Source organism: Shewanella oneidensis MR-1 (assembly GCF_000146165.2).
GTDB classification, from domain to species: Bacteria; Pseudomonadota; Gammaproteobacteria; order Enterobacterales; family Shewanellaceae; genus Shewanella; species Shewanella oneidensis.
In genome coordinates this window covers 634,386-1,095,758 of record NC_004347.2, presented here as the reverse complement: position 1 = coordinate 1,095,758, position 461,373 = coordinate 634,386, and the positions used below count along the sequence as shown (strand labels likewise).

Below are 461,373 nucleotides of genomic sequence, written 5' to 3'. Positions count from 1 at the left end.
AACTTGAATATCAAGCCAAGGGCAGCAGTGCTTCTGCAGCAGATAATAGTCAACGCATTGAGGTTCAACAGGATGAAGTGACCATGGTTGCAACCGCCGTTACCGAAATGGCCAGCGCCACCGAAGAGATTGCCAGCAATGCTGAGCATACCGCACAAACAGCGCAAAATGCCGTAAGCCTTTCAAATCATGGCCAAAAACAAGTGATGCAAAGTCAGCAATCTATTCGTAACTTAGCGAATGAGGTCGATACCGCAGGGCGTATTATCAGTGAGCTGAATGAACACTCACAAAAAATTAATAGCATTCTATTAACGATCAGTGGGATTGCAGAGCAAACTAACTTACTGGCGTTAAACGCTGCCATTGAAGCCGCACGTGCGGGTGAACAAGGTCGCGGTTTCGCTGTCGTTGCCGATGAAGTTCGCGTATTATCACAACGAACCCATTCTTCAACCCAAGAAATTCAAGCCATGATTGAAACCTTGCAACAAACGGCAGGCAAGGCGGTAAAATCCATGACCCAAAGTCATGATATGGCAGAAACCAGTGTGGCCGATGCTAACTCAGCCAGCGAAAGCCTGCTGCAGATCAGTAAAGCCATTAATGAAATTTCGGATATGGCAAGCCAAATCGCTACGGCCGCAGAGGAGCAAACCTCTGTCACCAGCGAAATTAACCGTAATACCGAGTCAATTCGTGAAGTTTCTGAAAATCTCTCTATTGAGGCCCAAAGCGCGATGGTGCAGTCACAGGAGCTTGCTCACTTAGCCGCCTCGCTTCAACAGGAAGTCTCACGTTTTAAACTATAAGAAGTTCATTGCCATTGATACCTCCCCCAATAGCGACTCATTATTGGGGGATTTTATCGAATCACCGGTTAGGATGTGAACACCTCTACGTGCTTCCCCCTCAACCCGTGATATCCCAACTCAATACGATTACCACCATTCTTTTTTGCCTTATACATCGCAGCATCAGCACAGGATAAGAGTTGTTGTTCATCTTTGCCATGCTCAGGATACAGAGCTACGCCAATACTAGGAAAAACATAAAGTTGTTGCTCTGTAAGCTCAAAAGGCTGGTTTAATGCTTCCAGTACTTTATGGGCGACGAGCAAAGTGTTGTGTGCAGAGTCAACTCGCTCAAGCAAAATCACAAACTCATCACCACCAAAACGTGCGACCGTATCTGACGCTCTCACACAACCAAGAAGCCTTTGTGCGGTAATCTGTAACAACAAATCCCCCACGCCATGTCCGTAAGTGTCGTTAACCCATTTAAACTTATCTAAGTCTAAATACAATAAGGAGAAATAACTCGACTCTCGATGCGAACGAGATAAAGCCTTTTGAAATCTATCGTAAAATAACTCTCTATTGGGCAAATGAGTCAATTGGTCGTAGAGCGCGATTTGCTCTAAGCGCGCCAACATTTGACGACGTTCAATGGCAAAAGCGATTTGAGATGAAACAAACTCAACCAGCTCGCAATCCTGTGAGGTATAGGTCCTCGAACCTGGCGTGCTAAGCATAATCAAGGCGCCAATGACACCCTTATGCAATTTCAGAGGTACACCGAGCCAACTGATATGGGAATCTTTAACGGTTGAATTTAATGGCGAAGAAAGCGTGTTTGACATCGGGCAAAAGAGTAAGGATTCACCCGTTTGAATAATCTGCTCAGCAAAATAATTAATATTGCCAATGTGAGCGCTAGTTTTGTCGGTCACCGACACACTATAGGGAAAATCTAATTGATTTACATCTTGGTCATAGAGCGCGATGGAAAAATTTTCCGCAGGTAACAGCTTTGCAATTATCTGATGAATATGGCTGTAAAGTGATAGCAAATCCTCGGCTACATGAACCGCTTCGGATATCTCATATAAGGCCGCTTGTCGACGCTCAGCAAGTTTATGCTTAGTGATGTCGCGAGCCACAGCAACGCGCTGCTGATACTCCTCAGACCAACGGGCAGACCAGAGAATATCCACAATGCTACCATCTTTGCGAACATAACGATTTTCAAAATCGAGTTGGTATCGGCCCGCCATAATTTCTTCGGCAGCTGCAAGGGTGCGTTCACGATCTTCTGGCAGAACTAAATCCAACACCTGCATCCCAATCATTTCATCGGATGTGTAACCAAAAATACGTTCAGCACCAGCACTCACAAATTCAAATCGCCCTGATTTATCCACCACACAGATGGCATCTAATAACAAATCAATAAAGCGACCAAGTGAAGTATATCCATCGTTTTGCACACTGCTCTCCCACCACACCCTAAAATAAAACGAGAATAGTTAACACTCCGCAGCTAACCTCTCCATCCCTGTATAAAAACCAACGCGCGAACACTTGATCATTAACGCTAAGCGCAGAGAATATCATACTATTAAAGTCGGTTAATTACCGTGACAGTCTCAAGAGCACAAAAATCTCTTTGATACGGATAAATGAAGGCCAAGTTGAAGTCAATCACTCAGGGGATCTCAAATGTTCTGCCTATTTGACTCAAATAAAACCATTTGAGCACAATAGCGATGCAGAATGTCTCCAAAGGCAGAGAAAGCCACTATAACGAATTAAATGGATTCATATTTCTTAGGAGTCAGTTTGGAGTCACTTAAGTCACTGCCGCGCCAAACCAATCATTTGCGTCTTGGGCTTGCCATGTGGTCACATTACCATTGGCAAGATAGTGTTTATGGTTCAACAACCAAACAAGCCGAGCGCCTTGCCCGTTATGCAACCATTTTTAACACGGTAGAAGGGAATACCAGTTTTTACGCTACGCCAAATGCACAAACTATGATGAACTGGCTCAGAGCTACCCCAGATGACTTTCGCTTTACCTTTAAGCTACCGCAGACGATCACCCATCAAAAGCAACTACAGCATTGTCAGCAGGAGCTTCTGCAATTCTTTCAAGTCATGTCGCCCTTGGCAGAAAAAACCGGGCTATGGAAGATCCAACTTCCCGCCCATTTCGGCCCAGAAAACTTGCCTGCGTTAGCGCAATTTCTCAATCAAGTCCCCCAAGGGTTAACCTATGGCGTCGAAGTCAGGCATGCTGCGTTTTTTGCCAAGGGAGAGGCTGAGCGAGCGCTAAACCGCTTGCTGATGGATAAACAGGTGAACCGCATCATTATGGACAGTCGGCCACTGTTTGCTCTGCCACCCGCTAACGAGGCGATTATCGATACCCATAAGAAAAAACCGCGGGTGCCAGTGCATGCAATCGCGACTGCCAATACGCCTGTGGTTCGCTTTATCGGGCAACCTGACGATGCATGCAGTTGCACAACTCGCGCAGCAAGGCGTTAGCGCTTTACCTAAGGATAACGATGCCTTTTTTGAGAATTGGCTCGCCCAACTCCCGCTATGGATCGCAGAAGGTCGAGAGCCCTATCTGTTTATTCATACTCCCGGCAATGAAGCCGCGCCTGAACTAGCCATCCGTCTCTATCAAAAATTGCGCAGCCAAATTGCAGCGCACATTCAACTCGCCGAGCTACGCCTGCTCGATAAGAAACCTGAGGAGACAAGCACGCAGATGGGACTTTCTTGGTAAAACGGGCGCTAAGTAAAACGGACATAAGAAGAAACCCACGGCAAACTCGCCGTGGGTATAGATGGAAAACAGCTTTAACTCGGGATAAATAAGTTATTTACTTGCTCAAAACCAAGGGAAATGGCTTTAGGAATTGAATCCTTATCAGCGGCAATAACCGCATCATTTGACTCTCGCTGAAACGGCTTTGCCTTAATTGAATTTAACAAAATTGGATTAAGCAAAGTGCTATAGGCTTGTAAAAATGAAGCTGGGCCAGTGGAAAAACGCTGCACACCTGCGGCAAATAACTCGCCGATATCCATCTGCTCATTCAATAGCATAAAATTCAGTGGCATATCCACAGCGGCAGACAAGCGCTTAGCGGTCTCGACCTCGGTCGCGCCAGGGATAAAGCCACCATCAGCACCCGCAGCCTGATATTGAGTTAACCTATCAATAGTCATAACGACTGCGGCCTCACCACTGGCTAAACCCAGTAAATACACATCAGCTCGCGCATTAATAAATAATCCTTGGCAACGAGGATGGGCGCGAATAGCTTTAATTTTTGCCACCATCTCAGCAACACCTGCACTGCCATCCTCAATATTAATTCCTGCTACGCCAAGCTCAGCAAGCTGCGCAACAAAAGCAGCAACCCCATCGGGATCTTGGCTATAACCAGATTCAATATCTATCGTCACGGGCACTCGGCTCAGCCGTAGGATATTGTTCACTACGTCCAATAAAGCCACTTTAGGTAGCGCTTGACCATCGGGATAACCGAGCGACCAAGCCAATGCCGCGCTACTGGTCGCAATCGCACGGGCGCCCGATGCTTGAATGATGGCCGCACTGGCGGCATCCCAAGCGTTAGTTAATATCAACGGCTCTGATTGTTGATGTAGTGCTTTAAAAAGTATTCTAGATTGCTCAGCCATCTTATGTCCTTGTTGGTGTTGAAGGCTCAACTCTAACAAGATGGCTTAGGTAATTATCGCGGGAAACGGCACTGAACCGAAAAACCAAGCCCTCAAAACTTGGCTATGTGAGCATTCAACTTGAGTAGTCTTGGCTAACCCCAAAGTGTATTGGCAAGGATAAACACACACGCGGAGAGCAACATAGTAATAGGGAGTGTTAGCACCCAAGCCAGTAGAATTTGCTTAATGGTTTGACTTTGTAGCCCAGAGCGATTGGCTACCATAGTCCCCGCCACCGCCGATGACAAAATATGCGTAGTCGATACCGGCATCCCAGTGACGCTCGCGATGCCAATCGACACAGCAGCAGTCACCTGCGCGGCAATACCTTGGCTATAGGTCATTCCCGAGGAGCCAATTTTTTCTCCTACGGTATACACAATTCGCCGCCACCCCACGAGCGTGCCACAACCTAACGCGGTCGCAATCGCCACAATCACCCAAAGGGGCGCGTATTCTGTCGGTTTAGTCAGGTCTTTACGCCACTTAGCGAGAGAACTTAATTCCTTAGCGGGTAACTCTAATTTAGCCACCTTGCGCGCAGTGTCATCAATACACAGTAACAAACGTCGCACTTCACGGCGCTCTTCTATAGTCATATCCTGAAAACTATTGACCTGTTCCAAACGACGATCAAGTGACGACATTGCAGGCAATACGGTTTGTGCCGAGCAATGACTTAGCAGTGTATCACTAGCATCAACCTTTGCTTTTACATCCACTAAATCGCTAATCACCGCTTGATTACGGCTGTAGATAGCCATGATACGACGGTTTGCATCCTGTGTTCGTGCTAAATCATAGGATTGAGTGCTCATATCGAGGGCAAAATACGCAGGGGCCATACAAATAAGCACGAGCATCACTAAGCCAATGCCTTTCTGTCCATCGTTAGAACCATGGGCAAAACTAACCCCCATGGCAGAAGCAATCAAACTCACTCGCGCCCAGAAAGGCGGATGCCTTTTACCATTAATCTGAAACTGCTCATCAGGGGTGCGATGGATCTTATGCTTTGCCCAAATAAACTTCATCAGCAATAAAAATATCCCCGCCAACACAAAACCAAGCGTGGGCGAAATAATCAGGGATAACATAATCTGCGTGGCTTTGGTGAGGTTAATACCATGCAAAATGGGCTGATTATGTATCCAAGCGAATGCACCGCCAACGCCCATAATTGAGCCAATTAAGGTATGGGAGCTAGAGGCTGGAATGCCAAAGTACCAAGTGCCTAAATTCCAAATAATCGCGGAAAATAATAGCGAAAAGACCATCAACAGCCCTTGGGTAGAGTCCATCCCCAACAAGGAGTCAACGGGAAGTAGATGCACTATGGCATAAGCGACACCAAGCCCACCGAGTAGCACGCCAGCAAAGTTAAAAAGTGCTGAAGAAACCACCGCTAAATTCGCTGGCATCGCCTTGGTGTAGATGACTGTTGCGACCGCGTTGGCGGTATCGTGGAAGCCATTGATAAACTCGTAGGCCAGCACAAATAACACGGCAAGCACTAAAGCTACCGACCAACCAAGACCGATAGAAGTAAATATCTCAAACATAAATCGCAAACCTATGACGAGGACGCAACAGATTACGCCCAAGACAGGGGTATTTGACAGTGAAAAATTATTTAGATTTTCAAAAAGTGAATCAGCCCTCAATAACTCTGAATGCGACTTGCAATTAACAAATGGCTTGATGCAAAAACGCCAGCACTAAGGCTGGCGTTTTAATTTATCAGTATCGCTTACTGAAGATGACCGGCGTTGTGCAGCTCACGCTCGTTCATTGGCGGTGGTGTCCACTGGTACATCCACGTCTCAGTTAACGGCTGGCCGTCCACTTCTAAGTAAACTCTTAGGTTAATCGGCTCTACACTATCCTCTGGTGGCACAATGTCGAACATAGCGCGGTAACCATTGATCGCATGCTGTGGACGAGCAGATTCGATTTCTACGCGACCTTGAGATGTTGAAATCACCGCTTTCACTTGGGCATCTTTACCCAGCATAGGTAAAGAACCACCAGCAAAATCAATTACAAAGCGCTTGCTATAGTACTTACGCTTTTGACCTACCACGCCACCAATACCGGTAAAAGTATCCACTACGCGAGCGCGTGGAGACTGTTCAGGTGGAATGCCACCCCAGTACATGTTGTAGCTGTACAGTAGCTCTTGGCCAGGTTGAATAGGCTCAGCAGGATTCCAGAAAGCCACGATATTGTCGAAGGTTTCGTCCAGCGTTGGAATTTCAACTAACTGAACTGAGCCTTTACCCCAATTGCCCGTTGGCTCAATCCACAGACTTGGACGCTTCTCGTAAAACACACCATCATCTTGATAATGGTCGAAATTACGATCGCGCTGCAATAAACCAAATCCCTTAGGATTCTCATCGCTATAGGCGTTGAATCGCAGATTACTTGGGTTGCCTAGCGGGCGCCAAATCCATTCACCGTTACCAGTGTGCATGGCTAGACCGTCTGAATCGTGGATCTCTTGACGCCAGTCGTAACCAGTGCGGCGATCGTTCTCACCCACCATAAACATACTGGTCAGCGGCGCAACACCCAAACGTTCGATGGCTTTACGCGGATATATGGCTGCATCGACCTTCATTTTCAAACGCTCACCCGGCTCGATATCGAAACGATAAGCACCAGTGACGCTTGGCGAGTCTAGCAGTGCATAGACGGTCGCAATATTTGAGCCCGGCTGTGGTTTCTCTAACCAAAAACGGGTGAACATGGGGAATTCTTCAGGCTTAGGCAGCGCAGTGTCCACCGCTAGACCACGGGCAGAAAGACCATACTGCATTTCCTGACCTACGGCGCGAAAATAGCTAGCCCCTAAGAAGGCGACCACATCACGTTGCCAATCGGTGTTGAACTGCATTCTAAAGCCAGCAAAACCTAAATCTTTAGGTAATTGGCTGCCCTTCACCTTCGACTTACCGTAATCGAACATAGAAGGAGAATATTCAATCCGCTTAGCCTTGCCGTTTTCCAATTGATAAATATGGACAGGAGTATCGAAATAGAGACCTAAGTGAAACAACTCGGCGCGAAACTCTGAATCGTCTTCACGCCACAGTGCGGCTTTTTTCTTGAAATGGAATTGCTGGTAATCATCCCAGCTCATGCCCTGTAAGCTTTTTGGCAACTCACCCTTATGACTTACATAGGACTCAGTCGCCAGCGTATGAGCATAGCCTTTCAACCAAGCGTAGCTAAACTCTTCTTCCTGCGGTGCACTCGCTTTACCCGCTGCACAAGCAGATAAGCTTAACAACACACTGCAGGTCAGTAATACGCTGCCCACCATGCGTTGTAAACGGCTTCGGGTAGAAGGAGCTTCTAACGATGGCATCACCATCGGCTCACGATTTAAATGTCTTTGTTCGGGAAATAAATTGGGTTGCATAAGCAGACTCTGAATTGGTGTAACTTCCTGACATTTCTCTGCAAAAGTAAGCATTATTGCAGTGACTGCCCTGTGGAGAACTGTTGATGACAGTGATAAACATACCTCTATCTTCATCAGTTCGCCAGAATCTAACATAATTTCGACGCAATGGAATACGTCACAGTGACAATATTCAATACTGACGCCAGTTTATGAAAATAGTATTAAAAAGGGCTGCAAAATTCAGCCCCTAATTGTCACAAGCTCAATCTGGTTATGAATTTGTACCCATTGCTGTTTTTAGTTTGTTACAAGCAAAGTTAAAGCAACTAAACACACTCCCCTACGACGATACCTACAGATTAGCGATGGCTTGAGCTCATCTTAAATCAATCCTAAACGTGGCAATATAAGATACCGTGACACAGGTATTGGCAATCGCGCTAGACTCCCTATCCGATAGAGGCTGTCACTATCAAACAGATACTGAGTCACGAACCAGAGCAAGCTTGTCGATAACAGTATGTTTGAGAAGATATATAACCCGCACTCCCCATTTATATTACAAACCACCCTTTTAGGCATTAGCGCAGCACCAGCTCAATCAAAGACGCCGTATCAGCCTCTTCTTGAATGACATTACCTGTTTTTACAAACCCATGGCGCAGCAACACTCGTTGAGATGCAACATTATGCTGAGCTACATGGGCAAAGAGCGGTCTTGACCTGACTAAGGGTAAAAATACACTCAAAGTCAGCGTGGCAATGCCGCGCCCCCAATGGGCGCGATCAATCCAATAACCAATCAACGCCTGCCCATCTGCATGCCAATGACAGATATTGCCCACAAGCTGGCCTTCGACTTCAATTCCCAGTGCAAGTACAGCCTCCTGACCGAGGATATTCTGCTGCCAATGTCGGTAAAAAGCCTCTCGATCCCGCGGTGGAAATTGCGCTAATTGGCAAGCTACTGGATCAAGTTGATGAGCAAAAATCAGCTCGAGATCGCTTTGGGTAATCGGCCGTAAACTCACATTCAACACGCTTTCCTGCTTGTCCATCATTGGTCCCTACTCGATTCAGTTGCGTCATCAATAAGAAGTCAGCGTTATGTACCAGCTAAAAAAAATGGGCGCATAACCCAAGCAGAGGTTAGCGCCCTAAGAGGCAAAACAAAATCATTTCAAGGTAACAAAGTCATACTCACGTAAAGATGCTTAACTCAAACTAACTAACCTGAGCTCGAAGCAGAGCCGCTGAATAGGCATCTTTTCGGGCTTCTCTGCGTTGATCTGTCTAACCATAGCTCGCTATGGCGTACGATAGAGCGCCTTGATATACGCAAAAATCTGCGCATTCAGCCAGAAAATAGATTTTTCTTTTCAAAAGAATCACTTATAACATTGATTTAGTTTGTTAAATTGAGATTTTTTCGACACTCGTTACCCCGAGTTCAGGTTAACTAAAAATCAGCGCAAAAAACGGGGCTCCCAACACCATCGCAATACCGATAAAAATCATGGTTAAACTTGCAATTACGCCCTCTTGCTGGCCTAACTCACTGGCTTTTGCTGCGCCCGCACCATGGGCTGAAGCGCCCAAGGCCACCCCCTTGCCTAACGATGTACGAATATGCATCAGCTTAAAGAGTGGCTCGCACACTAACATGCCGATAATGCCAGTGATGAGTACCATCATGGCGGTAAGTTCTGGCACACCACCAAAGGCACCGGTAGCCTCCATCGCAAAGGGCGTCGAGACGGAGCGAACTAACAAACTCTTAGAAAGCTCTACTGGCAAAGGCACAAACTTGACTAATAGCCAGCTCGAGACCATGCCCAATAACAACCCTGCAATCACGCCAAAGGCAATGGTCAGCGGATATTGGCGAATGAGTTTACGCTCCCGATAAATAGGCAAAGCAAATGCAATCGTTGCAGGAGCCAACATGGCCATTAACCAATGGGTGTATTCAAAATAAGTCGGCAATGGAATATCGAGATTAAACACCAAGAGCGTGATCACCACGGGCGCGAGTACAATCGGCGCTAACCACCATACTCGGTGGCGTTGATACAATATCTTGGCCGCAAAATAACAAAATAACGTGAGTAACAAGCTGATGAGCGCCAATCCCGTCTGAGAAAACACTAACTCAGATACTGCCGCTGGGCTTAAGTTAAGGCTCGACATTACGCAGCCTTAGCATGACGACGAGCATGCTTTTTGATATTGAGTTGACGCTCGAAGCGAAACACTCTGTCAACCACAAACCCCGTGCCCACCATCACGCACACACTGCCCATGACTAAGGTAAAGAGGATATTCACCCCATACTGCTCAAATAGGCCTTCATACTTGATTACTGAGATCACAGGCGGAATAAAAAACAGCAGTAACTCACCAATAAGCCAAGCAGCGCCGAGCTGCACGGCATTTTCAGGGATCAACTTAGTTGCAAGTAAAATCAGTAAGATACCTAACCCCAACACACTGCCAGGCACAGGCGAGTGCGCCCATGTCGCAAACCAATGGCAGGCAAAAGACAATAAACAAAAGAGAGCAATTTGGGTTAACAATAAAGCCCCGTAACGGCATCGACGTATTGCGGCTTGTAGGTAAGACATGTGGTTTCTCGATTTACACTCAAAGTTGCGATGTCAGTATTTTAGGCTTGCCTATTTTATAAAAAAAATGAATATTAAGAATGTAATCCATGAATTTTAAGAATGCATTATCGAGGCAAAAATGGATCTTAAAGTGCTGCGCTATTTTATCGAGATTATCGATGCCGGTGGTTTTGGTAAGGCCAGCGAAAAGGTTCATCTCACCCAACCTGCACTCTCTAAGGCGGTACGTCAACTTGAAGAAGAGCTCGATTTAGTGCTGCTTGAGCGGGGCAAACGTGGCACTCAGGTCAAACTCACCCAAGCAGGCGAAGTGGTTTATCGCCATGGCAAAGAGTTATTGGCTGGCCGCCAACGCATGTTAGCCGAACTCAGTGCCCAGCGCAGTTTAACTGCGGGCGAATTAAGGCTTGGCCTTGCACCGCTAGGCAGTGCTGAAATTTTTGCGCCTGTCATTGCCAAGTATCGCCAGCAGTATCCACAAATCGAGATGCACTTATTAGTCCGCGGTGGGGTTGAGCAAACGCTAGCGATTCAGAAGGGCGAAATTGAACTGGCTACTGGCATCATCAACTTTGACGATGGTTATGACGGCATTCGAGTGTTTAACGATCCTATGGTGGTGGTTCTACCCAAGGAAAATCCCCTCACCGCAAGGGAAATGCTCTCAATCCATGACTTAATCGATGAGCCACAAGTCATGTTCGAGACTGAATACACCTTGCATCAATTGGTGCTAAATGCCTGTCAGCATGCGGGATTCTCCCCCCAAAATATCACCCGAGTCAGCCAAGCTGACTTCGGAATCGCACTGGTGGCAGCGGGAACAGGTGTGATGATACTGCCGCGCTCAATTGCGCGGCGTTATAGCGTATCAGGGGTAGTTAATATTCCCTTAGCGAGTGATGAACTGCGCTGGGAGTTATCCCTCTTTTGGCGCAAAGAACAGGTATTGTCCTTTGCGGCGCAAGCGATGATTGCGTTAGTAAAAAAGCACTTAACCCAAAAATAGCGTCTACCAAGGCACGACTAAGCTAAATCGCACTAAGGTATCATTATCCCAAGGTAGGATAGGTAAGTAATTGGGCGAATTTAGGTTCACCTTGGCAAAGGGGTCCAAGTTATATTCAGTATGTTCGACATACAGCAACCACTGGCTGCCCTTTTCCCAGTAATCGGTATCATAACTCATGGTCAAACGATACTGATTTTCAAGCCATTGGTCGCCATCGTTCCAAGTTTGAGCAGCTAAGTTCAGGTTTAATTTTGGCGTCAAATCAAAACCAAAACTCCCCATAACTGTGTAGGCAAACTCGCTATTGCCAAAATCGCCTCTATCGTAACCTCGGGTGCGGGGCACATCATCGTCGATCTCTAAAAAGTAATAGCCCGCGCCAGCTTTAAGCTGTGCTTGAGTTTGCTGGCCGTGATAATTGGCTGTTAGCCCAGGAAAAAGCTTCGCCTGCTTCTCCACTGAACTCACTGTATTACGCTTGCCCTGTAAATCCACTTGCCACCCAAGGGATAACTCGGGGGAAAAACGATAAAGCTCCCCAAGAGCAGCATATTCCGATTTGAACCACATCGGAATATGGTCAGGATCCAACTTATCCCTATCAATATCGATAAACATATCCAGCACTGCAGACAGATAAATATCCGATGCCGTAGTATGTTCAATAATGATGTTACCGTTGGCCCCAAAGGTATGTGAATTCTCTTGCTCCACAATAAAATCATGAATGCCCATGGTGTAATGCCATTGGGTTGATTCTTCTGCACAAACTGACGTTGCTAGGCCTAAAAGCAGCGCCGTAGGTGCCAAAATTAGGTATCTCACATTGAGCTCCATAAAAGGTTTTTTATACTAAATTAAGATTAGACAATTTAAGCATAATTTAATGAAATTTTTACCATTTGTATCTGAGATAGTTCATAAAAATCCATCCCTTTCGCTGAAGTGAATAAAAATTTGCATATCTCATCGTTTAAAACCATAGAATTGCTATTCACGGTCACCCTAAACAATTTAGCAACCTTTTTAAAAAACTATTGATATCAAACACCATAATCATATTAAACATGATGTCCATTATTTAAACTGCCATATTGAAAATGAATTTTTAGTCACAAATAAAGCATAATTATTGACACAAGAACGCTATCCTCCTATAGTCGCCACATTGCAAGTTATCCAAAAGAGAGTGTTAAATGAAAAAATCCATGTTATTAGGCGGCCTAACCCTCACTGCCACCTTGTTGTTAGCTGGATGTGGGAAAAGCGAAGATGTTTTAGTCGTAGGAACCAATGCCGCATTCCCGCCCTTTGAATATGTAGGCGGACAAAGTGGCGACGAAATCAAAGGTTTCGACATTGAGCTTGCCAAGCAAATAGCTAAAGATGCGGGCAAGACCCTAAAAGTCGAAAACATGAAATTCGACTCGCTGATCGTGGCCCTAAACTCAGGCAAGATTGATTTTATCGCCTCGGGTATGACTATCACCCCCGAGCGGCAGGCAAGTGTTAACTTCTCTGAGCCCTATTACGAAGCCACTCAAGTGCTACTCGTCAATAAAGATAACGAGAGTATTCATACGCTTGATGACATTAAAGATAAACATTTTGCGGTACAGCTCGGCTCAACCGCCGATATGATGTCTAAAAAATATACCCAAAAGGTCACCGCCTTCAATACCGGATTCGAAGCCATTATGGAGCTTAAAAATGGCAAAGTAGATCTTGTGTTGTTTGACAGCGAACCTGCTGCTAACTATCTGGCGAAAAACCCCGATCTCAAACTGATTAAGCTGGATTTTCCTCCCGAGTTTTATGGTTTTGCCGTCTCAAAACAGCAACCTGAACTCCTCAATAGCATTAATCATACGCTGAAAAACCTGAAAGAAAACGGCCAGTATCAGGCACTTGTTTCAGCCCATATCAAGTGATCCCTATGTTAGAAGCAATCAATACTTCGCTGTTTAGCCCCATTGGCGACGACGGCATGATAGGCATACTGCTCATTTTAAATGGCTTGAAAGTCACTTTGATTGTGACCTTCTTCGCCATGTTACTAGGCGCAGTATTAGGCGTGGGCACCACACTGATGAAGATGTCATCTAAGTGGTATATCCGCTTCCCCGCCGAACTCTATGTGGGCGTGATCCGCGGCACGCCTGTGGTGGTGCAGTTAGTGATCCTTTACTTCATCGTGCTGGCAGCATTGGATGTCGATAAAATCACCGCTGCCATTATCGCCTTTGGCTTAAACAGTGGCGCTTATATCTCTGAGATTATTCGTGCTGGCATTCAAGCCGTCGATAAAGGCCAAACCGAAGCCGCGCGCTCGCTTGGTCTGTCACAAGCGATGACAATGAAGCTGATTATTCTGCCGCAGGCGATTAAGAATATTCTGCCCGCATTAGGCAATGAGTTTATTGTGCTACTCAAGGAAACCGCAGTGATTGGCTTTATTGGCGGTGTGGACTTGATGCGGGCGGGAGAAATTATTCGCAGCCGCACCTTTGAAGACAGTGTTCCACTCTTTACCTGCGCGCTGATTTATCTGTTCCTAACCTACAGCTTCACATTTATGCTGTCGAAATTCGAAAAGAGGTTGAAGCAAAGTGATTAACATAACCAACCTACACAAAAGTTACGGCGATAATGCGGTCCTTAAAGGAATCAACGAACATATTCGCCAAGGTGAAGTGGTGAGTGTTATCGGCCCCAGCGGGAGCGGTAAAAGCACCTTTTTACGCTGCATCAACCTGTTAGAAAACCCAACCCAAGGGGATATTGAAATCGAAGGGCAATCCATTACCGCCAAGGATGCCTGTGTCGATAAATTACGGCAAAAAGTGGGCATGGTGTTTCAAAACTTTAACCTATTCCCCCATAAAACCGTATTGCAAAACATTACCTTAGCGCCAGTGAGCCTAAAGTTAATGACCCAAGCCGAAGCCGATAACAAGGCGCTGGCACTGCTCACTCAAGTGGGATTACAGGATAAAGCCAATGCCTATCCTTCAAGCCTGTCAGGTGGACAAAAACAAAGGGTAGCTATTGCCCGCGCACTGGCGATGGAGCCGGATCTGATGCTATTTGATGAGCCCACCTCGGCACTCGATCCTGAAATGGTCGGCGATGTACTGGATGTGATGAAGGACTTAGCGCAAAAAGGTATGACCATGGTGATTGTGACCCACGAAATGGGCTTTGCGCGCGATGTTTCCGACAGAGTCATCTTTATGGATGGCGGCTATGTGGTGGAATCCAATATCCCCGAGGAGTTATTCACCCGCCCCAAAGAAGCCAGAACCCAAAGCTTTTTAAGCAAAGTACTGAGGTAATAGAGATTTATACAACATTGAAAGGTGAACAATGGTATTTGCGCGATGACACATGCCCCGTCTATGGGGCAGACGGTCGTCTCGCTAATCACCATGGCTCACCTGTTTAGCATCGGCGTAGCCTGTTTGTTTTAAAAGAAGATTTGTAACTCGTTTGTGGACTGAACCTTGTTAGATTTTTTACTCTTATTCATTGGTTTCGGATTAATATTTCTATGGAGTAACGTCAAAGATCAACGGCTGGGAGGTTGTGTCCAACAAGCACGAACGACATGAATCCGGCTCCGGTGCATCATCTTGTTGGGCTGATTCAATATTGATATAAATTATTTCAATTTAGATTATTTTTGGTATTGCAGTAATTACATTTCCAAACTCATCATCCTTATAAATCAGACTTAAAGCGCCCTTATGAAAATGAAATTCCAACCCCATATATTTTATTATTGCAGGATTACTGCCATCGCGTTGCACTGATTCATCTTCTGGCCGGCCAAACATTGCAATTATTTGATCATAAGTACAGTTAAGATTTATATCAAATTCCCTATCGCCAATTTTAATTATTACCGTTTGAATTGACATTTTAATTGTTGATATATTCTCCATATTTTCAGCCTTGCCTTTACTTGTTGTGTTTTTGAATAATGCACAAACATACAAAAATATATTCACCTGTATAAAACTACTTATAATTTGTATTGGAATATATAAATAATCGAACCAACTTGGTAGATCCTGCATGGTGAGCCACCATGTAGGAAAAGATAAAATCCACGTTCCCCAGCTAGCGCATAAGCATGGTCGAACATGCTCCAATTATCCTTAAACCCCAAACCGATGGCACCAGCCAGCGATATCCAAAAAACAATAACAAGGATTAAATGGATTAAGGTGTAGGAGATTATTCGTTTAAATTGCACTACTTTCCCCTAAACATAACATCTTAGTATTTATGCGCTGCGCTGTTTGCAGGGCATAAATCGCTTGTTGGACTTAGCCGCTGCCACATCCATGTCAATTGGTACAAATGATGCTATAGGAATTTGCTTTTTTGCGGTAGCGGTTTTTTTACATTTTGGTAGGTAATCATTTGATATCGTTTTAGCTTCTCATTCTTTTACACTCACGTCTGACTTATTATTGAACTTGATTGACAGCATTTTTAGCCTCGCATTCAGGCTGATACTCGTACCACATTTTCTCATTGGCTAATGTAATTGCGGTTGGATAACACTGATAAGGCCAGAGCTCTGTAGCATTACTCAAATTGGGTCAACATATTGATGTTGACGTTAGCTAGATACCAGTTTGCTAACGAGGAAAGGGGCAAAAGCTTTTAGCAAAATGAACAGTTCAATGGTCGATAAGATTGGCATTGTTGCAACTGTGACCGTTGGCGGCATGGCCGCCATTTTATCTCAGTCCAATATTGGTATAAGAAATATCGCTTTATGGCTATAGCGATACTCGCTCAGTTTAATAATCAAACCCCAGCTGTGCTTTTATTCCGGCCTCAAAGGCATGTTTTATCGGTTGAACCTCGCTCACCGTATCGGCCAGCTCAATAATCGCTCGATGGCAAGCGCGGCCAGTGATAATCACATGTTGCATCGGCGGGCGGTTTTTAAGTGCAGTCAAAATCCGCTCGACATCAAGATAGTGATAACTCACCATATAGGTCAGCTCATCGAGCATCACGCAATCAATGCTCTCGTCTTGCAGTAATGCTTCGGCAGCTTCCCAAGCGACAAGAGCGGCTGCGGTATCCTTTTCTTTATCTTGGGTTTCCCAAGTAAAACCGGTGCCCATAACATGAAAACTAACGCCAGCACCTTCAAGTAGATTACGCTCACCGCATTCCCAAGTGCCCTTGATAAATTGCACTACGGCGGCTTTTTTGCCATGGCCAACGGCGCGGGCAACGGTGCCAAAAGCTGAGGTCGACTTCCCTTTGCCATTGCCCGTTAGGACTAACAAAATGCCCTTTTCATCCTGAGCAGCGGCAATTTTTGCATCAACTCCCGCTTTGAGTTTTTGTTGGCGCACCTTGTGGCGTTCAGCCTTTAATTGTTCTTGGTTATTATCGTTTGCTGTTGTCATGGTTTGATGTTCATCCTACGGCTTAACTGATGCGGTTAAGATTGCCTGTAATTGTGGTAAGTCTAGATGTTCGGCCAATACATCGGCCAACCTATCCAGTTGTTGTTCTCGAATAGCATTAATATCAATTGCTTGTGCATCTTCTAATCCCGCCCAACGCAGAATTAACTGGCACGCATCAGGGCTGTCGAATAGCCCGTGTAAATAAGTGCCTAGCACTTGCCCGTCCTCACTTAAACAGCCGTCGGCAAAAGACTTTTCCGCCTGTTCATCGCAAGTTAACTCATTTATCAAGCGTAATGGCGCGCCCTTGGCGGCATCACTGGACGTGAGATATTGGGACTCACCGCAGTGGATCTCATAACCTTTGACTGCCACAGTCTGCCCTATCAATGTCAACTCGCCTGCGACGCAACGTAACTGCTTTTCGGCTTTAAATTCGGTGCTGATGGGTAAATAACCTAGCCCTTGGCTAGTACCGAACACATCTTCAATCGCTAACGGATCGGCAATGCGCTCACCCAGCATTTGATAACCACCACAAATTCCCAGCACTTTACCGCCGTAGCGCAAATGCTTAGCAATTTGCTTATCCCAGCCCTGCTCACGTAAAAAAGCCAGATCGGCTCGGACATTCTTACTACCAGGCAAAATCAGCAAATCGGCGGCGATCTCCGGCGTCTGAGCTAAGGCTTGCGTCTGGAGTGACACATAATCAAAATCGATATCGGGATGCAGCCTCAGCGGATCAACATCCGTGTGATTACTGGTGCGCGGATAAACCAGCACTCGCACCTTAAAACAACTCTTGGCCTGCTTAGTTGGCGAGTCAGTGAGCGCATCCTCGGCGTCTAAGTGTAAATCATGCAAATAGGGCAGCACGCCCAATACTGGCTTTTGCGTATACGCCTCAAGCCAATCAATACCAGACTGCAACAGGCTGATATCGCCGCGAAAGCGATTGATCACAAAACCCTTTACCCGCGCCTGTTCTGACTCGGATAACAGCGCCAAGGTCCCGACCAAATGGGCAAACACGCCGCCTTTGTCGATATCGGCAATAATAATCACGGGGCAATCAACCGCTTCGGCAAAGCCCATATTGGCAATATCCCCAGCACGCAGGTTGATTTCAGCTGGGCTCCCCGCCCCTTCAACCACTATGGTGTGATATTGCTGACCTAGGCGTTCAAAGGAGTCCAACACGGCATTAAGGGCCATGGCTTTATAATCTTTCGATTTTTCTCCAAAAAAAGCCGAGGCTTCGAGTGTCGTTAACGCTTTACCCTGCACAATAATTTGGGCGCCCGTATCTGAACTGGGTTTGAGTAAAATCGGGTTGAAATCAGTATGAGGCACTAAATAACAGGCCGCGGCTTGCAGCGCCTGTGCGCGGCCAATCTCGCCGCCATCAACAGTCACGGCACTATTGAGCGCCATATTCTGCGGTTTAAAAGGCGCGACGTTGACGCCCTGACGGGCCAGTAATCGACATATTCCCGCCACCAACGTGCTTTTGCCTGCATCAGAGGTGGTGCCCTGCACCATTAATACTTTGGCGCCTTGGGGCAGTGTTTGAGACAAGCAAGAGGTTGCCGCTATATCGGTTACCGTGGATGCGGGCGCTTTATTTACATGCATGGGTAGGAATATGACTCAATAGAGGAATTAGATAAAAGGCGCATCTTTTAATACGAACGAAACGCGAAAGCAGCTCAGAATAACATTCACTCGATCAAACATTAGCTTAATCTAAGCATTAGCTCGATTTCAGCACCAGCGGTAAACCTGCCACCACTAAGGTCACATTGTCCGCAACCGCCGCAACAGCTTGATTTAACCAGCCCGCCTCATCGACAAATTGGCGACTTAGTTCCCCCATGGGCACAATGCCAGAGCCTACTTCATTACTGATTAAAATCACCGCACCTTCAAGCGCGTTTAACGCCCCCACAAATTCCGCTTTTGCCTGTCGCCACTGGGCTAACGCATCATGTTTAGAGGATGTAGCAACCGTTATGGCAAAATCGGAATCGGTCGAGGCGGGTTCATCCGCAGGGTTTCCTGCAAGTAATTGATTGCTTAACCAAAGTGTTAAGCAATCCACCAAAATCACCCTACCAGGTTTGGCTAAACGCTTAAGCCTGGCGGTTAATGCCAAAGGTTCTTCGACTAGCTGCCAGTCGATATCATCCATGGCACGACCGTCCTGATGTAAACGGATCCGACTGGCCATTTCAGCATCGAGTGCCTGCGCTGTCGCTACATAACAGGCATCGAATCCTAAAGCCGTATACTGGCGTACTAAGGTTTCGCCGTAACGACTCTTGCCGCTACGTGCGCCGCCTAGTACTAAATGGATCACAATATGCCACCCACAACCAGCAGTACAAAATAACACACGATTTCACAAATTTGCTGCGCAGCGCCTAAGGTATCGCCTGTGTAACCACCAATTTGACGTCTAAAAATCACCACAATCAAACGGCGCAACCCTATCATCACTAACAGCAACGACAGGGCAGCAATTCCCTTAAGCACCAGCAGCACTAACACACCGCTGGCGATCAAAATAAATAGATCATTAATGCCTTGATGCTGGGCTAATGGCTTGGACTTGCTGGTCTCATCATCACGCACGTATGTCTCGGTAAAGATAAGACTCGCGGCCACCACACGGCTCACAGTGTGGGCGACAATCATTGCCGAACCGGCAACCACGGGGTCATAAAGTGCTAATTCTACTAATAATTGCCATTTAAGCAGCAGCACCATAATCAAGGCTAAAGCGCCGTAACTGCCAAGGCGAGAATCCTTCATAATTCGCAGCTTGTCTTCGGCCGTCCAACCGCCACCGAAGCCATCGAAGGTATCGGCTAACCCATCTTCGTGGAATCCACCGGTCAACAGGATACCCGTTAACATCGACAGCAATACCGACACCCCAGCAGGCAACCAGTTTTGGGTGAGCCAAAAGATAATGGCGCTTAACAGTCCCACCAACAGACCCACTAGGCCAAAGTAACGACTGGCTTTATTGAGTTTATCGGCATCGACTTCGACCCATTTGGGCATAGGAATGCGGGTAAAATAGCCCATGGCCACAAAAAACAAATCTATCTCTTTGTGCCAGCTTTCGCGTTCTGACATAAAGCATCCTTAGTGAATACACACTTGCAGCAAGGTTTAAAGTTAAAACGGTTAGCTAAAAGTTATTATTTTAAATAAGTTAAATAAATAACTTAGCAGAGCTACATCATACAACAGCCTCAATCCCAGCATCACTAAAACTCGCCATTTGATTGTAAAAATTTGCTGCAGCTTGAATTAACGGCAATGCTAGGGCGGCGCCTGTGCCTTCACCTAATCTCAGGCCCAAAGATAACAAGGGTTTAGCCTGTAAATGTTCCAGCATGCGTTGATGACCTTGCTCCTCGGAGCGATGGGCAAAAATCAGATAATCCCGCACATTAGCATTGATAGTCACTGCCACTAACGCGGCGGCAGTCGCGATAAAACCATCCACAACCACCAACATTTTCCGCTCGGCTGCAGCCAGCATTGCGCCAGTCATTTGCACAATTTCAAATCCACCAAGACACGCCAGCACTTGTTTTGGCCCCGTCATGGCACTTTGATGCGACAGCAGCGCCAGTTCAACCAGCGTTAACTTACGCGCTAAGGTCTCACTATTGATCCCCGTGCCACGACCCACACAATCGGCCACTTCTAACTGCATAATCGCCGCCATAATCGCCGCCGCAGAGGAAGTGTTGCCAATACCCATTTCACCAAACGCGACCAGATTACAGCCCGCTTGATGGTGACGCTCAATTAACTCCCGCGCCATGGCAAAACCTTTATCTACGCAATCCAAAGACATAGCGGGTTCTAAGTGAATAGCGCCAGTACCCGCACCAAGGCGTTGATCGATAATCCCTTCAACACCCTCAACAGGGGTGAGAATACCGCAATCAATCACTTCAAGCGTTAAGCCTAATTGCCGACAAAACACATTGATGGCCGCGCCGCCTTCAGCAAAGTTTTGTACCATTTGGTGGGTCACTTCACTTGGGGCAATTGAAACCCCTTCGGCTGCAATGCCATGATCCCCCGCAAATACCAACATGGTGGGTTTGACGATCTGCAATTGCTGCGGCCCTTGGATGCGAGCGATTTGCAGAGCTAAGGATTCTAGCATCCCTAAGGCACCGGGCGGCTTAGTCTTAAGATCGATTTTCTGTTGAATAACCTGATCCTGCGCTTTACTCACAGGCTCGATTTGAAATGACAGGCTTGATTGAGACATTCACACTCCACTCGCTAATCCAAATTGAATAACTACGGCGCATCCCACGCCTATTTTCCATACATCTTAAGCATTAAATTAACCTGAGCCCGGGATAAGTAGAGCCGCTGAATAGGCATCTTTTCGGGCCACTCTGCGTTGCTCTGTCTAACCATAGCTCGCTATGGCGTACGACAGAGCGCCTTCATATGCGCAAAAATCTGCGCATTCAGTAAAAAATATTTATCCATTTAAAAACAATTATTTATATCATTAATTTAGTTTGTTAAATTTAGGTTTTTTCGACACTCGTTACCCCGAGTTCAGGTTAAATTAACTGGCCACCTTTCGCCGACGCAGAATAAGCAAAAAGAAAAAACTGCCTATCGAGGCGGTAATAATCCCCACGGGCAGCTCTTGATTGCCCAGCAAACATCTCGCAAGCACATCAATCCACACCATAAACAGGCCACCCACCAATGCAGTGAGCAGGATTGGCTGACGACCAGGAAATAACAAGCGCACCGTATGGGGGATCATTAATCCAACAAAGCCAATACCGCCGCAGGTCGCCACTAAAATGGCGGTAATTAACGAGCACAGCAGCAACATATTGAGGCGTAATTTGGGCACATTCACCCCTAAGGTATGGGCCGTTTCATCCCCCGCTTGCAAAGCCATAATCTGCCGCTTCCAACCGAGGATGATAAAAAAACTCACCAGCACAACGATGGTCGGCAAAATTAATAGCGACCAACTGGCCTTAGCAAAACTGCCCAAACTCCAAAAAAGCACGGATGCCGTGGCCTGCGGGCTGGCAAAATACAGCAGCAAACTGGTTAACGCGCCAAACATAAACGATGTTGCCACCCCTGAGAGCAGCATGCGTTCAACTTGGCTGTTGAGCCCTAACCCCGATAAAGCCAAAACAATAAGTACGGATAAACTGGCACCAATAAAAGCGCCAAAGGGCAAACTAAACCACTGGAGCCCAGCCAATATTTCCGCACCACTAAATATTCCCGAGTTGGCAATCACACCCGCATTCGCAAAAAAACCTGAACCGGAAAACAACGTCAGCATCACCACAGCGCCAAAGGAGGCTCCTGAGCTAATCCCAAACAAATAAGGGTCGGCAAGGGGATTGCGAGTCACGGTTTGCAACACACTGCCCGCCAAAGACAGCCCCGCCCCCGCCACAAAGGCGAGCAATATTCGTGGTAGCCTTAATTCCATCACAATCCGATCCGTCATCGCGGCAGTGCTTGGCGCATTCTCACCCATAAATAACTGACTGAATTTATCTATAAAAACATTAAAAACATCTAAAAAGCTGATATTCGCCGCGCCAAAACTGGCGGCCGCAATCGGCGTCAGCAGAGTAAAACCCACCAAGGCTAACATCAGCCATTGCTGGCGAGTTAATGGCGTAAAAATAGGGGTTAACAGGGTAATCAGCTTAAGTCTGCTTATCATGATGGGGTTTTCACCCCATTAATGATATGGGGAGGATGGATTGCGCCCTCTTCATCTGTCTTTGATTTTTGATAGCCATATGATTTTTGATAGCCATAGAAGTAATTAATCAACGGGTTAGCATGTTGTGGATGGGGCATCACTTGGGCGCAAACCCCAAAAACTTGGGCAATGCGCTCCTCAGTCAACACCTCAGTTGGCGTGCCCATGGCGCTCACTTGCCCATTATCGAGTAGCAGCAAACTATCACACAGGGCGCTTGCCAGATTCAGATCATGAATCGAGGCAATCACACTAATGCCAAGGCTTCGAACCAGCTCCAAAATTTGTATTTGGTAGCGCACATCGAGGTGATTTGTGGGTTCATCTAAAATCAGTAGCAGTGGTTGTTGCACGATAGCGCGGGCAATCAGCGCCCGTTGTTTCTCGCCGCCCGAAAGCCGCTCATATTGCTGATGCAACTTATGACTAAGGCCAACCTTCTCAAGCGCTTTAATAATTTTGTCGCTATCACCGCTGGAATGGCTATCAAACATTCCTTTATGGGGCGTGAGTCCCATGGCAACCAGTTGCTCTGTGGTCATATCAAAATAGTGCGGCGTATCCTGCTGCACTACGGCCACTTTACAGGCAAATGCCTTGGGCGAAAGCTGACTAATATCCTGCGAAAACAAGCTGATCTGCCCCTGAGTCGGGCGAATAAAACGATATAGACAACGCAGTAAACTGGATTTACCCGCCCCGTTAGGGCCGATTAATCCCAGCATTTCACCGCGCTGCAGGGCAAAGTTAACCCCAGAGAGAATGGTTTTGCCTTCGATGGTCCAACTCAATTGGCTGACATTGAGTGCCACATCTTGGCTGACATTGAGTCCCACATGAGTTCGCGCCGCCGAAGGTTGCGCAACTGTTGATGTAACTGTTGATGTGGAAGGCTGCATTAAAAGCCACTCCCACAGGCATATTTTGTGTTGCCAAAACCCTGCTGCGCCATGGGCCACAGGGCGAGACGTATCAATATCATCTTCTGCTCCCTCGAGTCACCCGCTCGAGAACTAAGGCTGCACGCAGCGAAAACAGCAATAGGCAGGTCTCCTGACTTGTAGAAAAGAAGGTGCTAGGCTTTAGAATCTAGAATCTAGAATCTAGAATCTAGAATCTAGAATCTAGGCGCTTCTTTTAACTACTCACAGTTGCGGGTACAGTTCGGGCTGGCTGACGGGCAGCGCCCCGATTCCCTATTATATTTGGGTTGATCCGGCGTTTATGACCTTAATGCAATAGCATAGGTTAGCGCGAAATTCCCAACACCTATTTCTGCGACATTTAAGCTTAGCGAACAAAATGCGCTATCTCACTCAAACATCAAGGAAAAGCATTATCCTATATCTGGCTCATTAGGCAATGCCGTTTAAATCAGAAAATGTTCAACATCGCATTTGATGCTGATGCAAACCTCACTCACCATGGCCCGATGGCCAGTCTAAGCGCCAGTATCGAGTCCCTTGGTTATCTTCAAGTACATTGATAGTCACCAGCGCCGCCACGGGCAGGGTGAGCTGACTATAAAAACCCACGGCTTTCACCGCCCCCAACGCCCTCGCCATTAAATGACGGATCACCCCACCGTGGGTCACCACCCAAATATTGGCCGCAGTATCAGCTGCAGCATCGGCGGGTTTATCACCAAGGGGAAGGCACGCAAATGCTTGCTCGAGAATGGCCGCAATTGCGCGATCAACTCGGGCCTCAAAATCGGCCATCGTTTCACCCTTGGGCGGCGCTACAGCCCAAGGATCTTGCCAATAGGCCGCCATGCGCTCGCCATCCTGTTGATATAACTCATCGAGCAAGCGACCATCCCAATCGCCAAAATCCATTTCTTGTAGATCCTCCAGCAGGCTGACCTCAAGCGGCGAAGATGTTGGCGCAGCAAAGTTGTTTGAACTGATGCAGTTTGAACTGGCACTGGCGAAGCTTGAACTGACGGACGCGCTAGCATGCTTAGTCGCCAACACCTTGGCAAATTCAGCACAGCGCCTCGAGGTGGAGCTATAAATACCGTGGCACTCACAGACCTGCAAAGCGACTGCCGCCGACATCTGCCGCCAGCCCTTGGCACTTAAAGGCACATCAACGCGGCCACGTAAAATCGCCCCGCCCTCGCATTCCCCATGGCGCAACAGTAATAAGCGAACTTGTTTCATATATGCCTTTTAAAAATCTTAGGACCTAGACTCTAGATTCTAGATTCTCGCTCCTAATGACTTTCACCTTGCCCTGACAATCCGATGTCGCGTATTATGGACGTCTATACGTATAAATGTCCAAAACAAAACGAACGACATTCAATAATAAAATGCAATTTGCCGCAAAATTGCATACTTTTGGACTCAACTTAGCTGTAGTAAAGGTAATCATTTTATGGCGATATCACCCAATCGAGCGAGCCACACACTGGCAGACATTCGTAACCAGCTGTCGACGCGCATTCTGATCTTAGACGGTGCCATGGGCACGATGATCCAAGGCTACAAGCTGGAAGAAGCCGATTATCGCGGCGAGCGTTTCAAGGATTGGCATACCGATGTAAAGGGTAATAACGACCTGTTAGTCCTGACTCAGCCACATATTATCAAACAAATTCACACCGACTACTTATTAGCCGGTGCCGATATTATTGAAACCAATACCTTTAACGCCACCACTATCGCCATGGCCGATTATGACATGCAGTCATTGTCCGCCGAAATTAACCGCGAAGGCGCGCGCCTTGCGCGTGAGGCCTGTGATGCAATCGAACAGGCCACAGGCAAGCCACGTTACGTCGCTGGTGTGTTAGGGCCCACTAACCGTACCTGCTCTATCAGCCCCGATGTGAACGACCCTGGCTTTCGTAATATCCACTTCGATGAGTTAGTGACCGCTTACTGCGAATCGACCCGCGCGCTGATTGAGGGCGGTGCCGATATCATTATGGTCGAGACCATTTTCGATACCTTAAACGCCAAGGCAGCGCTATTTGCCATCGAAACCGTATTCGATGAACTGTTTGGCGCTAACTCGCCTGCGCGTTTGCCAGTGATGATCTCCGGCACCATTACCGATGCCTCGGGCCGTACCCTGACCGGACAAACCACCGAAGCCTTTTATAACTCCCTTCGCCATATCAAGCCGTTATCTATCGGCCTTAACTGCGCCCTTGGGCCAAAAGAGCTGCGTCCCTACGTTGAAGAACTGTCACGCATCGCCGAATGTTATGTGTCGGCGCACCCTAACGCAGGTTTACCAAACGAGTTTGGCGGTTACGATGAAACCCCAGAGGACATGGCCAAGGTTATCCAAGAATGGGCCCGTGAAGGCATGCTCAACATTATCGGCGGCTGCTGTGGTAGCACGCCCGAGCATATTAAGGTCATTCGTGAAGCCGTGGAGCAGTTTGCACCGCGCGTATTACCCGAGATCCCTGTCGCCTGTCGCCTCGCGGGTTTGGAACCGCTCACTATCGACGCCCAAACCCTGTTTGTGAACGTGGGCGAGCGCACTAACGTTACTGGCTCGGCCAAATTTTTAAAGCTGATTAAAGAAGGCAAGTTCGAGCAAGCGCTCGACGTCGCCCGTGAACAGGTAGAAAGCGGCGCGCAGATCATCGACATCAACATGGACGAAGGCATGCTTGATGGCGTGGAGATCATGCACAAGTTTTTAAACTTGATCGCCTCTGAGCCAGATATCAGCCGCGTGCCGATTATGATCGACTCCTCGAAGTGGGAAGTGATTGAAGCGGGCCTCAAATGTATTCAAGGCAAAGGCATTGTTAACTCAATCTCCTTGAAGGAAGGCGAAGAGAAGTTTATCGAGCAAGCGACCCTCGTTAAACGCTATGGCGCAGCAGCCATTATTATGGCGTTCGACGAGCAAGGCCAAGCCGACACTAAAGCACGCAAAGTCGAGATCTGTACCCGCGCCTACCGCGTGCTGGTCGATAAGGTGGGTTTCCCGCCCGAAGACATTATCTTCGACCCGAATATCTTCGCGATTGCCACAGGTATCGATGAGCACGATAACTATGCTGTCGATTTTATTGATGCCATTAAAGAGATTAAAGCCACCCTGCCCCATGCAATGATTTCCGGCGGGGTGTCGAACGTGTCGTTCTCCTTCCGCGGTAACAACCCAGTGCGTGAGGCGATTCACGCGGTATTTTTGTACCACGCCATTAAAGTCGGCATGGATATGGGGATTGTCAACGCGGGCCAATTAGCGATTTTTGACGATATCGACCCCGAGCTTAAAGTGCGGGTCGAAAACGTGGTGCTCAACCTACCTTGCCCGGTTGAAGGCTCGAACAATACCGAGCAATTGCTTGAGATTGCTGAAAAATTCCGTGGCGATGGTTCAAGTAGCGCCAAAAAAGAAGATTTAGAATGGCGCTCATGGCCTGTTAATCAGCGTTTAGCCCATGCGCTGGTCAAAGGCATCACCGAGTTTATTGATGAAGATACCGAAGCCGCTCGCCAAGCCGCCTCACGTCCGCTGGATGTGATTGAAGGCCCGCTGATGGACGGCATGAATATCGTCGGCGACCTGTTTGGCTCGGGCAAAATGTTCCTGCCACAGGTGGTCAAATCCGCGCGGGTGATGAAAAAGGCCGTGGCCTACCTCAATCCCTTTATTGAAAAGGAAAAAGTCGCAGGTCAGTCGAACGGTAAGATTTTGATGGTGACCGTAAAAAGCGATGTGCACGATATCGGCAAAAATATTGTTGGCGTGGTACTCGCCTGTAATGGCTTTGAAGTGTTCGATTTAGGCGTGATGGTGTCGGTAGAGCGCATTCTTGAGGCGGTGAAAGAACACAATATCGATATTATCGGCATGTCTGGGCTGATTACCCCAAGCCTTGATGAGATGGTGCATAACGTCAAAACCTTCCACCGTGAAGGCCTCACCATTCCGGCGATTATCGGCGGCGCAACCTGCTCGAAAATCCATACGGCGGTGAAGATTGCGCCCCATTATCCCCATGGCGCGATTTACATTGCCGACGCCTCCCGCGCCGTGCCCATGGTCAGCAAACTGGTCAATAACGAAACCCGCCAAGCAACCATTGATGAAACCTATGCCGAGTACGACGATATGCGCACCAAGCGTTTATCCCAAGCTAAGCGTAAGGAAATCGTCTCGCTAGAGGCCGCCCGCGAAAACCGCTGCCAGCACGACTGGGCCAATTACAGCCCATTTAAGCCAAACGTACTCGGTCGCCAAGTGTTTGATGATTATCCATTAACCGATTTAGTCGACCGTATAGACTGGACGCCGTTCTTCCGCGCGTGGGAGCTGCACGGCCATTACCCTGAAATCTTAAGCGATAAAGTGGTGGGCGTTGAGGCGCAAAAACTGTTTAGCGACGGCAAGGCGATGCTTAAAAAAATCATCGAAGAAAAGTGGCTCACCGCCAAGGGCGTGATTGGGCTGTTTCCCGCTAACACAGTTGGCTTTGATGATATCGAGCTTTATACCGACGAGACTCGCACAGAGGTTGAGCTGACCACTCATCACCTGCGGATGCAGCTTGAGCGGGTGGGTAACGATAACTTCTGTCTGGCCGATTTTGTCGCGCCCAAAGACAGCGGCGTTGCCGACTATATGGGCGGCTTTGCGGTCACCGCAGGTCATGGGATTGATGAGCATGTCGCCCGCTTTGAGGCAAATCATGATGACTACAACGCCATTATGCTCAAATGCTTAGCCGACCGTTTAGCCGAAGCCTTTGCCGAGCGGATGCACGAGCGCGTACGTAAAGAGTTTTGGGGGTATGCCGCCGATGAGCAGCTCGATAACGAGGCGTTAATTCGCGAAAAATACAAGGGCATTCGCCCCGCACCGGGTTACCCCGCTTGCCCGGATCACACCGAAAAAGGCCTGCTGTGGGAACTGTTAAAGCCGAATGAAACCATCGACTTAAACATTACCGAAAGCTACGCCATGTTCCCCACCGCCGCAGTATCTGGCTGGTATTTCGCCCACCCGAAATCCCGCTACTTTGGCGTGAGCAATATTGGTCGCGATCAGGTGGAGGATTACGCTAAGCGCAAGGGGATGACTGTTGCCGAGACGGAGAAGTGGCTGGCGCCAGTGTTGGATTATGACCCTGAATAGGGAGTGATCCTGACTGATTTTTAAAATTAGTCGGGATCGTTATTACGCTAACGCGGTTTGAGATCTAAGATCGGTCTTGCGACCGAAAAGGTCGTGGGGCTTCACCCCACACCCGATGTTGCTGGTTCGTTTTGCATTGCGAACTAGCAACAATATCGCTGTAAAGTAATGATGCAACTCATTGCCTGCCGCAGGCTTTCGCACTGTTACCCCAGTGACACGCCGTAAATACATCCTTGTAGGCTCTACTAAAACATCCATGTTTTAGAAGGTCACTGGTGCAACAGTGCCCTATCAGGTGTACCCATTAGCTACAGCATGTATTTTTTATGGGCTAATTAAAAAATTAAGCACATAAAAGACTAGCTTCATGCTAATCAGCAACTTCGCAGGGGATAGGTGAACTTCTGTAAGAGTAAAGTTAACGTTTCACATTTAAAAAGCTATGCATCTCCTATCTCTTGCAAAATTAGATTTCTAACTTAGCTAACTGGCTATTAGCAATACTTTGGCTTAAATCTTTAGATTCATTTTGATAGATAGCAATAAAATATTGAATAGACAAATCAGATTTAATATCCCCTTTTGCAGTCCAATTTACTTTAGCCTTTCCGCTAAATGTATCAATAGAACAAGCTGAAGACTCGCCCTCTGCAGGCGACATAATAGTTTTCCCACCAATAGCAAGCACATGCACGGAACAAAAATAGATATTTTTATAATTTACAAAATTATCAATAACGTAATCGAATGAGAACTCAAAAATGCCATCAGAACTTTTTATGTAACTTACTTTATGAATAGTAGCAGAGCTTAATTTCACACTTGTTTTATCTACACTGGCACAGCTAGACAAAAGCAGCATTGAAACCAACAATAAATAGCGAAACATATTACTCACCCTTAAAATCCAACAGATTACACTCTTTAAATTTCTTCAGTCACATCCAACTTTGTAATACCAACATAGTAGGCAAGTGCAAAGTAATTTAATATTGGAACAAGGCCTGTAACAACGGCAATAACTGTATTTCGCCTTTTATCTTTAGCTAATAAAAAACAGACAATCGAAATACCGATACTGATGATAGCGTAAAAGAACACTGCAGGATGGACTGAACCATCTCGTAAAAAATCCATATATTACTGTTCCTTGTTTTACTTGTGACTATTGAGTAACTTAATTAGACATCGACAACAATAAAAATAGCATAATCTTGCAAGATTTTTATTACTGAAATTAACCGCCATATCAAGCGCACATACCGCAGAAGATAGTATCACTCGTAAAACGAGAAAGGAATTAAACTTAATGTGGAGTAATAAAATGTGACTGAAGTTGCTTGATTCGCTCTGGGATCAAATCCATTTTATTGTCGGTGTTTAAGTCATCACAGTTTTCAGCGACAACCCGTTCTACGCCAGTTTTATCAGTAAAATAGAGTTTTTCGCAGTCGCATCTCAGTTTGGCGATAAGCGGTATTTCCGCTTTAGCTTGGCGAACCTCGGCAACCCAACAGGAATCAGCACAACCGCAGGAATGATAAATCAGCTCCTCGCCTGAGACATGCCAATCCAGCTGATATTCGCCAGCCAGCGCATTACCCACACATGTCACAAGAGCAAAGAATAGGAATAATAGATATCGAATCATTTTTAATCATCCAAAGCTTATCTGAATTCCGTAAGGACTAAGCATTAAACCACCTTATTTAATGCTTAACCCAAGAAGAATCATAATTTTACGACCGCGCCGAGGGCGTTCAAAATTCTGTGTCAGGCTAATTTTTAAATTTCTAGCACGCTATCTAAACGTCCTTCAAAATAAATCGCTAACTGAGATAAACAAAGGCTCCAATTGTGGATTGGCATAGTCCATTTATCTGAGGCGTTTAATATGCCTGCGTAAAGTAGCTTCAACAAGCTATTTTCATTAGGAAATGCACCTTTGGTTTTGGTGAGCTTTCTAAATTGGCGATGCACAGCCTCAACCGCATTGGTCGTGTAAATCACTTTCCTGATATGTTCTGGGTACTTAAAATAATGGGACAAATTATGCCATTTGCGACGCCAAGAGTTGATTACCAACGGATAAGCATCACCCCATTTGGCCTCCAGTTCGTCCAAGGCCATCTCTGCGGCTTCTTTACTCACGGCTCGATACACAGGCTTTAAATCAGCCATAAACGCTTTCTGATTTTTTGAGGCGACATACTTCATTGAGTTGCGGATCTGGTGGATAACGCATAGCTGTGTTTCCGTATGAGGGAAGATACTGGCTATGGCCTCAGGGAAACCGGTCAAGCCGTCAACACAGGCGATAAGAATATCTTTTACACCACGATTATTAAGATCGGCCAGTACGGATAGCCAGTAATTAGCGCCTTCATTTTCGGATAAGTGAAGCCCTAAAATTTCCTTTTTTCCTTTCATATTAAGCGCTAACAATGTGTAAACGGCTTTACTGACGTAACGCCCATCCTCTTTGACTTTATAATGTATCGCATCAAGCCAAACGATAGGATAATGGCTATCTAATGGGCGCTGTTGCCACGCTTTAAGTTCGGGGATGAGTTTGTCGGTGATGGCGCTTACTGTTGCGTTAGACACATTGAGCCCATACATATCTTCAACATGTTGATTAATATCGCGATAGCTCATACCTATACTGAACATCGACAACACTTTACGTTCGATTTCATCGGTTAGTGTAGTTTGATTTTTCTTAATCAACTGAGGCTCAAAGGTGCCATTGCGGTCTCTAGGCGCGTCTAACTCAAAGTTACCGGACGGATGCTTAATGGTCTTAGGGGTTTTGCCATTTTTACGATTAGGCTGAGGATCATGCGCTAAATGCTGCTCAAGCTCAGCCTGGAGAGCCGCTTCAGTGAGTTGCTTGATCAGTGGGCCAAGAATGCTGTCTTTACCTGTGAGGCTTTTACCTGACTGCAGATCTTTAAGGGCTTGTTCGAAGTTAAAAGGTTGGGTCATGTGTCATTCCTGTTTTTGAATATTTTACTGAAATGACACAGAATTATGAACACTACCACCGCGCCATTAACAGTGGATGTCCATTTTATTCCATCAGGATCGGACTTACGCTAACGCGGTTTGAAAAGCTGATTCAAACTTCGTTTGAATTTTTAAATCAAAATCAAAGTCGTGGAATTCCATTCCACACCAGGGCAAGAAGGGGATCAACAGCAATCCCCCTCTTGCATCTCCCCTTGCCGCCCCTAGCGAAGTTACATGCATTAGTTACTGGCCTTGGTCTTATGGAAAAATTGCTATCGCTTCCGAAGGCAACGTCCCTGTACCTACGGAAGCTAGCCGGTCATCCATGACCGGACTCACGCAATTTATTCCAACGCCCCGCGGCAACTTCGCAGGGGATAGGTAAACTTCTGTAAGAGTAGAGTTAACTTTTCGCATTTAAAAAGCTATGCATGTCCGCCTTTTAATTTTTCCGGAACATCCGTTATTAACAATGGGTGTCCCATTAAATCATTCATTGTTCTGGTCTAATCCCATCGGACACTTAATTTTGAGACAGTATGGTCAATAAATTAAGAGGTCTATATGAGTCTGAAAAAATCACATAAGAGTTATCCGCAGGCATTTAAAGATGAAGCCGTCTTGATGGTGCTGGAGCAAGGTTATAGCGTTGCCGATGCGGCAAAGTCTCTTGGAGTTAGCACGAGCCTGCTTTACAACTGGAAGGAAAAACACGAAGCCCTGCAACAAGGCATCACCTTAGAAGAGTCTGAGCGTGATGAGTTGAAGCGATTGCGTAGAGAAAACAAAGAATTACGCATGGAAAAAGAAATTCTAAAAAAGGCAAGCGCCTTCTTTGCGAGAGAAATGAAGTAAGATTTCGTTTCATCAAACTGCAATCTCACCTGTTTCCCATAACACTGTTATGTCGAGTAATGAGTGTCAGTAAGTCAGGCTATTACGATTGGCATAAACGCCCTGCAAACGTGATAAGCGTTGAAACACTGAAGCTTTATCGCCTTGTTCGACAGCTATTTAAGCAAAGTCGAGGCAGCTTAGGGAATCGTGAAATGGTGAAGAAATTGCGCAAGGAAGGCTACCAGGTTGGTCGCTATCTCGTTCGTAAAATTATGCACCGCCTTCGACTCAAAGCAACCCAGCGATGTGCTTACAAGGTGACGACACAGCGAAAACACTCAGATGCAGTGGCTGATAACCTGTTAAACATGAACTTTAATCCAGTATCGGCTAATCAGGTCTGGGCGGGTGACGTGACCTATTTAAAGACGGGTGAAGGCTGGATGTACTTAGCTGTGGTGATGGATTTATATTCACGCCGGATTGTGGGATGGCGCATAGACAAACGCATGACCACAGATTTGATATCCAAGGCATTAATAAAAGCCTACAACCTGCGACAACCAGCGCGAGGGCTGGTATTTCACAGTGACCGAGGCTCGCAATATACCAGTAAACAATTCGGTAGGCTGCTATCGAGCTATGGTATCCGAGCCAGCATGGGTGATGTGGGTGCGTGTTGGGATAATGCCGTTGTTGAGCGATTCTTTGGTAGCTTGAAACACGATTGGATTTTTAAAGTTGCTCAACCAACAAGGGAGTTTATGAAGCAAGATGTGACGGCTTACATCAAATATTACAACTTGGAGCGACTTCATTCTGCTAATAACGATCTGTCACCTGTAGAGTTTGAGAATTCTCAAGTAAAAGTGTCCAGTTTGGGTTGACCAGTACAATCAAATGCAACTTTTGATTGTTTAACTTATACAGTTGTTCGCCTTTTGAATGCTCTAACGAAGTTGACGTAACTCTTTTTAGCAACCTGTAGTGTTGGACGTACTTTATTCGTAATAGTTTTAGTATACGTTCAGATAAAAATTTATTTATCATTGTAGACGGGATGAAATCTATTAAGGGTCTTTTCCACCCATTCGAGTCACTACCAAAAATAATCTCTTCGGACTCATAATTATATGATGATGTGTGAGCTAACATTTCTAAAAGTTGCTCGCCTAAATAAATTTCAATTAAAAGAAGCTTAAGCCATGTACAAAAACTAATTGCCTTTCTCTTTCCAAGAAATACTACTTTAAAGACACTATCCCTCAACCTAGACTCCTTGATGCATAACAGTGCATTACCCGGACTTCTAACGAAATTCAGGCCTTAAATGGCTTAACCTTCGAGCGATCATAATAAATAATCGTTATATTACAGTAGCTTATAATATTATATGATGAGTTTTCAACATTTTTTCATGCAGAAAAATCGAGACCTTACATACCGAGAAGCGTTTTAGAAAAGAGCCGACAAACACATTTTGATGCCTTAACAATCGTCCAACAACTACGGAGCCTAAAGAGTACACCATCCCCTCGGAGTTGCCGCAGGGCGAATAGGCAAATTGCGTGAGTCTCGCCATGGATGGCGAGCTAGCTTTCGCAGGTGCAGGGACGCATCCTTCGGAAGCGATAGCAAATTTGCCAATGAGCACAAGGGGCTTTCAACTCCGTTAGGGGCGTCTTGGAGCATCCAAGGAGGATAGGACGAGCAGTCCTCCTTGGTCGGGTGTGGGGTGAAACCCCACGACCTTAAACGTTTCTCGGCCGTTAGGCCGCCATAAACAGATAACCGAGATAACATTGCCAATTCGCAGCGCCAAGCAAAGCAGCACCATCGAAACGTTTCAACTTTGTCGTTCGACAAAAAGCCCCGCCATGGCTACCGCACTTGGCCAACACTCGTTAGTCAAGGGATTGCACTGCTGTAATGCTTTTATAGATTCTAGATTCTAGATTCTAGATTCTAGATTCTAGGCTCTAGCGCCTTGCGCCAAGAGACTTATCGCATATTGTTCAGGAAGTGTTTCTTGCGAAATAAAGACACATCTTCCTGATGCAAGTGAACTTAGCCGTGGTCACGATTAAGTTTCATCCTTGTTAAAAACCTAAGATAACGTGCGGATTAATCTCTGTCTACCACTTTAACATTACAAATTAGATAGTTAAGTGATGACTAACATAAATTAACTTAGATGGGTGTGGGCTTACTCAAGCCCTAAAAAATCAAGGAGCCCGTGGGGTAATGGCGAACAGTTAAGACAGATCGCTTGGCGATCTCGCTGAAAAGTCTCATTTCCACTGATGGCACCACGCTTATCGAGGCGGCTGCGTATCCCTGCCTGATGTTGACGATAAGCAACCATCGGCCCATCCCTGTATCACAAATAACAAAAAAATGCGAACTTAATCACGTGTCACCTATGAACAATTAGCACCTATAAATGACTTGTAAATCAGTGCAAAAATGTAATAATCGCCAAGATTATTGTTAATCCACTTAGTCTGTTTTGTTGTAGATTACTTCTCATTACATCAATGTGGTTGAAAATCGCACAAACGATTTAGCATTAGTGATTATGTGGTTGCCAATGTATTGCTTAACAAAAAATTTTCAAAGAGCAACCGCTTCTAGGAAAAACCATCATGTTTGCTGATATTTCTGCTCAACATTGGGCTTTCGCTATTTATGTCATCGGTGCCATCGCTATCTGTTTGACCATGATAGGGCTCGCAGCCCTCCTCGGGGGACGCGCCCAAGGTCGTACCAAGAACAAGCCGTTTGAATCTGGTGTCGACTCGGTTGGCACTGCCCGTCTGCGTTTTTCCGCCAAGTTCTATCTGGTTGCCATGTTCTTCGTCATATTCGACGTCGAAGCTCTCTATCTCTTTGCTTGGTCGGTTTCCGTGCGCGAAAGCGGCTGGGTCGGCTTTATTGAAGCCACCATTTTCATTGGACTGCTGCTTATTGGCCTTGTCTATCTCTGGCGCATCGGCGCATTGGAGTGGTCACCGCGTAAACCGCAGCTAAATAACAAAAACACTGATTGACCCACAGACCATTTCCTTAAGGTTGCACCATGAAGTACACCCTGACCCGGATTGACCCGGATGCGCCCGTTGAGCGCTACCCCCAGGAGCAGCGCCAAACCGTCGATGATCCGCTAGCACAAGAAGCAACACGCGGCATCATGATGGGCCGCCTTGAAGAGGTGCTGAAAGACACCGTCAACTGGGGCCGCAAGAACTCCCTCTGGCCTTACAACTTCGGTATCTCCTGCTGTTATGTGGAGATGTGTACCGCCTTCACCTCTCCCCACGATGTGGCCCGCTTCGGCGCCGAAGTGATCCGCGCTTCGCCCCGGCAGGCCGATTTTATGGTGATTGCCGGGACGCCCTTTATCAAGATGGCGCCGGTCATCCAACGTTTATACGAGCAACTACTCGAGCCTAAGTGGGTGATCTCCATGGGGGCCTGTGCCAACTCGGGCGGCATGTATGACATCTACTCGGTGGTGCAGGGGGTGGACAAGTTTCTGCCGGTCGACGTTTACATTCCAGGCTGCCCACCCCGTCCCGAAGCCTTTTTGCAAGCCCTGATGCTGCTGCAGGACTCCATCGGCAAGGAGCGCCGCCCGCTCTCTTGGGTGGTGGGCGATCAAGGGATTTACCGTCCCCAAATGCCAGCCGAAAAAGAGCGCAAGCGCGGCGAACGGATCAACGTGACCAACCTGCGCACGCCGGATGAGATTTAACCGATGAAACTGACTCGTGATTTTCCACACAATGACACTATGGCCCAGTGGCAACCCAGTGACCACAAGGATGCCAAGGTCGTTGGCGAACTGTTTGCCCACTTCGGGGCCGAGCACTTCACCGTGCAGACCACCCGCACCGGCGTGCCGGTGGTCTGGCTCCCCCGCGAGCTGCTGCAAGATGTAGTGGGCTTCCTGCGCAAGCTGCCCGCCCCGTTCGTGATGCTCTATGACTTAAGCGCCACCGACGAGCGGCTGCGCAGCCATCGCGACGGCCTGCCGCAAAGCGACTTCACCGTCTTCTATCACCTCATCTCCATCGACCGTAACGCCGATGTGATGTTGAAAGTAGCACTAGCTGAGAGTGACCTGCATCTGCCCACCATCACCAACCACTTCCCCAATGCCAACTGGTATGAACGGGAAGTGTGGGATCTGATGGGCATCACCTTCGATGGCCATCCCCATCTGACCCGCATCATGATGCCCAAGAGCTGGCAGGGTCACCCGCTGCGCAAGGATTACCCGGCGCGCGCCACCGAATTTGACCCTTTCATGCTCGATGCCGCCAAGCAGGACATGGAGCAGGAGAACCTGCTGTTCAAACCCGAAGAGTGGGGGCTTGCCCGCGGTAACGAGAATGAGGACTACATGTTCTTAAACCTCGGCCCCAACCACCCCTCTGCCCACGGTGCCTTCCGGCTGGTGCTGCAACTCGATGGCGAAGAGGTCCGCAACTGTGTGCCCGACATCGGCTACCACCACCGCGGCGCCGAGAAGATGGGCGAGCGCCAGTCCTGGCACAGCTACATCCCCTATACCGACCGGGTCGAGTATCTGGGCGGAGTGATGAACAACCTGCCCTACGTGCTCGCGGTCGAGAAACTCGCCGGCATTAAGGTGCCGCAGCGGGTCGACATGATCCGGGTGATGATGGCCGAGCTGTTTCGCATCCAAAGCCACCTCTTGTTCCTCGGTACCTATATTCAGGACGTGGGGGCCATGACCCCGGTGTTCTTCACCTTTACCGACCGCCAGCACATCTACACCATCATCGAGGCGATCACCGGCGCGCGTATGCACCCGGCATGGTTCCGCATCGGCGGTGTGGCCCACGACTTGCCGAAGGGATGGCAGCGACTGGTGCAGGATAACCTGCTGAGCTGGCTGCCAAAACGCTTGATGGATTATGAAAAGGCCGCGATGCGCAACAGCATCCTTCGCGGGCGCACCATCGGCGTTGCCGCCTACACCACCGAGCAAGCGCTCGCTTGGGGCACCACGGGGGCCGGATTGCGCGCCACCGGCCTTAACTTCGACGTGCGTAAATGGCGCCCCTATTCGGGCTATGAGCAGTTTGACTTTGAAGTGCCGGTCGGCAGCAATGGCGATGCCTACGACAGAGCCACAGTGCGCATCGAAGAAATTCGCCAAAGCATGCGCATCATCGAGCAGTGTATGAACAACATGCCGGAGGGACCGTTCAAGGCGGATCATCCGCTCACCACCCCGCCGCCCAAAGAGCGCACGTTGCAGCACATCGAGACCCTGATCAACCACTTCCTGCAAGTGTCATGGGGCCCGGTGATGCCTGCGGCTGAGTCGTTTCAAATGATCGAAGCGACCAAGGGGATCAACAGTTACTACCTGACCAGCGATGGCTCCACCATGAGCTACCGGACCCGGATCCGCACCCCGAGCTTTGCTCACCTGCAACAGATCCCCTCGGTGATCAAGGGCAGCATGGTGTCGGACCTCATTGTCTATCTGGGCAGTATCGATTTCGTTATGTCGGATGTGGACCGTTAAGTGATCCGCCCCCGGCAAGGGTCGGGGGCATGGATTATAAGACGTGTAGTAGTAAAAAGATAAGCCACCAAAGGTCAAGTCATGAGCCAGCAATGTCAGTGTCAAAATAAGCAGACCCCACAGGGGCAAGGGGCATGCAGCAGCAACCAGAGCGATTTTGTTCTGAGTCAAGCTGAACGCGATGCCATCGAACACGAGAAACATCACTACGAAGATCCCCGCGCCGCCAGTATTGAAGCGCTCAAAATTGTGCAGCAGGCCCGAGGCTGGGTGCCTGACGGCGCGATTTACGCCATCGCGGCTGAGCTTGGCATTCCCGCCAGCGATGTCGAAGGTGTCGCCACCTTCTATAGCCAGATTTTCCGCCAGCCGGTGGGGCGCCACATTATTCGCGTCTGCGACAGCATGGTGTGCTACATCAATGGCCACGAACAGTTGATGGCCGGTCTCAAAGAGGTGATGAACCTCGCACCTGGCCAAACCACGCCTGATGGCCGCTTTACCCTGCTACCGGTCTGCTGCCTTGGCAACTGCGACAAGGGGCCAGCCATCATGATCGATGATGACACCTATGGCGGCCTTGACCCTATCACCCTGCTAAAAACCCTGGAGGCTTACCCATGAGCCTACCACAGAGCAAAGTTCTCACCTCCTTTGGCACCGCCAACCGTACGCCACGCGCGGCCGAAACCCATCCGCTCACTTGGCGGCTACGGGACGACGGCCAGCCAGTGTGGCTAGAGGAATATCAAACCAAGCAAGGCTATGACGCCGTGCGCAAGGCGCTGGGCCAGATGAGTCCGGACGAGATTGTCAGCACAGTCAAAGATGCCGGGCTTAAGGGCCGCGGCGGCGCGGGCTTCCCCACTGGTGTTAAGTGGGGACTGATGCCCAAAGATGAGAGCATGAACATCCGTTACCTGCTCTGCAACGCCGATGAGATGGAGCCTAACACCTGGAAAGACAGGCTACTGATGGAGCAGCTACCCCATCTGTTGATCGAGGGGATGATCATCTCCGCCAAGGCTCTCAAGGCCTATCGCGGCTACATCTTCCTGCGTGGCGAGTACGTGGATGCCGCCATCAACCTGCGCCGGGCCGTAGAAGAGGCCAAGGCCGCGGGCCTGCTCGGTAAGAACATTCTCGGCTCGGGTTTTGACTTCGAGTTGTTCGTCCATACCGGCGCTGGCCGCTACATCTGCGGAGAAGAGACGGCGCTGATTAACTCCCTAGAAGGGCGCCGCGCCAACCCGCGCGCCAAGCCCCCCTTCCCCGCCGTTTCCGGCGTTTGGGGCAAACCCACCTGCGTTAACAACGTCGAGACCCTGTGCAACGTACCCGCCATTATCGGCAATGGTGTGGCTTGGTATCACACCCTGGCGCTACCGGGCTCAGAAGATCACGGCACTAAGCTGATGGGGTTTTCCGGCAAGGTCAACAACCCTGGCGTGTGGGAGCTGCCCTTTGGCATCACCGCCCGTGAGCTATTTGAAGGCTATGCCGGCGGCATGAGAAGCGGTTATCGCCTGAAAGCCTGGCAACCGGGCGGCGCAGGTACCGGCTTTTTGCTGCCCGAGCACCTCGATGCCCAGATGTACACAGCAGGCATAGGTAAGGTCGGCACCCGCATGGGCACGGGCCTTGCGATGGCGGTGGATGATTCCATCAGCATGGTGAGTTTGCTGCGCAATATGGAAGAATTTTTTGCCCGCGAATCCTGCGGCTGGTGTACGCCTTGCCGTGACGGTCTGCCTTGGAGCGTCAAGCTGCTGCGATCCCTTGAGCGCGGTGAAGGGCAAGAGGGCGATTTAGCAACGCTCGAGCAGCTTTGCAATTTCCTCGGCCCCGGCAAGACCTTCTGCGCCCACGCCCCGGGCGCCGTTGAGCCGCTTGCCAGCGCCATTAAATATTTCCGCTCCGAGTTTGAGGCCGGGATCAAGGGCAGCGGTGATAACCGCAAGTCCATTAAAGGGATCCAGCCCAATCTGCTGGGCGAGCGCTGGTAACCACAGCACCTATTTCACAACACAGGTTTCAGGGAAGTTGTATGGCAACCATTTATGTAGACGGTAAAGAGTACGAGGTAGACGGGGCGGATAACCTGCTGCAAGCCTGTCTGTCCCTTGGTCTGGACGTCCCCTATTTTTGCTGGCATCCGGCGCTCGGTAGCGTCGGCGCCTGCCGCCAATGTGCGGTTAAACAGTATCAAAATGCCGATGACAAACGCGGCCGGCTGGTCATGTCTTGCATGACCCCCTCTACCGATGGCACTTATATCTCCATCGAAGATGAAGAGGCCAAAGAGTTTCGCAAGTGCGTGGTAGAGTGGCAGATGACCAATCACCCCCACGACTGCCCAGTGTGTGAAGAAGGCGGCGCCTGCCACCTGCAGGACATGACGGTAATGACCGGCCACAACAGCCGTCGCTACCGCTTTACTAAGCGCACCCACCAAAATCAGGATCTCGGCCCCTTCATCAATCACGAGATGAACCGCTGTATCGCTTGCTATCGCTGCGTCCGTTACTACAAGGATTACGCTGGCGGCGAGGATCTCGGGGTTTACGGTGCCCACGACAACGTCTATTTTGGCCGAGTTGAGGATGGCACGCTCGAGAGCGAGTTTTCTGGCAACCTAGTGGAAGTCTGCCCCACAGGGGTTTTCACCGACAAGACCCACTCCGAGCGCTATAACCGCAAGTGGGACATGCAGTTTGCCCCCAGCATCTGCCAGCAATGCTCCGTGGGCTGTAACATCAGCCCGGGCGAGCGTTATGGCGAGCTGCGCCGCATCGAAAACCGTTTCCACGGCAGCGTCAACCACTACTTCCTCTGTGACCGCGGCCGCTTTGGTTATGGCTATGTCAATCTCCCTGACCGTCCGCGCCAGCCGCAGCTTAAAAATGGCAACGAGCAACTGGCGATCACGGTCGATGGCGCCCTTAACCGCGCAGCAGATGCCCTGCGTAATGCCAAGGGCGTGATAGGTATCGGCTCGCCGCGCGCCTCGCTGGAGAGTAACTTTGCCCTGCGCGAGCTGGTGGGCGCGAACAACTTTTATGTTGGCGTTGAGCAGGCCGAATGGCAATGCCAGCAGCAGATGCTGCACATTTTACAGCATGGCGGCGTGCCAACCCCGAGCCTGCGCGACATGGAAGAGGCCGATGCCATTTTAGTGCTCGGTGAAGATGTCACCATGAGCGCCGCCCGTATTGCCCTGTCCCTGCGCCAAGCCGTTAAGGGTAAGGCGCGCGAGCTGGCCCGTAAGATGAAGGTGGATCTGTGGCAAGTGGCCGCAGTGCAAACCTTAGGGCAAAACCAGCGCTACCCGCTGCTCATCACCAGTCTCGACACCACCCGTCTTGACGATGTGGTAGAAGACAAGCTGCACGCGCCCTATGCTGATCAGGCGCGCCTTGGCTTTGCCATCGCCAACCTGCTCGACCCGGCCGCACCGGCCGTGACCGATCTCGGCGCCGAGCAGCAAGCACAAGCGGCTCGCTGGGCCGAGCTGCTGGGCAACGCCAAAAAGCCGCTCATCATTGCAGGTTCTAGTGCCCGCAGCATGGCCTTGATTGAAGCTGCCAGCAACATTGCCCGCGCCCTAAAAGGCCGAGGCTTAGAGGCAAGCATCGCGCTGGTAGGCCAGGAGGCCAACTCCCTAGGACTTGCGATGCTCGCAAGCACCAGCCAACCCTTGGAAGCTGCCCTTGAGCGTATCGAAGCCGAAGAGGGGCTGGCGCTGGTGACGGTCGAGAACGATCTCTACCGCCGCGCCGCGCGCAACCGCGTGGATGCTGCGCTGGCACGGCTGCAGCACCTGCTGGTCATCGACCATCAGGCGACATCAACCGCGCAAAAAGCCGATTTAGTGCTGCCTGCCGCCAGCTTTGCCGAAACCGATGGCACGCTAGTCAATATGGAAGGGCGCGCCCAGCGCTTCTTCCAGGTTTATGCGCCCGCCTTCTACAACGCCGACATTCAGGTGCGTGAAGGCTGGCGCTGGCTGGCGGCGCTACAAGGCACCCTTGAGCACAAGCCGCTGCGCTGGCAAACCTTTGATGAAATAAGCCATGCGTGCGCGGCAAGCGTCCCGCTGCTCGCCACTATGCTAGAAGCCGCTCCCAACGCCGGCCTGCGTATTCGCGGCATGCGTCTGGCCCGTGAGCCGCACCGTTACAGCGGTCGCACCTCCATGCTCGCCAACCAGAACGTCAGCGAGCCACGGGTCGCGCAAGATCCCGACTCGCCCTTTAACTTCTCCATGGAAGGCTACGCTGGATCCCGCCAAGACATGCCGCAGGTGCCCTTTGCCTGGGCGCCGGGCTGGAACTCACCGTCGGCTTGGAACAAGTTCCAGGATGAAGTCGGTGGTCATCTGCGTGCGGGCGATCCCGGCCGCCGTCTGCTGGAAGCCACAGCAGATACCCTCGACTGGTTTAGCGCCATCCCCGCGCCCTTTAAGACAGCCGATGCCCTGCAGGTGGTCAACTATGCCCAGCTGTTTGGCGGCGAGGAGCTCTCGGCCAGAAGCCCGGTGATCCAAGCGCGGATGAGCGAACCTATGCTGGTACTGAACCCACATGATGCCGCGCGCTTTGCGCTGGTCGAGGGCGGCCTTGTCGCCTTCTCGTGGGGTGGCAATCACTGGCGCCTGCCCCTGCGCCTAAGCAAGAAGCTCAGTCAAGGTTTAGTGGGTCTGCCCCTTGGGGTCAGTGGCCTACCAACGGCCCTGCATCAGGCGTATCTTGCTAACCTGCAGGAGGCAATTGCATGAGCGACTCCCTAACTGAACTGTTGCTAGAAATCGGTAAGGCATTGATAGTGCTCGTTGGCATCGTGGGGGCTGGCGCCTTCATGAGCTTCATCGAGCGCCGTTTGCTGGCCCTGTGGCAAGACCGCCACGGCCCCAACCGAGTGGGTCCGTTTGGCCTGTTTCAACTGCTCGCCGATATGATCAAGATGTTCTTTAAAGAGGATTGGATCCCGCCATTTGCCGATCGCCGAATCTTTATCTTGGCCCCTATTATCGCCTTTACCGCCTTTATTCTGGCGTTTGCGGTAGTGCCCATCACCCCCACCTGGGGCGTGGCGGATCTCAACGTGGGGCTGCTGTACATCCTGGCCATCGCGGGGCTCGCGGTCTATGCGGTGCTGTTCGCCGGTTGGTCGAGCAACAACAAATACTCCCTGCTCGGCAGCTTGCGCGCCTCGGCCCAGACCCTCTCCTACGAGGTGTTTCTCGGTCTCTCCTTGATGGGGATCGTGATCCAAACCGGCAGCTTCAACCTGCGGGATATCGTCGAGGCCCAGGCAGGTCTATGGAACGTGGTGCCGCAGTTCTTGGGCTTTATCACCTTCTTGTTTGCCGGCGTTGCCGTCACCCACCGTCACCCGTTTGACCAGCCGGAAGCCGAGCAGGAGCTCGCGGACGGTTATCACATCGAGTACGCGGGCATGAAATGGGGGCTCTTCTTCGTGGGCGAGTACATCGGCATCGTGCTGATCTCTTCTCTCATCGTGACCCTCTTCTTTGGTGGCTGGCATGGCCCCTGGTTGCCGCCCTTCTTCTGGTTTGCCCTGAAGACCGCCTGTTTTATGGTGTTCTTCATTCTGCTGCGGGCATCTCTGCCTCGCCCGCGCTTTGACCAGGTGATGTCCTTTGGCTGGAAAGTCTGCTTGCCGCTGACCCTGATCAATATGTTGATCACCGCGGCGGTGGTGCTGATGAATGTGCAGTGAGACATAAGATGAAAATTTTACGCATTATCCAGGGTGTCGGCACCCAGTTACGCAGCCTGAGCATGGTGTTTTCCCATGCTTGGCACCCGCGCGAAACCCTCAACTATCCAGAAGAGGCGGTTTATGCCGCACCCCGCTACCGCGGGCGCATCGTACTGACCCGCGACCCCGACGGCGACGAGCGCTGCGTGGCCTGTAACCTCTGTGCAGTTGCCTGCCCAGTCGGCTGCATCTCGCTGCAAAAGTCCGAGCGGGACGATGGCCGCTGGTATCCGGAGTTCTTTCGCATCAACTTTTCTCGCTGCATCTTCTGCGGCCTGTGTGAAGAGGCTTGCCCCACCACCGCCATCCAGCTGACGCCGGATTTCGAGATGGGCGAGTATCGCCGCCAGGATCTGGTGTACGAGAAGGAAGATCTGCTGATCAGCGGCCCCGGCAAATACCCGGACTACAACTTCTATCGCATGAGCGGGATGGCCATCGACGGCAAGCCGAAAGGGGATGCCGAGAACGAAGCCAAACCCATCGATGTTAAGAGCCTTTTGCCCTGAGGAGTCAATCATGGAACTGGCATTTTATGCCTCGGCCCTAGTGGCCGTTTACAGCACGCTGCGGGTGATAAGCACCAGCAACCCAATGCATGCGCTGCTCAATCTCATCATCTCCCTCATCGCCGTGGCCATGATCTTTTTCTGCCTGGGCGCCGCCTTTGCGGGCGCCCTGCAGGTGATTGTCTACGCCGGCGCCATCATGGTGCTGTTCGTGTTCGTGGTGATGATGCTCAACTTAGGCTCGGACCAAGCGCAGGAAAAAAACTGGCTGACCCCCATGACTTGGGTGGGCCCTGGGCTACTGTCGCTAACGCTGCTGGGCTTTTTGGCCCACGGCATTTTGGGCGTGACTGGCGGCCAAATAGGGCTCACTGAGGTGAGCGCTAAGCAGGTCGGTATCGAGCTCTTTGGCCCCTATGTGCTGGCGGTAGAGCTTGCCTCCATCCTGCTGCTCGCGGGTATGGTGACCGCCTATCATCTGGGCCGGGAGGACAAGAGTGGTGAAGTGCTCAGCGTCCCGCGCTCAGCATCCCACTCTGGACAGGAAGGAGGTCAGCAATGACAGGGATCCCAATGGAGCACGGCCTACTGCTGGCCGCGGCGCTCTTTTGTATCGGGTTGTGCGGTCTACTGATCCGCCGCAACCTGCTCTACATCCTGATGAGTATCGAGATCATGATGAATGCCTCGGCACTGGCGTTTGTAGTGGCGGGTAGCCGCTGGGCCCAGGCCGATGGCCAGATCATGTACATCTTGGTGATTTCTCTGGCGGCAGCAGAGGCCAGTATCGGCCTCGCCCTGTTACTGCTGCTCTATCGTCGTTACCACACCCTGAACGTGGACACTGTGAGCGAGATGCGCGGATGAGCCTCTTATATCTGACTTTTCTATTTCCGCTGCTGGGATGGCTGGTGCTGGCCTTCTCCCTCGGCCGGTTTGGCGAGCGTACCTCGGCACTGATCGGGGTGGGCTCCATTGGCCTGTCGGCCCTCACCACCCTGTGGGTCGGCATGGACTTTCTGGCCAACCCGCCCGAGGGGGGCGTCTATATCCAGCACCTGTGGCAATGGATGGTGGTGGGCAACTTTACCCCGAGCTTCTCGCTGGCACTGGATGGCCTGTCGCTGACCATGCTGGGGGTAGTGACCGGGGTCGGTTTCTTCATCCACCTGTTTGCCTCCTGGTATATGCGCGGGGAAGAGGGTTACTCCCGCTTCTTCACCTACACCAACCTCTTTATCGCCAGCATGCTGTTTCTGGTGCTGGCCGATGACCTGCTGTTTGTCTACCTCGGCTGGGAAGGGGTGGGACTGTGCAGCTACCTGCTGATCGGCTTCTACTACAAGGATCGCAACAACGGCGCGGCGGCCCTCAAGGCCTTTATCGTGACCCGGGTGGGCGATGTGTTCCTCGCCATCGGCCTGTTTATCCTCTACCAGGAACTGGGCACCCTTAATATCCACGAACTGCTGGTGCGGGCGCCCACCCTGTTTGCCGAGGGCTCCCCTGCCCTGTCGCTGGCCTGCCTGATGCTGCTGGGTGGTGCGGTCGGAAAATCGGCCCAGTTGCCGCTGCAAACCTGGCTGGCGGATGCAATGGCTGGCCCGACCCCGGTCTCTGCACTGATCCACGCCGCCACTATGGTGACCGCCGGTGTCTACCTGATTGCCCGTACCCACGGCCTGTTCCTGCTGGCGCCTGAGGTGCTGCATCTGGTCGGTCTGGTTGGCGCCATCACGCTAGTGCTGGCAGGCTTTGCTGCGCTGGTTCAGACCGATATCAAGCGGATCCTCGCCTACTCCACCATGAGCCAGATTGGCTACATGTTCCTGGCACTGGGTGTCGGCGCATGGGAAGGGGCCATCTTCCACCTGATGACCCACGCCTTCTTCAAGGCGCTGCTGTTCCTCTCCGCCGGTGCCGTCATCGTCGCCTGCCACCACGAGCAGAACATCTTCAAGATGGGTGGCCTGCGCAAGAGCCTGCCGCTGGTCTATGCCTGCTTCCTGGTGGGTGGCTCGGCGCTAGCCGCGCTGCCGCTGGTCACTTCCGGTTTCTACAGTAAGGACGCCATCCTGTGGCAAGTAGAGGCCTCGGGCCAAAGCGCGCTGCTGTGGGCCGGTCTGGCGGGGGCATTCCTCACCTCGCTCTATACCTTCCGGCTGATCTTTATCGCCTTCCATGGCAAAGAGCAGACCAAAGCCCATGCGGGCCACGGTCTGGCTCACCACCTGCCGCTGCTGGTGTTGCTGGTGCTCTCCACCGGCATCGGGGCGCTGATCACCCCGCCACTGGCAGGTGTGCTGCCCGCAGGCCCGGGGGATCATATCGAAGAGGGTCGTCATGCCCTGGAAATCACCTCCGGCATCATCGCCATTGCTGGAATCGCGCTGGCCGCGTTTCTGTTCCTCGGTGAGCGCCGTCTGGCCACCTCCATTGCCAACAGCGCACCGGGCCGTCTGCTCAGCACCCTCTGGTTCAACGCCTGGGGCTTTGACTGGCTCTATGACCAGCTGTGGGTCAAACCCTATCTGCTGGCGACCCGTCTGGTCGGGCAGGATCCGCTGGACTGGATGATGGGCTTGCCCGCCTGGCTTGCCCTGCGTGGCAACCAGCTGCTGGCCTGGACGGTAACCGGCAATCTGCGCTGGTATGCAGCCTCCATTGGGATCGGCGCCGTGCTGGTGCTTGCTCTGTTACTACTGGGATAACACGATGAACCATCGGACCTTCCCAGCGCTAGGCTGTTTGCCCGCCCTGATTGCACAGGGCGAGCAATCTTATATGAACTTGAACGAGAGCTGATACCGTGACCTTACTCTGGATCTTGCTAATTCCTTTTATCGGCGGCTTGCTCTGCTGGCAGATGGAGCGTCTCGGCGGGCAGTTTGTCCGCTGGGTAGCCCTCATCTCCATGAGCGCCAGCCTGCTGCTCTCCTGCGCCATCTGGCTCGGCAGTGACTTCTCGCTTGCCACGACCGGTCTCGACAGCGCTGGCGTCACCGGTGCCGCCTCCGCCTGGGCCGCCGAGTGGCGCCTGCCGTGGATCCCCCGCTTTGGCATCTCTTTGCATCTGGCGGTGGATGGCTTGTCGCTGCTGATGGTGATCCTCACCTGCTTTATCGGGGTGCTGGCCATCCTCTGTTCGTGGAAAGAGATCGTGCAGCGCATCGGCTTCTTCCACCTCAACCTGCTGTGGATCCTGGGCGGGGTGCTCGGCGTCTTCATGGCGCTGGACCTGTTCCTCTTCTTTTTCTTCTGGGAGATGATGCTGGTCCCCATGTACTTCCTGATTGCGCTGTGGGGCCACTCGGTCACTGACGGCAAATCACGGATCAACGCCGCGACCAAGTTCTTTATCTACACCCAGGTGAGTGGCCTGATCATGCTGGTAGCCATCATCGGGCTGGTGCTGACCCACCAGCATGCCACCGGTGTCTACACCTTCAACTATCTGGACCTGCTCAACACCCCGATGAGCAACAGCGTTGAGTGGTTGCTGATGCTGGGCTTCTTCATCGCCTTCGCGGTCAAGATGCCGCTGGTGCCGCTGCACGGCTGGCTGCCGGATGCCCACAGTCAGGCACCGACCGCAGGCTCGGTGGACTTGGCCGGTATTTTGCTGAAAACCGCCGCCTACGGTCTGCTGCGCTTTGCCCTGCCGCTGTTCCCCGAAGCCTCGGCCGAATTTGCCCCCTACGCCATGGTGCTGGGCCTGATCGGTATCATCTATGGCGCCATAGTGGCGTTCGGCCAGACCGACATCAAACGGCTGGTGGCCTATACCAGCATCTCCCACATGGGCTTTGTGATGATCGCCATCTACTCGGGTAGCGAAGTGGCCCTGCAGGGCGCCGTGGTGCAGATGATCGCCCACGGTCTCTCCGCTGCCGGTCTCTTTATCCTGTGTGGTCAGCTCTACGAGCGGCTGCACACCCGCGACTTGCGCCAGATGGGCGGCCTGTGGGGACGCCTGCGCTATCTGCCTGGCGTGATGCTGTTCTTCTCGGTGGCCTCGCTCGGCATGCCGGGCACCGGCAACTTCGTCGGCGAGTTCCTGATCCTGGTCGGCAGCTTCCAGGTGGCCCCGGTTATCACGGCGGTCGCCACCTTCGGTCTGGTACTGGCCTCGGTCTACTCCCTCATCATGTTGCAGCGCGCCTGCTTTGGCCCCGCCAAGGATGATAGTGTGCTCAAGGGACTGGATCGCCGCGAGCTGACCATGATGATGGTGATTGCAGGTCTCTTGGTACTGCTTGGCCTCTATCCCCAACCCGTGATTGATACCGCCAGCAGCAGCCTCATCAACGTGCTGCACTGGTATCTGCTGCCGACTGCTGGAGCCCTGCAATGACTTTCTCCGCTTCCCAACTGCTGGCACTGCTTCCCCTGCTGCTGACCACCGGGGCCATGGCGGCCCTGATGCTGGCCATCGCCTGGCGCCGCTGTGTCACCACCGCCTTTACCGTGACCATTGTTGGCCTCAACATGGCACTGTTCTCGCTGCCCATCGTGATGGCGCAGGGGGATCAGGGGGTCACCCCGCTGCTGCAAGTGGACAGTTACGCCGTCTTCTACATGGGACTGGTTCTGATCGGCGCTCTGGCCACCTGTACCTTCGGTCAGTCCTGGCTGAAAGCCTACCCGGACAACAGGGAGGAGTTCTTCCTGCTGCTGTTGATCGCCACAGCCGGTGGTCTGGTGCTAGCTTGCTCCCGCCACCTCGCCTCCCTGTTTATCGGGATCGAGATGCTGACCCTGCCGATGTTCGGTCTGGTGGGCTACGCCTACCGCGAGCGCCACTCGCTGGAAGCCGCGGTGAAATACATGGTGCTTTCTGCCGCCGCCACCGCCTTCCTGCTGTTTGGCATGGCGCTGCTCTATGCACAGGCAGGCAGCCTGAGCTTTGCCGCCCTGGGGCAGACCCTGGCCGAGAGCCCGGCTCACCACCCACTGCTGATGGGCGGTTTGGGGTTAATGCTGGTCGGCTTTGCCTTTAAATTGTCGCTGGCCCCCTTCCACCTCTGGACCCCGGATGTCTATGAAGGTGCCCCGGCACCGGTCGCCACCTTCCTCGCCACCGTCAGCAAGGTGGCGGTCTTTGCCGTGTTGCTGCGCTTCTATCTGGCGGTCCCGGCGGCGAGCGATCCCATGATCCACTGGCTGCTGGCTGCTATGGCGGTCATCTCCATCCTCGTCGGCAACCTGCTGGCACTGGTGCAGACCAACGTCAAACGGATGCTGGGCTACTCCTCCATCTCCCACTTTGGTTATCTGCTGGCGGTGATCGTGGCGAGCCGCATCGGCCAGATGCCGGTGGAAGCGGCCGGGGTCTATCTGCTGATGTATCTCTTCACCAGTCTGGGTGCCTTTGGCGTGGTGAGCATGATGTCGAGCCCCTATCGCGGCAAGGATGCAGACTCCCTGCACAGCTATCGCGGCCTGTTCTGGAAGCGTCCTTACCTCACCGCCGTGCTGACGGTGATGATGCTCTCTCTGGCCGGTATTCCGATGACGCTCGGCTTTATCGGCAAGTTCTACCTCATCGGCGTCACCGTCGAGGCACAGCTCTGGTGGCTCTCCGGTGCCATCGTGCTCGGCAGCGCCCTGGGTCTCTACTACTACCTCAAGGTGATGGTGACCCTCTATCTGCGCGAACCGGGCATGCAGCAGCGGGATGCCAGCGCCGACTGGGCACTCTCCTCCGGTGGCGTGGTAGTACTGCTCTCTGCCGCGCTGGTGGTGTTGCTGGGACTCTATCCCCAGCCGGTCATCACTCTGGTGCAGGGTTTCCAGCACGTGGTGTTGCAGTAACGCGATGTTACAGTGCCCTTCTGCCCATCATCTTGATGGCCTTGAGGGAGCGGTGGCAATCGATTAGGATAAACTCAGTTTACGTCACCGTTGACGACGGGGTTTATCCTTCTCGATGAGTTCAAAAACTATTTGGTTCAATTCAAAACCAATCTAGTTCAACAAACACTTATCCGGCTCAGTTAAACACTCTTTAGCTGAGCCTAAACTCAAGCCTCTTTTATATAGAGGATGACTTTTCAAAAAATGCCTGTTTAGAAAATCTTATTTATAAATCCCACCTGCAGATAATCATCCATCGGCATATTCGCGCTTGGCTAAATATGGGCAATATATGAGCGACATATATACAACCCTTTGCGATACTCAAAATACACGCAAAACCACACAGACAATTAATTAACCTGAGATCGGTTTAACGAGCCATAACTGCAATAGCATTAAACTCCGCGCTAGTGATGTTCAATTGTGGCTTATTGTCTTTCAATTGATAGGCGATGAGCCCCGCAATCATATTGAGCATAAAACCATGCCCGCTGCGGTGTCTAGAGTGCTCTATTTGAGAGATATTTTTTAACTGGTCGTTGATGGTTTCTATGATGAAACGTCTCGACAACATTGCTCTATCCCATAACGACATTACCTTTTCTTTCATATTCTTACGCACATTTGTTACCAGTGTGACGCCTTTTTCCTGCAATTCACTGGACAGCGCTTTACTGATAAACCCTTTATCTGCATAGAGTTTATCCATATCACTGCGCACCATCTCATTCATCGGTTTTGTGTCATGTACATTCGCTGGGGTCACTTTGGCCGCCACTATTCCGCCTTGATGATTCACAATCAAATGCAGCTTAAAGCCATAGAACCACCCCATGGTGCCTTTACCTCTGCACGCCAGCCCCGCCAAGGTTTTATGGCGATGAATACGTAGGTTATGACACACTTTGATGCGGGTTGAATCAACAAATTCAGTGCCAGTGGGTTCACTTTTGAGACAGGTAAAGTCACTGCAAAGCGGCACTAACGCTGTCGGCATCACCTCAAGAAAGCGGGTATAGCTGAGTAAGTTGGGAAAAGCGGATTTATAGAAATGAGCCAAGTAGCCAATGTAAAAGTTCTTGAAATCACGGTGATGAGACATCTGAAAAAGTATGATGATGGTCATCACTTCGCTCATCGTCATACGGCCAGCACGTTGACGCTTGCGTGTGCCATCGGTTAACAGCGTTTTTTCCCATTCTGGAATAAAAACAGCGCAAAAATCATCGACATCGCAAAACACTTCCACTCATTTATGCAAAAGCCCTCCGGTGTGATGGGGCTTTTCTTGGTCGAAAGATCCGATCACTTGGAGGGCTATTAGTTCAACATTTCTTATCCCTAGTTCAGGTTAAATAAGCCTTGCTAGGCTAATCCTATGGGCTTGTAACAAGAGCCCTTTAAAAGCACAGATAAAAAGACACCTAACAAAAAGCCGAGTGGTTAACCACACGGCTTTTTTAATGAGCGCTATTTAACGGCTTTGTAAGAAACTCACCCGGGCCTTAGGCGCTCGCAAGCGCTTGGCGGGTTTTAGCCTTTTGCAGGTGATAGGCGCTAAACAGGATAAACCACAGGGCGCTAACGCATACACCCGCTAAGGTCGAATGCATAAAGCCCATGGCCAAGTAGCCTAAGGCGGCGCCAAAGGCCATGGCAAGGGCGTAGGGCAGCTGGGTCATCACATGGTCGATATGATGGCAACCTGCGCCGGTTGCCGACAAAATACTAGTGCTCGAAATCGGCGAGCTGTGATCACCAAACACTGAGCCGGCGAGCACTGCGGCAAGCATTGGTAGCATTAAACTGATATCACTTGCGGCGGCCATATCGCCAGCAAGGGGTAGCATAATGCCAAAGGTGCCCCAACTGGTGCCAGTAGCAAATGCCATGGCGCAGGACAACACAAACACCACTGCAGGCAACACTTCAATTGGCAAGTTACCATTGGCAAGGGAGGCTAGGTATTTACCGGTTTCAACATCGCGCACTACGGCGCCAATCGCCCAGGCAAACAGCAGAATATTGATGGCTGGCAGCATCGCCATTACGCCTTGGGGCGCGGCTTTGATCCAGTTTTTTGCGCCAAGTTTTAGGCGCAGCGCCAAGGCAATCGATACCCCTAAGCTGCATAGAGCGCCATACACTAACGATGAGCCTACGTTAGTGTTTTCAAAGGAGCCAAGCACACTAAAGGGCAGCCCTTGCGCGCTAAGCACCGCGGCGCCCGAGTCAATCATAAAGTAAACCGTAGCGGCGGTTAGGGTGAAGATGGGCAGCACCATGTCAATCATGCCGCCGTTGCTATCCTCTGGGCTTTCCATATCTAAGCCAATCGGCCGGCCTTTAGATTCATCCCACAATTTGCCCTGCAAAGCACGCTCTTCATGCCAGCGCATCGAGCCGATATCGAGCTGAAAGGCAATCACCACCAGCACCATCAGCAGGGTAAACACTGCGTAAAGGTTCATCGGGATCATCTCCACAAAGGCGGAGATGGGGCTTTGGTCTGTGATGCCGTGGGCCGCCATAATGCCGCCAACGAGGGCGATAATATAGGCGCCCCAAGAGGAGATAGGCATCAGCACACACACGGGCGCGGCGGTGGAATCTAAAAGATAGGCCAGTTTGGCGCGGGAGATTTGAAAGCGGTCGGTCACCGGGCGGCAAATCGCCCCCACCGATAAGCTGTGGAAAAAATCATCGATAAAAAATGCAAACACCATGATGCCAGTTAAGCCCTTAGCGCCGCGGCGAGTTTTAGCGCGCTTGGCCGCCCATTCGGCAAAGGCGCGGGTGGCGCCAGAGACGCTCATCAAACTAATCAGCCCACCGAGCAGCAACATAAACAGCAACATATTGATATTGTCGCGATTAAGTGCGCCATCGACCCAAAAAATCCTCAGCACGGTATTGAACATATAGTGCAATGAATCAAAGGGAGAAAACTGATTGAGTAACAAACTGCCGGCCACAATCCCTACGCCAAGGGATAACAGTACGCGGCGAGTGATGATCGCCAAGGCGACGGCTAACAAAGGGGGAAGCACTGACCAACCGGAGTCGGCAAAATGACTAATTTCCATGATCTCTTTTCACCTAAAGAAAACGGGTGGAGATCTACCGAGAGGATAAAGAAACAAAACCTATAGGGAGGTAATACTCCTCAGCCCCTTCAGGTAGCGCTCCATAGTGGATGACTATGGCAGTCTTGCACCTATTTGATGCAAAACCAGCAGCTCGGTTTGATGACCTGGCTACTTCGGCGCTGACTCCTTTCCTTGTACATCTGCGGCATCACCCTCCGCACAAGTAGTCATAGGCAGCGCGCCTCTACTTAAAGGTATTCGAGCGGGCATTCTAGCGAGATGGGAACTGATAGCAAGTATTTTGATCCCATTCGCGCATAAAACAACGAATCACCTACAAGTTGGCAACGGAAGAAACATCTGCTTTTCAACCGTCGCAATGGCGCAAAATGGGCTTATACGAGTAAATGTTTGCCAAAGAAATCCAAGGTTCTTGCCCATGCGAGCTCAGCCGTTGGCTCATCATAACGGGCGGTGGAATCATTGTGGAAACCATGATTCACATTCGGGTAAAGATAAGCGGCGTAATCGGCTTTATTGGCCTTTAGCTGGGCTTCATACTCGGCCCATGTATCGTTAATCCGTTGATCTAAAGCGGCAAATTGTAACATTAGCGGGCCTTTAACTCGGCTGCGTAGCTCAGTGACCGCTGGGGTGCCATAAAAAGGCACGCCTGCGGCAAGCTCGTCCGGGATGATGGCGGCGAGCATATTGACGATATAACCACCAAAGCAAAATCCGACGGCACCGAGTTTGCCATTACTCTGCGGGTGCGACTTTAAAAAGCGGGCGGCGGCGATAAAATCCTGCTCGATTTTGGCTCTATCGAGGCTCGCTTGCATGGCGCGGCCCGCATCATCATTACCAGGATATCCACCAAGGCTGTAAAGCGCATCGGGGGCAAAGGCGATATAACCCTTGGCCGCTAAGCGGCGGGCCACATCTTCGATATAAGGATTAAGGCCACGGTTTTCGTGTACCACTAACACCACGGGGGCTTTTTTAGTGGGATCTAAGGTCTTAGGATCGCCAGCCTTTTGGCCAGGGATCAGCAACGCGCTTGGCAAGACTAAATAACCCCGCCCTTCGCCATAGCCTTCGGGGGAAGGAAACTTCACATAACTGGCTTGGATTGTGGGATCGTTAAAGGAGACTTGTTCGGCTAAGGCATAGTTAGGCATCAGTGCGCCTGTGAGTGTGCTGAGGGTAAAACCCAGTGCCACTAAACCTGCGAGGCGCATCATAAACTCACGGCGGTCGATGATCCCGTGGGCATACTCATCATACCAATCAAAGGCTTCCTGCGGGATGGCTTGGGAAGGTGCTGTGGTTAGTTCTGGCTTATCATCTGAGCTCATCGTTTTCTCTCCATTGAACAAGCTAACCACAGGTTTACATAGCTTGTGGGTAATTTATCGGCGTCACTAAGCGTAAAGGATAAGGGCTTATCAGGGCAATCTGCTTGTGTTATCAACCTAATAATTCTCGGCTCTCCTTGCCGCAATCTTTGCTTTATTCTGCCGAGCGCTTTTTATTCCATAGGGGCTTTTTTGTGTATAATGTCGCCAATTTACAAACGAATCAGTTTACATTTCAATAACATAAATTGCCAATGGAGTTCAGATGGCTATAGGGATATGTAGGATAATTTGCATCACTGCTACGCTCACGCTGTTAACCGCTTGCGATAATAGCGTTTCTGCCACCTCGGCTGGCATACCCACTGAGCGTGAGTATCAGATTATTTCCACCTCACACCTTAATGATGGTTTCGAAACCCGCAAAGTGTTGCAGGCACGATTGCTGCTGGATTACCAATTACAGGATGCAGAGAGCAAGGCGGCCAGCTTAACCACGCCATTAACCCATAACGCCCGCTTTTTTATCCAACCTAACCTGCTGCAAATTAGCGATTATGGCATACCCATTCCGGTGAGTAATATCGACCCTAGAGCCAAATCCAATGAAATCGTTCAGTTGGTTAAAGATGGCTTTAAGGTGGAGTTTAACAATGGTGAAGTCCGTCAATTAACCCCCATTGCCAAGATGGATCAAAAAGATCTCAAGGAGTTATTTGAGCGCTGGCATAATCTTAATAACTTGTTTAAACAAGCTCCAACCTTGCCTGTGGCGCTTGAGCCTCGCGTCGGTTATAGCATAAGCGCCCCCATGGATGGGCGCTTAACTTGGACGGTTGAGCAGGTCAGTGAAGATAAGTTGATCGCCGTTTTACAAGGTGAAAAAGGCAAGTATAAGGCCTATGGTAAGTTCGAACTTAACCGCAAAACCGGTTGGTTAGAGAGCATGGTGTTTTTTCAACGGGAAGAACGCCAAGGCAGCACCTTCACCCATCGTATCGTGATGGCGCCTAAAGATAGGCCTTATATCATGGGCATGTTATGGCATGCCGATGATACCTTTGATGCTGAGCGCGATAGGGATGATCAGCAAAAAGAGCTGTACCGCATTAGCGATGTACCGCAGGAATATCGCCCTAATGACGAGGCATTTATTAAATCCTTATTACCTGAGCAGCAAGGTATTTTAGATAATGTTGGCCCTTGGGGCACAGATACCCCCGAAGATCTGCAATTGCGCTTTGTCCACAATATGAGTCCGCAATATGTGGAGGCCGATGTGCGCTATGAAGACTTAAGCGCCTATGATGCAAGCGGTAAACCGATTGACATTCACTTCTGGCAACATGGCAAAGGTTGGGCGAGGAATTACAATCGCACGATTGAGTCTTCAACCGATATTATTGCCACAGGTTGGGATAACACCGCGAATAAACTCAAGCAGATAGACCATATTAATGCCAAGCTAACGCTTATCCCACAGGCGAATAAGATCGTCGAAAAGTCGTGGGATGAACTGGTATCAAAGCCCTACACCTTTGGTGATGCCAGCCTAACAATCCAAGTGCTCGATGCCGAGGCAAAGCTCTTTAAAGTCATATCGAAGCAGAGTGACAATCAGAGTATTAATCTTCCTTTCCAACAGTTTAAAGGCATGATGGCGGAGGCTCGTCGCGAGGGTAATTATCCTACATGGCTTGCGGCGACGGAAAAGGAACTGCTAGAGCAATTAATAGGTGCCGATGAGAGCCATCATCTGACCACTAACGCCCTGCTACTCAAGCTGGATGAAATCCCCAAGACGGTCATCTTGATGGAGCAGCAACCCCAGCCGGAGTTAACCCAAACCAAGACGATCCGCTTTGTACAATTTACCGAATACAACAAAAATCTGGCAAACCCTCCCAGCGAGTTTGGCAGCACTAGCCTAGGTAGCTTCACCAATCCGACGCTAGATACCACTAAAAATGAAGTCAATACGACCCAAGGGATAAAACCTGTGACTGATAATGGTCATAATCTGTATATTCCCATGTCAGCGGCTTTGGCAACTGCCTGTAAACCTGAAATAGAACAAGGTTTTAATGAGGGTAAAAACCCAGTCACTTGGCAGTTTGATCCCAATGGCCTAAACGGCAGTGCCTATATGTTGATGACTCCGGATCATGTGCGGCAGTTTTTCTACGATAAGCAGATCAAGGGTAAGATCCGTTGCCAAGGTGATATCCATTGGCAGCCTTTAGAACTGGCCGCGACAGACCGCCCTTGGTTAATCGATTTACAGTCTTGGCTGACGCAAACCGGATATGGCAATGAGCCGAGCAGCGATCTTAACAATTACTTTAAGGTCGAAGATGCCCAAGGCAATCTGTTAACCATTCGACTCCCCGAAAATACTCAGCAGCGGATTAACGAGGTGCTAATCGATGGCCGCTATTTAAGTGTCACTGGCCCCGCCGCCAAGGTGAGTTATATGACGATAGCCAAAGAAAGCGTCGATATCCCCTATGAATTCACCTTTAAACCTTTGCCTTAAGGAGCGGTTATGCGTCCATTTACTGTAAAACTGCTCCTAGGAGCACTCGTACTTACCAGCACCCATGCCAATGCGCAAAAGGTGTTACTCGATGCCCATTGGAAGGTTGTCAAAGATGAAAAACAGGCTCAGTACTATCTAAAACAATCGACCGAAGTGATCGACGGCCATTATAAGGCTGAGGTTTATTACAAAAACAAAGATATGCTTTTTTGCGCCAGTGCCCTCGCCGATAACAACATAGGTAAAACACTCACCAGCGAACAATTCCGCGATGCTTATCAATGTTATTTTGAGGATGGCAAGCCGTACGAACAAGGCTTTCGTAACGAACAAGGCCAACTTCATGGCTTGCTTAAAAAATACATTGCCACCGGCCAATTATATAGTGAGTCGCACTATGAAAATGGTGTGAAACAAGGCCTCGAAACGGGTTATTGGAATGGTGGCAATATCCGCTATAAAACCACCTTTAAAGATGGCCAAGAAGTCGGCATCAGCGAACATTTTGGCCCAGAAGGTGAAATCACCGCCAAAATCTGTAATGACCCGACCTGTGTGAGCCAATATTTTAATCTTGGCAAACTTAACCGTGAAGAACATCGCGTTGATGGTCTATTGCAAGGTACCGAGACCACTTGGGGCCTAAATGGGCAAGTCATCTCGACCCAAGAGTACGTTAAAGACAAAAGGCACGGTGACTATTTTGCATATTTTGACAATGGCAAAGTCAAACACCATTTCCAATATCAAGCTGATTATAAGGTCGGTGAGCAACTGACTTACTATGAAAATGGCCAAATCCAATTAAAGGAAGTGACTAACGATAAAGGTGATGCGCTCCAAGCCATCGAATACGATGAACAAGGGCAAATTAAAAAAACCACCGACAGCAAATACCAAGGTAATCGCTGGGTTTATCGTAAGCAGCAGCGCTTTAGCAAGGGTCAACTGATTGAGAGCACAGAAAACGACCTACTCAAAAACTGGTCACTTAGCGAAGACTACGAGCAAGGCGAATTAGTGAATCGTCGCGAGGAACTCGATAAAAAATTAACTGGCTTGTATGTGGAATCCGTCAAGAGCCGCAGTGGTACAGACGTTATCACCCGCGAGCATTTTAACGCAGGCAAGCGTGAAGGCGCCTATGAAATGGTGAAATTCGACCATGAAACCGGTAAGCGTTGGGTGGCTGAGCAGGGTCAATATACCAATGACAAGCCCTCGGGCAAATGGAAGAAACAGCAAGAGGATGCCAGCCTCACCTTTAGCTATGATGACAATGGAGAACTCCATGGCGAGTTTCGTAATCAGACAAGTTCAGGGCAACTGCTTGAATTAATAAATTTTAACCATGGCAACCCCGATGGATTAGTGCAACGTTACGCCAACAATGGTCAATTGTATGAAAAAGGCGAATACCGCAATGGCCAACAGGATGGCGATTGGATATTTACCGATGGTGAGTACGGTTTTCGCCCAATACCTAACCCTGAAAGACGTTATTGGTATGGTCGCTTTGATCAAGGTAAACAAGTCGGCCATTGGGAACTGCGCTCATCTGAGGACTATGTGCTCCAAATCGCCAATTATGACGAGCAGGGCAGGCTTCATGGTAAGCAATACGAGTTTGAGGAGCATGGCTGGATAGAGGTGATTAATAGCTACGATCATGGACAGTTTTTAAATCAGGAAACACCGCCGCCAGTGGTGACCAGTGACTCTGATTTCCCGATGTTTTAGCCTAAGCATGTTCGCTTAATCGCTTAACGTAAACCTTGGCGCCGTGCACTGTATCACTGTATATAAGTGCACGGCCCGACAGATAAACTCAACAGCAAAAAAATTAGGACTCTTATATAGGCCGCAAACGGCGCGCCCTTAAGACCCAGAGCAAAGGATCAGCATGAATAATACGCCATTTCGCTTTATCAGCCTCGCGATTGCGGGAGCCAGCTTAACCAGTGTCCATGTACAGGCAGCGCAAAATCTGTCTTCCATGATGGTCGAAATCCGTCAGCAGGATGGCATCCCCAGCTATTACAATCTGGCTACTGGCATGCCGCTAAATGGTGATATTGCCATCGTTCGCGATAACCAAGGCTATACCTTAGGGCAATTTTCTCAGGGAATACCCAATGGGAAATGGCAAGTATTTCATACTAATAACAGCAGAATCGTTGAAGGTAACTACCAACAGGGCTACCAAGATGGCACATGGCGACTGTTCGATTTAGATGGCATGATGACCGAAGAGCAACAATTTGCCAAAGGCGTCCCCGTTGGCGAATGGAAAGAATTTAGCGCCACAGGCCATGTTACCCAAAGCACTGTCTATCAAAATGGTCAAAAATCCCAAGTAAAACGTTTCTTCCCTAGCGGTAAATTGCAGGCGCAAGAAAGTTATCTTGATAACCTGCGCCACGGTAAATGGGAAAGCTTTTATGAAAACAGCACCCTCTCCCAGAGCCAAACCTACGCCAATAACCAACTCACCGGCCCCTATCTTGAACAAAATCCCGCAGGCCAAGTGGTCGTAAGCGGCCGTTTTGATGCCGACGGCCGCCGCCAAGGGTTATGGGAAACCTTTTTCGACGACGGCAAAAAAGCCAGTGCCAGCCAATTTAATCTTGATAAACTCGAGGGTGAAGAACGCACCTTTTACCCTAGTGGTGAACTGGCGAGCCTATGCCAATATCAAGCGGGACAACGCCACGGTAAGTGCCAGCAATTTAATGAACTTGGCAAACTCCAAGTCGAAGAGCTGTACCTCAATGATATGTTAGATGGGCGTCAGCAATACTTTAGCCTTGAAGGCGTTCTGACCAGCGATTTGTACTATAAGCAGGATATGCTCGCGGGTGTGCAAAAGTACTTTCACCCTAATGGCCAACTTAAAGAACTGCGAACCTACCATGATTCCCAACAGGCCGATAACGGCCAGTATCCCCTACATGGTCCCTCAGAACGTTATGACGCTGATGGCAACATCATCGAAAAAAGCAGCTATAACATGGGCTTAAAGGATGGATTATTTGAGCGCTATAACGGTGGCAAATTGCAAACCGCAGAAGTGTGGAAACAAGGCCAACGTGACGGTGAATTTCGTCGCTACCATACCAATGGCCAGTTGCACAGTTTAGATGTCTATGTGAATGGCAAACTGACTGGCCGCTCTGAATCCTTTTACGAAGATGGCTCAGTCAATGAGCGCGGCGAGCGCATCGAAGGTGCTTGGGTCGGCAAATATGAGTCCTTTTATGACAATGGTCAACCCAGAGAACTTGCCCACTACGCCCGCAGCAAGGCGGATAACAGCAGTAGCTATCCCCTCGACGGCCGTGTTAGCCGCTGGTACTACAATGGCGATCTCAATGAAGAAGGCGATTACAAAGAAGGCTTAAAGCAAGGGCTTTGGATCCAATATGCTTCAGGCCTTAAGCAAAAAGAGCAAACCTTTGAACAGGGTAAACTTAATGGCGATTACGTCGAATACTACCAAGGTCGCCGCCGCGTCACGGGCCACTATCAGGATGACCAAAAGACTGGGCTTTGGACCGATTATCGCTACGAAGACAAGGACCCAACCTATGGCGTGATCCCTGAGGGTAATGTTAGCCAAAAAACCTACAGGAAAGATAATAAACGCCACGGCACCCGCGAATACTACAGTTTTAAGCAAGTGGTTTATAGGTTAGAAACCTATGATAATAATGAAAAAACTGGCTCCTATGCCGAATATTATCCCAATAATGGCCAACTTAAACTCAGCGGTACTCTGGATAAGGGACAACAAACCGGATTGTGGGAAAGCTGGTATGAGGACGGTATTTTAGCCAGCAGTAGCGAGTTTTTGGATAATCAACAGCATGGCACTAGTAAAGAGTATTACAGCAATAGCCAGCTAAAACGTGAAGCCCAATACAGCAAAGGGCTGCTTGATGGCGAACTCAAGGAATACCACCAAAATGGTAAACCACAACGTGTTGAAACCTGGCAAAAAGGCCAAAAAGAAGGTGAGGCCAGTTACTACCATGCCAATGGCAAACTCGCCGAGCAAGGCACTTATCTGAAGGATCGCAAGGAAGGTTTATGGCAACAATTTTGGCCTAATGGCGAAAAACGCAGTGAAGGCAGTTATCTTGCCGATCGCCAAGCGGGGGATTGGAACCACTTTGACCAACTCGGCAAGTTAATTAATACCGAGCACCATGGATAAAGCAATTGCGTTAAGCTGAAATTGCTCGTAAAGACCGCGCAATCCAAGGGATTAGCCAGAGAAATGGGTTTTGAATAAAAAGTGATCAAGCTCAAACATTTATTCCCAACCCAAAATCTAAAGGAAAATTCATGCAAAGTGTGTCATAACCAATGTCTATACTAACGGCCTTTTTCCGCTTTGGATCAACTGCCTATGAAGACATTTATCAAAGACGAATTTGCCCTACTACTCGGAATACTCACCTTAGTATTCTTTAAGACGGGCGGTGATAGTTTACTGGCCGATGGCACCGCACTATCAACCTACATTCCCGTCTCTCTCGCCCTCTTAGGCGTAGTGACTTGGGCTATTTTTTCCGTGGTGCGGCACTCTGACGCCCTTGCGATAAAACTGGGTGACCCCTATGGCACCTTAATTTTAACCCTGTCGGTCATTTCACTCGAAGTGGTGATGATTTCCTCGGTAATGTTAACTGGCGAACCCAACCCAGTCATGGCTCGGGATACTATGTTTGCCGTAGTCATGATTATTACCAACGGGTTAGTGGGATTCACCCTACTGCTGGGCGGTTGGCGCTATCATACCCAACACTTCAACTTAGATGGAGTTAAATCCTATTTAGTGGCGATCATTCCCCTTGCCCTACTCTGTTTAGTGTTACCGAATTTTACCGAGGGTGGCACTGTCGGTGGTATGTCAAAGCCAATGTCTTGGATGCTGATCATTATTTCGATTTTGCTCTATGGCATCTTTTTAGTGGTCCAAACCAAGAGCCACAGCCACTTCTTTGTTGATGCCGATAATGAAGATCACGAAGAGCACCACGGCATATTGCGCAGCAATATCTACCATACCTTACTGTTGATTGGTTACTTGTTGGTGGTAATTTTGCTGGCAAAAACCTTAGCCATGCCCATTAATTACAGTGTCGCGTCCCTCGGTGCGCCGCCAGCACTTGGCGGTTTTGTTGTTGCCTGTTTGATCTTATCCCCCGAGGCTGTCGGTGGTTTTAAGGCTGCACTTAACAATCAACTTCAGCGGGCGATGAATCTGTATTTTGGCTCAGTGCTAGCCACGATTGCGCTCACAGTACCTGCCGTGTTGATTGTAGGTAGTGTCATAAATCAAGAGGTGCATTTAGGCTTATCGGCGGCGGATATGGTACTGCTAGCCACCACTTTAATGGTCTGCAAAGTAAGCTTTAGTAGCGGCCGCACTAATGCATTACATGGTGCGACCCATTTAGTACTGTTTATCGTGTATCTATTTTTGATGTTTGAGCATGCATAAACACAATGAGTACACAACTGAGCCGAGGTTTTACCTCGGCTTTTTATTCATTTGATTCAGCGCTATTGGCCGTAAAACGCATCCCAATAACAAACCACTCCCTAAACCACCTAGATGCGCCGCATTATCCACACCGCCCAATAGCCCCATCACTAAGCTTGCGGATACGAACAGTGTGAGATGTAATGCCAGCAGCATATGGGTGGCTAAGGGCAGGGACCCCATCCAAATCCACATGATCAACACGCCAAATAATCCCATAATGGCACCCGAGGCGCCGATGCTAATGGTCGCCTCGTACCAACTAATACTGGCAATGCTCGCTGCTAGACCACTCATCAGATAAACCCCAAGTAAACGCCATTTGCCGAGTAACGGTTCTAAAAAAATGCCCGCAAAAAATAGCCCATAGAGGTTAAAAATCAGATGCATTAAACCGCCATGTAAAAACACATTGCTGATTAAACGCCAGACTTGCTGGTCAAGCACCAGTTGACGCAGGTTAGCTCCCCAGTCGAGTAACACGCTATTAGGTAAGGTAATAAAGTGATGGCTCGCAAACACCATCAACATAAATATCAGGACCTTGCTCAAGAGCAAAATGGGCGTGATCACAAAGCCAACCCTAGGTTTAAATTCAGCTAAAAAAGCATAAAACTCAGCCTTGGGTTCGGCCGTTGTTAACTTCGCAGCGAGGGCTTTTGGTGCTAGTTGAGTGCCATCCAATGTTAACATTAGACTCATCAACAACCAGAGAATAGCGCCAAAGCTTAACCATCCCAGCATCCAAGCCAGTTTATGCCCATTACGTGCTTCAAAAGGCTGATTCACTGGCATTAAGATCGTTTGATAGGCGTCATGGTACACAGTGCTTTTTTGAGCAGCCATTAATAGTTGAGTGTAACGACTAGAAGGGCCTATACGCTCAAAATAGACAAAATCATCGGGATTAAACCCATTAAACTCTTGCTGAATTTGATGAATAAACTCCTGATATAGTGATTCTTTTTCATGTTTTTCGAGTTTATGGCTAATCGTCTGCTGATAGTGCTTACCATACCAAGCTATGCCCTTTGCCCCTTCCCGCCAACTCTCACTGCGACTGGCAAAAATCGGCATGGCAACATACAGACTCATTTGTAGCTCATTATTACCCTTTCCCACTGGCTCAATATTACGCTGTACGCCTATGTACTTTTTATCGATATAAAACTGTTTTAATTGGTAATACTTGGTCTGTGGCTGTAGTGATAACTCGTTGATCGAATCAAGCTGTGTCAACTTACCGGTTGCGCTATTTAGGTACTCCTGCGCCACTATAGTTGGCACCGCCAGTAACAGCGAAGCAATCAATAGATAAATAAAGCGGCTATTACTTTTAGTAAAGTGGCATAACTTAAGCCTTGGTCTTAAATAGAAAAACAACAAGGGCCAAGGCAATAGCATCGGCAGCCAAAAGTTAACAAGGGATTCATCAATACTCACCAGTTGCAGCTTGATCAGCAACAACCAGTGCAGCAAGCTGTAACCTGAGACAAATAACAGACTAAGTAATAGAAAAGGCACATAAATCAGTTGGAGTTTTTTAAATACTAACGCCACACGTATATCATCCATGGGGGAAAAACCTTCCAATGATACGGCCAATCAACTCACAAAGCACCCTTATGTGGGTCAATTGATGGTTGTGTTGAATGTCATTAATCATCCTTTACCAAGTGGATGCCACATGGACTAAAAAAGCCAGAATCGCTTCTGGCCTATTTATTCAATGATTGTCAAAGGAAGTCTTAAATCTTAGGTCTCGCTGACCTTAGCCAATTGCTGCTGACTGCGCTGCTTTTTATATTGCTTAGCATCTGCAGGGATCGGCGTAACTTTACCCGTTTCTAGCCAGTTGCGTAAACGGTTGGCATCGGCCATGTGGGTATATTTGCCCTTGGCATCAAGCACCACAAAAGCCACTTTACGCTTGGCCATTTCAGTACGCATCACAAGACAATGGCCAGCTGCATTGGTAAAGCCAGTTTTGGTGAGGTGAATATCCCAATTATCTTTATAAACCAATCGGTTAGTATTTCTAAAATCGAGGCTGTACTTTGGCTTACCAAAGGTTACGGTTTTCTTTTCGGTAGAGCTTAACTGGCCTAACATGGGATAGCCTTGGCTGGCCTTGAGTAACACCACTAAATCACGCGCACTGGATACGTTTTTCGCCGATAGCCCTGTAGGCTCAACAAAGCGGCTATTTTTCATCCCTAAGGCTTTGGCTTTAGCATTCATCGCCTTAATAAAAGCTTTATGCCCACCGGGATAATGGTGGGCAAGACTTGCGGCTGCACGGTTTTCAGATGACATTAATGTCAGCAATAACATCTCTTTACGGCTAATTTCGCTACCTATGCGCACCCGAGAATATACACCGCGCATTTCCTTAGTATCCTTGATATTGATGGTGAGCTTTTCATCCATCGGCAACTTAGCGTCTAAGGTCACCATGGCTGTCATCAGTTTAGTCACCGAGGCGATGGGCCTCACCGCATCGGGATTACTGGAATAGAGAATTTCATTGGTTTTAAGATCAACCACCAGTGCACTATTGGCCGCAACTTCTTGCTTCGTATGAGCTTTTTTAGGAGTTGTTGCTTTAGTGGCGGTGCTTTTTGTAGTGACAGAGGCCGAATCGGCTGAATGCGCTGTCGCGGCAACAGTTAAACTGCTGCATACCAAAATAAAACTACCAAGCAGATAAGAGATCTTCATGTAGATGTCACTGAGTCGTTAATAAGTCGAATGTGCTACGGCACAGGATTGAGGCTAAGTATAAGAGGTATATGGTGAAAGGAATAGAACAGAACACCACTTTTATCAGCAATATCAGCACTTTTTAAGCAAAATTTATAAGAATATCTTCGTTTTTGGCTCCAAAACACTTGACAGCAAAAGTACCAACAATCAAAAAAACACCAAAGAAACAAACGCATAAACCTAAAATACCGATAAAAATAGAGTAATAAACTAAAAAACCATGATTACTCAAGATTATTGCTTCAGTATTAATTAGCAATCAAGCGAGCCGCCATCTCGATAAAAGCGTCAAAGCGTGATGGCAAAGGTCGAGTGCTTTTGTGCACCAAATATAAAGACTCCTGCACTTTTTGTTCAAGATCAACGGCCCATAGACTCTCCCTTGGCATAAAGGCGTTGACCGTACTTAAGGGAAGTACTGTAAAACCCAGCCCTTTAGCAACGGGCAGCAGAATTTGACTCAGTTGGTTAACATAACCCGTGCGACGGATGTGATGGGTAAAAGCCATGGTATGCGCTTTGACTGGCGATCCAGTGCGGGAATTAACCATTGGCGCTCTCCCACCAAAATTGGCCTGCAATACTTGCTGGAGGTAATAGTCACCATCAGGATGATCGATAAAGCCAATTTGTTCAAGGAGTTCAATGCCAATCTTATCAACCAGATATTGGCTTGGGAGCACCAAAGATAACTCAGCATAACCTAAGGCTTGATATGTGAGATCGGCCTCCTCTCCTCGTTTTGTCACTATGCCCATATCGAGCTGGTTAGTTAAAATGCCAGATACGATTCGCTGATTGGGCGCCGCCTCTATCTTCACGCAAAGCTCAGGATACTGGATTTGGCGCTCAAGAAAATGGGGATAGAGTAAACTCGCAATCGCCCCAGAACAGCCAAAACGACACTCGCCAACATAGGTATTATCCGTTTGCAAGCGCGCTAGCAACTCTGTTTCAGCTAGCTGATATTGTCTAGCATGTTGATAGAGAATGGCTCCCGCCTCCGTTAACTCAAACCGCTTACCTTTTCTAAGCAATAGGTGCACACCAACTTGTTCTTCAAGCTTTTTAATATGTTGGCTAACTCCCGGCTGAGTCATAAACAGCTTATTGGCAGTATGAGTAAAATGTCCTACCTCAACTAAGGTGACGAACGTGGCTAACCATTGTTGATTAAGCATAAGCATTCCCGAATCAAGCACTCATCAAATCATAACTATAAATTATCAAAATAAGAATAAATGATAATTTTTAATATTCAATACAACGCCATAAACTAACCCTATACAAAATGAGGCGGTGATGGTTCAGCTCCATTGGCGCTTATTCCATTTTCAGTAAGGAGTTAATATGAAACCGTATCCACGTACTTTTTCGCATATTGGTATTTCTGTGCCCGACCTCGATGCCGCAGTGAAGTTTTACACTGAGGTACTCGGCTGGTATTTGATTATGCAGCCCACAGAAATCATCGAGGATAATTCGGCGATTGGTGAAATGTGTACCGATGTATTTGGCCCGAATTGGGGATCTTTTAAAATTGCCCATTTATCAACAGGCGACAGAATTGGCGTCGAATTATTCCAATTTGCTAATCAAGTAAACCCAGAGAACAACTTTGAATATTGGAAAACAGGCGTATTCCATTTTTGTGTTCAAGATCCAAACCTTGAAGAGTTAGCTGAAAAAATTGTCGCCGCTGGTGGGAAGAAACGGATGAAGGCACCAAGATATTACTATCCAGGCGAAAAGCCGTACCGCATGATCTATATGGAAGATCCCTTTGGCAACATTCTCGAAATCTATAGCCATAGTTACGAGCTACATTATGCCAGCGGCGCTTATCAATAAGTCATCGCTAAATAAGTTGCTCATATCATTTCGTATCGATTTTATCAATAGCGATATTGATATGGGCAACTCAATCACTGATTTACAAACCTAATCAAGAAGAAGTAAAAGCCACTTTAAAAATCAAAAATGAAACACACAATGAAGCCAATCACAAATATCGATCATACGCGAAACATTTACCTAATTTGAATTACAAATACATAGCCCAAAGATACCATTTAAGTTATATTGCGCCACATCAAGGATAGAACACTTTAGCATGCTGATTAAAAAGCAGTTTTAGACCAAAATTTAGTCAGTTTAATAAGGTGAATGTCAGGATGATATTTTTTATACATCTCCCGCCCCTTCCTTGATAACTGAAATTTGTACAGAGCTTATCGGTCGTTATTTATGCCGAAAGTGGACTTCACTTGCCTTTGATTACTATTAAATTAGGGATTGATGATGTTAAAAAAACTACTTACCCCCATGTTAGCTGTTTGCCTATTTCTTACTGGTTGCGCTTCAGTGCCAATGGCATCGCAAGAAGAAGATGCCAAGTTAAAAACATTCCAAAAACCAGCTGACAATAAAAGCGGTATCTATGTTTACCGTAATAGCTTTGCTGGACAAGCACTAAAGAAAAATATCTACATTAACGGTAATCTAATTGGTGAGTCAGCCAACAAAGTTTACTTCTATAAAGAAGTTGCCCCTGGTGAGCAGAAGTTATCGACCGAATCTGAATTCAGCGAAAATGATTTAACAGTGAAAACCGAAGGGGGGAAAAATTACTTCTTCGAGCAATATATCAAAATGGGCGTTTTTGTTGGTGGTGCAGGACTAAAAGCAGTCTCTGATACCGAAGGCATGAAAAACGTTCAAGAATGTAAACTGGCAAAATAGCTATTGCTCACTTTTGCATTACATCCATAAAAAAACCAGCCAAAAGGCTGGTTTTTTAAATTCATCCAATGCCATTGGGTCGCAGGTTTTATCTGCAACCCGATACAGCAATTAAGCCTGTGGGCGCATCGCTGGGAATAGGATCACATCACGGATAGTGTGAGTGTTAGTGAATAGCATCACTAAACGGTCGATACCGATACCTTGACCTGCTGTTGGTGGTAAACCGTGTTCCAGTGCAGTGATGTAGTCCGCATCGTAGAACATGGCTTCATCGTCACCCGCGTCTTTGGCATCAACCTGCGCTTTAAAGCGGCTGTCTTGATCCTGCGCATCATTTAACTCGCTGAAGCCGTTAGCTACTTCACGGCCACCGATGAAGAATTCAAAACGGTCGGTAATAAAGTGGTTGTCATCGTTACGACGTGCCAGTGGCGAAATGTCCGCTGGGTAGCCAGTGATGAAAGTCGGTTGCATTAACTGCCATTCAGCGGTTTCACCGAAGATTTCTTCTAATAGCTGACCACAGGTCCAGAACTTCTCAATCTTGATGCCAAGGCTGATAGCCAGTTCACGCATAAATTCAAGATCTTTCACTTGCTCGTAGGTCATGGCCTGGATAGTCGCGTTATCAGGATTGTACTTCTGAATCGCTTCTAGCATGCTTAAACGGGCATAAGGACCACCGAAATCAACAGTATGCTCGCCATATGGCATTTGCGCGCTACCTAAGAGTTCGATTGCAATTGAGCTTAACAATTCTTCGGTTAAGTCCATCAGATCTTGGTAGTCAGCATAGGCCATATAGAATTCCATCATAGTGAATTCTGGGTTATGACGTGGTGACAGACCTTCGTTACGGAAGTTACGATTGATTTCGAACACACGCTCAAAACCACCCACCACTAAACGCTTGAGGTATAACTCTGGCGCGATACGCAGGTACATAGGCATGTCCAGCGCATTGTGGTGCGTGATAAATGGACGGGCAGAAGCGCCGCCTGGGATCACGTGCATCATTGGGGTTTCAACTTCCATGAACTCTTTTTTGATCATGAAGTTACGGATAGCTGCAACCACTTTTGAACGCATTACGAAGGCTTGACGAGATTCTTCGTTAACGATTAAGTCAACATAACGTTGGCGGTAACGGGTTTCTTGATCTGTTAAGCCGTGGAATTTTTCTGGCAGAGGACGTAGTGCTTTAGTCAGCAGTTGGTACTCTTCCATGTTGACGTACAGATCGCCTTTACCAGACAAGTGCAACTGACCAGTCACGCCGATGATGTCACCGATATCCAAACCTTGGTAACGATCTTTCAGATCCGCTTGAACGCCCTTTTCAGCGTAAGCTTGGATACGACCAGACACGTCTTGGATCACTAGGAATGGGCCACGTTTTGCCATGATACGGCCAGCGATGCTGGTTCTAAAACCTAAGGCTTCGAGTTCTTCCTTAGTATTTTGACCGTATTTTTCCTGCAACTCTGCCGCTTTATGGGTGCGACGGAACGTATTAGGGTGAGCATTCGCGCTGCAGTTCGGGCGAATGCTGTCTAGCTTGGCACGACGCTCGGCAATCAGTTTGTTTTCATCTTGTACTTGTTCAGTCATGTTATTTCTCGTCTATACCTTTGAATTAATTACAGCCCTGATTTCAAACTGGCTTCGATAAACTTGTCCAGATCGCCATCGAGTACCGCTTGGGTATTGCGCGTCTCCACGCTAGTGCGTAAGTCTTTGATACGGGAATCATCCAATACATAAGAACGAATTTGGCTGCCCCAACCGATGTCAGATTTGGCATCTTCGGCGGCTTGCTTTTCGGCATTTTGCTTATGCATTTCTAATTCGAACAGTTTGGCTTTTAACTGTTTCATCGCCGAATCTTTGTTCTTGTGCTGTGAACGGTCGTTCTGGCACTGCACTACCGTGTTGGTCGGTAAGTGGGTAATACGTACCGCAGATTCGGTTCGGTTAACGTGCTGACCACCGGCACCCGAGGCGCGGTATACGTCGATACGTAAGTCAGCAGGGTTGATATCGATGGTGATATCGTCATCAATCTCAGGGTAAACAAATACCGAGCAGAAAGACGTGTGGCGACGGCCCGATGAGTCAAATGGCGATTTACGCACTAAACGGTGCACGCCAGTTTCGGTACGTAACCAACCAAAGGCATATTCACCGGTAAATTTAATGGTCGCGCCCTTAATACCGGCCACGTCACCGTCGGTCACTTCCATCAGCTCAGGGCTGAATCCGTGGGCTTCCCCCCAACGCAGATACATACGTAGTACCATGTTGGCCCAATCTTGCGCCTCAGTACCACCACTGCCCGACTGAATGTCTAAGTAACAGTTTGAGGCGTCCTGTGGACCAGAGAACATACGGCGGAATTCGAGTTCGGCCAAACGGCTCTCTAAATAATCCAGCTCTTTGGTGGTTTCATTGAAGGTGTCTTCGTCTTCTTCTTCGATGGCAAGCTCAAGTAGACCTTCAACGTCTTCAAGACCCGAGTCCATATCATCGATAGTTTTTACGACGGCTTCGAGGCTGGCGCGCTCTTTACCTAGGGCTTGAGCACGTTCTGGCTCGTTCCACACCTCAGAACTTTCAAGTTCACGGCTGACTTCTTCTAGACGCTCATGCTTAGCATCGTAGTCAAAGATACCCCCTAAGAAGCTGCGTACGCTCGGCAAGCTCCTTAATTTTGAATTTTACTGGATTAACTTCAAACATGGATTTTTAACTTCGCTTTATTGTTGCCGTTTTAATGGGTTTCCCATCAAAGCAGGCGGCGCTTAACGGTAATTGCAACCGCGCATTTTAACCTAACAACGCTGGTAAACCTAGGGCGCAGCGTTTATTAAATGGAATTGGCGAGATAATTTATCTTCAAATTCAACGTTCCTAAACTAAATCACTCAGGTCAATGCATAAAAAACTGTGATGTATCTTATGTATTCAACAAGTTAATGCCACTATTGATTCAGTCATCGAATATGACCGTTCCATTGTGTAGCCTGCACTTAACAATGTTGTTTGCACTAACATATTATTCAAAATCTGCAACACTCAATTGAATCGATAACTAAAATTGAAACCAATGAATTGACTATCTCACTTTTCAGATACTCACTAACTTTCACAGCCAAACCCCTTCCATTTATCCTACAAGTTATAGATCACCACTTTGGACTCTAAGTCAGATGAAAAATAAACAATCAAAATCATTATTAATAAAATCAATGGCATTAACAGGATTATTTACGATTTCAGCCTGTGCAAATGAGGAGCTGGCAGACACTTTACTGACCAATACAAATATTTATGGTCACAACAATGCTACGAGCCTAGCCATCAAGGATGGCAAGATTGTCTACATAGGCGATGAACAAAATGCGATGAACCATGTTAGCAATAAAACTCAGGTCATTGACTTAAAAGGCGGGTATTTACTCCCTGGTTTTGTTGATAACCATAATCACGTCTTTGAGGCCGCCAGTGAAATAGGCAGTGATTGCTTATTGGATGAAGATAAAGATATCAATGGGTATATTCGCTCTTTGCGTGCCTGCAAGGAGGAACTTGAAGAGGGTGAGTGGCTTCTGGGTTATGGGCATGAACTAAGCCAATTAATGCAAGATAACGACACCAGTCCATTAGCAATCCTTGATGAAATATTCCCTAATAACCCCGTAATTATCATGGAGCAAACCTCTCATTCCATGTGGGTCAACTCACTTGCTCTGGCAGAAGCGGGCATAACCATACACTCAAAGGAGCCTCAAGGGGGAAAAATTCTTAAGGATAAAACGACCGGAAAACTTCTCGGAATACTGCTTGATAATGCGGGAGATCTCCTGATGGAACAGGCATGGAAAAACCAACCTAACTTAGCAGAAGCTAACTACCAAGGATTACTTAATGGTTTAGCTCAAGCTAGCAAACATGGCATAACCACAATTGGAGACGGTCGTTTATATTGGAAAAGAGGTTGGTTAGAAACTTGGTTAACCGCAGAAAAAAATCAAGCCTTGACTGCTCGGGTGAGCCTACGTCCTTGGGTATATCCAGCCGATGAGGCAAATGAGCAACTTGCATTCTTCAAAAAAATAAAATCAAATGACAAACAAAGACTTATACAAATAAACCAAGTAAAAATATACAGTGATGGCATCATTATCAATGGTACAGCAAGCACCTTAGATCCTTATGATTGGAGTTATACCCCTCAAATTCCCCATGGTCTTGAGTATATTCCAGCTACAAAAATGGCATGGTGGCTCAGTGAGCTGAACAAGATTGGCTACGGAGCACACATCCATGCCATAGGTGATGCAGGGGTACGCAATACCTTAAATGCGATTGAAACCTTACGAGCTCAAGGTGCTACTACCGCCTACTCAATGACGCATTTAGAAATGGTTTCAGCCCAAGATATTAAACGCTTCGCGCCACTGAGAGTTGATGCAGACTTTCAGTTAGGCAGTGACTATATTGCAGAACAAGATCATGATTGGGCGATACCGTTTATTGGTAAACAACGGGCACACGCACTATTGCCAATTAACGCGATTTTAAATACGGGTGCAAATGTAACATTAAGCAGTGACTGGAATGTTAACGATATCAATCCGTTAGTAGGGATAGCTAACGCAGTCTACTTGAAGAACATGGGGATAGCTGATATTCATCAAGCGATCGCCGCTTATACCATTAATCCCGCACAAGCGTTGGGGTTAGATGATATCACAGGCACTTTAGAGGTTGGCAAATCCGCCGATATCGTCATGTTAGAGCGCGATATCACTCAATCGACACCGAAGCAAATCGCCAACACACGCGTGTTAATGACATGGCTTGAAGGTGAAGTGGTATACGATGAACAAACAGAATGATGGCTCATGTTAACTCACTCAGCTGATTTTTGATTAAATCCAACAAACTCAGCCCTAATGCGCTGGACTCAAATCCAAAGTGCCAGCGCAATTCTAAACCGCGTTCGACATTTTCTCGTTCACAATTGAGTTTAACGACAGTTAACAACCCCTGGTTTATTTCGGTTTGAGCAAGGGACAAAGGTAAAAATGCATAACCACTCCCATCAATAAGCAGTTTTTTTAATAACCCTAAATCAGGGATCACACAATAATGTCCACTAAACCCCACCTCTAAATCCTCACAACATGCTTGGCCACCCGCCCAAACATATTCACGGTAAATCGCCAACTCGCTTGGTGCAACAATGGCTTGTTTACTTAATGGGCTTTGCCGTGAAACTAATAACACTTCTTTATACTTGCCTATCCGGCAATAACCGACTTCCGTTAAGTGCAATTCATCCGACTGATGACGTAATAAAAGATCGATATTGCCTGCATTAAATGCTTCATTTAACACAGTTAACTTATCGACTTGCAGCACGAAATTGACCGCAGGAAACTGCTCAAAAAAAGTGTTAACCACGGTTATCAAACCGTTTAATGGAATATGGCTTTCCACACCGAGACAAATTATCCCCTTTTGATAAGTTGCAAAATGCGCAGCCGAACTGGAAAATTGCTCCCATTGAGATAAGGCTAATATTGCCCTAGGCAATAGATGCTGACCCGCTAAACTCAATTCAACTTGATTAGCCCCACGTTGAAACAACTGAACACCGAGATCAACCTCAAGCTCGGCAATCCACTGACTGACTTGGGGTTGACGTTTACCCAATTGACGGGCCGCAGCCGATACAGACCCCAACTGCGCCGCGATAACAAATGCTTTCACTCTCTGAATATTCATCATTCTCAAATCTTAGTTGTAAGTCCTGATGTCAATAAACGTAAAACCTATACTAATCACAGTCTAAACCCAGTAAAAAACCTCTAGCGCACAGTCTACAACGAGTTTGTGATAAGTGCAGCAATTTAGCATCAAACTTTCCTCCCCCATAAACATCTTCTAAAGCGCTCTAGTTATACTCAAATCCACCTAAGTCTGCCGCTTTACGCTATGCAGCAAGCACCCTATAAATATAAAAGGCCATGGGATGATAGAACTTCGAATCGACAATAAGATAGTCTCGGCCGAACCGAGCGATAACCTATTACACGCAGCCCGTAAGGCGGGTATTGCTATTCCCAGCCTGTGCGATCCCACTGACGCCTCACGGCAATTGGACACGCAAGCCCATGCCGAAAAGCAGGACTGTAACCTCTGTCTGGTGCAAATCGAAAATAGCGATGCCAGCCTACGCTGTGTTAAAGCCTGTGAAACCCCAGCCCAAACAGGCATGAAGGTCATCACCCAATCGGCGTTTTTAACCAAACAACGCCAAGCAGCACTGAACGCTATTTTGAGCGATCACTTTGCCGACTGTGAGGCGCCCTGCCAACAAGCCTGCCCAGCGGGTGTTGATGTGCAGCGTTATCTGTACCACATTGCCCAAGGTGACCACACTCAAGCGGTTAAAGTCATTAAAGAAACATTGCCACTGCCACTGTCGATTGGCCGAGTTTGCCCCGCGTTTTGCGAAACCGAATGCCGCCGCGGCCTCATCGACGACCCGATTGCCATCCGCCAACTTAAGCGCCATGCCGCCGATTTAGATTTAGCCGATGACGAGCACGGCAATAGTTATCAACCGCCACGCCTCGCAGACACTGGCAAGAAAATTGCGATTATTGGCTCTGGCCCAGCGGGCTTAAGCGCGGGTTATTACCTGTCTAACCAAGGGCATAATATTGAGATTTTTGAGGCCATGCCCAAGGCCGGTGGTTGGCTGCGCTACGGTATTCCCGAATACCGTTTACCCAAAGCGATTCTCGATAAAGAAATTGAGTTGCTGTGTCGTAATGGGTTAACCATTCATACCCAAATGCGCCTAGGTCATGAGATCCATTTAAACCAGCTGATCACCGATTTTGATGCAGTGTGCCTTGCCATCGGCGCCCAAAAAGCAGTGCCAATGCACTATAAAGGCTCCGAGCTTGCTGGCTGCTATCTTGGGGTGGATTTTCTTAAGGATCATTGCCTCGATAAGCAATTGAAGCTTGGTAAAAAAGTGGCGGTAATTGGCGGCGGCAACACCGCCATAGATTGTGCTCGCACAGCGGTGCGCGAAGGCTGCGATGTCACCTTAATCTACCGCCGTACCCGCGCCGAAATGCCCGCTGAAGCCTACGAAGTGCACGAGGCCGAAGTTGAAGGGGTTAAGTTTCACTTCTTAACCAATCCACTTGAAAACCATAGTGATGCCGACGGTCGAGTGCAGTCGGTCACCTTTAGCAAAATGACGCTCGGCGAAGCCGATGCCTCGGGCAGACGTGCGCCAGTGGACACGGGGGAAACCTTTACCGAAGCCTTTGATACAGTGATCGCCGCCGTATCTCAAGCGCCAGATCTGAGCTTTATGCAAGATCCTAAAGGACAGCTTAGCCATGGCGAACTGGCGCTGAGCCGTTGGAACACACTAATGGGTTGTGAGCAAACCATGTCATCGGGCGTGGAAAAGCTGTTTGTGATGGGCGATGCCCGCCGCGGCCCAGCCACCGCCGTTGCCGCCATTGGTGATGGCCGAAAGGCAGCAAAAGCCATTGATAAAATGCTTCAAATTGGCCTTAGCTGCGATTTGCATGCCCATGAATTTAACTCGGTAAAAACCATTCCGGGCTCCCTTAAACAGGCTGAGGTCAAATCAGCAGAAGCAAGTTCACCCCTCTACCCCCATACAAAACGTCAGCCCCGCTTAAAAATGCCCGAACTCACGGCGCTGCAACGACTACTCAATTACAGTGAAGTAGAATTGGGCTTTCCCGCAGATGCCGCCATGCAAGAAGCGGCACGTTGCCTTGAGTGTGCTTGCCAAGCCAATACTGACTGTAAACTTAGGGATTACGCCACGGATTACGGTGTTGAGAGCAAAAGCTTAGCCACCGAAAATGCACGGTATTTTAGCGTAGATAAGAGTTCGCCCTTTATTCAATTCGATGCCAACCGTTGTATTAGCTGCGGCAAATGCGTCGATGTGTGTCAGCAGCAGAGTGGTCACTGCGCGATTCAATTCGCGAAAGACTCCTACCAAGTACTGCCGCAGAGCATCAGTCCTGCTGATGAGCGAAGAGCCCCCAGAGTTGGCTTTAGTGCCAGCATGGCCGATAGCCACTGCGTACAATGTGGTAACTGTGTGCAGGTTTGCCCAACGGGCGCGCTGGTCGATGCGCGGGATAAACGCCAAGGCGATTGTACAGAGTTAACAACCGCCTCCACCATTTGTACTTACTGCGGTGTCGGCTGTCGTCTCGATCTTAAAATCGACCCCAGCACCAATCGTATTCGCCATATCGAAGGCAACAAAGACTCGGTCGTTAACCAAGGCATGTTATGTGTTAAAGGGCGTTTTGGCTTCGATTTTATTCACAGCGACAAACGCCTAACCACCCCACTAATACGTAAAAACGGCAAACTGCAACCTTGTAGTTGGCCGGAAGCTATCGACTATGTAGCAAAACGTTTAACCGAGATAAAACAAAAAGATGGCAGCAATGCCTTCGCAAGTCTCGCCTCGGCCAAGGCCACCAATGAAGATAACTTTGTACTGCAAAAGTTTGTCCGTAGCGTCCTTGGCACCAACAACATCGACCATTGCGCCCGCCTGTGTCACTCCTCGACCGTTACGGGCCTGCAGCAGAGCATTGGTAGCGGCGCCATGACCAATGATATTCTGAGTATAAAGGACTCCGACGTCATTTTTATTCTGGGTTCCGATACCACCTGCGCCCATCCGATTATCGCCTCAAAAATCCAGCAGGCAGTCAACCTGTACGGCGCTCGGTTGATCGTGGCCGATCCGAAACGCGTTGGCATAGCAGAAAAGGCCGAACTCTATGTTGCCCACAGACCGGGCACGGATGTGATGCTGCTCAACGCCATTATGGCAGAAATTATTCGCAATAATTGGCAGGATAAAGACTATATTGCCAAGCGGACCGAAGGCATTGAGGCACTGTATGCCGAGCTTGCCAAGGAGGATTACTCCCTTGAAAAAGCGGCACTTATCACAGGTGTTAAAGCTGAGAATATCGCCCGTATTGCGCGTACCATAGGCACGGCGCAAAAAACGGCGGTGTACTACGCCATGGGGATAACCCAACATACCACGGGGCACGATAACGTCACCGCCATATCTAATCTGCAGCTACTTTGCGGCAATATTGGTGTGTCAGGAGCTGGCATCAACCCACTGCGCGGCCAGAGTAATGTGCAGGGCGCCTGCGATATGGGCGCGCTGCCCAACTATTTTACCGGTTACCAAAAGGTCACGGATATTCATGCCAGAATGCGCTTCGAAAGCCATTGGCAAACTCCGTTATCGGGGGAGATTGGCGTCACAGCAACCCATATGATGCATGATATTGCCAAGGGCAAAATCAACGCCTTATATGTGATGGGTGAAAACCCAGTGCTGAGCGATCCTGACCAAGCCCATGTGCTTAACGCCTTAAGCCAGATTGAGTTTTTAGTTGTCCAGGACATCTTTTTAACCGAGACCGCTGAGCTTGCCCATGTGGTGTTGCCCGCCGCCGCTTTTGTGGAAAAACGCGGCCACTTTACCAACACCGAACGACGAGTACAGCGACTTGAGCAAGCGCTTGCCTCACCGGGTGAAGCGCTGCCCGATTGGCAAATCGTACAAGCGATTGCCAATGCTATGGGAGCAAACTGGGATTATAAAGATGAAGCAGCAATTTGGGCTGAAATTAATGCATTAACGCCTCAGTATCGCGGCATTCTTTGGGAGAGATTAACCGCTGGTGAGGATGGTCAAATCCCTCAAGGTATTCAATGGCCTTGTCCGGATGAAAAGCATCCGGGAACACCGATTATGCACCAAGGTCAATTCACCCGCGGTTTAGGTTTATTTACGCCGGTCAGCTATCGCCTTCCCGCTGAAATGCCCTGCAACGAGTATCCACTTACGCTCTCGACAGGTCGTCTATTGGAGCAATTCCATACGGGCACCTTAACGCGCAAAACGCCCGGGCTGGACTTACTTGGTGCACCTAAAGTGATGATTTCTGTCTACGATGCCGAACAACTCGGGATTAATAACGGCGATAAAATTCGCCTAACCACCCGCCGTGGCGAGATTGAAATTGATGCCTTTGTGACAAAACGCGCTCAGGCAGGCGTACTGTTCTTACCCTTCCATTTTGTCGAAGCCGCAGCGAACAAACTCACCATCAATGCATTAGATCCCGTGGCTTATATCCCCGAGTATAAAGTGTGTGCGGTAAGAGTTGAAAAGGTGACAAAGCAGATGTGTGAGCCCACCTAAGCTGACATCTTCTGGGTGAACACCCAATAGACAGATATAAAAAAACGGGAGATGTTATCTCCCGTTTTATTTTCTAACTCAATAATAAATGATGATTAAATCTTAAATTGTCCAACCAAGTTGCCGAGATTCGTCCCTTCCTGCGACACTGTTTGACTCACCCTAGCCGCATGTTCACTGGAATGCAGTAGCTCATTAACGATTTCTTGTATGGCATAAACGTTGCGGTTAATTTCTTCGGTCACAGAGCTTTGCTCAGTCGCCGCTGTGGCAATTTGGGTACTCATATCATTAATCGCCGTTACCGCCGAAGTCACAGAACCTAGACTTTCAGAAATAGCGCGGGAAGATTCAACCGAGCGAACACAACTCTGCTGACTCTCATCCATGGTTTTCACCGCCTGCGATACTAACTTATGCAATGCCGATAGCATCTCGTTGATCTCTAGAGTACTTGCTTGGGTGCGGCTGGCTAAACTGCGAACTTCATCGGCAACCACAGCAAAACCTCGGCCCTGTTCACCGGCACGGGCCGCTTCAATCGCCGCATTTAAGGCTAATAGGTTTGTCTGTTCCGCAATGCCACCTATCACCGAAAGTACACTGTTAATCTTCTGTGATTGCTCGCTTAAGGACTTGATGCTGCCCGCCGCATGGTTGATTTGCTCCATCAAAGCGGCAATTTCTTCCAGTGAAGCATCGACACAGCGCTGGGCATTAGCCACATCGCCTGTCGCCGCTTGAGTCGCTTCGGCTACTTGAGTGGTATTTTGCGCGACTTCACTCGCAGTAGAAGACATCTCTGTAATTGCGGTAACTACTTGATCTGTCTCATTGTTATGGCTGAGCAGTTGGCTTGACATCACCTTGGTTTGATCGTGGATTGCATTAGCGGCTGTTTTTACTTTGGCGGTCGCACTCGCCACATCGCCGATAATGTGTTGTAGCTTATCGACAAATAAGTTAAAAGCTCGACCTAGTTGCGCAATTTCATCCTCGCCTTTAACACTTAAGCGTTTAGTTAAATCCCCTTCACCTTTAGCAATATCGTTAAGATTATCAGCCATATTTTTGATCGGTACGACCATTCGATGAGCGGCAACCATGATGACAAAGGCCGTGGCACCGGTTAAAACCAAGGCAATTAAGAGGATCATTAGAGATTTCTCAGCCATTTGCTCAGTCACGGTTTGACGATAATCCTCCACTACAGCCTCAATATCGTCGATGTAAGCACCAGTACCCAGCATCCAGTCCGTACCGGGGACCATCATCACGAAGCTTATTTTCTCAATTTGCTCGTTAGTATTAGGTTTTTGGTAATAATAAGAAAAATTACCATCGCCCCGTTTTGCCGCATCCAAAAGACCAACAATAATCTTGGTTCCGCGCGGGTCGGTCATATCGATTTTGTTTTGCCCTTCTAAATTAGGCATTAAGGCATGGAAAATATTTTTGCCTTGGGAATCATACATAAAAAAGTAACCCGCACTGCCGAAACGAATATCTCGCAGTGCTTGATTTACATTACCTTTATCCTTTAACGACAGTTGGTAGTTAACAATTCCAGAGGCAATCTCTGTCGCTTCTTTAATTTGTTGTTTACGTTCACCGACTAATTTTGTTCTAAAGGTCACCACTTCTTCTGCAAGGGATTCCTGTTCAACATAGTAGGAGAGAGTAATTAGCACTAATAAAGTAAATATGAGGGGAAACAAAGATAACAGCAGTAATTTATTACGCAGGCTAAGATTCGACATGCTTGCTTACTCCAGAGTGATTTAGCTTATATTTTTTATATGGTTGAAGTATAGCCAAAAAGGTGCGTTAGCTTAACGTGTCAGTTAACAAAATATCCTTTAATTTGTAAAAAATACCCGTAACTAATTTTACGCCATGAATATCAATCCGATACCACATACGCTAAAACCTAAAACCAGTAATAACATCTGTGGTTTAAAAAATTTTAATGCACCAAAACCAATCAATACTATGGCCATATCAACAGCAGATAATACCCCTTGGCTAAATACGGGTTGGTAAAGGGCCGCCGCCAGCAATCCCACCACACAGGCATTTACCCCTGCAAGCATCCCCGCCATCTTGGGTCTTGCTGCAATCGCATGCCAGCTTCTTAACCCCACTAACATCAGCAAGAATCCGGGTAAAAATATCGCTACTGTGGCAATCGCTGCACCGATAAAGGGATTTTCGAGCATCATCTCGGCGCCAAGAAAGGTCGCAAAGGTAAACATGGGGCCAGGCACGGCTTGAGCAAAGGCGTATCCGGTAAGAAATCGATCGCCACTCATGGAATCACCCACAGCGGTTTCAAGGAGAGGCAGCACCACATGACCACCGCCAAAAACGAGGCTCCCAACGCGAAAAAACTCACCGAAGAGTCCCGCTTCAACACCAAAATGTAAGCTGAAAAAGCTCGCCACAAATAAGACCATAAATAACCCTAAGCTTAGGTAATTTAATCTAATCGGTTCAGGTTTATTAGGCTCACTCTCGGTGACACTCAGGAATGATAACCCCAAGATAGCGGCAATGATTAATAGTACTATTTGTGTCCATAAGAAGGGCAAAATGAGTATAGCGGCAGCACTGCCGAGCATCAGTAAACGGCTGGTTTGACGTTGGCAAAACTGCTTAAACATCGCGAGCACAGCGTCCGCCACCACAACCACTGCAAGCAGTTTTAAGCCATGCACTATGCCTTGCATATATTCATTGCCTAACCAAGCGGCAGTCGTCACCGCCAGCAAATACATCAATACAAAGGAAGGTAAAGTGAATCCTGCAAAGGCGGCTATCGCGCCCAAAAGCCCACCACGGTGATAGCCGATGGCAAAACCCACTTGGCTTGAACCCGGCCCCGGCATAAATTGGCTTAAGGCCACTAAGCTGCTATAGCGTTTATCATCGAGCCAGCCGAGTTCATTGACAAAGGTTTGCCGAAAATAACCAATATGCGCCGCTGGTCCGCCAAAGCTCATCAAACCTAGAGTAAAAAAACGTAAGAATATCTGCAGCATAAATTTTGCTCTTCGATGCATAAAGTGCCCAAGATTATGCCACTAAAAAGACAATTTAATGAAAATGAATATGAAGCTTTCTGGAGTGGATGGTGCCACAAACAAAAAAGCCGACAAAATCCTTTGCCGGCTTTTTAACTTCAAGATAAATATCAATTTACTAAGACTTCAACCTCATCAATTATGAGTTTTTCGTCTTCTGATTAATGCTCCAAGTGCCAATAACATAGATAGGCCACCTAATGCACCACCACCATCCTTGGGTTCAGGCTCAGGCGTCACCACGGGAGGTATTGGATCTATCCCATCGGAGTTAACTGTTAGCATAAAGCGAGTGCTCGCAGCATCTGATGGGGTTTCCACATCACTTACGGTGACTGTTACTTCTACCTCACCATGGAAATCTTTCTCAGGTGTGATTGTCACGCTCGATCCTGATGTGTGGCCATTGACAACAGCAGTGATATGTTGGCCACTGACGCTTATCCGGTTAACACTGTTTTGCTCATCGGCATAATAAATACGCAGGTCACTTAAACTGGTGTTTTCCGCAATCGTTTTGTTAGGGATGCTACCTAAGCTAATATTTGAAGGCACTGTAACAGTGTGACTCATATTAACATCAGCCATACCTTCAACGCGGCTTTGAGCTTTAAACTCAAGGGCCTTGCCAGTAGCACTTGCCTCAACTTCTGACCAAGCAGTCACTTCGAATTGTGATGACTCTGGACCAACATAGTCATAACAAATCACAAGACCGTTGCTAAGCTTATCTTTCAAGTCATCAAATGCGTAATTTTTAGATGAGTACAGCCCTAATGGCCCAAATAAATACACTTGACTAGTAACACCTTGAAGACCAATAGAACCACGGCCATCCTCTGAACCAAAATCAATATTGTCGTATGCCATGTACATCTCGTGCTGATTGTCACCAAAACGAGTATTAACGTTGAAAATTAATTCAAAGTCGAAACGGTCATCACGCTCTGTCCATTTATAGACACGTTTATCATCTAGTCCAGCGTAAGAGTATGTCCGAGCATTATCGTACTCGACAATCCCCCATCCACTCGATGTACTCCCTAGAGTGATACCTGATGGATTCGAGGAATTCTTCACCAAAGGCACACTCATAACGTCGCCTTTTTGCGAGCCACGCCACAACTGTACTGGTCAACCCAAACTGGACACTTTTACTTGAGAATTCTCAAACTCTACAGGTGACAGATCGTTATTAGCAGAATGAAGTCGCTCCAAGTTGTAATATTTGATGTAAGCCGTCACATCTTGCTTCATAAACTCCCTTGTTGGTTGAGCAACTTTAAAAATCCAATCGTGTTTCAAGCTACCAAAGAATCGCTCAACAACGGCATTATCCCAACACGCACCCACATCACCCATGCTGGCTCGGATACCATAGCTCGATAGCAGCCTACCGAATTGTTTACTGGTATATTGCGAGCCTCGGTCACTGTGAAATACCAGCCCTCGCGCTGGTTGTCGCAGGTTGTAGGCTTTTATTAATGCCTTGGATATCAAATCTGTGGTCATGCGTTTGTCTATGCGCCATCCCACAATCCGGCGTGAATATAAATCCATCACCACAGCTAAGTACATCCAGCCTTCACCCGTCTTTAAATAGGTCACGTCACCCGCCCAGACCTGATTAGCCGATACTGGATTAAAGTTCATGTTTAACAGGTTATCAGCCACTGCATCTGAGTGTTTTCGCTGTGTCGTCACCTTGTAAGCACATCGCTGGGTTGCTTTGAGTCGAAGGCGGTGCATAATTTTACGAACGAGATAGCGACCAACCTGGTAGCCTTCCTTGCGCAATTTCTTCACCATTTCACGATTCCCTAAGCTGCCTCGACTTTGCTTAAATAGCTGTCGAACAAGGCGATAAAGCTTCAGTGTTTCAACGCTTATCACGTTTGCAGGGCGTTTATGCCAATCGTAATAGCCTGACTTACTGACACTCATTACTCGACATAACAGTGTTATGGGAAACAGGTGAGATTGCAGTTTGATGAAACGAAATCTTACTTCATTTCTCTCGCAAAGAAGGCGCTTGCCTTTTTTAGAATTTCTTTTTCCATGCGTAATTCTTTGTTTTCTCTACGCAATCGCTTCAACTCATCACGCTCAGACTCTTCTAAGGTGATGCCTTGTTGCAGGGCTTCGTGTTTTTCCTTCCAGTTGTAAAGCAGGCTCGTGCTAACTCCAAGAGACTTTGCCGCATCGGCAACGCTATAACCTTGCTCCAGCACCATCAAGACGGCTTCATCTTTAAATGCCTGCGGATAACTCTTATGTGATTTTTTCAGACTCATATAGACCTCTTAATTTATTGACCATACTGTCTCAAAATTAAGTGTCCGATGGGATTAGACCAGAACACCCCCTTGGCTCGTATGCGTTTTACACTCGAACTAATTCGACCACAAATCGATGCCCATTACGCTAAGCGATTAAATGAAGATATTGAAGATATTGAGCAACTTGCGGCAAATTATTTATCCTTTGCTCGCTTAGAACACAAGGAAGAAGCCTTAACTCAAGAGTCACAATCTTTAGCGATATTTATGGATAAATTGGCTCAAAAATATGCAATGTACCGACCTCAACTTGATATTCAGTTTCACCATCAATCGCAGCAGGCTCATTTCGATCCTATAGCGATGACCATTGCAACCCAAAACCTGATCCAAAATGCGATGCGATTCGCACACCATAAAATTCATGTGCACTTCTACCAAGAGGCAGGGATAAATCGGTTCAGTGTCGAAGATGACGGGCCGGGGTTTGAAGGTAAAGGTAAAAAACTCTTTGCCGCCTTTGAACGGGATTCCCAACAGAGCGATACCAGTGGTTATGGTTTAGGGCTATATATAGTTAAAAAAATCGCCACTTGGCATTATGGCCAGCTGGAACTCAGCCGCTCACAAACCTTGGGCGGTGCCGAAATCAGCATTATTTGGGATGATAGGTTATTGCCTAAAGCTGATATAAATTCTGACTAATTGAAGACAGTTATCAGTAACTAACCTTTAGCTAACGCGAATCTTTTACCAACATGGCTAAAACTTCAAAGTGATCCGAGTGGGGAAACAGATCAAACAGTTGCACCCGAGTTAACTGGTAGCCACGAATATGAACTAAATCCTTCGCCAGCGTTTTAGGATTACAACTAGAATACAAAATCGCCCTAGGGGCAAATTCACTTAAAGCATCACATAGGGACTCACCAATCCCGCGGCGCGGCGGATTGACAATAATTAAATCAGGCTTGGTTGCGGCCGCATCACCTTTGGCAAAATCGGTAGAGTCGAGCGCCATAAACTGCACGTTATCGAGCCCCATCATTTGCGCTGACATCTTAGCGCACGCAATCGCTTCAGCCTCGATTTCAATGCCTGTTAGCGGAATATCTTTAGAGGCGCAGTGCAAGCCAAAGCCGCCCACACCACAAAATAAATCCCACAGTGACTTTGGTGCAAATTCGCCAACCCACTCACGGGCGGTTTGATACAGCTTTGCAGCAACGTGTGGATTAGTTTGGAAAAAGCTTTTTGGACGAATAAACAAAGGCACATCGTTAAAGCGCTCTTCGAGACGAGTATTTTCAGTTAAGAAAATTTCCTCATCCCCCTCAAGGATCGCCATATGAATGGGCTGAATATTTACCGACACGACGTTGATTTGTGGATATTCAGCCATCAGCGCGGGTAATTCCCGTTCGATACGAGCGATGGCATCGGGTGATCGCAGCACAAAACGCAGCATATATTCACCACGAACTTGGCTTCGGGTCAGCAGAATATACTTAAGCTCGCCCTTGGCTTTATCAATGCGATAAGGCGGGATACCCGCTTGCTGCACAAAACGCTCTAGGCGATAGAGCAACGCTTGCATATCTGCAGGGTACAGCAAGCAGTCACAGAGACTAACCGCTTCGCCATTTGGACTGACAATCCCCAGCACAGGCGCATGGGCAGCGCCAAGCACCACCATTTTCGCCTTGTTACGAAAGCCGCTGTCCTCACCCACTACGGGTGGCAAAAATTGGGTATTAGTGCTCACAACAAAAGGGGCTAACAATTGTTGCAATTCTTGGGTTTTCGCCGCCAATTGCTGCACCATCGGGAGCTTAATATGGCGACAGGATTGGCATTGGCCTCGTTCAAAATACCCACATTGCACTAATGTACTCACAGCATCGTACCCACAGCAGTTCCCGTCTATCTTATCTATTGAGATGGCGAGTGAAATTGAGATGACAACTGAAGCATAACAAACACAGTCAAGGCCACAGTCAAAAAGCGCCACACTTTAGCGTTTTTATGCCGAAAAATCACCTTGAACCACTGCATTAAGCCAAATGCGAGGCTGTTTTAAGTTAACTTTAGCGTGTCTATATCGGCAATTGGCTGGCGTTTTCCTAATTTTTGTTCAATCCATTCAAGCACTTCAGCAGAAGAACTCCTAAAGGTGGTGAGCTTGCCACCGTATAAACAGAGTAGCCTTGGGTGAGAGATAGAGGTTTGCATCAAGGTGTCCCTAGGCCGCTCAAAGGCAGAACTTGCCTGTTTAGGTAGCACTCGCACGCCGCAATAGGTTTGCACTATTTTAGTTTTAAGCTCCTCAATCGATGGAGACAGTGGAAAGTAATGACAATAAATGCCTAAGAGATATTGAGTTTCAGATTCCGTAACTTGGGGCGGCGTATCAATGGACGTCAGCACAGTTTCAGTGGTGCCGATGAGCATCTGACCATACCAAGGCATCACAAAAATCACCCGCTTATCGAAGCAGGATTCTAAATATAAAATGCCCTCTGGCGCAGGCAAGTCGAGCAGTAAATGCGCCCCTTGTACCCAATCGATCTCAACCCCCGCAAGTGGCGGCTCTACGTGAGCTAATACCTCATTAACCCAAGGGCCTGCGGCATTTATCACTAACTTGGTTTCAATCTGTTGTACTTCACCACGATGACGAAAACTCAGTTCAATTTGCTCTTTTAAATGATTCAGCTGCAAAAACTCAGCCTCTGCATAGATATGGGCGCCGAGCGCTTGAGCGCTACGCGCAACCGCTTGGGTGAGTAATTTATCGTCGGTTTGTGCATCCCAATATTGGAATACCGCCTTTAAACCAGAGAGTTTAAGCCCTTTAAAACGATGCCAATGCACCGCGGGAATAGAGACAAAACGCCCCAGAGGGTCGAATTCACTTAATAGCGCGTATAGACTTAATCCGGCACGAATCGTCAACGGATTGCGCCGGCTGTCCTGATAGACGGGAATATAAAAAGCAACAGGTTTGACTAAGCTGGGCGCCAGATCGAGTAAATTGCGCCGCTCGAGCAATGACTTACGCACGAGATTAATTTGCCCACTTTCGAGATAACGTAAGCCACCGTGGATCAGCTTGCTGGAATTGGCTGAGGTTTGGCCGCCAATCTCGCCCTTTTCGATAAGTAAGGTCGAGTAGCCCGCTGCTGCTGCATATTGGGCAATACCCACACCGCTTATCCCGCCACCGATGATCGCAATATCGTATGAACTCATAGAGATTTTATCCATCCTTGCGTACTTATGGCTAACGTATCCCAATACCTTCTAAGATAGATCCCTAATCTATACTGGCATGCAACTGTGCTAAGGCTTTATCACACATAGCTTTTAGAGCCTTAAGATCATCAAGCTCCGCACCGATTTTACAGCGCATTAAATGCGGGATCTCATTGGCCTCACGCTTTAACGCCTGTCCAGCAGGCGTCAAGCAGAGCACCCTAACTCTTTCATCCTGATCGCTACGACCACGACTTACCAATCCCTTTGACTCTAAACGTTTGAGTAAGGGCGTCAATGTACCCGAATCGAGGAATAATTTATCCCCTAAGGTTTTAACACTAATCCCCTGCTCCTGCCACAACACCAACATCACCAGATATTGGGGATAGGTTAAATCGAGCTTATCTAGCATAGGTCGATAAGCGCGAACCATGGCATTGGCAGCACTGTAAAGCGAAAAGCAAACCTGGTTCTCTAAACATAAGACATTGTCAACAAGGGTATTTTCAGGCTTTTCTAGCGTATTTACCGCTGAAGATAACTCAGTATTTGGCATAGTCGATCCAAAAAACTTAAATATATTGCGCACAATATACTTGCATTCACACTAAAGATCGAATTATAGTTTAACGCAATTAGATTGCACGCAATCTAATTATCTTTTCAAACTCTGAGGATCAAAGCATGAAAACATTATATGAAACGCGAGCAACAGCAAGCGCAGGTCGTCAAGGCCAAGTCAGCACAGATGATGGCTTATTAAATGTGGCACTGGCTTATCCAAAAGCCATGGGCGGAAGTGGGCTTGCGACCAACCCTGAACAACTCTTTGCTGCAGGTTATGCGGCGTGTTTTTCTAATGCCATTTTGCACGTTGCCAAAATCGCTAAAGTCGCCATTACAGAGGCTCCTGTGAGTGCAGTCGTAGGTATAGGTGCGAATGAGACGGGTGGATTTGCGTTAACGGTAGCCTTAGAGGTCAGCCTCGATCTTCCTCAAGCAGATGCGCAAGCCTTAGTGCGTCATGCCCACCAAGTGTGTCCCTATTCCAATGCCACGCGTAATAATATCGATGTAAAACTGAGCGTTAATGGTACAGCGTTAAACTAAGCTACTAAAAATAGACTGAAAAGCACCTTGAGGTGCTTTCAGCTATTCGCTGCTTATTTCCCCTACAGTAAACCTGCCTCACTTCCCAAAAAACAGCTAATCGCGAGTTAACTAACATTTCTTAATGCTTAATTTAATCAAGGGGATTGAATTAAGTACAGTAATAGTCAGAAATCCATTTAAAACACATCTTGTCCACGATTGTGGAGGCTCTATGACTAAATACTTAACAAAATTCGCTCTGCTATGCTCCCTAGCATTAGCAATGCTAAGCACACCGAGTTGGGCCGACACCCCAAATACTTCCGATCAAACTTGGCATTATGTAAACGCCCAAGGTGAGCTTAAGATCAAACTCTACTTTTTTTGGTCTAAAACCTGCCCCCACTGTGCAGAAGCTCACCCCTTTATCGATTCACTGCCACAAAAATATCCATGGATAGAACTCGAATCCCATATGGTTTCTGCGCCGGGTGTGCAGGATATTTGGCAAAATATCGCCGCGAAAACCACGACTGAAGCTCGCTCAGTCCCCTATATGGCGAGCTGTGAAAAAGCCATTGTGGGTTACTCGAGTGAAGCGGTAACCGGAGAGTTTCTCGTAAATCGTTTGAAAAATTGTTACTTATCCTTAGGTGGTCAGCTAAGCGAAGCGGATATGCCGACAAAAGGCACGCCAAGTTCAGCTCCTACCAGTAGCGCGCCATTATTTGGTACTTGTGGTTCTGACTCGGGCGAAGGCACCTGCGATGCATCAAGCCTGGCAAGTACCGACCAAGCCGAAGTGCAACCCGTTGAATTACCACTTGTGGGCGTGGTTACTCCCGAGACAATGTCACTCCCTTTATTGACCTTAGTGTTAGCAGGGGTCGATGCTTTTAATCCTTGTGCCTTCTTCGTGTTGCTGTTTTTACTGTCTATTATGGTTAACGCTAAGAGCCGCAGCCGCATGCTGTTGGTAGGTGGTATCTTCGTATTCTTCTCCGGCTTTATTTACTTCCTGTTTATGACAGCGTGGCTGAATATCTTCAAACTGTTAGGTGCGGGTAGTGATGGCGGAATGATCATCTTAGCCGCTGGGATCTTGGCCTTGATCGCAGGGACGATTAACGTAAAAGACTACTTCTTTACCAAAGGCGAAGTCACCCTCTCAATGTCGGCGGAAAACCGTACCAGCCTTATCAAACGTATGGCTAAACTCTCTAATTCCAGTAGTTTAGGCGCCTTGATTTTGGGTTCAACGGTTCTAGCCATTTTAGCCAATGCCTATGAGTTGCTCTGTACTGCAGGCTTTCCAATGATTTATACCAGTGTACTGTCAATGCATAACTTGCCAGACATTGAACGCTATATGTATTTGGTTTTATACAATATTGTCTATGTAATCCCATTGGCAATTATTGTTATTGTCTTTAGTGCGACCTTAGGTAAACGTAAATTGACCGAAAAAGAAGGACAAGCACTCAAGCTAATGTCCGGCGTGATGATGTTTGGTATGGGTATCGCGCTGGTGATCGATCCAACCGCGCTACAGAATGTTGGGCTGGCACTGGGATTAATTCTGGGGTCATTAGGGTTAACCGCCATCATAGTACTTAGCCGTAAGTTACTCGCGGCAAAAGCCAATAAAACGGCATAAGCAATAGCAGGGGGTTGGATTGGCAAACTTGGGATAAAGGACTAAAGTAAATCCTGAGCTTGCCGATACAAAGACTCAGCTTACAATTGAGGTTAGTTATGTCTATTTCACTGAACACCCAAGCTATCACGCCAAACTTAGAAAACGGTGCCGTTGGCGTAAAAGTGGCCCAGTTAGCCAAGGAGCAGCAAAAGGCAGAAGGTCAAATTGCGGTTGATTTAATTAACGCAGCCACACCTCAGCCAGTGGGAAATTCCGGCCACAATATCAACACCACGGCCTGATCCTGGCTCAAGGTTTTACTAAAAAAACGCCCCGATCTTCGGGGCGTTTTTTATCAAGCCGCTTTTTAAACTATTCACCTTAAGCACCAAGCTAGCTCAATAAAAAGCATTGCCATTGACATGCATAATAGTGAACGTCCACACCACAAAGGCCAGAGGGATATGCACTAAAGCATAAAAACATTGATCGAGCCGGCTCATCCCTTTGGCAAGCCAAATCAAATACAGATGCAAACCAATAACCAAGGGAAACAGGAGAAATAGCGGATACAAGGCAAAAGGACTGGCATCTGCTAACAGGCTATGACTCAACAGTGCCCAGCCAACCATTAAGGCTGTGGTTAAAGGTGGGCTGGCAACACGATACTGCTCTGGATAGGGAAACATCCTAGGCCTCTTACACTTAATGATTAGCAACTTTGTCAATAAAGCCACAATGGGCTCACTGCGATGGTTTTCGCGCGATTAGCTGTGCCTTTAAACTCTGCGCACCAGAAACTGGATCGCTTAACCGCCCTTCAAAGTAATGCAACGACTGCCAGTTAGCAAATACAGATTGAAGTTCATGTTCCATCAGTAAAAAATCGGGATTACGAGGATGGCCAATTTCCGCCTGCTGCCAGGTAAAAGTCTCATAAACAATAAGTCCATTAGGCTTGATGCTAGCCGCAATCTGCGAAAAGAGCGGACGATGTAAGTAATTAAAGACTAATACAATATCAAAGGCTTCGATGGGCAATGGTGGGGCACTGCCGTCTTCTAAATTCCATTGCCACAGCTGTGCTTTATCATGCTTTAGTGATGCCATGGCACTCAAATCTTGGTCGATAAAAGTTACTTCACAACCTTGTGCCAAAAACCAAAAGCCATTTCGCCCGGACCCACAGGCTAAATCTAATACTTTAAGCCCTGCTAACTTCGGCCATGGATATTCGGTGACTAATGCAGCGGTGCTATTAAGGGTTCCGTGTGTCATCCCTTTATCTCTTTCTTAGTATCAATTTGTCTGCGATGCACTATCGAATAATGCCTCAGTCCCGATGGACCATGTGAGACTATTACAGATAAAAATAACACTAAGGTAAACAACTCAGGCTTGTAGTTGGCGAATGGGACAAAAAGGCAAAGCATACCCAATTTCCCCAAGGTTAACAAACCTTTAAGCTGAATGAGCCAACGCCAATCCCTGAGGATTTCCCACATCATTAATATGCTGCCGGTACCCATGGCCAGATACCAATAATTCAGCCAAAGGGATGTTTCGACAGAGAGTAATATCCCTCCGCCCGCGCCCGCAATCCCCAAGATATGCAAAGCCCTTAAGGTTGTTTTACTAAGTCGCTGTACCCAAAAGCGTTTTTCAGAAATCTGCTGCCCAGACATAGACTTAACCCCTCAACACCACATAGGTAACATTTTGGAAAAATATAATTCATTTTTCAAAAAAACACTGGTGACATTTAATTATTTATTGAATACTCACATTATAAGAGTTCGCATATTTAAACCCAAGCATAAACAAATCAACAAACACAAATAAATCAACCAATTAAAAACACCTTTATTGATTTAGCTGATTAAACATCAATTAATAGAATATAATTTAGCCCACCAAAATATGTTAACTCACGCAAGTTTTACCGTATTGCTTAGGTGATTAACTTCAATTTCGTTAATATTTTCAGCCGTATTGCACATTTCAATTATGTAATTCTCAGTGTAACAATCGTTATGTGACCTAGGTACGCATATACCTCTTTAGATAGTGGTAACTTTGTCCATGGAGAATGCTCTAAAAGTGCGTGAGCTACGCAAAATATAAATATCACGCCATAATTAATATCCCTTATTAAGTAGATGAAATGTACGGCGGAGGAACAACTATGTTCACAAGAAAGATTCAAAAAACAGCACTAGCCATGCTGATCTCTGGCGCAATGGCAGGCACAGCCTATGCCGCTCCAGAAGTACTAGCCGATTTTCACGGTGAAATGGGTGGCTGCGATAGCTGCCACGTATCAGACAAAGGTGGCGTGACTAACGACAACCTGACCCATGAGAATGGCCAATGTGTTAGCTGCCACGGTGACTTAAAAGAACTGGCTGCAGCAGCGCCTAAAGATAAAGTTTCTCCGCACAAATCTCACTTAATTGGTGAAATCGCTTGTACGAGCTGCCACAAAGGCCACGAAAAATCAGTAGCTTATTGTGATGCTTGCCATAGCTTCGGCTTCGATATGCCATTTGGTGGCAAGTGGGAACGTAAGTTTGTACCTGTTGATGCAGACAAAGCAGCACAAGATAAAGCCATTGCTGCTGGTGTGAAAGAAACCACAGACGTTGTAATTATCGGCTCTGGTGGTGCTGGTCTTGCCGCTGCCGTATCTGCCCGTGATGCTGGCGCGAAAGTGATTCTGTTAGAAAAAGAACCTATCCCAGGTGGTAACACTAAACTGGCTGCCGGTGGTATGAACGCCGCAGAAACTAAGCCACAGGCTAAGTTAGGTATCGAAGATAAGAAACAAATCATGATCGACGACACTATGAAAGGTGGCCGCAACATCAACGATCCTGAATTAGTTAAAGTACTGGCTAACAACTCTTCAGACTCAATCGATTGGTTAACCTCTATGGGTGCCGACATGACTGACGTGGGTCGTATGGGTGGCGCGAGCGTTAACCGTAGTCACCGTCCAACCGGTGGTGCAGGTGTTGGTGCTCACGTAGCACAAGTGCTGTGGGACAACGCCGTTAAGCGTGGTACTGATATTCGCTTAAACAGCCGCGTTGTGCGCATCCTTGAAGATGCAAGCGGTAAAGTGACCGGCGTTTTAGTGAAAGGTGAATACACAGGTTACTATGTGATCAAAGCCGATGCAGTAGTCATTGCAGCAGGTGGTTTTGCGAAAAACAACGAACGTGTTTCTAAATACGATCCTAAGTTAAAAGGCTTTAAAGCGACCAACCACCCAGGTGCGACGGGTGACGGCTTAGACGTAGCTCTACAAGCGGGCGCAGCAACACGTGACTTAGAATACATCCAAGCTCACCCAACTTACTCTCCAGCGGGTGGCGTGATGATCACCGAGGCAGTACGTGGTAACGGTGCAATCGTGGTGAACCGTGAAGGTAATCGTTTTATGAACGAAATCACCACCCGTGATAAAGCGTCTGCGGCGATTCTGCAACAAAAAGGTGAAAGCGCTTACCTAGTATTCGATGACTCTATCCGTAAGAGCTTGAAGGCCATCGAAGGTTATGTTCACCTGAACATTGTAAAAGAAGGTAAAACCATCGAAGAGTTAGCGAAACAAATCGATGTACCTGCAGCTGAATTGGCAAAAACAGTAACAGCCTACAACGGTTTCGTTAAATCAGGTAAAGATGCTCAATTTGAACGTCCTGATTTACCACGTGAATTAGTGGTAGCTCCTTTCTACGCCTTAGAAATTGCACCAGCGGTTCACCACACTATGGGTGGTCTGGTGATTGATACTAAAGCCGAAGTGAAGAGTGAGAAAACCGGTAAACCTATCACTGGTTTATACGCTGCAGGCGAAGTGACTGGTGGTGTTCACGGTGCTAACCGTTTAGGTGGTAACGCTATCTCTGATATCGTCACCTACGGCCGTATCGCGGGTGCATCTGCCGCTAAATTCGCTAAAGATAATTAATATCAATAGGTTCTAGGTTAATGGACTAACCTTAAGCTCACATAGCACGACCATGAGAGCCAAGCTTGAATACTCAAGCTTATCCATACAAGCGAGCCGTCAGGGGCTCGCTTTTTTTATGGTTTTTGTGCAATAGATGATAAAGCTCACTCTTTTTACGGGGTAAATTCATCACCAGAGGACAAATGTCGTCGAGTCACATACACTCAGTGCCAGTAACAATGTAACCCTGAGGTGATTGGAATGAGAATTGGATTTTTTAGCGCAAAACACTACGACATGCAGCATTTTAACCGTACGAATGCCGCATTTGATGCGCAAATTGAGTATTTCGATTATCGTCTCTGCATGCAAACGGTAAAACTTGCCGAAGGTTTCGAGGTCGTTTGCGCCTTTGTTAACGACTCCCTCTGTGAAGAAGTGCTGGTCGAGCTTGCCAAGGGCGGCACTAAAATCATTGCCATGCGCTGCGCAGGCTTTAACAATGTCGACTTAGTCGCCGCTAAACGTTTAGGCATGCAAGTCGTCAACGTACCCGCTTATTCCCCCGAATCGGTAGCCGAGCATACCGTTGCCTTAATGCTCACGTTGAACCGCAAGATCCATAAAGCCTACCAACGTACCCGTGATGCGAACTTTTCCCTCGAAGGCTTAGTCGGTTTCAATATGTTTGGTAAAACCGTTGGTGTGATAGGCACGGGAAAAATTGGAGTAGCAACCATTAAGGTGCTGCTCGGTTTTGGCTGTAAAGTGATTGCCTTTGACCCCTACCCTAATCCAGCGGTAGAAGCGCTCGATGTGGAATATCAGGATCTGGATACCATTTACGCCACCAGCGACATTATCAGCCTGCATTGCCCGTTAACACCCGATAACCATCATCTGCTTAATAAAGACAGTTTTGCCAAGATGAAACCCGGCGTTATGGTGATCAACACCAGCCGCGGCGGCTTACTCAATGCCTTTGATGCAATGGAAGCCTTAAAACTCGGGCAAATTGGTGCATTAGGGCTAGACGTATATGAAAACGAAAAAGAACTCTTTTTCGAAGACAAATCTAACCAAATCATTCAAGACGATGTTTTCCGTCGCCTATCAGCCTGCCATAACGTGATTTTCACCGGTCACCAAGCCTTCCTCACCGAAGAAGCATTAGGCGCGATTGCCAACACCACCCTAAGTAATGTGCAAGCAGTACTCGCGGGTAAACGTTGTGGTAATGAACTGTTTTAACTGACAGATAAATACCTGACTGCTAAAGTGAGGCTTCAACATTGAAGCCTCACAGAGGAAACTAAATATGTTAGTGACTCAGCAAACTCAGGATATCAACACGCCCTCAGGGCTAATGCGTACTTATCTCTATCGCCCAGATGCCAGTGGGCAATTCCCATGTATCATTTTTTATTCCGAGATATTTCAGCAAACGGCGCCCATTGCCCGTACCGCAACGATACTCGCTGGCCATGGTTTTGTGGTGTTAGTACCAGAGGTGTTTCACGAGCTTAATCCTATCGGCACAGTGCTCGCCTACGATGATGTGGGTAAAGACAAAGGCAATGCTGATAAATTCGCCAAACCCTTAGAGCAGCATGATAGCGACACCCAAGCCCTGATCGATTTTGCCCGTCAGCAAAGCTATTGTACGGGTCACGTTGGCAGCATGGGCGTCTGTATTGGCGGCCATTTAGCCTACCGCGCGGCACTCAATCCCAAGATTTTGGGGGCGTTTTGCCTCTATCCGACCGACATACATTCCAATACCTTACCCTGTACCTATGGTAATGACTCACTCAGTCGCACAGGCGATATTCGGTAATCCCCCCTCAAATTAACTGACGTCAAAAGTAGAATTTTCTCGTAACATAAACGCAGGAGATTCACTATGAAAACATCAAAATTCACCGATAGCCAAATCATGGCAATCCTTAAACAAGCTGAAGCCGGAACTCCAGTCCCAGAATTGTGCCGCGAACATGGCATGAGCTCAGCGACTTTTTACAAATGGCGAGCCAAATTTGGCGGCATGGATGCGTCATTGATGGCTCGTCTAAAAGAGCTTGAAGCTGAAAATGCTCGACTGAAAAAGATGTATGCCGAAGAGCGGCTAAAGGCCGATGTCATTCAGGAAGCCATGGCAAAAAAGTGGTAAAGCTGTCGCAACGTAAAGCGATGGCTCAGCATGCAGTTGCAAATCGAAAAATCAGTATCCGTTTGGCCTGTGCAGCATTTTGTATCAGCGAAACCTGTTATCGCTACCGGCGCGTTAATGATGACGAAAATGCAGAGATTGCAGAATTTCTTGTTGAATTAACTGAAAAAGAATCGGATTGGGGCTTTGGTCAGTGTTTTAATTACTTACGCAACGTAAAAGGCTTTGCTTGGAACCACAAGCGTGTATACCGAATTTACTGCGAATTAGCGTTAAATCTGCGGATAAAACCGCGCAGAAGGTTAAAACGAAATGCACCAGAGCCGCTGAAAGAGCCAACTAAAGCCAATCAGGTTTGGTCGATAGATTTTATGCATGACCAGTTATCAGATGGACGAAGCTATCGACTGTTCAACGTGATTGATGACTTTAAACGTGAAGGGCTCGCGATTGAAGCAGGTTTTTCATTGCCAACAATGCGGGTGATCCGGACCCTAAATCAGCTACTTGAAGGGCGAACAAAACCAATCGCGATCCGTTGTGACAATGGACCTGAATTTATTAGCCACGAATTTACGGAATGGGCGAAAAAGCATGAGATCAGGATTGATTACATTCAACCTGGCAAGCCACAGCAAAATGCGTACATAGAACGACACAATAAGACCATCAGGTACAGCTGGGTAAGCAAACATTTATTTGATACGCTTGAAGAAGTTCAGGACTATGCCACAAAATGGTTATGGTTTTACAATCATGAACGGCCGCACAAAGCCAATGGCGGAAAGCCGCCATTGATGGTTGCATGAACTCTACTTTTAACTTCGGTTAAAAATGGGAGGATTACCATTCAAGGGGAATTAGTATTAGTGTTTGGCAAGCAAGATCCCCATGTATCACCTGAAGGTCGGGTACTGATCCACCAACAACTGATGGCTAAAAACCGCTATTTCAGTTGGCTTGAGGTCAATGCTCAACATGCCTTTATGCGTGATGAAGGCGAGCGTTACGATCCCGCACTGGCACTGCAAATGTATCAGCAAGCCGTCGCATTTTTTAGCAGAGTACTCAGGTAGTTAACATCATCTATACCAAGACCTGTTGAAAACATAAGGTTCTGATCATCGCAACTTTAATCTTCAGCGATAGAAAAAATCTGGCGGCCCTGTCGAAAAGATTAGGCTTCAACTAGGCTTAGTTAGGCATTCTCGCGGTGAGGATGAAGACTAGGGAAGAAAAGATGAACAAAACCATATTACTTCTAGCTTGTTTACTGGGACTCGTCGCTTGCAGCTCACAGTACATTATGAGTACTAAGGATGGCAAAATGATTACCTCCGATAGCAAGCCTAAACTGGATAAAACAACGGGAATGTATCTTTATTATGATGAAGATGGACGAGAAGTGATGATAAAACAAGAAGATGTCACTCAGATTATTGAGCGATAACAACTTAAATATTCTAGCTTATTCCCCTCCTCTAAATGTCATTGTCAATAATATTGTCCCCAAAGATGACATAAGAAATGAAGGTCTAAAATGTTTTAGCCCTTCATTTCTTTCGCGCCAATCTCAATCTTAAGCTTAAGCTTAAGCTGCCATAGCATTATACAGCGGTAATACACACATCATATTCAAGCAACTTAAGCAGTTGATTTAAAACTATCTTAAACGGCTTTGACTATAAGCAATCAGTTCTTGGTTGCTGACACGAGTGATAAAAGCATCATCGAGGAAAAAGTCCACATCATTGCCCACTTTATGGCCCGATAATAACTGAGTGCTGCCATCCTCGTAAGCCAAGGTCATAGTAACCGTTTGTTCATCTGGGTAGGCAATTTGTGCTTGTGTCAGTTTGACTGGGGCAGATTTAAGATCATCACTCACATGGGGATTGATCTTAAAAATGGCCTCTACTGGCATATCAACCACCGCGGGAGCTTTATCGGTAATCGGATTCTTGCCAGTCCAAAACTCAATGGTATTAAAGATGAATAGATCGCCTGTCGCCGCGATGCCATACACTGGGCTTAACAGCATAAACAAGCCTGCACGACCATAACGATTATCCACCGCACTCAAATTTCCCTTAGTCACCAATTGGCTTAAGCCCATTTGTCCCATACAGCCTGTTAGCTGGGTCGCAAGCAGTGTACCAATCGTCACAGCTAAAAGTTTAGACTTCATTAGATTCGATCCATTAGATAAAAACAAAGGCGCGGATTCTACGGATTCGTGAGCACTAAACCGTGCTATTGGGCACAATCTAAGGTAAACAAATGGAGGGAAATGTAATCAACACCACTAATTTTGTTATAAAAGATATGTTAAGCAGCGAAAACTCACGCCAAGATAATAAAACTAAGAGCTTACGAGTGCGCCGACAACAGTTTGCTAATACATGTACAGCTGCGGCGCACGTAGAAAGGGGATTACTCCAGATCAAACTTCTTTTTGCCATCCTGCAGCGCCTGACGCTCGGCTAAAGGCGCCTGATCCGCCAGTTTTAATACCGCCTTTTGCAACATTAGGTTGTTGGGATAGGTAATAGTATCACCATTATCGCGATGGATAAGCACATGAAATAGCGCGATTTCAATGATCACGCCGCAGATATCTTCATCCTTATCCACAACCCGAATGCGCTCACCAATACGGTATGGAAATACAAAAAAGATCAGTACGCCTGCAGTCAAGTTACTCAAGATAGACCACTGGGCAACTAAGGCGACCCCCATCACCGCAAATGCTGAGGAAACAAACAGCGACACATCCTGATAGCCCAATCCAAGGGAAACCGCCATTAGAGACAAGGTGATAAAAAACATCACATAGGAAATAAACCGCGTCACAAGGCTAGTGCGAGCAGCACTGACCTGCTTCATCAATGCGAGTTTTTTCACCCAATGGGTTAAGGCGCGCTGCAAAAAGATAAATACCGCAAGATAAATACAGGCAAGTAGGATTTGATTTGTCATAATAACCACTTAAAAAACGAAACCAGCTGAATTCTATCTTGTTTACACCAGCACGCAAATCAGCTCAACGCAAATAGAGTAATAATGACCATGGCCGACGCAATTTTGTTACACGAAACTCACGATACATTCGGGCCGATCCGCGTGCTCGACTATGGTGATTCGCGCGTGCTCTCCTTCGGTGACAACGATGAACAAAGTAAAATCCTAAAAACAGCTCCCCATATTCCACAGCATACCTATGTACAGGGCATGATGCTCGTCTTGTTATTCTGTAAACCCAAAAGTGCGATAGTGTTGGGTCTGGGTGGCGGTGCGCTTATCCATGTACTGCGCCGATTTGACGCAGCTATCAAGCTGACCGCCGTAGAACTTCGCCCCACAGTTATCGAGCTGGCCAAGCATTACTTCCAACTACCAATAGGTAAAAAACTGAATGTGATCAACGATGATGCACTCGTCTTTATGGCATCGGCCGAGCATAAAAAAGTGGATGTGATTTTTGCTGATATCTACAGCGCCAAGGGCGTTAACACAGGGCAACTCTCTGCCACCTTCCTTGAGCAATGTACTCAACGGATTAAACCCAATGGCTATTTAGTACTCAACTGCTGGAAGGAGCATAGCCAAAATCGTGAGTTACTGGCTGATCTGCAACAGCATTTTGCCCATGTAAACGCTTGCCTAACAAGTGGTGGAAACTGGGTGATTTTTGCCAGCCAAATCCCGCAATCCCTCGGCGCTTCTGCGCTTAAAAACCAAGCCCAAGCCCTATCACAGCAATTGGATTTTTCCCTAGAACGCTCACTAACACGTTTTGGCCCTTGGAATTAAGATTAATCTCAGTCAAATAGCGTAAATTAGTTAACCCTAAGACTCAGCTTTGCTATGCTTCTCACTCTCCACAGATATGAGTTGTCACCATGAAAAATAAGAATAAATTTTTGTTAAGCGTTATGGCTCTGGCGTGCCTTAACTCTCTCAATGCTAACGCCGAAATCTTTAGTTTTGACACTCGTAATTCACTTAATTCCGATACCTTAGTACTGTTCCACAGTGCTGATTCAACAACCTATAGTCTCGATTTTTTGCCCCAGTCGACCCAAGATCAACTCAATCTTGCCGTGGCCGACAATAGTTTTTCGGGTAAACGCGGCGAAGTATTAGAGATTTTAGTACCGAGCGAAATCGATGCCAAGCGTGTGTTACTCGTTGGGATTGGCGATGCCAAAACCTTAACGCCAGGTGAAATCAACGCCTTAGGTGGCAACATTGCCGCCAAACTTGAAACCGTGCCGCAAGCCACGGTACGAGTGCTGACCCAAGGCCTCAATAACGCGCCTCTGTTTGGCTCAGAACTGGCCCACGGCATCGAGCTGCGCAGCTATCGCTACACCCAATTTAAAGCGAGCAATCGCGTTGAAAAAAACTATCAAATCGGCGTTGATGATTTAAGCCTCAACCAAAAACACCATAAGAATCTGCAAGCCGTTGAAGCAGGTGTGTTTTTGGCGCGGGATCTGACCAATGCACCTGCGGGAAACATGTATCCCGAAAGCTTTGCTAATGAGGCTCGTAAGCTCAAATCCTTGGGCGTTAAAGTCACCGTACTGGAAGCGAAAGATATTGAACGCCTAAACCTTGGCGCCTTAGCCGCAGTAGGTAAAGGCAGCGAGCGCCCACCTAAGCTGGTTGTCGCCCACTGGCCCGGCAGTAAAGAGGCGCCAATCGCCCTCGTCGGCAAAGGTATAACCTTCGACTCTGGCGGTTACAACATAAAAGCGACGGGCACCTCCATCGCGCGGATGAAGTCCGATATGGCGGGCGCAGCAACTGTGCTTGGCACCGTAAAAGCCATGGCGATTCAAAAGGCACCAGTAAACCTGGTCGCCATTATGCCTATGGCTGAAAATATGGTGTCGGGCCATGCGATGATCCCTGGCGATGTGATCACCACGGCGCAGGGACTGACTGTTGAAGTACTCAACACCGATGCCGAAGGCCGTTTAGTGTTAGCCGATGGCCTATGGTATGCCCGTGAAAACTACCGGCCATCGGTAATCATCGATGTTGCCACCCTTACAGGCTCAAAAGTCAGTGCGCTAGGCACGGTTTATGCGGGATTATTTACCGATTCAGAGCCGCTAGTGCAGCAGCTCACCTTTGCAGGCCAGCAGGTGGGTGAAAAAGTTTGGCGCTTGCCGTTAGATCAGGCCTACGACGATGAACTCAAATCCACCATCGCTGATTTGAAGAATACCGGTAAGGAAGGCAGCGCGGGAGCATCTGCGGCAGCTATGTTCCTTAAACGCTTTGCGGGCGATCAGCCTTGGGCGCATCTTGATATTGCTGGTCATGCCCTCACCGCAACTGATACCGCAGTAGTCCCAGCAGGTGCAACAGGTTATGGCGTGCGTTTACTTAGCACTTGGCTAACCCAGCCCAAAGCGCAAAACTAGAACCTAGAACCTAGAACCTAGAACCTAGAACCTAGAAGCTCAATAGCTTGTTGTAACCGTTTTTACGTTTGAAGGGATATCATGGATATCCCTTTTTTCTTGCCTTTTATTTATCCGACATCACCTTGATAAATAATCAATTAGCCACTAATTACCCACCTGTGCGAAAAAACCGATTAACCCTCCACTCAAATCAACTTAATTCGACAAAACCGATTAGAACAATAGTTTTTATGCGTTATATTTATCATCGCAAGGTCAGTAATATACTTCTCATCGACGGGGTAACAAGCTAATGCCCGTCACTAAATTCACCATAATCAACTAAATGGAAGCATAAAATGACTCAATCAATTATCAACAGCACAATCAAGCCATTCAAAGCCACCGCTTACCACAATGGTGAGTTCGTTCCTGTAACAGAACAAGATCTGTTAGGTAAATGGTCAGTTGTATTCTTCTATCCAGCAGACTTCACCTTCGTTTGCCCAACTGAATTAGGCGACATGGCGGATCACTACGCCAAACTACAAGGCATGGGTGTTGAAGTTTACTCAGTATCAACTGACACACATTTCACGCACAAAGCATGGCACGATACTTCTGACACCATCAAGAAGATCAACTTCCCAATGCTGGCTGACCCAACAGGCACTATCAGCCGTAACTTCGGTGTGATGATCGAAGAAGAAGGTTTAGCACTGCGTGGTACTTTCGTGATTAACCCAGAAGGTCAAATCAAAGTGGCTGAAATCCATGACCTAGGTATCGGCCGTAGCGCTCAAGAACTGGTTCGTAAGATCCAAGCTGCTCAATACGTTGCGACTCACGATGGTGAAGTTTGCCCTGCTAAATGGCAACCAGGTGATGAAACTTTAGCACCGTCTTTAGACCTTGTTGGCAAAATCTAATCTCGCCTAAAGGTCAACCCCGCCAATCTAGCATCTCAAGCTAGTTGGTACAGCAGTAAGATGGCAATTGCACGAATCCCCATGAGCTTAGTAGCTAAGTGATTGGGGTGAGTAAATGCAGCCAACGCCACTGCGGTGCCAAATAGGAAGAGAGGACCACCCCCTGCAAGGTTCTAGATTGGCACCCTCGCGTTTTTCAATATTTTTCAATTTTTACGCTGATTTGGAGTCATCATGTTAGATGCGAATTTAAAAAATCAACTGCAAACCTATCTGCAAAACCTCAAGAGACCAGTTGAACTTGTCGTGTCAGCAGATGAAAGCAAGAAGTCTCAAGAATTAAAAAGCTTAGTCAATGACATCGTTAGCCTTTCAACGTTCGTGAGCCTGAAAGAAGCTCAAGGCCAACGCACGCCAGCGATGACAGTGGTTAACCCTGCACTCAATACTCAGATTAGCTTTGCTGGTCTGCCTATGGGTCACGAATTTACCTCACTGGTGTTAGCCTTGCTGCACAGCGGTGGACACCCGATCAAACTCAGCGATGACATCATCGAGCAGATCCGTAATCTGCCCGGCAAATATGAGTTTGAAACCTATGTGTCACTCACCTGCCAAAACTGCCCTGATGTAGTTCAAGCACTCAATATGATGGCTGCCATTAATCCGAACATCACCAACGTGATGATCGACGGCGCCCTGTTCCAAGATGAAGTCGCCAGCCGCAACATCATGGCCGTACCTTCTGTGTACTTAAACGGCGAGGTGTTTGCCGCAGGTCGCATCAGCATCGGTGAGATCTTAAATAAACTCGATACTGGCGCTGCCAGCCGTAAAGCCGAAGAGCTTAGCCAAAAAGCCCCATATGAAGTCTTAGTCGTTGGCGGCGGCCCTGCTGGCGCTGCGGCAGCAATTTACGCTGCCCGTAAAGGCCTGCGTACCGGTATTGTTGCCGACAAATTCGGTGGTCAAGTGGCTGAAACCGTTGGTATCGAAAACTTTATTTCGGTAAAAGCGACTGAAGGTCCAAAACTGGTGGCAAACCTTGAAGCCCATGTGCGTGACTATGAAGTCGACATCATGGATAACCAAAAGGCAGTCAAACTGGCGAGCGATGGCTTATTCGAACTCGAATTAGCAAGCGGCGCCAAACTGCGTAGCCGTACTGTATTACTCGCAACCGGTGCTCGCTGGCGCGAAATGAACGTCCCCGGCGAGAAAGAATACCGTGGTAAAGGCGTTGCCTATTGCCCACATTGTGACGGCCCATTATTTAAAGGCAAACGTGTAGCGGTTATCGGTGGCGGTAACTCAGGTATCGAAGCAGCCATCGACTTAGCCAATATCGTTGAGCATGTGACCGTACTCGAGTTTGATAGCAAACTGCGCGCTGACGATGTACTGCAACGTAAAGCGGCCTCTATGGGTAACATCAAAATCATTACCCAAGCGATGACCACTGAAGTGACTGGTGATGGTACCCGTGTTAACGGCCTAAACTACACCGACCGCGCAACAGGTGAAAGTCATCATATCGCGCTGGCAGGGATCTTCGTACAGATCGGTTTAGTGCCCAATGCCGAATGGTTAAAAGGCACAGTGGATTTGACTCCTCGCGGCGAAATCATTGTCGATGAGCGCGGCCAAACCTCAGTACCTGGCGTATTTGCCGCTGGTGACGTGACCAACTCACCTTACAAGCAAATCATCATTGCTATGGGTAGTGGTGCCAATGCCTCACTGGGTGCATTTGATTACTTAATTCGCCATAGCGATGATAGTACCGAAACCAAAACCACAGACACTAAAGCGGCTTAATCGTTAATCATTAACCGCATAAGATAAGAAGCCAGCGCAAGCTGGCTTTTTGTTTTTAATAGCATTTATTTCGAGTCTTTTGATTTTATCGACCGCTTTAAACTATGGTATAAACTGGCAAATACGAAGGTTGAAAACAACAAGATTAAGCAAAGCACTCTCACCCAAGGCACTTGTCCCTCGAGTAACCCATTCAAAAAAGCGGAAGAAACCATAAAACTGGCAAAATAGACATAGTGTAGTTGCGTCATCTGGATTTCCTTATCTTAACCATAACTATTTCAACGAGGATAGCGCCAACAATCCTGTTCTACAGGTAAGCATTCTCAAACCGAATTTGCATTAGGGTTTCTGGTGCATCGACCGCTTTGAAACCAAATTGCGCATAGAGTCCGTGGGCATCGCGGGTGGCGAGCATTATGCGTCTTAATCCTTGCAGATCAGGATGTTCCATAATTGCTGCCATCATCATCTTACTTAAACCTAAGCCGCGGTGAGATTCGAGGACAAATACATCGGCAAGGTAGGCAAAGGTCGCTTTATCGGTGATCAGGCGGGCAAAAGCAATCTGTTGATTATCTTTATCAAACACCCCAAAACATAAACTGTTGCCTAGTGCCTTTTGCAGCAGCACAGCTGGCATGCCCTGCGCCCAATAGCTGTTGGCAATAAAACCATGGATAACATCAAAATCCATTTCCGTTTGTTCACTGCTGATTCGATATTCCATTTGTCGCTCCAATATATCGATAAATGCCACTTAACCTAGGTATGTTTTGCACTGAGAAATATCATCAATGTCATGCCCAGTAACACCACTTTTGCTAATGAATACATGGCTCCAGCAAAGGAGCCGCCACCATGATAACTAAAAGCAAGATGGCGATTGATTTCAAATCGAAAGGTGTTAGCCAAATGGCGATAAGCAAGAAAATAAAATAATGAGGCAGCAGGCCAAATGCCGATAATCAACGTTTGCCCCTGTGCCTTTGTAGTCAACACCGCCGAAATCCAGGGAATACAAAGGCATACCGCATATACCCAAGCAAAACGCTTAAGTAACTGGCGAATCTTTTTGTCTGATCTTGGCTTCAATTTGAATTCCTTTTCACCTTTATTTGCCCGCTATCAGCGCGGATCACATCGGCTCGATTTGCTCGACCATCAACTGCAAGGTGAAATTACCGCGATATTCGTTCACATCCAGCTTATAGACGATGCGCGCATGCTGAATAGTCGCATCGGGCCAAGTGTGTAAAGCCACATTAAAGGCAATCGCATCTAACATCACAGTGCCACATTGGGTTTCAAGCACTAATTTAAGGTGGCGATCCCCCACAATCCGCTGCTGGATGATCTTAAAATAACCATCAAATAACGGCTCTTCGAAGGACTGGCCCCAAGGCCCCGCATTGCGAAGCAACTGGGCAATTTCAAGCGTTAACTCGGTTGGGGTTAACTCGCCATCGGACCATAGTTCCCCCGTAAGCTGCTCAGGCTTTAATTGTTCACGCACCGCATCATCATAGGCTTTGGCAAAGGTTGCAAAGCCACCTGACTTTAAGGTCAAGCCCGCCGCCATTGCGTGACCGCCAAATTTGCTGATAAGCCCAGGATGGCGAGAGTTAACCAACTCAAGCAGATCGCGCATATGCAAGCCTTTGATGGAGCGCGCCGAGCCTTTAATTTCGCCATTACCCGCGTCGGCAAAGGCGATTACAGGTCTGTGATATTTATCTTTAATCCGCGAGGCAAGAATACCAATAACGCCCTGATGCCAATCCTCTTGAAAGAGTGCAATCCCCCAAGGAAGCTGTTCTTCATTAAGCTTTAGATATTCAAGACTTTTAAGTGCCTCTTGCTGCATCCCAACCTCAAGCTCACGTCGCTCTTGGTTGAGGCTATCGAGTTCTGCCGCCATCCGCCTTGCATACATCATGTCTTCGCACAGCAAGGTTTCAACCCCTAGCGCCATTTCATCGAGCCTGCCTGCGGCATTGAGTCTTGGCCCCACGGCAAAACCAAAGTCAGAGGCGACAATCCGAGCTGGATTGCGTTTCGCGACTTCCAGTAAGGCGGTAATGCCCACACGGCAACGACCGCTACGCACCCGCTGTAATCCCGCCTCAACCAAAATGCGATTATTGGTATCAAGCGATACTACGTCGGCCACAGTGCCAAGGGCGACAATATCCAGCAAAGTGCCGAGATTAGGCTCAGCAATGCCACGGGCTTGATACCAGTTACGAGCGCGCAGCTCTGCCCTAAGCGCCGTCATCAGATAAAAAGCCACCCCCACACCAGCGATGGATTTACTGGCAAACTGGCACCCGGGCTGGTTGGGATTCACTATGGCATCGGCCTTGGGTAATTCATGGCCAGGTAAATGATGGTCGGTGATCACCACTTGCATACCAAAGGCTTTAGCAGCAGCAACGCCCTCGATAGAAGAAATGCCATTATCGACGGTGATCAGCAATTGCGCCTGTTTAGATGCTGCCACGGCGACAATTTCAGGGCTTAAACCGTAACCATAGTCAAAACGGTTGGGGATCAGATAATCGACCTTGCTTGCGCCCATCATCCGTAGCGCGAGGATACACACACTGGTCGAAGTGGCGCCATCGGCATCAAAATCTCCCACGATCAGTATCGACTTATCAAGCTGCATCGCATCGGCAATCAGCTTGGCAGCGAGATCCAATCCCTTCATGGTATCGGGCCTTAACAAGCCCTTAAGCACCAGTTCGCACTCACTCGGCAGCACGCCTCGGCGAGCATAGAGCTGTCTTAACAGTGGCGGAAGGTGCGTGGGTAAATGGCTATCATCAACGGTTGGACGACGGATTATCTTATGGATCAAGGGAACAAACTCTTAAACAATCATGGGGCTAAGATAACAAAAAGGTGAGCTTTAGGCTCACCTTTAATGGGATAAATTTACCCGAATTGCGATTATTGGCGCGCTTCTAAGGTACGCAGCAAATCTTCAGGTGGTTGATATCCTGGGATCATATTGCCATCTTCTAGTACTATGGCTGGGGTGCCGTTAACACCAAAGCTATTACCTAATTGATATTGCTCGGCGATTTTAGCATCACAGGAAGCAGCGGAGACTTTTTTACCAGCTTTAGCTTCTGTCATCGCTTTTAATGGATCCTTAGCACACCAAATGGCCTGCATTTCATCGGCATTGGCAGATGGCACCCCAGCACGTGGGAAGGCTAAGTAACGCACGGTAATACCTAACTTGTTGTAGTCGGCCATTTGACTATGTAACTTGCGGCAATATCCACAGCTCACATCGGTAAATACCGTCACAACATGTTTTTCATCCTTGGCTTTATACACCAACATATGATCTTCAAGCGGCTTCATCATCGCCAGACGCGGGCCAGCAAGCGCAGCTTCTGTCAGGTTTTTCATGCCTTTATCTAAATCATATAAATTTCCATGGAACATTTTTGAACCATCACGGCTGATATAGAGCACACCGCGATTAGTCATGGCTTGATATAAACCTTCGATGGGCGAATCCTGCATCGAAATCACTTCAACATCTAACATCTCGCTGAGTTTTTGCTTAATCGCAGCCGTGTCGGGAGTGGTCGCCGTTGCGGCGCTGGCCAGAGGCGCAACAACAAGCGCGAAGACTAAAGATAATGCTCGGGTCAACTTCATGGGACTTCCTATTAAGTAAATCGCTACAGCGAAATATGGGTCAGGTTAATAGACCCTGTATGGGGGCAAAAAGTTACAGACAAGCCAAATAGAATGCAAATTTATACTGTAACTAAATTCAACCATTCACCGTTTTGTGATCCATAAAGTCTATCCCCGTGGATGATGCTGCTGATGTAACTCCTGCAATCTTGCTCTTGCCACATGGGTATAGATTTGAGTTGTCGATAAGTCACTGTGCCCTAACAACAATTGTACCACTCGCAAATCGGCCCCATGGTTAAGTAAATGGGTGGCAAAAGCATGGCGCAGAGTATGGGGCGACAATTCGGTTTCAATCCCAGCTCGACTGGCATAGAGTTTAATGCGATGCCAGAAAGTTTGCCGCGTCATCATTTGCGAGCGCTTCGAGGGAAACACCACATCGGATTGAATATGACCTAAGAGCTCATGCCGCGCGGATGTTAAATAATGTTCCACCTCAGTTATGGCCATCTCCCCCATAGGCACGAGACGTTCTTTACCGCCCTTGCCAATAATCCGCACTAAACCTTGGCGCAGGCTCATCTGCTCCATCGTGAGTCCCACCAGCTCGCTCACCCGCAGTCCAGTGGCATATAACAACTCAAGCATGGCTTTATCACGGCACTCAACAGGGTCGTCTACATTGGGCTCAGCAAGTAGCCTATCGACCTGTGACTCGCTTAAAGAATCAGGTAAATGCCGACTCAGCTTAGGCGATTCAATCTGTGCCATGGGGTCACCCGAAATCTGCTTGGTCTGCAGTAAATAGTTGTAAAAACGCCGCAAACTACTCAGCAAACGGGCGCTACTGGTGCGGGCAAATTGTTGTTCAACTCGATAAGCTAAATAAGCGCGAACGTCAGCTTGACCCACATCACGCAAACGCAATCCTTGGCTTTGCAGATAGCGATCAAAATGACGTAAATCGGTGCGATAGGCACTCAAGGTGTTATCACTTAAGCCTTTACTAGACCAAAGATCATCAAGAAATGCATCAATCAGTGGATCGCACTGGTAGGTTTTAGCCACGAAAACTCCATAAAAAACGGCGTATATTAGATACGCCGTTGATATTAAACTAATTTATCCGCCACTGACAGCGTCTTAGCTTATGCCGCGCTGACCGTTTTTGCACCACTACCACGAATAATTAAACACAGCACAATCACCACTAAGGTTGGCAATAACCACGCCATGCCCTCTTCATACAGAGGTAAAATAGACAAAGTAGGCGACATGCCATTCACAAAATCGATAAAGCTTTGTGCAAATTCGGTTATACCTCTACCGTCTTCTCCCGTAAGGCTTTTGGCTGCGACTTTCATCCCATCAAAAATACCAAACAGCAGCGCAACAGAAAGTGCAGCACGGTGAGCAAATTGCGGGCGAGGGAAATATTCAGTTAAGAAGGTCACCGCCACCAGCGCAATAGCCACAGGATAAACGGCCATTAACACCGGAATACTGATATTAATCAGTTGTGAAAGCCCAACGTTAGCAATCAAGGCACAGATAGCACTTAATGCAACCACTAAAAAACGGTAAGACAGCTTCGGCATTAACTCATTAAAAAACTCAGAACACGCGCTCACTAGCCCCACAGCGGTTGTTAAACAAGCAAGAGTCACCACGGCCGATAACAACACTGTACCTAAACTGCCAAACTCACGGGTCACATAGTTAGTTAAAATCTCACCACCGTTTTTCGCACCAGCGGCAATATCACCCGCCGTAGCACCTAAAAAGAACAATGACACATAAACAAAGGCAAGACCTGCTGCAGCAATAAAGGCGGCGCGAATAAGGTATTTGGTTTGCGCACTTGGTTGTTCGATACCCTTTTTACGCAGCAGATCGATAATCAACATGCCAAACATCAAAGACGCTAGGGTATCCATAGTATTGTAGCCTTCTAAGATACCTTTCGTCAGAGGATGGTTCTTATAGTCACCTACTGCAACACCGACTTCAGAGGCAGGTAAAAACAACACTGATAATGCTAAACCAACTAACAATAACAATAGGATAGGCGTTAATACCTTACCTACACTATCAAGTAATTTGCCAGGAAACAACGCCAGCAGCATAGTCACAATAAAAAAGCCCAAGGTATAAATCAGTTGCGAGAGATTCAGCGATAAACTGCCAAGCATGATGGTGGCCGTCGTGTTATCGATAAAGGGCTTAGCACCGATTTCATAGGCCACTAAGCCTGTACGTGGCGCCGCAAATGCAGGCCCAATAATAATATAAATCGCAATCGCTAATGCCGTTGCCGCAAACACTGGCAACATTGCCATAACCTTACCTTGAGCCTTAGCAACAGCAATGAGCCCAACTAAAGGTAACCCTACGGCAGTAATAAGAAAACCTAACATGGCAAGGAGCATATTCTCCCCAGCCAACATGCCCGCAAAGGGAGGGAAAATTAAGTTGCCCGCTCCTAAAAAAAACGCGAAGGTCATAAAACCTAAGCCTAATGTATCCCCAAAACTCATTTGATTGTCTTGCACGGAAAGCCCCATCTTGTCTTATTGTTTTTAACAAACTTAAGTGATTATGTGTCGATTAGCCATAGCTAAAACAAAGCCCATCCGGAGTGCAAACCTATGTTTACACAATTCCGTGGTAAATATGCGCGATATTTGCTGAGTTTATGAACAAAAATGAACTAAAAATTGGCCTCAATGCCAATTTATTCACCTAAAAACCCGTTTACCTATCCGTTAATCATAAAATCGATTAAAAATGGGGGCGAAACTAATATCAGAATTAAAAAACCAACGCAACTAGCAAAATTGGTTTTATAGAAAAAAGCCTTGCAATGCTAATTAACTGCTAACAATGCGTTACCGAGGTAATAAATTAAACCGTTGATTAAGTGAACTTAGACTCAAAACAGCATAAAAAATACAAAAAATAGATCTAAATGGAAGAATAGACTTTTTACTCTTGTTCATAAAAATCTTAGCTAAAGCACGGTATGCCCTTTAAAATAACGAGAGCTAAAATCGCTCAATACATTAGCCTAATATAATATTCACTTGATAATCTGGTCCCCATGGCATTTACCTTTAAACAATTCCACATCGATGACCTAAACTGCGGCATGCCCGTCAGTACCGACGGCGTGATTTTAGGCGCGTGGTCCCCACTGTCACAGGCTCAGCAAATTTTAGATATTGGCGCAGGAAGTGGGTTATTGAGTTTAATGGCGGCGCAGCGAAGCCTTGGGCGGATCACCGCAGTGGAGCTTGAGGAAAAAGCCGCCGCCGCTTGCCTATACAATATGGTGCAAAGTCCTTGGGCGGACAGGCTGAGTGTTATCCACTGTGATATTCAAGATTTTTGCCAGCAAACTCAGTATCACGGCTTTTTTGACCATATCATCTGTAATCCACCTTACTTCGAGCACGGCCCCCAAGCGAACGACAGTCACAGAGCCATGGCACGTCATACCAACACATTAGGATTTGCGCCATTGCTGGACGCCATAATTCAATGCCTTACGCCTCAAGGCTATGCCAGTCTAATCCTCCCCAGCCAAAGCATGCCGCGCTTTAAGGCCTGCCTAACTTCGTCCAAGCTCCATCTCACAGAAGAAGTTCTGGTTAAAAGCGTGGAGAATAAAGCCGCAAACAGAGTACTACTTCTATTGAGTAAAAATCGACAAAGTGATTATCGACAAAGTGAACTCACCATCCGAGGCATTGATGGGCTTTACACGAAACACATGATTGAGCTTACAAGAGATTTTTACCTTAAATTATAAAAGGCCGCCTTAAACAATCGGTGTTATGACGACCAAATATTGGCAATAAAACCAATTCATTGATATATATAAATTTAATAAAAAATAAATGGTCTCTTTGTTTGCATCACTTAAGATTCAAACCATAAATTCTGCGAATGCTTCCTGTAGTTCACTTCTAAAAACGACATTCTCCCCAAACATGACAGCGGAAAAGGGGATGCTTTGGGATTAAGTTATTTAAGTTAACAGGTATAAGCTTTATAATGCCGGGCTATATATTCGTCGAGACGCTGCGCATGCAATTTGAAGATTTCCAGCTTGACCCTAGCTTATTAGAGTCACTTAAAGCCATGGGGCACCTTTCGCCCACCACAATCCAACAAGAAACGCTGCCTCACGCCTTAGAGCAAAGGGACATTTTAGCGCGCGCCCCGACGGGTACAGGTAAAACCGCCAGTTTCTTATTACCCGCGCTACAACATTTAATCGACTTTCCCCGTCGTTACTCGGGTCAAGCACGCGTGTTAATTCTCACCCCAACCCGTGAGTTGGCGAGCCAAATTCACCGCTATGCCTGCCATTTAGCCACTGACCAAGGGCTGAATATCGCCATTATTACTGGCGGCGTGCCCTATGCACCTCAAGAGGAAGCGCTAAAGGGCAATATCGATATTCTGGTCGCGACACCCGGTCGCCTGATGGAATATTTAGATAAAGGCAAATTCAGTGCTGAATCCGTTGACATTCTGATCATCGACGAAGCTGACCGTATGCTGGATATGGGATTCTCGGCGGTAGTTAAAGCCATTGCGCTCGAAGCCCAAGGCCGCAAGCAGAACATGCTGTTTTCTGCCACCCTTGAAGGCAGTGGTGTTATCCGCTTTGCCCGTGAAGTCCTTAACGATCCGATTGAAATCGACGTTGACGCACCACGCAAAGAGAAGGCAAAGATCCACCAATGGATCCACCTCGCCGATGACAAAGACCATAAGTTTGCGCTGCTGTGCCATCTGTTAAAGCAAGAAGATGTGAAACGCGCCATCGTGTTCGTCAAAACCCGCGATGTAGTCTCTAGCCTCGAAGGCCAGTTACTTCAAGCTGGTATCCCGTGCGCCTTTATGCGCGGGGATATGGAACAGAAGAAACGTTTCCAAGCTCTGAGCCGTTTCACTAAGGGAGAAGTGAATGTACTGTTGGCGACTGATGTTGCAGCCCGTGGTATCGATATCGATGATATCAGCCATGTGATTAACTTCGATATGCCACGTTCTGCCGATACCTATATCCACCGCATTGGTCGTACTGGCCGCGCAGGAGCAAAGGGCACTGCGATTTCACTGGCTGAAGCCCATGATATGCGCATCGTTGGTAAGATTGAGCGCTATATTGAGCAACCGCTTAAGCGCCGCATCATTGAAGAGCTTCGCCCTAAACATAAAGAGGCGCGAGTACCGACGAAGAAAAAGGCGAAAGTAAAGGCCAAAGAAGCGGCGAAAAAAACCAGCAAAAAAGAGGCTGCGAAAAAGGCCAGCAAAATCGCCCGCAAAAAACAGTCATAAGTGTCTAGGGCGTGTTGACGTTTCAGGGTTATTTTTGCAGCAATTTGGCTGGCTTTTATGCAAGGCAAAGTCCGTGCAGTGTAGTTCTTCTACATAAACGGACGATAACGCGGCAGAAAAGCCAGCCAAATGCTGCCCGAAGGGTTCGTCTGGCAAGCCCTTGCTCTTACTTTCTGTCATAAGAGCAGCTCGTCATTTGAGTAGAATAACGATACATCATTCCTCGTTTCGCGAGCACGAACTTGCCAGAACGAACAAAATCTAATCTCGAAACGTCAACACGCCCTAGTCCTGAATAAGTTGACACTTATTTCCTCCTAAAAGCCGCATCAAGCGGCTTTTTTATACCCGTTTGTTCACCGGATGAACCCCTTGGCGCTCTGAAACGCTCTCCCCCATAACAGTGTCACCTGTTGGCTAAAACAATCAATGCCGTTCTGCACAAACTCGCTAGCATTATTTTTTAGATACATTTTATTTACAAAAATAAATTTATTGCGCAACATGACTCTGGTATTTTAGGCGCATTAAGCGATTTAGCACGGATGTAACCATCATATGTTCAAAACCTCACTGAGGAGATTATCTCCTTTTTTTATCTTACTGCTCTTTGTTGTTGGCGCTGGTTTGCTGATGAAAACCAAGGAGACACCGGAGCAGAAACCCGAAGATATGCCGATACCGATTGTGGATATCACATCGGTTGAGCAACAAACAGTATCACTTAACTTACCCTCCTATGGCGTTGTCACCCCGAAATATAAGACGCAATTGGTGACCGAAGTACAAGGACGAATGCTGACGATATCGCCGCAGTTTGTTGCCGGTGGCATAGTGAAGAAAGGCGACCAGCTCGCCCAAATCGAACCATCTGATTACGAAGCCGACTTAATGCAAGCCGAGGCGACCTTGGCTCAGGCCACCGCAGCTCTTAATGAGGAAATCGCCCGTGGCGAAGTCGCCAAAATTGAGTTTAAAGGCTACGACAAAGGGTTACCGCCTGAACTCGGTTTACGTATTCCACAGTTGAAAAAAGAACAAGCCAATGTGAAATATGCGCAGGCGGCCCTAGCACGTGCCCAACGCAATTTAGAACGCACCATTATTCGCGCCCCTTTCGACGGCATTATAAAAGCAAGAAATGTCGATTTAGGTCAATACGTTACCTTAGGTACTAATCTAGGTGAACTGTATGACACCAGTATTGCGGAAATCCGTTTGCCTATATCCAATGATGATTTGGCCTATTTAGAATCGGTCGATAATCCTGACACCCAAGTCACCTTAAGCGCCTCTCTGGCAGGTAAGGAGAATACTTGGATAGGCAATATCATTCGCAGTGAAGGAGTTATTGATGCCGATAACCGCATGGTTTACCTCGTCGCCGAGATTAAAGATCCTTACCTACGTGAGCACAAAACCCAAGGCAGTTTACCCTTAAAATACGGTAGCTTTGTCAATGCGGTGATCAAAGGCCGCACTGTGGATGGTATCGTGAAACTGCCTCGCCATGTGGTGCGTAATGAGCATGTTGCCTTAATTAACGACAATAATATTGTCGAGATGCGCCATGTGAATGTGGTCCGTAGCGACCTTCAAAACGTGTTTATCAAGGACAGCTTAAAAACCGGTGAACGGGTTGCTATTACTCACTTTAATAACATGGCCAATGGCCAATTAGTCAAAGTGATAGGCGAAGAGACAAAACCTGCGCAAACGCCTGCTCCTGAGTCGAGTCTAGCGGCTACTGGAGTGAAATAATGGATACGCAAAAAGGGATCATAGCTTGGTTTGCCCACAATAGCGTAGCGGCCAACTTGTTAATGTGGATAGTGTTAATCGGCGGGCTCTTTAGCGCAGTATTAATTAATAAAGAAGTATATCCACCATTTGAACTCAATCTACTTAATATCTCCGTGGCTTATCCTGGGGCTGCCCCTCAGGAAATCGAAGAAGGCATCAACATCAAGATTGAAGAAGCCATCCAAGATATTAATGGGATTAAAAAAGTGACTTCGGTCGCCCGTGAGGGAATAGGCACAATCAGCATAGAGGTAGAAGATGGTTACGATGTTCAGAACCTGTTAGATGAAGCTAAACTACGCTTAGATGCAATCTCTACCTTCCCTGTAAATATTGAAAAGCCGGAAATTTTTAAGGTTGAGCCCGAAAATTTTGTGCTGTGGGTCTCTATCTACGGTGAAATGTCACTGCACGATATGAAGGAATTGGCTAAATCAGTACGTGATGATTTGACCCAGCTCCCCGCCGTTACCCGTGCGAAAGTCACGGGGGTGCGCGATTATGAAATCGGCATCGAAGTCTCAGAAGATAAACTGCGTGAATACGGCTTAACCTTCTCGCAAGTCGCAACAGCGGTACAAAACTCCTCCATCGATTTACCCGGCGGTTCAATTCGCGCTGAGGATGGTGACATTCTGCTGCGCACTAAAGGTCAAGCCTATACGGGCGATGATTTTGCCAATATCGTCGTCACTACCCGTGCCGACGGTAGCCGCGTGATGTTGCCGCAAGTTGCCACCATTAAGGACGATTTTGAAGAACGCTTAGAGTACACCCGCTTTAATGGAAAACCCGCTGCCATTATTGAAGTCACCAGCGTCAACGATCAAAACGCCTTAGAAATTGCTGCGCAGGTTAAACAATATGTAGAGGATCGCCGCGCGACATTACCAGCCAATGCTAAGCTAGACACTTGGGGGGATATGACTCACTACCTCAAAGATCGCCTCAATATGATGTTATCCAACATGTTTTATGGCGCCCTGCTGGTGTTTATTATCCTCGCCTTATTTCTGGACTTAAGGCTTGCCTTTTGGGTAATGATGGGGATACCCGTGTGCTTCCTTGGCACTATGTTGCTGATGCCTCTCGAACCTTTTTCGATGACCATCAACATGATGACCTTATTTGCGTTTATTCTGGTACTCGGGATTGTGGTCGACGATGCCATAGTGATTGGCGAGAGTGCCTACGATGAAGTTGAGCGTCATGGGCACTCGATTGATAATGTGATCCACGGAGCACAAAAGGTGGCAATGCCAGCGACCTTCGGAGTGTTAACCACTATCGCCGCCTTTATACCTATGTTGTTGGTATCTGGACCTATGGGGGTTATTTGGAAATCCATCGGCATGATTGTCATCTTGTGTCTGGCATTTTCACTGGTGGAATCTAAATTTATCCTACCGGCGCACTTGGCCCATATGAAGTTTAAAAAACCGGGGGAGTCGACCGGTTTCTTTGGACGCTTTAGAGAAAAATTTAACAATCGCGTACAGCACTTTATTCACCACAGTTACCGTAACTTCCTCGAACGCTGTATTCGTCAACGCTATAACGTACTGGCGATTTTTATCGGTGTATTAATCCTCTCTATAGCCTTAGTGCTCAGCGGAAAAGTACGTTGGGTATTCTTTCCCAATCTCGCCTCGGATTTTATCCAAGTACAATTGGAAATGGATGAAGGCAGCTCTGAGCAAAACACTCTCAAGGTGATTCAGGATATTGAAGATGCCTTATATAAAATGAACGCCGATATTGCCCAAAAATATGGCTATGAGGTGGTGAAACATAGTTTTATTAATATGGACTCTCGCACCTCGGCCTTTATTTTTGCAGAGCTTGTCAAAGGTGAAGCGAGGGATATAGATGCCGATACTATTTCTGCAGCTTGGCGCGCGCAACTGCCCGAACTCCTATCGGTAAAAAAACTCGATCTTAACGGTGGTCGAAACATGGGTAGCGGCGGCGATATATCCTTTAGATTATCATCTAACTCGTTGGATGAATTAGCGGCGGCTTCGAAGGAGATCAAACAAAAACTGGCATCCTATGAAGGAATATACGACATTGCCGATAATTATTCATCGGGTAGCAGTGAAATCCGCCTGAAAATTCGCCCCGAAGCCGAAGCGTTAGGGTTAACCCTTTCTGATCTTGCCCGCCAAGTACGTTATGGCTTCTATGGTTATGAAGCTCAACGAATTTTGCGCAGTAAAGAAGAAGTCAAAGTGATGGTGCGTTACCCATTAGAACAACGCCGAACCCTTGGTCACCTTGAAAACATGTTGATCCGCACGCCTCAAGGCACTGCAGTACCCTTCTCTACCGTCGCAGAGATTGAAAAGGGCGAGTCCTTTGCCTCAATCACCCGTGTAGATGGTAAACGGGCAATTAGCATCACTGCTAACGCGAACAAAAATATCGTTGAACCCTCTAAAGTGGTCAATGAAATCCAAGAGACTTACTTACCCCAATTACAAGCCAAGTACCCTAGCATTCAAACAGCCCTCGATGGCGGCAGTTTAGATGAGCAGAATGCCTTGGTTGGGTTAATTCAAGGCTTTTTCTTTGCCCTGTTTACTATTTATGCCTTGATGGCCGTGCCGCTCAAATCCTATAGCCAGCCGTTAATTATTATGTCAGTAATTCCCTTTGGTATTATTGGCGCCATTTTTGGCCACCTAATCCAAGGCCTATCGATTAGCGTGCTTAGCCTTTGTGGGATTGTGGCGCTAGCTGGGGTCGTCGTAAATGACTCCTTGATTTTGGTCGACTTTGTTAACCGAGCGCGGGAGCAAGGCCAATCAATAAGACAAGCAGCGGTAGATTCGGGTTGTTATCGTTTTAGGGCGATTATCTTAACCTCACTCACAACCTTTGTAGGCCTCGCACCGATCATCCTTGAGCGCAGCCTGCAAGCGCAAGTGGTGATCCCCATGGCGACATCGCTTGCCTTCGGTATCCTATTCTCAACAGTCGTCACCTTAATCCTAGTGCCGCTGCTGTATATCATACTCGATGATGCTAAACGCCTTGGTAGCCGCCTCTACCATTGGTGGTGGCGCCCGAAAAACACGCAGGAGATGCCGTTGCATACCAATGAAACTCATAGAGTATCCTTGGATGCCGTAAATGAACCTGACTATAAGCGGGATTAGTGATCACCTGTAATCCATGCTAGCCCCATAAAAAGAGAGCTTAGGCTCTCTTTTGCTTTACTGACAACTCAAACGAAAGCGCGTAGTGCGATCTACGTGGCAGTTATCCCTAGGCGCTTTGGTTACACTCACGGCAAGTTATCGCCAAGACGCCAATAAAGCCGCTCGTATGCCAAACTCACTTACTGCTAAATCAAAATCCGCGCCGCTAATTGCCTGTGAAACCTTAGCCAATGGCAATACCACCGCAGAAGTCTGTACCAATGAGACCTGTGCCACCGAAACCTTGGTCTACGATATTCGTAAGAGCCGTTACCTCAACATCACCGGCCGCTGCACTCTGCGTTGTGTATTCTGCCCGAAACACAATGGCAGCAAGCAAATCCATGAATATCAATTGGCATTGACCCATCAACCCAAACCCGAGGAAATTATTCCACTCTTAGGCAATGTGGAAGACTTCGAGGAATATGTGTTTTGCGGCTATGGCGAGCCGACCATGAACCTTTCGACGCTGCTTGCTGTGGCCAAAGAAATCAAACGTCGCGGCGGTCGAGTTAGGGTCAATACTGATGGATTAGGCAATCTTGTGCATAGACGTAACATTCTGCCCGAACTAGCGGAGTGTGTTGATGGTTTATCTATTTCCCTCAATGCCGATAATGAGGCTGCCTATAATCAGCATTGCCGACCCAAACTTGCAGACTCCTACGCAGCGGTAAATGCCTTTATCGCCCTCGCGCCCCACTATATTGAGCGAGTGCAAGTCTCAGCGATTGAAGGATTAGACGGGGTAGATATCGACCTTTGCCGTGAGCAAGTGCTGGCTGCTGGCTGCGAGTTTAAACACAGAGTATTAGGCACGCTCGGCTAATATCGCCACAAACAATCCCAAAAACCGGATTCACGTTCATAAGCCCCCAAGAATTAACTCACTTGCTCAGTGATAAATTTATCGCTGAGCAACTTGCCGCTGTCGTAACAATTCATTCGTGTTAACATAGCCTAATTAACAGATCACCAACCTCAAATCGGCCCATGCTGAAGAACAATCCAAGCCTACAACCACTCGCATCGCTACTTTCATTAGCTCAAGGACTGCATTGGTCTCACCAACGCATGTTAGCCGTTGCGAGCCAGTTATCGATGTTAGTGATAGGTATGATTATTTTAACCCACTTAATCATAACGTTAGGTGAAAGAAGGTTGCAGGAAGAATGGGCTACACAAAGATATAGCGAATTACAAACCATAGGTACATTGATCACCGATAAGGTCGCTTTTCAGCAGTTTCGCACGCAGTTGTTTGCCAAGGATGAATTACTCAACCAGTATCTTAAAAATCCGACGCCAGCTTCACAGCAAAAATTACAGGAAAGTTGGCAAGAACTCGTTCAGCATATTCCCGAACTGCTTGGAATTGCCCTCTTCGACCCCCAAGGAAATTATAAGTTTGCAACACCAGCCAACTTTAGCCAGGACGCCCTCCCCGCAGCACTGCTAGGCTCGAGCCGTAATTTAGGTGGAAAAGAAGTATTTACCTCGCCCTTAGAGTTTGTGCCCTTAAATGGCATACTCGAACCCTATATGTATCAAATGACTTGGCTGGAAAGACCCGATCAAAGTTCCATGGGCTATCTCATCACTTACAATTCGATGGTACAGATGTTAGAGGCGATAAAACCTGCCTTTTCGAGCAATAAATCGCCCATGTTAGTGCTAGATACTCAGGGATTACTCTATGCTGGTGTGAGCGAGCTGGCGCCGCTACCCCATATTCCCGACACTCTAGGAGCGAGTTTACGCCAGAGTTATCCGGCGCTGTGGCGAGAAATGTCGATGAGCAACTTTGGCCAGTTCCACGGTGAAGACGCAACCTTCGTTTACCTCAAAGTTGAACTCACCAATCAACCTGAGCTACGCCGCGACTATTTTTTACTCTCTTATATTCGTAACGATGATATCGCCTCAAAGTTTTCCCAGTGGCAAAACATCGTCATAGTCGCCTCCTTAATGCTTACCTTTCTGGCTGCTTGGGTGATTCTACTGAGCCATATGTATCGGTTACAGTATCGCTCGCGCCAATACAGTATTGACGTTGCAAATACACTATTTAACAGTGAGGTTGGCTTTATTTTGGCCAATGAGCAGGCGCGAATTATCAGTGCCAACCCCAAAGCAGCCGAGGCGACTCAAGTTCCACAAGACGAACTGACGGACCGAAGTCTACAACGAGCACTGAATATCGATGACCTGACACACACACAAATTGTCGAACAAGTCCATCGATTGGGCGAATGGTCAGGCAACTTATCCCTCGAAAATGACAAGGGCTCAACACTAAAAGTCAATGTGCGACAGGCTCCGAAATTAGGGCGCGGTATGCCTAATATGCTAGTCACACTTGAGGATATCAGTGAGATTATTAGCAGTCAGAATCAAGCATTCTTAAGCGAGCTACTCTGCGATACTACAGTGGCGACAGCACTGACGGATGCCAATGGTAAGTTGATAAAAATCAACCCTGTATTTGATCAGCTCATGCAGCTCAATGGCGATTTGAACCATGATTTAGCGTCATTATTAGCCAATGATTTAGGCAATCAATGGCAGCGGATCACCGCCCAAATCAACATGCAAGGCCAATGGCAAGGGCAGATCCTCAGTTCGCCTAATCTTCGCCATTCCAATTGTTTACAGGCAACACTGAAGGGCCATGTTGCCGCTGACGGCGAAATAGACTACATAATCTGTACTTTAGAACAAGCTAACGACGGCCAACGTGGTGCTGAAGCTCGCAATTTTGTGCCACACCGCAGCACGATTTTGCAACACCTGTCAGATTTAGAACGTTATTTTGCCTCACTGTCCCCCCAAAGCCGCAGCAACTCAAGCCTACTGGTCATGGACATCAATCCTGAAGGATTGCTGAGCCATATGAGCGATATCGATCAACTCGAAAATCGCCAGCAGGAAGTGGAAGTTCAGCTATTACTTGAGATCCCAACCCATTACCAAATACTCCATTGGCAACTGGGTAAACTACTGTTGCTATTGCCAGATACCGATGCTACCGCGGCGCATCACTTTGCTCTCAATACCATCGAAAAACTCAACAGCAACGGCTTAGGTGAAGGGATCAGCATCGGCATCGCCAGCTATCAGGAAGGACAAAGCTTAGAGCAATACCTCAGTAATGCCGAGGTAGCACTCAAACGAGCAAAGCAGAATAACGATCAGAATATTGGTCAGGCATTTACTCGTCATCCATCTTAACAGGCGGATTAAAAGATTCGGGCAACTGGCTTTGGGTGATCTCGATAATCGCAGAGCGGTTCATGGTGATTTTATAGCGGGCGTATTCTGGCTCTTCACGGCCATCACGCAGCACTAAAATCAGATTGACTTGATAACGGCGCTCGACTGACTCATGGCTAATTTTGCCCTCAAGCTCCTTGTAAATCTTGGCCTTGCCCCGCTCTAAGTAGCGGGCAAACGGCACAAAACTAAAGTTAACTTGCTCTTGAATCGTGGAGTAACCCGCCTGAAACTCCCCTTGATTCACCCGCGTCGCAATCTTGTAATGCAAGATCTCGGCATCGACTTTATTTTGGCTATGCCTATGTTTTAGGATTTCACTCACCTTTTCAGGTAAATCCTGCTGACGCATAAACTCCAACCACACTAATTGTTTAGCAATAACCGCCTGACTGGTAGTATCCCTTAAGATACGGCTCCAACGCGGCCGACCACGCTGAATAAAGCGCCATAGGGCATTACGCACATCATCCTTAAAGATTTCCCTAAATCCGTAAATCACCGCTAAGGTCAACACAAGGGCGATGGTAAAACCACTAAAAACCCCCTGGGCTTCAATAATCAGCGCCGACACCACCAACATGACTAATGCCGTGGCAAGCCCCGTAGTGAACTTTTTGAGGCCAATGCCCAGTGGTTTTAATTCTTCTTTAAGTACAACCCCTTGCTGAATTAAACGTCTTAATAACAGCATCTTATTTGAAATTCGGTTAGGATCTTGCTTAGTCTGAGCCGAGTTATAGTTATTAGCATCGCGATAGGCAGACTCATTGCGACACAGGGTGAGCACTCGCTCCTGAATGTCGGAAAAATCGCTGGTACGGGTGGCATGGGCTAACACTTTTAACAGTTGCTGCTCACAAAACCAAGACAGATAGTTATCAGCATTTTCAAAATAGGATTTCCATTTAGGATCGCCCGGTTCATTACGGCGAAACTTTTTCAGCAGTTGGGTTATCTGCTCACACAGCTCATCGAGTGCGAGATAAAAGTGCTCCACATCGGCAATCCGATTGAGTTCTTTAACATCGTTTTCAACCGCCACCGCAAATTGGTAAGCAAACAAGTTTAAGTACAGCCTAAACTCTTCCACAGTGCGACGATTCATACTGGCGAATCGCCCTTGTACCAGCGGTAAGTGTAGGCCCTCGGAGTAATAAGAGCGGCGGCCAACAATGCCGCTATGGTAGTACTCTTCTTCGTTTAAGGTGTGCGCGCCTATGCCCATTTCTTTAGGCAAAAAGAAATAGAGGTCGAGTTGACGATTATCGCCCTTTTCCATCTGATGGCTGAACTTAATCGACAGAGATTCTTCTTGTTTGACACGTATCTTAAACACAAAAACCTTTATGACTGGAACCAAGGGTCGGCATTAACACCATGGAAAAGATAATCTAAACCGAAAGCGCAGCAAATTCACTGATTAAATTCGGCTATTGACGATTCGGCAGCCACAAACCGTGTTGCTGGGTTGAAACAAGACCACAGCATAGTCTTGGCTAGCATCGCTATCGAGTACTTCAATGCTGAGGTTATGTCTGCCTGACTCACTGAAATGTAAGCTACTGATGTAGGAGAGATACTTCATATGCTCAGGCCAATGTTTTTTATCGACCTCATCTGATTCTGTCTTGGTTTTAACCGACACGTTGTAGGCCATCCGATTAAGCTCCATATTTTGCACTTCGCCCTGCATCAGAATGGTGCCTGCACTGGAACCATCAAGGTTGAAGTAACGGTAATTAATCTGTGCATTACCCGAGGAGATCAACACATCGACCAGTAGATAGTATTTGCCGTCGTCAGCTCGCTGAGCGTGGCGATCAAAAAGTTCAGAGCTGCAATTGAGGATCACCGCCTTATTGGAAACCGATTGCAGATAAATCACCCCACAAGCCACAATTAGCGCCGTGAGAATGGTTAGATTGATGGTCCACTTTAGCCACTTAGCCACAGATCCCAACCTCCTGTAGCCACTGAGTATCAATAAACTCTTTAGGGCGTCTAAAATCGCTAATCTTCAAATTCCGAATAACCGACTGCCCGAGCTTATGACCTCGTAAAGTAATATTAAATACTTGTTTATCATGGGAAAGTGAAGAGTAAACTTCAGACCAATCACTGTGTTCACAGAGGCTCAAGCCCTGCCCTAAGCGGTCTCCTAACTCAAATAACAAGGTATTATTGGTCTTAGAATTGGCATAAAGGTGCAAGCGTATATGCTGCCCTGATGCTAAGGGGAATTCGGTTGATAATAGAGGTTCAGTGGGAACACTGTGGTCAATTCGACTCAGATAAAAACCTGAAATTGCCAACATAAAGCCAAACACGAGCAGCACACTCCACCAGGGTAAAGACTGTAATCTGTGGTAGTGAAAACTTTTTAACCGCTGCCCTTGGGTATTGTGCAGCAAATAACCTTGGCCTTTGACGGTTTCAATCAACCCTTCATATTGCGGCCCCAAAAAAGAGCGGATCATAAATACCGCACGGGCGAGTGAAGTATCCGTTAGCGGTGGGTGCTCGCCATCACCAGTCTTAAGATCATGCTTTGAGACCAGTTTACCTTGATGCTCAACCAGTAAAGTCAGCACCTGTAGCTCAGCACGAGGAAGGTGCCAAGATTCGTTCCGAGCCTGTTCGACAAGCAAGCCACGGTCTTTGTCAAACCAACAGCTCCCCACTTGCATATCGAAAACCCCGAGTCTATAAAATCATGGAATTAAGTCTATGCAATACTGCTAATGATTACTGTGATCCCGTTAACCCAAGGGGGCAAATAATTACATTTCGTGAAATAAGCCCTAGGTTGCAGCGATGCAATGAAAATCTGCTTTAGTTCACAGAGGTAAATGACATTTACAGCATCAGTTTTGGCTAATAAATCCGCCGAAATTCACATAAATGCGACAAATATCGTGCCTTCGCTCACATTACAATCGATCAAAACCAAACAATCTCACTCACTTCACCTTAAAAAACGATTAAAAACACAACGTCGTCCCCCTCAAAAATAAGCCGAATATCCTCTCTCTCAAATCACATTATTTATCTTCTACCTCCTTAAAATTGCTTTCATCAACCAAGTTTTCTGATTGATAAATAAAAGCAATTACTAAAAGAGGATATTCATGATGAGCATTAATCGACGCCAAGCATTAACTCGTATTATCGGCATCAGCACAGCGGCAGCGGGCGCAACATTAATGGGTACGTCAGCATTTGCAGCGACCAATGCCGACGGTCAATATCAATTAGCACTCGGGGAAAAACTCAAATACGTACCGCTTGATCCAATGGCCACTGCTAAACTCGCTTACCAAACAGGTGGCGGCTGTATGCACCAAGTATTTCACTCTGTAGTCACTATGCTAGCGCAATCAAATAGTGCCGATGCAGACAAGTTTAAGAGCATTCCCACCGCGCTAGCGGGTTATGGCTTTGCGGGCGTGACAGGCCAAGGTACGCTTTGTGGCAACCTTAATGCTATTGGTATGTTAGTCAATATCTTAGATGATATTAATGGCCAAAATAACGCCGTGATTGCCAATACTTTCCGCTACTATGAAAACACCACCTTACCCTTAACGTCACCCGAGTTTATCGCTGGTATTGGTTCCACTGCGGAAAAAACCGCCCTTGTTGGCAGCTCATCAAAAGCCATGAGCGTGTTATGCCACTCTTCTATCAGCAACTGGTCTAGAGCCTCAGGACTGCCATTTTCTAAAAAAGCTGAGCGCTGCTACCGCCTATCAGCGTCGATGACTTATCACCTTGTAGAACTGCTTAACCGCGCCTATCAGGGTGAAAATATTGGCGCTTTACCTGGTAGCAAACCCTCCCTTGAAGCACAGGATTGCCAAGTCTGCCATGGCAGCAGTGGCACTTTAGGATCTGCGGCAAGCGTTAAAACCGATATGGAATGCACCACTTGCCACACTGGACATTTCAATTAAGGAGGCAGTGATGAAATACCCATTACTTGCATTAACCCTAGGAACGCTTGCCCTAGTGGGCTGTGGTAGTGACGATAATACATCCGAGGAAAAAACCCCTCCGCCGCCACCACCGCCAGTTGAAAAAACCGTGAGTATTGACGAAGCAGCACAGATTAATCTGGCTGTAGAGCAATTTGATCCCAATACAGGTACCTTGGTATTTTCGCTGACAGATGCTAATCAAGCGGCGATTATCACAGCAAAAAACTACGATATTTATTATTTTGGCTTTACTGACAAAAATAAATCTTCGCCAAATCCCAAAGCATGGAAGCGTTGGCATGTCGTTCAAAACTATCGTTGCCAAAGCAAAGGTGAGTGCAGTGGTAAGTTGACTGAGGTAAAAAATGGTCAATATCAGTTTGAAATAGCAGGACTCGATTGGCAGTCAAAGGATCCGAGTGGCGCAGTGTCCCAAATTAAAGTCGCGATTCAGATCTATGGTACGAAAGCCAATAATGAACTGGCATTAGTCCCTGTCGCTCCGTTGTAATCCCTTTCATCGCATCCCAATAGATAGGCATCCACTTCAAGGAGGAGTTGGATGCCTATATTGTTATTAGCGACTACTGCATGCCCATAAATTATCACTGGGGGTAAATTTAATCAGGGTATAGTCATCGAGACGATTAATATCCACTATTTGCATATTAAGGCTCATTGTCCCCAGCGCTATTAATGCCGCCCTTGAACGTTGAACATCATCTCGCATGGGTTCAGGGAACTCTGTCTGTAGCAAATCCATTTTGACGTTTGCCTGAGCCAAATCAAATTGATAAGTCATTGAGCCAATCTCAAAATTTTTAACTACGCCAGAGTAATTAATGGACGCAAGCTCCTTAGCATTACTGCCGTAACGATAATTTAAATTCACTTTTTTGCCCTGCACTCGAACGGTAAGCGCTAATGAATGATGCAATGAAGACGAGGTGGCATCCAAAAAAGGCGGTTGATACAGCTGAGCCTGGCAGTTTAAGTTCAAACTTTTATGGCTAAAACTCGCGGCATATCCGTAGATCAATATCCCAAGTCCAAGCATCACGACCAACAGGAGTTGCCAAGGCTTAAAGCGGCTAAATGCGAAAATATTGGCTGTCATTTTAGCGACAAATCCCCGTAAGCGTTAGCCAATCTGGCTGCGAGGTATCGAGGATAAAGTTGTCAGACATTAGCTTAACCGTTTGATATTTTAGACCATTATCACGATTACCCCTTAAGATAAAGCTGATAAGCTTGCGATCTGCAGAGACATTCGCCGCAATTGATTGCCAAGGGAAAACAGCACACGCCTCGATTTGTCCCATCATTTGCTTAACGAGGGATTTCATCTCCACGCCATAATTCTGTCCCGTGTAAAACCGAACCTCAGAGGATGAACCATTAGCCATCCGGATCTGCTGACGAAAATTAGGCGCAATCTCTGTGGGGTGAGTGATATGCATGCCAATCCCACAAAGGGTGACTAGGGTGACAAGTATCACGAGCGCAAACTGTATCGGATTGATTTGATATGTTGGGGAGTCGAGCAACTTATGGTGAGTAGAAGGTGATGAAGAATAAAGAATAAATCCCTCGCCTCTCACTGTATCGAGTAGAGAGTATGGTTTTTTCCCTAATATGGTGCGTAAGCGCTTGATAACATCATAGAGAATATCATCACAGCAAGAGGAATCCTTACCATAGGATGACAATAGCTGAATTAATTCAAAGCGGGAAACCACCTTTCCTTGATTCTTAGCCAATACACTCAGCACTTGATACTCGTCGACACTCAGCATCCAACGACAACCAGAGGCATCAACTAACAAATGTTCATGCGCATCAAACCAACAATCACCAATTTGCATCTCGGCTCCTCTCACCATTTTACTTGGAGCCGAGTATACAATTTGAACTTAAACAACGCAGTGATTCGAAAGCACCTATCTTTACCAGATTAATAATCTGTGAATTACATCAATAAAAAATTAAATGCTAAAAAATCATCAAGATACAAGATGTTTCATTTATTTTTAGAACATTGCAGCATTGAGCCACATATGTACTAAAATGCTCGCGACATAACCCAGTGCAATGACAGGTGTCCAACGCAAATGGGCACCAAAGGTGTAAATCCCCCTCGCTTGTCCCATTAACGCAACTCCTGCAGCACTGCCAATTGACAATAAACTGCCCCCTACCCCTGCGGTTAACGTTACCAGTAACCATTGGCCTAGGGCCATCTCTGGGTTCATCGTCAACACAGCAAACATCACCGGGATATTATCAACAACCGAAGACAACAGACCGATAGCCACGTTGGCATAGGTCGCATCCCAGTTGGAATATAGCGCCTCAGACACTAAGCTCAAATACCCCATAAAACCAAGGCCGCCAACACACAAAACCACACCGTAGAAGAACAGCAAGGTATCCCATTCAGCGCGGGAGATCCGGCTAAACACATCGAAGGGCACCACACTACCAAGCTGCAGAAGACGTTGCTCATCCTGACGCAATTCTGCCTTGGCACGTTCACGGGCAACGGAGCGATCAAAGGTCTTACGCAGGTAATAACCAAAGAATTGTAAGAAACCAAGACCTGTCATCATCCCAAGCACGGGCGGCATTCCAAGGAAGGAGTGAGCACACACCGCGGTAGCAATTGTCAACAAGAAGAGTGCGACGATACGTTTAGCTCCAGGTTTAGTGTAAACCTGCTCTTTTTCAGGCTGAGGCACATAGTGCGGAATAAATATACTCATGATCGCGGCAGGTAAGGCAAAATTGACTAGCGCAGGAATAAACAGATAGAAGAAATCTGCAAAATGCACTAACCCCTTTTGCCAAACCATCAAGGTAGTGATATCTCCAAAGGGACTAAATGTACCGCCCGCATTGGCCGCCACCACAATATTAATACAAGCGAGTGTAATGAATTTTCGCTGTCCAGCCCCAACTTTCATCACCACAGCGCACATTAATAACGCCGTTGTTAAGTTATCAGCCACGGGCGAAATGAAGAAAGCCATAAAGCCAGTTAGCCAAAAAACGGTTCGCAAGCTAAAACCACGTCCCACTAACCAGCCGCGGATGGCATCGAATAAATTACGTTCTTCCATGGCATTGATATAGGTCATCGCCACCAATAAGAAGAGTAATAACTCGGCATATTCTAATAAATTGTGCTTAAAGGCCGTCTCAGAAACCTCTGACATACCATTTTGCACATACACAAAACCTATCATGCCCCAAATAATGCCTGCTGCGACCAACACAGGTTTGGATTTACGCAGATGCAGCGTCTCTTCAGCCATCACCAATAAATAGGCGAGAACAAAAACACACACGGCAATATAACCCACTGTTGCAGCGGTTAAATCGAGCCGTTCACCTCCTTCGGTCATCGCCCAAACTGCGGGTGAGAATCCGCTCAATATTGCCACGCAGCATAGGCTTAACAACGCCACGCCACTGTTTCTAAACCACCGCTGTAATTTCATCAAAGTTGATCTCTGCAAGGGAAATTAGTTCGCAAATTACCATAGGTCGTGTTCTGTAAATTTTGACAAAACGCAACTTTCTATGCATTTCCTGATAACGAAAGGCTCTTAAAACATTAATTTTTGTATAACTACAGATAAACCTAATAAAGACTTTACTAACTTTATTTCAAGTTAGTCTAAAAATAGCCAATAAAAAAGCACCTTTCGGTGCTTTTATGTTGATAGCAATCACATTGATTAGAACGAGTAGAGCAAAGTCATATTCGTTTCGGTATCGGTGCTCTTTTTATCGTCCAGTGGCTCACTGTTATAACGTACGATAATGGCAAACTTCATCGCCAAGGCACCAATAATATTGGCTGTGAGTGAAGTTTCCGAGCGCGCGTCTAATTTTTCACCATAGTCGGCCACAAAACGTTGCTGGAATTTCGAGGTTTCAGTAATTTCAGTTTCGAAGTTAATCACGCCGTGGGCAACAACGCTGTCATTGGAATCAGTGCCTTCTAGCAGGGCCTGTTCTGAATCAAGGCGTTGATAGATATAACCGGGACCGATTTCAACATCTAAGAAAGTCTTGCTGGTGTCCAAGAGTCTATGACCATAACCCGTTGCACCCGATAGGGTGTAGTCATAACCGGTAAAGGGATCAACTTCGTAATTAGCATTGGCAAACCAATAACTGCGGTCATTCATCTTATAGTTGCCCTGCGCACCGGCTAAATAACGCTTAGCGGTCACAGCACCCGTATCTTCTTTATATAAACCTTCTAAAAGATATTGGTTTTCCCAGTCACCTAATTCGTGTTTGAAGTTTAAGCGACCTTTGTAAGATGAGGTGTCAGTATTGCCTGTGGTTAAGGTAGCACCTAGCTCGGCTTCGCCTGCAAATGTCTTATCACCTTTAACAAAATCAGCTCCCGCATTCGCCATAAATGGCGCCGTCATCAATAGTGCCGCGGTCAGTACTTTCTTCATGTATATCCGTTCCTGTTCCGTTTAATCCCCTAAAAATCTGCGTAATTCTAACATTTACGATTGAAAAATAAAAATTCATCGATTTTTTTGCATAAAAAAGCCCGCTGATTAGCGGGCTCTGAAAAGTGATTTAAGGCTTACAGATTGATCTTAGGATCTAAGGCACCTGATTGGTAAGCTTTGTACATTGCTTGTAAAGACAAAGGCTTAATCTTAGAAGCCTGACCCGCACAACCGAAGGCTTCGTAACGAACAGTACAGATGTCTGCCATCGCTTCCATAGAGGCTTTCAGGAACTTACGTGGGTCGAACTCGCTTGGGTGTTCTGCCAAGTATTTACGTACCGCGCCGGTAGAGGCTAAACGCAGGTCGGTATCGATGTTCACTTTACGCACGCCGTGTTTGATACCTTCAACGATTTCTTCTAATGGCACGCCGTAAGTTTCAGGAATTTGACCACCGTATTGGTTGATGATCTTAAGCCATTCTTGTGGCACTGAAGATGAACCATGCATCACTAAATGAGTGTTAGGAATGCGGGCATGGATTTCTTTGATACGGTCGATACGCAGTACATCACCCGTCGGTTTACGACTGAACTTGTATGCACCGTGGCTGGTACCAATCGCAATCGCCAGCGCGTCAACATGGGTATCGGCAACAAAGCGGGCGGCTTCTTCTGGGCTGGTCAGCAGTTGGTCGTGGCTTAATACGCCTTCTGCGCCCACACCGTCTTCTTCACCGGCAGTACCGGTTTCTAAGCTACCTAAACAACCGATTTCACCCTCTACAGACACACCACAGGCGTGGGCGAATGCAACGGTTCTACGAGTGACATCAACGTTGTACTCGTAAGACGCAGGGGTTTTACCATCGGCCATTAATGATCCGTCCATCATCACTGAGGACATACCAAGTTGAATTGAACGCTGACAGATATCAGGGTCAGTACCGTGGTCTTGGTGAATACAGACTGGGATATCGGGATACTGCTCAAGCGCTGCGGTCATCAGGTATTTTAAGAACTGAGGACGGGCATATTTACGCGCACCCGCAGAGGCTTGCACGATAACAGGGCTATCAGTGGCTTCTGCGGCCTGCATGATGGCGCGCATTTGCTCAAGGTTATTTACGTTGAACGCTGGCACACCGTATCCATGTTCTGCCGCGTGATCGAGTAGTTGTCGTAGGGAAATTAACGCCATTTTTTAACTCCAATAATAGGGTGAGTTCCGTCACCGAGGTCGCTATCGTTTGGATGGATTTTTATGCTCAATCGCTCTAGTGATGTTTAAATCCCTTTAGAGAATGAGCGGTTTTTTTATAATTTTTTTATCATTTTTTCGTGCCATCGCGGCGCAGTGCCGCGATGGCGCAATACCTAACTAAATGTTAAGCACCACGTTTTTTTAGCATAGCTACAGCAGGTAACTCTTTACCTTCGAGGAACTCGAGGAAAGCGCCACCGCCCGTAGAGATATAAGAAACTTTATCGGCGATACCGTATTTATCGACCGCCGCCAAGGTGTCACCACCGCCAGCGATAGAGAAGGCTTTGGAATCCGCAATCGCGTGAGCGATGCGCTTAGTGCCTTCACCGAATTGGTCAAACTCGAACACACCAACTGGGCCGTTCCATACGATAGTGCCAGCAGACTCAATGATTTTCGCTAACGCTTCGGCACTGTCGGGGCCGATGTCGAAAATCATATCGCTATCGCCAACATCACTCACTGCTTTTAAGGTAGCAGCTGCCGTTGGGCTAAACTCACCCGCCACAACCACATCGGTAGGTACGGGAATATCGCCACCGCGGCTTTGCGCGTTCGCCACTAAGCGCTTAGCTTCATCAATTAAATCCGCTTCGTATAAGGATTTACCCACGTTGTGGCCCGCCGCAGCGATAAAGGTGTTAGCGATACCACCACCAACCACTAATTGATCCACAATGCCTGATAAGCTTTCTAATACGGTGAGCTTAGTCGACACTTTAGAGCCACCAACGATTGCCACTAATGGACGCGCTGGATTATCTAACGCCTTACCTAAAGCATCTAACTCTTGCGCCAGTAATGGACCAGCACAAGCAATTGGCGCGTATAAACCAACGCCATTCGTTGAGGCTTCTGCGCGGTGAGCCGTGCCGAAAGCATCCATCACATACACATCACATAACGCTGCCATCTTCTTAGATAACGCTTCGTCGTTTTTCTTCTCGCCTTTATTGAAGCGAACGTTTTCAAACACCACCACTTCACCTACAGCCACTTCAACGCCGTCTAAGTAGTCGGTCGCTAAGCGCACAGGACAAGACAGGGCTTTGGCCAAGTAATCGACCACAGGTTGCATGGAAAATTCGCTGTTGTACTCACCTTCGGTTGGACGACCCAAGTGAGACATCACCATTACCGCCGCGCCTTTGGCAAGGGCTAACTCGATAGTGGGGAGAGAGGCTCTAAGGCGCGCATCACTGGTGACGACGCCATTGCTGACAGGCACATTGAGATCTTCACGAATAAGCACTCGCTTACCTTGGAGATCTAAATCTGACATATTGATAATTGCCATGGTAACGCTTCCTTTTATAATCAAAAAACAAACTGGTTTTTCATCAATCGGTTAGTGTAGATAGCGATTCGGCACTCGACATCCCGTCGAATTGGCGACCCACAGTTTAACCCATTGGTATCAATTCTTATCTTCAGCTTTGTTTAGCTGCAATCATCGCCAAACTGGTATCTAACATGCGATTGGCAAAGCCCCACTCGTTATCGCACCACAGCAGCAATTTGACTAACTGCCCAGCGCTGACTCGAGTCTGGGTGCCATCGACAATACTGGAGCGCGGATCATGGTTAAAATCACAGGATACCAGCGGCTCGTCAGTATAGCCTAAGATGCCGTTAAATCGTCCATTGGCGGCCAATTCTAACACTTGATTGACGGTCGCAATATCCACTGTTTTATCTAATGTTACCGAAAGATCGATAGCTGTTACGTTGATCGTGGGAACACGCACCGAAATCGCCTCAAATTTGTCCTTCATGTGCGGCAAAATCCGCTCAATACCGCGGGCAAGTTTAGTATCAACGGGAATAATCGACTGCCCAGCCGCTCGGGTGCGGCGTAAGTCATCATGATAGGCATCAATCACTTGCTGATCGTTCATCGCTGAATGGATGGTGGTAATCGCGCCACTTTTCACGCCAAAGTGTTTATCGAGTACATCAATCACAGGCACGATACAGTTGGTGGTACATGAGGCATTAGAGACCACGGTATGCTCGGCGCGCAATAGATCGTGGTTCACACCGTAAACGATAGTGCCGTCGACATCGGCCGATGAAGGATGACTAATTAAGACTTGTTTGGCACCCGCGTGGATATGTGCTTCGCAGCTTTGGCGATCTAAAATGGCGCCAGTGGCTTCATAAACGATATCAATATCCAGCTCACGCCAAGGAAGTTTTGCCGGATCCGGCTCGTGAAAAATCTTGATGGTATCGTCGCCGATCTGCATCTGCCCATCGACTAATTTGACTCTGGGCTGAAACCGCCCGTGGGTAGTATCGTACTGGGTCAGATGAATAATGGCTTCAGGCTTAGCCAACTCATTGATTGCGACAATTTGGATTTGCTGGCGTTTTCCTGACTCATATAAAGCGCGAAGGATTGAGCGGCCAATACGACCATAACCATTGATTGCGACTCGGATCATTGAGGTCTTTATTTCCTCTTAACAATACTGCATATACAAAAACGGCCTGCAAACGATTGCAGGCCGCATTATACAGATTAACCTTTCAAAAGTTTAACCTTTTGTCGGTAATCCCATCACCTAAACAATTAGCCTAGTGATTTTGCAGCGTTCAGCACATTTTCAACGGTGAAACCGAAGTGCTTCAGTAGCACGTTGCCTGGCGCAGACTCACCGAAGGTGGTCATGCCCACAACCGTGCCTTCGAAACCAACATACTTGTACCAGAAGTCAGTATGGGCCGCTTCAATAGCGATACGCTTAGTCACGGCTTTTGGCAGTACAGATTCTTTGTACGCTGCATCTTGCTTATCAAACTCAGTGTTTGATGGCATAGAAACCACACGCACTTGCTTGCCTTGTTCAGTCAGAGTCGCAGCTGCTTCCATCGCTAATTGTACTTCGCTACCGGTAGCGATCAGGATGTACTCAGGCGTAGCTGCACAATCTTGCAGTACGTAAGCGCCTTTTGCCACATTGGCTAATTGCTCAGCAGTACGTGCTTGAGCCTTCAGGTTTTGACGGCTGAAGATCAGTGATGTAGGAGCATGACGACGTTCAATTGCTGCTTTCCACGCAACTGCGGTTTCTGCCGCATCACAGGGGCGCCATACCGCCATGTTTGGCGTCATACGCAAGTTAGCTAATTGCTCAAACGGGTTGGTGAGTTGGCCGTCTTCACCTTGACCGATAGAGTCATGGGTGTAAACGAAGATGTTTTGAATACCCATCAGTGCAGACATACGTACAGCGTTACGTGCGTATTCCATAAACATCATGAAAGTCGCGCCGTAGTTGATGAAACCACCGTGCAGAGACACACCGTTCATGATGCCACTCATACCAAACTCACGCACACCGTAGTACACGTAGTTACCCGCTGGATCATCTTGAATCCCTTTAGAACCTGCCCACAAGGTCAGGTTAGAACCTGCTAAGTCAGCACTGCCGCCTAACAGTTCAGGTAGAATCGCACCGAAAGCTGCAATCGCGTTTTGTGACGCTTTACGGCTCGCAATACCTTCGCCTTTGGCTTGGCATTCTTGGATAAAGGCTTGGGCTTTAGCTTCGAAATCGGCTGGTAATTCACCTTTCAGAACGCGACGCTCGTATTCAGCAGCTAATTCTGGGTAAGCAGCAGCATAAGCGGCAAACTTGTCGTTCCATGCGGCTTCACGGGCAGCTCCCGCGTCTTTGGCATCCCAACCTGCGTATACGTCGGCAGGGATTTCGAATGGCGCATGTGGCCAGCCTAAGAATTCACGGGCAGCGGCGATTTCCGCATCACCTAATGGTGCGCCGTGGCAATCGTGGCTGCCAGATTTGTTTGGCGAACCAAAACCGATAATGGTTTTGCAGCAGATCATGGTTGGTTTGTCGGTCACGGCTTTTGCCGCTTCAATAGCCGCGCGAATCGCATCGCTGTCGTGACCATCGACGTTAGCAATTACGTGCCAGCCATATGATTCGAAACGTTTTGGCGTGTCATCAGTAAACCAGCCTTCAACATGGCCGTCGATAGAGATGCCGTTGTCATCCCAAAATGCGATCAGTTTGCCTAAGCCTAAGGTACCTGCCAGAGAACAAGCTTCGTGGGAAATACCTTCCATCAAGCAACCATCGCCGAGGAAGCAGTAAGTGTAGTGGTCAACAATCTCGTGACCTTCACGGTTAAACTGTGCCGCTAAGGTTTTTTCTGCAATCGCCATACCCACAGCGTTGCTGATCCCCGCACCTAATGGACCCGTTGTGGTTTCAACACCTGGGGTGTAACCATATTCTGGGTGACCTGGGGTTTTAGAATGTAACTGACGGAATTGCTTCAGTTCATCCATTGGCAGATCGTAGCCAGTGAGGTGTAATAAAGAGTAGATCAGCATAGAGCCGTGACCGTTAGAGAGGATAAAGCGATCTCTATCTACCCATTTCGGATTGTTCGGGTTGTGCTTAAGGAAATCATTCCACAGCACTTCAGCAATATCTGCCATGCCCATTGGGGCGCCAGGGTGGCCTGAGTTTGCTTTTTGAACTGCATCCATACTTAACGCACGGATTGCGTTGGCGAGTACTTTACGGGAAGACATGCTCTCTCCTGCTTAATTTGTGGGGGTCTAGCGGGCAATTTGGATGCATATTTTCCCCTACATAGCGAAGCGACGCAAACGAAAATTCATCACAATCTTGCCTGGCCATCCCCAATAGGACTTTTTACGATAAAAAATGGCTTAAGGATGAACTATTCAAGCTAAGGCTTCGTACTTTATGCCGCTATGACAATACTCTGTACGATTTTCCCCAAAGCTCGTCGCGGTGGAAAAGAGGAAATGCCGCCGCGCATTCTCAGCGGAATCAGATGGATTTAAAACACTTTTAATTAATTATTTTCAATCAGTTAAATTAAAAAAATGCTTTTTAGTTCAAATTTTAAAGCTGAGATTTACCTCACTAAGTACAGAAATATTTAGCTTTGGGGGTGTCATGGCGATGAAATTCCACTAAAATAGCCGTCTAGATGTAGATGCTTCTACACGTTTGATTGCTAACAACGAGATTTTCCTACTATGGCAAAGCACTTGTTTACTTCTGAGTCGGTCTCAGAAGGTCATCCCGATAAAATTGCAGATCAGATTTCTGATGCTGTGCTAGACGCGATTCTGGCTCAAGATCCTAAAGCACGCGTTGCGTGCGAAACGTATGTCAAAACTGGCATGGTATTAGTAGGTGGCGAAGTGACCACCTCTGCCTGGGTTGATATTGAAGAGCTGACCCGTAAAACGGTTCGTGAAATTGGTTATATCCATTCAGATATGGGCTTTGATGCCGATTCTTGCGCAGTATTAAACGCTATTGGTAAACAGTCTCCAGACATCAACCAAGGTGTTGACCGCGCCGATCCAAAAGAACAAGGTGCCGGCGACCAAGGTTTAATGTTTGGTTATGCCAGCAACGAAACTGACATTCTGATGCCAGCGCCTATCACTTATGCCCACGCATTAGTGAAGCGCCAATCAGAAGTGCGTAAAAACGGCACCCTACCATGGTTACGCCCAGATGCGAAAAGCCAAGTTACCTTCGCCTACGAAGACAACAAGATTGTTGGTATCGATGCGATCGTATTGTCTACCCAGCACAGCCCTGATATCGCTCAAGCGGATTTGATTGAAGGCGTGATGGAAACCATCATCAAGCCAGTTCTGCCAGCACAATGGCTGAACAAGGATACTAAATACTTCATCAACCCAACTGGCCGTTTCGTTATCGGTGGTCCAATGGGTGACTGTGGTTTAACCGGTCGTAAGATCATCGTAGACACCTACGGTGGTATGGCGCGTCACGGTGGTGGAGCTTTCTCGGGTAAAGACCCATCTAAAGTTGACCGTAGTGCTGCTTACGCTGCGCGTTATGTGGCGAAAAACATCGTTGCTGCTGGCTTAGCTGATCGCTGTGAGATCCAAGTATCTTATGCTATTGGTGTGGCTGAACCGACTTCTATCAGTGTTGAGACTTTCGGTACCGGTAAAGTATCTGAAGAAGTCTTAATCAAGCTAGTACGTCAACACTTCGACCTACGCCCATATGGCCTAACTGAAATGTTGAACTTAGCGCGTCCAATTTACCAAGCGACCGCCGCTTATGGTCACTTTGGCCGTAGTGAATTCCCATGGGAAGCAACCGATAAAGCCGAAGCACTACGCGCTGATGCAGCTCTGTAAACTGCACTAAGCTTGTAAACTTAAGCATAAAAACCGCCGTTAGGCGGTTTTTTTATGCTCTATATTCAATCCACGGCGTCTCGCGTTTCGAACTATGCCGCAACCATCGCACTTTAACCTAATACTCTAGGGCGTGTTGACGTTTCGAGATTAGATTTTGTTCGTTCTGGCAAGTTCGTGCTCGCGAAACGAGGAATGATGTGTAGTTATTCTACTCAAATGACGAGTGACAAAGAGCAAGGGCTTGCCAGACGAACCCTTCGGGCAGCATTTGGCTGGCTTTTCTGCCGCGTTATCGTCCGTTTATGTAGAATAACTACACAGCACGGACTTTGCCTTGCATAAAAGCCAGCCAAATTGCTGCAAAAATAACCCTGAAACGTCAACACGCCCTAGTGAGTGAGCACGCAGTCAGCCCAAATTACTCCGTAAAACTAGGCTCACTATGCACTCCATGGAAACAATTTTTACCCGATCGTTTAGCGACATATAATGCGGCATCAGCGGCAGTAAGCAACTGAGTTTCTGACTCGCCAAGATTGGCATAGAGCGTTGCGACACCAATACTCGCACTCAATCGAATATCATCCTGAATAACAAAATCCAACGTTTTAATCGCCCGACAAATCTCTCCTGCAATATGCTGTGCATTTTCTCTATCAGTATTCCCTAGGATTAACACAAACTCATCTCCTCCAAACCGACAAGGCAAATCTGCAGGACGCTGACAAAAAGACTTCAATATTCGTCCCACCATCTGCAGTGAATCGTCCCCCACCTGATGACCAAGATGATCATTACAGGTTTTGAAGTTATCCAAATCCAGCATGATGAGGGAAAGCGGCGTTTGTTCTCGCTGACTTCGACGCCACTCATTGTGCAAAAAACGGGTAAATAAGCGGCGATTGGCTAATCCAGTTAATGGATCATGCTCCGAAAGATCTGCGATTTCTAACTCTAGCAACTTACGCTCAGTAATATTGACATGGGAAATGGCATAAAACTCAGGCACGAGCCCCTTAACCGCGACAACTCGCATCATAAAATATCGACAGATATCAGGACTGTGGCAGGGATATTCCATATAAAACCGCTCTTGGTCATGTTGAATGACACGACGAATGCCCTCCATTGCCGTCAGGGCAAGCGGCTCATCAGAGCTTGCACAAACATTGATATAATTAGTCCCTATCCAGTTGTGGCCCTTCGGCATGCCATTTTGTTCAGCAAACCGATTCCATGAAAGATTGGTAAATTGAATGACACCATTCCGGTCAATGACTGAAATTTGGTCCTCCAATGAATCTAATAGGGCAGCGAGTAGTTTTGCATGCTCTACAAAGTACGAGCCATCACTCCAATCATCATTTGCCATGGCAGCATCCATCCTGCAGCTAAAGGTAAAATACTCTATCCATAGATAATCGGATTAAGTAAAGCAGCTAACTCCAAGTTAGCCAAGGCCACACATACCTTCAAAGAAGTAAGCAATTACATGCGCAAGATAACCCCATGAAAAGGTCAATTGCCGACGCATAGTTCGAGGAAGGTTTTAATCTTCGAGGTTGAAGAAATGGCCCATCGCTAAATAGGCGTTAAGTTAGCGTGCTATGGCCAATAAGATTTACTCAGAAAAATTGTTTATTATTAATCAATTAGCTAGATGAACAATTCCACGAGCCAAGTAACATGACAGTACACTTAAATGAATTTAGTTACTGCAATGGATATTGGGTAAACACTTACCCCTTAGCAATGATCAAAATGGGCGTTTTGCATACACAGCAGATTTATCTGAGCAGAAGATAACAAGGCACACTCCTGTAAACCGATAATCTTCGCGCGCCGAATGTCATCATCGGCCACGCGAATGATGTCGGCATTGTAGGCATTTGTCCTGCCACAATCGAGCCAACAATCATCGAGTTGAACCCAATAGTGGCTGCGACTATCGCCACAATCGACCTCAAATCCCTTGGCTTGAAATTGTTGCGATGCGCATTCGGATAACAACACTCGCAGATTGTCCCAAGCGGATAAATTAGCCTTGCCATAGGTTATTAGCAGCTTATTGACTAGGGTGTTAATCATTATTTTCCTTTAAATAACATGCTTTACTTGCGGACTAAGCATGGCCTTAGTACAGAACAGCCCCCTTAGACAAGAGTGACTTCACTTACAGCTTCATTTACAAAACTGGGCTTCAATGTTGCTGTAAATACCTTAACCGAGAGGCCAGCAAATTACGTTAGCATCCGTTTATAAAAAGCAAAATCGACTAGGAGCGAATTTCAACACGCAATAGGTAATAATCCCTATCAGAAAAAGTAAAAAAATCTGCAACGTGCATATTAGCTTTGCGGGTATGAGCAGCCAAAGACCGCTCGTTTTCATCGGCGATAAAGGTCACCATATAATCAAAGCTAGGTGCAACTTCTCGATAAATCCCAGCGATAAGTGCCTCAAAAACCCCTTGACCACGGTGAGCGTTATCAATCCAGATTGGACCGTATTGGCAGCTATTTTGTGTTGTCAGTTGAGGGCCATCGCCATTCATTCGATTCAATCGTTGCAACATATTGCGATAAATTGGCCAAGTTTCAAAAAACGACCAACGTCCCGCAATCACGTAACCTATAATGCGCCCGTTAACTTCAGCAACCACAATCCAATGTTTTTCAACTAACTGGGTCAATTCCGTTCGAGTAAATGCCTGCCCCTCTAAATGAAAACCACCAGATATTAACTCGTCATTAAGATGCTGGCGCTCTAACGTGGCCAATGTATCAATATCTTGTTTGGTGGCTAATCGCGTTTGCATAATAGGAATGTCCAAGGTGAGCTTATGGCCAGATTCTAGGCGCGCCAGTATACTTAAATTATCGATAAACACTTTAATTTTTAGGGATAAATTTGCTAATCATGCCATTGTTTCCCAAACTTACTCTATTGTAAGCCATTAACTCGTCATTCTATGCTACCAGATGCTATTAATCCCCAAATGAGTGTGCTGGACAACGATCTGCTTCAGGTCAATTTAGGCCGATGGATGCAACAATGCGAATTAATTAAAAGTTACTACAACGCTAGCCACGTATTTGTATTGCAGATGACTCATTCTGGTTTTGAAGTCATTGTCAGCTCAGTCAGCGAAACGCCTCTTTTTACCTCGGGCACGCTTTTTCAACGTAATTTTCCACTCTTTCAAACATTAGAGAATAGTAACCTCGAAGGAGACTACCTCAATTTAAGCCGTTTTATGCTCGATGAACTGCCTAGGGATTTTGACGGTATTCAATACATTCTTTCCCGCCCTATCGCTTGGCCTGACGGCTGTCAGTTTGGTTCGTTATGTGTATTAAATCCCCATATGGCCGATCCTTTAAGCAACAGCGCCATGCTTGAGCCTTTCCAAATTTTGCTGCAACAGGAATTATCCCTGCTTTGCCAAAATCATCGTATCGAGTCACTATCGATGCGCGATCAAGAGACAGGTATGCTCAACCATTACGGCTTTATGATGATGGCGCCAAGGCAGCTCAATCTGGGGCGACGCTTTGGCGCCCATGCGGGAATTATTTTCTTTAAATTAACCGAATCGACCGAAAACACCTTAGAGGAGAAACACCACAGGCTGCTCGGTAATCTGATCCAAGATACGATTCGTACTGCAGATGTGGCCGCTCACTTGAGTGCGACCCAATTTGTGGTGTTAGCCTTTATCGACGGTGAGCGCGATATATTGCATATTGTAAAGCGAGTAGAAAAACAATTAGAGCAACAAAACCCTCATCTTAAGCTCGACACTGGCTATAGTTTTTTTGCCCCTGAATCGACAGCCAAACTCGCCCCCATGATGGAAGATGCCCGTGGAAAATTAACATCTATGTCGCCAAAAAACACCCAGACCAACGGCAATCAGACGCAAATCATCAATGCAGCGCTTTATGATAATCCCTCAGTTGACTCCGCCGAGCTTTAAGTTACTGAAGCGCCATTAATCCTTTGACAACTCATCCTGACGTTTCGCCCATTGAATAAATAACACCACGGGATACGGTGACATCAACACTAAGCCTAAGCCAATTAGGCTCGCGATCAGCAACATACCACTGATTTCTAGACTCCATTGGGTCAACATATAAAACCCAAGTCCACAAACTAACATTAAAACGCCTAACCAATGTAAAAACTTCAACAAATTCATAGTTCTTTTAATGGCATCTGTCATATAAACCTCTTTTTATCTCTCGCTAAAGTTGTACACTATTGCCATGAATATGGAAGAAGGAACCGAGACAATGTTAAAACAAACATTTCTATTAAGCGCATTACTTTTTGGCTTAAGTGCATGTCAGAGCACAGACGTCGCCAAGCAGGACACAGTCCCATTACAGGGAAGCTGGCATATTGAAGCAGTCCAAGGTCAACCAACTGTGGATTACAGCCCAGCTCAAATCACCTTTGATGCCGAAGGTAAGATTTCAGGCAATAACAGCTGTAATAACTTTTTTGGTCAATACAGCCAGCAAGGGCAGGAGTTAAAAATCATCCCTGGCGGCAGCACCATGAAAGCCTGTGTCGATGCGCTAATGCAGCAAGAACACAAAGTGATGCAAGCCCTACCACTGGTCGCTAAGGCCAAATTAGTAGAAGGCCGCCTGACATTACTCAGCAGCGACGATAAAGCTGTTTTCGTGTTAAGCCAGCTAAAATAAAGCAGTATCGATAATAAAAAACCGCCTACATGGCGGTTTTTTACTAAGATCGAATCCGTTATCTCAAGCGATTAACTCATAGCACTAACGCTGAGTCGCAGCGCTTTCATTTGCGGCATTTTGCTCTGCAATCACAGCACTTTGCACCATATCGGCATTATAGTGCTCAACATCAAGTTCATTTTCCGATTTGGCAATCACGGTCGTCGCGACTAAGTCGCCAGAAACGTTCACTACGGTACGTGCCATATCCAAAATACGGTCAATACCAGCAATCAAGGCCACACCTTCCAAGGGCAAGCCCACAGTCGAGAGTACTAAGGTCAACATGACTAACCCCGCACCTGGTACGCCCGCTGTACCGATTGAAGCTAAGGTTGCCGTTAAAATAATGGTTAAATAATCGACCCAAGTTAAATCGATACCAAAGGCCTGCGCCACAAACAGTGCGGTTACGCCTTGGTATAAGGCGGTGCCATCCATATTGATGGTCGTGCCTAAGGGCAAGACAAAGCTAGAAATCTTCTTGTTCACCCCGAGGTATTCACTCGCACACTTCATACTTGCGGGTAAAGTGCCTGCTGAACTCGAAGTGGTAAACGCCACCGCCATCGCATTGCTGATCCCCTTGAAAAAGTGCAAGGGATTAAGCTTGGCAAACAAGCGCAATACTATGCTGTAGAAACCTAACACATGGATAATACAGCCAATATAAACGGCGATAATGACTTTGATCAGCGGCCACAGCATATCAATACCGTATTCACCCGCCACCCATGCCATCAAGCCAAACACACCATAGGGCGCAAGCTTCATCACCATATCGGTCAGCTTGTACATGGCCTCAGCAAGACTCTCAAATACTTTAATCGCAGGTTTGCCATGGTCGCCAATCAATACCAATGCAATCCCGAGTGCCACAGCAAAGACAATCACTTGCAGGATTTGACCACTGGCCAATGCTGCAACAGGGTTTGTTGGCACTATATCGATCAGCGTTTGCATCACCGAGGGCACTTCTTTGGCGGTATTTACCGCCTCATGCTGTAGTAACGGTACGCCAGCACCTGGCTGAATCACATAGCCCACCACTAAGCCTAGGCTTATCGCAATCGCAGTTGTACAGAGATAAAACGAAAAGGATTTAAAACCAATCCGCCCCATTTTGGCCGTGTCTTCCATAGAGGTGACACCGACAATTAAAGAACAAAATACTAAAGGTACAATCAGCATCTTGATGGTATTCACAAACAGCGTGCCGATAGGTTTTAGGTAAGAAGCCTGCTCGCCTAAAGTGACCCCCACCAGAATCCCAAGCACCATACCAACGAAAATTTGCAGCCACAGGGGCACTGACATCCAGGAAGACCAGATCCGGCCTAAGGCTGATGACCTTTGTTTTGACATGTTTATAACCTTGAATTTGAAATGATGATAGGGCGAAGCCTTATCCTTGGCGGGACTAACCTTCAATTAGCCAGCCGCGGAGTCTAACATAAGGAGCAAAATGCTAAGGATGATCTATGTCACGTTGACATCAACCGCTGCAAAATCCTCCTAAGACTGAGCTTAAGCCTCAAATTGTGCCGAACGGGCGGAGGCGGCAAAACGTTGGCGGTATAAGGATGCGGGCGGCTGCTCACACTCGATAAGATAACTCCAATAATCATCATCAAAACCGCTAAAGAGTGACTGATTATCCCCCTGAGATTTTAGGATCAAATACCACCAAACTAAGCCCCATAACCCAAAGGTAATTAAGGTGAGAATAAAGTGCATCACATGATTAATTTGAAGATCTTTTGGAGCATCATGGGCTTGTAAAAACTTGGGTTTAAAGCGACGTGTTGATTTAACGAATCCCATAATTGCGACACTCTGTACTAGTGAAAACCTTATTCAAGCCTAGCAGACTAGACTTTAGTCGTACAAAATTTAGGTGCAAAAAAATAGGGTTTATTGAGCATAAGCAAACTCGTCCTGATAAACGGTTCTGTGCTACAGTGTGCCGCCTAACTCATCCCGATACATCAGCGTTATCCCTAAACACAAGAGCGGTAAATCCCATTAACCGCCGAGGAATTGTAATATGTTGATCCGTAAAGCCAAAGTGCAAGATCTAAGCGCATTAGTCCAATTTAATCAGGCGATGGCGCAAGAAACCGAAGGTCTTGCTTTAGATGAAACCACCCTTATAAAAGGCGTCAATACCTTACTCAATCATCCGGAAAAAGGCTTTTATCTCGTGGCTGAAATAGAAGGGGAAATTGTCGGTTCGCTGATGGTCACCTTCGAGTGGAGCGACTGGCGAGCCAAAGATTATTACTGGATCCAAAGCGTGTATATTCGCCCGCAAAATCGCCGTCAGGGGATTTATGGCAGACTTTATGCCGAAGTGAAACAACTGGCAGAGGCTAATGGCGGCGCTGCGAGCTTCCGCTTATATGTGGAGCAGGAAAATACTACCGCGCAGCAAACCTATCAGGCCTTAGGGATGAAGCAAAGTTACTATCTGATGTACGAAGAAAAGTAATAAAAAAGGATCGAGCAATGCTCGATCCTTTCATTTAAAACGCTTATGTATCTCAGTCTTAACTGAGTAGACCAAATAGAATCGCCGTCATCGCCAGTAAACCAGCAATCACCACAAACACATTGCTGATACGGTGACGGTATGCTTTAAGTGCCGGTACTTTATACACCGCATACATTGGCATTAAGTACAAAATTGCCGCAATCACCGGGCCGCCCAGCGCCTCAATCATCCCCAGAATGCTTGGGTTTTTAATCGCAACGCCCCAAATCGTGGCAAACATAAACACTAAGATAAACTTGTTCAGCTTATCCTCGCTGACTTGCTTTTTGCTTGAGCGTAATTGCTTAACAATAATGCCCTTCATACCTTCAGTAGCGCCCATATAGTGACCAAAGAAGGAAGACACAATCGCGATAAAGGCAATGAAAGGACCAAAATAGCTGACAAAACCGCTGTCATGCACGTTTGCTAGATAAGACAAAATCGGCAGGTTCTTTGCCTTCGCTTCGGCCAATTGTTCAGGCGACAGCGACAAGACGCAGGAGAACACAAACAGCATCACAAATCCGACTAACATCATCGAAGTATTACGCAGGATCACATCGGCCTTACGTGCGGCATTCGCGCCATGGTCACGTTTTAAGGAAACCGAAAATTGTGAAATCGCCGGAGAATGGTTAAAGGCGAACACCAATACAGGAATGGTTAACCACACAGTCCCTAAAAAAGCACCTGTTTCAGGCACAACCTGCAGTGCATCCATTTTCCATTCAGGAATAAGATACACAGACATAAAGGCCAAAATCCCCACCAGCGGATACACCAGCAGCTGAGTCACCTTCAGCATAAATTGCTCACCCGCCACCATCACGGCCATCATGCCGAAAATCAAGATACCCGAAAGCAGAAAACGCGGTGGTGATGCCATGCCTAATTGATTAACGATAAAGCTATCGACAGTATTGGTGATCCCAACGCCATAGATCAACACGATAGGATAAATCGCTAAGAAATAAAGCAAAGTAATTGCTTTACCTGCGCCAATCCCAAAGTGCTCTTCCACTACTTGGGTAATATCACTGCCGGGAATGCTAGATGAGCATACGAAGCGCGAAAGACCACGGTGAGCCAAATAGGTCATAGGTCCGATGATAATGGCCATCAAGACTAAGGGCCAAAAACCGCCCATGCCCGCATTGATGGGTAGAAATAAGATACCTGCCCCCACAGCGGTACCAAATAAACTTAGCATCCAAGTAGTATCTTGGCGCGTCCAAGGTAAGCGTCTTGTTGTGCTTTCTTGAGTGCTTTGAGGTGTTTCGAGAACACTGATCGCATCTTTTTGCATATTTAAACTACCTTACGGTGAAACCGCATAAAAAATTCGACGTAAGGATAGCGAAAAAGCTTAAGCAAAAGTTGATCTAAAACCATTTTAAGTAAGGGAATTTCAAATAAAGCTGGGATTGGGATCTTGATCGATTATTTTGTGTAATAAGTTTTCAATAGCGCATCAAAATGATCACAATATATCACCAAGAAAGCACAGTAAATTTACCCATAGGCCTAAGTAGCGACATCGTCCTGTCGTCGATAAAAGCCACAAAAACGCACCAACTCACAAAAAAGAGCAAAACAAGACCAAGATCAACCAACCCATATAGAAGCTTGAAGTAGATCACAGGCTGCATTGTTAAATTTTTACATTTTGTAACGGTGACACAGCCCATAAAAAGGCCCACCTAAGTGGGCCAATAAATCACCATTCGACTAGCGCATTATTGAGCTTTTTGCAGCATCAACTCAGTGGTTGAGACTACGGCTGGCGCAATATCGGCCTCCTTAAACAGTAAAGGACGGAAACTCTTACTGCTGGAATACAGATCGCTTTGATCGGTAAAGGAAGGCGAGAGTATATTGCTCGACTGAGAATAAGTGAGTATGCCACGTGCGACCGGTCCTTCATCGGTAAAGCTCACCGCCATCATCCAACTGGAACCGTAACGTATTTGGTAACCCTTGGCCGTCATGCCAGAGCCCATCGCTTTACCTGTAACCACATCCTTGAGTGGCGCATATTTATGTTGTGGAATTAGCGTATCATCACCCGACAAGCTGGTTGAAAACACGTTAAAGCCACCTTCGGCATTATGCGTCCCCGGCCAAGGTAAACGCACACCGCTGGCAGTGCCATCGGGGAGCGATTTCTCAACAAATTGCACCTCACCCAGCGGCGCATCTAATGCAAAACCCGCGGATTCTAAATTCAGCGCCGCTTGGGCAAGCGCCACTAACACGCTGCCGTCGGTAGCCAGTGTATTCGGTGTTGTCGCCGCATTAGCAGGATCAAACCCTTTGGTCAGCATCGTCTTTTGATTAAAGAGATGGGCAAATTCACGCAGTAAGGCGCCGCCTTTACTGTCGTTATCTTGCTTACCATTCCACGCTTTCAAGGCGGCGCAGGCTGAGGTCAGATCTTTCGATAAACTCGCAGACACCACCACAGGCGTACTGCCCTGTGCCTCACATTGGGCAATTAACGCTGGCAAAACCAGTTCAGCCAAATAGCTGCGATTTGATAATACCGCAGCCTCCAACTCTTGCAGGTTGAATTTGCCATCTGTGCCCGCCGCATCCTGCATTAGGGTTAATCCCATACGGGTACGTAGTGATAACTGACCGGCTTCTTGGCCATACATGGGCGAGAAGTAAGTCAATGGTTCATTCAGGTTAGTAGACCAGAAGGAATCATTGGAGTTTTGCACAAAGTCGCTGCGCTCAAGCTTAGGCGCCCGCTCATAGGGGTTTGGGCCACTAAAGCTAAATAAAGAGGTATTACCGGGCAAAATAGTAAAGCCTGCTTTCTGTTTTGCCGCCTTAATATCGGGTGAAGTCTTTAACAGCACAACGGCAGACTCGGACAAACCGGGTACTGTCGAGTCGTCGATATAAAAGGCATTCCCCTCTTTATCGGCATACATAGTGTTGTTGAAAATAACCCCGTCATAGTCTTTAAAGGCTTGTTGGAATTCATCTTTATTGGTCGCTAGGTTCATGGCGAGCCAGTGATCGACAGGATCCATTGTCGCCATATTGGCGTCTTGGAGCATAAAGGCACTGCCATCATCCCAACCAAAAGGCGCTAGCGTAGGTGGCGCTTCGACCATAGGGCCTTTCGCCGTGGTGTAAATATCTTTTTCAGCCACGACCATACCCGCTGGACCGGCGTTCACTATGATAGAAACCGTCTCTTTGTTGATCGGCATGGGCTTACCATCAAACAAATATTGCAATCTGTCACCCGAGACCAGCTCTAAGTTATACATCACAAAATGCTCAGCAGTAGAGAAGGTATGAGTCCAAGCTAAGTCTTTGTTAAAGCCAATATTGATTGGACCAGGCATCCCCACCAGCGAGCCACCCATCATATCTAAATGCCCAGGAATAGTGATATGGGATTGCCAGAAACGCAGGTTACCCGTGTGCGGGAAATGCGGGTTGCCGAGCACCATACCGCGGCCATTTTCGGTCTTGTCTTTACCGAGTCCCCAGCCGTTAGAACCTAAATCCCGTGGATTGGTCTCCGGCGTAGTGATACGTGCAGCGCGGGCAATTAATTTAGACTGCATATCGCTAACAAACGCGGTCTGCTCTTGGCTCGGCGCAGGTCCCACGATACGCGGCATATATTCTTGGCCATCCCCTGGGTTTGCATAGAAAATTAAATCGAGGAAGTTAGCCGCACCGGGTAATAGGGCGATGGAAAACAGATAAGTGACCACATCTTCTGGCACAATGGGCTTCACCCAAGGTTGGCCGCCACAGAAAGGTTCTGCTGTTTGCTTACCCGCTTCCACATCGGCGAGATATTGGTTATAACCCGCGGTAAAACCTTGGATTAATGCGCGGGAACGTTCGCTAAACTGTGGCCATTTGGCTTCGGCTTGCTGACGGATCTTTAAGGCTTTATAGGCAAAGTCCGAGATTAAGTTGCCATTATCCTCTGCTGTGGGTTGGCCCGTGGTGAAATCAATCGACGCATGGGGACCAAAGTACATTGAGCGCTGGGAATTCGCCTTAATAAAGCCATCGGCGAGTACACAGAGATTGTCCTGCGCCTGCGCATAGCCGCTACCAAAACCTAAGCTTTCTAGGTTATCGGCTTGGATATGCGGTACACCGTAGGTAGTTCGTCGGATATTGGCTTTTAGCAACCCATTGGGCGCAAAGGTTTGCAGCTTAGTTTCAGGTTCGGTAGGTGGAGTGCTATCTTCGCTATCGTTACAGCCTGTTAGCATAACGCCGCAGGCCATCCCCATCGCGATCATGAGTTTGTTGAATTTCATTATTATTATCTCTTGGTTTTGGTTCCTTCAATGACATCACTTCACTGCTTGAATCAGCTAACTTACTGAAGGAGCAATAATCGTATGTCGTTTCCTGATGCTCGGCTGTGGCTATTTGCTCCCCATACATTCGCTTTTTACTAAGCTTTTTCACTGAACTCTTTTTACTGAGTCCTAGCAACGAATATGGCAGAATAGAAAACCCATAGACGAGACACCTCAGACCATTTAAGCAATGATTCAAACGAGCGTCTACCTTAAAAAACTAAATAGCCAACTAATATGCAACAAAACATTATCAAGGTAATCGTCGGGTCGAAAAATCCCGTCAAAGTCAATGCGGCTGCAAATGCGATGACGCTGCTTTTTCCGGAATACCAAATCCAAACAATTGGAATGGATGCCCCCTCTGGCGTGCCCGCACAACCCATGACGGATAGCGATACCCGCCAAGGTGCAATCAATCGCGTTAACTATTGCCAACAACATGCTGAAGCTGATTATTATTTTGCGATGGAAGGCGGCGTCGACCATTTCGAGTTTGGTCCAGCAACCTTTGCTTATATTGCGATAGCTCACCAGCAACGCTTAAGCATTGGCCGCGGCGCACTCTTACCTCTGCCGAGGCAGGTTTATCAGGCACTAGAAGCGGGTGAAGAATTAGGCCATGTGATGGATAGACTGTTTAATACGGTCAACATTAAGCAAAAAGGCGGCGCAATTGGCTTACTCACCCATGGCCATGCCACGCGTGAAAGCAATTATACCCAAGCGCTCATCCTCGCCATGGCGCCGTTTTTAAATCCCGAGATTTACCTGTAAATTTGTTAATAAAATATTGCAAAACAATTCAGGGCCCGCTAATTTAGTTGTAACTAGCAACTAAATTCTTTGGTGTGGCTCCTATGCTTATCCATTGGATATCGGTGCTCGCTAGGCTCAACATTGGCGTAACTTAAAGGCATTAAATTCGACTATGGCAAATGATTTAGGCTCTTCTAGCCAACTCAGGCAGCTCTCCCGCTATATGGTGAGACATTTAGGCATGCTTAACGCAGCGGTAGGTGATTTACCCCTCTCCCCCGTGCAGGCCCATGCCTTGCTTGAGATAGGTAATCAACCACAAACCATTAAGGATCTCGCCAACAAACTCAGCATTGATAAATCCAATGCCAGCCGAGCCATCAAACACTTGATCGATAAGCATCTCGCCCAAAGTCAAATGCACCCACGGGATAGTCGTTGCCTTGTCGTGCAACTGACTCCTGCGGGTAAAAAGCTACTCGCAAAACTCGATAACCAACAAAATCAACTATTTAAAGAAATCTTAGCGCAACTCACCCCTGATCAAATTCAACATATTGAGCAGGCGCTGATGCAGTACAACCAAGCAATACATAAAACCAAACAGCAATCGGGTTGTATTATTCGTGTAGCCTCAGCCACCGATGATGCCGCCATAGCCCAAGTTATCCGCGATGTATCTGCCGAATATGGTTTGACCGCAGATAAAGGCTATAGCGTGGCCGATCCCACCTTAGATTGTTTAAGTCAGATTTATTCGCAAGCGGGTGCTCAATATTGGGTTGTTGAATATGAAGGTAAAGTCGTTGGTGGTGCAGGCATTGCCCCACTTGCCAATAATGCAGGCATTTGTGAACTACAAAAAATGTACTTTATGCCCGAAATCCGCGGTAAAGGCTTAGCTAAACGTTTAGCACTACTCGCTCTCGACTTTGCCCGTCAAACGGGTTACCAAAGCTGCTACTTAGAAACGACTGCGATATTAAAAGAAGCACTCAAGCTCTACGAACACTTAGGTTTTTACCCTCTCAGCGCACCACTAGGAAATACCGGCCACGATGCCTGTGAGATCCCGATGTTATTGCCATTACAGCCTGAATAATGCCATTTAGCAGCCTATGGACGGGCTGCCAACCTCGCTAATCTTTGCTATCTTCTTCGCTAAAAATCCGGATTGATAATAATCAATGTCGACCAATCCAATGAACCTTGTGAGTTAACCACTTATTAAACCAAATCAGCCATTAATCCCCCATTATTCGCATAGAGTTTTAGTCGTTAACTATATTAAAATGCGCACCATTCCATCCATTTAAATGATATTTATTTGGAACTAACTTGCTGCATTATTGTTAAGACGCTTAATAGGGAAGCATATGCTAAATTGGATTTTTGGTGATAATAACCTCACTCTGCGGGAAATATGTGTCGATAACGGGCTGTCTACAGCCAAGAAAATTCAAAAAATTAATAAGTACCTCGCTAATGGCGGTGATATTAATTTTATTGACCCAGATATTTCCCCCTGTAATGTGTTAGTCCCCCTCTCCCGCAGCCCAGAGTCCGACCTCGAACTGGTAGATTATTTAATCAACAATGGCGCACAAATTGAATGTAATGGCTTTAGTGCCTTGCACTCGGCAATCGAGTTTAATAACCCTGAGTTGGTAAAGCTCTACCTCAAGGCTGGCGCTAATCTTTACTATCAAAATCAATTTAATAACTGCTGGTTAAACTACTTATTTCACCCTAATCCTCAGTATATCTACCAAGACAGTCAGCGGATTATCATGCTCGATCACTTGCTTGAACTGGGGCTGGATATCAATCATTCCGTGAGTTTTTGGACCAATGGCGAATTAAATCATCCCTTAGAAATTCTTTATGCAGACCGCAGCAAAGAGCTATTCCTACATATTATTAACAAAGACCTTTATTTAGATATTGCTCAATTAAGTCTGATAGAAGAGATTATTTTCTCCAGTGACTTTTGGGGAGTTGAAGCCTTCGCGCCATTAGTAAAACGCTATCCAGAGTTAAAAAAATCCCGTTATATTATGGCCAACGATAGCAGCTTTTGGGATGACGCCAATTTACTCGAACTGTGTGTCTACGCTAAATCACAAGAATACACTGAATATCTGCTGGATCATTATCCGCAGCTCAAGGCCGACTCCCACGCTAAAAGTTTGCTCTATGCGGCATTGACCTCAGAATTTGACCTCAGAATTATCGAAAAATTGATTAAGGCGACCGTCGATATCAATCGCATCTATAGGATGACACCGCCTGACGCCGACCATTCACCCGTGCTCAACCAATTTATTGATAACACCCAATTTACCGATGTGAATAAACGGCATTATATCTATCAAGCCCTTGAGCTGTTGCTCAAATATGGTGCCAATCCAAATGCCGTATTTATGAATGCGGGTAAACCCTACGAAATGTTGGCCTGGTCGAACTTGCGACTATTGGTTTATCCGATGGTCGAAAAGAAAACCTTTCTGCCGGAGTTTCTCGACCTCTTCATAAAATATGGTATGGATATCAATAAAAAATTTGGTGCGGTGGATGAACCAAGCTTGCTGACTATCTGCCAACGTGGTTCGGGTAAAGAAGATCAAGCCACACTTATCCAAGTGATGGAATATCTGCTCACCAAGGGACTCGATTTAAGCCTTACCAATATCTACAACACTAACTATGTGTCCGCTGCGGCCATCGCCTGTCGAACCCAAGTACTTGAATGGCTGATTAACCAAGGCGGGGATATTTTTACCCATTGCGGTCATGATAATTCGCCTATTCTACACAAGGCGATTTCGACCTACTGGTGGGATCAAATCACTGGCCCGATGCGACGTAATACTGTGGAAATATTACTGCGCCACGGTGCCAAAATTGAAGAATTCTCAGTAGATGAGCAGTTTACGCCACTGATGTGCGCCTGTTACTACGGCGCGCAGTCCTGCGTTGAGGTGTTACTCGAACATGGCGCAAACCCCAATGCCATCAATGCCGAAGATACCACCCCAGCCCTTTGCGCCGTGATGGGCGGCAGCTCGAATGAGTTTCCACGCTTTGAGTCAACGGCGGTGCGGATCTTAAGACTGTTGCAGCAATATGGCGCCGACTTAACCGTAACCAATAGTGTAGGTAATAGCCCGCTAAGCGTGACTATGGAGCAGGAATATAAAGAGATTTTCGAAGTACTACTGCAAATCGTCCCCTACAGTGAAACTCAGCTTGAGCAAACACTGAGCAAAGCCTTGCCGCAAAGCTATTTCCAACGTCGGCTATTACAGAAACTAGGGCGTGAAATCCCAGCAGCACCCACAGTTATCGCCCATAACATAGCGAAGCCAGAAGTCGCATCGCTTACTTCTGAATGTGGCACAACCCATGTGGTGGCGCCAAAACCCGCACATACTCATAAAGCTAGATTAGAGGTCAGTGATGCGGCGGTGGATAGAAGCCAAATCCCGACGCTGTTCGATCTCAAAAGCAAAGTGCAGCATTTCTTTAAGCCGATAGCCAGCGATCCAAGCATCACAGCTCAACAGTTAAACTCGGTTAAAGAACAGGTGGAACTATTGATTGAAAAGCTCGACAACTTTAGCTTTTTCCGCAATCAAGCGACAAAGGCCGAATTTGAAGAAGGGGTTCAGGACTATCTCGATGAAATGGTTGATGAAATCAACAAGGTTATCGAGGATGATTACCCCGCGCTTACCGAAGCCTTAGTCGATTCTGTTTGGACAATTTTGCAATACTTTAGGGTTGAGATTGAGATAGAAACCGCGCTAAGAAAACGCTTTTGGTAGCAGTTAGCACCTTAGCAACCAACTAGACCAAGTATAAAGCCCCCCTACTTTGGGGCTTTATGCTTTCGAGGTAAAGCATAACCGCACATCAGCAGACTTAGCAGTCTATTCGCCAACATAATGGCGAAAGCTAAGGTTTAAACATCAGAGGCTTAAACATTAGAAGCTTTAGCAAGCAGCAACTGACTACGGATAATTTGGCGTATCTGATTATGCAGTTCAAATACTCGAGCGCGATCATTAAGATTTAGCGATAGATTTTCCAGCATCACCAAATTCACATTAAATTCGGGATAATGCAATGTCATCGACATATAACCGGTTAAATAGCCCGTATGACTGTATTCGATAAGGCTATCGTCCTTATTGATCCTCACCCCATAGCCATAGTGCATATTCGGCCATAAAAATTGGATCTCGGTATGCGCCGTAGTCATCCATTGATAACTCTCTGCGCTCAGCAACTTGCCAGCATGTAATTGCTGCTGAAAGGCAGCATAAGCTGGCGCTGAGGCAATGAGTCCGCCAGCGGGCAACAAAGCTTCATCAAGCACTAAATCAGAGGGGGCAATCACCTCGCTTTCCTGTAAACCTACAGCGAGTGAAGGCACTTTGGTGTGAATCGCAGCAACACTGCCAAGCTCAGCACTCAGACCATTAAGCTGGTATCGCGTTGCAAACTGCGCCACTTGCTCAGCAAAGGATTGGTGATTAACCTTTTCAAGCACTTGCCCAAGCAAAGAATAACCTAAATTGGAGTATTCAAATTGGCTACCCGGCTCAAATCGATTCGCCTTACCCAGTTTATCGACGCCCGATGTATGCGTCAGCAGTTGATGCAGTGTAATCCGCTCATCATATCGACCGGGATTTAAAGCGTTTGCACTTGAATTTGTGCCCGCCACAACGGCTTTTAGTGCCTTATTATCTCCCTTTGCATCACCAACAAGGTAATGATTAAGCGTTTGAGTTAAATCGAGTTTTCCCGCATCGACCGCCTGCAATATCAAGGTTGCAGTGATTTGCTTAGAGAGCGATGCCATCACAAAGCGCGAATCTTTACTGATGCCTTCGCCCTTTTGCAATTCAAGCAGTGGCTTGCCCCGCTCAAGCAGGATAACACTGCCACTAAATGGTTGCTGCGAATCCATTATCGCGGCTTGGATGCTGGCCTTAATCTCTCCGAGCTTCGATTCTGAGGATGGCAATTGGCTTTCAAGCTTAACTGACTGGCTGCCTTGCACGCTCTGTATATTTTCAGCACCTGTCTCAAGTGACTCGCCAACACTATTGGCACTTGGGAATAATAACAACCCCGTTAACAAAGAGCTGATGACACTCAAACGCATGGGTTATCCTTAACATATGGAGCAAACAAAATGGCTCATCCACAACAAACAAGATACTAAGATTCAATGATGGCGGCATCGAAAATAACTTCTAACTTATGCAGTTGTCCGAAGTATCCATGAATGTTTGCATCGACCCACTCTTCTTTGGTGATTACTGGCCATTCAATTCGATAACCCGCGACATGAAGCAGCTCTTCAAAGAAAAAGCGTGTGGTACGACCGTTACCTTCTCTAAAAGGATGAACGACATTTAGGTCCGAAAAAATATCTGCAACCAAGGCAACTAGTTCATGCTTGTTACGACAGAATCGGATGAGGGGAATACGTGATATGGCTTTATTTAGCTCAGGCTCTACGCGACTACAGGTACAAAATCGAGTATTGGCTTTACTGATATCAACGTCACGAATGGTACCCGCCCATTCATAAATATCTTGAAACAATACCCAGTGTAAATTCAGAAAGTGATTGCTATCGAAATCCTCTAACTCATCTAAATCGCTACAGTATTCTGAATATCGTATTAAGTTAAAATCAGCCTCAGCCTGAGTTAGCTCGTCTGGATCTCGAATATTGAGCAAATTAATCAATACATCAGAACTTTCATAGCAGTAGTGGTCATGATTTACACCATATTTATCTTGCATATTTGAGTTTCAATGACTCTAAAGATACTGCAACACGCTTGTCTCTAGCGGTAATACCTTCATAAGACAGGCTAACTTCAAAGTTCTTTATGTTCGGCACGAAATTGCCTAGGTTTTTACGAGGTTCATTCGTAGTTTTGACTTTTTTCATAGCTAGAACTCTTCTTACTTTTATGTAGCTAGAATAACTCAAAAGCCAGTTATCTTCTACAATCCCAGCAAGAGAAGTCAGTAAACAAGCTGAGAAAAAACTCAGCCTGGGCAGGCAAAAGATAGGACATGCGCAACTCTTTTGTTAAAAGCAAAACCAAAGTCGTGGAGCTCCCCCCCTTGATTTTTAATAAAGAGTCGACCAAGGAGGACTGCTCGTCCTATCCTCCTTGCCTATCGTTTTCACATCAGCCAAGACGCCCCTAACGGAGTTGAAAACCCCTTGGGCATTTAGCGTCCCTTATGTTATCGCATCAGACGCCCCCCCCCTGATTCGACTGCCCTGCGGCAACTCCTAGGGGATAGTGAACTCCAGTAGCTTTAGTGCTGTCTGCTCGTCATGCAAAGCAAACCGAGTAACGCTTACCATAATTTTTAGAAAATTTAACAATGGGTGGCACGTTAAATTCTCGTTAAATTTACTGTCATTTAAATAGCGACACAGGAGCAAAAGCCAAGAGTTATTTGTCCTACTGAAATGACTTTTTTATGTGTCGTTTCTTTGAATTGCGCTGGATCTCAATGCCGCACCTACAGTACCTTCTATTATTTTTTCTCTGAGTTTATCGACCTTATCCTGCTTCATTACAAAAATATCAATATATTTTGCAAACCATTCTAGCTCACTTTTATTTTTAAAGTTAGCCTTTAGAATTTCATAACCTGAATCACGACTATTGCAAACTTTTAATTCATCTAAAACTGAATTAGCTTTTTTCGTATCAAGCTCAGACTTGATTTCTTGTGACTTATTTTTCTTTAAAACTTTTAACTCTAGTGAATATTCCCCACTATTAAGCTTTACAATATCACTTTCAGGAAGTGATTCAAGTTCTTTAATTATTTCAGTAATAAACTTAGATATGATATTTTCATTTTTCATTTTAAACACCTGCAACTAGTTGAAACTCGTCTACAAATGAATTTATCTCTGAAACTACATCCGAGTACGTACCTCCGCGGTATTCATGTAGTGTTACTGGGATACCATCTTGCGGTGCAGATGCAAATATTGATTTGTTTTCTCTAAAATAGGTAGAAAAAGTTGGCATCCCAAGTCGTTGAGTTTGTGTAATAAACTGTTGCTGAGATGCGATTGGTGCTCCTGAGTATATTTGTATCATTGTAAAAACAACGCCTAGCATTCTAGGGCTAGATTGGTTAACAGTTACATCCATAGAGGCAAATTCATTAAACTCCCGAATTAACTGATCTACACTTCTGTGTAAGTAATCAATGCCCAAGGTTGAAAGATAGTCTGGCTTCGCTGGTATCAATATTTGATCAGAAGAAATTAGAGCATTCTTTGTGACAATATTGAAGTTAGGTGGGCAGTCAATCAAGACGACATCATAAAAATTAGTAGAAGCGAATTCAACTATTGAATCTCTTAACTTACCATGAACTTTAATATAATTTAATTTTGCTTGATTCATGTTTGCCCCACCGAGTAGTGTAGCTAATTCTAAATCAACATTAATCAAACCAAGGTGAGAGGGTATCAAGTCAACCACGCCTGTGGCACCCATCTGTTGAATTATGTTATTAACAATTGGCCTAATAACTAAGCTAGATAATGACGGCGGAGTAAAGCCTTGGCTGATTGCATCAAAATAATTTTTTATTGTTCTCGTATTTTTCAGGTTTTGATTCCAGAAATCTGGACTAATAAAAGAAAAAGTTAAGCTTGCCTGAGCCAGGGCGAGCGCATGAGTGTTCAATAATTGACCTTAACAATAAAGGTACACTCAATTGTACTCATCAATGTCTGTTTTCAGCTTAACATTCGTATAGGTTGCGAGTGTTTATTAAACAGTTTTTGAGTAATAAACGTTCATGCGGTAGCCCTGTTGCCTGAGCATCCATATCGAGCAGTAACACTCTTTTATTTCTTCTTGCTAATTCGGCAGCAATATTGGCTGTAACGGTCGTTTTGCCAACACCACCTTTGTAATTTATTACTGATATTATTTTCATCATTACTCCTTTAACTGTACTGAAACTTGATTATATGGCTGAGATATATGACATTTTAGTATTTGTGCGCTGCACTGTTTGCAGGGCATAAATCGCTTGTTGGACTTGGCCGCTATCACATCCATGTCAATTGGTACAAATGATGCTATAGGAATTTGCTTTTTTTCGGTAGCGTTTTTTTATACAATTTGATAGGTAATTACTTGATATCGTTTTAGCTTTCTCATTCTTTAACGCTCAGAATAGCGAGCAGATAGCGAGGACAGCCACATCTTTTTGTGTTTTTCAGCGTCTTCTACTAGGCTTTAAATTATCCTGATTTTGTCTGTGTGGAGTTTGCTATGACTTCGGCCAGAAGACAGTTAATTGATGTCAATGCAACGCCCTTCTATCATGTGATAAATCGCTGTGTCAGAAGGGCTTTTTTGTGCGGTGATGATAAGTTATCTGGGCGTAGTTACGAGCATCGACGTGGCTGGATTGTTGATAAAATCAAAGCCTTGTCCGCGATATTTTGTATCAATATTTGCGCCTACGCGGTGATGAGCAATCATTACCACTTAGTGCTTAAAATAGATGTCGATAAGGCCAAATCCTTAACGCAAAAAGACATTATCAGCCGTTGGTGCCAAATCACTAAAGGCCATGCAATTGCTACTAAGTATATGAATGGTGATGCTTTACTCGAAGGTGAACGCATGTTACTCGATGGCTTAATTACCCAGTGGCATGAGCGATTAAGCAGTATTTCTTGGTTTATGCGCTGTTTAAACGAAGAAATTGCCCGCAAGGCTAATCGTGAAGATGAGTGCAAGGGCGCGTTTTGGGAGGGGCGTTTTAAGTCGCAAGCGCTGCTAGATGAGCAAGCCCTGCTCGCGTGTATGATGTATGTCGATTTAAATCCTATCAGAGCAGGCATTGCCGATTCTTTGCAATCCTCTGATTTTACATCGATTCAGGAGCGAATTGACTCGCTAAATTCACCCAATCGTTTATTAGCCATCTCAACGCCACAAACTGATTCCTCAACCAATCAAGCTCATATTCACCACAAGTCACTCGTCCAATTCGATGGCGCAGCTCACCTGAATGCGCAAGTGGGCATTCCGTTTCATTTTGCCGATTATCTCGAACTGATTGATTGGACAGGCCGCGCCATTCGCTTTGATAAGAAAGGCTATATCGATAATCAGCGACCGAAACTACTCAATGAATTAGGCATTGCGCCCGATGCGTGGCTCACATCAGCCAAAGAGTTTCGTCGTCAATACAGTGGCATAAGTGGTCGATGGGATAGCATGTGCGCCTTTAAAAAACAGCATAACAGCGGCAAATGGTGTAAAGGTAAAGCCTCAAGCCAAGCGTTACATCCTTAAGTTGCTCACGACTCAGCGTTTAGGATTATTTTTGTTTATCCGAAATGGAGATAATTTCGCGCAAAACATAACACGCTTTTGTCCCAAAGCGTGCTTAGTATTTCTTTAAAACTTACAGACTACGCTAATGCTAAACAGGTGAGCCATAGTGATTAGCGAGACGACCGTCCGCCCCATGGACGGGGCGGTCGAGCATCCAAGGACGGACTTGCTGCGTGTCGGTGAGTCAATGCCATGGCGAGCCTATTCACATTGACTAATGTTAACAGCCACTTTTGCCACGTCTTTAAAGCAATCTCAATCACTATTCGCTTGAGGGGAAGCCGAAAGCAGATTATGTTGTTGATTTAAAATGGCAGATAGAATTATTGGTTGCCGTTTTCAATGGCTAAGGCGTGTAGTAACTGAAATGGATAACTTTGACTATAAATTGGGTACGTTAAACGGGATACTCACGGGGCTATCCTATGTAAACAATAAAGCGAATCACGGCTATACGTTTGAAATCATTAAAATTGATGCATCAAAACCATTAGAGATTGCAACGGAAAATTATCTTAAGGGTTTTTATAAGAATGCCACGGTTAGCTTTAGTGAAGTCATAGACTGGCGTAGTGAGATCAATGCGGCACTTCATACTTGGCTTTTTTCCTATCTCCTAACTACAACACAGGGCGGTTGCGGCTCAGCTTTTGCGTCTCTTAAGGATGTCGATAAGGCCTTTTCAATGTCCATAAAAAGCTTTAGAGACGAATTTATCAAACAAATAAGTGATCAACTTGATGCGCTGGTAGAGGTCAAAAGGGTTTTAGCTGTTTCATTGATAACGGATGAATGGTACGAGATGGAATGGGTTGATTTTGCTATCGAGGGCAAGAAAGGAGTTGTATTTATTCACTTGGGCGTTTCTGATTGATCTCCTTTAAATTTGCTTCACAGGAACAGGTTAAATATCCCTATGAGCACTGAACTTATCCATGCAGTTAAAGCCAAGGATACACTTGCGGTTAAGCGCATTATTGCCAATGGCGCTGATCTTGAATGCGTTGACGAGAATGGGATGACGGCACTGTTGCATGCCTGTGAGCTACAGTCTTTTGAAATACTCAAACTACTTGTGGATGCAGGGGCCGATGTGAATCATCCAAATGCGCAGGGGTATCAGCCGCTCGATATTGCTTACTGGCAAGGAGAGTTTCGCATGGGATGCTATACCGCTGAGAGTCAGCGTATGGTGAGCTATTTAAGCCGCCATGGCGGTAAATCCTTTAGCTAGATATCAAAGCCTAAAACTAAAAGCCAGGTAAACAAAAATCGCGTTGGACTCAGCTGTACTAGCTCTGCCTAACGCGATTTTTTATTTCACTTACAACCTAATCACCAAAGTCATCGAGCAGGATATTTTCAGGCTCAACCCCTAGGCTTTCGAGCATCTTAATCACCGAGGAGTTCATGATTGGAGGACCACACATATAGAACTCACAATCCTCGGGTGCCTTATGATTTTTAAGATAATTCTCATACAGCACATTATGGATAAAGCCAGTGTAACCAGTCCAGTTATCCTCAGGTAACGGCTCAGACAGCGCTACATGCCAGACGAAGTTGTCATTCTCAGCGGCTAAGGTATCGAAATCTTGTTGGTAAAACACCTCACGGGTTGAGCGGGCGCCATACCAGAAGCTCATTTTACGCTTGGTTTTCTTGCTCTTTAGCTGATCGAAAATATGCGAGCGCATCGGCGCCATACCCGCACCACCGCCGATAAATACCATTTCTGCATCGGTATCCTTCACAAAGAACTCACCGAATGGGCCAGAAATGGTCACCTTATCCCCTGCCTTCAGGTTAAAGATGTAAGAAGACATCTTACCCGGTGGCACATTGGCTGAAGGTGGCGTCGCAATCCGCACGTTAAGCATAATGCGACCCTTTTCATCGGGATAGTTCGCCATCGAATAGGCGCGCAGCACGTCTTCGTTCACGGTTGAGACCAAGTCGAACAGGCCGTATTTTTCCCAATCGTCGCGGTACTTCGCCGGAATATCAAAGTCAGCGTATTTGACCACATGGGCTGGCGCTTCAATTTGGATATAACCACCCGCCTTGAAATGTACGTCTTCGCCTTCGGGCAGTTTTAATAATAACTCTTTGATAAAGGTGGCTTTGTTATCGTTTGAGATCACCTCACATTGCCACTTCTTCACGCCAAAGATTTCTTCTTCCAGCTCAAGTTCCATATCGGTTTTCACCGCCACTTGGCAGGCAAGACGACAGCCTTCTTTAGCTTCTTTCTTGGTGATATGCCCAAGTTCGGTTGGTAGAATATCACCACCACCCGATTTGACTTTTACGCGGCACTGGCCACAAGTACCACCGCCACCACAGGCCGAAGGAATAAAAATATTCTTGCTCGCTAAAGCGCCGAGCAGTTTGTCGCCCGCTGCAACCTTGATGCTTTTTTCGGCATCGTCGTTAATCCCGATAGTGATCTCACCGGTAGTCACTAATTTCTTTTTGGCGATAAGGATTACTATCACCAGTAGGCACACCACTAAGGTGAACATGCCTATGCCTATTGCCATTTCCATCCGATAACCCTTTTTCTAAACAGAATGCGGTTGCACTTTCTCAAGCACTCGTTACAGCGAGATCCCCGAGAAAGACATAAAGCCTAGCGCCATCAACCCTGTGGTAATAAAGGTGATACCAATCCCCTGTAAGCCTTCGGGAATCGCATGGAACTTCATGCGCTCACGAAGTCCAGCCAGCATCACAATCGCCAACGCCCAACCTGTGCCCGAACCCATGGCAAATACCGCCGATTCGGCAAAGTTGTAATCGCGGTTAGCCATAAAGATCACCCCAGCAAAAATCGCGCAGTTTACGGTGAGCAGTGGCAAGAAGATCCCAAGTGAGTCATACAGGCTTGGAATGTATTTATCTAAAAACATTTCCAAAATTTGCACTAAGGCTGCAATCACACCGATAAAGGTGATCAGTTGCAGATAGCTTAAATCGATGCCAGGCATACCCGCCCAAGCCAGAGCGCCAGGTGCTAACACCTTCGCATAGATCAGTTGGTTTAAGGGCACGGCTAAGGTCATTACCACAATAACTGCAACGCCTAAGCCGAAGGCGGTCGACACCTTTTTAGACACCGCTAAGAAGGTACACATACCGAGGAAGAACGACAGCGCCATGTTGTCTAAGAAAGTGGCCTGTATAAACAGATTAATATAGTGTTCCATATCCGCTCCTTAACCGCGTTTACGCTGGATCACGTTAATGCTCCAGATCAGCAGGCCAATCAGGAAGAAGGCGCTTGGTGGCAACTTAAACATCTCGTTAGGTAAGTACCAGCCGCCGTTTTCAACCGTAGTCAACACACTATGGCCGAACAGATTACCCGTGCCTAACAACTCACGCACAAAGGCCACACTGATCAGCACTAAACCGTAACCCGCTGCGTTACCCACGGCATCGACCACAGCTAAGTGCGGTGGATACTTCATCGCAAAGGCTTCTGCACGGCCCATGATGATACAGTTAGTGATAATTAACCCAACAAATACAGACAGTTGCTTAGATAACTCATAAGCCACATCCTGCAATACCATGTCAACAATAATGACCAAGGAGGCAATTACTGTCATCTGGGCAATAATCCGCACACTATTAGGGATAAAGTTGCGAATAGCAGAGATAATCAGGTTGGAGAACACCAGTACGAAGGTCACCGCGAGTGTCATCACCACCGCGGTCTGCATGGAGTTACTCACCGCCAGCGCCGAGCATACGCCCAGTACTTGCATCGCTACGGGGTTATTAGCAAACACAGGGCCTGCTAGCATGTCCCGCATGGATAAACTGTTGCTCATTTTGCACCTCCCAACTCACCTTGATCAGCCGATGCTTTTAACTGGTTGAAGAAGGTTTGGAAACCCTCGACGCCAAACCAAAATTCCATTGCGCGCTGTACGCCACGGCCAGTCATGGTTGCACCACTGACCGCATCTACACCATGGATATCTCCTTCTTTGACGCCACCTTTAACGAGGCGCATTGCAAACTTGCCTTTATCGTCAAAGAGTTGCTTGCCTTTCCACAGGGATAACCAATGTGGATCAGTCACAAAGTCACCGATACCTGGGGTTTCACCGTGCTCGTAAACCACGACACCTTTGATGGTGTTAAAGTCAGGTTCAACGGCCACGTAACCGTAGATCATCGACCACAGACCTTTGCCGTAGAATGGCACGACTACGCTAGATAATTTGCCGCTATCATCAAACACCTTAAACACACGGGCATCGTTAGCACGGGTTTTAATCTTAGCGATATCCTTTTTAGGGGTGCTGGAGGTTTCTGGGTTAATCGCTGCCATGCGCTCGTCAAAGTCAAGCACATTGGCATCCGAGTCCACTTTACCTGTGTCGAGATTAATCAGTAATGGTTTAACAGATTTAGCAAAAATATCTCTAAACTCATTACCTTGGCCTAAATTGACATCGGCCGCCATCAACACATAACGTTGTAACTCATCGCGTTTTTTCGCAAGTTTGCGTTCTTTTAATACGCCTGCGGTGCCGGTGATCATAAAGGAGCACAAAAGGCAGAGCGTAATGGTGAAGATCATGGTCCCCACCACAGTATCTTTCTTAAATACCATGACGTTTTAATCTCCGTTTGATGTTGGCACGGGCCACCAGATAATCGAACAGCGGTGCCCACAGGTTGGCGAACAGAATCGCTAACATCACGCCTTCAGGCATTTTAGGGTTAGCAACACGGATAAGGACTGTCATAAAACCAATCAACGCGCCGTAGACAAACTTGCCTGGGCGGGTATAAGAGGTGGTCACTGGATCGGTCGCCATAAACATCATCGCGATAGCAAAACCACCGGTGACTAAATGCCATGTCCACGGCATTGACATCATTTGGTTGGTACTTGAGCCAATCAGATTAAACAGGGTAGCGGTGGCAATCATGCCTAACATCACGCCCACGACGATACGCCAATCAGCTAAACGGGTGATCAGCAGTAACAAACCACCGAGCAATACCGCTAGCGTGCTGGTTTCACCAATCGCCCCCACGGTAAAGCCAAAGAAGTTATTCCACCAGTTGGGATCGCTAAAGGCGCTGTACCAAGCGTAATCGGCAAATTGTAATTGTCCGGCTGCGGCTTGCGCTAATGCAGTCGCGCCAGAAAAACCATCTACTGCGACTAACTGCTTAACGGTTGTGACTTCTGACGGATAGGCAAAATAGATAAACGCCAAGCCAGCTAAGGCGGGGTTAAGGAAGTTATATCCCATGCCACCAAACAGCTCTTTGGCAATCACTACCCCAAAGCTAATCCCCATTACTACCAACCAGAGCGGAATCGAAACAGGTAAAATCAGCGTAAATAGCAGGGCGGTAACGAAAAAGCCTTCGTGCAATTCTTGGTGACGAACCTTAGCAAACACCACTTCCCAGAAAAGGCCGGTCAGCAATGCCGTTAAGTAAATCGGCAGATAAAAACTTAAGCCATAGAGGAACAAGCCAATCACACTGGTCTCTGCCGTTAAGCCACCGCTTAAGGCGTTAAACAGCGCAAGCTTCCACGTATCTGGAGTGCTTAAGCCGCTTGCGAGTGCGAGTTGCGCCTGTAAACCCACGTTATATAAGCCAAATAAAATGGCTGGCAATAAACATAGGCCGACTAAGGTCATGGTACGTTTAACATCAATGGCATCACGTACGTGTACTTGTCCCTTCGTGCTACGACCACTTCCGATCACCAATGAGCGCACAAAGCCCTTCATCGATTTGCCTGTGGCGTAATACTCTTCTTGCGAACCAGTAGCGTCCTGTAAATCAGGTTTTTTAGGTTGTGTCGTCATTAACCTTCCCTCTCGATAACATCTAGACAGGCACGTAACTCTTTACCAAAGTCATACTTGCCAGGGCACACAAAGGTACATAGGGCTAAATCTTCTTCATCTAACTCCAATGCGCCTAAGGCCTGTGCCTCATCGGTATCTCGCACCACTAAGTCACGAACGAGCAGCGTGGGTAAAATATCCAGCGGCATTACGCGATCGAGCTGACCAAAGGCCATCATGGCGCGCTGAGAGCCGCCCTGATGCGTGGTAAATTCAAAAGACTTAGTAAGACCAAATAAACGGGAAGTCACTGCACGAGTGATAGAAAACTTATCCGAGCCACCGCGCACCCAAGGCAGCACTTGGTGTTGTGCATCCTCGGCGAGCACTGATATTTGATTATGAAAACGACCTAAAAAGTCATGCACGCCTTGGGCGGTATGGCCCGATAATACCGAGCCTGACACCACGCGGTTATTGCCAGATTTCACTTCATCGGCTACTAAAGCACTGAGCTCTGCACCTAACTGAGTACGCAGTAAACGCGGGTTAAGCACACTTGGACCACCTAAAGCCACCACGCGGTCGGTATAAAGCTCACCAGTTTGGAACAGCTTGCCGTAAGCGATAACGTCTTGATAGCCGATATGCCACACCTGACGCTCGATGCTTACGGGCAAGGTAAAGTGGATATGCGTACCGGCTAAGCCTGCGGGATGTACCCCTGTAAAACGGCGCACTTCAACTTTAGGTAAATCAGCACCGACTAAGGCTTCGCCTTTGTCTTGGCAGAGGTAAACTTTGCCATCAGTTAAATGACTTAGCACCGCTAAACCCGCCTTAAAGGCATCGCTCTGCTCAGCAATAATCAACCGAGGATCGGCGGCTAACGGATTGGTATCCATTGCCGTGACAAAAATACCTGCGGGTTTACTATCTAACGCGGGGACACGGGAGAAAGGACGGGTACGCAGCGCAGTCCACAGGCCACTATTAACTAATTGTGCCTGTACTACTTGTGCAGAAAGTGACTGCAAATCAGCGTGAATATCGAAACGGATCTGCTCATCGGCGTCTAAGCCATTGCAGCGGATCACCACGGATTGTAATACTCGGCGCTCACCACGGTTAATCGCCACAATCTCGCCACTGGCTGGAGCGGTAAAAAATACCCCCTTTGTTTTTTTATCTTCAAACAAAGGTTGGCCTTTTTTGACCTTATCGCCGACTTCGACCAGCATAGTCGGTTTTAAGCCAACATACTCTTCACCCAACAAGGCCACTTGCGATGGCCTATTACCGGGTTCGATGATCTGCCTTGGCTCGCCCGAAATCGGCAAATCGAGGCCTTTTTTGATCGTTATAACTTGGTTTGAAAAATCTGCCATCACAAATATCAACCATGAAAATTTTTAGATAAATTTAGGGTAGATGTTTGTTAACAGATAATCCGATAGTGGCGTCACATTCCGCTGTAATTCCGTAAGTAATATACATAAAAAAGCACTATTTTGTGACACGAATCTACATGAAGTCAGGGCAAGAACTCTAAATGTAGTTTTATAACAAATAACTCATAATTACGTCATAACTGATTTAGAGTTAACTTAACTATATAAAAATAGACAAAAATCCCCCTCTTCGGCCTCGAATCGACGCAAAGGTGTAAAAACCAATGTCTGCGGCGATTCCATGCACAATATGTGGCAATAAACCAAGTAAAACCTATGCAAGGCATTGGTTATTTTTAACCCAGTAACATACTTAGCGCCGCATTAACCTTTGCTTTACAGCAAAAGCTTGATAGCCTCGAACTAAGATAGTTTCCGTAGGAGAAATAGATGGAATACAGACGCATACCGCATTCTAATCTCGAGGTGAGCAAAATCTGTTTAGGGACTATGACTTGGGGCGAACAAAATACCCAAGCCGAAGCCTTTGCACAGCTAGACTATGCCATAGGCAGTGGCATCAACTTTATTGATACTGCGGAAATGTACCCTGTGCCGCCAAAGCCGGAAACCCAAGGCGAAACCGAGCGCATTTTAGGCCAATATATCAAGGCCCGTGGCAACCGTGATGACTTAGTTATCGCCACTAAGATCGCCGCTCCAGGCGGCAAGAGTGATTATATTCGCAAAAACATGGCACTGGACTGGAACAACATTCACCAAGCGGTCGATACCTCGCTCGAGCGCCTGCAAATCGATACTATCGATCTCTATCAAGTGCATTGGCCAGATCGCAATACCAACTTCTTCGGGGAATTATTTTACGACGAGCAAGAGGTTGAGCAGCAAACACCGATCCTTGAAACCCTCGAAGCCCTTGCTGAAGTCATTCGCCAAGGAAAAGTGCGCTATATCGGCGTATCGAACGAAACGCCTTGGGGGCTGATGAAATATCTGCAACTGGCTGAAAAACACGGCTTACCACGCATTGTCACAGTACAAAATCCCTATAACCTGCTCAACCGCAGCTTTGAGGTGGGCATGAGTGAAATCAGTCACCGCGAAGAGTTACCACTGCTGGCCTACTCGCCCTTAGCCTTTGGCGCCCTGAGCGGCAAATATTGCAACAACCAATGGCCTGAAGGCGCGCGCTTAACCCTGTTTAAACGCTTCGCCCGTTATACTGGTTCGCAAATGGCACTCGATGCCACGGCAGCTTATGTAGATTTGGCCCGCGAGTTTAATCTCTCGCCCGCACAAATGGCGCTCGCTTTTGTTAACTCACGTAAATTTGTTGGCTCAAACATTATTGGTGCAACAGATTTATACCAACTGAAAGAAAATATCGACAGCTTAAAGGTCAGCCTCTCCCCCGAGTTACTTAGCCGTCTAAATGCTCTCTCAGATCAATTTAGATTGCCCTGTCCTTAGCTTTTAAAATAAGCATCTTAAGTAAGTGAGTGACTTCAATCCACTCACTTTAGCCATACATTGGTTATGCTATCGCAGCGATACGCTAACCGTTACGATAGCGATTACAATAGCTGTTGTAATCGAGATCAAAACCGAGATACCGAGATGAAACAGACTATTGTCCATATCGCGCTCGTGGTTAGAGACTACGATGAAGCGATTGATTTTTACGTTAATAAGCTCAAATTTGAGTTGATTGAAGACTCCTATCAACCCGAACAAGATAAACGTTGGGTTGTGGTTGCACCGCCTAACTCCCATGGTACGGCCTTACTACTAGCCAAAGCCTCTAAACCTGAGCAGGAATCATTTATCGGCAATCAAGCCGGAGGGCGGGTGTTTTTATTCTTAAATACCGATGATTTTTGGCGCGATTATGAGTATATGCGGTCAATAGACATTCACTTTATTCGCGAGCCACAAGTGCAAGATTACGGCACGGTCGCCGTATTTGAAGATCTCTATGGCAACCGTTGGGATTTATTGCAGCTAAGCCCCAATCACCCCATGGCGAAAAGATGTCTTTAGCTCATACGCCACAGCGATTAAGTCATTAACAACGTTTAAATTTATAACAGGAGTCGATATGGATTTCCCTCTGTTTACCTATCATCCCAACCCGCTCGCGACAGGCGCAGTCGTTGCAAGTGATGCAAGCTGTCAATGCTGCGGTAAAGCCCGAGGATTTATCTGTATAGCTGGGATGTATTGCGTTGAAAATATTGATGCTATCTGCCCATGGTGCGTTGCCGATGGCAGCGCTGCAGATAAATTTAATGGCCATTTTGTCGACGATTATCCCCTGCTTGAAGCCGGGCTTGATATCGCAATTGTTAAAGAAGTAGCCGAAAGAACGCCAGGCTATATCTCATGGCAACAGGAAGTCTGGCAGTCCCATTGTAACGATGCCTGCGAATTTCATGGCGATGCCGAACTTGCTGAATTACAAGCCTTACAAGGGGAATCATTGGAAGAATTTTTATCCGAATACATGCTCGACCGTGACTTCTGGCAAAAAATCTTGAGTGGTTATCAAAAGGGTGGCGATCTAGCCATTTACAAGTTTCAGTGCCGCCACTGCCATAAAGTGATTTTCACTATGGATTGCAATTAATCACAGCCCTTAGGTATGTAACGTCATAAAAAATGCCACTTACGCTAGGTCAGTGGCATTTATCATTCGAGTCAATTCACTCGCAATAAATAGATTATTTCATCAACCATGCGCGGTAAGACTTACCCTTAATGCGGCCGCTGGTGATCTTGCTCAGTGCCTTTTTAGCCACTTTACGGTTTACCGCCACATAAGCGCGATAATCAGTCACAAGAATTTTGCCCACCTGCGTACCTTCAATGCCATTATCACCCGTCAGGGCGCCAAGAATATCGCCAGGGCGAAGTTTCTCTTTTTTACCGCCATCGATTTGCAGAGTGATCATGGTTGGCGCATTGGGCGCACTGCCAAGCAAGCTTAATGATGGCAGTGATTCACTGGTAATTTCTCGATCTAAGTACTCTTCTAGCAAGGCAATCTTGTAACCGTCTTGATCGTTGTAAAAGGTATAAGCAGCGCCTTTACTGCCCGCACGACCTGTACGGCCGATACGGTGAATGTGAACTTCGGTATCGTAGGCCACATGGTAGTTAAATACCGCATCTAGTGCATCGATATCTAAACCACGGGCGGCCACGTCGGTAGCCACTAATACACAGGCACTCTTATTGGCAAATTGCAACAGGGTTTCGTCCCTATCGCGCTGCTCTAAATCGCCGTGCAAGGCTAAAACACTAAAGCCTAAACCCTCAAGTTCGTCGGCCACTTTTTGCGTTTCACGCTTGGTATTACAAAACACCACGGCGCTTTCTGGCTTATGTTCTAACAGTAATAATTGCAGCGCTTGCATGCGCGACTTATCGTCATCTAACTGATAAAAATGCTGTTCGATGGTATTTTTTTCATGGGTAACCGCGGCCTTAACCATCACAGGGTTATACATGATTTGTTTAGCAATCGATTGAATTTGCTCAGGGAATGTCGCACTAAACAGCAGCGTTTGGCGCTCTCGTGGTGACTGTTCAATAATGGCATCGAGCTGAGGTTGGAAGCCCATTTCGAGCATGCGGTCAGCTTCATCAAGCACTAACATATTCAGATTACTTAAATCTAAACGATTGCGGTCTAAGTGATCGACGATCCGCCCTGGGGTTCCCACAATAATATGGGCACCATGCTCCAAAGAGCCAATTTGCGGCCCCATGGGCACACCACCACACAGGGTTAATACTTTCACATTGTGTATACCGCGGGCCAGAGTACGGATCTCCTGCGCCACTTGGTCGGCCAGCTCGCGGGTTGGACACAGTACTAAGGTTTGAATGCGAAAACGCTTAACGTCTAATTTATTTAGTAAACCTAGACCAAAGGCCGCCGTTTTACCTGACCCCGTTTTACCCTGACCTATCACATCCTCGCCCGCTAAAATGGCTGGCAAGCTTTGCGCCTGAATGGGCGTCATCTCGTTGTAGCCCATAGAAGAAAGGTTCTCAAGCAGTTCGGTTTTTAGCTTAAGGGTCGAGAAAGCCATGGAGGGCTTAGAATCTGAATTGCTCAAGGCGAATATCCTGTGGTGGGTAACGAAGCGGCTGCTAGGTTACTAAAATTGCGTTACTTATCGATTAAAAGGGTTTATCAAGATTCGGGGTTACGTAAGGCAAGAATTCAATTCTGCGCTCGCTCAACCCAAAAGTACGGCTATTGTAGCAACAACGGGCAACTTTTACCTCAAGTCCTTAAACTCATGCCCTTAAACAATCGAAATCGCCTGCGTAAACAGCAATAAAAAAGCCCTGCAAGGATACAGGGCTTTGGTTTTGATCAGCACGGCAAACTTAACAGATTAAGCGATTTGGCCAAAACGCCCTTCTTGATAATCGCGAATCGCCTGCTGAATTTCCGCTTGGGTGTTCATCACAAAGGGGCCCATCTGCACAATTTTTTCACGAATCGGTTTACCCACAAACAGTAACATGCCCGCACCGCGATCATCGGCCTTAAGCTGCAATGGCGTTTGGCTATCGAGCACTAAAAACTGGCCTTCATTGAATGACCACTGTGAGCCTTCGCCCTTACTCAAGCCACCTTGGTAAATATAGAGGGCGGCAAACTCATGCTTGGATAAATCGAGCTGCGCTTCACCATTGGCGTTAATCATCAAGTCGGCAATCGCCGCTTCGCCCGCTAATCCTTGGATGGTGGCACTGATCGTACTCTTACCCGCAAAAGCCCAATCCCCCGCCAAGGCTTTAAGGGTTGCGCCTGTGTCGTTCGTGGTTTCAACGCTTGGGATTGAAGCCGTATCCTGATACGTCGCGGGGCGCAGTTTATCTTTCGCGGGCATATTGACCCAAATTTGGAAGCCATGCAGACCATTGAGTGCATCGGCCAGCGGCATTTCAGAATGCACCACGCCGTAACCCGTGCTCATCCACTGCACATCGCCTGTACGAATCGCTTTGACGTTACCCATTTGATCACGATGCTCAAACCCGCCCTTACGGATATAGGTAAAGGTCTCCATCCCACGGTGTGGATGCGGTGGAAAGCCACCAATAACATCCTGTTTATCATCGGATTTGATCTCATCCATCATCAAGAATGGATCAAACTGAGTGCTGATAAAGTCAGCCACGCGGCGAATATTCACCCCATCACCATCCATCGCGGGTTTAGCAGAAAACTGGCCTAAGACTTTCATTTTATGCTCCTAACTCATAAGGCATTAGCCTGTGCACTCGCAATCTCTTGGTTCCCCAAATGACAGCGTGAAACTGTGGCAATGCTGATGGTGGCAGAATAACAAGGAAATTTGCAAAAGAATAACGCGAAATCACGCTTAGATTTTTCGAAAAAGTAGAATGGTTGGTGATTGAGTAAGTGGCATTATGACTTGCTTAAACAATACTTCTCGAAATAAGGCGTTTGTGAAAAAGTGTGTGAACTGTTTATCACTAGGACAAAGGAAATTGCCATTGTCTCCCCAGTGACACGCCATCCCATTCTTTGACAAAAAGCCCAGAGGCTCGACGGCGACATCTGCTGTACAGGACGTACTAATGCAGCGATCACATGGATGTGAATGAGCTGCCATATCGCCAACGGTCACTGGTGCTTCAATGGCAATTCACATCCATACAACCGTTTAGTCATCTAAAGATGGGACAAAAGCGCGTTAGATTTAATGCACTAAAGGTGAGTCATAGCATTATCAAACTTATGGCAACCTGATTAGATTCGTTGGCTGATATCCACTAACGCAGGCTTGCCATGGTGTTCACTCACCGACACGCAGCAAGTCCATCCGTGGATGCTCGACCGCCCCGTCCATGAGGCGGACGGTCGTCTCGCTAATCACCATGGCTAGCCTTTTTAGCATTAGCGTAATCTGTAAGTTTTAAAGAAATACGAAGCACGCTTTGGGACATAAATGAGCCAGAGTCATCATATTCTCATTGATTAAACTTCGTCTAACGCCTGCAATAAGGTGTCCGAGACTGAACCACCCGAGCACATCGAACTTCATACCAAAACCGTCGAGAGTAACGGGTCTACTTGATTGCTTATATGGCAAATTTACACACCAAAAAATACTTTCCGTTCGGAATCATTGTGCAAATCATACTTGGATATGTGATGTATTTTGGGCTCAACCGCCTCGGAAAAAAGCTTGTAAGGTAATTCATCAATGCATATCTGGGCAAACACAGCTGAAATATCTTTCTCATAACAATCGGTAGTGTTCATAATTCTGTGTCATTTCAGTAAAATATTCAAAAACAGGAATGACACATGACCCAACCTTTTAACTTCGAACAAGCCCTTAAAGATCTGCAATCAGGTAAAAGCCTCACAGGTAAAGACAGCATTCTTGGCCCACTGATCAAGCAACTCACTGAAGCGGCTCTCCAGGCTGAGCTTGAGCAGCATTTAGCGCATGATCCTCAGCCTAATCGTAAAAATGGCAAAACCCCTAAGACCATTAAGCATCCGTCCGGTAACTTTGAGTTAGACGCGCCTAGAGACCGCAATGGCACCTTTGAGCCTCAGTTGATTAAGAAAAATCAAACTACACTAACCGATGAAATCGAACGTAAAGTGTTATCGATGTTCAGTATAGGTATGAGCTATCGCGATATTAATCAACATGTTGAAGATATGTATGGGCTCAATGTGTCTAACGCAACAGTAAGCGCCATCACCGACAAACTCATCCCCGAACTTAAAGCGTGGCAACAGCGCCCATTAGATAGCCATTATCCTATCGTTTGGCTTGATGCGATACATTATAAAGTCAAAGAGGATGGGCGTTACGTCAGTAAAGCCGTTTACACATTGTTAGCGCTTAATATGAAAGGAAAAAAGGAAATTTTAGGGCTTCACTTATCCGAAAATGAAGGCGCTAATTACTGGCTATCCGTACTGGCCGATCTTAATAATCGTGGTGTAAAAGATATTCTTATCGCCTGTGTTGACGGCTTGACCGGTTTCCCTGAGGCCATAGCCAGTATCTTCCCTCATACGGAAACACAGCTATGCGTTATCCACCAGATCCGCAACTCAATGAAGTATGTCGCCTCAAAAAATCAGAAAGCGTTTATGGCTGATTTAAAGCCTGTGTATCGAGCCGTGAGTAAAGAAGCCGCAGAGATGGCATTGGACGAACTGGAGGCCAAATGGGGTGATGCTTATCCGTTGGTAATCAACTCTTGGCGTCGCAAATGGCATAATTTGTCCCATTATTTTAAGTACCCAGAACATATCAGGAAAGTGATTTACACGACCAATGCGGTTGAGGCTGTGCATCGCCAATTTAGAAAGCTCACCAAAACCAAAGGTGCATTTCCTAATGAAAATAGCTTGTTGAAGCTACTTTACGCAGGCATATTAAACGCCTCAGATAAATGGACTATGCCAATCCACAATTGGAGCCTTTGTTTATCTGTACTGGTCAACCCAAACTGGACACTTTTACTTGAGAATTCTCAAACTCTACAGGTGACAGATCGTTATTAGCAGAATGAAGTCGCTCCAAGTTGTAATATTTGATGTAAGCCGTCACATCTTGCTTCATAAACTCCCTTGTTGGTTGAGCAACTTTAAAAATCCAATCGTGTTTCAAGCTACCAAAGAATCGCTCAACAACGGCATTATCCCAACACGCACCCACATCACCCATGCTGGCTCGGATACCATAGCTCGATAGCAGCCTACCGAATTGTTTACTGGTATATTGCGAGCCTCGGTCACTGTGAAATACCAGCCCTCGCGCTGGTTGTCGCAGGTTGTAGGCTTTTATTAATGCCTTGGATATCAAATCTGTGGTCATGCGTTTGTCTATGCGCCATCCCACAATCCGGCGTGAATATAAATCCATCACCACAGCTAAGTACATCCAGCCTTCACCCGTCTTTAAATAGGTCACGTCACCCGCCCAGACCTGATTAGCCGATACTGGATTAAAGTTCATGTTTAACAGGTTATCAGCCACTGCATCTGAGTGTTTTCGCTGTGTCGTCACCTTGTAAGCACATCGCTGGGTTGCTTTGAGTCGAAGGCGGTGCATAATTTTACGAACGAGATAGCGACCAACCTGGTAGCCTTCCTTGCGCAATTTCTTCACCATTTCACGATTCCCTAAGCTGCCTCGACTTTGCTTAAATAGCTGTCGAACAAGGCGATAAAGCTTCAGTGTTTCAACGCTTATCACGTTTGCAGGGCGTTTATGCCAATCGTAATAGCCTGACTTACTGACACTCATTACTCGACATAACAGTGTTATGGGAAACAGGTGAGATTGCAGTTTGATGAAACGAAATCTTACTTCATTTCTCTCGCAAAGAAGGCGCTTGCCTTTTTTAGAATTTCTTTTTCCATGCGTAATTCTTTGTTTTCTCTACGCAATCGCTTCAACTCATCACGCTCAGACTCTTCTAAGGTGATGCCTTGTTGCAGGGCTTCGTGTTTTTCCTTCCAGTTGTAAAGCAGGCTCGTGCTAACTCCAAGAGACTTTGCCGCATCGGCAACGCTATAACCTTGCTCCAGCACCATCAAGACGGCTTCATCTTTAAATGCCTGCGGATAACTCTTATGTGATTTTTTCAGACTCATATAGACCTCTTAATTTATTGACCATACTGTCTCAAAATTAAGTGTCCGATGGGATTAGACCAGAACAATCTCAGTTAGCGATTTATTTTGAAGGACGTTTAGATAGCGTGCTAGAAATTTAAAAATTAGCCTGACACAGAATTTTGAATGCCCTCTAACAATCTTGAAGGATTTTTAGGTTTGTTGAAGGAAAGCTATCCTTGAACTCCTTATTGTACTCAGGTAAGAAATACTTGATCATTGCAGCCTCAAATAGAGACACTTGCTCTGCCTCTGTCGTCCCATATAGTTTATCCAAACCAGCCTTTATACGTTGGCTATCATCGGCAGGTTGCTTAGCATTTGGTGTAAATGCAGTAACTAGGCTATTACCGGGTTCGACTTCCAATAACAGAAGCGATAATTTATAACCTTCAGGCACGCCTTTAATTGATATTTTTTGAAGCGTTTCATGTTTAGTTAGGCGGTCTAGAGCATTTCTAGAACCATTTTTACCGTAAGCTTGACCAATATATTTTACTTTAAAGTGGATACCTTCAGGTTGAGAGTTAAGCATTTTCACTAGTTCATTGTCTTGGAACCAAAAACGTTCTTCTTCCTGATTTTCCATATAATACAGTCCGTCTTCGTTAACAAAGCGAACCCCCTCAGGAATAGGACCAAATTGAAGCTGCCTTTTTACTCCAGCGACCAGAAAATCAAGAACCATATAGTCATCTACCTGTCCTGCACCAGTAAAATCGACTCTTGGCTCATAACCAATAATATATATGTGACAAGTCTCAATAACCTCTTGAAACTGAGCTAAAACATCTTTTTCATATATAAATTCAGCGGGCATATGAACAAAACTACTCGCATAGATATCTAGAGCATGCTCTACACCAAATTTATAGCCACCTAATTTCTTTTCTGACATTACCATCTTCTTTACAAAAAAATTTACGTATGATTTTGTTTCTGTTTTGAACCTGAATCGCCACCGACTCCATAGACACTCTGGAGCATTACAAAAATTTCGTCAATCGGTGTCAGTCACACTAAGCATCAAGTGATGATGTTAACTCGCAATGGGGCAAAAACATTTTATCAAAGGCTGCGTATTGATGAGATTGCTGCCATTTAATGTGATTCTTAATTGCTTGGTATAAGACTGTATTACTCTCACACAGTAGCAAACAGCAGCAAATGGCGAAATCTCGTATCAGGCTTTTGTTAGCATAAAAAAACGGGATTGGCACTTTAAGATCCATCCCGTTTTTATGACTCTACACTTTGCCGTTATATGGGGCTAAATCTCTAAGAAGATAAATCCCTAAGACTAAGCTAAGTCTATATTTGGCAGTTTAGCGCTTATTGACCCAGTTTTGGGGTGCGTGGCGGAATAATGCGCCTGTTACCTGTTGACTCAAATGCACCGGCAAATTTAAGCAGGTTATTATCGTCATAGGCACGGCCCGCAAAGGTCAAACCCACTGGCATGCCAATATCGGCCATCACGCCCATAGGTACAGTCACAGTTGGTACGCCTAAGTGACGAATCGCAAGGTTTCCGTTTGCTACCCAAACCCCGTTACTCCACGCAATATCGGCAGAAGCCGGATTCACATGGGCATCGGCAGGCCCCACGTCCGCCACTGTCGGGAACAGCACGGCATCAAGCTTTAGCCCATCCATCCAGTCTTCGAGATCTAGCTTACGCGTCTTCTCTAAGCCACGCAGACCATCGGGAATACTGTCGATCTGATCGAAGGATTTAAGGCCACGCTTAGCCATGTTGACATACTCTTCCATGCCTGCCGCTAAGTCACCTTCACGATTTGGCAAGGTGCAAAGATCATGAGGGAATATCAAATGCCCCACCACATCTTCAAGCTTGTTGAGTTTAGGGTCATTGTTAGCACGCAGGAATTCATCGAACGCCCAACCCGAGAGTTCCCATAATTCATCATGCAGGAACTGAGGCGTCACTATGCCGCGGTTAAACACCGTCGGCGCACCCGGGCGGTCGCCTTCACAATTGGAAACCAACGGAAAATCGACTTCAATCACTTCGGCGCCAGCGGCTTCTAAGGCTTTACGCGCGGCTTCCCACAAATCGATCACCGATTGGCGGGTATGGATCCGTTGACCCGTTGGGCCGCCAATACCCGGATTTTCGCTAGTGCCTGCCAATTCATCTTTATTGATGTACATGCGCGGCACGCCAAAACGCTTACCCTTAAGCGTATCGGCGCTAGCCGCCAGCGCCAGATAAGATTCTGGGCGAACAGTTGATGCTTTAGGGATTTGGACCCAAGGTTGCAGACGCCAGAGATCGCCACGGGTAATGGGGTCATCGGCCACAATCACATCCAGCACTTCGAGCATATCCGCCATGGTGCGAGTATAGGGCACGACCACATCCATGGTCGGGGTTAACGGCCAGTTACCACGCACGGAAATCACGCCGCGAGACGGTGTATAGGCGCATAAACCATTATTGGACGCAGGGCCTCGGCCACTCGACCAAGTTTCTTCAGCAAGACCGAATGCCGAATAACTTGCCGCCGTGCCCGTGCCCGCCCCATTGGAAGAACCCGAAGCAAACGGTGCAGTAAGATACTCAGCATTGTATGGGCTTTCGGCGCGGCCATAGTGACCACGCTGCATGCCGCCATTAGCCATGGGAGGCATATTGGTTTTGCCTAGGCAAATGGCACCCGCAGCGCGTAGGCGCTCAACGGCAAAGGCATCGTACTGGGCCACTAAATCTTTAAAGGCTGGGCTGCCAGACGCCGCCGTCAGTCCCTTCACCAAATAGCTGTCCTTAGCGGTGTAAGGAATACCATCAAGCGGGCTTAAGGTTTCACCTCGAGCGCGGCGCGCATCTGAGGCTTCAGCTTCTTTCAGCGCATCGGGATTGTGCACCACTAACGCATTGAGCTTAGTCTCAGTAGCAGGACCATCGTAAGCCGCCACTCGAGCCAAATAGGATTTCACCAACTCAACCACCGTCGTACGGCCAGATTCGAGCGCTGCACGCAGCTCGGCAATAGAAACTTCCGTGACTTCAAACATCTTACGCCCTCCCGCAGAAAGCTAATTGTGGTGCAATAACAGTGACATCAATCGTCATGCTGTTCTCCTTGGGTTACTTTCCAGCAGGGATTTGCTGAGTAATACAATGGATATTGCCGCCACCTAATAAAATCTCACGGGCTGGCACACCCACAATCTCATGCTCAGGGAAAATTTCCTGCAGCTTTTGAGCGGCGATATCATCGGTTGCTGGGTCAAGCAGCGGGAATACGATGCGATGATTGGTGATTAAAAAGTTCACATAGGAACCCGCTAAACGCTCACCTGCCGTGCGTGGCACACCAGTGCCCTCAGTTACACCTTTTGATTCTTCTTCGCTGCAATACAGCGGCCCTGGTTGTGGCAACAGATGGATTTTTAACTTACGACCTTGTGCATCCACGGTATTTTGCAGCACTTCGAGCGCAGCTTTTGAACGTGGATATTGTGGATCCGATTCATCATCAGTCCAGTGCAGAATGACTTCACCAGGACGGGCAAAACAGCACATATTATCGATATGGCCATCAGTCTCATCCATATACACGCCATCTTGTAACCAGATAAACTGCTTAACATTCAAATAGTCACGCAGTAAGCCTTCAATCTGTTCCTTTGTCAGTTCAGGGTTACGGTTGGCGTTGAGTAAACATTCGGCACTCGTCATACAGGTGCCTTCACCATCGACATGGATGGAGCCACCTTCGAGGATCAGCGGCGCGCGATAACGGGCAAAGCCATGTTGTGCAAGCATTTGCTGCGCGACTTGCTCGTCCTTATCCCATGGGAAGTACAAACCACCGTTATGGCCGCCCCAAGCATTAAAGCCCCAGTCAACACCGCGGCATTCGCCCTCGGCATTAACGACCACAGTTGGCCCTGTATCGCGAGCCCAGCAATCGTTACTGTCCATTTCAACCAAGGTAACGTGGGATGGCATTACCGTTTTGGCTTTGGCTAAAAAAGCTTTAGGAACACCCATATACACTGGCGTTGCCGCGCCAATCGCATCGACCACCTTAGCGAAAGTCGCCTGAGCATACGCACCAGCTGCGCGCCAGTTATCAGGACGATAGGGCCAAATCATCCACACAGCTTGCTGCGCAGCCCATTCGGCGGGCATATAAAAACCATCTTGTGATGGCTTAGTCGTTAACGGCGTGACATCCACATTCACGTTTGTCATGAGTTTTGTCTCCAGTAATACTGAAATCGATAAGGGTGTACGCCCCTAAAATAGGACGACAGAATACAGTTATATCAGCCCCACAACGATGCGAGGGCCATTGGCAGCGGTTAATAAAATCTCTTACATACTTTGCCAGCACGTGTTTGGCGCTTCATAAAGATGAGCCTAGTCGGGTTTAAACACCCCAATGACAGCGCCCGTGGCTTTTTCGGTGACTTTGATATCGGTTTGCTGCTCACGATAATCACAGTCAGTACATTCTACGGTTTCGATACCGTTTTCTTTAAACAGCAAAATGCTGTCTTTCGCGCCGCACTTAGGGCATTTTGCGCCAGCAACAAAGCGTTTTTTTATTTTAGTGGTCATGATACAAACCTATAAATGGCTACGCGCCCAGCGATAAGCGAATCATCGGCGTTAAGGCGAAAATGTGGCGCTATTTTGCCATACTGCCCAGCTATTGCCAGTCCTTGAATAAACTTGTGCTGCCATACACCCTGACCACGCGGTAGAGCGCTATCGCACTAGGCCATAAAAAGTCGAAGAAATACGCAGCAACTCGGCCTAAGTTGTGGTTTGCCATGAGCTTGTACGTTATCATCACAACCCTTACTCATTCATGATATGACCAAGTTGTAGTTAATGATCAGCATCAACCAAGCACAATTAATCCGTGGTAGCAAAACCCTGCTCGACGAAGCCTCTCTGACCATCTATCCCGGCCATAAGGTCGGCCTAGTGGGCGCCAACGGCACGGGTAAATCCTCACTGCTGGCATTAATTATGGGTCACCTGAGCTTAGATAAAGGCGAGTTTAGTATGCCTTCAGGTTGGCAGATTGCCAGCGTCGCCCAGGAAACCCCTGCGCTCGATATGTCTGCACTTGAATATGTACTTGATGGCGATAAAGAATATCGCCAGCTTGAGGCTGATCTGCACATTGCACAGGAACATAATGATGGCCATGCCATTGCCACCTTGCACGGTAAAATCGATGCCATTGGCGGTTATGCTATTCGCGCCCGCGCCGGAGCCCTGCTTGCAGGTTTAGGCTTTAGCGAAGCCGAGCAAAATAACCCCGTGAAAAGCTTTTCGGGCGGTTGGCGGATGCGCCTCAACTTAGCCCAAGCACTGCTGTGCCGCTCGGACTTACTGCTGCTTGACGAACCAACCAACCACTTAGACTTAGATACCATGTACTGGCTCGAAGGTTGGATTAAGTCCTATCAAGGCACACTGATTTTAATCAGCCACGATAGGGATTTTATCGATGAAATCGTTGATGAAATCGTCCATGTCGAAAATCAAAAACTCAACTTCTACAAAGGCAACTACAGTGCCTTTGAGCGCATCCGCGCTGAACGTATGGCGCAACAACAGGTCGCCTTTGAACGCCAACAAAAAGAACGGGCGCATATGCAGTCTTTTGTTGACCGCTTCCGCTACAAGGCCAGTAAAGCCAAGCAAGCACAGAGCCGCTTAAAGGCGCTGGAGCGGATGACTGAGCTATTGCCATCCCAAGCCGATAGCCCGTTTTATATGGAGTTTCGCCCACCAGAAGCCCTGCCCAATCCGCTGATTAAGATGGAGCAAGTGGCCGTTGGCTATGGCGATAAGCAAATCCTCAGCAAAGTGCATTTAAACTTAGTGCCCGGTGCGCGCATTGGGTTGCTCGGCCGTAACGGTGCGGGTAAATCAACCCTAATCAAGCTGTTATCGGGCCAGTTATCACCGATGACCGGATTGTATGAGCCCAATCCCGGCCTGAATATCGGTTACTTTGCCCAGCACCAAATCGAATTTTTACGCTTAGACGATACGCCGCTGCAACATTTAGTGCGCCTTGCGCCCAATGCCCGCGAGCAGGAATTGCGTAACTTCCTCGGCGGTTTTGGCTTTAATGGCGATATGGCACTCTCGCCAGTGCGCCCCTTCTCGGGTGGCGAAAAAGCCCGTTTAGTGTTGGCATTATTGGTATGGCAACGGCCCAATCTGTTGCTACTTGACGAACCAACCAACCATTTAGATTTAGAGATGCGCCATGCTTTAACCATGGCATTGCAAACCTTTGAAGGTGCCATGGTGATTGTATCGCACGACCGCCATTTATTGCGCTTAACCTGTAGCGACTACTATTTGGTTGATCAAGGTGAAGTACAAGCCTTCGATGGTGATCTTGACGATTACCACCAATGGTTACTCGATGCCGCTAAGGCTGCCAGTGCCAACCAAGCGGCCAACAGCGATGACACAAAACCCGCTGTCGATAAGAAGCAGCAAAAGCGCTTAGAGGCTGAGCTACGCCAAAAAGTGTCCCCCCTTAAACGTAAGCAAGCCAAATTAGAAATTGATCAACAAAAACTCAGTGAGCGTCTCGCCGAGTTAGAACATTTACTGGCCGATGGTGAGTTATATGATCAAGACAATAAAGCTAAACTCACCTCAGTGCTCAGTGAACGCACCAGCTTGACACAGACGCTAGAAGAAAGTGAAATGCAATGGCTTGAGTTGCAAGAAGAAATTGATACCATGGAACTTGAGTTAATGGGCCAATAATCGGCCAGCTGTCGCCTAACATACAAGGAAGCCGTATGTCGAATGTAACCCCGCTAGACTGCCAAATTTGGCATTGGTGTGATATGAGCTATGGGCAAAACAAACAGCTTTGCCTTGAGCTACAAGATAATTGTCAGGTGAATGTCAATCTATTATTGCTGGCGCAGTATTTAGATCTCACCAGCGATGTGGCGGGTCCGCGGGAATATTCAACCGAGCAATGGCAACGATTGGTGCGTGCCGTATGGGAATGGGATGAAAAGTTTCTCACACCCTACCGCCGTCTGCGTCGTCTCGCTAAAGCCAGCCTTAATGAAGCCGAGTATCAGCAGATGCTGGATGTTGAGTTGATGATGGAACGCAAGGCGCAGCGCACCATTTTAAATACCGTGAATGGCTTATCCCCAAAGGGTAATCAAACCAATTTAGTCAGCTACCTCACCCTATGTGGCCTGTCGGCTGCAGATGTCAACAGCTTAAGTCTTATTGCACCTTAACCTATACCCAACCAATCTGGAGATACGAGATTCAGGCTGTTTGGGTATATATCACTTGGTGCGCGCTTGGGGATAACGTTGGCAGTTATCCTCAATCTTGAGCCAGCTCAACTGCTGCTCAGTATAAATATGGTAATTAGGTTGTACTAAGTTCGGATCATCGAAGCTGGCGATCGTTAGGGTCAAATAATCGGGATACTCAGTGTGCCTGTAGGTAAGCGAGCAGCCACATTGAGCACAAAAACCACGTCTTACAAAATCTGATGAGGCAAACTCAGTGACGTTGCCCTTAAGCCATGTCACCTGCGACACGTTAAAATCCATCCAAGCACCAAAGGCTGCCCCAATACTTTTTTGGCACATGCGGCAGTGACAATAATCCGCATCGAAGGGGTTACCCTCAATCCGATAACGAATCGCTCCGCATAAACAGCCGCCTTCCAAGAACTCTATGGGTTGCATACAAACTCCAAACTATTGTGGCTCTCGGCCATCTTTGAGCTTTTGTGCCAGTGCCGTCGCATTACGTGCCGTGATGCCGTAAATCGACAACTGTGGGTTTGCACCTAAGCTGGTCGGGAAGATAGAACCGTCCATCACCGACAGATTATTAAGATAATGTGATTGACCATAACTATTGACCATAGAAAGCTTTTCATCTTCGCCGAGTGGACAGCCGCCCATCACATGTGCCGAGGCCACCACAGTCTTTAGTGGCGCTAAGTCCATTTGCGCTATGCTCTCTTTCGCCTCCTTCCATGAGGACAGATAAGGCATACCATCACTAATAGGCAGTACTTTTAAAGCGCCCGCCGAAAATTGCAATTCAGCCATACTGGCATAGGCTCGCCGCACTGCCCGCCAAAAGGCGTCGGTTAATGGATAATCTAAACTAAAGCCGGTTGGGGTTAAATGCACTTGCCCGCCTTGACTGTCGGGATGATAACCGTCGCGAATCAAGGCGATCGTCACCTGCAACTGATTAAACTGCGCCATCAATTCGGCATGGCTCACGCCGTAACCTATGGTCTTAGAGGCGATTAATATAGGATGAACTGGCGGCACCTCCAGCTTATAACCTAGCTCGCCATCAGCACCATTTTTCCACACAAATTCATCCGAATAGATAGACTGAGGTGCGCCGCTATGGGCGTTAATAGTATCGGCAAATACCCCGCCAGACAGCACTGTGGGGTGTAAAAAGGTGCGCTTACCCAACAGCTGATGGGGATCGGGCACCTCGGAGCGCATCATTAGCGTCGGCGTATGGATCGCGCCCGCACTTAAAATATAGTGTTTAGCTTTAAAGAGCAGTTCGACCGCTGTCGGCCTTAAATTCACATCTAACGCTTGCGCCTTAAGAGCAAAAACTTGGCCATTATGATGTTCTATCTTAACGACTTTGGCGCGGCTGATAAGCTGCGCGCCCTTTTCTAACGCGCTCGGAATGGTAGTCACTAACATCGACTGTTTGGCATTCACAGGGCAGCCCATGCCGCAATAGCCAGTATTCCAGCAACCTGCAACATTGCGCTTTATCACAGTGTAATCCCAACCTAGGTTGATACACCCTTGCTTGAGCGCGCCGTTATTACGGTTAGGTTCATAATTCCATTCATGAATATTGAGCCGTTGCTCCATTTGATCAAACCAAGGCGCTAAGGCTTCAGGGTCGAGTCCTGCAACGGATTTATGCTGCGCCCAAAAGGCTAATGCTTCCTTTGGCGTACGAATCGAGGTGGTCCAATTGATGGTCGTCGAGCCACCCACGGCTCGGCCTTGGAAGATACCGATCGCTTTATCAGCGGTTTTCATCGCCGCAGCCTGTTGGTACAAATTCGGATAAGCGACTCGCTCTTCCATATTAAAATCGCTGGAGGATTTAAGCGGCCCCGCTTCAATCATGATCACACTGAGTCCAGCTTGGGTGAGGATCTCCGCCGCCACACCGCCGCCGGCGCCCGTGCCCACAATCACTACATCGGCTTCAAATTGTTGATTTGCTTGTAGCTGACTCGCATCAGTGTGCAGCCAACCGGCATTTAAGCCTGTCACTATGGGATCTACGATTGCCAATTGGAACGCTCCATTTTCACGTAATTGTTATTATTAGAAATTTTGCCTATTTGAATAATTCAGGCTTGGCATAATGGAGTCGACTCCAATGCTCAGGACAGGCGTAATAACTTGCCATGACTAACTCTCGTAACCCTAAGTAAGCCGTTTGCAACAAAGTAAAATAGCTGTGGCGCCAACTCTCCAGCATTTGGGTCAGTTCGGCGGGAGAACGCATTAGCAGCGGCGTCATACTCGAGGTGAGGAGCAGTAAACCGAGGCGATTTTCCAGCATATCGAGTAGCTCAAATAACTCGGCCTGCTGTTCATCGGGCAATACTGCAATCGATTGTTTAATGGCATCTAAGGTACGATTTTGTGCCGCAGCCTTGTGAGTTGCCACATCGGGCAAGGCCCCATCAAGCATCACTGGCAATAGCACACTGAATAATAAACGGTAGTCTTTACCCTCACCTTCATCGGGCAGACTAAATTCGGGAGAATAGAGATTAACCCCCAAGGCTATCGCCGCGGTACCGGCAAACGCGCCTAATAAAAAGGTTCGTCTGTTCATCAATGTCTCCCCAAGACGTTTAGTGTTAAATTACTGTGCTACAATGACTGCGAGTCTAAATTAAACACACGTTTTAATTTTCAGCAATAGTTGATATCAAGATAAGATCCCATGCCGAACGCTTTTACACCGCCTTGGTGGGCCAAAAGTCCCCATGTACAAACGATTTTGCCCGTATTCACTAAAGTGGCCAAACCTGTGCTTGAACGGCAACGACTAGAGCTGCCCGACGGCGATTTTATCGATTTAGATTGGCAAGCCCCCCCAAAAGTCGGTAAACCGATTGTGGTCATCATCCATGGATTAGAAGGCAGCGCACAGTCGCACTATGCCAGACGTATACTGCAAGCCTGCAAAACGCAGGGGCTGGCTGCGGTAGTTCACCACCACCGGAGCTGCTCGGGAGAAGCCAATCGCCTCGCCCGCAGTTATCACAGTGGTGACACAGATGACCTGCAGTTTAGCTTAAGCCTGCTGCAACAAACCTATCCGCAATCACCGTTATTGGCCGTAGGTTACAGCTTAGGTGGCAATGTATTGACAAAATACCAAGGCGAATATCAAGACCAAAGTCTGTTAACGCGCGCCGTAGTGGTGTCAGCCCCATTGCAATTATCAGCGTGCGCTAAGCGTTTAGAGCATGGTTTCTCAACGGTTTACCAAAGCCATTTGGTCAAACAGTTACAACATAAGGTCAATCAAAAGCTCACCGCCCCAGATTTGGCAGGCACTATGTCATTGACCCCAAAGCAAGTTGCCAATCTCAATACCTTTTATGACTTTGACGATAAAGTTACTGCGCCGCTACATGGATTTTTAGGCGTAGAAGATTACTATACTCGTGCTAGCGGCTTACCTTATGTTAATCGCATCACCAAACCCACACTGATACTGCACGCTTTGGACGATCCCTTTATGACGGATGAGGTCATCCCCCATCCAAGCCAGATTTCTGAGCATGTAGAATACGAACTCCATGCCCATGGTGGCCATGTCGGTTTTATCGAAGGCGGTACACCGTGGAAGCCACGCTATTATCTAGAGCGGCGCATTTTAGACTTTTTACTCGCCAATGACGCGTCATCGGCACCTTAAGGAACCCGAATGCTTATTCCCTATGATGCTTTGCTACAACTCCCCAAAGAGACCTTAGCCAATTTGATCCGCGAATATCTGTTAGGGCAAGTGGAGGATGGTAGTTTTACTAGCCTCGATGAGCAAGAACTATCAGGCGCAATAGTGCAATGCCAACAAGCACTTAAACAAGGAAAACTCGTCTTAGAATACAGTGAGGAGGAGGAGTCCTTTGCCATTCGTCACGCTGACCAAGTAGCCAAACGGCAAGATTGACCATCAGTATCCCTGTGCCGTATAAATAGCTTATTCGATTTATCGCTTCAACTGAGCGGCTCTATTGGTTCCTAGGTAGATAAAATGTCAGCAAAACATCCTATTATTGCAGTTACAGGCTCATCCGGCGCAGGAACCACAACAACGACAACCGCCTTTAGTCATATTTTTCGCCAACTCGGGATCAATGCCGCCTTTGTCGAAGGGGATAGTTTTCATCACTATACCCGCGCAGAGATGGAAGTGATGATCCGTAAATCCCAAGCAGAAAATCGCAATCTGAGCTATTTTGGCCCCGAGGCCAATAATTTTGCCCGTCTAGAACAATGCTTTCGCGATTATGGCGCCACCGGCCAAGGTGAAACCCGCAGCTATTTACACACCTTCGACGAGGCCGTGCCCTTTAACCAAATGCCCGGCACCTTCACCCAATGGCGGCCACTACCTGAAAATACCGATATGCTTTATTACGAAGGCTTACATGGCGGCGTAGTCACAGGCGATGCCAATGTAGCCCAGCATGTCGATTTACTGATCGGCATGGTGCCCATCGTAAACTTAGAGTGGATCCAAAAGATCATTCGTGACACCTCGGAGCGTGGCCATAGCCGCGAAAAAGTCATGGGCTCGATTGTCCGCAGTATGGACGATTACATTAAACACATGACGCCGCAATTTTCGCGCACCCATATCAACTTCCAACGGGTGCCGACGGTAGATACCTCTAACCCCTTCAGCGCCAAGGATATTCCAAGCCTTGATGAAAGCTTTGTGGTGATCCGTTTTCGCGGCATCAACAATGTCGACTTCCCCTATTATTTAAGCATGATCCAAGGATCCTTTATGTCGCGGGTCAATACCCTAGTTGTACCCGGCGGCAAAATGTCCTTAGCGATGGAGCTTATACTCACACCGCTGATTAAGGATTTGATGGAAAAACGCCAACAGCTCAATAGTCCTCAAGCCAACTAATATAGGTCTATTTTTGGCTAACGAATAATGAAATAAAGCCTTTTTGAGCAATAGATTAAGCTTGATTTAAGCCATAGAAGTTAATCTTATTGCCATCGGGATTTCAGGCGAAAGAACGATAGTTGGCATACTCTTGGGTGTTAATTCCCCCATCTTGATCTGTTGATTCCCTTGGGTATGCCAGCAACCCCATCCAGCGTTAAGTCTTAGCAGTTAATTCCACATCCATGCTTGATCTGTTGATTCCCTTGGTTATGCCAGTAACGTTCAACAAAATAGATTCTAAGTTCTAAGTTCTAAGTTCTAACAGCGAAGCACTCTAGCCGTTGCGAAGCAACGCCCTAGACTCTAGCAGCAGCCTTTATGCTGCGCCCTAGCAGGCCAAAGGCCGCCCTAGATTTTTATACATCACCATACACTCCAAGGCGATGCCGCGGGGTGAGCAATAGATGGAGTCTTCCTCTAAGCCTTCACCGCCGAATCCGCAGTGGCGATAAAACCCTACGGCATTGAGGGTAGACTCTAATCGCAATTGGGCGATGCCTAAGTTAAAGGCTTTTGTTTCAATAAATTGCAGCAGAGATTTGCCAACACCTAGCCCCATAGCGTCGGGGGACACAAATAACGCTTCAACCTGAGCATAGGGTTCATCCAGCATGACCATACCGATCACTCTCTTAAGTGGCGGCACATTGTTGGATTGCTCTGCCACATAAAAATGCGCATCGACGATACGACTAAATTGCTCGGTCAATTCGCCTTCGGTCCAAATAATCAGATCGCCCGCATCATAAAATCCGGCGCAGCCTTTATTAATGGCTGCATTGCGAATATCCCAACAGGCTTGAGCATCCGCTTTAGTCGCTTTTCGTATAATAATCATCATATTTCCTGAATAAAAATGCTCAGACATAACATGCCACGACGCCGCAGAAACACCAAGTAAACTATCGATTTAGTATTTCACCCAATAAAAAACCGCCCGCAGGCGGTTTTTATCTTGCAGCAGAATCTTAATGAAGTTGTGCTAGCTTATCTTATTTAGTTTTCGCGCTAAGTTCAGAGCTAGGCTTAGCCTTTAATTAACTCACTAATAGTCAGTACACCGTGGGTGGTCGCACCCGCGCCCCATAGTGCAGAAGCCGAGTCTTCAAAAGCTGCCGCTAAATCCACATGTAACCATTTTGCTTCTGGTGAAACAAAACGCCATAGGAAACCTGCCGCATTCGAGGCGCCGCCGGCACCACCGCCTTTCACTGGGCGGCTGTTTGCCGTGTCAGCATAGGACGATGGGCACATTTCTTTGTGCCAAGGATCCAATGGCAATGGCCATACACGCTCGGCCACAGTCGACGCCTTTTGCTGAGCTAACTGTAATACGTCAACCTGTGGCGAGAAAATGGCGTTGTAGTTAGAGCCAACCGCCATGACAGCAGCGCCGGTTAAGGTTGCTGCATCGATAATAAAAGGTGCTCCCGTGGCAGAGGCAGCTTGTAGACCATCGGCCAATACCAAACGACCTTCAGCATCGGTGTTTACCACTTCGACTGTGACACCATTTTTATAGGTGAGGATATCGCCCAGTTTGTAAGCGCGGCCGCTGATCAGGTTTTCTGCGCAGCATAAGAAGAGTTTAACGCGCTTGTTTAGGCCCGATTTGATCGCTAAACCTAAAGCTGCGGTCACAGTGGCGGCGCCGCCCATATCACATTTCATCCCCAACATCCCCTCTGAGGCTTTAATGCTGTAACCGCCAGAGTCGAAGGTAATGCCTTTACCGACTAAAGCGACAGACACGGGGGCATCGGCCGCAAGAGGATTAAAATCAAGCTCTAACATCGCAGGTGGACGCTCACTGCCGCGACCTACCGCATGGATGCCAATCCATTGCTCTGCTAATAATGCTTCGCCTTCAATGATACGGTAGCTCACCTTAGCGCCACCTATATCGGCTAACCATTTTGCCGCTTGTTGCGCCAGTTTCACTGGTGAGAGATTCTCAGGAGTCTCATTGATCAGTTGACGGGCAAATGTCGCCACTTCAATGCGACGCTGTAATTCGGCTTGCACCTCAGCATCGCCGCACCATTGGATCTTGTAACCTGGTTTTGCGGTGGCGAAGCCCTGGGCAAACACCCATTGGCTATTTAGATCCCAAAGTGAGCCTGACAAGGCCACATTGCTGATCCCTTGATTGCGTAATTTACGTGCCGCCATTTGGATTTGACGCAACTCATCTCCACCGCTCAGATGCACTAAGGCGCCTTCTGCCGCAAAAGTCACATCGGCCTTACCCCAATGGGCTGCGGGGGTATCTTTGGTTAACGCAACGCTCATCACTTCAGTTACTTTCAATTCACTCATGAGGGATCCTTATTTTGATTTGTTCTTGCACATACATCAGTTGGCGGCAGTTTACTGCCAGCGGCTAGGGACTAAAAGCCATCAACCTAAGTTACTCAGGTAAAATATGTAAACATTTGCGAAATTTGTTAGTCTTGGGCGCCAGAATCACCCAGATACAGGGATAGCATGCACTTTACTCCAGCACTGAAACCGGGAAAATTACTCAAACGTTACAAGCGTTTTCTCGCCGATGTTCAACTCGAAGACGGCAGTGAAATCACCGTCCACTGTCCGAATACAGGCTCAATGCGTAACTGCCTGTTCCCGGGTGAAACCCTGTGGTTCTCAACGTCCAGCAATACTAAACGTAAGTATGCCCACACGTGGGAATTAATGACGACCCCAACAGGTGCGCTGATTGGCATTCACTCAGGCAATGCCAACGCCCTGGTCGAGGAAGCGCTTAATAAAGGCATCATCACCGAACTGACAGGCTACGACAGTTTACGCCGCGAAGTGAAGTATGGAGATGAAAATAGCCGTATTGATATCTTGCTAGAGTGCGCTCAAAAAACCGCCTGCTATATAGAAGTCAAAAGTTGTACTTTGCAGGAAAATGGCCAAGGTTATTTCCCCGATGCAGTGAGTCTTCGCGGCCAAAAACACCTGCGAGAATTAATGCATATGGCTAGCCTTGGGCATAGAGCGGTATTGTTATTTGTGGTGCAACATACTGACATTATGAGTGTGGCTCCCGCAGCACACATCGACCCTGAATACGCTAACTTATTGAAAAAATCTGTTTTATCAGGAGTAGAAGTACTAGCGTATCGCTGTGAAATATCCCCTAGTGAGATACATCTAGCCCAATCGTGTCCAGTCCGAGTATGATGTTAAGATTCAGTAAAATGCTTTTTCATTTCAATTAGCGAAGGCAGTCAAAAATTTCTGCCAAGGTGAAATGAAAAATTTGCCTCGTTGTAAAGATTCTGATATAGATAGCGGCCGTTCTTAAGGACGCCCTACAAACGCAAATGATGACAGGAGATGCGTTATGCCTGAAGGCACCAAAAAACTTGGCGTACTCGCTATCGCAGGTGTAAGTCCCTACCAGGAAAAACCCGGTGAGGAGTATATGAACGCTAAGCAACTGGGTCACTTCAAGACAATTCTTGAAGCTTGGCGCAATCAGTTGCGTGAAGAGGTCGACCGTACTCTGAGTCACATGCAGGATGAAGCAGCAAACTTTCCCGATCCTGTAGACCGTGCAGCACAGGAAGAAGAGTTCAGTCTCGAATTACGTGCGCGCGACAGAGAACGTAAACTGATCAAGAAGATCGAAAAGACCCTACAAAAAATCGAAGAAGACGATTTTGGCTTCTGCGATTCTTGCGGTATCGAAATCGGCATTCGCCGTCTCGAAGCGCGTCCAACAGCTGATCAATGTATCGACTGTAAAACGCTTGCAGAGATCAAAGAGAAGCAAATGGCGGGTTAATCGGCCATCTCAGGCGGGGATTTCCCCGCCTACTTGTTTATTCGCTCTGGTTTATCCTCCCTGTAATACTTCGCTTTTTCTGAACATCCCTCTAAAATACAGCCACTTTAACTTGTCACCCATGTCAAATTCTATGATGGCGACCTTAACCACTGCTATTTCACCACAAGGTCCTTACGTTGGCCGTTTTGCACCTTCGCCTTCGGGGGCATTGCATTTTGGCTCGCTAGTCGCCGCCCTTGGCAGTTATCTGCGGGCGCGCTCATTGGGTGGTAAGTGGTTAATACGCATTGAAGATATTGATCCACCAAGGGAAGTAAAAGGTGCCGCCGATGATATTTTGCGCACTTTAGAAGCTTATGGTTTCGAGTGGGACGATACCGTGCTGTATCAAAGTGCGCGCACGGACGCCTATCAAGCCAAATTAGATCAATTGCTCGCCCAAGACGATGCCTACTTCTGCCAATGCAGCCGCAAACAAATTCAAGCCATGGGTGGAATTTACGATGGCCGCTGCCATCAATTAGCAACGCCGCATCAGTCTGGTGCGATTCGACTGGTTAATCGCGCTCAAGTTGCAGAGTTTACCGATAATCTGATGGGGAAAGTGGTTGTAGATCATGACTTCGCCACTGAAGATTTTATTATCAAACGCAGTGATGGCCTCTATGCCTATCAACTTGCCGTGGTACTGGATGACGCCCACCAAGGCATCAGCGAAGTGGTACGTGGTTGCGATTTGATTGAAGCCAGTTGCCGCCAATTAAGCCTATATCAAAGCTTAGGATTAACTGCGCCACAGTGGCTGCATTTACCACTCGCCTGTTTAACGCCGGGATTTAAACTGTCAAAACAGAACCATGCACAAGCCATCGATAAGCAGCATCCGCAAGCGAGTCTTAATGCGGCCCTGACTTTTTTAGGCCAATCAACTGTTGAGCCAACGAGCGCAGCACAAATGCTGGCGCAGGCGGTGGCACAATTTGAGCTTACCGCGGTTCCAAAGCAACGGGAAATCATACTGACGGCTTAACTTAATTGAGCTATGCGCCTGCGAAAACGGACACTTTTTACAACCTCAGCGTCGTGGCATAGCTCAGCAATCGGTATATACCCATCGGAGCGCAATTGGTATATCATAGCCGCCAGATTTTTAACCACGTAACAGATACATTCCGAGGTGTCCCATTTTTCGCCGTATCAGCCAATTCTGCAAGCAGCTATTTGAAGACGCGCCTAAAACGACCGCTCCAACTCCAGCTCAGATTGAACCCCAAACGCCTGAACTCACATCCGGCGGCTTAAGCTTGGCGCTAGTGCCTCGGGATGCACACTCAATTTCCCGCAAGCAGATTAGTGAAAATGCGCTTAAGGTACTATATCGACTGAATAAAGCCGGTTTTCAAGCCTATTTAGTGGGTGGGGGTGTACGGGATTTACTCCTCGGACTCGAACCGAAAGACTTCGACGTTGTCACCAATGCGACGCCGGAAGAAATCAAAAAACTGTTTCGCAATTGCCGTGTTGTCGGTCGTCGATTCCGTCTGGCGCATATCGTTTTTGGCCGCGATGTAATTGAAGTTGCAACTTTCCGTGGCCACCACGGTGAAAGTAATGAAAAGATTTCCAAAGCCAATGCCGAAGGGCGTTTGCTCAGGGATAACGTGTACGGAGAAATCGATGAAGACGCAGAGCGCCGCGATTTCACCGTTAACGCCCTTTACTATGATATTAGCGATTACTCTATCCGCAGTTACGGCGGCGGTATGGAAGATCTTAAGGCGGGCACCTTAAGACTGATTGGCGATCCCGAAACCCGTTACCGCGAAGATCCGGTTCGTATGCTCAGAGCCGTGCGTTTTGCCACTAAGCTCAGCATGACCATCGACGAAGTGACTGCTAAACCGATCAAACAGCTAGCACCACTGCTTAAAGATATTCCTGCAGCGCGCATGTATGAAGAAGTGCTCAAACTCTTCTTCGCTGGCAAAGCCGTGGCAAATTTTGACATGATGCAGGAATATAAACTGTTTGCGCCCCTATTTCCTCAGGTGGATGCCCTATTAAAAGAGGCGCCAAAAGGTCCGGCAATGAAGATGGTGCAAGCCATCATGAAGAGCACTGATGATCGGGTAAATGAAGATAAGCCAGTGACGCCATCGTTTTTCTATGCGGCGATCCTCTGGTATCCACTGCGCCAACGCGCAGAAGATATTGCCGTTGAAAGTGGCCTCACCTTATACGATGCCTTTTTCGCGGCGATGGGTGATGTCATGGAGCAGCAATGCCAAACCATTAGCATTCCGCGCCGTTTTAGCACACCAGCCAAAGATATCTGGCAATTACAACTCCGCTTTGAGCGCAGCCAAGGCACGCGCGCCTTTAAACTGTTAGAGCATCCTAAGTTTAGAGCGGCATACGATTTACTGTTACTGCGTGGTGAAGTCGAAGGTGGCAATTTGGCCAAGAGTGCCGCTTGGTGGCAACAGTTTGTTGAAGCGGATGAAACTGAGCGTTTAACCATTGCTCGCAGTGGTAACAAAGCCTCAGGCAACCGTAATCGCAATACCCCCCAGCGCCGTCGTCGTCGCCCGAGCGGCGCAAAAGCTAAAGCCGAAGAATAATGACTCAAGTATTTGTCGCCCTAGGGGCGAATCTTGAAGATCCCAAAGCACAGTTGGACAATGCCTTGATGGCCTTGTCCAGCTTGGCTGAAAATCAAAGCCTTAAGGTTTCGCCCTACTATCACTCAACGCCGATGGGAGAGGTAGTGCAACCCGACTATATTAATGCCGTGGCAAGTTTTGAGACCAAGCTTACCCCACTCGCCTTGTTAGATGCACTGCAACACATCGAAAATACCCAAGGCCGTGTGCGCAAAGAACGTTGGGGACCTAGAACCTTAGATCTCGACTTACTCTTATATGGTGATGCCATCATCGATGAGCCCAGACTCAAAGTACCGCACTATGGCATGAAAGAACGTAGCTTTGTACTGGTGCCTTTAGCCGCTATTGCTCCCGATCTGGTTTTACCCTGTAAAACACCGCTACAAAGCCTCATCAGTGAAAAATTCTTGGCCGAGTTACAACTACTGGGCAATGATCATTGAAGTCAGCCCTCAGTTAGCTTATAACACCACTTCCATTTGGTTTGAAGATCTCCCATATGTCTAAAGTTACTAGCTCAACCCTGTTGAAATACAAACAGGAAGGTAGAAAATTCACCGCTCTGACAGCCTATGATGCCAGCTTTGCCAGCGCGTTCGACGGCGAAGGCATCGATGTGCTACTGGTCGGCGATTCTTTGGGAATGGTTCTCCAAGGCCACGATGATACCCTGCCCGTCACCACCGCCGATATTGCCTATCACACCCGTTGCGTGCGTCGCGGTATTGAGCGCTCACTGCTGATCGCTGATATGCCATTTATGAGTTATGCCACGCCAGAACAGGCAATGGAAAATGCCACCACGCTCATGCAAGCGGGTGCCAATATGGTCAAACTTGAAGGTGGCCACTGGTTATTGGAAACAGTCACCAAATTGACTGAACGTGGCATTCCTGTTTGTGCTCACTTGGGCCTAACACCACAATCAGTAAACGTTTTTGGTGGTTTTAAAGTGCAGGGCCGCGACGCTGAAAATGCCCAGCGCATTATCGATGAAGCTAAAGCGTTAGAAGCGGCAGGCGCGCAGTTATTAGTGGTTGAATGTATTCCCGCATCACTTGCCACCGCAATTACTCAAGCCTTAACTATTCCCGTTATCGGCATTGGTGCAGGCGCTACCACCGACGGCCAAATTCTGGTCATGCACGATGTATTAGGTATCTCCAGTGGTTATATTCCACGTTTTTCGAAAAACTACCTAAAACAAACTGGCGAGATCCGTTCTGCCGTGCGGGCGTATATTGAAGAAGTCGCCAACGGCAGCTTCCCCAGTGCGGAGCACACGTTTAACTAAGAGTACAGAGCACACATTCATTTGATTGTGCCGATACACATCCAACTCATTTTAGGTTTTAGCAAGGTAAGAGTTAATGATCACTAGCGCCCATATCGATGATATTCGTACTCAAGTGCGAGCATGGCGTGCCAAGGGCGAAACTGTCGCCTTTGTGCCAACCATGGGTAATCTCCATCAGGGACATATCACCTTAGTGAAAGAAGCGGCTAAGAAGTGCGATCATGTGGTCGCATCTATCTTCGTTAATCCCATGCAATTTGGGCAAAATGAAGATCTCGATGCCTACCCGCGCACCTTAGAGGCCGATAGCCAAGCGTTAACTGCAGCGGGAGCAGAGCTGTTGTTTACACCAACCCCAGCGATTATTTATCCCAAAGGGTTAGCACAGCAAACCTATGTAGAAGTACCAGGGATCTCCGATGTGCTCTGCGGCGCCAGTCGTCCAGGTCACTTCCGTGGCGTCGCGACGATTGTCTGTAAACTGTTCAACATAGTGCAACCGGATATTGCGTTCTTTGGTAATAAGGATTATCAACAACTGTTAGTGATCCGCACTATGGTTGAAGACTTATCTTTACCCATTGAAATTATCGGTATTGACACTATTCGCGAAGCCTCAGGTTTAGCCATGAGTTCACGTAATGGCTACCTTACTGCGCAAGAAAAAGCCGCTGCGCCCGCACTGAAAAAAGCCATTGATGCCATGGCGCAAGGGATAAAGCAAGGCATCAGCATCGAACAAGTCACCGAGGAAGCCAAAGCGAGCTTAACCGCTGCCGGCTTTACCCCTGATTACTTAGAAGTTCGCCATGCTGATACCTTAGCGAAGGCTGAAACCCAGGATAAAGCCCTAGTAATTTTAGCCGCAGCTTACCTTGGTAAAGCGCGGCTTATTGATAATCTGCGCTTTGATCGTTAAGCATCAATTTAAGATTTGAGAAAAGGAGCTTAGGCTCCTTTTTTATTACCTCTGCACTACTCGTATTTTGGGGCGTCTAGCTGAGCGTCAAAAAATTTCCATTGTCAAAAAACTGGTTTTATTCTTTAACTTACGTCATAGTATTCACAAATGTTAACCTTAAGTAACATATGTTTATAGCACACGGATTGATACCTGCTAGAGTTTAAATGGGGAGAAAACAACTCCATTTTACTCTGGCTTAGTACCCATAGTGATAACTTCATTCATCGCGTATACAAAGGATTTGTCGTCGAATGGCAAGACTCATAGTGACCCTTATTTGCGTAACCCTGCCCACTGCAGCGCTCGCAAATACCGTCTATAAATGTCGTAAAGACGATAAAGTCGTCTTTAGCCAAACCGCTTGCCCACAGGAATATAGTCAACATAAAATTGAATATCAGTTAGGGATAACGACTGAAATTGATTCCGATAAACGTGAAGACAAAGTCGACCCGCTGCATGCCTTGCTAAATAGCCAGACTTTATCCAAGGATAAATTGCTGCAATTACTCGACGGTGAGCTCTATCGTTTAAAACAAGAAAATAGCTATTTTGATATCCTAAGGGCAAGTGAATTACAAAAACTCGAACGTCAACGATATTGGCAAAATAAAGAGAAAACAGATCCTGACTACTTAAGCCAAGTAAATAAAATTAATGCTCATTTCGATGAGCTTACCTCGATCAATCGGCAACTCATGCAGCAATTATCCGAACGAAAAACGCAAATTGGCGCCGAAACTCAGCCGAAGAAATTATCAGATAAACATTAACATAACGACCATAAACAAAAGGCGACCCTAAGGTCGCCTTGTTATTTTATCCATCCATTAGAACTGCGCGACAACTGGCGCAGAACATAATGTTCCTGTCGTTTCACACACTTGATAAGTCACACTTGAGGCGGTGGTCGTAAAGCGATCACGATAGCTACCATCGTTCTCAGTCGTTACCACCAACTCACCATTCCGGTAAAGGGCAACGTTTTCACCTAAAGCACTATCCCAAGTGAGATCTACCATTGCACTGCCACGGCGCGATACTAATGCGCGGCTAACAGCAGCATTAATATTATGCTCATAGACTTGTACAGGCATCGTCACAGTGTTGCTGTGATCCATTGAATCGGTCACAGTCAAAGACACAGTATAAGTACCCGCAGAGGTATAAACATGGCTTGGGTTCATCTCAGTAGAGTTTGTACCATCACCAAAGTCCCAGCTGTAACTGACGATATCATCATTTGCATCTGTACTGGTGTTGGTGAAGGCTACGCCTAATCCTTCAACGGCAAACTCAAAACCTGCAACAGGCGCAGCTGGGGAAGCCTCACCTAAGCCGCTGATGACTAAGCCCCAGTTATTAAGCGTTCCGGTATCTGAACCCACATTGTCATCGACAGATAATGACCAAGTACCACGTACATTTTCACCATCGAATGCGCTTAGATCCCAGCTCTTAACGATATTATCAGCACTGCCACCATCGCGGTTATGTAACACCACTTGAGTACCCGCTGGTGAGGTTAGCACAACGCGTAAGTCACCAATCCAAGTGTGACTGATATTCACGTCAGCGAGCACACCAAAAATCTGTACATCGTCGGCGACTTCTATTGTGCTAATAACGCCATTAGGGTTGTTATCCGGAATGGCTACAGAGTTCTCATTACCATAGGTAAAGTCGTTTAATCCTTGTGGGAAGACATTAAGCGACACGACTTTAGACTTTTCAATCGCACCATCATTGCCCGTCACCGTAATGCTGTAATCACCCCAAACCGTTTGCGCGGTTGTCGCCACGTTTAAGGTAAATGAACCACCCGCAGAAACGGTTGAACTTGATAATGAAACCCCTTCAAGTGCAGGTGACACGCTGACAGTCAATGCGACATCACCATCCCAACCTGCCACACTGCCAACACTGAAGTTATAGCTTGCAGCGCTGCCTGCTTCGACAGATTGTGAAGCCGGTGATACGGTGAACTTATAGCTAGGTGATGGGTTTGCCTGCTCCAGCGCATTAGCCACATTGAGGCGAGTACCCGCAACCGTTTTACCGGTTAAATCCGCATTCGCATCACCTGAGGCCATCAGTAGTTCTTTCATTTCAACAGGTGTTAAGTCAGGGTTTAATGCCCAAACGAGAGCGGCGGCGCCCGTCACGTGGGGAGTTGCCATCGAGGTACCAGAGTAAGTCGCGTAACCACCGCCACGGACAGTTGATAAAATCGCCGAGCCTGGCGCGCCCATATCAACACTGGTTAAACCCCATTGTGAGAAGTCTGACATACGGTCATTGCGAGTTGTACTGGCAATGGAGAACACCACATCAGAGTTATAGCTTGAAGGATAGTGTGGGCTCGCATCATTATCGACGGCATCGTTTCCTGCTGCGGCAACAAATAAAATCCCTGCTTCACCACCCGCTTCAATTGCATCTTTTAATGCTTGACTAAAGCCGCCACCGCCCCAAGAGTTGTTGGTCGCTTTAATATCAACCCCATGATTAACCTTAAGGTTGGTGAAATAATCGATACACGCAATAGCGCCCGCGGTAGAGCCATAACCGTCAGTATCGAGGAACTGACATCCGGCAATTTTAACGTCCCAGTTAACGCCTACTACACCGACACCGTTATTACCTTTAGCGCCAATCGTGCCAGAAACATGGGTACCGTGGCCGTTTCCGTCCATTGGATTTCCGTTATTATTCACGGCACTGTAACCATGAATATCGTCGATAACACCGTTTGCGTCATCATCGATGCCATTGCCCGCAATTTCGCCCGCATTGACCCACATATTGGCTTGCAAATCGGGATGGTTGTAATCCACACCGGTATCGATAACGCCAATCACCACATCAGAGCTACCTGTGGTGATTTCCCAAGCTTCAGGTGCATCGATATCCGCATCGGCAGTGCCACCGCTTTGGCCAGTGTTATTCATTCCCCATAGGCTGGCAAAACTTGGGTCATCAGGTGTACCTATCGCTTTGATAATATAGTTAGGCTCAGCGTATTTCACCGCAGGATGACGGCTGATCACCTTAATGGCATCTTCAATATTGGCGCCTTTACGCAATGCTAAACGGGCCAGCTTGCCGTTAAGTAAATGCGGAAATTTATCGTCGACACCATCGGCATTGACATCGGTTAATGTTCCACGAATTAAACGCTGAGCCGCCGAGCGCTCTGCTTTAGTTGCATTGTCTTTATACACCACGAGAATGGCATCTTTTTCATAGACAGGGGCATCTTTTGCCATAGCCGGTACGGCTGACAACGTCATAGCTCCTGTAATTGCTAACGCCAACGGTGAGAGTTTTATCGACATATTGAGCTTCCTATAGTCCTTTACGTTGAAATTCTGGAACGGCAATTACGCAACCTCCACTCAAGGTTGAATGGATAATAGCGGCGAATTTCCAGCATGTTTGCCGATAAATTGTTGCCATAATGTTTCAACTTTAAAAAGCACCGAAAAGCTAAATACAACTTAACTACTAGACCAACTTGGTAGGATAAAAATAGGGTAACCGTGAGGTTTAATCGACAAAAAACTGGATTTTCATACGATTAACAAAAGTCAGCACGATTAACATTTAAATTACACCATCGAAATAAATACCCTTTCGGCCAATTGTCTCTCAGCACTATGACTCGTAACTTGATGCCTGAGTTGGAAGGAGTCTTTACTCCGACCAAAACACCCATACATGCAAGGAGTCACTTGTGCCAAATCCACTAACACGCTTTTTGGTACTGCTTCTCTTGTTATGTAGTTATCTGACACCCACCCATGCGGCAGATGTCAGTGAATTGCCAATTACTCTGCAAGCGCTCATTGAGCGTTCAGGACGCGATAATCTTATCGACCTCGTGCAGCAAGGAACTGCAAACCAAGGGATAGTGTTCCAATCAGGCAGCGATAACAGCGCCTACGTGACACAAGCGGGTAACGATAACATTTCCCTCGTGACACAGATTGGTACCAATAATGAAGTCCAACTACTGCAAGTCGGCGCTCAAAATAAGGCATCAATTACCCAGATTGGCAATGACAACCTGGTGCAATTGAACCAGCTAGGAAGCGGCAATTTTTCGATTCAACAGATTGCGGACGGTGCTGCAATCTCAATTACTCAATATTAAACAGGGAGAGTCACATGAAATCACAAGCTAAAATGTCATTGATTGCTTTAGCCATTACAGCTGGATTAAGTGGTCATGCACTAGCGGCAAGTACGATCAACGAAATCAGCGTTAAACAAACTGGCGAAGGCCAAGACACCTTAGTCGCACAAACGGGGGTTATTAACGCAGCTGCAGTGACCCAAACCGGTAATGCACAAGTCGCCACAGTAGTGCAAGACGGTGTGTGGCATGAAGCCCAAGTTAATTCAACTGGCGATGCCAACGAAGTGACGGTTAGCCAACAAACAGACTGGCATGTTGCCGCTGTTGATGTGACTGGTAATAACAACGAAGCTGAAGTGACTCAAGACGGCTTCTTCAACCAAAGTAGCAACGATGTCGTGGGTAACGACAACCTCGTTTCTGTTAACCAATTAGGTGAGCTGAACGAAAGCTACGTTGAAATTACTGGTAATGAAAACAGTGCATTTGTTGAACAAGAAGGTGATGAAAACCTTGCCGTATTCCGTGTTGAAGGTGATAACAACGACGGCGATATCAAACAATACGGTAACAACAACCAAGCGGGTTTAATTGCTCTCGATCTAAGTGCCAACGTGGGTAATAACAACGATGTCTCCGTCGAACAAATCGGTAATAATAACTTTGGTGCAGCCAAAGGCATCGCTGGTAACGACAACAGCGTTGACATCTACCAAAAAGGTGACAACCACACTGGTTTCGTTTACGCCTTGGCTGGTAGTGAAAACGATATCAGCATGGAACAAGAAGGCAGCAACAACACTGCATATCTGTCAATGACTACAGGTGATGATAACACTGTCGATATCACTCAAGACGGCGATAGCAATACTGTGGGTGATTCTTTAATTGCGGATATTCAAGGTGACGATAACGATATCACCATCAAGCAAAAAGGCGACAGCAACGGTGCAGAATTCCAAGTATGGGGTGATAGCAACGACGTTGACTTAAAACAACGCGGTGATGCCAACTTCGCAACCTTTGGCGCTTACGGCACAGATAACGATTTCGATTTATCTTCTAAAGGTGATAACAACGAACTTGTTGCCTTCGCAACCGGCGAAGACAACAGCATTGAAATCAGCCAAGAAGGTGATGCGAACTTTGCCTACGTCGATGCCACTGGTAACGACAACGAAGTCAATGTAGAGCAAGATGGCGATCAAAACGAAACCATCATCACTGTTGAAGGTAACAACAATGCTGATGTCACTGCTCTACAACACCGTGGCGATCTGAACTTAATCGATTTAATTATCGAAGGCGATGAAAACGCAGCAGAAATCACTCAAGCAGGTAGCGGTAACTGGGTGGGCGGCGATAGCAGTAGCTCATTTGCAGCGAGCTCATTTGGCGTAAGTGGTGATAACAATAGCCTAATGATTACTCAAACAGGTAATGACAACTTAGTATTAGGTTCTCAAGCGGGCAACAACAACAGTATCAGCGTCACTCAAAGCGGTGATATGAACGTTGCGACTGTAGTGCAATACTAATCTTAACCAATAGACAGCTTTCAAGTTGAAGGCTGCTAATAAAAACGGGAGCATTTAATATGCTCCCGTTTTTTATTTATTAAATTAGTAAGTTAACTGCTTATTTTTAACAATCACAAGTGGATTGTCCAAAGGCAAACTGCTCACATACCTAGCAATCTCGACTTACATATACGCAAAGTTCAGCTAGCACTTAACAAGCCTAAATAACGTTTAACTGCAAAACTCAAAATGGGTTTGATAGGTCTGTGCCCAACGCAATAATTCAACGCGATTGCGTGACTGTGTTTTACGGAATATAGAAGAAATATGTGCCTTTACCGTATGCTCACTGATGCAGAGGCGATGAGCAATTTCCTTATTGCGCGCTCCGCTGGAGACAAATTGAATAATCGTTCGCTCTCTTGAGGTAAGTGCTTGCAGCATCGCAACAGTATCGGCGGGCATATCATTTTGCCCATCTAATTTTTGTACCACCCGGCGAAACATCTTGCTGAGCAACGTTCTGTCGTACCACAATTCATCGGCCACCATTTTACGCAGCCCTGTTAGCATCAAATCCATTCGCTGATCGGTAAATAGCAGCCCTCGAATTCCTAACAGCATTGCAGATTCCTGATCTAAGGAATTGCGCTCGACTTGATACAAAGCCACTGGTATATGGGGTACAAGACGGGACGCCAACAGTGGGATACCTTTATTATCTAAGGCTGCGCCTTTCTGAGCAATCAAACAGAAGCTGCGATGTCCTTTATCTACATTTAACTCTAACTCAGAGGCATGTTTAACGATCCGTGTTTTCAATCCAATAGATTCAGCAAGTATCGCTAAATGGCAAGGTGCCGCCACTTGATGTAAAAATACTAACTCATTGATAGTGCTCAATTTACTCTTCTCCCTGAAAAGTATTTCGTTATCTTTATATGAGGCTAGATGAAATATCACGAATATCTCGCCGTACATTTCATTAACATAACCCATTTTGACTAGTTACCGTATGAATGCCATCACCCAAATGTACTAATAACATCTATTTATATGTAGTAAATTCGACTAACTCCCTAAATAGTACCTGTTTACCAGCAATTAATACTAAATGCTATCTACATTACACTCAGGTTTATACCTTAGTCTATAAAGAGATCAATCGAAAGTTTAAACAAAAAATTAACACAGAAATATGACGGTTTAGGGAACAAAAAATCCCCTCAAAATCCTATTCTGAGGGGATTGGGGAACAGTAATAAGTTAGTTATCACTGAGCAGTAAGCTTAGCGATTTGCTTATCCTGTACACGAGACAAACTCAACAAAGCCACAATGGCGCCAATTAAGGCTAAAAACATATCCGATTGGGTATCCCAAACGTAACCCTGAGTCCCTAAAAACGCTTCAGCACCTTCACCTGTAGCTACTGCCACCCACCATTCAATGAGTTCGTAGAAGGCACTGAAAGCGAGTACAAAGCAAGTGGCCAAAAATGCACACCAAGCACCTGGTTTAACTGCTTGATTACGTAACATAATCTCACGAGCTAACATCGCGGGAATAAAACCTTGGGCAAAATGCCCCACTTTGTCGTAATTGTTGCGCTCACTGCCCATCCACTGGGCAATCGTGTCAAATAATGGCACTTCGGCATAGGTATAGTGCGCCCCGACAAACAACACACAGCAATGAACTAGGACTAAAAAATACACTAATGGTGTTAACTCAAAGCGTTTGCGGGTAAAAAATAACAGCGGAACCGCCACTAATGCGGGTAAGGCTTCGAGCCACCAAGTAAAGGGATCGGCAGGTTTTATCGCCGACCACGCTAAAACTGAGAGGTAAATACCACACCAAGCAATTTTATTATTCAATGTTCCTTCCTCTTATGCGATATTGTTCTCATTTTAGAATATTAACTTTAGCCATCTAGCCCTCCACAGTGAGCCCAAAAAGTGCTACTTTGGTGGACAAAGGTTGTCAGCATAGCATATAAGAACCACTTCAATTAATTAAGAGGGTACCCATATCATGGCGAAACATTCGCTTGACAAGGATAAGATCAAAATCCTGTTGTTGGAAGGCGTCCACCAATCTGCTGTAGATGTGTTTGAACGCGCGGGATACACCAATATTGAATATCACAAAGCCTCGTTAGGTGATGAAGCCCTACACGAGTCCATAAAAGATGCCCATTTTATTGGTATTCGTTCCCGTACCCAACTCTCCGCCGATGTATTGAAACGTGCCGAAAAATTAATTGCAATTGGCTGCTTCTGTATCGGCACAAACCAAGTGGATCTTGCCACCGCCGAATCCCTCGGGATCCCCGTATTTAATGCGCCGTTTTCCAATACTCGCAGCGTAGCCGAACTCGTATTAGGCGAAATCATTATGTTGATGCGTGGTATTCCTGAGCGCAATGCCATCGCCCACCGAGGTGGTTGGATGAAAACCGCCGCTGGCAGTTACGAAGTCCGTGGCAAAACCTTAGGCGTGATTGGCTATGGCCATATCGGGACTCAACTAGGCATTTTGGCAGAAACCTTAGGTATGCGTGTAGTGTTCTTCGATATTGAAGATAAATTGCCATTGGGTAACGCTCAGCAAATCCACTCAATGGAGCAATTACTGGCTCAAGCCGATGTGGTCAGTTTGCACGTGCCTGAAACGCCACAAACGAAAGACATGATCAGTACCGCCGAATTTGCCGCTATGCGTAAAGGCAGCATCTTTATCAACGCTTCCCGCGGTACTGTGGTCGATATCGATGCGCTCACTGTGGCACTTAAAGAACGTCACCTTGCAGGCGCTGCAATTGACGTATTCCCCGTTGAGCCACAATCGAATGATGATGAATTTATCAGCCCATTACGTGGTTTAGATAATGTGCTGCTCACGCCACATGTGGGTGGTAGCACCGCAGAAGCACAGGAAAATATCGGTATTGAAGTGGCTGGCAAATTAGCCAAATACTCTGATAACGGCTCAACCGTGTCGGCCGTGAACTTCCCTGAGGTGTCTCTACCAATGCACAAAGGCACCTCTCGCCTACTGCATATCCACCAAAATCGTCCTGGCGTGCTGATCAAAATCAACAAGGCCTTCTCTGAGAAGGGTATTAACATTGCCGCTCAGTACCTGCAAACCACCGCAGAAATCGGTTATGTGGTTATGGAAGTTGACACGCATCAAGCAGAAGAAGCGTTAGTAGAACTCAAGGCAATTGATGGCACGCTGCGCACACGCGTATTGTTCTAAAGCCTAAATCGCGGTAGCTTGCCCCAACTAAGGCGCACATTTCATTTAAGATATGTGCGCCTTGTGCTTTTGAGGCTAGAGGAATTCCGCTACAATCAAGCCTCTTGCATCGCCTTCATTTTCAGGATCTCGCCATGACTATTGCAGTTTCGACACCCAATTGGGATCTGGACGCCTCTATGCCTCCACTTATGCTCGCTAACTTATCCCACCTAGGCCTAATCAAAGTGGCCGGCGAACAGGGCCGGAGTTTTATCCATGGCCAAGTGACCGCAGATATTAGCTCACTTGAAACCAACCAATGGCGCTGGGGAGCACATTGTGATCCTAAAGGTAAGATGCTGGCTAGCTTTAGAACCTTTACGATTAAAGATGCACTCTTGCTGCTGATGCCAAAGGACACCATCGAAGTGGATCTGCCGCAACTGCAAAAATATGCGGTATTTAGCAAGGCTACCCTAAGTAATGCATCGGAGGAATGGTGTTTACTCGGCGTGGCGGGTGAGCAGGCTAACCAATTCGTCACCCAACACTTTGGTGAAGTCGCTCAGGAACTGACTCTCACCGAGCATGGCGCAATTTTAAAAGATGCGGATCGATTTATTTTGGTTCTACAACCACAAGCCGCAAGTGCCCTCATTGCCGAGCACACCGTATTTGATGCCAGCGCTTGGCAAGCATTAGAAATCGCTGCGGGCTACCCCAACCTAGCGCCAAGCCATGCTAATCAGTACGTACCGCAGATGTGTAACCTACAGGCTATCAACGGCATTAGCTTTAATAAAGGCTGTTACATGGGGCAAGAAACCGTGGCAAGGATGAAGTACCGTGGCGGAAACAAGCGTGCACTTTATATCCTCCATGGCACAACCTCGTTAACGATTAATCTAGAAACTAGCCTTGAAATTGCGCTGGAAGACGGTTATCGCAAAGGGGGACAAATCATTGAATTCGTGCAACGCGGTAATCAAGTATTGCTGACAGCGGTATTGGCAAACGATACAGAGAACGATGCCAAGCTGCGTTTTACTGAAGATGAGCAATCCAGTTTGACGGTTCAACCTTTGCCCTACTCTCTCGATGAAGCTTAGTTGTTAGCGGCGTAAGTGCTTGAAGCTTAATAGCTTAGAATGGCGCTCACTCGCGCTAAAACAAAAAATCCCGTTGAATCAAAAGGCGCCTGAGGCGCCTTTTGATATTAATGCTCGAAGTAAGTGTTTCGAATCGCAATCACCTCAGGTAGGATTTGCTTAAACTCCTCCACCAGCTTAGGGTCGAAATGCTGCCCAGCTTGGTTTTCGAGTAGTTCCATCGTCGCTTCAATGGTCCAAGGCTGCTTATAGGGACGCTGTGAAGTCAGCGCATCAAACACATCAGCAATCGCCACAATCCGCCCTTCAATGGGAATATTTTCCTCTGATAAACCATTGGGATAACCTGTCCCATCCCATTTTTCGTGGTGCGTTAATGCAATTCGCCGCGCCATTTGTAGCAGCGGATCACCATGTTCGCCGATAATTTCTGCGCCGATTACAGCATGCTGCTGCATGATTTTCCATTCCTCAGCATCCAGCTTCCCCGGTTTTTTAAGTACAGCATCGGGCGTGCCGATTTTACCAATGTCATGCATAGGCGAAGCGTTATACAGCAACTCACAAAAAGTGCTGGGCAAACCTAATTTAATCGCTAAAAGCCGGGCATAATGGCTCATGCGCACTACATGCAAGCCTGTCTCATTATCTTTATACTCGGCGGCGCGACCAAGGCGACGAATAATTTCGAAGCGGGTTTCTTCAAGTTCTTGGGTACGCTCTTTAACTTGCTGTTCCAGAAGGCGCTTTTGATCGTATAACGCTAAGTGCGTTTTCACTCGAGCCTTGACGACTGGCGCACTGACGGGTTTTGTAATGTAATCGACGGCGCCCAACGCAAAGCCCTGTGCTTCATCGGCAACCTCTGATAAGGCCGTCACAAAAATCACCGGAATATGGCAAGTTAATGGCTCTTGCTTAAGGAGCTTGCACACTTCATAACCATTCATTCCGGGCATCATGACATCGAGCAAAATTAAATCAGGCAGTGTTTTGGTCACAAGAGCTAATGCTCTGGGGCCATCAATCGCTACTTTGACTTTATAGTCCTCACCGAGTATGCCCACCAAAATATCGATATTTTCGGGTGTATCATCGACGACTAATATTGTTGCCTTATCCATCAACACGTTCACCTTTCCTGTGGCTTTATCAATAGTCAATACAGCGCTTGATTGACCGCTTCTACGTTAACTTAGCAAGCACTTCATCAATCAAATCGACGGCTTCATCGAATTGATATTGGTTAATCATCGTTAGCGCAGGGCTAAGCTGCTGCCATAACAGAGCACTCATTTGGGGTTTAAGTGCATCCATTTGCGTTACTGCATCTGAATCAGCATCTTCTAAGCTTTGGCGTAATTGCTTTAAGGCAGCAATCAAGGCATCTTTCGGTAAATGCTCTGCCGTTGACGTACTTGTTTCCTCAAACTGAGGTTTGGCCTTTTCTATCGCTTCACATATTGATGCGACTAAAATTTGGATTTGGTCTAACTCCACTTGGTAGTCAGCATTTTCACTTAAATGGAGCTCCAGTTGCCGCGCCAACTCCGCAAGCTTTGAAGAACTGAGATTGCCCGCCAGCCCCTTAAGGGTATGCGCCATCCGCACCGCATCTTCACGCTTATTGCTGGCAAGTGCCTTGTTGATCTGATCAACAACGTTACGTTGACTGGTTGCAAAACGATCAAAGATCCGTTGGTAGAGACGCTTCGAGTTTTGCACTAACTGTAAGCCTCTATCGATATCAAGCTCTGGGTGCTCAGGCCATTTAACCACTGACTCCACATCAAGATTAAGCGGGTTAAGTGATTCATTGACAACAAACTCTGCATTCTCCAGAGACGGTACTGGGGCGCCTAAATATTTCAATAGGGTTTGATACAGTAAGTTGACCTCAATTGGCTTGGCAATGTGATCATTCATCCCAGCTCTTAAACACATTTCCTTATCGCCCGCCATAGCATTGGCGGTCATAGCTATCACGGGCAATTGCGCCAACTCGGGCCTTTGTCTAATTGCTTTCGTCGCCTGATACCCATCCATCACAGGCATTTGGCAATCCATCAACACCAAATCAAAACTCTGCTGAGCTAATTTATCCAACGCAATTTGACCGTTGGTCGCAATGGATAAAATAATCCCCACTTGCTCTAAAAACTCAGTAGCCACCTCAAGGTTCATTTCGTTATCTTCGACTAACAGAATACGCTTACCTTTAAGGGGCAATAATAACTCAGGCGCAATATTGTCTTGATGGCGCCTAACGGGAAGAATCCCTGAGCGACCAAGGGCATTCATAATGCCGTCAAGTAATCTCGATGCACTGATAGGTTTGCTGATATAGCCTGCCAAGCCGAGTTGCTCAATTTGAGTTAAGAAATCTTGATTGGCATGGGCTGAAACCATCAAGATCCGCGGGGCATTTTTTGTTTGTTGCTTAATTTGTTTTGCAGTTTCAATCCCGTCAAGATTCGGCATTTTCCAGTCAATCAATGCCACAGCATATTCTTGCTGGCTACAACGCATAATTGCCTCGTCGCCAGAACGCACTGTATCTACGTTAAAGCCCATACTCTCCAACGTGGTGCGCATAATGTCCCTTGCGGTGGCATTATCATCGGCAACCAATATGGACATACCATCAAGCTCTTGTCCTACAAAAAGTTTTTGACCACTGGAGATGCATAATTTAACGGTGAAAAAGAAAGTACTGCCATGACCGAGTTGGCTTTCGACGCCAATGCTGCCGCCCATTAATTCGACCAATTGTTTAGAAATGGCAAGTCCAAGCCCTGTGCCACCATATTTACGGGTGGTAGAAGTGTCGGCTTGAGTAAAGGACTTAAACAGTTTGGATTGTTGCTCTTGAGTTAGCCCAATACCACTATCCCGCACACTAAAACGTAACACGACGTCATCGTTTTGCTGCTCGACCAAGCTCAGAGACAGTAGCACCTCCCCACGCTCGGTAAATTTGATCGCGTTATTCATCAGGTTAATCAGCACTTGCCCCAATCGCAGCGGATCCCCTAATAAATGGCGAGGAACATTGGGCGCAACAGCAAACAACAATTCGATCTGCTTTTGCGCCGCCCTTTCGGAGAACATATCGCTTAAGTCTTCAAGCATAGTGTCGAGTTGGAAAGACACATTTTCGATATCAAGCTTGCCCGCTTCAATCTTAGAAAAATCAAGAATATCATTAATAATTGACAGTAAAGATTGAGACGCACGCTCAATTTTTTCGAGATAATTTTTCTGCTTCTTATCGAGTTGCGTTTGTAAACAAAGCTGCGACATACCAATAATGGCATTCATCGGCGTACGAATTTCATGGGACATATTCGCGAGGAAGTCGCCCTTGGCTTTACTGGCTGCATCTGCCTCGTCTTTAGCGACAAGCAATTCATCTGAAAGCAGTTTTAATTCAGTCATATCGACCATACTCACCACTGCTGATTCAAACTGGTTCTGGCTGTCCAACAAGGTTGAAACGTTAACCGTCATCCATAAAGGCTCACCAGAGGGGCGAACAAAACTTCTCTCGCCTCGGTAATGATCAATTTTGCCTTCAACAAGCTCCTTAAATTGTGCTTTTGCAACGTCTTTATCCTGCGCACTCAACACGTCAAAGATAGGCGTGCTCCGTAATTCATCGCGGCTAAGTCCCATATCTTCACAGAATTGGTAATTACAATCGAGGATAAGTCCCTTAATATCGACATTGACGATACCAATGGTTGCACCATCAAATAGCGCCTTGAAGTGGGCTTCACTTACTGCAAGCTCTTCTTCAATTGATTTTCGCTCAGTCACATCCATCACATAGCCGTTCCAGATGATGGATCCGTCATCGGCATAATGCCCACTGGCACCCGCTTCCATCCACCGAATACCACCATTAGGATGGCGATAACGAAACTCGCGGATCCATCGCAATTGATCATCGCTCTTGCCCGCGAGTGCGCTTATGACTTCAGGACGCTCTTCATCAAAAATCCGCTCAGCAATAATATTAAAGTCACGCAACAGCTCTTCACGGTGTAACCCAAGCATTGCCAATGCGGCGCCCGATAGGAAGGTAAAGCTGCGATCAGTTGGTGAAACCCAACGCAACTGATACACAGTACAAGGGATGGATTCAGTGATATTGGTTAATTGCTGTCTTGAGGCTTCAATCTCATCAATGGCTAATTTACTTTCAGTAACGTCGTCAATACTGCCATCGAACCACAAAGGTAACCCTTCTTCAGAATAACTAGCCTTACCCTTTTCGTGCACCCAGCGAATACTGCCATCGCGATGACGGATACGATATTCGACTTCAAAGGTTTCCTGCTGTGCCAGTGCTCTTTCGATATGCTGGTTGCACAGTGCGCGATCATCTTCCAATATCAGTGAAGTAAACGTCCGTTGACGATTTTCAATAAACTGGCTGGCCGCATAGCCAGTGATCTCCGCAATGTTGTCGCTAACATATTCAATGACCCACACCTCGCCAATGCGAGTACGGTATACCGCACCAGGAATATTGGTGACAAGACCTCGAAAACGTAATTCACTATCACGGATCTTTTGTTCAACCATTATTTTTTGGGTCATATCACGAATCGAAGCAGCCACTTGGCGACGACCATCAAAATCACTCGGTAAAATGCTCAAGGCAATTTCGGCAACGAATTCACCGCCATCAGATTTAAGTGCGCGCACATGGCGCGCACTTGCCATTGGCCTATCACGCCCTTCACGCAGAAAGTCTAGCCTTTCCCCCGTATGTAGATGCCTTAATTCTTCAGGTAGCAAGGTTTCAATTTGCAACGCCAACATGGCTTTCGCATCATAACCAAAGAGCTGTTGGCAGCGGCTATTACTAAAGACTATTTGACCATTCTGATCAACAATCAACATGGCTTCAGGCGCGGCCTCAAGCACAGCGTTAGACCAAGCGGCAGCAGAAAACTGTTCAGTCACATCGGTAAATAGCATTTCCACCGACATTAATTCGCCAGTGTCTGACACTAAAGGCTGCATAAAAACATCCAGCCTCCTCGCTTGCCCTTTGGCATCCACTAACTCAATTTGGTGGGGAGGCACATTCTGCCCTTTGAGCGCGAGATCGGTATATTCCCAGTTTTTCTCGTTAAGGGGGTTAGCCGAAAACAGCCTTTGATATTTGCGCTTAAGTAATTCAGGCGGTATTCCCAATACTTTTGTAACCCCTTCACTCACCTGTGCAAGTTGCCCATCTGGGTCAAGCGAACAGTAGAAGGACTTATCACTCATGCCATCAATTAGGCGAGCGAAGCGGTTACCGCGGGAATCTAAAATCGCTTGTTCACGTTCAGCAAGCAGCGCTGCCATTTGGTTAAAGGTTTCGCTTAAGGTCACAATCTCGCTGACGGCGCCTTTAGGGATGGTTAACTCTTGGGCCTTACCTTGACCGAAGGCCAAAATACCGGATTCGAGCGCTTCGAGTGGACGGGTTAAACGTTTAGCCGCGATATAACAGGTCAGTAATAGCAGTAAGGTTAACAAGCTTAAGTTGAGGATTGCAGAGGCGATATCGTCCAGCAGAGAAGCAAACAACTCGTGCTTCGGCACCATCACAACTACACGCCATTTTAGCTTCGCCACCTCTGCAACGCTGGCAAGATAAACAGTACCTTTATCATCAACAAAACTAGCTTGCCCAGCCTGTCCATCATTTAATAGGGTTGCAAAGGCAATATTCTTGATGTTCTGTTTATCCAACCATCCAGAAGAAGATGCTGCCAAGACCTTTTCTTTATCACTATGGAAGATAAGCCTGCCTTGGTCATCCAATACCACTAATCGACTAGGTGCAATACCCAATTGCTCAGGTAATCTATCTAAGGCTAAATCGACAGTTGTGACCCCAAAATAATCCGGCTGAACGCCAAAGGGCACAGCATAAGTGATCATTAACACATTACCTGCGCCCTCGTCGAAATAGGCTTTAGACCAGTAGCCCCCCACTTGGTTAATGGCTTTTGACCACCAATCCCAATTACCATCGGTGTAGTCATACCCATCAGCGCCAATATCTAAGTAATTAAAACCGCTCCCACTTCGGTATACATAGGGAGAAAAAAGTTTTTTATTGGGAAAGGTATTGGGTTTAAACGCAATGGCTGAGCCAAAAAAATCAGGGTTACGTTGGATGCGATTTGTTAGCACCGTTTTCAGTTTTTCAGGATTGTTAATATCATCCTTATCGGCTAACAAGCCAATAAAATCAGAAAGCCCTTGAGTGTTCGCCTGAGCATGTTCGAGCAAAAATTGTAAACGAGAGGCAGAATGAGAAGACTCTTGAGCCAGATTCTCATAAAGCCGTTTCTCAATAGAAAGGTAATTAAACCAAGAAGTAATCCCATAAACGGTAGCCATGATTAAAATCAATGGCAGCGCTATATGGGATAGGATCTTGCTGCGGAAAGTACGAAGTTTACTTTTATCCATGGCTTCGCCTCAAAGTCCCCGTTTTAACCCCCCTAATTTGGGGTGCTCTTATAAAGTAAACGAAGAACTCGGTGGCGACAATCTTAAAGTTAAAACAGTGTCAACTAATATATTGTTTTAAAAACGTTAATAAATAGGGTTTAGTGTACTGTTTGTGAATGTTCGAACAAAATAGCTTTGCGTTTCAGCAATAATGATGTGCCGCAATCCAATAATTGCAATTAAGTTCGGTATAGCCATTAAGCCATTCACCGTGTCGGCCAGTAACCAAATGACATCGAGCTTAATAAATGCTCCACCAGCAATCAGGCCTAAAAACACGATTTGATAGGCACGCAACCCTCGCTCGCCCACTAAATAGTACCAGCAACGCTCCCCATAGTAGTGCCAGCCTAAAATCGTCGTAAACGCAAAGCAGACTAAGGCGATCGTGACTAAATACTGGCCGATGGCCGCGGAGCCACCTAAGCTAAACGCCGCACTGGTCATTGCCGCACCTGCGGTGTCACCGCTCCATACGCCAGTGATGATGAGCACTAGCCCCGTCATAGTGCAGATGATAATGGTGTCAAAAAAGGTCCCCGTCATGCTCACCAAGCCCTGCTCGACGGGTTCATTAGTTTTAGCTGCCGCGGCAGCAATGGGGGCGCTGCCTAAGCCAGACTCATTCGAGAAGACCCCGCGGGCAATCCCCATTTGAATCGCTTGCGCCACGGTCGCCCCCAAAAATCCCCCCGCCGCAGACACAGGCGTAAAGGCCGACTCCACCACTAATTGCAACGCAGGTAAAATCGCTTCGGCAAACCCCAATAAAATCCACACACAGGCCAACACATAACCAATTGACATCGCCGGTACTAACTTTTGCGCCACATTAGAAATACGCTTAACCCCACCTAAGGTCACAGCCGCCACCAGCAGGGTTAGCACTAGGGCAGTCGTCCATGTTGGTACATCAAAAGCAATGGTTAAGGCATCACTTATCGCATTCACTTGGGCAAAAGTCCCAATACCGAAAAACGCTACTCCCACGCCAAACAGCGCAAATAACTTCGCCATCCAACGCAAACCGAGGCCACGCTCGATGTAATACATCGGGCCACCGGCAATCTGTCCACGCGCATCCGTGGTGCGGTATTTTACCGCCAACATACACTCGGCATACTTGGTCGCCATACCAAAGAAGGCGGCAAGCCACATCCAAAATAAGGCGCCAGGACCGCCCATCTTAATCGCCGTTGCGACCCCAACAATGTTGCCCGTACCTATGGTGGCAGACAATGCAGTACAAAGCGCGGCAAAGGAAGATAGATCCCCATGCCCCTTAGCGGGTTTAAACAATAGGCTAAGCGCCATTGGCAGACGAAAAACTTGGATAAGCTTTAGTCGCGTAGTGAGATAAACCCCTGTGCCAACTAACAAACAAAGTGTGATAGGACCCCAGACAATACCATTTAGGCTGCTGAGCAAGGCTTGAAAATTCATGATATTCCTCAATTATTAAACAACTTAAATTAATAAGGGAGGAGGAAAAGAAATGGCTGTGACACAACGCTGTCAGCCTAAAGAAATACCATCTCCCCAGCCAATAACGGCAGGAAAATAGCCCACAAAGACAAACGACAGAGACTGTGCAGTCATCCTCTCCTCTGTCCTTTTGCCTGAGCGTTTCGCGTCGCTTAACAACACAGCGACACTTTCGCCTTCGGCGCCACCTATTATTGCAAGTTAATGCAATCGGTAGTCTCTCCAGAGGCTCGTCCAGTAACAGTCCACGCCTTGCGGCACCTGAAAGAGTGCTTTGTTTATGGAATGCTTCCAACAACAAAGTTGCCTCGTCGGTGTGGGGTTAATTCCCCACTCTCCTGCTACCTTCATCCGAACGGATTGTTAAAACGATAGCCAGCTATCGCTTAACAGGGCACACAGCATGCAACAAACACCACAATAGCTCAAGCCCATTTGCTCACAGAATGCGTGTCCAAAACCACAATTACAGAAAATTTAAACAATATAAAACCTAAGTCTGAATCCATGCAAAGTGAACCTTAAGCACCAAATAGCAGTATCTATCAGAAGATAAAATGTTTTATCTTTAGTCGGTCGCCTAGATTAGATATCGCCAGAGTGGAAGGATAAATGTCAGAAGTCGCCAAGCTTATCCAAGTGAGTAAAAGTTTTCGCGACGGCGAGCAGCGCCACACTGTGCTGCAAGCGGTCGATTTAACTTTGCATCAAGGGGAGACTATCGCACTCACCGGCCCAAGTGGCAGCGGTAAAAGCACTTTACTGAATCTGATTGCGGGCTTTGAAACCGTAGACAGTGGCCAGATAGTGCTGAATCATCAATCCACCACCAAGTGGCAAGATAGGCAATGGAGTGAGTTTAGGCGTACCCATTTAGGCGTAGTATTCCAGCAATTTAATTTACTGACACCGCTAAATGTTAAAAATAATATCGGCTTTTCTCTGTACCTTAACGGTGATAGCTGGAATCCTTGGTGCGATTACTTGGTGGAAAAGCTCGGGTTAGCGGCATTGTTAAATCGGCAGGTTGAAGCACTTTCCGGCGGACAACAACAGCGGGTCGCGATAGCCAGGGCATTAGCCCACAATCCGAGTTTACTGCTGGCCGACGAACCCACAGGTAACTTAGATGACGAATCTGGTAAACAGGTGATGTCACTACTATGCGAACTTGCCAAAGAGAGCCAAACCAGCATTTTGATGGTCACCCACAGCGAAGAGTGCGCCGCCTTTATGAACAAACGCTGGCATCTGTCCCACGCCGCAGTGTCCATCTCTGGCTAGCATGATGAATAACGCACTGCTAGGACATAAAGCCAATCCATACCACCACTTAAGCAAGAATGGACAATGGCTGCGTATTACTTGGGTACTCAAGGTATTTTTCGCCCATTATCGCCACGCGCCATTGCAGGCTGGGGCGATTTTACTCGGAATCGCCCTCGCCGTGACGCTGCTCATCGGGGTAAAAGCCACCAACGATAATGCGATTCGTAGCTATAGTGAAGCCACAGAGCTATTAAGTCAGCGGGCCGATGTACTGCTGACCTCACCCGTTGGCCAAGATAATCTCGATGAATCGGTGTATTTCAGTTTAAGACAGGCTGGGATTAGCCAAAGTCTTGCGGTAGTCAGTGGCAGAGTTGCTGGCCAAAACGGCCAGTATTGGCAAATTGAAGGCAGCGATATTGTCGCGGCATTGACCGCCACATTAACCTCAAAAAACACTTCACCATCCTCAAATAGCAAGGCAACGGCTAATTCTGCTGTCTCCATGGGAGATCTGCCCCTTGCAGCCCTAATGAGCGGTGAGCCTGTGGTGGTGATGAGTGACAGTCTGGCCAGTAAAATCGCCCCCAATGGCCAGCTCAGCCTAGCCCAATCCATAGCCCCATCTACCCTAAAAGTGATCCGTGTCGATGATAGTTGGGGACTTGGCAGCGCCATCTTGACCGATATTTCCCTCGCCCAAAACTTACTTGGGATGCAGGGCAAACTCAGTTATATCGCCCTATTTAGCGATAGGGATAAGCTAGCCGCGTTAAAACAACGGCTCGACACCTTAGGTATCACCCCAGATCTCGCCAACTACAGTCAGCAGGATCAAGGGCAAGCCTTAATGGCGCTTACCCGCAGTTTTCATTTAAATCTCAATGCGATGAGCATGTTAGCCTTTGTGGTTGGGCTATTTATTGCCTATAACGGCGTGCGTTACAGCCTGATGAAACGCCAACGTTTGCTGATTCAACTGCTGCAACAGGGGCTAAAACGACTCGACGTGATGCTTGCCCTGCTCGCCGAATTACTATTTTTGGTTATCTTAGGATCGGTCATTGGGTTTATTTTAGGCTTACAACTCAGCCATTGGTTACAACCTATGGTTGCCATGACGTTAGAACAGCTCTACGGTGCCCACTTGCTGCCGGGCATTTGGCAATGGCATTGGTTAGCACAGGCGATCGCGCTCACCTTAGTGGCAGCGCTTGCCGCTTGCTTGCCCTTATATTTTGATCTTACGCGCCAATCCCTTGCCCAAGGCGCTAACCGTTATCAACAAACTAAGGCCCACAACCAAACCCACCAGCGGCAATTTATCTTAGCCTGTGGGTTACTCGTACTCGCGGCGATACTGTTTCCCTTCAGCCAAAGTTACAACACCAGTTTGATATTACTAGGCATAGTGACGGTCGCGATTCCTCTGCTGTTGCCCCAAGTATTGCATTGGGGAGTAAGCTTACTGCTCCCCTTCACTCGCCCTGGGCTTAAGCACTATTTGCTCGCCGAAACCCGCGAGCTTATCGCGCCACTTTCCCTTGCGATGATGGCCATTTTGCTGGCATTAAGCGCAAATGTGGCGATGAATACCCTAGTGGGCAGCTTTGAGCAAACCCTAAGAAGTTGGTTAGAAACCCGCTTACATGCCGATTTATACCTGCGCCCCAGTGCTAACCGTATGGCTGATGTACGAGATAAATTAAGCCAAGATCCTCGTGTCAGCGGCCTATATCAACAATGGCAAGTCGATGCAGAGATATCGATCCAAGGCCCAACGCCTCAAACGATCCCCGTGAATCTTATCAGCCGTGATGATGAGTCAATCAAGTACACAAGTACACTCAAGGACAGTTTACCTGACCTATGGCAACGCTATTTTGGCGGACAATTTGTCTTGGTGAGTGAACCAATGGCGATTAAGTATCAGTTGATGCTGGGCGATAAAGTCACTTTAAACGTGCTCGATAAAACCACCAATAACCAAGTGGTTATCGCAGGTATTTATTACGATCATGGTAATACCCGCAATGAGCTCATTATTAGCCATCAACTGTGGCAACAGGCACAACTGCCACTGTTACCCATTAGCCTTGCGGCCAGTTTTTATCCTCTGGGACAAGCTAATAAATCATCCTCATCGGTGCTAACTCAACCAATACCCACGAACGGCAAGCGCAGTGAAGCCGAACTGGATGAACTGCAAATGCAGCTCGCCACAGAGCTGGAGTTGGCTCAGGCGCAAATTTATAGCCAAGCCAACATAAAGGCCCAAGCCATTGCTATGTTTAAACGCACTTTTTCAATCACGTTAGTGCTCAATAGTTTAACCTTGCTGGTGGCCGCCATTGGGCTATTTAGCGCCTGCTTAATGTTAACTCAAGCACGGCAAGCGCCACTGGCACGGCTTTATTCCCTAGGGGTGAGTCGCAGTAAACTTCGTACTATGGTATTTAGCCAAATGCTACTGGTTGTGGTAATCACTTGCCTGATTGCGATGCCTACGGGCGCTCTGCTGGGGTATTTATTAATCGATAAAATCACCCTGCAAGCCTTTGGTTGGACCATCCCAATGATCTGGGACTGGTTTGCTTATACCAAAGCCATCCTTATCGCACTAGTGACTTGTACCTTAGCCGTGCTCTTACCGCTTTACTGGCAAACCCGCAGACCGCTAATCGCCAGTTTGCAGCAGGAAACCCTATGAACAGTCGTCCATATACCATTACCCAATTGAAAGTGAATGGTTTATTCGCAATGAGCTTGCTTAAGTGCCGTACAAACGCACGCTTAATCAGTCAACTCATCATCGGTGGATTACTCCTTTTTATGATTAGCGGCTGCGATAATGCGCCCGCGAGCGTTTCAGAATCCAAATCCATGGGGGCTTTGCTAGGGCAAACAAAAGAAGGCGAAACAACCTCAACGCAACAAGCCTTTGCAAAGGTGACACCTGAGCATCAGTTTCACTTTCCCCAAGATCATCTTGCCCACAACGGCTTTCGGCAAGAATGGTGGTATCTCACTGCTAACTTAACCACCGAAAAAGGTGAGCAACTTGGCGCGCAATGGACCCAATTTAGGGTGGCACTAAAACCTCAATATACAGAATCGCAAAATGCGCAACCGACTACCCTTAAGTCCGCTTGGGCAACTGAACAACTCTATTTTGCCCATAGCGCACTGACCTCTAGCGCGGCACATCTGGCCCATGAGAAATGGTCTCGCGGTCATCCAAAGCTTGCCGGCGTCAATGCCAATCCCTATCAAATTCATCTCGATAACTGGCAATTGCAGAGTGAGTCGAACGCGTTATTTCCGGCAATCTTAAGGGTTGAGACCGCAGACTTTAGTTACGAGCTAACGCTGACCAGCCAAGCACCGCTGCAATATCAAGGCGATAATGGCTATAGCATTAAAAACCGCGAGGGTAACGTCGCCTCCTACTATTACAGTCAACCTTTTATCACCATTACTGGCCAGATCACCCGCCATATCAACATCAATGGTCAAGCCGAAAATCGGGTCGAGAAAGTCACAGGCCAAGGTTGGCTTGACAGAGAATGGAGCTCACAATTTTTAACCAAAAGCCAGCAGGGTTGGGATTGGTTTGCCCTTCGCCTCAATGATGGTTCGGCGCTAATGCTCTTTCAGTTAAGGGAGCAATCCACCGATAAGACTCAAACTCCATCAGCCTTTTACAGCGCCAGACGAATGTTTGCCGATGGCACAGGCCGCAATATCAACTCCCGAGACACGCCAGATGGAATAAAAATGACGCCGCTTGGATGGCAAACCACCCGCACCGGCAAATACCCCGTAAGCTGGCAAGTCCAAATCCCGAGTGAGCAAATCGATATCCGCATCTCACCGTTAAATCCCAATAGCGCCATGGCGTTATCCACCTCCTATTGGGAAGGTCCGATTAAACTTAGCGGTAGTCACACCGGCATGGGTTATATGGAACTGACGGGGTATTAATATCCATAAATTAGACTGGGTTTTAATGTGATCTTCCCCTCAAATTCAGCGACTTAACACTCACCATTCTCATACTATCGATTGCAAATGCTGGCGAATTATCACTCAGTTATTGCAATTGGATTAAAATCGCAATAAATTAACATGACAACGTTGTCAAAAATGTTAAAACAACAACATAGATTACGGACAATTCTATTCAGTTCAATAACACAGGGAGGTGTAAATGAACACTTTACAAAAAGGGTTTACCCTGATTGAACTGATGATCGCCGTTGCCATTATTGGCATTCTCGCCGCAATTGCGATCCCTTCGTTCAATGAGTACTTAAAGCAAGGCAGACGCTTCGATGCGCAGCAATATTTAGTCACCAGTGCTCAAGCGTTAGAACGCCATTATTCCCGCAACGGCCTGTATCCCGCTTCGCAGAGTTTAGCTAACAGTCCCTATTACAGTTTCAGCTATACGCCCACAGCAGATAAATTCGGTTTTAGCCTTAAAGCCGTACCGACAAACCGTCAGTCAGATCCCTGTGGCACCTTAAGCCTCGACCACAAGGGCGTGCGCGTCCCCGCCACAAATTGTTGGAGCCATTAACATGCCACGGCCATCTATTGAAGGGTTCACTTTGGTTGAATTGATGGTCGTAATTGCCATTATCGGCATCTTAGCCAGCCTAGCACTGCCTTCCTATCGGGATCTGATTGCCAAAGAAAGTCTCATCTCCACAGCAAATGAATTAATTTCCAGCTACAAATTTGCCCGTGGCGAAGCCATCAAACGTAATCAGGCCGTCACGTTAGAAGCCAAACAAGATGGACGTTGGCTGATCATCAGTAATCAGGAGGAACTCAAAGTATTTAGCCCATCGAGTCGTGGCATCAGCATCGACGGCTTTAATACCCTCGATATCAACGCCACAGGCAATACCACGAAGACGCAGATAAGCCTCGAAAATACCCAAGGGGAAAAGCTCAATTTGTGCATATTGCCAAGCGGCCAAAGTTTTTTACAGGAGGAAGCATGCGCGTAATGGAATATCGCATTAAACAACAGGGCTTTACCATGACTGAAGTGCTAGTTTCGTTAGTGGTTTCCGTCACATCTTTACTGGCGCTCGGCAAGGCACAATTATCTTCACTACAACATGCCACCAATAGCTTCTATTATACCGTTGCAACGATACAAGCTCAGAATGTGATAGAACGGATCTGGCCAAGGATCTGCGACATTCAGCGCCAGCCCGCGCGCTTTGAGGATGTCAATTTTAGGGCCAGCCTCAGCCAAGGTATGCCAAGCGGTTTTAATCCGATATTACCTAACACTTATCAGGATACTATGCCTATCACAGTCACTTGGCAGGATGGGCGCATTGAAAATCAAAACAGCGTCAGCCTTAATGCTAGCTTTCCACACTTGTGTCAGGCTTAGCAATGTCGCCTTTCAATAAGCAACAACAGGCGGGTTTTAGCTTATCAGAGCTGATGATAGCGATGGTGTTGGGGCTGATCATTATGCTCGCTGTAGTCAATTTTTTTGCCCCGCTCAAGGCGACTGTAGAAGAAAGCAAACGCCTAGAAGATGCGGCTGATGCGCTAAGATATGCAACTCTCACGCTTAGCAAGAGTGTCAAACGCTCATCCCATATTGCATCGCTCAGCGCGAACGAGTTGGTCCTTGTGGTTGTAGCATCACCCACACAACCCAGTTTAAGTTGTTTAGGCACAAACAAAACCAGTGATTACAACGAAACCTATCGTTTTTCAGCCCCAAATCTGAGCTGTGACGACGGTGATAGCGCCCAAATTTTATTAACGGGGCTTGAATCAACCCACTTTACGCTAAATGGCGAGTTGCTCACGGTACAACTCAAACCGGAGAAGCTTCCGGCACAATTTGGCCAAGGTATAAAGCTCGATATCGCACTGCGCAAAAGCGTTTGGCAGCAAGCGCTCAACCGCCAACAAATCCAATAACGCAAGGAAGCACATATGGATAAGCTAAGACCCGCTATCGGCAATAAGGAACACGGCGCCGTATTACTCATTGTCTTAGTCTTCAGCTTGTTAGCTAGCTTGTTGGTCGTGACGTCACTTAGGGATAATCTCGTTCAAGAGCGGCTGAGTGGTAATTTTCAAAAACAGATCAATGCACAGCTGTTAGCAGAACAGGGCATGCATGAGAGCTACAATCAGCTCAAAAACCAGCTCAAACAAACACCCAATCAAAGCTTGCAGACGCTTTATGATCAGCTCCCAACTAACGCTAATGGTAGCCTCGAAGGCAGTAGCTATGCCCTCGACAACGGAAAAATAACCGGAGCCGAACTCAGCCTCGATAGTCGTGGTCAGCATTTAGAAGGCCAAGCTAAGCTCAATGCGCAATTCACCCTGCAGGCCAGCAAGGGCAATACCATCTTTAATGACGCAATTGTTTCCTGCGAGAGTTTAAATTTAACCGGCAGTAGTAGTATCGATGGTTACGATTCCCGTAAAGGCGCCTACGGCGATAGCATCAGTAACGGACAGGGTGGTAGCCAACGGAATCAACATGGCAAAGGCAATGTGACCACCATAGAGCCCAATGCCAATATCACGCTCACGGGTAACGCACCCATTTATGGCGATGTTAGCGCCACGGGCAGCGTCACCCTCTCAGGATCATCGAGCCTCAGTGGCAGTATTCAAGCAAATAACGATGTCACGCTCGGTACAGGAACCGTCAGTGGCAATATCGCGGCGGGCAATAACTTCAAGTTAGCCAACAGCGGCAAGGTCGAAGGATCGGTAAAAGCCAACAATAATGCCTCAACGGCACCTAGCGCCCAGATCAATGGCACACTGCAATATGGTGGCGAAGGGAACTTCCATCAAAACAGCCAGATTGGCAACCTAGTCAACACTCGCCCCAATTTGCCTCCAGTACCAACCAAATCCTGCGATCCATTAGATATCAGCGCAGTAATGGGTGGGTTTAAAATGCCTAATAATGGCGCGCGCAGGATAGATTCCAATGCCAATGTCACTATTACGCCGACAGGGTCAAGCAAGACGGAACTTAGCTGGAAAGGGGATTATTTCCCCAGCCTAACACCGACCGCAGAAACGATTTTTGGCACTGAAACCCCCGTGTTTAATCTCGATAGTTTAGTCATGAGCGCCGATGGAGTACTGAATATTAGCGGTGGCGACGTTACCCTAATCGTTAATGGTGACTTTAAAATGAGTGGCTCGAATCAACTCAATGTTGCCCCAGGTTCTAGCCTTACTTTATTATTTGTTAACGGTGAAATATCCTTCACTGCAGGAGCCAACAACGGCAATAACATAAAAGCCCAAACACTGACCGACACCCATAAACCACCAGTGTCAATTTTTTCCGGTTCAGATAAAGATGTCACCGTCAGCGGTAATGTGCCAATTTATGCCGCGCTCTACGCGCCCAAATCTAAGGTAAACCTCCAGGGTGGCCCAGAAATATTCGGTTCCGTTAGAGGCAAAGCCATCACAGCAACTGGTAATGGAAAAATCCATTATGACAATGCGTTAGGCTCAGCCGACTTAGGTGAAGACCATGCACTGCCGGCCGTGGTTCTATTAAAACAGTGGCAATATTTATAATACCAATCGTATTAAATATCTGTTCATTCAGCGGGAATTCAACGCGCTTTAGACAAGGCGAAGGCTTGAAGGCATAGTGGTGCTCTGTCGAAAGCCTTAAACGCAGTATAAAGCGCGTTGAAACCCGCCCTTTGGGAGCCACACAGGCATCCCACTCCGGTGTTGCATTGACTTAAAAGGGTATGACCATTTCTGCGTCAATGCGCCTGGGATTGAAATGCCTGTGAGGCTCTGAACTGATTAGATATTTAATGTGATTGGTATAAACCTCTCCCCAGCCATCAATCTTGCCCCATTCCTCCCTCTCCAAAGGGATAGCGATTGTTTAAATTTCAAACTGAGAGTTAGATCACGCGTAAAACTTTGATCCCGATCGACTATCCCCTTCAATACCTCTTGTGAGGTATACCCACATTTTTAATCAGGTCTAGACTCGCAGGTATCCACATTTAGTTGTACTAAAATTTATCAAACGCAACTGAATGCATCTCCAGATAAGGATCACCGCTATGAGTCAGGAATACCATGTTACCAGCCTCGTGGTACATGCCGCGCCCAATGCCTTACAACAGGTAGAGGCCGATATAACCGCCTTAAAGGGCTGCGATATCCACGCCATTTCCCCCGAAGGTAAATTGGTTATTACCCTCGAAGGAGATAGCCAAAAGGCCATTCTCGATAATGTTGAAGCCATCAATGCCCTGTCCGGCGTGTTATCCGCCAGTTTGATTTACCACCAAGTCGAGCCCCTAGAACAAGAACTGTTAGAAAAAATGAGTGAGGAAACACTATGAGCATTAGCCGCCGCGAGTTTCTCAAGGCTAACGCAGCGGTTGCCGCTGCGACGGCCGTTGGCGTGACGCTTCCCGTGAAAATGGTTGAAGCCGCCGAGTCAGATAATATCAAGTGGGATAAAGCCCCCTGCCGTTTTTGCGGTGTGGGTTGTAGCGTATTAGTCGGTACCAAAGCGGGTAAAGTAGTTGCCACCAAAGGCGATCCAGAAAGCCCTGTTAACCGTGGGTTAAACTGTATTAAAGGTTACTTCCTGTCGAAAATCATGTACGGCAAGGACAGATTAACCACACCATTGCTGCGGATGAAAGACGGCAAATATCACAAAGAAGGTGAATTTACCCCCGTGAGCTGGGATGTCGCCTTCGATACTATGGCCGCTAAGTGGAAACACAGCATCGCCACTAAGGGCCCAACCTCAGTCGGTATGTTCGGTTCTGGCCAGTGGACTATTTGGGAAGGTTACGCTGCATCTAAACTACATAAAGCCGGATTCTTAACCAACAACATCGACCCTAACGCCCGCCACTGTATGGCCTCTGCGGTCGTTGGTTTTATGCGTACCTTCGGTATTGATGAACCGATGGGCTGTTACGACGACTTAGAAGCCGCCGATCACTTTGTGCTCTGGGGCGCCAATATGGCCGAGATGCACCCGATCCTGTGGGCACGTTTATCTGATCGCCGTTTAAGCAGTAAAGACTGTCGCGTGCATGTGCTATCCACCTTCGAGAACCGTAGCTTCGATCTCGCGGATAACCCGATGGTTTTCCATCCGCAATCCGATCTGGTGATCCTCAACTATATCGCTAACTACATCATTCAAAACAAAGCGGTCAATACTGACTTTGTGACTAAACATACTAAGTTTGCCCTCGGTGTGGATGATATCGGTTATGGTCTGCGTCCAGATCATCCGTTAGAGAAGAAGGCCAAAAACCCTGGTAATGGTAAATCAACACCTATCAGCTTTGACGAGTACGCTAAGTTCGTCAGCACATATACGCTGGAATACGCGGCGAAAATGAGTGGTGTGGAACCTGAAAAATTAGAAACGCTAGCCAAAGCCTATGCCGATCCTAAGGCGAAAGTCATGAGCCTATGGACCATGGGGATTAACCAACACGTTCGTGGTGTATGGGCAAACAACATGCTCTACAACATTCACTTACTGACGGGCAAAATCGCAACGCCAGGTAACAGCCCATTCTCACTGACAGGCCAACCTTCAGCCTGTGGTACCGCCCGTGAAGTCGGCACCTTCGCCCACCGCTTACCTGCTGATATGGTGGTAGATAACGATAAGCATCGCGCGATTACCGAAAAAATGTGGCAAGTGCCTGAAGGCACGATTCCACCAAAACCCGGCTACCATGCCGTGCTGCAAAGCCGGATGCTCAAAGACGGTAAGCTAAACTGTTACTGGACTATGTGTACCAATAACATGCAAGCAGGCCCAAATATCAACGAAGAAATGTACCCAGGATTCCGTAATCCTGAAAACTTTATTGTGGTATCCGATCCTTACCCAACCGTCACAGCCATGGCAGCAGACCTTATTCTGCCAACCGCCATGTGGGTCGAGAAAGAAGGCGCCTACGGTAACGCCGAGCGCCGCACCCATATGTGGCATCAACAAGTCAAAGCGCCTGAAGGTGCTAAGTCAGATCTGTGGCAATTAGTCGAGTTTTCAAAACGCTTTAAGGTGGCTGAAGTCTGGCCTGCTGAGCTTATCGCTAAAAAGCCTGAATACGCTGACAAGACGCTTTATGAAGTACTGTTTGCCAACGGCGTCATCAACAAGTTCCCGACTACCGATTGTAAGGGCGACTTAAACGATGAAAGTGAACACTTTAGCTTCTATGTACAGAAAGGCATTTTCGAAGAATACGCCGCCTTCGGTCGCGGCCATGGCCATGACTTGGCCGAGTTTGACCGTTACCACGAAACCCGTGGCCTACGCTGGCCAGTGGTGAATGATAAAGAAACCCTGCGCCGCTTCGTTGAAGGTAGCGATCCTTATGTTAAAGCGGGTGAAGGTTACAACTTCTATGGCAAACCCGATGGTAAAGCGGTGATTTTCGCCCTGCCTTACGAGCCTGCAGCGGAAGAACCAAACTCAGAATACGATCTGTGGATGTCCACAGGCCGTGTGCTCGAACATTGGCATACCGGTTCAATGACCGCCCGCGTGCCAGAGCTTTATCGCGCTTATCCCGATGCGCAAATCTTTATGCATCCAGAAGACGCTAAGGCCCGAGGTCTGCAACGGGGTGATGAAGTACTTGTCGCCTCTCCCCGTGGCGAGATCAAAACCCGCGTCGAAACCAAAGGCCGTAACAAACCGCCACGCGGTGTGGTGTTTATGCCCTTCTTCGATGCGCGTCAGTTAGTCAACAAGTTGATTTTGGATGCAACCGATCCACTGTCAAAAGAAACTGACTTTAAGAAGTGCCCCGTAAAAGTGATGAAGGCCTAAGCCTTCATTTGATAGCGATGGCGTCAATTAATAGCAATTAAGGAGTCTAAGGTGAGTCAGCAAGTTAAGAGTGCATTCACAGCCAAGCAAGTCAACCGTCGCCAGTTTTTGGCCACGACGGCAAAGGCTGGCTGTGTGATGGGACTCGTGGGATTAGGCTTAACGGCTACGGCAAAAAGCCAAGGCCAGCTCGCTCCTCAAGCTTGCAGACCACCGGGCGCCCTTGAGGAGAGCGATTTTCTCTCGGCCTGCGTGCGCTGCGGTTTGTGTGTGGAGGCTTGCCCTTACGACACGCTAACACTGGCACGTTGGTTCGATGGCGCCGCCACTGGCACGCCATTCTTTACCGCAAGACACATTCCCTGCGAAATGTGTGAGGATATTCCCTGCATAAAAGCCTGCCCATCGGGTGCGCTTGATCCTCAACTTGAGCACATTAGCGATGCTAAAATGGGGATTGCGGTACTGATCGATGAGAAAAATTGCCTGAACTTTAAAGGATTACGCTGCGATGTCTGTTATCGGGTTTGTCCGTTAATCGATAATGCCATCACCTTAGAGCGCCAGCGCAATCAGCATAGCGATCATCACGCCATGTTTTTACCCACAGTCAACAGCGATACCTGCACGGGTTGTGGCAAATGCGAGCACGCCTGCGTGCTCGATACCGCCGCGATTAAAGTCTTACCGACCGCTCTGGCGTTAGGTAAATCCGCAGAGCATGACACTTATCTCAACACTGAGGAAACCACCTTAGAGATGTTGAATAAGGGGCTGACGTTATGAGCAATGAGTCTATGAGTAACAAGTCTATAAGTCATAAGACAATGAACTCAAAAGCCAAAGCCCGCACGCAGAACGAGCATGCCGCCGCGATTGCTGAACTCGGTTGGTTTGGCGCGCATAAATATTTGCTGCTACGCCGTACTGTGCAACTAAGTCTTTTAGGCTTATTTGCACTGGGACCGCTACTGGGGATTTGGCTATTTAAAGGTAATTTATCGGCCAGTTTACTGCTCGATACCATTCCCTTTGCCGATCCCCTGGTGAGCTTGCAATTGCTGTTAGCAGGACATACCCCAGAACTCAGTCTATTAATCGGTGCGGGCCTAGTGACAGCGTTTTATGCCCTCGCCGGTGGCCGAGTGTTTTGCAGTTGGGTGTGCCCTGTCAATCTGGTCACCGATACCGCAAGCTGGCTCAGACGTAAACTCAAACTTCCTCGCACCAGCGAGTTACCGCGCAATTTACGTTACTACCTGCTGGCACTCGTGCTGTTATTACCCCTGCTCACGGGCAGCTTGATTTGGGAATGGGTCAACCCCGTGCCCTTAGTCTATCGCGCCGTGCTATTTGGCAGTCTCAGTGGTTTATGGATCTTAGCGGCAATATTTTTGCTGGATCTATTTATCGCCGAGCGCGCTTGGTGTGGTCACCTTTGCCCAACGGGAGCCTTATTTGGCTTAGTTGGCAAATGGAGCCCCATTAAGATCGTCGCCAGCAAAGCTAGCGCCTGTGATAACTGCATGGATTGTTTTGCTGTTTGCCCCGAACGCCAAGTATTAAAGCCCGCGTTAAAAGGGCAAAGCCCAGTGATTTCGAGCCCTGACTGCACCCAATGTGGCCGCTGTATCGATGTTTGTGCTCAGCGCGTTTTCCGCTATCGAACCCGTTTTACTGGCACTCAGACTCAACTAAGTACAGGTGGCTCGACCAATAGTCAGTCGCCATCTAGCTCTTCACCAATTCGTCAACACATTGCCCCCAAGGCGGAGAATGACCAATGAAAAAAATACTCACCTTAGCCGCGATTGTATTAGCCATCGGCGGCTGCTCAGGCCAACAAGCAGAGACTCAAGCAACACCTGTCAATATCAAATCCCTCGCGGGTGATAGCGCGGTGACGGATATTCGTCCCGCCGATGCCATGCCTGTCTATCCTGCTCGCGGTAAAGCGTTGGAACGCAGCTTTACCGACCAACCACCGCTTATCCCCCATAAGGATGATTACAAAATCACCCTCGATAAAAATGGCTGTTTAACTTGCCATAGTTGGGATAAAGCTGCGCGGATGAAAGCCACACCAGTAGCAAAATCCCATGTTATCGACGATAAGGGCACGCTCAACGGCCATAACTATTTCTGCACTCAGTGCCACGTTGCACAGGCTGAAAACAAAGCGCCTTTAGTCGAAAATAAATTCTCAACTCAATAAACCACACTTCCCTGCACGCAAAAGCCACTGCTACCCAGTGGCTTTTTACTATCCATAACAGAATTAGACATAGACGTTTAAAAACTCAGTTCGGGGAGATATGTTAGACGAAATGAAAGATAAGCGGACGGGACTATAGATAAAATACGGAAGAATCGAAAAGTAAAAAACCAGCCTAGGCTGGGTTTACTTGTTGTTTTGCTTTATGCAAACCACCCGCCGGAGCCGTTACTCTTTTTTGCACTGCTTGAGCTGTTTGCACATTCTTTGTTTCAGGCATAGCTGCTTGCCACAAAGCACCTACCCATAAACTTGACGTTGACTTCATTGATAAATCTCCTGTTCTGTTAACAAGCTCAAAGTAATACTTAGGCCATCATCAGTAAAATGAATTAACGCCATACAATAGATTCCATATAAGCATGAACATCCCAATCAAGACCTTGCAATGTTTTTTAACCCTAGTAGAAACGGAAAACTTCACCCGTGCCGCCCAAAAATGCTTTATCACCCAGCCAACACTCAGCAAGATCATCCAAAGACTTGAAGAAAGTCTGGGAGAAACCCTGCTTATTCGCAATAACCAAAAAGTAGAGTTAACCCAAGCAGGGCAGCTATTTGAGCACAGTGCGCGGGAAATCCTTGGTCAATGGCATAGATTGCAGGAGGACATGAGTAACTTAAGCGGCCTAAAATCGGGGCGGCTTAGGCTGGGCGTATGCCCTATGATGAGCAGCTTAATCATAGGATTACTGACGAGCTATCGTAAGCGTTATCCAGGGGTTGAACTGCAAATGTATGAATACGGCGGTTTCGGCTGTGAGCAGGCGCTGTTGAATAACAGCTTAGATATCGCCTTTACCGCACTGCCCACAACCCATGAGACAGAACTGATTAACCAGCCGCTAACCAAGTATCCCCTCTTAGCTTGCTTGCCTGAAGCTCATCCGCTTGCCGCTAAGTCATACCTCAGTTGGCAGGATTTTGAACCTTACCCGTTTATTCTCTATAACGAGGACTTCTCGCTCGCCAAGCTGATAAATCGTCTGAGCCGTAAGGCTGGCGTGCAATTAAATATCGCCTTTCGCAGTGGTCAATGGGATTTTCTTGCAACCATGGTTGAAGCCGATATGGGACTAGCCATATTACCCGAACCTATTTGCCAAAAACTCAGCAACAGCAAACTTGTCTTTAGACCTATGCAACCGGCCTTGACTTGGGATTTAGCCCTGATTTGGCGACAGAACTTACCGTTAACTCCCGCGGCAAATGCCTTGCTGGAATTGAGCAAACAGAAAGCGTGAATGGTGAATGGTGAATGGTGAATGGTGAATGGTGAATGGTGAATGGTGAATGGTGAATGGTGAATGGTGACTCTTGCACCGTCAACCGTCAACCGTCAACCGTCAACCGTCAACCGTCAACCGTCAACCGTCAACCGTGAAACAGCATCGCCCATAAAAAAACCGCTGTAAGCCTTGGCTTAGCAGCGGTCTCTATTCGGATAAAGTTAAGAATTACTTCTTAGCTTCTGCAGCTTTACGCTCTTTAACTTGCTCAACAACTTTGTCCGCAACGCTGTTTGGACATGGGCTGTAGTGTGAGAACTCCATAGAGAACTGACCACGGCCTGAAGTCATTGTACGCAGAGAACCGATGTAACCGAACATTTCTGATAACGGAACGTCAGCCTTAACGCGAACACCAGTGATACCAGCAACTTGGTCTTTGATCATACCGCGACGACGGTTTAAGTCACCGATTACGTCGCCAACGTTGTCATCTGGGCTGAACACGTCAACTTTCATGATTGGCTCAAGCAGTTGTGGTTTAGCTTTAGCAATTGACTGACGGAAGGCCGCTTTAGCAGCGATTTCGAACGCGATTGCTGAAGAGTCAACTGCGTGGTAAGCACCGTCAGTTAATTCGAACTCTACGTCTAACACTGGGAAGCCAGCGATAGTACCAGTGTTCATCATGCTCGCGAAGCCTTTCTCAACTGCAGGCCAGAATTCCTTAGGAACACTACCACCCACAACTGAAGACTTGAATACGAAACCTGAGTTTGGCTCACCAGGACGGATAATGTATTCGATCTTACCGAATTGACCAGAACCACCAGATTGTTTCTTGTGGGTATATTGGTCTTCAACCATCGCAGTGATTGTTTCACGGTATGCCACTTGTGGCTCACCTACAATCAGCTCAACACCGTAAGTACGCTTCAGGATGTCCACTTTAATATCTAAGTGCAGTTCACCCATACCTTTAAGGATGGTTTCACCTGAATCTTCGTCAGTTTCTACGCGGAATGATGGATCTTCTGCGATCATCTTACCGATAGCGATAGCCATCTTCTCGCTGCCGCCTTTGTCTTTTGGCGCTACTGCGATAGAGATAACTGGCTCTGGGAACACCATGGCTTCAAGAGTACATGGGTGCTTAACATCACACAGAGTGTGACCAGTTTGTACGTTCTTCATACCAACGATAGCGATAATGTCACCAGCTTCAGCTGATTCAATTTCGATACGATCGTTCGCATACATTTCGCACATACGGCCGATACGCTCAGTCTTACCAGTAGCACTGTTAAGAATGGTGTCACCTTTCTTCAGGCGGCCAGCATAGATACGTACGAAAGTCAGGGCACCGAAACGGTCATCCATGATCTTGAACGCTAATGCTTTTAATGACTCGTCAGCAGAAACGATAGCGTATTCGCCAGTTTCGTTACCTTCTTCGTCAGTTAAAGGTTGTGGATCAACTTCATCTGGCGCTGGCAAATAGTCAACAACAGCGTCCAGAACCAGTTGCATACCTTTGTTTTTGAATGCGCTTCCGCAGAATGTTGGGAAGAACGCCATAGTACGAGTACCCTTACGGATACAACGTTTCAGGTCTTCAATAGATGGCTCTTCGCCTTCCATGTATGCTTCTAGCAGATCGTCATCTTGCTCAACAGCAGTTTCGATCAGCATTTCGCGGTATTCTTCAACTAAGTCAACCATGTTCGCAGGAACATCTTTCACTTCGAAGTTTTCTGGAATACCAGAATCGTCCCACACGTAAGCTTTGCGAGTTAACAGGTCAACAACACCGCAGAACTCGTCTTCGATACCAATTGGCAGAACCATAACCAGTGGGTTAGCAGCTAAAACGTCTTTAGTTTGCTTAACAACACGTAGGAAGTCAGCACCCATACGGTCTAATTTGTTTACGAAGATGATACGAGCAACTTCAGATTCGTTAGCATAGCGCCAGTTAGTTTCTGATTGAGGCTCAACACCGCCAGAACCACAGAATACAGCGATACCGCCGTCAAGAACCTTCAGAGAACGGTAAACTTCAACGGTGAAGTCAACGTGCCCAGGGGTATCAATAACGTTGAAACGGTGATCTTTCCAGAAGCAGCTTACAGCAGCCGATTGAATGGTAATACCACGCTCAGCTTCCTGAACCATGAAGTCAGTTGTTGATTCACCATCGTGAACTTCACCGATCTTATGGATTTTACCGGTTAGCTTAAGAATACGCTCGGTGGTCGTGGTTTTACCCGCGTCAACGTGAGCGAAGATACCAATGTTTCTGTATTTGGATAATTCGGTCATGATTCAACTTTAATGATTAGTTTAAGAAGTAGACGGAGTATGCGACAAACCACCGACACACCGCACATCAGATTATTTTAGGCGCATATTGTAAATTGGAACCCAGTTATGCGCAAATGGCTCTTGCAATTTTTCACGATAAAGTCGCGGAAAAAATTAAAAAAAAATAAGAAAAATATGTGAAAACAATTAAATAAAAAAATTTAGCTCAATTTTCAAACAATTACCAAAAACCTTAAAAATAAGCGTATTTTCGCCGACATTGACGTTTTTCCATGTGTTAAGCACTCTAAAATAGCAAAAAATCTGCCCAATAAGATCCTTATAGATACATCAACTGATGCTAAATCATCGCTAATCGCTTAGGGTTATTAGCATAAATAGGCAATTTCTAGATAAAAGTGACAATGAGCTTAGGAATTCGTCCAAATTAACAAACTAAGTGTTAAATTCATCCACACAAATCTGATTTCTGCCCAATGCCTTAGCTTGATACAACGCCTTATCAGCTCGCTCAAAACAAGACTGCATAGGCTCGTTGTTCACTAATTTGGCTATGCCAAAACTACAAGTAAGCTGCACATTGCCACTAAAACGATAATCCTTAATCGCTGCAGCAATCCGCTGGCACAAGGTTTTAACTAAGTCGATGGAAGTCTGATGGCACAGAATCACAAACTCCTCGCCTCCCCAACGAGCAACAACATCTGTTTCGCGCACACAATGCTGCAACACCCCAGACAGTTCCATCAAAATGTTATCGCCGACGGCATGGCCTAAGGTGTCATTAATCTCTTTAAAAAAATCGATATCCAGCATTACAAGGCAAATAGCACCTTCGGAGCTAATCTCTGAACGATGTTCATGGACAAACTGGCGATTAAAATAATGTCTGTTATAAAGTTTGGTAAGCGGATCATGGGTGGATAAAAACTCAAGCTCGGCATTGGTGTGCTCTAATCGCAGACGTAAAGCTTCAAGCTGCTCATTTTTATCGGTTAGGCGTCGATTATAACGACTGATAAAGAACGTACGTGTGGCGAGTAAAAACACCACAAGGAGTGTACCAACTATCACTTGGTAGATAAGCAGGTAGTTAGTCTCATCGATGACGGTAATATTGTTCCATTTCTGATAAATCCTAATTCGCTCAAGCTCATCTACGTCATCAAGCACTTGATTAAGTATCGGTAACAGTGCTTCATGACCTAAACTCACCCCCATACGGAGTTCATCTTCCGGCCCTCCCCATCCCGCAATTTTAAGATGGTTAAAACCTGTCTGCTGAATATAAGCATTCACCGAAAACATTGACCCAACAAATAAATCAGCGCGTTTATCGAGCACAGCCTCAAGCCCTGCTGGTTCACTGCCCACTTCGATAATTTTCACTTTAGGATAATAATGTTGAATATACTCGGCGAGACGATAACCTTTAGGCACGGCTAACGTTCGTGAGCCTATATTTTCAAACCCTTGTAAAAAAGGCTGTTCTTTAAGAGAAACCAGCACATTGGGCGAGTGAAAATACACATGGCTAAAATGCAAAAATTGCTCTCGGGTGGCCGTTTTATTTAGCATCGGGGTTAACTCACAGCGCCCAGTTTGTAAAAAATTAAGGGTTTCGGACCAAGATGTTGTGGGAACAAGGCTGAATTTAAAGTTGGAATGGGACTCAATGTAACGAATATAGTCCGATGAGATCCCAACATGCTCTCCCTCCCGAATAGCTTCGTAAGGGAGCCAATCGGGATCAACGCAATAACGGATTAACTGACGGCTACTAGCAGCTTCCTCTGTGACTTTGAGATAGCTCGAAGCCAAACGCTCAGCACTCACGCTTGAGGGTGAGCATAAACAGAAAAACAAAGCCCAAAATCGCCAACCCATGTAGCTTCTCAAATACATTCCATTATTCGCAGACCTAGGTAAAAAGTGTATACACGATATTGAGATAATACCAATACACCAACATTAACCATTGGGTTCAAATTTCGAAGACTCTACTTCTCACGATAAAAAAATACCCGCCGAATTGGCGGGTATTTCAATTAGTTAATCTGCTTATGCAAGATTAATCTTCAACTGGCGATACGACGAAGAGTAAGTCACCTTGCGATACTTGCTGACCATTGCTGTTCAGAATACGCTCAATGCGGTACTTCTTATCTTCTGGATAGAGTACTGCGCCTTGGCGGTTGAAGCCGGCTAAGTTAACCTGCGAGAACATCTTCATCGCTTCAGTTAAGGCAAGCGTTTGTTCAGCAGTAACGATATCACCTTCTTTCACGAAATCAGGTTCGCCTGGCGCTGGAGAGGTATAGAAGATACCTGCGCCTTGGGCTAATACTTTCAGTTCGTTACTTTCACCCACACGGAGCGACTCAGTATCCACACCAACAGTTTCGGCAGCGGCTTCCATTTCAGCGATCAGCGCTGGAATGTCTAGCTCAGCCATAAAGCGTGGCAGGTAGTTAGTATCGTATACGCCTTCTTTGAAGGTGCCATCGCTTAAGATCAGTTTCAGCAATGGAATGTTAGTCGCGATACCTTTAAGCACTACGCTGTCGAGGTAAGCATGAAGTTTCGCGATAACGTCTTCACGGTTTTCACCGCGCATAATCACCTGAGCGATTAAGCTGTCGTAATAAGGTGATACTTCTTTACCCGGTGCGGCAATCGAGATGATTTCCACATCTGGATGATCAGGGAATACACATTCGGTGATCTTGCCAGGATTAGGGATCAACTGAAGTACGCCATGGCTGTCGAGTGCCGCTTTTTCAGCCGTTACACGCACTTCCATCGCATAACCGATTTCTTTCGGCTCTAAGTGCTCGATTGAACGACCCGCTGCGATATCAAATTGTGCGCTCACAATATCGATACCAGAAGTCGCTTCAGTTACTGGATGCTCTACCTGCAGACGGGTGTTCATTTCCATGAAGTACACTTCGTTTGCGTCTAAGTTGTAGATGAACTCAACAGTACCTGCGCCCATGTAATCGGTCGCATCACCTAAGGCACGGGTGTAAGCCAGCACTTGTTTTTTCAGTTCATCTGGCAGCATGGTTGAGCCAGATTCCTCAACGACTTTCTGGTTGTTACGTTGTACAGAACAGTCACGTAAACCAAGAACCTTAGCGTGACCAAACTTGTCGCGCAGTAACTGCACTTCGATATGACGCAGTGAAGTGACATATTTTTCTAAGTACAAATCGCCGTTACCAAAAGCAGCAGCCGCTTCGGTAGCCGTTTTTTGGAATAAACCAATCATATCCTCAGGACGTTTAACGACCTGGATACCTTTACCACCACCGCCTTGTACCGCTTTGAGTAGTACTGGGTAACCAATTTCACTAGCTACGTTTACCGCTTGCTCAGCGTTAGTCAAAATACCGTGTGAACCTGGTACCACTGGCACGTTTTGCGCTTGTGATGTCTTAATTGCGTTCGACTTGTTACCCATAGTCGTCATTGAATGTACGCTAGGGCCAACAAAGTTAACGCCATTGTTGACACACAATGCCGCAAATTGCGGGCTTTCAGACAGGAAGCCGATACCTGGGTGCAGTGCATCAACTTGCTCATATTCAGCCACTTTGAGTACTGAGTATGCGTTCAGGTAACTTTCGTCAGAGGTGTTACCACCTAAACAGACTAGCTTGTCAGACTCTTTCAACATATCCGCAGGTACGGCGGTCATATCAGGATCTGACGCCACCAATACTACGTTGATATTGTTATCATGCGCTTTACGGATCAACTTAACAGCGGTACAACCACGGGCATGAACCAATACTTTATTGATTGGTTTCATCAGCTTACGCGGATCGTTTTGTACAATTTCCTCTTCTTCAGCTGGCGCTTCTACAACCAGTGTTGACAAGGCGTTAATGATAACCTCATTAATCTTAGCCGTCGGCATTGGCATCAATGGATCGATGCTCGCCAATTGATTGTCTAAGTTTTCGCTAAATGGGTTATGGACTAGGCCGGCCATTGCGCCAGGTACTTTCGACAGGTAATTCGACAGTGTCGACGTCGATGGTAAGTACGCAGGAACCACCATTTGACCTGCGAATGGCATGTTAGTACCAGACAGATAGTAAGTTTGCACTAATGGGTGAGTCACAAAACTCGCCTGCGCACCACCGGTACAGTCACCAAAACCAAACATCAGTACAGGCAATTCGTTATCACGGATAAAACGGGTGATACGGTCGTTCACTACCGCCATGGAGAACAGTGCCGCGGCACCTTCTTTGGTTTGCATACCGCCTGAGCTGATAAAGCAAACCACTGGTAGCTTACGCTTAGCACACTCGATCAGCAGCGCAGAAAACTTCTCGGCACTGGCCATATCGAAGGCACCGGCTTGGAATGCAGTGTTAGACACAGCCAGACCCACACGCACTTTTTGACCTTTTTCTTTAAAGTCAGCAATACCAGTGATCAGACCGCAAGGACGAATACCTTTATCTAACGCATCTTCAATTGATAGACGGAAACCAGGGAAGTTGAGCAAGTTAGCCGACATCTTGTCGCCATTGATTTCGTCGAAATGGGTGAAGAATTGCTTAATCACATTTTCCCACGTCATCTTGCCAGTACGTTTTTCGTCACGTAGTACTTTTTGGATCAACAGATCCTGATAACCCATGGTCAAGCGGTTCCAGAAGTCCTTACGACGCCCGATACGTACAGGGTTAATCGCGCCAGTATATTTACTGTGATCGCTTTCACTGTCGAAGTATTCAGGTAATAAACGCTCGAAGAAGTAAGTCAGGATAACGAATAAACTGTCGTTAAGCTGCGGGAAGCCCACACTCTTCCATTGCTCTACACGCACCAGTAAATCGGCACGGTTAGATTGGCCCATAAAATACTTGAGCCACTTGTAGAATTTCGCCTTGTCGTTAGCCGTATCTTGAGTCGACAGCGCATGGTCAATCGACTTATGCAGCAGATTGTTCACTGAATTACGAGACAAGCTCTTTGACATCATGGCTTCTTTCGCGATTGACGCTAAGCTACCCACAACGTTGTCGTAGAGTGAGTTAAAGATCAGGATGTTATGACATTGCCAAATAAAGTCTTCACGCAGCTCATCGTTAACAACAACGTCAAGCACTGTCAGTTGATTTAGCTCAGGCCACTTTGCTTGAGTCACAGACTTAGGCAGATTTTCAAGATGCTGAATTAAGCCCTTAAAGTTGTTCGCAGCATTGCTCTTCCAACGGTGATATAAAGACCAACTGATGTTAAATAACAGTGCCTTACGCGCTTTTTTATAGTTCTCTTTTGGCTCACCCAAAATAAAACGTGTCAGCATATTACGTTCGGTTGAGATTTCATCGCGCTTAGCAATAAAGTTCGCCCATAACTTGTTGAGATCTTCATCGTAAACCAGCTTATCGGGGCTAGCTAACCACGCTTGGAATACACGATCTTGCTCCTGCTGGATACGTGCTAACAGATCCCCCTCAGGCACACTGACACGTGACAAACGTCCGTATTGCTCCTGAGAGATCGAATGAATACGGCTACGCAGCGTTAGATAACGCAGGTAACGATAGGCACTACCAAACAGGTTATGGTGGTTGGTTGGGCTAGTAGCTACGGCTAATTCTGCATTTAGCTCTAATGCCATCAGATTTTTAGATGGATTAAGGAAACGCGCTAAACTGCGATCATAATGCTCGCGTAAATCTTTTGATTCACGCACAAAGTTTACCGCTGCACGCTCAACCGCCTCGATACTACTGATTATCGCACGGCGTAAATTGTGCTGACGCTCGTCACGATCCCCTGGTGAGAAATCGATGATTCCGTCGATACAACCTGAGGTATATAGCTCTTCTGGTGATACACCCACTGATTTCGCACATTCTTGCCAAGATAAGTTGTACTTACGGGCAATACTTTGCAGACCTTGTGGCTGGATCGTGTTGAAAATACCATCGCGCAGCGATAACAGGATGTTTGCCGCTGCTAATGGAATCGCGCCACCAGAGTAACCCGCACCGATAACGATACCCACGGTAGGCACGTCAACGTTGGCACTTTCGGCAATCGCCTTAGAAATAGAATGTGCTTGGTTTTGGCTGTTGGCCACTTCGCCTGCATCGGCCCCAGGGGTATCGATTAAATAGACGATAGGCATAGACAATTCGGCAAAATGACGAATCGCTTTGCAAGCCGCATAGTGATGCTCAGGCATCCACGCACCGTTAGCGGTTGTGCGCTCTTGGGCAATAAAGCCGATACGACGAGTGCGTGAACCGAAATTCAGCTCGACCTCAGCGCTATAGAAAGAGCCCAAGTGGGTTTCCGTGATCAAGCGACCTTTTAGGTCTGCAATGATACGTTTCGCACCAGGACGACCTTTATCTTGGGTCGGCTGGATCACTTTTGCTACGTAACCGTCGACATCTAATGATGCCAAGTCTTTTAAATTTGCCTGAATGGCATCGTCGTTTAAAAGACCTTTAATTTCTTCTGATAAACTCTGTTTGCTGTGTTTAGGAAACAGAGAAAAATCCTTTGCCAAATGCTCGGCCTGTAAAAAAAGCGGATCGGGCGTTTGGGCTTGAGTCATGTGTTTGGGCTGATTATTGCTGGTCATCAAAAGATCCTCTGCTTTAGCCTCTGAAAATTTTTAGCCAATAAATATAACTTTGTTATCCTGCCAAATGCCATTAAACTGCATAAGACGCTATGTTCCAAATATGAGACAGTGGGAAAAACATGCCAGATTTAAACGGTATGATGCTATTTGCAGCCGTAGTGAGAGCAAAGGGATTCTCCCAAGCTGCACGTGAAACCGGCCACCCAAAATCCACCATCAGTCGCAAAATCGCGCAGCTTGAAGAAGAACTTGGCGTGCGATTGTTACAACGCGACACCCGTAACCTGAGCCTTACCCAAGTCGGGGCACTCTTTTATCAACACTGTGATTCCATTCGCAATGAGGTGGAAGCGGCCAAGGCTGTTATCGAGAGCACCCATGATGACGTGTCAGGATCATTACGGATAGCTATTCCGGTCTCTTTTAGCCAAGAATTAATTGCTAACCTCTGTAGCGGATTTATGCGTTTATATCCCAATGTGGAATTGGATGTCCAGTTTACCGACAACGATATCGGTTTAGTGGGTGAAGGATATGACATAGCTATCAAATATGGGCCACTGCAATCATCTGATCTTGTTGCAAGATTACTGTTTGAACGCCAACCAATTCTCGTGGCAAGCCCTGGCTATTTAAAAACGCGTGGCACACCCGCAACGCCCAAGGAGTTGAGCGACCATAGTGGTATATTGTTAGGGACGTCACGCTCTGCACCGATTTGGCCCTTAGGCAAAGGCACCCGCAAAACCATGGTGAGCTTTCAGCGCAAGGTCAGGGTAAATAGCCCCATTATGGTCAAGCAATTAGCCCTTGATGACTTTGGCATTGCAATGCTATCAAACTCCGCTTGCAAGACAGAGCTCGCCAATGGTCAGCTCGTCCCAATTTTACAGGAATGGCCGATGGAACCCTTTAAAGTCTATGGGGTGTATTCGAGTCGTAGGCAATTAGCCACCAATATCAGTGCCTTTTTAGACTTCTTTGTTAAACGCTTTAGCAGTCAAGAAAGCTTGCAATCCTTGATGGGCTAGCCCTTTTGACTCTGCAGCCTGCAGTTTACTTGCTGAGTCATTTTAAGCGTCAGTTGTCCTGAGATAACAAAAGGCCTAGCGAATTTACGCTAGGCCTTTGACGCTAATGCATTGAGCATTAAGGACTTACGTATCAGTGCATCAGTGCATCAGTGCATCAGTGCATCAGTGCATCAGTCTATAAATGTTTACAGCCGTTATGGCAGCGAGTTAGCAACATAAGCACATCTATGGAATTATCTTTTCCTGTTTAAGCACTTCTTTAGTGATGGCTTGACGTAGCCCTAAACCATCAGCCGTAGGCATATCCATATTCATCGCGAAGAACCACACATTATCATCGAGTTCAACCCAACCGACCCACCAACCGATCTGAGGCTCAATTCTGGTCGAGTATCCGGTTTTAGCGCGGATTATGTAGTCACTATTAGCCTCGGTAAGCATGGCTTGCTTGACGATACGCTGACTGCGTTCTGATACATGCAACTTGTTATGATACAGCTTTCGTAGAAATGCGACTTGCTCCGTTGCCGAAATCCGAATGCCGCCATCGAGCCAAAAGCTGTCTAGATTGCCCGAAATATCTTCATTGCCATAATCAAATGCGTGCAACATTTTACTCATGCGCGCCTGCCCAATTTGGCGCGCAAACTCTTGATACACGGGCACGACCGAGTATTTCATCGCAGTGATTAAGTCATGGTCGCGATTCCACGCCGCGATATCCCGAGTCTGTCCATCCCATTTAAAGACTTGATGCTCATCCTTCACGACACCTAAATCCAAGGCAATCAAGCTATTGGGGATTTTAAAGGTCGATGCGGGTAAAAATGCTTGGTTTGCCCGCTTAAGATTATTGGTAAATCCTTGCTGTTTGTTCTCGTTCCAAAGCACTATCACACCCTGCGCTTTATGTTCCGAAAAATGAGTATTCCAACTCGGTTTTTCCTGCCATTCGTTTGCCATCGCCGGCATGCCAACAATCGATGCCACCACTAATACAGCCGATAAGGCTAACACACGCATAATATCCCCTTGCTTAATGCAATATGCCATATAAATGAAGCACTAAGATTATCACTCTCTTAAGCACCATGTCCTAGCAAACTGCTGACCAATTGTGGCAAAAATAAGGCACAAGTTCGAAACAGATACAGCAGGATTATCACTGCCACAAAGCGACACAAACAAATAAACATGACTTTGGATCAACACCAACTATGCAAAAGCGGAATAAGATCCTCGAATCCCTATGGGTAAACTCTTATACTCAACGCTATCCTTTGTCACTTTTTGGCATAAGCTAATATCTTCCGAGGGTAAAGCCATCCAGTACGCCTTAGGAGCATCGCCTTTTCCCAGTAAATAACTAATAAAAAGGAAACGCCAATGTTAAAGCCCAGCCTTGTTTTTATCCTTGCCAGCGCAATTGCCCAAACCGCAGGTGCAGTGCAACTCCTAGGGGATGTTGAAGTGTCTCGCATTGCCACTGCGGAAAAAACCATGGCGGAAGTGGTCAATCGCTATCAAGCGTTGGATGAAGGCTTAGCGTCCCAGTTATTTGCTCAGAAAAATGAGCGCGATGCGACCCAACTTGCCGCCCGCCAAGGTCATAGGCTGTGGCAACAAGCAGTGCGCGATGTGCAATCAGGGCATTTTGACGACCGCTCTCTCTACTGGGCGCGACTCGCTATGCTAAACAGCCTGAAAACCCATAACCCCAATTTTAATATGGCCGATTGGCAACAACAGATTTTGTCCAGCGCCGTCGAAAAAGCATCACGGGGTTTTAGTGATATTCAATATGGTGACGATGTACAAATTAAAATCTTCCTCACCGGCTTCGACCCTTTCTTCCTCGATAAAGATATCAGCCAAAGTAATCCTTCGGGTCTAACCGCCCTCGCCCTCGACGGTTTTCGATTTGATGTTAACGGTAAAAAGGCGCAAATCGAAACCGCGATGATCCCCGTGCGCTTCGAGGATTTCGACCAAGGTATTATCGAATCCCTGCTCAGCCCCGTTTATCGCGATCCTAAAACCCAATTGGTGTTTACGGTTAGCATGGGGCGTAGCGACTTTGACCTTGAACGCTTCCCTGGGCGTAACCGCAGCGCCGCTGCACCTGATAACCAGAATCTATATACCGGCGCCAGTAAAACCGCACCCGTTGCCCCCAAACTCAATGGCAAAGACTTTGCCGGCCCTGAGTTTGTCGAGTTTTCGCTGCCCGTAGCCGCGATGCAACTTAAAGACGGCCAGTGGAAAGTCAATGATAACCACACGGTGACCACCCTAGGTCGCGGTGAGTTTAATGCCAGTTCATTAAGCGAGCTGCAAAATGAAACCTCGGTCGAAGGCTCAGGTGGCGGTTATCTCTCTAATGAAATATCCTATCGTGCTATCGTGTTACAGCAAAAATTCAATAGCCACGCACAAGTTGGCCATATCCACACTCCAAAGGTAAAAGGCCATGACAGCGATACCGAGCACGCCATAGTCGAACATATCCGCACTATGGTGATGCAGGCCGCAGCGAGTCTATAGCGATGACGACGCAGACTGGCATAATCAGCAAGCGTTCGTTATTATGCGAACGCTTGCTGACTAGCTATTCGAGCGAGTGCTTTAGCGGATAATGCCTAATCACAAACGGTTGCATGTAAGAGAGAGTTAACACCTAAATCTATGTTTACCCAAGGCTCTTTACCCAAGTTTTTACTCAGCGCACTTAGCCGTAATCCAAGCGCCAATACCAATACAGCTGAACATCCCCAGTCAAAGCCCAATACGCGTTTTGCCAACCAGACTAAAACCAACGCCAAACCACTCACACCGGTACAACAGCAAATCCTTGAACGTATTGAAGACTGCTACCAACAGGCTGAAGCCTATTTCAAACGTGCTTTCCCGCGGCCAACCACTCAATTTACCCTTAGGGGACGAAGTGCAGGCACAGCGCATTTGCAGCAAAATCGTCTACGCTTTAACCCCGTGTTACTGCGGGAAAACAGCGAGGCATTTTTAGCCGAAGTCGTACCCCACGAGATCAGCCATTTGTTGTGCTTTCAAATTTTTGGCAAAACGAAACCCCATGGCCGTGAGTGGCAATCGATTATGCTGAAACTCTTTAAGATAAGCCCTAACACTACCCACAATTTCGATACTCAGTCAGTTAAGGGAAAAGACGTTGAATACCGCTGTGCCTGCGGCCCAATTCGACTGGGTATTCGCCGCCATAATAAAGTATTAAGGGGTGAAACCCGTTATTTGTGTAAACGCTGCCATACCCATCTCACGCTTGCCTAACCAGCCCAATAGCGGACAATAAAGCAACATCCCCGGCAAAAAGTACGAGTCATTTGCATAAGGCGCAGTATTTCCCTTACCATTCAGACATAAAAGACGAGCCATAGGCTCGCGTAGTACTGATTATTTTTGGGATAAATGTTGAACAACACCTCAATCGCCTTAAGGTCTCGGCAAGTATTGCTGTGCCTATTTAGTTGGCTGGCGGTTTCCGCCTCAGCCAATGCATCCCCTTCGCATCCAAGCAGTTTTAGTCAAGCCAAGGTCTTGTCTCAATCCTTATACCAAGGCACTCGCCAAGGCACCCTGCCCGCAGTGAGTTTTTACTGTGGCTGCAATATTGAAATTAAAGGCAAATCATGGAAGCCGGATTTAACGAGCTGTGGTTACCAAGTCCGCAAGCAAGAAACCCGCGCTAACCGTATCGAATGGGAACATATCGTCCCCGCGTGGGAATTTGGCCATCAACTGCAATGCTGGCAACAAGGCGGTCGTAAAAACTGCGCCGATAGCAGCAAGGAATTTAATAAGATGGAAGCGGATATGCACAACTTAGTACCCGCTATTGGAGAGGTAAACGGTGATCGCAGTAACTTCCGTTTTAGTCAGTGGAACGGTAAAACTGGTCAATATGGTCAATGCGAAATGGTCATTGATTTTAAGAATCGCCAAGCACAACCGCCCGCCAATGCCCGCGGAAAGATTGCTCGCACTTACTTATATATGCAGCAAACCTATGGCCTTAAAATCGCCTCTTCGCAATTAAAATTATTCAAAGCATGGGATAAAAGCTATCCAGTTGATACTATTGAATGCAAACGCGATAACGCCATAGCGCAGATCCAAGGTAATCATAATCCTTTTGTACAACATGCCTGTAATGCGCCGCCACTGCGCCAACAATTAGCCGAATAAGGTCGACAATGAGAGTTCCAAGAATTTATCAACCTCAGCCATTAGCCGTAAACCAACAGCTGAATTTAGACGAAGATGGTGCAGCCCATATCGGCAAAGTGCTGCGCATGGGCAATGGCGAGCAAATTAGCCTGTTTAATGGCGATGGTCATGATTATCTTGCCGAAATTATCGATGCGGCTAAAAAATCGGTCACGGTAAAAGTGTTGTCCTGTGAAGCCAATCCATCAGAATCGCCCCTAAACCTCCATTTAGGCCAAGTGATTTCCCGTGGCGATCGCATGGAATTCACCATTCAAAAATCCGTTGAGCTAGGGGTGAATACTATTACGCCACTGTTTTCCGACCGTTGCGGCGTCAAACTCAGTGGTGAGCGTCTCGACAAAAAAATCCAACAATGGCAAAAGATAGTCATCAGTGCCTGTGAGCAATCCGGTCGCAGCCAAGTGCCCGTAGTCCGCCCAGCGATGGAGTTACAGCAATGGTGTAGCGAACCGACCAGCGCACTAAAACTCAACTTGCACCCAAGGGCGGCGCACGGTATCAATGGCTTAGATTTATCCCATACGCGCGTGCGACTGTTGATTGGCCCCGAGGGTGGATTATCGGCAGAAGAAATCGCCATGACGGAAACCCATCAGTTTACCGATGTGTTACTTGGCCCCCGAGTGCTGCGGACCGAAACAGCCTCACTCACCGCGATCACCGCGCTGCAACTCAGATTCGGTGACTTAGGTTAATCGCTATCTGATTAATCGTTAGCAGGCTAACTGGTTACAGGCTAATCCCTAAATGCTTCTTGCCAGCAATGGCAACCAATAAGGAACAGATTAATGATAAAACTCGGCATAGTGATGGACCCCATCAGTGAGATCAACATTAAGAAAGACTCCAGTTTTGCCATGCTAATGGCCGCGCAGGAAAGGGGTTATCAACTGTTTTATATGGAAATGGCAGACCTCGCCATCGTAAACGGTGTAGCCATGGGCAATATGCGGCCATTGAAAGTCATGAATGATGCCAATCACTGGTTTGAACTGGGCGAAGCCAAAGATACGCCGCTAAGCGAACTTAATGTCGTGTTAATGCGTAAAGACCCGCCCTTCGATACCGAATATATTTACGCCACTTACATGCTAGAGCGCGCCGAAGAACAAGGCGTGTTAATCGTCAACAAGCCTCAAAGCCTGCGTGATGCCAACGAAAAGTTGTTCACCGCTTGGTTTAGTGAATTTACCCCTGAGACCATAGTGACTCGCGATGCCAATCGTATCCGCGCGTTTCACCAAGCTAAGGGCGATATTATCCTCAAGCCATTAGACGGCATGGGTGGCACCTCGATTTTTCGCGTCAAACAGGACGACCCGAACCTTGGGGTGATCATCGAAACCTTGACGCAATACGGCAACCAATATGCGATGGCGCAGGCCTTTATTCCTGAAATCACCAAGGGCGATAAGCGCATTCTGGTGGTAGATGGCGAGCCCGTGCCCTACGCCTTAGCCCGTATTCCCAAAAAAGGCGAAACCCGCGGAAACTTAGCGGCTGGCGGCAGCGGTGTTGCCCAACCATTATCGGATTCCGATTGGAAAATCGCCCGCGCCATTGGCCCTGAGCTGAAAAAACGCGGCCTTATTTTTGTAGGTCTCGATGTGATTGGCGACAAACTCACTGAAATTAACGTCACCAGCCCAACGTGTATCCGCGAAATCCAAGCGGCGTTTGATGTCGATATCACAGGCATGCTGTTCGATGCAATCGAAACTCGTCTTGGTCAGTAACCTTGTACGCCTAAGCGATTAATTATTAATATAAGGCGCCTTAAGAGCGCCTGCGACTTCTAGGGATCTGATATGAGTATCACCAAAGCGCCACTGTTACTGCTTGGTATGAGTTTATGGCTATCCTCACCCACATTTGCAGCAGAAGCTGGTGCCAATGAGACTGACCCAGTCAAAGCGCCATCGCGCCCCAAAAATATTGTCATTATGATTGGTGACGGCATGGGGCCTTCCTACACTAGCGCCTACCGCTATTACAAAGACAATCGAGATACCGAAGAAGTCGAACAAACCGTCTTCGACCGTTTATTGGTTGGGATGGCGAGCACATATCCCGCCAGTGTCAGTGGTTATGTTACCGACTCGGCCGCCGCAGCGACGGCCCTTGCTACAGGAGTCAAATCCTATAACGGTGCCATCTCGGTCGATACTCAAAAACAGCCACTACCCACCATTTTAGAAAAGGCCAAATCCTTAGGCTTAAGCACAGGGGTGGCCGTTACCTCACAAATTAACCATGCCACGCCAGCGGCTTTTTTATCCCATAACGAGAGCCGTAAAAACTACGATGCACTGGCATTAAGTTATCTGCAAACCAATGCCGATGTGTTTTTAGGTGGTGGACAAAAATATTTCTCCCCAGAGTTGCTAGCCCAATTTACCTCCAAGGGATATCAACATATTACGCGCTTTGAAGAGCTTGCCAGCATTAGCCAACCTAAAGTGATAGGTCTGTTTGCCGAGGTGCAACTTCCATGGGCTATCGATGAGAAAGATGCCAAAAAACTCAGTACCTTGACTCAAAAAGCCCTCAATTTACTGTCACAAAATGAACAAGGCTTTGTACTGCTGGTTGAAGGCAGCCTTATCGACTGGGCGGGGCATAATAATGATATTGCCGCCGCAATGGGCGAAATGGATGAGTTTGCCAACGCAATTGAAGTCGTAGAGCAATTTGTGCGACAGAATTCCGATACCTTAATGGTGATCACCGCAGATCATAGTACTGGCGGCCTGTCGATTGGCGCCGATGGCAACTACAACTGGAATCCCGAGATCCTGCGTAATATCTCCGCCAGCGCTGATACACTTGCGCAAGCAGCTATAAGCGGTGACGCTTGGCAAGCCGATTTATCTCGCGGTTTAGGCTTTGCACTTACCGAAGAAGAAACCTCTAAGTTAAGTGCTGCCAGAACGCAAGGCGCGGAAACCTTGGCGGTGGCGATTCGCTATGTAATTGATAAGCGTACTGATACGGGTTGGACAACGGGCGGTCATACGGGTATGGATGTGCAAGTGTTTGCCGCCGGCCCAGCTTCAGAGCTATTTAACGGCCATCAAGACAACACAGATATCGCCAATAAAATTTTTAGCCTGTTACCTAAACCTAAGAAGCCAAAAACCCCAGCACCTACAACGGTGCAGCCACAGGGCTAGTTTGCTGCTACTTACTGCTATTTGCTAAAAATAATAGTCCACGCGAATATCGCGCCAGCTAACAGCTTAAAGGCAACCGTGTTTTACATAGTTGCCTTTTTTATTGGCCTTGGTTTACTTAGGCAAAATTCATGTTCATTTTGCCAAGTCGATTAATTTCACACATTTATCCAAGCAGGGATGTAGGCTGGCTCGAAGCCGAATAAGAGGTATAATGCCCACACTTATTTTTTTCGGTAGCCGCACAGTGTTAACTAATCCATCACAAGTCATCATCCGTAATCAGGAAACCCTGAGCCAACATAAAGTATTAGTGCTAAATCATGAGGCTGATTTACTACCAAAAGCACTGCTTGATGTCGCAAGTTCAGTCGATGCCCTCGCCTTGGATTACCACCATTATCTGCATCTAGCGCCGCAGGCGAATAATAAACTGCGTTGCTATTTCGGCCATCAACTGCCGCATCAAAATAAGTACAATACCGTTATCGTGTACTTCCCTAAGGCTAAGCCGTTAGCGCCCTACTTATTTAATCTGGCCGCCCAGCATTTAGTGCCTAATGGTCAATTACTGGTGGTGGGGGAAAACAAAGGCGGCATAAAATCCTTAGTCAAACTGCTGCCTAATTATTTCGCTGCGGGCGTCAAACTCGATAACGCCCGCCATAGCCTACTCTTTGGCAGCAGCTTAATTGATACCGCCCCAGAGATAACACTCAGCGATTGGGCTAGCCAGTATCAACTTTCCACCCCACAAGGGAACATCACCATCTGCAATTTGGTCGGTGTTTTCAGTGAAAAGCATTTAGACCAAGGCACTGAGCTATTGTTGTCGCATCTGCCAACGCTATCTGGTCGGGTACTGGATTTTGGCTGTGGCGCCGGCGTGATTGCCGCTACGCTACTCAAAGCACAGCCTACACTATCGTTGGAATGTATTGATATCAATGCCATGGCGCTGGCATCCTGCGAACTTACGCTGGCGGCAAATGGCATGATGGCCAAGGTTTATCCTTCCGATGGTCTTGCCCAAACCAGTGGCAAATTCGATGGTATTATTTCTAATCCTCCGTTCCACGATGGGCTTGCTAGCACCACTAATATCGCCCAGCGCTTTGTGGCTGATAGTGCTAAACAATTACAATCAAAAGGCATTTGGCAAATCGTGGCTAACCGCCATCTGCCCTACTCGGACACAATCGCCGCCGAGTTTGGCCAATTAACCGTGCCTGCTGAGAATAACAAATACAAACTCTATTATTTCCAACAGTCTTGATATAGCAGCTAAGCTTCACTTAATTCTGTTATTGAGCGGGAAAACTTCATTCTCCGCTCGATAATAGGAAGAGTACTCAGCATAACGAGAATATCGGCGCCCTAATCTGGCGTTTCCATATTAATCTAAATGACTACGCTAAATAACAGTCAGTTTCCCTGGAAGTATCAACTGTTATTATTCAATAAATTACTAAACGGAATTTAATTTAAAAAACTCTTAATAACCTAACCAAAATATCCGATTTTTTTTACAGTAACGAAATACCAACACACACTCCCTCACAAGTTTTAATTTCAGCAAAAAACATTCAACCAAACAAAGTCGCTTATTTTTGACACATGCACAAATAATTTTTATCTGACACGACAATTAAAGCATTTAAGTTCGATGTAACTACGATTTTAATCCACAACAGCTAAATAATCTTGAGTCAAACCGTTCATCACATCATCACATCATCACATCATCACATCATCACATCATCACATCATCACATCATCACATCATCACATCATCACATCATCACATCATCACATCATCACATCATCACATCATCACATTACCAAAACGCATATAAATAGCGATTTAAAGCACATTAAAAATAACAAATAAATAAATTCAACGTGCGCTCGAATCTATAAATTTAAGAATAAAATCATAAATAAATCTAATATTTAAAAACAATTTCATTATAAAATTAGTCATACCTTCCACTTTAAACAATAAAATCATTAGTTATACTTCAAAAATTTATACCTTGATTAACCCAGCAAACAAAACGCATTGACAACGCACACCTCAAAAATAACTAATTTAGCTATACCGCAAGCACATGCCTTATATCTTATTTTTTTGCTATTTGCGCCTTTAAACCTCTCACCTACCCCCACATTGCGTGACCAATGTCACTTATTGAAGAATAAAATATTACTCCAACATCACTAAACATTAGTATCTGTAATGTTGCATACACAATACTGTTTATTACTATATTATAACCATATGGACCCCCTATGACTTGGACCCAAACATATACGCCACTCGGTAGCTTGTGGCTCACCGCAATCGTGGCTTTACTGCCTATTGTGTTTTTCTTTCTCGCTTTGACGGTGTTAAAACTGAAAGGTCATATTGCCGGAGCATTAACCTTATTAATTGCCTTAGCAGTAGCGATCATCACTTACAAAATGCCTGTAAGTATAGCATTAGCTTCAGCTATCTATGGTTTTAGCTATGGTCTCTGGCCTATTGCTTGGATTATTATCACTGCAGTGTTTTTGTATAAAATTACTGTTAAAACAGGCCAATTCGAGATTATTCGTTCTTCAGTAATCTCTGTCACCGAAGATCAACGGTTGCAAATGCTATTGGTCGGTTTCTCATTTGGTGCCTTCCTTGAGGGGGCTGCAGGTTTTGGCGCTCCAGTTGCTATTACAGCTGCGTTACTCGTGGGACTTGGGTTTAATCCATTGTATGCAGCAGGACTGTGCTTAATCGCAAATACGGCGCCAGTAGCCTTCGGAGCCATGGGTATCCCTATTATCGTAGCGGGTCAAGTGTCATCACTAGATCCATTCCATATTGGACAACTCGCAGGCCGTCAGTTACCGATATTATCGATTATTGTTCCCTTCTGGCTTATCGCAATGATGGATGGTATCAGGGGAATACGTCAAACCTGGCCAGCAACGTTAGTTGCAGGTGTTTCATTTGCGGTTACCCAATTTTTGACCTCAAACTTTATCGGACCAGAATTACCCGATATTACTTCGGCGTTAGTCAGTTTAATTTGTTTAACGTTATTTTTAAAAGTTTGGCAGCCAAAAGAAATTTTCACCTTCTCAGGGATGAAACAAAGAGCTGTTACGCCTAAATCTACTTTCTCAAATGGCCAAATATTTAAAGCCTGGTCTCCATTTATTATTCTCACGGCGATTGTGACGTTATGGAGTATCAAAGATGTGCAGCTGGCATTAAGTTTTGCCACTATCAGTATTGAAGTTCCTTACCTACATAACTTAGTTATCAAAACTGCGCCTATTGTCGCTAAGGAAACCCCTTATGCAGCAATATATAAACTTAATTTATTAGGCGCTGTTGGAACAGCAATTTTAATCGCAGCAATGATCTCAATTGTGGTCCTTAAAATGTCAATAAGTAATGCACTGACATCCTTTAAAGACACTTTAATTGAATTAAGATTCCCGATATTGTCAATTGGATTAGTATTAGCATTTGCCTTTGTTGCAAACTATTCAGGTCTATCTTCAACCTTAGCACTCGTGCTCGCAGGCACTGGCGTAGCATTCCCCTTCTTCTCGCCATTCTTAGGTTGGTTAGGTGTATTTTTAACAGGCTCAGACACCTCATCAAATGCCTTATTTGGTGCACTACAAGCCAATACCGCCAACCAAATCGGTGTAACACCCGAGTTATTAGTCGCAGCAAACACTACAGGTGGTGTAACTGGCAAAATGATTTCACCTCAATCAATTGCCGTTGCCTGCGCAGCTACGGGATTGGCAGGTAAAGAATCAGACCTTTTCCGCTTTACCCTAAAGCACAGTTTATTTTTCTGTACTTTTATTGGTGTACTGACAGTATTGCAAGCATACATAGTCCCTTGGACACTGGTATTTTTCACAAAATAATTTAATATCAAGGACATGTTTAAAGCCGAGTGATAAATCACTCGGCTTTTTTTATGCATATCTCTTGCAAAGGCGGTGAATGAAAAAGGGGTCATTCCCCCAAATTAACGGCGAATATTTTTCACCTCAGTTGCTAGTTCAGATCAATAGAGAAATTCTGCAAAGTGCGGCAACCGTTAATTAAGTAAAAACAATTAAATTCAATACCTTAAAAGGCATAAATTTAAACTCCCTAGATATTGTTTAGACTTAACAATACCAGATAGAAAACTTTTCCCCTTTGCAAAGCGCATAATGAACGAGGTTAGCCCCCCTTTACTGGGCCTGTTTGCAAACAACAATTTCATGATTTTGTGAACGGAATCAATAGCAGTCCCCCCTTAATGACCCCCAATTTATGGCTAATTGACAGCCCTATCATAAGCGCTTGCGTTGTAAAGTTTAGTTTTTGTTAACAGCAAAAAACTAACTAAATCAACGTTCATGCTAAAAATATGGCAAAAAACCAATGATAACACTGGCTAACAGGGTGTTAATCAAATAAAAATCTATTTAAAAATCAACAAATAGACCATCAGCAACAAACTAACTACATTTACCTTTTTCCGCGTCAAAAAGGCTTCTTTGGACAAAGTTTCTACTGTTATACTCGCGTTAGTCGATAAAACAAAAATAAAACAACCGAGTAGGAAGCGCTCATATGTTGGCCCCTGAACTCCTCGAGTTAAGCAGTGACAAAAGCCAGGCGGAATTACGCCTGATCCCTAAAGATCATGGTCCTATCAACCGTGATGATGTGATGCGCCTTTTGTCTCTCCCTGAGTTTTGTTTACTGCATCCGCTTGATCAGGCAATTGATAAAGTGGTCGCGCAAACCAACACCTTATGCAATCAAGATAAGGGGAAATTTGAGCTGTTTGCCGTACTGGCGGAGCGCCGTGATGGTAGCGTTAAGATCGAAATCAGCCCTGATAAAATGCTCGCGACAATGACCTTAACCGCACCTTGTGGAGGCAAAGCGGTCGACTTACCAGAAATTCTCACTGAACTTAAAAAAAACAATGTTTGCATGGGGTTAAGCAAACTAAAAATCCAAACCTTGCTACAAAAAATGACCAAACTCAAACCCGGTAATAGCTGCAAAAATGAAATAGCCCAAGGCAAACACGCCATAAACGGCCAAAATGCCGTACTGGAGCGTAAGGTGTCGCTGGCCCGTGAACGCTTACTCCAGCCACAGGAGCGGGAAGACGGCACAGTCGATATGCGTAATCTTGGCTCCATGATTATGGTCAAGCCCAACGATATTTTGATGATAAAACACCCCGCGACAGAAGGCTCCCCCGGTTATAACATTAAGGGCGAAGTGATTAAGCAAAAGCCAGGAAAAGATCTGCCACTACAAGCAGGTACAGGTGCTGACTTCCATCCCAAAGATCCCAATAAACTCATCGCAACAGTCGCAGGGCAACCCGTTGAAACCCGTACAGGCGTGAATGTCGATGACGTGTTACAGGTCAAAGACGTGGACATCAGCACAGGTCATGTCACCTTTAAAGGCAGTATTTTAATCACTGGTGACGTGCATGAGGGCATGATAGTGAAAAGTGCTGGTGACATTACCGTCATGGGTTTTGTCGATTCAGCCACCCTTGAGGCGGAAGGTGATATTACCGTCAGTAAAGGTGTGATCGGCAGGCAAATTCGCGTCAATGAGTTTTCCACTAACCTCACAGCACAAGGACAGATCAGCGCCCAATTTGTGCAATATTCCCAATTAACCGCGAAGGGGAATATTTTAATTACAAAACAATTACTTCATAGTAATACCAAAACGGCTGGAACCCTGACGGTAAGCGATACCAGCGGCCGTCGTGGTGACTTAATTGGTGGTATCGCCCATGCAGAAAAAGGGCTAATTGCGGTCGCCATTGGAGCTACCGCTGGCACTAAAACAGAAGTATTTTGTGCGATGGAGCAAGGTGAGCTCAAACAAAACCTTAAACACATTGAAGAAAGTGTTCAGGCAATGGTGCTTGCAACACTGGATATTGAGGCTCGGCTAAAAAAGCTACCGCCCAAATCGGAATGGCAAAATGATCCCGTGATGATCGAGCAAATTAAGATAATGCTCGATGAGAAAAATCGCATCTTGAATGAACGTATCCGCGAAGAGCTTGAGTTTGACGGTCTAAAGCAAGAAGTTGAAAGCTATTTTGATAAATACCATATCGACGTTATTAAGCACGTCTTCCTCAATGTCGAGTTTCATATCGGCCAAGCCAATCATAGAACGACCCGCGAACACGGCACTTGCTCGATCTCCAATATCAATCAAGAGATTAACTTTGATTACAATGCCAAGCCCAAGGCTCAAGGAGCCACAAATTAGCTTGTGTGTTGACGTTTCAAGGGGAATTTGGGCGGTAATGTTGCAACCGTTTACACAAAAAGCCCGAGCAATGTTGTTCGTTCTTGATAAACGGACGATAGCGCAGCAGCAAGGCCAACAAACCTAGCCAGAAGGTGGCGCCTAATAAGCTCGCCCCCTTATTCGTCATCGGAACCGCTCGTCATTTAATCGGAATAACAACACCTCATCCCTGTTTTTGCGCGCACAAACTTGCCTGAACGAACAATATTTCGTCTCAAAACGTCAACATACCCTAGAAAATCTCACGATATCTTTCTTCTTCTATCAGGTCGGTGGCATACTGCCCTAACGATTTCCCCACGCCAATGCGCCAACGTTGGGTGAAATGTTGTAGGTTGAATCAAAATATGGTCACGAGAATACACATGACTCAAGTAAGAATGGCTGACATTCAATGGCCTGCAGTCGTTAAGCTGACTCAAAATGATGAACTCCTTTACCTTGCCCATCAACGTGATTGGTTAGAACTCGCCTGCCTATATCAGCATCAGTTTATCGATACGGATCTGTTACTCGACAGTCTAGGTAACCAATATTTGATCCGTGCAACTCCAACCACCATTCACGAAGATCCCATTGGCGAGCTGCCTAACCTCCTAAAACAAGAGCAAAAACTATCTCTGATCGATTTCATTAAGTGGGTGCAAAAACATGCCAATGCCATTGGCCAATGTTGTGTGGCCAAATTAGCTTTCACAACGTTTGCCCAAGGAATGGAAATCGTCCATAGCTTGGATGACTAAGTTTAGCCTGAATAAAATCTGATAAGATTCACAGTGTTCAAGGAGATGATCCAAAAAGCTAATATCCTCAACCACATTTAGCAGGCATAATTTGTCACACACGGGTCAGCCCGTTATGCCCAAGCGATTGATACTCATACTTTGCCTTAAAGTGCCAAATCAACGCAGGGCATCATTCGGATACACCAACAAACGGAACCTAAATTGGAACTACTTAAGATTGACTGCTTAGGCAAATCACTGCGTTTGGAAGGCTCCCTCGCAGGTTGGCAACTACTCTTTTGGGACAATAACTTAGTCTCACAAAAAGCCGCTTCGGTGGACAATGGCGGCCTCAAAGTCCATCAATTTGAACTCACTCAACATCACAGCCAATTGGCCAGCGATTCCGGCGAAGCGCAGGTTCTTGAAAACAAAATCCTTGTTCGGCTCGAAACCGATGTCGTTTGGCAACCCTTTAGATTTGATTATCGACTATTAGTGGATGAGGAAGTGATTGCCCAAGGTACTCGCACAGAAAAAGATATCGAACGGCAAATGCCTGAAATTCCCGTGACAGCGCCACAAAAATTCAGTTTTGTGGGCTTAGCCTCCCTCGGTTTTAAGCTACTAAAAAGCGCCAAAGTCATCAAAGTGGTGCTCGCAGGCGCGAGTGTGGCCGCCTATTCTTGGCTATTCTCCTTCCAATTTGCCTTAGCCCTTATCGCCTGTTTAGTCTTCCACGAATACGGCCATATCCGTGCGATGAAGTACTTTGGAATGAAAACCAAAGGAATTTACCTTATCCCCTTTATGGGCGGACTCGCCCTCAGCGATGAAAAAATTAACACCCGTTGGCAAGATGTGGTGATCTCCATTATGGGGCCGACCTTTGGCCTGTTGATGTCAGTGGGTTCACTTATCGCTTACCACTTTACCGACAATATCTTCTTCGCGGGACTAGCAGCCTTTAATGCACTACTTAATCTGTTTAATTTATTGCCAATTTTGCCTCTCGATGGCGGCCATATTTTAAAAAGCATTAGCTTCTCGATGAACAGCATTATGGGATTAATTGCCTGCGTCATCGGCGCCGCCTTTGGTGTCTATATCAGCTACACCTTAGGCTTAGCCCTGCTCGGTTTCTTGCTACTTATCGGCAGTTTAGAAATTGTATTTGAATGGCGCTCTCGCCATCAAAGCCACCTCTTGCCGCTGGACAGATATGGACAGATTTTCTCAACCATTTGGTACTTAGCGACCGTTGCCGCCCTCGTTGGGATTATCTGGCACTTAGCGGGTACGGGCGATGATATGTTAAGCTTGCCACTCCAGATCCTGCGCAGCTAAACGCAATCGTCTGATATAGATAATAAAAAACCGCGATAGCCTAAGGCATCGCGGTTTTTATTTATTTAACAATTCAATTAGTTATCCGCTAATAGCGGCGCAATATCGCTCCCACCGAGGGCTTGGTAGAGTGTCGCTTGAGCCGTTAATTGGTTATAGCGATTCTCCAGCAATGCGGCCTCGGCGCTGCGGCGATTCTCCTGCGCATCAATCCAATTTTGAATGCCGATAGCGCCGTGTCGATACTGGCTCTCGTAGATAGCTTCAGCCTGTGCAGCGGCGCTAAACTGCTGCTCAAGCTTCTCACCTTGGTAGGCGTATTGCTGCTTTGCCGAGATGGCGTTATCCACATCTTCAAAGGCGCTGTAGAGGGTTTTACGGTAATTCACAATCGCCGTTTGGTAGTCGATATCGGCAAGATCATTGTTGATTTGCATTTGATTCCATTGCAAAAAGGGCAGCATTAAACCTGCGCCTAAGCTACCGACGGGGTTACGCAACAGCTCTTTTAGCTCGGAGGTCGACTCACCCACGCTGCCGGTCAAACTCAAACTTGGGAAGTAACTTGCGTAAGTCGCATTCTTACTGGCAAGCGCAGAGCGCAATTGATACAACGCCGCCTTCACATCGGGACGACGGCCGATCAAGTCGGCGGGAATGCCAACGCCAATCTCAGGTACCGCACTGTCCGGCAGTTGTTTGATCTCAACCGCCACTTGCCCCGGGGCGCGATTGAGTAAGATCGCGAGGGCATTTTCGGCTTCAACCAACTGTTGCAGCAATTGACTGTGGGCGGCCTCTTGCCCCGCAAGACTACGCAGGGACTCGAGCACATTCAACTCAGTCACCGCGCCCGAGGCATATTGGCGCTCGGTTAATGCCAGCGTTTGCCGACTGTATTCAATACTTTTATTGCTAAGCTCAATGCGTTGATGCAGATAACCAATCTGCCAATAGAGCGAGGCCGTCGTCGCGACGAGACTATGCGCAGTGCTCTCTCGATCCTCAACGCTTGCCAGCGCCGTCCACTGGGCTTGATCGATATTGGCCGACACTTTGCCCCAGAGATCCACCTCATAGCTTACCGATAGGTTTGCCTTGTACGCCTTGCTCGAACTGCCACCCTCCAGCGGTTTATTCACCGACGCCGCATTATTAGAGCTGAGCTGAGGATACAGCTCATCCCGTGCTAACCCCGCCTGTAAACGCGCCTTTTGCAAGGTTAAGGTCGCAATAGTCAGATCATTATTGCTGCTAAGCACTTGGCTAATAAGTTGATTCAATTCTGGTTGATTGAATTTTTGCCACCAAGGGTCGAGACTGACTTGGCTATTGACCGCGGTATGCTGCCACTGCTCTGGCACTTGCAATGCGGGCGGCTCAAAGTCGGAGCGCATTAGCGCGCCACAGCCAGACAGCAGTGCAATGCTGATGGCAATCACGCTGAGCTTAAGGGTTCTTAATTTGTTTTGATGCATTAACACTTTATTATTCATTGAGTTACTCTCTAGCCAGGGCCTCAACAGGATCTAAACGCGCCGCATTACGGGCAGGGAGGAAACCAAACAACACCCCAATTAAGGTCGAACAAGCAAAGGCAGCAACAATCGAGGTCGTCGAATAAATCATCTGGAAACTCCCGCCCGCTTGCGCAAACACCACGCCAATTAAATAGGCCAAGGCCACCCCAAGTGCGCCGCCACACAAACAAACCAACACAGCTTCAATTAAAAACTGCCGCAGAATATCGCTCTGGCGCGCTCCGACCGCCATGCGCACACCAATCTCGCGAGTACGTTCAGTCACTGACACCAACATGATATTCATTACCCCAATCCCACCCACCACAAGGGAAATCACCGCAATCGCCGAGATTAATAGCGTCATGGTCGCGGTGGTTTTTTCAATATTCTGGCGGATAGTATCGGTATTAATGGTAAAGAAATCCTGAGTGCCGTGGCGCATCTTCAGCAGAGTAATGATCCCCTGCTCCGCCGCATTACTTGGCACGGATTCATCGAGCCTGACAGTAATGCCATCGAGGTATTTCTTGCCCACCATTCGGCCAGAAACCGTGGTGTAAGGCACCCAAACATTGAGGGCATCACTGTTACCAAAGGCGCTTTCCTTAGGCTTAGTCACACCGATAATCCGCACGGGTAAATCCCCCAAGAAGATCACTTGGCCGATGACAGAACCCATAGCCCCGGTGCTATCGGGGAATAGCTGTTTGCGAGTGTTATCATCGATCACCGCATCCTGCGCCAGTGCATCAACGCTGTCATCGTCCCAAAACTGCCCTTGGGCAAGCTCATAGCCTCGAACCCGGAAAAACTCTGGCCCCACACCATTCACTGATGCGGTAACGGCTTTATTACCTAAACGCACTGTCACGCTCGAGCTAATACTTGGAGTAACACTATCCACATAGGGTAGATTTTTTAGCGCATTGGCATCGCTCGCGGTTAAGGTGCGCACCCTTGCCGAGCGCCTATCGCCAAAGCCTAAACCAGGGCGAATGTCTATGGTATTGGTGCCCATTGAACTAATGCTCTTTAAGATTTCCCGCTGTGAGCCTTCCCCCAGCGCCACCACCGACACGACGGAAGCAATACCGATAATAATCCCCAGCATAGTTAAAAAGGTGCGCAGTCTGTGGGTCGACATCGCCAGTAGCGCCATTTTTAAGGCTTCAGCATATCTGTCCCACGCTGCGACGCGAGTTGCTCCCGAAGGCTTTGCAAGGCTCATATCAACTTGCGCTTTTACCGCTGTTTGCGAGGCAAGATTAGGCTCATCGCTAATAATTACCCCGTCCTTAATCTCGATAATGCGATCCGCATGCTGCGCCACATGCATATCGTGGGTGACGATGATGATAGTGTGGCCTTCGCGATGCAGCTCCTGCAATAGCCGCATCATTTCTTCACCACTGTGACTATCTAGTGCGCCCGTCGGTTCGTCGGCGAGGATCACATCGCCGCCATTCATCAGCGCCCGCGCCACACTCACCCTTTGCTGCTGGCCGCCACTGAGCTGATTGGGTTTATGATCGAGACGCTCACCTAAACCCAAGCGCGATAACAAGCTTTCCGCCCGATCCCGACGTTCTAAGCGATCTTTACCCGCATACACAGCGGGCACTTCGACGTTACCTACGGCATTCAGATCCCCAAGCAAATGATACCGCTGGAAAATAAAGCCAAAATGCTCACGTCTCAGCTTTGCTAGTTCATCCACATCCATCTGCGACGTATCTTGGCCATCGATAAAGTACGCGCCCTTTGAGGGTTTATCTAAACAGCCCAAGATATTCATCAGGGTTGACTTGCCCGAACCTGAGGCGCCGACGATCGCCACCATCTCACCCCGAGCGATCGAAAGATTAATATCTTTAAGTACAGTCAGTTGTTGCTCACCCGCCTGAAAGCTGCGGTAGCAAGCTGACACTTCCAGTAATGGCTTAGTCACACTTAAAACCTCACACTAGGCGGGCGACGCATACGCGCGCTGCCATCATCGGACGAAGGCATCCCGAGCACTACTTGGTCGCCTTCCTTTAAACCAGAAAGAATTTCAGCATTGATTTTATTATTAATCCCGACGGTGACATCCACATATTGCACTTGGTTGTCCACCAGCACAGGCACTTGATATTGCGGCCCACGGGACTTACGTTCCGCTGGCGAGGCTGCTTTATCCTTTGGTTTAACCTTGAGCACTTGCGATGGCACTAACAGCGCATCATCAGACTTGGCGAGTACAATCGAGATCTGCGCCGTCATCCCAATGCGTAGGGTACGGTCGGGGTTTTCGACATCGAACAGGCCATGGTAATAAATGGCGTCTGAATCGCTGGAGCTCATATTGCTATCGTCACCATCCATTGACGTCGGGCCAGGCTCAATAGCCCTTAAGCTGCCGCGATAGGGATGGTTAGGTCTGCCAAGAATAGTGAAATACACTGGCTGTCCGGGGCGCACATTAACGATATCGGCTTCGGAGATCTGCGCCTTGACCGTCATGGTATCGAGCTGCGCCATCTCGACTATGGTTGGCGTGGTTTGATTGGCGTTTACGGTTTGACCCACTTCAACCGCAGAGTAAACGACAGTGCCATCCATAGGCGCAGTGATTTTGGTATAACCTAAATCGATTCTGGCACTGTCGACATTAATCTCAGCCTGTTGTTTCTGCGCCTCTAACTGCTCAAGCTCTGCCTGATAAACCGTGAGCGTGGCTTCGGCGGCTTCAAAGTCAGCGCGGGAGCTGGCCTTATCGGCGAGCATTTGCTGCTGACGGGTATATTCGAGCTTTGCCTGACGTATTTGCGCCTGCTTCGCTCGGTACTGGGCATTGATGTTTTTTAGGGAAGCCAGCGCATTTTGCAAGTTGTTTTGCTGGGCAAGGCTGTCGATTTGCGCGATAAGATCGCCCTTTTTCACCTCTTCGCCAAGCGCTACGGACAAACTCAAAATTTGCCCTGAAACTTGCGCGCCCACACTCACCAATTTAGAAGCCTGCAACATGCCATTGGCGAGCACCGAGTTTTCAATATCGCCTCGCCTGACGGGCTCCGTCACATAGCTTGGTGCCGCCTCGGGTTTATGCAACAGAAAATAAGCGCCGCCCCCGAGAAGGATGAGGCCGCTTAGGATCAATATCAATTTACGCTTTGAGGATTTTTTCATCTGAATCTAGGTGTCCATCAATGCCAATGGGCGCAAGCGTGTATCTTGCGGGAGGAAAAATAGTGCTGTCAGTATATAGAGTTAGCTAAGCGCAGTAGACGAAGGAAGTGTCGATATCAGGTAAAGATTTGCAAATATCTGTGTAGAAGTTTGCGCCCTAGACCTTTAAATATACGGATAAAACGTTGAACCATTTAAATCCATGTTACTTGAGATTATCTGAATACCTCAAACTAAAGGGTCATGGAGTGGAACGCTGATTTTTTAAGCAAAGGTCTGTATAAACAAAAGGGCTATCCACTTAGCACGACCAACCACTATATATTGTGGTTATCGATTTTTAATTGATTGGTACGTTATCGGCTTAGAACGCACTGCTTGCTCAAGCAACCTGTAGAATAATAATCCCCGAGAATCTGACTTTCTTCTGTTGAAGCGAAATGTAAATTCATCTAAATAATAATCAAGTTGCTTAGCCTTTACCGCACCTTGATACGTACCTAAAAGCCATCTTTTACATAATGATGAGACTCGATGCACCCCAGCCATTGTTTCATGTGCAGGTACAGATGAACCTAAATGCACCATCCGATTATGCTTATATCCTTTTTTGTCTATTTGCTTGTATGCTTGAGAACCATCACTACAAATTGTGCTACCAGGCTCTATTACATCTTGAATGAATTGATGGATATGTTCTTTAGTTGCACTTTCTACTTGCCTTAAACGTATCCGCCCAAATCCAGAGGGTGATAGCAGCTCAACAGCCACCAAAACTATAGCTTTACGCTTACCCTGTTGATTTTTAATAGATGATTTTGGAATGACCCCACCTATTAATGTTTCGTCAACCTCTACGATGCCGGACAGTTTATCTCTTTCAGGGTCAACCATGGCATATCTTAACTTGTGCATTAAAGACCAAGCAGTTTGATAACTCCCAAGACCTAATAGCCTTTGGACTCCAAGAGCGCTGACCCCATTCTTTTGATTTGTAATAAACCAGACAGCTGCAAACCAACTTTTCATGGGGGTTCTTGTTTTGTCAAAAAGTGTACTTGATGTTACTGAACACTGAAAACGGCAAGCATGACATTTTAACTTGCCATTACTTAACTGATAAGGTGATTGATGGCTCGAACAGCTTGGGCAAATGAATCCGTTTGGCCAACGAAGTGCGTAAAGGTAGCTAGTGCAAGATTGTTCATCATGAAACCAATCAACAAATTCGTCCCAATTTGTAGGGTAATCGACGCCAGCTTTTAATAAATACGATGAAGTTTTCATTACTACATATTGACACTGGTGGCGCTAAATGGATAGCCCTTATAAACAACCAATAGCAAAACAGGGATACCTAAAGTATCCCTGTTTTTTTACGCTATGCCAAAGAGGCATTTATTGCACAGATATCACAAGCACTTAGCCGAGGCGGCGACGCAGTTCGCGGGTCGCATCCACCATGTTCTTCAGTGCGGGTTCTACCTCATCCCAAGTGCGGGTCTTAAGGCCGCAATCGGGGTTAACCCACAGTTGGCGCACTGGCACTTTTTGCGCCGCTTTTTCGATAAGGTGCACCATAGCCTCAACACTTGGGGTATTGGGCGAGTGGATATCGTAAACGCCAGGGCCAATTTCATTTGGATATTCAAAATCTTCAAAGGCGTTGAGTAGCTCCATGCGTGAGCGCGAAGTCTCGATAGTGATGACGTCAGCATCCATGGCGGCAATTGCGGCAATCGTGTCGTTAAACTCGCTGTAGCACATATGAGTGTGGATTTGGGTTTCATCCACCACACCTGCCGCACTCAGTTTAAAGGCATTGACCGCCCAATCTAAGTAAGCCTGCCACTCACTTTGTTTTAATGGCAGACCTTCGCGGAAGGCTGGCTCATCAATTTGAATAATGCCAATGCCCGCATGTTGTAAATCCACCACTTCATCACGAATTGCCAGCGCCAATTGGGTGGCAATGGTATCGCGGCTGATATCTTCACGGGCGAACGACCAATGTAGAATCGTCACAGGGCCCGTTAACATACCTTTGACAGGTTTGTCCGTCAGGCTTTGGGCAAATACAGCCCAATCAACCGTCATGGCTTTCGGGCGGCTCACATCACCATAAATCAATGGCGGCTTCACGCAGCGAGAACCATAACTCTGTACCCAGCCATTTTTGGTAAAGCCCACACCTTCGAGCTGCTCGCCGAAGTATTCCACCATGTCATTACGCTCGGCCTCACCGTGTACCAGCACATCGATACCGAGTTTGAGTTGGCGGTCGATAGTATCGCGAGTCACTTGCTGCAACTGCTCGGTATATTGGGCATCGCTTAACTCACCTTTGCGCCAGCGACTGCGTAAACCACGGATTGCCGGTGTTTGTGGGAATGAGCCAATCGTGGTCGTTGGCAGCAATGGCAAACGATACTTGCGCTGCTGCACCGCTTGGCGCTCAGTAAATTCGCTCACACGCTCATAGTCGGCTGGGGTCAGCGCAGCAACACGGGCGATTACTTTAGCATCCGCCGCCTGCGCCTTGGCCTCACGGCGGGCCAAACAGGTGTTAACTATCTCTTTGGCCGCGACAGACTCAGGGGCCTGCAACAATTGGCGCACATTAGCCAGTTCCAGCAGCTTTTGCTTAGCAAACGCAAGCTGCTGACGTAGCGTCGGCGCGAGCGTTGTCTCCACCTCTAAATCCACAGGGCTGTGCAGCAATGAACAGGAGGTGCCAATCCATAGGCGCGATCCGTCTTGTGAGCATAAGTCTCTGGCAACGCTGCCGATACGCTCGACAATCAGGTCAACTTCAGCCGCCCACACGTTACGGCCATTAACTACGCCAACTGACAAAATTTGATCTGGTCTTAAGGCATTAGCAAACAAAGCTAATTGCTCAGGGGCAGTCACTAAATCTAGGTGCAGACCCGCCACTGGCAGCGCGGAAACCAGCGCCTGATGATGGCTAATGCTGCCATAGTAGCTGGTGAGTAAAATCTTTACTTGAGCCGTTTTAAGCGCTTGATAAGATTCGCTAATCGCCGCTTGCCACTCGTGAGTTAATTCGAGCGCGAGGATTGGTTCTTCAAGTTGAACCCAAGTCACTCCCTGCGCAGCAAAACGCGCAAGAATCTCAGCATAAGCTTTTAAAAGATTTGGCAATAAACTGAGTTTATCAAAATCCTGACCCACGGTTTTGGCCAGATACAAGTAACTCACAGGGCCTAACAATACGGGCTTGGCTTTATAACCCAGCGCCTGGGCCTCGGCCACTTCATCAAAAAACTGCTCATAGGCGATAGAGAACACTTGGTCTTGCTTAAGCTCTGGCACTAAGTAGTGATAGTTGGTGTTGAAATACTTAGTCATTTCCGAGGCTGGCGCATCGGTGCCGGTTGGTGCACGGCCACGGGCAACACGGAATAAGGTATCAAGATCGATTGCGCCCTCGCCGCGGTGACGATCTGGAATAGCGTTTAAGGTCGCACTCAGGGTTAATACTTGATCGTAAAAGGCAAAATCCCCTACTGGCACTTGCTCAATCCCCGCTGCCACTTGCCATTGCCAATGGGTACGACGTAACTCCCTGGCCACCTCATGCAGTTCAGCTTGGGTGCTCTCACCGCGCCAGTATTTTTCGAGGGCAAACTTCAGTTCACGACGACGCCCGATACGGGGAAAACCAAGACTGTTTAATTGCATACCATATCTTCCTTTATCTGAGATAAGCCTATTCGGCACTAACACCCACCGGATTGTGTTTCCTAAACATTTTTTCGCATTTAAGCTTGGATAAATCACAATGGGCGTCTGGACGTCTAGAAGTTTATTGTGATAGTCTCTACGCCAGCAACCGAATTGATTTCAAGCGCAACATGAGCGAAATTCACTTGGAGTGATCATGATCGAACTAAGACATCTGCGAACCTTAATGGCACTGAAAGAGAGTGGCAGCTTGGCGGGCGCAGCCAAAAAACGTTTTGTCACCCAATCGGCGCTCTCCCATCAAATTAAGGAGTTAGAGCAACGAATTAACTCGCCCATTTTTGTGCGTAAGAGCAAACCCCTCTCCTTCACTCAGGAAGGCGCTCGCCTGTTACACCTCGCAGAAGAGATCCTCCCTAAGGTGTTGGAGACGGAAACCGATCTCAAAAATGGATTGGAGACCGATACTAATCAGCTAAGGGTTGGGATTGAATGCCACAGCTGTTTTCGCTGGTTAATGCCAGTGATGGAGCAATTTAGGCAAGATCATCCTCAAGCCGAGTTAGATCTCTCAAGCCGTCATCTATTCGACTCGCTCAATGCCCTAGAAATGGGCGAACTGGATATAGTGCTCACCTCAGATCCCGTGCCAGGGCACTCGCTAGCCTATCAGCATTTGTTTGATTTTGAAGTGAAGTTAGTAGTTGCTAAGGATCATCCCTTAGCGAAAGAAGCCTATGTTACGCCTAAGCAATTGTCGCGTTTACCGATAATCAGTTATCCGGTGCCACTGGCGCGTTTAGATATTTACCGCCACTTTTTAGAACCCGCGGGCATAGAAGCTGGCGAGCAAAAAACCTGTGATTTGACCATGATGTTACTGCAACGCATCGCCTGTAAGGACGGTATCGCCGCCCTGCCCAATTGGTCTATTAATGAAGGACATGGTTTAAGCCTCGCCGCGGTAAAACTAGGCCAAGAGGGGTTAAAGCGCCCACTATTTGGTGCCTATCGTCGCCACAGTGCCAACTCGGCGTTAGTGCAAAATTGGCTGCAATTAGTGGCAAGCGAAGGCTTAACTCGCCAGCAGAAATCTAACTAAGATTTTGAAAGTAAAACAAAGCCTGCTATTGCAGGCTTTGTTTTTATAAGCAGTTCTTAGAGCGGATTAAGCAATAAACCGCGCATTGACAATACTCGGCGCAGAACTAACCCAGATGAGTTCGGGTTGCGGGTCTGGCGCAGATTATGGGCGATCATAAACTCTTGGCGCAGATCTTGGTCGAGATCTAAGGCTTCAAAGGCTTCGATGGTTAATGTTTGTTGCTGATTATCAATCAATGACTTAATCACACTTAACGGGAAAGATTGCTCAGAGCTCGCATTCAAATAGGCAAAAGCGGTTAAAGCAATAATTTGCCCGAATACGCTAAACAGCGCCAAGGTTTGTACTTCATCAGGGTCGACATCGACATCCGGCATATCGACCAAGCTGTCGACCGCATCAGTTGCAATATTTTCCGTGAGTTTCCAATAACCTTGCACCAGCTTCTTATAGGGTTGAGGTAATTCATCGAGGCGCTCTTTCAGATAGAACGCAAAGGCGTAACGGTAAATATTGACTTGACCTAAACGAATTAAGGCGTCTTTTAAGGAACGAGACTTGGGGCTGACCACGCCAGAAGCCTGCGCTGAATTACTGCGCATCAACATATGGGCCGCTAACGCGGGATCGCTCGAAATAATATCGATCACATTACGAATATCGCCTTCAGCAAGAATGGCCTTTTTAAGTGGAATTAAGATCCCACGGCGGCCAATTACTTGCTCTTCATTCGCTATGATGGCTCTCACTTGAGTAAAAACCTGTTGCTCAAGATCTGTCATAGGACACTTTACACCTGTTATTAGCTATAAGATGATTCGAATACCGCTCACATCATACCCAAACCACAAAGAATTTCAGCACTAAGTCGTATAATAATTGTATCAACCGTATAGGTGATCTGCTCTGCTGTATAAGCAACGATTTAGCCTATCTTACACCCGTAGAGAGGATTTTTCTCTGCATCAAACAACAGAAATAACAAAGCCAGACTGAGTCTGGCTTTAAAATGCGCTAAATCACTTAATTGTTAGGATTCAGCTTAGAAGCGGTAACCTACCGTCAAGCGAATATCACGGCCTCGGCCTGAGTAATAGCCGTCACCCCAGTTGCCACCATAATAACCTGAGCTAACATAGTCTTTATCAAACAGGTTATCGATACGTAAGCTCGCAAGCCAAGCATCACGGCTATAGTTAAGGGCAAGATTACCAAGCACATAGCTAGCAAGTTTTTCGCCTTGGTTAGCATTATCGCCTTCGACGAAACGCTCGCCCGTGTAAATCGCCTCTGCAAACAGTTGGATATGCTCCGCAACATCCATACTGACATAACCGCGCCCGGAGTGCTCCGCCACCCAAGACAATTTCTTGCCATCATTCAATCCATCGGTAAATTCGGCATCGATATAGTTATATTCCAGCCCTAATTGTAATGCTTGAGTCACCTGCCAATCCCAATCGGCACTCGCGCCATAACGGCGTGAGGCATCGGCATTAACGTTTGCACCTTGAAAACTACCACCAACAGGTTTTTCCGCACTTGGGTCAAAGACAATTTCATCTTCTAAATCGAGGCGGTATAAGCTCACGCGCAGACTTTGGCTGGCAACTGTCCAATCCCAACCCGCCTCATAGGAGCGGCCAGTCTGTGGCTTTAAGCCAAACACATCTTTCGGGGTGTAAGCTTGCTCATCGACCTTGGCGAAACGGAAGTTCTCATCGCCACGCAGGTAGAATCTGTGCTCGGCGCTCGGGCGATAGTTTAGGCCAAACTCGAATGCGGTGGCATCTTCATCTAAATCGATACCATTTGGATAGACATTGCCATCGACTAACTCGTCAGTCACCCGCGCATAACGTCCGCCTACCACATAACTTAAGGTATGGCTTAATGGCACAGTGGCTTGTAGATAAGCACTTTGCATGTCCTGCACATTGCTACGTGCCATAGAATCGTAATCGGCCTTACCACGGCTGATATCTAAGCCTGTCACTAGGTTTAGCTCGCCTTGGCGTGTACTGTAGTTGGCTAAAGCTTTGGGGCTAAACATCAACAGCGAGCGGGTGTTATGGCTACCCGCGCCCCAATTGACGGAGCTGACTAAGGTATCGCTGTAATCCAAATCCGCCGCTAACGCCCAGTTTTGGTTAAGCTGATGCTGATAACCGCTGCGCGCCGCAGTGGTCATCTCATGGACATATTCGCTTTTATTGGAAGACTGACGTGGATCGAACTTGAATTGATCGACCGTCAATGAGCCAGGATTTTCACGATCATCATCGTAATAGCTGGTTTCGACAAAGAAAGAATCCGTCGCCGTTTTATATTGAATGCGACCCAGAATAGACCCTGTTTCGTTTGCATTATGCTGACGATAGTTGTCACCTTGGTTGTAACTACCGCTCAAGAAATAGCGCCAATCCTTGTTGATTGCGCCAGACACGTCGCCACGACCTTCGTAAGTATTAAAGCTACCGCCGGATAATTGCACGCTGCCGCCAGTATTCTCAGGCGACTTAGTCACAATGTTAATCACCCCGCCCACGGCTTGATCGCCATAGAGCACGCCCGCACTGCCCGATAATATTTCGACGCGCTCAACCAGATTTAAGGGAATCGCATTTAAGCTAGGCGCGGCAATATCGATGTTATTTAGGCGGCGACCATCGAGTAAAATTAAGGTGTTGTTTACCGCTGTGCTGGCGCTAAAACCACGCATAGCAAAGCTAGTACCAATATTGTTATCCGAAATTTGAATACCACTTTGGCCGCGTAAGACGTCGGTCAAATTAGTCGCGCCACTCATTTCAATCGCTGCTGCATCAATCACATTCACATTGGCGGCAATATTTAACGGGGTCTTATCAGAGCGGCCTATCACGACAAGATGCTCATCGACTTTAGCTGTGCTGGTATCGTCAGCCGCCATAACGGGCGCGATAATTGAAAAACTGCAAAGGCTGCCGATCAGCAGCGCGATTTTTGTTGGATGTGTTCCCATTTTACCTTTAACTCCTGCAAGGAAAACGGGGCATTGGCGCCACGATATCGTTGATTCAGTAGAAAATACTGATAGTCACTATCGCATTTTGAGATCTGCCCACCGAAATCTCAAAAACACCTTTAGGGCCGGTCTCCGGACTTAGGCTATAATCCATCTCACTAGAGATAAACGCGAAACTGACCTTTGCACACTGCGATTTACGGGTTCATCGTGAACACCTATCGAATGCGGCCGTCTCTCACCTTTTACCGTTGCGGGGGCAGTGCCAGAATTTCACTGGCTTCCCGATTATCTCGCGACGCTATCATCGCAAGCACCACAGAAGGTTGACTCAAAATTAGGTTCAAAGGGCGTAAAACCTGTTAACGCCCAACAAGGCTCAGGTCATATCTGACCTGAGCGCGCGCATTATAGACGTCTATACGGATGAAAGTCCATTAATCTCAAGTGAGCGAAAAAACTCACATAAGTTAGAAAACACCATCCCAATTTTTTGCCGCAGGTTTTGGTCTGTCTGTGCTCAAAATCGCCTGACGTTGTTCAGGGGTTTCGCATTGGGCAGCGGGGGTAAAATCCAGCGATTTAATCACTAACGAGTCAGCAGGTTGCACTGTCGACTTGTCGAACATGGGAAAATTCATCGACCAAGAGACCAACTCCCCCTTTTCACTAATGCCAACATAACCGTCATTTGCGCCATTTAACCAAGTGAGGCGCGGAATACGTGCCATTAACTTTTCCACATTATCACGGTTGGCGCGATAACCAACGGGCACCACTTTGCCATCGGGACGCGTAAACACAAAGGAGGCTGGCCCTCGAGTAATAACACTCCCTTCCTGCCAATATTTATCAAGAATCTCTTGAGCATCGTGAAACCCAAACATATAAGCGTAATCAGTATCGTCGGCCACAATTTGCGGCACAGCCTTATCCCTCAGTAATAAAAAACCTGAGCCAATACTGATAATCTCTTTTACCCCTGTGATATCGGTTTTTTTAATCCAATCGACACCACAGTTAATACCATCGCCCCAAAAATGCGCATCCCCCGTAGGGCTTAAAATCGCAAAGGCACAATTGTTTGCCGTCATACTCACCACATCTTTTAAGGCGCTGCGAATCGAGTAAGCATCACTGCGCCAACCCCAACTCACCACAGTGCCGTCCTTTTTCAAGGCAGCATAGGTGTGTTGAAAATATTCGATCTTCGCTACATCCGTAAGCTGCGGGAGTAACTTTTTCATATTGGTCGACTCTTCAACCTGCCCCCAAATCACAGCACTGCCCTCTTTTTTGAGGGCGACAAAACTGCGCCCTCTGGCAAAGATATCGACCACATCAACTAATTGATCCTGCACATGTAAGCTATTGCCACCGTAGGGGCCATAACCCCAAGTATGCACCTTGCCATTGGCATCTAGCGCGGCAATGGCCTCTTGATTGGCGAACAACTTGGTAATATTGGTCATGCGGTTTTGCAGGGCTTTGTCGAGGCTATATTTCCCCGCATTGCCCCAGTACACCACAGTGCCATCTTGACGTAGCGCGGCAAACCCGTCCTTAACTGGGACGATTTGCTTGACTTGTTTAAGCTGCTCCGTCACCTCGCGGCTATCACCGCCAGCATAACTGTCGCCCCAAGTGATCACCTCACCGGATTGAGTTAACGCCGCAAAGGCCGAACTGTTGGTGACCACAGTCTCGACTGCGGGTAAATCACAGGGAATATGGCGATACTGTGGACTCGGATTCTCCTTAAATTGGAGCAGTTTGCCGTTATCAAACTGCAACAAGGCTTCCTTATCATTTTCGAATACGGTTAAAGGTTTCGGCTGACTACAAGCCGTTAATTGTAGGGCGATTAAGGCAGCTACCAATGCCAAAGGGCGAGGAATTGAATAAGACTGCATAACTTATTTCCTTGTCGTTGCTGAAAACGTGAGTTGTTGAATATGTTGCGCTACGTTATCCGATAATGACTCGATTATCGGCCTCAATGCGCGCTGAAAACCATGACTCGTATCTAACCGAGACAATAGTGCTTGTGCATGTTTATCAATGACCTGCGCGCTATCAAGGCTGAGGGTTTGCAGCGCCATCATCTGGCCAAATGCCGCCAAGATGAGCGCTTGCACAGGGCTAACACTTTGCTCTGGCGCGCTACGCGCATCATCGAGCACCCATTTAACTAACCAGAGTAAATATTCGATACGGGCTGCAAGGTCGACAGTGCATTGCTTTTCATCTTCCAAACCAAAACTAAGCTCCTTGGCATAACAAAGTGCCTCCAATGCCTTTAGCTTTTCTGCCGATAATGTCAGCGCCAAAGGGAGCAGATGAGTGCGAGTCATCAGCACAAAGGTTGCTAATGTTCTTGCCGATAAAGCTTGATTGCTACGGGCTAACATCGCGAGAGCCAAGTCGTGAAACCCTAATGAACTCAAGCGATAAAAGCTAATCATTTCAATTTTTTCACCGATTTTTTCACCGATTGATTCCAGATACTTTTTGTTTGGTACATGTTCCATTTGGATAAATAATTCAACAAAACGCGGGTATAACTCAGGGCAATGGCCAATATGGTCGGCCGCTTCCCATACCAGAATGTTAGCGGCGGGATGGCACCTGTAGGTTTCAAGCAAATTGATAATTCCAACGTAATCTTGCTGATCCCCCAAATACTTGAGTATTGGGATATAACGAGACTCTGCCCAACAAATTCTTAAAGGAGTCGAACAGAAATAGCCCACCAGCAAACCCAATAATAAGCCAGCAGTACCAAAGCCAAAGTCCGACTTGGCGAGATCGCGCGTTAATTTAAGGTCAGCACTTGCACGAGTTGGTGAATCAGGAAGGTAGCTCACAGCACTTTGCGCATAGTTGGGCACTAATGCCCCCGGCGTATCACCCTGCGGCGGGACTAATTGATAGGTCGCACGGCAATCAACACCATCAAGCTCCCACTGACGAATCACTTCGCCCTCGGCGGTTTGATATTCAACCAAACACACCAATCTTTGGCGAGAAATACCGTTCGAACCTCGTTCACTCCGATACTCTGTCTCAATCACTCGGCCAATGGCAACATCGCCACGCACTTCAAGCTGATTGACCAAATGCCACTTTTGCCATCCTTCAGTGATAAAAAAGCCAGCAAGACTTAAGATTAAAATAGGGGGTAAGGTAAAAAATAGTACCTCGAGCCACCCCCAACCTCGCGAGGGTACACTAAAGGTTAACTTACTGCGATTAATCAACACGCCAAAACGTCCTTATCATTTCATGATGCTTAAGCATTAAATGAACTTTGTTTGTACCTACAAAGCGGCGCAATTGTAGCAGCTTATTGATAGAAATCAGAAAAAGCTCACAGTTTATTGTAAAGACACCATCACACTCATCACCCACCCGCTTGGACATGCTATTCTAAGCCCCCATCACCGCTGTTTAAAGGAGTAACAGTATGACTTGCCCTATTATTCTGGATTGCGATCCCGGCCATGACGACGCCATTGCGCTCATTTTAGCGCTAGCCCATCCTGATCTCGTTCCACTCGCCGTCACCACCAGCGCCGGTAACCAAACGCCAGATAAAACCCTCAATAATGCCTTGCGGATCTTAACCTTATTAAATCGCAGTGATATTCCTGTCGCGGGCGGCGCCGCCAAACCATTAGCCCGTGATTTAATTATTGCCGATAATGTCCACGGCGAAACCGGACTCGACGGCCCTGCATTGCCTAATCCAAGTTTTAGTCCTCAAGCCATTACCGCAGTTGAATTAATGGCGCAGCAAATTCGCAAAAGTCATCAGCCAGTAACCTTAATTCCCACAGGGCCGCTGACTAACATCGCCCTTTTACTCGCGAGTCATAGCGAGTTACACGATAAAATTGAACGCATTGTGCTGATGGGCGGCGCAGCCGGCGTCGGCAATTGGACGCCTGCCGCCGAGTTTAATATTTTTGTCGACCCAGAAGCCGCCGATATTGTGTTTAAATCCGGTATTCCCATAACCATGTGCGGCCTTGATGTAACCCATCAAGCGCAGATCATGGACGAAGATATCGAACGTATTCGGGCAATTCCCAACCCTGTGGCTAAATGCGTCGCCGAATTACTGGATTTCTTTATGATTTACCATAGGGATCCTAAATGGGGATTTGTTGGCGCGCCGCTGCACGATCCATGTACTATTGCTTGGTTACTCAAACCTGAACTGTTTGATGCCCAAGACTGCTGGGTAGGAATCGAAACCCAAAGCGAGTTAACGCTGGGGATGACGGTCGTCGATCGCTATCAGCTTACGGGTAAGCCCGCCAATGCCACAGTGCTGTTTGGACTCAATAGACAAGGCTTTGTTGACTTGTTAGTTCACAGCTTAGCAGCCTACACTCCAACGTATCTCAACCGCAGATGACACATAAGGGTGAACCTTTCATGAGCCATATTCTCGTTATCGGCAGTGCCAACGCCGATCATGTTATGAACTTTGAGTATTTGCCTGTTCCTGGACAAACCTTAAAAAGCCGAAGCTATCGGTTAGAACATGGTGGCAAGGGCGCCAATCAGGCGGTCGCTTGCGCCCGGCTGTGCCTTCCCGATTCTCGCGTAGATTTTATCTGCCACTTAGGCCAAGACAGCATTGGAAATGAAATGCGCGACAGTTGGCTCAAGGATGGCATCCAAGCCGAGGGCATCACCCTAGTCGACAATGTGAGCACTGGCACGGCGATGATTTTTGTCGCCGATAATGGCGAAAACGCCATCGGGATCGCCGCTGGGGCCAATGCCCATCTCACCCCCCTTGAATTAGAAAAACATTACGCCCTGTTTGCCAATGCGCAATACCTGCTGATCCAGCTCGAAACACCCACCGAAACAGTTAGCAATGCACTCCAAATGGCTAAACGTCTTGGTATAACCACAGTTCTCAATCCAGCGCCAGCGGCCACTCAGGAGCTGGATTACCTGAAATGGGTCGACATTATTACCCCCAATGAAACCGAGGCCGAAGCATTAACGGGTATTGAGGTCAAGCATGAAGAAGATGCCAAACTCGCGGCCCAATGGCTACATCAACAGGGGATTACCACTGTGGTGATTACCTTAGGTAGCAAAGGCGCATTTATTAGCAGCCCTGGTTTTACCGGGCTAATCCCCGCCCTCACTGTGCAAGCCATCGATACGGTCGCCGCTGGTGATACCTTCAACGGCGCGCTCGTTGTCGGCTTAAGTGAAGGTATGTCAATTGCCGCCGCCGTCAGCTTTGCCAACGCAGCATCGGCGATTACGGTTACCCGTGAAGGTGCACAGCGCGCCATCCCCTACCGCAGCGAAGTATCGCGTTAATCCCATCGGTGCGGCAGACTGTCGCACTCTGCCTATTTCATTCTAAAGTTGTATATACATAATTTACATACCAAATTCATTCCCATTTAATGAATTCTGCCTATGCTGGTTTGCGTATGTTCGAGCCCAAACGGCTCGATCCGCCTTGTTCACAATAAGGAAGTACCAGATGAAAGCGACAAGCACCATTTTCCGTAATATGACTAGCGCAACCCTACTCGGCCTAGGATTATTCGTCGCCAGCCAAGCGAGTGCGAATGAATGTGAGCTAAAGATTGCTGCGACTGACGCAATGCAATTTGACACTAAAGAGCTGTCTGTTCCTGCAACCTGTAAAGAAGTCACCCTCACGCTAACCCACACAGGCACCCTGCCAAAAGCCGCCATGGGACACAACTGGGTATTAACCAAAGCTGCTGATATGTCAGCCGTTGCGACCGATGGTATGGGCGCTGGAGCCGATGCAGCCTATGTTAAAGCGGGTGATAGCCGTGTGATTGCACATACCGGTCTAGTCGGTGGTGGTGAATCGACCTCAGTCACCTTCAGCACCGCGGGCATGAGCCCAACTGAAGCTTACCAATTCTTCTGCAGCTTCCCTGGTCACAGGGCGATTATGCAAGGTAGCTTTAAGTTAAAAGGCTAATGCCAACGCGAAGCCTTTAATTCAAATAACAAAAAGCGGATCTTTAGATCCGCTTTTTGTGGAGTGCAAATAGGCCTATAAACCATTTTGCCTTGGCGACTTACTCTTCGTCGAATTCGTCTTCATCATCAAAATCATCGGCATCCGTTGCCGCTTCAGCCGCTAATGCCGCCGCTAATTTGGCCTTAGCTTGTTTTTCTGAACGACGCTTGTTGCGCTCAACCAACGTGCCTAAAAACACTTGCAGTTCAGCTTGGCCCCAAGCCTGTGCTTCTGCTTCGGTCGCAAAACCATCGTGGCTTTTCGACACTACCGTCTTAGTCGACGTCATACGACGGGTGATTTCAGTCTTCCAACCATTTTCAGCTTGAGTTACGCGAAAATCGTATTTTTTACCCTTGCTCATTCTGCTCTATTTCCTAAATGATGCTTGCCACGTTTGTCTTATCAAGCGATACAAACGCCATCATAAAACAAAAGGAGCGCAGTTTACTTGATTTCGGCAAAGAAAGATCGCTTACGAAAAAATTTTCATGCTTTGCACTTTCAATGCACCGCGAGAATCCCAAAGTAACACGGCATGCTAGATGATTTTTCGTCCTAATCTTAGTCCTAAGCTCTGTATCAAGCTAGCGTAAAAATAGCGATTAATGCTGGTATGGAGATCGTCGAGTGCGATATGACCTTTACAACTATTAAACCATCAAAGCAAAAAAGCGCTAGCGATTGACCGCTAACGCTTTCTTATAGCAATCGTATTAAGTCTTTATTGTTACTTAAAAAGATGCTGAATATTTTTTAAATCGCCCTTACCCTCGGCAATTTCTTCCGGCGTTAAACCTGTCACTTCGTGTGGGAACACCAACCAATCTTCAGAGGCATGGATATAGTAATCAGGTTTTAAAGGCACTGCAGTATTCTTTGGCTTGTAATACGGGCAGGCGATGCGAATATCCTTAGGCATATTTAAACGCATCAATTGGCCTAACTTTTCCTTGAGCGCATGGATACTGCGGCCAGAGTCAAACACATCATCAACAATCAATAAACTGTCACTAGCATTGGCATTTTCAACAATGTAATGCAGACCATGCACTTTGATTTCTTTGCTTTGTTTGTCAGTGCCAATGCCGTAGTAAGAAGAGGTACGCACGGCAATATGGTCGGTTTCAACTTGTTTAAAGTCGAAAAACTCTTGCACCGCGATCCCGATAGGAGCACCACCACGCCAAATACCGACGATAAACTGCGGACGGAATCCACTCTCATAAACCTGTGACGCTAATAGAAATGAATCTTCGAGCAGTTGCTGTGCGGTAACGAAATACTTCTCTGACATGACACCGATCCCCATCTTAGTTATTGATTTTAGGCGGTAAAGCGTAGCTTTTTACCTAGTAAGGTCTGTTCGGCGTCCAAAACACAAGAACAGCATTCTCTTCACAAGAGCCTAGCAAGTGTAGGTGGCCGCCGAATTTTGGGAGCGAATTTTATACCAAAAAAAACCACCGTGCTGCAGTAATAGTAATAAGTTGCAGATTAACTGCCGTTTATTTTGCATTTTTAGGACGAAACTAACAAAACGCGCAAAAAAAGGCCACCCAGAGGTGGCCAACAAGGAACGAGCACAAGCTAAGCAAAGTTTGCCCTGATGGATTAGCTCACAGGGTTGATACTAGGTTTACCAACCTTGGTTATGGCGCTGAAGCGGCGAGAGCTGGCTTCTTCAAACTCCTTCGTCAGAATCGTGCTGACATAATGCCAGTCGCTACGCACAGCGTCTTTGGTGAAGGTTAAGGTCATAAAACCGCGGTCTTTTAGGTTAGTGTATTGAAGATCCGGCACCAGATCGACAATCGCCGCCTCGGTCGCGGGGATCTGCTCCGCAGGCAGATTTAAGTAGTATTCCAATCCCGGTGATGACACTGAGCTCGTAGCAAACTCCACCCCAACGGTATTGCCATTAACATCTTTTAACTCATTCGCCCACGCGTTATGGGTGTCACCGGCGATCACCACCAGGTTGTGATTTTTCGATTTAGCCGTACCTAGAATGACTTCTCTTTCATAGGCATAACCATCCCACGCATCTAAGTTATAGGGAATCGCTGGGAGTTGCAGCAGGGCAATCACCTCGGGCGTTAATAGGGCTTGATTAGCTTGTAAATACTGCAACTCTTGGGCAGTTAACGTCGGATCATTTGCTGCAGCACGGGCCGCTAACTTCGCCAGCGCACCTAACATGGCAAATTGGGGAATGCTCATCTGCTGGGTTGCGATTGCAGCGGGTAGCGACATCTTACCCATCAAAATTTGCTGACCCAACACCTGCCAAGTGCCCGTGGCTTGCAATAAGGTGCCCTGTAACCAAAGCAACTGAGTTAATCCTAATAGGGTTCTAGAAGTGGATGTCACATCGGCGCGGAAACGCTCACCATCGAAGGCGCCCGTGGTGGCATCCATATAATCGGCATAGTCGAGCTGTTTATCGCGGGCCAAAACGCGCGTATCAAGCATGTGCAAATCGACCAGATTGCCGTAACTGAAGCTGCGGTAAATCTCCTCATGGTTCCCCTCACGCCATGGACGAATCGGCAGCCATTCAAAATAAGCCTGCAACGCCGCTTCTTTGCGTGCAGCAAAAATCCCTTCACCTTCGTTATGATTCTCTGCGCCATCACGCCAAGTGTCGTTTGCCACTTCATGGTCGTCCCATACCGTAATAAAAGGCACTTTAGCGTGCAGTTTTTGCAAACTGCTATCCGAACGGTATTGGCCATAACGGGTACGGTAATCGCTTAATGACAGCAGCTCATTGGCGGGTAACACTTCACGCCCCAGCTTTGCCGCATTTTCACTGGCATAACCGCCGCGGGCATATTCGTAAATGTAGTCACCAAGATGCACCACAGCATCCAGATCATTCTGCGCCGCAGCCAATTCATATACGTTAAAATAACCTGCAGGGAAGTTAGCGCAGGACATTACGGCTAACTTGACTGAACTCACCTCACCCTCGGGTAACGTGCGGGTTTTACCCACGACGGAGGTTTTGTCACCCGTCATAAAGCGGTAAAAATAGTTTTGCCCTGCACGTAAACCGCGGGCATCAACTTTAACGGTGTAATCACGATTAGCATTAGTGACCATCTCCCCAGTCGTCACTAATTGGGAGAACGCTGCATCACTCGCCACTTGCCAACTGACTTTAACATCCCCAGCAGAATCAGGCGTCACACGAGTCCAAAGGATCACCGCATCCTGCATGGGATCGCCACTGGCAATCCCATGTAAAAACTGTGCAGGAACAGAGTTATCATCATCACTGTTGCTACATCCCATTAGGCCGTAGGAGATCACTGCAGCGCCAATACCTTTAGCCGATATTGCTAAAAAATCACGACGAGTCACGGTTCGTTTCATTATTATTATTCCTTTAGAAGATGAGGGTTCACTGGTATGAGGTCTAATGAGGCCCCGATTGTGAGACATCACTGTTACATATTTGTGACGTCTTTGTCAGCCTTTTATGATTTCTTTTAATTCATAGCCTTATACTGAATATCGTACTTTATTTGTACAATACTGGCATAAGACGCAATGAAGCTGCTAACATCGAATAAGAGGCAAATCGCTCAGATTTTGGCTCGTCCAGAGTCAAACCAGAGCATTGTTAAAAAAGGAATTTATAGGATGAAAGTCAGCGATATTATGAGCACAGAGGTCATCTGCATCAGCGATGGTGCGAGCCTGAAAGATGCTCACCATTTAATGCAAACCCGCGGCGTGCGCCATTTGCCGGTGATTTCTGAAACCGACGGCGCCCTAGTCGGTGTACTTACCCACAAAAAGATGATCGCCAGTGTCCTGTCGATGTTAAACAAATACGGTCAAGGTGCACTCGATCGTAAAGAACGCTATACACCGATCGCCACTGTGATGGATAAAGATTGCCAATCACTCACCCCAAATGAACCCTTAAGTACTGTGGTGGAATACTTTATCGACAATAAACTCGGTTGCTTACCCGTAGTCGATAACAATAAGAAAGTATTGGGAATAGTCACCTCGTCCGACTTTATCAAGCTGTGTCGTACCCTACTGCAACAGCAAGCTTAATGCCTAAGACTCCCCCAATTCCTCGCCAGCTCTCGCAGAGCTGGTGAGTGTGGTTATTCCAACATTCCTAAGGAAGCACGTGGCCAAGTTATTAACCCAAGAACAATTTATTCGCGCCTATGAATGCGCAGAATTAGGCTGTATTGCCAATCATCAACAACTCGCCAAATTACTCGCCGATCCCGATTATGACGCTTTACATGAATACAGCGCCTACTTTGGCAAAGCGGCGACACAAATCACCTGTATCAGTGACTTACAAAGCATGGAGGAATTGCATTTTGTCGCGGGCAACTTAAATTGGGATGACCATGATCCCGATATGGTCAGAGCGATTATCGAACATCCACTCTGCGATGCGGGTACCGCCTTATTGCTCTACTGGTACGGACAAGGCTTTTATTACTCTACACCGGAGACACTCGACACACCTTTTGGACAACTATTTACCGACATTACTGAACGCTTTATTACGCACGGCTATGCCAGTTATAAAATCCATTTTGACCCGATTAAAGAATGTTTTATGCCCTCATTAGAGGATGTGTTGACGCGAGGATACCAAATTCCCGGTGCACTTTTTGCCCCCTACAGCACCATGGAAATCGAAACCGATGCAGGGCACCCAAGGTATCTGCAATTTAAAAATGAACTGCTGAAAACGGGTAAATGGGGCAACCAATAAGGGTTGACCTTTTATACCAATCACATTAAATATCTAATCAGTTCAGAGCCTCACAGGTATCTCAATCCAAGGCGCATTGACGAAGAAATGGTTATTCCCTTTTAAGTCAATGTAACACGGGAGTGAGATACCTGTGAGGCTCCCGAAGGGCGGGGTTGAACGGGCTTTATACTGCGTTTAAGGCTTTCGACAGAGCGCCACTATGCCTTCAAGCCTTCGCCTTGTCTAAAGCCCGTTTAACTCCCGCTGAATGAACAGATATTTAATACGATTGGTATTATTATCAGAACGATTTAAGCTGAAGTTGCTGGCGGAATACGGGTAAAACGCTGCCAGCGACCCGAGCGCCAACGTTGCACCATAATCAATCCTCGCACCCACTCGTCGGCCGCAACGGCAAGCCAAGCGGCAAGCACGCCATAACCTAAGTACAAGCCAAAAAACCAAGCCAGAAGCACGCCAATGCCCCACATACTAAATAGCCCGACTCGCACCGTAAACGCCACATCTCCTGCGCCTTTTAACGCCGAAATAATCACCAGATTAAACACTCGCCCAGTTTCCAGCGCGATTGAACCTAATAAGAGTAATGCGGTGAGTTGAATCACTTCAGGATTTTCACTCAACCAACCCACAATGGTAAAACGCTGCCAAAAAAAGATTAGCACTATGGCAAGGGAGACGATAAAGCCCACGAGGCAATACTTTTGCACCCGCACCGTTATCTCATCAAACCATTGTTTGCCCACGTAGTAACCAGTTTGGATCTGCGCCGCCTGCCCCAATGCCACCGAAAAACAGTAAATAAAGCGGCTGATATTCAAGCCATAGGTATAAGCAGTTAAAGAGAGCGTGCCCATCTGACTGATAAAATAAATAATCGTCATCTGCGCCACATTGTAGGACAGCATTTCGCCCGCATTGAGCAAGCCAATGCGCATCACGCTCCAATAGGTGCTGCGCGGCAGTGAGTTAAGCCGCTGCATCGGTAGCGGAATATGCTTACTGCGGATCACAGCCAGCATAATCAAGGCACCCATCAGCTGGCTGGTCACAGTAGAAATCGCCACCCCAGTGACTCCATAAACCGGCAAACCAAAGGGAGAATAAAGGGCAATATAGTTACCGAGCACATTCATCAACCCCGTGCTCAATGTGACCAACATAGCCGAGCGAGTAAAACCGTAACTACGTAAGATGGCGGCAAAGGCGATGTTCATCACCAGCCCGATACTCAAACTGCCGCAGATCAGCAGATAGTCGTAACCATAGCCCGCAACCTTAGGCTCTAACTCAAATAAACCGATAATGCCGTGGGCACAAAAAAACATCGCAGCGCCCATCACCACCGCTAAACCTAAACTTAACGCCACACTGGCGACACCAATATCGGTCGCCTCTTGGGTTCGGCCTGCACCATTATTTTGGCTGATCAGAATACTGGCGCCCGTGCTAACCATCATCGACATCACCATCATAAAAAACATCAATTGGGTGGTGAGTCCAACTGCTGCAACCGCATTATCGGAATAATGGCTCAGCATAAAAATATCGCTGATCCCGAGTAAGGATTGCAGCAAGGTTTCGATAAAAATCGGCCAAGTGAGGGCGATGATGCCCATGCGTTGTTGCAGGGTTTTAGCTGATGTGGCCACGTCCAATCCTTACCGCTGGAAGACAATTTAGAGTGCAATAACACGCCAGACTGATGAAGATGTTATCTTGAGTATGGCGAGGTGTAATTTTCTGACATTTTTAGCCTGTGCTCAATCCATCATCAACGCTAAAGCCATACTCTGCAACCGTATTCATTGGCCAATGCTCAATTCATAGGGAGTCGCAATATACCTGCGACAACTCAACAAAAAAATCTAATTAACTGAAATAGATGGAGTTAATAGCAAATCACCCAATACACACTACCCTTTTCGAGATTGAGTCGATACACTTTGCCCACCACAAGGGGCGATAACAGCTCGCCCAATACACTCAGGGAAACTGCACATGAGCGAACGCTATTTAGAAAATGGAATTAGACAATTGGTGAGCGAGTTTATCGCTGCGGGTTGCCCTTCAGTACGCGAGCAAAGCCTTGAGGAGCGCCGCCAAGGTTACATCGCAAGCACGGTATTGGCGGGCGAGCCGGAAGCCGTTTTTGAGGTCAAATCAGTATCCCTTGAGGGAATCGAGTTAACCTTGTTCAAGCCATCGGCGGACAACAATTTACCCGTGGTAATTTACTATCACGGCGGCTGTTTTGTCAGTGGTGGCATCGCCACCCATAATCAGCAACTGCGTAAAATCGCCAATGATTCCGGCGCATTAGTGGTCGCAGTCAGCTATCGTCTCGCTCCAGAGCATGTGTACCCCGCCGCCCATGATGATGCCTTCAACGCCGCCAATCTCGTGCAGCAGCATTGCCACCAATGGGGTGGAGACAACACCAATATCACCTTGATGGGCGACAGCGCCGGCGGCCATTTAGCCTTAGTCACTTGCCTGCGGTTAAAGGCCAAGGGGGAATGGTTGCCTAAAAAACAAGTGCTTATTTACCCGATGTTGGATGCGACCGCCAAGAGCCAGAGTTATATCGACAATGGCGATAAATACATTATCACCCGCGACACGCTGCTCACGGGCTTTGATATGTACCTCGACTGGCACCCCAGAACTGACGTCGAAGCCAGCCCACTACGCAGCCACGATTTAGCTGGCCTGCCCGAAACCCATATTATTACCGCCGAGTTTGATCCTCTGCTTGATGAAGGCGAGCAACTGTTTCGCCATCTGTTAGCGGCGGGCGTCGATGCCCATTGTCGGCGCTATTTAGGGGTGATCCACGGCTTCTTTCAACTCGCGGGCGTCAGCCAATCAGCGCGGGATGCCATGGCGCAAGTGACTCACATTATTCGCGCTTAATCCTCACTAAGCCGCATGCTCTTATCCTAAAGCATGTGGCTGATTTCATTCACCCAATGTAGAAATAACAGCCAGAACCCAATAAGGGCAAAGCTCTGAATCACATAGCGTTGAATCACATAGCGTTGAATCACCTCACTTGGTGATTAGTTAACTTCTGGCCGACTCAATTTTTGAACCACTGCTTTATGCTGCGGATACATGGCCAATAGGGCTTCTTGGCTAAACAACTCAAAGTCATCGAAGGTAAAACCGGGTGATACCATACAGCCCACCAGCGAGAATCCATCTTGATTCATCGCCGAACCAAAAATGCAGCCCTTAGGCACCAAAAACTGTGGCCTTTCACCCGCAGCTAAATCCAATCCTAATTGCGCCGTTGTTAGCTCGCCCTCGGGGGAAATCATGTAAATCGTCAGTGATTGACCTGCGTGGAAATACCACATCTCATCCGCCGTGAGCCGATGAAAATGCGACACTTCGCCTGTTCGCAGTAAGAAATAAATGCTGCTCCATAGCTGTCGACTGGGGTCAAAGGCGGTTTCCGAGCGGTAGGAGGATCGGTAAAATCCTCCTTCCACATGCTGTTCCAGTTCTAAAAACTTAATAAAATCATCCGCATTTTGCATTTTTACGACTCCATTTAATACATGCTTATCGCTTTCAACGAGGGTTAATACATTTTTTAAAAAGATGTTAGAACCATGACTAAAATCAAATAATAACAATTCTCATTTACATATAATCCTGCCACAAATTATTTTACGGAGAAATGAGAGTGAAGCCCACTTACCTTGCCATCCTTTTAGCCGCAGTGCTCCATCCCCAGTTGGCCAACGCAGAAGAAGTCACTAAACCTGAGTTGGAAAAAATCGAACGCATGAGCGTTGTTGGTGTAAGACAAAGGTTAGAGCAAGCGGGAACCTTAGCTAACACTATCATGAAGACCGAAGTTATCGACGCCAGCATTATTGAAAACAAAAATGCCGTAAATCTCTCTGAAGCGATTGAAAATTCACCCGGTGTCAAAGTCTCCAACGAATGCTCAATGTGTGGTGTTAAACGCATTATGCTCAACGGCATGAAAGGCGAGCAAACCACAATTCTGGTGGATGGTTTGCCCGTACATACCATGATCTCTGGCTACTATGCGGTCGATGCGATTCCAACAACTGGGGTTGAGCGGATTGAAGTCGCCCGTGGGGCTGGCGCCTCCTTAATCGCCCCCGAAGCGATTGGTGGCACCATTAATATCGTCAGTTATGAACCTACGGAAAACGGCGCTGAACTGGATATATCCGCCGGTGAAAATGGCTACCGTAAACTGGGTTTCCTCGGTAAAGGGGTCACCGAAGATGGCCGCACCCGCGCCACGCTTGTCGCTCAATATGATGATAGAGATCAAGTCGATGCGGACAATAACCAAGTCAATGAAGCGCCAATGCAGGAAAACCGCAGCTTGACTGGCCGAGTTTCCCACGATTTGACCGATGCCGATAACCTTGTGCTACGCGTTGCCAATATCCAATCAGAAATTTTTGGTGGCCCTATGTTAGGCAGCACCTTTGCTGATGGCACTGCCTCCAGCATAGGTAACGTGTTATCAGGTTATGATGGCCAGCCGAGTAAGGCACAAAATCTCTTTGAAGATGGTGATGTGCGTAAACGTTATACCGGCAAAGCTTGGGAAACCACGGAATGGATTAAAACCGAGCGCAATGAAGCCTCATTAACCTGGCTCAGGGAATTTAGTGACGATTGGAACATGCATCTTGCTGCCAGCTACGCTGACCATAAACAAGATTCATTTTATGAAGGCTTCGATTACAGCGCCGATGACAAAATGTGGTTCTTTGATGCTCGCTTCAACTATTTACTAAGCGAGAGTCAATTACTCACCTTCGGCGCCGACTTACGCACCGAAGAAATGCGTTCCCATTCCCGCTCTGGCAGTGCCAACCCAGATTATGTTTCCGACTCCTTTGACTATGATGTTAAAGGCATTTATCTGCAGGATACCTGGCAGGCGACAGAGTCTTTAGAAGTCGCTATGGCGCTGCGTTACGATACCATTACGGCCGATTTTACCGATCCCAATAAACCCGGCACAGAGTTAGATGAATCGATCCTATCCCCAAGGGTGGATATTCGCTTACGCCATAATGACGAGTGGACCTCGCGCCTATCCGCAGGCCGCGGCTACCGTGCACCCTTATCCTTCTTTGAAACCGACCACGGCATTTTGGACGGCTCACTCGGCTTTGATATTGATATCGACGAGTTAGAACGCTCCAATTCCGCCAACTATGCCCTCAGTTACGAAGGTGAGCGCCTCACCTCGACCGCCTCGATCGCATGGACCGAAGTCGAACATTTAGCGGCATTAACCACCAATGATCATGGAATTCCATTACTGACTCAACTGGATGAAAAAGCGCGGGTTATCACTAGCGATATCGCCGTTGGTTATCGCTTAACCGATGATATGAGCCTAAGCCTTACTGCTGAGCATTTCGATTATGACTCGGTATTCAAATCCTCCTATGCCATTGCGCCAGTTGAAAAACGCGTCACACTCAGCATGGATTGGGATGTGAATGACTGGGAAATTTTTGCCAACCTCGTGTGGATCGGTAGCCGCGATCTCGCTGAATTTGGCTACGAAGGCTATAACCGTTTAGACGCCAATGGCCAAGTGGACCCAAGCTCGAAAAAGACCACCGACGCACCCGCTTATGTCACTGTCGATCTTAAGGTCAGCTATCAAGTCAACGATACCCTCTCAGTCTACTCAGGTGTCAGCAATCTGTTTGACTACACCCAAGCAGGGGATGAAGAAACACCGCTATTTTTTGATGCGGATGGTGCCTTCGACGTCGGCTATATCTATGGCCCACTGCGTGGCCGAGAAATCTACGCTGGCATCAAGTTTAGCTTCTAATGCAACGCCTCATTCTTCTACTGCTGTTGTGCTGCGCCCTGCCGTTATCGGCGGCGCAGCTCACCCGCGATTATCAGTTTCAAGCACTGAGAAGCCAAACGCTCACAGATCTGTCGCATCTAGAAGGACAATCCACAGCGTTGATGTTCTTTGAACCTGAATGTCCTTGGTGTATTAAGCAGGCAAACGTACTCAAGCAACTGCATAAAAGCTGCAATCAAGCGATTCAGCCCGTGGCGCTGGGGGTCAATGGGGATAATTTGGCCTTAAAACGCGCCCTGTTTAGGCTTAATTTTCCCTTTGAGGCCTACCGCGTTCCGCCTGCTTTACTAAAGGAGATGGGTGGCATTCCCGCGACGCCAATCTTACTGCTGTTAAATCCCAAAGGAGAATTAATCAAGGGATATCGAGGCTTTACCGATGAGCAAGAACTTAGAAATCAACTCTGTCACTCGAGCTAACCCTAGGATTATAACACCGTAGGAAGCAGCAAATCGATTTAGATAAGGCCGCATCCCTCAGCAAGAGGGCGATATTCAATAGGAAAAACTCCTTCGCATTTAAGCCATTTTTAGCAAACATCAGATACACTTACTCTGTCGCCCCGCAGTATCCGCATCCGTTGCCCAGATAACACTCGCATAATTAGTCACAGCAATATTGGGAAAGGGAAGCCAACACTGCCGCTAAAAACCCTCAACTACGGGAAGTTAGTTTGATGATCAATATTGCACAAATGGCGTTAGTACTTCACTCCTTGCCGGATCCTGCTTTTGTGATCACCCAAAGTGGACGCTATGTTGCCGTTTTTGGCGGTAAAGATGATCGTTATTACCACGATGGCAGCGGATTAGTCGGCCTATACATTAGCGATGTATTAAGTGAAAATAAGGCAGCCTACTTCCTTAGCATTATTGAAAAAGCATTAAATAGCCGTAATTTACTGATCGAAGAATATGAACTCAGTAATAAGGATGTTAAAGGCTTACCCGATCAAGGTCCCACCGAACCTATTTGGTTTGAGGGGCGTATTCAGGCATTGGATTTTCTTGTCGATAACGAACCCGTAGTACTTTGGGTTGCCAGTAATATCTCCAAAAGACATGACCTTGAGGTGCAACTGCGACAATTAAGCGATACCGATCAGCTTACCGGACTGTATAATCGCCACAGACTTGAACGCGACTTAAACTACCTCTTCGATACCTATTGCCGTCACCATATTCCGGCTTCCATATTAATGCTGGATCTGGATCATCTAAAATTGATCAACGATCAGCTTGGCCACCATGCGGGTGACAATATCATCATGACGGTCGCCAACACCTGCAAACAACAATTTAGAAAAACCGACAGCGCCTATCGTTTTGGTGGCGATGAATTTGTGATTGCCTTGCCCGGTGTTGAATATACTCAAGCCATTGTGTTTGCAGAATTTCTCTGTGATTGTTGCTTCAAAGAATTACAAAAACATGCCGTAAAAGGACTCTATGCCACCGTCAGCATTGGTGTCGCCACCATTCAGGCAAACGATAAATCCTACGAAGACACCTTAAAACGCGCCGATGCCGCGCTATATCAAGCCAAGCGGGATGGTAAGAATCGCGTAATAGCCAATACGGCGTAAGCGGCAGATTATATCAAGGTATATTGAGCATAAAAAAAGCGAACAAATGTTCGCTTTTTAATTATATATCAATAAATTAGAAAGTAATGCACTTAACCGCGTTGGCCTTGCGGGCGGAATGCAGCTTCTTATAGCTTTCGATAAGTCTTAAGTGCGGTTCAATCCCTTCGAGTTGCATGCTGGTCTTGGTTAGGCCGCTAAAGCGTACTTTACCTGTGACGCTGCCAACCACTTGCGCCATCACTTCCTCACCAAACATACGAGTAAAGTTATGGCTAAAGTCTTCGAGAGCTAGATCTTCATCCAGCGTCACTTCAAGTACCGCGCTCATTGCTTGGTAAAACAGATTGCGCTTCACGGTATTGTCGTTAAATTGCAGGAATTCACCGACCAGTTCTAGCGCTTCTTCATGTTCACCAAGTGCAAGATAAATCAAAATCTTAAGTTCGATAATGGTTAACTTGCCCCATACGGTATTTTCATCAAATACGATGCCAATCAGGGTACGAATGTCGGTGTAATTATCGAGCTGACTTTCCTCTAAGCGATTCACGAGATTAACCAATTGCTTAGTGCTTAAGGAATGCAGATTGAGAATATCTTCACGGTAATCCAGTGCCTTGTTGGTATTATCCCAAATTAAGTCTTCTACTGGATAAACTTCAGAGTAATCAGGCACTAAAATCCGGCAAGCCGATGCACCTAACTGGGTCAATTCGGCGACATACACCTCTTTACCGAGATCTTCTAAAATGCCGAATAGGCGATCCGCTTCTTCTTCGTTAGTGCCGGAGAAATCCCATTCACAGAACTCATAGTCATGCTTGCTGCTAAAGAAGCGCCAGGAGATCACGCCCGTTGAGTCGATAAAGTGCTCGACAAAGTTTTCAGGCTCGCTCACCGCCATGCTGTTAAAGGTCGGTTTTGGCACATCGTTTAGGCCTTCGAAGCTGCGACCTTGGAGTAGTTCGGTCAGGCTGCGCTCTAATGCCACCTCAAAACTTGGGTGAGCGCCGAAGGAGGCAAATACCCCGCCGGTTTTCGGGTTCATCAGCGTCACGCACATCACTGGGAATTGACCACCTAATGAGGCATCTTTCACCACCACGGGGAAGTCTTGCTCTTCTAAGCCTTTAATGCCCGCAAGAATGCTTGGGTATTTTTCCAATACCGACATAGGCACATCCGGCAGAACGATTTCTTGCTCGATAATTTGGCGCTTCACTGCCCGCTCGAAGATCTCAGATAAACACTGCACCTCGGCTTCTTTGAGGTTGTTGCCCGCGCTCATACCATTGCTTAAGAACAAGTTTTCAATCAGGTTTGATGGAAAGTACACTGTCTCGCCATCGGATTTGCGGGTATAAGGAATCGCGCAAATACCGCGCTCACGATTCCCCGAGTTGGTGTCGATTAAGTGCGAGCCGCACAGCTCCTCGTCGGGATTGTAAATCTCGAGGCAATAATCATCTAACAATCCCACTGGCAGCGAATCATCCTTTTCTAAGGCAAACCATTTTTCGTTGGGGTAATGTACAAACTCGCTATTGGCGATCTCAACACCAAAGAACTGATCGTTATAGAAGAAGTTATTGTTTAGCCGCTCGATAAACTCACCGAGGGCCGAGCACAGCGCGCTCTCTTTGGTCGCGCCTTTACCATTGGTAAAACACATGGGCGATGCGGCATCACGGATATGCAATGACCAGACATTGGGCACAATGTTGCGCCATGAGGAGATCTCAATCTTCATCCCCAAATCGGCGAGCATTGCCGTCATATTGGCAATGGTTTGCTCCAGTGGTAAATCTTTACCCAAGATATAGGTGCTGCTTTCACCCGCGGCATGACCCATAAGCATGGCGTTCGCATCGGCATCGAGGTTTTCAACGGTCTCGATTCTAAATTCGGGGCCAGTTTGCACCACTTTTTTTACGGTGCAACGGTCGATGGAACGCAAAATACCTTCGCGATCTTTATCCGAAATATCGTCCGGCAATTCGACATTAATCTGGAAAATCTGGTTATAGCGATCTTCAGGATCGACAATATTGTTTTGCGACAGGCGGATATTGTCCGTCGGAATATCGCGGGATTTACAATACACCTTCACAAAATAGGCCGCACACAGCGCCGAAGAAGCTAAGAAATAATCGAAGGGACTCGGCGCCGAGCCGTCGCCCTTATAACGGATTGGCTGATCGGCCGTTACCGTAAAATCATCAAACTTGGCTTCGAGTCTTAGGTTGTCGAGAAAATTAACTTTGATTTCCATTAGAATTTTTCCACTCAATATGCTCAAACGCAGTAATCGCATCCGTTACCGCACAGCATTGCCCTTGGGCGCTATCGTCTGGGGGGAATTATCGGTGTTTTTCGCCCGTTAGTCTTGGATTAATTATGTTAAAAAAACGCCAGCGGGATTTTATGCCGTGAGCAGCAAGCAAAAAGTAGGATTTATTGCGGCATTCACTGTGGTTTAGCCGAGGGTTAATGCTCAGCCTTGCCTCGCTTATCCGCCTCGCGCTTAACCAGTAAAAAGGTTAAATACATCTTAGTTGGCAGGGATAACGCCATGCCAAAGGCCACACATAAGGCGCTGATAATAATGCCCTTAACGCCCATAGCTTCGACGGTTTGATTAAAATTATGCAGATAAATACCTAGCGCAATCAGGCACAGGCCTAGGCTAATGCAGATTTTTAAGAGGGTGATCAGCCTAGGGCGTGTTGACGTTTCAGGGTTATTTTTGCAGCAATTTGGCTGGCTTTTATGCAAGGCAAAGTCCGTGCTGTGTAGTTATTCTACATAAACGGACGATAACGCGGCAGAAAAGCCAGCCAAATGCTGCCCGAAGGGTTCGTCTGGCAAGCCCTTGCTCTTTGTCACTCGTCATTTGAGTAGAATAACTACACATCATTCCTCGTTTCGCGAGCACGAACTTGCCAGAACGAACAAAATTTAATCTCGAAACGTCAACACGCCCTAGTATTCGTCATGATTCACGCTGCTATTCATAAAATTTGGCTAATATAGTGACCGCTTTAGCAGGCGCCTGTGTTGATACAAATCAAAGGCGACTCACTCTCGCAAGCAAAGCGCTAGAGTTCGGCCTCAAAGCGGGCCAATCTTGCCTCTGTTATGCTGCATTGGGTTTGCTGCATGAGCTCGCCTAAGGTAATGGCGGGGTTTTGGTTGATTAGGCGGATTAATTTTGCGCTCAATGGTTCAAGCTTATCGGCGTGTTGCAGCAAGGCGGTATCGATCTTTTTGATCATAAAGGCAAATTCGGCGGCATCACTCTGTGCTTTTAACTCACCACAACAGCTTTGAATAGCGATAGCCTGCCCTGTAATGCTCCAATTGCGGGAGCGGCGCACCCGCTTAAGCTCGCAGCCATGCTTTAGCGCCATTGCCTGCGCCCGCTTTACCGCCTCGCGGCCGATACGATGGATAAGTGATGGCAAGGGAATACTAATATCATCATGCATAGTGGTTAGATTCTGCCCTGCTTAGCGATAAAAAAGATTGATACATAAGTGACTAGATGCATAAGGAATTAGCTACATAAGTGGTTATCGGTATAACAACCGCAGCTTGAAAATCTTCAACATCGGCTCGAGCATCACTTTCACCACGTAAAATAATCAATACTAAGCGTCCTCCTCGATTTATTAGCATCAGCTTGCCAGCACTTTTCAACACGTTAATACATCAGCACATCAACACGCCTAGGTGCTAGAACCCTTATGATTTACGGATAAATGTGGGGTTGTCCGCGCACCATTGCAGCAATAACTGCTGTAACTGCCGCAGCTTTTTGGAGTAATGGCTTTGTTTTGCATATACCATATATAAATCATGTGGATATGATTGCCATTCAGGCAGTAACCGCACCAGTTTATGCTGCGCGATATCCTCATGCACTAAGTAATAAGGCAAACAGGCAATCCCTTGACCGCTCAAGGCTAAAAGATGACTGGTGGCATAGTTAGAGCTAATAATTGCGGGCTCAAACCCTAGGGTTAAACTCTCCCCAGCGGCATGCTCGAGAGTCCACTGCGTTTCGCCGCCTGAAAGTAACGAATACAGTGGTAAATCTTGGAGATTTATCAAGTCTGCCGAAAGCAAATATGCTGGCGCTGCCACTAACACATGGCAAATTCGCCCGAGATACTTAGCGACTAAATTATCGCTATGTTTAAGCGTGGTTCTTAAGGCAAGGTCAAACTGACCAAATTCAACATCTTGAATATCTTGCTCAAAACAAAATTCAAACCTAACCTGAGGAAAATGCGCCATCAACGGGATCAATAAAGGCTCTAATAGGGCTTTACCCAACTCAGTGGGGGCAGTGAACGTTAAACGGCCACAATAATCCTCGGTTAAATCTTGCACTAAACGCTCGGCTTCGCTGGCTAATCTGTCGATTTCACAGGCTTTTACATATAAGGTTTGCCCAGCTTCAGTCATCGAGACTCGCCGTGTAGTGCGATACAACAGCTGGCAGCCCAGCTCATCTTCCAAGGCTTTAACATGGCGAGACACTAGGGCGTGTTGACGTTTCAGGGTTATTTTTGCAGCAATTTGGCTGGCTTTTATGCAAGGCAAAGTCCGTGCAGTGTAGTTATTCTACATAAACGGACGATAACGCGGCAGAAAAACCAGCCAAATGCCGCCCGAAGGGTTCGTCTGGCAAGCCCTTGCTCTTACTTTCTGTCATAAGAGCAGCTCGTCATTTGAGTAGAATAACTACACATCATTCCTCGTTTCGCGAGCACGAACTTGCCAGAACGAACAAAATTTAATCTCGAAACGTCAACACGCCCTATCCCTTAGAGGCTTCAAGCTGCTCCGATGCCGCACTAAAGCTCTGCATTTTCACAACCATCATAAAGGATTGAAGATGAGTCAAATTCATTGATTGAATCCATTTTCTAAACAATCTGGTGATTATATGGGCTTTTTCAGTTTATTTCGCCGAGCTATGCTGTGTTTATATTCAATTATGGAGAAAATCATGAAAATACTCGTCGTAGGTGCAGCAGGCAATATCGGCCAAGCGGTGACGCGATTACTTAAGGCTGAAGGCCATCAAGTGATCCAAGTCGGGCGAACCCGTGGCGATCTGTTGATGGATATTTGCGATCCCAACTCACTTCAACAAGGCTTTAATCAATTAGGCAAAGTAGATGCGATTATCGCAGCAATGGGAGACGTCGCCTTTAAACCCTTTGTACAACTCGACCAAGCCGATTGGCAAAAAGGCATACAGAGTAAATTGCTAGGTCAAATCCAGTTAGTACAAATTGGCAGTCAGTTTTTAAATGCGGGCGGCAGTTTTACCTTAACCAGCGGGATTATCGCCGACGTGCCAGTTAAAGATGGTGTTAGCGCCGCCACCATCAACGGCGCACTTGAACATTTTGTTGCCGCGGTCGCCAATGAGTTACCCCAGCAGCGGATCAATATTGTCAGCCCTACAGTATTAACCGAGTCATATGCCGCGTATCGAGATTACTTTGCAGGTTTTAGTACCATTGATGCCGATATCCTCGCCAAGACTTACTTAAGATCGGTTATGGGCAGGGAAAATGGCCGCACTTTAAAAGCCTTTTCCAATGCGGGTGCAGTATAAAACCAGACTCTTGATTGAGATCCTTGAGCAAGGCGGCGGTATTGCCTACAATAACGCACTTTTTGTTCACTACAGATAACGACCATGACTGACACAACTGCACAACCCGCATTACCGGATCGTCTTTCGGTTAACCCACGCAGCCCACACCATGTGGCTGCGATTTTCGAACACGATGTAGGTATTCGCGTAAACGGTAAAGAACGTTTCGATGTCGAAGAATACTGCATCAGCGAAGGCTGGGTTAAAGTGCCAAGCAAATCTTTAGACCGTCGCGGTCAACCACTACTGTTAACGATCAAAGGCACAGTAGAAGCATTTTACCGTTAAGCCGCTAGCAGTTAAGCCGCTAGCAGTTAAGCCTTAGCGCAATAGCGGGATCATAACAACGGCCGATCCGATTGGCCGTTGTTATTTGCCCTGCGTCCCCCCAAGTTTCTCCCCCATGTCCATCTGCCCCCAGATAACCACAAATAGTTATTTAAATGATGAAACGTATTGAGGAAATTGCCTTTTATCACTGTTGTTGATTCACGGCGTAACGGCCACCGGATTATGAGACCGATAAAGCATTCAACTGAAAGTATGAAATAAAAAATCACTCAAAAATTTAAGATATGAGATCTCAAGCTAGTTGTAGTTTTAAAATTTCGAACTTCAGAATTTTCTTACATTTCACATTCATTCCAGCATGCTATCTTGCAAAAAATTAGGTTATGGCTAAAACCATTTTTTCATAATAAAAGCATAGATATTTCAGTTGATTACAGCTAGAAAGTTAAAGTCCTTATGCTTTGAAAGGAAAGTTTTGATAAATAACCGCTTTGGGAACAGCATAGCAAAGACCTGATAATCATATACTTAGGCAACCACTTGGTTGATTCTGTATAAATAGTTATTCAAGTTGTAGTTAACTTAAAGTAATAAAATACTTAGAGTCATTAGTGCTGTCCGGATTTTAAAATTAATAACACCAATGTTACCAGCAAAAAAAACTAACATGATCAGCATTAAGTAAAATTAAGCAAGGTAACATAGTACACTTTATTTAAATTGACAGATATAAAATTTACTTTTTCATTTCACTACACAGTGGGCACTACCATTAAATATGGCAACCAAGTTAACAACACATTATTGGAGATATACCATGAGTTTTTTTGACAAAATATTTTCGCAAGTGCAAGGCAGCTCAAATGATACGGTTCAGTTCGGATTTATCGGTATTTGTATTGCCGCAGCGGGTTCTGATGGGAATATAGATGATGATGAATGGGGTGCGATCGTTGGTTATATTTCACGATTAAAGATGTTCTCTGAAGTAAAAGATTCTGAAATCAAAAAAATGTTTAATAAGGCGATTGGTATTCTGAGAAGTAAAGGCTCTCCAGCGCTGATGACTGAAGCAAGTCAGTACATTCCTAACGAACTTAAGAATACAGCATTCGCTTGTATTTGTGACATTATATTGAGTGATGGTACTTTAGAACGAGAAGAAAGAGCTGTTTTAGAACAAGCCTATGGATGCTTAAACATTGATGAAAGTCAAGCAGCAACCATTATGGAAGTGATGCTAATTAAAAATAAAATGTAATTATAATATTAAATAGTAGCGTCTAGATTTTAATATCATTAATTTAGATTGTAACTCAAAGAAATGATTAATAAACGCCGCTAGAATTAATATTACGTTGCCATTCAAGCTCTGATAAAGGTAAATACCTTAAGGGCAAGAGTGGCAACACCCGCCTAATATATAATCCACAAATATAAGTTATCGAGTCCCACTCTGTTTGGTTAACCCGTTATCCTTATACTTCTCGCCTTAGGCGGTGATATTAGCCTCTGTCGGTCAATGACTCATTCTACTATGATTAGAATAGAGCCAGAATTTTTAACCGAATAATAAGAACTACTTAGCAAACTTAAGTATTACTAAGTATTTCCAACCCGATTTAACATTTATTTAAAAGGCTGAGCAATGATCATGAAAAAAACATTTTTGATTACAATTCTGACTGTTACCTTAGCTATTACCTACTATGATAAAGAAGTCAACGCAACTACTTTCAAAGAAAATGTAGCTGAAAATTCGGAAACGACAGAAAGCCAAGAACAGGACCAATATGCACAATTTTACACCGTACCATTAAAAAAAGAGCTCGATCAAATCTATGTTGGGAAAAATTTAGGTTTCAGCTTTAATTATCCGTCTCAACTAAAAATTAGAAACAATGACGACACCTATCATGGAATGGTGGACTTTGAATCAATGAATCCATTTATGTCCTTTTCTGTTAGCGATTTTACAGAAAATCCAGGAAATTTGGAAAACGTAGAAAAAAATATAAAAGCAGTGAACCCAGATGCCGTTGCAACCAGAATAGAAATAGGTGGTAAGCCTGCAATAAAAGTCGTTTTTTCCACTCAGTTCTCGAGCATGGTTGAATATAGTATAGAAAGAGAACCAGGCTACTTTATTACTGTAAGGTTTAATTTTATGCCTAATTATTCATTCAAGTTTGCCGAGGATTGCGACAATATTATGAAAACGTTTAAAGTGTTAGAGCCAGCAAGAAGCTAACACACCTACAGAATCAAAAAATTTACTATAAGTCAATAATATGAAAAATTTTACTTGCCAGCGTTCTGCATAAACTAAGATTGCGTTAACAAGAGCAATCAAACAAGTAAAGTGTGTGATTGAAAGTGATCTGCCCCGTAGCCTGCAAACGGGTTCTGTAGCAAACAGAGAGCTTGCTGCTCCAAATTGAGGGGCAGCATCCCTCAGATACGATGATGCCGCTAAAGAATAAATTTTTTCCCATGGTGTCATCTTTTCGGTGGTGCTCATTTGCCCTTGTTTAATCATTGACCAAAACTCAACGCCAGCGATTGTTGAACCGGCCCTTCCCAGTAAATAAATTGCCTAAATAAATTGTCACCCCCCTTGCCCCTTGCCCTTAAGCTCATCACAAACAACTGTGTGGCAAGTCATTATTTAAAATAACTTTTTGTGATAAAACGCATTGATTAAACCGTATTGAGCAGGTTAAAGTGTGCCACTTAGGGAAAACACAGAGCCACACTCGACATCGATTATCGAGCACGCTATTTAGGGATGAAGAAGCAAATCAGTTATCTGCCTCACCCCTCTTAACAGCCACCTCTGTCACCCCGTTAAATCAGTACATGCTTGTACCTAATGGGATTAACGCTAACCGCTTTTACTGCAAGGACGTAAATGGCAGATTTTACTAATAATATTTTATCGGTAGTGCTCATCCTCTCCAGCATGTTTGTCACACTTGGAGTGATGGAGCTATTGCTTAAGCAGTTTTACAAAGACGGGCGCTTAAACTTCCCCTCGTGGACAGAAACCAAACCCATAGAACAGGCCGAACGTCAGGCACTCTTGTTAAGAGAACGGGTCAGCCAATGGTTAACCAAAGCCACAGGCTCCCCCGTCGCCGCCACCCCAGCCCTCGTATTCCCCGGCTGGTACGTCACAAGCCAATCAAAACCACCGTTCCCGATCCTGAACCACAAACAATTAGTCGGCACCATTCCAACACTCAAAACCCAAGTACTCAGCCAGCAACAAGTCGACACCATCATCTACCAAGTCGCCCAAAGATGTTTGAGTAAGACCTAGTGGAGGCAATAATGAGAACGAAATAGTTTAACCATACTCTATTTATTGAATTGTGATAATGATAGTGACAGAATATAGAAACAGAAATATTATATGACAACAAAATATAATTTTATCTACATATTTAATTAAAATAGATCGGTTGGAGAACCTAAACATGTCTGAGTATTGTTTTTTTACCCCAGAATCCTTAGCTCTAGCTGAATCAGCGGACTTGCAGGATACACTTGAAAGTTACGCTGACACGAATAAAAAGCAAATATACGTTCTAGCTCGCCCTCTTTCAAAAGAAGACTTAGAATATGATTATGATAGTGCCTTCGTAATATTTTCCTCTGGTTCACACCCATGTTTTGTGAACGTATCAGATGATATTGATAGCTTTGAAGACTATATTGAAGATTTTATTGATGACATTTCATTTTTATCTGAAAAATTTGATTACCGTAAAAAAATTGGTAGAAAAAAAGCATGGCAACATCTATTTAGAGATGAATCAAGTAATAGCTTAGATTTAGAAAGTTTAAAAATATCTAACCCAGTAGATAAAAGGGTATCAGATTTGATTACTTCATTGGTAATTGGAAGTATCAATGATGTTTCAAAAATCGATCTTGAAGCCACCAATTTATTAGATACCATAAAATCTAAAATTGTTCTTTTTGATACTGACCAAACCAGTTTTTTATTTAAAATGGGAAGAGGTAAAAAATTTGTAATCCAAGGTTTGGCAGGTTCTGGTAAAACTGAATTGTTGCTACATAAAATAAAAGAGCTCTACTCTAATGAACAGGAAGCAAGAATTGCCTTTACATGCTTCAACAAAATTTTAGCTTCAAATATGAAAGATCGCATCCCAGAGTTTTTCAACTTTATGAAAGTTGAGAAACAGATAGAATGGGATAAAAAGCTTTTTTGCTTTAGTTCATGGGGTAACGGCCCAAAACCTTACTCAGGAATGTATCGCTACATTTGCTATAAATATGAAATCCCTTTTGGGACATTTCACAATGGCTCCTTTGAAAACCTCTGTAAAGAAGCAATCAAACAAATTACAGAGCGAACTAAAGATGGTGATAAAAAATATATTTTTGACTATATTTTTATTGATGAAAGCCAAGATTTTGGTGAAAGCTTTATAAATCTTTGTGAATTAATAACAAAAAATAAAATATTTGTGGCTGGTGATGTTTTCCAAAATATTTTCAGACCTATAGATGAATCTGCTAGCCGCGCAGATCTTCTTCTTAAGAAATGCTATCGAACAGATCCGAAAAATCTTATGCTTTCACATGCACTTGGAATGGGACTATATGAGAACCCTGTCTTACGATGGCTTAAAGATGATGAATGGGCAGCTTGTGGATATAATTATGAGGAAATAAATGGTAGGGCAATAGTTAGTCGAGACCCATTACGCAGATTTGAGGATATCCCAAATGAGTTTGAATCAACATCAATTAATGTAATAAAAAACAGTGCATCTATAGCAAACTCCATTTTCGAAGTTATACAAAATATAGTTGCTAGGTATGAAACTGTAACTCCAGGTGATATTGCTGTTCTATTTTTAGATAAAGCTAACTATATTTATGATGAAATCCCTCGTTTAGCTCGTAAAGTTAGTGATGCCTATCAATGGAAAGTAAACATTTCTCATGAGAGTAAGAAGACTGACTCTTCTAAAATGTTTATATCAAATATTAATAATGCAAAAGGTTTAGAGTTTCCTTTCGTTATCTGCTTTGCTATGAATCTGCATAGAGGAACATATTTCAGGAATGGTCTTTATACGATGATGGCTCGTTCTTTCTTAGAAAGCCACTTAGTAGTTAGTGAGCAGACTAGTGCTGAATTAGTGGTAGCTTTAAGAGCTGGAATGGACTGCATGAAAACCAATGGCTATATGAATTTACGAATACCTTCAAATGAGGAAATTGAGAGTCAAAATACAATGCTAGTTTGGGATGAAACTCCATCGATAGAAGACCTCGTGAAAGACTTCTGTGAAGAAAAAAGTGCAACACCAAGATTGAGAGCAAAGTTAATTCAACGCATGAGCGAACTTATGGAAGATGTTGAGTATGAAGAGGACTACTTTATCAGTGTTCTCAATGCTGAGTATAAGCGGTTTGAAAAACTATGAATACATTCTTTTACAATAAAATTCCTCGATATTTTATCGAAAACCTTACTGCTGTAAGAGAGCCAATAGATAACTTATGGAATGTATTGGTAGTAATTGAAGCAATTAACTCAAGCCCAGATTGTTTAATTAAAAGTTACGAACATGGCTTTGACATTGCATTATTTTCTACTAACTTCAAAAGGTTTTTAATAAAGAAAATTGACGGTTATTTTTCAATGTCCAATCCATTTCAAGTTATAGTTGGAGATGAAAACATATCATTCACATGTGACATTATAAAAGAATCTGTAAGTGGTATTTTTATATCAATAATGAAAAACGCAATTACAACCTACAAAGAAAATAATTATTCCCATGAAGAATCCATATTATCAATGTCGTATAACTTCAATTTAGAAATAGCAGAATGCATTAAGTATTATGATGCCTTTGTTTATCTCATTTCAGGAGAACATGGCTATTTTAGGTTTGACGACGATCCTGTCAATTCAAATAATCATATTCACCCTAGATATCATTTGGATATATTTTGTACAAATTCTTCAACACTTAAAATAGGTACTCAAAAAATTGCAGATTTATCTACTTTTATGGCTCTTGCAGATAAAACCATCGATAAGAAATACTTAGCTGATTCACCTCTAGTACTTTAAAAATTGAGTCAGGACAGACATAACTCCTTACTCAATGGTTACGCCAGAACTGGCATTGTTGCACCAGTGACCTTCTAAAACAGGGATGTTTTAGTAGAGCTTACAGGGACGTATTTACAGCGAGTCACTGGTGTAACAGTGCTAAAGCCTGCGGCAGGCAATTAGAAAATACCCTAGCTTGAAGCCACAATAAAGCCCATTCGCAGCACACCATTTGACAGAAACAATTCTCCTAAAACCATTCAGATAAACACAACTAAAAACCAAATTGCTGGCAATAAAAAAGCGAACCGCTAAGGGTTCGCTTTTCATCAAACGTTAGACCTGAATAACGTACTATTCAGCCCCTACTCGTAGTCTGATAACGGCACACACGCACAGAACAAATTCCTGTCGCCGTAAACATCATCAATACGGTTCACGGTTGGCCAGAACTTGTTAGTACGCACTGCGGCACTTGGGAACACGGCCACTTCACGGCTGTATGGGCGTGAATCGAACGCGCTGTCCATAATATCGGCCATAGTGTGTGGTGCGTTGTGCAGCGGGTTGTTGTCCGCTGGCCACTCGCCTGCTTCCACCTTCGCGATTTCGGCGCGGATTGACACCATAGCGTCGATAAAGCGGTCCAGTTCAACCTTAGACTCTGATTCAGTTGGCTCAATCATCAGCGTGCCCGCAACAGGGAAGCTCATGGTTGGCGCGTGGAAACCGTAGTCGTTCAAACGCTTAGCGATATCCATTTCGGTCACGCCAGAGGCTTCTTTGATTGGGCGCAGGTCGATAATACATTCGTGCGCGACGCGATCGTTACGGCCACGGAACAGTACTGGGTAGTGTTCAGACAGCTTCTTCATCACGTAGTTAGCGTTTAACAGCGCGGTTTGAGTCGACTTTTTAAGACCCTTTGAACCGAGCAACTTAATGTACATCCAGCTGATTGGCAGAATGCCAGCACTGCCGTATGGCGCGGCCGATACTGCACCGTTGTTATCGCTTTCGCGGCCTGGTTTCACCACTACGTGACCAGCGACGAACGGCGCTAAGTGAGCTTTCACGCCGATTGGACCCATACCTGGACCACCGCCGCCGTGTGGAATCGCGAAGGTTTTGTGCAGGTTAAGGTGCGATACGTCGGCACCGATAAAGCCTGGTGAAGTTAAGCCAACTTGGGCGTTCATGTTGGCGCCGTCCAAGTACACTTGACCACCGTGCTGATGCACAATGTTGCAGATTTCGCGCACGGTTTCTTCGTACACACCGTGGGTCGATGGGTAAGTGATCATGATACATGACAGGTTTTCTGCCACTTCGGCCGCTTTGGCCTTCAGATCCTCTAAATCGACGTTACCTTGCTTATCACAGGCAGTTACCACGACTTGCATACCGGCTAATTGCGCCGATGCTGGGTTAGTACCGTGGGCAGATTGTGGGATTAAGCAGATGTTTCTGTGTGCTTCGCCGCGCGACTCGTGGTACTTACGAATCGCCAGCAGACCTGCGTATTCACCCTGTGCGCCAGAGTTAGGTTGGATACACACGGCATCGTAACCGGTGACATTCACTAACCATGAAGACAGTTCTTCAATCAGTTGAGTGTAACCCTTGGCTTGATCTAGCGGGCAGAATGGGTGCATGTTGGCAAATTCTGGCCAGCTGACTGGGATCATTTCAACCGCAGCGTTTAACTTCATGGTGCATGAACCCAATGAAATCATTGAGTAGTTCAGTGCTAAGTCTTTGCTTTCGAGACGCTTGATATAACGCATCATCTCGGTTTCGCTTTGGTAGCGATTGAAGGTTGGGTGGCTTAAAATCGCATCTTCACGCACTAAAGAAGCTGGAATCGATTGGCTACCTTGCGCCACGATTTGCGCATCTAATGCGGCAACGTCTAAACCATGGCCAGCACCTAAAATCACCTCGAACAGGGCGTCGATATCGGTGCGGATTGTGGTTTCATCTAAGCTCACGCCGACGATGCCGTCAGCATCGAAACGCAGGTTCATTTCAGCGGCCAGCGCGCGAGCATTGACTGCTGCAACGTCTAAGCCTTTGATGCTGATGGTATCGAACCAAGTATTGTTCACTAAGCTCACGCCTTTAGCTTGTAAGCCAGCGGCTAAGATATCAGCAAAGCGGTTGATGCGTGATGCGATGGTTTTCAGGCCCTGTGGGCCGTGGAATACGGCGTAGAAAGACGCCATGTTCGCTAACAGAATTTGCGCGGTACAAATGTTTGAGTTGGCTTTTTCGCGGCGGATATGCTGCTCGCGGGTTTGCATCGCCATACGCAGGGCGCGGTTACCACGGGTGTCCTTTGACACACCGATAATACGGCCTGGCATAGAGCGTTTGTGCTCGTCACGGGCCACGAAGAATGCCGCGTGTGGACCACCAAAGCCCATCGGCACACCAAAACGCTGCGCACTACCAAAGACCACATCTGCGCCCATTGAGCCAGGTGATTTCAGTAATACTAACGACATGATGTCGGCAGCCACAGTCACAATCACGTTTTTCGCGCGTAATTCGGCGAATAAGTCTGTGAAGTCAGTGATCTGACCGAAACGGTTTGAATATTGGAACAGGGCACCAAACAGCTCATGGTTAACGGCCTCAGATGCAGGACCTACCACGACTTCAAAACCAAAACACTCAGCGCGCGTTTTTACGACGTCTAAGGTTTGTGGGAATACGTCATCAGCTACGAAGAAGATGTTCGCTTTTTTGGCTTTAGACACACGCTTAGCCAGCGCCATCGCTTCGGCGGCGGCAGTCGCTTCGTCCAGCAGTGAAGCAGAGGCTAAATCTAAACCGGTTAAATCCATCGACACTTGTTGGAAGTTTAGAATGGCTTCTAAACGGCCCTGGGCGATCTCTGGTTGATAGGGCGTGTACGCCGTGTACCAACCTGGATTTTCTAAGACGTTACGTAAAATCACATTAGGCACTTGGGTACCGTAGTAGCCCATACCAATGTAGCTTTTGAAGACTTGGTTTTGCTTGGCTAAACCACGAATGTAAGCAATGCCTTCGGCTTCGCCGCAGGAATCACCAATGCTCAACTCTTGGCTTAAACGGATCGACTCAGGCACGATTTGCGCGGTCAGATCGTCCAAAGACTCAGCACCAACGTAGTTCAACATTTCTTGTTGTTGGCTGCTATCCGGGCCGATATGGCGACGTAAGAATAAATCGTGCTGTTCTAACTGAGTGAGGGTTTGCTTGGTCATGATAAACCTTGTTCCAGATTTGCCGTAACTCAGAACTGTAGGGTACTGATAAACGGGCTATTGTTATGTCAAACTTGCGCTAAAACAAACGAAGCCCCTGAGGGCTTCGTTAGCGTCGACGATTATTCTTCGTCGATAACAGCTTGGTAACCTTCTGCATCGAGCAGTGCGTCAACTTCTGATTCGTCAGAAGGCATAACGCGGAAGAACCAGCCTTCGCCGTAAGCGTCGCTGTTTACCAGCTCTGGAGAATCTTCCAGTGCTTCGTTCACGGCAATCACTTCACCAGAGATTGGCGCGTAGATGTCAGAAGCCGCTTTCACTGATTCCGCCACTGCACAGTCGTCGCCCGCCGTGACAGTGTCACCCACTTCTGGCAGTTCAACGAAAACCATGTCACCTAACAGCTCTTGAGCGTGCTCAGTGATACCCACAGTGTAGCTACCGTCTTCTTCCTTGCGGATCCATTCGTGTGAAGAGGCGTATTTCAGTTCTGTCGGAATATTGCTCATTGTTCTTGTTCCTTGTTCCGTTTTTTTAAAATGCTTGTTTACCGTTGCGCACAAAGTTTGGCGCTACTACTCTAACAGCCACGCGCTTTTTACGCATCTCGACTTCCGCAGTATCCCCAATTGAACTAGGAACACGCGCCATCGCAATAGAATAGCCCAATGTGGGTGAGAAAGTACCGCTAGTGATCACGCCTTGCTGCTCAACACCCGCTGCATCGGTGAAAAATACTGGCATATCATGGCGTAACACGCCTTTTTCTTCCATCACTAGACCGACTAATTTGTCGGTTCCCGCATCGCGCAATGCTTCAAGCGCCTTGCGGCCGATAAAGTCACGGTCGGTGGGCTCCCATGCGATGGTCCAGCCCATGTTGGCGGCCAGTGGGTTGATGGTTTCATCCATATCTAAGCCGTAGAGGTTCATACCAGCTTCGAGACGTAATGTATCGCGAGCGCCTAAACCACAAGGTTTAACGCCTTGATCTAACAGTGCTTGCCACAGTGCTTCGGCTTCAGTTTCTGGCACGATAATCTCGTAGCCCGCTTCACCTGTGTAACCTGTGGTCGCAATAAACAGTGAACCCGCTTGCTTACCGAAGAAGGGTTTCATGCCTTCGATGGCGGCATTTTGCTCGCTACTGAATACGGCGGCGGCTTTGGCCTTAGCGTTAGGACCTTGAACGGCGATCATCGCCAGCTCAGGACGCTCGGTCACTGTGACATCAAAACCTTGGGATTGTTTGGCGATCCAGGCTAAGTCTTTTTCGCGGGTCGCGCTGTTGACAACAACACGGTAGAAAGTGTCGGTGAGGTAGTAAGTGATGAGATCGTCGATGATGCCGGCATTGTCATCTAACATGCCGCCGTATAAGGCTTTACCAGGAACTTTAAGTTTGGCCACATCGTTGGCGAGCAACTTACGCAGGAATGCACAAGCGTCGGTTCCGGTCACATCAACTACAGTCATGTGGGATACGTCGAACATACCTGCGTCTTGACGCACGGCATGGTGTTCTTCGATTTGTGAACCATAGTTGAGGGGCATATCCCAACCGTGGAAGTCGACCATCTTAGCGTTTGATTCTAAGTGCTTGTTAAAAAGAACAGTTTTATTAGCCATTGTTATCCCTTTTTTGCGGCCTTCTTCAGGTCTCTGCCTAGCGTAGGGTGATACAAATCCGGCTAAATATCTGGCTAATCGGCATTTCACTTCCACGATGCATCAATTTGAAAGGGATTCTTTCGGTCTCAATGCGCCTGTTACTGCAACGCCTGATTCGCTCTGAATTAATCAGATATTTATCGTGATTGGTATAAGTACTAGGGTCTAAAATGCGGCGAAATTATACCTTGCGTCACAAATTTGTATACAGGAGATTTTTCTAATCCGAAGCCAGTGTCATTAGATTTTCTCATCTTCAACATGTAATTTTTTTACATGCGAAAGCGAGATTTGCGCAGCTTGCCACCAATATGCTGATATTAGCAGCAATTCTGATCACATTAGCGCAACCGAGGCTAGCGACATAACTTGGGCAGCGACGACTTATTACCCATGGCCTGTTGCATGAACACTGTTTTCAGCCCAGCGACATTATCGACAAGGTTGAGTCCCAGATCGCGAATCGCCTTTTTAACTGGGTTTGAACCCTCGAACAGGCGCTTAAAGCCTTCCATCGCCGCAATCATCTCCATCGCATCGGCCTTGCGCCAACGCTCTAACGCGCGCAGCTCGGCATAATCGCCAATATCCTTACCCGCTTGCTGCAATTCGCTGATAACTTCGATAATGCTGGCGGCATCGAGGAAGCCAAGGTTTACCCCTTGGCCGGCTAATGGATGAATGGTGTGGGCAGCGTCCCCCGCGAGCACTAAACGGTGGCGGGCAAAATGACGGGCGTAGCGCATCCGCAGCGGGAAGGCTTGGCGCTCGCTCTCGAGCTTGCAAATGCCGAGGCGACCATCGAAGGCGGCGGTGAGATTGCGCTCAAATTGCACTTTGTCCATTGCCAGTAATTCAGTGGCGCGCTCGGGCGGCACCGACCAGACGATGGAGCAGAGGTTGTCTTCATATAAAGGTAAGAAGGCCAGCGGGCCGTCCTGCAAAAAGACTTGGCGGGCAGTGGCAAGGTGCGGCATCTCGCTGCGAATAGTCGCCACGATCGCATGGTGGCCATAATCCCAAAAGGTTAACGGGATCTTACATTGCTCACGCACCCAAGAGTTGGCGCCATCGGCGGCAATCACGAGTGCGGCGCTCACACTTTCTATTTCAGCATCGGCACTATTAGCTAGGGTCAACCAAGCTTCACGCTCACCAAAGGCAATGCGCTCTAAGCGTTGGTTTTCGATATGGGTGATATTGTCAAATTCACTGGCACGCTTGGCGAGGGCATAGCTGATGGCGTCGTTTTCGATAATCGCGCCAAGACTGGGTTCACTGATGCTGCTGGCATCGAAGGCGATTTTGCCAAAGCCGTCTTTATCCCATACCGCCATTTTTTGATAGGGCGTCGCGCGGCTGGCATCGACATAGTGCCAAGCGCCAAGATGCTCCAGCAAACGCTGGCTCGCCTTGTTGATCGCGCTGACCCTAAGCCTTGGCTCGCCGCTCACGGCCTCTGTGTGGCCCGCATCGATAACGACAACATTAAGATCAGCCTGCGCCAATCCTATCGCGGTGGCGAGTCCCACCATGCCGCCACCCACAATGGCAATGTCATAGGCTTGTGAACTTAACATGGGTACATCCTTTTCGCGTTGCGATACCAGTAATGATTATTTCCAGCCCATCGCTTTTTGAGCGACGGGGGTTTTCAGTGGCGGGAACCAAGATAACAGCCGTAATCCCAGATTACGCCCAAGGGCCAAGGGCCAATATTGGTTAGAGAAGCCACGGACTAAAAATTCAATATTGCGGATAGTGCTGTTTCTGTCGTGCTCGCGGACATGAAGATAAGCATGGGTCACGGCGGCGGAGCCGATATCTTCGCCCTGCTCTCGAGCAGTGTTGAGCACTTCAAGCAAGCTCACCACATCTCGAAGGCCTAAGTTAAATCCCTGCCCTGCAATCGGGTGCAGTGTCTGCGCCGCATTACCAATAAACACACATCTATGGTGAATTGGCCTTGGCATATAGGACAGGTTTAACGGATAAGCATGGCGCTCGCTGACATCGATAAACTGCCCGGCGCGATAACCAAAGGCTTGCTGCAACTCAGCTAAAAATTCGGCTTTTGGGGCATTGAGCATCGTTTGAGCGCGGTGATGATCGAGCGCCCACACTAAGGATAACCGCGGCTGGCCTTGGCTATCAGCCATCGGCAATAACGCCAGCGGGCCGGTTTCAGTAAATCGTTCATAAGCCCAATGCTGATGCGGCTTATCGGTTTGCAGATTAGCGATAATCGCGGTTTGCTCAAACGCCACTTGGGTAATGGGCAGATAAAAACTGCTGCGCACCTTAGACTGCAAGCCATCGGCGGCGACCACCAGCTTGGCGCAAATACGCTCGCCGGAATCCAGCACCAGCGTGTGGCTGTCGATATCGGGAATTAACTCTGACAGTTTGGCTGGGCAATAGAGCTTAACCTGAGTTTTGTTAAGCTCGCTAAACAGCACTTGGCCGACCCTTTCCAGCTCAACAACGTGACCCAGCGCATCTAAATGAAACTGACTGGCGTTGAGTTCCGTCATACCAAAATGACCGCGATCGGATATATGGATATCTTTGATCGCCGTGCCTAAATGCGCCAATTTTGGCCATAAACCTAAGCGGGATAACTCGAAGATAGAGCCATGGGCAATGGCAATAGAACGGGCGTCAAAGCCGGGGTGATTGTGATCGGGAAGATGCGCCTCTATTAAGGCAATAGATAAAGGTTTTTCAGTACCAGACAAACGAGCCAAAGCTAACGCGAGGGTCGCACCCGCCATGGCGCCACCGACAATGGCGATATCGACGTTTTGAACTGAATTATCCATGTGATCTGCTACCGTCATGGGGTTCTCATTCAAGCTATGGCATGGCTAAAAGCGTTTCGCCATCAGGATGTTAGATTTTAAACTGACAAAAAGGCGGAATCACTCCGCCTTTCATCATATGGCTATTAGTGGATCACCGCGGCATCGTCACTCTCTTCGTGGCTCGGCTCTGGGCCAAACTCGGAGTAACACAAAATCGCAGCAATGCGCACAAACTCTAACAGCTCAATATAGGCAGTTTCCGATTCTTCATCATCGGTCACATCGAATTCAACTTGGGCAATGTCGGCCAGATCTTTAATCACTTCACGCACTTCGGCGGAGGCGTTATTGAGCTTAGGCTGAATAATCGCAATGCCCGTTAAAAAGCTTTGCGTCCAAAGCGATAGCGCCTCAACTCGGTGACTTAACGGCTCTTCCTCTTCGGGAAGCAACGGCATAAAACCAAAATCAAAGTCACTCAAACGGGCAACCGAGTCTTGGAATAACTCGCACACCAATTGATGTAAAGCAGTGGGCAAAGGCTGACCATCGTTCATCAGGTCAAATAACGGTTTAATCCACAAATCACCGGTTTGCTCTACACCACCGCAGATTAAACCCACAAGAGCCCCGTGAACTTCCACGGGATGCTGACCAATTTCAGCCGCATCGAGGGCTGTTTTTAAGCTTTCGATACGTAACGAAGGAGGGGTCGCCATATCAGATTCCAATCAGAATTTTCCTGCAGCAATGCTAGCAGAGTTAAAGACTTGAACCAACTCTGATCCAGTATTCTTGGAGGGTAAGATAAAAATTCCGGCAACTGCTCACACAAGCAGCAAACAAAACAGCGAATGTGTAATCCATCAGCGGCTTACCTTGCACTTTTAATATCAGCCCTATATAGTCCGCCCTATCGATGGCAACGAAAGGATCATCTTCGAATGAGTAACAGTGCAGTTGAAATCACCCTGCTTGGGCGCACCTACTCTATCGCCTGCCCGAAAGGTCAGGAAGATGCCCTACGCATTGTGGCTCAGGGGGTTGAGCAGCAACTCTCCACCCTAAAAAATCGCACTAATAGCTTAAGCCGCGAAGAAATTGCCATTATGGCGGCGCTGAATATTGGCCACGAGTTGTACCAAGAAAAGCAAAAGAATAAGCATTATATGAAACAAATGGATGACCGCATCAGCCTGTTGCAGTCAACCTTGGAAAACGCCTTAGTTGAGCGTTCAACCAAATAGTTTTAGACTGTGCACTCGGTGCTAAGCGCCATGATTATTGTAAGAGTTGCACAGTGAATGGCTAACTGGCCTATACTTTTTTAAGCCAAACGATTAGCGATTCAATACCGTTTTTGCTCCCTGGGATGCAGGCCAACTGGTAATGTCCCTGTGCCGATAATTTTGATCTCAGGGTGAATGCTTTACTGACATTGAGCAGGCTCGGCTCGTACCGAGAAGCCTTAGGAGGTAATCATTTACCCGCCTTGAACCTACGGTTCAAGGGCTACACCGGTAGCGGCATTCTGGGGAGCATCTTATTTATGTCTATCACTTCACCTGTCTCGAACACTTGGGCCCCAACAGTCAAGGGGCCACATGGCACTCAGTCCAAAATTGATACCAAGTCGCTAAGCCCAAATCTCAGCCGCGCCGAATTACGCAAACAGGTACGTTTGGCCCGCCGCTCACTTTCAACAGAGGTGCAGGCAGAGGCAAGCATTAACGCCTGTGAGCGAATGCTCAAAAAGCTGATGGCAATGAATGCCCAGCATGTCGCGCTTTATCTAACCCACGATGGCGAACTCGCTACCGCCCCGCTTATCGCAGCGCTTTGGCAGCGAGGTATTCAAACCTATCTGCCACGACTACACCCCTTTAATGCAGGGCAATTATTGTTTTTGCATTACCACGCCGACTCGCCGATGCAGCCCAATCAATACGGCATTTTAGAGCCTAAGCTGGATGTGCGTAGCGTTATGCCGATTGAGCGCCTTGATGTGGTCGTTACACCGCTCGTGGCCTTTGATATCAAAGGCAATCGCATGGGCATGGGCGGCGGCTATTACGACAGAACGCTAGCCAATTGGCAGGATAATGGTAAGCCACTGCCGATGGGTTATGCCCATGATTGTCAGCAAGTACCGAGCCTTCCCTGCGAGCATTGGGATGTGCCCTTGCCCGCTATCATCACCCCAAGTCGGGTATGGGAGTTTTGAATAAAGAAGGTGCTAGGTAACTAGGGTCTGTTGATCTTTGCTGTACAAATGTTCTTCAGCAATACATCGGCAACCACATTAACATAAACGCCAGTGACACCATACTGGCGTAATTTCTTGCTAGCTTGTCATATCTTGTTGATATTGCTCGATAGTGTTTTATTCTTCCAAAAGCATTCTCCACTAAATGTCGATACCGATATAAGCACCAATCGACTCTTTCTTGAGGTGTATTCTTATAGCGGCGCCTTGGAATAACAGATTTCCCGCCTTTATTGGCGATAAGTTCACGAAAAGCATCGCTGTCATAACCTTTATCTGCAATGACGGTATCAACCTGCTTCAGGTGCTCAATTAAGCTGGGGGCGTGTGTAATATCGTGTTTTTGGCCTTCTGATAATTCGAAATAAATCGGTAATCCTCCGCTGTCGACGGCTAAGTGAATTTTGGTTGAATTACCGCCTCGACTTTTACCAATACTCTCATTACTTAGCGTCGCTGCACCTGCACTGTGCTGGTGAGCTCGCACTATCGAGCCATCAATAAAGACCCATTCTATATCAGCAAGGTTGGCTAAGGCCTTGAATAAATGTGCTAGAACGCCTTTCTTAGACCATAAATGAAACCGTCTAAAGACCGTGCTCCAATGACCGAACTCTTTAGGTAAATCTCGCCAAGGGATACCTGTTCTAAGGCGGTAAAGAATACCTTCGAATGTTTGTCTATGTTCAGGTTTGTCATAAACACGGCCTGTGCTTTTCATTAAATGAAATAGCTTTTCCCAGCGTGCATCGGTTAGCATAAGTCTTGGCATGGCTTGAGGTTATGGTTACTTTTGGCGAAGCAAATTATAACGTCTTGGCATGCTGTCTAAAAATCACTCTCGAAAGATCAACAGACCCTAGATTCTAGAGCGCTTCGCTGCTAGAAAAAGCAGATCTTCGCTCCATAAGGGCTTCTTCTTGAATCTAGATTCTAGAGCAATGCAATGGCGTTCTAGAGGCCGCAGGCCGTTCTAGATTCTTTTTACCTTAAATGCCGCCCACCATCGACATGATGACTACGTCCGGTGACATAACGGCTATTAAGCAGATATTCCATTAGTTCGATAATCTCATGATTTCCCGCTTCTTTTGGCAAAATAGCCTTGGCTAAGGTCTTTTGTCGATAGGCTTCATCATCACTTGGATTAAAGAGGATCATCGCCGGAGCAATCGCATTCACTTTGACCTCGGGCGCTAATTTAGCCGCAAAGGATAAGGTTAAATTGTCTAGCGCCGCTTTACTGGCCGCATAGGCGATATGTTTCGCACTGCCCTTTTCGGCCACATAGTCGGTGATATGGATAATATCGCTAGCACCAATTTCCCCTTCGGCCCCCGCTTGTAATTTCGAAGCCAAGGCCAAATTCATTTGATAGGGCACGTTCACATGTACCTGTATCATCCGCTGCATCACCTCATGGGCGGCAAATTCGGGACTGTTATCCGCCAGCCAGTCAGAGGCATTATGGATAATGGCGCGAAACTTGGGGTACTGGCTCAATTGCTCAATCAGGTTTTGTACTTGAGCATTGTCGTAAAAATCGCATTGAATTAAGGTCGCGCCCAAAGACTGCAACTCATCGATGCTGGGATAATGGCTGCGGTAAGTGCCAATCACCTTGTGCCCTTGGGCGAGCAAGTGTTTCGCGAGGGCGTAGCCAATACGTTTACCCACGCCAGTGATAATAATGGGAGCTGTCATATCCATCCTGTTATTTGCCGAGCAGAGATTAAAAGCGAAAGCGGTTGACAGATTGTTAATCGCGCACTCACGTCACTTATCGCAATAGCTTAATGCCTCCAGCCAAGAGTGTATAACAATTAAAACCGTAAACATGTCGATCTAAATGCCTTGCAACTGCGTATACTCAGGGACAAACAGTAAGAGGTAGACCTAATGGAACTGCGGATTTTTTTCGACGGCAATTGCCCTTTATGTAGCGCCGAAATGCGCCAACTTAAAGCGCGCGATCCCGATGATCACATCGAACTTGTGGATCTTAATGCTGAAAACTTCAGCTCAAGATTCAGCTATATCGATAAAGACTACGCCAATACCATTCTCCATGGCGAAACCGCCTCAGGCCAAGTGCTACTCGGGCTCGATGTTACCTGCAAAGCATGGGCGCTAACAGGCACTCGCCCTTGGATACAAGTGCTCCGCTTACCGCTTATCAAACCTCTCGCGGATTGGTGCTACCTTAGATTCGCCAAGCACAGATACCGTATTTCCTATCTACTAACGGGTAAGGCCCGCTGTGACAGTCAATGCCAGCTCCCCAAATAGCGAGACTCAAGATTAAGAACCTCAGTTTAGAGAACAAAGTTTAAGGCATAAAAAAACGGAGCCATTGGGCTCCGTTCTCTAATAATCCAGAAGGATTACTTAACGAAATCAACGCCTAGTTTGATATCACCTTTCAGTGTATCTAACATAGAATCACGGGCATTTGCTTCGAATGCGCTCACTTCACCGTAAGGCAGTACTTTTTCGATACCGTTTTTGCCTAACAGTACTGGTTGAGCGAAGAATTCAGCATGCTCACTGCCGCCGTCAACATAGGCACATTCAACAACATTCGCTTCGCCTTGTAGGCCACGAACCAGAGACATACCAAAACGGCAAGCCGCTTGACCCATAGACAGAGTCGCGCTGCCGCCACCGGCTTTAGCTTCAACCACTTCAGTACCCGCGTTTTGGATGCGTTTAGTTAAAGAAGCCACTTCTTCATCAGAGAAAGTCACGCCTTCAACTTGAGACAGTAATGGCAGAATGGTCACACCGCTGTGGCCGCCAATCACGTTGATTTTAACGTCAGCAACGTTTAAGCCTTTTAATTCAGCGATGAAAGTCTCAGAACGGATAACGTCCAGAGTGGTCACACCGAATAAACGGTTCTTATCGTAAACACCCGCTTTTTTCATCACTTCAGCTGCGATAGCAACCGTAGTGTTGACTGGGTTAGTGATAATACCCACGAGCGCTTTAGGGCAAGTGACTGCCACTTTCTCGATCAGGTTGCGAACGATACCAGCGTTGATATTGAACAGATCTGAACGATCCATACCAGGCTTACGTGCAACACCAGCAGAAATTAGCACAACGTCAGCACCCACGAGGGCAGGCGTTGGATCTTCACCAGCAAAACCTTTGATTTCAACCGCAGTGGGGATATGGCTCAAGTCAACCGCAACACCCGGAGTTACCGGTGCGATATCGTATAGAGACAGTTTAGAACCCGCAGGTAATTGAGTTTTTAACAGTAGGGCAAGAGCCTGGCCGATACCACCAGCAGCACCAAGTACAGCAACTTTCATAGTTATCTCCGTTATTTCTCGGATTATGTGTGACATGGATCTAATTTCCGTTGGCGTCACATTACTGGAATGTCACGCTAATTTCAATTATCCCTTAGTCGTGGAGACAAAGTTTTACTAAAACAGGGTGTTGTAATGTTGAATATTTACTCTAATTCAACAAATGTAATCATAAATCTGTGATCACAAAATGCTTGAATTGCATTTTTATTCAGTCATTATGGTTATTTGTTGACAGTTTGGCCAAAACTATTCAGAATGAGCCTGTTTTTTTGAATAAAGAATAAGACTATGCAAACGACCAAGAATCAGGATGACCTTGTTAGAATTTTTAAGGCGATTTTAAAAGAGGAGCGTTTTGGCTCTCAAAGTGAAATCGTCACCGCCTTACAAGCAGAAGGCTTTACTAATATAAACCAATCTAAAGTGTCTCGTATGCTCAGCAAGTTCGGTGCAGTGCGCACTCGCAACGCTAAGCAGGAGATGGTTTATTGCTTACCCGCCGAACTAGGCGTACCCACTGCGGGCAGCCCGTTAAAGAATTTAGTACTCGATGTTGACCATAACCAAGCGATGATTGTTGTCCGTACCAGCCCTGGCGCTGCACAATTAATTGCCCGTTTGTTAGACTCCATCGGTAAACCTGAAGGGATTTTAGGGACCATTGCGGGTGACGATACGATCTTTATCTGTCCATCTAGCATCCAAGATATTGCCGATACCTTGGAAACCATCAAATCTTTATTCAATTACGCAGAATAAAAAAACAGGTCAGCTTGCTGACCTGTTCTGTTTTTACTGTACGCTTTTCAGTCCAGCACCTTTCAATGATCAGGGGCTTTGTCCCGTTTACGTTACAGTGTTTAGCTTAAGCCTTAGTAGGCTACGCTAATCCTTTGATTAGGATGCGCGCCCTTTTCAGCTTCATCGAGCATAGCTTTGGCATAGTCAGTGACCGAAATCCGGCTACGGCCTTTAGCATCGGTAAAGAAGCTATCGCCACCTAAGCGGTATAAGCCTTCGCTCTCACCGGGATAAATCTCGGCAGCGGGGCTGACAAAGGTCCAGTTGACTGCGGTATTGGCGGCGCGAAATGCCTTAAGCGCTTCGCCTTGAGCTAATGCCTCATCCTTATAGGCAGGCGGGAAGTCAGGGCTTGAAACCAAGGTCACTCCCGGCGCCACTTCTAAGCTACCAGCACCTCCGACCCACAATAAACGTGGCACTTTCGCCAGTGGCAATAGGGCTAATAGATTATTGACCGTTTTTGCCACTAAGCTGTGATTCAGGTCGGCGCGGCCACCGACAGAAGCGATTAACACATCCACACCTGCAAAGGTGTCGGCCGTTAATGGCTTAGCCAGATCGACACTACGCACCTCTGCAGCGGTTTCGCCAAGCTTGCTTGGGTCTCGCACTAAAGCAACCACTTCATGACCACGGCTTAACGCTTCATTCAAAATGGTTCCACCAATCCAACCGGATGCACCTAATACTGCTATTTTCATTTGCTAAGTCTCACTACTGATTTAAATTGTCACCAGTTTACTTGCGATACTTAGCGTGATAAATATCGATAAATGAGCAGGATTGTTTCAGATTGAGATACTAATTGGTGTAATTATTTATAGATAAAATTGCCGCCATGCGTAGCTTTATCGAAGTAGCCAACTGTGGCAGCTTTACCAAAGCCGCAGAACACCTCGATCTCAGTCGCCTGCAGGTTTCTCGCCATATTCAAGAAATTGAGCAGTGGCTCAGTTTGCGCCAGCTACACCGTACGACCCGCAGCGTCAGTCTGACCTTACAGGGCGAAGAAGCCCTACAATATTGTCAGCGGGTACTCAGCGAAGTCGCCGCAATGGAAAGCCGCGCCCATAGCCATAATTCGGAGATGGTTGGCAGTATTCGCATCGCAACCCCCATCGGACTTGGGCAACACAGCTTGTTCGATGTGGTAGATCGCTTTGTTATCGACTTTGATTTCACCCGCAATCGCCTTAGCGACGCCCGTTACTGCTCAAGCTGCAGACAAAGCCAGTACGCAATGCGTCACTGTTGAAGCCGCCCATCTAAAAGCCCAACACCAAGTGACCAATGCAAAGGGGCACCGCTGGCAGATGACCCAGCTAAGAGATGGCCAAGATGTTATTATTCAACGGGATAACACCACCTTTGAACAATGGGCAACGAATGGCGAGTATGTGCGCTATTTCCCCGTTGAAAAACGCTCAGTTACCTACCGTAAAGGGGATTTACGGGCGTTAAATATTCAGCACGATCGCGAGCAGCTATATCATGTGGTATCACCAGCGCTGGCCACTAATATGGCGAAAACCAAGCTAAAACAGCTACCTTGCTTTGAGGCTAAGGGCTTTGCAGGCAAGGTCAATGGTATGGAGAGTCAACTTGATTGGATTGCTAGCATTGAACTGCCACAGCAATTTAATCTAGGTAAGGTGCTGAGTTATCGACTGATTACGGTTGAGCCCTACAGCCACGAGGCGTTTGTGGCATTAACGCAGAGTTATCAAGATATTGACTTTGCCGATGTGGGTGACAGCGAGTCAGATCCCTTTATCGCCAAGATGATTAACCAAGGTTTTATCGAACACGGCTGCAGTGGTTTTTATAGCAGTGAGGGTCATGCCATTGAGGTTCAAGGTGGTCACGGCAATCATTCGCACTAATCCATTTTTAGGATGCCTGCTAAAAACGCCCACCTTTGGGCGTTTTTGCATTGGGTATTGGCATCGCTGCAATAATTTACTATTCCAGCCAAGTTCTGGGCAGCTAGAATGTAGTATCAAAAGTTATATTTGCTGAGCGAGATTGAATTAGCCCCTATGAGCCGCGTGACTCCCGTTGAACATATCAATTACTGGCGCCATCCCAACCTCTCAGGTATCGAACTGAGTCAGGCGGAATTTACCCACTTCAGTTTTGATAAACACGTGCATCTGGATTACCACTTAGGCGTAGTCACTCAAGGGGCGCAGCAATTTATCAACAAGGGCAGTCGTTATCAGTTAGGGCAACACGGCCTCTCGACCCTCAATCCCGATGAAACCCATGATGGACAAAGCCGTGATGCAGAAGGCTATCGGGTCAAGGTGATGTCCATTCCCGTGGATTTTATGAATGCGATCAGCCAAGAGATGGGGCAAGCTACACACTTTTTTAATGCACCTATGATAGATGACTCTGCGTTATATCAATATTTTATCCAGTTGCATAACTTGCTGACACAAGAACAATGTACTGAATTGGCGGCTGAATCACACCTTTTGAACTTTATGCAACTGCTATTAACCCGCCATCCCGCTGGCACGCTTAAACTGGGTCAAGATCAAGGTTTATCATTGCAGCAGTTAAATCTGATCAAACAGAAGATCCACGACGAGCCTTGGCAGAATACTCAGCTCGAGGGGTTGGCGAATGAGGTTAACTTAAGTAAGTTTCAGTTTTTACGGCAGTTTAAACAAGCAACAGGGATGACGCCCCATGCATATCTTAAGCGGGTACGTTTAGAGCTCGCTAAAAAGTCTTTAACCCATGGCACCTTAGTGGTGGATGTGGCGCAGCAGTTAGGTTTTTTCGACCAAAGTCATTTAAACAAGGCGTTTAAGCAGGCATTTTTGCTCTCACCTGTCCAATTCCAGCGGCGTATGCTGTGATCTTATTTTTGTTATTTTATCCTCGTGCAATTTCTTACAATGCAAGCGCTGAGCCCTTGGTCATAATGGACTTTCTGATTTTTTGCTTGCGGAGCCATATTGATGGATTTATCCCTATTATTCACCTTAGCCCTGATCCACTGTGTTGCCTTAGTTAGCCCTGGGCCGGATTTTGCCATTATGGTAAAAATTGCCACTTCACAGCCGCGTAATACGGCTATCGCCACCGCGGTGGGAGTATCGGTGGCGATTTTAGCCCATACGATTTTGAGTTTAACTGGTGTCAGCTTAGTGATTAAAAGCTCCCACACCTTGTATCTTTTGGTGCAACTGCTTGGCGCTTCTTACTTAGCTTGGATGGGATTTGGCGCACTTAAAGCGACAATCGCTTTTTTTAGAAAGCCCAAACGGCTATTGAAGGGTGAAGAGGCGGAGTCATCCGTTGCGACAGAGGCTCAAGCAAACACTGGCGATAACTCGCAAACCAAGGCGGAAAAAAGCCTATCACCGCGGCAGGGATTTATGACGGGACTTTATACCAATCTATTGAATCCTAAGGCCTTAGTGTTCTTCTTAACCTTGTTCTCAGCCTTAATCACCCCCAGTGTGACGCCAGCGACTAAGGTTGCTGCAGCACTGGTGTTATTTGTTTTGTCATTGATTTGGTTTGGCTTTCTCGCCCTAATGCTTTCCAAAGCAAAGGTGCAGCAAAAAATGCAGCGGATAACACCTATCATTGATGCTGTGATTGGGGTGATTTTTATGTCAGTAGCACTGGCAATAGTGTCGAATTTGCTGCTTGTATAAAGCTGCTTTGGACGACTCTGGCGTAAGGAATTGATTCGATAATGCTGGGGTGATTACATGTGTTTCGCCTCACTATGGTATCCTTGCCAAGCCTTAATTTGGATGTTTTGACTTTAAAGGAATTAACCATGCCTTATGCCCAGTTTTATCGAGCATTTTCTTCAGTAAATCGACTCTCCCGTTTAGGGCTTTTTGCGGGCTTGTTGCTAGGGAGTCTGAGCACTTCGCCACTGGCGCTGGCCGCATTAGATGCGGAATATGTGCCCAAAGTGCAGGCGCTGATTGACGCGGCGAAGGCTGGAGATCGTCAGGCCATTGCTAAACAGATTGCGTATCCCCTCAAGCGGGAATATCCGCTCCCCGATGTGCAAAGTTCCCAGCAAATGTTAGAGCGATTTGTGCAAGTGTTTGATAGCAAATTGCTGTCTGAAATTGCTAACTCTACAACCGAGAGCAATTGGGACACTATGGGCTGGCGTGGCATTATGCTTAACCATGGCAGTGTTTGGTTGGATTTTGATGGCAAAATCTCAGGCATCAATTATCAAAGTCCAGAAGAAGCCAAACTAAGAGACGAGCTGATCGCGCAGCAAAAATCGACCTTACACGAGAGTGTGCGGGAATTTATCAGTCCAGAACTCGCCTGGGAAACCGCGCGATTTACCATTCGTGTCGATGCCATCGATAATAACCAATACCGTTACGCTGCGTGGGCGAAGGGGAAATCGCTGAGTGAACAGCCTGATTTAGTCCTTAAAAAGGGGAAGTTAGTCTTCGATGGCAGTGGCGGAAATCATTCCTTCCAGTTTAAAAGCGGCCCCTATCTTTATGTCTGCGATGTGATAGTACTCAGCGCCGAAGAGAGTCCCGTGGGCAGACTTTATGTTTACAAAAATGATCAATTGCTGGTGCAGGAGCCTGTGATTAAGGCTGAATAAGCAAACCGAGATGGCTTACGCTGTAGTGCGATAAGCCATTTGCATGCTTGTCTCCCATTGCCGAAAACACAGGATTAAGGTTTGCTGTCATAATTAATCCCGCCAAAATTGCCATGTTCAGCAGTGCAGTTATACCAATCGTATTAAATATCTGTTCATTCAGCGGGAATTCAACGCGCTTTAGACAAGGCGAAGGCTTTGAAGGCATAGTGGTGCTCTGCCGAAAGCCTTAAACGCAGTATAAAGCGCGTTGCCATACAGTGAACATCAGCCGCCCTTTGGGAGCCACACAGACATCCCACTCCGGTGTTGCATTGACTTAAAAGGGAATGACCATTTCTGCGTCAATGCGCCTTGGATTGAAATGCCTGTGAGGCTCTGAACTGATTAGATATTTAATGTGATTGGTATTATTTTTTTCTAGACTTCAAGGGTTTCTTATCGGTATCGTTTTAGTTGGGGTTGGTATGCTGGTAAACCGCAAAGCTTAGTCAATTTACTCCAACTCAGTATTTCTGTTCCTAGGATTCCTACAGTCTCTAAAGCCGCCTTTATCAATAAAGGCGGGTCTTAAGAATGGGTTCTTACTTTATCAATTTTATTAGCGCCTTAAAGCGGTCGCCTTGGGCTTGATGTTGGAGTTCAAATAACAGTGACTCCACATTGGTGAGGCTTGCCCCCTTGGCTGACATCATTTGGATCCCTAGCAGTTTATTGTCAGCACTGCGGGATGAAACCGCATCGGCGACGAGATGCACCGAATAGCGTTGGTCGAGTAGAACACGGCAGGTTTGGTACACGCAGACATGGGTTTCTATCCCTGCGAGCAATACTTGCTTGCGCCGTGTTTGGGTTAATGCATTGGCAAATTCATCACAGTACCAGCCACTAAAATGTTGCTTGGCAATCGGTGAGCTGCTTCGTTCGAGCAAGGTTTTTAATTCTTCAGTTGTCGCGCCGAGTTTCTCTGGCAATTGCTCTAACCAAAGTATGGGGATTTCAAACAGCTGGGCGCCTTGGATTAGCGTACTCAGTTGTTGGTGGAGTTTAACCGTGTTGTCCATGATCTGAGCGAGTTTTCCCTGCACATCGACGATAACAAGTACACATTCTTCGGGTTTTAACATCGGACATTCCTTCTGCGCGGGTGGAATAAAGGCGTCGTTTGGCGATCGCTCTGTTTGTTTTTTGCACTGTTAGTAAACCCTAATTGGCCAACCTCACCAATAGGGCAAAAGTCGAATATGTCTTGCACTTAAATTGCTCACTAAAAAAGTGCGTTGCTTTAATGGATGCACAATTCTGGTGCATTTTTAGGCACATTAAAAACCGTATTATTATATAAACCCATATAAATCATGCAATTAAAAATATGGCCTAATGATTGAATTACCTTTGCTACAAGTTAATAACAATCGCGTTTTTGGAGGTCAAGATGAAACTAGTCAGCGCTATCATCAAGCCATTTAAATTGGATGATGTCCGTGAAGCTATCGCCGGAATTGGTATTGAGGGGATGACGGTGACCGAGGTTAAAGGTTTTGGCCGTCAAAAGGGGCACACCGAGCTGTACCGTGGCGCCGAGTATCAGGTGGATTTTTTGCCAAAAGTAAAACTAGAAATTGCCACCAAAGCAGAAAATCTCGACATGCTGATTGAGGCGATTACCACTGCGGCTCATACGGGAAAAATTGGTGACGGAAAGATTTTCGTTATCGACTTAGAACATGCCATCCGTATTCGTACGGGTGAACTCGATACTGAAGCGCTATAGGGGGCGGAAGATGGAAGAACTAACAAAATTAGGCGTGACAGTCTCTGAATTACGCTTTGCACTCGATACCTTTTATTTTTTGATCTCCGGCGCTTTAGTCATGTGGATGGCAGCGGGTTTTGCCATGCTCGAAGCGGGATTAGTGCGCTCAAAAAACACCACCGAAATTTTAACTAAAAACGTGGTGTTATATGCGATTGCCTGTGTGATGTATTTATTGGTTGGTTACAACATTATGTATGTTGATAACGCTGAAGGGGGTTGGTTACCGTCGTTTGGGACCTTGATTGGTTCTCAAGCTGCTGATGCTAACCATGCCTTAGAATCTGACTTTTTCTTCCAAGTGGTGTTTGTGGCCACGGCAATGTCGATTGTCTCTGGCGCAGTGGCGGAGCGGATGAAGTTGTGGGCATTCCTTGTCTTCTCCGTGGTGATGACTGGCATTATCTATCCTGTTGAAGGTTACTGGACTTGGGGTAAAGGTTTTATCGCAAGCTTAGGATTCGTAGACTTTGCGGGCAGCGGTATTGTGCATATGACTGGCGCAGCAGCCGCTATCGCTGGGGTATTATTACTGGGGGCGCGTAAAGGTAAATATGGTCCTAACGGCCAAGTAAATCCTATTCCTGGCTCTAACTTACCGATGGCAACTTTAGGGATGTTTATTCTGTGGATGGGTTGGTTCGGCTTTAACGGTGGCTCGCAGTTGATGGTGTCAGATGCGGCTAACGCAAGCGCAGTTGCTAAAGTGTTTGTTAACACCAATACCGCGGCCGCTTTGGGTGCAATCTCTGCCCTTATCGTGTGCAAAATGATTTGGGGTAAAGCCGATTTAACCATGATCCTCAACGGTATTCTGGCGGGTTTAGTGGCGATCACGGCCGATCCTTTATCGCCTTCACTATTAATGGCGGGTGTGATTGGCTTAGTGGCTGGCGGTTTAGTGGTGTTCTCAATTGTGGGCTTAGATCGCATTAAGATCGATGATCCTGTTGGTGCGATTTCGGTGCACGGCGTGGCGGGTTTCCTCGGTTTAATGTGCGTGCCGTTATCAAATGCCAATGCGACCATTACCGCGCAATTAACCGGTGCAGCGATTATCTTTGCTTGGGTATTTAGCGCCTCTTTTGCAGTGTGGTTTGTACTGAAGATGACCATGGGTATCCGTGTCTCAGAGGAAGAAGAATACAATGGTATGGACGCTTCTGACTGTGGTATCGACGCATATCCTGAGTTTGTTACAGTGAAAAGCGCGGGTTAACTCCAGTTGATTTGACTTGAACACTCAATCGAGAGGATAGTAAAGCAGAGCCAAGGCTCTGCTTTTTTATGGGTTGTTAACAGAATTACTACACCACAGGGAGCTGCCAATGCGCCTAAGACCTTATCCAGCAGCAACATTTAAGCGTACATGCCTATTGGGCGGTATCCTCTGCGCCCTTATAGGGCTGCCCGCATGGGCGGGGCAAGTGGTGGTGACTCGCTCTAATGAGCCTTTTGATGCTTTTGCCGTGCGCGATCAAGTGTTTAAAGATTATGAATGGCAAGAATCCTTGAGAAGACAGGAACAGATTCAAATTCTTCAGGCCTTGCCCCTTGGGTGTATCGTGCAGATGCAGCCATATCGTTACTTTCGCTGTGGTCAAGATAACTATCGTCCTTACCGTTATCAGCAGCAGGATGTGTTTATCAAGGTTGATCCTCCCGGGCAAAATTAACACTTACAGATGCTGCGCTTTCGTGGAATATGCCGCAGCATGCATTCATATTTTGTCACCATTTAATGGCGTCTTTTTGGCCAAGAGTAATAAGCTCAAATAGGAGCTTTATGGTCTGGGGGACGTATCATGATACAACTGCGCGCCATTTCTCGCGGTATGATTTGCGGCTTATTACTCAGTCAATTATGGAGTTGTAGTTCGACGCCACTTGAGCCGACAGCAATCGAGGTTGATGCCCTGTTTGACGATTCGTTATTTAAACCTGTGACCAATATCCCCAGTGTCGAAGATATTTTCAGCCTCCCCTCCTCTGTGGCGGTTGATGTTAAGCGAACTTATGATCGCTACGCCATTTCAACTAAAAATCCTCTAGCGGTGCATGAATGGTTGGCCAGCTATATCAATGCCAACCAAAGCAATGGTCACAGTGATTTTCGCTATCAAGATAATTTGACGCAAACCGCCAGCGAAACCTTCGAGCAGCGAGCTGGAAACTGTATGTCGCTGGTGGTGATGACATCGGCATTGGCAGACATTTTTAATATTGGCACTGAGTTTCAGGATATTGCGATTGAACCTGTCTGGGATAAGCAGGGGGATTTTTACCTGATCAATGGGCATGTCAATCTACGTTTGTTGCCAGCACAAAGTGTGCACACTGTTTATGTCTCAACCCATGCTATTTTGGTCGATTTTATGCCCGAGCGGGCACTGCGCGGGCTCGCAAAAGTACAAATTAACCGTCAGACCTTAACGGCCATGTTTTATAACAATATGGCCGCAGAATCCTTGGTGGAAGGGGATTTAGATCACGCTTACGCCTTAGTCAAAGCAGGCTTGAAATCAGGGCATTTTAGTCCAGCACTCAATACCTTAGCCGTAATTTATCGCCACAAGGGCGATGAAAAGCGTGCCGAGCAGGTTTATCGCTATGCCCTCAAGTTTGATCCTGATGATATGACAACACTCTTCAATTTAGCCGTTATCCTCGATAATCAAGGTCGCTTAGAGGAATGGGCGCAAATACATAAAAAGCTTGAATTAGCACGTATTCGTAACCCTTATTACTACTACGATATGGGCGAGCAGGCCTATGATGAGCATCAATACCGTGAAGCGCTCGCGTGGTATCAAAGGGCGGTCGATAAGGCTGATTATCGTCATGAGTTTTTCTTTGGCTTGTCTCGTACTTATTGGGCACTTGGCGATGAAAAGCGGGCCAAACAGAATATGGAAAAAGCACTGGCGCTCAGTCGCGAGGCCGCAGATAAACATCGCTGTCAAGCAAAGTTGCAGGCAATGCGGCAACACTAATGCTTTGGCGTGTGTTAAAACACCTTATCGACGTCCTTGCGACTATCATGTTGGAATATTTGAACTTTAAATTTTAAAAATATGTTAAAACAATACGTTATATCTGATTTTTGGAAATACAGACAACTTGGTTGCATTAGCGGCGCAGACTGGATAAATTGAACTCAGTATTGCAGTTGAGATCCCCTATTGCAGCGATGAAGATAGCCTAAACACCAGAGTTGGAGCAGTAAATAATGTATTACCAAAATGATGACGTTCGCATTAATGAAGTTAAAGAGTTACTTCCCCCTATTGCGATCCTAGAACGATTTCCTGCCTCCGAAAACGCTGCTGCAACTGTGTTTAATGCCCGTCAAAGCATCCATAATATTCTCGCTCGTGAAGATGATCGCCTATTAGTGGTCATTGGTCCCTGCTCTATTCATGATCCTAAAGCGGCGCTGGAATACGGTCAGCGATTGGTTGTCCTTAGAGAGCGCTATCAAGATCAACTTGAGATTGTGATGCGAGTGTATTTTGAAAAGCCGCGAACTACCGTAGGGTGGAAGGGGCTGATCAATGATCCTTACATGGATAACAGTTTCAAACTGAATGATGGTTTGCGAACAGCGCGTAAACTCTTGGTCGATTTGAATGATTCAGGCATGCCGACAGCGGGTGAGTTCCTCGACATGATTACTCCGCAATATGTGGCGGATATGATGTGTTGGGGCGCCATTGGTGCCCGCACAACAGAATCACAAGTCCACCGCGAACTGGCCTCGGGTTTATCTTGTCCTGTGGGCTTTAAAAATGGCACAGACGGCACAATCAAAGTGGCAATCGATGCCATTGGTGCCGCTAATGCGCCGCATCACTTTTTATCTGTGACCAAATTTGGCCATTCGGCGATTGTCTCCACTAAAGGCAACCCAGATTGCCATATCATCCTTCGCGGCGGCCGAGAGCCGAATTACAGTGCGAGCCACGTCGCCCAAATCAGTGACCAACTGAAAAAAGCCAAACTGGTCGACAACATCATGATCGACTTTAGCCATGCCAATAGCAGCAAACAATATCAGCGGCAAATGGTGGTGGCCAATGAGGTTGCCGAACAAGTCGCGGCGGGCAATCAGGCGATTTTTGGGGTGATGGTTGAAAGCCACTTAGTCGAAGGGCGCCAAGATCTGATCGAGGGCCAAGCGTTATGCTACGGCCAGAGTGTGACTGATGCTTGTATTGGTTGGGAAGATTCTGAGCGTTTGTTAGCTGTGCTAAATCAGAGTGTTGTTGAGCGACGTCAGCGGGTTTAATGTGTTTTAAGGTCAAAAACAAAGGCGCTATCCCGGCGCCTTTATTTTATTATTTCTTGCTCATTTGGGCTAAATATTCGTTCGCTTTGGCTAAGCTACCAAAAGCAGCGATGAGGTTATTTCGGCCTTTGTCCTGAATTTCTGGATTCCCTGATTCGATCATCATCCACACCCAAGTTTGGATCAGTGGTAATGGCGGGTATTGAACTTTAGCTGAATCCAACATAAAGCATCCTTCGATCTTGAAATATTTGAATTATTTTTAGTGTTATCGCAGAACGAGTGGGGGGCTTATTTCCCCGCTCAAAACTGCGGCCAGAGATTTGCAAATCCTGCTGCTAACGAACTTAAATCCATAGGGCATTTTGGGTAAAACCGACAAAATAATCAACACGGACATAACTTATTTTAGCGTGCAGTATCCGGATAAAACCCTTGGTACGACAGTATTTCTTATCTTTAATAAGCCCTTAGCAATATATCTTGATGTCAGTCGTTAGTGTGACATTTTTATACTTAAGTGACTTGATTAGACTCGTCTAAGATTGCTTAGAATATTTCAATTAAAAACACTACAAAAACGAATGACGATAACCTGCGCACATCGGTATACCCGTGTTAATTTTGCTAAGCTCTGAGTTGTTTGTCTGTCAGAAAAATCTGATTGATTTTATTGAAACTTTACCGTTTTACTTCACCTTAGTGCTCGCCATGCTGTTACAATTGACAGACTCAGGCAAAGGTTTAGATATATGCGCCCAACACTGTATTTTGAAGGTCCCATCGATAAGCTCAATTGGCATGTGATTAAGTTACTTTGGCCCTATTTGCTTGAATATAAAGGGCGGGTGGCATTAGCCATGTCTTGCCTTATCGTCGCTAAGCTCGCCAGTGTGGGTTTACCTTTTATTCTTAAAGACGTCGTCGATACTTTAGATGCCAATAAAACAGCGCAGACGTTGAGTGTTCCCATAGGATTAGTGCTGGCCTATGGCGCCGTCCGCCTGCTGACGGTTATCACGGGGGAAATCCGCGACACCCTATTTGGCCGAGTGACGGAGCGCGCCATTCGTCGTTTAGGTCTGGCGGTGTTCGACCACTTGCATCGACTTGATTTGGATTTTCACCTTGAGCGCCGAACCGGTGGTTTATCGCGGGATATTGAACGCGGCACCAGTGGGGTGAGTTTTTTGATGCGGTTTATGGTATTTAACATAGTGCCAACCCTGTTAGAAATCGCCATGGTGATCGGCATTTTCTTTTTTAATTATGGTGTTGCGTTTGCATCTATCACTTTTATCTCTGTGCTAGCCTATATTTGGTTTTCGGTCATTGCCACTGAGTGGCGCACCGAATATGTCCGTGATGCAGCTAAAGCTGACTCCCTCTCCAATACCCGCGCGATTGATAGCCTACTGAACTATGAAACCGTGAAGTATTTTAATAATGAGAAATATGAATCGGAAAGATACGATCAAGCCCTAGACCAATGGGAAGTCGCGAAGCGTAAAAATCGTTTATCGCTTTTTGCCCTTAATGGTGGTCAGGCGTTAATTATTGCTATAGCGATGACAGCGATGATGGCATTAGCAGCCTATAAAGTCACCCATAATGAGATGACCTTAGGGGACTTTGTACTGATAAACGCTTTTATGATGCAGCTGTTTATGCCTCTGAATTTTTTAGGTTTTGTCTATCGCGAAATCCGTGGCGCACTTGCCAATATCGAACGTATGTTTAGCCTGCTGGATAAGCACCCCAGCATAGTCGATAAACCCGATGCATTGGATTTTGAACCTAAGCGAGGCGAGCTCAGTTTTGAGAATGTGAGTTTTAGCTACGATGATAGGCCCATATTGCGTAATGTTAGTTTTAAGGTTGCGGCGGGTAAAAAGGTGGCCGTAGTTGGGGATAGCGGCGCAGGAAAATCCACATTAATCAAGCTATTGTTCCGTTTTTACGATGTAGAACAAGGGCGTATTTTGATTGATGGGCAAGATATTCGCCAGTTAACCCAAGATGCGCTACGCAGGGCTATTGCAATAGTGCCGCAAGATACTGTGTTATTTAATGATTCTTTAGTTGAGAACATACGCTATGGCCGCCCCAATGCAAGTGATGACGATGTGCGTCATGCCATTAAACTTGCTCATTTAGAGGATTTTATCGCATCACTTTCACAAGGGTGGGATACCAAAGTGGGCGAGCGGGGATTAAAACTGTCAGGTGGCGAAAAACAACGAGTTGCGATTGCTCGAGCAATCTTAAAAGGCTCCCCAGTGTTAGTGTTTGATGAGGCGACCTCATCCCTAGACAGCCGCTCCGAGCAGGCGATTTTATCAGCCTTGCGTGAGGTGGCTAAAGGGCATACTAGCTTAGTCGTAGCACATAGATTGTCGACTATTGTCGATGCTGATCAAATCGTTGTTTTAAGCAAAGGGGAAATTGTCGAGCAGGGGAATCACTCTTCGTTATTAGCGCAGGATGGTCTTTATGCCAAATTGTGGCGCATACAAAATGAGCAACAACACCTTTCGGTGTAAATTTCATAACCTTTCTGTGTAAGTGTAATAGCGACAAGGCAATTCAGTTTTTATTCAGCTAAGGCTCTCTATACTCAATTCCAAGCGAATAATCATAAGAGGTGCTTGGCATGGAAAATATGGCATTAAGAGTCAATATTGAAGGCAGAGAAGAGAAAGTCAGCACGGACTGGGTTGCGATTATGGCAACCCTTCAAAAACGCGGTGTGGATTATGATTCGCTCCAACGTATTCATGCAGAGTTAAACGCAGGTCTTAAGGTGACGACAAGACGTTTAACGTTGGCAAAACAGAATCAAGAGATAGCCTTGGCTGGTATTATCCGTGTCGGCAATGAATATAGTGCAGACATTCGTAGTATTTATTAAGCGGGAAAACGAGTGGAAAAATGATAGGCAATATAAAAATAAAGGGAATATAAGAATTATATTCCCTTTGGTTTTCCGGCCTTCCAACCTTCACACAACAGATTGAGTTTGGTGGTTGATTCGTCAATTCGCGTCAGTCGAATGACTTTACCTTCACGAAAACACACCAATTCGCCTTCAATTTCAGTCAAGCGATTACAGCTCTTACAGCTTGTGCTGGCAGTCTTGCTGTCAGGCATTTGGCTTACAAAGCTTGTTTTCACAGTGTTTCCTTACTTGATATGAAGTGGTTTAATTTGAATCATGCATCACGGATCTTACCATTTTTGTGATACACGTTCAAATTAGTTCTTACTGAATTAACTTTAGATGAAAGTTGTATTCTATGCCTAGGGCGTGTTGACGTTTCAGGGTTATTTTTGCAGCAATTTGGCTGGCGTTTATGCAAGGCAAAGTCCGTGCTGTGTAGTTATTCTACATAAACGGACGATAACGCAGCAGAAACGTCAGCCAAATGCTGCCCGAAGGGTTCGTCTGGCAAGCCCTTGCTCTTACTTTCTGTCATAAGAGCCGCTCGTCATTTGAGTAAACTACACATCATTCCTCGTTTCGCGAGCACGAGCTTGCCAGAACGAACAAAATTTAATCTCGAAACGTCAACACGCCCTAGAAAGTTATTTAATTATTGATATGGGAATAGTACTTATCCAGTGAAACCGACAAGCCACTTTCAAGCACAATCCTCACATGGGATGGCTTGAGTTGTCTTGGCTCTGTCAAACCGCAGGAGTGAGCGATCAGTGCTAAGTCGTGGTGTAGATTATGATTATAATTTGCAACACGAGTCGATTTATCTCTTGGATCTAGGCCGTGCTGTAGCTTTTTATTGTGGGTAGTAATCCCTGTTGGACAAGTGTCCTTATTGCACTGCAGTGCTTGAATACAACCTAAGGCGAACATATTGCCGCGGGCTGAGGCAATAAAATCAGCACCTAAGGCCAGCGCCCAAGCGACTCGTGAGGGGACGATGAGTTTTCCTGAGGCGATCACTTTAATACGTTTGCCTAGTCCATGTTTTATCAAGATATTGACCAATATGGGCAGACTTTCTTTTAGCGGCAGGCCAACGTAATCCATTAAGGGTTGTGGGGCAGCGCCCGTTCCACCATCGGCGCTATCCAAAGTAAAAAAGTCTGGGGCAGATGCTTCTCCACGGCGTTCTATTTCATTGCAAAAATCTTCAAGCCATTGCACATCCCCAAGTACAGCTTTGATTCCGGTGGGTTTCCCCGTCACTTCGCGAACTCTGGCAATCATGTCTAGAATATCGCCCACATTGTTAAACTCGATATGACCATTGGGACTGATGGAATCTTGGCCCAGCGGAATACCGCGAATATGGGCGATCTCCTCGGTCACTTTAACGCCTGGTAAGATACCTCCTTTACCGGGTTTGGCCCCCTGACTCATTTTTATTTCAAACATTTTTACTTCAGGGTGCGCCGCAATCGCGGTGAGTTTGTCATCGTCTAAATGGCCGTGCTCGTTTCGTACGCCGTATTTGGCAGTGCCAATTTGGAATACTAAATCACAGCCACCTTTTAAATGGTAAGGGCTTAAGCCACCTTCACCGGTGTTTAACCAACACCCCGCCTGTGCCGCACCGTGGGATAATGCAGTGACTGCCGGGCGTGACAGCGCGCCAAAGCTCATCGCGGAGATATGGCATATTGCACTTGTGGTATAAGGCACACGGCAATGAGGGCCAATGGTGAGCGGCTGGATCGGTGTTATATCCTCATCTTGGGGTGGAAAGGCTGAATTCATAAACATAATGGTGCCAGTCGCTTCCAAGGGACGTGTCGAGCCAAAGGCTATCGTTCTATCGACATTCTTGGCTGCACGATATACCCAGCTGCGTTCGGCACGGTTAAAGGGGAGTTCTTCCCTATCTTGGGCAAAAAAGTATTGCCTAAAAAATTCACCTTGTTTTTCAAATAGGTATCTAAAGCGTCCAATAACGGGATAATTGTGGCGTACCGCCTGTTTCGTTTGCAGTTTATCGGCAATATACATGTAGACAATGGCGAGGGCGCCTAAACCGACAATGATTAAAAACAATCCAGAGAAGAGATCAAGTCCCCACATAAACCAATTCAATTCGTGCATCTTGTTATCCTCTATTCGAGTCCGTAACGGGTGGAAAGCAGGCTGGCGGGTTGTCCATCATTGATGGAGAGTAAAAACAGCTGACTGTAATCATCTTCACTTATGGCGGGTATTTCTGGGCCACCAAGGGCTTTGATGATAAGCGGCAGCGTATTGGAGTGCCCAGCGATTAAGCTATTGCCTTTTACGGTATGTATTTGCTCAACCACCTTTTGGATATGGGCTTCGATTGGTTTTTCTGCCTCGACCACTGTAATAGGTAAATGCCGAACTGTCGAAATCGGCAATAAGGTTTGCTGAGTTCTTTGATATTGGGTCGCGATCAACTGGGAAATGGGTGTACGTTTTAAGGCGCTGATAAGAGCCTGAGCACGTAAGTTGCCATTGGCTGAAAGGGGGGGATCGCCTGCGGTTGCATCTGCTTTTTCAGCGTGTCTTACGAGAATAATCAATCGATTATCGGCTACAGCTTGATTTATCGGGCTAAGTCCAATGCTGGTGAATAATAAGAGACCTATCAATAAAGATCGTATTAGCGTACCTGAATTGAAACCGATTCTTCGAGTATGTCGCAAAAACGCATTTAAACATTGGGGGATTGCCATGCCTTATATCCTTATTTTATGGGCGTATGCAAGAGTGGGCTTAGGATGAGTAGCGATTAGAGAATAAGCAAACCTATTCTCCATTTTTATCATTGCATTAAGTTGGGATGGTACTGCAATTTGTAAAATTACTAAAGTTGCTCAAATTTTGGTCGATAATTAAGCCTCACCAAATTGAATGGATTTGCATCATGGAAATCAACACCCCCACACAAGTACAGGGCAGTGCTTCGTCTCACAGAACGTATGCTGACAATATGGCAACCAATGGCGAGAAAACCAAAAATGTGGAAGCAGCCTCCAAACAAACTGCGCAACAAACCAGTAAGCAGTTGATGAATCAAGCTATTCTTTCGGCGCAGGAAGATGTAAGCCTAAAATCCGGCGACGAATCAATGACCTTGCTTTATCGTGCAGCGATTGAAGCGATAAATGAAGAGCTAGCGCCTGCGATGGGCGAGAATGCGATTCAAACCGCCTATGATAACGGTGTCGATACCTCTCCCGAGGCCACAGCTGATCGTATTGTGAGTTTCGCGACGCAATTTTTTAGTGTTCATCAGCAGCAAAATTCAAATATGAGTTTGGATGAACAGCTCGATAGCTTTATGAATATCATCGGCGGCGCTATCGATAACGGCTTTAAGGAGGCAAGGGATATTTTGTCTGGCCTTAAAGTGTTGCAGGGTGATATTGCCGACGGTGTCGATAAAACCTATGGACTCGTTCAAGAAGGATTACAGGCCTTTAGGGACAGCTTCAATAAGAAATCCAATGAGAGCTAAGCTACTCACGCTTAACTTCCCTTCCTCTTACTTACTCTTAAGCCCCTTGAATAAGGGGTTTTTGTTGCGCTGATAACAGTCTATGCTAGGGGTCTATTTAACGTTTTGCTTGAGGGCGGGTTATGTGGACGAGGGGACGAGTTATCGAACGTATTGATTGGAATGATAAATTATTTTCGCTGCGGATAGCGGCTGAGTTAGCTTCCTTTATTCCCGGTCAATTTATTAAACTCAGTCAGTTGCAAGGGGATAAGCGTGTTGCCAGAGCTTATTCCCTCGTAAACTCCCCCGATAAGCCCTATGCCGAGATTCTGGCTGTCGCCGTAGAGGATGGCCAGTTATCCCCACAATTACAACATCTTGCCATCGGTGATGAAATTGACATCACCCCTACTGCCACGGGGTTTATGACTTTAGATGAGATCCCTAAAGGTGAGTTGCAAGGTCGGCATTTGTGGTTTTTAGCCACGGGCACCGCCGTGGGACCTTTCTTATCCATGCTGGATACCGCAGAGCCTTGGCAGCGTTTTGAGAAGATCGTACTTGTCTATGGTGTGCGCGAAGCTAAAGACTTGGCCTATCTGGATAAATTAAAGGGTTATGCGGCGCAATATCCAAATCAGTTTATCCTGTGTTTGGCTGTCACCCGTGAAAAGCTTGATGGCGCATTGCAATGCCGTATCCCCGATGGCCTAGTCTCGGGTGAAATCGAGCGAAAAGTCGGATTAACCTTAAGTGCGGCAGATTCCCAGGTGATGATTTGCGGTAATCCAGGGATGATTAGCGGCGCCCAAGCGGCATTGCTTGATAAGGGACTCTCGAAAAATTTACGCCGTGCTCCGGGGCAAATTACCGTAGAAAAATATTGGTAGTCGTTTGAGTGTTAAAAACCATTGTGTAGATTGTTTTAATATCTTTGTTTAAGAAGGATTTTTTGATGAAGTTGCTCTGCTCCCTAGCGTCACCCTATGCTCGCTGTGTTCGTAGCTTAATCCGCTATTTAGGGATTGAGGATATTGAGGAGGTCTTAGTCAATCCGATGGAAAACACAGCACAATTGCTCGATGTTAATCCATTAGGCCAAATCCCTTGCCTGATTACTAATGATGGTGTGCCTATTTTCGATAGCGAAGTGATCATGCGCTATTTGGATACCGAATTAGGTGCACAGGAAATGTTCGGTGGCCAACCCTATAACTGGGTATTACAGTGTCAATATTCGATGATCAAGGGATTAATCGACAGTGCGGTAAAGTTGCGCCAAGAACAAATGCGTGAAGAGGAGGGCGTGAGATCGGCCTTTTGGACATCGCGCTTTGAACAAGCTTTGCTGCGTGGTTTGATGCAGATGGAGCACCAGAGCGTGATTACTCAAACGACAATTCAGGCACCACAGTTAACCTTAATTTGTTTATTGGATTATGTGGATTTCAGACATCCTGAACTGGATTGGCGAAAAGTCGCACCGGCAACTGCAATCTGGTTTAGCGAAATGCGTGACTTGCCCGCATTTGTTGAAACTCGCCCACAATAATTGCCATCAATGGTCGGTTAAGCGCCGACCTTTAGGTTGTTCTCGGCGATTATGCTCGCCAAACGCGCCATAGAGATCCTTGGTGATGCCATAATCCACTCGGCGATCGTTACCAGCTTGGCGCCTATCATCGTAGTGTTGATAGTGGCATTGACATTGAGCTTGGGTGCAGTCTTTCATTGGAATATCAGGCGCTTCTTTTGATAGGAAGCGTTTTCCTTTTACCCCCTCTACCTGCTTGCAGCAATTGCCTTCATTTTCAATGCTTACACAATGAAAGGGATGGATTGCGGCTGCAGTGTCATGCCCTTCTCGCTTAGCTGCGCAAGATGTCTTAGCCAATGGTTTGCGTTTCTTGTTGCGGCTTTTGAATGTTATTAATGTCACGAGTCCAAGGGCAACAATGACCAATAATATGCTTAACATATTACCTCCCAACTATTTTAAAAATTAAGATTCAGTTTAGTTTGATTTGAGATAATCTGTCTTTTTTGCCTTAAATCAATTTAAAACAAAAAGTTATGCTAGCTATTGCCCTCGTTGTGTCGATCTATTACTCTTTCGAAACTGATAACTATTATCATTAATAGTCTTAACAACTGACTTATGCTTGACGTCATCATTTTGAGGGGAAATCGCTAATGAAATGGGTAACTTGTGCGGCTTTAATTGGGTTAATGTCGGTTGCGCAGTCTGCACATGCGGATGAAAAATTAACGGTTTACTCCTATCGCCAAGCGTTTTTGGTTGAACCTATCTTGAAGCGCTTTACCGAAGAAACAGGCATTGGCGTTAATGTGGTGTTTGCCAAAGACGGGATTGCCGAACGTATTGCCCGTGAAGGACGCTTATCTCCCGCTGATTTGGTCCTAACTTCAGATTTCTCTCGCTTGGTAGAATTAGTAGAAAAAGATCTGACTTCTCCAGTGCAAAGTGCCCAGTTAGACAACAATATTCCAGCGCAATACCGTGATCCTGAAGGACAATGGTACGCACTGACCATGCGCGTACGTAATATCTATACTGCAAAAGATCGCCTCGGCCCGCAAGCGATTCGCTATGAGGAACTCGCCGATCCAAAATACAAAGGTAAGATTTGTACTCGCAGTGGTAAGCATCCTTACAACATTGCCTTGGTGGCTTCGATGATCGCTCACCACGGTGAGGCAGACACTAAAACTTGGCTACAGGGTGTAAAAACCAACTTAGCCCGCAAGCCACAAGGTAACGATCGTGGACAGGTTCAAGCGGTAAAAGAAGGCCTATGTGATATCGCCATCGGTAACAGCTACTACTATGGCAATATGCTGCAAGATCCAGAGCAAATGAGCTGGGCTGAAGCCGTGGTGATTAATTTCCCGAATCAGGCGGACCGCGGTGCCCATGTCAACGTTTCTGGCATGGTACTGGCTCGCCATGCACCCAATAAAGACAATGCTATCAAATTGATGGAATTCCTCTCTGGCGATGTGGCGCAAAAAGCTTACGCTGAGGTGAATATGGAATACCCAGTCAAAGCGGATGTTGCACCTTCAACGTTAGTGGCCTCTTGGGGCGAGTTTAAAGCCGATCAGTTACCGATTTTTAAACTGGCGGAATATCACCAAGCGGCAGTGAAGTTATTGGATGAAGTTCAGTTTGACCTCTAGTTGGGCGCTAAAACCGAAAACTAGGTAGGGAACAAAGTTAGACAGGGAATAAAGTTAGCTGGTGAAATTGATACTTAGACAGTTAAATCGATAAGTGCGCCATTGATTGGCGCACTTGCTTTAAAGGATCCACATGATTTTAGGATTAGCCAGAAGCTGGTCGCTTACTGGTTATGCCATAGCAGTGCTACTGGTGTTACCCCTCTTGGCGTTACTTCTTCAAGCGGCTCAGCCCGATGAGGCCGTCTTTGGTCATCTACTCTCTACCGTATTACCCACTTATATCGCCAACAGTTTATGGTTGATCCTGTGGGTGAGTATTGGCTCACTGTTGCTGGCGTTGCCCTGCGCTTGGTTAATGGCGCGCTGCGAATTTGTCGGCAGACGATATTTGCAATGGGCTTTGCTATTGCCCTTAGCTATGCCAGCCTACATTGTTGCCTACGTGTATACCGATTTACTCGATTACGCAGGCCCAGTACAAAGGAGTTTGCGCGCGCTCTTTGGCTGGAGCTCTCCGCAGGATTACTTTTTCCCCGATATTCGCACCTTAGGTGGCGCCGCTTGTGTGCTATCGCTGGTGTTATTTCCCTATATTTATCTGTTAGCGCGTACCGCGTTTATGGAGCAATCCCTAAACTTGGCCCATGCATCAAGGATCATGGGCTGCTCGCCTTGGCAGAGTTTTTGGCGCTTATCTTTGCCGATGGCAAGGCCCGCCTTGGCCGTGGGTGTCGCTTTAGTGGCGATGGAAACCGCAGCGGATTTTGCCACAGTTAACTATTTTGCCGTGCCAACCTTAACGACAGCCGTGTATGACACTTGGTTGGGCTATGGCAATTTAACCGCCGCGGCAAAGCTCTCGGCCATTATCTTGCTAGTGGTGTTTAGCTTGATTGGTGTTGAGCGTTTTGCCCGCCGCAAGCAACAGTTATTTCAAAAACAATCTCGCATCCAAGCAATTGATTTGTATCGGCTCTCACCGATGCAAACCCTGCTGGGTTTAGGTTATTGCGGCATGTTGTTATTACTTGCGTTTGTGTTGCCAAGCGGCATTTTATTATCCTATGCCATCAATTATTTTGAGCAGAGCTGGGACCCTCTTTTTTGGCAATTGAGTGTGAATAGCCTCACGTTGGCACTGATAACCAGTTTGGTGTGCTGTGTCATCGCATTAGTGCTAATGTTTATCCGCCGCGTGAGCCCAAGGTCGAGTGATGCATTGCCATCGCGCTTGGCTTCAACCGGCTATGCTTTGCCCGGTACGGTACTTGCCATTGGTGTATTGGTGCCGTTAACCCTGCTCGACTTTGCGATTAACGACATCGCCGATTGGTTGGGGATGGCAGGGCCAGGGCTGTTGCTCACTGGCAGTACGGTTGCGCTGGTTTTTGCTTTTTGTGTGCGTTTTGTGGCCATTGCGATTGGCAGTGTCGAGAGTAGCTATAAACGCATCTCGCCCTCATTAGATATGGTGAGTCTAACACTTGGGCAAAGCCCTCGACGTTTGCTCCAAAGAGTGCATTTACCGCTACTCACTAAGGGCTTATTTGCCGGGGCGCTGCTGGTGTTTATCGAAAGTATGAAAGAATTACCCGCCGCATTGTTGTTGCGGCCTATAGGTTTTGAGAATCTTGCGACCTATGTCTTCCAGTTTGTCTCAGATGAAAAACTGGAACATGGGGCTTTGCCCGCCATTGTGATTGTGCTCGTAGGCTTGGTCCCGTTGATTTATTTAAACCGTTCCTTGGAGCAAGATAACCGATGACCAGTACGCTCAATCTTCATCAAGTTCATAGCGATTATCAGGGCCAACAGATACTCAAAGGCTTAGATTTGACGCTGGCACAGGGGGAAATTCTTGCGCTGCTCGGCCCAAGCGGTTGTGGCAAAACGACTTTGCTCAGGGCGGTGGCAGGCTTGCAGGCGATTAGCCAAGGGGAGATCCAAATCAATGGCAAAACCGTCAGCGGCGCCGGGCAGTTTGTGCCGAGTGAACAGCGCGGCATAGGGATGATTTTTCAAGACTATGCACTGTTCCCGCATTTAACCGTGGCCGAGAATATTCTGTTTGGTGTCGCTAAGTTAACGACGGCGCAGCGTAAGGCCCGTTTAGATGACATGCTCGCCTTAGTTAAACTCGAAGGCTTAGCCAAGCGTTATCCCCACGAGTTGTCAGGTGGTCAGCAGCAGCGGGTATCGATTGCACGCGCTTTGGCCTATGAGCCGCAATTACTGTTACTCGACGAGCCTTTTTCGAATATTGATGCGCAAGTTCGCCACAGCATGATGGCGGAGATCCGCAGCATTCTAAAGCAGCGTAATGTCAGTGCGGTTTTTGTTACCCACAGTAAGGATGAAGCCTTTGTGTTCGCCGATACTTTGGCCATTTTTAGCCAAGGTGTAATAGTACAACATGGCCGAGCAGAAGACTTGTATGCCGCGCCGAATAGTCGCTATGTGGCTGATTTTCTAGGAAGTGGTAACTATTTACCCGCTGAGGTTGTTGATGGCCACAGTGTGACAACGCCTATTGGCCAATTGCGTAGCCTCACGCCATTGTCGCAATCACACGCCTTTAATGGGCAAGTGTTTTTGCGGCCACAACAATTGGCGCTCAGTGCTGATGATGCAGGCGTTGGGACTATTACCGAGCGGCGCTTCCTCGGCGCATTTTGCCATTATTGGGTGAAAGTGGAGGCGGCATCCCACGCTTATTATTTAGAAGTGCGTAGTCAAATCATGCAGTTCAATGTTGGCCAACGAGTGGGTTTAAGCACTGAGCCGCATTCTCTCGTGTTATTCGAATCTTAGTTTAAGCACTGTGGCGTTATCGCACTCAGTTGCGTAAAGACGGTGACATTTTTGCTTACGTTTAACTTGAGCAAAAAATGTCTCGTTTGCTGATATTTTGAACCTTCCTTGTTACCTTAATTCCTCCAGCCTTGGAGGAATTATGATAAAAACAATAAAATCAATTTGTACCTTAGTCACAGTGGCGACGGCAATGTCGTCCTCGGGAGTGTTGGCCATGGATAGGATCACAGGTAAAGCCTTTGCGACGCGCTCAGAGGTCTATGCCACCCACGGAATGGCGGCGACCAGTCAACCGTTGGCGACACAGGTCGCGATTGATGTGTTAAAGCAGGGCGGCAGCGCCGTGGATGCGGCCATTGCGGCTAATGCTATGCTGGGCTTAGTCGAGCCGACTGGATCGGGTGTTGGTGGCGATTTATTTGCGATTGTTTGGAGTGCTAAAGATAACAAGCTCTATGGCCTTAATGCCTCCGGTCGCAGCCCCAAATCCTTAACGCTAGAGAAGCTTAAATCCCTCGGATTAGACTATTTACCGCCATTAGGGCCGCTGCCCGTATCGGTTCCTGGTGCGGTGGATGGATGGTTCGAACTGCACGATAAGTTCGGCAAGTTACCAATGGCCGATAACTTAGCGCCAGCGATTCGTTATGCCCACGAAGGTTTCCCTGTCTCCGAGTTGATTGCCTATTACCTTGAGGGCAGCGGTAAAAAGCTCGCTCAATTCCCCGGTTTTAAAGAAACCTATATGCCTAATGGCAAAATGCCTGCAGTGGGCGAAATCTTCAAAAATCCTGCACTGGCAAACACCTATGAGAAAATTGCTAAAGGCGGCCGCGACGCCTTCTACAAGGGCGACATTGCCAAAAGTATTGATAAATACCTCAAGGCTCAAGGTGGCTATTTAAGTTATGAAGACTTAGCCAGCCACACCAGCGAGTGGATCGAACCCGTATCGGTCAACTACCGTGGTTACGATGTGTGGGAGTTACCGCCAAATGGTCAGGGGATTGCCGCGCTGCAGATCTTAAAAACCATGGAACCCTTCGATGTCGCAGCCATGGGCTTTAATAGCCCCGAATATGTGCACTTATTTGTGGAGGCGAAAAAGCTCGCCTTTGCCGATCGCGCTAAATTCTATGCCGACATGGCCTTTAACAAAGTGCCTGTGAAAGAGTTGATCTCGCAGCAATACAATTACGAGCGCGCCAAGTTAATTGATTTAAACAAGGCGGCTAAGAGTGTCGATGCGGGGAATCCTGCGCTGCAACATGGGGATACAGTGTATCTCACTACCGCGGATAAAGACGGCAACATGGTGTCGCTGATCCAGAGTAACTATCGCGGCATGGGCTCAGGTATGACGCCGCCGGATCTCGGCTTTGTGCTGCAGGATCGCGGGCAAATGTTTGATCTCACCGAAGGCCGTGTTAATACTTACGCGCCAGGCAAGCGGCCCTTCCATACTATTATCCCTGCTTTTGTGACCAAGGACGGTAAACCTTGGCTCAGTTTTGGGGTGATGGGCGGAGCGACGCAGCCCCAAATGCATGCGCAGATTATTATCAATCTGATTGATTTTAAAATGAACTTGCAAGAAGCGGGCGATGCCCCCAGAATTTTACATTCAGGTTCGACTGAGCCTACGGGTGAGATAATGAATGATGGTGGCTATGTGAGCCTTGAATCAGGGTTCCCCATCGAAACTCGCCGTGAACTGATTAAAAAAGGCCATGTGCTGCGCGATGTTCTCGGTGATTTTGGCGGTTATCAAGCCATTGGTTTTAATGCAGAAACAGGCGTTTACCGTGGCGCATCCGAAAGCCGTAAGGATGGCTATGCTGCAGGATACTAAAACATAACTTGCTGCTGTGTGACTGAAGCAGAAGGATGAATAAAACAAATTGACGAGGCGTGATTGCCTCGTCAATTTTTATATTTCACTATATAGCGGTTTTAACAGCCGTCTTTACATTAGAAAGACGGACAAACTGTGCGTTACTTAATGTCATTTTCAGGTAAAGTTGCGGATAATATTGCCGAAAATGAATCGACAAAAGGGTGATAACCAGATGGATATTCAAAATATGCCGCGTGAACAGTTGGGTGTGTGTGCCGAGGGAAACTTACATAGCGTCTATTTGATGTTTAATGCAAATGACAATGTCGAGTCGCAATTGCGCCCCTGTATTGCCAACGTAGCGCAGTATATTTATGAGTTGACGGATCAATATTCCGACAGCGCATTCAATGGTTTTGTGGCGATAGGTGCTAATTATTGGGATAGCCTCTATCCCGAGTCTCGTCCCGAAATGCTTAAGCCTTTCCCAGCGATGCAGGAGGGTAACCGTGAGGCGCCAGCGATCGAATATGATCTGTTCGTGCATCTTCGTTGCGATCGTTACGATATTTTGCATTTAGTGGCTAACGAAATCAGCCAAATGTTTGAAGACTTAGTCGAGCTAGTGGAAGAAGAACGCGGCTTTAGATTTATGGATAGCCGTGACTTAACTGGCTTTGTGGACGGCACCGAAAATCCTAAGGGACGCCATCGCCAAGAAGTCGCCTTAGTAGGGAGTGAAGACCCAGAGTTTAAGGGTGGCAGCTATATTCACGTGCAAAAATACGCGCACAATTTGAGTAAATGGCATCGATTACCGCTTAAAAAGCAAGAAGATATTATCGGTCGTACCAAGCAAGACAACATCGAATACGAGTCGGAAGATAAGCCATTAACCAGCCATATCAAGCGGGTAAACCTCAAGGATGAAAACGGCAAGTCCATCGAGATTTTGCGCCAGAGCATGCCTTACGGCTCGCTCAAGGAGCAAGGCTTGATGTTTATTTCAACCTGCCGCACACCGGATCACTTTGAGAAGATGCTCCACAGCATGGTGTTTGGCGACGGTGCGGGTAATCACGACCACTTGATGCACTTTACCAGTGCGTTGACTGGCTCGTCGTTTTTCGCCCCAAGCTTAGATTTTTTGATGCAATTCGATAATTAAGCCTTCGTAAATCGTTAGCTAACGCACTGAGCCTTCAACGCTCAGTGCGTTTTTGTTTGTGGGCTTAACTCGCCGCTGTCCACTTATTGATATCGAGCTGCCATTGCTGGAATGGTAAAATATATTTCTCTTTTCAAAACAATTATTTATAAAATTTATTTGGTTTGTTAAATTTAGATTTTTCGACACTTGTCACCCCGAGTTCAGGTTACTTAGCTAACCATTCAGCGGTTAGATCGCGACCATCGCTGCGCTTACCCGCTTTACCTTCTGGATCAGTCTGGGTTTTGGGGATAAAACTGCCGCGACCACCACCCATCATCACGTTTAAGCCATTGCCATAGTTAAAATCGAGCATTTGGGCGGCAATATCTTTACAGCCGTTAGTAACCGCTTCAACGGGTAAATTTGAGTCAGCTTCCCAATCACGATCAGGCACATGGGCGTAGGTCGCAGCTGGCGTTGCGTGGGTTAAACGTGCAGTCGTGACCACACCAGTAGACATACCCGCCATCGCAGCCAGTTCTAATGATGTCACCAGATTTTGATCTTTGGTCGATGCACAGTTAGCACGTACTACGCCTTCAGCCTGTGAAATCACACCTATATCGGTTTTAACCCCAGTTACCATCGCGGACATAGTGCCCGCAGAATCCGGTGTTTGACCATCGACGTGATAGGTTTTAGATAAGCCTACATAGGGCAATGTCTCAAAGGATAAAGCGTTTTCTTCACCCGTTTTGCCCTTTAATTGGCCTTCTAAAATACGCGCTGCAGTGATGGTCGATACGCCCATGCCGTCGCCAACAAATAGGATCACGTTCTTCGCCGCACCCACCTCGTTATTCACGCTTATGGCATCAGCTTTAGTCACGCGGGCTTGAGCATCCACATACCATTGGTTGACTGCGCTCCAATCTTTACCGTCGCTGCCATTTGAACCATTTGAACCCGGTGTACCTGCCGCGCCATTTTCACCATCGTTACCGCATGCGGCTAAACCCAGCATGGCTGACATCGCGAGTACCAGTAATTTCTTATTCATGTTTAACTCCAAAAGCGAGAACTGTCGGTCACTAACGACCTAGTACTTAGTGCCGCCAAGCTGTTGAGCTTGGTTAATAATGTGGAAGATCACGTTTTGCTCAATCACGCCCTGCACCAGATTCGAACCTGGTCCCATTGCGTGCAAGCTGATGTCTTCACCGGCGTGAGTCTCACTTTCCATTGGGATCAGTGCTTGTTGCATGAAGTCTTTATCTTGAGTATCGACAGAGGTTAAGTCGTCACGAACGCCAACCACAGCGCCAGGGCCGTTAGTGTAGGCCAGCGTGGTGTAAGGCTTGCCGTCGTTAGCGAGGGCTAACGAACCATCCACATCGTGGACTAAACCTAAAATCGGGTTTCCGCGTTTGGGGTAGCCTGCAATGGTAAATACATGGCTGTGGTCAGCGGTAACCATGATTAGCGTGTCGTCGCGGCTGGTGGCATCGACCGCAGCTTTCACCGCGTTGGATAATTCCACCGCATCGGTCAGTGCGCGGCTAGCATTGCCCGCGTGGTGACCATGGTCGATACGACCCGACTCCACGATCAGCAGGAAGCCCTTATCGTTTTTCTTTAAAATTTCGAGGGATTTTTCGGTCATTTCAGTAAGTGATGGCTCACTTGCTACGTCATCATTGCGGTCGGCTTCGTATTCCATATGAGATGGATTAAAGAGGCCGAGAAGATGGTTAGTATTGGCAACATCGACGGCATCGAAGCCTTTTTTGTCCCAAACGTAGGCCGCTTTACTCAAGTTTGTCACCCAGGCTTTGGTCAAATCTTTGCCGTCTTTACGCTTCCCTGCTTTGTTCTCACCGCCTGTCACTTCTTTGGGTAAAAAATAGCTGCGGCCACCGCCTAATGCCACGGTGAGCGCATTGGCTGGATCGCGCATCACCAGTTGGCTAGCAATATCAGTACAACCATTGGCAACCGCTTCGGCTGGCAGGTTTGCATCGCTTTCCCATCGCGATCAGGGGATTTAGCGTAAGCTGCCGCTGGGGTCGCATGGGTTAAACGGGCCGTGGTGATCACCCCTGTCGATAAGCCCTTCGCATTGGCAAGATCAACGAGGGAAACTAATTCATTGCCTTTAGAAGACAAACAGTTACCGCGTAAACTGGTGTCAGAGATTGAGAGCATCCCCACCTTCGTTTTCACCCCTGTGGTCATGGCTGTCATTGTGCCTGCTGAGTCTGGGGTTTGTTGGTTAGTATTATAGGTTTTCACTAATGCGGTGCGGGGAAATTGCTCGAAACTTAAGAAGTGTTCTTCGCCGCCTTGGTTACCCGTTTGTTGCTGTCCTTGCAAAATACGTGCAGCGGTTAAGGTGGAAATCCCCATACCATCACCAACAAACAGAATCACATTTTTTGCTGTTTTTTTGGTTTCAACCTGTGCCTTGGCCGCAACGTTAGCGACACTGTCCTTAAACCACTGACTATCGGATTGGGTTGTGGGTAAGACTGCAGCATGGGCCACAACCGTCATTAAACTGCAGGAAATTGCGGCAGCAATCCGTTTAATATTCATCACGTTCATCACCGATTTTATTATTAAGTGCATGAGGGTACACCATTAATATGTGCCATTTTTTCAATTAGTTACATGAATAACAGACGCGATTTACATGGCCTTTTTGTTGCAGATAGATGTCGAACGGATTGCAGTAAACAACATGAAAAACGCTAAGTTTATCCCGATTGCGGAATAAACTTAGCGCAACGCAGCAATACGAATGTCGTGATGAATGCCTGTGGTATTGAATACTAAAAGTGGTAACTAACGCTCACTCTCACCATACGTGGCTCAACGGGGTGATAATGCAAGTCTTCGACCCCTTCTGCAGGTTCACCCGGTAAGCGTGATTCATAGAAGTAATCGATATCGTGGTCTTTGCTATCAAATATATTCAATAGTTCAAGCTTGGTGTCGAAACCCCATATCTCATAGCCAAGTGCTAGATTGACTAAACTCGTGGCATCGGCCTTATGCTCATCAAAACTATCGAGCACCCGCTCGCCTAAATATCTCAGCCTGACACTGGTATACCAGCCATCACCATCTGGGCGGTAGGTGATCCCCGCGCTACCAACAAAGGGTACGGCACCATCGATATATTTGCCTTCATCAAGCTCGTTTTCAGTAAAACGGGCGTGGGTCCAGGCTAATTCCATATCTAAGCTCACATCATCATTAAGCCAATAATAAGCAGTTAGTTCAGCACCATAACGCTCAGAGGCACGGCTAGGCTCGGTATTGCCCGCATCGCCGACGAAGACCAGTTCAGAGTCGAGTTCTAAATACCAAAGCGCTGCCGAAAAGTTAATAAAGTCGCGATCATAGTATTTCACCCCAAACTCGCCGCCATTGGAACGCACTAACAAATCGACTTTTTCAACCGCATCACCCGTGACAGGATCAACCTTAATCGTTGCGCCGCGGGCATCATTAGAATGCAATCCTTGCCCTGCATTCACATAGAGTTCGAGATTATCATTCAGCAAATAGGAAGCGCCGGCCTTCAGGCTAAGCATACCTTCAGACGCATCACCACTATTGAGGGCATTATCGGTATCCACTTGCACATCAAAATAGTCGTATCTTAAACCTAAATTCACCCGCCATTGGTCGGCGGGCAGCCACTCTACTTTACCAAACAGCCCAGTTGAAAGTTCTTGTACCTCATCAAGCCTAACGGTACTGAGGCGTTTGCGAGCTTGCGTGTTATACAAACCCACGGCGCCAATATCGTCGTAGCGCACATCGGCGCCTAGAGTGTAATTGAGTTGAGTCCCCGCCAAACTCAGCTGCCAGTCGCGTTTAATATCGCCGCCCCAAATGGTGCGCTCATCGACCTGCTCGAATTCATCGCCATTGATGGGATCGTTTAGGAAGTAAGTAAAATTTGAAAACAGATCCATGGTCGAGCGAATAGCGTAGGCATTTGTCTGCCAGTTGCCTGCATCATAATTAGCTGAAAGACTATAACGGCTGGCCTCACCGCCCACATCGGTATCGAGTGAGCCGTAAAAATCAATCAGCCCAGACTCCACCGCCCGCGCCGGAATTTGGTCAGCCGAATTCCAGCTATTGTCGTAGGCCATCATGGTGAGGCTAAAATCCCCGCCATTAAGCTTGGTAAGATAACGGCCGACGACATTCACCTTGCTGACATCTTCCTTAATATCACGCCAAGGGCCATCGTAGGCTTGTAACTCAGTGCCTAAAATAAATCGCCCCACCTCAGTCTTCATATCCTGAGTGGCCACCAGCCGCTGATAACCATACTCCCCTAAGGTCACGCCAACTTGGCGGTAAGCTAATTCATCTGCGAGCAGGATCTGCGCCGTACCCGCGCCAGAGAAATCAGCCACTTCAGGATAATAAGCCCCTTTGGCATAACGGATTTCCCCCAATAACTCGGGGATTAAAAAGTTAAGATCCGTATAACCTTGTCCATGGCCGTGGGTACGCATATTAACGGGCATACCTTCAACTCGGGTATTAAAATCAGTGCCATGGTCTAAGTTAAAGCCGCGCAGAAAATACTGATTCGCCTTACCCGAGCCGCTGTGCTGAGTGACTATCATCCCTGGGACAAACTCAAGGATTTCCCCCGTGCGCAGCAAAGGGTGACTTTCAATTTCAGCCGCCCCCACTATTCCCTCAGATGCCGAAGTACTATGACCTAAGGTATTAATTTGCATGCCACGTACCTCAAGTCGCTCGATATTATCCGCGCTGTCGGCAGCCGCGATGCTCGATAAACCACAAACAGGTAATAACCACACACCAGATAGATAGGCTTTGGATAGCCACCTTGGAACTGCATGCCCTGACTTCATTTTATCTTCCCGAGTCAACGAATTGATGACGCGGATTTAACACTGACTTCACACCCCAAAAGCAGATCGAGCTCAAACTCTAGTGAGGAAAAATTCACCAACGACACTTTACTGTGAAATTTACGTGCTGCGTCGCACATTTTTATTGCTGAAAGGACAATTTATCCACCAACAGATCACATTTTTTCGACAATACAGCGGTCCCCCTAACAGAGCGCGAGCTTGAGAATAAAACGAAACCGATGAATGATGGTGACTATACTCAATAGTACTGAGTGATAATGAAAGGGAGCAGATATGCAACAATGGAACCTCACCATATCGAATATCTTAATTGGGCTATTCTTTTGTTTTTCCGCTCAAGCAAGTGAGATAGCTCCTTCCCCCACCATCTCTGCTGTACAAAATAAACCCACCATTACCATGGCGTTTTACGAAGATCCGAAACATAGTTTTCACTTTAAATGGGCTGAACTGATTTATACCCATGCTTTAGCGCAACTAGGCTATCGGTTTAGCTACGAACTCGTACCCGCGATTCGAGCCAGTAAAATGCTGGAGTCGGGTAAAGTCGGTGGAGAACCGGGCAGGATCTTTAGCTATGGAGATAAGGTGAGTAATGTTATTCGGATTGAAGAACCTGTTATCGAAACCCAGTTAATCGCCTTTACAAGTAATCCGAATATCAAGATAACGCATTGGCAATCATTAACAAATACAGGGTACAAGGTTGAATATTATCGCGGCATATTACGGGCAGAACAAATACTCAATGAGCTAATCCCAGAGACACAACTAAGCGAATCCTCCTCACCGATAACCTCCTTTCGAAAACTGCTACACGACCGTATCGATATCTATATTGACTCAGAAATCAGTTTACAGATCCTTCAACAAACTCCCGAGTTTGCAGGTCAAAAAATTCAGCCTATTGCGAACCTAGAGCCCTTGACTAGCTATGGCTATTTACATAAACGCCATAACCAACTTGCAGAGCCTCTTGCTGATCAACTTAAAAAGATGAAGCAAGAAGGCTTATTTGAACGTTACAAACAACAGGCAAAAGCCAGTTTTGAAGATCATGCCGAATAAGCCCCTAAACACACCTAATGAGCGGTTAATTTTCGCCAACGTAACATATCGCGGATACATTCATAACCCGGAAATAACGCAGTAACCAACAGCGCATGGCCGAGCCATGTATCTAACTGCTGCAGGGTAAAAATCCCCTCTACTTCGCCCCCTTGGTATTGGAGTAGCGGCGAACTGAATGCCAGAAACACTAAGCACAACGCATACGCCAGATTAACCCCCGCATTCGCCAGCAATAATGGCGCAGTCCATAGCCTACGCAGCAACTGCCACAGCGTATTTAGGAGAGAGAGCAGAATAACCGGGCTAAACCACTGCAATAATTGCTGTGCATTGGCGCTAAAAATCACCGAGCGAGCAGCTAATTGATCTGCGCTCATCCAGAGGTTATTCCAAATTAACAGTAACAAAAACAGATAGGTGGCTAAATCGGAAAACACATCACTTAAACTGATATGCTGCCAATCTGGCCCAACATTAGGCAAATTCTGCGGTTGCCAATGTTGGCAACGACCACCAAACATCACCTTGCCCTGAGCAGAAATACTCCAAAAAGACAGTAGAATGGCGGTAAATGCAAAACATGCGTCCACGATAAAACCACTGGCAATATGGCGGATAAATCCAAATAAACTCCCCTCGGTTGAACCCAACCACTGAGTCGCACCACTCACCACCTGCAGCACAAATAACACCCCAAGCACCATCACAAGCGTGTGTTTAAACAGTGAAATATCTTCACTGGCGACTATGGGAGTGGGTGGCACAAATTGTTGCGCAACCTGTGCCGGATGGCCCATTTGCTGTAACACGTCGGCGATTTGTGACTCCGTTAACTCGGCGTGTTCCGCGAGTGCATCCAATTGATCACAGATATTGGCTTTTAGCTCACGACCAATTTCCTGACGTTTATCTTCGGGTAATTCCCGTTGCACAGCGGCAATATAACGGTCAACTAATTCCATATCAGTTTTCCTCTGCATTCTCGTCGGTAACTTGCCCTAGCAAAAACGCTAAAGCCCCATTCAGTTGCTGCCATTCCTCGGTCAGTTGGCTAAGTAACTCGGCCCCCGATGAAGACAATTGGTAGTAGCGACGCTCACGCCCTTCGGCCTGTCGCCACTCACTGTCTAACAATCCCTGTTCAGCTAAACGACGAACCAAGGGATACAGCGTCCCCTCATCAATATCGATACCGCCGTCCTGCAACTGTTTGCGGAGTGAATAGCCATAATGGGGTTGTTTTAATAATCCCAATACCGCCAACACCAACACTCCACGGCGCAACTCGAGTCGCATTTTGACTAGCTGTGAACTTGTCATGATCAATTCCTATGATTAACACTGTGCAGCACATACTATGCGGCACACAGCAAATACTATGTGACACACAGTAATATTGCAAGTATTTAGCGCAAAATTTAGTCGGAACGACTTAATGACTTGTTTTTAAAATCAAATAAACCACAAGGTACTGAGGCAATCGCCCCGCACAAAGCAAAGTGCATCAATCACGGGGCAGCTAAGATACAAATTGCCAAAAGGCTGTAACTTGAGTAACTTAGCTGGCAGCCTTTTATGCTAGTAAATCCAATTAGGCGCAGAATCAACTTATAAGGAAAGAATCAATGCTCATGGATAGAGGTGTGTTAGTTCGCTGGAACGAGGAAAAGGGATTTGGCTTTATTCAGCCGGAACAAAGCGGCGCTCGCGATGTGTTTATTCACATTTCCGCACTAAAAATGATGGCGCGAAAACCCAAAGTGGGCGATAGCATTCTATACCATGCAGAAGTACAACATGATGGCAAAATAAAAGCCGTGATGGCCTCCATTGAAGGAGTGGCAGTGCTGGCAGCAAGTCCAGTATCAAAGGGACCAACACGCACGCCACAAACTAACCGAGCCACCAACCTCCCCCATTCAAGTAAAGGTCAAACCTCGTTCAACCGCGTGATTTCAATCTTGTTGCTGATTGCACTAGCGGGTTTTGGCTACGGCCAGTACCAGCAAAGACAAGAAACAGCTATTGACGTAAACCAAGATCCCGCCGAAGTATTACAACAGCAAAACTCACTCGAGGTGCAATTCCAGTGTGAAACGGGCAAAACCCATTGCAGCCATATGCGCTCCTGTGCCGAAGCGACCTTTTACATTCAAAATTGTCCCAACACGCAAATGGATGGCGACGACGATGGCATCCCTTGTGAAAGCCAATGGTGTAGCTCATCCATGTTGTAACGAGGTAAAACAAACATGATAAATAAGCTTTCGCATTTGATTGCTCATCTTAACGGAAAACAGATGACAGGGTTAATCGCATTAGGCGTAATCATACTGACGGTGAGCCTATTTTACGTAGGCACATTTCTCGGAAGCCATGCCGTAAAATGGGGATTAATTCCGTGATATTCTGTCTGTAAAAACCCAAATTCGATAGGATTGCCCATGCCTAATGCCGTTATCCACAGCATTGAAACGCCCGAGCAACTGGATGCCGTACTAAAGCAATATCCAACGGTATTACTCTTATTTGGTGCACCAAGTTGTGGGGTGTGTCAGGTACTAAAACCGCAAATCGCCGCTATGCTAGCCAAGGATTTCCCGAGGATGCAGCTCGCCTATATCGACTGTGAGGCGCAAGTCGACATTGCCGCGAGATACCAGGTTTTTAGCTTACCCGTGGTGGAATCGGTATTTTATGGCAAAAGCTTTGCGCGCTTTTCGAAGGTGTTTTCCCTTGGCGATCTCAAAGGGGCGATTGCTCGCCCCTTTGAATTGCTGAATGCAGAATAACTGACACCAAATAATAAAGAATCATACTGAAAAGGCAGCTAACACATCGGTGTACAGCCTTTTCTAAAACATTTATGCCCCATTCCAAGTTATCGTTAATACTCAGTGCAGCTCACTATACTGAGTTCTGAAGAATCCCCTGATGATTTTCAGATAAATCATTAAATTAGAGTGAACTTGCACCTTGAAGTGTGATCAGATGGAAGTGCGAACAAACATCAATCACAGGGCATCAAGGTGCAAGTGTTAACTATCTTACATCAATCTCTCTATCAACATTGTCCAGAAATCCATCAAAAGCGACTGAATACACTCATGGTCGCCTGCAAAGCCCTCATCAACGCGGATTGTCTCACCCTCACGCATTTAGGGCGGCACATTGATGGCACCAGCACTCATACTAAACACTCAATAAAACGCATGGATAGATTATTGGGCAACCCGCACCTTCACCATGAAAGACTGGCTGTTTATCAGTGGCATGCAAAGTGGCTGCTAACAGCACATACGATGCCGACCATACTGGTGGATTGGTCTGATATGCGTGAAGGTCGTGAACTGATTGCACTACGCGCCTCTATTGCGATTAAGGGCCGCTCTATCACGCTCTACGAGCGAACATTTCCGTTAGTACTACAAGGCACACAAACTGCCCATAATCAGTTTCTGAATGAACTCCATAAAGTGTTACCTGACAATATTACCCCGCTGATAGTCACTGACGCGGGCTTCCGTAATCCATGGTTTCGAAAAGTCGAGCAGCTCGGTTGGTATTGGCTGGGTCGTGTCAGAGGATTAAGTGTCTATCGGCTGCACCCCTTCGGTCGCCAATTTTCGCTAAAAGCGCTTTATCCCAAAGCCAGTCGTCGCGCAAAACATGTTGGGCGAGTGGCGTTATCGGTAAAGAAACCCTTGTTATGCGAGATGGTATTGTTCAGGGCTCCAAGTAAAGGCAGAAAAGGTCAGCGAAGTACGACAACAGACTGTCACCATACGGCGCAATGGACGTATGAACTGACCGCCAAAGAGCCTTGGGCACTGGTGACCAACTTGACCATAGAAGCCATGTCGCCTCAAAAACTGGTTAATATTTACCAAAAACGGATGCAAATAGAAGAAACCTTTAGAGATTTAAAAAGCCCCGCTTATGGCTTTGGTTTACGTCATAGCAGAACACGTTATGCGGCGAGGATGGACATACTGCTATTGATAGCATTATTGGTACAACTGGCATTTTGGTGGGTAGGATTATACGGAGAAACACAGCAATTACAGCGGCACTTCCAAGCCAACACGGTAAAGAAAAGGAATGTGCTATCAACAATCAGGATGGGCAAAGAACTGCTGCGGCGACGGCATGACTACCCCATATCAGCAGATGATTTGCTTTGTGCTGCGAAGAAACTAGCCCAACTCTCATTAACTCATGGTTGTTGGGGCTATGAATTATGAGGGGATCCTACAGTACTGAGTTTTGACATACATAAACTAATGAACAGATAAAAGGCTTATCAGGGCTTCCTTATTTGGTTCACTATCAGTATTTATCTCGCAATGTGAGTTTAAAAGGTGTATTCTGATTTAGAATCATATAATTAGGTGAGTTTTTGATATTATTGTAAATATAAGGTGTAACGATGAATCAATTGTTCTCTACTCTGACTACATCGACTTACGATTGGAGTATAGATTTTAAAAAAAAGAAGGATTTTATAGCGGTAGCTAACGAAATAGGTTACACCTTCACTTCTTCTAAAACGACTAATGAAGTATCGGACTTTATAAAGAGAAAAGTAGTATCGTTATTAACTTCAAACGAATGTCCTTACGAAGATTACATCACGGTTTTCAATCAATTCTCGTATGATTTCTATTGTAAAAATAAAAATCCTAATGAATTCAGGTTTCTTGCTTTCCTCAGATCCTTTTTAAATTTTCTAGATGGATATACCATCAACGAACAAAAATGGATAGAGGCACATAAACTTATACAGAATTACATTTATATGGCTAATCATAATACTCAAGATTTATCTTTAAATGAAAAATACAAAATAGTATCAGAAGCATTTAAAAGATTCAGAAAAAAAGGAATCAAGGTTGATATAATCGAAGGTAAAATTCACATAAGCGATGATCAATTCAACAATATTCTGCAAAGAATCGATTTTAGAGCAAAAAAAGTAGGTGACAAACTTTATCAGGATATTCTTGCAAGGATTAAATCATGCTATACAAGAAAGCATGATAGATTTTACTTGAGGAAAGAGTTACATCCAACAAACTCTCAGCCAGAGCCAAATATTCCTTTGGGTTACCTTTATAATCTGTCCATAAAGAATTTGAATACAGTAAAGAATCATCAAGCAAAAATCCAAATATCAGAGATTATTGAGTTATCGACAGATCTAATGACAATATTAGAACTACAATGGTTACATCCATACGAAAGCTTGCTTTCAGGCCAAGATATAATCCCTTATTTGCGAAAGAACTTATTGCACGATGAACTATTTACTATTCATCAGTATAGTAATAGTAATGCCAGAAAAATAATCAATGGCATGTTCAATAATAAGCATAACGCCAAAATACCAAAAGAGATAGATTTAAGCATTTACATTGATATTTTTGATATAGTAAATACAACGCCGAGTATTGATATACAGTCCATAGAAAAAGTAGAATTATATTCTCACTTACTAGGAAGATATACAGAAAATGAGATACAAAGCGCATTAAGTGAATTGTGTATAGAAGAAAGTCAAGTAAATAAAGGCTATCTAAATCCTTTCGACATAAATACAATAAACTACTATGAAAAACCATTTATTAAAAATAATGAAAACATTACTTATTTAAACTCATATTTTCATAACGATGGATTTGTGTGTTTTTTTAGGGATAAGCTGGAACATGAATGCGCTAAAATTGGCATAGCAGGGAAAAATTTTAACAAATTGCGTGGTGATATATCAGAAGAATTTATAAAAAACCTATTAAACGCAAAAAAAATATCTCACAAATCTGGATTAAAGTACAAAGTTAAAAAAAATATTTTTCAAGATATTAGCTCAGATTCAGATGGTGGTGAATGTGACTTTATTATTGAAACTGAAGATAGAATCATCTTCATTGAAGAAAAATCTAAAGAATTGGACATTGAATCAAAAAGCGGAGATATCTTACCAGGACTGTGGGATTTAGCTTTATCACTGCTCAAGTCTCAAGAGCAAATTTGTAGGCATGAATATTTACTTAGAAAACAAGGGAAAATTGAATTTGAGAATGGGTTCACTCTTGAATTGAAAGACAGAAAAATTGAAAAAGTGTCTTTGACACTCTTCGATTTTTATAGTCTCGCAGATGTTAACAGCGTTAGAAGTATTCTGATATCATGCATCAATTCAACTATTAGTAGTACTGATAACGACCCGAAAGTAACCGAGAAGATTGAAACGATAAATAAAATATTTAGAAAACTACAAAATATTTACAAGAGTGATATATTTAAAAACGAATACATCAACCCAGACAATTCACTCAATACTCTAAACAGCCGATTCTTTAGCTCAAATCAACTAATTACAATGTTAGATCATTGCTCAGGCAACGAAGATTTTCTCAGCATAATGAATAAAACAAAAGCTGTTGGTAACAACAGCCAAGACTGGTTTTTGATCTTCAACTATTTTGCAATAGATTTATACAAGAATAAGAATAAATAAAAGATCTCAGCCGCTCCACAGGGCGGCTATCAAAACGTGTAAGTGCTAAAGGGTTAAATGCCTCTTAATGAGAGCTACTAATCCAGTTGATAGGGCAGTTCTTGCCCAGCGGCGATATCCCTTACTCTCGTCATCCATTCTCAGCTGGCTGAGGTCAATGCACTTAACTTGTTTTGCCGTACCTGAAATAATTCGTAAAAGCCTAAATGAGCAATCGCCGTAACTCATTTCTGTCCCTTTGCTTTTTACGTACATATTGCAAATGGTTAGTTAAAATTGGCATTGGGGCACCAGTGACCGTTGGCGACATGGATGTCGCCGTCGAGCCTATAGGGATATATTCACGGCGAGTCACTGGGGAAACAATGACAATAAACTCCATAAATAGATAAAAGATTAATCGCTTTTGTCCCGAAGTGAACTACAACGGGTATGATACTTTAATACTCGGTTGTAGCTCGATTCGGACTGAGTAGTAGCAATTAGTATGAATCTTTATTTTGGGTCATGTTTAATCTAAAACGGTACTCGCAGGGGTAATTGATTGTTTAGTATCAAACTTTATTCCGCTCCTACAATAATGCCATGACTATTTTGATAATCTAAAACCACTGTATGCTATGGGTTTAGCTAAGGTTAAGCTTGGCTGCGCTTGAGTCATACTCAACAAGGTTTGAGTTGTCTTTGCCTTACCGCCGCAGCCACAACTTCTTTTAGCACCACAGCATCCGCCCTTGGCTAAATGTTTAAGGGATGCACGCCCCTGTGAAGCCTCGGTTAAGCGCAAATTCACCTCTTTACTCTGGGCGAGCAGCGTGGCAATCGATAATTGATTATCCCCTCGGCTCACACTGATCCCTGCATCGAGTAACTTACCAAGCATACGCTCACCAATATGTTGCACCACCACAATGCTGGTGTGTTGGGCACGAATGACATCTAACAAGGCTTTTTTATCTTGGCAATTGCCGCCAAGGGCGGGGTTCGGGATAGAAAGTAAAAGCTGATGATTTTCATCATAAAAATGGACTTGCTGCGCCTTTGTAAAATGGCTGGCAAGCCGTCCACGGCTAATAGGCAGGGCGATAATCATATTGGGTCCTTATCATTTGGAGTCGGTAATTTCAGCACTAACCCTTGAGTAATGGCGGTCGCCACTTTTTGGCGAGCACTGGCGAGGAGATAACCAAAGGTTTGCCTCGAGATCCCCATTTGCGCTGCGGCCTCAAGCTGACTAAGACGCTGCACATCACCAAGCTCTAAGGCTTCAAACTCGTCGGCAGCCAATAGTATTTGGGATAAGTTGGCCGCCGGTATGCCATTAGGTTTAAACAGGCTACAGGGCACACAACTCGATAATTGACGGCATTTTTTGGGTCTTGGCATCTGTGATGGCACCTTTAAGGGCAAACGATACCCCTTTCGCAACGTAAATAGTTTCTGGCATAGGCCAGAAACTATTATTGCCATTTCCCCCATGCAAACCGAGGGAATCATCACAGTTCTACAGAATAGGTTTTATGGGATTGGCATCCTTTGAGCCAACTCATTAGGGCGATGACTCACCTCAACCGAATAGCCGTTATCTTGCTTGATAAAATCGACAAAGTTTTTAATGGCTGGCAAGGCATCTTCCCTATGGTGGGAGACATACAGCAATTGACTCAGATGATGCTCGGCAATCATCTCCAGCGCCCGCATCACTAAAGTGCGATTAATAAAATCTAATCCTTGATACGGCTCGTCTAAAATCAACAGTAAGGGCTGTTTAATCAAGGCTCTACCAATCAGCAATAGCCGCTGCTGGCCGTAATCCAATTGCTTAAAACCCGTACTGGCAAACTCATTCATATGTAAAATTGCCAGCCATTCCTTCGCCAAATCGACCTGAGGTTTAGTGGGTTTATGGTAAAGGCCAATGGAATCATAAAACCCCGACAGCAATACATCGAGCGCCGAACAACTCACTCGGTATTGCAAATGCAAGGCCGATGACACTATGCCAATCCGTTGTTTAATCTGCCAAATACTTTCACCGCTGCCACGGGGACGGCCAAAGAGAGTGATATCGTTACTGTAGCATTGGGGATGATCCCCCAAAATCAGCCCGAGCAAAGTACTCTTACCGCAACCATTTGGTCCCCGCACTTGCCAATGTTGGCCCGCATTAATCCGCCAATTCACGCCTTTAAAAATCAAGCAGCTAACATACTCCACCTTGCCGTTTTTAATCTCGACTAAGGGATCAAAGGCTTCGGCATTGTGGCGTTGACGCTCCATCAGCGCTAAAAGCTCGTCACTGCGGCTGGCCGAAAGTGCATTGAGCTGCGCCATCACAGGGTGACTATGCCACTGCTCAATCGACATAGGTGCACTGAGCTTATGCACATGCTGGCCAGATTTAAGCATCTCACTATTAAACAGTGCCACGTGGCTAATGCACGGCGGTAATTCTTCTTGGCGGGAGGTGATAACAAGCAACTGGCTATGTGCGGCGACTTCGCATAATAGCTCGGATAAACTCCCTTGATGCTCAGCATCAAGCCCTGCGTAAGGATCATCTAAAATCAGCAGTTGCGGTAACATCGCCAGCGCACGTGCCAGCATCACTCGTCGCGTTTCACCCGTGGATAACTGCCGAAAACCCCGCTGCCGCAAAGGTTCAAGACCCACCTTTTGTAATAATGCAGGTAGCTGTGCGCTATCTTGACAGCATTCGAGCACTAAGGCCTCGACCGTTGAACCGTAATCCAGTTCATCCTTTGCTAGCTCGCGCTCAAGTAGTGCCTGTTGCAACCCCAGAGACACCCAACCAACGCGCGCTGGCAAGTTGCAGATCTGCCCTTCATCGGGCTGAATATCCGCCGCTAACATCCGCCCAAGGAGTGAGCCGCTATAGCTATCGGTTGCAAAAATGGCCCAATGTTGCATCGGCATTAACTGCCAATCGTCGACCACCAGCAGCTCATTACCACGGCCATAACGTAATCCCTTCACGGCAATAGCCTTGTCCCCGTGTGTCGCACTATTCCCCATTCCACGTCCTTAGGTATTTACCCCGATTAATATCGACTCGACTGAATATGCGTAAAATTTATCATGACATTGATACTACTGAGTAAATAAGCAGAATGGAATGCCAGTCAGCAATCGCTCAAACACTGATTACCCACAAAAATAAAAAAGCCCACCGCGACGAAAACGCGCGGATGGGCTTGAGGTTAACCGCTCACTTTAGATGTCGAAGCGATCGGCGTTCATGACTTTATTCCAAGCTTTCACAAAGTCTTGGATGAATCTGTCTTGACCATCTTGCGCGCCATAGACTTCTGACACGGCGCGCAGTTCAGAATGCGAGCCGAAGATGAGATCGACAGGGGTTGCTGTCCACTTCAGCTTACCACTGTTACGATCCTGCCCTTCGTAGATGCCCTCTTGCTTGTCTGACTTGCGCCACTTAGTCGACATATCGAGTAAGTTAACGAAGAAGTCATTGCTCAGCACGCCAGGCTTATCGGTAAATACACCGTGTTTAACGCCAGCACTATTGGCATCCAACGCACGCAAACCACCCACCAGCACCGTCATTTCGGGTACGGTCAGGTTGAGCATATTGGCGCGTTCAATCAGCATCTCAGCGGGAGAAAGACTGCTGTCTTTTGAGTAATAGTTACGGAAACCATCAGCCGCAGGTTCAAGCACCGCAAAAGAGTTCACATCGGTTTGCACCTGTGTTGCGTCCATTCGCCCTGGGGTAAAGGGGACTGAAATCACGACTCCCGCCTCTTTCGCGGCTTTCTCAACCGCAACGCTACCGCCAAGCACAATCACATCCGCCAGCGAAACCTTCTTGCTACCTTTGAGCGAACCATTAAAGTCTTTTTGGACTTTCTCAAGCTTAGCCAGCACCTTAGCTAACTCTTTTGGATTGTTGGCCTGCCAGTTCATCATAGGCTCTAAACGAATGCGCGCACCGTTTGCCCCGCCACGCATGTCGGTGCCACGGAAACTACTGGCCGACGCCCATGCGGTTCTCACCAATTCTGGCACCGTTAATCCTGACGCTAATATCTTATTGCCTAAGGCTTTAATATCGGCGTTATCGATAAGTGGATGATCAAGGGCAGGGATCGGATCTTGCCAAATCAGTGCTTCGGCTGGTACATCGGCACCTAAGTATCTCGCCTTTGGTCCCAAATCACGGTGAGTTAACTTAAACCAAGCCTTGGCAAAGGCCAGTTCAAACTCCTGTGGATTTTTAAGGAAACGCGTGGTGATTTCGCGGTAGATAGGATCTGCCTTCAACGCGATATCGCTGGTGAACATAATCGGTGCGTGGCGCTTATCCGGCAGGTGCGCATCGGGCACTAGATTTGCCGCTTTGCCATCGGCCGGCGTCCATTGGATATGGCCCGCAGGACTCTTAGTTTGTACCCAGTCAAAGGTATACAGCCAAGTTAAATATTCCATGGTCCATTTGGTAGGATTTGATGACCAAGCTCCCTCAAGACCACTGGTAACAGTATCTTCTGAATGGCCTTTACCACACTTGTTTTTCCAGCCTAGACCTTGCTCTTCAATGCCTGCGGCGGCCGGATCTGCCCCCACGCATTTTGCGGGATCATGTGCGCCGTGCGCCTTACCAAAGGTGTGACCACCGGCGATTAAGGCAACGGTTTCTTCATCATTCATCGCCATACGGCCAAAGGTATCGCGGATTTCCTTTGCCGAGGCTAAAGGATCGGGCACCCCGTTCGGGCCTTCTGGGTTAACGTAAATTAAGCCCATTTGGGTCGCGCCCATGGGTTTAGCTAACTCACCCTTTCCATTATGTCTTTTGTTATCGAGCCAGGCTTTTTCTGAGCCCCAATTGACCATTTCGGCTTCCCAATCGTCGACACGACCGCCGCCAAAACCAAAGGTTTTAAAGCCCATCGACTCTAATGCCACGTTACCCGTTAGCACCATTAAGTCGCCCCAAGAAAGCTTGCTGCCGTATTTTTGCTTGATAGGCCACAACAAGCGGCGCGCCTTATCCAAGCTCACGTTATCTGCTGGCCAGCTATTTAATGGCTCAAAGCGTTGTTGACCACCAGCAGCACCACCGCGGCCATCAAAAATCCGGTATACGCCCGCGCTATGCCACGCCATACGGATAAAGAAAGGTCCATAGTGACCATAATCGGCGGGCCACCAATCTTGGGATTCGGTCATCAAGGCTTTAATGTCTTTTTTAACCGCGTCGAGATCTAAAGTGTTAAAGGCTTCGGCATAGCGATAATCACTGCCATAGGGATTGGATTCAATCGCATTTTGCCGTAATGGGCTTAAGTTTAATTTTTCAGGCCACCAAAATTGATTACCTGTTGCTTGCTCTTGCGCAGTCGCCATTCCCGCCCCCAATGCGAGAGACATAGCCAAAGTTAACGCCGATAGCGTCGGAAGAGTGTTAATTTTCATGATAGTTACCTAGTTTCGTCCTGTTCGGCCCATTGAATAATGTTAAATGTGGGCCATCCATTTGCTGCTTAACGGCATACAGCAATCCTTCTGGTTGTGTTGTTCCAAGGCAAAAATCGCATATGCCGTTAACACAACCGAGGTTGCAGTCTAATGACAGGCTTCTAAGTATTTGAAACGATTAATACCGATGGTTGGAATCGCGAAAACAGATTAACGATTGTAATTTATGAAAGCATTAAGAAAGTTGCCGCTTACCGAAATCCATACTGTATTAGGGCGTGTTGACGTTTCAGGGTTATTTTTGCAGCAATTTGGCTGGCTTTTATGCAAGGCAAAGTCCGTGCAGTGTAGTTATTCTACATAAACGGACGATAACGCAGCAGAAACGTCAGCCAAATGCTGCCCGAAGGGTTCGTCTGGCAAGCCCTTGCTCTTACTTTCTGTCATAAGAGCTGCTCGTCATTTGAGTAGAATAACTACACATCACTCCTCGTTTCGCGAGCACGAGCTTGCCAGAACGAACAAAATTTAATCTCGAAACGTCAACACGCCCTAGTAGTCAACTTATAGGGAATGGCTATGGTATAAAATTGTTCATCCAACAGGTTTAGCTATCTGTGATAGCATAGCGGCCGTTTTCCGTTAACGTTGATAAGGTATTGCAATGAATCCGATTATTGCCATCTTAAAAGAACACAATGTCACTGATGCAAAAATTCAGGAACTTTTTCAAGCATTAACCGATAATCCCCTGATGGCGATGGGCATTATTGGTCAGCTCGGCATTCCACCAGAAAAACTGCAACAACTGATGGCTCTGGTAATGCAAAATCCCGCCCTGATTAAAGAAGCAGTACTCGAGCTTGGTTTAGACTTCGCCAAGGTTGAAGCCGCCAAAGCCCAGCTACAAAAATAGTCAGCCCTTCCTGCAAAGATAAAGAGGCTAAGCATACTTTGCTTTACCTCTTTATCTGCCATTAGCTATGCCATACCTTTGCGTGCGTCTTGCTCAGTACATAAAGATATACAAACCTTATCACCCCAGAGTGCAAAGTTTTGCTAGAGTGGTCATCTCTGCAGCGTACAAACATGATGAAAAGGAAGCAACATGCGCCCACTTACGCCCCTGCTAATACTGTTATTGCCGCTATTACTTGTGGGTTATCAACAACAAGCCAAAGCGAATGAGCTGCCAAGCAAGGATAAACTTGCTCCTCAAAGCGCCCAGCAAACCATCACACCAACCCAAGCGGTAAGCCCTGAGGCAGCTAAGGCCAATCGTGCTGATGAACTCGCTCAGCCACAGCTTCATCGCGTGACCGACAAGGGACTAACCAAACCCAATATGCCAACCAAAGGAGAAGCGGTGATGCTACAAGGTACGGTTCGATATCTGCATTTGGAAGGCGGTTTTTGGGGAATTGTCGCCGATAACGGCCAACACATATTGCCGAAAAATCTGCCGCAGGAATACCGCAAAGACGGCATACGTTTAAGTTTCAGCGCCCAGGAAATCACCGGCATGATGACGATTCAGCAATGGGGCAAACTATCAAATTTGAGTGATATCACTGTCATTGGCCAAGTCGAAAGCCAATCGGCAGATCCGCGGCTATAGCGACATCTCAAGCCTCTTTGCGTATCACCCAAGTCACCCTTGTTTTAGGTGATATGAAAAGTAAGGTTTACGGCGTCAATCAATAATTCCCTTTTAAAACATCACTCATAGGCTTTGCCTTGATCACATTATGGCAATTAAAACCTGACCTAAAGGTAAAATCCATATAAGCTATCGCGCATATTCAAGGTAGGAACAATTCTCATTTCTAAGCATAAAGGTGATTGATGAAACCGTTGCCGCTAAGTCTGTGCGCCCTTGCCGTAGCAAGTGCATTGCCCGTTTGGGCAGAAGAACAAGCTAAACCACTGATTAACGAAGTTATTGTGGTCTCAGGCTCCCGTATGGAACAAAACATTGAGCAGGTGGCAGGATCTATTCTGGTCATAGATGAAGAAGCCATTGAACGCAATATGAGCAATGATTTTGGTAGCCTGTTCCGTAACGAATCGGCTGTCGATATCAAGGGTGGCGCGGGCAAACCAACCTCAGTGACGATTCGCGGTATCGGCGGTAATCGGGTAATGATGGTGAAAGACGGCGTACGGGTAAATAACCAGTATGCTTCGCCATTAGGCCCAGGTGCTGAAGGCACAGGCCGTGGTTTAACCGAAGTGCAAAGTCTTAAGCAAATTGAAGTAGTTAAAGCCGCTGCATCCACTATGTACGGCTCCGATGCCCTCGGTGGCGTGGTAGTGATGCGCACAAAAGATGCCAGCGACTACCTGCGGGGCGAAGATTATTATGTGTCGCTCAATGCGGGCTATTCGGGCATCAATAACGAGTACTCCGGCGGTTTTACCAGCGCAGCGGCCTATAGCGATTTTGAGAATTTGCTAACCTACCAGCACCGCAAGGGCGAAGAGTTACCGAACTACTTTGATACTCAGCCTGAAAGCGATCTGTTACAAGACAGCCTGCTATTCAAGAGCAAATACCGTTTTAATGAGCACACCACAGTGCAGCTCACCCTCGACTACCTAGAGCAAACACTTGAACGCTGGGAAGATAAGCTCAATCGTGCCCAAGTGCCACAGGAGCGGATTGATACCGATCGCGATACCCAAGTGATCAACGGTGCCCTGCAATTGCGCTCCGATAAAGCCACTTACTTACACGATGATTTGACCGTTACCGCCTATTTTGGCCAAACAGAGCAACTCGAACACCGTGATTATTTTGATTTGCGTACCGCAGCGCGCCCACTTACCGAATATCGCGACTATGAATTTAAAGATCAGCGACTGGGTTTAACCAGCACCTTCAGCAAATACATAGGCGCTGAGGGATACGGCCATCAGCTCACCTACGGTATGGACTATGAATGGTCCCAAATGATGCGCCATCGCAACAATAATATCGCCAGTAACGGCGGTGATTGGCAAACCGAAACGCCCTTTACCTTTGCCGATACCGATAGCAACCGTTTAGGGCTATTTTTGCAGGACGATATCACCCTGTTAAATGGTGATTTAAACCTGATTGGCGGTTTACGTTATGACTATTTCCGTAACAGCCCCGACCAACAGCAAGCGATGGAAGCAGGTAAAGATCCCGCCGACTTTGCGGTAATGAGCGACACCTTTTGGTCACCCAAAGTGGGGCTCGTTTATAAACTTACCGACACAGTGAGTGCCTATGCTCAATATGCCTATGGCTATAAAATGCCTACGCCCGATCAAAAATGGGGTGAGTTAGAGGTCGATGGTGGCTCGATGACCGATGTGATCATTCAAGCCAACTATGACTTAAAGTCTGAGCAATCCCATACGTGGGAACTGGGTATCCGTGGCAATCATGCAGATACTCAATATGAACTCACCACCTTCGACACCCACGCGGTCGACTTTAGTGATTGGCAATATGTCAGCTTTAAACCGCCAGTGTTTGGTCCGGTGATGCAGCCCATGGAGTTCAAATACCAGTACTTCAACCGCGATCAAGTGACCCTCTATGGCGCAGAGGCCCAAGCCAACCATTGGCTGACAGATTCTATCGAGCTATGGGGCAATATCTCCTATACCCATGGAACCGATGAAAACGGCCAAAACCTTAACAGCGTTAGTCCGCTAAAAGGTAACCTAGGGGTGAATTGGTATAGCGATATTGGTGGAATGGAAACCGATATTGGCGCAGTGGTACGCTGGGCCGATAAGATGGACCGCACCAACGATATCAACCTGACCATTGATGATATTTGCGTGATGGGCCAATGTATTCCTAAAGAAAGCTTTAACGAAGTTTACAACACCGCGGGTTACGCCGTGCTTGACTTAACCATGGGCCTGCACGTTACCGACAATCTGCATCTGCGTGCTGGGGTGTATAACCTGTTTGATAAGGAATATGTTGACTACGCCGATGTAGCTGGCCAATCCGTGTTCTTACTCAATAGCACCATGAACTTGCAAAAGGATGATTTCACCCAACCTGGGCGTTATTTCAACCTGAGTATGAATTATCAGTTTTAATTCACGCAGTCGTACTTTCAACTAAGCCATTCCCCGGTGTTTACCGGGGAATGTTTAGCAATCTCTCTGAGCCATACACTCAATCAAAATCACGACTTTATCCCTTGATTTGTAATCAAGCGCTCGCCAACAACAATGACTTACTGGATGTTTTGCAGGGTTGCGGTGTTATCGAGCTGACCATTGGCATCAACCCGTACCAGTACTGAATGGTCTTTGGATAATTTAACAAACTTTATCTGTTCTGCTTCAGGCTGCTGCCAGTTAAGGATAAAGAGCGAAGCGTTTTCATCCTGCTCAAAGCCGCGCTCGGTATTCAGCTCCCCTAGCGTCACAAGACCATCAACGGTCATTCGATATCGATCGCCTTGACCGATGATTTCCAGCGTAACGGGCTTAGCATTAATGACGCCACGGTATACCACACCATCAAATTTATCGTAGGCGGTATTATTCGCATTGTGCTCACACTGACCTGAGTGTTGTTCGGAGCCGCTGACAGGCTGACAGTGATTAGCTTCGCTAACCTCAGCTTGCAGGGCATATCCCCATACTGGCAATAAAAACAGAACGCCAATAAGAGATGCTATTTTTCTGTTATTTATCAATGCCATTTCCATCAAAGCTATTCCCAGCAGTGTAGTCGCCATAGGCCGATGGTGATGATGCTAACCGCTTAACTTACTCTTGTCAGCAAGCAAACGGCTAGCCGCACTAATTTGCACTGAGATTGGGGATGTCTTGCTGACTGTAAAACAGCGCCACATCCTGTAATTGCTCGGCCGTTAACGCACTGACCTGTGATTGCATTAACGGATCGAGGCGTAAGCCCGCTTTGAAATCGACTAACTGCTTATTAAGGTAAGCCGGTTTTTGCCCCCTTAAATTGGGGAATTGCTTGGCCATGGCGATCATCGCCAGCCCATGGCATGACTCACATTGAGCTGTGGCCAGCGCCTTACCCCGCTCGATATCGACTTGATAACCTTCGGCATAAACCGCTGTGGATAAGCCGCACAGGACAAGCAAACTGACGATAAACGTTTTCATTGAGATCCCTTAGCGGCAGGTTTAGCTGGCGGTGGTAACTGGCTTGCGTCAAGGGGCAAACGCCTAAAGAGGGTCATATCCATTTCAGCACGACCATAATAGGTACTGAGGTAGCTCAACGTCGGCTCCCACGTATCCGACAAATCCCATAAGCCTTGGGTATCAATCATCCACTGTAAGGTTTCTTTCCAAAAGGCTTTATCACCGCGATTTTGGGTCACTATCATACTGGTGTGGCAGGCATTGCATTGATAATTCACCAACTCCCAACCGGGCGCCATGATAAGGCCCGATTGAGGGTCCACGGGATACTCGGCGGCGAACGACGCCCCAGTGAAAAGCAGCCCACACATTATCAGCTTATTGACATGCGCTTTCATCACACCACCCTAACGGCAATACGGTGGCAACCATTAAACATATATCCCTTAGGGTTCCATTGTGGCTGTACAACGGGCTGGCTATCACCTTCGCTATCGGTCGCTTTGGCCCAGATTTCGTAATAGCCCTGTGTTGGCAGCTGCAATTCAATGCTCCATTGCTGCCATGCGGTGGCATTTTTCGGTTTTTGTAGCTCAGCGACAAACCAACGGGTGCCATAATCGTAACTCACTTCCACCTTCACCACTTCGCGCACGCCCGCCCACGCATGGCCCGCAACCGTTAGTTTTTGCCCTTGAGCCAGTTCAGTGCCGGATTGCGGTTGAGTAATCAAAGACTTCACGATCATTTCTTCAATAATTCGATAGTCGTTTTCATCTACCGTCTCGCCAGGGGCAATCGGATATTTAGGCACTTGATACGCTGGCGCTTCCATTTTATGCCCGTCGTGGACTTTATTACGCACACTGATCCCCGTTGCCGCTTTTTGCGAAACCGATCCCGGCCGGCCACCAAATACGATACGTAGGGGATAACCATGCAGGTAAGGAATGTCCTCACCATTCATCGACCATGCGATTAGCCCAAGCTCTTCGAGCGCCGCCTTGATAGGTACACCGCGGGAAATGGCCTCACCTTTTCCGCTCAAATGCACATCAGCCCCGTGGTGGCCGGTGTAAACCGCATCGGCTTTGACACCACAATCCTTAAGCACATCGCTAACCAACACACCTGTCCACTCTGAACAAAATACTGCAGAGTTATTCCACTGATTGCCCTTAGTGCTCGGGAAAAAGCCCGCGCGACTATTGCCGCCACATTCAATCAATAGCTGTAAGGTGTAATGTTTAAAGCGGTGCTTTAACTCATCAATGGTGTAGATTTTAGGGGTGATGACCGACTCACCATCCACGTTAAAAGTCCAGGTTTTAGCATCTAACGTTTTAAAGTCAGGCACTATGCCATTCCAGCGGATAAACGAAACATCGGCAGGCGTCACCGCAGGCGCAAGCTTATGCTCTGGCGGATAGGCATTCAGCGGATTAGTGTTTAATACTTTGAAGTAACTCGGTAAGTCCTCAGCCTTAGTCCAAGTTAATGCCGAAATATCCAAAGCACTAACCCCAGCAGGAAGCTTATCGGCAAATACCCACTTAACCGGCAGCGCGGATAACACCGACGTCGCTACCGCACCTTTTATAAAAACTCGACGATTAAGATCCATGTTATTTATCCTTTCCGAGGTAAAAGTATTCCGCCATCTGCTGCATATCAGCCTCACTCAATAACTGAGCGACTTTAGTCATAGTGGGATCTTGGCGCGTGCCAGCCTTAAAGGCTCGAAGCTGCTTCAACAGATAATCCGAGTTTTGCCATCCGATATTCGGAATATGTTCAAAACGACTCATGCCAGACTCGCCATGGCAGGCCTTGCACATATTCAATAATTTATTGCTCTCGTTGGCGTGAGTTACCGCCGGCAACAAAAGCATCAGCACACCTGCCGAATAAATCGCTCGCAGCAACATCCGTTATTCTCTTCAGTTAGTGTTCATCACGACGACTGTCATTGAACGTAGCAATTTAGATAACATTAAGTTACACCAATGCTATTCGAGGTTTACATTCAATACAATTGAGTCAAAAGCTCAAGAGAAGTGACTTGTATTAGCAAGCAGTAAAATGGCAAGCCATTGATTAGAAAAGGGAGATGTTTTTTATGGCCTTACGACCAAGTGGAGTTAAAGTTGTGGGGGTTAATCCCACTTGTTTATGTAGATATTTAGTTATTGCGGCCTTACAGCCGAGGGGAATCAAGCTTGATTATCCAAACTTCGTTTGGATCAAAGTCGTGGGGTTTCACTCCACACTTGTTTATGTAGATATTGAGTTATTGCGGCCTTACGGCCGAGGGGCGTTAAAGTCGTGGGTCTTCAACCCACACCCGACCAAGGAGGACTGCTCGTCCTATCCTCCTTGGATGCTCCAAGACGCCCCTAACGGAGTTGAAAGCCCCTTGGGCATTAAGCGTCCTTATGCTACCGCGTCAGACGCTCGTCCCTGATTCGACTGACGCTATCTCGGCATCCATGCCTCGCTCACGCAAAGACCGCAAATGCCCTGCGGCAACTCCGAGGGGATGGTGAACTTCTGTCACTTTGGTGTTGTCTGCGATTTACTGAAAAACAAATGAATGTTCCATTTTGGGCTAATGCAAAACTAGCAGAGTGATTCCTTCTATATCTTTAGAAAATTAACAATCGGGGTTCGTTTAAATCCAAGAGATAACTTTTCCTTGGCAATGGAGCACTATTGCCGCTGTTCATCATATGCTGTACGCTAAGTTAAATTTTGATTAATAAACAATGCTTAAGCTGTTACTTAATCAATGCCGATTTAGTGTTAACGATAAATTCGTTGATTAAAATGGCGATAAAACGAGTCAGGGAAGATCCGCTCGACAAAGCGAACAAGGCAAGGACAAGCATTCTACACCTCTCCTTAAAGATGCTCCCCCTCAGTACCAATTGTGATTCAGTTTAAGGTTTCACCAACCACAAGCTGATAGCTTTATTATTGTTTTTATTAAAATTTATCACCTATGTGCTGTCTGGTAGCAAGTGCCATGGGCGGTAGCGTGCTTAAACCCTCAGATAACGCCACCATAACAAGGCTTACGCCCAATACCCAAAAATTTGTGAAGGAACATAAATGCAAGATGTCACGGTCAATCTTTATGATTGCAAACATTGTTCAGGAACAGGAACTTGTTCCAATGGAACGAATAACAGTTCGTGTGAACGCTGTGCAAAACTCAACGAAATACCAATTTGGCGAAGACGAAATCAATTTGGATTGATATGTGGTTCATGCGGGGGAATCGGAAAAGCCGAACCTTTAACTGAACGAATGAATAAAAGAGCTGCGCCCATTTTAGCAATCATGCTAGTGATAGCCTTACTTATAATCATTAGCCTAGCCGCCCTTTTTGAAAACAAGTACTTCACCGAACTTCTTGCCTTTTCAAGTGCAATAATTGGCTCCATCTGCGGGTACTACTTCTCATCCTTAAAAACGGGTAAAGCATAACCAGATTCGTTGGAACAAAAATGCATAATAAAGAAAAAATTGTGGTGTTTATAGATGCCAATAAGGCGTCAGATAAGAAATTAGATGAGAAAATGTTAAAACCGATTGTCAATTAATTTTTTCGCGACTAATTAATTATATACTTTTAGAAAAGAAGAGAGAAATATAATGGTTGACGATATTAACAACACTGGATATACATTCAGAATTTTAAATGAAAATGTACCAAGTCAAGACTTATTTGAAGACCGAACACATGAGCGAGTTGCAAATAACCTATATTACACAATAAAAAACTCCGAACAAGGAGTAACGATTGGCTTAGAAGGTGAATGGGGCTCGGGAAAGTCGACTGTAATTAATTTATTGAGAAAGAAGTTGATTAAAGATGATGAAAAAACTCTATTCTTCATGTTCGATGCGTGGGCTCATGAAGGAGATCCTCTCAGAAGGATATTCTTAGAGTCTTTAATTAATGAGCTAGACTCTGAAAAAAACACGAACAACTAAATAATATTAAAAACAAAATATCAGGAAGAACAAAAACTGTTGAAGTAAAATCAAAAAAAAGCACATCTAGATTAGGTAAATTCATTTCGTTATCGGCACTGACTATACCTATAGGTGTGTCACTACTCAACAAAACAAACTATAGCGAACTTTCATTCCCATGGAGTGAAAACGCTACAAATATATACTGGGTATTTATTTTTGGGTTAATTTTAAGCTTATCTCCTATGCTGGTTCTTATATGGTGGAAATTTTATGGTGATAGAGACATTCACAATGAAATATCTTGGGAATTTTTTTCTACCGAATCAACAGAAGACTATTCACAGGATATAACAGATAATAGTGAGAGAACCTCCATAGAATTTGAAGAACATTTCACAGAAATAATCAAAGAATCTATCAGTACAAAAATAATAAATAAATGCATAATAGTAATTGACAACTTAGATAGAGTGGATTCAGAACAAGCTAAAAATATTTGGTCTACACTACAAACCTTTTTCCAAAGAAGATCAACTGAAAATATAACCTGCAGCAATACTACCTGGTTCATAATTCCGTTTGATCGAGAAGGATTCAAAAAAATATGGAAATCTAATGATGATGACATAGGAGATTCATTTATAAAAAAATGTTTCCAAATTATAGCTGAAGTACCACAACCAGTTATGTCAGGATGGTCGAAATATGCAGAGGACTGTATTAACGACTCGCTAAATAGTTGGCCACAAAATGAGAAGGAAAAAGTATTATCAACATTTATAAAATACACTAGCCGAAAAAATAAATTTCCAACACCACGTGATATTAAAGTATTTGTTAACCAAGTCGGGTTGTTAGGTTCAATGTGGGGAGGAAATATGTCAATAGAGGCAATCTCTCTTTATGTGCTATTTAAACAGTCATTAACAACAGGGGAGTTAAGAACATCCCTTGCATCAGCTGTATTACCTGAAAACTATAAGACAGATAACGATACATCGGAAATCTTAGCTGAAATAGCAGGCTTACTATTTGGAGTTAAAAAGAACAAAGGTTTACAGCTGTTACTAGGGCCTGAAATATACTCGTCATTTAAAGATGGGGATGGGGATAGGTTACAAACGTTATCACAACAACATGGATATGGTTTCTGGGTCGCGTATGAGACTTCAAGAAGTCTTTGGATGCCGAATGTAGATAATAATGATACATACAAGGTATCCTTTACAAAAGCATTATATACAGGCCTTAAAGACTACGAAAATAAAATTGAAAGCGACATTGAAAATATATCAAAAATTTGGCTTACTGGCTTTTCAAAGTTAGATTTTTCTGAGTCAAACTATGTAGAGCCCATTGATTTAACATTAAGACTCACACGAAATAAAAATAAATTTATTGAATCAGTTAAAAACTTAACTCAAGAAAAACTAGCTGCCATAGTGTTAACCATAAACAGTGAAAAATTTAGCAAAAAATCACTTGAAAATATTTCAAGAATGGCAGATTTTTTAAAACAAAAAAATACCCATTGGAAAGAATGTTATATAACAAGCTAACAATAGAAAATTGGAAAGTTTGGATTAATCAAATCGACAGTAGCAATTTTTCATTAGATAATGTATTACCAAAAAAGGATACTATTAAACAACTTGCTGAAGAAGCGCAATTTACGGGACCTTCAATTAATGAAGAGTCTTTATATCATTTGATTAAAACATATGAAATAAACTCTCAGTCTAATGAATGGATTGATGTTGCAGGAAAATTGGCAACTTGGCTAAATATTAGCAATCGAAGCTATGAGTGTGAAGAAGTATATAAATTTAGTATTCCCCTTGCAAATAGCAGCAACCAAGATATTTCAAACAAAATTCAATCTGCTGTTAAGAATCCAAATTTTTGGTTAGCTGGACGCAACTCTCAATGTCACACTAATCCTTCCCTGCCAATTTTAGTCGCATTATGTAGTGACTCAATAAAGTCATTACAGGATGACCCAAACATTTCTGATTTCGTAAAATCATTTTGGCACAGTACAGAAGACAAAGATTTACTATCGAAAATATATAGCAAATTTGTAGAAATTGATAAAGTTGATTTGATATGGGAGTTATGTAGAGACCCAAGAAACAAAACAGCAATCAATATAATTAGATCAGAGTTCAGTACTGATCAATACAAATCATGGGCAGGAGCATGCTTTATCGATGAATATGACTGGGCTGATGACAATGAAATAAATGATTTTGCTGAGAAGCTTATCAATTACGGTTCTTTCAAAGCCAACATGGAGAACATGCTAGATCAACCATTAGTATATCAAAGTGTATTCAAAATATTTTATCCCATAGAGAATAAAGAATCACGTGAATTTATAAATAATGAGATAAAGAAAGCATCAAAAGAAATTTGGATTCAATGCTTGATCGATAATGGCGACTTACTGAGAGTGTAAAAAGAACTGTGTAAGTGGCATTCTATCCATGTATTTGAAAGGAATAAAAGAATGCCAGTATCAGACCAGCTTATCGATCAGTTATTAGCTGATTACGAATCCCCACAAGACCTGCTTGGTGAGCAAGGTATCCTTAGGCAGTTGACTAAAAAACTTGCTGAGCGTGCTCTTGAAGCCGAGATGGAACTGCATCTTGGTTATGCCAAACATGATGCGGCAGGTTTTAACACTGGTAACTCCCGCAACGGTAAAAGCCGTAAATCAGTGCGCAGCATTCACGGCGACATTGAGCTTGAAACACCGCGAGACCGTAATGGCAGCTTCGAGCCTAAACTGATTAAGAAAGGCGAGAAACAGCTCGGTGGCTTTGATGAGCGAATTGTCTCGCTTTACGCCAGAGGCATGTCTACCCGTGATATCCAAGCCCACTTTGAAGAAACCTATGGTGTTGAAGTCTCGCCGACGTTTATCTCTCAGATCACCAATGCCGTATTGGATGAGGTCAAAGCCTGGCAATTGCGGCCATTAGCACCGGTATACCCGATAGTGTATTTAGACTGTTTGGTCGTGCGTAGCCGTGATTCTGGCAGCATCCAGAACAAATCCGTCTACCTTGCCCTTGGCGTGAACACCGATGGTGAGAAAGAGCTGCTGGGCTTATGGATAGCACAAACCGAAGGCGCTAAGTTCTGGCTGTCGGTGATGAACGAGCTGAAAAACCGCGGTGTAGAAGATATCTTCATCGCCTGTGTTGATGGGCTAAAGGGCTTTCCCGATGCGATAGAGGCGGTTTACCCTAAAACGCAGGTACAGCTGTGCATCGTGCATCAAATCCGCAACAGCCTGCGCTTCGTCAGTTGGAAAGAGCGTAAAGCCGTTGCAGCAGATCTTAAAACGATTTATGGCGCAGCCACGTTGCAGCAAGCCGAACTGGCGCTGGAGCAATTTGCAAAGACGTGGGATAAGCAGCATCCAAGCATTAGCAAATCTTGGCGTGAAAACTGGACCAGGCTTAGCGTGTTCTTCGACTATCCCCCGGAAATCCGCAAGGTGATTTACACCACCAACGCCATCGAATCACTCAATGCCAGCCTACGTCAGGTGACCAAGACCAGACGGTCATTTCCGAGCGATGACGCGGTGCTGAAGTTACTGTATCTGGCTTTACACCAGATTGCTAAAAAGTGGACAATGCCACTACGAGATTGGAAGCCTGCCATGACGCAGTTTATGATCATGTACAGTGACCGTGTGTCGTTATGATCAACAGCCACTTACACAGAAAATTTTATAGTCTCGACTTACTAGGCATTGTCAATAATAAAAACTATATATTCTCAGATGCACTCAATGACTATTTAATTGAAGTCGTTTCTTCGGATAAGAAATATAACATTAAGAAAGAATTAGTCAAACTTATTCCAGAACTTTTATCAAAAACGACAGACCTTAATAAAACTATAGCACCAAAAATAACTAAATCTTATTTTAATACTGAAGATGACTATTTAGATGATGACTTATTTAATGTACTTAGTCCTTTATTTAAGAAAAATCTAACCTCCATTAATGAGACATTATTAATGCAACGAATAAACCGTTGGTTAGATACTAAAAATATCGTTAGAATACAATGGATTACAAGTATAAACTCATTATCATTCAAAGAACCTTTAGAAAGTCTTATTGGCCGCGTTCAAATTGGATTAAATTCAGAAGATGAGAAGGAAGTTAGCACTGCATTGTTGATTAATGATACCTTTAATCTTGGTGCCACCAAGGAGTCACCATCTGAAGAATTAACTACAGAGTTAACTGAAAATTAATAAGTTTAAATACACTAGGGAATTTAACAGACTTTCATTGTTAATTTTCTAAAAAATAGGACTACTGTAACTTCTCTGGGATTAACAGCCTAAACCGAGATAACAGAAGTTCACCCTCCCCTGCGAAGTTGCTGAAGGGCGTTGAAGAAAAGCGCGTGAGCGAGGCATGGATGCCTCGCTAGCTTTCGGACTCTTTATTTAAAGGAAAGGGGATGTACCATCGGAAGCGTTAGCAATTTTCGAATAAGCACAAAGCCACTAATTAATGCATGTAACTTCGCTAGGGACGCCGGGGGATTTCCAAAAGGGGAACAGGCGCTTTTCCCCTCTTGGTCGGGTGTGGGGTGAAGCCCCACGACTTTGATTTTGCCTTTAAAAGCAATCAAGAATTATGAGATATGCTCAACTCTATAGATTAACAAACAAACCAAAGGTGATAGCATTTCACAACCCCCTTAAAAATTACCGCTGGGTCATAAACTGTAGCTAGAGCTACACTTCCACATCCCTGACCTCGTCAACAAAACCAAGGTAACGTTCACATCTCGCCAGTAACTGGGTTTTGTAATGAGCCACAAATGATGCTTCATCTTCATCAAGGGGCGGGAGCATTAAAATCACCTCCGCTATTGCCTGCGGTATTCTTCGCGCTATTCTCGTTAAGTTACTAATTAATAAATTTCTTGGTAAACCCAAACCATCCATAAATGCGGCTAATTGATATGCGTAAATGCTATTTGGATCAAACTCGTCATCAATAGCCATCGCAAGCTGTTGTTCAAAATCCTCATACATATCTACGCTGACCAAATCGTACCAAGGAGTTGGCTCCATTCCGCTTGGCGTCATAAAAAATGAGTAGTTTTTACCGTGTGCATCGGCATTGCCGGTCAGTAAATTGAATAGCGCCCATTGCAGCATATCCTGCTTAGCTGCCACGGGATTGCGGCATTTTGCGGCAAGACTAAATAGCCTGTTAAAACTTACCCCCTCACGAATATCTTTAACATCGCGCCCCGTACCAAAATTACGTTCATATTTTTTGCTTACACTAAAACCAAGTGCTTGGCAGCTATCAACAATGTGCCTTCTTAACACTCTTTGCTCGCCTGGAATATTGCGTCTGTCAAAGCGTTCAACACAAAGGGCTTTGTAACGGCCAAAATGAACAATATCGACATTCGCCACATTCATCCCAAGCACTTTGGCTAAGCGCATCGTTATAAATTCATTGATCACTAAATGATGATATTTTTCGAATTTAACAATATGGGTCGATGACAGCGTGCCTTCGGCAAAGGCAAATTCTTTCCCGTTATAAAACAGGTTTAATTTAGGTTGAACACCCGCTACCGATAGTCGAGGTTTGCCGTCCCAAATTTCCATCGGCCACATTGTGGGATCTTCAATGCGTTGAATAACTTCTTCAGCCTTAATTGGCCGCAATTGTGTTTCAGGCAGTAAAGCCCCTTTAGGAACGAAAGCAATGGCGCCTGCGGTATCGAGACCAATGGCGCGGATCAAGGCAAAGGTATTCCCCTTAGAGACGCCAAGCGATTCAATCAGATAATCTAATCCTTTGTTTTCTGGCAATAAGTTAACCAAAAACATTGATATTTGATTGCTCGTTCCTGTGCCATCTAAGGGAATAGTTGGTGAAAGTGGAAATCCACTTTGCTGCCAGTCTTTGGTGTAATGCACGGCAAAGGTGTCGGCCGTGGCATCAAAGGATAACTCCCCGATCATTAAATCACCGAGGTGCATCTCTAGCGTAAGCGTTTTAGCTGTACTCATAAGTTAATACCAGCCGTTAGTTTCGGTGTCGCTGGTTTGAGCCGAAACGATATCAATCCCCAGACCATCAAGGATTTTGAATACGGTTGAGATATAAACATCCTCGCCCTTTTCAACTCGGATCAGCGTTTTTTTGGTTACGCCGCACAGCATGGCCGCCACGTCTTGAGTAAGAGCAGCACTTTTCCTGCGTTCTTTAATTAACAAGCCGAGGGATTGTTGATTTAACGGTGATGCCATTATCGTCTCCAAAAGTGTATCTTCATACACCTTAGCCTTAATATCAGTCCCATTCAATCAAAAAGTGTATATAAGTACACTTTTTGATTGTTGATAATGACAAGCCAACCAAAAGTGTACAATGTTACACCTTCATAGCGATTTCAGTGCTTAAAACCCAAAAAGTGTAGATAAGTACACCTAATACTTACCCAAGTCGCCAGTCAAAAAACAAAACCCCGACTCAGTTACCCGAGTCGGGGTTTTCATTTTTCTCTTACAACTATTTGGGTTTTAAGCGATTAAGCTAAAGACCACCGATGCTTTTGCGCAGGATAAATCGTGTTAGTACAAGGCGCTGTGAGCGTAGCATACGTTGTTTGTATGTGAGCGAGCAGCAACGCCGTAATCACCGATTTAAACCAGCTAGGATCACATCATGCCGCCCATTCCGCCCATACCACCCATTCCGCCCATATCTGGCGCATCAGCTTTTGGCAGCTCAGCGACCATTGCTTCGGTGGTGATCATCAGGCCTGCGATAGACGCTGCGAATTGCAGTGCGCTACGGGTCACTTTAGTTGGGTCAAGGATACCCATTTCTAACATGTCACCGTAGGTGTCGTTGCCCGCGTTGTAACCGTAGTTACCGCTGCCGTTTTTCACGTTGTTAGCCACAACAGAGGCTTCTTCGCCTGCGTTGGTCGCGATTTGACGCAGTGGCGCTTCCATTGCACGTAAGGCGATAACCACACCGTGTTTTTGGTCTTCGTTAGCCACTTCAACGTCAGCAATCTTAGAGGCAACACGTATAAGTGCTACACCGCCGCCAGGTACCACGCCTTCTTCAACCGCAGCACGGGTTGCGTGCAGTGCGTCTTCTACGCGAGCTTTTTTCTCTTTCATTTCAACTTCGGTCGCTGCACCGACTTTAATTACCGCAACACCGCCAGCTAATTTAGCCATACGCTCTTGCAGTTTTTCTTTGTCGTAGTCTGAAGTTGATTCTTCGATTTGTTGCTTGATTTGGCTTACGCGCGCTTCGATTTGCGCTTGTTCGCCGTTACCATCGATGATGGTGGTGTTGTCTTTAGTGATAACAACACGCTTAGCAGTACCTAAATCTTCTAGGGTTGCTTTTTCAAGCTCTAGGCCGATTTCTTCAGCGATAACAGTACCGCCAGTTAAAATCGCTACGTCTTGCAGCATGGCTTTACGACGGTCACCAAAGCCTGGGGCTTTAACCGCTGCCACTTTCACGATACCGCGCATGTTGTTAACAACGAGCGTTGCTAAGGCTTCACCTTCAACGTCTTCGGCAACGATCAGTAATGGCTTACCGGTTTTTGCCAGACCTTCAAGGATAGGTAACAGTTCGCGAATGTTAGAGATTTTCTTGTCTACTAACAGTACGAATGGGTGATCTAATTCAACGCTGCCGGTTTCTGGCTTGTTGATGAAGTATGGAGACAGGTAGCCACGGTCGAACTGCATACCTTCTACTACGTCCAGTTCGTTTTCCAGTGCTTGGCCTTCTTCAACGGTGATCACGCCTTCTTTGCCGACTTTTTCCATTGCAGTGGCAATGATTTGGCCGATTGACTCGTCAGAGTTTGCAGAGATAGTACCAACTTGAGCGATCGCTTTTGAGTCAGCGCAATCTTGAGACAGGTTTTTCAGTTCAGCAACGGCGGCAATCACGGCTTTATCGATACCGCGCTTTAAGTCCATTGGGTTCATACCCGCTGCAACGGCTTTTAAGCCTTCAGTTACAATGGCTTGTGCCAGAACAGTTGCAGTAGTGGTACCGTCACCGGCGGCGTCGTTGGCTTTAGAAGCAACTTCTTTCACCATTTGCGCGCCCATGTTTTCGAATTTGTCTTCTAATTCGATTTCTTTTGCAACAGACACACCGTCTTTAGTGATCAGTGGTGAGCCAAAGCTCTTGTCTAATACCACGTTACGGCCTTTAGGGCCTAAGGTCACTTTTACTGCGTTAGCCAGAATGTTTACACCAGCCAGCATTTTTACGCGTGCGTCGTTACCAAATACAACTTCTTTAGCTGCCATAATTGAGTATCCTTTACATTTTTAATGATTAATTGGAATGTCGAATTGATGCCGTGGATTAACCTACGATGGCCATCAGGTCAGCTTCTGACAGGATCAAGACTTCTTGACCGTCGATTTTTTCTTTCTTAACGCCGTAACCTTCATTGAAGATCACTACATCACCCACTTTCACATCCAGAGGTCTTACAGTGCCGTTTTCTAAAATACGGCCGTTACCTACTGCAAGCACTTCCCCGCGAGTCGATTTTTCGGCGGCGCTACCGGTTAATACGATGCCACCCGCAGAAGTTGATTCAACTTCTAGACGCTTAACGATTACGCGGTCATGTAATGGACGAATATTCATCTATGAACTCTCCTAATGATTTAATGCCCAACAATCGAGGCGATTTTGTGATGAAAAAGAGGAGGCATTTCCGCCTTCCCCTTTGATGTGTGTGATATGGGGTTCACCCCCGCCAGATCCAAGTGCCTTTACAAAAAAAAATTCAAATTTTTGATGTCGGTTTTTTCAAGTGGGCACAATCCTGCTAGAATTCCGCCTCCGCTCGCAAACAAGGCACTATTTTCTCCATGAAAGACAGACACGGGCTGCTTAGCGCGCCAATTGGTCGTGTACTGCTCAACATGAGCCTCCCCAACTTGATTGGCATTATGACCATTCTCGGGTTTAGCCTTGCTGACACTTTTTTTATCAGCCAGTTAGGGACAGAAGCCTTAGCAGCGATCAGTTTTACTTTTCCAGTAACCTTGATTATTTCCAGCATTGCCATTGGCGTGGGTGCTGGGGTATCGACCAATCTTGGACGGCTGATTGGTTCAGGTAACGCCCCGCAGGCAAAGGTTTTTTTGCACGATGCGCTGCTGCTCACTTTTATCCTTATCGCCAGTTTATCCGCCCTTGGCAGCATTTTTATCGAGCCACTGTTTAGTTTGCTTGGCGCCAATGAAACCAGTTTGCCGCTCATTCATGACTATATGATGTATTGGTATGTGGGCGCGCCGCTGTTGGTGTTATTAATGGTGGGCAACCAAGGCCTACGTTCGACGGGAGACACCCGCTCCCCGGCGATGATTATGACGCTGGCGGCGATCATTAACTTAATCCTCGATCCTTTGCTTATCTTCGGCATTGGGCCTTTTCCCCGTTTAGAGATCCAAGGTGCGGCAATTGCGACCCTGTTCTCATGGCTTGTCGCGTTGTCGCTCTCGGGTTATTTGCTGATCATTAAGCATCGAATGCTTGAGCGGGCGGCATTTGATATCGATAGAATGCGCGCCAATTGGAGCAAGCTTGCCCATATCGCCCAACCTGCGGCTTTGATGAATTTAATCAATCCACTGGCCAATGCGGTGATCATGGCGATGCTGGCGCATATCGACCATAGCGCGGTGGCAGCGTTTGGTGCGGGTACGCGCTTAGAATCGGTGCTGTTAATTGTGGTCATGGCATTATCATCGAGCCTGATGCCGTTTATTGCACAAAATCTCGGTGCTGGCCAACCCCAAAGGGCGAAGCAGGCTTTGCTGCTATCGCTTAAATTTATCTTAGTATTCCAAACCTTACTCTATATTCCGCTGGCATTTTTTGCCCAGCCACTCGCGAGTTTATTCAGTACCGATCCGCAGGTGTTAGAGTGGTTAAGTTTTTATATTCTGGTTTTGCCCTGCGCCTATGGTCCGCTGGGGATAGTGATTATTTTCGCCACTGCGCTAAATGCTTACCACAGACCGATGAGCTCATTAGTGATTAACCTGTGCCGCTTAGTGCTATTGATGCTGCCACTGGCTGCGCTTGGGTCTTATATCGATGGCGTGAAAGGCTTATTGCTCGCACTCCCCATCACTAACTTGCTGATGGGGATTGCCTGTTATTATCTAGCCCAGCGGATTTGCGAGCCCGTAAAAGCCACAACCGCCGACACCCTTTAGCATTTAGGTGACACTTTTAAAGCGAAAGCGCACATCATCGGCTGGATATGACTCCTCCGATGCTTTACAGACTCGGCGCACACCTAAGGCATTGAGGTTGGTTGGCACGCCATTAGGCGCCAGTTCTTGGATGATAAAGTCGATAAACCGTCTGCTGGCCAAACTCACATAGCGCCTTGATGGATAAGCCAAATAGCATTCACCTGGATGGGGTGGGATATCGGGTAACAGGGTAATTAACTGTCCTGATGCGACGAGATCAGCCACGACTTCTGCGGGTGCATAGACAATGCCGCGCCCTTGCAGGGCAAATTCCACAGCGACTTCGACACTGTTGGAGCAAAAATTCCCACGTACACGGACTTCCTGCTCGGCACCTATCCATAACTCATTGAAGATCTTGCCATTTGATAGCCTAAATAACGACACATTATGGGACTCAATCTCTTTTGTCGTGTTTGGCGTGCCGTATTTTGCCAAATATGTTGGGCTGGCATAAAAACACAGATCCGTGGTGAATATCGGCCGCACCACTAGATCTAAGGTATCTAATGCGGGTTCGACCACGAAGGCTACGTCGAGATTATTCTTAACCATATCAACCGATTCAGCGCTACTAATCACTTCCACCGTGAGCTTAGGGTGCAGATCCATAAAGCGGAAAATCGCTTGCATGAGTACATTCATACTGTGGATAGGAAACATTTGTATGCGCAAATGGCCGCGGATCTCGGCATCGTCATTGGTCATCTCGAACAAGGTTTCATCGAGCTGTGCCAAGATGTTCTGTGAACGTTGGTAAAAATGGCTTCCCGCCGAAGTGAGCGTCATCGAGCGACTCTGGCGGTGGAATAGCTTGATATTCAGCTCATCTTCCAATGCCTGTAAACGCCGACTCACGGTCGATTTAGGTAAGTTAAGCAAATCAGCCGCTTCAATCAAACTGCCGGTTTCGGCGATTCGGTGAAATAACGCGAGGTCCTCTGTTTTCATCTCTAACTTAATTTCAATCTCATTATGTGGGATTGATAATCCCAAAGTATCCCGTTTATTGCAACAGGTTTAGCTGATATCTTCGCGTCCCTAAAATGAAAATGCACATTCTGCCATCAGCCCTTAGCCATCGACTTAACTGCACCATCGGCTTTGATTGGGAGAATTCTTGTTGCTCGGCGCCAGTATAAATCGTGCTTGCAGCATAATGGCAGCAATGAGGATAACCATAGGTCTATGGCATATTTACGTTAATTTTACTGCCAGTGATGTGTAGCTTTTCATTCAATATTAAACCAACTTTAGTGACTAGCGCGGCCATCGACTCGCGCGACTTTACCTTAAACGCTTCCCGGCGCGGCCAATCGATACCGTTACAATTATCGATTGGCCATTTCACTTAAACTGAGTCATACCAAAGCAGGAATACACCTATTAAACCGTTATTGAATCACCTTTTTCACGGTTTTCTTCACGTCTACGCCTTCTTTTTTATCGGGTTTTATTCTGTCTACTGCTTTATCGGTAAGCTTTTCATCGGGTTTTACAGGCATCACTTTATCATTTACTGAGTCAGTCACATTATTCTTAGCATCACCAAGCCCTTCTTTAACATCTTCAGCTTTGCGCTCTGCGGCTTTTTCAGGTGTACAACGACCACTCACACCTACCGTTGATTTAACGACTCCATTTTTAGCGACTTTTTCAGGGGTGCAATTAGGAGCTAACGGACCCGAAATTGCCCCATAAGATATAAGGCAGCACGTTACGACGGATAATCCTGAGATCAGCTTTAACTTTGTAGGCTTCATAATGAATCTCCATAAAAATACGTACAAGTTTTACTATAGTATGTCTGGAATCTAAGCCACAAAATTCATGCCTTTCTACAACAGGCAATAGTGTAAAAACAAACAAGCTCCCATTGGGAGCTTGCTGAAAGTGATGGGTTATCGACTTATTCACTACGATTGGTGATCAAACCTTAGGCTCTTTAGATTCAGCCTCTTTATCTACCAGTTTATGAGCATCGTTTGCATCGGTTTTGTGCTCAAAATCCCCCTCGTAAACATTCCCCTCAGAATGCTTATGCTGTTCAAAGGGAGATTGATCAAAAGGGTTAGATTGCCGATCAGCATGTGAGCCAAACCCACCGTGCATACCGCCTTGTAATCCCGAAACCACTCGCAATTGCATACGCTTAAAAACCAGTGCGGCAATCGGCCGACGAGTTAACGGCGTCAATAATAATAGGCCAATAAAATCAGTCACAAAACCTGGAATAACCAGCAATACCCCAGCCATCGCTAACATCATGCCTTCGACAATTTCTTGCCCCGGCGCTTCGCCTCGGGCGAGTTTTTGTTGCACTTGCATGAGCGTACTCAGCCCTTGGCTACGCACTAAGGATACGCCCAAAACAGCGGTAAATAATACTAAGCCAATGGTGGTCCAGGTTCCGAGGATTTCGCCCACGCGGATTAACACTGATAGCTCAACAACTGGGATCAGCACAAATATTAAAAATAGGATTAAAAACATACCGACCTCAGATTTATCTCGCTCGTTTGAAAACTAAATGGGGGCAATCCGGTCTTAATTCAAGTCATTAGGGCGCAAGCTGCGCTAAAGCGGTGAAACTTCTGATAGTTAGCTCACTCTTTCGTTAAGCCGTTAATGTATGAGACCATAAAAACACGTAAAGTAGCTTAGCCTAATAGGCTTAAGCGAAGTTTAAGATTGTTAGGGGACGATACCTACACTATGCAACCTCAGTATTTAGTGGTCAGCACTAGCTGTCCTGACGACGTTCATGCCAATCGCATCGCCCATGCGTTAGTGGCAGCGCGTATCGCGGCTTGCGTGCATATTTCGGCGCCCATCCGCTCCGTTTATGCATGGGAAGGAAAAATCTGTGAAGAGCAAGAAATTAGCTTACACATTAAATGTTTACAAACTCGCTATGCAGAGTTAGAGCAGCTTGTGCTTAAACTTCACCCTTATCAAGTGCCTGAAATTATTGCCGTACCCGTCACTCACGGGCTACCAGCCTACTTAGATTGGATAAAAGATAACACTCAGCCATGAAAAAACTACTTAGCCTTACCTTCACTGCATTATTGCTTCTCGCGCCTCTCGCCCTAAGTGGCAATGCCTTTGCGAATAACTTTGGTTTTCTAAAAAGCGAACCAGAGCTAATGCCAGTCGATCAAGCCTTTGCCTTCGATTTTAAACAAGAAGGCAATAAGGTTACCCTCAATTGGGTAATTGCCGACGGCTACTATATGTACCGTGATAAACTCAAATTTAGCGTCAATGGCGCAGAACTGGGTACCATCGACCTACCAAAGGGCAAGCCCCATAACGACGAGTATTTCGGTGAACAAGAGGTTTATTACACCTACATCGATATCCCCGTTGGCTTAAAGCAAGCTGATGACAACGGCACCTTAAGCGTCACCTTTATGGGCTGTGCCGAAGGTAAACTCTGTTATCCACCGACCAAACGGGATGTCAGCTTAAAAGCGGTTGCCGCCAATGATGGACAAATCGCGACAACTGCTGCCAGTGATGCCACTGAGCCTGTGACTGCGCAGACCAATGCCAACAGCGCGACTAACGCACCTATTACTCAGCAAGACAGCTTAAGCCAGATGCTATCGAACGACAGTTTACTCTGGACCTTAGTGATCTTCTTCGGCTTAGGGATTGGGCTTGCACTCACCCCTTGCGTGTTCCCCATGTATCCGATTTTATCGGGCATTATTGTCGGTCAAGGGCAAAAACTGTCTACCGCCAAAGCCTTCACCCTGTCGATGGCTTATGTGCAAGGGATGGCAATCACCTATTCGATTTTAGGGTTAGTCGTCGCCTCTGCGGGGATGAAATACCAAGCAGCACTGCAACATCCTGCTGTGCTAGTGGTATTAGCTATCCTCTTCTTTGTACTCAGTTTATCCATGTTTGGCTTGTACGATCTCAAACTGCCTTCTCGCTTTCAGGAGAAGATGAACTCGATTTCAAACAATCAAAAGGGCGGCAATCTGATTGGCGTGTTTTTGATGGGGGTGATCTCGGGATTAGTCGCCTCGCCTTGTACCACAGCGCCGCTTTCTGGCGCCTTAGTGTACGTAGCGCAAACAGGGGATTTACTACAAGGCTTCCTCGCGCTGTATGTGCTTAGTATGGGCATGGGCGTGCCACTACTTATCATTGGCACCTCGGGTGGTAAGTTACTGCCACGCGCTGGCGCTTGGATGAATATCATTAAAACTGTGTTTGGCTTCCTGCTGATTGCTGTGTCGATTGTGATGCTTGGGCGTATTTGGACCGGTGTGGTTTCCGACGTACTTTGGTCACTTTGGGGGATAAGCTTTACTGGTTACCTGATGCACCAAAATAAACTCAGCGCCTTTAACTGGAAACAAACCGTGCGCTCCGTGCTGCTGATGTTAACCCTGCTGGCAAGCTTCTCCTACGGTTTCCAAGCCGTGATGGGTCACTTTGGCTTTAACCATTCTCCCGTAGGAAATACAGCTACAGCCGAAGCAGAACATGGCTTTAAGCACATTAAATCGATTGAAGATTTAGACCGTGAACTCGCCGCAGCCACGGCTGCAGGTAAACCAGTGATGTTAGATCTCTACGCCGACTGGTGCGTGGCCTGTAAAGAGTTTGAAGCCATCACCTTTAAAGACGCTGAAGTATTAGCACGCATGAACAAAATCGTGCTGCTGCAAGCGGATGTCACTAAGAGTGATGCTGTGGATGTGGCGCTACTGGAAAAATACCATGTCCTCGGTTTACCCACTTTGCTAATGTTTAACGAGCAAGGGGAACCGCGGGAAGATTTAAGGGTAACTGGCTTTATGGGACCAAAGGAATTTGCAGCCCATTTAGATCATCTGGTGAAATAATCGCAGTTTAATCGCCAATTTCCCTCCGGGGAGTTTTAGCGTAAAACTAACAAAAAGCGGACTTTTTTCATTAAAAGTCCGCTTTTTTATCGCACTGTCATCGATTTCTTATACAATCCTTGTTTAACGTGGACTTTTTAAATTGGAGCATTATGGAACCAGCCATCCTTATTATCACCCTTATTTGCGGCATGCTCGTTAGCCGTATAGGACTTCCCCCCCTCATCGGCTACTTAGTGGCGGGCTTTGTACTGTTTGTAATGGGTATCGAAAAAGAAAGCATGCCACTGTTACAAGAGCTCGCCAATCTAGGGGTCACGCTACTGCTGTTTGCGATTGGTCTAAAACTCGATATTCGCAGCCTCTTTAAGGCCGAGGTGTGGGCGGGTTCGAGTGTGCATTTGATACTATCGATACTCGTATTTGTCCCTATTCTCAAAATTTTAGGATTATTAGGATTATCTCAGCTCACCAGTCTTGGGATTGAGCAGTTAACCTTACTGGCGTTTGCGTTAAGCTTCTCGAGTACGGTGTTTGCCGTAAAAGTATTAGAAGATAAAGGGGACATGCAATCCCTGTATGGCCGTGTTGCTATTGGTATCCTGATTATGCAGGATATTTTTGCCGTGCTATTTTTAACCATTTCAAAGGGCGATGTGCCTTCGGTATGGGCATTTGCGCTATTATTGTTGCCACTGGCAAAACCGCTAATTTATAAAGCCTTTGACCGTGTTGGCCACGGTGAATTATTAGTCCTTTTCGGGTTAGTGATGGCGCTTGTTGTCGGCGCTTGGTTATTTGAATCCCTAGGCCTTAAACCGGATCTCGGCGCACTGGTTATTGGTATTTTGCTCGCGGGTCATAAAAAGGCCTCTGAGCTGGCGAAATCATTGTTCTATTTTAAAGAACTCTTCCTTGTCGCCTTCTTCTTAACCATTGGTCTCAATGGATTACCAACCGTTTCGGATATTGTGCTCGCCGCATTATTAGTGCTGTTAGTGCCACTAAAAATCCTATTGTTTGTCTATATTCTCACGCGCTTTAAATTACGTTCGCGCACCTCAATGCTGGGTTCCTTTAACCTAGGTAACTTCTCCGAGTTTGGTTTGATTGTTGCCGCAGTTGCCACCAGCAAAGGCTGGTTGCCGTCGCATTGGCTAGTCATTATTGCCGTGGCCTTAAGCTTTAGCTTTTTATTAGCCGCGCCGCTCAATGCCACCGTCGGAAGTATTTACCAACGCTTCCAACTACGTTTAGTCAGACTGGAAAAACGCCCACTGCACCCTGAAGACAGACCGATTGCCATTGGTAATCCACGCTTTTTGATCTTGGGTATGGGCCGTATTGGTAGTGGTGCCTACGATGAACTGCGCGCCCGATTCGATGGTGAAATCCTCGGAATTGAACATAAGCAAGATCTGGTCGATTTACATCGTGCCAAAGGCCGCAATGTGGTTCAGGGAGACGCTTCCGATACCGACTTTTGGGAAAAACTTGATAAGGCGCCAAACCTTGAGTTAGTGCTGCTGGCAATGCCACACCATGCGGGGAATTTATTCGCCGTAGAGCAACTTAACAAGCTGAATTATCAAGGAAAAATAAGCGCAATTGTGCAATATGGTGAGGATGCCGCATCCCTAAGAAACTCTGGCGTGCATAGCGTTTACAACCTCTACGAAGCCGCGGGTGCGGGTTTTGTCGACCATGTCGTTCACGAACTGCTACCCGACTCAGAAACCAAGGCCGGTACAGAAGCGCAAGAAGGCACTCAAAAACAGACATCGTCCCTAGTATAAAATAACCAAGTTGGATGGGTTTAATTTAGCAAAAACGCATTTTTGCTATGAATTAAACTCATCCTATTCTGCTATAAATTGGCTCATGAAATGGTTAATCAACAGCCAAAACCTCCTCTAGTTAAAACTATAAAAATCAAGTATCTAATCAAATGCGCCATTATCCGATTCAGACTGTTGTAAGCACTATCGTTTTTCCCTAACAAGACTATCGTCTTTGCCATAGAAAATCTCAGTTACATCGCCGACTTAGTCGTGATATAAATCGAAGACAAGAACAAAATTAGCCCAGCTTTTTTGGAAGTCTTCTCAGCATGTCGAACCCTGCGCAGCGCGCCACCAAGTTATTTGTCCAAACCTTTGGCACTAAAGCCGATGATTTATATCAAGCCCCAGGCCGAGTGAATCTGATCGGCGAATACACGGATTACAACGACGGCTTTGTTTTGCCTGCCGCCATTAACTTTCATACGGTTATTGCCGTTAAACGCCGTGAAGACAGTAAGTTTCGCGCCGTTGCTGATGCCTTTCCCGGGCAAATTAAAGAATGGACCTTCGGCAAAGAAACCGAAATCCATCCCGAAGACGGTTGGGTAAATTATTTAAAAGGGTTCACAGCGGCGATGGCCAACACCGGGCTTATCGCCAAGGGCTTAGATTTAGCCGTGGTGGGCGATGTGCCGCTCGCCGCAGGATTATCGTCCTCTGGCGCCTTGGTCGTTGCCTTTGGCACAGCCATTAGTGACAGCAGCCAATTGCATCTCTCACCGATGGCAGTGGCACAATTGGCGCAACGTGGCGAATATCGATATGTCGCATCGGCTTGCAGCATTATGGATCATATGGTTTGCGCGATGGGCGAGCCAGATCATGCGCTACTCATCGACTGCCTTGACCTTGATAGCGAAGCGATTGCGATCCCTGAAAACCTCAGCCTTATCATTATTGACGCCCATATTGAGAAACAACGATTGGCCACAATTAGCCAGCAGCGACGTGAAGAATGCGCTCAAGCTGCCGAGTTTTTTGGCTTAGATGCACTACGCCACCTCGATCTGCGCCAGCTTGAAAGTGCCAAGAATAAATTGGATGAAACTCTTTATCGCCGCGCCAAACACGTAGTCACCGAGAATAAACGCACTCAGAGTGCTGCTCGCGCCTTGGAGCAAAATAATATCTCTAAATTCAGTCTATTAATGGCTCAATCCCATCAATCACTGCGAGATGATTTTGAGGTAACATTGCCCGAATTCGACACTTTGGTGGATATTGTTAGCCAAGTGATTGGGGAACGTGGTGGCATACGCATGACCGATGGCTGTGTGGTTGCGCTAGTCGACCATGAGCTTACCGATGCGGTAGTTTCTGCGGTCGAACAGGCGTTTTTTGAGCAAACGGGAATTGATGCGACGGTTTATCTCTGCTCTGCCAGTAGCGGCGCGGGGCGTATCGACAGCTAATCACTCAATCGCACCTGCTAACTCCGCCACGAATACCATACGAATTCAGCCATGAATTTTGTGGTATTTGTTATTTTTAAGAGGCAAAATCAAAAGGTTAAATAATCTACGGTAGGCATTTTGACATTGAGGGAAACTAAATGGTGCGTTTCAGTGTATTAGATCCTTGGACCGATCCCCGTGGCGGCGAAATAGAACGTGTGCGGATAGACAATGGCATCATCGCCTTGGAAGTGCTCAGTTTAGGCGGCATCATTCGCGCGCTTTGGACGCCCGATAAACAGGGTGAGCGTGCCAATATCGTTCTAGGCTGCGACAGTGCCGAAGATTACCTGACTCAAAATGCCCACCTTGGCGCCATTGTAGGCCGCTTTGCTAATCGTATCGCCCTTGGCAAGCTGCAACATCAGGGGCAAACCTATCAACTGGATATCAATCAAGCGAGCAACTGCTTACATGGTGGCCGCGAAGGTTTTAACAGAAAGAACTGGCACTTAGGCCAACTTCCCGACGGGGTAAGATTATCTTTAGTTAGCCCTGATGGCGATATGGGCTTCCCCGGTAATTGCACGGTGCAATTAGACTATCGCCTTGCCGCCAATAATCTCTATGTGGAAATACTGGCCTCCGTGGATAAACCTTGTCCGGTGAGCCTGACTCAGCACAGCTATTTTAATCTTGATGGCACTAGCAATAATCATCAGCACCAGATTCAAATCGATGCCACACGCTATTTGACGATGAACGAAGTCGGCATCCCTATGGGAATTGCCGAGGTTAAAGACAGTATTTTCGATTTAACTCAAGGTGTTACCCTTGGAGAAAAACTCCATGACCCCACATTAGCAAGCACTCGAGGATATGATCATTGTTATCTTATGGATAATCTCGATGGCTCGCTACGCCGCTTTGGTTGTTTAAGCAGTCCAGTGAGCGGCCGTGCCATGACGGTATTTACCAATCAGCCCGGTGTGCAGCTCTATTGTGCGAACTTTTTAGCCGGCACGCTAGGGCGAAATCAGCAACGCCTAAATCAATATCAAGGGGTGTGTATTGAGCCTCAAATGCTGCCTGATTCGCCGAATCAAACCCAATTAGGCCAAGATGTGTGGTTAGTGCCGGGTAAAATTTACCATCACATTAGTCGCTATCAATTTGATACTGAAAGCTAAGATAGTCGGTAAAATCACACTGCGGAGTGTTAGAAGACAAGCTGGTAAGGAATAAAATCATCTTATTCCTTACCCTTATCCAGTTTGCCGAGGCAAGTTGGATATTAATCGTCGAAATCATCGCCCCAATCTTCATCGAAATCAGCACCAATGGCATCGGTTTCGATTTCAGGCTCAGCCTCAGGCTTAGCCTTACGAACAGGACCAGAATCCTTAACGTTGTTCAGATCAATACGAGCTTGATGTTTGCTCATAAATTGAGCCCGAGCCGCTTTCCATGCACCGCTAAACTTAGTCTCTGCCGCTTTTAGTGCTGCATCATCTAAATCGTATAGGTTCACTTTAACGATGTCTTCTACGTACTCAACAATGGTATCACGGTCGGTATTGTAGAGGTAAATTCGTCCAGGGGAAGCCTCTGGCAGCTGGTTGTCATGGACGACAATCGCGTTGCCCTTCGATGTTCTCAGCTCACCATACCAAACCTGTTTCTTTGCTGTGTTATACATATATGCCAATACCCTTAAATCAACACATACACTATGAGTTTTTTAGTCTGAATAAGCGAAGCGTCGCTTGCTTTGATCCACGAATAGCGCCGGAAAGTCTCTGACGTTTTCAACTGGGTATTTTTACAGAATATTTCCGATAATCAATGCCTCATACCATGAAATTTTCACTTATTACGCATTAATTTCGGCCAAAGTCTCTAAAAAATTTTGTCACTAACGACTTTAGTCTAAAAAAACATCACGGCAAGTTTTAATTCTGTGACCATCGCCATTAAATGATTGAGACGATAGAGTTTACCGTATGTAACTTAGTGTAGCGCGTCGCCCGAAGTGAGAAATGGTATCGCCTATATGAGAAAAAGCAAAGCCCTCATTAAGAGGGCTTTCATATATATGTCTACCAATTCCAGATAAGTAGCTCTTGCTGCTCTCCTGAACGGCCTGAACCACCTACTGTGTATTTAATTCCTAGGGTCTTCATTTGTAACCCAGCAAATACCTCTCGCATTTCGGGGATGTCGTTAACGCTGATCACCATCTTGCCTTTGATAGTCTTCGCCAGCTCGGCCATCAAGGCATATTGCTCTAGTCCAAACTCTACGCCATAGCCTGCGGTACTCCAGTAAGGCGGGTCTAAATAGAACAAGGTTTCAGGCTTATCGTATCGTCTTACACATTCCGCCCAGTCCAACCGCTCAATATAAGTTCTCGCAAGTCGAAGATGCGCAATGCTGAGATCCTCTTCTATTCGCAGTAAGTTCAAACCAGCAGGGCGTGATGCCGAACTCCCAAAGTTCTGACTAGATACCTTGCCGCCAAACGCCAACTTTTGCAGATAGTAAAATCGGCTCGCTCGCTGAATATCGGTTAAGGTTTCAGGGTTAGTATTCTTCTGCCATAGGAACTCTTCACGGCTGATTAAAGCCCATTTAAAGTGCCTAATAAACTCCTCTAAATGATGTTTAATGACACGGTAAAGATTCACCAAATCACCATTCATATCATTAACCACTTCCACCCGCGCTTCATCTTTGCTGAAGAACATAGCGGCACCACCGCAGAATGGCTCTACATAGGTATGATGCTCAGGGAATAACGGTAAAATTTCTTTAACTAATCTACGCTTACCACCCATCCAAGGGATGATCGGTTTTGGCATGTGAGCCTCCTTTTTTAGGATTTTTTATGCTAGGCTCGGTTCGCCGTGTCGACGCGGTGAGGGAGCCTTGGTTGGCTCACAGGGTGTAATCCTGTGTGTTGACGGTCTGGTAATGTTGGTAGCATTGCCAGACCGCTCTCTTTTAAATCTCTATTTCTACATAAGTCAGATCGGCGGCTTGGCCTTGGATCTGCCCATCAACGATATACGCTTTGCCGCTAGCAACTGAGTCACCCAATACGGTTTGATAACTCCCATCGGCGTGCTGCACTGTCGTACTGCCATTCGCCACGTTAACTACAGTCGCCACACTGCGTTGCGGCTTAGGGTTTAGGTTCGCTAAGCGTTGGTAGATATTGCTCATGCCCCGACTCCACTAGCAGCTTTATTCCTCAGTAAATTCACGGTTTGATTCACTGTCACTTGACCAGTGGACTCACTCACCGTTGCGCTAATACTCCACGCCTCACACACAGACTTAAACACCTCGGCACCTTTACGAACACCAATCAACATGCCTGGTCGCATAGGTGGTAAATCCGCGAGCACCTTAGTGCGTATTGAGGTTTGCACCTTATTACCCGCATTGGCTAACTCAGTGGTGCCTCGCATTCTGGCGGCTTGGTTATCAGTGATTAACTTGTCCACTATATCAACACAAAAGTTGTCGCCTGCTGTCCCGAAGCGTTTCACTTTTGCTGCAACGCCCTGTTGCTCTCCCCTCACAAACACCGCATTAGCATCGGGTCGAATGTCCACTTGCTCACTAAAATCGAGGATCACGCCATCGTGTAAAATCACATCAGGTATCGCGCTGGCAGTGTTCCAAGGCACTACGGGCCATTGGGGGATCACGGTAATTGTTTGGGTTTCATCATTCACATCGAGCATGGCCCCAATCCCCGCCGCCATCATGTTCAACGCTTCTGCGGGCGTTTTAGTGGCATAACTAAAGGCATTGGCGGGGATGGTAAAATCGGAGATCCGGCTGGCAATCGACCAGCCAGTGTTGGCCACAATGTCAGACATCAAACCGATAAAACTGCGGGAGGCCATATTCACATAGTTGCTCGCCTTTTTATGAGGGCTGGCAAGCAGCGCTAAACGACCTCGGCAAGTGGCACTAAAGCTTTGCTTACCAAAGCCCTTGGACTCGCTTGGGGACTCACACAGCAGATAAAAGTCATAACCGTTAATACTGATTTTTAGCAGCTCATTGGCCGCACGTTCGGCATCGATGCGGGATGAAAACACCACAGTGCCACTGCTCGACCACTGGGAACGCGACTTAGCGATAGAGACCGATTTCAGCACCACCGCCGCACCATCACTTACCCGAATACAACTAATTTGCGGCTGCATGAGATAACTCCTTCTAATTTGCGGTTCAATGGGGATCTTAAAATCAATTGTGGGTAATGATGGGTTAGTGCCGATCAAGCCGCCGCCATCGTCCCAGTAACAAACGTTTGGTGAAGGGGTAAAGTTGAGCACTATCGGGCTGGCGGCATCTTTCCAAGGATCACTAAAGTTAATGGTGATCTTGCCTTTTGGTGGTCGATACTTGCTGGAGCACACCCACCGTGCCGCATGTGGCCCCCATGCTATGCCCTGCATATCGCCTGCCGCACGAATATTTGAGTGGGCTAGCTTAACCTCAGTTGCGACTAACTCACCTTGCAGTAAACCCAATGCGATAATTTGTCCTGTCGCTACTGGTTGTCGCCATGGCATGGCAACGCTGGTTTGCACCGCATCTGGCGATAACCATAGGCTAGTAGCTTGCACCGCATGTAAATCGGGCACCAACCACAGCACATCAAGGTTACATGGCACTAGGTTATTCCAGCACCACACCACTGAGGCGGTTATGCCCATTAATGCCTTAGCTTGCCACTTGGCAGTCACCATTTGCGCCACATGGCCAACCTGCCATTGTGGCCGTATTTGCGTGGCCATGGTTCGGGTGGCTGACTCGATGCTGAGTAGCTGTGCAACACTTGGCCCAACCGCAATACCTATGCCGCACATAATGCCAATGGTACCCGGGCTAATGGGTACCTCTGGCACTTCTGGCGTGGGTTCATCAGTAAAGCTAAGAACAATAGGTGACGCGGCCGCAATCCATGGTGTATCAAAACTGATAACAATGGCTGTCATGGGCGGATCGTCACTTGATTACCGTTAATTAAATCGGCTTGCCGACCATCTAAAAACTTAGCGTTATAGTTGAGATCATTATCGAGTATACCAACCAATAACAGATTGTTTGTCGCATGTTCCAATGGCGTTATCAGTTTAATGTTTTTCACTTGTTTGCAATTGAAAACATAATAAATTTCGCATGTTAAGCGATTCATTACAATTAATCGCTCTGCGTTGTTATCAACTTTAATGTCTACCACGGCTTGATGATAAACCGATGACTTTGCGGGTTTTACATCGATAATGTTAGGCATACCAGTCACCCGTACTAATCCATAATTTATTGGCGTAAACAGACCTTAGTAAAATGTAAGTTTCTCCATCGAAGACTCTATCTACAGGCCAATTATTATTAACGTAACCAACAAATGATGAAACCTTCATCCCGGGAATCGTCCCGCGACATACAGGCAATGACGGGCTGATATTTGCAGGAACCCCACTAGCATCATTGGCGTTGTATGAGATTTCTAAAAACGGCATGGCAAAAATATGCTGTAGATTCGATTGCTCAGCATCGTTAGTAAATGGGGAAGTATTTGAACTTGTATTAACAAAAGGAAGGTTCGCTGCATACATTCTGCTGGCATTGACACCATCAACAGCATACAACTGGGCATAAAGTGTCCCATTCCAACCAATGACACTACCAGCAGGTGCCGAAGTTAAATCACCACTGTTGCTCCCCGAAATAAGTGAAAAACAGTTCACATCATTAGGGTAAAAACTATGAATATCACCAATGAAGTAACACCAATAGAGTGTTCTGGTCTAATCCCATCGGACACTTAATTTTGAGACAGTATGGTCAATAAATTAAGAGGTCTATATGAGTCTGAAAAAATCACATAAGAGTTATCCGCAGGCATTTAAAGATGAAGCCGTCTTGATGGTGCTGGAGCAAGGTTATAGCGTTGCCGATGCGGCAAAGTCTCTTGGAGTTAGCACGAGCCTGCTTTACAACTGGAAGGAAAAACACGAAGCCCTGCAACAAGGCATCACCTTAGAAGAGTCTGAGCGTGATGAGTTGAAGCGATTGCGTAGAGAAAACAAAGAATTACGCATGGAAAAAGAAATTCTAAAAAAGGCAAGCGCCTTCTTTGCGAGAGAAATGAAGTAAGATTTCGTTTCATCAAACTGCAATCTCACCTGTTTCCCATAACACTGTTATGTCGAGTAATGAGTGTCAGTAAGTCAGGCTATTACGATTGGCATAAACGCCCTGCAAACGTGATAAGCGTTGAAACACTGAAGCTTTATCGCCTTGTTCGACAGCTATTTAAGCAAAGTCGAGGCAGCTTAGGGAATCGTGAAATGGTGAAGAAATTGCGCAAGGAAGGCTACCAGGTTGGTCGCTATCTCGTTCGTAAAATTATGCACCGCCTTCGACTCAAAGCAACCCAGCGATGTGCTTACAAGGTGACGACACAGCGAAAACACTCAGATGCAGTGGCTGATAACCTGTTAAACATGAACTTTAATCCAGTATCGGCTAATCAGGTCTGGGCGGGTGACGTGACCTATTTAAAGACGGGTGAAGGCTGGATGTACTTAGCTGTGGTGATGGATTTATATTCACGCCGGATTGTGGGATGGCGCATAGACAAACGCATGACCACAGATTTGATATCCAAGGCATTAATAAAAGCCTACAACCTGCGACAACCAGCGCGAGGGCTGGTATTTCACAGTGACCGAGGCTCGCAATATACCAGTAAACAATTCGGTAGGCTGCTATCGAGCTATGGTATCCGAGCCAGCATGGGTGATGTGGGTGCGTGTTGGGATAATGCCGTTGTTGAGCGATTCTTTGGTAGCTTGAAACACGATTGGATTTTTAAAGTTGCTCAACCAACAAGGGAGTTTATGAAGCAAGATGTGACGGCTTACATCAAATATTACAACTTGGAGCGACTTCATTCTGCTAATAACGATCTGTCACCTGTAGAGTTTGAGAATTCTCAAGTAAAAGTGTCCAGTTTGGGTTGACCAGTACAGAGTGTGTTAGCTGCAACCAGCATCTTTGGTGAATCAGTCCGATGCTGTATTAGGTAGAATCCCCTTGATGTACCTATAATTTCCCAGCCTTTACCAACGCTTGAAAGTGTTACATATCTAAGACCACCGGCTTTAGTAAATACATCTAAATCAGACATATCTCCCGCGCATTTTATATAACAGCCTTGTTGTGAGTTATTACCGCCAGTAATAGACCAAAATTGAAAATAGCCACCAGAACCACCATTAGCAATTGAATTTCGGAAAGCAACCTTTTGTGTTCCGGCATTCTCAAAAGCTAATGTCCAGCCGAGTGGCTCTTTATTTCCATAACCTTCAATCAATACTTTTTTAAGAATGTTAATCCACTCCGAGGGGGTAGCATTGACCAACTGCGGCGCGCCCGGGTCTGTGTGGCGATAAACGGTAACTGGTAATCCCATTGCACTTACTCCTATGATTCGTTGCCAAAGAATGACAGCACGGCTTTATCTTTGGTGATTTGACTGTGGCCAACCTGCACATTGCGCAGCAGCATGATAGGTTTTGAGGCGGCAAAAGTTGGGAAGCGCAGCACTTCACCAGTTTGCCAACCACCACCCCAACCGCCTTTTCTGAGCACAAAGTACGGGCTATTGGTCACTGGATTGATAGGGGCAAAATCATTGAAGGTATCGCCTGAACTAATTTGACCTAGGCGGCGACCTACGCAGCGGAACGCGCTATCGCTGGTCATAATTAACGCCCAATCCTCGTTTACTGCGGTGTTATTTTTCACCTCTATCGGGTAATCCACTGCGTTGTAATTGCCTGTGGCTTGGTCGCCGTCAACGTCCCAATTATTGGCCCATGCGGTCATATCGCGCACTTGGCCAACACGGGCCTGCAGGTCGCCTAATATCTGCACACTGGCTACGGTGGCCCCTATCGGGTATTCACGGGATAAGGGCTTGGCTAATACGATGGCATTTGATGTAAAGCTTGAGACTAACGCCAGTTCGCTAATCACATCGGTTAACACAAAGGGAGCAGCGAATCCGGCAAAGTCGCTGTTAATGGTGACAGTGCCTGCGGCTTTATTCACAGTGAAATGAGTGTTTCCGCTGGTCCAAAGGCTCGCGCCATTGGCATCGGTAATGTCGCTAAATGCGGCGTTTTGGCGAATGTTATAAACAGTGCCAGGCGTGGCGGTAACTTGCTGCACTTGTGAGTGCGATAGCGCTACCGTGCCCCACTGGCGGAACATATTCACAATGCCATCGTTGGGGATACGCAGCGGGTTAAGGCCGTAAATCTCAGCGGGTGGTAGTTGCCGTACTTGGTCGCTAATGTCGTAGCGCAATGTGGTTAAATCCACGGGGGCGCTAAAGGTCAGTTCCACAATACCATTGTTAATACTGCCAGCGATTCCGCTACCCGCAACCACACCTTGAGCATTGGCTGAGGCGCTAATCAGCGCACGGTCAGAAATGCGCTCAACCTGCACATAAAAGCTTTCTAATAATGGATTAGGTACGGCCAAGGTAAATTTTGCCACGCTGTCGCCTGCTGCCGCTGCCGCGCTCGATTCGACCAATCCCGCATAGGTTAGAGTGAAGTCACCACGGCTAACCACTTGCTTAGTCACTGCGCCCGTTAAGTAGTTAATGGTGGCTAAGAGTTCAGTGCCATCATAGAGCCTGCCTGTTGCGCCTTCGCTGCTAACCCTCTCATACACGTTTTGGGCGGCATAATTGGCATCAGCAAACACCGCACGGCCCTTAATACTGCCTACTGTTAATTGCTTATTTGCTGGGAACGGGCTGGCGCTTGAATAGATGCTGTATTTATAGGACGACACATAAAACAGGCTTGCGGTTGTCACATTATTAAAATTTACGTTTGAATTTAATGTTACTGTGATATTACCCGTGCCAACCGTCACCGATTGAATGTAGCTGTTATACCCGCCCATACTCGCCGTAGGTACCGTGGAAACGGCAACTAGGCCATTATCATCGGTTAATAAATCCGGGGTGGTAAAGGTATAGCTATAGGTGCCTTTGCTGGCGGGTTGACTGATCACTTTGCGGATCACTTGGCTTACCGTGGCATCACCATTCTCACTGCCGCCAACAATAGTATTGCCCGGCTTTGGCAGTATGGTGGTAATGGCTGGCAGCAAGGATAACTGCGTCGCCCCCACGGCCAAATTCACCCCATTGGCGACAGCAGTTAATCTTGTGACGCCATGGAACTTAAGCGGTGATGCGGTGTTAGATAAGCGCAACTTAGTACACTTGGTTTGACCATTAACCTGCAACGATGCCCAAGGGGTGGCAAAGGGGATCGGCGGCGAAAAGACCACGGTACCCACTTCGCCGTTAACAATTCGAGTCCCAATCACTTTGCAAAAATGAGTTTTGCGTGGCCAGTCGGCGTTTTCTACCCCAGTATATTCCACGGTAATACAAATCACTTGGCCCACGGTGAGATAAGTCGTTTTCCAGTAGTCGCGGTCATTAAAGCGGTATGACGACTGCAGGTAATCGGAGGAAAATGAGTTTTGATTCACCAGAAACCCGGGGCCACCTTCGCGAATTAATTCCCCTGCCGTTACCGATGATTCGATAATTTCTTTCATGTCGGTCATACGGGACGCATCATTGAGCGCGGGGGATTCAATCATAAACACGTTAACCAGCGGATCGACTGGCGGCTCACTGAAAAACACATGGGCCTGCTTAAGCTTGCCCGTGTCATTGGTGTAAAGCGTGGGGAACGCCTTGGCTATTTCAATACTCGATTGAGCATGATCGATATCAGAGATAGCATCAAACAGTTCGTTAATCTGCCCTGATTGCACAGCGTTGTTCGTGCGCTGGCCGCCTGCCTCATTGCTCGAACCTAACAGTTCAGGCTTGAAGATTTTTAAGCTATCGCGGGAAATTGGAGTCGGGGAAGTTGCCATATTAAATAGCCTTTAAACAGTGATTAACTTGATGGTGATGGCATCGACAGCATCGGGGGCGCTATCGCTGTAGTTAATGGCTGGTACACCGCTAATGGGTTGTTCGCGGTAATCCCAAATCACGTTAAATACAGTGCCGTTAATATCCAGATTGAAGCTAGTCGCCCCCTTTGTGTTGGCGTGGTTTTCAAGGGCTTCAAATAGGTTGATGGATTCGCCATCACTGAATAACACAATGGATCGCCCAGCTTGTTTAGTCGCGACTTCGATATGCTGCGAACCATCGAGAGCAAATTCACTCGTGCAGACAAAGGGCGTATAACCGATGCGGTTAAGCCAAATAAATTGCGGTAATTGAATGGTGTCTAGGGTGATCATGATGTCGCCTTAATCTGCTCTAACTCGCGTAAAAACATCTGCTTAAACTCATCCAATAAATCAGCCTTCAGCACATTACCGGAGGGCATCACTAGCTCTAGCCGATAGACCTGCACGCTGCCGCCAGTGTTTGGATTGTTGACCGATGGCGCTGGCGCTTGGCTGGCATTGCTGCGCGTGGAATTAGTCGCGGTGTTGGTGCTGCTTGATACGCTATCTTTAGCCCGTGCGTTACGTTCTGCCGCCTCGGCTTCGATTTGTTTGAGTTTGGTGGCGTAGATTTGCTGACTGAGTTGCAGGGCTTCTTGGGCACTGGCAATGGACTCATTATCCTGGGCGGTTCGGGCAGCATCGAGCTGCGCCTTAAGCTCGGCCTGTTGCTGCTCATAGCGGCGCTTCTCGATAGCAGCTTGGTTATTATTGAGCTGATCCATCTCATCTTTGAGACTGCCCAAGGTGGCGTTGATATCGTCACGCAGGCCAAGAATCCGATTGCGGGTCGCATCAATGGCGGCCTGCAGCGGCTTGAGTTCTTCATCACCTAATTCACGGATTAAATAGCCGGACTCGCGACTGATTTGATTCACCCGACTAAGGGTTATCGTCGAGCTTTCAAGCTCTTCAGCCCACTTACGCGTCAGCAAGGTTTCATTAATGATCTGCTTTTCACGGATAAAGGCTTGGTTACTGAGCTGTGCCAGCACGCCCCAAAAGCCCGTGTTTACCCGCATATTGTTCATAATGCTTTTGGTCAGCTCATCGAGCCGAGCATTCAACTTTTCGGTGCTATCTTGGTTAAAGCTAAATTGCTTATTGAGGTGAGCATAAGCCCCCGCAAACAGGTTGACATACTCAGTGGCGCGGCCTGTGGTTTCCTCTAGTTGCTCTAGCTCTTGGCGTTGTTCAATTAAGGTTTTAGTGGTCTTTTTAACTTGTTCGTCAGTCTCTTGCTCACCGTCTTGCAAGCCGCCCATTAAGCGTTGCAGTACATTGAGCACTTGCACCAGGCGTTCTTTTTGTTGCAGATACTCTTCAGCGGTTATGCCGCCATCTTTATAGGCTTTTTCGAGCCTTAACATTTCATCACTTACGGCGGCATACTTGCTTTTGATCTGCTCATAGTTAGCAGCCTCAAGCGCTTGTACTTCGCTAAGCTGCTGAGTTTGCGCACTCAGCTTGCCCTGCAGGTTAATGAGTTCCTGTTGCGCTTTGGATTTTTCTTTGCTCGATACCGTCGAGCTATTCATCACATCACGGCATTGTTTTAAGCGCGCTTCGGTTTCGGCAACGGCACGGCTTAACTTCGCCTGTTCCGGTGAGAGTTCCTTAGTGCTGTCCGTATAGCCGTACTGTTTGGCCGTAAGATCATTTAACTCTTTAGAGAGTCCAAGGGTGGCCGCCTGCGCCTTTAGGGATTCTGGTACCACAGCACCAGTGGCTTCGGCAGCAGTGAGCGCGGCTTTTGCCCAGGCTAAAAATGCATCCTTTTGTTGCTCAAGTGGTTCACGGTTGTCTCTGATTAAGTTAAATGCCGTTTCGGCTTTGTTGGTCGCATCCGTCAGGGCTTGGCTGCTGGTGATACCTAAGTCCTTATAGGCTTGCTCTAACGCTGCCGTCCCTTTGGCCGTGGCATCGAGGTAGCTTTGCTGCTCCTCAAATTTTGCCCGCAGCTCAGTAAGCAGTTTTACATGGCCCGCATACTCTGTTCCCGCTGCTTTTAAAGGTTCTAAGGCCGCATCAATCTGGCGAATAAATCCGCCCATACCGCCTTTAACATCATCAAGGGTTTTAACCTGATCGCTTAAGGTTAAGGTCAGGCGCAGCGCTTCATCGACCGTCAGCTTAATCGGCTCAACTACCTCAACGGCAGCCTGCTTGACTTGCTCCATGGCTTTGGCGGCGTTCTTCCATTTACCGCTGGCCTCGTCATAAATCAGCTTGCCGTCATCCACCGCCTGGTTGAACTCGGCCATAGTGGTAAAGGCAACGCCCGTTTGCTCGCTTAAATCCTTAAGGGAAAACGCCAACTGTTTTGCGCTAGCAGCTGTTGTACGTTTGGATTTAGCCAAAGCTTCTTCGGCGATCAGCAGCTCTTGGTACACCCGCGCCACTTCAATCAGTTCATTGATTAATGCCAGGTATAACCCAGCCTTAGCGGCGGCAGCGAGGGCGGCTTTTAATTTACCTGCCGCTAAGGTGGCGGTTTCACTGGCGGCGGTTGTGCCTGCAATAGCTCCGGTATACAAGCGCATTGCACCAATAGCGGCATTAGCGCCCGTGATCACATGGCTAAAATAACTACCAACTTTTAAGGCTAAAAATGCCTTAGCCACAAACCCGATTTCATCACGGAAGTGGTACAGCATGGCAGCGCCATCTTGCACCGCTGAGCCAATGCTCACGATGGTATCGCTGATTTGCTGCGCCCATTCTCTTAAACGGCCGTCGCTTGCCATGGCTGCAAACTCAAGATTCAATTCACTGATCTGGCCTTTTAGCCAATCAAGTGCACCGGACTGAGCCACTAGGTCGTAAAAGTTAGTGAGGTTATCTTTAAGGTTGGAAACTTGGCCACTGAGCAAAGCCATTTGCGCGGCGGCACTGCCGTTACTTGCGCGGCCCATCTCATCGATAAGGGCTTGGATAACATCACGCCCCAGCTTACCTTGGCTGCTTAACTTCTCTAGTTCGAGGCTATTCTTGCCCGTGACTTTCGCCAGCATGTCCCACACAGGAACGCCGCGCTCAATCAGTTGCAGGATCTCCTCGCCCTGTAATTTCTGTTTTGCCCAGGCTTGGCCCAAAGCCAAGGTGATCCCCTCGACTTCTTGAAACCCGCCACCGAGTTTAAAGGCTTGATCCACAATCGCCTTCATGGTGCCGTTCATCGGGTCAAGGCCAAAGGCTTTGGCTTTTACAAACGCTTGGTTAACTTCATTGAGTTGCAGTGGCACATCAATGGCGAATTGCTTTACCCAAGCTGTCGCTTGGCGGCCAGATTCAAATCCGCCCATCACGGCGTTCATCTGCACACCTAGGCGCTCGAATTGATCCCCGGTTGCAAAGATGTCTTTAACTGCTTGAGCTACGCGATCAAAGCCCACATAGGCACCCGCCAAGGCGGTCACTTGGGTGATCACACCACGCAGGCTGGCAGCATGATCGCGGGCACTGGCATTGCCTTTATCTAACTGATTAGCAAACTTATCGACATTGCGGCCAGTACCGTCAAATTCGCTACTTAACTTGCGCTGTGCGGTGGTGAGGTTGTTATAGTCAATGCCCGATTTGGATAAGGCATTTTGCAGCTTAGTGTGGCTGGCCGATTGCTGCGCCAACTCGCGCTGCATTTGCTCCAGCTCTTTTTCGGCCACATCGATGGAGCGAGCCAGCTGCACAAAGGGGGCGTCGGTTTGGCTGGCACGCTGCTTTAAGTCCTGCAGTGCTAATGCCGCAGCCGTCACCGCAAGCTCTTGTTGCTCAAGCTCATTGCGGGAGCGCTTAAAGGTATTGATTAGGTCTTGCTGATTGGCCAGCTCATCGAGCTTATTGGCTAAGGTATTAGCCTTTTGGCTGGTCGATTGGCTGCTATCGCCAACATCGTTCAGCCCAGTGGCTAAGGGCTTAAGCTCGTTAGTGAGCTGCTCTGCTTGGTTGCTAGTATTGCGGCCGCTTTGGGCTACTTGGTCGAGCTGATTACTTAAGGGATCAAGGCTGTTTTTAAGTTCATCAACTTGATTCGCGCCCGCTTGGCTGGCGTCGCTAACGCTATCAATTTCATCGGCTAAGGCTTGTGTCTTAGGATTCGCCGCATCCGACTCGGCCCCGATGCGCTTAAGCTCATCGACCAAGGCGGCAATATGCTGCTTGCCCGTGGCTTCGGCCACGATCCGCAGGGCGAGTTCTAAGGTTTTATCAGCCATGGCTATCTCGTTAATGCTCTCGTTAGTATCTAAATATTCGGTGTTTAAATGGCGGTTAAAGGGGGATTAAAGAGCATGGCGATTGAGTCCGGCCATGCCCTTGAGTTAAGCAAAACCGCTTAGGCATCCAGCTCTAGGTACTCGAACGGATGATCCTTACCCGCGACTAACTGGGCTTTACCCGCAAGGGTGGCGCTCACAAACTCACTGGCGGCAAAGTCCAATGCGGCTGTGGGTTTTAAGCTGGCATCGAAAATATCGAGCTTTATCGGCTTGCCTGTTTCTAAGTTGGTACCTTCCCCGAACACGCGTGCACGGGTTTGGGCCTTAATACCACCGCGCACCAAGGTACCGCTAATCGCGTTATGCTGGCCTGAGACAGTCACTGCACCACCTGCTTCTACCGCACCGCCTTTAAGGGCACGCACTAAACCGAGGGCATAATTAACCTCATAGTCAGTGCCCAGTACTAAGGTGGTCGCGTCTTTCTTTACCGTAAACCCAAGGGTGGCAAAGTTAGTTTTAGGTAACTGCACCCAACGCTGATTATCAGGTAAGGTCACGGCCTCATCGGTTAAGGTACCGCTGCCTGAGTTGACCACTTGGGTATCACCGAGTAGTGCCATGGCGATCAGTTCGGCGGGTTGATCGTCGAATGACCATTCCACCTCAGCGGGTTTGGCGATTTTCACCACGCTTAAGGCTTGGCCGTAGCTTTCCTTCTTGCGACTGCCACGCACTTTTTCATCGGCATCGGTTTTAATAGCGAGCTTGGTGGTGTTAATCGGGCCGATGATCCCCGTTGATTGCCCTTGGGCATTTAAGCGGTCAACAAAGAAGTTGCCTGCGACTAATAATCCATTCATAGGATTTTCCTCATCTTAAGTTGTTGGGTTAGCTAGGTTTGAATCTCAGCTTCACACTCACAGCCACAGGGTAATAACCATGGCTTTTGGTGAAACGGGGTTTAACGGCACTGTTAACGCGTACAAATGGGCCAAGCATCTGACCATCAACTGCAATGGACTTGCCCACAACCGCGTTTAATAGGCTGACTAGCAGCTCACCTGCGGGGCGTTCGTGGATGGATAAACGACACGCTAGTACCACAAGCCAGGTCTGCTTAACTTGGCTGCTATTGCCACCTTGGGCAGTTTCATCCAGCCCATCGCCCAGATAGAGCACATGGGCGGCGGGAGTGATTTGGCTGCGCTCATCTACTTCGCTTAGCTCATTGGCTTGATAGACCTTTTTCAGCTTCTGGCTAGCGACTAATGGTTCAAGCAATTGGGTTAACGCTTCACCCGCAGCCAGGTAGTTATCTTTAATCTCAAACATCAGATAAACCCCTTAGCTGACTTGCGACCAAACACACTGCCCGCGCTTTCGATGCTGATAACCAACTCACTTTGGTCTGCGGTTTCGCCCGTTGTTGCCAGCCCTAAACTGATATCGCCCTTACTCACTGCGGTTAAAAACTTCACCACGGCGGCATAGCGCTTCTCGACCTGTTCAGGGGCTTTATCGCCATACAAAAAGTAACGGGCGATATCGCAGCAGTTACGCTCCAGCACGGCGGGAACCGTGGTTAACGGCAGCACATAACGGCCCGCGATATAGCCATCAATCTCAGCCGATGCATCACTCAGCGCTTGCTCCAGCAAAGCGAGATTGATTTCCCCTGGCACACTGTCCTCACGTTCGGTCAGCAGGGTTAAATCCTGCTCACCAAAGCGGCTGAGCATATTGTCTGGGGTGGCGTACATCACTTGAGCCATGGCTATTCACCGTCAGCGTTAGCGGTAAATGCAGCCCATTGCGCATCACGTTCAGCGGCACTAATGGGTTGGCCCATTAAGGCTTCAAGGGCGCTGCATTGCGGCTTACCACTTGAGGTAAAGTGCTCATTGTTTGCCTTGTCGAGCTTGGCAATCGCCTCGGCAAAACTGAGTGGCACTGGCGCAGTGGTGTCTTGGCTGGTCAGTGACGGATCACCGTTTGGAATGTCCAGACTCCCCGTCGAATCCATTGCCATTGAGGTCTCGAAAACCTTAAGGCGGGTATCAGCTTTAATCGCTGCGACTTGTTCATCCGACAGCTCGGCCAGCGGCAAATGGTTATCGCCTTTGTTGAAGGCCAACCCAGCACGGCGATAGCCATTGGGCTGACGACTAACCACCATAAGGACTGGAACGTTATCTTGAGTTTGATCAGAAATTTGGGCCATTTCATTGCTACCTCGTAAAGTGAAAACACAGTGATTGGGTGGCACGTCCCTGTGCCGATTCGATTAGCGCTTACAACTGCGGAACCACTAACAGCTCGACCTTGCCTTTCAGCTCGTTCTCCACCGTGGTGCCGTTCTCATCGATAAGCTCTCTGGTAAGTAACTTAGTGGCGGCCTGTTCCAACGAACTTGGAACAACCAACAGACTTGGACGGATCTTGAGCTTCTTACCGCCATCACGTTTGAAGGCTTTCATCTTCTCGATGGTGTCCCACAGGTTGTCTGCGTTGAGGGCGCGCTTGTTGGCAAAGGCCATTTGCCAGAAGCCAAAGCCTGCTTCACAGCGCATATCGGTACCGAACTGGAACTCGTTGTTAGTCCATACCGCTGGATCAGTAGGGTTAAACAAGGTGTTTAAATCCAGCTTGCGGCGCTCCTGGAAGATCACAGGCTTAAGTGGGCGGGTAGTATCGAGTAGGAACCAAGGCTCACCCGTATAGGCCGCATCTAGGGCCATATTGGCCACTGAAACATTGTCCCCAGTGCCATCGTGCTTTTCGTTAACGGGATGGTCTGTATCAAAAAAGTTCTGCCCGTCGTAACACAAAGTGCTAAAACCATCGGCTAATAGCTCGAACACCAAATCGTCGGGAAACTCTTCACCTTCCTGCGCTAAGGCTTGCACCATAGGCTTATAGGTACCGATAACCTCGTCTTCTACATCATCGCGGCAGATCCCAATGGTGGTTTCAAAGGTACGGTTAGTGATTGAGTAACCATGCTCCTTGATGGAGTTGATCACACGGGCACCAATCCACTCCCGCATAGTCGGCATCGAGCCTAACCAGCCATAGGTATTGGACTTAGTATTGCTTGGCACGACTGAGGCAATTTTTAAATACAGTGGCTCAGTCTTGGTCAAAGCATTTTGAAACTCGCTACGCACCATAGTGCGCAGGGCTTGTAATACTGCAGCATTAATCGCAGCCATTATTTTTGCTCCTGTTCAGCGGCTAATGCTTTAGCAACGTCAGCGTGCGACATGCCCCAAGAATCGGCCAGTTTGATTTGGTCGGCAGTCAGTGCCGCGAGTTTGGTGTCCTTGTCCTTGGTAGGATAGGGAACTGTGGTGGTTTGCTTAGCGGTTAATGCCGCGATGGGGGTGCGGGCATTAATGTTGGCTGTGAGTGCTGCCATGTTTTGATTGCCCAATTGGGTGAGGTAATCGCGCTCACACTCAAAGGCTTTGCCCTCATCAATCGCCGCCTTAACGGTTTGTTCAACAGTAAGCACGCCGTTTTCAGCAGTGAGCGCCACCAGCTGCGCGCGAAGGGCGTTTGCTGTCGACACTGGCACATACTCGCTTAAGTCAACGGTGCCGACTTTAGCCGTTAGTGCCGCCACTTCTTGCTTAAGGCCATCGACACTGCCCGCCGCTTTAACCAGATCGTCAATGCGCTTTAACGCATCGTTAAGCTGTGCTTCGGTTGGCTCGCTACCTTCGGCAATCTCAATACCTAAGGCGGCTAACAGTTTCATTAATAGTGGATTCACATGGAGTCCCTCCGGTTGGGTTGGATGAGGTAAAGCATTTGCATTGAGGCTTGTATCAAGAGCTGCCAGTGCGGCCAGCGCGGCGAGTGGCAACATGCCATCCACACCTGGACGGTTAGTTAACGCAGCAGAATGGATAAACAGGGGGCGGCCAGTGGCCTTGTCGTATCCAAAGACCAAAGAGAAATAGCGATACTCTTTAGCGTTAAGGTGGGCGATAGCGTTATCGGTAAAGCGCGGCTTAATAAACAAGCCCTGCCCTTGGCGATATTGCACATCATCGATATTGAACCAGCCAGAAGCAGGCGCAGGCTGGCCATTTTGTTCTTTGTTGAGGGTTTGGTGTTCGTAGTCAATAACCAGATCACCGGCTTTATGGGGGGTATTTGCTTTTAGGGCCGCAAAGGCCGCAGCATCCATCAACCATTTCCCACCCGGCACATCATCAGGGCGACCATCAACGGCAGCAAAATGGCCATCAGGCAATGCCTGAATATAGCCATCTTCACCGAACAGTACGCCCGTGGTGCTTGGGTTAATTGCTATGGTGCTACTAAGCGCAGCAACACCAATGGCAATAGTGGTTTGGGTTTTGGACTTTGACACAGCGGCACTCTCAATAACATTGGAGTGCCCATCATGATCGAGTGGAGTGAACTAGCGGATTGGAAAGGTTTCGGGATTACGGAACGTAACGTCTTAGATAACGCCTAAATACCCAGCCATTTTTGTAACTTTCGCTAGCTTTATCGTAATAATGGACAAATACCCAATCCCTATCTTTTTCGTTAATTTCTGATGCGTCAATGATTACACCCTGACCAAAATTTAAGGCATCGATTACTTGGTACTTTTTCCCAGCAGCAGCTCGAACATTCAGTTTCGGAGATTTAACAAAGCGGCAAACAGAAAGCTGTTCTTCGCAAAAGTCTCTCTTTGCAGCAATAATGACTTGTTTTTCCGTAGCAGTTTTAGAAGTACTTAAGAATGGCAAAGTTACATGAGCCTGCAATATAGCGAATAAATAAGGGTAAATAAAAATTTTCAATAGTTCGAAAATAATTGAAATAATTAACTGCCCATATTTTGATGGTTGATTTGTTTGGGTCGCAATAAATTGCTCAGGTTTTTGACTTAATTCGCTTTGCGAATATTCTTTAAATGCTTGAATGTCTGATTCATCAAAATCATCCAGCACACTTATATCAACAATTTCAGCTTGTCTCATTAAGTGAGAAAAACTATCTGTTGTGAGGCGACCGACGAAATACTGTAAGTTAACAGAGTTACTCAGTTCTTGAATCATTTTCGAAACTGAATTATTAAGCTGACGCTCCATAAACTGATGTGAAAACATCTCACTGAACATCTTGCTGGTGACAAGCTGGCGCTCTATAAACTGAGGTGAAAACATCTCACTGAACATCTTGCTGGTGGCAAGTTGACGCTCCATAAACTGAGGTGAAGACATCTCACTGAACATCTTGCTGGTGGCAAGCTGACGCTCCATAAACTGAGGTGAAGACATCTCACTGAACATCTTGCTGGTGGCAAGCTGACGATCCATAAACTGAGGTGAAGGCATCTCACTGAACATCTTGTTGGTGGCAAGCTGGCGCGCTATAAACTGAGGTGAAAACATCTCACTGAACATCTTGCTGGTGGCAAGTTGACGCTCCATAAACTGAGGTGAAGACATCTCACTGAACATCTTGCTGGTGGCAAGCTGACGCTCCATAAACTGAGGTGAAGACATCTCACTGAAAATCTTGCTGGTGGCAAGCTGACGATCGATAAACTGAGGTGAAGACATCTCACTGAACATCTTGCTGGTGGCAAGCTGACGATCCATAAACTGAGGAGAAGACATCTCACTGAACATCTTGCTGGTGGCAAGCAGCCCCCCCACAAGCTTCGGCAAATCCACCTCCCGCATTGTTTCAACAGAAGTTTTTTTGACTTGCTCACTCAACTTGTTTCACCTTAGTTTATGATAAACAAACGAAGCATTGAGCATAACCCAGTTTAAAACCCATTTAAATCCTTGTTAGAGCGAACTGGCTGATTGGAAAAATAAGATTAGTTAGATGTCTTTTGTGTAACGCGCATCTCTTTCAAAAGTCTACGTCTATTCAAGTGCCTTTCATCACGCACTTTATCAACCTTGGAAACTATTTTTATCAAAGCAGTGATAGGATCATAACTCTCATCACTAATTTTTCTCATGGGCAAATTTGCCAATTTCCTCAATCTCATAGACATCTTATTTACCGAAAGAGCCAGCTTAGCAAACTCATACTGCCTCGTTTCAAAGAACTCTTCGAAATATGGAGGACTAGCTGCGTATTCAGACGCACTTGCAATTAAGTCCTGCGCACTACGTATACACTCAGGTAACCACAAAATATCCTTCATTAGATCCTGCGGTAGACAACGCCAATCTACATCCTTGGTTGGTAACTCAAGCTTGGGATAAGGGGTTGTGGAAATATAGCAACCTTCTTGATCAGGTCTCCCGTTATCACCACATAACCAAACAGCTTCATCAAAAAATCTATCGAGGTGCATCGTTACAAGTATAGCAAGATAGTACTGTTCTTGTTTCCGTTGCTTACGCTTCCCCCAAGATCCATAGGCCAGATTTAGCACGAAGCCAACAACAACGCCTAATAGTCCGATAAATTCCTTTTCCATAACGGCAATCCTTAAAGTAATCTTTGATCGTGTAAATAACGGAAGCTACTCATGCCCACCCTTTAATCTTTCATGCAAATCGTTAACAGCTTCTACAAATCGCTCAAATTGTTTCCCGTCATTGAACGTGGCATATACACCAGCATATGCGTCATCTAATGGGCCTATCACAATTTCTGGCACTAAGTGATTATCAACCACCTCAACCTGTTGTGGTTTGCATCTCACCCCTGGATTATTATCTAGCGTTACGGCCTCGTTGAAAAAACTTGTGCATCCCATTTCTGATCTCCCTGTTCATTAGAAATTACCTTAACGCATCCAAGATAACCCAGTTTAAAACCCGTTTAAATCCATGTTAAAGCGTTTAAGTGGTTTTGCACTAAGCCATCGTACCAAATTGAGAACCAAGCCGCTTAAAATGCGTTTTAGCGCTTTGATCTAAAAGCGCCTTCCCCTTAGAATGGCGGTCTCACTTTCACCTCCAAGGACGGCCTATGACCACCAATCCCCCTAAACTACCTCAAACCGATCAGGCTAAAGCTCCTACTGCTGAAAAGTCTTTTAAATGGCTCATCAAGTTACTTGCCTTTGTCGCGGGTTGTTTACTGATTTTGTACTTTTCAATCTTTCACGGTGGTGTCGGGGATAAAGGTGACTTTGGTGCCTTTGGGGATTACTTTGGGGGCGTGCTAAACCCAATTCTTGGTTTTGCTACTGTTAGCCTGCTCGTATGGTCATTAAAGTATCAGATGGATGAACTGGCCCTTTCGCGACAAGAGCTAGCGCTTACCCGCCAAGAACTTGCTGAAACCAAAGAGGAGACCGCTTTAAGCCGCAAGGCAATGGAGGCTCAGGTTGATCATCTACACAAAGAAGCAAAACTAAATGAATTGCTTAGATTAATGGCAACGATGAAAACCAAATGTGACAACATGCTTAACTGTAAGGTCAATGAAGATGACATTACATTAGGGGGTATAAATTCTGATCGAGGGGCTTTTTCAACTTATGCCAACAGTCTGAATGAGATGACCTACGCACATGTTTTGAATGTCTACATGCCAACCAAAGACAAGAATATGTTTAACCAACTGGCTGAAAAATTCAGGTTACAATATGAAGCTCCTAATAGCTCTTGGCAGGAGCTAGAAGCGCTTTTGTGCCTTTATACTCAGCTAGCATTAACCTACTACGATATAAATAACAGCACTGAATTTGCTGCTGTGTATCTAAAAGAAGCAATGGACATGCTTAAACCATTTAACGATATATTTCAAACTGATGAAGCAACAAAGTTACTCGATAGAGTCCAGATAGCTAACAATGATGCAAGATCAATTATGTTGTATGACTGCCTTTGTTCAGACGATGTGACAGATTCTGATTAGATCAGAGTTTTAAAAATGAATGATGTTTTTAAATAATCACTTAGCTAACTCAAATACTCCCCCAAGATCCCTAACATGGACTGCTCATCCTCACGGCTTACGCCTAGGTATGGCCGTGACGGAATGCCCGCGGGGCCTGCTGGCATATCGTCGGTACCGCCGAACTGGTGAATAGCGGCATAGATTTTATTGCTCCCAATCGCCGCCCAAAAGTCGCCGCTGTCGGCTGTTACGCTGGCAGCTAGCCCGCCAGCACTGGCCTGCAGTATCTTACCGCCCTGGCGTTTGGGGTTAGCTTTAAGATAGGCATCACTTAAGGATTGCCAAGCTTGACCTGTAACGGGATCGGCCTCGGCCTCAAAGGCCCCTTCGGTAGCGGACTCCAGAACGCCAGCGATATAGTTCATGGGTTCGCTAAAGTCATCGAGCTTATCCAGCAAACTCCCTAGTACTTGCAGCACAGGGGAATCACTTAAGACGATTTCAACCTTGTTCATTTTTTCATCCCTCACACTGTTAACCGCTGGCTACAGTGGTATACTGATCTAGCGAACGATGTGTACTCTTAATTGGTAAAGCAGACTCGATTAAGCGCTTAGGCGTAAATCGTGTGTATGTGGGTTCGACTCCCACCATATCGTCCGCTATCCCTCCAGCTTGCCCTCTAACAGTTCATACTGTCCGTGCTTTAAGTCCACAGCATTGATCTTATAAACGTTGATCACCGCATCCATTGCTTGCTGGCGCTTCATCTTCCACGCGCTATTAATGATCACTTTAACCTTACGTCCATCATCCTCAGTAGCATAGACATACAACAAATTCTGATTCTTGCTATCCCATAACACGGCCTCAGGTTGTGCCAACATCAAGGGTAATTGCTGATACTCATCCCGAGTTAATGCCACCCCCTCTTTGATATGACGCGGGCTATCTGCGTGCACCAGCTGCTTCTCGCCAATGGCAAGCAATGCGGTGGGTTCTGCGCCTAAACGTGCTGTTACCGCAGCTTGGATCGAGGGCGTCATAAAACCTAACGCCTGGACGCCTAATCCAGGACGCCGCTTTTGCCCTGGATGAGTGGCGAGTACTTCATCCGTCCACTGGGCGAACTGAGCTTGGCGCAGCGGGCTGTTATTGAGGGCTTGAATAAACTGGGCGCGGGTATCGAGGGATTGAATGCTGCCAAGCTTTTTAGCGACGGCAACATCGGTACCAAAGGCGGCTTCGCCTGGACTATAGGCCCAACCTAAATCGGGACTCATGCTGCTGCCATCGGGCAGATCAATCCGCGCATGGGGCACGGTTAATACCTCACCCGTGCCACGCGCCACTGTCTCGGTATCAAAGCGATGGATATAGCCTTCGCCATTTTCCACCGTCAGGCCCATGGCCTTCACCTGCGCTTCGGTGAGCGCCCGAACGCGGCAACGACAGCCCCAACCATTGGGCGGATAGATAATGTCCCATATCGGATCGTCAAAGCGGAACACTTTACCCCTCAGCCGCGCATGGGCTGGGCGAGTTTGGCCGTCATCAATCGCCACATACTGCCAATAGGGGTGGGTTTTAGTACGCGACAACATGCGCCGATAGCGCCCAGCCATATATGCGGTTTGCAGATTCTGGCGGTAGATAGTGTTTAAGCGGTAGGGACTGCCCAGCTGAACCTCGCGGCCATCAACTTCCTTTTTACCCCACCATCCTAGCTTTTCAAGCTGCGGTTTAAGGTTGGCCTGAAACTGCTTAGCGGTTAACCCTTGGCTTAGGGCCGCATCAACCTCATTGCGGATCGCCGTGAGCACATCCATTTGGGTAGCCTTTGCCACCGTAAACGCACGGGCATGGGCGCGCGTCCAGACATCTTGCCAATCGTCACTGATGGCAAAACCCTTGGCACGAAAATAAGCCACCGCATCAGCGGGGGCTTGGTTAATGGCAATGCTTAAATCAACAGTTTCAGGCACTCTTTGTTTAGGCATTTGCCATTCCCCACAGTTCAGCCACAAACATTAACCGCGCAAGTGTTTCGGTAAGCTGCTCGGTATCCATGTTGGGATAGTTCTGTTCCAGCTGGGCGCGCAGCTGCTCCGGCTCGCTCTGCAGTTGTGCCAGTAATGGCTCAACCATCCCCATATAGGCTTCACTCATTTGGCCTTGGGTGAGTGCATCTAGCGCCTTATCTAAGGCGGTTTGGCTCGGTTCATTTAACGAGGCATCTGGCTGCTTGGCGGCCCCCTCTTTCGCAGAGAGTGCTGCCAAGGCCGTCTGGCTGGCAGCAGTGGCATTAGGGTCGTCCTGTTGGATCACCAGCACAGCTTCGCCATTAGCAGGTTTAGGTATACGGGTCTTTTCATGCAGCCAGTTTTGCGGGATCTGCATGCCCATACTCACGAACGCCCGCAGCGGATAGGCCAAGGCGCGTAAATCTTCGGCCTCGGTGGTATCAAACACCAAACGAGGGTGACGGCGGTGGCTGCGGTAACTCTTACAGTTAAGCGCATAGAGGGGCGCGATTAAATCGCGGGTTAAGGTCTCGGCAACTAACGCAAGGTCGGCATCACGCAGCTCTTGGCGCACTTCGTTATGCACGTTACCTAACGCATTGGTGGAGCTTTTGCCATCGGCTTGGGTGGTTAAGGTGCCGCCCAAAATCACCTTGCTCATGGTCTTTTCAGCCCATGTCATCATGAGTTCAAACGGATCGGCTTGGCCTGTCGCAGCGCTATGAAAATCCATCACCATGCCCTTGGGCATAATGCCGCCCGCATTGTGGCCAATGCTCATGACCGCGTTTAATAGGGCACGTTTTTCCCCATCGCTGGCTCCCGCTGGATACTGACCAATGCGCAGCGGTAAACCGTAGATCTCAAGGAACTCGGCCAAATCACGCACGCTGTAGTTTTTAAAAATGAATGGCCAAATCAATTGGCGCACCAAACCACTGCGGCTCACATAGCCCGACTTGGCAGGGTGGATATGTTTAATCCAACCAAAGGGCCACAGCTCTGCACCCTCATGAGTTGAGTCACGCAGTCGTAGCTCATTGCGGCGCTCGGGGTGAGTCATAAACCACGAGGGATCGCGATACTCTGGCACCTCGACAAACCACTCGCCCAGCTCACGCGACCAGGCAAGCTCGTGCATGCTAAACCCCTTAAGAATGGCATCGGCGATGCTTTTGATAAGCGACTTAATCCAACCGCCTTCCTCCAGCATTTGTTGCAGATACTCAGTATCGGCCTTTTCCTGTGGGGTGGGGTTGCTGGGCGGTTCCAGATAGTAATCGACGCCAATCAATGCCCGTTTGCGCTTGTCGAGTTCGGCAAAAAGATGACCGTCTTTCTCTTCGATATCCTCGGCCAGCTCGCATTGAGCGATAAGATCCCCTTGTTCGGCGCTCAGTAAAATACTGGCAGCACTGGCGGGCGTTAACCCGCTACTAGGATGGTTGCTAAAAGTTCGATGCAGCCCAGCTAGGCGCACATCGTCGGTTTGTAGCTCCTTAGCCTCACGCACTTTAAAGGGGCGGCCTGTGGCGTCTAAAATCCGTGATTCCGTTGTTTTCTCTTGCATTACCAGCAACCTCGCTGCAGTTGATGATCATCATCCTCATGGGCACTTGCATGGGCATTTGGATTGCGGTGATCACTCTTAGGGATAGGGGTAAATTCGATGGGCGCACCATCGAGCGTGGTGGCATAGACCATCAGGAATAAACTAATCGCAGCATCGCCGTGACGTTCTTTTTCTTTGCCTGTACGCACATCACCTAGGCATGGAGTACCACGGTTATTTATCACCAAGGCTTGTAAGTCGGTGCGGGTGTCGTCATCACGGGGGATGGTGAGCAGTGCATCTTCAAAGTGGGACTTAAAGCGCGGCATCTGTTCGCGGTAAAAGCTCTCACTCAGCATCACGCACTCGATCACCTCTGAGCCATAACGGTCTCTGGCGTATTCAGCCAATGCTTGGCCATTACCACGCGCATCCATTGCACCACCGCGCAATCGAGGCAGACGGTCAACAATGTAGAACAGGATCTGCTCTTGTTGGCGAAAGGGAATATTTTTAAGCTCGACCTGTAGCTTGGTTTTAATGTGCAAATCTTGGGCGATTTCACCCACATCGATCACGGTTAAGTCGCCACTGCGGGCAAAGTCCTCTCCAAAGACATGGGGGCGTGACTGGTCGAGAGTAAGCAGTATGGGCAGTAGCTCACTACTGCACCAGTCAGCGATCTCGGCAGTTCGTAACCCCTCAGGCCATTCACCAAAGTCGTTCTTTTTCTCAAGCCGAACCACAGGGCCACTGTGTTCAACACTTGCCATGCGCGATTCAATCAAAGCACGGCTAAGGTACGAACCTCCACCCGACTTAGGCACGCAGAAGTATTCCTCCAGCGCGTCCTCTTCGGTAGCGGTGGCCTTAAGTAGCTTGGCTTTCCAGTCATCTTCGGCCGCTTGGCTCCACTCAATACCGCGGATTTGGCAGATGCGCTGGTAAAGCCCCTCGGCACAGGCATCGTCCAAGGTGATTCGGTGAATGCTGTAGTCTTTTTTGCCTGCGCGGGAATCGTTAATTAGCTCGTTAAACAGGTTATCGATACCGTTATGGGTAGAGATAAGGCGCACTTTTGCGCCCCACATTGTTAGCGCCAGAGCGGCCTTAAGTACTTCGGCTAAGCGTTCGTGGAATGCGGCCTCGTCTATGGTGACGTTACCCTGCATACCCCGCAGGTTTGAGGGATTGGAAGATAGCGCCTGGATTTTAAAGCCAGAAGAAAAGTAAATGGCGAAGGTCAGGATCTCTTTACCTTCTTGACCATCATCGACAAACATTTCCTCTTGGATTTCGCCCGCTGCTTTATCAAATACCTTCGCCCACATGGCCGCAGCATCAATAAACTCGCGGGCCATCTCTTTGTTACTGCCCACGTAAAAATGGTTGGTACCGCCTTGGCCACGGGCGGCCCCTGCAGTCAGTGAAGCGTCGGCGGCTTCTGCCCACGTTAAGCCGGTGCGACGTGACTTTTCACCAATTTTTAAGGGTGACTCATCGGCAATCCAGCGCTTTTGATAACCGAGCAGCACCTCTTTAGGATCAAAGCGACTTAGGCAACTAGCCTCATACGTGGGATCAAAACTGTTTGCCGTTGGTGTTATAGCTAACGCTACCGCAGTGGCGGCAGCTAAAACCTTTTTCTTAATGGTCATTAGGCAATCCCCAATATCTCGCGTTTAAGCATTGCTACGGCATCACTGGTTAAGCCTGCGGACTTGGCCACCTTCTCAGCAGCATGTGCGGCCTCGGCGGCAAAGGCTTGGCGGATCTCTTTCTCGCGCTTATGGCTGGCCATGGCGGCAGACTCCAAACGCTGCACCGCAAGCATGGCATCTTTAATCAGACCAACGTCGGCCATATCGCTTTCAGACTCGTTTAACATTGCTTTTAGGAGCTGTGAACGGCCAATTTCAAGGATGAATTTGGTCACTTCGCCCGTGGGTTTATCGCCCAGTTCTGCCGTCCACACTTGGGTGATCTCACGCATTTCCCTTAAGGATTTACCCACGGCCTCCATCTTGGTGGCATAGCGGTTAATGCCTGCGCGAGACAGAAGATTATCCTTCGGCAACCCAGCTGCTTTGATAAGGGCGTTAATTTCTTCAAGTAACTCAGTCTGCTGAATCGAGCCATCACGCAGGCCGCTATCCAAGCGTTTGCGGATATTGGCTGGCAGTAAATCTACCTTAGAGCGTCGGCCTCGGGTTTCATTTGCCATTGTCAGCTCCTTTAGATGATTTTATAGAAGCCGCAAGATCCTTCTGCGCTTGAGCCATCGCGTTTTGCAACGCTCTCTCGGCCTGCGCGACTTGAGGAACTTTGGCGAAATACATCTTGCGGAACTCGCCCTCGGTATACCGCTTACCCTCTTTTTCCATCATTGGTTTAATGACTTGGTTTTCTACATCAGCGGCAACCAAAGCGAGGGCTAAGTGATAAAGCACTTTCTTTTGGCCAGCGGTTAACGGTTTAACGGCCATGGCTATTCCCTCGCACTGGGACGCTTAATGCCAGGAACATTCGCTAAACCATCGACTACGTCTTGACCACGCGCTTTAAGTTCCGCAATTAAGTAGTTACCTTGAGTTTTGATGCTGACTAATCCTTGCTCTTCAAGCCAATAGAGTTGAGTTTTAATAACATCGTTACTCATTTCTACGCCAAAAGTGGCGCATGTTTCACGTACCATGGAATGGTTAGCACCAAAGCCAACCATGGCACTGAGCGCCGTTAAAATACTGCGGCGTTGGTGCTCATTGATAATTTGCTGTATCGACATTAGTTACCTCCTTTGTGCGTTTGAGCTAGTTCGTTTTCGAGTAGCATGTCGGTCTTAGTTTCGAGTCGCCTAATGCCTTGTTCCATTGCGCCAAAGCGAGCACCTAAGCCTTCGAGGGTTTTATCTAGGGCATGCAGTTCGTCACGAGTCGGCATGTACTCCAACTGCATTTCGGTTTCGCTTAGGCGCTTGTCGATTTCGGCCACCTTTTGAACCACCTTTTCGTGCTCGATGCGAGGGGTAAAGCGAGTACTAAACCACGCCATCAATAAGGCGCAGAAAACGCTAATCACGCTGCCAATAAAGCCCCAGTATTTGCCGAAAAATTCAAATAACGATTCGATCATAAACGCGTCCCATAGCGCTGCTTTTGGCGCTTATCTTCATCCTGTTGGCAACTAATACAGCGCAACTCGTTAAGCCGCTGTGGCTCATTTGGCTCTAAGCAATCAATACAGATGCCATTGCCTTGAGGCTGTTGTTTGTGGCGGGCGGCATCAATGCAAGCATCACGCTCGCGAGTTTCCATCGTGCTCGCCCAATCGTTTTCGTCCATGCCTATTCCTAATATTTGGCTTATTTTGTTTGGTCTGTTTGATGGCGTTGTCGCCAATCGTGCAGGGTTTGCCAGTCAAGGTTGCATTGCCCTAAGTCAGCGATCAGAGACAGCATCAGCTCGGCCATTGCTGGATTGGCTAGGCACACGGTTTGCTGCGTTAGCAGGCACTGGATCTCGGGTTGTGGCACTTGGGTCACTTGGCACTCGCGCATCAGAACTACGGGCGGTAACACATACGCTGTCGTGTAAACGGGCACGTTGCGCACAATCGGCTGCGTGGCTGAGCAAGCGCACAACATCGTTAGGCACATGAGCATCGCGCCATGCTTTAGCATCTTCATTGGTAGTGTCCTGCAACAGTTGATTGAGTTGGTTTTTAAGGGCGTGATGGCGACCTATTAGCTCTGCCTTTTGCAGCGAGACTTGCTGTAATTGCAGGGCAAGCTGCTCTGATTCGGCCGCTAATGCGGCCTTATCGGCATTGGATTTGCGCAAGCTTTCCGCCAAGTTATCCGCATCGGTTTGCAACGTTGATTTATCCACGAGCGCTTGGGTAAGCTGGTTTCTTGTTGTCGCTAATTGGTATTGAGCTAAACAAAGCACTGCCACAAAAAGCGACACGATTAGCCATTGAATAGCGGTACTAATTTGGGCGGGCGTCATTGCGTTAACCCTCCGACTGTGAGTTCGGAGAGGCAAATGGCTTGCTCTTCGGCTCGGCGCTTAATCAGTCCATTAAGGCGCACTTTGACACCTAGGCGGGTGCCATACGTCCAACCATTGCAAACGCGCTCACCCGTTTGCTGGTTAGTAGAACAGGCTTGGGTTAGCTCCTTGCAGGCTCCCACACGATCCCCAGCTAACAGCTTTTTACGCAGAGTTGAGCTGGCAAAGTTGCCGTATCCCGCCCAGTGCATAAACGACAGGTAAGCCGCGTGCTCACTATCAGTGAGCCTTACAGTGGCCGTGAGTTGCAGCAGCTGCTTGTCGGCACGGGCGATATCCTTGGCGAAAATCTCCATGCACTCCTGCTCAGTAAAGGTTTGCCCAAGCTTTAAGTCTTTGCTTGTATGGCCACGGCAAGCGGTGAGCACACCTACAGCATCGACATAAACCGTTAGGCTATTGCCCTCCCATTTATCTGTAAGCTGTGCGCCAGTAATTGCAGCCGAACTTAAGCCTGCTGCCATTAAAAATGCCTTGAGTTTACTGTTCATTCGGCACCTCTATAGCTTGTGCCTTGCGTTGTTCGCGGGCTTTTTCCTTTGCTCTCAATACGTGCAGATAGGTGACAGCATGCCAGCCCTGGGAGTAATAACTCTGGCGGGTGGCGCTGTGGCTATAAAGCGGAACTTTTTGTTCAAGCTCGGTAGTAACCTTAGTGGCAGGCACATCGCCTGCATTCTCTGCAGCTAAGTGCGCCGCTAACTCTGCACGAAGGCGAGCATTAAAGCCGTCTAATGCGCATTGCCGATAGACTCGGTTTTGAATGCGACTGATATGAAAGCCAGAGGGTCGAGCATTGGCAATCGGCATGCTGTTAACGCCGCTGCGCACCTTGTTATGTGAAATGAAGGCTGTACTGGTCAACCCAAACTGGACACTTTTACTTGAGAATTCTCAAACTCTACAGGTGACAGATCGTTATTAGCAGAATGAAGTCGCTCCAAGTTGTAATATTTGATGTAAGCCGTCACATCTTGCTTCATAAACTCCCTTGTTGGTTGAGCAACTTTAAAAATCCAATCGTGTTTCAAGCTACCAAAGAATCGCTCAACAACGGCATTATCCCAACACGCACCCACATCACCCATGCTGGCTCGGATACCATAGCTCGATAGCAGCCTACCGAATTGTTTACTGGTATATTGCGAGCCTCGGTCACTGTGAAATACCAGCCCTCGCGCTGGTTGTCGCAGGTTGTAGGCTTTTATTAATGCCTTGGATATCAAATCTGTGGTCATGCGTTTGTCTATGCGCCATCCCACAATCCGGCGTGAATATAAATCCATCACCACAGCTAAGTACATCCAGCCTTCACCCGTCTTTAAATAGGTCACGTCACCCGCCCAGACCTGATTAGCCGATACTGGATTAAAGTTCATGTTTAACAGGTTATCAGCCACTGCATCTGAGTGTTTTCGCTGTGTCGTCACCTTGTAAGCACATCGCTGGGTTGCTTTGAGTCGAAGGCGGTGCATAATTTTACGAACGAGATAGCGACCAACCTGGTAGCCTTCCTTGCGCAATTTCTTCACCATTTCACGATTCCCTAAGCTGCCTCGACTTTGCTTAAATAGCTGTCGAACAAGGCGATAAAGCTTCAGTGTTTCAACGCTTATCACGTTTGCAGGGCGTTTATGCCAATCGTAATAGCCTGACTTACTGACACTCATTACTCGACATAACAGTGTTATGGGAAACAGGTGAGATTGCAGTTTGATGAAACGAAATCTTACTTCATTTCTCTCGCAAAGAAGGCGCTTGCCTTTTTTAGAATTTCTTTTTCCATGCGTAATTCTTTGTTTTCTCTACGCAATCGCTTCAACTCATCACGCTCAGACTCTTCTAAGGTGATGCCTTGTTGCAGGGCTTCGTGTTTTTCCTTCCAGTTGTAAAGCAGGCTCGTGCTAACTCCAAGAGACTTTGCCGCATCGGCAACGCTATAACCTTGCTCCAGCACCATCAAGACGGCTTCATCTTTAAATGCCTGCGGATAACTCTTATGTGATTTTTTCAGACTCATATAGACCTCTTAATTTATTGACCATACTGTCTCAAAATTAAGTGTCCGATGGGATTAGACCAGAACAGGCCATAAAAAAACCGAGACAGTGAACATAGGTTCATTGTCTCGGCTTAAGGGTTTGGAGCGGATTGGAAAGGTTTCGGGATTAGTTTTCTAAGTGTTTAAGTAGCGCTGACACTATAGGGGATAAAACTTTGTCTCTTAGCGTCGCATCTGTTAATAAATCCATTTCTCTATCAGTTAACCAGTTTTCATATACATCAGCGTTTTTGATAAAAACAAAGCCATATTTATGTACATAAAATGTGTTAATGATGATATCTACATCTTTGTTCTTTGTAAAAACCACATCCAATGCACAATAGCAATCATCGCTTTGGGGATTAAACACAGGTCGATGCTGGAAGGCTAACTCACAATCCATGATTTTTATGGCCTCTTGTTTAACCCGTTCAATGCCTAAATTGCCATTAGCTCTATCGATCAGTTTTAATAGATAGTCGACCAATACTGATTTTTGATCACAGGCTTCCTCATAATCCTGCGTTACCTTAGCGATTGCATTAAAATCCATTTAGGCTTCCCTCTTTAAGATTAATGTTAAACAAACAATTACAGCTGAATAGCTTGAATCTTGATATCGTTAACTAAATTGCCATTGTTAATCTCAAGCTTCTGTGACAATACCCCCTCTTTAGGGATAACACGCAGCCATAGATATTCTTCTGTTTCGCCAACAACTCTACGCTTCCCCTCAGCCACCAACACCAGCTCATCCAAACGCGAACGGCTTAAGTTAAACTCACCATCCTTATTGGTTTGGATGGTTTCAACCAAAGGCATATTGATCTCTTTAATCAGGGTTGCGGTTTCGCACGATACGATCAGCTCGTAGTTAGCCTTGGCGTTTTCTCGGTTTGGGCCACCGCTCAGGTAAGCCACTTCAGCCTCTGATTTATCAGGTAAGCCCATACATTGTTGGTTGGCAAAATTTTGCTTTTGATAGAGTGCTTCTCGAAATTCTTTAAGAGGATAAACCTTGATCGAAGTGATAGGCATAGTGACTACATTCGCGGAGTTTGTTACGACATACAAGGTGCCATTAACGGTAACAGGCATCAGCACATAAGCTATGGCAGCAATGATAATAATCAGTAAGATTTTTTTCATACAAGGTCCTTTTTATGAGTTTAAAATCTTTTAATCTAAGATTTGATTGGTCGCCCCTCAGCAGCATTAATCATACGAACCCACTCGGAAACACTATTATCATCTCGAGAGTATAGCAATATAAGCGCCTTATCCATGATTTTGAAAGCTACGGCCAAATCTCGTTCCTCTAATTCAGCATCATGACTGCCGTTATTGCCAAGCCATTTTATAGCTAAAAAATAGTCCAGTATTTCAAGCAATTTAGGTTGACTTGCTTCAATTTTCTTTAGTTCATTCAGCTTTTTATTTAAATTTTGCCCGTTTATAACAATAGGAACCTCAGGCCATCTTTCTTTCAGTAGTATTTCAACTGTAACCCTGAGTACATTACAACTTGCTGGAATGTCACACCAACATATAGAGAAAGCTCTTTTCAGTGAATCCCTGACCGATTGTGGTGTACTAGCTGGCGGGTTAAATAGCATTATCGAAGGCGAAAAAAATTGTGGAGTATATTCATTAACATACATCTCCGTAAAATCACCTGTTTCATCATCTCCCCCGCAATAGTAGTTATTCTTTCCTGTTCCTGTACTAAAAGTTTTGTTATCACAACAATTGCAAATGAAAAAACCACTGTACTGCAGACTAGGTTTACGTTCAGAATGTAAAATCAAAGTTTCTTGACAAAAGAAATTCTCTTCTTTCGCAATCAATCTGCCAATTTTACAGTGCGGACAACTCCAAGGCGTCAGTCTTTCATCAAACGAAAAATGGTTTTTAAAACGACTACAGTAATATTTAAATCCATCAATATTAGGCTCTACATGTTCCATATTTCTTACCAAGTACAATCATTTAATAGTAAAATAATGTAACTGTTTACTTAACTGTTGCAACTACTTATTACTGTCACTATTCAAAACAATCTCCTCTGCTTCCTCGCTACAAATGCTGCCCTTTGTTCTGCCACTATCTGGCTGATCCGGCGCTCGGTAAGGCCATAATCGCGGCTTAACTGCTCAAGGTTATTGCCCTTAAACTCGCGCCAAATGCGGATATCCCGCAGTGCATCCTTAAGGCGTTCACCATTGGGGATGTAGATATCGCGCCCGCCTAGGTAGGCACTTAGACTGGTGGCTAGGGCTTCACTGACATTATCGGCATTATCAATTTCATATTGCTTTAGGGTCTGACGCATCACATCGCATAAACTTTGCAGGGTTGAGGGCCAGCGACGAATAAAGTCCTCGCGCTCATCGGGTTTAAGCGTGGCTAAGGTTTCGAGGGCTTGTTCTAGCTCTGCGGCACTTGTGGACAGTAAATCCAGCTGGCTATCAGGAACGCTCACCGTATCATGCTTAAGTTTACTCATAACCATGGCCCTCATACTGTGCAACGATGGACTCATAGGCGGCTGGCTGCGTGCCTTTTTCATTCATTTTTAACCGCTCACCACGGGCAATAATGCGCTCGATTAATACCCGCTTATGCCAGTTTTTAAGGCTTTCTAATACCTTGTAGGCTTGTGGCTCTGTCATCCAAGCGGTGGCATCCACGCCTTGGGTTTGGTTATTGGTAATGTGGCTGCGTAACGTCATGCGGCGCACATAGGCATCGAGGGCTGACTCGCTGTTATCCTGGATAACTAAGTGATGCCCCATGGTGATCCAAATAGCGCGGATTTTATCGATAGAGGCCACTTTACTGCTGCCAGCTGCGGGGCTTAAACGGCGCTTTTTATGGCTGTTTAACGTGGGTTTAAAGCCCTTTTGTTTAAACACTTCTAGCGCTTGCTCAAGCTCGGGTAGGTTCATGGCCCGCAGAGACTCCTTGCCCGTAGCGTGTTTTAACATGCCACGGTAGATAGCCTCGTCAAGCCGCAATGATCCCTTAGCCACATTAATTAAGGTGATTAGGCGCTTCTTATGTAGAGCTACTGGCGCAGGGGCTTTTTGATTCGTTTTTAGCATTATTCGTCATCCTCATCGGTTGTCGTTGCTGATTCAGTCACTAGCACGCGAATGGCTTTAGGCTGGCTTTTACGTTGTGGCCAACCATGACCTAATGCCCCATTCAAATAGTTCACCGCCCATTGCTCGCGATCTGCCAGCAATTCGGCTTTGCTTTTACCTTTGCGCACTGGCCGGGCTGGACAGTTGGCAATGGCATATTTCAGTAAGCGTTTTGCGTAAGGGGTCATTTGGTCGCTCTTTAAATCGGTGTGCTTGGGTTAGCTGCTCATCAGTGCCTAATCACTACATTAGACAGACCGCGCCCCATGAATGGGGCGGGTTTCGCTTGGTTATGCTTGAGTGTTCCGAAGTGATCGCTTGATAAAAAAGCTAATCACGCGGCGCTTTTCGCCCGCAAATTCGTGACTAAATCCACGCAGTTCGTTAAGCAATGCGGCACCGACCAGCAAACATTGGTGGGGCGTGTCGACCGCCATGGCGCTGAGTTCACTGCGTAGGGTTTCGTAATTGGCTTCTAACAGCGCAGCAATCCGCAGTTTAAAAGCCACGCGGTCTAAGGCTGCTTGGTTCTCGTTGAGTAAATGTTGAATACCTTGGGTCATGTTGTGCTCCTTGCGTCTCTAAAGCGTGCTGATATCCAGTGGGAGTTGAGTGTATTTGCCATTGGGTTGACGCTCGTATAAGCGCAGATACTGGCTAGTTCCGGTGATTTGAATCGCGTCGGCTATCGCATCCATGGCCTGTTTCCACTTTGGATCATCAATATCCAACTGGCGCAGGCTAAGCACTTGGTTAACGTCGATGCGGCCTTGCTGGTTAACCCGAAAGGCATGCTCAACCATGGCCATCAGGCGGGTATCCGCGCCACCACTCCAGCTTTTAATGCAGTCATCAATTAATGTTTTTGCGGTTTGAATGCGCTCATCAAATACGCGGTGCTCACCCACGGCACGGCGCACTTGGTATTGGCCGTCGAACGAGGTGAGCAGAATATTGCCCTTAGCGCCGCCGAACTTAGTGCCATACTCCGATGAGGACAGCTCCACAAAGTCATTGATATTTGCCATGGTGGTTAGCTTAAATTCGGTCATAGATTGGCGCAGCAGCTTGGCGTTATCGACTATGGCCTTAACCACCTCATCCCGCAGTTTATCTACGGGCTTAATGCGATCTTCATGTACGAGATCCCCTACTGCGTTTTTGCGATAGCCTGCGGGGATCTGCTGATTAGTTTGTTGACTGGTCATGTTGTTACTCCTCATTCCAACGAACGGTTACACCATTAAATTGCACCGCTCGGCAGCGGCGACGAATACCTTTGATGTTTTCGATAATATCCACGGCCATGCGGCGAAAATCGGCACTCGGCTTGTCGATTTGCACGACTTTTACGCCGGAGTGAATCACCGTCATGCCGCGCAGTCTTAGGGCGCTAATCACATCGAATTTGGGGTTATGGTGTCTCATCAGTTTTGTTCCTTCATCACTCGATTAAACTTGGTTCCAAGGTGTTTCAGCTCGTCTTTGAGTAGGTTAATCAATACCGATTTATCCTCCCCCGCTTGCAGCTGTAGGCGACGAATCGCCCCTTCGGCGTCATATTCGTTTCGGCGAACTTGGAGGCTAGGCTGAACGGTAAAGGCTTGGGTCCCACCCAAACTGCTGTTGGCGCAGCCAGATCGGCAAGCGCGGTACAACTTAATGCGGATTGGACTGCCCGTGGTGCGGGTATTGCGCTGGTGAGCTAGGCACTCATTTAGGGGAATATCACCGAGCACAGGGCAATGCACTGTGCGGTTCATGTATGCCCCTTCCACCAGCTTTTGGATACGATCCACATCGCCAGGGTATTTGCCGTTTAAGACCTGACTCACTGTGGTACGGGAGATTTTGAGCTTATCTGCCACCGCTTTTTGGCCATGCAGTAACGCCTGCTCAGCCATAACGTCACGCCACATCATTTTGAATCTCCTGATTTAAATTGCCGTCATACAGCACATGACAACCTAAGCGCTTAGGCGCGATTGGCCCTGTATCTTTGATAAGGCGATAGGTAGCGTATTGGCCGATGCGTTCCTTAGGTGGCAAATGGTTTGGCACTGCAACAACAAGCCGCACATAACCAAAGCGCATAAGGAGCGAGCAATAAGTACGGATCTGGCCCACATTGATACCCGTTGTGGAGACCAGCTCTGGATAGTTGAAAGAACGCAAAATACGCATGGATTGCCAAATCAGTTGTTGATCGGTTTTCATGCCACGCTCGATGTACTGCTTATTGGCTACCGCTTTGTAACGCTTTGAGAGCGCACCCTTTCTAGGCGTGCTTTCCATGTGGTAGTCGCTGAACGTGATGTATTCGCGTCGATTAAGCGTTTTGATGATTGTTGAGCACTGCTTTAGCGTTAACCCTAAGGCTGCTGCTAGCTCTTCCCTGGTAAAGCTTGCTTGGCGCTGTGCCCAACTCCAAGCCCGTTTTGTGTTATTTGCCATAGTCCATCCCTAAAAATAACCTAACCCTTTGTTTGCTCTAATCGGCAGTGGGTTTGGTTAGCGCCTGAACTCTAAAAACAGTGGCTGATCGCCCCAGTTGTCGAGGGTGACAATATCCATATCGTTAGCGATGGCGCTGCGCTCAATCTTCTCTAACGCAGTGAGAATTCGGCGTACCTCACCACCACTGCGCTTGCGGATATGTTCCAGTAGATCGTCGGCCACCGTAATGCGGTCATCTAAAAGCTCTGCGGCAAAACTATGGACGTCGGATAAGTCGGCGGGTTGGAACTCCACCCATTCAGATACACGGTTGAAAAGCTGCTTGCGGTGGCTAATACGGCGGGCGATTTCCTCCATACCCACCAACACTACAGGCTGTTCGGTGGCGTCATAGAGATCGCGGATGGTTTCCATGATTTTGCTTTGGCCGACAATATGGTCGGCCTCATCGATAAACAGTGGCAGTTGGCGCTCATTCATGCGGTCTACAATAAAATCAACGCTTTTACGCATCGGGTAAAGCATCTCAGACCCCAACTCTTCCATGATGCGAGCGAGAAATGAGGATGGAGTGTCCGTTGCGTAACAACGCACATAAATGGCATTCATCGCCCCTAGTTGATTGATAAGCCAACATAAAGTGGTAGTTTTACCAAATCCCGATGGGCCATGTATTAAACCAATACCTGGGGTAATAGATGAACGCCCTTGCAGGTTTTCCATCAACTCTAGGCAAGCCAATACATTTTTAACTTCGACAATTTTATGTTTCATAATTTATACTCCGTGGTGGTAAACAAAGTTTTAAATAGGACTCCTCGTCCCTTCAAAAGCCGCCAATCCTACTTGGCGGCTTTTTTCGTCTCCTCTAATTGCCTGTCGAGCCTTGCGGCAAACATGCGGTATTTGAGGCGGTATTCTTTTAGCCATAACTTTTCACGCTCACTTAGCTCACGCTCAAGCGTTGCTAGAGTTAACTCTTCGGCTTTTTCGTGTTCGGTGCGCATGACCGTGGCGTGATTTTGGTTAACCCTTTGGGCTGCCGCGCTAATGGCTTGAGCTTGGTGGCTTAAGCTGGCGAGTTGCTGATCGCTATCGCTGCTGGCTTGTGCAAGTGCAGCCAGTGCAGGGTTATCGGTGGTAGTCGGTTTAGGGGTGAAACTGGTTAGGCTGCCACGTTCGGCTGCGGCTTTGGCCAAGCCTTCGGCTGCCAAGGTATCGATGCCAAATTTTTCTTGTAGCTCCCGTGCTGCGCGGCGGAAGCTGGCGAGTACTTTCTTATCTTCATTGCGGGCTTTGCGAAAGGCTGCTGGATCGATATCGCGGCCAATCAGATCTAAATTCACTGCATCGACGCATTGCTGCCAGTTATCGAGGGCATATAGAGTCGCGCGGCCAACATCGGAAGGATCGAGGAATACGCGCACCCGTTTTCTGTCCCAGAGACTTTCTTGAAGTTCGGGGGCCGTATAGCGGATATTGCCTGCACTCACGCTACCGCGAATCACAGTGGCATCACCAACATGGTTAAGTAATAAGTCGAGGGCATGGGGATTGGCGATACGGTTAGCGACATAGGCGCTTTCGCTCATGACTGTAAAGGGCGTTTTACCTTTTAACGCGCCTTTAAAGCCTTCATGCACCTGGTGCATGTAGTCATATTGAATCCAGTCATCGATCATCTTTTGCAGTGCTTCTGGCGTCATGGCCACTGATAAAGCTTCTTCTTTATTGGCGGCCTTGTTTTTGCCGCCAATCCGTTGGGCAAAGGCTTTGGCAGATTCGATTTGCTGACGATCACTGACGTTATGGCCAATATAAGCAGGCAACAACTCAAACAGGGCGCGGCTTAATGTGCCGAAGAAACGCTCGATATAGGGCTTTTCCCATCCACTAAATGGGCGGGTGCGGGATTGGTCGATACCTAAGATATCGAAAATGCCACTTACTCTTAGGCTGACATAGTCAGAACCGTTGTCGGTACGTGCAACCCCATCGGCTTCCAGCATGCCCCAGTTAAGTAGGCAGCGACGCAGTAATAGGCAGATGCCTTCGGCGTTAGAGGTTGGGGTGACTAAGACCATGGGGCGGCGGGTATAAACATCAATCGCGGCTACAACGGCATAGCGACGCAGTTTGCCGTGAGCATTGAGCATGACATCCGTTGGTGTGCTGTCGAACTCCCAAACTTGATTAGGGCCACTGAGCCATGGGTACATGGTGCCGTAGAGTGGGCGGTGCGAGTTATTGTACGCATCGGGATTGGTTAGCGCGGTAAACGCGGCGATGTTGTCGCTATGCCAGCGACTTATCCAACGACGGATTGAGCCAATTGAAGGGACAATCCAGCCATGTTCTGCGGCTTTCTTTTGTGCTTCTTGCTGCTGGACTTTGTATTTTTCGAGCAAATGCGGCTTGCCCGTGACTAAAGCAATTAAGAATTGTTGCAGGTCTTTTTGATCTTCCATCACGCTGACTTGCGCACCGCCCCGAGTATCAACCAGGCCCATTAATCCTTTTTCGTCATAGGCTTTTTGCCAGCGATATAGAGTGGCTTTTGATTGGTTGCACTGTTTAGCAAATACCATGACGCCTTCAGTGCGGCGACCAGCCTCAACAAAGGGAGCGATGAAATTTGCCATATCATTGAGTAGCAGCTGGCGCTCCATCGCGACTTGTTGTTTCGCTTTAGGCAGCGTTAAAAATTGCTGTTGTAATTCCGTTTTTTTAACCAGCTGACTTGCTGGCGTTGCTATCAATTGGCGTGCGGCTGCGACTTCTCGGCTTGTCGTATTTTTTACGGCTTGCTGACGAAGATGCGCCTGAGTGATAGGTGGAAGGCTACCAAGATGGTATTCAAATCCTTTGCTACCCTCTTTCTTTCTGGACTCCCAGCTTTCTGTCTTTGCTTTAAACCTGATACCCTGAACGGTTGTAGGCATGCCAGGTAATTGCAGAAGCTCTTGAGGGCTGAACCATGCTTTATTCATGTTCTTCCCTCAACAAGTCGCAGCCAATGGTTTTGCTGATTTCTTCAATTATCTTGCGAGATAAAGCGCGTTTTGGTTTACGCTGTTTACAGGGTGCAAACATCTTGATGCAGTCCTGAACGGTTCTCGGATTGAAGCCTTTAGAGACAGCCCATGCACGGCTTGTTAGCCCTTGCGCTCTTAGCGCTGCATGGATGTGATTGGCATTCTCTATTTTCATGGTATTTTTCCGTGTTAACATGATTACTCGCGCATTGCGCAACTTGCCAAGTGCGCGATATAAGAACGATACGATACTAAAAGACGCATTTCAACGTCTTTTAGTAACTTTCTTTTGAATTATTTAACGGCCCATTGGCCACAGAGGGTAAGGCGTTGATAGAAAAGCGCTTTATTTAAATTTAAAGTGAACACTAAAAAAGAAAGTGCACTTTCTTTTCCGTCGGCTGGAATAGAAAGCTTTGGAGAGCGTCTTAAAGAACTGATGGGCGACGAAAGCCTCAGAGCATTTGCGAATGCTATCGACACCTCAGAAGGCGGTGTTCGTAAGTGGTTTACTCAGTCGACTATGCCCTCGTTTGATAAGATGGTTCGTATTGCTCGCCGTTATAATGTCAATCTCGAATGGCTATGTACTGGTGAAGGCCCTAAATTCCCAGGCGAAACTGCGGCATATGAAAGTGTGATTTGTAAGACTGAAGAGTTCTCAGAAGAATATGCACTTATCGATGGCTACCATACTCAAGTGAGTACAGGCCATGGTGCACAATGGGATAATGAACGAGTTAGACGCAAACTAGCCTTTAGATCGAAATGGTTGCGTTACCGAGGGTTACAGCCTGAAAACCTGCGGGTGGTTTTCGCGAAGGGTGACTCAATGGAACCAACGATCCATTCTGGCGACTCGATCCTGGTGGATATCACTGACGCAAATCTTTCTGACGGCAGTATTTTTGTCCTGCGCATTGGGGATGATTTGTTTGCTAAGCGTGTTCAAGTCCATATCGATGGCAGCATCACGATCATTAGCGACAATAAAGAGTACAGAGAGCAGCGGGTGCCTGTTGCAGAACTTGGCCTACTGAGTGTAGTTGGCAAGGTTGTGTGGATAGGTAAGGACGTGAAGTAATTCTCATATAGGCGGCGTGCGGCTAATTATGAATGCACGCCACCTCAATTTCTCATTTAGCTAGCCAATCTTTTAAAGCCTCGTTAAACACCCGTCAAACCCGCATAAACAAAGGGAATTGCTCACATGATTTCAGCCATTCCCGGCTAATCTCGATTTCTCACATCACTAGGTCGGTTACAGTAACTTAGTTAGCTCACAATGTTAATACGACTTTCCCCCGATGTTCGCCCGACTGCATTAATCTATGGGCCTTAGGTGCATCGATCAATGGGTACGTTGCAAAAATATGCGGCACAATTTGCTGGCTATCGAGTAATGGCCAAACACGTTCACGTAATTGCCTTGCGATTTCAGCTTTTGCTTCAACAGTTTGAGGCCTGAGAGTTGAACCTGTCCAGACAATTCGCTTCGCCATCAACTGGAGAATATTAACCTCAGCTTTAGGACTACGCTGGGTCGAGACCGACACCATACGACCATCCAACGCGAGAGATTGCAAGTTGAGGTTAATAAAATCGCCACCTGCAATATCAAATACCACATTCACGCCCTTACCTTGGGTAAAGCTCATCACTTCTTCAACAAAGTTTTGGCTGTTGTAGTTCACCACGAGATCGGCACCTAATCCTAGGCAATAGTCACGCTTTTCATCTTGCCCAGTAGTCGCAATCACCTTAGCACCGAGACGATTAGCAAGGGCAATCGCCGTGCTGCCAATGCCACCAGAGCCACCGTGTATCAAAACGGTTTCGCCTGCCTTTAGTCCGGCGCGCATAAATAAGTTACCCCAAACGGTAAAAAAGGTTTCAGGTAATGCGGCAGCTTGCACCATCGAAAATCCCTTTGGAATCGGCAAACAATGAGCTGCATAGGTCAAGGTGTATTCGCCATAACCCCCTCCGGGGACTAAAGCGCAGACTTTATCCCCCAGTTGCCATTGGGTTACCCCTTCACCTAAAGCGCAGATCTCACCAGCCACTTCCAGCCCTAAAATTAACGATGCTCCGGGCGGTGGCGGATAGGCTCCCGCCCTTTGCTTAAGGTCCGGCCCATTCACCCCAGCCGCACTCACTCGGATAAGGACTTGCCCAGCACCAACAACCGGTAAGGAAGAACGGGAAAGTTGCATCACCTCTGGCGCACCGGGCTGTTCAATATGTATATGGGCATAATCATTGGGTAAATCTGACATAGCTAACTCCTTGTACAACTTGGGGATTGTTGCTTATCGCGACAAGAATATCGGCACAGCACACAGGTTGAAACGCATGAACATGGACAACACGTAAATGCTCTTGTTGACCGTTAACGAGTCAACAAAGGGAAGCCTGCAACCTATATCAAGCGAAACCACATTAAAACAGTTGCCTGCTAGATTACCAATCTTTATTAACCGCACGAAAACCTAATAAAAAATACAATAAAAACATAATCATAAAAACAATGTAAAAAAATTGTAAATTTTTATCAATTTACATTGGATATTTTATGCAATTTATTTCATGATAATTCGGCGCCAACTGAATTAGATAAGCATTAAATTCAATTGGACCAATGAGGTCCGAGGTTAATTGCTGTAATACATCGGATAACGCCCAAGGAAGATCTGCTTTGCAGATAACAATAACTATGGATACACCATGAAACAGACTCTACTTTTCGCGGCTATTAGCTTAGCCATTGCAACACCTTCGCTCGCCCATAACCATTCAGTACAAGACCCAAACAATTCAGTAAAAGCGAAAAACACAGCAATCCCTAGTACGCTAGCACCGTTAGCTTCACCGTCAGCGCCACTCAATATTGATGTCAGCCATCGGCCGTTATTGCCCACTGACAGTTTGATAGCCTCACCTAACGAGCCAACACACTCTGAGTACCTCGATGCACATTCTTCACAACAGCAAGCGTTGCTCGAGAACTCTCCGAGATCAAAAGTCAGCCGCTTTGCCGCCAATGCCGACTGTAGTAACTTTGTTGGTAAATCGGGCCAAGCCCTGTTAGATGAGCTAACGCAATCCACGCCACAGTGTGTCGGTAAACTATTTAATCTCAAGGGAAGTGACGCAAGCAGCGTATTTAGTGAAGCGAATGTATCCACAGTTGCCAATGCAATTGCAGCCAAAGCGCCTCAATACACAGGCGTGGATAACCAAGGTATTGAGTCACATATTTACTTTGTGCGCGCCGCGCTTTATGTGCAGTTTTACCACCCCAGCGACGTACCCGCCTACAGCAGCGCGGTGAAAAACAATTTAAAATCAGCGCTTAATGCTCTCTTTGCCAATAACGCCATTTGGACACTCTCCGATGCCAATGCCAGCGTTCTCAAAGAAGCACTGATCCTGATTGATTCCGCCGAACTGGGGGCTGATTTTAACTTTGTCACCCTCAAAGTGCTCAATGACTACAACAGCACATGGCAAGCCAGCTTTGCGATGAATGCGGCCGCCAATACCGTGTTTACCACCTTATTCCGCGCCCAGTGGAATACTGACATGCAGGCACTGTTTGCCCGAGATCATGCCATTTTGGATGCGCTCAACCAGTTCCAACTTAACCACAGGGACTTACTCGGCACCAATGCTGAATATGTTTTAGTCAATGCTGTCAGAGAGTTATCCAGACTGTACTACATTGATGCCATGCGCCCTAAAGTCACCCAATTGGTCAAAAATATTTTAAACAGCACCAGCAAAAATGATTCCAGTAGAGTGCTGTGGTTTGCAGCTGCCGAGATGGCAGATTACTACGATCGCAGCAATTGTAATGCTTACCAGATCTGCGGTTTCAAAGCACAATTGGCCGCCGATAGCTTACCGTTCAATTGGAAATGCTCCGACAGCCTCAAGATCCGCGCCCAAGATCTTTACCAAGATCAAGCTAAATGGGCATGCGGAGTATTAAGTCAGCAAGAAAGCCATTTCCACACGATACTCGAAACGGGAATGCAGGCGGTCGCACAGGATAACAATGATGATTTAGAGCTGGTGATTTTTGGCAGCTCGTCAGAATATCAATCCCTTGCCAACAGCATTTTTGGGATCAATACCAACAATGGCGGCATGTATTTAGAAGGCTCTCCCGCTGGACTTAAAAACCAAGCGCGTTTTATTGCCTATGAGGCCGAGTGGCGACAACCTGATTTTCATGTGTGGAACTTACAGCATGAATACGTGCATTACCTCGATGGCCGCTATAACTTGTTTGGCGACTTCAGCCGCAGCGTATCCGCCAACACAATTTGGTGGATTGAAGGATTAGCAGAATATATTTCATATCGAGATGCCAACCCCGCTGCCATCGCCATGGGTGAAACCGGTGAGTTTATGCTCTCAACCATCTTTAAAAACACCTATGACTCTGGCCAAGACCGCATTTACCGTTGGGGTTACCTCGCCGTACGGTTCATGTTTGAAAACCACCGCGATGATGTTCGCCAGATCCTAACCTTCCTGCGTAATAACCAATATGCTGAATATCAAGCATTTATGGATTCCATTGGCACCCGCTATGACAACGAATGGCGCGGCTGGCTCACCAGCGGTTTAAGCACTACCAACAATGGTATTGTCGATAAAGGCCCAAGTGATGAACAGGCTAATGCCAGTGGTCGCGAAGGCAACTGGGCAGGCCCCGCGGGCACCATCAGCAAAGATTACTCGCCCTGCCAAGTCAGTAACGAAGCATACCGCTACAGTGAGTCTGCCAGTCTCAGTCTTGAGGTACCCATGGAGTGTATTGATGCCAAACAAGGCCGAGCCAGCTTTAGCTTTGCCAATAGTGACCGCTCGGCCCAAGATATTTGGATCAAAATTGGCGGTGGTTGGGGAGATGCCGATATTTATTACGATTCAAGGGGATGGGCAAGTGCTGAAAAAAATCAGGGCTATGGCATCGGCAACGGTAATTACCAAGTGATCAAAGTGAGCCTAAACCCCAATGAACTTTGGCACTATATCACCCTAGAAGGGGATTTTGGTGGTGTTGATATGCTGGTCAGTACCAGTGAGTTAGTTGCCGATACCGATCCCGACTTAGGTGATGGCGATACTGGCGGTGAAGTGCCCAGCAACTGTGGTGCCGCAACCATCAATTACGGCAAGCTAACCCTCGGAAAAGATGAATGTATCAGCGGTGGTCGTAATAGCTTTTATTTCTGGGTCGATGCTGACAACAGCCAATTTAGTGTCAGCACAACCGGGGGAACAGGCGATGCCAATATTTACTTTAATGCCAATACTTGGGCAAGTGCGAGCAATGCCCAAGCCAGCAGTGTAAATCAAGGCAACAAAGAGTCCTTTAGTTTTACGGCAAACCGTGGCTGGCGATATATCACGGTTGATACCGCGAGTGAATTTAGTGGCGTGACCTTCAACCTTAAAGCCGGTGGTGGTGGCAGTAGCGTTCCTAATCAAATTGCCAATGCCTGTGCGACTAAATCACCCGTGAGCTATACCCAACTCACGCCGGGTGATGCCGTCTGCAGCGCCAATGGCCGTAATGACTATTATCTTTGGATTCCAGAAGGGACAAGCCAACTAGAAGTACGCTCGGCCCACGGAACTGGAGATGTCAGCCTTTACTCGGGTCGCAGCTGGGCCAATGCCCAGCAATATGAAGCCGCCTCAACAAACGCTGGCAGCACTAAGGAACAAATCAAGGTCAATAATCCCAGTGCTGGCTGGTATTACATTACGCTCCAAAGTGAAGGCCAAAGTGCAGGTGTGGCCCTTCAGGTAGATTTACGCTAATCAGCCGCGCTATAGCGGTATAAGCTAAAAGCAAAAATCCCTGCTCGGCAGGGATTTTTATTATTTCAATCAGTTTGCACACTAAGGCAGCTTTAGCCTTACCTCAAACTCACGCGCTTCCTGGTAGATTGCTTGGTAAACTGACCATTGTTAACCGCGATTAAAAGTAGAAGTTAATCTGACACTGAATGAACAACAGCCTCGTTTTGTGTCCAGATGTGTTGCGGGAGGTTAACGGCAGCGCCATTGAGGTGAGTGTTTTAATAATAAAGAACATCCAAAAAGAACACTGTCCGTTGACTGGCTCTATTGAGGCGTTTGTTAGCGTGGGTGCCAAAGTGACACAAGGATTGCTTATTGAGCACGTTAACACCATAATACCCATGTGACAGTTTGACACAACAGGAGATAAACATATGGCAACGACTTTGCCTCGCATCACCGCTAGAGTTGATGTCGATACTCAAGATTTACTCACTAAGGCTGCAGCTCTCGCCGGCATGTCTAGTATTAACTCATTTGTTTTAAATGCGGCAATCGAAAAAGCAAAACAAATCATTGAACGAGAGCAAGCTCTAAAACTTAGCCAAGCTGATGCCGTATTGCTGATGGAAGCTCTCGATAATCCAGCGGCAGTCAATACAAAACTCAAATTGGCGTCGGAACGTTATGAGAGCAAAACCCAGCAATGAATACGGTACTTCTCGACAAAGATAAGCACGATAGGAACCGTTTCAATTGTGGTATTGAAGCTCTCAACAATTACATAAAAGTCATGGCGAGTCAGCAAGCCAAGAAAGACAATACCAGAACGTTCGTTTTAGAAGATGATAACAACAACGCCCATATCATCGGCTTTTACACACTGACGATGACACCCATTGATTTGAAGGCACTGCCGGACAAGTTGCAGAAGAAGCACCAATCTTCAACATCAGGAGGGCTCATTGCTCGTTTAGCTGTCGATGAGCGATACAAAGGGAAAGGTTTTGGCGAGTGGCTGCTTATTGATGCCCTCCGAAAGCTACTCGCAGCCAGTGACAGCGTAGCGTTTCCTGTTGTCATCGTTGATGCCAAGGACGGAGCCAAACACTTCTATGAGCCCTATGGATTTCAAGCGTTTCAAGAGACCGAAAACAAGCTCTTCATCACCATAGCAGATATCAGAGCAAGCTTGGGCTAGTTATCTACTAGCCGCTAGCATACTAAAGCCCAAATAAGAAACATAGAATGCTTCCATTTGATTTAATTCAGTTTATTTCACTAAACAGCCGTTAGTTCTAAGTGCGATACAGCACTTTCACCACATGCCAGCCAAACTTGGTTTTAACGAGATGTGGCACTAATAACTCACCAGAAAAGGCGACTTTATCGAACTGCGGCACCATTTGCCCACGCTTGAATTCACCGAGATCGCCGCCCTTTTTCGCTGAGGGGCATGAGGAATAGCGTTTCGCTAAGGCGCCAAAATTCGCACCGTTATTCAATTGCTTAATAATATCTTCCGCCTGCTCTTTGTGTTTAACAAGGATATGCACTGCGGCTGCGGTTTTAAACATCTTGTACTCTCTTTATCAAAAACAGCGGTGCAATTAAATTGCACCGCTATTATCGCTTTACCTATTAAAAATAAGTATTACTGACCTAAAATCTTCTGCCACCACTGCAACGGCTCGCCACAGTTTTTAGCGGGATTATAGGTGCCTCTCAGCGCGGGTAATGCCTCGGTATTGCTGCATCCTGCTTCTTTTGCTTCACCGGTGTCACGGTCAAAATAACCTTTGATCACGCCACTGGGTGGAATAGAACGCAGCCCAATGGGTGGTCGTTCCTTCAAAAAGGCTTGGTATACCGCCATCGCCCCGCTGCTGCCATAAAGACTGGTTTTACCGTTATCGTCGCGTCCGACCCAAATTGCCGCCACGTTACGCTCATCAAAACCGGCGAACCAAGAATCACGGCTATCGTTACTGGTACCAGTTTTACCCGCCAGTGCCACACCGGGGAAGGCGTTGCCTAAGCGCGTTGCCGTTCCGGAGCGCACGACTTGCTGCATGGCATATTGCACCAAAAAGTCGGTATCCGGCGTAATCGCTTGCTCCTTGGCTGAACGCGTTACGGGTAAAGGCTGATTATCACTATCGAGCACTGCGGTGACTGTAGTGAGTTTACGGTAAGCGCCGCTATCGGCGAGGGTTTGATAAACCTGCGCCACCATTAAGGGCGAGCCATTCACCGCGCCCAGTAGCATCGATGGATATTCGTTAAGCGGTTCTTCCCAACCCGATTTGGCTAACGTCGTCACCACTGCATCGACTCCAACGGCAATCCCAAGGTTTACCGTCGGCACGTTCATCGATTTTTTAAGCGCCGTTAACAGCGAGACTTGGCCGCTAAACGTCTTATCAAAGTTCTGCGGTGACCAGGTTTTGCCTTGCTCATTTTTCAAGGTAATCGGCTGATCTTTCAGTGGCGATGCCAAGGTAAATTGACTATTAGGCGCCAAGGCGGTCGCATACACAAATGGCTTGATAAGCGAGCCAATCGGTCTGCGGATCTCCACTGCGCGGTTATAACCGTCAAAGCCCGGCGTTTTATCACCCACCATAGCCGCGATACCGCCAGTGTATTTGTCGGTGACCACCATACCAATCTGCAACGACTTATTGCCCTTATCTAAGCTCTTAAAGGTTTGAGTCACAGCGATTTCGGCGGCTTCCTGCGCCATAGGATCAAGAGTGGTATAAATCTTCACCCCAGATTGTTTTAATAACGCATCACCGTAGCGCTGATTAACCTCTTGTTTTACCAAGGCATAAAACGATGGTAATTTTTGATGCACTGGCTTATTGGCATTACGCAAACCTAAGGGCGACTCCACAGCTACCTTATATTGCGCAGTGTTTAACTCGCCCGACTCCATTAATAGCCGCAGCACTAAATCGCGGCGCTCTAAGCTGCGCTCTGGGTAACGCCATGGGTTGTAGTAAGATGGCCCCTTAATCGCCGCCACTAAAAAGGCTTGCTGCGCCGTGGTTAGCTCGCCGATGGGACGACCAAAATAGAATTGCGAAGCCAAGCCCATACCATGTACGGCACGGGATTTATCTTGCCCCATATACACTTCGTTGAGATAAGCCTCGAGAATCTCGTCCTTGCTGTAGCGAAAATCGATAATCACCGCCATTAGAGCTTCGCGAACTTTACGCAGCAACGAGCGCTCGCTCGACAGAAAGAAGTTTTTTGCCAACTGCTGAGTAAGGGTTGAGCCACCCTGTACGGTTCGCCCAGCGGTGATGTTCACAAAGGCCGCACGCAAAATTGCAAAAGGATTCACCCCGTGGTGCTCGTAAAAACTCCGGTCTTCCACCAGCAATAGCGCCTGCACAATAGGTTTGGGCATCTCTTCGGTAGAGACAAAGAGCCTGTCTTCACCGTCGCCGGTGATCATGCGGTCAAGTAAAACGGGTTCTAAATGGAATACCGCTAACTGGCGCTTATCTTCCATTCGGGCAATCGCGCTGACGCCTTCACTATCGAACGTGATCATCACTCGCTGTTCTGGCTGATCGCCTTCGGGATGTAAAAAGGGTCGACGCCATAATTCGATTTTGGTGCTCGATGCCGAAAACTCACCAACCTCGCGGGGGTTAGCCACTTTGCGATAGCCAAGTAGCTTTAACTCGGCCATCAACTGCGGATGACTCACCGCAGCTCCTGGGTATAACGCCATGGAGCGGCTAAAAACTTGAGCAGGCAAATGCCATTTTTGCCCTTCAAACTTACGGGCGATAATTTGGTCGAGGTAAATACCGTAGAAGGTCACAACGGCGAGGCCGATTAAGGCGAGCTTCCAGGTGAGCGACCAAATGTGCCCAAACAGGCCACGGCTTCGCTTCGCTTTACGTTGGGCTGGCGCTTTTTTTGTCGTATGAGTTGTCATATCTACTTCATCATTTATGCGTTAACGGCATCAGTCATAGGCACAACACGAGGTTGTAAATCAAAGCAGTCTAAAGGCTATGACTGAGATAAACCTAAGGTTTTCTTCTTGGTAAATTTTGTGGGTAGCGTATTGGCAGGGTCGTCCGGCCACAGGTGTTTAGGGTAACGCCCACGCATTTCTTTTTTCACTTCAACATAAGGGCCTTGCCAAAAACTGGCGAGATCCGCCGTCAATGCCAAAGGGCGCTGCGCTGGAGACAGCAGCTCCATCGTCACCTTCAGCTTACCTTGGGCCAATAGCGGGCTGTCAGCCATGCCAAAGGTTTCCTGCAAACGAACCCGCAGCAAGGCGCGACCCGAGGTTTCGTACACTATGGGCGCAAAGGTGCCCGTGGCTAAAGGCCATGAGGTCGGCAACAGTGCATCGAGCGCCTGCTGCTGCGACCAACTCAATTGATTCATCACTAAACTAAAGCAATCGAGTTTTTGTAATTGCGGCAGATTATTCACATTTTCGAGGTAAGGCGCCAGCCAAGTTTCAAGATCAGCCAGCAGAGCTGCATCGCTCATATCCGGCCAATCAGCAGTCGGATCTAAGCTTCTCGCTAAATGCAATCGCGCTTGAAACTGCTCTAAGTTAGCGTTCCAATTAAGAATTTGTAACCCTTGCTGGCGGATATAATTCACTAATGCCGCCACAATTTGCGCTCGATTGGGGTTAGCAATCGTCTCGGATTTCAGCAATATCTGCCCGACTTTTGCTTGCCGCTCAGCAACAGCGCGACCTTTAGTTTCATCCCAGCCGCACTGCTCATGAGTATCAACTAAGTCGGCCAACTCATGATCAAATAGGCTCGGTTGCAACGGACAAGCTAAATAGACCCGCCCAGCAGTTTTACCTTCGGTTTCTTGAAAATCAGCCACCACCAACCAAGGGGTTTGCGCTAAGGCATCTTCAGCGCTGAGCACCACGCCCGTGCCATTGGCCAATTGATAGCCCTCAACGCCACGGGATTTGGCGATGCGATCGGGATAAGCCAGCGCCAACAGTAAGCCCACATCTCGATGATGCGCATGGGAGGCTATGGCGCCTAAATCAGCTTGGGTGAACTTGCTATCAAGGGCGAGCTTTCTCAGCCATTGTTTTGCCTGCTGCCCCGCACTGCCTTGGGTGGCAAAGTGTAAGTAATTCATGATATCAGCGCCTTTGCGGGGCAATCCCCGCGCCTCTAAAATGCCCGCGAGCAGGCAGGCCAAGGCCGCAAGTTCAGTAGAATGGGATTTGGCGGCTAATAACATATGCGCAAGGCGCGGATGACAGCCCAGCTCATAGGCGGCTTTACCATGCGCAGTGAGCTTGTTTTGCCCGTCGACCACGTCTAAGCGCCGCAGCAGTTGCCACGCCAGTGCTTCGTTCACACTGGGCGGCGCGGTCAATAACAGCAAATCGCTGAAGGATTTAGCCCCCCAGTAGGCGCAGTCATGGGCCATAGAAACCAAATCAGCTTGACTGATTTCGGGCTCATCAGCTTTGAGCAGACGCTGATGCTCTTCTTGACCCCATAATCGAATACACACGCCCGCCGCTAAACGGCCAGCACGGCCAGCACGTTGGGTTGCCGAGGCTTGGCTAATACGTTTAAGGCTTAAGCGCGTGACCCCAGTTTTAGGGTTAAAACTCGCTTGGCGTTTATAGCCACTATCGATAACCAGCCCAATGCCTTCAATGGTGAGACTCGACTCGGCAACGTTGGTGGAAAGCACTATCTTGCGCCTGCCACTTGCGTCTGCCTTAATCGCCCTATCCTGTTCCTGCGCAGACAACTCGCCATAAAGCGGACAAATAGCCACACGGCTACCATCGAGGCGCTCCGCCAAATACTGCGCCACCCTGAGGATTTCCGCCTTACCGGGCAAAAACACCAGTATATCTTGCGGGCCACTATCAGTTATTGATGCCGCGCTATCGAGCACTGTGCGGCTCAGATGATCGAGCCAATGCTGTTGGCCCGCGACTGCACGGTAGATGATTTCAACCGGAAAAGTGCGACCTTCACTCTTGAGCAGGGCTGCGTATGGCATTAACTCGCTGAGCGCAAGGCCTGATAAGGTTGCCGACATGGCGAGGATTTTTAAGTCATCCCGCAGTGAGCTTTGCACTTCAAGAGCAAGGGCTAAACCAAGATCTGTGGTCAAATGCCGCTCGTGGATCTCATCGAAAATGATCATATCGATCCCAGTCAATTCAGGATCTTGCTGGATCATTCGGGTTAATATCCCTTCGGTGACGATCTCAAGCCGAGTATCGCGACTTACCTTGGCCTCGCCACGCACCCTAAAACCCACCTCTTGCCCCACCGCCTGCTGCCGACAACTGGCGATAAACTGCGCCACACTGCGAGCGGCCACACGTCGAGGTTCCAGCATTAAAATCCGCCCCGAAATCTCAGCCCAATCCAACATGGCTAAAGGCAAGGCGGTGGATTTACCCGCGCCTGTGGGTGCCTCGAGGATCACTTGAGCGTGCGTAGCAAAGGCATCACGCAGAGATGGCAGTAAGGAATGAATAGGTAGATTGTTCAATGCTACAGGGTCAACAGGGAAAAATGATGCGGCAGTTTAACATAGGCCTTAGGCAGTGTCCCAGCTGCGCTTTTCGCTTTCGCGCCCACAAAACAGATGAATATTTGGTCGTCTAAAAAATACTGCTTTAAAAGTGCTTCTGCAAAAAATAACACGCCCCAATAGCCAGACTCGCTATTAGGGCGACAAATTCAACAAGGATGCAGAGTTAGAACTGGTAAGTCAGCTTAGCCCAGAGATTACGCCCCGGCTCATTAACCCTAAACATGGCTTCGCTGCCAGGAAGATCATTCCCTGTACCCGCCTTACTCACATGCTCAGCGTAGGTCGCATCAAACAGGTTTTCAACACCAAAGATAAAGGATAAATCCTTGCTGTATGACCAAGAAGCATTCAGTGCCAGCGTACCAAAGCCGCTACTTGGGCCTAAGTCTTGGCCCACAATATTGCCGTGACCTAAGGTATAGCGATCCTGCGATGCAACCAGCCGCCACTGCGCCGCCATTGTCCAAGCTTGCCATTGATAGTTAACGGTTAATCTTGCCTCTAACGGCGATATTTGCCCGAGTGCGACCTTGTCGGTATCGTTTTCACCATGGGTATAACTTAAGGTAAGTTGAGTCGACCACTGCTCATTAAGCGCATAGTCTAGGCTTGCTTCGCCACCGAATAAGCTAGCATCGATATTACGCGCCACCGTGGTGTTGCTGGTCGAATCAATCAGAATATAGTCATTAATCTCACCATAAAAGAGTGACACTGACGCTTCTACCGGACCTTGGTAAATCCAGCCAATATCAAATTGATTGGTCGTTTCAGCCTTAAGATCAAAGGCTTTTTGTGCTGGATTATCGGCACTGGCCTTCATGATCTCCCAATAATCTGGCATCCGCTGCGCCGAGCCAAATCCAGCATAATATTGGTGAGCATCGAGTTGATACTCATAACGCACATAACCGCTGTAGAGGGTATCCTCCCGCTCACCCTGCTGGGCGATTAACAATTCGCCATCCCAGCGATCGACCCTCAATCCAGCGTGCAAGCTACTATTGCCTACGCCTTGGTTATCAAAGCCATAGCGGGATTCGGCAAACAGCCCGTAGTTTTTATAGCGCATATCTTCCTTAAACGGCTTATTGAGTAAGTCGTCTAAACCAACATCCCCCGTTGCCATACTGCGGCCATCATGCACACTCGACATATAATCCAGCCCCAGTGTTAATTCGAGGGCATCGAGCGGGGTTAAATCAAACCAAAGATGACCACCGTCGGTCATCCGGCGCACATTCGAGCCAGAATTTACCCCTTCATCAAATCGGTCCATAATATGGTCGTTTTTGTTACTAAAGGCTTGTAACTCGACTGCGGCCAACCAGCTCGACTCAAACTCATGTTGGATCAGTAACGCCGCATCACGGTTATCAATTTGACGAGCTTTATTTAATCGGTCGGCATACTCTGCCTCACCGCTCGACTCACCGTAGGCTAACTCCACAACGGTGCGCTCAGTTGGCGTCCAACCTAGGGCCAAATTACTGTTTTGGCGGTCATAACTGGATTGCACCTTATTGCCATTGCCATCCTGATAATGATCACTACTCGATTGATTAATATCAAAATCTAGGTAGTAATTTTTATCGCCTGCATTCAACTCCACCATTGCATCTCGTCTGTCAAAACTGCCACCAGTCGCACTGGCGCGCCCTTCAAGATCCGCTTGATTAAAGCGATGGCGATTTTTCTCAAATAAAATCGTGCCCGCGGTGCCGACAGGGCCGTATTTCACCGTCTGTGGACCTTTAATTACCGTTATCTGATCGTAGGTTTCGGGATAAATATAATTGGTTGGCGGATCCATACGTCCACCACAGGCACCATACACATGCTGGCCATCGTCAACGATGTTTAAGCGCGACCCCCCCTGCCCCCGAAACATAGGATCGCCACCGGAGCCGCCTTTGCGAGTAATGTTAAATCCTGGGATCGAGCGCAAAAATCCCGAGCCATCATAGGCGGGTAATGGCAGACGATTTTGTTTGGGATCGCTAACTAAGTGTACGGGTTGACGCATTACATCGGCGGTAACCAGCAGATAATCTTTACATTTTTGGTCTTCACCACAATCGGTCGCCTCTGCAGACCAACCCAATTGAGGTGCTGTGGTACCTAAAATACTCGCTAACATAAGCGCTAATTTGATCGGTTGATATGGCATGAATTTCCCCTACAAATTGTTTTTAATGATTTTTGTGGGGGTATTGTTATGACTAGCGAAGGAAGCGCAATCAAAACTCTGCTTGGCGCGACAATCTGTCGCAGCTAAAACTGCGTGGGTTCACAATATGATAAATATTGATAAATTAATCACTTATAAATTAAGCATTGCAGGTTTGTAAAAACTCAGTCGCTGAATAACCGCCGTTACAGCAGCCAAGACTCGGCCAACCCTGAGGTTAATGTAAGCAAGGGTGTTGGTTTGTTAATCGCATAGCCTTGGGCATAATCGACACCTAAACTCTTTAACTTCAAACCGATTTCTGTCGATTCAACAAACTCGGCCACAACATCAAACCCCATATCTTGCCCTAACTGACAAATGGCTTTGACGATCGCTTGATCCGCGCCATCCTCACACAGATTAATGACAAACTGGCCATCGATTTTGACATAATCCACATTCAGACGTTTCAGGTAAGCAAAGCTTGAAAATCCCGCCCCAAAATCATCCAGCGCGAGCTGGCAATTTAATGGTCTAAGCACCTCAATCAATTTAGTCGCTTGATCTAATTGGCTAACGGCGGCGGTTTCGGTGATCTCGATGCAGAGCTTATCTACCAGCTCAGGTTCAGTCATTAACCGCATTTCGAGCCAATTCATAAACTCACTATCGCCCAAAGATGTCGCTGAAAGGTTGACGGATACCAGCCCTAATTGCTGCCATATCGCTAAATGATTACTGCCCCATTTAAGCAGATTATCAATAACCCATAAATCGATCTTCGCGGCCAAATTATAACGTTCAGCGGCGGGCAAAAAGATGGCTGGCGAAACAATGTTGCCATTAGGCTGCACCATGCGAAGTAGCACTTCTAAATGCAATCCGGACTCATCATAATTTAACGGTGCAATACTTTGAAAATACAGCTCAAATTGATTTAGCGCGAGGGCACTAACAATATCCACCGAGGCCATCATTTCAGTATAGAGACGGGTCATTTTAGGATCTTTAGTACTGTATAAATGCCAACCATTACGCCCCTTGTCCTTGGCGAGACGGCAAGCCGCATCGGCATGACTCATCACGGCATAAATGTCGGAGGCCGACCGATTGAACTTAGCAATCCCCATGCTCACACTGACGTTATGGCAGCGATTTTCCCAGATAAATTCGTGGGTTGCTAACTGAGTACAAATCCGCTTAGCGATATGCTGCGCCGAATCCACATTGCAGTAATGCATTAAAATACCAAACTCATCGCCACCGAGACGAGCAACGATATCGCCCTTACGCACCAGTTGTTTAAGCCGTAATGCCAATTGGCACAATAGCTTATCTCCGGCTTGATGCCCGCTGATGTTATTGATCACCTGAAACTGATCGACATCGATAAAGGCAACACAGGTGGGCATATCATCCTTAGCATGCAGCAGATTTTCGAGTAAGGCTTCAAAGTGCAGCCGATTAGGTAATCCGGTCAGGGCATCATAATTGGCATGAAAAGAGAGCTCATCGGCGAGTCGATATTTTTCACTCACATCTTCAGCAATCATCACTAGCGTATCTTTATCGCCGTAGATCTGGCTAAAACTGAGCCTTAACCAATCCAAGTGATGCTGTGATTTTAGCGGCAATTCGCACCAAGCTTGCCCCAATACACCTTCACGCACCATATGCAGCGTATCGGTGAGCATGGCATGTTCCTCTTCGCGCACCATGCTAAATAAATCGTATCCATGTTGTACAGGCAAAGTTTGCAACGCGATCTTGTTCAGCATCATCAGCTGATTTTGTTTATCAAGCAAGGCGCAGGCCAAGGGCAATTGGTTAAAGACTTCGCGGTATTTGTTTTCACTCGCTAACATATCGTGGGCGATGCGCGTCAGCTCCATCGCCGAACCTATCATCACCGCCGCATGTTGAAACTCCTGAATAAACGCCTCGCTCCACTCACAACATTCAGAGCAATTAACCGCACCAAGGGCAATACGGGTTTCCCCAAACACCACTGGAGGTAACACGAGTAAACTTTTAACATCCCAGTCCCGGAGCAGCGCCCGTTCCGCCTGAGCTTCTGGCGGTAACGTATTCACATCAGGTAAATTCAGCAGCTTTGGATTTCTCACAAGGGAGCGAAAAAAAGACATACGCGCAAGTGGCCACACACGGATCTGCTGGCCTTGGGTAAATTGCGGTTTTAAGTAAAGATTACGGGTGCGTAAATGGTCGAGGGACAAGCTCCCGGTGAGAACAAACACCCCATCACAGTGCAATTGGAGCGTAATCGCCTCTAAGGCTCTATCAACATTTTGCTCTAGGGTTTCTAGCGGCGTTTCGCTAAAAATCGTCACTAATGCCTGTTGGAGTGGATTTGCTAAACCATCTGACATGAAAAGGGATTTCCTTACCTACAATTCCATTTAAGGTATTATTGCCACACTTCCCAGAAATCAATTCAAACCATCGAAAACCGATGATGAATAACGACTGTGGGACTTTCTGTATTTCCAAACAAAAGCATAGCTCATGTTTGGCGTTAGAACAGGTAGCGGAGATAAAGAGTGTTACAACGACTATTTCTTGGATTTGCCCCCAATGACACTCAGCGCCAGCAACTTTTGCAGTTGCAGCAATGCGTGACACCGCAGTTAACGCTCCATGCTAAACCCGTGAGCAAGGCTAATTTTCATCTCACCCTCGCGTTTTTAGGCTTAGCCAATCAGGCTCAAAAGACACAACTGCTCGAAGCCGTTGATAAACTGCATCGGCCACGATTTACAGTACAACTGGATAAGCTCGCCGTTTGGCCCAAGGCGCAGGTATGCTGTTTAAAGGGAGATATGGTTAGCCCGGCTTTGGCGTTACTGGCATCGCAGGCGCAAAATTTAGCGCAGCAGTTGCAATTGCATCAGAGCGAACATCCGTTTCGACCACATATCAGCTTGTTTAGAAAAACCAAGTATTTCAACGCTTTTGATAATGAACTTGCCCTTAAGGATCTAGCGAAGACACCGATAACTGAGCTAACAATCACTCCAGATCAGATCCATTTGTATCTTTCTTCAAGCAGTGATAGCGGTGTGGAATATCACATCTTACATTCTTGGCCACTCGAATAGCTGAAATCCGCCTACAAAGCAGCCTGAGGCTAAACCATTAAAGCAGCAACTCATCCCAACACACTGAGATCCACATCATCAGCACTGCAATAATTAACCCCAAAATAATCAGCCCGAGCATGGCTCGGGCTGATACTAAGACTTCAGCAAACAAGTAGACTACTCAAGCAAACGCAGCGTCTCACGGTAGGCCCGTTTTTGCTCATAGCTGTGTAAACGCTGTTTAAACTCATCGGTTTTAGTCGCTTCAGCGGTCATCTTCAAAGCAGCAATCGCTTTTTGCTGTGTCGAAACCGCAGCGCCAAAATCACCCACTTCCGCATAAGCCGCAGCTAAGTTGTCGAGATTCGTCGGATCGTTTTCGTTGACCTTTAGGAGTTGCAGAGATAACTCAAGCGCTTTATTACCATCACGATATTCGGCTTCTGGACAGGTTGCGAGAATCCAAGCTACATTGCCAAGAGCAATATCATCGCCAACACGGGTAAATTGCTCGACCGCTTTGCCACAGTTGCGCTTAACACCATCGCCACCCGAAGCGTAAATAAAACCTAAACGGAACTGTGCCCAACGGTTGCCACGTTCACCCATATCTTTATACCAACGTTCGGCCACGGCTAGGTCACGTTTAATCAACTGGCCTTCAAAGGAGAGATCCGCCAAGGTTTGCTGGGCTTTTTCGTGTTGCTGCTCGGCAGCGAGGGTTATCCAGTGGAGTCCAGATGGCACCTCTTGCTGCACATAACGCCCAGAGAGAAACATGAGTCCTAGTAAAAATTGCGCATCGGCATCACCTTGCTCTGCCTGAACTTGAATATGCACAAATTTACTCGCCGCAATTTCATTTGCTGGCTGCGGGATAGAAAATGCGTGTGCAACAGAACTTAATCCTACGGATAAAGTGAATCCTGCACCCAAAACCCATTGCCTGTATTTCACCTGGTAACCTCTTCGAAAAACAACCGCGCCTCAAGTTAGCCTGAAATACGTCCATAAGTCGAGTGTAAATAGGCTTAATTGCCCTTAATAAAGGGAAATATCACCGCTGATTTTTAAATTTATCTACTCATCCCATCAGGTCACTAAGGTTTACGATTATTTTCCTCGCAAAAAAACCTTAAAACGTTATATAAGATGTGATTAACTCTACAGAGTTAAGTGAATCCAGTGAGTTTGACACCGATTTAGTTGACTAATATCACTAAAGTAGCAAAATAAGCTCTAATTTTAGGTTGTTAATTGCATTTATTCACTCATTCTAAACTAAGATGTTCATCTCGTTTTTGTGGGTGTTATTGACGTAAAATGCTTATTTAGAATATTCTTACTTTCGTTTTAATCAATCGAGGAACATCGACATGGCTCTGATTGGTAAGCCAAAACCAGACCCAACTTTGGAATGGTTTTTATCACACTGTCACATTCATAAGTATCCCGCTAAAAGCACCTTGATCCATGCTGGTGAAGACTCAGACACCCTTTATTACATCGTAAAAGGTTCTGTTGCGGTATTGATTAAAGATGAAGAAGGTAAGGAAATGATCCTATCTTATCTTAATCAAGGCGACTTTATCGGTGAGTTAGGATTGTTCGAAGAACAAGCTGAACGTACCGCTTGGGTTCGTGCTAAACAGGCATGCGAAATTGCGGAAATCTCTTACAAGAAATTTAAGCAATTAATCCAAGTTAACCCTGAAATTTTGATGAAGCTATCGGCTCAAATGGCGTATCGCCTGCAGAGCACCAGCCAGAAAGTGGGCAATTTAGCTTTCCTCGATGTGGCAGGTCGGATTGCGCAAACATTGTTGCATTTAGCCAAACAACCCGATGCCATGACACACCCAGACGGTATGCAAATTAAGATCACTCGCCAAGAAATTGGCCAGATCGTTGGTTGCTCCCGCGAAACTGTGGGTCGTATCTTAAAGATGCTTGAAGAACAAAATCTCATTCAAGCACACGGTAAAACCATTGTGGTATATGGTACCCGTTAAGTTAGACTTCAGCTTGATTTAAGCCTGTATCATTAAAGTGGCCTAGCATAAAAACTAGGCCATTTTTATTGGGGGAGCATAAATGAAACGGCTGTTATTTATCGGTTTTTTCAGTCTGTTTACGCTGGTGCATCCAACAATAATTAACGCCGAACCGATTGAATTAGAACATTATCAAGCCAAGGCGTTAGTCAACTCTGGGCAAATTCTATCACTCAATGGCACCCTTGCCGTGGTCAATCAATTTTGCCAAGGTGAACTAATTGACGCACATCTCTATCAAGAAGATCATAAATGGCGTTATGATTTGCAAATCAAAGTTCAACGCGGCCAAATTGTGAATCTGAGTATTGATGCCACCAATGGTCAACTTGAACACTCCACCGCACTACCGAGCGAATGTCGAAAACATGAAACTGCTACTCGTTGAAGATAACCCCATGCTGGTCTCCGAATTGGAGAAGCAACTCAAACAGGCTGGCTATGTTACTGATATTACAGACAAAGCGCTTGAAGCCGATTACCTAGTAAAAGAAACCCAATACGACTGTGTGATTTTAGATATTGGGCTTCCCGACGGTAATGGATTGGAATTACTCGAAGGCTGGCGAAATCAAGGGATTAGCACCCCAGTGATCATGCTAACCGCTCGCAGCCAATGGCATGAAAAGGTCGAAGGCTTTAATGCTGGCGCCGATGATTATTTAGGTAAACCCTTCCACGCGCAGGAATTGCTAGCGCGAATTCAGGCACTTATTCATCGTGCCCATGGCCGTTTAAATAATCCCAACAAGCAACTTAGCTATGGCGGCGTCACCTTAGATGAAGCCGAGCAAACCGTCAGCGTTGGCGAGCAGCTATATGAATTGACTGCGATGGAGTTTAGACTGTTAAAAATCTTCCTCATGTCGCCTAAGAAGCTGTTATCTAAGGCACAATTAACCGATAAGCTCTATCAGTTTGACGACGAGAAAGAGAGTAATGTGGTTGAGGTTTACGTGACTCATCTGCGTAAAAAACTTGGCAAAACCGCAATAGAAACCCGCCGCGGTCAAGGTTATATCTTCCACGGCGTGGCTGCATGATCTCTATTCGCACTAAGCTCAGTTTATGGTTAACGGGCTTATTGGTGTTAGGCACAGTGATTGGACTCATATTATTTGAGTCCATGCTGCGCCAAGCGTTTCATGACTCGATTATCAATCGCTTAGAAGAAGATTTAGAGCACATTATGCTGGCGACCCATTTCAATAATGGGGAGATCCATATCGATCAAAGCCAACTATCAAGCTTTTACCGCCCCGCCTATTCGGGGCGTTATTTCCAGCTCAACCTCCCCAATGAAGTGATCCGCTCCCGTTCACTTTGGGATATGCAGCTCGATATCGAGCCTTTAGCACCAAGTCAAACCCGAGTTTGGCAGGCAAAGGGACCCAAAAACAATGACATGCAGTTATTATCCCTAGGATTAAATTCCAGCAGCGCGAATGTAACCGCGACACTCACCGTGGCGCAGGACTTGAGTATCGGTCGACGGGTATTTAGTGAAGTCTACGGCACTAAGCTTGGGGTTAACCTTGCAATGTTAGTGGCGATGATCGCGGGGATCTTCTTAATCCTGCGCCAATCGTTTAAGCCCGTGAAACAAATCCAACATGCGCTATCACGCCTACAAGAAGGTGAGATTAAGGCCTTGGAGTTAAACAATATTCCACCGGAAGTTCAGCCGCTGGCCAAGACCTATAACGAATTACTGGAATACACCGCCAAGCAAATTGAACGCAGCCGAAATAACTTAGGTAATTTAAGCCACGGCCTAAAAACCCCACTGGCCGTAATGCAGCAACAGGTCGAAGCCTTAGGCCTTAAAGATCCCGAGACCGCTATGGCGCTGCAACAACAGCTCGATGCGATCCATAAAATGGTCGAACGTAAGCTCGCCGCAGCGCGGATCACTGGCGATATGTTGCCCGCAGCGCAGTTAGTGGTCCCAAGGGATCTCCATAGCCTCGCCAATACCCTAAACAAAGTGCATAGAAGCAAAAACATCAGCTGCAACTTTGAGCTTGACCCGAGTATCCAGCGTCTACCCATCCATCGGGAAGATGGTATGGAGCTTTTAGGTAATCTGTTAGATAACGCCTTTAAATGGGCGGATAGCCAAGTCACAGTCAAACTTTGGAAAGCACAAAACAAACTGTATCTCAGCATTGATGATGATGGCCCAGGCGTTGCCGATGATGAACTGGATAAACTCACCCAAAGGGGAACTCGACTCGATGAATCGGTCATGGGCCATGGTTTAGGTTTATCGATAGTCAAGGAAATCGCCGAGCAATATGGCATTGAGCTTAAATTTACCCACAGCCGCCGATTATCTGGACTCTGTATTGAGCTGGTATTGAGTTAACGGTTTACAAAACAAAAACGCCATCAATCGATGGCGCTTTTATTTGAGGTTAATTCAGCAACAACCTTAATTTATTAGGCTTTTTTCGCGTTGGTGCTCTCAAAAATCTTATCGGCCGATGCGGCCACAAAGCCAGTGTACAGTTCACCATTCGCCTTTGGATAACGCAGGGCGAACTCATAGAAGCAGCTTGGGATTTCAACCGTCGCATCGCTAAATTCTACGGCGATTTTATCGGCCATGGTCGAAGATTGCTCCAATAACACCTCTGGCGAACCTTTGATTTCACCACCTGAGGTATTGAGCACAAAGCCCGCTTGCTTGAGTGCATCGTTCACAGATTCTAAGGTATCAAAACCCTCGAGGTGGTTGATAGAAACCGTAAAATGATTGGCGCGGTAACCAAAAGCTGCGACCCAAGCCGCATATTCACTCTCTTCAAGCAGCGCTTCATAAGTCTTAGAATCCAGCGTCCAATGGCGACCTGAATAGATAAAGTTATCCGCTTTGGTCGCTTGTTCATCCACTTGAGCAATTAAGCCTTGAATAGTGCTTTGCAGTGCTGAACTAAACTCTTCCACCAATAGCTCAGAAATAAACACCTTAGGCTGAGTCGCATCTGGATGTTCAAAATGCTTAGCAATCAGTTTTTTCTGCTCAAACTTATAATCACCACAGGCTACATAACCTAAAGAGGTAAAATGCTCTGCTAACACAGCTAAATTAACCTTAGCGATGTTAAAAGTACGCAGGGCGATATGGTCGTTGATAATCGGTTTACCGTGCCCAAGCAGCTCGTGCACCTTGGCCGCAGAAGGGGTCATTTGAATATAGTCTTGCCACAAAGCGGCAAATAACGCATTGATATCGGTGTGCATAAAAAACTCCTTTTATTGTGCTGCGGTGATTTAGGGCGTGTTATTTTACCGCTCGCACTCAATGTAACGATCTTAACCACTTGCTGCACGACAACCCTCGGCAGCAGCCCAAGTAACGTTACTGTTTGTAATGAAAAAGGAAGAACCTCGGTTCTTCCTCATTTGTCTCACGATAAAGTTAATCCAGGGCTTAGAGTTGCCGGCAAGCTCACCGCATCAGCCTCAACGGAGGCAACAGGATATGCACAATAATCGGCGGCATAAAACGCACTCGCTCTGTGGTTACCCGAAGCGCCTACGCCACCAAAAGGCGCGGCCCCCGAGGCACCTGTGATCTGCTTGTTCCAGTTAACAATGCCAGCACGAATGCGGGCGAGAAAATACTCATAATCCTCACGGCTATCTGCCAAAATACCTGCCGATAGGCCATAGCGAGTTTGATTCGCTAGCTTAATCGCCTGATCGAAATCACTGTAGCGCACCAGTTGTAGCAGTGGACCGAAGTATTCTTCATCGGGCAACTCACTCACCGCAGTCACATCGATAAGCCCGGGCGACACTAAGCCTGTTCCCGCTTGTAAATGCATAAGTTCAACCAAAGGCACCCCGCCTAAACTCAGTAAGTTAGCCTGCGCCGCCACCATACCTTTCGCTGCCGCTTCGGAAATCATTGAGCCCATAAATGGTTGTGGCTGCGCGTTCCAAGGTCCGACTTTAATCTGCTTAACCGCTTCAACCAACTTGGCCACTAAGGCATCACCCTGCTCGCCTTGCTCAACATAAAGCCTGCGGGCACAGGTACAACGTTGGCCTGACGAAATATAAGCCGATTGCAAAATATCGTGCACCGCGGCTTTAATATCGGCAACGCCTTTGATAATCAGCGGGTTATTACCACCCATTTCTAAGGCGAGGATTTTCCCCGGATGACCCGCATATTGTTGATGCAATAAGTGACCCGTGCGAGAGCTGCCAGTAAAGAACAAGCCGTCAAGTTGTGGGTGAGACGCTAGCGCCTTGCCCGTGTCGACTTCACCTTGGACTAAGTTAAGTACACCTGCGGGCAGACCCGACTTTTCCCAAAGCGTAACCATTAACTCGGCAACTTTTGGCGTTAATTCAGAGGGTTTAAACACCACGGAATTACCCGCAAGCAATGCAGGGACGATATGGCCATTGGGTAAATGCCCTGGAAAATTATAAGGCCCAAACACGGCAACCACGCCATGGGGTTTATGGCGCAGCACGGCGCGCCCAGCCGGAGTGTCATTGGTTTCAGTGCCGGTGCGCTTATTGTAAGCACTGGCCGACAGACCAATCTTACCGATCATGGCAGCCACTTCAGTTGCGGTTTCCCATTGGGGTTTACCGGTTTCTTGCGCAATCGTTTCGGCTAATTCAGCTTTATTGGCTTCGAGTTGACTACGATAGGCTTCAACTATCTTTAAACGCGCATCAAAACCCAATATAAACCAATCAAATTGTGCCTCACGGGCGGCATCGACTGCGGCGTTAACTTGTTCAGCGGTAGCTGTTTGGCCACGCCAGATAATTTCGCCATTGGCAGGGTTACTCGAGGCCACATCATGACCCTTACCGGTATGCCACTGGCCTTTAATAAAATGTGTCATTTGCTATTCCTACATTGCCAAAATACGGATTTGATCGCCTTTTACGAGTAATAACTCCTCGGCGAGTTCTGCGCTAATCACGACCTGGTCGGCTTTTTCCTCGATGCAAAGATAAGCTGAAGTCGCCCTGTAATTGGCCAATTGGGTGTTAGAGACAATAAATTGCTTATCAGATTCAGGCATATCACCAATATCGACCGTCAGCAGACGGCTTTCACGCACGGCGCGGATATCGGTTAAGCGGCATTCCACCGTTGGTCCACCATCGAAAATATCCACATAACCACGGCACCTGAAGCCTTCGGCTTGCAGCAGGCTTAAGGCGGGACGCGTATTGGTATGCACTTCGCCGATCACTTTCTGTGCTTCTTCTGGCAGTAGGCAAACATACACAGGGTTACGGGGCATCATCTCCGCCATAAAAGCTTTTTTGCCTAAGCCAGAAAGGTAGTCCGCCTGAACAAAATCAATACCTAAGAAGTTTTTTTGCAGCCAACCATAGAAGGGAGAATGACCATCGGCATCGCTCACACCACGCATTTCAGCAATCACAGTCTCGCCAAAACGCTTTGCATGTTGAGCTAAAAACAGAAAACGGCTGCGGGACAACATGCGGCCATTATTCCCCTTACGATAGGGTTCCCGTAAAAACAGGGTACAAAGCTCAGCGGCACCTGTGTAATCGTGACAAAGGGTTAAGGTTTCAACCTCATTACGCACTTCAATTTGTTCGGAATAGTACACTTCGGTGCCAAGGCGATAATGGTAGAAGGCATCCTCCATACCGACAGCCGCCTCAATGGCGCAGGTGCCAACAACTTCGCGGGTTTCGGTATCTTCAAGCACCATCAAATAGCCTTCATCGAAGGGCTTATCGACAACTTTGACAAAAGAGGCTTCGGCACGGGCAATTTTATGTCGAAGTAAATCGGCATTGACTGGCAATGAGGTAAAGCCATGGCCTGATTCTTCGGCAATTTGGTATAGAGATTCAAAATCGCCTGCCCGAATGGGACGTATGATTAACATCTTAGTGTCTCCTCACTTAAGCTTGCAGCACAGCAAGGCACCCATCTTCAAAAGACAGGTATCATGCCTGCAAGAATTCCCTGACAAAAAAGGAGTGCGAATGAAATTCAGCACTCCTTTGGTCGCTTAGGCTGCGGCGATACTCGCCACAGCACGTTCAAAACGTGCTAGGCCCTCTGCGATATCTGCCTCAGGGATCACCAGTGAAGGCGCAAAACGTACCACATTCGCCCCCGCCATTAGGCTCATTAAACCTTCAGCCACAGAAGCCACTAAAAAGTCACGCGAACGACCTTGGTATTGCTCATTGAGCACAGCCCCTAACAGCAAGCCTTTACCGCGAACTTCAGAGAAAACATGATATTTTTCATTAATCTTGTTCAAACCATCACGTAATAATTGCTCGCGATGCTTAACACCATTCAAGACTTCTGGGGTGTTGACTACGTCTAATACCGCATTACCTATTGCGCAGGCCAGCGGGTTACCACCATAGGTTGAACCGTGAGTACCCACTTTCAAATGCTCAGCAATTTCTGTAGTAGTGAGCATAGCAGCAATGGGGAAACCACCGCCAAGCGCTTTAGCTGTCGTCAGAATATCCGGCACAATGTCGGTTCCCATGTAGGCATAGAGCTCACCGGTACGGCCAACACCAGTTTGCACCTCATCGAAAATCACCAGCGCATTGTGCTTGTTAGCCAGTTCACGCACGGCTTTGAGGAACGCAGGATCTGCATCGATAATACCGCCCTCGCCTTGTAGCGGCTCCAGCATAATTGCACAGGTTTTATCTGATACGGCGGCTTCTAGTGCCGCGACATCGTTAAACGGTAAGTGAGTAATGCTTTGTGGTTTTGGACCAAAACCATCTGAATAGGCAGCTTGACCGCCAACACTCACGGTAAAAAATGTACGACCGTGGAAGGCTTTATCGAAAGCGATGATTTCGTCTTTCTCAACGCCATGCTTTTCTAAGGCATACCGACGGGCTAATTTGAGGGCAGCTTCGTTGGCTTCAGCGCCAGAGTTGGCAAAATAGACACGCTCAGCAAACGTGCTATTCACTAGCTTAGTGGCCAGTTCGAGTGCTGGCTCGTTGGTCATCACGTTAGAGAGGTGCCATAATTTTTCGCCTTGAGTTTTTAAGGCATTCACTAAGGCAGGATGACAGTGACCTAAGCAATTTACCGCAATACCGCCAGCAAAATCGATAAACTCATTACCCTCTTGATCCCATACTCGGCTACCTTCGCCACGTACTGGAATCACTGCTGCTGGCGCATAGTTAGGCACCATCACCGCATCAAATTGGGCACGATTCAACTTCATATCAACGCTCATTCTTCTTCATCCTTTGTTTTAGTTTTACGGCCACGGATGCCGTCTTTGTCCCCTGTGTATCTTTATCTTGAGTTAGTGATACAGGGAGTGCTTGTGTCTGTTAATAGCCATTATTAGCGAAATTGTGATCAAAATACCAGTTTTTCACAAACAACAATCGCCATGCATAAGGTCAAAGTGCATAAAGATTGCAGTTTAAGAACTATACAAGCGCTTAAGCCAGAGGCATTTAGCATATTTAGTCAGAAAAAAAGTTATTTACCCCTATTTTTGCTAGCTATTCACTGAATATGAATAACTACACAATTTTAACGAATCAGCTTTGAAAGCACAAAATGCGCGATTTGTTGCCTTGCTTCTATCGCTTCTGGCAATAGGTCAAACAACGGAAAAACGTGGGGCATATTGCGATAAAAACGTGATTCAACCTCGCCACCACAGGCATTAACCTGCATAACCAGTCGTTCTGAGTCCTGCAAAAGCAACTCGCGCGTACCGGCAATCACTAAGAGCGGTGGCAAGCCAGCCAAGTTCCCTTGCAAAGGAGAAACTCTTTCAGACATAGGATTTGCCCCTGCAAGATAAGCACCGCGCAATCGCAATAAGGATTCAAGGGTAAAAAAGGGATCATCGGCCGCTAAAATGAGCTCAGTATCACCAGTAATGGCTAAATCGAGCGCAGGAGACAACAGCACACAAGCCTTAGGGGGAGACAGATTTAATCTTTTCAATTCAAGCAACAAGCTTAAGGCTAAGTTCCCCCCCGCCGAATCGCCCATCAGGATAAGATTATCGTCGCCCTTAAGCTCAATTAAGTGCAAATAAGCTTCAAGTACATCATCACAGGGCGCGGGGAATGGGTGTTCTGGCGCTAAACGGTAATCGGGAATAAAAGTATCAAGCTGACAACGCGCGCTAATATCAGCAATCAGCCTTGCATGGGCATTAGGTGTTTTAAAGCAAAAGCCACCACCGCGGATATAAAACAAATTTCCCAAACGCGGGGAATCGTTTAACAAAACATAGTGCAATAGGCTGGCATGTTGTAATGGAATCGTGGTGCTAACGAGTGTGTTTGGCCACGGCAACCAGCGTTTATCGAGCGCTAATAAACGTTGTCGCATTTGGGCCAAAGGTAACTTTGCCTTACCACGGCTTAAGGATGGCCGCGCGACATAGGACAAAATGGTATTTAATACAGAAGCTTGCCAGCTTGGCATTTCTCACCCTCCACATCAGTGCCGTATCACAACGCCGATGTGAGCGGCTCATGGATTACAGCAAATCTAGCTTTCGATAGTTTTGCGCTTTAAGGCGCAACACTTCTTGCTCTGTTAGCTCGTAATAATCAAACATTAAACGCTTTTCCTGCGGCTCGATTTGACGCATCTCTTCGAGCAACAGTACCTTCGCATAACAATTAGCCCGCGCCACCAATGCCGCTGGAGGGGATAATTCCCGATACGTTAAGGTTTGATCGAGCTCTTTTAACAGTAAGGTTAACGGGCTATTTTCAAATTTAAGTAGCTCGAGTAATTGCCAATTAAGCACGTGCCCATGACTGAGCACTTGTTCAAATACGGCTTTGGCCGGAAACTCGGTGGCAATCACAGCGTCGTACACTTCTTTATCCCGACTCGAACTCGCCTCGCGGATCCAGTTTCCCCAGGTTTTATCAAATAAACGCGCACTGAGACTCAGCACGACTGAAGTGCCTAACTGATTCAACAATGCACCACTGTAGACGAGGGCTGAGTCAGTATTATGAAGCTGCGCCAATGCATTGGCGGCGATGCCGCTCACTATGCTATAACGCCAAAGCTTGCGCGTGGTCCAGAGTAACTTAGCATTACCACTAGGTAACCAGTTACGCAGGCAAAAATATGGAATGATAGTGCGTAGATTTTCTATTCCAATGTAATTCATCACTAATTTGATATCAGTAACACGCACATCAGAACTTTGGGGGCGGCGAGCACGAAATGCCGGACTGTTGACCATATTAGTTAAATCACGGCATAACCAGCTCAAATTACTGATTAAAGGCCTTAGTCTTGTGGCATCGAGATTTTTCGCCAGTAGCAATTCAAGTAACAGGATTTGTGATTCGTTAATATCCGATTTTGCCAGCACTAATTCAGGCGAAGCTAATTGATGCTCAATAGCATTATTCACTGTATCAATGAGCTGCTTTGAAATCGCCTCAAATACTTCTCGGGCTTTGATTTGTTTGAGCAGACGCGACAATACCGCCTCGCGCTCCACGTCGAGTTTATTGGCATCGGCTTCAAGCTCTCGGTCTAAATCATCCAATAGTGTAGGACTGGCCTTTTGCTTACCGAGGATAAGTTGCTGATAGAGCCGCTGTTCTATCTCTAAAATTTTACCGGGTCTGACGCCACCCGCTACCGAAATCGCCACTCTCTATCTTTCCTATATCGCCCTTGCCAAGTGGCGCTTAAACGCAGATATCATTAAAATCATTGTAATTTCAGCATATACGTTAAATCTTAGCAACAAGCAAACTCCGCATGCAGATTTAGCGAAATCATAGCAAATTTAGGATAACAAAAAGGCCTCATGCGAGGCCTTAATATTGAGAGTTAACTTACTTAAGCTCTTGTTCAAACAGCTTGTAAATACGGCGATATTCGTCCAACCAACTCGATGGTTGGCGGAAACCGTGGGGCTCAACTGGGTAAATAGCCGTTTTGAACATCGGCTTTTCCAGTTCAATTAAACGCTGTACCAGACGCACGCTATCTTGGAAGAACACGTTATCATCCATCACACCACTCATAATAAGCAATGGCTTAGTCAGACCTTGAGCATGTTCAATTGGCGAGCTGCGCTCATAGGCGATAGGATCAACATCCGGTGTATTCAAAATATTAGAAGTGTAAGGCGCATTGTAGTGTGCCCAATCCGCAACCGGACGCAGTGCAGCACCCGCTTGGAATAAATCAGGCTCTGTAAACAAAGACATAAAGGTTAAGAAGCCGCCGTAAGATCCACCATAAGTACCAACCCGCTTAATATCCACATTGGTATGTTGGCCCATCCAAGTCACGCCGTCTTTTAAATCTTCGACTTCAGGATGCCCCATATTGCGATAAATTGCCGTACGCCAATCGCGGCCATAACCTTTAGAACCACGATAATCCATGTCCATCACCACATAACCTTGTTGAGTCAATAGGTTGTGGAACATAAACTCACGGAAGTAGCCACTAAAGCCATAATCGGCATTTTGCAAGTAACCCGCACCATGGTTAAAGATAACCGCGGGATATTTTTCGGCGCGGGATTTGTCATAGCCCTGCGGCAAATAAACACGCGCATAAATCTGACCGGCACCATGGTTTGAAGGTACAGCGATCACTTCTGGCGCCTGCCATGGATATTGCTTAAAAGCCTCACTCGTGTAAGAGGTTAGCTGTTTTAGCTCGCCACCTATCGGCTGAATATAAAGTTCATTTGGTTGCGTGCGACGAGAAGCATTCAGCAGCAACTTAGCGCCATCAGGGCTCAAGCTGTAATCTAAATTACCGTCCCATTGGGTGAGTTGTTCGTTCTTGCCAGAGGTGAGATTCACGCGGTGAACATTATAAATACCCGGATGGCTCTGGTTCGCTTTGTAGTAAATATAATTAGCATCAGGCGACAGGGTGATATCACTCACCACAAACTTACCTTGCGTCAAAGCGCGGGGCTTTTCGCCACTAGCTTTAAGATAAAGCTGAGAATAACCGGTTTCTTCAGAGAGATAATAAAGCGTGTCTGTGCCTGGTATCCAGCCAAACTGGTTATAGTCATAGTTCACCCAAGCATCATCATGCAGACGATGTTCGGTGATAAACTTACCCTTTGATAGATCGACAGTGGCAATCCAGCGGTCTTTGTTATCAATAGCTTCAACCATTACCGCCAGTTTATTTTCAGACTCATGCCATTGAATCGCACTTTGAGTCCAGCCCCAATCCTGCATCAGCTGGATTTTACGGGGAGCTTTAGTGCTCTGATAGCTTTCGCCTTTCGCCTTAGCATTTTGTGCTTTGACCTTAGCTAATACGTCTTCATCGAACCCCGTGAGCCCTTCAATCGTGACATCAATCTGTTTATGCGTATTTAAATCGAGCACCACAAAACGTTGGCCTAGTAGTGTATCTTCAGCTACACGGGCACGAACTGGTACGGGATCGATATAGCCTTCGCTACCGAGGTAGTTCGGCATGATGTCGTGCTCACTGCTGCCGGTGTAATTCTTATCGGTTAAAGCAACAAACACATAGCGACCATCTGGCGATACGCTAAGCTCCGACACGACTTCGGTATCGCCTAGATACCAAGTGCTAGCAGCGAGGGTGGGATCGCTCTTTTGCAACTCATTCTTAAACTGTTCTTTGGCTTTAGCCTGTTCATGCTGCATAGCCACATATTGGATCAGTCGATGCTGCTGCTTAGCTAAATAACTGCTGGGCTCTTTAACGCCTTCGGGCGCTTTGGCCATTTTAATTTCAAGCAGTTGTTCAACCAATCCACTATCTTGGTGGATTTGAAAAACATTATCACCTTGCCAATAGGCAATATCGCCATTATTGAGGTAACGCAAACCACTGATGGCGCTGCGCTGACGAGTAAGCTGGGTAATTTTGCCCGAGCTTAAATGTTTTACAAAAACATTTCCTTGGTAGAGATAAGCCTTGTTGGACTTAGTGCTATCTAATACGCCAAACTGTTGATCGACGGCGTGTAATTTATCGATAGCCAGTTCAACAGCGCGGCTGTTGTTAATGCCCTGCTGATAGTAATTCCGTAGTGCTGATGCACTAGGTTGGCGAGCGAAAAACACACTTTGGCTGTCATCGCTCCAGTAAGCTTCCTTGGCGAAAATCCCCATCCAATCGGGGTTGGCCATGATTTGGTTCAACGTAAGTTGTTGTGAAACTTGGGGAGGTTGAGCCAAAGGGACTTGATAAGCCGTTGGAGTCGCAGCGGGAGTCGCCGTTTCAGTTGAGGTTGCCGCGCAACTCGTTAATACCGCAATGGCTAACGCACTTAAACCCAAATGTCGCATTACGCTGTTCATTAATCCTTCCTTTTATTGTTATCGCAACCGCACGAGTAAAAGGTCTCCCTTGTAGACTCGCAGTCGGGCGTTGTTTTGCGGCTGTTATATCACACTTAGGCGACATATTTGCTTAAAAGGAGGATAAATCTTGTAACAAAGATTAGAGCTGAATTGCTCTTTTGGATTCAATCTAAGTCGATTGGGATAAAAAGTTCGCTAATAATTCATGCCCTTGCTCAGTCAAAATCGACTCAGGGTGAAATTGCACACCAAAGAGCGGCAACTCTTTATGACTCATGGCCATGATTTCGCGCCCATGGGTCGGGTCGTCAAACCAAGCGTCCAGTACAAAATCCTTAGGCACAGTATCGACAAGCAATGAATGGTAGCGAGTTACCGTTAATGGCTGATTTAACCCTTTAAACAGGCGCTCACCAGTATGGGCTATCGCACTGACTTTACCATGCATTACACGCTGCGCTCGCACCACTTTGGCACCAAAAACCTGTGCCATGGCTTGATGCCCCAAACACACACCTAAAATCGGTAAACGCGTGGCGAAATGTTCAATGGCCGCAAGGGAAATACCCGCTTCATTGGGCGAGCAAGGGCCTGGAGAGATGACTAAATGGCTCGGCGCTAACGCTTCGATCCCCTCAAGGCTGATTTCATCATTGCGCTTAACCACAATTTCTTGCCCTAACTGCTGAAAATACTGCACTAGGTTAAAGGTAAAAGAGTCGTAATTGTCGATCATCAGCAACATACAAAATCCATGAGCCCAAAGGGTAAGTCGGTGCAATTCAGGATGAAATGCGGCGCAAATGCTACCACAGCACTTGCTTGGGATTAAGCATTAAAAAAACAAAAAGCCAGTCAACTGACTGGCTTTTGATAGTAAAGAACAGAGCTCAAATAACTTATTTAACTAAGGTTAAATGGCTACGACGCTTAGGCGGCTCGTCCTTGGGTTCAGTTGGCTTCTCGGCGGTCTCAATAACAGACAATGTCGATTCAGCTTCATCTTCCACTAAGTACGCATCTTCAATGTCAAAGACCGTCCCTGCGCCATTTTCACGGGCGTATATGGCCACAATCGAAGCCATTGGCAATAGCACCTGCTGAGGCACACCACCAAAACGCGCATTGAACTCCACAAATTCATTACTAATTTGCAAATTGCCCACTGCGCCGGCCGCGATATTTAATACGATCTGGCCGTCCTTCACATATTGCTGCGGTACTTGAGTGCCTTTCACAAAGGCATCCACAACAACGTGAGGTGTTAATTGGTTGTCCATCAACCAATCGTAGTAAGCCCTGAGTAAATAAGGACGATTTGGAGTCAACACTTTCATTACATACCCATGCGCATTTCGCGTTCAGCTTCAGTCAACGAAGCTTTAAATGATTCACGCTCAAAAATACGTGTCATGTAAGCTTTGATGTCTTTTGCTACGCGGCTGTCTAGCTCGATACCTAATACTGGCAAACGCCATAATAGAGGACCGAGGTAGCAATCAGCTAAACCAAACTCTTCACTCATAAAGTAAGGCATTTCAGCAAATACTGGCGCGATTGACAGTAAACTTTCAGTCAGCTCTTTACGAGCAGCTTCTACACGGTCACCTTTACGAATACGTGCGACGAGTGAGTACCAATCAGTATCAATGCGATGCATCATTAAACGGCTTTGGCCGCGAGATACTGGGTAAACAGGCATCAAGGGTGGATGAGGGAAACGCTCATCCAAGTATTCCATAATGATGCGTGACTCATAAAGTACGAGTTCACGATCTAATAAGGTAGGTACTGAGTTATAAGGATTTACTTCGAGTAAATCCTCAGGCATTTCATTTGGGTCGACCTGCAAAACATCAACAGTAACCCCTTTCTCAGCTAACACGATACGGACTTGATGGCTATAAAGATCATCAGCACCTGAAAACAGTGTCATGACAGAGCGTTTGTTGGCAGCAACAGCCATTGATACCCTCCAGAGTCGAAATAAAACAAAAGTAAACGAGGGGCAAAGCCCCCCGTTTACACTATGCGGATACTACATTTTACCCGTTATTGGTGCCTAGTGTACATCTTTCCAGTACTCTTTCTTCAAGAGGTAGGCCACAATAAAGAAGATAAACAAGAATCCGAGCACCCACCAGCCTAGCGCTTGACGCTCTAACTTAACAGGTTCAGCCGAATAGACTAAGAAGCCCGTGATATCACGCACAGCTTGGTCGTACTCTTCGGCATTTAACTTACCACCAGAGACCACGATTGTACCATCTTCCTGCTTAACAGGTGTGCCTTGCAGCTCTTCAAGAACATGCGGCATACCCACTGATGGGAATACAGTGTTGTTTACGCCAAATGGACGGCTTGGATCTTTGTAGAAGCCTTTTAGGTATGAATAAACCCAATCTTCGCCACGAACACGTGCCACTAAGGTGAGGTCTGGTGGTGTGGCACCAAACCACTTAGCCGCATCTTTTGGCGGAATTGCGTTTTGCATCAATTCACCAATTTTTGCATCGGTGAACATATACTTGTTACGCATATCATCGGCAGAAATACCGAGATCGTTCGCCACACGCTCATAGCGTTGATACTGAGTGCTATGACAACCAGAGCAATAGTGCTGGAATAAGCCCAAACCACGCTCTAAAGAAGCCTTATCATGCAGATCAACATTGGCATCTTCTAAATGTACTTGTCCGCCAGCGGCAATTGCCAAGGTCGGCAACAAGGTAACTAATGCAATCAATAATTTTTTCATTAGTGTGTTAACCTCGCTGGAACAGGTTTAGTTTTTTCATTCTTGCTGTATACCCACAGCGCCACAAAGAAGCCAAAGTAAGTAAAAGTAAATACCTGCGCAACGATCGTCAGTGTTGGTGAAGCAGGAACGACGCCTAAGTAACCTAACACAATGAAAGATACTGCAAATTGAGCAATATTTAACTTATGCAGCGTACTACGGTAACGAACGGACTTCACTTTACAGCGATCGAGCCAAGGCAACACAAACAGTACACCAATCGACAGCCCCATCATAATTACGCCACCCAATTTATCCGGAACAGCACGTAAGATGGCGTAGAAAGGAGTGAAGTACCATACTGGCGCAATATGCTCTGGTGTCTTCATTGGGTTAGCCGCTTCAAAGTTTGGCTTCTCAAGGAAGTAACCACCGCCTTCAGGGATGAAGAACAGTACGTAACAGAACACAATCAGGAAGCCCGCAACGCCCATAATATCTTTAACTGTGTAATATGGGTGGAATGGAATGCCATCAACTGGCCAACCATTTTCGTCTTTGTTCTTCTTGATTTCGATACCATCTGGGTTGTTTGAACCCACTTCGTGCAGAGCGATTAAGTGTAAGAACACTAATACCACTAACACTAATGGCAGTGCGATAACATGCAATGCAAAGAAACGGTTCAGCGTTGCGCCAGAGATCACGTAGTCACCACGGATCCAGAGGGTTAAGTCATCACCAATAACAGGGATTGCACCGAACAGAGAAATAATTACCTGTGCGCCCCAGTAAGACATTTGTCCCCATGGCAGCAAGTAGCCCATAAAGGCTTCAGCCATCAGTACGAGGAAAATCAACATACCGAATAACCACAGCAGTTCTCTAGGCTTTTGATATGAACCGTAAATCAGACCACGGAACATATGTAAGTAGATCACCACGAAGAAAGCAGAAGCGCCGGTGGAGTGCATATAACGCAATAACCAGCCGTACTCTACGTCACGCATGATGTATTCAACAGAAGCAAAAGCGCCTTCTGCGGTTGGTACATAGTTCATGGTTAACCAGATACCTGTCAGTAATTGGTTAACCAATACCAACATTGCTAGCGAACCGAAGAAGTACCAAAAGTTAAAGTTAGTTGGCGTAGCATACTGACCCACGTGGCGGTTATACGTCGCCGTCATTGGGATGCGAGCATCAATCCAATTAATTAAATTCTTAACCATTAC

At 46.9% G+C, this 461,373-nt stretch carries 397 protein-coding genes, 1 tRNA gene, 2 other RNA genes, 8 pseudogenes and 4 riboswitches (2 of these 412 running past the window's edge); of the genes and pseudogenes, 182 read left to right on the top strand and 226 right to left on the bottom strand.

Annotated elements, in window-relative coordinates:
* Window positions 1–812 carry the 3' portion of a methyl-accepting chemotaxis protein gene (locus tag SO_RS04915; RefSeq protein WP_011071312.1) on the top strand. It extends 1,081 nt beyond the left edge of the window, so 812 of the gene's 1,893 nt are visible here — the last part of the coding sequence; its start codon lies off the left edge, out of view; it ends in the stop codon at window positions 810–812.
* Between the two features lie 68 nt (window positions 813–880).
* Here SO_RS04915 and SO_RS04910 read toward each other — a convergent pair whose 3' ends face one another.
* Entirely contained in the window at window positions 881–2,269 is a 1,389-nt protein-coding gene (locus tag SO_RS04910) for a sensor domain-containing protein (RefSeq protein WP_011071311.1), read from the bottom strand.
* 409 nt (window positions 2,270–2,678) lie between these two features.
* On the opposite strand from SO_RS04910, the pseudogene SO_RS04905 reads away from it, so the two are divergent.
* A pseudogene (locus tag SO_RS04905) lies at window positions 2,679–3,579 on the top strand (DUF72 domain-containing protein).
* A gap of 74 nt (window positions 3,580–3,653) precedes the next feature.
* On the opposite strand, the gene SO_RS04900 reads toward SO_RS04905, so the two are convergent.
* The 6 genes from SO_RS04900 to SO_RS04875 form a co-directional block, all read right to left on the bottom strand.
* Entirely contained in the window at window positions 3,654–4,502 is an 849-nt protein-coding gene (locus SO_RS04900) for an isocitrate lyase/PEP mutase family protein (RefSeq protein ID WP_011071310.1), read from the bottom strand.
* A 134-nt stretch (window positions 4,503–4,636) separates the two neighbouring features.
* On the bottom strand, window positions 4,637–6,106 hold the full coding sequence (locus SO_RS04895; protein WP_011071309.1) for an inorganic phosphate transporter: 1,470 nt from the start codon (window positions 6,104–6,106) through the stop codon (window positions 4,637–4,639).
* A 188-nt stretch (window positions 6,107–6,294) separates the two neighbouring features.
* Window positions 6,295–7,971 carry an OpgD/OpgG family glucan biosynthesis protein gene (locus SO_RS04890; RefSeq protein WP_164925635.1) on the bottom strand — a complete coding sequence of 559 codons (1,677 nt, stop codon included), beginning with the start codon at window positions 7,969–7,971 and terminating at the stop codon, window positions 6,295–6,297.
* 566 nt (window positions 7,972–8,537) lie between these two features.
* Window positions 8,538–9,014, bottom strand: a complete 477-nt coding sequence (locus SO_RS04885; RefSeq protein ID WP_011071307.1) for a GNAT family N-acetyltransferase — start codon at window positions 9,012–9,014, stop codon at window positions 8,538–8,540.
* A gap of 397 nt (window positions 9,015–9,411) precedes the next feature.
* Window positions 9,412–10,146, bottom strand: coding sequence for an LrgB family protein (locus tag SO_RS04880; protein ID WP_011071306.1), 735 nt, complete (start codon window positions 10,144–10,146; stop codon window positions 9,412–9,414).
* Complete coding sequence (locus SO_RS04875) at window positions 10,146–10,580, bottom strand: CidA/LrgA family protein (protein WP_011071305.1); 435 nt, start codon at window positions 10,578–10,580, stop codon at window positions 10,146–10,148. The genes SO_RS04880 and SO_RS04875 overlap by 1 nt, the downstream gene beginning before the upstream one ends.
* Before the next feature lie 121 nt (window positions 10,581–10,701).
* Between SO_RS04875 and SO_RS04870 the strand changes: the two genes are divergently transcribed.
* Complete coding sequence (locus SO_RS04870; protein WP_011071304.1) at window positions 10,702–11,592, top strand: LysR family transcriptional regulator; 891 nt, start codon at window positions 10,702–10,704, stop codon at window positions 11,590–11,592.
* A gap of 3 nt (window positions 11,593–11,595) precedes the next feature.
* Here SO_RS04870 and SO_RS04865 read toward each other — a convergent pair whose 3' ends face one another.
* Complete coding sequence (locus tag SO_RS04865; protein WP_011071303.1) at window positions 11,596–12,420, bottom strand: outer membrane protein; 825 nt, start codon at window positions 12,418–12,420, stop codon at window positions 11,596–11,598.
* Between the two features lie 371 nt (window positions 12,421–12,791).
* On the opposite strand from SO_RS04865, the gene SO_RS04860 reads away from it, so the two are divergent.
* The 3 genes from SO_RS04860 to SO_RS04850 are packed head-to-tail and all read left to right on the top strand — an operon-like array spanning window position 12,792 to window position 14,930.
* Window positions 12,792–13,526, top strand: coding sequence for a basic amino acid ABC transporter substrate-binding protein (locus tag SO_RS04860; RefSeq protein ID WP_011071302.1), 735 nt, complete (start codon window positions 12,792–12,794; stop codon window positions 13,524–13,526).
* A gap of 5 nt (window positions 13,527–13,531) precedes the next feature.
* A complete protein-coding gene (locus SO_RS04855; protein ID WP_011071301.1) occupies window positions 13,532–14,212 on the top strand; it encodes an amino acid ABC transporter permease in 681 nt (226 codons plus the stop codon).
* Entirely contained in the window at window positions 14,205–14,930 is a 726-nt protein-coding gene (locus SO_RS04850) for an amino acid ABC transporter ATP-binding protein (protein WP_011071300.1), read from the top strand. The genes SO_RS04855 and SO_RS04850 overlap by 8 nt, the downstream gene beginning before the upstream one ends.
* 336 nt (window positions 14,931–15,266) lie before the next feature.
* Here the strand turns inward: SO_RS04850 and SO_RS04845 are convergent, their stop codons facing one another.
* The 9 genes from SO_RS04845 to SO_RS04805 form a co-directional block, all read right to left on the bottom strand.
* Window positions 15,267–15,674 (bottom strand): hypothetical protein, encoded by a 408-nt coding sequence (locus SO_RS04845; RefSeq protein ID WP_164925633.1) that lies wholly within the window; start codon window positions 15,672–15,674, stop codon window positions 15,267–15,269.
* Between the two features lie 735 nt (window positions 15,675–16,409).
* Complete coding sequence (cobO, locus tag SO_RS04840; RefSeq protein ID WP_011071298.1) at window positions 16,410–17,033, bottom strand: cob(I)yrinic acid a,c-diamide adenosyltransferase; 624 nt, start codon at window positions 17,031–17,033, stop codon at window positions 16,410–16,412.
* Between the two features lie 15 nt (window positions 17,034–17,048).
* Window positions 17,049–18,581 carry a cobyric acid synthase gene (locus SO_RS04835; protein ID WP_011071297.1) on the bottom strand — a complete coding sequence of 511 codons (1,533 nt, stop codon included), beginning with the start codon at window positions 18,579–18,581 and terminating at the stop codon, window positions 17,049–17,051.
* Between the two features lie 211 nt (window positions 18,582–18,792).
* Window positions 18,793–19,398: a bifunctional adenosylcobinamide kinase/adenosylcobinamide-phosphate guanylyltransferase gene (gene cobU, locus SO_RS04830; protein ID WP_011071296.1), complete on the bottom strand. Its 606-nt coding sequence runs from the start codon at window positions 19,396–19,398 to the stop codon at window positions 18,793–18,795.
* Window positions 19,395–20,183, bottom strand: a complete 789-nt coding sequence (locus SO_RS04825; RefSeq protein ID WP_011071295.1) for an adenosylcobinamide-GDP ribazoletransferase — start codon at window positions 20,181–20,183, stop codon at window positions 19,395–19,397. The genes cobU and SO_RS04825 overlap by 4 nt, the downstream gene beginning before the upstream one ends.
* Before the next feature lie 106 nt (window positions 20,184–20,289).
* A complete protein-coding gene (gene cobT / locus SO_RS04820; protein ID WP_011071294.1) occupies window positions 20,290–21,342 on the bottom strand; it encodes a nicotinate-nucleotide--dimethylbenzimidazole phosphoribosyltransferase in 1,053 nt (350 codons plus the stop codon).
* Between the two features lie 312 nt (window positions 21,343–21,654).
* Complete coding sequence (locus SO_RS04815; protein ID WP_011071293.1) at window positions 21,655–22,797, bottom strand: FecCD family ABC transporter permease; 1,143 nt, start codon at window positions 22,795–22,797, stop codon at window positions 21,655–21,657.
* The gene (locus SO_RS04810; protein ID WP_011071292.1) at window positions 22,794–23,738 is read right to left on the bottom strand and encodes an ABC transporter ATP-binding protein; all 945 of its coding nucleotides are present in this window, start codon (window positions 23,736–23,738) and stop codon (window positions 22,794–22,796) included. The genes SO_RS04815 and SO_RS04810 overlap by 4 nt, the downstream gene beginning before the upstream one ends.
* Before the next feature lie 127 nt (window positions 23,739–23,865).
* Window positions 23,866–24,088, bottom strand: a riboswitch (cobalamin riboswitch).
* Between the two features lie 166 nt (window positions 24,089–24,254).
* Window positions 24,255–25,004, bottom strand: a complete 750-nt coding sequence (locus tag SO_RS04805; protein WP_011071291.1) for a histidine phosphatase family protein — start codon at window positions 25,002–25,004, stop codon at window positions 24,255–24,257.
* A gap of 217 nt (window positions 25,005–25,221) precedes the next feature.
* Between SO_RS04805 and metH the strand changes: the two genes are divergently transcribed.
* Window positions 25,222–28,956 carry a methionine synthase gene (gene metH / locus SO_RS04800; protein ID WP_011071290.1) on the top strand — a complete coding sequence of 1,245 codons (3,735 nt, stop codon included), beginning with the start codon at window positions 25,222–25,224 and terminating at the stop codon, window positions 28,954–28,956.
* Between the two features lie 469 nt (window positions 28,957–29,425).
* On the opposite strand, the gene SO_RS04795 is transcribed toward metH, so the two are convergent.
* The 4 genes from SO_RS04795 to SO_RS04780 all read right to left on the bottom strand — a co-directional run bounded on the left by SO_RS04795 (window position 29,426) and on the right by SO_RS04780 (window position 31,947).
* Entirely contained in the window at window positions 29,426–29,848 is a 423-nt protein-coding gene (locus SO_RS04795) for a lipoprotein (protein WP_011071289.1), read from the bottom strand.
* A gap of 35 nt (window positions 29,849–29,883) precedes the next feature.
* Window positions 29,884–30,096: a hypothetical protein gene (locus tag SO_RS04790; protein WP_011071288.1), complete on the bottom strand. Its 213-nt coding sequence runs from the start codon at window positions 30,094–30,096 to the stop codon at window positions 29,884–29,886.
* Between the two features lie 169 nt (window positions 30,097–30,265).
* Complete coding sequence (locus SO_RS04785) at window positions 30,266–30,610, bottom strand: hypothetical protein (protein ID WP_011071287.1); 345 nt, start codon at window positions 30,608–30,610, stop codon at window positions 30,266–30,268.
* A 134-nt stretch (window positions 30,611–30,744) separates the two neighbouring features.
* Complete coding sequence (locus SO_RS04780) at window positions 30,745–31,947, bottom strand: IS256-like element ISSod4 family transposase (RefSeq protein ID WP_011070721.1); 1,203 nt, start codon at window positions 31,945–31,947, stop codon at window positions 30,745–30,747.
* A gap of 588 nt (window positions 31,948–32,535) precedes the next feature.
* On the opposite strand from SO_RS04780, the gene SO_RS04775 reads away from it, so the two are divergent.
* From SO_RS04775 to nuoN, 14 genes are all read left to right on the top strand, one after another.
* Window positions 32,536–33,695 (top strand): IS3-like element ISSod1 family transposase gene (locus SO_RS04775; RefSeq protein ID WP_141135407.1). Its coding sequence is split into 2 segments (ribosomal slippage): window positions 32,536–32,785 and window positions 32,785–33,695, totalling 1,161 coding nucleotides; the frame shifts between segments, so codons are not numbered across the junction.
* A 1,758-nt stretch (window positions 33,696–35,453) separates the two neighbouring features.
* Window positions 35,454–35,858, top strand: a complete 405-nt coding sequence (locus tag SO_RS04770; RefSeq protein WP_011071286.1) for an NADH-quinone oxidoreductase subunit A — start codon at window positions 35,454–35,456, stop codon at window positions 35,856–35,858.
* Between the two features lie 29 nt (window positions 35,859–35,887).
* The gene (locus SO_RS04765; protein WP_011071285.1) at window positions 35,888–36,562 is read left to right on the top strand and encodes a NuoB/complex I 20 kDa subunit family protein; all 675 of its coding nucleotides are present in this window, start codon (window positions 35,888–35,890) and stop codon (window positions 36,560–36,562) included.
* A gap of 3 nt (window positions 36,563–36,565) precedes the next feature.
* Complete coding sequence (nuoC, locus tag SO_RS04760; RefSeq protein ID WP_011071284.1) at window positions 36,566–38,371, top strand: NADH-quinone oxidoreductase subunit C/D; 1,806 nt, start codon at window positions 36,566–36,568, stop codon at window positions 38,369–38,371.
* A gap of 81 nt (window positions 38,372–38,452) precedes the next feature.
* Window positions 38,453–38,995 carry an NADH-quinone oxidoreductase subunit NuoE gene (gene nuoE, locus SO_RS04755; RefSeq protein ID WP_011071283.1) on the top strand — a complete coding sequence of 181 codons (543 nt, stop codon included), beginning with the start codon at window positions 38,453–38,455 and terminating at the stop codon, window positions 38,993–38,995.
* Window positions 38,992–40,377, top strand: coding sequence for an NADH-quinone oxidoreductase subunit NuoF (gene nuoF / locus SO_RS04750; RefSeq protein WP_011071282.1), 1,386 nt, complete (start codon window positions 38,992–38,994; stop codon window positions 40,375–40,377). The genes nuoE and nuoF overlap by 4 nt, the downstream gene beginning before the upstream one ends.
* A gap of 41 nt (window positions 40,378–40,418) precedes the next feature.
* Window positions 40,419–43,148 (top strand): NADH-quinone oxidoreductase subunit NuoG, encoded by a 2,730-nt coding sequence (gene nuoG / locus SO_RS04745; protein WP_011071281.1) that lies wholly within the window; start codon window positions 40,419–40,421, stop codon window positions 43,146–43,148.
* Window positions 43,145–44,113: an NADH-quinone oxidoreductase subunit NuoH gene (gene nuoH, locus SO_RS04740; protein ID WP_011071280.1), complete on the top strand. Its 969-nt coding sequence runs from the start codon at window positions 43,145–43,147 to the stop codon at window positions 44,111–44,113. Before nuoG ends, nuoH begins: the two co-directional genes overlap by 4 nt.
* 8 nt (window positions 44,114–44,121) lie before the next feature.
* Window positions 44,122–44,664 (top strand): NADH-quinone oxidoreductase subunit NuoI, encoded by a 543-nt coding sequence (gene nuoI, locus SO_RS04735; protein WP_011071279.1) that lies wholly within the window; start codon window positions 44,122–44,124, stop codon window positions 44,662–44,664.
* A gap of 10 nt (window positions 44,665–44,674) precedes the next feature.
* Window positions 44,675–45,226: an NADH-quinone oxidoreductase subunit J gene (gene nuoJ, locus SO_RS04730; protein WP_011071278.1), complete on the top strand. Its 552-nt coding sequence runs from the start codon at window positions 44,675–44,677 to the stop codon at window positions 45,224–45,226.
* Entirely contained in the window at window positions 45,223–45,531 is a 309-nt protein-coding gene (nuoK, locus tag SO_RS04725) for an NADH-quinone oxidoreductase subunit NuoK (RefSeq protein WP_011071277.1), read from the top strand. The genes nuoJ and nuoK overlap by 4 nt, the downstream gene beginning before the upstream one ends.
* Window positions 45,528–47,375, top strand: a complete 1,848-nt coding sequence (nuoL, locus tag SO_RS04720; protein ID WP_011071276.1) for an NADH-quinone oxidoreductase subunit L — start codon at window positions 45,528–45,530, stop codon at window positions 47,373–47,375. The genes nuoK and nuoL overlap by 4 nt, the downstream gene beginning before the upstream one ends.
* Window positions 47,376–47,473: 98 nt before the next feature.
* Window positions 47,474–49,018, top strand: a complete 1,545-nt coding sequence (nuoM, locus tag SO_RS04715) for an NADH-quinone oxidoreductase subunit M (RefSeq protein ID WP_011071275.1) — start codon at window positions 47,474–47,476, stop codon at window positions 49,016–49,018.
* A complete protein-coding gene (gene nuoN / locus SO_RS04710; RefSeq protein WP_011071274.1) occupies window positions 49,015–50,478 on the top strand; it encodes an NADH-quinone oxidoreductase subunit NuoN in 1,464 nt (487 codons plus the stop codon). Before nuoM ends, nuoN begins: the two co-directional genes overlap by 4 nt.
* Window positions 50,479–50,893: 415 nt before the next feature.
* Here the strand turns inward: nuoN and SO_RS04705 are convergent, their stop codons facing one another.
* The 3 genes from SO_RS04705 to SO_RS04695 form a co-directional block, all read right to left on the bottom strand.
* The gene (locus SO_RS04705) at window positions 50,894–51,772 is read right to left on the bottom strand and encodes an IS982-like element ISSod20 family transposase (RefSeq protein WP_011071273.1); all 879 of its coding nucleotides are present in this window, start codon (window positions 51,770–51,772) and stop codon (window positions 50,894–50,896) included.
* Window positions 51,773–52,028: 256 nt separating this feature from the next.
* A complete protein-coding gene (locus SO_RS04700; RefSeq protein ID WP_011071272.1) occupies window positions 52,029–53,609 on the bottom strand; it encodes a Na+/H+ antiporter NhaC family protein in 1,581 nt (526 codons plus the stop codon).
* 86 nt (window positions 53,610–53,695) lie between these two features.
* A riboswitch (Lysine riboswitch) is annotated at window positions 53,696–53,867 on the bottom strand.
* A 140-nt stretch (window positions 53,868–54,007) separates the two neighbouring features.
* Window positions 54,008–54,970: a dienelactone hydrolase family protein gene (locus SO_RS04695; protein WP_011071271.1), complete on the bottom strand. Its 963-nt coding sequence runs from the start codon at window positions 54,968–54,970 to the stop codon at window positions 54,008–54,010.
* Window positions 54,971–55,235: 265 nt separating this feature from the next.
* Between SO_RS04695 and SO_RS04690 the strand changes: the two genes are divergently transcribed.
* The 4 genes from SO_RS04690 (at window position 55,236) to SO_RS04675 (ending at window position 63,018) form a co-directional block, all read left to right on the top strand.
* Window positions 55,236–57,506 carry a hypothetical protein gene (locus SO_RS04690; RefSeq protein WP_011071270.1) on the top strand — a complete coding sequence of 757 codons (2,271 nt, stop codon included), beginning with the start codon at window positions 55,236–55,238 and terminating at the stop codon, window positions 57,504–57,506.
* 9 nt (window positions 57,507–57,515) lie between these two features.
* On the top strand, window positions 57,516–59,249 hold the full coding sequence (locus tag SO_RS04685) for a toxin-antitoxin system YwqK family antitoxin (RefSeq protein ID WP_011071269.1): 1,734 nt from the start codon (window positions 57,516–57,518) through the stop codon (window positions 59,247–59,249).
* A gap of 163 nt (window positions 59,250–59,412) precedes the next feature.
* Entirely contained in the window at window positions 59,413–61,725 is a 2,313-nt protein-coding gene (locus SO_RS04680) for a toxin-antitoxin system YwqK family antitoxin (protein ID WP_011071268.1), read from the top strand.
* 195 nt (window positions 61,726–61,920) lie between these two features.
* On the top strand, window positions 61,921–63,018 hold the full coding sequence (locus tag SO_RS04675) for a calcium:cation antiporter (RefSeq protein ID WP_011071267.1): 1,098 nt from the start codon (window positions 61,921–61,923) through the stop codon (window positions 63,016–63,018).
* A 30-nt stretch (window positions 63,019–63,048) separates the two neighbouring features.
* On the opposite strand, the gene SO_RS04670 is transcribed toward SO_RS04675, so the two are convergent.
* The 3 genes from SO_RS04670 to SO_RS04660 all read right to left on the bottom strand — a co-directional run bounded on the left by SO_RS04670 (window position 63,049) and on the right by SO_RS04660 (window position 67,007).
* Window positions 63,049–64,635, bottom strand: coding sequence for a rhomboid family intramembrane serine protease (locus SO_RS04670; RefSeq protein ID WP_011071266.1), 1,587 nt, complete (start codon window positions 64,633–64,635; stop codon window positions 63,049–63,051).
* 180 nt (window positions 64,636–64,815) lie between these two features.
* Window positions 64,816–65,781, bottom strand: a complete 966-nt coding sequence (gene pbpG / locus SO_RS04665; RefSeq protein ID WP_011071265.1) for a D-alanyl-D-alanine endopeptidase — start codon at window positions 65,779–65,781, stop codon at window positions 64,816–64,818.
* 293 nt (window positions 65,782–66,074) lie between these two features.
* Window positions 66,075–67,007 carry a LysR family transcriptional regulator gene (locus SO_RS04660; RefSeq protein WP_011071264.1) on the bottom strand — a complete coding sequence of 311 codons (933 nt, stop codon included), beginning with the start codon at window positions 67,005–67,007 and terminating at the stop codon, window positions 66,075–66,077.
* A 169-nt stretch (window positions 67,008–67,176) separates the two neighbouring features.
* Between SO_RS04660 and SO_RS04655 the strand changes: the two genes are divergently transcribed.
* Window positions 67,177–67,677, top strand: a complete 501-nt coding sequence (locus tag SO_RS04655) for a lactoylglutathione lyase family protein (RefSeq protein WP_011071263.1) — start codon at window positions 67,177–67,179, stop codon at window positions 67,675–67,677.
* A 450-nt stretch (window positions 67,678–68,127) separates the two neighbouring features.
* Window positions 68,128–68,568, top strand: a complete 441-nt coding sequence (locus tag SO_RS04650; RefSeq protein ID WP_011071262.1) for a DUF2846 domain-containing protein — start codon at window positions 68,128–68,130, stop codon at window positions 68,566–68,568.
* Window positions 68,569–68,679: 111 nt separating this feature from the next.
* Here SO_RS04650 and lysS read toward each other — a convergent pair whose 3' ends face one another.
* Window positions 68,680–70,182, bottom strand: coding sequence for a lysine--tRNA ligase (gene lysS / locus SO_RS04645; protein WP_011071261.1), 1,503 nt, complete (start codon window positions 70,180–70,182; stop codon window positions 68,680–68,682).
* 29 nt (window positions 70,183–70,211) lie between these two features.
* Window positions 70,212–71,310 (bottom strand): peptide chain release factor 2 gene (gene prfB / locus SO_RS04640; protein WP_164925631.1). Its coding sequence is split into 2 segments (ribosomal slippage): window positions 70,212–71,234 and window positions 71,236–71,310, totalling 1,098 coding nucleotides; the frame shifts between segments, so codons are not numbered across the junction.
* A 470-nt stretch (window positions 71,311–71,780) separates the two neighbouring features.
* Here prfB and SO_RS04635 point away from each other — a divergent pair.
* Window positions 71,781–73,472 carry an amidohydrolase gene (locus tag SO_RS04635; RefSeq protein WP_011071259.1) on the top strand — a complete coding sequence of 564 codons (1,692 nt, stop codon included), beginning with the start codon at window positions 71,781–71,783 and terminating at the stop codon, window positions 73,470–73,472.
* A 4-nt stretch (window positions 73,473–73,476) separates the two neighbouring features.
* On the opposite strand, the gene SO_RS04630 is transcribed toward SO_RS04635, so the two are convergent.
* Entirely contained in the window at window positions 73,477–74,367 is an 891-nt protein-coding gene (locus tag SO_RS04630; RefSeq protein ID WP_011071258.1) for a LysR family transcriptional regulator, read from the bottom strand.
* Between the two features lie 244 nt (window positions 74,368–74,611).
* Here SO_RS04630 and fdhF point away from each other — a divergent pair, with 244 nt between their 5' ends.
* The gene (gene fdhF / locus SO_RS04625; RefSeq protein WP_011071257.1) at window positions 74,612–78,898 is read left to right on the top strand and encodes a formate dehydrogenase subunit alpha; all 4,287 of its coding nucleotides are present in this window, start codon (window positions 74,612–74,614) and stop codon (window positions 78,896–78,898) included.
* Between the two features lie 95 nt (window positions 78,899–78,993).
* On the opposite strand, the gene SO_RS04620 is transcribed toward fdhF, so the two are convergent.
* From SO_RS04620 to SO_RS04605, 4 genes are all read right to left on the bottom strand, one after another.
* Window positions 78,994–80,658 (bottom strand): methyl-accepting chemotaxis protein, encoded by a 1,665-nt coding sequence (locus SO_RS04620; protein WP_011071256.1) that lies wholly within the window; start codon window positions 80,656–80,658, stop codon window positions 78,994–78,996.
* 129 nt (window positions 80,659–80,787) lie between these two features.
* Complete coding sequence (gene chrA / locus SO_RS04615) at window positions 80,788–81,939, bottom strand: chromate efflux transporter (RefSeq protein WP_011071255.1); 1,152 nt, start codon at window positions 81,937–81,939, stop codon at window positions 80,788–80,790.
* Between the two features lie 177 nt (window positions 81,940–82,116).
* Window positions 82,117–83,076 (bottom strand): hypothetical protein, encoded by a 960-nt coding sequence (locus SO_RS04610; RefSeq protein ID WP_172966545.1) that lies wholly within the window; start codon window positions 83,074–83,076, stop codon window positions 82,117–82,119.
* Window positions 83,077–83,115: 39 nt separating this feature from the next.
* Window positions 83,116–84,275 (bottom strand): IS3-like element ISSod1 family transposase gene (locus SO_RS04605; protein ID WP_141135407.1). Its coding sequence is split into 2 segments (ribosomal slippage): window positions 83,116–84,026 and window positions 84,026–84,275, totalling 1,161 coding nucleotides; the frame shifts between segments, so codons are not numbered across the junction.
* A gap of 48 nt (window positions 84,276–84,323) precedes the next feature.
* On the opposite strand from SO_RS04605, the gene SO_RS04600 reads away from it, so the two are divergent.
* Complete coding sequence (locus tag SO_RS04600) at window positions 84,324–84,965, top strand: sensor histidine kinase (RefSeq protein ID WP_238560548.1); 642 nt, start codon at window positions 84,324–84,326, stop codon at window positions 84,963–84,965.
* A gap of 31 nt (window positions 84,966–84,996) precedes the next feature.
* On the opposite strand, the gene rlmC is transcribed toward SO_RS04600, so the two are convergent.
* The 3 genes from rlmC to ohrR all read right to left on the bottom strand — a co-directional run bounded on the left by rlmC (window position 84,997) and on the right by ohrR (window position 88,074).
* A complete protein-coding gene (rlmC, locus tag SO_RS04595) occupies window positions 84,997–86,157 on the bottom strand; it encodes a 23S rRNA (uracil(747)-C(5))-methyltransferase RlmC (protein WP_011071254.1) in 1,161 nt (386 codons plus the stop codon).
* 179 nt (window positions 86,158–86,336) lie between these two features.
* Window positions 86,337–87,512, bottom strand: a complete 1,176-nt coding sequence (locus SO_RS04590) for a glycerol-3-phosphate dehydrogenase/oxidase (RefSeq protein ID WP_011071253.1) — start codon at window positions 87,510–87,512, stop codon at window positions 86,337–86,339.
* 64 nt (window positions 87,513–87,576) lie between these two features.
* Window positions 87,577–88,074: a transcriptional regulator OhrR gene (ohrR, locus tag SO_RS04585; RefSeq protein WP_011071252.1), complete on the bottom strand. Its 498-nt coding sequence runs from the start codon at window positions 88,072–88,074 to the stop codon at window positions 87,577–87,579.
* A 128-nt stretch (window positions 88,075–88,202) separates the two neighbouring features.
* Here ohrR and ohr point away from each other — a divergent pair, with 128 nt between their 5' ends.
* From ohr to SO_RS04570, 3 genes are all read left to right on the top strand, one after another.
* Window positions 88,203–88,628: an organic hydroperoxide reductase Ohr gene (gene ohr, locus SO_RS04580; protein ID WP_011071251.1), complete on the top strand. Its 426-nt coding sequence runs from the start codon at window positions 88,203–88,205 to the stop codon at window positions 88,626–88,628.
* Between the two features lie 214 nt (window positions 88,629–88,842).
* Window positions 88,843–90,267 carry a cytochrome c biosynthesis protein gene (locus tag SO_RS04575; protein WP_011071250.1) on the top strand — a complete coding sequence of 475 codons (1,425 nt, stop codon included), beginning with the start codon at window positions 88,843–88,845 and terminating at the stop codon, window positions 90,265–90,267.
* A gap of 98 nt (window positions 90,268–90,365) precedes the next feature.
* Window positions 90,366–90,551, top strand: a complete 186-nt coding sequence (locus tag SO_RS04570; protein WP_011071249.1) for a hypothetical protein — start codon at window positions 90,366–90,368, stop codon at window positions 90,549–90,551.
* Window positions 90,552–90,647: 96 nt separating this feature from the next.
* Here SO_RS04570 and SO_RS04565 read toward each other — a convergent pair whose 3' ends face one another.
* The 3 genes from SO_RS04565 to SO_RS04555 are packed head-to-tail and all read right to left on the bottom strand — an operon-like array spanning window position 90,648 to window position 91,934.
* Window positions 90,648–90,938: a hypothetical protein gene (locus SO_RS04565; RefSeq protein WP_011071248.1), complete on the bottom strand. Its 291-nt coding sequence runs from the start codon at window positions 90,936–90,938 to the stop codon at window positions 90,648–90,650.
* Window positions 90,939–90,993: 55 nt separating this feature from the next.
* Window positions 90,994–91,527 (bottom strand): class I SAM-dependent methyltransferase, encoded by a 534-nt coding sequence (locus SO_RS04560; RefSeq protein WP_011071247.1) that lies wholly within the window; start codon window positions 91,525–91,527, stop codon window positions 90,994–90,996.
* Window positions 91,524–91,934, bottom strand: coding sequence for a hypothetical protein (locus SO_RS04555; RefSeq protein ID WP_011071246.1), 411 nt, complete (start codon window positions 91,932–91,934; stop codon window positions 91,524–91,526). The genes SO_RS04560 and SO_RS04555 overlap by 4 nt, the downstream gene beginning before the upstream one ends.
* A 500-nt stretch (window positions 91,935–92,434) precedes the next feature.
* Between SO_RS04555 and fccA the strand changes: the two genes are divergently transcribed.
* From fccA to SO_RS04525, 6 genes and pseudogenes are all read left to right on the top strand, one after another.
* Window positions 92,435–94,225, top strand: coding sequence for a fumarate reductase flavoprotein subunit FccA (gene fccA / locus SO_RS04550; protein ID WP_011071245.1), 1,791 nt, complete (start codon window positions 92,435–92,437; stop codon window positions 94,223–94,225).
* Between the two features lie 243 nt (window positions 94,226–94,468).
* Complete coding sequence (gene ldhA / locus SO_RS04545) at window positions 94,469–95,458, top strand: lactate dehydrogenase LdhA (RefSeq protein ID WP_011071244.1); 990 nt, start codon at window positions 94,469–94,471, stop codon at window positions 95,456–95,458.
* 67 nt (window positions 95,459–95,525) lie between these two features.
* A pseudogene (locus SO_RS04540) lies at window positions 95,526–96,041 on the top strand (dienelactone hydrolase family protein); the annotation flags it as partial.
* Between the two features lie 69 nt (window positions 96,042–96,110).
* A protein-coding gene (locus SO_RS04535) for an IS3-like element ISSod2 family transposase (protein WP_164925630.1) occupies window positions 96,111–97,186 on the top strand; the annotation gives its coding sequence in 2 pieces (ribosomal slippage) (window positions 96,111–96,363 and window positions 96,363–97,186; 1,077 coding nt in all).
* 39 nt (window positions 97,187–97,225) lie between these two features.
* Window positions 97,226–97,453, top strand: a pseudogene (locus SO_RS04530) (dienelactone hydrolase family protein); the annotation flags it as partial.
* Window positions 97,454–97,596: 143 nt separating this feature from the next.
* Complete coding sequence (locus SO_RS04525) at window positions 97,597–97,827, top strand: YgdI/YgdR family lipoprotein (protein WP_330113672.1); 231 nt, start codon at window positions 97,597–97,599, stop codon at window positions 97,825–97,827.
* A gap of 213 nt (window positions 97,828–98,040) precedes the next feature.
* Here the strand turns inward: SO_RS04525 and SO_RS04520 are convergent, their stop codons facing one another.
* Both SO_RS04520 and SO_RS04515 read right to left on the bottom strand, forming a co-directional pair.
* Window positions 98,041–98,565, bottom strand: coding sequence for a DUF3332 domain-containing protein (locus SO_RS04520; RefSeq protein ID WP_011071241.1), 525 nt, complete (start codon window positions 98,563–98,565; stop codon window positions 98,041–98,043).
* A gap of 245 nt (window positions 98,566–98,810) precedes the next feature.
* On the bottom strand, window positions 98,811–99,356 hold the full coding sequence (locus SO_RS04515; RefSeq protein ID WP_011071240.1) for a mechanosensitive ion channel family protein: 546 nt from the start codon (window positions 99,354–99,356) through the stop codon (window positions 98,811–98,813).
* 90 nt (window positions 99,357–99,446) lie between these two features.
* On the opposite strand from SO_RS04515, the gene SO_RS04510 reads away from it, so the two are divergent.
* The 4 genes from SO_RS04510 (at window position 99,447) to ahpF (ending at window position 104,544) form a co-directional block, all read left to right on the top strand.
* Window positions 99,447–100,190, top strand: a complete 744-nt coding sequence (locus SO_RS04510; protein ID WP_011071239.1) for a spermidine synthase — start codon at window positions 99,447–99,449, stop codon at window positions 100,188–100,190.
* Between the two features lie 89 nt (window positions 100,191–100,279).
* On the top strand, window positions 100,280–101,815 hold the full coding sequence (locus SO_RS04505; RefSeq protein WP_011071238.1) for a leucyl aminopeptidase: 1,536 nt from the start codon (window positions 100,280–100,282) through the stop codon (window positions 101,813–101,815).
* A 341-nt stretch (window positions 101,816–102,156) separates the two neighbouring features.
* The gene (gene ahpC, locus SO_RS04500) at window positions 102,157–102,726 is read left to right on the top strand and encodes an alkyl hydroperoxide reductase subunit C (RefSeq protein WP_011071237.1); all 570 of its coding nucleotides are present in this window, start codon (window positions 102,157–102,159) and stop codon (window positions 102,724–102,726) included.
* 234 nt (window positions 102,727–102,960) lie between these two features.
* The gene (gene ahpF / locus SO_RS04495) at window positions 102,961–104,544 is read left to right on the top strand and encodes an alkyl hydroperoxide reductase subunit F (protein WP_011071236.1); all 1,584 of its coding nucleotides are present in this window, start codon (window positions 102,961–102,963) and stop codon (window positions 104,542–104,544) included.
* 310 nt (window positions 104,545–104,854) lie between these two features.
* Here the strand turns inward: ahpF and SO_RS04490 are convergent, their stop codons facing one another.
* The 6 genes from SO_RS04490 to brnQ all read right to left on the bottom strand — a co-directional run bounded on the left by SO_RS04490 (window position 104,855) and on the right by brnQ (window position 110,774).
* Entirely contained in the window at window positions 104,855–105,274 is a 420-nt protein-coding gene (locus SO_RS04490) for a GNAT family N-acetyltransferase (RefSeq protein ID WP_011071234.1), read from the bottom strand.
* Between the two features lie 35 nt (window positions 105,275–105,309).
* Window positions 105,310–105,639, bottom strand: a complete 330-nt coding sequence (locus SO_RS04485; RefSeq protein ID WP_011071233.1) for a hypothetical protein — start codon at window positions 105,637–105,639, stop codon at window positions 105,310–105,312.
* Between the two features lie 43 nt (window positions 105,640–105,682).
* The gene (recJ, locus tag SO_RS04480) at window positions 105,683–107,407 is read right to left on the bottom strand and encodes a single-stranded-DNA-specific exonuclease RecJ (RefSeq protein WP_011071232.1); all 1,725 of its coding nucleotides are present in this window, start codon (window positions 107,405–107,407) and stop codon (window positions 105,683–105,685) included.
* 92 nt (window positions 107,408–107,499) lie between these two features.
* Window positions 107,500–108,225: a bifunctional protein-disulfide isomerase/oxidoreductase DsbC gene (dsbC, locus tag SO_RS04475; protein ID WP_011071231.1), complete on the bottom strand. Its 726-nt coding sequence runs from the start codon at window positions 108,223–108,225 to the stop codon at window positions 107,500–107,502.
* Between the two features lie 150 nt (window positions 108,226–108,375).
* A complete protein-coding gene (gene xerD / locus SO_RS04470) occupies window positions 108,376–109,278 on the bottom strand; it encodes a site-specific tyrosine recombinase XerD (protein WP_011071230.1) in 903 nt (300 codons plus the stop codon).
* A gap of 80 nt (window positions 109,279–109,358) precedes the next feature.
* Entirely contained in the window at window positions 109,359–110,774 is a 1,416-nt protein-coding gene (brnQ, locus tag SO_RS04465; protein WP_164925629.1) for a branched-chain amino acid transport system II carrier protein, read from the bottom strand.
* 536 nt (window positions 110,775–111,310) lie between these two features.
* Between brnQ and SO_RS04460 the strand changes: the two genes are divergently transcribed.
* Entirely contained in the window at window positions 111,311–112,021 is a 711-nt protein-coding gene (locus SO_RS04460) for a tRNA1(Val) (adenine(37)-N6)-methyltransferase (protein WP_011071228.1), read from the top strand.
* Window positions 112,022–112,299: 278 nt separating this feature from the next.
* Entirely contained in the window at window positions 112,300–113,562 is a 1,263-nt protein-coding gene (srmB, locus tag SO_RS04455; RefSeq protein ID WP_011071227.1) for an ATP-dependent RNA helicase SrmB, read from the top strand.
* Here the strand turns inward: srmB and SO_RS04450 are convergent.
* Window positions 113,557–113,742, bottom strand: a complete 186-nt coding sequence (locus SO_RS04450) for a hypothetical protein (protein WP_164925628.1) — start codon at window positions 113,740–113,742, stop codon at window positions 113,557–113,559. The genes srmB and SO_RS04450 overlap by 6 nt on opposite strands.
* Before the next feature lie 378 nt (window positions 113,743–114,120).
* On the opposite strand from SO_RS04450, the gene SO_RS04445 reads away from it, so the two are divergent.
* The 4 genes from SO_RS04445 (at window position 114,121) to SO_RS04430 (ending at window position 121,802) form a co-directional block, all read left to right on the top strand.
* On the top strand, window positions 114,121–115,323 hold the full coding sequence (locus SO_RS04445) for an efflux RND transporter periplasmic adaptor subunit (RefSeq protein WP_011071226.1): 1,203 nt from the start codon (window positions 114,121–114,123) through the stop codon (window positions 115,321–115,323).
* Window positions 115,323–118,526: an efflux RND transporter permease subunit gene (locus tag SO_RS04440; protein ID WP_011071225.1), complete on the top strand. Its 3,204-nt coding sequence runs from the start codon at window positions 115,323–115,325 to the stop codon at window positions 118,524–118,526. The genes SO_RS04445 and SO_RS04440 overlap by 1 nt, the downstream gene beginning before the upstream one ends.
* 169 nt (window positions 118,527–118,695) lie before the next feature.
* Window positions 118,696–119,400 (top strand): TatD family nuclease-associated radical SAM protein, encoded by a 705-nt coding sequence (locus SO_RS04435; RefSeq protein WP_011071224.1) that lies wholly within the window; start codon window positions 118,696–118,698, stop codon window positions 119,398–119,400.
* A 164-nt stretch (window positions 119,401–119,564) separates the two neighbouring features.
* The gene (locus SO_RS04430; RefSeq protein WP_011071223.1) at window positions 119,565–121,802 is read left to right on the top strand and encodes a PAS domain-containing protein; all 2,238 of its coding nucleotides are present in this window, start codon (window positions 119,565–119,567) and stop codon (window positions 121,800–121,802) included.
* Here the strand turns inward: SO_RS04430 and SO_RS04425 are convergent.
* The 3 genes from SO_RS04425 to SO_RS04415 form a co-directional block, all read right to left on the bottom strand.
* Window positions 121,783–123,183: a hypothetical protein gene (locus SO_RS04425; RefSeq protein ID WP_011071222.1), complete on the bottom strand. Its 1,401-nt coding sequence runs from the start codon at window positions 123,181–123,183 to the stop codon at window positions 121,783–121,785. The genes SO_RS04430 and SO_RS04425 overlap by 20 nt on opposite strands.
* Before the next feature lie 84 nt (window positions 123,184–123,267).
* Window positions 123,268–123,798, bottom strand: a complete 531-nt coding sequence (locus SO_RS04420) for a hypothetical protein (protein WP_011071221.1) — start codon at window positions 123,796–123,798, stop codon at window positions 123,268–123,270.
* On the bottom strand, window positions 123,791–124,534 hold the full coding sequence (locus tag SO_RS04415) for a winged helix-turn-helix domain-containing protein (RefSeq protein WP_011071220.1): 744 nt from the start codon (window positions 124,532–124,534) through the stop codon (window positions 123,791–123,793). Before SO_RS04415 ends, SO_RS04420 begins: the two co-directional genes overlap by 8 nt.
* A gap of 444 nt (window positions 124,535–124,978) precedes the next feature.
* On the opposite strand from SO_RS04415, the gene SO_RS04410 reads away from it, so the two are divergent.
* Both SO_RS04410 and SO_RS04405 read left to right on the top strand, forming a co-directional pair.
* The gene (locus tag SO_RS04410; protein ID WP_164925828.1) at window positions 124,979–125,800 is read left to right on the top strand and encodes a cytochrome c3 family protein; all 822 of its coding nucleotides are present in this window, start codon (window positions 124,979–124,981) and stop codon (window positions 125,798–125,800) included.
* 10 nt (window positions 125,801–125,810) lie between these two features.
* Window positions 125,811–126,335, top strand: coding sequence for a lipoprotein (locus SO_RS04405; RefSeq protein ID WP_011071218.1), 525 nt, complete (start codon window positions 125,811–125,813; stop codon window positions 126,333–126,335).
* 66 nt (window positions 126,336–126,401) lie between these two features.
* On the opposite strand, the gene SO_RS04400 is transcribed toward SO_RS04405, so the two are convergent.
* The 8 genes from SO_RS04400 to tkt form a co-directional block, all read right to left on the bottom strand.
* Window positions 126,402–126,941 carry a hypothetical protein gene (locus SO_RS04400; protein WP_011071217.1) on the bottom strand — a complete coding sequence of 180 codons (540 nt, stop codon included), beginning with the start codon at window positions 126,939–126,941 and terminating at the stop codon, window positions 126,402–126,404.
* Between the two features lies 1 nt (window position 126,942).
* A complete protein-coding gene (locus SO_RS04395; RefSeq protein WP_011071216.1) occupies window positions 126,943–127,689 on the bottom strand; it encodes a winged helix-turn-helix domain-containing protein in 747 nt (248 codons plus the stop codon).
* Between the two features lie 165 nt (window positions 127,690–127,854).
* Entirely contained in the window at window positions 127,855–129,324 is a 1,470-nt protein-coding gene (nhaD, locus tag SO_RS04390) for a sodium:proton antiporter NhaD (protein WP_011071215.1), read from the bottom strand.
* A gap of 240 nt (window positions 129,325–129,564) precedes the next feature.
* Window positions 129,565–130,302, bottom strand: a complete 738-nt coding sequence (locus SO_RS04385; RefSeq protein ID WP_011071214.1) for a DUF481 domain-containing protein — start codon at window positions 130,300–130,302, stop codon at window positions 129,565–129,567.
* A gap of 137 nt (window positions 130,303–130,439) precedes the next feature.
* On the bottom strand, window positions 130,440–131,507 hold the full coding sequence (fba, locus tag SO_RS04380; protein ID WP_011071213.1) for a class II fructose-bisphosphate aldolase: 1,068 nt from the start codon (window positions 131,505–131,507) through the stop codon (window positions 130,440–130,442).
* Between the two features lie 187 nt (window positions 131,508–131,694).
* A complete protein-coding gene (locus SO_RS04375) occupies window positions 131,695–132,870 on the bottom strand; it encodes a phosphoglycerate kinase (protein ID WP_011071212.1) in 1,176 nt (391 codons plus the stop codon).
* 133 nt (window positions 132,871–133,003) lie between these two features.
* The gene (gene epd / locus SO_RS04370) at window positions 133,004–134,020 is read right to left on the bottom strand and encodes an erythrose-4-phosphate dehydrogenase (protein WP_011071211.1); all 1,017 of its coding nucleotides are present in this window, start codon (window positions 134,018–134,020) and stop codon (window positions 133,004–133,006) included.
* Between the two features lie 128 nt (window positions 134,021–134,148).
* Window positions 134,149–136,143, bottom strand: a complete 1,995-nt coding sequence (gene tkt / locus SO_RS04365) for a transketolase (RefSeq protein WP_011071210.1) — start codon at window positions 136,141–136,143, stop codon at window positions 134,149–134,151.
* A 477-nt stretch (window positions 136,144–136,620) separates the two neighbouring features.
* Here tkt and metK point away from each other — a divergent pair, with 477 nt between their 5' ends.
* Window positions 136,621–137,772, top strand: a complete 1,152-nt coding sequence (metK, locus tag SO_RS04360) for a methionine adenosyltransferase (protein WP_011071209.1) — start codon at window positions 136,621–136,623, stop codon at window positions 137,770–137,772.
* Between the two features lie 421 nt (window positions 137,773–138,193).
* Here metK and SO_RS04355 read toward each other — a convergent pair whose 3' ends face one another.
* From SO_RS04355 to SO_RS04345, 3 genes are all read right to left on the bottom strand, one after another.
* On the bottom strand, window positions 138,194–139,147 hold the full coding sequence (locus SO_RS04355; RefSeq protein ID WP_011071208.1) for a sensor domain-containing diguanylate cyclase: 954 nt from the start codon (window positions 139,145–139,147) through the stop codon (window positions 138,194–138,196).
* 374 nt (window positions 139,148–139,521) lie between these two features.
* Window positions 139,522–139,863, bottom strand: a complete 342-nt coding sequence (locus tag SO_RS04350) for a hypothetical protein (RefSeq protein ID WP_011071207.1) — start codon at window positions 139,861–139,863, stop codon at window positions 139,522–139,524.
* Window positions 139,864–140,050: 187 nt separating this feature from the next.
* Window positions 140,051–140,593, bottom strand: coding sequence for a GNAT family N-acetyltransferase (locus tag SO_RS04345; RefSeq protein WP_164925627.1), 543 nt, complete (start codon window positions 140,591–140,593; stop codon window positions 140,051–140,053).
* A gap of 153 nt (window positions 140,594–140,746) precedes the next feature.
* On the opposite strand from SO_RS04345, the gene SO_RS04340 reads away from it, so the two are divergent.
* The gene (locus tag SO_RS04340) at window positions 140,747–141,754 is read left to right on the top strand and encodes a GGDEF domain-containing protein (RefSeq protein ID WP_011071205.1); all 1,008 of its coding nucleotides are present in this window, start codon (window positions 140,747–140,749) and stop codon (window positions 141,752–141,754) included.
* A 15-nt stretch (window positions 141,755–141,769) separates the two neighbouring features.
* Here SO_RS04340 and SO_RS04335 read toward each other — a convergent pair whose 3' ends face one another.
* Window positions 141,770–142,003 (bottom strand): hypothetical protein, encoded by a 234-nt coding sequence (locus SO_RS04335; protein ID WP_011071204.1) that lies wholly within the window; start codon window positions 142,001–142,003, stop codon window positions 141,770–141,772.
* A gap of 70 nt (window positions 142,004–142,073) precedes the next feature.
* On the opposite strand from SO_RS04335, the gene SO_RS04330 reads away from it, so the two are divergent.
* Complete coding sequence (locus tag SO_RS04330) at window positions 142,074–142,490, top strand: META domain-containing protein (protein WP_011071203.1); 417 nt, start codon at window positions 142,074–142,076, stop codon at window positions 142,488–142,490.
* A gap of 84 nt (window positions 142,491–142,574) precedes the next feature.
* Here the strand turns inward: SO_RS04330 and SO_RS04325 are convergent, their stop codons facing one another.
* Together SO_RS04325 and SO_RS04320 are read right to left on the bottom strand one after the other, a co-directional pair.
* Window positions 142,575–143,897, bottom strand: coding sequence for a dicarboxylate/amino acid:cation symporter (locus SO_RS04325; protein ID WP_011071202.1), 1,323 nt, complete (start codon window positions 143,895–143,897; stop codon window positions 142,575–142,577).
* A gap of 162 nt (window positions 143,898–144,059) precedes the next feature.
* Complete coding sequence (locus tag SO_RS04320) at window positions 144,060–144,356, bottom strand: DUF4234 domain-containing protein (RefSeq protein WP_011071201.1); 297 nt, start codon at window positions 144,354–144,356, stop codon at window positions 144,060–144,062.
* 223 nt (window positions 144,357–144,579) lie between these two features.
* Here SO_RS04320 and SO_RS04315 point away from each other — a divergent pair, with 223 nt between their 5' ends.
* Window positions 144,580–145,023, top strand: coding sequence for a GNAT family N-acetyltransferase (locus SO_RS04315; RefSeq protein ID WP_011071200.1), 444 nt, complete (start codon window positions 144,580–144,582; stop codon window positions 145,021–145,023).
* Window positions 145,024–145,081: 58 nt separating this feature from the next.
* Here the strand turns inward: SO_RS04315 and SO_RS04310 are convergent, their stop codons facing one another.
* A complete protein-coding gene (locus SO_RS04310; RefSeq protein WP_011071199.1) occupies window positions 145,082–146,374 on the bottom strand; it encodes an SLC5/6 family protein in 1,293 nt (430 codons plus the stop codon).
* Between the two features lie 430 nt (window positions 146,375–146,804).
* Entirely contained in the window at window positions 146,805–149,372 is a 2,568-nt protein-coding gene (locus SO_RS04305) for an acylase (RefSeq protein WP_011071198.1), read from the bottom strand.
* A gap of 282 nt (window positions 149,373–149,654) precedes the next feature.
* Here SO_RS04305 and yjjX point away from each other — a divergent pair, with 282 nt between their 5' ends.
* The 3 genes from yjjX (at window position 149,655) to SO_RS04290 (ending at window position 154,003) form a co-directional block, all read left to right on the top strand.
* On the top strand, window positions 149,655–150,194 hold the full coding sequence (gene yjjX, locus SO_RS04300) for an inosine/xanthosine triphosphatase (RefSeq protein WP_011071197.1): 540 nt from the start codon (window positions 149,655–149,657) through the stop codon (window positions 150,192–150,194).
* A gap of 154 nt (window positions 150,195–150,348) precedes the next feature.
* Window positions 150,349–151,278: a bifunctional helix-turn-helix transcriptional regulator/GNAT family N-acetyltransferase gene (locus tag SO_RS04295; protein WP_011071196.1), complete on the top strand. Its 930-nt coding sequence runs from the start codon at window positions 150,349–150,351 to the stop codon at window positions 151,276–151,278.
* 274 nt (window positions 151,279–151,552) lie between these two features.
* Window positions 151,553–154,003, top strand: coding sequence for an ankyrin repeat domain-containing protein (locus SO_RS04290; protein WP_011071195.1), 2,451 nt, complete (start codon window positions 151,553–151,555; stop codon window positions 154,001–154,003).
* Window positions 154,004–154,155: 152 nt separating this feature from the next.
* Here SO_RS04290 and SO_RS04285 read toward each other — a convergent pair whose 3' ends face one another.
* The 5 genes from SO_RS04285 to SO_RS23125 form a co-directional block, all read right to left on the bottom strand.
* Window positions 154,156–155,352, bottom strand: a complete 1,197-nt coding sequence (locus SO_RS04285) for a serine hydrolase domain-containing protein (RefSeq protein ID WP_011071194.1) — start codon at window positions 155,350–155,352, stop codon at window positions 154,156–154,158.
* 56 nt (window positions 155,353–155,408) lie between these two features.
* Window positions 155,409–156,002 (bottom strand): Fic/DOC family protein, encoded by a 594-nt coding sequence (locus SO_RS04280; protein ID WP_011071193.1) that lies wholly within the window; start codon window positions 156,000–156,002, stop codon window positions 155,409–155,411.
* 697 nt (window positions 156,003–156,699) lie between these two features.
* Window positions 156,700–157,095, bottom strand: coding sequence for a hypothetical protein (locus SO_RS04275; protein WP_011071192.1), 396 nt, complete (start codon window positions 157,093–157,095; stop codon window positions 156,700–156,702).
* 1 nt (window position 157,096) lies between these two features.
* Entirely contained in the window at window positions 157,097–157,933 is an 837-nt protein-coding gene (locus SO_RS04270; RefSeq protein ID WP_164925626.1) for a ParA family protein, read from the bottom strand.
* Between the two features lie 58 nt (window positions 157,934–157,991).
* On the bottom strand, window positions 157,992–158,192 hold the full coding sequence (locus SO_RS23125; RefSeq protein ID WP_202950646.1) for a ParA family protein: 201 nt from the start codon (window positions 158,190–158,192) through the stop codon (window positions 157,992–157,994).
* A gap of 338 nt (window positions 158,193–158,530) precedes the next feature.
* Here SO_RS23125 and SO_RS04260 point away from each other — a divergent pair, with 338 nt between their 5' ends.
* The 3 genes from SO_RS04260 (at window position 158,531) to SO_RS04250 (ending at window position 160,841) form a co-directional block, all read left to right on the top strand.
* Entirely contained in the window at window positions 158,531–159,565 is a 1,035-nt protein-coding gene (locus SO_RS04260; protein WP_011071191.1) for a transposase, read from the top strand.
* A gap of 352 nt (window positions 159,566–159,917) precedes the next feature.
* Complete coding sequence (locus SO_RS04255) at window positions 159,918–160,481, top strand: hypothetical protein (protein WP_011071190.1); 564 nt, start codon at window positions 159,918–159,920, stop codon at window positions 160,479–160,481.
* Between the two features lie 42 nt (window positions 160,482–160,523).
* On the top strand, window positions 160,524–160,841 hold the full coding sequence (locus SO_RS04250) for an ankyrin repeat domain-containing protein (RefSeq protein ID WP_011071189.1): 318 nt from the start codon (window positions 160,524–160,526) through the stop codon (window positions 160,839–160,841).
* Window positions 160,842–160,938: 97 nt separating this feature from the next.
* Here the strand turns inward: SO_RS04250 and nqrF are convergent, their stop codons facing one another.
* Genes nqrF through SO_RS04220 form a run of 6 tightly spaced genes read right to left on the bottom strand, consistent with a single transcriptional unit; the run spans window position 160,939 to window position 166,829 of the window.
* The gene (gene nqrF, locus SO_RS04245; protein ID WP_011071188.1) at window positions 160,939–162,156 is read right to left on the bottom strand and encodes an NADH:ubiquinone reductase (Na(+)-transporting) subunit F; all 1,218 of its coding nucleotides are present in this window, start codon (window positions 162,154–162,156) and stop codon (window positions 160,939–160,941) included.
* A 51-nt stretch (window positions 162,157–162,207) separates the two neighbouring features.
* Window positions 162,208–162,816, bottom strand: coding sequence for an NADH:ubiquinone reductase (Na(+)-transporting) subunit E (gene nqrE / locus SO_RS04240; protein WP_011071187.1), 609 nt, complete (start codon window positions 162,814–162,816; stop codon window positions 162,208–162,210).
* Window positions 162,817–162,825: 9 nt separating this feature from the next.
* Window positions 162,826–163,446, bottom strand: coding sequence for an NADH:ubiquinone reductase (Na(+)-transporting) subunit D (locus tag SO_RS04235; RefSeq protein WP_011071186.1), 621 nt, complete (start codon window positions 163,444–163,446; stop codon window positions 162,826–162,828).
* Window positions 163,443–164,237: a Na(+)-translocating NADH-quinone reductase subunit C gene (locus SO_RS04230; RefSeq protein ID WP_011071185.1), complete on the bottom strand. Its 795-nt coding sequence runs from the start codon at window positions 164,235–164,237 to the stop codon at window positions 163,443–163,445. The genes SO_RS04235 and SO_RS04230 overlap by 4 nt, the downstream gene beginning before the upstream one ends.
* Window positions 164,227–165,459 (bottom strand): NADH:ubiquinone reductase (Na(+)-transporting) subunit B, encoded by a 1,233-nt coding sequence (locus tag SO_RS04225; RefSeq protein ID WP_011071184.1) that lies wholly within the window; start codon window positions 165,457–165,459, stop codon window positions 164,227–164,229. Before SO_RS04225 ends, SO_RS04230 begins: the two co-directional genes overlap by 11 nt.
* Window positions 165,459–166,829: a Na(+)-translocating NADH-quinone reductase subunit A gene (locus tag SO_RS04220; protein ID WP_011071183.1), complete on the bottom strand. Its 1,371-nt coding sequence runs from the start codon at window positions 166,827–166,829 to the stop codon at window positions 165,459–165,461. The genes SO_RS04225 and SO_RS04220 overlap by 1 nt, the downstream gene beginning before the upstream one ends.
* Before the next feature lie 453 nt (window positions 166,830–167,282).
* Here SO_RS04220 and SO_RS04215 point away from each other — a divergent pair, with 453 nt between their 5' ends.
* The 3 genes from SO_RS04215 to SO_RS04205 all read left to right on the top strand — a co-directional run bounded on the left by SO_RS04215 (window position 167,283) and on the right by SO_RS04205 (window position 169,479).
* Complete coding sequence (locus SO_RS04215; RefSeq protein ID WP_011071182.1) at window positions 167,283–168,323, top strand: NADP(H)-dependent aldo-keto reductase; 1,041 nt, start codon at window positions 167,283–167,285, stop codon at window positions 168,321–168,323.
* Window positions 168,324–168,470: 147 nt separating this feature from the next.
* On the top strand, window positions 168,471–168,893 hold the full coding sequence (locus SO_RS04210) for a VOC family protein (protein ID WP_011071181.1): 423 nt from the start codon (window positions 168,471–168,473) through the stop codon (window positions 168,891–168,893).
* Window positions 168,894–168,951: 58 nt separating this feature from the next.
* Window positions 168,952–169,479 (top strand): CbrC family protein, encoded by a 528-nt coding sequence (locus tag SO_RS04205; RefSeq protein WP_011071180.1) that lies wholly within the window; start codon window positions 168,952–168,954, stop codon window positions 169,477–169,479.
* A 94-nt stretch (window positions 169,480–169,573) separates the two neighbouring features.
* Here the strand turns inward: SO_RS04205 and dbpA are convergent, their stop codons facing one another.
* Together dbpA and SO_RS04195 are read right to left on the bottom strand one after the other, a co-directional pair.
* The gene (gene dbpA / locus SO_RS04200; protein ID WP_011071179.1) at window positions 169,574–170,950 is read right to left on the bottom strand and encodes an ATP-dependent RNA helicase DbpA; all 1,377 of its coding nucleotides are present in this window, start codon (window positions 170,948–170,950) and stop codon (window positions 169,574–169,576) included.
* A 312-nt stretch (window positions 170,951–171,262) separates the two neighbouring features.
* On the bottom strand, window positions 171,263–172,120 hold the full coding sequence (locus SO_RS04195) for a pirin family protein (protein ID WP_011071178.1): 858 nt from the start codon (window positions 172,118–172,120) through the stop codon (window positions 171,263–171,265).
* Window positions 172,121–173,211: 1,091 nt separating this feature from the next.
* Between SO_RS04195 and SO_RS04190 the strand changes: the two genes are divergently transcribed.
* Complete coding sequence (locus SO_RS04190) at window positions 173,212–174,435, top strand: IS256-like element ISSod4 family transposase (RefSeq protein ID WP_164925625.1); 1,224 nt, start codon at window positions 173,212–173,214, stop codon at window positions 174,433–174,435.
* On the opposite strand, the gene SO_RS04185 is transcribed toward SO_RS04190, so the two are convergent.
* From SO_RS04185 to SO_RS04165, 5 genes are all read right to left on the bottom strand, one after another.
* A protein-coding gene (locus SO_RS04185; protein WP_141135407.1) for an IS3-like element ISSod1 family transposase occupies window positions 174,371–175,530 on the bottom strand; the annotation gives its coding sequence in 2 pieces (ribosomal slippage) (window positions 174,371–175,281 and window positions 175,281–175,530; 1,161 coding nt in all). The genes SO_RS04190 and SO_RS04185 overlap by 65 nt on opposite strands.
* Window positions 175,531–175,684: 154 nt before the next feature.
* Window positions 175,685–176,449: a hypothetical protein gene (locus SO_RS04180; RefSeq protein WP_164925624.1), complete on the bottom strand. Its 765-nt coding sequence runs from the start codon at window positions 176,447–176,449 to the stop codon at window positions 175,685–175,687.
* 434 nt (window positions 176,450–176,883) lie between these two features.
* Entirely contained in the window at window positions 176,884–178,590 is a 1,707-nt protein-coding gene (locus SO_RS04175; protein WP_011071177.1) for an amidase, read from the bottom strand.
* A gap of 73 nt (window positions 178,591–178,663) precedes the next feature.
* Window positions 178,664–179,776 (bottom strand): agmatine deiminase, encoded by a 1,113-nt coding sequence (gene aguA, locus SO_RS04170; RefSeq protein ID WP_011071176.1) that lies wholly within the window; start codon window positions 179,774–179,776, stop codon window positions 178,664–178,666.
* Between the two features lie 168 nt (window positions 179,777–179,944).
* Complete coding sequence (locus SO_RS04165; protein ID WP_011071175.1) at window positions 179,945–180,145, bottom strand: YheV family putative zinc ribbon protein; 201 nt, start codon at window positions 180,143–180,145, stop codon at window positions 179,945–179,947.
* A 276-nt stretch (window positions 180,146–180,421) separates the two neighbouring features.
* Between SO_RS04165 and SO_RS04160 the strand changes: the two genes are divergently transcribed.
* A complete protein-coding gene (locus SO_RS04160) occupies window positions 180,422–182,335 on the top strand; it encodes an ABC transporter ATP-binding protein (protein WP_011071174.1) in 1,914 nt (637 codons plus the stop codon).
* Window positions 182,336–182,370: 35 nt separating this feature from the next.
* Window positions 182,371–182,832 carry a DUF2390 domain-containing protein gene (locus tag SO_RS04155; protein WP_011071173.1) on the top strand — a complete coding sequence of 154 codons (462 nt, stop codon included), beginning with the start codon at window positions 182,371–182,373 and terminating at the stop codon, window positions 182,830–182,832.
* Between the two features lie 51 nt (window positions 182,833–182,883).
* Here the strand turns inward: SO_RS04155 and SO_RS04150 are convergent, their stop codons facing one another.
* The 3 genes from SO_RS04150 to SO_RS04140 are packed head-to-tail and all read right to left on the bottom strand — an operon-like array spanning window position 182,884 to window position 185,461.
* On the bottom strand, window positions 182,884–183,294 hold the full coding sequence (locus SO_RS04150) for a GFA family protein (protein ID WP_011071172.1): 411 nt from the start codon (window positions 183,292–183,294) through the stop codon (window positions 182,884–182,886).
* A 12-nt stretch (window positions 183,295–183,306) separates the two neighbouring features.
* Window positions 183,307–184,908, bottom strand: coding sequence for a GMC family oxidoreductase (locus tag SO_RS04145; protein WP_011071171.1), 1,602 nt, complete (start codon window positions 184,906–184,908; stop codon window positions 183,307–183,309).
* A 46-nt stretch (window positions 184,909–184,954) separates the two neighbouring features.
* Window positions 184,955–185,461 carry a TAT leader-containing periplasmic protein gene (locus SO_RS04140; protein ID WP_011071170.1) on the bottom strand — a complete coding sequence of 169 codons (507 nt, stop codon included), beginning with the start codon at window positions 185,459–185,461 and terminating at the stop codon, window positions 184,955–184,957.
* A gap of 111 nt (window positions 185,462–185,572) precedes the next feature.
* Between SO_RS04140 and SO_RS04135 the strand changes: the two genes are divergently transcribed.
* The 3 genes from SO_RS04135 to SO_RS04125 all read left to right on the top strand — a co-directional run bounded on the left by SO_RS04135 (window position 185,573) and on the right by SO_RS04125 (window position 187,783).
* On the top strand, window positions 185,573–186,556 hold the full coding sequence (locus SO_RS04135) for a hydrolase (RefSeq protein WP_011071169.1): 984 nt from the start codon (window positions 185,573–185,575) through the stop codon (window positions 186,554–186,556).
* Between the two features lie 9 nt (window positions 186,557–186,565).
* Window positions 186,566–186,811 carry a YheU family protein gene (locus SO_RS04130; RefSeq protein WP_011071168.1) on the top strand — a complete coding sequence of 82 codons (246 nt, stop codon included), beginning with the start codon at window positions 186,566–186,568 and terminating at the stop codon, window positions 186,809–186,811.
* An 84-nt stretch (window positions 186,812–186,895) separates the two neighbouring features.
* Window positions 186,896–187,783 (top strand): phosphoribulokinase, encoded by an 888-nt coding sequence (locus tag SO_RS04125; protein WP_011071167.1) that lies wholly within the window; start codon window positions 186,896–186,898, stop codon window positions 187,781–187,783.
* Window positions 187,784–188,156: 373 nt separating this feature from the next.
* Here the strand turns inward: SO_RS04125 and SO_RS04120 are convergent, their stop codons facing one another.
* Window positions 188,157–188,666: a GNAT family N-acetyltransferase gene (locus tag SO_RS04120; RefSeq protein WP_164925827.1), complete on the bottom strand. Its 510-nt coding sequence runs from the start codon at window positions 188,664–188,666 to the stop codon at window positions 188,157–188,159.
* A gap of 188 nt (window positions 188,667–188,854) precedes the next feature.
* Window positions 188,855–190,147, bottom strand: coding sequence for an aminopeptidase PepB (pepB, locus tag SO_RS04115; RefSeq protein WP_011071165.1), 1,293 nt, complete (start codon window positions 190,145–190,147; stop codon window positions 188,855–188,857).
* Between the two features lie 168 nt (window positions 190,148–190,315).
* Here pepB and sfsA point away from each other — a divergent pair, with 168 nt between their 5' ends.
* The 8 genes from sfsA to SO_RS04075 all read left to right on the top strand — a co-directional run bounded on the left by sfsA (window position 190,316) and on the right by SO_RS04075 (window position 197,330).
* A complete protein-coding gene (gene sfsA, locus SO_RS04110; RefSeq protein ID WP_011071164.1) occupies window positions 190,316–191,020 on the top strand; it encodes a DNA/RNA nuclease SfsA in 705 nt (234 codons plus the stop codon).
* 163 nt (window positions 191,021–191,183) lie between these two features.
* Complete coding sequence (gene dksA / locus SO_RS04105) at window positions 191,184–191,627, top strand: RNA polymerase-binding protein DksA (protein WP_007644947.1); 444 nt, start codon at window positions 191,184–191,186, stop codon at window positions 191,625–191,627.
* A 136-nt stretch (window positions 191,628–191,763) separates the two neighbouring features.
* On the top strand, window positions 191,764–192,660 hold the full coding sequence (gene gluQRS / locus SO_RS04100) for a tRNA glutamyl-Q(34) synthetase GluQRS (protein ID WP_164925826.1): 897 nt from the start codon (window positions 191,764–191,766) through the stop codon (window positions 192,658–192,660).
* Window positions 192,661–192,943: 283 nt separating this feature from the next.
* Window positions 192,944–194,251 carry a polynucleotide adenylyltransferase PcnB gene (locus SO_RS04095; RefSeq protein WP_202950653.1) on the top strand — a complete coding sequence of 436 codons (1,308 nt, stop codon included), beginning with the start codon at window positions 192,944–192,946 and terminating at the stop codon, window positions 194,249–194,251.
* Window positions 194,251–194,739 (top strand): 2-amino-4-hydroxy-6-hydroxymethyldihydropteridine diphosphokinase, encoded by a 489-nt coding sequence (gene folK / locus SO_RS04090; RefSeq protein WP_011071161.1) that lies wholly within the window; start codon window positions 194,251–194,253, stop codon window positions 194,737–194,739. The genes SO_RS04095 and folK overlap by 1 nt, the downstream gene beginning before the upstream one ends.
* A gap of 56 nt (window positions 194,740–194,795) precedes the next feature.
* The gene (panB, locus tag SO_RS04085; protein WP_011071160.1) at window positions 194,796–195,590 is read left to right on the top strand and encodes a 3-methyl-2-oxobutanoate hydroxymethyltransferase; all 795 of its coding nucleotides are present in this window, start codon (window positions 194,796–194,798) and stop codon (window positions 195,588–195,590) included.
* 76 nt (window positions 195,591–195,666) lie between these two features.
* The gene (panC, locus tag SO_RS04080; protein WP_011071159.1) at window positions 195,667–196,512 is read left to right on the top strand and encodes a pantoate--beta-alanine ligase; all 846 of its coding nucleotides are present in this window, start codon (window positions 195,667–195,669) and stop codon (window positions 196,510–196,512) included.
* A 296-nt stretch (window positions 196,513–196,808) separates the two neighbouring features.
* Complete coding sequence (locus SO_RS04075) at window positions 196,809–197,330, top strand: hypothetical protein (RefSeq protein ID WP_011071158.1); 522 nt, start codon at window positions 196,809–196,811, stop codon at window positions 197,328–197,330.
* A 57-nt stretch (window positions 197,331–197,387) separates the two neighbouring features.
* On the opposite strand, the gene SO_RS04070 is transcribed toward SO_RS04075, so the two are convergent.
* Entirely contained in the window at window positions 197,388–199,895 is a 2,508-nt protein-coding gene (locus tag SO_RS04070; protein ID WP_011071157.1) for a S8 family serine peptidase, read from the bottom strand.
* 398 nt (window positions 199,896–200,293) lie between these two features.
* Here SO_RS04070 and SO_RS04065 point away from each other — a divergent pair, with 398 nt between their 5' ends.
* Together SO_RS04065 and SO_RS04060 are read left to right on the top strand one after the other, a co-directional pair.
* Entirely contained in the window at window positions 200,294–200,713 is a 420-nt protein-coding gene (locus SO_RS04065; protein ID WP_011071156.1) for a curlin, read from the top strand.
* Window positions 200,714–200,727: 14 nt separating this feature from the next.
* Window positions 200,728–202,236, top strand: coding sequence for a curlin (locus tag SO_RS04060; RefSeq protein ID WP_011071155.1), 1,509 nt, complete (start codon window positions 200,728–200,730; stop codon window positions 202,234–202,236).
* Window positions 202,237–202,449: 213 nt separating this feature from the next.
* On the opposite strand, the gene SO_RS04055 is transcribed toward SO_RS04060, so the two are convergent.
* Entirely contained in the window at window positions 202,450–203,121 is a 672-nt protein-coding gene (locus tag SO_RS04055) for a helix-turn-helix transcriptional regulator (protein ID WP_011071154.1), read from the bottom strand.
* Window positions 203,122–203,491: 370 nt separating this feature from the next.
* Window positions 203,492–204,097 (bottom strand): DUF2238 domain-containing protein, encoded by a 606-nt coding sequence (locus tag SO_RS04050; protein WP_011071153.1) that lies wholly within the window; start codon window positions 204,095–204,097, stop codon window positions 203,492–203,494.
* 157 nt (window positions 204,098–204,254) lie between these two features.
* Between SO_RS04050 and serA the strand changes: the two genes are divergently transcribed.
* Both serA and ygfZ read left to right on the top strand, forming a co-directional pair.
* Entirely contained in the window at window positions 204,255–205,484 is a 1,230-nt protein-coding gene (gene serA / locus SO_RS04045; protein ID WP_011071152.1) for a phosphoglycerate dehydrogenase, read from the top strand.
* 134 nt (window positions 205,485–205,618) lie between these two features.
* On the top strand, window positions 205,619–206,575 hold the full coding sequence (gene ygfZ, locus SO_RS04040; protein ID WP_011071151.1) for a tRNA-modifying protein YgfZ: 957 nt from the start codon (window positions 205,619–205,621) through the stop codon (window positions 206,573–206,575).
* Window positions 206,576–206,682: 107 nt separating this feature from the next.
* Here the strand turns inward: ygfZ and SO_RS04035 are convergent, their stop codons facing one another.
* The 3 genes from SO_RS04035 to SO_RS04025 all read right to left on the bottom strand — a co-directional run bounded on the left by SO_RS04035 (window position 206,683) and on the right by SO_RS04025 (window position 214,543).
* Window positions 206,683–207,699: a response regulator gene (locus SO_RS04035; RefSeq protein WP_011071150.1), complete on the bottom strand. Its 1,017-nt coding sequence runs from the start codon at window positions 207,697–207,699 to the stop codon at window positions 206,683–206,685.
* Between the two features lie 61 nt (window positions 207,700–207,760).
* Entirely contained in the window at window positions 207,761–213,058 is a 5,298-nt protein-coding gene (locus SO_RS04030; protein WP_011071149.1) for a PAS domain S-box protein, read from the bottom strand.
* A 126-nt stretch (window positions 213,059–213,184) separates the two neighbouring features.
* Window positions 213,185–214,543: an alanine/glycine:cation symporter family protein gene (locus SO_RS04025; RefSeq protein ID WP_011071148.1), complete on the bottom strand. Its 1,359-nt coding sequence runs from the start codon at window positions 214,541–214,543 to the stop codon at window positions 213,185–213,187.
* A 154-nt stretch (window positions 214,544–214,697) separates the two neighbouring features.
* Window positions 214,698–214,821: riboswitch (glycine riboswitch) on the bottom strand.
* A 376-nt stretch (window positions 214,822–215,197) separates the two neighbouring features.
* On the opposite strand from SO_RS04025, the pseudogene SO_RS04020 reads away from it, so the two are divergent.
* From SO_RS04020 to SO_RS03985, 8 genes and pseudogenes are all read left to right on the top strand, one after another.
* Window positions 215,198–215,719 (top strand): annotated as a pseudogene (locus tag SO_RS04020) (ABC transporter ATP-binding protein); the annotation flags it as partial.
* Between the two features lie 151 nt (window positions 215,720–215,870).
* Entirely contained in the window at window positions 215,871–218,564 is a 2,694-nt protein-coding gene (locus tag SO_RS04015; protein WP_011071146.1) for an ABC transporter permease, read from the top strand.
* A 122-nt stretch (window positions 218,565–218,686) separates the two neighbouring features.
* The gene (locus SO_RS04010; RefSeq protein WP_405130456.1) at window positions 218,687–219,838 is read left to right on the top strand and encodes a lipocalin-like domain-containing protein; all 1,152 of its coding nucleotides are present in this window, start codon (window positions 218,687–218,689) and stop codon (window positions 219,836–219,838) included.
* Window positions 219,839–220,064: 226 nt separating this feature from the next.
* Entirely contained in the window at window positions 220,065–220,436 is a 372-nt protein-coding gene (locus SO_RS04005) for a type IV pilin protein (RefSeq protein ID WP_011071144.1), read from the top strand.
* Between the two features lies 1 nt (window position 220,437).
* Window positions 220,438–220,872, top strand: coding sequence for a GspH/FimT family pseudopilin (locus SO_RS04000; protein ID WP_011071143.1), 435 nt, complete (start codon window positions 220,438–220,440; stop codon window positions 220,870–220,872).
* Window positions 220,872–221,270, top strand: coding sequence for a prepilin-type N-terminal cleavage/methylation domain-containing protein (locus tag SO_RS03995; RefSeq protein ID WP_011071142.1), 399 nt, complete (start codon window positions 220,872–220,874; stop codon window positions 221,268–221,270). Before SO_RS04000 ends, SO_RS03995 begins: the two co-directional genes overlap by 1 nt.
* Before the next feature lie 2 nt (window positions 221,271–221,272).
* Complete coding sequence (locus SO_RS03990; RefSeq protein ID WP_011071141.1) at window positions 221,273–221,815, top strand: PilW family protein; 543 nt, start codon at window positions 221,273–221,275, stop codon at window positions 221,813–221,815.
* Window positions 221,816–221,830: 15 nt separating this feature from the next.
* A complete protein-coding gene (locus tag SO_RS03985; protein WP_011071140.1) occupies window positions 221,831–223,459 on the top strand; it encodes a DUF7305 domain-containing protein in 1,629 nt (542 codons plus the stop codon).
* Here SO_RS03985 and SO_RS23445 read toward each other — a convergent pair.
* Window positions 223,344–223,601: a hypothetical protein gene (locus SO_RS23445; RefSeq protein WP_319626447.1), complete on the bottom strand. Its 258-nt coding sequence runs from the start codon at window positions 223,599–223,601 to the stop codon at window positions 223,344–223,346. The two genes, SO_RS03985 and SO_RS23445, sit on opposite strands and share 116 nt — an antisense overlap.
* A 367-nt stretch (window positions 223,602–223,968) precedes the next feature.
* Between SO_RS23445 and SO_RS03980 the strand changes: the two genes are divergently transcribed.
* The 5 genes from SO_RS03980 to napB are packed head-to-tail and all read left to right on the top strand — an operon-like array spanning window position 223,969 to window position 228,945.
* On the top strand, window positions 223,969–224,253 hold the full coding sequence (locus SO_RS03980; RefSeq protein WP_011071139.1) for a chaperone NapD: 285 nt from the start codon (window positions 223,969–223,971) through the stop codon (window positions 224,251–224,253).
* Window positions 224,250–226,730: a nitrate reductase catalytic subunit NapA gene (gene napA, locus SO_RS03975; RefSeq protein WP_011071138.1), complete on the top strand. Its 2,481-nt coding sequence runs from the start codon at window positions 224,250–224,252 to the stop codon at window positions 226,728–226,730. The genes SO_RS03980 and napA overlap by 4 nt, the downstream gene beginning before the upstream one ends.
* A 51-nt stretch (window positions 226,731–226,781) precedes the next feature.
* Window positions 226,782–227,516 (top strand): ferredoxin-type protein NapG, encoded by a 735-nt coding sequence (gene napG, locus SO_RS03970; protein ID WP_011071137.1) that lies wholly within the window; start codon window positions 226,782–226,784, stop codon window positions 227,514–227,516.
* 11 nt (window positions 227,517–227,527) lie between these two features.
* Window positions 227,528–228,517 carry a quinol dehydrogenase ferredoxin subunit NapH gene (gene napH / locus SO_RS03965; protein WP_164925622.1) on the top strand — a complete coding sequence of 330 codons (990 nt, stop codon included), beginning with the start codon at window positions 227,528–227,530 and terminating at the stop codon, window positions 228,515–228,517.
* Window positions 228,514–228,945, top strand: a complete 432-nt coding sequence (napB, locus tag SO_RS03960) for a nitrate reductase cytochrome c-type subunit NapB (protein ID WP_011071135.1) — start codon at window positions 228,514–228,516, stop codon at window positions 228,943–228,945. The genes napH and napB overlap by 4 nt, the downstream gene beginning before the upstream one ends.
* Window positions 228,946–229,120: 175 nt before the next feature.
* Here napB and SO_RS22965 read toward each other — a convergent pair whose 3' ends face one another.
* Window positions 229,121–229,273, bottom strand: a complete 153-nt coding sequence (locus SO_RS22965; protein WP_011071134.1) for a hypothetical protein — start codon at window positions 229,271–229,273, stop codon at window positions 229,121–229,123.
* 94 nt (window positions 229,274–229,367) lie between these two features.
* Here SO_RS22965 and SO_RS03955 point away from each other — a divergent pair, with 94 nt between their 5' ends.
* Window positions 229,368–230,249 (top strand): LysR family transcriptional regulator, encoded by an 882-nt coding sequence (locus SO_RS03955; RefSeq protein ID WP_011071133.1) that lies wholly within the window; start codon window positions 229,368–229,370, stop codon window positions 230,247–230,249.
* 213 nt (window positions 230,250–230,462) lie between these two features.
* Here SO_RS03955 and fusA read toward each other — a convergent pair whose 3' ends face one another.
* The 3 genes from fusA to SO_RS03940 all read right to left on the bottom strand — a co-directional run bounded on the left by fusA (window position 230,463) and on the right by SO_RS03940 (window position 239,184).
* A complete protein-coding gene (gene fusA / locus SO_RS03950; protein ID WP_011071132.1) occupies window positions 230,463–232,556 on the bottom strand; it encodes an elongation factor G in 2,094 nt (697 codons plus the stop codon).
* Window positions 232,557–232,994: 438 nt separating this feature from the next.
* Window positions 232,995–234,446, bottom strand: a complete 1,452-nt coding sequence (locus tag SO_RS03945; RefSeq protein WP_164925621.1) for a diguanylate cyclase — start codon at window positions 234,444–234,446, stop codon at window positions 232,995–232,997.
* 184 nt (window positions 234,447–234,630) lie between these two features.
* Entirely contained in the window at window positions 234,631–239,184 is a 4,554-nt protein-coding gene (locus tag SO_RS03940) for an ATP-binding protein (protein WP_011071130.1), read from the bottom strand.
* A 122-nt stretch (window positions 239,185–239,306) separates the two neighbouring features.
* On the opposite strand from SO_RS03940, the gene SO_RS03935 reads away from it, so the two are divergent.
* The gene (locus SO_RS03935) at window positions 239,307–240,218 is read left to right on the top strand and encodes a LysR family transcriptional regulator (protein WP_011071129.1); all 912 of its coding nucleotides are present in this window, start codon (window positions 239,307–239,309) and stop codon (window positions 240,216–240,218) included.
* 228 nt (window positions 240,219–240,446) lie between these two features.
* Here the strand turns inward: SO_RS03935 and SO_RS03930 are convergent, their stop codons facing one another.
* Entirely contained in the window at window positions 240,447–241,244 is a 798-nt protein-coding gene (locus SO_RS03930) for an OXA-48 family carbapenem-hydrolyzing class D beta-lactamase OXA-54 (RefSeq protein ID WP_011071128.1), read from the bottom strand.
* Window positions 241,245–241,607: 363 nt separating this feature from the next.
* Between SO_RS03930 and SO_RS03925 the strand changes: the two genes are divergently transcribed.
* The 11 genes from SO_RS03925 (at window position 241,608) to SO_RS03875 (ending at window position 256,096) form a co-directional block, all read left to right on the top strand.
* Window positions 241,608–242,765 (top strand): hypothetical protein, encoded by a 1,158-nt coding sequence (locus SO_RS03925; protein WP_011071127.1) that lies wholly within the window; start codon window positions 241,608–241,610, stop codon window positions 242,763–242,765.
* Between the two features lie 141 nt (window positions 242,766–242,906).
* Window positions 242,907–243,527: a SprT family zinc-dependent metalloprotease gene (locus SO_RS03920; protein ID WP_011071126.1), complete on the top strand. Its 621-nt coding sequence runs from the start codon at window positions 242,907–242,909 to the stop codon at window positions 243,525–243,527.
* A gap of 138 nt (window positions 243,528–243,665) precedes the next feature.
* A complete protein-coding gene (gene endA / locus SO_RS03915; protein ID WP_011071125.1) occupies window positions 243,666–244,442 on the top strand; it encodes an endonuclease EndA in 777 nt (258 codons plus the stop codon).
* Between the two features lie 8 nt (window positions 244,443–244,450).
* The gene (rsmE, locus tag SO_RS03910; RefSeq protein ID WP_011071124.1) at window positions 244,451–245,182 is read left to right on the top strand and encodes a 16S rRNA (uracil(1498)-N(3))-methyltransferase; all 732 of its coding nucleotides are present in this window, start codon (window positions 244,451–244,453) and stop codon (window positions 245,180–245,182) included.
* Between the two features lie 93 nt (window positions 245,183–245,275).
* The gene (gene gshB / locus SO_RS03905; protein ID WP_011071123.1) at window positions 245,276–246,223 is read left to right on the top strand and encodes a glutathione synthase; all 948 of its coding nucleotides are present in this window, start codon (window positions 245,276–245,278) and stop codon (window positions 246,221–246,223) included.
* Window positions 246,224–246,295: 72 nt separating this feature from the next.
* Window positions 246,296–247,660: an alkaline phosphatase gene (locus SO_RS03900; RefSeq protein WP_011071122.1), complete on the top strand. Its 1,365-nt coding sequence runs from the start codon at window positions 246,296–246,298 to the stop codon at window positions 247,658–247,660.
* A gap of 247 nt (window positions 247,661–247,907) precedes the next feature.
* A complete protein-coding gene (locus SO_RS03895; protein ID WP_011071121.1) occupies window positions 247,908–248,936 on the top strand; it encodes a methyltransferase in 1,029 nt (342 codons plus the stop codon).
* 1,016 nt (window positions 248,937–249,952) lie between these two features.
* Window positions 249,953–251,590, top strand: a complete 1,638-nt coding sequence (locus SO_RS03890; RefSeq protein WP_011071120.1) for a lactate permease LctP family transporter — start codon at window positions 249,953–249,955, stop codon at window positions 251,588–251,590.
* A 700-nt stretch (window positions 251,591–252,290) separates the two neighbouring features.
* Window positions 252,291–253,982 carry a DUF342 domain-containing protein gene (locus SO_RS03885; protein WP_011071119.1) on the top strand — a complete coding sequence of 564 codons (1,692 nt, stop codon included), beginning with the start codon at window positions 252,291–252,293 and terminating at the stop codon, window positions 253,980–253,982.
* A 407-nt stretch (window positions 253,983–254,389) separates the two neighbouring features.
* Window positions 254,390–254,767, top strand: a complete 378-nt coding sequence (locus tag SO_RS03880; protein ID WP_011071118.1) for a DUF4144 domain-containing protein — start codon at window positions 254,390–254,392, stop codon at window positions 254,765–254,767.
* A gap of 204 nt (window positions 254,768–254,971) precedes the next feature.
* Window positions 254,972–256,096: a site-2 protease family protein gene (locus SO_RS03875; protein WP_011071117.1), complete on the top strand. Its 1,125-nt coding sequence runs from the start codon at window positions 254,972–254,974 to the stop codon at window positions 256,094–256,096.
* Window positions 256,097–256,173: 77 nt separating this feature from the next.
* Here SO_RS03875 and SO_RS03870 read toward each other — a convergent pair whose 3' ends face one another.
* The 5 genes from SO_RS03870 to metE form a co-directional block, all read right to left on the bottom strand.
* Entirely contained in the window at window positions 256,174–257,592 is a 1,419-nt protein-coding gene (locus SO_RS03870) for an efflux transporter outer membrane subunit (protein ID WP_011071116.1), read from the bottom strand.
* 4 nt (window positions 257,593–257,596) lie between these two features.
* Window positions 257,597–259,567, bottom strand: coding sequence for a MacB family efflux pump subunit (locus SO_RS03865; protein WP_011071115.1), 1,971 nt, complete (start codon window positions 259,565–259,567; stop codon window positions 257,597–257,599).
* A 2-nt stretch (window positions 259,568–259,569) separates the two neighbouring features.
* Window positions 259,570–260,787, bottom strand: coding sequence for an efflux RND transporter periplasmic adaptor subunit (locus SO_RS03860; protein WP_011071114.1), 1,218 nt, complete (start codon window positions 260,785–260,787; stop codon window positions 259,570–259,572).
* Between the two features lie 330 nt (window positions 260,788–261,117).
* Complete coding sequence (locus tag SO_RS03855) at window positions 261,118–262,074, bottom strand: IS1595-like element ISSod11 family transposase (RefSeq protein WP_011071113.1); 957 nt, start codon at window positions 262,072–262,074, stop codon at window positions 261,118–261,120.
* 135 nt (window positions 262,075–262,209) lie between these two features.
* Window positions 262,210–264,492, bottom strand: a complete 2,283-nt coding sequence (metE, locus tag SO_RS03850) for a 5-methyltetrahydropteroyltriglutamate--homocysteine S-methyltransferase (protein ID WP_011071112.1) — start codon at window positions 264,490–264,492, stop codon at window positions 262,210–262,212.
* 199 nt (window positions 264,493–264,691) lie between these two features.
* Between metE and SO_RS03845 the strand changes: the two genes are divergently transcribed.
* Window positions 264,692–265,597 carry a LysR family transcriptional regulator gene (locus SO_RS03845; RefSeq protein ID WP_011071111.1) on the top strand — a complete coding sequence of 302 codons (906 nt, stop codon included), beginning with the start codon at window positions 264,692–264,694 and terminating at the stop codon, window positions 265,595–265,597.
* Window positions 265,598–265,653: 56 nt separating this feature from the next.
* Here SO_RS03845 and SO_RS03840 read toward each other — a convergent pair whose 3' ends face one another.
* The 4 genes from SO_RS03840 to SO_RS03825 all read right to left on the bottom strand — a co-directional run bounded on the left by SO_RS03840 (window position 265,654) and on the right by SO_RS03825 (window position 271,870).
* Window positions 265,654–266,382 (bottom strand): HDOD domain-containing protein, encoded by a 729-nt coding sequence (locus SO_RS03840; RefSeq protein WP_011071110.1) that lies wholly within the window; start codon window positions 266,380–266,382, stop codon window positions 265,654–265,656.
* A 260-nt stretch (window positions 266,383–266,642) separates the two neighbouring features.
* Window positions 266,643–268,604, bottom strand: a complete 1,962-nt coding sequence (locus tag SO_RS03835) for a TonB-dependent receptor (protein ID WP_011071109.1) — start codon at window positions 268,602–268,604, stop codon at window positions 266,643–266,645.
* Between the two features lie 109 nt (window positions 268,605–268,713).
* Window positions 268,714–268,943, bottom strand: a riboswitch (cobalamin riboswitch).
* Window positions 268,944–269,077: 134 nt separating this feature from the next.
* Window positions 269,078–270,520, bottom strand: a complete 1,443-nt coding sequence (locus SO_RS03830; protein ID WP_011071108.1) for an RCC1 domain-containing protein — start codon at window positions 270,518–270,520, stop codon at window positions 269,078–269,080.
* Between the two features lie 3 nt (window positions 270,521–270,523).
* Entirely contained in the window at window positions 270,524–271,870 is a 1,347-nt protein-coding gene (locus SO_RS03825) for a hypothetical protein (RefSeq protein ID WP_011071107.1), read from the bottom strand.
* Between the two features lie 203 nt (window positions 271,871–272,073).
* On the opposite strand from SO_RS03825, the gene rihA reads away from it, so the two are divergent.
* From rihA to azu, 3 genes are all read left to right on the top strand, one after another.
* The gene (gene rihA, locus SO_RS03820) at window positions 272,074–273,030 is read left to right on the top strand and encodes a pyrimidine-specific ribonucleoside hydrolase RihA (RefSeq protein WP_011071106.1); all 957 of its coding nucleotides are present in this window, start codon (window positions 272,074–272,076) and stop codon (window positions 273,028–273,030) included.
* 20 nt (window positions 273,031–273,050) lie between these two features.
* A complete protein-coding gene (gene rbsK / locus SO_RS03815) occupies window positions 273,051–273,962 on the top strand; it encodes a ribokinase (RefSeq protein ID WP_011071105.1) in 912 nt (303 codons plus the stop codon).
* A gap of 169 nt (window positions 273,963–274,131) precedes the next feature.
* Window positions 274,132–274,608, top strand: coding sequence for an azurin (gene azu, locus SO_RS03810; protein WP_011071104.1), 477 nt, complete (start codon window positions 274,132–274,134; stop codon window positions 274,606–274,608).
* Between the two features lie 100 nt (window positions 274,609–274,708).
* Here azu and SO_RS03805 read toward each other — a convergent pair whose 3' ends face one another.
* The 3 genes from SO_RS03805 to SO_RS03795 all read right to left on the bottom strand — a co-directional run bounded on the left by SO_RS03805 (window position 274,709) and on the right by SO_RS03795 (window position 278,031).
* Window positions 274,709–275,014 (bottom strand): DUF3622 domain-containing protein, encoded by a 306-nt coding sequence (locus tag SO_RS03805; RefSeq protein WP_011071103.1) that lies wholly within the window; start codon window positions 275,012–275,014, stop codon window positions 274,709–274,711.
* A 366-nt stretch (window positions 275,015–275,380) separates the two neighbouring features.
* On the bottom strand, window positions 275,381–275,947 hold the full coding sequence (locus SO_RS03800) for a phosphoribosyltransferase (RefSeq protein WP_011071102.1): 567 nt from the start codon (window positions 275,945–275,947) through the stop codon (window positions 275,381–275,383).
* A gap of 317 nt (window positions 275,948–276,264) precedes the next feature.
* Complete coding sequence (locus SO_RS03795) at window positions 276,265–278,031, bottom strand: alkaline phosphatase D family protein (RefSeq protein ID WP_011071101.1); 1,767 nt, start codon at window positions 278,029–278,031, stop codon at window positions 276,265–276,267.
* Between the two features lie 270 nt (window positions 278,032–278,301).
* On the opposite strand from SO_RS03795, the gene SO_RS03790 reads away from it, so the two are divergent.
* A complete protein-coding gene (locus SO_RS03790) occupies window positions 278,302–278,727 on the top strand; it encodes a CBS domain-containing protein (RefSeq protein WP_011071100.1) in 426 nt (141 codons plus the stop codon).
* Between the two features lie 79 nt (window positions 278,728–278,806).
* Complete coding sequence (locus SO_RS03785) at window positions 278,807–279,412, top strand: DUF4274 domain-containing protein (protein WP_011071099.1); 606 nt, start codon at window positions 278,807–278,809, stop codon at window positions 279,410–279,412.
* Between the two features lie 293 nt (window positions 279,413–279,705).
* On the opposite strand, the gene SO_RS03780 is transcribed toward SO_RS03785, so the two are convergent.
* Entirely contained in the window at window positions 279,706–281,067 is a 1,362-nt protein-coding gene (locus SO_RS03780) for an MATE family efflux transporter (RefSeq protein ID WP_011071098.1), read from the bottom strand.
* Between the two features lie 349 nt (window positions 281,068–281,416).
* Here SO_RS03780 and SO_RS03775 point away from each other — a divergent pair, with 349 nt between their 5' ends.
* A complete protein-coding gene (locus SO_RS03775; protein WP_011071097.1) occupies window positions 281,417–282,331 on the top strand; it encodes an alpha/beta hydrolase in 915 nt (304 codons plus the stop codon).
* A gap of 146 nt (window positions 282,332–282,477) precedes the next feature.
* Here the strand turns inward: SO_RS03775 and SO_RS03770 are convergent, their stop codons facing one another.
* Window positions 282,478–282,960, bottom strand: coding sequence for a cupin domain-containing protein (locus SO_RS03770; protein WP_011071096.1), 483 nt, complete (start codon window positions 282,958–282,960; stop codon window positions 282,478–282,480).
* Window positions 282,961–283,103: 143 nt separating this feature from the next.
* On the opposite strand from SO_RS03770, the gene SO_RS03765 reads away from it, so the two are divergent.
* The 3 genes from SO_RS03765 (at window position 283,104) to pdgB (ending at window position 286,899) form a co-directional block, all read left to right on the top strand.
* The gene (locus SO_RS03765; protein WP_238560547.1) at window positions 283,104–285,272 is read left to right on the top strand and encodes a TonB-dependent receptor plug domain-containing protein; all 2,169 of its coding nucleotides are present in this window, start codon (window positions 283,104–283,106) and stop codon (window positions 285,270–285,272) included.
* On the top strand, window positions 285,272–285,733 hold the full coding sequence (locus SO_RS03760) for a TlpA family protein disulfide reductase (RefSeq protein WP_011071094.1): 462 nt from the start codon (window positions 285,272–285,274) through the stop codon (window positions 285,731–285,733). Before SO_RS03765 ends, SO_RS03760 begins: the two co-directional genes overlap by 1 nt.
* A gap of 257 nt (window positions 285,734–285,990) precedes the next feature.
* Window positions 285,991–286,899, top strand: a complete 909-nt coding sequence (gene pdgB / locus SO_RS03755; protein ID WP_011071093.1) for a diguanylate cyclase PdgB — start codon at window positions 285,991–285,993, stop codon at window positions 286,897–286,899.
* A gap of 76 nt (window positions 286,900–286,975) precedes the next feature.
* Here the strand turns inward: pdgB and SO_RS03750 are convergent, their stop codons facing one another.
* The 4 genes from SO_RS03750 to SO_RS03735 all read right to left on the bottom strand — a co-directional run bounded on the left by SO_RS03750 (window position 286,976) and on the right by SO_RS03735 (window position 291,510).
* The gene (locus SO_RS03750) at window positions 286,976–289,174 is read right to left on the bottom strand and encodes an OsmC domain/YcaO domain-containing protein (RefSeq protein ID WP_011071092.1); all 2,199 of its coding nucleotides are present in this window, start codon (window positions 289,172–289,174) and stop codon (window positions 286,976–286,978) included.
* A 215-nt stretch (window positions 289,175–289,389) separates the two neighbouring features.
* The gene (locus SO_RS03745) at window positions 289,390–289,677 is read right to left on the bottom strand and encodes a hypothetical protein (RefSeq protein WP_164925620.1); all 288 of its coding nucleotides are present in this window, start codon (window positions 289,675–289,677) and stop codon (window positions 289,390–289,392) included.
* A gap of 323 nt (window positions 289,678–290,000) precedes the next feature.
* Window positions 290,001–290,390, bottom strand: a complete 390-nt coding sequence (locus tag SO_RS03740) for a ribosome recycling factor family protein (protein ID WP_011071091.1) — start codon at window positions 290,388–290,390, stop codon at window positions 290,001–290,003.
* 256 nt (window positions 290,391–290,646) lie between these two features.
* Window positions 290,647–291,510 carry a LysR family transcriptional regulator gene (locus tag SO_RS03735; RefSeq protein WP_238560546.1) on the bottom strand — a complete coding sequence of 288 codons (864 nt, stop codon included), beginning with the start codon at window positions 291,508–291,510 and terminating at the stop codon, window positions 290,647–290,649.
* A 409-nt stretch (window positions 291,511–291,919) separates the two neighbouring features.
* Between SO_RS03735 and SO_RS03725 the strand changes: the two genes are divergently transcribed.
* The 4 genes from SO_RS03725 (at window position 291,920) to SO_RS03710 (ending at window position 295,121) form a co-directional block, all read left to right on the top strand.
* Complete coding sequence (locus SO_RS03725; RefSeq protein WP_011071090.1) at window positions 291,920–292,537, top strand: short chain dehydrogenase; 618 nt, start codon at window positions 291,920–291,922, stop codon at window positions 292,535–292,537.
* An 84-nt stretch (window positions 292,538–292,621) separates the two neighbouring features.
* Window positions 292,622–292,867, top strand: coding sequence for a DUF3297 family protein (locus SO_RS03720; protein WP_011071089.1), 246 nt, complete (start codon window positions 292,622–292,624; stop codon window positions 292,865–292,867).
* A gap of 820 nt (window positions 292,868–293,687) precedes the next feature.
* The gene (locus SO_RS03715) at window positions 293,688–294,131 is read left to right on the top strand and encodes a tellurite resistance TerB family protein (protein WP_011071088.1); all 444 of its coding nucleotides are present in this window, start codon (window positions 293,688–293,690) and stop codon (window positions 294,129–294,131) included.
* A gap of 387 nt (window positions 294,132–294,518) precedes the next feature.
* Window positions 294,519–295,121 (top strand): hypothetical protein, encoded by a 603-nt coding sequence (locus tag SO_RS03710; protein WP_011071087.1) that lies wholly within the window; start codon window positions 294,519–294,521, stop codon window positions 295,119–295,121.
* Here SO_RS03710 and SO_RS23485 read toward each other — a convergent pair.
* On the bottom strand, window positions 295,101–295,391 hold the full coding sequence (locus SO_RS23485; RefSeq protein WP_193378419.1) for a hypothetical protein: 291 nt from the start codon (window positions 295,389–295,391) through the stop codon (window positions 295,101–295,103). The two genes, SO_RS03710 and SO_RS23485, sit on opposite strands and share 21 nt — an antisense overlap.
* 483 nt (window positions 295,392–295,874) lie before the next feature.
* Here SO_RS23485 and SO_RS03700 point away from each other — a divergent pair.
* From SO_RS03700 to SO_RS03690, 3 genes and pseudogenes are all read left to right on the top strand, one after another.
* A pseudogene (locus SO_RS03700) lies at window positions 295,875–296,192 on the top strand (nuclease-related domain-containing protein); the annotation flags it as partial.
* Between the two features lie 157 nt (window positions 296,193–296,349).
* A complete protein-coding gene (locus SO_RS03695) occupies window positions 296,350–298,338 on the top strand; it encodes an STM2767 family DEAD/DEAH box helicase (protein WP_011071086.1) in 1,989 nt (662 codons plus the stop codon).
* On the top strand, window positions 298,335–298,994 hold the full coding sequence (locus SO_RS03690; RefSeq protein ID WP_011071085.1) for an STM2766 family helicase-associated protein: 660 nt from the start codon (window positions 298,335–298,337) through the stop codon (window positions 298,992–298,994). Before SO_RS03695 ends, SO_RS03690 begins: the two co-directional genes overlap by 4 nt.
* 347 nt (window positions 298,995–299,341) lie before the next feature.
* On the opposite strand, the gene gcvP is transcribed toward SO_RS03690, so the two are convergent.
* The 6 genes from gcvP to SO_RS03660 form a co-directional block, all read right to left on the bottom strand.
* The gene (gene gcvP, locus SO_RS03685; protein WP_011071084.1) at window positions 299,342–302,230 is read right to left on the bottom strand and encodes an aminomethyl-transferring glycine dehydrogenase; all 2,889 of its coding nucleotides are present in this window, start codon (window positions 302,228–302,230) and stop codon (window positions 299,342–299,344) included.
* Window positions 302,231–302,352: 122 nt separating this feature from the next.
* Window positions 302,353–302,742 (bottom strand): glycine cleavage system protein GcvH, encoded by a 390-nt coding sequence (gene gcvH / locus SO_RS03680; protein ID WP_011071083.1) that lies wholly within the window; start codon window positions 302,740–302,742, stop codon window positions 302,353–302,355.
* Between the two features lie 25 nt (window positions 302,743–302,767).
* Window positions 302,768–303,862, bottom strand: a complete 1,095-nt coding sequence (gcvT, locus tag SO_RS03675) for a glycine cleavage system aminomethyltransferase GcvT (RefSeq protein ID WP_011071082.1) — start codon at window positions 303,860–303,862, stop codon at window positions 302,768–302,770.
* A gap of 398 nt (window positions 303,863–304,260) precedes the next feature.
* Complete coding sequence (locus SO_RS03670) at window positions 304,261–305,484, bottom strand: FAD-dependent 2-octaprenylphenol hydroxylase (RefSeq protein ID WP_011071081.1); 1,224 nt, start codon at window positions 305,482–305,484, stop codon at window positions 304,261–304,263.
* A gap of 36 nt (window positions 305,485–305,520) precedes the next feature.
* Window positions 305,521–306,744 (bottom strand): 2-octaprenyl-6-methoxyphenyl hydroxylase, encoded by a 1,224-nt coding sequence (gene ubiH, locus SO_RS03665; protein WP_011071080.1) that lies wholly within the window; start codon window positions 306,742–306,744, stop codon window positions 305,521–305,523.
* A 107-nt stretch (window positions 306,745–306,851) separates the two neighbouring features.
* Window positions 306,852–307,427, bottom strand: a complete 576-nt coding sequence (locus tag SO_RS03660; protein WP_011071079.1) for a UPF0149 family protein — start codon at window positions 307,425–307,427, stop codon at window positions 306,852–306,854.
* A 225-nt stretch (window positions 307,428–307,652) separates the two neighbouring features.
* Here SO_RS03660 and SO_RS03655 point away from each other — a divergent pair, with 225 nt between their 5' ends.
* From SO_RS03655 to SO_RS03645, 3 genes are all read left to right on the top strand, one after another.
* Window positions 307,653–307,955: a cell division protein ZapA gene (locus SO_RS03655; RefSeq protein WP_011071078.1), complete on the top strand. Its 303-nt coding sequence runs from the start codon at window positions 307,653–307,655 to the stop codon at window positions 307,953–307,955.
* Window positions 307,956–308,069: 114 nt separating this feature from the next.
* Window positions 308,070–308,250: non-coding RNA, 6S RNA (gene ssrS, locus SO_RS03650), on the top strand.
* A gap of 7 nt (window positions 308,251–308,257) precedes the next feature.
* On the top strand, window positions 308,258–308,932 hold the full coding sequence (locus tag SO_RS03645; RefSeq protein ID WP_011071077.1) for a 5-formyltetrahydrofolate cyclo-ligase: 675 nt from the start codon (window positions 308,258–308,260) through the stop codon (window positions 308,930–308,932).
* A 55-nt stretch (window positions 308,933–308,987) separates the two neighbouring features.
* On the opposite strand, the gene SO_RS03640 is transcribed toward SO_RS03645, so the two are convergent.
* Together SO_RS03640 and folM are read right to left on the bottom strand one after the other, a co-directional pair.
* Window positions 308,988–309,746 (bottom strand): IS5-like element ISSod6 family transposase, encoded by a 759-nt coding sequence (locus SO_RS03640; RefSeq protein WP_011071076.1) that lies wholly within the window; start codon window positions 309,744–309,746, stop codon window positions 308,988–308,990.
* Between the two features lie 212 nt (window positions 309,747–309,958).
* Entirely contained in the window at window positions 309,959–310,678 is a 720-nt protein-coding gene (gene folM, locus SO_RS03635) for a dihydromonapterin reductase (RefSeq protein WP_011071075.1), read from the bottom strand.
* A gap of 195 nt (window positions 310,679–310,873) precedes the next feature.
* Here folM and SO_RS03630 point away from each other — a divergent pair, with 195 nt between their 5' ends.
* Window positions 310,874–311,263 (top strand): thiol-disulfide oxidoreductase DCC family protein, encoded by a 390-nt coding sequence (locus SO_RS03630; RefSeq protein WP_011071074.1) that lies wholly within the window; start codon window positions 310,874–310,876, stop codon window positions 311,261–311,263.
* Window positions 311,264–311,358: 95 nt separating this feature from the next.
* Here SO_RS03630 and mdh read toward each other — a convergent pair whose 3' ends face one another.
* Entirely contained in the window at window positions 311,359–312,294 is a 936-nt protein-coding gene (gene mdh / locus SO_RS03625) for a malate dehydrogenase (RefSeq protein WP_011071073.1), read from the bottom strand.
* A 291-nt stretch (window positions 312,295–312,585) separates the two neighbouring features.
* Here mdh and argR point away from each other — a divergent pair, with 291 nt between their 5' ends.
* Entirely contained in the window at window positions 312,586–313,056 is a 471-nt protein-coding gene (argR, locus tag SO_RS03620) for a transcriptional regulator ArgR (RefSeq protein ID WP_011071072.1), read from the top strand.
* Between the two features lie 113 nt (window positions 313,057–313,169).
* On the opposite strand, the gene SO_RS03615 is transcribed toward argR, so the two are convergent.
* Window positions 313,170–313,802: an NAD(P)-dependent oxidoreductase gene (locus tag SO_RS03615; protein WP_011071071.1), complete on the bottom strand. Its 633-nt coding sequence runs from the start codon at window positions 313,800–313,802 to the stop codon at window positions 313,170–313,172.
* A 119-nt stretch (window positions 313,803–313,921) separates the two neighbouring features.
* Between SO_RS03615 and SO_RS03610 the strand changes: the two are divergent.
* The 5 genes and pseudogenes from SO_RS03610 to SO_RS03590 form a co-directional block, all read left to right on the top strand.
* Window positions 313,922–314,266 (top strand): annotated as a pseudogene (locus SO_RS03610) (LysR family transcriptional regulator); the annotation flags it as partial.
* A complete protein-coding gene (locus SO_RS03605; protein WP_164925822.1) occupies window positions 314,256–314,984 on the top strand; it encodes a hypothetical protein in 729 nt (242 codons plus the stop codon). The pseudogene SO_RS03610 and the gene SO_RS03605, both read left to right, overlap by 11 nt.
* Before the next feature lie 156 nt (window positions 314,985–315,140).
* Window positions 315,141–315,971 carry a helix-turn-helix transcriptional regulator gene (locus tag SO_RS03600; protein WP_011071070.1) on the top strand — a complete coding sequence of 277 codons (831 nt, stop codon included), beginning with the start codon at window positions 315,141–315,143 and terminating at the stop codon, window positions 315,969–315,971.
* A gap of 102 nt (window positions 315,972–316,073) precedes the next feature.
* Entirely contained in the window at window positions 316,074–316,778 is a 705-nt protein-coding gene (locus tag SO_RS03595) for a LysE family translocator (protein WP_011071069.1), read from the top strand.
* A 128-nt stretch (window positions 316,779–316,906) separates the two neighbouring features.
* The gene (locus SO_RS03590; protein ID WP_011071068.1) at window positions 316,907–317,716 is read left to right on the top strand and encodes a hypothetical protein; all 810 of its coding nucleotides are present in this window, start codon (window positions 316,907–316,909) and stop codon (window positions 317,714–317,716) included.
* Window positions 317,717–318,300: 584 nt separating this feature from the next.
* On the opposite strand, the gene SO_RS03585 is transcribed toward SO_RS03590, so the two are convergent.
* Window positions 318,301–318,843: a hydrolase gene (locus SO_RS03585; protein WP_011071067.1), complete on the bottom strand. Its 543-nt coding sequence runs from the start codon at window positions 318,841–318,843 to the stop codon at window positions 318,301–318,303.
* Between the two features lie 308 nt (window positions 318,844–319,151).
* Between SO_RS03585 and SO_RS03580 the strand changes: the two genes are divergently transcribed.
* The 5 genes from SO_RS03580 (at window position 319,152) to aroG (ending at window position 323,820) form a co-directional block, all read left to right on the top strand.
* Window positions 319,152–319,490, top strand: a complete 339-nt coding sequence (locus SO_RS03580; RefSeq protein ID WP_011071066.1) for a P-II family nitrogen regulator — start codon at window positions 319,152–319,154, stop codon at window positions 319,488–319,490.
* A gap of 10 nt (window positions 319,491–319,500) precedes the next feature.
* A complete protein-coding gene (locus SO_RS03575) occupies window positions 319,501–320,751 on the top strand; it encodes an ammonium transporter (protein ID WP_011071065.1) in 1,251 nt (416 codons plus the stop codon).
* A gap of 109 nt (window positions 320,752–320,860) precedes the next feature.
* Window positions 320,861–321,208, top strand: coding sequence for a hypothetical protein (locus SO_RS03570; protein ID WP_011071064.1), 348 nt, complete (start codon window positions 320,861–320,863; stop codon window positions 321,206–321,208).
* 129 nt (window positions 321,209–321,337) lie between these two features.
* Window positions 321,338–322,525, top strand: coding sequence for a tetratricopeptide repeat protein (locus SO_RS03565; RefSeq protein ID WP_011071063.1), 1,188 nt, complete (start codon window positions 321,338–321,340; stop codon window positions 322,523–322,525).
* A 236-nt stretch (window positions 322,526–322,761) separates the two neighbouring features.
* A complete protein-coding gene (aroG, locus tag SO_RS03560) occupies window positions 322,762–323,820 on the top strand; it encodes a 3-deoxy-7-phosphoheptulonate synthase AroG (RefSeq protein ID WP_011071062.1) in 1,059 nt (352 codons plus the stop codon).
* A gap of 49 nt (window positions 323,821–323,869) precedes the next feature.
* Here aroG and SO_RS22960 read toward each other — a convergent pair whose 3' ends face one another.
* Window positions 323,870–324,046, bottom strand: a complete 177-nt coding sequence (locus SO_RS22960; RefSeq protein WP_011071061.1) for a hypothetical protein — start codon at window positions 324,044–324,046, stop codon at window positions 323,870–323,872.
* A gap of 526 nt (window positions 324,047–324,572) precedes the next feature.
* Here SO_RS22960 and SO_RS03555 point away from each other — a divergent pair.
* Window positions 324,573–326,363, top strand: a complete 1,791-nt coding sequence (locus SO_RS03555; RefSeq protein ID WP_011071060.1) for an ABCB family ABC transporter ATP-binding protein/permease — start codon at window positions 324,573–324,575, stop codon at window positions 326,361–326,363.
* 110 nt (window positions 326,364–326,473) lie between these two features.
* A complete protein-coding gene (locus SO_RS03550) occupies window positions 326,474–326,731 on the top strand; it encodes a hypothetical protein (protein WP_011071059.1) in 258 nt (85 codons plus the stop codon).
* A 56-nt stretch (window positions 326,732–326,787) separates the two neighbouring features.
* Here the strand turns inward: SO_RS03550 and SO_RS03545 are convergent, their stop codons facing one another.
* The 3 genes from SO_RS03545 to SO_RS03535 all read right to left on the bottom strand — a co-directional run bounded on the left by SO_RS03545 (window position 326,788) and on the right by SO_RS03535 (window position 329,505).
* Complete coding sequence (locus tag SO_RS03545; RefSeq protein ID WP_011071058.1) at window positions 326,788–326,994, bottom strand: hypothetical protein; 207 nt, start codon at window positions 326,992–326,994, stop codon at window positions 326,788–326,790.
* 415 nt (window positions 326,995–327,409) lie between these two features.
* Window positions 327,410–328,900, bottom strand: a complete 1,491-nt coding sequence (locus tag SO_RS03540; RefSeq protein ID WP_011071057.1) for an FMN-binding glutamate synthase family protein — start codon at window positions 328,898–328,900, stop codon at window positions 327,410–327,412.
* 11 nt (window positions 328,901–328,911) lie between these two features.
* A complete protein-coding gene (locus tag SO_RS03535; protein ID WP_011071056.1) occupies window positions 328,912–329,505 on the bottom strand; it encodes a phosphoglycerate mutase family protein in 594 nt (197 codons plus the stop codon).
* Window positions 329,506–329,762: 257 nt separating this feature from the next.
* Here SO_RS03535 and SO_RS03530 point away from each other — a divergent pair, with 257 nt between their 5' ends.
* The 3 genes from SO_RS03530 to SO_RS03520 all read left to right on the top strand — a co-directional run bounded on the left by SO_RS03530 (window position 329,763) and on the right by SO_RS03520 (window position 331,824).
* On the top strand, window positions 329,763–330,290 hold the full coding sequence (locus SO_RS03530) for a DUF5610 domain-containing protein (RefSeq protein WP_405130457.1): 528 nt from the start codon (window positions 329,763–329,765) through the stop codon (window positions 330,288–330,290).
* 122 nt (window positions 330,291–330,412) lie between these two features.
* Window positions 330,413–331,162: a ferredoxin--NADP reductase gene (locus tag SO_RS03525; RefSeq protein ID WP_011071054.1), complete on the top strand. Its 750-nt coding sequence runs from the start codon at window positions 330,413–330,415 to the stop codon at window positions 331,160–331,162.
* A gap of 65 nt (window positions 331,163–331,227) precedes the next feature.
* On the top strand, window positions 331,228–331,824 hold the full coding sequence (locus tag SO_RS03520) for a glutathione S-transferase N-terminal domain-containing protein (RefSeq protein ID WP_011071053.1): 597 nt from the start codon (window positions 331,228–331,230) through the stop codon (window positions 331,822–331,824).
* A gap of 6 nt (window positions 331,825–331,830) precedes the next feature.
* On the opposite strand, the gene SO_RS03515 is transcribed toward SO_RS03520, so the two are convergent.
* The gene (locus SO_RS03515; protein WP_011071052.1) at window positions 331,831–332,250 is read right to left on the bottom strand and encodes a hypothetical protein; all 420 of its coding nucleotides are present in this window, start codon (window positions 332,248–332,250) and stop codon (window positions 331,831–331,833) included.
* A 215-nt stretch (window positions 332,251–332,465) separates the two neighbouring features.
* Between SO_RS03515 and SO_RS03510 the strand changes: the two genes are divergently transcribed.
* From SO_RS03510 to SO_RS03490, 5 genes are all read left to right on the top strand, one after another.
* Complete coding sequence (locus tag SO_RS03510; protein ID WP_011071051.1) at window positions 332,466–333,473, top strand: Fe(3+) ABC transporter substrate-binding protein; 1,008 nt, start codon at window positions 332,466–332,468, stop codon at window positions 333,471–333,473.
* Between the two features lie 133 nt (window positions 333,474–333,606).
* Window positions 333,607–335,241, top strand: a complete 1,635-nt coding sequence (locus tag SO_RS03505; RefSeq protein WP_011071050.1) for an ABC transporter permease — start codon at window positions 333,607–333,609, stop codon at window positions 335,239–335,241.
* On the top strand, window positions 335,238–336,287 hold the full coding sequence (locus tag SO_RS03500) for an ABC transporter ATP-binding protein (protein ID WP_011071049.1): 1,050 nt from the start codon (window positions 335,238–335,240) through the stop codon (window positions 336,285–336,287). Before SO_RS03505 ends, SO_RS03500 begins: the two co-directional genes overlap by 4 nt.
* A 142-nt stretch (window positions 336,288–336,429) precedes the next feature.
* On the top strand, window positions 336,430–338,142 hold the full coding sequence (gene ggt, locus SO_RS03495; protein WP_011071048.1) for a gamma-glutamyltransferase: 1,713 nt from the start codon (window positions 336,430–336,432) through the stop codon (window positions 338,140–338,142).
* 217 nt (window positions 338,143–338,359) lie between these two features.
* Window positions 338,360–339,295 carry a Dyp-type peroxidase gene (locus SO_RS03490; protein ID WP_011071047.1) on the top strand — a complete coding sequence of 312 codons (936 nt, stop codon included), beginning with the start codon at window positions 338,360–338,362 and terminating at the stop codon, window positions 339,293–339,295.
* Between the two features lie 211 nt (window positions 339,296–339,506).
* Here the strand turns inward: SO_RS03490 and SO_RS03485 are convergent.
* The 3 genes and pseudogenes from SO_RS03485 to SO_RS03475 all read right to left on the bottom strand — a co-directional run.
* Window positions 339,507–340,340: pseudogene (locus SO_RS03485) on the bottom strand (alkaline phosphatase); the annotation flags it as partial.
* A 39-nt stretch (window positions 340,341–340,379) separates the two neighbouring features.
* A pseudogene (locus SO_RS03480) lies at window positions 340,380–341,875 on the bottom strand (alkaline phosphatase family protein).
* Window positions 341,876–342,111: 236 nt separating this feature from the next.
* Complete coding sequence (locus tag SO_RS03475) at window positions 342,112–344,190, bottom strand: TonB-dependent receptor (RefSeq protein ID WP_011071046.1); 2,079 nt, start codon at window positions 344,188–344,190, stop codon at window positions 342,112–342,114.
* A 297-nt stretch (window positions 344,191–344,487) separates the two neighbouring features.
* Between SO_RS03475 and SO_RS03470 the strand changes: the two genes are divergently transcribed.
* Complete coding sequence (locus tag SO_RS03470) at window positions 344,488–345,282, top strand: type 2 periplasmic-binding domain-containing protein (RefSeq protein WP_011071045.1); 795 nt, start codon at window positions 344,488–344,490, stop codon at window positions 345,280–345,282.
* A gap of 14 nt (window positions 345,283–345,296) precedes the next feature.
* On the opposite strand, the gene SO_RS03465 is transcribed toward SO_RS03470, so the two are convergent.
* A complete protein-coding gene (locus SO_RS03465; protein WP_011071044.1) occupies window positions 345,297–346,247 on the bottom strand; it encodes an HAAS signaling domain-containing protein in 951 nt (316 codons plus the stop codon).
* Window position 346,248: 1 nt separating this feature from the next.
* Window positions 346,249–346,605 carry a PadR family transcriptional regulator gene (locus tag SO_RS03460; RefSeq protein ID WP_011071043.1) on the bottom strand — a complete coding sequence of 119 codons (357 nt, stop codon included), beginning with the start codon at window positions 346,603–346,605 and terminating at the stop codon, window positions 346,249–346,251.
* A gap of 305 nt (window positions 346,606–346,910) precedes the next feature.
* Between SO_RS03460 and SO_RS03455 the strand changes: the two genes are divergently transcribed.
* The 4 genes from SO_RS03455 (at window position 346,911) to SO_RS03440 (ending at window position 351,805) form a co-directional block, all read left to right on the top strand.
* Complete coding sequence (locus tag SO_RS03455) at window positions 346,911–347,522, top strand: excalibur calcium-binding domain-containing protein (RefSeq protein ID WP_011071042.1); 612 nt, start codon at window positions 346,911–346,913, stop codon at window positions 347,520–347,522.
* A 207-nt stretch (window positions 347,523–347,729) separates the two neighbouring features.
* Complete coding sequence (locus tag SO_RS03450) at window positions 347,730–348,077, top strand: thioredoxin family protein (protein ID WP_011071041.1); 348 nt, start codon at window positions 347,730–347,732, stop codon at window positions 348,075–348,077.
* Between the two features lie 237 nt (window positions 348,078–348,314).
* Window positions 348,315–349,529 (top strand): IS4-like element ISSod3 family transposase, encoded by a 1,215-nt coding sequence (locus SO_RS03445; RefSeq protein ID WP_011070548.1) that lies wholly within the window; start codon window positions 348,315–348,317, stop codon window positions 349,527–349,529.
* A 185-nt stretch (window positions 349,530–349,714) separates the two neighbouring features.
* Window positions 349,715–351,805 carry a hypothetical protein gene (locus SO_RS03440; protein ID WP_011071040.1) on the top strand — a complete coding sequence of 697 codons (2,091 nt, stop codon included), beginning with the start codon at window positions 349,715–349,717 and terminating at the stop codon, window positions 351,803–351,805.
* 589 nt (window positions 351,806–352,394) lie between these two features.
* On the opposite strand, the gene SO_RS03435 is transcribed toward SO_RS03440, so the two are convergent.
* The 4 genes from SO_RS03435 to katG form a co-directional block, all read right to left on the bottom strand.
* The gene (locus SO_RS03435; protein WP_011071039.1) at window positions 352,395–352,898 is read right to left on the bottom strand and encodes a NifB/NifX family molybdenum-iron cluster-binding protein; all 504 of its coding nucleotides are present in this window, start codon (window positions 352,896–352,898) and stop codon (window positions 352,395–352,397) included.
* Window positions 352,895–353,191, bottom strand: a complete 297-nt coding sequence (locus tag SO_RS03430) for a DUF134 domain-containing protein (protein ID WP_011071038.1) — start codon at window positions 353,189–353,191, stop codon at window positions 352,895–352,897. The genes SO_RS03435 and SO_RS03430 overlap by 4 nt, the downstream gene beginning before the upstream one ends.
* Before the next feature lie 132 nt (window positions 353,192–353,323).
* Entirely contained in the window at window positions 353,324–354,841 is a 1,518-nt protein-coding gene (locus SO_RS03425) for an ATP-binding cassette domain-containing protein (RefSeq protein ID WP_011071037.1), read from the bottom strand.
* A 198-nt stretch (window positions 354,842–355,039) separates the two neighbouring features.
* Window positions 355,040–357,265: a catalase/peroxidase HPI gene (gene katG, locus SO_RS03420; RefSeq protein WP_011071036.1), complete on the bottom strand. Its 2,226-nt coding sequence runs from the start codon at window positions 357,263–357,265 to the stop codon at window positions 355,040–355,042.
* Between the two features lie 667 nt (window positions 357,266–357,932).
* Between katG and SO_RS03415 the strand changes: the two genes are divergently transcribed.
* The 3 genes from SO_RS03415 to SO_RS03405 all read left to right on the top strand — a co-directional run bounded on the left by SO_RS03415 (window position 357,933) and on the right by SO_RS03405 (window position 361,357).
* Window positions 357,933–358,184 (top strand): DUF2999 family protein, encoded by a 252-nt coding sequence (locus SO_RS03415; protein WP_011071035.1) that lies wholly within the window; start codon window positions 357,933–357,935, stop codon window positions 358,182–358,184.
* 192 nt (window positions 358,185–358,376) lie between these two features.
* A complete protein-coding gene (locus tag SO_RS03410; RefSeq protein WP_011071034.1) occupies window positions 358,377–358,886 on the top strand; it encodes a hypothetical protein in 510 nt (169 codons plus the stop codon).
* 227 nt (window positions 358,887–359,113) lie between these two features.
* Window positions 359,114–361,357 (top strand): TonB-dependent hemoglobin/transferrin/lactoferrin family receptor, encoded by a 2,244-nt coding sequence (locus SO_RS03405; RefSeq protein ID WP_011071033.1) that lies wholly within the window; start codon window positions 359,114–359,116, stop codon window positions 361,355–361,357.
* A gap of 140 nt (window positions 361,358–361,497) precedes the next feature.
* On the opposite strand, the gene SO_RS03400 is transcribed toward SO_RS03405, so the two are convergent.
* From SO_RS03400 to SO_RS03380, 5 genes are all read right to left on the bottom strand, one after another.
* Entirely contained in the window at window positions 361,498–361,971 is a 474-nt protein-coding gene (locus tag SO_RS03400) for a hypothetical protein (RefSeq protein WP_238560585.1), read from the bottom strand.
* Between the two features lie 100 nt (window positions 361,972–362,071).
* On the bottom strand, window positions 362,072–362,407 hold the full coding sequence (locus SO_RS03395; protein WP_011071031.1) for a c-type cytochrome: 336 nt from the start codon (window positions 362,405–362,407) through the stop codon (window positions 362,072–362,074).
* A complete protein-coding gene (locus SO_RS03390; protein ID WP_011071030.1) occupies window positions 362,404–362,787 on the bottom strand; it encodes a cytochrome c in 384 nt (127 codons plus the stop codon). Before SO_RS03390 ends, SO_RS03395 begins: the two co-directional genes overlap by 4 nt.
* Window positions 362,787–364,013, bottom strand: a complete 1,227-nt coding sequence (locus SO_RS03385) for a sulfite oxidase (protein ID WP_011071029.1) — start codon at window positions 364,011–364,013, stop codon at window positions 362,787–362,789. Before SO_RS03385 ends, SO_RS03390 begins: the two co-directional genes overlap by 1 nt.
* A gap of 1 nt (window position 364,014) precedes the next feature.
* On the bottom strand, window positions 364,015–364,281 hold the full coding sequence (locus SO_RS03380) for a c-type cytochrome (protein ID WP_238560544.1): 267 nt from the start codon (window positions 364,279–364,281) through the stop codon (window positions 364,015–364,017).
* Between the two features lie 1,219 nt (window positions 364,282–365,500).
* Here SO_RS03380 and SO_RS23120 point away from each other — a divergent pair.
* From SO_RS23120 to SO_RS03350, 6 genes are all read left to right on the top strand, one after another.
* Window positions 365,501–365,878, top strand: a complete 378-nt coding sequence (locus SO_RS23120) for a molecular chaperone DnaJ (RefSeq protein ID WP_011071027.1) — start codon at window positions 365,501–365,503, stop codon at window positions 365,876–365,878.
* 168 nt (window positions 365,879–366,046) lie between these two features.
* Window positions 366,047–366,388, top strand: a complete 342-nt coding sequence (locus SO_RS03370; RefSeq protein ID WP_164925618.1) for a P-loop NTPase fold protein — start codon at window positions 366,047–366,049, stop codon at window positions 366,386–366,388.
* Window positions 366,389–366,504: 116 nt separating this feature from the next.
* A complete protein-coding gene (locus SO_RS03365; protein WP_164925617.1) occupies window positions 366,505–367,932 on the top strand; it encodes a P-loop NTPase fold protein in 1,428 nt (475 codons plus the stop codon).
* Window positions 367,914–368,831 carry a hypothetical protein gene (locus SO_RS03360; protein ID WP_164925616.1) on the top strand — a complete coding sequence of 306 codons (918 nt, stop codon included), beginning with the start codon at window positions 367,914–367,916 and terminating at the stop codon, window positions 368,829–368,831. The genes SO_RS03365 and SO_RS03360 overlap by 19 nt, the downstream gene beginning before the upstream one ends.
* 51 nt (window positions 368,832–368,882) lie before the next feature.
* A complete protein-coding gene (locus SO_RS03355; RefSeq protein WP_011071025.1) occupies window positions 368,883–370,094 on the top strand; it encodes an IS256-like element ISSod18 family transposase in 1,212 nt (403 codons plus the stop codon).
* Window positions 370,091–370,657 carry a hypothetical protein gene (locus SO_RS03350; RefSeq protein WP_164925615.1) on the top strand — a complete coding sequence of 189 codons (567 nt, stop codon included), beginning with the start codon at window positions 370,091–370,093 and terminating at the stop codon, window positions 370,655–370,657. Before SO_RS03355 ends, SO_RS03350 begins: the two co-directional genes overlap by 4 nt.
* Before the next feature lie 492 nt (window positions 370,658–371,149).
* Here the strand turns inward: SO_RS03350 and hipA are convergent, their stop codons facing one another.
* The 4 genes from hipA to SO_RS03330 all read right to left on the bottom strand — a co-directional run bounded on the left by hipA (window position 371,150) and on the right by SO_RS03330 (window position 375,089).
* Complete coding sequence (hipA, locus tag SO_RS03345; RefSeq protein WP_011071024.1) at window positions 371,150–372,451, bottom strand: type II toxin-antitoxin system toxin serine/threonine-protein kinase HipA; 1,302 nt, start codon at window positions 372,449–372,451, stop codon at window positions 371,150–371,152.
* A 3-nt stretch (window positions 372,452–372,454) separates the two neighbouring features.
* On the bottom strand, window positions 372,455–372,691 hold the full coding sequence (gene hipB, locus SO_RS03340) for a type II toxin-antitoxin system antitoxin HipB (RefSeq protein ID WP_011071023.1): 237 nt from the start codon (window positions 372,689–372,691) through the stop codon (window positions 372,455–372,457).
* 411 nt (window positions 372,692–373,102) lie between these two features.
* Window positions 373,103–374,740 carry a chaperonin GroEL gene (gene groL / locus SO_RS03335; protein ID WP_011071022.1) on the bottom strand — a complete coding sequence of 546 codons (1,638 nt, stop codon included), beginning with the start codon at window positions 374,738–374,740 and terminating at the stop codon, window positions 373,103–373,105.
* A gap of 58 nt (window positions 374,741–374,798) precedes the next feature.
* The gene (locus SO_RS03330) at window positions 374,799–375,089 is read right to left on the bottom strand and encodes a co-chaperone GroES (RefSeq protein WP_011071021.1); all 291 of its coding nucleotides are present in this window, start codon (window positions 375,087–375,089) and stop codon (window positions 374,799–374,801) included.
* A 227-nt stretch (window positions 375,090–375,316) separates the two neighbouring features.
* Between SO_RS03330 and SO_RS03325 the strand changes: the two genes are divergently transcribed.
* Window positions 375,317–376,675 carry an MATE family efflux transporter gene (locus SO_RS03325; protein WP_011071020.1) on the top strand — a complete coding sequence of 453 codons (1,359 nt, stop codon included), beginning with the start codon at window positions 375,317–375,319 and terminating at the stop codon, window positions 376,673–376,675.
* Window positions 376,676–376,678: 3 nt separating this feature from the next.
* Here SO_RS03325 and SO_RS03320 read toward each other — a convergent pair whose 3' ends face one another.
* The 3 genes from SO_RS03320 to SO_RS03310 all read right to left on the bottom strand — a co-directional run bounded on the left by SO_RS03320 (window position 376,679) and on the right by SO_RS03310 (window position 379,210).
* Complete coding sequence (locus SO_RS03320; RefSeq protein WP_011071019.1) at window positions 376,679–377,668, bottom strand: LysR family transcriptional regulator; 990 nt, start codon at window positions 377,666–377,668, stop codon at window positions 376,679–376,681.
* A 443-nt stretch (window positions 377,669–378,111) separates the two neighbouring features.
* On the bottom strand, window positions 378,112–378,480 hold the full coding sequence (locus SO_RS03315; RefSeq protein WP_011071018.1) for a hypothetical protein: 369 nt from the start codon (window positions 378,478–378,480) through the stop codon (window positions 378,112–378,114).
* Between the two features lie 166 nt (window positions 378,481–378,646).
* Window positions 378,647–379,210: an FxsA family protein gene (locus SO_RS03310; RefSeq protein WP_011071017.1), complete on the bottom strand. Its 564-nt coding sequence runs from the start codon at window positions 379,208–379,210 to the stop codon at window positions 378,647–378,649.
* Between the two features lie 222 nt (window positions 379,211–379,432).
* Here SO_RS03310 and cutA point away from each other — a divergent pair, with 222 nt between their 5' ends.
* The 5 genes from cutA to SO_RS03285 all read left to right on the top strand — a co-directional run bounded on the left by cutA (window position 379,433) and on the right by SO_RS03285 (window position 386,013).
* Window positions 379,433–379,756, top strand: a complete 324-nt coding sequence (gene cutA / locus SO_RS03305) for a divalent-cation tolerance protein CutA (RefSeq protein ID WP_011071016.1) — start codon at window positions 379,433–379,435, stop codon at window positions 379,754–379,756.
* Complete coding sequence (locus SO_RS03300) at window positions 379,753–381,585, top strand: protein-disulfide reductase DsbD (RefSeq protein ID WP_011071015.1); 1,833 nt, start codon at window positions 379,753–379,755, stop codon at window positions 381,583–381,585. Before cutA ends, SO_RS03300 begins: the two co-directional genes overlap by 4 nt.
* 152 nt (window positions 381,586–381,737) lie before the next feature.
* Complete coding sequence (locus SO_RS03295) at window positions 381,738–383,381, top strand: cation:proton antiporter family protein (protein WP_011071014.1); 1,644 nt, start codon at window positions 381,738–381,740, stop codon at window positions 383,379–383,381.
* A 314-nt stretch (window positions 383,382–383,695) separates the two neighbouring features.
* The gene (gene galK, locus SO_RS03290; protein WP_011071013.1) at window positions 383,696–384,841 is read left to right on the top strand and encodes a galactokinase; all 1,146 of its coding nucleotides are present in this window, start codon (window positions 383,696–383,698) and stop codon (window positions 384,839–384,841) included.
* A gap of 140 nt (window positions 384,842–384,981) precedes the next feature.
* Complete coding sequence (locus SO_RS03285; protein ID WP_011071012.1) at window positions 384,982–386,013, top strand: aldose epimerase family protein; 1,032 nt, start codon at window positions 384,982–384,984, stop codon at window positions 386,011–386,013.
* Between the two features lie 104 nt (window positions 386,014–386,117).
* Here SO_RS03285 and SO_RS03280 read toward each other — a convergent pair whose 3' ends face one another.
* The 6 genes from SO_RS03280 to SO_RS03255 all read right to left on the bottom strand — a co-directional run bounded on the left by SO_RS03280 (window position 386,118) and on the right by SO_RS03255 (window position 390,600).
* Window positions 386,118–386,522, bottom strand: coding sequence for a hypothetical protein (locus SO_RS03280; RefSeq protein WP_011071011.1), 405 nt, complete (start codon window positions 386,520–386,522; stop codon window positions 386,118–386,120).
* A gap of 400 nt (window positions 386,523–386,922) precedes the next feature.
* On the bottom strand, window positions 386,923–387,684 hold the full coding sequence (locus tag SO_RS03275) for a DNA adenine methylase (protein WP_011071010.1): 762 nt from the start codon (window positions 387,682–387,684) through the stop codon (window positions 386,923–386,925).
* A 142-nt stretch (window positions 387,685–387,826) separates the two neighbouring features.
* Window positions 387,827–388,048, bottom strand: coding sequence for a hypothetical protein (locus SO_RS03270; RefSeq protein ID WP_011071009.1), 222 nt, complete (start codon window positions 388,046–388,048; stop codon window positions 387,827–387,829).
* Window positions 388,045–389,844, bottom strand: coding sequence for a hypothetical protein (locus SO_RS03265; RefSeq protein ID WP_011071008.1), 1,800 nt, complete (start codon window positions 389,842–389,844; stop codon window positions 388,045–388,047). The genes SO_RS03270 and SO_RS03265 overlap by 4 nt, the downstream gene beginning before the upstream one ends.
* Entirely contained in the window at window positions 389,841–390,143 is a 303-nt protein-coding gene (locus SO_RS03260) for a phage protein (RefSeq protein ID WP_011071007.1), read from the bottom strand. The genes SO_RS03265 and SO_RS03260 overlap by 4 nt, the downstream gene beginning before the upstream one ends.
* Window positions 390,136–390,600, bottom strand: coding sequence for a hypothetical protein (locus tag SO_RS03255; RefSeq protein ID WP_164925614.1), 465 nt, complete (start codon window positions 390,598–390,600; stop codon window positions 390,136–390,138). Before SO_RS03255 ends, SO_RS03260 begins: the two co-directional genes overlap by 8 nt.
* 118 nt (window positions 390,601–390,718) lie before the next feature.
* Here SO_RS03255 and SO_RS03250 point away from each other — a divergent pair.
* Window positions 390,719–391,878, top strand: a protein-coding gene (locus tag SO_RS03250; RefSeq protein WP_141135407.1) for an IS3-like element ISSod1 family transposase whose coding sequence is annotated in 2 segments (ribosomal slippage) — window positions 390,719–390,968 and window positions 390,968–391,878 — 1,161 coding nt in all. Because the reading frame shifts where the segments join, the coding sequence is not laid out codon by codon here.
* On the opposite strand, the gene SO_RS03245 is transcribed toward SO_RS03250, so the two are convergent.
* The 13 genes from SO_RS03245 to SO_RS03185 all read right to left on the bottom strand — a co-directional run bounded on the left by SO_RS03245 (window position 391,851) and on the right by SO_RS03185 (window position 405,895).
* Window positions 391,851–392,330: a hypothetical protein gene (locus SO_RS03245; RefSeq protein WP_164925613.1), complete on the bottom strand. Its 480-nt coding sequence runs from the start codon at window positions 392,328–392,330 to the stop codon at window positions 391,851–391,853. The two genes, SO_RS03250 and SO_RS03245, sit on opposite strands and share 28 nt — an antisense overlap.
* Window positions 392,331–392,341: 11 nt before the next feature.
* Window positions 392,342–394,837, bottom strand: coding sequence for a hypothetical protein (locus SO_RS03240; RefSeq protein WP_011071006.1), 2,496 nt, complete (start codon window positions 394,835–394,837; stop codon window positions 392,342–392,344).
* A 12-nt stretch (window positions 394,838–394,849) separates the two neighbouring features.
* Window positions 394,850–395,215, bottom strand: coding sequence for a hypothetical protein (locus SO_RS03235; protein ID WP_011071005.1), 366 nt, complete (start codon window positions 395,213–395,215; stop codon window positions 394,850–394,852).
* On the bottom strand, window positions 395,212–399,138 hold the full coding sequence (locus tag SO_RS03230; RefSeq protein ID WP_011071004.1) for a tape measure protein: 3,927 nt from the start codon (window positions 399,136–399,138) through the stop codon (window positions 395,212–395,214). The genes SO_RS03235 and SO_RS03230 overlap by 4 nt, the downstream gene beginning before the upstream one ends.
* Before the next feature lie 119 nt (window positions 399,139–399,257).
* Window positions 399,258–400,004 (bottom strand): phage tail tube protein, encoded by a 747-nt coding sequence (locus SO_RS03225; RefSeq protein ID WP_011071003.1) that lies wholly within the window; start codon window positions 400,002–400,004, stop codon window positions 399,258–399,260.
* Window positions 400,005–400,032: 28 nt separating this feature from the next.
* Window positions 400,033–400,476, bottom strand: coding sequence for a phage tail terminator protein (locus SO_RS03220; RefSeq protein WP_011071002.1), 444 nt, complete (start codon window positions 400,474–400,476; stop codon window positions 400,033–400,035).
* A complete protein-coding gene (locus SO_RS03215) occupies window positions 400,476–400,916 on the bottom strand; it encodes a gp436 family protein (protein WP_011071001.1) in 441 nt (146 codons plus the stop codon). Before SO_RS03215 ends, SO_RS03220 begins: the two co-directional genes overlap by 1 nt.
* Before the next feature lie 2 nt (window positions 400,917–400,918).
* Entirely contained in the window at window positions 400,919–401,365 is a 447-nt protein-coding gene (locus SO_RS03210) for an HI1506-related protein (RefSeq protein WP_011071000.1), read from the bottom strand.
* A gap of 70 nt (window positions 401,366–401,435) precedes the next feature.
* Window positions 401,436–402,356: a Mu-like prophage major head subunit gpT family protein gene (locus tag SO_RS03205; RefSeq protein ID WP_011070999.1), complete on the bottom strand. Its 921-nt coding sequence runs from the start codon at window positions 402,354–402,356 to the stop codon at window positions 401,436–401,438.
* Complete coding sequence (locus tag SO_RS03200; RefSeq protein ID WP_011070998.1) at window positions 402,356–403,525, bottom strand: phage protease; 1,170 nt, start codon at window positions 403,523–403,525, stop codon at window positions 402,356–402,358. Before SO_RS03200 ends, SO_RS03205 begins: the two co-directional genes overlap by 1 nt.
* Before the next feature lie 76 nt (window positions 403,526–403,601).
* Window positions 403,602–404,891 (bottom strand): SH3 domain-containing protein, encoded by a 1,290-nt coding sequence (locus SO_RS03195; protein WP_164925612.1) that lies wholly within the window; start codon window positions 404,889–404,891, stop codon window positions 403,602–403,604.
* A gap of 107 nt (window positions 404,892–404,998) precedes the next feature.
* Window positions 404,999–405,613: a hypothetical protein gene (locus tag SO_RS03190; RefSeq protein ID WP_011070996.1), complete on the bottom strand. Its 615-nt coding sequence runs from the start codon at window positions 405,611–405,613 to the stop codon at window positions 404,999–405,001.
* A 45-nt stretch (window positions 405,614–405,658) separates the two neighbouring features.
* Window positions 405,659–405,895 carry a phage protein gene (locus SO_RS03185; RefSeq protein WP_011070995.1) on the bottom strand — a complete coding sequence of 79 codons (237 nt, stop codon included), beginning with the start codon at window positions 405,893–405,895 and terminating at the stop codon, window positions 405,659–405,661.
* A gap of 215 nt (window positions 405,896–406,110) precedes the next feature.
* Here SO_RS03185 and SO_RS03180 point away from each other — a divergent pair, with 215 nt between their 5' ends.
* Complete coding sequence (locus SO_RS03180; RefSeq protein ID WP_011070994.1) at window positions 406,111–407,004, top strand: hypothetical protein; 894 nt, start codon at window positions 406,111–406,113, stop codon at window positions 407,002–407,004.
* 44 nt (window positions 407,005–407,048) lie between these two features.
* On the opposite strand, the gene SO_RS03175 is transcribed toward SO_RS03180, so the two are convergent.
* Complete coding sequence (locus tag SO_RS03175; RefSeq protein WP_011070993.1) at window positions 407,049–407,501, bottom strand: phage virion morphogenesis protein; 453 nt, start codon at window positions 407,499–407,501, stop codon at window positions 407,049–407,051.
* Window positions 407,502–407,557: 56 nt separating this feature from the next.
* Here SO_RS03175 and SO_RS03170 point away from each other — a divergent pair.
* Window positions 407,558–407,645 (top strand) — tRNA-OTHER (locus SO_RS03170).
* Window positions 407,646–407,648: 3 nt separating this feature from the next.
* Here the strand turns inward: SO_RS03170 and SO_RS03165 are convergent.
* The 27 genes from SO_RS03165 to SO_RS03035 form a co-directional block, all read right to left on the bottom strand.
* Window positions 407,649–408,986, bottom strand: a complete 1,338-nt coding sequence (locus SO_RS03165; RefSeq protein WP_011070991.1) for a phage head morphogenesis protein — start codon at window positions 408,984–408,986, stop codon at window positions 407,649–407,651.
* Entirely contained in the window at window positions 408,979–410,580 is a 1,602-nt protein-coding gene (locus tag SO_RS03160) for a DUF935 domain-containing protein (protein WP_011070990.1), read from the bottom strand. The genes SO_RS03165 and SO_RS03160 overlap by 8 nt, the downstream gene beginning before the upstream one ends.
* Complete coding sequence (locus SO_RS03155) at window positions 410,580–412,220, bottom strand: terminase large subunit domain-containing protein (RefSeq protein ID WP_011070989.1); 1,641 nt, start codon at window positions 412,218–412,220, stop codon at window positions 410,580–410,582. Before SO_RS03155 ends, SO_RS03160 begins: the two co-directional genes overlap by 1 nt.
* The gene (locus SO_RS03150; protein ID WP_011070988.1) at window positions 412,220–412,786 is read right to left on the bottom strand and encodes a DUF3486 family protein; all 567 of its coding nucleotides are present in this window, start codon (window positions 412,784–412,786) and stop codon (window positions 412,220–412,222) included. The genes SO_RS03155 and SO_RS03150 overlap by 1 nt, the downstream gene beginning before the upstream one ends.
* Window positions 412,776–413,048: a phage protein gene (locus SO_RS03145; RefSeq protein ID WP_011070987.1), complete on the bottom strand. Its 273-nt coding sequence runs from the start codon at window positions 413,046–413,048 to the stop codon at window positions 412,776–412,778. The genes SO_RS03150 and SO_RS03145 overlap by 11 nt, the downstream gene beginning before the upstream one ends.
* Window positions 413,049–413,050: 2 nt before the next feature.
* Window positions 413,051–413,347, bottom strand: coding sequence for a VpaChn25_0724 family phage protein (locus tag SO_RS03140; protein WP_011070986.1), 297 nt, complete (start codon window positions 413,345–413,347; stop codon window positions 413,051–413,053).
* Window positions 413,347–413,694, bottom strand: a complete 348-nt coding sequence (locus SO_RS03135; protein ID WP_011070985.1) for a DUF2730 domain-containing protein — start codon at window positions 413,692–413,694, stop codon at window positions 413,347–413,349. The genes SO_RS03140 and SO_RS03135 overlap by 1 nt, the downstream gene beginning before the upstream one ends.
* Window positions 413,691–413,903, bottom strand: a complete 213-nt coding sequence (locus SO_RS03130; protein ID WP_011070984.1) for a hypothetical protein — start codon at window positions 413,901–413,903, stop codon at window positions 413,691–413,693. The genes SO_RS03135 and SO_RS03130 overlap by 4 nt, the downstream gene beginning before the upstream one ends.
* A gap of 96 nt (window positions 413,904–413,999) precedes the next feature.
* Complete coding sequence (locus SO_RS03125) at window positions 414,000–414,569, bottom strand: Mu phage conserved phage protein (RefSeq protein ID WP_011070983.1); 570 nt, start codon at window positions 414,567–414,569, stop codon at window positions 414,000–414,002.
* On the bottom strand, window positions 414,566–415,123 hold the full coding sequence (locus SO_RS03120) for a lysozyme (protein WP_011070982.1): 558 nt from the start codon (window positions 415,121–415,123) through the stop codon (window positions 414,566–414,568). Before SO_RS03120 ends, SO_RS03125 begins: the two co-directional genes overlap by 4 nt.
* The gene (locus SO_RS03115) at window positions 415,113–415,442 is read right to left on the bottom strand and encodes a phage protein (protein WP_011070981.1); all 330 of its coding nucleotides are present in this window, start codon (window positions 415,440–415,442) and stop codon (window positions 415,113–415,115) included. Before SO_RS03115 ends, SO_RS03120 begins: the two co-directional genes overlap by 11 nt.
* 50 nt (window positions 415,443–415,492) lie before the next feature.
* A protein-coding gene (locus SO_RS03110) for an IS3-like element ISSod1 family transposase (protein ID WP_141135407.1) occupies window positions 415,493–416,652 on the bottom strand; the annotation gives its coding sequence in 2 pieces (ribosomal slippage) (window positions 415,493–416,403 and window positions 416,403–416,652; 1,161 coding nt in all).
* Between the two features lie 148 nt (window positions 416,653–416,800).
* Window positions 416,801–417,229, bottom strand: coding sequence for a Mu phage protein (locus SO_RS03105; RefSeq protein ID WP_011070980.1), 429 nt, complete (start codon window positions 417,227–417,229; stop codon window positions 416,801–416,803).
* A 38-nt stretch (window positions 417,230–417,267) separates the two neighbouring features.
* The gene (locus SO_RS03100) at window positions 417,268–417,825 is read right to left on the bottom strand and encodes a hypothetical protein (RefSeq protein WP_011070979.1); all 558 of its coding nucleotides are present in this window, start codon (window positions 417,823–417,825) and stop codon (window positions 417,268–417,270) included.
* 35 nt (window positions 417,826–417,860) lie between these two features.
* Window positions 417,861–418,643: a DUF4145 domain-containing protein gene (locus SO_RS03095; protein ID WP_011070978.1), complete on the bottom strand. Its 783-nt coding sequence runs from the start codon at window positions 418,641–418,643 to the stop codon at window positions 417,861–417,863.
* Window positions 418,644–418,726: 83 nt separating this feature from the next.
* Complete coding sequence (locus tag SO_RS03090) at window positions 418,727–419,182, bottom strand: Mor transcription activator family protein (RefSeq protein WP_011070977.1); 456 nt, start codon at window positions 419,180–419,182, stop codon at window positions 418,727–418,729.
* Window positions 419,175–419,780 (bottom strand): gp16 family protein, encoded by a 606-nt coding sequence (locus SO_RS03085; RefSeq protein ID WP_011070976.1) that lies wholly within the window; start codon window positions 419,778–419,780, stop codon window positions 419,175–419,177. Before SO_RS03085 ends, SO_RS03090 begins: the two co-directional genes overlap by 8 nt.
* Complete coding sequence (locus SO_RS03080; protein ID WP_011070975.1) at window positions 419,780–420,010, bottom strand: hypothetical protein; 231 nt, start codon at window positions 420,008–420,010, stop codon at window positions 419,780–419,782. Before SO_RS03080 ends, SO_RS03085 begins: the two co-directional genes overlap by 1 nt.
* Before the next feature lie 28 nt (window positions 420,011–420,038).
* Window positions 420,039–420,110: hammerhead ribozyme type II (locus SO_RS03075), an RNA gene on the bottom strand.
* Between the two features lie 2 nt (window positions 420,111–420,112).
* On the bottom strand, window positions 420,113–420,385 hold the full coding sequence (locus SO_RS03070) for a hypothetical protein (RefSeq protein WP_011070974.1): 273 nt from the start codon (window positions 420,383–420,385) through the stop codon (window positions 420,113–420,115).
* Window positions 420,386–420,403: 18 nt separating this feature from the next.
* Window positions 420,404–421,030, bottom strand: coding sequence for a DUF3164 family protein (locus SO_RS03065; protein WP_011070973.1), 627 nt, complete (start codon window positions 421,028–421,030; stop codon window positions 420,404–420,406).
* A 4-nt stretch (window positions 421,031–421,034) separates the two neighbouring features.
* A complete protein-coding gene (locus SO_RS03060; RefSeq protein WP_011070972.1) occupies window positions 421,035–421,250 on the bottom strand; it encodes a hypothetical protein in 216 nt (71 codons plus the stop codon).
* Complete coding sequence (locus SO_RS03055; protein WP_011070971.1) at window positions 421,250–421,744, bottom strand: helix-turn-helix domain-containing protein; 495 nt, start codon at window positions 421,742–421,744, stop codon at window positions 421,250–421,252. Before SO_RS03055 ends, SO_RS03060 begins: the two co-directional genes overlap by 1 nt.
* Entirely contained in the window at window positions 421,731–422,276 is a 546-nt protein-coding gene (locus SO_RS03050) for a phage protein (protein WP_011070970.1), read from the bottom strand. The genes SO_RS03055 and SO_RS03050 overlap by 14 nt, the downstream gene beginning before the upstream one ends.
* A 57-nt stretch (window positions 422,277–422,333) precedes the next feature.
* Complete coding sequence (locus tag SO_RS03045; RefSeq protein ID WP_011070969.1) at window positions 422,334–423,053, bottom strand: AAA family ATPase; 720 nt, start codon at window positions 423,051–423,053, stop codon at window positions 422,334–422,336.
* Window positions 423,054–423,121: 68 nt separating this feature from the next.
* The gene (locus tag SO_RS03040) at window positions 423,122–425,269 is read right to left on the bottom strand and encodes a DNA-binding protein (protein ID WP_011070968.1); all 2,148 of its coding nucleotides are present in this window, start codon (window positions 425,267–425,269) and stop codon (window positions 423,122–423,124) included.
* On the bottom strand, window positions 425,262–425,489 hold the full coding sequence (locus tag SO_RS03035) for a helix-turn-helix domain-containing protein (RefSeq protein WP_011070967.1): 228 nt from the start codon (window positions 425,487–425,489) through the stop codon (window positions 425,262–425,264). The genes SO_RS03040 and SO_RS03035 overlap by 8 nt, the downstream gene beginning before the upstream one ends.
* A gap of 186 nt (window positions 425,490–425,675) precedes the next feature.
* Here SO_RS03035 and SO_RS03030 point away from each other — a divergent pair, with 186 nt between their 5' ends.
* Window positions 425,676–426,398, top strand: coding sequence for a LexA family transcriptional regulator (locus tag SO_RS03030; protein WP_011070966.1), 723 nt, complete (start codon window positions 425,676–425,678; stop codon window positions 426,396–426,398).
* Window positions 426,399–426,594: 196 nt separating this feature from the next.
* Here SO_RS03030 and SO_RS03025 read toward each other — a convergent pair whose 3' ends face one another.
* Window positions 426,595–427,593 carry an NAD(P)H-quinone oxidoreductase gene (locus SO_RS03025; protein WP_011070965.1) on the bottom strand — a complete coding sequence of 333 codons (999 nt, stop codon included), beginning with the start codon at window positions 427,591–427,593 and terminating at the stop codon, window positions 426,595–426,597.
* Window positions 427,594–428,041: 448 nt separating this feature from the next.
* Here SO_RS03025 and SO_RS03020 point away from each other — a divergent pair, with 448 nt between their 5' ends.
* The 3 genes from SO_RS03020 (at window position 428,042) to SO_RS03010 (ending at window position 432,338) form a co-directional block, all read left to right on the top strand.
* Window positions 428,042–431,155 (top strand): M9 family metallopeptidase, encoded by a 3,114-nt coding sequence (locus SO_RS03020; protein WP_011070964.1) that lies wholly within the window; start codon window positions 428,042–428,044, stop codon window positions 431,153–431,155.
* A gap of 416 nt (window positions 431,156–431,571) precedes the next feature.
* Window positions 431,572–431,847, top strand: coding sequence for a type II toxin-antitoxin system TacA family antitoxin (locus tag SO_RS03015; protein WP_011070963.1), 276 nt, complete (start codon window positions 431,572–431,574; stop codon window positions 431,845–431,847).
* Window positions 431,844–432,338 (top strand): GNAT family N-acetyltransferase, encoded by a 495-nt coding sequence (locus tag SO_RS03010; protein WP_011070962.1) that lies wholly within the window; start codon window positions 431,844–431,846, stop codon window positions 432,336–432,338. The genes SO_RS03015 and SO_RS03010 overlap by 4 nt, the downstream gene beginning before the upstream one ends.
* 97 nt (window positions 432,339–432,435) lie before the next feature.
* On the opposite strand, the gene SO_RS03005 is transcribed toward SO_RS03010, so the two are convergent.
* From SO_RS03005 to SO_RS02985, 5 genes are all read right to left on the bottom strand, one after another.
* On the bottom strand, window positions 432,436–432,714 hold the full coding sequence (locus tag SO_RS03005; protein ID WP_011070961.1) for a peptidylprolyl isomerase: 279 nt from the start codon (window positions 432,712–432,714) through the stop codon (window positions 432,436–432,438).
* A 77-nt stretch (window positions 432,715–432,791) separates the two neighbouring features.
* The gene (mrcB, locus tag SO_RS03000) at window positions 432,792–435,098 is read right to left on the bottom strand and encodes a penicillin-binding protein 1B (protein WP_011070960.1); all 2,307 of its coding nucleotides are present in this window, start codon (window positions 435,096–435,098) and stop codon (window positions 432,792–432,794) included.
* A gap of 77 nt (window positions 435,099–435,175) precedes the next feature.
* Window positions 435,176–437,683, bottom strand: a complete 2,508-nt coding sequence (hrpB, locus tag SO_RS02995) for an ATP-dependent helicase HrpB (RefSeq protein WP_011070959.1) — start codon at window positions 437,681–437,683, stop codon at window positions 435,176–435,178.
* A 208-nt stretch (window positions 437,684–437,891) separates the two neighbouring features.
* Window positions 437,892–439,898 (bottom strand): TonB-dependent copper receptor, encoded by a 2,007-nt coding sequence (locus tag SO_RS02990; protein WP_011070958.1) that lies wholly within the window; start codon window positions 439,896–439,898, stop codon window positions 437,892–437,894.
* 206 nt (window positions 439,899–440,104) lie between these two features.
* Window positions 440,105–442,291, bottom strand: coding sequence for a putative bifunctional diguanylate cyclase/phosphodiesterase (locus tag SO_RS02985; protein WP_011070957.1), 2,187 nt, complete (start codon window positions 442,289–442,291; stop codon window positions 440,105–440,107).
* Window positions 442,292–442,462: 171 nt separating this feature from the next.
* Between SO_RS02985 and thpR the strand changes: the two genes are divergently transcribed.
* On the top strand, window positions 442,463–443,020 hold the full coding sequence (thpR, locus tag SO_RS02980) for an RNA 2',3'-cyclic phosphodiesterase (protein WP_011070956.1): 558 nt from the start codon (window positions 442,463–442,465) through the stop codon (window positions 443,018–443,020).
* 159 nt (window positions 443,021–443,179) lie between these two features.
* Here thpR and SO_RS02975 read toward each other — a convergent pair whose 3' ends face one another.
* Window positions 443,180–443,959, bottom strand: coding sequence for a tetratricopeptide repeat protein (locus tag SO_RS02975; protein ID WP_011070955.1), 780 nt, complete (start codon window positions 443,957–443,959; stop codon window positions 443,180–443,182).
* A gap of 419 nt (window positions 443,960–444,378) precedes the next feature.
* On the opposite strand from SO_RS02975, the gene crp reads away from it, so the two are divergent.
* The 4 genes from crp to SO_RS02955 all read left to right on the top strand — a co-directional run bounded on the left by crp (window position 444,379) and on the right by SO_RS02955 (window position 447,424).
* Window positions 444,379–445,014: a cAMP-activated global transcriptional regulator CRP gene (gene crp / locus SO_RS02970; protein ID WP_011070954.1), complete on the top strand. Its 636-nt coding sequence runs from the start codon at window positions 444,379–444,381 to the stop codon at window positions 445,012–445,014.
* 82 nt (window positions 445,015–445,096) lie between these two features.
* Window positions 445,097–445,444: a PepSY domain-containing protein gene (locus SO_RS02965; RefSeq protein WP_011070953.1), complete on the top strand. Its 348-nt coding sequence runs from the start codon at window positions 445,097–445,099 to the stop codon at window positions 445,442–445,444.
* Complete coding sequence (locus SO_RS02960) at window positions 445,425–446,099, top strand: response regulator transcription factor (protein ID WP_011070952.1); 675 nt, start codon at window positions 445,425–445,427, stop codon at window positions 446,097–446,099. The genes SO_RS02965 and SO_RS02960 overlap by 20 nt, the downstream gene beginning before the upstream one ends.
* Window positions 446,096–447,424 carry an ATP-binding protein gene (locus SO_RS02955; protein WP_011070951.1) on the top strand — a complete coding sequence of 443 codons (1,329 nt, stop codon included), beginning with the start codon at window positions 446,096–446,098 and terminating at the stop codon, window positions 447,422–447,424. Before SO_RS02960 ends, SO_RS02955 begins: the two co-directional genes overlap by 4 nt.
* Before the next feature lie 74 nt (window positions 447,425–447,498).
* Here SO_RS02955 and SO_RS02950 read toward each other — a convergent pair whose 3' ends face one another.
* From SO_RS02950 to petA, 13 genes are all read right to left on the bottom strand, one after another.
* The gene (locus SO_RS02950) at window positions 447,499–448,302 is read right to left on the bottom strand and encodes a DUF1338 domain-containing protein (protein WP_011070950.1); all 804 of its coding nucleotides are present in this window, start codon (window positions 448,300–448,302) and stop codon (window positions 447,499–447,501) included.
* A gap of 167 nt (window positions 448,303–448,469) precedes the next feature.
* A complete protein-coding gene (astD, locus tag SO_RS02945; RefSeq protein WP_011070949.1) occupies window positions 448,470–449,933 on the bottom strand; it encodes a succinylglutamate-semialdehyde dehydrogenase in 1,464 nt (487 codons plus the stop codon).
* Window positions 449,934–449,942: 9 nt separating this feature from the next.
* Window positions 449,943–450,962 (bottom strand): arginine N-succinyltransferase, encoded by a 1,020-nt coding sequence (gene astA, locus SO_RS02940; protein WP_011070948.1) that lies wholly within the window; start codon window positions 450,960–450,962, stop codon window positions 449,943–449,945.
* Between the two features lie 126 nt (window positions 450,963–451,088).
* The gene (locus SO_RS02935; RefSeq protein WP_011070947.1) at window positions 451,089–452,306 is read right to left on the bottom strand and encodes an aspartate aminotransferase family protein; all 1,218 of its coding nucleotides are present in this window, start codon (window positions 452,304–452,306) and stop codon (window positions 451,089–451,091) included.
* A 308-nt stretch (window positions 452,307–452,614) separates the two neighbouring features.
* Entirely contained in the window at window positions 452,615–453,526 is a 912-nt protein-coding gene (locus SO_RS02930; RefSeq protein ID WP_011070946.1) for an alpha/beta hydrolase, read from the bottom strand.
* Window positions 453,527–453,581: 55 nt separating this feature from the next.
* A complete protein-coding gene (locus tag SO_RS02925) occupies window positions 453,582–454,727 on the bottom strand; it encodes an HDOD domain-containing protein (protein ID WP_011070945.1) in 1,146 nt (381 codons plus the stop codon).
* Between the two features lie 187 nt (window positions 454,728–454,914).
* Window positions 454,915–457,395 carry a S9 family peptidase gene (locus SO_RS02920; RefSeq protein WP_011070944.1) on the bottom strand — a complete coding sequence of 827 codons (2,481 nt, stop codon included), beginning with the start codon at window positions 457,393–457,395 and terminating at the stop codon, window positions 454,915–454,917.
* A gap of 172 nt (window positions 457,396–457,567) precedes the next feature.
* A complete protein-coding gene (locus SO_RS02915; RefSeq protein ID WP_011070943.1) occupies window positions 457,568–458,143 on the bottom strand; it encodes an anthranilate synthase component II in 576 nt (191 codons plus the stop codon).
* 154 nt (window positions 458,144–458,297) lie between these two features.
* Entirely contained in the window at window positions 458,298–458,735 is a 438-nt protein-coding gene (locus tag SO_RS02910; RefSeq protein WP_011070942.1) for a ClpXP protease specificity-enhancing factor, read from the bottom strand.
* Window positions 458,735–459,364, bottom strand: a complete 630-nt coding sequence (gene sspA, locus SO_RS02905) for a stringent starvation protein SspA (RefSeq protein ID WP_011070941.1) — start codon at window positions 459,362–459,364, stop codon at window positions 458,735–458,737. Before sspA ends, SO_RS02910 begins: the two co-directional genes overlap by 1 nt.
* A 96-nt stretch (window positions 459,365–459,460) precedes the next feature.
* Window positions 459,461–460,156 (bottom strand): cytochrome c1, encoded by a 696-nt coding sequence (locus SO_RS02900; RefSeq protein WP_011070940.1) that lies wholly within the window; start codon window positions 460,154–460,156, stop codon window positions 459,461–459,463.
* Complete coding sequence (locus tag SO_RS02895) at window positions 460,156–461,370, bottom strand: cytochrome b (protein WP_011070939.1); 1,215 nt, start codon at window positions 461,368–461,370, stop codon at window positions 460,156–460,158. The genes SO_RS02900 and SO_RS02895 overlap by 1 nt, the downstream gene beginning before the upstream one ends.
* Window positions 461,370–461,373 carry the 3' end of a ubiquinol-cytochrome c reductase iron-sulfur subunit gene (gene petA / locus SO_RS02890; protein WP_011070938.1) on the bottom strand. Its footprint extends 587 nt past the window's final position, so 4 of the gene's 591 nt are visible here — the last part of the coding sequence; its start codon lies beyond the right edge, outside the window; its stop codon occupies window positions 461,370–461,372. The genes SO_RS02895 and petA overlap by 1 nt, the downstream gene beginning before the upstream one ends.

Excerpts from the sequence above, each read along its gene's own strand:
- SO_RS04900 (WP_011071310.1), bottom strand. The coding sequence starts at position 4,502 with ATGGCTGAGCAATCTAGAATACTTTTTAAAGCACTACATCAACAATCA.
- SO_RS04895 (WP_011071309.1), bottom strand. The coding sequence starts at position 6,106 with ATGTTTGAGATATTTACTTCTATCGGTCTTGGTTGGTCGGTAGCTTTA.
- SO_RS04890 (WP_164925635.1), bottom strand. The coding sequence starts at position 7,971 with ATGCAACCCAATTTATTTCCCGAACAAAGACATTTAAATCGTGAGCCG.
- SO_RS04885 (WP_011071307.1), bottom strand. The coding sequence starts at position 9,014 with ATGGACAAGCAGGAAAGCGTGTTGAATGTGAGTTTACGGCCGATTACC.
- SO_RS04880 (WP_011071306.1), bottom strand. The coding sequence starts at position 10,146 with ATGTCGAGCCTTAACTTAAGCCCAGCGGCAGTATCTGAGTTAGTGTTT.
- SO_RS04875 (WP_011071305.1), bottom strand. The coding sequence starts at position 10,580 with ATGTCTTACCTACAAGCCGCAATACGTCGATGCCGTTACGGGGCTTTA.
- SO_RS04870 (WP_011071304.1), top strand. The coding sequence starts at position 10,702 with ATGGATCTTAAAGTGCTGCGCTATTTTATCGAGATTATCGATGCCGGT.
- SO_RS04860 (WP_011071302.1), top strand. The coding sequence starts at position 12,792 with ATGAAAAAATCCATGTTATTAGGCGGCCTAACCCTCACTGCCACCTTG.
- SO_RS04855 (WP_011071301.1), top strand. The coding sequence starts at position 13,532 with ATGTTAGAAGCAATCAATACTTCGCTGTTTAGCCCCATTGGCGACGAC.
- SO_RS04845 (WP_164925633.1), bottom strand. The coding sequence starts at position 15,674 with ATGCAGGATCTACCAAGTTGGTTCGATTATTTATATATTCCAATACAA.
- cobO (WP_011071298.1), bottom strand. The coding sequence starts at position 17,033 with ATGACAACAGCAAACGATAATAACCAAGAACAATTAAAGGCTGAACGC.
- SO_RS04835 (WP_011071297.1), bottom strand. The coding sequence starts at position 18,581 with ATGGTGCAGGGCACCACCTCTGATGCAGGCAAAAGCACGTTGGTGGCG.
- SO_RS04825 (WP_011071295.1), bottom strand. The coding sequence starts at position 20,183 with ATGTCAGAACGCGAAAGCTGGCACAAAGAGATAGATTTGTTTTTTGTG.
- cobT (WP_011071294.1), bottom strand. The coding sequence starts at position 21,342 with ATGTCTCAATCAAGCCTGTCATTTCAAATCGAGCCTGTGAGTAAAGCG.
- SO_RS04815 (WP_011071293.1), bottom strand. The coding sequence starts at position 22,797 with ATGATAAGCAGACTTAAGCTGATTACCCTGTTAACCCCTATTTTTACG.
- SO_RS04810 (WP_011071292.1), bottom strand. The coding sequence starts at position 23,738 with ATGCAGCCTTCCACATCAACAGTTACATCAACAGTTGCGCAACCTTCG.
- SO_RS04805 (WP_011071291.1), bottom strand. The coding sequence starts at position 25,004 with ATGAAACAAGTTCGCTTATTACTGTTGCGCCATGGGGAATGCGAGGGC.
- metH (WP_011071290.1), top strand. The coding sequence starts at position 25,222 with ATGGCGATATCACCCAATCGAGCGAGCCACACACTGGCAGACATTCGT.
- SO_RS04795 (WP_011071289.1), bottom strand. The coding sequence starts at position 29,848 with ATGTTTCGCTATTTATTGTTGGTTTCAATGCTGCTTTTGTCTAGCTGT.
- SO_RS04790 (WP_011071288.1), bottom strand. The coding sequence starts at position 30,096 with ATGGATTTTTTACGAGATGGTTCAGTCCATCCTGCAGTGTTCTTTTAC.
- SO_RS04785 (WP_011071287.1), bottom strand. The coding sequence starts at position 30,610 with ATGATTCGATATCTATTATTCCTATTCTTTGCTCTTGTGACATGTGTG.
- SO_RS04780 (WP_011070721.1), bottom strand. The coding sequence starts at position 31,947 with ATGACCCAACCTTTTAACTTCGAACAAGCCCTTAAAGATCTGCAGTCA.
- SO_RS04770 (WP_011071286.1), top strand. The coding sequence starts at position 35,454 with ATGTTTGCTGATATTTCTGCTCAACATTGGGCTTTCGCTATTTATGTC.
- SO_RS04765 (WP_011071285.1), top strand. The coding sequence starts at position 35,888 with ATGAAGTACACCCTGACCCGGATTGACCCGGATGCGCCCGTTGAGCGC.
- nuoC (WP_011071284.1), top strand. The coding sequence starts at position 36,566 with ATGAAACTGACTCGTGATTTTCCACACAATGACACTATGGCCCAGTGG.
- nuoE (WP_011071283.1), top strand. The coding sequence starts at position 38,453 with ATGAGCCAGCAATGTCAGTGTCAAAATAAGCAGACCCCACAGGGGCAA.
- nuoF (WP_011071282.1), top strand. The coding sequence starts at position 38,992 with ATGAGCCTACCACAGAGCAAAGTTCTCACCTCCTTTGGCACCGCCAAC.
- nuoG (WP_011071281.1), top strand. The coding sequence starts at position 40,419 with ATGGCAACCATTTATGTAGACGGTAAAGAGTACGAGGTAGACGGGGCG.
- nuoH (WP_011071280.1), top strand. The coding sequence starts at position 43,145 with ATGAGCGACTCCCTAACTGAACTGTTGCTAGAAATCGGTAAGGCATTG.
- nuoI (WP_011071279.1), top strand. The coding sequence starts at position 44,122 with ATGAAAATTTTACGCATTATCCAGGGTGTCGGCACCCAGTTACGCAGC.
- nuoJ (WP_011071278.1), top strand. The coding sequence starts at position 44,675 with ATGGAACTGGCATTTTATGCCTCGGCCCTAGTGGCCGTTTACAGCACG.
- nuoK (WP_011071277.1), top strand. The coding sequence starts at position 45,223 with ATGACAGGGATCCCAATGGAGCACGGCCTACTGCTGGCCGCGGCGCTC.
- nuoL (WP_011071276.1), top strand. The coding sequence starts at position 45,528 with ATGAGCCTCTTATATCTGACTTTTCTATTTCCGCTGCTGGGATGGCTG.
- nuoN (WP_011071274.1), top strand. The coding sequence starts at position 49,015 with ATGACTTTCTCCGCTTCCCAACTGCTGGCACTGCTTCCCCTGCTGCTG.
- SO_RS04700 (WP_011071272.1), bottom strand. The coding sequence starts at position 53,609 with ATGGAAATTAGTCATTTTGCCGACTCCGGTTGGTCAGTGCTTCCCCCT.
- SO_RS04695 (WP_011071271.1), bottom strand. The coding sequence starts at position 54,970 with ATGAGCTCAGATGATAAGCCAGAACTAACCACAGCACCTTCCCAAGCC.
- SO_RS04690 (WP_011071270.1), top strand. The coding sequence starts at position 55,236 with ATGGCTATAGGGATATGTAGGATAATTTGCATCACTGCTACGCTCACG.
- SO_RS04685 (WP_011071269.1), top strand. The coding sequence starts at position 57,516 with ATGCGTCCATTTACTGTAAAACTGCTCCTAGGAGCACTCGTACTTACC.
- SO_RS04680 (WP_011071268.1), top strand. The coding sequence starts at position 59,413 with ATGAATAATACGCCATTTCGCTTTATCAGCCTCGCGATTGCGGGAGCC.
- SO_RS04675 (WP_011071267.1), top strand. The coding sequence starts at position 61,921 with ATGAAGACATTTATCAAAGACGAATTTGCCCTACTACTCGGAATACTC.
- SO_RS04670 (WP_011071266.1), bottom strand. The coding sequence starts at position 64,635 with ATGGATGATATACGTGTGGCGTTAGTATTTAAAAAACTCCAACTGATT.
- pbpG (WP_011071265.1), bottom strand. The coding sequence starts at position 65,781 with ATGAAGATCTCTTATCTGCTTGGTAGTTTTATTTTGGTATGCAGCAGT.
- SO_RS04660 (WP_011071264.1), bottom strand. The coding sequence starts at position 67,007 with ATGCTTAATCAACAATGGTTAGCCACGTTCGTCACCTTAGTTGAGGTA.
- SO_RS04655 (WP_011071263.1), top strand. The coding sequence starts at position 67,177 with ATGAAACCGTATCCACGTACTTTTTCGCATATTGGTATTTCTGTGCCC.
- SO_RS04650 (WP_011071262.1), top strand. The coding sequence starts at position 68,128 with ATGTTAAAAAAACTACTTACCCCCATGTTAGCTGTTTGCCTATTTCTT.
- lysS (WP_011071261.1), bottom strand. The coding sequence starts at position 70,182 with ATGACTGAACAAGTACAAGATGAAAACAAACTGATTGCCGAGCGTCGT.
- SO_RS04635 (WP_011071259.1), top strand. The coding sequence starts at position 71,781 with ATGAAAAATAAACAATCAAAATCATTATTAATAAAATCAATGGCATTA.
- SO_RS04630 (WP_011071258.1), bottom strand. The coding sequence starts at position 74,367 with ATGATGAATATTCAGAGAGTGAAAGCATTTGTTATCGCGGCGCAGTTG.
- fdhF (WP_011071257.1), top strand. The coding sequence starts at position 74,612 with ATGATAGAACTTCGAATCGACAATAAGATAGTCTCGGCCGAACCGAGC.
- SO_RS04620 (WP_011071256.1), bottom strand. The coding sequence starts at position 80,658 with ATGTCGAATCTTAGCCTGCGTAATAAATTACTGCTGTTATCTTTGTTT.
- chrA (WP_011071255.1), bottom strand. The coding sequence starts at position 81,939 with ATGCTGCAGATATTCTTACGTTTTTTTACTCTAGGTTTGATGAGCTTT.
- SO_RS04610 (WP_172966545.1), bottom strand. The coding sequence starts at position 83,076 with ATGAGTGTGCCTTTGGTGAAGAATTCCTCGAATCCATCAGGTATCACT.
- SO_RS04600 (WP_238560548.1), top strand. The coding sequence starts at position 84,324 with ATGGGATTAGACCAGAACACCCCCTTGGCTCGTATGCGTTTTACACTC.
- SO_RS04590 (WP_011071253.1), bottom strand. The coding sequence starts at position 87,512 with ATGAGTTCATACGATATTGCGATCATCGGTGGCGGGATAAGCGGTGTG.
- ohrR (WP_011071252.1), bottom strand. The coding sequence starts at position 88,074 with ATGCCAAATACTGAGTTATCTTCAGCGGTAAATACGCTAGAAAAGCCT.
- ohr (WP_011071251.1), top strand. The coding sequence starts at position 88,203 with ATGAAAACATTATATGAAACGCGAGCAACAGCAAGCGCAGGTCGTCAA.
- SO_RS04575 (WP_011071250.1), top strand. The coding sequence starts at position 88,843 with ATGACTAAATACTTAACAAAATTCGCTCTGCTATGCTCCCTAGCATTA.
- SO_RS04570 (WP_011071249.1), top strand. The coding sequence starts at position 90,366 with ATGTCTATTTCACTGAACACCCAAGCTATCACGCCAAACTTAGAAAAC.
- SO_RS04565 (WP_011071248.1), bottom strand. The coding sequence starts at position 90,938 with ATGTTTCCCTATCCAGAGCAGTATCGTGTTGCCAGCCCACCTTTAACC.
- SO_RS04560 (WP_011071247.1), bottom strand. The coding sequence starts at position 91,527 with ATGACACACGGAACCCTTAATAGCACCGCTGCATTAGTCACCGAATAT.
- SO_RS04555 (WP_011071246.1), bottom strand. The coding sequence starts at position 91,934 with ATGTCTGGGCAGCAGATTTCTGAAAAACGCTTTTGGGTACAGCGACTT.
- fccA (WP_011071245.1), top strand. The coding sequence starts at position 92,435 with ATGTTCACAAGAAAGATTCAAAAAACAGCACTAGCCATGCTGATCTCT.
- ldhA (WP_011071244.1), top strand. The coding sequence starts at position 94,469 with ATGAGAATTGGATTTTTTAGCGCAAAACACTACGACATGCAGCATTTT.
- SO_RS04525 (WP_330113672.1), top strand. The coding sequence starts at position 97,597 with ATGAAGACTAGGGAAGAAAAGATGAACAAAACCATATTACTTCTAGCT.
- SO_RS04520 (WP_011071241.1), bottom strand. The coding sequence starts at position 98,565 with ATGAAGTCTAAACTTTTAGCTGTGACGATTGGTACACTGCTTGCGACC.
- SO_RS04515 (WP_011071240.1), bottom strand. The coding sequence starts at position 99,356 with ATGACAAATCAAATCCTACTTGCCTGTATTTATCTTGCGGTATTTATC.
- SO_RS04510 (WP_011071239.1), top strand. The coding sequence starts at position 99,447 with ATGGCCGACGCAATTTTGTTACACGAAACTCACGATACATTCGGGCCG.
- SO_RS04505 (WP_011071238.1), top strand. The coding sequence starts at position 100,280 with ATGAAAAATAAGAATAAATTTTTGTTAAGCGTTATGGCTCTGGCGTGC.
- ahpC (WP_011071237.1), top strand. The coding sequence starts at position 102,157 with ATGACTCAATCAATTATCAACAGCACAATCAAGCCATTCAAAGCCACC.
- ahpF (WP_011071236.1), top strand. The coding sequence starts at position 102,961 with ATGTTAGATGCGAATTTAAAAAATCAACTGCAAACCTATCTGCAAAAC.
- SO_RS04490 (WP_011071234.1), bottom strand. The coding sequence starts at position 105,274 with ATGGAATATCGAATCAGCAGTGAACAAACGGAAATGGATTTTGATGTT.
- dsbC (WP_011071231.1), bottom strand. The coding sequence starts at position 108,225 with ATGAAGTTGACCCGAGCATTATCTTTAGTCTTCGCGCTTGTTGTTGCG.
- brnQ (WP_164925629.1), bottom strand. The coding sequence starts at position 110,774 with ATGGGGCTTTCCGTGCAAGACAATCAAATGAGTTTTGGGGATACATTA.
- SO_RS04460 (WP_011071228.1), top strand. The coding sequence starts at position 111,311 with ATGGCATTTACCTTTAAACAATTCCACATCGATGACCTAAACTGCGGC.
- srmB (WP_011071227.1), top strand. The coding sequence starts at position 112,300 with ATGCAATTTGAAGATTTCCAGCTTGACCCTAGCTTATTAGAGTCACTT.
- SO_RS04450 (WP_164925628.1), bottom strand. The coding sequence starts at position 113,742 with ATGACAGAAAGTAAGAGCAAGGGCTTGCCAGACGAACCCTTCGGGCAG.
- SO_RS04445 (WP_011071226.1), top strand. The coding sequence starts at position 114,121 with ATGTTCAAAACCTCACTGAGGAGATTATCTCCTTTTTTTATCTTACTG.
- SO_RS04440 (WP_011071225.1), top strand. The coding sequence starts at position 115,323 with ATGGATACGCAAAAAGGGATCATAGCTTGGTTTGCCCACAATAGCGTA.
- SO_RS04435 (WP_011071224.1), top strand. The coding sequence starts at position 118,696 with ATGCCAAACTCACTTACTGCTAAATCAAAATCCGCGCCGCTAATTGCC.
- SO_RS04430 (WP_011071223.1), top strand. The coding sequence starts at position 119,565 with ATGCTGAAGAACAATCCAAGCCTACAACCACTCGCATCGCTACTTTCA.
- SO_RS04415 (WP_011071220.1), bottom strand. The coding sequence starts at position 124,534 with ATGCAAGTGGGGAGCTGTTGGTTTGACAAAGACCGTGGCTTGCTTGTC.
- SO_RS04410 (WP_164925828.1), top strand. The coding sequence starts at position 124,979 with ATGAGCATTAATCGACGCCAAGCATTAACTCGTATTATCGGCATCAGC.
- SO_RS04405 (WP_011071218.1), top strand. The coding sequence starts at position 125,811 with ATGAAATACCCATTACTTGCATTAACCCTAGGAACGCTTGCCCTAGTG.
- SO_RS04400 (WP_011071217.1), bottom strand. The coding sequence starts at position 126,941 with ATGACAGCCAATATTTTCGCATTTAGCCGCTTTAAGCCTTGGCAACTC.
- SO_RS04395 (WP_011071216.1), bottom strand. The coding sequence starts at position 127,689 with ATGCAAATTGGTGATTGTTGGTTTGATGCGCATGAACATTTGTTAGTT.
- nhaD (WP_011071215.1), bottom strand. The coding sequence starts at position 129,324 with ATGAAATTACAGCGGTGGTTTAGAAACAGTGGCGTGGCGTTGTTAAGC.
- SO_RS04385 (WP_011071214.1), bottom strand. The coding sequence starts at position 130,302 with ATGAAGAAAGTACTGACCGCGGCACTATTGATGACGGCGCCATTTATG.
- fba (WP_011071213.1), bottom strand. The coding sequence starts at position 131,507 with ATGGCGTTAATTTCCCTACGACAACTACTCGATCACGCGGCAGAACAT.
- SO_RS04375 (WP_011071212.1), bottom strand. The coding sequence starts at position 132,870 with ATGGCAATTATCAATATGTCAGATTTAGATCTCCAAGGTAAGCGAGTG.
- epd (WP_011071211.1), bottom strand. The coding sequence starts at position 134,020 with ATGATCCGAGTCGCAATCAATGGTTATGGTCGTATTGGCCGCTCAATC.
- tkt (WP_011071210.1), bottom strand. The coding sequence starts at position 136,143 with ATGTCTTCCCGTAAAGTACTCGCCAACGCAATCCGTGCGTTAAGTATG.
- metK (WP_011071209.1), top strand. The coding sequence starts at position 136,621 with ATGGCAAAGCACTTGTTTACTTCTGAGTCGGTCTCAGAAGGTCATCCC.
- SO_RS04355 (WP_011071208.1), bottom strand. The coding sequence starts at position 139,147 with ATGGCAAATGATGATTGGAGTGATGGCTCGTACTTTGTAGAGCATGCA.
- SO_RS04350 (WP_011071207.1), bottom strand. The coding sequence starts at position 139,863 with ATGATTAACACCCTAGTCAATAAGCTGCTAATAACCTATGGCAAGGCT.
- SO_RS04345 (WP_164925627.1), bottom strand. The coding sequence starts at position 140,593 with ATGCAAACGCGATTAGCCACCAAACAAGATATTGATACATTGGCCACG.
- SO_RS04340 (WP_011071205.1), top strand. The coding sequence starts at position 140,747 with ATGCTACCAGATGCTATTAATCCCCAAATGAGTGTGCTGGACAACGAT.
- SO_RS04335 (WP_011071204.1), bottom strand. The coding sequence starts at position 142,003 with ATGACAGATGCCATTAAAAGAACTATGAATTTGTTGAAGTTTTTACAT.
- SO_RS04330 (WP_011071203.1), top strand. The coding sequence starts at position 142,074 with ATGTTAAAACAAACATTTCTATTAAGCGCATTACTTTTTGGCTTAAGT.
- SO_RS04325 (WP_011071202.1), bottom strand. The coding sequence starts at position 143,897 with ATGTCAAAACAAAGGTCATCAGCCTTAGGCCGGATCTGGTCTTCCTGG.
- SO_RS04320 (WP_011071201.1), bottom strand. The coding sequence starts at position 144,356 with ATGGGATTCGTTAAATCAACACGTCGCTTTAAACCCAAGTTTTTACAA.
- SO_RS04315 (WP_011071200.1), top strand. The coding sequence starts at position 144,580 with ATGTTGATCCGTAAAGCCAAAGTGCAAGATCTAAGCGCATTAGTCCAA.
- SO_RS04310 (WP_011071199.1), bottom strand. The coding sequence starts at position 146,374 with ATGCAAAAAGATGCGATCAGTGTTCTCGAAACACCTCAAAGCACTCAA.
- SO_RS04305 (WP_011071198.1), bottom strand. The coding sequence starts at position 149,372 with ATGAAATTCAACAAACTCATGATCGCGATGGGGATGGCCTGCGGCGTT.
- yjjX (WP_011071197.1), top strand. The coding sequence starts at position 149,655 with ATGCAACAAAACATTATCAAGGTAATCGTCGGGTCGAAAAATCCCGTC.
- SO_RS04295 (WP_011071196.1), top strand. The coding sequence starts at position 150,349 with ATGGCAAATGATTTAGGCTCTTCTAGCCAACTCAGGCAGCTCTCCCGC.
- SO_RS04290 (WP_011071195.1), top strand. The coding sequence starts at position 151,553 with ATGCTAAATTGGATTTTTGGTGATAATAACCTCACTCTGCGGGAAATA.
- SO_RS04285 (WP_011071194.1), bottom strand. The coding sequence starts at position 155,352 with ATGCGTTTGAGTGTCATCAGCTCTTTGTTAACGGGGTTGTTATTATTC.
- SO_RS04280 (WP_011071193.1), bottom strand. The coding sequence starts at position 156,002 with ATGCAAGATAAATATGGTGTAAATCATGACCACTACTGCTATGAAAGT.
- SO_RS04275 (WP_011071192.1), bottom strand. The coding sequence starts at position 157,095 with ATGAAAAATGAAAATATCATATCTAAGTTTATTACTGAAATAATTAAA.
- SO_RS23125 (WP_202950646.1), bottom strand. The coding sequence starts at position 158,192 with ATGATGAAAATAATATCAGTAATAAATTACAAAGGTGGTGTTGGCAAA.
- SO_RS04260 (WP_011071191.1), top strand. The coding sequence starts at position 158,531 with ATGACTTCGGCCAGAAGACAGTTAATTGATGTCAATGCAACGCCCTTC.
- SO_RS04255 (WP_011071190.1), top strand. The coding sequence starts at position 159,918 with ATGGCAGATAGAATTATTGGTTGCCGTTTTCAATGGCTAAGGCGTGTA.
- SO_RS04250 (WP_011071189.1), top strand. The coding sequence starts at position 160,524 with ATGAGCACTGAACTTATCCATGCAGTTAAAGCCAAGGATACACTTGCG.
- nqrF (WP_011071188.1), bottom strand. The coding sequence starts at position 162,156 with ATGGAAATGGCAATAGGCATAGGCATGTTCACCTTAGTGGTGTGCCTA.
- nqrE (WP_011071187.1), bottom strand. The coding sequence starts at position 162,816 with ATGGAACACTATATTAATCTGTTTATACAGGCCACTTTCTTAGACAAC.
- SO_RS04235 (WP_011071186.1), bottom strand. The coding sequence starts at position 163,446 with ATGAGCAACAGTTTATCCATGCGGGACATGCTAGCAGGCCCTGTGTTT.
- SO_RS04230 (WP_011071185.1), bottom strand. The coding sequence starts at position 164,237 with ATGGTATTTAAGAAAGATACTGTGGTGGGGACCATGATCTTCACCATT.
- SO_RS04225 (WP_011071184.1), bottom strand. The coding sequence starts at position 165,459 with ATGACGACACAACCTAAAAAACCTGATTTACAGGACGCTACTGGTTCG.
- SO_RS04220 (WP_011071183.1), bottom strand. The coding sequence starts at position 166,829 with ATGGCAGATTTTTCAAACCAAGTTATAACGATCAAAAAAGGCCTCGAT.
- SO_RS04215 (WP_011071182.1), top strand. The coding sequence starts at position 167,283 with ATGGAATACAGACGCATACCGCATTCTAATCTCGAGGTGAGCAAAATC.
- SO_RS04210 (WP_011071181.1), top strand. The coding sequence starts at position 168,471 with ATGAAACAGACTATTGTCCATATCGCGCTCGTGGTTAGAGACTACGAT.
- SO_RS04205 (WP_011071180.1), top strand. The coding sequence starts at position 168,952 with ATGGATTTCCCTCTGTTTACCTATCATCCCAACCCGCTCGCGACAGGC.
- dbpA (WP_011071179.1), bottom strand. The coding sequence starts at position 170,950 with ATGGCTTTCTCGACCCTTAAGCTAAAAACCGAACTGCTTGAGAACCTT.
- SO_RS04195 (WP_011071178.1), bottom strand. The coding sequence starts at position 172,120 with ATGAAAGTCTTAGGCCAGTTTTCTGCTAAACCCGCGATGGATGGTGAT.
- SO_RS04190 (WP_164925625.1), top strand. The coding sequence starts at position 173,212 with ATGACCCAACCTTTTAACTTCGAACAAGCCCTTAAAGATCTGCAATCA.
- SO_RS04180 (WP_164925624.1), bottom strand. The coding sequence starts at position 176,449 with ATGTCAGAAAAGAAATTAGGTGGCTATAAATTTGGTGTAGAGCATGCT.
- SO_RS04175 (WP_011071177.1), bottom strand. The coding sequence starts at position 178,590 with ATGTTTGAAGTCACGGAAGTTTCTATTGCCGAGCTGCGTGCAGCGCTC.
- aguA (WP_011071176.1), bottom strand. The coding sequence starts at position 179,776 with ATGACAAACGTGAATGTGGATGTCACGCCGTTAACGACTAAGCCATCA.
- SO_RS04165 (WP_011071175.1), bottom strand. The coding sequence starts at position 180,145 with ATGACCACTAAAATAAAAAAACGCTTTGTTGCTGGCGCAAAATGCCCT.
- SO_RS04160 (WP_011071174.1), top strand. The coding sequence starts at position 180,422 with ATGATCAGCATCAACCAAGCACAATTAATCCGTGGTAGCAAAACCCTG.
- SO_RS04155 (WP_011071173.1), top strand. The coding sequence starts at position 182,371 with ATGTCGAATGTAACCCCGCTAGACTGCCAAATTTGGCATTGGTGTGAT.
- SO_RS04150 (WP_011071172.1), bottom strand. The coding sequence starts at position 183,294 with ATGCAACCCATAGAGTTCTTGGAAGGCGGCTGTTTATGCGGAGCGATT.
- SO_RS04140 (WP_011071170.1), bottom strand. The coding sequence starts at position 185,461 with ATGAACAGACGAACCTTTTTATTAGGCGCGTTTGCCGGTACCGCGGCG.
- SO_RS04135 (WP_011071169.1), top strand. The coding sequence starts at position 185,573 with ATGCCGAACGCTTTTACACCGCCTTGGTGGGCCAAAAGTCCCCATGTA.
- SO_RS04130 (WP_011071168.1), top strand. The coding sequence starts at position 186,566 with ATGCTTATTCCCTATGATGCTTTGCTACAACTCCCCAAAGAGACCTTA.
- SO_RS04125 (WP_011071167.1), top strand. The coding sequence starts at position 186,896 with ATGTCAGCAAAACATCCTATTATTGCAGTTACAGGCTCATCCGGCGCA.
- SO_RS04120 (WP_164925827.1), bottom strand. The coding sequence starts at position 188,666 with ATGATTATTATACGAAAAGCGACTAAAGCGGATGCTCAAGCCTGTTGG.
- pepB (WP_011071165.1), bottom strand. The coding sequence starts at position 190,147 with ATGAGTGAATTGAAAGTAACTGAAGTGATGAGCGTTGCGTTAACCAAA.
- sfsA (WP_011071164.1), top strand. The coding sequence starts at position 190,316 with ATGCACTTTACTCCAGCACTGAAACCGGGAAAATTACTCAAACGTTAC.
- dksA (WP_007644947.1), top strand. The coding sequence starts at position 191,184 with ATGCCTGAAGGCACCAAAAAACTTGGCGTACTCGCTATCGCAGGTGTA.
- gluQRS (WP_164925826.1), top strand. The coding sequence starts at position 191,764 with ATGGCGACCTTAACCACTGCTATTTCACCACAAGGTCCTTACGTTGGC.
- folK (WP_011071161.1), top strand. The coding sequence starts at position 194,251 with ATGACTCAAGTATTTGTCGCCCTAGGGGCGAATCTTGAAGATCCCAAA.
- panB (WP_011071160.1), top strand. The coding sequence starts at position 194,796 with ATGTCTAAAGTTACTAGCTCAACCCTGTTGAAATACAAACAGGAAGGT.
- panC (WP_011071159.1), top strand. The coding sequence starts at position 195,667 with ATGATCACTAGCGCCCATATCGATGATATTCGTACTCAAGTGCGAGCA.
- SO_RS04075 (WP_011071158.1), top strand. The coding sequence starts at position 196,809 with ATGGCAAGACTCATAGTGACCCTTATTTGCGTAACCCTGCCCACTGCA.
- SO_RS04070 (WP_011071157.1), bottom strand. The coding sequence starts at position 199,895 with ATGTCGATAAAACTCTCACCGTTGGCGTTAGCAATTACAGGAGCTATG.
- SO_RS04060 (WP_011071155.1), top strand. The coding sequence starts at position 200,728 with ATGAAATCACAAGCTAAAATGTCATTGATTGCTTTAGCCATTACAGCT.
- serA (WP_011071152.1), top strand. The coding sequence starts at position 204,255 with ATGGCGAAACATTCGCTTGACAAGGATAAGATCAAAATCCTGTTGTTG.
- ygfZ (WP_011071151.1), top strand. The coding sequence starts at position 205,619 with ATGACTATTGCAGTTTCGACACCCAATTGGGATCTGGACGCCTCTATG.
- SO_RS04035 (WP_011071150.1), bottom strand. The coding sequence starts at position 207,699 with ATGGATAAGGCAACAATATTAGTCGTCGATGATACACCCGAAAATATC.
- SO_RS04030 (WP_011071149.1), bottom strand. The coding sequence starts at position 213,058 with ATGGATAAAAGTAAACTTCGTACTTTCCGCAGCAAGATCCTATCCCAT.
- SO_RS04025 (WP_011071148.1), bottom strand. The coding sequence starts at position 214,543 with ATGAATTTTCAAGCCTTGCTCAGCAGCCTAAATGGTATTGTCTGGGGT.
- SO_RS04015 (WP_011071146.1), top strand. The coding sequence starts at position 215,871 with ATGATGAATAACGCACTGCTAGGACATAAAGCCAATCCATACCACCAC.
- SO_RS04010 (WP_405130456.1), top strand. The coding sequence starts at position 218,687 with ATGATTAGCGGCTGCGATAATGCGCCCGCGAGCGTTTCAGAATCCAAA.
- SO_RS04005 (WP_011071144.1), top strand. The coding sequence starts at position 220,065 with ATGAACACTTTACAAAAAGGGTTTACCCTGATTGAACTGATGATCGCC.
- SO_RS04000 (WP_011071143.1), top strand. The coding sequence starts at position 220,438 with ATGCCACGGCCATCTATTGAAGGGTTCACTTTGGTTGAATTGATGGTC.
- SO_RS03995 (WP_011071142.1), top strand. The coding sequence starts at position 220,872 with ATGGAATATCGCATTAAACAACAGGGCTTTACCATGACTGAAGTGCTA.
- SO_RS03990 (WP_011071141.1), top strand. The coding sequence starts at position 221,273 with ATGTCGCCTTTCAATAAGCAACAACAGGCGGGTTTTAGCTTATCAGAG.
- SO_RS03985 (WP_011071140.1), top strand. The coding sequence starts at position 221,831 with ATGGATAAGCTAAGACCCGCTATCGGCAATAAGGAACACGGCGCCGTA.
- SO_RS03980 (WP_011071139.1), top strand. The coding sequence starts at position 223,969 with ATGAGTCAGGAATACCATGTTACCAGCCTCGTGGTACATGCCGCGCCC.
- napA (WP_011071138.1), top strand. The coding sequence starts at position 224,250 with ATGAGCATTAGCCGCCGCGAGTTTCTCAAGGCTAACGCAGCGGTTGCC.
- napH (WP_164925622.1), top strand. The coding sequence starts at position 227,528 with ATGAGTAACAAGTCTATAAGTCATAAGACAATGAACTCAAAAGCCAAA.
- napB (WP_011071135.1), top strand. The coding sequence starts at position 228,514 with ATGAAAAAAATACTCACCTTAGCCGCGATTGTATTAGCCATCGGCGGC.
- SO_RS22965 (WP_011071134.1), bottom strand. The coding sequence starts at position 229,273 with ATGAAGTCAACGTCAAGTTTATGGGTAGGTGCTTTGTGGCAAGCAGCT.
- SO_RS03955 (WP_011071133.1), top strand. The coding sequence starts at position 229,368 with ATGAACATCCCAATCAAGACCTTGCAATGTTTTTTAACCCTAGTAGAA.
- fusA (WP_011071132.1), bottom strand. The coding sequence starts at position 232,556 with ATGACCGAATTATCCAAATACAGAAACATTGGTATCTTCGCTCACGTT.
- SO_RS03945 (WP_164925621.1), bottom strand. The coding sequence starts at position 234,446 with ATGGGTTGGCGATTTTGGGCTTTGTTTTTCTGTTTATGCTCACCCTCA.
- SO_RS03940 (WP_011071130.1), bottom strand. The coding sequence starts at position 239,184 with ATGACCAGCAATAATCAGCCCAAACACATGACTCAAGCCCAAACGCCC.
- SO_RS03935 (WP_011071129.1), top strand. The coding sequence starts at position 239,307 with ATGCCAGATTTAAACGGTATGATGCTATTTGCAGCCGTAGTGAGAGCA.
- SO_RS03930 (WP_011071128.1), bottom strand. The coding sequence starts at position 241,244 with ATGCGTGTGTTAGCCTTATCGGCTGTATTAGTGGTGGCATCGATTGTT.
- SO_RS03925 (WP_011071127.1), top strand. The coding sequence starts at position 241,608 with ATGTTAAAGCCCAGCCTTGTTTTTATCCTTGCCAGCGCAATTGCCCAA.
- SO_RS03920 (WP_011071126.1), top strand. The coding sequence starts at position 242,907 with ATGTTTACCCAAGGCTCTTTACCCAAGTTTTTACTCAGCGCACTTAGC.
- endA (WP_011071125.1), top strand. The coding sequence starts at position 243,666 with ATGTTGAACAACACCTCAATCGCCTTAAGGTCTCGGCAAGTATTGCTG.
- rsmE (WP_011071124.1), top strand. The coding sequence starts at position 244,451 with ATGAGAGTTCCAAGAATTTATCAACCTCAGCCATTAGCCGTAAACCAA.
- gshB (WP_011071123.1), top strand. The coding sequence starts at position 245,276 with ATGATAAAACTCGGCATAGTGATGGACCCCATCAGTGAGATCAACATT.
- SO_RS03900 (WP_011071122.1), top strand. The coding sequence starts at position 246,296 with ATGAGTATCACCAAAGCGCCACTGTTACTGCTTGGTATGAGTTTATGG.
- SO_RS03890 (WP_011071120.1), top strand. The coding sequence starts at position 249,953 with ATGACTTGGACCCAAACATATACGCCACTCGGTAGCTTGTGGCTCACC.
- SO_RS03885 (WP_011071119.1), top strand. The coding sequence starts at position 252,291 with ATGTTGGCCCCTGAACTCCTCGAGTTAAGCAGTGACAAAAGCCAGGCG.
- SO_RS03880 (WP_011071118.1), top strand. The coding sequence starts at position 254,390 with ATGACTCAAGTAAGAATGGCTGACATTCAATGGCCTGCAGTCGTTAAG.
- SO_RS03870 (WP_011071116.1), bottom strand. The coding sequence starts at position 257,592 with ATGAATAATAAAGTGTTAATGCATCAAAACAAATTAAGAACCCTTAAG.
- SO_RS03860 (WP_011071114.1), bottom strand. The coding sequence starts at position 260,787 with ATGAAAAAATCCTCAAAGCGTAAATTGATATTGATCCTAAGCGGCCTC.
- SO_RS03855 (WP_011071113.1), bottom strand. The coding sequence starts at position 262,074 with ATGAAAACTTCATCGTATTTATTAAAAGCTGGCGTCGATTACCCTACA.
- metE (WP_011071112.1), bottom strand. The coding sequence starts at position 264,492 with ATGCAATTAAACAGTCTTGGTTTTCCCCGTATCGGGCGTCGTCGTGAA.
- SO_RS03845 (WP_011071111.1), top strand. The coding sequence starts at position 264,692 with ATGATCGAACTAAGACATCTGCGAACCTTAATGGCACTGAAAGAGAGT.
- SO_RS03840 (WP_011071110.1), bottom strand. The coding sequence starts at position 266,382 with ATGACAGATCTTGAGCAACAGGTTTTTACTCAAGTGAGAGCCATCATA.
- SO_RS03835 (WP_011071109.1), bottom strand. The coding sequence starts at position 268,604 with ATGGGAACACATCCAACAAAAATCGCGCTGCTGATCGGCAGCCTTTGC.
- SO_RS03830 (WP_011071108.1), bottom strand. The coding sequence starts at position 270,520 with ATGCAGTCTTATTCAATTCCTCGCCCTTTGGCATTGGTAGCTGCCTTA.
- rihA (WP_011071106.1), top strand. The coding sequence starts at position 272,074 with ATGACTTGCCCTATTATTCTGGATTGCGATCCCGGCCATGACGACGCC.
- rbsK (WP_011071105.1), top strand. The coding sequence starts at position 273,051 with ATGAGCCATATTCTCGTTATCGGCAGTGCCAACGCCGATCATGTTATG.
- azu (WP_011071104.1), top strand. The coding sequence starts at position 274,132 with ATGAAAGCGACAAGCACCATTTTCCGTAATATGACTAGCGCAACCCTA.
- SO_RS03805 (WP_011071103.1), bottom strand. The coding sequence starts at position 275,014 with ATGAGCAAGGGTAAAAAATACGATTTTCGCGTAACTCAAGCTGAAAAT.
- SO_RS03800 (WP_011071102.1), bottom strand. The coding sequence starts at position 275,947 with ATGTCAGAGAAGTATTTCGTTACCGCACAGCAACTGCTCGAAGATTCA.
- SO_RS03795 (WP_011071101.1), bottom strand. The coding sequence starts at position 278,031 with ATGAAACGAACCGTGACTCGTCGTGATTTTTTAGCAATATCGGCTAAA.
- SO_RS03790 (WP_011071100.1), top strand. The coding sequence starts at position 278,302 with ATGAAAGTCAGCGATATTATGAGCACAGAGGTCATCTGCATCAGCGAT.
- SO_RS03775 (WP_011071097.1), top strand. The coding sequence starts at position 281,417 with ATGAGCGAACGCTATTTAGAAAATGGAATTAGACAATTGGTGAGCGAG.
- SO_RS03770 (WP_011071096.1), bottom strand. The coding sequence starts at position 282,960 with ATGCAAAATGCGGATGATTTTATTAAGTTTTTAGAACTGGAACAGCAT.
- SO_RS03765 (WP_238560547.1), top strand. The coding sequence starts at position 283,104 with ATGAGAGTGAAGCCCACTTACCTTGCCATCCTTTTAGCCGCAGTGCTC.
- SO_RS03760 (WP_011071094.1), top strand. The coding sequence starts at position 285,272 with ATGCAACGCCTCATTCTTCTACTGCTGTTGTGCTGCGCCCTGCCGTTA.
- pdgB (WP_011071093.1), top strand. The coding sequence starts at position 285,991 with ATGATCAATATTGCACAAATGGCGTTAGTACTTCACTCCTTGCCGGAT.
- SO_RS03750 (WP_011071092.1), bottom strand. The coding sequence starts at position 289,174 with ATGGAAATCAAAGTTAATTTTCTCGACAACCTAAGACTCGAAGCCAAG.
- SO_RS03740 (WP_011071091.1), bottom strand. The coding sequence starts at position 290,390 with ATGCATGATGATATTAGTATTCCCTTGCCATCACTTATCCATCGTATC.
- SO_RS03725 (WP_011071090.1), top strand. The coding sequence starts at position 291,920 with ATGAAAATACTCGTCGTAGGTGCAGCAGGCAATATCGGCCAAGCGGTG.
- SO_RS03720 (WP_011071089.1), top strand. The coding sequence starts at position 292,622 with ATGACTGACACAACTGCACAACCCGCATTACCGGATCGTCTTTCGGTT.
- SO_RS03715 (WP_011071088.1), top strand. The coding sequence starts at position 293,688 with ATGAGTTTTTTTGACAAAATATTTTCGCAAGTGCAAGGCAGCTCAAAT.
- SO_RS03710 (WP_011071087.1), top strand. The coding sequence starts at position 294,519 with ATGATCATGAAAAAAACATTTTTGATTACAATTCTGACTGTTACCTTA.
- SO_RS23485 (WP_193378419.1), bottom strand. The coding sequence starts at position 295,391 with ATGAGCACCACCGAAAAGATGACACCATGGGAAAAAATTTATTCTTTA.
- SO_RS03695 (WP_011071086.1), top strand. The coding sequence starts at position 296,350 with ATGTCTGAGTATTGTTTTTTTACCCCAGAATCCTTAGCTCTAGCTGAA.
- SO_RS03690 (WP_011071085.1), top strand. The coding sequence starts at position 298,335 with ATGAATACATTCTTTTACAATAAAATTCCTCGATATTTTATCGAAAAC.
- gcvP (WP_011071084.1), bottom strand. The coding sequence starts at position 302,230 with ATGACCAAGCAAACCCTCACTCAGTTAGAACAGCACGATTTATTCTTA.
- gcvH (WP_011071083.1), bottom strand. The coding sequence starts at position 302,742 with ATGAGCAATATTCCGACAGAACTGAAATACGCCTCTTCACACGAATGG.
- gcvT (WP_011071082.1), bottom strand. The coding sequence starts at position 303,862 with ATGGCTAATAAAACTGTTCTTTTTAACAAGCACTTAGAATCAAACGCT.
- SO_RS03670 (WP_011071081.1), bottom strand. The coding sequence starts at position 305,484 with ATGTTAAGTTCACAAGCCTATGACATTGCCATTGTGGGTGGCGGCATG.
- ubiH (WP_011071080.1), bottom strand. The coding sequence starts at position 306,744 with ATGACGGTAGCAGATCACATGGATAATTCAGTTCAAAACGTCGATATC.
- SO_RS03660 (WP_011071079.1), bottom strand. The coding sequence starts at position 307,427 with ATGGCGACCCCTCCTTCGTTACGTATCGAAAGCTTAAAAACAGCCCTC.
- SO_RS03655 (WP_011071078.1), top strand. The coding sequence starts at position 307,653 with ATGAGTAACAGTGCAGTTGAAATCACCCTGCTTGGGCGCACCTACTCT.
- SO_RS03645 (WP_011071077.1), top strand. The coding sequence starts at position 308,258 with ATGTCTATCACTTCACCTGTCTCGAACACTTGGGCCCCAACAGTCAAG.
- SO_RS03640 (WP_011071076.1), bottom strand. The coding sequence starts at position 309,746 with ATGCCAAGACTTATGCTAACCGATGCACGCTGGGAAAAGCTATTTCAT.
- folM (WP_011071075.1), bottom strand. The coding sequence starts at position 310,678 with ATGACAGCTCCCATTATTATCACTGGCGTGGGTAAACGTATTGGCTAC.
- SO_RS03630 (WP_011071074.1), top strand. The coding sequence starts at position 310,874 with ATGGAACTGCGGATTTTTTTCGACGGCAATTGCCCTTTATGTAGCGCC.
- mdh (WP_011071073.1), bottom strand. The coding sequence starts at position 312,294 with ATGAAAGTTGCTGTACTTGGTGCTGCTGGTGGTATCGGCCAGGCTCTT.
- argR (WP_011071072.1), top strand. The coding sequence starts at position 312,586 with ATGCAAACGACCAAGAATCAGGATGACCTTGTTAGAATTTTTAAGGCG.
- SO_RS03615 (WP_011071071.1), bottom strand. The coding sequence starts at position 313,802 with ATGAAAATAGCAGTATTAGGTGCATCCGGTTGGATTGGTGGAACCATT.
- SO_RS03600 (WP_011071070.1), top strand. The coding sequence starts at position 315,141 with ATGAGCCGCGTGACTCCCGTTGAACATATCAATTACTGGCGCCATCCC.
- SO_RS03595 (WP_011071069.1), top strand. The coding sequence starts at position 316,074 with ATGGATTTATCCCTATTATTCACCTTAGCCCTGATCCACTGTGTTGCC.
- SO_RS03590 (WP_011071068.1), top strand. The coding sequence starts at position 316,907 with ATGCCTTATGCCCAGTTTTATCGAGCATTTTCTTCAGTAAATCGACTC.
- SO_RS03585 (WP_011071067.1), bottom strand. The coding sequence starts at position 318,843 with ATGTTAAAACCCGAAGAATGTGTACTTGTTATCGTCGATGTGCAGGGA.
- SO_RS03580 (WP_011071066.1), top strand. The coding sequence starts at position 319,152 with ATGAAACTAGTCAGCGCTATCATCAAGCCATTTAAATTGGATGATGTC.
- SO_RS03575 (WP_011071065.1), top strand. The coding sequence starts at position 319,501 with ATGGAAGAACTAACAAAATTAGGCGTGACAGTCTCTGAATTACGCTTT.
- SO_RS03570 (WP_011071064.1), top strand. The coding sequence starts at position 320,861 with ATGCGCCTAAGACCTTATCCAGCAGCAACATTTAAGCGTACATGCCTA.
- SO_RS03565 (WP_011071063.1), top strand. The coding sequence starts at position 321,338 with ATGATACAACTGCGCGCCATTTCTCGCGGTATGATTTGCGGCTTATTA.
- aroG (WP_011071062.1), top strand. The coding sequence starts at position 322,762 with ATGTATTACCAAAATGATGACGTTCGCATTAATGAAGTTAAAGAGTTA.
- SO_RS22960 (WP_011071061.1), bottom strand. The coding sequence starts at position 324,046 with ATGTTGGATTCAGCTAAAGTTCAATACCCGCCATTACCACTGATCCAA.
- SO_RS03555 (WP_011071060.1), top strand. The coding sequence starts at position 324,573 with ATGCGCCCAACACTGTATTTTGAAGGTCCCATCGATAAGCTCAATTGG.
- SO_RS03550 (WP_011071059.1), top strand. The coding sequence starts at position 326,474 with ATGGAAAATATGGCATTAAGAGTCAATATTGAAGGCAGAGAAGAGAAA.
- SO_RS03540 (WP_011071057.1), bottom strand. The coding sequence starts at position 328,900 with ATGCACGAATTGAATTGGTTTATGTGGGGACTTGATCTCTTCTCTGGA.
- SO_RS03535 (WP_011071056.1), bottom strand. The coding sequence starts at position 329,505 with ATGGCAATCCCCCAATGTTTAAATGCGTTTTTGCGACATACTCGAAGA.
- SO_RS03530 (WP_405130457.1), top strand. The coding sequence starts at position 329,763 with ATGGCAACCAATGGCGAGAAAACCAAAAATGTGGAAGCAGCCTCCAAA.
- SO_RS03525 (WP_011071054.1), top strand. The coding sequence starts at position 330,413 with ATGTGGACGAGGGGACGAGTTATCGAACGTATTGATTGGAATGATAAA.
- SO_RS03520 (WP_011071053.1), top strand. The coding sequence starts at position 331,228 with ATGAAGTTGCTCTGCTCCCTAGCGTCACCCTATGCTCGCTGTGTTCGT.
- SO_RS03515 (WP_011071052.1), bottom strand. The coding sequence starts at position 332,250 with ATGTTAAGCATATTATTGGTCATTGTTGCCCTTGGACTCGTGACATTA.
- SO_RS03510 (WP_011071051.1), top strand. The coding sequence starts at position 332,466 with ATGAAATGGGTAACTTGTGCGGCTTTAATTGGGTTAATGTCGGTTGCG.
- SO_RS03505 (WP_011071050.1), top strand. The coding sequence starts at position 333,607 with ATGATTTTAGGATTAGCCAGAAGCTGGTCGCTTACTGGTTATGCCATA.
- SO_RS03500 (WP_011071049.1), top strand. The coding sequence starts at position 335,238 with ATGACCAGTACGCTCAATCTTCATCAAGTTCATAGCGATTATCAGGGC.
- ggt (WP_011071048.1), top strand. The coding sequence starts at position 336,430 with ATGATAAAAACAATAAAATCAATTTGTACCTTAGTCACAGTGGCGACG.
- SO_RS03490 (WP_011071047.1), top strand. The coding sequence starts at position 338,360 with ATGGATATTCAAAATATGCCGCGTGAACAGTTGGGTGTGTGTGCCGAG.
- SO_RS03475 (WP_011071046.1), bottom strand. The coding sequence starts at position 344,190 with ATGAAGTCAGGGCATGCAGTTCCAAGGTGGCTATCCAAAGCCTATCTA.
- SO_RS03470 (WP_011071045.1), top strand. The coding sequence starts at position 344,488 with ATGCAACAATGGAACCTCACCATATCGAATATCTTAATTGGGCTATTC.
- SO_RS03465 (WP_011071044.1), bottom strand. The coding sequence starts at position 346,247 with ATGGAATTAGTTGACCGTTATATTGCCGCTGTGCAACGGGAATTACCC.
- SO_RS03460 (WP_011071043.1), bottom strand. The coding sequence starts at position 346,605 with ATGACAAGTTCACAGCTAGTCAAAATGCGACTCGAGTTGCGCCGTGGA.
- SO_RS03455 (WP_011071042.1), top strand. The coding sequence starts at position 346,911 with ATGCTCATGGATAGAGGTGTGTTAGTTCGCTGGAACGAGGAAAAGGGA.
- SO_RS03450 (WP_011071041.1), top strand. The coding sequence starts at position 347,730 with ATGCCTAATGCCGTTATCCACAGCATTGAAACGCCCGAGCAACTGGAT.
- SO_RS03440 (WP_011071040.1), top strand. The coding sequence starts at position 349,715 with ATGAATCAATTGTTCTCTACTCTGACTACATCGACTTACGATTGGAGT.
- SO_RS03435 (WP_011071039.1), bottom strand. The coding sequence starts at position 352,898 with ATGATTATCGCCCTGCCTATTAGCCGTGGACGGCTTGCCAGCCATTTT.
- SO_RS03430 (WP_011071038.1), bottom strand. The coding sequence starts at position 353,191 with ATGCCAAGACCCAAAAAATGCCGTCAATTATCGAGTTGTGTGCCCTGT.
- SO_RS03425 (WP_011071037.1), bottom strand. The coding sequence starts at position 354,841 with ATGGGGAATAGTGCGACACACGGGGACAAGGCTATTGCCGTGAAGGGA.
- katG (WP_011071036.1), bottom strand. The coding sequence starts at position 357,265 with ATGAAAATTAACACTCTTCCGACGCTATCGGCGTTAACTTTGGCTATG.
- SO_RS03415 (WP_011071035.1), top strand. The coding sequence starts at position 357,933 with ATGAATCCGATTATTGCCATCTTAAAAGAACACAATGTCACTGATGCA.
- SO_RS03410 (WP_011071034.1), top strand. The coding sequence starts at position 358,377 with ATGCGCCCACTTACGCCCCTGCTAATACTGTTATTGCCGCTATTACTT.
- SO_RS03405 (WP_011071033.1), top strand. The coding sequence starts at position 359,114 with ATGAAACCGTTGCCGCTAAGTCTGTGCGCCCTTGCCGTAGCAAGTGCA.
- SO_RS03400 (WP_238560585.1), bottom strand. The coding sequence starts at position 361,971 with ATGGCATTGATAAATAACAGAAAAATAGCATCTCTTATTGGCGTTCTG.
- SO_RS03395 (WP_011071031.1), bottom strand. The coding sequence starts at position 362,407 with ATGAAAACGTTTATCGTCAGTTTGCTTGTCCTGTGCGGCTTATCCACA.
- SO_RS03390 (WP_011071030.1), bottom strand. The coding sequence starts at position 362,787 with ATGAAAGCGCATGTCAATAAGCTGATAATGTGTGGGCTGCTTTTCACT.
- SO_RS03385 (WP_011071029.1), bottom strand. The coding sequence starts at position 364,013 with ATGGATCTTAATCGTCGAGTTTTTATAAAAGGTGCGGTAGCGACGTCG.
- SO_RS03380 (WP_238560544.1), bottom strand. The coding sequence starts at position 364,281 with ATGCTTTTGTTGCCGGCGGTAACTCACGCCAACGAGAGCAATAAATTA.
- SO_RS23120 (WP_011071027.1), top strand. The coding sequence starts at position 365,501 with ATGCAAGATGTCACGGTCAATCTTTATGATTGCAAACATTGTTCAGGA.
- SO_RS03370 (WP_164925618.1), top strand. The coding sequence starts at position 366,047 with ATGGTTGACGATATTAACAACACTGGATATACATTCAGAATTTTAAAT.
- SO_RS03360 (WP_164925616.1), top strand. The coding sequence starts at position 367,914 with ATGTTATATAACAAGCTAACAATAGAAAATTGGAAAGTTTGGATTAAT.
- SO_RS03355 (WP_011071025.1), top strand. The coding sequence starts at position 368,883 with ATGCCAGTATCAGACCAGCTTATCGATCAGTTATTAGCTGATTACGAA.
- SO_RS03350 (WP_164925615.1), top strand. The coding sequence starts at position 370,091 with ATGATCAACAGCCACTTACACAGAAAATTTTATAGTCTCGACTTACTA.
- hipA (WP_011071024.1), bottom strand. The coding sequence starts at position 372,451 with ATGAGTACAGCTAAAACGCTTACGCTAGAGATGCACCTCGGTGATTTA.
- hipB (WP_011071023.1), bottom strand. The coding sequence starts at position 372,691 with ATGGCATCACCGTTAAATCAACAATCCCTCGGCTTGTTAATTAAAGAA.
- groL (WP_011071022.1), bottom strand. The coding sequence starts at position 374,740 with ATGGCAGCTAAAGAAGTTGTATTTGGTAACGACGCACGCGTAAAAATG.
- SO_RS03330 (WP_011071021.1), bottom strand. The coding sequence starts at position 375,089 with ATGAATATTCGTCCATTACATGACCGCGTAATCGTTAAGCGTCTAGAA.
- SO_RS03325 (WP_011071020.1), top strand. The coding sequence starts at position 375,317 with ATGAAAGACAGACACGGGCTGCTTAGCGCGCCAATTGGTCGTGTACTG.
- SO_RS03320 (WP_011071019.1), bottom strand. The coding sequence starts at position 377,668 with ATGAAAACAGAGGACCTCGCGTTATTTCACCGAATCGCCGAAACCGGC.
- SO_RS03315 (WP_011071018.1), bottom strand. The coding sequence starts at position 378,480 with ATGAAGCCTACAAAGTTAAAGCTGATCTCAGGATTATCCGTCGTAACG.
- SO_RS03310 (WP_011071017.1), bottom strand. The coding sequence starts at position 379,210 with ATGTTTTTAATCCTATTTTTAATATTTGTGCTGATCCCAGTTGTTGAG.
- cutA (WP_011071016.1), top strand. The coding sequence starts at position 379,433 with ATGCAACCTCAGTATTTAGTGGTCAGCACTAGCTGTCCTGACGACGTT.
- SO_RS03300 (WP_011071015.1), top strand. The coding sequence starts at position 379,753 with ATGAAAAAACTACTTAGCCTTACCTTCACTGCATTATTGCTTCTCGCG.
- SO_RS03295 (WP_011071014.1), top strand. The coding sequence starts at position 381,738 with ATGGAACCAGCCATCCTTATTATCACCCTTATTTGCGGCATGCTCGTT.
- galK (WP_011071013.1), top strand. The coding sequence starts at position 383,696 with ATGTCGAACCCTGCGCAGCGCGCCACCAAGTTATTTGTCCAAACCTTT.
- SO_RS03285 (WP_011071012.1), top strand. The coding sequence starts at position 384,982 with ATGGTGCGTTTCAGTGTATTAGATCCTTGGACCGATCCCCGTGGCGGC.
- SO_RS03280 (WP_011071011.1), bottom strand. The coding sequence starts at position 386,522 with ATGTATAACACAGCAAAGAAACAGGTTTGGTATGGTGAGCTGAGAACA.
- SO_RS03275 (WP_011071010.1), bottom strand. The coding sequence starts at position 387,684 with ATGCCAAAACCGATCATCCCTTGGATGGGTGGTAAGCGTAGATTAGTT.
- SO_RS03270 (WP_011071009.1), bottom strand. The coding sequence starts at position 388,048 with ATGAGCAATATCTACCAACGCTTAGCGAACCTAAACCCTAAGCCGCAA.
- SO_RS03265 (WP_011071008.1), bottom strand. The coding sequence starts at position 389,844 with ATGACAGCCATTGTTATCAGTTTTGATACACCATGGATTGCGGCCGCG.
- SO_RS03260 (WP_011071007.1), bottom strand. The coding sequence starts at position 390,143 with ATGCCTAACATTATCGATGTAAAACCCGCAAAGTCATCGGTTTATCAT.
- SO_RS03245 (WP_164925613.1), bottom strand. The coding sequence starts at position 392,330 with ATGGGATTACCAGTTACCGTTTATCGCCACACAGACCCGGGCGCGCCG.
- SO_RS03240 (WP_011071006.1), bottom strand. The coding sequence starts at position 394,837 with ATGGCAACTTCCCCGACTCCAATTTCCCGCGATAGCTTAAAAATCTTC.
- SO_RS03235 (WP_011071005.1), bottom strand. The coding sequence starts at position 395,215 with ATGATCACCCTAGACACCATTCAATTACCGCAATTTATTTGGCTTAAC.
- SO_RS03230 (WP_011071004.1), bottom strand. The coding sequence starts at position 399,138 with ATGGCTGATAAAACCTTAGAACTCGCCCTGCGGATCGTGGCCGAAGCC.
- SO_RS03225 (WP_011071003.1), bottom strand. The coding sequence starts at position 400,004 with ATGAATGGATTATTAGTCGCAGGCAACTTCTTTGTTGACCGCTTAAAT.
- SO_RS03220 (WP_011071002.1), bottom strand. The coding sequence starts at position 400,476 with ATGTTTGAGATTAAAGATAACTACCTGGCTGCGGGTGAAGCGTTAACC.
- SO_RS03215 (WP_011071001.1), bottom strand. The coding sequence starts at position 400,916 with ATGGCTCAAGTGATGTACGCCACCCCAGACAATATGCTCAGCCGCTTT.
- SO_RS03210 (WP_011071000.1), bottom strand. The coding sequence starts at position 401,365 with ATGGCCCAAATTTCTGATCAAACTCAAGATAACGTTCCAGTCCTTATG.
- SO_RS03205 (WP_011070999.1), bottom strand. The coding sequence starts at position 402,356 with ATGGCTGCGATTAATGCTGCAGTATTACAAGCCCTGCGCACTATGGTG.
- SO_RS03190 (WP_011070996.1), bottom strand. The coding sequence starts at position 405,613 with ATGGAAAAGGAATTTATCGGACTATTAGGCGTTGTTGTTGGCTTCGTG.
- SO_RS03185 (WP_011070995.1), bottom strand. The coding sequence starts at position 405,895 with ATGGGATGCACAAGTTTTTTCAACGAGGCCGTAACGCTAGATAATAAT.
- SO_RS03180 (WP_011070994.1), top strand. The coding sequence starts at position 406,111 with ATGACCACCAATCCCCCTAAACTACCTCAAACCGATCAGGCTAAAGCT.
- SO_RS03175 (WP_011070993.1), bottom strand. The coding sequence starts at position 407,501 with ATGAACAAGGTTGAAATCGTCTTAAGTGATTCCCCTGTGCTGCAAGTA.
- SO_RS03165 (WP_011070991.1), bottom strand. The coding sequence starts at position 408,986 with ATGCCTAAACAAAGAGTGCCTGAAACTGTTGATTTAAGCATTGCCATT.
- SO_RS03160 (WP_011070990.1), bottom strand. The coding sequence starts at position 410,580 with ATGCAAGAGAAAACAACGGAATCACGGATTTTAGACGCCACAGGCCGC.
- SO_RS03155 (WP_011070989.1), bottom strand. The coding sequence starts at position 412,220 with ATGACCATTAAGAAAAAGGTTTTAGCTGCCGCCACTGCGGTAGCGTTA.
- SO_RS03150 (WP_011070988.1), bottom strand. The coding sequence starts at position 412,786 with ATGGCAAATGAAACCCGAGGCCGACGCTCTAAGGTAGATTTACTGCCA.
- SO_RS03145 (WP_011070987.1), bottom strand. The coding sequence starts at position 413,048 with ATGGCCGTTAAACCGTTAACCGCTGGCCAAAAGAAAGTGCTTTATCAC.
- SO_RS03140 (WP_011070986.1), bottom strand. The coding sequence starts at position 413,347 with ATGTCGATACAGCAAATTATCAATGAGCACCAACGCCGCAGTATTTTA.
- SO_RS03135 (WP_011070985.1), bottom strand. The coding sequence starts at position 413,694 with ATGATCGAATCGTTATTTGAATTTTTCGGCAAATACTGGGGCTTTATT.
- SO_RS03130 (WP_011070984.1), bottom strand. The coding sequence starts at position 413,903 with ATGGACGAAAACGATTGGGCGAGCACGATGGAAACTCGCGAGCGTGAT.
- SO_RS03125 (WP_011070983.1), bottom strand. The coding sequence starts at position 414,569 with ATGACGCCCGCCCAAATTAGTACCGCTATTCAATGGCTAATCGTGTCG.
- SO_RS03120 (WP_011070982.1), bottom strand. The coding sequence starts at position 415,123 with ATGAACAGTAAACTCAAGGCATTTTTAATGGCAGCAGGCTTAAGTTCG.
- SO_RS03115 (WP_011070981.1), bottom strand. The coding sequence starts at position 415,442 with ATGCCGATTGCCAATGCTCGACCCTCTGGCTTTCATATCAGTCGCATT.
- SO_RS03105 (WP_011070980.1), bottom strand. The coding sequence starts at position 417,229 with ATGGATTTTAATGCAATCGCTAAGGTAACGCAGGATTATGAGGAAGCC.
- SO_RS03100 (WP_011070979.1), bottom strand. The coding sequence starts at position 417,825 with ATGAAAAAAATCTTACTGATTATTATCATTGCTGCCATAGCTTATGTG.
- SO_RS03095 (WP_011070978.1), bottom strand. The coding sequence starts at position 418,643 with ATGGAACATGTAGAGCCTAATATTGATGGATTTAAATATTACTGTAGT.
- SO_RS03090 (WP_011070977.1), bottom strand. The coding sequence starts at position 419,182 with ATGAGTAAACTTAAGCATGATACGGTGAGCGTTCCTGATAGCCAGCTG.
- SO_RS03085 (WP_011070976.1), bottom strand. The coding sequence starts at position 419,780 with ATGCTAAAAACGAATCAAAAAGCCCCTGCGCCAGTAGCTCTACATAAG.
- SO_RS03080 (WP_011070975.1), bottom strand. The coding sequence starts at position 420,010 with ATGACCCCTTACGCAAAACGCTTACTGAAATATGCCATTGCCAACTGT.
- SO_RS03070 (WP_011070974.1), bottom strand. The coding sequence starts at position 420,385 with ATGACCCAAGGTATTCAACATTTACTCAACGAGAACCAAGCAGCCTTA.
- SO_RS03065 (WP_011070973.1), bottom strand. The coding sequence starts at position 421,030 with ATGACCAGTCAACAAACTAATCAGCAGATCCCCGCAGGCTATCGCAAA.
- SO_RS03060 (WP_011070972.1), bottom strand. The coding sequence starts at position 421,250 with ATGAGACACCATAACCCCAAATTCGATGTGATTAGCGCCCTAAGACTG.
- SO_RS03055 (WP_011070971.1), bottom strand. The coding sequence starts at position 421,744 with ATGATGTGGCGTGACGTTATGGCTGAGCAGGCGTTACTGCATGGCCAA.
- SO_RS03050 (WP_011070970.1), bottom strand. The coding sequence starts at position 422,276 with ATGGCAAATAACACAAAACGGGCTTGGAGTTGGGCACAGCGCCAAGCA.
- SO_RS03045 (WP_011070969.1), bottom strand. The coding sequence starts at position 423,053 with ATGAAACATAAAATTGTCGAAGTTAAAAATGTATTGGCTTGCCTAGAG.
- SO_RS03040 (WP_011070968.1), bottom strand. The coding sequence starts at position 425,269 with ATGAATAAAGCATGGTTCAGCCCTCAAGAGCTTCTGCAATTACCTGGC.
- SO_RS03035 (WP_011070967.1), bottom strand. The coding sequence starts at position 425,489 with ATGAAAATAGAGAATGCCAATCACATCCATGCAGCGCTAAGAGCGCAA.
- SO_RS03025 (WP_011070965.1), bottom strand. The coding sequence starts at position 427,593 with ATGTCAGATTTACCCAATGATTATGCCCATATACATATTGAACAGCCC.
- SO_RS03020 (WP_011070964.1), top strand. The coding sequence starts at position 428,042 with ATGAAACAGACTCTACTTTTCGCGGCTATTAGCTTAGCCATTGCAACA.
- SO_RS03015 (WP_011070963.1), top strand. The coding sequence starts at position 431,572 with ATGGCAACGACTTTGCCTCGCATCACCGCTAGAGTTGATGTCGATACT.
- SO_RS03010 (WP_011070962.1), top strand. The coding sequence starts at position 431,844 with ATGAATACGGTACTTCTCGACAAAGATAAGCACGATAGGAACCGTTTC.
- SO_RS03005 (WP_011070961.1), bottom strand. The coding sequence starts at position 432,714 with ATGTTTAAAACCGCAGCCGCAGTGCATATCCTTGTTAAACACAAAGAG.
- mrcB (WP_011070960.1), bottom strand. The coding sequence starts at position 435,098 with ATGACAACTCATACGACAAAAAAAGCGCCAGCCCAACGTAAAGCGAAG.
- SO_RS02990 (WP_011070958.1), bottom strand. The coding sequence starts at position 439,898 with ATGCCATATCAACCGATCAAATTAGCGCTTATGTTAGCGAGTATTTTA.
- SO_RS02985 (WP_011070957.1), bottom strand. The coding sequence starts at position 442,291 with ATGTCAGATGGTTTAGCAAATCCACTCCAACAGGCATTAGTGACGATT.
- crp (WP_011070954.1), top strand. The coding sequence starts at position 444,379 with ATGGCTCTGATTGGTAAGCCAAAACCAGACCCAACTTTGGAATGGTTT.
- SO_RS02965 (WP_011070953.1), top strand. The coding sequence starts at position 445,097 with ATGAAACGGCTGTTATTTATCGGTTTTTTCAGTCTGTTTACGCTGGTG.
- SO_RS02960 (WP_011070952.1), top strand. The coding sequence starts at position 445,425 with ATGAAACTGCTACTCGTTGAAGATAACCCCATGCTGGTCTCCGAATTG.
- SO_RS02955 (WP_011070951.1), top strand. The coding sequence starts at position 446,096 with ATGATCTCTATTCGCACTAAGCTCAGTTTATGGTTAACGGGCTTATTG.
- SO_RS02950 (WP_011070950.1), bottom strand. The coding sequence starts at position 448,302 with ATGCACACCGATATCAATGCGTTATTTGCCGCTTTGTGGCAAGACTAT.
- astD (WP_011070949.1), bottom strand. The coding sequence starts at position 449,933 with ATGACACATTTTATTAAAGGCCAGTGGCATACCGGTAAGGGTCATGAT.
- astA (WP_011070948.1), bottom strand. The coding sequence starts at position 450,962 with ATGTTAATCATACGTCCCATTCGGGCAGGCGATTTTGAATCTCTATAC.
- SO_RS02935 (WP_011070947.1), bottom strand. The coding sequence starts at position 452,306 with ATGAGCGTTGATATGAAGTTGAATCGTGCCCAATTTGATGCGGTGATG.
- SO_RS02930 (WP_011070946.1), bottom strand. The coding sequence starts at position 453,526 with ATGCCAAGCTGGCAAGCTTCTGTATTAAATACCATTTTGTCCTATGTC.
- SO_RS02920 (WP_011070944.1), bottom strand. The coding sequence starts at position 457,395 with ATGAACAGCGTAATGCGACATTTGGGTTTAAGTGCGTTAGCCATTGCG.
- SO_RS02915 (WP_011070943.1), bottom strand. The coding sequence starts at position 458,143 with ATGTTGCTGATGATCGACAATTACGACTCTTTTACCTTTAACCTAGTG.
- SO_RS02910 (WP_011070942.1), bottom strand. The coding sequence starts at position 458,735 with ATGAAAGTGTTGACTCCAAATCGTCCTTATTTACTCAGGGCTTACTAC.
- sspA (WP_011070941.1), bottom strand. The coding sequence starts at position 459,364 with ATGGCTGTTGCTGCCAACAAACGCTCTGTCATGACACTGTTTTCAGGT.
- SO_RS02900 (WP_011070940.1), bottom strand. The coding sequence starts at position 460,156 with ATGAAAAAATTATTGATTGCATTAGTTACCTTGTTGCCGACCTTGGCA.
- SO_RS02895 (WP_011070939.1), bottom strand. The coding sequence starts at position 461,370 with ATGGTTAAGAATTTAATTAATTGGATTGATGCTCGCATCCCAATGACG.